420 protein-coding genes, 2 tRNA genes, 3 pseudogenes and 3 riboswitches (2 of these 428 only partly in view) are annotated in these 448,562 nt (G+C 69.9%); of the genes and pseudogenes, 208 read left to right on the top strand and 217 right to left on the bottom strand.

The features are described from left to right. The 6 genes from ACIBF7_RS04375 to ACIBF7_RS04350 all read left to right on the top strand — a co-directional run. Positions 1–72: the final stretch of a polysaccharide lyase 8 family protein gene (locus ACIBF7_RS04375; protein WP_397196409.1), read on the top strand. Its footprint begins 1,890 nt before the window's first position; 72 of the gene's 1,962 nt are visible here — the last part of the coding sequence; its start codon lies beyond the left edge, outside the window; its stop codon occupies positions 70–72. Between the two features lie 190 nt (positions 73–262). Next, a complete protein-coding gene (locus ACIBF7_RS04370) occupies positions 263–700 on the top strand; it encodes a CBS domain-containing protein (protein ID WP_397196408.1) in 438 nt (145 codons plus the stop codon). Continuing rightward, positions 697–1,983 carry an ArsB/NhaD family transporter gene (locus ACIBF7_RS04365; RefSeq protein ID WP_397196407.1) on the top strand — a complete coding sequence of 429 codons (1,287 nt, stop codon included), beginning with the start codon at positions 697–699 and terminating at the stop codon, positions 1,981–1,983. The genes ACIBF7_RS04370 and ACIBF7_RS04365 overlap by 4 nt, the downstream gene beginning before the upstream one ends. Before the next feature lie 212 nt (positions 1,984–2,195). Continuing rightward, positions 2,196–2,344, top strand: a riboswitch (cyclic di-AMP (ydaO/yuaA leader). Between the two features lie 13 nt (positions 2,345–2,357). Then, positions 2,358–3,032, top strand: a complete 675-nt coding sequence (locus ACIBF7_RS04360) for a CHAP domain-containing protein (RefSeq protein ID WP_397196406.1) — start codon at positions 2,358–2,360, stop codon at positions 3,030–3,032. A gap of 161 nt (positions 3,033–3,193) precedes the next feature. After that, positions 3,194–5,053 (top strand): APC family permease, encoded by a 1,860-nt coding sequence (locus ACIBF7_RS04355; RefSeq protein ID WP_397196405.1) that lies wholly within the window; start codon positions 3,194–3,196, stop codon positions 5,051–5,053. A gap of 37 nt (positions 5,054–5,090) precedes the next feature. Next, positions 5,091–5,564 (top strand): TspO/MBR family protein, encoded by a 474-nt coding sequence (locus ACIBF7_RS04350; protein ID WP_397196404.1) that lies wholly within the window; start codon positions 5,091–5,093, stop codon positions 5,562–5,564. Positions 5,565–5,581: 17 nt separating this feature from the next. Here ACIBF7_RS04350 and ACIBF7_RS04345 read toward each other — a convergent pair whose 3' ends face one another. Continuing rightward, positions 5,582–6,748 (bottom strand): acyl-CoA dehydrogenase family protein, encoded by a 1,167-nt coding sequence (locus ACIBF7_RS04345; RefSeq protein ID WP_397196403.1) that lies wholly within the window; start codon positions 6,746–6,748, stop codon positions 5,582–5,584. Continuing rightward, positions 6,745–6,975 carry a hypothetical protein gene (locus ACIBF7_RS04340; protein WP_148035818.1) on the bottom strand — a complete coding sequence of 77 codons (231 nt, stop codon included), beginning with the start codon at positions 6,973–6,975 and terminating at the stop codon, positions 6,745–6,747. Before ACIBF7_RS04340 ends, ACIBF7_RS04345 begins: the two co-directional genes overlap by 4 nt. Positions 6,976–7,103: 128 nt before the next feature. Here ACIBF7_RS04340 and ACIBF7_RS04335 point away from each other — a divergent pair, with 128 nt between their 5' ends. The 7 genes from ACIBF7_RS04335 to ACIBF7_RS04305 all read left to right on the top strand — a co-directional run bounded on the left by ACIBF7_RS04335 (position 7,104) and on the right by ACIBF7_RS04305 (position 13,760). Next, positions 7,104–7,916, top strand: coding sequence for an SAM-dependent methyltransferase (locus ACIBF7_RS04335; protein WP_148035817.1), 813 nt, complete (start codon positions 7,104–7,106; stop codon positions 7,914–7,916). 165 nt (positions 7,917–8,081) lie between these two features. Then, positions 8,082–8,480 carry a PadR family transcriptional regulator gene (locus tag ACIBF7_RS04330; RefSeq protein ID WP_271278882.1) on the top strand — a complete coding sequence of 133 codons (399 nt, stop codon included), beginning with the start codon at positions 8,082–8,084 and terminating at the stop codon, positions 8,478–8,480. Beyond that, positions 8,473–9,057, top strand: coding sequence for an SIS domain-containing protein (locus ACIBF7_RS04325; RefSeq protein ID WP_148035815.1), 585 nt, complete (start codon positions 8,473–8,475; stop codon positions 9,055–9,057). Before ACIBF7_RS04330 ends, ACIBF7_RS04325 begins: the two co-directional genes overlap by 8 nt. Next, entirely contained in the window at positions 9,054–9,287 is a 234-nt protein-coding gene (locus tag ACIBF7_RS04320) for a HypC/HybG/HupF family hydrogenase formation chaperone (RefSeq protein ID WP_271278883.1), read from the top strand. Before ACIBF7_RS04325 ends, ACIBF7_RS04320 begins: the two co-directional genes overlap by 4 nt. Then, positions 9,271–9,939 (top strand): SIS domain-containing protein, encoded by a 669-nt coding sequence (locus ACIBF7_RS04315; protein ID WP_219551577.1) that lies wholly within the window; start codon positions 9,271–9,273, stop codon positions 9,937–9,939. The genes ACIBF7_RS04320 and ACIBF7_RS04315 overlap by 17 nt, the downstream gene beginning before the upstream one ends. Next, positions 9,936–12,254, top strand: a complete 2,319-nt coding sequence (gene hypF / locus ACIBF7_RS04310; RefSeq protein ID WP_397196402.1) for a carbamoyltransferase HypF — start codon at positions 9,936–9,938, stop codon at positions 12,252–12,254. The genes ACIBF7_RS04315 and hypF overlap by 4 nt, the downstream gene beginning before the upstream one ends. A 225-nt stretch (positions 12,255–12,479) precedes the next feature. After that, the gene (locus ACIBF7_RS04305) at positions 12,480–13,760 is read left to right on the top strand and encodes a BtrH N-terminal domain-containing protein (protein ID WP_364237718.1); all 1,281 of its coding nucleotides are present in this window, start codon (positions 12,480–12,482) and stop codon (positions 13,758–13,760) included. Positions 13,761–13,825: 65 nt separating this feature from the next. On the opposite strand, the gene hypE is transcribed toward ACIBF7_RS04305, so the two are convergent. Genes hypE through ACIBF7_RS04245 form a run of 12 tightly spaced genes read right to left on the bottom strand, consistent with a single transcriptional unit; the run spans position 13,826 to position 23,032 of the window. Beyond that, positions 13,826–14,953: a hydrogenase expression/formation protein HypE gene (gene hypE, locus ACIBF7_RS04300; RefSeq protein WP_364237721.1), complete on the bottom strand. Its 1,128-nt coding sequence runs from the start codon at positions 14,951–14,953 to the stop codon at positions 13,826–13,828. A 4-nt stretch (positions 14,954–14,957) separates the two neighbouring features. Beyond that, positions 14,958–16,163 (bottom strand): hydrogenase formation protein HypD, encoded by a 1,206-nt coding sequence (gene hypD, locus ACIBF7_RS04295; RefSeq protein WP_271278887.1) that lies wholly within the window; start codon positions 16,161–16,163, stop codon positions 14,958–14,960. A gap of 11 nt (positions 16,164–16,174) precedes the next feature. Further along, positions 16,175–16,447, bottom strand: a complete 273-nt coding sequence (locus tag ACIBF7_RS04290; protein ID WP_148035810.1) for a HypC/HybG/HupF family hydrogenase formation chaperone — start codon at positions 16,445–16,447, stop codon at positions 16,175–16,177. Between the two features lie 22 nt (positions 16,448–16,469). Next, positions 16,470–16,580: a DUF6893 family small protein gene (locus ACIBF7_RS04285; RefSeq protein WP_378525391.1), complete on the bottom strand. Its 111-nt coding sequence runs from the start codon at positions 16,578–16,580 to the stop codon at positions 16,470–16,472. Positions 16,581–16,603: 23 nt separating this feature from the next. Beyond that, complete coding sequence (locus ACIBF7_RS04280) at positions 16,604–16,813, bottom strand: hypothetical protein (protein WP_364237726.1); 210 nt, start codon at positions 16,811–16,813, stop codon at positions 16,604–16,606. A gap of 10 nt (positions 16,814–16,823) precedes the next feature. After that, entirely contained in the window at positions 16,824–17,429 is a 606-nt protein-coding gene (locus tag ACIBF7_RS04275) for a DUF5947 family protein (RefSeq protein WP_261808976.1), read from the bottom strand. Then, on the bottom strand, positions 17,426–17,773 hold the full coding sequence (locus ACIBF7_RS04270) for a hypothetical protein (RefSeq protein ID WP_397196401.1): 348 nt from the start codon (positions 17,771–17,773) through the stop codon (positions 17,426–17,428). The genes ACIBF7_RS04275 and ACIBF7_RS04270 overlap by 4 nt, the downstream gene beginning before the upstream one ends. Further along, positions 17,766–19,559, bottom strand: coding sequence for a nickel-dependent hydrogenase large subunit (locus ACIBF7_RS04265; protein WP_397196400.1), 1,794 nt, complete (start codon positions 19,557–19,559; stop codon positions 17,766–17,768). The genes ACIBF7_RS04270 and ACIBF7_RS04265 overlap by 8 nt, the downstream gene beginning before the upstream one ends. 39 nt (positions 19,560–19,598) lie before the next feature. Beyond that, on the bottom strand, positions 19,599–20,657 hold the full coding sequence (locus ACIBF7_RS04260) for a hydrogenase expression protein HypE (protein WP_271278892.1): 1,059 nt from the start codon (positions 20,655–20,657) through the stop codon (positions 19,599–19,601). Continuing rightward, complete coding sequence (locus ACIBF7_RS04255; RefSeq protein WP_271278893.1) at positions 20,657–21,025, bottom strand: hydrogenase/urease maturation nickel metallochaperone HypA; 369 nt, start codon at positions 21,023–21,025, stop codon at positions 20,657–20,659. Before ACIBF7_RS04255 ends, ACIBF7_RS04260 begins: the two co-directional genes overlap by 1 nt. Then, the gene (locus ACIBF7_RS04250) at positions 21,018–21,530 is read right to left on the bottom strand and encodes a hydrogenase maturation protease (protein WP_148035805.1); all 513 of its coding nucleotides are present in this window, start codon (positions 21,528–21,530) and stop codon (positions 21,018–21,020) included. The genes ACIBF7_RS04255 and ACIBF7_RS04250 overlap by 8 nt, the downstream gene beginning before the upstream one ends. Further along, positions 21,527–23,032, bottom strand: coding sequence for a hypothetical protein (locus tag ACIBF7_RS04245; RefSeq protein ID WP_397196399.1), 1,506 nt, complete (start codon positions 23,030–23,032; stop codon positions 21,527–21,529). The genes ACIBF7_RS04250 and ACIBF7_RS04245 overlap by 4 nt, the downstream gene beginning before the upstream one ends. Before the next feature lie 286 nt (positions 23,033–23,318). Here ACIBF7_RS04245 and ACIBF7_RS04240 point away from each other — a divergent pair, with 286 nt between their 5' ends. Together ACIBF7_RS04240 and ACIBF7_RS04235 are read left to right on the top strand one after the other, a co-directional pair. Continuing rightward, entirely contained in the window at positions 23,319–26,243 is a 2,925-nt protein-coding gene (locus ACIBF7_RS04240; RefSeq protein ID WP_397196398.1) for a BTAD domain-containing putative transcriptional regulator, read from the top strand. Positions 26,244–26,533: 290 nt separating this feature from the next. Continuing rightward, positions 26,534–27,790, top strand: coding sequence for an MFS transporter (locus ACIBF7_RS04235; RefSeq protein WP_397196397.1), 1,257 nt, complete (start codon positions 26,534–26,536; stop codon positions 27,788–27,790). On the opposite strand, the gene ACIBF7_RS04230 is transcribed toward ACIBF7_RS04235, so the two are convergent. From ACIBF7_RS04230 to ACIBF7_RS04215, 4 genes are read right to left on the bottom strand one after another with little or no spacing between them, the layout of a single operon-like run. Continuing rightward, positions 27,778–28,947, bottom strand: coding sequence for an FAD-dependent oxidoreductase (locus ACIBF7_RS04230; protein ID WP_397196396.1), 1,170 nt, complete (start codon positions 28,945–28,947; stop codon positions 27,778–27,780). The two genes, ACIBF7_RS04235 and ACIBF7_RS04230, sit on opposite strands and share 13 nt — an antisense overlap. A gap of 16 nt (positions 28,948–28,963) precedes the next feature. Continuing rightward, the gene (locus tag ACIBF7_RS04225; protein WP_397196395.1) at positions 28,964–29,554 is read right to left on the bottom strand and encodes a maleylpyruvate isomerase family mycothiol-dependent enzyme; all 591 of its coding nucleotides are present in this window, start codon (positions 29,552–29,554) and stop codon (positions 28,964–28,966) included. Beyond that, complete coding sequence (locus ACIBF7_RS04220) at positions 29,551–30,381, bottom strand: fumarylacetoacetate hydrolase family protein (protein WP_148035801.1); 831 nt, start codon at positions 30,379–30,381, stop codon at positions 29,551–29,553. Before ACIBF7_RS04220 ends, ACIBF7_RS04225 begins: the two co-directional genes overlap by 4 nt. Then, positions 30,378–31,493: a cupin domain-containing protein gene (locus ACIBF7_RS04215; RefSeq protein ID WP_397196394.1), complete on the bottom strand. Its 1,116-nt coding sequence runs from the start codon at positions 31,491–31,493 to the stop codon at positions 30,378–30,380. The genes ACIBF7_RS04220 and ACIBF7_RS04215 overlap by 4 nt, the downstream gene beginning before the upstream one ends. Positions 31,494–31,580: 87 nt before the next feature. On the opposite strand from ACIBF7_RS04215, the gene ACIBF7_RS04210 reads away from it, so the two are divergent. Continuing rightward, positions 31,581–32,309, top strand: coding sequence for an IclR family transcriptional regulator (locus ACIBF7_RS04210; protein ID WP_148035799.1), 729 nt, complete (start codon positions 31,581–31,583; stop codon positions 32,307–32,309). Positions 32,310–32,313: 4 nt separating this feature from the next. Here the strand turns inward: ACIBF7_RS04210 and ACIBF7_RS04205 are convergent, their stop codons facing one another. Next, on the bottom strand, positions 32,314–32,874 hold the full coding sequence (locus ACIBF7_RS04205) for a dihydrofolate reductase family protein (protein WP_148035798.1): 561 nt from the start codon (positions 32,872–32,874) through the stop codon (positions 32,314–32,316). Between the two features lie 192 nt (positions 32,875–33,066). On the opposite strand from ACIBF7_RS04205, the gene ACIBF7_RS04200 reads away from it, so the two are divergent. Both ACIBF7_RS04200 and ACIBF7_RS04195 read left to right on the top strand, forming a co-directional pair. Then, positions 33,067–34,314, top strand: a complete 1,248-nt coding sequence (locus ACIBF7_RS04200) for a pectate lyase (RefSeq protein WP_315970660.1) — start codon at positions 33,067–33,069, stop codon at positions 34,312–34,314. 66 nt (positions 34,315–34,380) lie between these two features. Next, positions 34,381–35,619 carry a hypothetical protein gene (locus tag ACIBF7_RS04195; RefSeq protein ID WP_271279739.1) on the top strand — a complete coding sequence of 413 codons (1,239 nt, stop codon included), beginning with the start codon at positions 34,381–34,383 and terminating at the stop codon, positions 35,617–35,619. 10 nt (positions 35,620–35,629) lie between these two features. Here the strand turns inward: ACIBF7_RS04195 and ACIBF7_RS04190 are convergent, their stop codons facing one another. After that, positions 35,630–36,190, bottom strand: a complete 561-nt coding sequence (locus ACIBF7_RS04190) for a histidine phosphatase family protein (RefSeq protein WP_148035796.1) — start codon at positions 36,188–36,190, stop codon at positions 35,630–35,632. Positions 36,191–36,438: 248 nt separating this feature from the next. Between ACIBF7_RS04190 and ACIBF7_RS04185 the strand changes: the two genes are divergently transcribed. Then, on the top strand, positions 36,439–36,783 hold the full coding sequence (locus ACIBF7_RS04185) for a type II toxin-antitoxin system RelE/ParE family toxin (RefSeq protein ID WP_271279738.1): 345 nt from the start codon (positions 36,439–36,441) through the stop codon (positions 36,781–36,783). 5 nt (positions 36,784–36,788) lie between these two features. Continuing rightward, positions 36,789–37,088, top strand: a complete 300-nt coding sequence (locus ACIBF7_RS04180) for a helix-turn-helix domain-containing protein (RefSeq protein ID WP_148035795.1) — start codon at positions 36,789–36,791, stop codon at positions 37,086–37,088. A gap of 35 nt (positions 37,089–37,123) precedes the next feature. Here ACIBF7_RS04180 and ACIBF7_RS04175 read toward each other — a convergent pair whose 3' ends face one another. After that, positions 37,124–37,336 (bottom strand): DUF397 domain-containing protein, encoded by a 213-nt coding sequence (locus ACIBF7_RS04175; RefSeq protein WP_148035794.1) that lies wholly within the window; start codon positions 37,334–37,336, stop codon positions 37,124–37,126. After that, positions 37,327–38,148: a helix-turn-helix transcriptional regulator gene (locus ACIBF7_RS04170; RefSeq protein WP_271279737.1), complete on the bottom strand. Its 822-nt coding sequence runs from the start codon at positions 38,146–38,148 to the stop codon at positions 37,327–37,329. Before ACIBF7_RS04170 ends, ACIBF7_RS04175 begins: the two co-directional genes overlap by 10 nt. Positions 38,149–38,477: 329 nt before the next feature. Here ACIBF7_RS04170 and ACIBF7_RS04165 point away from each other — a divergent pair, with 329 nt between their 5' ends. Continuing rightward, positions 38,478–38,978, top strand: a complete 501-nt coding sequence (locus tag ACIBF7_RS04165; RefSeq protein WP_271279736.1) for an anti-sigma regulatory factor — start codon at positions 38,478–38,480, stop codon at positions 38,976–38,978. 313 nt (positions 38,979–39,291) lie between these two features. On the opposite strand, the gene ACIBF7_RS04160 is transcribed toward ACIBF7_RS04165, so the two are convergent. Then, a complete protein-coding gene (locus ACIBF7_RS04160; protein ID WP_271279735.1) occupies positions 39,292–40,824 on the bottom strand; it encodes an ATP-binding protein in 1,533 nt (510 codons plus the stop codon). A 158-nt stretch (positions 40,825–40,982) separates the two neighbouring features. Then, positions 40,983–42,413, bottom strand: a complete 1,431-nt coding sequence (locus tag ACIBF7_RS04155) for a tetratricopeptide repeat protein (protein ID WP_222709238.1) — start codon at positions 42,411–42,413, stop codon at positions 40,983–40,985. A 193-nt stretch (positions 42,414–42,606) separates the two neighbouring features. Between ACIBF7_RS04155 and ACIBF7_RS04150 the strand changes: the two genes are divergently transcribed. The 4 genes from ACIBF7_RS04150 (at position 42,607) to ACIBF7_RS04135 (ending at position 45,089) form a co-directional block, all read left to right on the top strand. Next, on the top strand, positions 42,607–43,071 hold the full coding sequence (locus ACIBF7_RS04150) for a hypothetical protein (RefSeq protein ID WP_271279734.1): 465 nt from the start codon (positions 42,607–42,609) through the stop codon (positions 43,069–43,071). 139 nt (positions 43,072–43,210) lie between these two features. Beyond that, positions 43,211–43,873, top strand: coding sequence for a trans-aconitate 2-methyltransferase (locus ACIBF7_RS04145; protein WP_271279733.1), 663 nt, complete (start codon positions 43,211–43,213; stop codon positions 43,871–43,873). Between the two features lie 174 nt (positions 43,874–44,047). Next, positions 44,048–44,383, top strand: a complete 336-nt coding sequence (locus ACIBF7_RS04140; RefSeq protein ID WP_397196393.1) for a hypothetical protein — start codon at positions 44,048–44,050, stop codon at positions 44,381–44,383. A gap of 28 nt (positions 44,384–44,411) precedes the next feature. Further along, positions 44,412–45,089, top strand: coding sequence for a class I SAM-dependent methyltransferase (locus ACIBF7_RS04135; protein ID WP_397196392.1), 678 nt, complete (start codon positions 44,412–44,414; stop codon positions 45,087–45,089). Here the strand turns inward: ACIBF7_RS04135 and ACIBF7_RS04130 are convergent. Next, positions 45,079–45,648, bottom strand: a complete 570-nt coding sequence (locus ACIBF7_RS04130) for a hypothetical protein (RefSeq protein WP_397196391.1) — start codon at positions 45,646–45,648, stop codon at positions 45,079–45,081. The two genes, ACIBF7_RS04135 and ACIBF7_RS04130, sit on opposite strands and share 11 nt — an antisense overlap. A gap of 176 nt (positions 45,649–45,824) precedes the next feature. Here ACIBF7_RS04130 and ACIBF7_RS04125 point away from each other — a divergent pair, with 176 nt between their 5' ends. Then, on the top strand, positions 45,825–46,496 hold the full coding sequence (locus tag ACIBF7_RS04125; protein ID WP_397196390.1) for a hypothetical protein: 672 nt from the start codon (positions 45,825–45,827) through the stop codon (positions 46,494–46,496). On the opposite strand, the gene ACIBF7_RS04120 is transcribed toward ACIBF7_RS04125, so the two are convergent. Next, positions 46,463–47,620: a sensor histidine kinase gene (locus ACIBF7_RS04120; protein ID WP_397196389.1), complete on the bottom strand. Its 1,158-nt coding sequence runs from the start codon at positions 47,618–47,620 to the stop codon at positions 46,463–46,465. The two genes, ACIBF7_RS04125 and ACIBF7_RS04120, sit on opposite strands and share 34 nt — an antisense overlap. Then, complete coding sequence (locus ACIBF7_RS04115; RefSeq protein ID WP_397196388.1) at positions 47,617–48,273, bottom strand: response regulator; 657 nt, start codon at positions 48,271–48,273, stop codon at positions 47,617–47,619. Before ACIBF7_RS04115 ends, ACIBF7_RS04120 begins: the two co-directional genes overlap by 4 nt. A 153-nt stretch (positions 48,274–48,426) precedes the next feature. Between ACIBF7_RS04115 and ACIBF7_RS04110 the strand changes: the two genes are divergently transcribed. Then, the gene (locus ACIBF7_RS04110) at positions 48,427–51,663 is read left to right on the top strand and encodes an AfsR/SARP family transcriptional regulator (RefSeq protein ID WP_397196387.1); all 3,237 of its coding nucleotides are present in this window, start codon (positions 48,427–48,429) and stop codon (positions 51,661–51,663) included. Here the strand turns inward: ACIBF7_RS04110 and ACIBF7_RS04105 are convergent. The 9 genes from ACIBF7_RS04105 to ACIBF7_RS04065 form a co-directional block, all read right to left on the bottom strand. Beyond that, positions 51,645–52,481, bottom strand: a complete 837-nt coding sequence (locus tag ACIBF7_RS04105) for an ABC transporter permease (RefSeq protein WP_148035780.1) — start codon at positions 52,479–52,481, stop codon at positions 51,645–51,647. The two genes, ACIBF7_RS04110 and ACIBF7_RS04105, sit on opposite strands and share 19 nt — an antisense overlap. After that, positions 52,478–53,473: an ATP-binding cassette domain-containing protein gene (locus ACIBF7_RS04100; RefSeq protein ID WP_271276195.1), complete on the bottom strand. Its 996-nt coding sequence runs from the start codon at positions 53,471–53,473 to the stop codon at positions 52,478–52,480. The genes ACIBF7_RS04105 and ACIBF7_RS04100 overlap by 4 nt, the downstream gene beginning before the upstream one ends. A gap of 61 nt (positions 53,474–53,534) precedes the next feature. Then, positions 53,535–54,287: an SDR family NAD(P)-dependent oxidoreductase gene (locus ACIBF7_RS04095; protein WP_148035778.1), complete on the bottom strand. Its 753-nt coding sequence runs from the start codon at positions 54,285–54,287 to the stop codon at positions 53,535–53,537. Further along, positions 54,284–55,078: an enoyl-CoA hydratase/isomerase family protein gene (locus ACIBF7_RS04090; RefSeq protein WP_397196386.1), complete on the bottom strand. Its 795-nt coding sequence runs from the start codon at positions 55,076–55,078 to the stop codon at positions 54,284–54,286. Before ACIBF7_RS04090 ends, ACIBF7_RS04095 begins: the two co-directional genes overlap by 4 nt. Continuing rightward, complete coding sequence (locus ACIBF7_RS04085; RefSeq protein ID WP_397196385.1) at positions 55,075–56,703, bottom strand: CocE/NonD family hydrolase; 1,629 nt, start codon at positions 56,701–56,703, stop codon at positions 55,075–55,077. Before ACIBF7_RS04085 ends, ACIBF7_RS04090 begins: the two co-directional genes overlap by 4 nt. Then, complete coding sequence (locus ACIBF7_RS04080; protein ID WP_397196384.1) at positions 56,703–57,485, bottom strand: SDR family NAD(P)-dependent oxidoreductase; 783 nt, start codon at positions 57,483–57,485, stop codon at positions 56,703–56,705. The genes ACIBF7_RS04085 and ACIBF7_RS04080 overlap by 1 nt, the downstream gene beginning before the upstream one ends. Positions 57,486–57,495: 10 nt before the next feature. After that, positions 57,496–58,299 (bottom strand): enoyl-CoA hydratase-related protein, encoded by an 804-nt coding sequence (locus tag ACIBF7_RS04075; RefSeq protein ID WP_397196383.1) that lies wholly within the window; start codon positions 58,297–58,299, stop codon positions 57,496–57,498. Then, entirely contained in the window at positions 58,296–59,024 is a 729-nt protein-coding gene (locus tag ACIBF7_RS04070) for an SDR family NAD(P)-dependent oxidoreductase (protein WP_378524996.1), read from the bottom strand. Before ACIBF7_RS04070 ends, ACIBF7_RS04075 begins: the two co-directional genes overlap by 4 nt. Beyond that, positions 59,021–59,974 carry an amidohydrolase family protein gene (locus ACIBF7_RS04065; RefSeq protein WP_397196382.1) on the bottom strand — a complete coding sequence of 318 codons (954 nt, stop codon included), beginning with the start codon at positions 59,972–59,974 and terminating at the stop codon, positions 59,021–59,023. The genes ACIBF7_RS04070 and ACIBF7_RS04065 overlap by 4 nt, the downstream gene beginning before the upstream one ends. Before the next feature lie 85 nt (positions 59,975–60,059). On the opposite strand from ACIBF7_RS04065, the gene ACIBF7_RS04060 reads away from it, so the two are divergent. Beyond that, positions 60,060–60,713 (top strand): TetR/AcrR family transcriptional regulator, encoded by a 654-nt coding sequence (locus tag ACIBF7_RS04060; protein ID WP_148035771.1) that lies wholly within the window; start codon positions 60,060–60,062, stop codon positions 60,711–60,713. 45 nt (positions 60,714–60,758) lie between these two features. Here the strand turns inward: ACIBF7_RS04060 and ACIBF7_RS04055 are convergent, their stop codons facing one another. The 6 genes from ACIBF7_RS04055 to ACIBF7_RS04030 all read right to left on the bottom strand — a co-directional run bounded on the left by ACIBF7_RS04055 (position 60,759) and on the right by ACIBF7_RS04030 (position 67,725). Next, positions 60,759–62,384, bottom strand: coding sequence for an AMP-binding protein (locus ACIBF7_RS04055; RefSeq protein WP_397196381.1), 1,626 nt, complete (start codon positions 62,382–62,384; stop codon positions 60,759–60,761). A 1-nt stretch (position 62,385) separates the two neighbouring features. Further along, entirely contained in the window at positions 62,386–63,138 is a 753-nt protein-coding gene (locus ACIBF7_RS04050; RefSeq protein ID WP_148035769.1) for an ABC transporter ATP-binding protein, read from the bottom strand. Further along, positions 63,135–64,937, bottom strand: a complete 1,803-nt coding sequence (locus ACIBF7_RS04045; RefSeq protein WP_397196380.1) for an ATP-binding cassette domain-containing protein — start codon at positions 64,935–64,937, stop codon at positions 63,135–63,137. The genes ACIBF7_RS04050 and ACIBF7_RS04045 overlap by 4 nt, the downstream gene beginning before the upstream one ends. Further along, on the bottom strand, positions 64,930–65,805 hold the full coding sequence (locus ACIBF7_RS04040) for a branched-chain amino acid ABC transporter permease (protein ID WP_148035767.1): 876 nt from the start codon (positions 65,803–65,805) through the stop codon (positions 64,930–64,932). Before ACIBF7_RS04040 ends, ACIBF7_RS04045 begins: the two co-directional genes overlap by 8 nt. A 7-nt stretch (positions 65,806–65,812) precedes the next feature. Beyond that, positions 65,813–67,051 (bottom strand): ABC transporter substrate-binding protein, encoded by a 1,239-nt coding sequence (locus ACIBF7_RS04035; protein WP_148035766.1) that lies wholly within the window; start codon positions 67,049–67,051, stop codon positions 65,813–65,815. A gap of 104 nt (positions 67,052–67,155) precedes the next feature. Then, positions 67,156–67,725 (bottom strand): TetR/AcrR family transcriptional regulator, encoded by a 570-nt coding sequence (locus ACIBF7_RS04030; RefSeq protein ID WP_397196379.1) that lies wholly within the window; start codon positions 67,723–67,725, stop codon positions 67,156–67,158. Positions 67,726–67,807: 82 nt separating this feature from the next. Here ACIBF7_RS04030 and ACIBF7_RS04025 point away from each other — a divergent pair, with 82 nt between their 5' ends. Next, a complete protein-coding gene (locus ACIBF7_RS04025; RefSeq protein WP_148035764.1) occupies positions 67,808–68,134 on the top strand; it encodes a rhodanese-like domain-containing protein in 327 nt (108 codons plus the stop codon). Between the two features lie 69 nt (positions 68,135–68,203). Here ACIBF7_RS04025 and ACIBF7_RS04020 read toward each other — a convergent pair whose 3' ends face one another. After that, positions 68,204–68,836 carry an FMN-dependent NADH-azoreductase gene (locus tag ACIBF7_RS04020; protein WP_148035763.1) on the bottom strand — a complete coding sequence of 211 codons (633 nt, stop codon included), beginning with the start codon at positions 68,834–68,836 and terminating at the stop codon, positions 68,204–68,206. Positions 68,837–68,979: 143 nt separating this feature from the next. Here ACIBF7_RS04020 and ACIBF7_RS04015 point away from each other — a divergent pair, with 143 nt between their 5' ends. Continuing rightward, positions 68,980–69,624 carry a TetR/AcrR family transcriptional regulator gene (locus ACIBF7_RS04015; RefSeq protein ID WP_397196378.1) on the top strand — a complete coding sequence of 215 codons (645 nt, stop codon included), beginning with the start codon at positions 68,980–68,982 and terminating at the stop codon, positions 69,622–69,624. A 27-nt stretch (positions 69,625–69,651) separates the two neighbouring features. Here ACIBF7_RS04015 and ACIBF7_RS04010 read toward each other — a convergent pair whose 3' ends face one another. Genes ACIBF7_RS04010 through ACIBF7_RS04000 form a run of 3 tightly spaced genes read right to left on the bottom strand, consistent with a single transcriptional unit; the run spans position 69,652 to position 71,572 of the window. Continuing rightward, positions 69,652–69,837 (bottom strand): hypothetical protein, encoded by a 186-nt coding sequence (locus tag ACIBF7_RS04010; RefSeq protein ID WP_148035761.1) that lies wholly within the window; start codon positions 69,835–69,837, stop codon positions 69,652–69,654. Positions 69,838–69,888: 51 nt separating this feature from the next. Beyond that, positions 69,889–70,467: a YdeI family protein gene (locus ACIBF7_RS04005; protein WP_148035760.1), complete on the bottom strand. Its 579-nt coding sequence runs from the start codon at positions 70,465–70,467 to the stop codon at positions 69,889–69,891. A 46-nt stretch (positions 70,468–70,513) separates the two neighbouring features. Then, entirely contained in the window at positions 70,514–71,572 is a 1,059-nt protein-coding gene (locus ACIBF7_RS04000; protein ID WP_271275544.1) for a LacI family DNA-binding transcriptional regulator, read from the bottom strand. 144 nt (positions 71,573–71,716) lie between these two features. Between ACIBF7_RS04000 and ACIBF7_RS03995 the strand changes: the two genes are divergently transcribed. The 5 genes from ACIBF7_RS03995 to ACIBF7_RS03975 are packed head-to-tail and all read left to right on the top strand — an operon-like array spanning position 71,717 to position 76,925. Next, positions 71,717–73,078: an ABC transporter substrate-binding protein gene (locus ACIBF7_RS03995; RefSeq protein ID WP_397196377.1), complete on the top strand. Its 1,362-nt coding sequence runs from the start codon at positions 71,717–71,719 to the stop codon at positions 73,076–73,078. A gap of 8 nt (positions 73,079–73,086) precedes the next feature. Beyond that, complete coding sequence (locus ACIBF7_RS03990) at positions 73,087–74,013, top strand: carbohydrate ABC transporter permease (protein ID WP_148035757.1); 927 nt, start codon at positions 73,087–73,089, stop codon at positions 74,011–74,013. Continuing rightward, the gene (locus ACIBF7_RS03985; protein ID WP_148035756.1) at positions 74,010–74,834 is read left to right on the top strand and encodes a carbohydrate ABC transporter permease; all 825 of its coding nucleotides are present in this window, start codon (positions 74,010–74,012) and stop codon (positions 74,832–74,834) included. The genes ACIBF7_RS03990 and ACIBF7_RS03985 overlap by 4 nt, the downstream gene beginning before the upstream one ends. A 5-nt stretch (positions 74,835–74,839) precedes the next feature. Beyond that, on the top strand, positions 74,840–75,733 hold the full coding sequence (locus tag ACIBF7_RS03980; RefSeq protein WP_397196376.1) for an ROK family protein: 894 nt from the start codon (positions 74,840–74,842) through the stop codon (positions 75,731–75,733). 40 nt (positions 75,734–75,773) lie between these two features. Further along, positions 75,774–76,925: a glycoside hydrolase family 68 protein gene (locus ACIBF7_RS03975; RefSeq protein ID WP_397196375.1), complete on the top strand. Its 1,152-nt coding sequence runs from the start codon at positions 75,774–75,776 to the stop codon at positions 76,923–76,925. A 60-nt stretch (positions 76,926–76,985) separates the two neighbouring features. Here ACIBF7_RS03975 and ACIBF7_RS03970 read toward each other — a convergent pair whose 3' ends face one another. The 9 genes from ACIBF7_RS03970 to ACIBF7_RS03930 all read right to left on the bottom strand — a co-directional run bounded on the left by ACIBF7_RS03970 (position 76,986) and on the right by ACIBF7_RS03930 (position 81,993). Continuing rightward, positions 76,986–77,570, bottom strand: coding sequence for a copper resistance protein CopC (locus ACIBF7_RS03970; protein WP_397196374.1), 585 nt, complete (start codon positions 77,568–77,570; stop codon positions 76,986–76,988). A gap of 110 nt (positions 77,571–77,680) precedes the next feature. Next, positions 77,681–78,226, bottom strand: coding sequence for an MFS transporter (locus ACIBF7_RS03965; RefSeq protein ID WP_397196373.1), 546 nt, complete (start codon positions 78,224–78,226; stop codon positions 77,681–77,683). Between the two features lie 35 nt (positions 78,227–78,261). Further along, a complete protein-coding gene (locus ACIBF7_RS03960; RefSeq protein ID WP_397196372.1) occupies positions 78,262–78,699 on the bottom strand; it encodes a hypothetical protein in 438 nt (145 codons plus the stop codon). A gap of 99 nt (positions 78,700–78,798) precedes the next feature. After that, positions 78,799–79,698 carry a cation diffusion facilitator family transporter gene (locus ACIBF7_RS03955; RefSeq protein WP_397196371.1) on the bottom strand — a complete coding sequence of 300 codons (900 nt, stop codon included), beginning with the start codon at positions 79,696–79,698 and terminating at the stop codon, positions 78,799–78,801. Next, complete coding sequence (locus tag ACIBF7_RS03950) at positions 79,698–80,087, bottom strand: helix-turn-helix transcriptional regulator (protein ID WP_271275534.1); 390 nt, start codon at positions 80,085–80,087, stop codon at positions 79,698–79,700. Before ACIBF7_RS03950 ends, ACIBF7_RS03955 begins: the two co-directional genes overlap by 1 nt. Positions 80,088–80,164: 77 nt before the next feature. Continuing rightward, positions 80,165–80,350 (bottom strand): hypothetical protein, encoded by a 186-nt coding sequence (locus ACIBF7_RS03945; protein ID WP_397196370.1) that lies wholly within the window; start codon positions 80,348–80,350, stop codon positions 80,165–80,167. Between the two features lie 92 nt (positions 80,351–80,442). Further along, a complete protein-coding gene (locus ACIBF7_RS03940) occupies positions 80,443–80,775 on the bottom strand; it encodes a DUF3140 domain-containing protein (protein WP_397196369.1) in 333 nt (110 codons plus the stop codon). Next, positions 80,775–81,005 (bottom strand): DUF2945 domain-containing protein, encoded by a 231-nt coding sequence (locus tag ACIBF7_RS03935; protein ID WP_397196368.1) that lies wholly within the window; start codon positions 81,003–81,005, stop codon positions 80,775–80,777. Before ACIBF7_RS03935 ends, ACIBF7_RS03940 begins: the two co-directional genes overlap by 1 nt. Positions 81,006–81,033: 28 nt before the next feature. Then, positions 81,034–81,993, bottom strand: a complete 960-nt coding sequence (locus tag ACIBF7_RS03930; RefSeq protein WP_148035745.1) for a DUF523 and DUF1722 domain-containing protein — start codon at positions 81,991–81,993, stop codon at positions 81,034–81,036. A 170-nt stretch (positions 81,994–82,163) separates the two neighbouring features. Between ACIBF7_RS03930 and ACIBF7_RS03925 the strand changes: the two genes are divergently transcribed. Genes ACIBF7_RS03925 through ACIBF7_RS03915 form a run of 3 tightly spaced genes read left to right on the top strand, consistent with a single transcriptional unit; the run spans position 82,164 to position 85,500 of the window. Then, a complete protein-coding gene (locus tag ACIBF7_RS03925) occupies positions 82,164–82,931 on the top strand; it encodes a carotenoid biosynthesis protein (RefSeq protein ID WP_261808971.1) in 768 nt (255 codons plus the stop codon). Continuing rightward, positions 82,919–84,388 carry an NAD(P)/FAD-dependent oxidoreductase gene (locus ACIBF7_RS03920; RefSeq protein WP_187281536.1) on the top strand — a complete coding sequence of 490 codons (1,470 nt, stop codon included), beginning with the start codon at positions 82,919–82,921 and terminating at the stop codon, positions 84,386–84,388. Before ACIBF7_RS03925 ends, ACIBF7_RS03920 begins: the two co-directional genes overlap by 13 nt. Then, positions 84,385–85,500: a glycosyltransferase gene (locus ACIBF7_RS03915; protein WP_397196367.1), complete on the top strand. Its 1,116-nt coding sequence runs from the start codon at positions 84,385–84,387 to the stop codon at positions 85,498–85,500. The genes ACIBF7_RS03920 and ACIBF7_RS03915 overlap by 4 nt, the downstream gene beginning before the upstream one ends. On the opposite strand, the gene ACIBF7_RS03910 is transcribed toward ACIBF7_RS03915, so the two are convergent. After that, complete coding sequence (locus tag ACIBF7_RS03910; RefSeq protein ID WP_364228907.1) at positions 85,451–86,047, bottom strand: glycerol-3-phosphate acyltransferase; 597 nt, start codon at positions 86,045–86,047, stop codon at positions 85,451–85,453. The genes ACIBF7_RS03915 and ACIBF7_RS03910 overlap by 50 nt on opposite strands. On the opposite strand from ACIBF7_RS03910, the gene ACIBF7_RS03905 reads away from it, so the two are divergent. Further along, on the top strand, positions 86,022–87,005 hold the full coding sequence (locus tag ACIBF7_RS03905) for a hypothetical protein (protein WP_364228909.1): 984 nt from the start codon (positions 86,022–86,024) through the stop codon (positions 87,003–87,005). The genes ACIBF7_RS03910 and ACIBF7_RS03905 overlap by 26 nt on opposite strands. A gap of 49 nt (positions 87,006–87,054) precedes the next feature. Here the strand turns inward: ACIBF7_RS03905 and ACIBF7_RS03900 are convergent, their stop codons facing one another. Genes ACIBF7_RS03900 through ACIBF7_RS03885 form a run of 4 tightly spaced genes read right to left on the bottom strand, consistent with a single transcriptional unit; the run spans position 87,055 to position 91,413 of the window. Further along, positions 87,055–88,023, bottom strand: a complete 969-nt coding sequence (locus tag ACIBF7_RS03900) for a phosphate acyltransferase (RefSeq protein ID WP_271275581.1) — start codon at positions 88,021–88,023, stop codon at positions 87,055–87,057. A gap of 14 nt (positions 88,024–88,037) precedes the next feature. Continuing rightward, positions 88,038–88,937: a phytoene/squalene synthase family protein gene (locus ACIBF7_RS03895; protein ID WP_148035741.1), complete on the bottom strand. Its 900-nt coding sequence runs from the start codon at positions 88,935–88,937 to the stop codon at positions 88,038–88,040. Then, positions 88,934–90,370, bottom strand: a complete 1,437-nt coding sequence (locus ACIBF7_RS03890) for a phytoene desaturase family protein (protein ID WP_397196366.1) — start codon at positions 90,368–90,370, stop codon at positions 88,934–88,936. Before ACIBF7_RS03890 ends, ACIBF7_RS03895 begins: the two co-directional genes overlap by 4 nt. After that, complete coding sequence (locus ACIBF7_RS03885; protein ID WP_271275526.1) at positions 90,370–91,413, bottom strand: polyprenyl synthetase family protein; 1,044 nt, start codon at positions 91,411–91,413, stop codon at positions 90,370–90,372. The genes ACIBF7_RS03890 and ACIBF7_RS03885 overlap by 1 nt, the downstream gene beginning before the upstream one ends. A gap of 194 nt (positions 91,414–91,607) precedes the next feature. Here ACIBF7_RS03885 and ACIBF7_RS03880 point away from each other — a divergent pair, with 194 nt between their 5' ends. Together ACIBF7_RS03880 and ACIBF7_RS03875 are read left to right on the top strand one after the other, a co-directional pair. After that, positions 91,608–92,591, top strand: a complete 984-nt coding sequence (locus ACIBF7_RS03880) for a MerR family transcriptional regulator (RefSeq protein ID WP_271275525.1) — start codon at positions 91,608–91,610, stop codon at positions 92,589–92,591. Positions 92,592–92,681: 90 nt separating this feature from the next. Beyond that, a complete protein-coding gene (locus tag ACIBF7_RS03875; RefSeq protein ID WP_271275524.1) occupies positions 92,682–93,173 on the top strand; it encodes an RNA polymerase sigma factor in 492 nt (163 codons plus the stop codon). Positions 93,174–93,223: 50 nt separating this feature from the next. On the opposite strand, the gene ACIBF7_RS03870 is transcribed toward ACIBF7_RS03875, so the two are convergent. The 3 genes from ACIBF7_RS03870 to ACIBF7_RS03860 form a co-directional block, all read right to left on the bottom strand. After that, complete coding sequence (locus tag ACIBF7_RS03870; RefSeq protein ID WP_271275523.1) at positions 93,224–93,439, bottom strand: hypothetical protein; 216 nt, start codon at positions 93,437–93,439, stop codon at positions 93,224–93,226. An 85-nt stretch (positions 93,440–93,524) separates the two neighbouring features. Continuing rightward, positions 93,525–93,812, bottom strand: a complete 288-nt coding sequence (locus ACIBF7_RS03865) for a DUF4287 domain-containing protein (protein ID WP_271275522.1) — start codon at positions 93,810–93,812, stop codon at positions 93,525–93,527. 28 nt (positions 93,813–93,840) lie between these two features. Continuing rightward, positions 93,841–94,470 carry a DUF998 domain-containing protein gene (locus ACIBF7_RS03860; RefSeq protein ID WP_271275521.1) on the bottom strand — a complete coding sequence of 210 codons (630 nt, stop codon included), beginning with the start codon at positions 94,468–94,470 and terminating at the stop codon, positions 93,841–93,843. A gap of 123 nt (positions 94,471–94,593) precedes the next feature. Between ACIBF7_RS03860 and ACIBF7_RS03855 the strand changes: the two genes are divergently transcribed. The 4 genes from ACIBF7_RS03855 (at position 94,594) to ACIBF7_RS03840 (ending at position 99,169) form a co-directional block, all read left to right on the top strand. Next, the gene (locus ACIBF7_RS03855) at positions 94,594–95,445 is read left to right on the top strand and encodes a helix-turn-helix domain-containing protein (protein WP_397196365.1); all 852 of its coding nucleotides are present in this window, start codon (positions 94,594–94,596) and stop codon (positions 95,443–95,445) included. A 48-nt stretch (positions 95,446–95,493) separates the two neighbouring features. Continuing rightward, on the top strand, positions 95,494–95,943 hold the full coding sequence (locus ACIBF7_RS03850; protein ID WP_271275519.1) for a DUF5990 family protein: 450 nt from the start codon (positions 95,494–95,496) through the stop codon (positions 95,941–95,943). An 80-nt stretch (positions 95,944–96,023) separates the two neighbouring features. Continuing rightward, complete coding sequence (locus tag ACIBF7_RS03845; RefSeq protein ID WP_271275518.1) at positions 96,024–96,797, top strand: beta-phosphoglucomutase family hydrolase; 774 nt, start codon at positions 96,024–96,026, stop codon at positions 96,795–96,797. Next, positions 96,794–99,169 carry a glycoside hydrolase family 65 protein gene (locus ACIBF7_RS03840; protein WP_271275517.1) on the top strand — a complete coding sequence of 792 codons (2,376 nt, stop codon included), beginning with the start codon at positions 96,794–96,796 and terminating at the stop codon, positions 99,167–99,169. The genes ACIBF7_RS03845 and ACIBF7_RS03840 overlap by 4 nt, the downstream gene beginning before the upstream one ends. 121 nt (positions 99,170–99,290) lie before the next feature. Here ACIBF7_RS03840 and ACIBF7_RS03835 read toward each other — a convergent pair whose 3' ends face one another. The 10 genes from ACIBF7_RS03835 to ACIBF7_RS03790 form a co-directional block, all read right to left on the bottom strand. After that, entirely contained in the window at positions 99,291–100,529 is a 1,239-nt protein-coding gene (locus ACIBF7_RS03835) for a glycosyltransferase family 4 protein (RefSeq protein WP_271275516.1), read from the bottom strand. Next, positions 100,526–101,887: a lipopolysaccharide biosynthesis protein gene (locus ACIBF7_RS03830; protein ID WP_397196364.1), complete on the bottom strand. Its 1,362-nt coding sequence runs from the start codon at positions 101,885–101,887 to the stop codon at positions 100,526–100,528. Before ACIBF7_RS03830 ends, ACIBF7_RS03835 begins: the two co-directional genes overlap by 4 nt. After that, positions 101,884–103,353, bottom strand: a complete 1,470-nt coding sequence (locus tag ACIBF7_RS03825; protein ID WP_397196363.1) for a glycosyltransferase family 4 protein — start codon at positions 103,351–103,353, stop codon at positions 101,884–101,886. Before ACIBF7_RS03825 ends, ACIBF7_RS03830 begins: the two co-directional genes overlap by 4 nt. Continuing rightward, entirely contained in the window at positions 103,341–104,093 is a 753-nt protein-coding gene (locus ACIBF7_RS03820) for an NTP transferase domain-containing protein (protein ID WP_397196362.1), read from the bottom strand. Before ACIBF7_RS03820 ends, ACIBF7_RS03825 begins: the two co-directional genes overlap by 13 nt. Further along, complete coding sequence (locus ACIBF7_RS03815; RefSeq protein ID WP_397196361.1) at positions 104,086–104,895, bottom strand: HAD family hydrolase; 810 nt, start codon at positions 104,893–104,895, stop codon at positions 104,086–104,088. The genes ACIBF7_RS03820 and ACIBF7_RS03815 overlap by 8 nt, the downstream gene beginning before the upstream one ends. Continuing rightward, positions 104,892–106,277 (bottom strand): 2-phospho-L-lactate transferase CofD family protein, encoded by a 1,386-nt coding sequence (locus ACIBF7_RS03810; RefSeq protein ID WP_397196360.1) that lies wholly within the window; start codon positions 106,275–106,277, stop codon positions 104,892–104,894. The genes ACIBF7_RS03815 and ACIBF7_RS03810 overlap by 4 nt, the downstream gene beginning before the upstream one ends. After that, a complete protein-coding gene (locus ACIBF7_RS03805; protein WP_397196359.1) occupies positions 106,274–107,029 on the bottom strand; it encodes a glycosyltransferase family 2 protein in 756 nt (251 codons plus the stop codon). The genes ACIBF7_RS03810 and ACIBF7_RS03805 overlap by 4 nt, the downstream gene beginning before the upstream one ends. Positions 107,030–107,078: 49 nt before the next feature. Then, a complete protein-coding gene (locus ACIBF7_RS03800) occupies positions 107,079–107,687 on the bottom strand; it encodes a hypothetical protein (protein WP_397196358.1) in 609 nt (202 codons plus the stop codon). Positions 107,688–107,981: 294 nt separating this feature from the next. Next, on the bottom strand, positions 107,982–109,190 hold the full coding sequence (locus tag ACIBF7_RS03795; protein ID WP_397196357.1) for a hypothetical protein: 1,209 nt from the start codon (positions 109,188–109,190) through the stop codon (positions 107,982–107,984). A gap of 139 nt (positions 109,191–109,329) precedes the next feature. After that, complete coding sequence (locus ACIBF7_RS03790) at positions 109,330–110,394, bottom strand: ThiF family adenylyltransferase (RefSeq protein WP_148035724.1); 1,065 nt, start codon at positions 110,392–110,394, stop codon at positions 109,330–109,332. 138 nt (positions 110,395–110,532) lie between these two features. Between ACIBF7_RS03790 and ACIBF7_RS03785 the strand changes: the two genes are divergently transcribed. Then, on the top strand, positions 110,533–113,706 hold the full coding sequence (locus tag ACIBF7_RS03785) for a BTAD domain-containing putative transcriptional regulator (protein ID WP_397196356.1): 3,174 nt from the start codon (positions 110,533–110,535) through the stop codon (positions 113,704–113,706). 9 nt (positions 113,707–113,715) lie between these two features. Here ACIBF7_RS03785 and ACIBF7_RS03780 read toward each other — a convergent pair whose 3' ends face one another. The 3 genes from ACIBF7_RS03780 to ACIBF7_RS03770 all read right to left on the bottom strand — a co-directional run bounded on the left by ACIBF7_RS03780 (position 113,716) and on the right by ACIBF7_RS03770 (position 117,100). Continuing rightward, entirely contained in the window at positions 113,716–115,251 is a 1,536-nt protein-coding gene (locus ACIBF7_RS03780) for a PQQ-dependent sugar dehydrogenase (protein WP_148035722.1), read from the bottom strand. Positions 115,252–115,463: 212 nt separating this feature from the next. Beyond that, positions 115,464–115,832 carry a nuclear transport factor 2 family protein gene (locus tag ACIBF7_RS03775; RefSeq protein ID WP_148035721.1) on the bottom strand — a complete coding sequence of 123 codons (369 nt, stop codon included), beginning with the start codon at positions 115,830–115,832 and terminating at the stop codon, positions 115,464–115,466. A gap of 68 nt (positions 115,833–115,900) precedes the next feature. Further along, positions 115,901–117,100, bottom strand: coding sequence for a DUF418 domain-containing protein (locus ACIBF7_RS03770; RefSeq protein WP_397196355.1), 1,200 nt, complete (start codon positions 117,098–117,100; stop codon positions 115,901–115,903). 108 nt (positions 117,101–117,208) lie between these two features. On the opposite strand from ACIBF7_RS03770, the gene ACIBF7_RS03765 reads away from it, so the two are divergent. Then, a complete protein-coding gene (locus ACIBF7_RS03765) occupies positions 117,209–117,964 on the top strand; it encodes a TetR/AcrR family transcriptional regulator (protein ID WP_148035719.1) in 756 nt (251 codons plus the stop codon). A 2-nt stretch (positions 117,965–117,966) separates the two neighbouring features. On the opposite strand, the gene ACIBF7_RS03760 is transcribed toward ACIBF7_RS03765, so the two are convergent. After that, positions 117,967–120,852, bottom strand: a complete 2,886-nt coding sequence (locus tag ACIBF7_RS03760) for a BTAD domain-containing putative transcriptional regulator (protein ID WP_397196354.1) — start codon at positions 120,850–120,852, stop codon at positions 117,967–117,969. A 226-nt stretch (positions 120,853–121,078) separates the two neighbouring features. On the opposite strand from ACIBF7_RS03760, the gene ACIBF7_RS03755 reads away from it, so the two are divergent. The 4 genes from ACIBF7_RS03755 (at position 121,079) to ACIBF7_RS03740 (ending at position 126,349) form a co-directional block, all read left to right on the top strand. Beyond that, complete coding sequence (locus ACIBF7_RS03755; RefSeq protein WP_397196353.1) at positions 121,079–124,873, top strand: hypothetical protein; 3,795 nt, start codon at positions 121,079–121,081, stop codon at positions 124,871–124,873. Between the two features lie 15 nt (positions 124,874–124,888). After that, the gene (locus ACIBF7_RS03750) at positions 124,889–125,344 is read left to right on the top strand and encodes a hypothetical protein (RefSeq protein WP_271275500.1); all 456 of its coding nucleotides are present in this window, start codon (positions 124,889–124,891) and stop codon (positions 125,342–125,344) included. Beyond that, positions 125,341–125,802, top strand: coding sequence for a DUF2690 domain-containing protein (locus tag ACIBF7_RS03745; RefSeq protein WP_148035715.1), 462 nt, complete (start codon positions 125,341–125,343; stop codon positions 125,800–125,802). The genes ACIBF7_RS03750 and ACIBF7_RS03745 overlap by 4 nt, the downstream gene beginning before the upstream one ends. Before the next feature lie 124 nt (positions 125,803–125,926). Further along, complete coding sequence (locus ACIBF7_RS03740) at positions 125,927–126,349, top strand: YkvA family protein (protein WP_219549627.1); 423 nt, start codon at positions 125,927–125,929, stop codon at positions 126,347–126,349. Between the two features lie 18 nt (positions 126,350–126,367). On the opposite strand, the gene ACIBF7_RS03735 is transcribed toward ACIBF7_RS03740, so the two are convergent. Then, positions 126,368–127,033, bottom strand: coding sequence for a TetR/AcrR family transcriptional regulator (locus tag ACIBF7_RS03735; protein WP_271279293.1), 666 nt, complete (start codon positions 127,031–127,033; stop codon positions 126,368–126,370). Between the two features lie 148 nt (positions 127,034–127,181). On the opposite strand from ACIBF7_RS03735, the gene ACIBF7_RS03730 reads away from it, so the two are divergent. The 7 genes from ACIBF7_RS03730 to ACIBF7_RS03700 are packed head-to-tail and all read left to right on the top strand — an operon-like array spanning position 127,182 to position 135,073. After that, on the top strand, positions 127,182–129,410 hold the full coding sequence (locus ACIBF7_RS03730) for an AMP-binding protein (protein ID WP_397196352.1): 2,229 nt from the start codon (positions 127,182–127,184) through the stop codon (positions 129,408–129,410). Between the two features lie 24 nt (positions 129,411–129,434). Continuing rightward, complete coding sequence (locus ACIBF7_RS03725; RefSeq protein WP_397196351.1) at positions 129,435–130,595, top strand: substrate-binding domain-containing protein; 1,161 nt, start codon at positions 129,435–129,437, stop codon at positions 130,593–130,595. 4 nt (positions 130,596–130,599) lie between these two features. Then, positions 130,600–131,403, top strand: a complete 804-nt coding sequence (locus ACIBF7_RS03720) for an ABC transporter ATP-binding protein (protein ID WP_397196350.1) — start codon at positions 130,600–130,602, stop codon at positions 131,401–131,403. Continuing rightward, a complete protein-coding gene (locus tag ACIBF7_RS03715) occupies positions 131,400–132,113 on the top strand; it encodes an ABC transporter ATP-binding protein (RefSeq protein ID WP_148035712.1) in 714 nt (237 codons plus the stop codon). The genes ACIBF7_RS03720 and ACIBF7_RS03715 overlap by 4 nt, the downstream gene beginning before the upstream one ends. Positions 132,114–132,150: 37 nt before the next feature. Further along, positions 132,151–133,017, top strand: a complete 867-nt coding sequence (locus ACIBF7_RS03710) for a branched-chain amino acid ABC transporter permease (protein ID WP_148035711.1) — start codon at positions 132,151–132,153, stop codon at positions 133,015–133,017. After that, positions 133,014–134,069, top strand: a complete 1,056-nt coding sequence (locus ACIBF7_RS03705; RefSeq protein ID WP_397196349.1) for a branched-chain amino acid ABC transporter permease — start codon at positions 133,014–133,016, stop codon at positions 134,067–134,069. Before ACIBF7_RS03710 ends, ACIBF7_RS03705 begins: the two co-directional genes overlap by 4 nt. Further along, positions 134,066–135,073, top strand: a complete 1,008-nt coding sequence (locus tag ACIBF7_RS03700) for a 3-oxoacyl-ACP synthase (protein WP_397196348.1) — start codon at positions 134,066–134,068, stop codon at positions 135,071–135,073. Before ACIBF7_RS03705 ends, ACIBF7_RS03700 begins: the two co-directional genes overlap by 4 nt. A gap of 21 nt (positions 135,074–135,094) precedes the next feature. Here ACIBF7_RS03700 and ACIBF7_RS03695 read toward each other — a convergent pair whose 3' ends face one another. Both ACIBF7_RS03695 and ACIBF7_RS03690 read right to left on the bottom strand, forming a co-directional pair. After that, on the bottom strand, positions 135,095–135,472 hold the full coding sequence (locus ACIBF7_RS03695; RefSeq protein WP_397196347.1) for a hypothetical protein: 378 nt from the start codon (positions 135,470–135,472) through the stop codon (positions 135,095–135,097). 42 nt (positions 135,473–135,514) lie between these two features. Further along, positions 135,515–136,339 carry an FHA domain-containing protein gene (locus ACIBF7_RS03690; protein ID WP_397196346.1) on the bottom strand — a complete coding sequence of 275 codons (825 nt, stop codon included), beginning with the start codon at positions 136,337–136,339 and terminating at the stop codon, positions 135,515–135,517. 107 nt (positions 136,340–136,446) lie between these two features. Here ACIBF7_RS03690 and ACIBF7_RS03685 point away from each other — a divergent pair, with 107 nt between their 5' ends. The 4 genes from ACIBF7_RS03685 (at position 136,447) to ACIBF7_RS03670 (ending at position 141,636) form a co-directional block, all read left to right on the top strand. Next, complete coding sequence (locus ACIBF7_RS03685) at positions 136,447–138,375, top strand: protein kinase (protein WP_397196345.1); 1,929 nt, start codon at positions 136,447–136,449, stop codon at positions 138,373–138,375. Between the two features lie 78 nt (positions 138,376–138,453). Next, on the top strand, positions 138,454–139,806 hold the full coding sequence (locus ACIBF7_RS03680; protein WP_397196344.1) for a hypothetical protein: 1,353 nt from the start codon (positions 138,454–138,456) through the stop codon (positions 139,804–139,806). 64 nt (positions 139,807–139,870) lie between these two features. Then, positions 139,871–140,422 (top strand): RNA polymerase sigma factor, encoded by a 552-nt coding sequence (locus ACIBF7_RS03675; RefSeq protein WP_397196343.1) that lies wholly within the window; start codon positions 139,871–139,873, stop codon positions 140,420–140,422. Positions 140,423–140,439: 17 nt separating this feature from the next. Continuing rightward, a complete protein-coding gene (locus ACIBF7_RS03670; RefSeq protein ID WP_397196342.1) occupies positions 140,440–141,636 on the top strand; it encodes a CU044_5270 family protein in 1,197 nt (398 codons plus the stop codon). Positions 141,637–141,734: 98 nt separating this feature from the next. Here the strand turns inward: ACIBF7_RS03670 and ACIBF7_RS03665 are convergent, their stop codons facing one another. From ACIBF7_RS03665 to ACIBF7_RS03625, 9 genes and pseudogenes are all read right to left on the bottom strand, one after another. After that, positions 141,735–142,937, bottom strand: a complete 1,203-nt coding sequence (locus tag ACIBF7_RS03665; protein ID WP_397196341.1) for a DUF4407 domain-containing protein — start codon at positions 142,935–142,937, stop codon at positions 141,735–141,737. 112 nt (positions 142,938–143,049) lie between these two features. Continuing rightward, positions 143,050–144,174, bottom strand: a complete 1,125-nt coding sequence (locus ACIBF7_RS03660; protein WP_397196340.1) for a hypothetical protein — start codon at positions 144,172–144,174, stop codon at positions 143,050–143,052. Next, the gene (locus ACIBF7_RS03655; RefSeq protein WP_397196339.1) at positions 144,171–146,201 is read right to left on the bottom strand and encodes a hypothetical protein; all 2,031 of its coding nucleotides are present in this window, start codon (positions 146,199–146,201) and stop codon (positions 144,171–144,173) included. Before ACIBF7_RS03655 ends, ACIBF7_RS03660 begins: the two co-directional genes overlap by 4 nt. Then, positions 146,185–147,111, bottom strand: a complete 927-nt coding sequence (locus tag ACIBF7_RS03650; protein WP_397196338.1) for a hypothetical protein — start codon at positions 147,109–147,111, stop codon at positions 146,185–146,187. Before ACIBF7_RS03650 ends, ACIBF7_RS03655 begins: the two co-directional genes overlap by 17 nt. 104 nt (positions 147,112–147,215) lie before the next feature. Further along, complete coding sequence (locus ACIBF7_RS03645) at positions 147,216–147,884, bottom strand: Crp/Fnr family transcriptional regulator (protein ID WP_397196337.1); 669 nt, start codon at positions 147,882–147,884, stop codon at positions 147,216–147,218. Positions 147,885–148,319: 435 nt separating this feature from the next. Then, positions 148,320–148,583, bottom strand: coding sequence for an acyl-CoA thioesterase (locus ACIBF7_RS03640; protein ID WP_397196336.1), 264 nt, complete (start codon positions 148,581–148,583; stop codon positions 148,320–148,322). A gap of 120 nt (positions 148,584–148,703) precedes the next feature. Next, a pseudogene (locus ACIBF7_RS03635) lies at positions 148,704–149,518 on the bottom strand (3-keto-5-aminohexanoate cleavage protein). Next, positions 149,515–149,832 carry a hypothetical protein gene (locus ACIBF7_RS03630; RefSeq protein WP_397196335.1) on the bottom strand — a complete coding sequence of 106 codons (318 nt, stop codon included), beginning with the start codon at positions 149,830–149,832 and terminating at the stop codon, positions 149,515–149,517. Before ACIBF7_RS03630 ends, ACIBF7_RS03635 begins: the two are co-directional and overlap by 4 nt. A gap of 170 nt (positions 149,833–150,002) precedes the next feature. Then, positions 150,003–150,221 (bottom strand): hypothetical protein, encoded by a 219-nt coding sequence (locus ACIBF7_RS03625; protein WP_397196334.1) that lies wholly within the window; start codon positions 150,219–150,221, stop codon positions 150,003–150,005. Between ACIBF7_RS03625 and ACIBF7_RS03620 the strand changes: the two genes are divergently transcribed. Next, a complete protein-coding gene (locus ACIBF7_RS03620; RefSeq protein WP_397196333.1) occupies positions 150,213–151,112 on the top strand; it encodes an FAD-dependent monooxygenase in 900 nt (299 codons plus the stop codon). The two genes, ACIBF7_RS03625 and ACIBF7_RS03620, sit on opposite strands and share 9 nt — an antisense overlap. A 95-nt stretch (positions 151,113–151,207) precedes the next feature. Continuing rightward, positions 151,208–151,672, top strand: coding sequence for a DUF3592 domain-containing protein (locus ACIBF7_RS03615; RefSeq protein WP_271279282.1), 465 nt, complete (start codon positions 151,208–151,210; stop codon positions 151,670–151,672). On the opposite strand, the gene ACIBF7_RS03610 is transcribed toward ACIBF7_RS03615, so the two are convergent. Together ACIBF7_RS03610 and ACIBF7_RS03605 are read right to left on the bottom strand one after the other, a co-directional pair. Then, positions 151,565–151,987: a sulfurtransferase TusA family protein gene (locus tag ACIBF7_RS03610; RefSeq protein ID WP_397196332.1), complete on the bottom strand. Its 423-nt coding sequence runs from the start codon at positions 151,985–151,987 to the stop codon at positions 151,565–151,567. The genes ACIBF7_RS03615 and ACIBF7_RS03610 overlap by 108 nt on opposite strands. Beyond that, positions 151,984–152,658, bottom strand: a complete 675-nt coding sequence (locus ACIBF7_RS03605; RefSeq protein WP_397196331.1) for an ArsR/SmtB family transcription factor — start codon at positions 152,656–152,658, stop codon at positions 151,984–151,986. Before ACIBF7_RS03605 ends, ACIBF7_RS03610 begins: the two co-directional genes overlap by 4 nt. A 96-nt stretch (positions 152,659–152,754) precedes the next feature. On the opposite strand from ACIBF7_RS03605, the gene ACIBF7_RS03600 reads away from it, so the two are divergent. Continuing rightward, positions 152,755–154,101 carry a rhodanese-like domain-containing protein gene (locus tag ACIBF7_RS03600; protein WP_397196330.1) on the top strand — a complete coding sequence of 449 codons (1,347 nt, stop codon included), beginning with the start codon at positions 152,755–152,757 and terminating at the stop codon, positions 154,099–154,101. A 20-nt stretch (positions 154,102–154,121) separates the two neighbouring features. Continuing rightward, positions 154,122–155,351: an MFS transporter gene (locus ACIBF7_RS03595; protein WP_397196329.1), complete on the top strand. Its 1,230-nt coding sequence runs from the start codon at positions 154,122–154,124 to the stop codon at positions 155,349–155,351. Between the two features lie 18 nt (positions 155,352–155,369). Here the strand turns inward: ACIBF7_RS03595 and ACIBF7_RS03590 are convergent, their stop codons facing one another. Both ACIBF7_RS03590 and ACIBF7_RS03585 read right to left on the bottom strand, forming a co-directional pair. Beyond that, a complete protein-coding gene (locus ACIBF7_RS03590) occupies positions 155,370–156,008 on the bottom strand; it encodes a class I SAM-dependent methyltransferase (RefSeq protein ID WP_397196328.1) in 639 nt (212 codons plus the stop codon). Positions 156,009–156,013: 5 nt separating this feature from the next. Next, positions 156,014–157,198 carry a cytochrome P450 gene (locus tag ACIBF7_RS03585; RefSeq protein WP_397196327.1) on the bottom strand — a complete coding sequence of 395 codons (1,185 nt, stop codon included), beginning with the start codon at positions 157,196–157,198 and terminating at the stop codon, positions 156,014–156,016. A gap of 87 nt (positions 157,199–157,285) precedes the next feature. Between ACIBF7_RS03585 and ACIBF7_RS03580 the strand changes: the two genes are divergently transcribed. Next, on the top strand, positions 157,286–157,876 hold the full coding sequence (locus ACIBF7_RS03580; protein ID WP_364228986.1) for a helix-turn-helix domain-containing protein: 591 nt from the start codon (positions 157,286–157,288) through the stop codon (positions 157,874–157,876). Here ACIBF7_RS03580 and ACIBF7_RS03575 read toward each other — a convergent pair. Continuing rightward, the gene (locus ACIBF7_RS03575; RefSeq protein WP_397196326.1) at positions 157,861–158,271 is read right to left on the bottom strand and encodes a hypothetical protein; all 411 of its coding nucleotides are present in this window, start codon (positions 158,269–158,271) and stop codon (positions 157,861–157,863) included. The genes ACIBF7_RS03580 and ACIBF7_RS03575 overlap by 16 nt on opposite strands. Between ACIBF7_RS03575 and ACIBF7_RS03570 the strand changes: the two genes are divergently transcribed. Next, positions 158,258–158,992 (top strand): TNT domain-containing protein, encoded by a 735-nt coding sequence (locus tag ACIBF7_RS03570; protein WP_271280138.1) that lies wholly within the window; start codon positions 158,258–158,260, stop codon positions 158,990–158,992. The two genes, ACIBF7_RS03575 and ACIBF7_RS03570, sit on opposite strands and share 14 nt — an antisense overlap. A gap of 37 nt (positions 158,993–159,029) precedes the next feature. Here ACIBF7_RS03570 and sigJ read toward each other — a convergent pair whose 3' ends face one another. After that, the gene (gene sigJ / locus ACIBF7_RS03565) at positions 159,030–159,950 is read right to left on the bottom strand and encodes an RNA polymerase sigma factor SigJ (RefSeq protein ID WP_345483129.1); all 921 of its coding nucleotides are present in this window, start codon (positions 159,948–159,950) and stop codon (positions 159,030–159,032) included. Between the two features lie 149 nt (positions 159,951–160,099). On the opposite strand from sigJ, the gene ACIBF7_RS03560 reads away from it, so the two are divergent. After that, positions 160,100–160,729 (top strand): LUD domain-containing protein, encoded by a 630-nt coding sequence (locus ACIBF7_RS03560; RefSeq protein ID WP_271280136.1) that lies wholly within the window; start codon positions 160,100–160,102, stop codon positions 160,727–160,729. Positions 160,730–160,904: 175 nt separating this feature from the next. On the opposite strand, the gene ACIBF7_RS03555 is transcribed toward ACIBF7_RS03560, so the two are convergent. Together ACIBF7_RS03555 and ACIBF7_RS03550 are read right to left on the bottom strand one after the other, a co-directional pair. Then, positions 160,905–161,345: a YybH family protein gene (locus tag ACIBF7_RS03555; RefSeq protein WP_397196325.1), complete on the bottom strand. Its 441-nt coding sequence runs from the start codon at positions 161,343–161,345 to the stop codon at positions 160,905–160,907. 187 nt (positions 161,346–161,532) lie between these two features. Next, positions 161,533–162,234 (bottom strand): hypothetical protein, encoded by a 702-nt coding sequence (locus ACIBF7_RS03550; protein ID WP_397196324.1) that lies wholly within the window; start codon positions 162,232–162,234, stop codon positions 161,533–161,535. Between the two features lie 135 nt (positions 162,235–162,369). Here ACIBF7_RS03550 and ACIBF7_RS03545 point away from each other — a divergent pair, with 135 nt between their 5' ends. Then, on the top strand, positions 162,370–162,999 hold the full coding sequence (locus ACIBF7_RS03545) for a DUF998 domain-containing protein (RefSeq protein WP_397196323.1): 630 nt from the start codon (positions 162,370–162,372) through the stop codon (positions 162,997–162,999). A gap of 161 nt (positions 163,000–163,160) precedes the next feature. On the opposite strand, the gene ACIBF7_RS03540 is transcribed toward ACIBF7_RS03545, so the two are convergent. Continuing rightward, positions 163,161–163,820, bottom strand: coding sequence for a response regulator transcription factor (locus tag ACIBF7_RS03540; protein WP_148035694.1), 660 nt, complete (start codon positions 163,818–163,820; stop codon positions 163,161–163,163). Further along, the gene (locus tag ACIBF7_RS03535; RefSeq protein ID WP_397196322.1) at positions 163,817–164,962 is read right to left on the bottom strand and encodes a sensor histidine kinase; all 1,146 of its coding nucleotides are present in this window, start codon (positions 164,960–164,962) and stop codon (positions 163,817–163,819) included. The genes ACIBF7_RS03540 and ACIBF7_RS03535 overlap by 4 nt, the downstream gene beginning before the upstream one ends. 110 nt (positions 164,963–165,072) lie before the next feature. Here ACIBF7_RS03535 and ACIBF7_RS03530 point away from each other — a divergent pair, with 110 nt between their 5' ends. The 12 genes from ACIBF7_RS03530 to ACIBF7_RS03475 all read left to right on the top strand — a co-directional run bounded on the left by ACIBF7_RS03530 (position 165,073) and on the right by ACIBF7_RS03475 (position 193,249). Beyond that, a complete protein-coding gene (locus tag ACIBF7_RS03530) occupies positions 165,073–165,729 on the top strand; it encodes a hypothetical protein (RefSeq protein ID WP_397196321.1) in 657 nt (218 codons plus the stop codon). 185 nt (positions 165,730–165,914) lie between these two features. Beyond that, positions 165,915–166,853 (top strand): hypothetical protein, encoded by a 939-nt coding sequence (locus ACIBF7_RS03525; RefSeq protein WP_397196320.1) that lies wholly within the window; start codon positions 165,915–165,917, stop codon positions 166,851–166,853. Positions 166,854–167,129: 276 nt separating this feature from the next. Further along, complete coding sequence (locus ACIBF7_RS03520) at positions 167,130–167,753, top strand: hypothetical protein (RefSeq protein WP_397196319.1); 624 nt, start codon at positions 167,130–167,132, stop codon at positions 167,751–167,753. 219 nt (positions 167,754–167,972) lie between these two features. Continuing rightward, the gene (locus tag ACIBF7_RS03515; protein WP_397196318.1) at positions 167,973–169,418 is read left to right on the top strand and encodes a DUF3375 domain-containing protein; all 1,446 of its coding nucleotides are present in this window, start codon (positions 167,973–167,975) and stop codon (positions 169,416–169,418) included. After that, complete coding sequence (locus tag ACIBF7_RS03510) at positions 169,415–169,996, top strand: DUF4194 domain-containing protein (protein WP_397196317.1); 582 nt, start codon at positions 169,415–169,417, stop codon at positions 169,994–169,996. The genes ACIBF7_RS03515 and ACIBF7_RS03510 overlap by 4 nt, the downstream gene beginning before the upstream one ends. After that, positions 169,993–173,370 (top strand): ATP-binding protein, encoded by a 3,378-nt coding sequence (locus ACIBF7_RS03505; protein ID WP_397196316.1) that lies wholly within the window; start codon positions 169,993–169,995, stop codon positions 173,368–173,370. Before ACIBF7_RS03510 ends, ACIBF7_RS03505 begins: the two co-directional genes overlap by 4 nt. Beyond that, positions 173,367–174,563: a Wadjet anti-phage system protein JetD domain-containing protein gene (locus ACIBF7_RS03500; RefSeq protein WP_397196315.1), complete on the top strand. Its 1,197-nt coding sequence runs from the start codon at positions 173,367–173,369 to the stop codon at positions 174,561–174,563. The genes ACIBF7_RS03505 and ACIBF7_RS03500 overlap by 4 nt, the downstream gene beginning before the upstream one ends. 5 nt (positions 174,564–174,568) lie before the next feature. Further along, the gene (locus ACIBF7_RS03495; RefSeq protein ID WP_397196314.1) at positions 174,569–175,681 is read left to right on the top strand and encodes a serine/threonine-protein kinase; all 1,113 of its coding nucleotides are present in this window, start codon (positions 174,569–174,571) and stop codon (positions 175,679–175,681) included. 45 nt (positions 175,682–175,726) lie between these two features. After that, positions 175,727–178,789 carry an SNF2-related protein gene (locus tag ACIBF7_RS03490; protein WP_397196313.1) on the top strand — a complete coding sequence of 1,021 codons (3,063 nt, stop codon included), beginning with the start codon at positions 175,727–175,729 and terminating at the stop codon, positions 178,787–178,789. Further along, positions 178,786–184,272: a class I SAM-dependent DNA methyltransferase gene (locus ACIBF7_RS03485; protein ID WP_397196312.1), complete on the top strand. Its 5,487-nt coding sequence runs from the start codon at positions 178,786–178,788 to the stop codon at positions 184,270–184,272. The genes ACIBF7_RS03490 and ACIBF7_RS03485 overlap by 4 nt, the downstream gene beginning before the upstream one ends. Further along, entirely contained in the window at positions 184,269–190,973 is a 6,705-nt protein-coding gene (locus ACIBF7_RS03480) for a DEAD/DEAH box helicase (protein ID WP_397196311.1), read from the top strand. The genes ACIBF7_RS03485 and ACIBF7_RS03480 overlap by 4 nt, the downstream gene beginning before the upstream one ends. Then, positions 190,970–193,249, top strand: a complete 2,280-nt coding sequence (locus ACIBF7_RS03475; protein WP_397196310.1) for a UvrD-helicase domain-containing protein — start codon at positions 190,970–190,972, stop codon at positions 193,247–193,249. The genes ACIBF7_RS03480 and ACIBF7_RS03475 overlap by 4 nt, the downstream gene beginning before the upstream one ends. 63 nt (positions 193,250–193,312) lie before the next feature. On the opposite strand, the gene ACIBF7_RS03470 is transcribed toward ACIBF7_RS03475, so the two are convergent. The 14 genes from ACIBF7_RS03470 to ACIBF7_RS03405 form a co-directional block, all read right to left on the bottom strand. Then, the gene (locus tag ACIBF7_RS03470) at positions 193,313–194,383 is read right to left on the bottom strand and encodes a hypothetical protein (protein WP_397196309.1); all 1,071 of its coding nucleotides are present in this window, start codon (positions 194,381–194,383) and stop codon (positions 193,313–193,315) included. A gap of 426 nt (positions 194,384–194,809) precedes the next feature. After that, positions 194,810–196,015: a hypothetical protein gene (locus ACIBF7_RS03465; protein ID WP_397196308.1), complete on the bottom strand. Its 1,206-nt coding sequence runs from the start codon at positions 196,013–196,015 to the stop codon at positions 194,810–194,812. Next, entirely contained in the window at positions 196,012–196,851 is an 840-nt protein-coding gene (locus ACIBF7_RS03460) for a thiopeptide-type bacteriocin biosynthesis protein (RefSeq protein WP_397196307.1), read from the bottom strand. The genes ACIBF7_RS03465 and ACIBF7_RS03460 overlap by 4 nt, the downstream gene beginning before the upstream one ends. A gap of 18 nt (positions 196,852–196,869) precedes the next feature. Next, positions 196,870–198,102, bottom strand: a complete 1,233-nt coding sequence (locus tag ACIBF7_RS03455; RefSeq protein ID WP_397196306.1) for a lanthionine synthetase C family protein — start codon at positions 198,100–198,102, stop codon at positions 196,870–196,872. Beyond that, positions 198,083–201,163, bottom strand: coding sequence for a lantibiotic dehydratase (locus ACIBF7_RS03450; protein ID WP_397196305.1), 3,081 nt, complete (start codon positions 201,161–201,163; stop codon positions 198,083–198,085). Before ACIBF7_RS03450 ends, ACIBF7_RS03455 begins: the two co-directional genes overlap by 20 nt. Positions 201,164–201,254: 91 nt before the next feature. Then, positions 201,255–201,440 (bottom strand): FxLD family lanthipeptide, encoded by a 186-nt coding sequence (locus ACIBF7_RS03445; RefSeq protein ID WP_397196304.1) that lies wholly within the window; start codon positions 201,438–201,440, stop codon positions 201,255–201,257. A 68-nt stretch (positions 201,441–201,508) separates the two neighbouring features. Continuing rightward, positions 201,509–202,723, bottom strand: coding sequence for a methyltransferase, FxLD system (gene fxlM, locus ACIBF7_RS03440; protein ID WP_397196303.1), 1,215 nt, complete (start codon positions 202,721–202,723; stop codon positions 201,509–201,511). Between the two features lie 100 nt (positions 202,724–202,823). After that, the gene (locus ACIBF7_RS03435) at positions 202,824–203,084 is read right to left on the bottom strand and encodes a hypothetical protein (protein WP_397196302.1); all 261 of its coding nucleotides are present in this window, start codon (positions 203,082–203,084) and stop codon (positions 202,824–202,826) included. A gap of 542 nt (positions 203,085–203,626) precedes the next feature. Next, complete coding sequence (gene tmk, locus ACIBF7_RS03430) at positions 203,627–204,295, bottom strand: dTMP kinase (protein ID WP_397196301.1); 669 nt, start codon at positions 204,293–204,295, stop codon at positions 203,627–203,629. Next, positions 204,270–204,896: an exonuclease domain-containing protein gene (locus ACIBF7_RS03425; protein ID WP_397196300.1), complete on the bottom strand. Its 627-nt coding sequence runs from the start codon at positions 204,894–204,896 to the stop codon at positions 204,270–204,272. Before ACIBF7_RS03425 ends, tmk (ACIBF7_RS03430) begins: the two co-directional genes overlap by 26 nt. After that, positions 204,889–206,055, bottom strand: coding sequence for a hypothetical protein (locus tag ACIBF7_RS03420; RefSeq protein ID WP_397196299.1), 1,167 nt, complete (start codon positions 206,053–206,055; stop codon positions 204,889–204,891). Before ACIBF7_RS03420 ends, ACIBF7_RS03425 begins: the two co-directional genes overlap by 8 nt. Before the next feature lie 128 nt (positions 206,056–206,183). Next, positions 206,184–207,056 (bottom strand): helix-turn-helix domain-containing protein, encoded by an 873-nt coding sequence (locus ACIBF7_RS03415; RefSeq protein WP_397196298.1) that lies wholly within the window; start codon positions 207,054–207,056, stop codon positions 206,184–206,186. Positions 207,057–207,082: 26 nt separating this feature from the next. Next, entirely contained in the window at positions 207,083–207,604 is a 522-nt protein-coding gene (locus ACIBF7_RS03410; protein WP_397196297.1) for a DUF6879 family protein, read from the bottom strand. Continuing rightward, positions 207,601–207,861, bottom strand: coding sequence for a hypothetical protein (locus ACIBF7_RS03405; RefSeq protein ID WP_397196296.1), 261 nt, complete (start codon positions 207,859–207,861; stop codon positions 207,601–207,603). Before ACIBF7_RS03405 ends, ACIBF7_RS03410 begins: the two co-directional genes overlap by 4 nt. Positions 207,862–207,995: 134 nt before the next feature. Here ACIBF7_RS03405 and cutA point away from each other — a divergent pair, with 134 nt between their 5' ends. Further along, entirely contained in the window at positions 207,996–208,331 is a 336-nt protein-coding gene (cutA, locus tag ACIBF7_RS03400) for a divalent-cation tolerance protein CutA (protein ID WP_397196295.1), read from the top strand. On the opposite strand, the gene ACIBF7_RS03395 is transcribed toward cutA, so the two are convergent. Beyond that, positions 208,294–209,622: an XRE family transcriptional regulator gene (locus ACIBF7_RS03395; protein ID WP_397196294.1), complete on the bottom strand. Its 1,329-nt coding sequence runs from the start codon at positions 209,620–209,622 to the stop codon at positions 208,294–208,296. The genes cutA and ACIBF7_RS03395 overlap by 38 nt on opposite strands. A gap of 261 nt (positions 209,623–209,883) precedes the next feature. On the opposite strand from ACIBF7_RS03395, the gene ACIBF7_RS03390 reads away from it, so the two are divergent. Both ACIBF7_RS03390 and ACIBF7_RS03385 read left to right on the top strand, forming a co-directional pair. Beyond that, positions 209,884–210,444 carry an ATP-binding protein gene (locus ACIBF7_RS03390; RefSeq protein WP_397196293.1) on the top strand — a complete coding sequence of 187 codons (561 nt, stop codon included), beginning with the start codon at positions 209,884–209,886 and terminating at the stop codon, positions 210,442–210,444. After that, a complete protein-coding gene (locus ACIBF7_RS03385; RefSeq protein ID WP_397196292.1) occupies positions 210,431–210,709 on the top strand; it encodes a hypothetical protein in 279 nt (92 codons plus the stop codon). Before ACIBF7_RS03390 ends, ACIBF7_RS03385 begins: the two co-directional genes overlap by 14 nt. Before the next feature lie 50 nt (positions 210,710–210,759). Here ACIBF7_RS03385 and ACIBF7_RS03380 read toward each other — a convergent pair whose 3' ends face one another. Next, complete coding sequence (locus ACIBF7_RS03380) at positions 210,760–212,592, bottom strand: S9 family peptidase (protein ID WP_397196291.1); 1,833 nt, start codon at positions 212,590–212,592, stop codon at positions 210,760–210,762. 19 nt (positions 212,593–212,611) lie between these two features. Then, entirely contained in the window at positions 212,612–213,613 is a 1,002-nt protein-coding gene (locus ACIBF7_RS03375; RefSeq protein WP_397196706.1) for a LuxR C-terminal-related transcriptional regulator, read from the bottom strand. A 509-nt stretch (positions 213,614–214,122) separates the two neighbouring features. Between ACIBF7_RS03375 and ACIBF7_RS03370 the strand changes: the two genes are divergently transcribed. The 3 genes from ACIBF7_RS03370 to ACIBF7_RS03360 all read left to right on the top strand — a co-directional run bounded on the left by ACIBF7_RS03370 (position 214,123) and on the right by ACIBF7_RS03360 (position 217,212). Next, positions 214,123–214,848 (top strand): BTAD domain-containing putative transcriptional regulator, encoded by a 726-nt coding sequence (locus tag ACIBF7_RS03370; RefSeq protein ID WP_397196290.1) that lies wholly within the window; start codon positions 214,123–214,125, stop codon positions 214,846–214,848. A 1,015-nt stretch (positions 214,849–215,863) separates the two neighbouring features. Beyond that, entirely contained in the window at positions 215,864–216,814 is a 951-nt protein-coding gene (locus tag ACIBF7_RS03365; protein WP_397196289.1) for a hypothetical protein, read from the top strand. Between the two features lie 59 nt (positions 216,815–216,873). After that, entirely contained in the window at positions 216,874–217,212 is a 339-nt protein-coding gene (locus ACIBF7_RS03360) for a hypothetical protein (protein ID WP_219544981.1), read from the top strand. Between the two features lie 71 nt (positions 217,213–217,283). On the opposite strand, the gene ACIBF7_RS03355 is transcribed toward ACIBF7_RS03360, so the two are convergent. From ACIBF7_RS03355 to ACIBF7_RS03300, 12 genes are all read right to left on the bottom strand, one after another. Next, a complete protein-coding gene (locus ACIBF7_RS03355) occupies positions 217,284–218,234 on the bottom strand; it encodes an NlpC/P60 family protein (protein ID WP_397196288.1) in 951 nt (316 codons plus the stop codon). After that, positions 218,231–219,136, bottom strand: coding sequence for a replication-relaxation family protein (locus ACIBF7_RS03350; protein WP_397196287.1), 906 nt, complete (start codon positions 219,134–219,136; stop codon positions 218,231–218,233). Before ACIBF7_RS03350 ends, ACIBF7_RS03355 begins: the two co-directional genes overlap by 4 nt. After that, a complete protein-coding gene (locus ACIBF7_RS03345; RefSeq protein WP_397196286.1) occupies positions 219,133–220,857 on the bottom strand; it encodes a type IV secretory system conjugative DNA transfer family protein in 1,725 nt (574 codons plus the stop codon). The genes ACIBF7_RS03350 and ACIBF7_RS03345 overlap by 4 nt, the downstream gene beginning before the upstream one ends. Before the next feature lie 626 nt (positions 220,858–221,483). Then, positions 221,484–223,205, bottom strand: coding sequence for a VirB4 family type IV secretion system protein (locus ACIBF7_RS03340; RefSeq protein ID WP_397196285.1), 1,722 nt, complete (start codon positions 223,203–223,205; stop codon positions 221,484–221,486). Next, complete coding sequence (locus tag ACIBF7_RS03335; protein WP_397196284.1) at positions 223,202–224,155, bottom strand: PrgI family mobile element protein; 954 nt, start codon at positions 224,153–224,155, stop codon at positions 223,202–223,204. Before ACIBF7_RS03335 ends, ACIBF7_RS03340 begins: the two co-directional genes overlap by 4 nt. Positions 224,156–224,162: 7 nt before the next feature. Then, positions 224,163–225,701: a hypothetical protein gene (locus ACIBF7_RS03330; protein ID WP_397196283.1), complete on the bottom strand. Its 1,539-nt coding sequence runs from the start codon at positions 225,699–225,701 to the stop codon at positions 224,163–224,165. 1 nt (position 225,702) lies between these two features. Continuing rightward, positions 225,703–226,011 (bottom strand): pilin, encoded by a 309-nt coding sequence (locus tag ACIBF7_RS03325; RefSeq protein WP_397196282.1) that lies wholly within the window; start codon positions 226,009–226,011, stop codon positions 225,703–225,705. A 265-nt stretch (positions 226,012–226,276) separates the two neighbouring features. After that, positions 226,277–227,056 carry a hypothetical protein gene (locus tag ACIBF7_RS03320; RefSeq protein ID WP_397196281.1) on the bottom strand — a complete coding sequence of 260 codons (780 nt, stop codon included), beginning with the start codon at positions 227,054–227,056 and terminating at the stop codon, positions 226,277–226,279. Between the two features lie 1,415 nt (positions 227,057–228,471). Continuing rightward, positions 228,472–229,443, bottom strand: a complete 972-nt coding sequence (locus ACIBF7_RS03315; RefSeq protein ID WP_219544989.1) for a LysR family transcriptional regulator — start codon at positions 229,441–229,443, stop codon at positions 228,472–228,474. A 297-nt stretch (positions 229,444–229,740) separates the two neighbouring features. Then, entirely contained in the window at positions 229,741–229,914 is a 174-nt protein-coding gene (locus ACIBF7_RS03310) for a CsbD family protein (RefSeq protein ID WP_219544990.1), read from the bottom strand. Between the two features lie 200 nt (positions 229,915–230,114). Then, positions 230,115–231,107: an acyl-CoA desaturase gene (locus ACIBF7_RS03305; RefSeq protein WP_397196280.1), complete on the bottom strand. Its 993-nt coding sequence runs from the start codon at positions 231,105–231,107 to the stop codon at positions 230,115–230,117. A gap of 18 nt (positions 231,108–231,125) precedes the next feature. After that, the gene (locus tag ACIBF7_RS03300) at positions 231,126–231,437 is read right to left on the bottom strand and encodes a UBP-type zinc finger domain-containing protein (protein WP_397196279.1); all 312 of its coding nucleotides are present in this window, start codon (positions 231,435–231,437) and stop codon (positions 231,126–231,128) included. Positions 231,438–231,752: 315 nt separating this feature from the next. Between ACIBF7_RS03300 and ACIBF7_RS03295 the strand changes: the two genes are divergently transcribed. Further along, complete coding sequence (locus ACIBF7_RS03295; protein ID WP_246639886.1) at positions 231,753–232,241, top strand: DUF5994 family protein; 489 nt, start codon at positions 231,753–231,755, stop codon at positions 232,239–232,241. Between the two features lie 74 nt (positions 232,242–232,315). Here ACIBF7_RS03295 and ACIBF7_RS03290 read toward each other — a convergent pair whose 3' ends face one another. The 4 genes from ACIBF7_RS03290 to ACIBF7_RS03275 form a co-directional block, all read right to left on the bottom strand. Then, complete coding sequence (locus ACIBF7_RS03290; protein WP_397196278.1) at positions 232,316–232,735, bottom strand: hypothetical protein; 420 nt, start codon at positions 232,733–232,735, stop codon at positions 232,316–232,318. 51 nt (positions 232,736–232,786) lie between these two features. Further along, entirely contained in the window at positions 232,787–233,296 is a 510-nt protein-coding gene (locus ACIBF7_RS03285) for a DUF5994 family protein (protein WP_219544995.1), read from the bottom strand. Further along, positions 233,293–234,252 carry an acyl-CoA desaturase gene (locus tag ACIBF7_RS03280; RefSeq protein ID WP_397196277.1) on the bottom strand — a complete coding sequence of 320 codons (960 nt, stop codon included), beginning with the start codon at positions 234,250–234,252 and terminating at the stop codon, positions 233,293–233,295. Before ACIBF7_RS03280 ends, ACIBF7_RS03285 begins: the two co-directional genes overlap by 4 nt. 176 nt (positions 234,253–234,428) lie before the next feature. Then, entirely contained in the window at positions 234,429–235,568 is a 1,140-nt protein-coding gene (locus ACIBF7_RS03275; RefSeq protein ID WP_397196276.1) for an AI-2E family transporter, read from the bottom strand. Between the two features lie 194 nt (positions 235,569–235,762). Between ACIBF7_RS03275 and ACIBF7_RS03270 the strand changes: the two genes are divergently transcribed. From ACIBF7_RS03270 to ACIBF7_RS03255, 4 genes are all read left to right on the top strand, one after another. Next, entirely contained in the window at positions 235,763–236,098 is a 336-nt protein-coding gene (locus ACIBF7_RS03270; protein ID WP_397196275.1) for a hypothetical protein, read from the top strand. Continuing rightward, entirely contained in the window at positions 236,083–236,709 is a 627-nt protein-coding gene (locus ACIBF7_RS03265; protein WP_397196274.1) for a YhjD/YihY/BrkB family envelope integrity protein, read from the top strand. Before ACIBF7_RS03270 ends, ACIBF7_RS03265 begins: the two co-directional genes overlap by 16 nt. Positions 236,710–236,819: 110 nt before the next feature. Next, a complete protein-coding gene (locus ACIBF7_RS03260; RefSeq protein ID WP_219544999.1) occupies positions 236,820–237,449 on the top strand; it encodes a hypothetical protein in 630 nt (209 codons plus the stop codon). A gap of 34 nt (positions 237,450–237,483) precedes the next feature. After that, positions 237,484–238,071, top strand: a complete 588-nt coding sequence (locus ACIBF7_RS03255) for a DUF6328 family protein (protein ID WP_219545000.1) — start codon at positions 237,484–237,486, stop codon at positions 238,069–238,071. Between the two features lie 66 nt (positions 238,072–238,137). Here the strand turns inward: ACIBF7_RS03255 and ACIBF7_RS03250 are convergent, their stop codons facing one another. From ACIBF7_RS03250 to ACIBF7_RS03235, 4 genes are all read right to left on the bottom strand, one after another. Further along, positions 238,138–239,238, bottom strand: coding sequence for a protein kinase (locus ACIBF7_RS03250; RefSeq protein ID WP_397196273.1), 1,101 nt, complete (start codon positions 239,236–239,238; stop codon positions 238,138–238,140). Positions 239,239–239,311: 73 nt separating this feature from the next. Continuing rightward, positions 239,312–239,695, bottom strand: a complete 384-nt coding sequence (locus ACIBF7_RS03245) for an STAS domain-containing protein (RefSeq protein WP_397196272.1) — start codon at positions 239,693–239,695, stop codon at positions 239,312–239,314. Between the two features lie 164 nt (positions 239,696–239,859). Then, complete coding sequence (locus ACIBF7_RS03240; RefSeq protein WP_397196271.1) at positions 239,860–240,288, bottom strand: STAS domain-containing protein; 429 nt, start codon at positions 240,286–240,288, stop codon at positions 239,860–239,862. Between the two features lie 711 nt (positions 240,289–240,999). Then, positions 241,000–241,842 carry an alpha/beta hydrolase gene (locus tag ACIBF7_RS03235; protein WP_219545003.1) on the bottom strand — a complete coding sequence of 281 codons (843 nt, stop codon included), beginning with the start codon at positions 241,840–241,842 and terminating at the stop codon, positions 241,000–241,002. A gap of 311 nt (positions 241,843–242,153) precedes the next feature. On the opposite strand from ACIBF7_RS03235, the gene ACIBF7_RS03230 reads away from it, so the two are divergent. Continuing rightward, positions 242,154–242,660: a hypothetical protein gene (locus ACIBF7_RS03230; RefSeq protein WP_219545004.1), complete on the top strand. Its 507-nt coding sequence runs from the start codon at positions 242,154–242,156 to the stop codon at positions 242,658–242,660. A gap of 278 nt (positions 242,661–242,938) precedes the next feature. Here ACIBF7_RS03230 and ACIBF7_RS03225 read toward each other — a convergent pair whose 3' ends face one another. Together ACIBF7_RS03225 and ACIBF7_RS03220 are read right to left on the bottom strand one after the other, a co-directional pair. Next, positions 242,939–243,481, bottom strand: a complete 543-nt coding sequence (locus ACIBF7_RS03225; RefSeq protein WP_219545005.1) for a DUF5994 family protein — start codon at positions 243,479–243,481, stop codon at positions 242,939–242,941. An 896-nt stretch (positions 243,482–244,377) separates the two neighbouring features. Then, positions 244,378–244,731, bottom strand: coding sequence for a hypothetical protein (locus tag ACIBF7_RS03220; RefSeq protein ID WP_397196270.1), 354 nt, complete (start codon positions 244,729–244,731; stop codon positions 244,378–244,380). Between the two features lie 235 nt (positions 244,732–244,966). Between ACIBF7_RS03220 and ACIBF7_RS03215 the strand changes: the two genes are divergently transcribed. From ACIBF7_RS03215 to ACIBF7_RS03170, 10 genes are all read left to right on the top strand, one after another. Next, positions 244,967–246,742 (top strand): SpoIIE family protein phosphatase, encoded by a 1,776-nt coding sequence (locus ACIBF7_RS03215; RefSeq protein WP_397196269.1) that lies wholly within the window; start codon positions 244,967–244,969, stop codon positions 246,740–246,742. 603 nt (positions 246,743–247,345) lie between these two features. Next, positions 247,346–247,609: a substrate-binding domain-containing protein gene (locus tag ACIBF7_RS03210; protein WP_308248931.1), complete on the top strand. Its 264-nt coding sequence runs from the start codon at positions 247,346–247,348 to the stop codon at positions 247,607–247,609. Positions 247,610–247,718: 109 nt separating this feature from the next. Continuing rightward, positions 247,719–248,591: a DNA methyltransferase gene (locus ACIBF7_RS03205; protein ID WP_397196268.1), complete on the top strand. Its 873-nt coding sequence runs from the start codon at positions 247,719–247,721 to the stop codon at positions 248,589–248,591. Then, positions 248,588–249,442 carry a TRM11 family SAM-dependent methyltransferase gene (locus ACIBF7_RS03200; protein WP_397196267.1) on the top strand — a complete coding sequence of 285 codons (855 nt, stop codon included), beginning with the start codon at positions 248,588–248,590 and terminating at the stop codon, positions 249,440–249,442. Before ACIBF7_RS03205 ends, ACIBF7_RS03200 begins: the two co-directional genes overlap by 4 nt. A 226-nt stretch (positions 249,443–249,668) precedes the next feature. Further along, complete coding sequence (locus ACIBF7_RS03195; RefSeq protein ID WP_219545012.1) at positions 249,669–249,818, top strand: hypothetical protein; 150 nt, start codon at positions 249,669–249,671, stop codon at positions 249,816–249,818. Then, on the top strand, positions 249,815–251,473 hold the full coding sequence (locus tag ACIBF7_RS03190) for a recombinase family protein (RefSeq protein WP_397196266.1): 1,659 nt from the start codon (positions 249,815–249,817) through the stop codon (positions 251,471–251,473). Before ACIBF7_RS03195 ends, ACIBF7_RS03190 begins: the two co-directional genes overlap by 4 nt. A 284-nt stretch (positions 251,474–251,757) precedes the next feature. Continuing rightward, positions 251,758–252,633 (top strand): DUF2637 domain-containing protein, encoded by an 876-nt coding sequence (locus tag ACIBF7_RS03185; RefSeq protein ID WP_397196265.1) that lies wholly within the window; start codon positions 251,758–251,760, stop codon positions 252,631–252,633. 394 nt (positions 252,634–253,027) lie between these two features. Further along, a complete protein-coding gene (locus ACIBF7_RS03180) occupies positions 253,028–254,935 on the top strand; it encodes an FtsK/SpoIIIE domain-containing protein (protein WP_397196264.1) in 1,908 nt (635 codons plus the stop codon). 687 nt (positions 254,936–255,622) lie between these two features. Next, positions 255,623–256,903 (top strand): hypothetical protein, encoded by a 1,281-nt coding sequence (locus ACIBF7_RS03175; RefSeq protein WP_397196263.1) that lies wholly within the window; start codon positions 255,623–255,625, stop codon positions 256,901–256,903. Between the two features lie 139 nt (positions 256,904–257,042). Next, positions 257,043–258,404 (top strand): helix-turn-helix domain-containing protein, encoded by a 1,362-nt coding sequence (locus ACIBF7_RS03170; protein WP_397196262.1) that lies wholly within the window; start codon positions 257,043–257,045, stop codon positions 258,402–258,404. A 51-nt stretch (positions 258,405–258,455) separates the two neighbouring features. Here ACIBF7_RS03170 and ACIBF7_RS03165 read toward each other — a convergent pair whose 3' ends face one another. The 3 genes from ACIBF7_RS03165 to ACIBF7_RS03155 all read right to left on the bottom strand — a co-directional run bounded on the left by ACIBF7_RS03165 (position 258,456) and on the right by ACIBF7_RS03155 (position 260,689). Continuing rightward, positions 258,456–258,623 carry a hypothetical protein gene (locus tag ACIBF7_RS03165; protein ID WP_397196261.1) on the bottom strand — a complete coding sequence of 56 codons (168 nt, stop codon included), beginning with the start codon at positions 258,621–258,623 and terminating at the stop codon, positions 258,456–258,458. Between the two features lie 74 nt (positions 258,624–258,697). Then, complete coding sequence (locus ACIBF7_RS03160; protein WP_397196260.1) at positions 258,698–259,819, bottom strand: three-Cys-motif partner protein TcmP; 1,122 nt, start codon at positions 259,817–259,819, stop codon at positions 258,698–258,700. Positions 259,820–259,876: 57 nt separating this feature from the next. Further along, a complete protein-coding gene (locus ACIBF7_RS03155; protein ID WP_397196259.1) occupies positions 259,877–260,689 on the bottom strand; it encodes a DUF5131 family protein in 813 nt (270 codons plus the stop codon). Positions 260,690–260,751: 62 nt separating this feature from the next. On the opposite strand from ACIBF7_RS03155, the gene ACIBF7_RS03150 reads away from it, so the two are divergent. Continuing rightward, positions 260,752–260,994 carry a helix-turn-helix domain-containing protein gene (locus ACIBF7_RS03150; protein WP_397196258.1) on the top strand — a complete coding sequence of 81 codons (243 nt, stop codon included), beginning with the start codon at positions 260,752–260,754 and terminating at the stop codon, positions 260,992–260,994. On the opposite strand, the gene ACIBF7_RS03145 is transcribed toward ACIBF7_RS03150, so the two are convergent. Beyond that, positions 260,914–261,165, bottom strand: a complete 252-nt coding sequence (locus ACIBF7_RS03145) for a hypothetical protein (RefSeq protein ID WP_397196713.1) — start codon at positions 261,163–261,165, stop codon at positions 260,914–260,916. The genes ACIBF7_RS03150 and ACIBF7_RS03145 overlap by 81 nt on opposite strands. A 309-nt stretch (positions 261,166–261,474) precedes the next feature. Here ACIBF7_RS03145 and dnaE point away from each other — a divergent pair, with 309 nt between their 5' ends. Beyond that, positions 261,475–265,029: a DNA polymerase III subunit alpha gene (gene dnaE / locus ACIBF7_RS03140; protein ID WP_397196257.1), complete on the top strand. Its 3,555-nt coding sequence runs from the start codon at positions 261,475–261,477 to the stop codon at positions 265,027–265,029. An 8-nt stretch (positions 265,030–265,037) separates the two neighbouring features. Beyond that, complete coding sequence (locus tag ACIBF7_RS03135) at positions 265,038–265,364, top strand: DUF6300 family protein (RefSeq protein ID WP_397196256.1); 327 nt, start codon at positions 265,038–265,040, stop codon at positions 265,362–265,364. An 80-nt stretch (positions 265,365–265,444) separates the two neighbouring features. Here the strand turns inward: ACIBF7_RS03135 and ACIBF7_RS03130 are convergent, their stop codons facing one another. From ACIBF7_RS03130 to ACIBF7_RS03065, 14 genes and pseudogenes are all read right to left on the bottom strand, one after another. Beyond that, positions 265,445–265,627, bottom strand: a complete 183-nt coding sequence (locus ACIBF7_RS03130; protein WP_397196255.1) for a hypothetical protein — start codon at positions 265,625–265,627, stop codon at positions 265,445–265,447. Positions 265,628–265,659: 32 nt separating this feature from the next. After that, on the bottom strand, positions 265,660–266,232 hold the full coding sequence (locus tag ACIBF7_RS03125) for a hypothetical protein (protein ID WP_397196254.1): 573 nt from the start codon (positions 266,230–266,232) through the stop codon (positions 265,660–265,662). Then, complete coding sequence (locus tag ACIBF7_RS03120) at positions 266,229–266,894, bottom strand: TIGR02466 family protein (RefSeq protein ID WP_397196253.1); 666 nt, start codon at positions 266,892–266,894, stop codon at positions 266,229–266,231. Before ACIBF7_RS03120 ends, ACIBF7_RS03125 begins: the two co-directional genes overlap by 4 nt. Next, positions 266,891–267,649, bottom strand: a complete 759-nt coding sequence (locus ACIBF7_RS03115) for an aKG-HExxH-type peptide beta-hydroxylase (protein WP_397196252.1) — start codon at positions 267,647–267,649, stop codon at positions 266,891–266,893. The genes ACIBF7_RS03120 and ACIBF7_RS03115 overlap by 4 nt, the downstream gene beginning before the upstream one ends. Continuing rightward, positions 267,646–268,113 carry a hypothetical protein gene (locus ACIBF7_RS03110; RefSeq protein WP_397196251.1) on the bottom strand — a complete coding sequence of 156 codons (468 nt, stop codon included), beginning with the start codon at positions 268,111–268,113 and terminating at the stop codon, positions 267,646–267,648. Before ACIBF7_RS03110 ends, ACIBF7_RS03115 begins: the two co-directional genes overlap by 4 nt. Positions 268,114–268,723: 610 nt before the next feature. Continuing rightward, a complete protein-coding gene (locus ACIBF7_RS03105) occupies positions 268,724–268,939 on the bottom strand; it encodes a DUF397 domain-containing protein (protein WP_397196250.1) in 216 nt (71 codons plus the stop codon). A 336-nt stretch (positions 268,940–269,275) separates the two neighbouring features. Next, positions 269,276–270,343 carry a methyltransferase gene (locus ACIBF7_RS03100; RefSeq protein ID WP_397196249.1) on the bottom strand — a complete coding sequence of 356 codons (1,068 nt, stop codon included), beginning with the start codon at positions 270,341–270,343 and terminating at the stop codon, positions 269,276–269,278. Beyond that, positions 270,340–271,335 (bottom strand): ABC transporter substrate-binding protein, encoded by a 996-nt coding sequence (locus ACIBF7_RS03095; protein ID WP_397196248.1) that lies wholly within the window; start codon positions 271,333–271,335, stop codon positions 270,340–270,342. The genes ACIBF7_RS03100 and ACIBF7_RS03095 overlap by 4 nt, the downstream gene beginning before the upstream one ends. Positions 271,336–271,971: 636 nt before the next feature. After that, on the bottom strand, positions 271,972–272,847 hold the full coding sequence (locus tag ACIBF7_RS03090; protein ID WP_397196247.1) for an SAM-dependent methyltransferase: 876 nt from the start codon (positions 272,845–272,847) through the stop codon (positions 271,972–271,974). A gap of 395 nt (positions 272,848–273,242) precedes the next feature. Further along, on the bottom strand, positions 273,243–274,046 hold the full coding sequence (locus ACIBF7_RS03085) for a transcriptional regulator (protein WP_397196712.1): 804 nt from the start codon (positions 274,044–274,046) through the stop codon (positions 273,243–273,245). A 177-nt stretch (positions 274,047–274,223) separates the two neighbouring features. After that, positions 274,224–274,412 (bottom strand): annotated as a pseudogene (locus ACIBF7_RS03080) (helix-turn-helix domain-containing protein); the annotation flags it as partial. Positions 274,413–274,478: 66 nt separating this feature from the next. Then, positions 274,479–275,114: an HAD family hydrolase gene (locus ACIBF7_RS03075; protein WP_397196246.1), complete on the bottom strand. Its 636-nt coding sequence runs from the start codon at positions 275,112–275,114 to the stop codon at positions 274,479–274,481. Positions 275,115–275,169: 55 nt separating this feature from the next. Further along, entirely contained in the window at positions 275,170–275,346 is a 177-nt protein-coding gene (locus tag ACIBF7_RS03070) for a PASTA domain-containing protein (protein WP_397196245.1), read from the bottom strand. A 35-nt stretch (positions 275,347–275,381) separates the two neighbouring features. Further along, positions 275,382–275,636, bottom strand: a complete 255-nt coding sequence (locus ACIBF7_RS03065) for a hypothetical protein (protein WP_397196244.1) — start codon at positions 275,634–275,636, stop codon at positions 275,382–275,384. Between the two features lie 740 nt (positions 275,637–276,376). Here ACIBF7_RS03065 and ACIBF7_RS03060 point away from each other — a divergent pair. The 4 genes from ACIBF7_RS03060 to ACIBF7_RS03045 all read left to right on the top strand — a co-directional run bounded on the left by ACIBF7_RS03060 (position 276,377) and on the right by ACIBF7_RS03045 (position 285,087). Beyond that, on the top strand, positions 276,377–283,513 hold the full coding sequence (locus tag ACIBF7_RS03060) for a LamG-like jellyroll fold domain-containing protein (RefSeq protein ID WP_397196243.1): 7,137 nt from the start codon (positions 276,377–276,379) through the stop codon (positions 283,511–283,513). A gap of 32 nt (positions 283,514–283,545) precedes the next feature. Next, positions 283,546–284,040, top strand: coding sequence for a hypothetical protein (locus tag ACIBF7_RS03055; RefSeq protein ID WP_397196242.1), 495 nt, complete (start codon positions 283,546–283,548; stop codon positions 284,038–284,040). Positions 284,041–284,504: 464 nt separating this feature from the next. Further along, positions 284,505–284,771 carry a hypothetical protein gene (locus ACIBF7_RS03050; protein ID WP_397196241.1) on the top strand — a complete coding sequence of 89 codons (267 nt, stop codon included), beginning with the start codon at positions 284,505–284,507 and terminating at the stop codon, positions 284,769–284,771. A 94-nt stretch (positions 284,772–284,865) separates the two neighbouring features. Next, positions 284,866–285,087, top strand: a complete 222-nt coding sequence (locus tag ACIBF7_RS03045; RefSeq protein ID WP_397196240.1) for a hypothetical protein — start codon at positions 284,866–284,868, stop codon at positions 285,085–285,087. Here the strand turns inward: ACIBF7_RS03045 and ACIBF7_RS03040 are convergent. The 4 genes from ACIBF7_RS03040 to ACIBF7_RS03025 form a co-directional block, all read right to left on the bottom strand. After that, the gene (locus tag ACIBF7_RS03040) at positions 285,084–285,548 is read right to left on the bottom strand and encodes a nuclease-related domain-containing protein (protein WP_397196239.1); all 465 of its coding nucleotides are present in this window, start codon (positions 285,546–285,548) and stop codon (positions 285,084–285,086) included. The two genes, ACIBF7_RS03045 and ACIBF7_RS03040, sit on opposite strands and share 4 nt — an antisense overlap. A gap of 296 nt (positions 285,549–285,844) precedes the next feature. Beyond that, a complete protein-coding gene (locus ACIBF7_RS03035) occupies positions 285,845–287,143 on the bottom strand; it encodes a helix-turn-helix domain-containing protein (protein ID WP_397196238.1) in 1,299 nt (432 codons plus the stop codon). Positions 287,144–287,464: 321 nt separating this feature from the next. After that, entirely contained in the window at positions 287,465–288,736 is a 1,272-nt protein-coding gene (locus ACIBF7_RS03030) for a helix-turn-helix domain-containing protein (protein ID WP_397196237.1), read from the bottom strand. 296 nt (positions 288,737–289,032) lie between these two features. Further along, on the bottom strand, positions 289,033–289,863 hold the full coding sequence (locus tag ACIBF7_RS03025; RefSeq protein ID WP_397196236.1) for a hypothetical protein: 831 nt from the start codon (positions 289,861–289,863) through the stop codon (positions 289,033–289,035). Between the two features lie 388 nt (positions 289,864–290,251). Here ACIBF7_RS03025 and mobF point away from each other — a divergent pair, with 388 nt between their 5' ends. Continuing rightward, positions 290,252–294,247, top strand: coding sequence for a MobF family relaxase (gene mobF / locus ACIBF7_RS03020; RefSeq protein WP_397196235.1), 3,996 nt, complete (start codon positions 290,252–290,254; stop codon positions 294,245–294,247). Positions 294,248–294,585: 338 nt separating this feature from the next. Here mobF and ACIBF7_RS03015 read toward each other — a convergent pair whose 3' ends face one another. Then, positions 294,586–294,933: a GntR family transcriptional regulator gene (locus ACIBF7_RS03015; RefSeq protein ID WP_397196234.1), complete on the bottom strand. Its 348-nt coding sequence runs from the start codon at positions 294,931–294,933 to the stop codon at positions 294,586–294,588. Between the two features lie 608 nt (positions 294,934–295,541). On the opposite strand from ACIBF7_RS03015, the gene ACIBF7_RS03010 reads away from it, so the two are divergent. The 3 genes and pseudogenes from ACIBF7_RS03010 to ACIBF7_RS03000 form a co-directional block, all read left to right on the top strand. Continuing rightward, positions 295,542–295,940: a hypothetical protein gene (locus ACIBF7_RS03010; RefSeq protein ID WP_397196233.1), complete on the top strand. Its 399-nt coding sequence runs from the start codon at positions 295,542–295,544 to the stop codon at positions 295,938–295,940. A gap of 18 nt (positions 295,941–295,958) precedes the next feature. Next, positions 295,959–296,810 carry a hypothetical protein gene (locus ACIBF7_RS03005; protein ID WP_397196232.1) on the top strand — a complete coding sequence of 284 codons (852 nt, stop codon included), beginning with the start codon at positions 295,959–295,961 and terminating at the stop codon, positions 296,808–296,810. Between the two features lie 472 nt (positions 296,811–297,282). Continuing rightward, positions 297,283–298,359: pseudogene (locus ACIBF7_RS03000) on the top strand (recombinase family protein); the annotation flags it as partial. A 583-nt stretch (positions 298,360–298,942) separates the two neighbouring features. Here the strand turns inward: ACIBF7_RS03000 and ACIBF7_RS02995 are convergent. After that, a tRNA-Leu gene (locus tag ACIBF7_RS02995) sits at positions 298,943–299,028 on the bottom strand. A 382-nt stretch (positions 299,029–299,410) separates the two neighbouring features. Between ACIBF7_RS02995 and ACIBF7_RS02990 the strand changes: the two genes are divergently transcribed. Beyond that, positions 299,411–299,884 carry a hypothetical protein gene (locus ACIBF7_RS02990; protein WP_271275245.1) on the top strand — a complete coding sequence of 158 codons (474 nt, stop codon included), beginning with the start codon at positions 299,411–299,413 and terminating at the stop codon, positions 299,882–299,884. A gap of 192 nt (positions 299,885–300,076) precedes the next feature. Continuing rightward, on the top strand, positions 300,077–302,008 hold the full coding sequence (locus ACIBF7_RS02985) for a chaplin (protein WP_271275246.1): 1,932 nt from the start codon (positions 300,077–300,079) through the stop codon (positions 302,006–302,008). A 151-nt stretch (positions 302,009–302,159) separates the two neighbouring features. On the opposite strand, the gene ACIBF7_RS02980 is transcribed toward ACIBF7_RS02985, so the two are convergent. Next, positions 302,160–302,339, bottom strand: coding sequence for a DUF5703 family protein (locus ACIBF7_RS02980; RefSeq protein WP_246639908.1), 180 nt, complete (start codon positions 302,337–302,339; stop codon positions 302,160–302,162). A 208-nt stretch (positions 302,340–302,547) separates the two neighbouring features. Here ACIBF7_RS02980 and topA point away from each other — a divergent pair, with 208 nt between their 5' ends. The 11 genes from topA (at position 302,548) to ACIBF7_RS02925 (ending at position 314,748) form a co-directional block, all read left to right on the top strand. Beyond that, positions 302,548–305,244 carry a type I DNA topoisomerase gene (topA, locus tag ACIBF7_RS02975; RefSeq protein ID WP_271275247.1) on the top strand — a complete coding sequence of 899 codons (2,697 nt, stop codon included), beginning with the start codon at positions 302,548–302,550 and terminating at the stop codon, positions 305,242–305,244. 55 nt (positions 305,245–305,299) lie between these two features. Next, a complete protein-coding gene (locus ACIBF7_RS02970) occupies positions 305,300–306,472 on the top strand; it encodes a metallophosphoesterase (RefSeq protein ID WP_397196231.1) in 1,173 nt (390 codons plus the stop codon). Positions 306,473–306,535: 63 nt separating this feature from the next. Then, positions 306,536–307,045, top strand: coding sequence for a helix-turn-helix domain-containing protein (locus ACIBF7_RS02965; RefSeq protein WP_148035683.1), 510 nt, complete (start codon positions 306,536–306,538; stop codon positions 307,043–307,045). 160 nt (positions 307,046–307,205) lie between these two features. Beyond that, entirely contained in the window at positions 307,206–309,248 is a 2,043-nt protein-coding gene (gene tmk / locus ACIBF7_RS02960) for a dTMP kinase (protein WP_148035682.1), read from the top strand. Between the two features lie 9 nt (positions 309,249–309,257). After that, the gene (locus ACIBF7_RS02955; protein WP_397196230.1) at positions 309,258–310,430 is read left to right on the top strand and encodes a DNA polymerase III subunit delta'; all 1,173 of its coding nucleotides are present in this window, start codon (positions 309,258–309,260) and stop codon (positions 310,428–310,430) included. Between the two features lie 63 nt (positions 310,431–310,493). After that, the gene (locus ACIBF7_RS02950) at positions 310,494–311,036 is read left to right on the top strand and encodes a dihydrofolate reductase family protein (RefSeq protein WP_148035680.1); all 543 of its coding nucleotides are present in this window, start codon (positions 310,494–310,496) and stop codon (positions 311,034–311,036) included. A 34-nt stretch (positions 311,037–311,070) separates the two neighbouring features. Further along, positions 311,071–311,598 (top strand): sigma-70 family RNA polymerase sigma factor, encoded by a 528-nt coding sequence (locus tag ACIBF7_RS02945; RefSeq protein ID WP_261808962.1) that lies wholly within the window; start codon positions 311,071–311,073, stop codon positions 311,596–311,598. Further along, positions 311,595–312,557: a permease-like cell division protein FtsX gene (locus ACIBF7_RS02940; RefSeq protein WP_364229006.1), complete on the top strand. Its 963-nt coding sequence runs from the start codon at positions 311,595–311,597 to the stop codon at positions 312,555–312,557. The genes ACIBF7_RS02945 and ACIBF7_RS02940 overlap by 4 nt, the downstream gene beginning before the upstream one ends. A gap of 107 nt (positions 312,558–312,664) precedes the next feature. Next, complete coding sequence (locus ACIBF7_RS02935; RefSeq protein ID WP_397196705.1) at positions 312,665–313,495, top strand: stage 0 sporulation family protein; 831 nt, start codon at positions 312,665–312,667, stop codon at positions 313,493–313,495. 79 nt (positions 313,496–313,574) lie between these two features. Continuing rightward, complete coding sequence (locus ACIBF7_RS02930; protein ID WP_271275252.1) at positions 313,575–314,606, top strand: DUF2776 family protein; 1,032 nt, start codon at positions 313,575–313,577, stop codon at positions 314,604–314,606. A gap of 65 nt (positions 314,607–314,671) precedes the next feature. Continuing rightward, positions 314,672–314,748: transfer RNA gene (locus ACIBF7_RS02925), tRNA-Thr, on the top strand. A gap of 344 nt (positions 314,749–315,092) precedes the next feature. On the opposite strand, the gene ACIBF7_RS02920 is transcribed toward ACIBF7_RS02925, so the two are convergent. Both ACIBF7_RS02920 and ACIBF7_RS02915 read right to left on the bottom strand, forming a co-directional pair. Then, a complete protein-coding gene (locus ACIBF7_RS02920; RefSeq protein ID WP_397196229.1) occupies positions 315,093–315,335 on the bottom strand; it encodes a hypothetical protein in 243 nt (80 codons plus the stop codon). A gap of 171 nt (positions 315,336–315,506) precedes the next feature. Beyond that, positions 315,507–316,244: a GntR family transcriptional regulator gene (locus ACIBF7_RS02915; protein ID WP_397196228.1), complete on the bottom strand. Its 738-nt coding sequence runs from the start codon at positions 316,242–316,244 to the stop codon at positions 315,507–315,509. Positions 316,245–316,353: 109 nt separating this feature from the next. Here ACIBF7_RS02915 and ACIBF7_RS02910 point away from each other — a divergent pair, with 109 nt between their 5' ends. Continuing rightward, positions 316,354–316,806, top strand: a complete 453-nt coding sequence (locus ACIBF7_RS02910; RefSeq protein ID WP_397196227.1) for an NUDIX domain-containing protein — start codon at positions 316,354–316,356, stop codon at positions 316,804–316,806. 26 nt (positions 316,807–316,832) lie between these two features. Here the strand turns inward: ACIBF7_RS02910 and ACIBF7_RS02905 are convergent, their stop codons facing one another. After that, entirely contained in the window at positions 316,833–317,444 is a 612-nt protein-coding gene (locus tag ACIBF7_RS02905; RefSeq protein WP_397196226.1) for a TetR/AcrR family transcriptional regulator, read from the bottom strand. Positions 317,445–317,605: 161 nt separating this feature from the next. On the opposite strand from ACIBF7_RS02905, the gene ACIBF7_RS02900 reads away from it, so the two are divergent. Both ACIBF7_RS02900 and ACIBF7_RS02895 read left to right on the top strand, forming a co-directional pair. Next, the gene (locus tag ACIBF7_RS02900) at positions 317,606–318,037 is read left to right on the top strand and encodes an ester cyclase (protein ID WP_271275272.1); all 432 of its coding nucleotides are present in this window, start codon (positions 317,606–317,608) and stop codon (positions 318,035–318,037) included. Positions 318,038–318,219: 182 nt separating this feature from the next. Next, the gene (locus ACIBF7_RS02895; RefSeq protein ID WP_219545028.1) at positions 318,220–318,570 is read left to right on the top strand and encodes a DUF1330 domain-containing protein; all 351 of its coding nucleotides are present in this window, start codon (positions 318,220–318,222) and stop codon (positions 318,568–318,570) included. Between the two features lie 29 nt (positions 318,571–318,599). On the opposite strand, the gene ACIBF7_RS02890 is transcribed toward ACIBF7_RS02895, so the two are convergent. The 4 genes from ACIBF7_RS02890 to ACIBF7_RS02875 all read right to left on the bottom strand — a co-directional run bounded on the left by ACIBF7_RS02890 (position 318,600) and on the right by ACIBF7_RS02875 (position 320,766). Further along, entirely contained in the window at positions 318,600–318,905 is a 306-nt protein-coding gene (locus ACIBF7_RS02890; RefSeq protein WP_271275273.1) for a hypothetical protein, read from the bottom strand. A 186-nt stretch (positions 318,906–319,091) separates the two neighbouring features. Next, complete coding sequence (locus ACIBF7_RS02885; protein ID WP_271275274.1) at positions 319,092–319,229, bottom strand: hypothetical protein; 138 nt, start codon at positions 319,227–319,229, stop codon at positions 319,092–319,094. A gap of 50 nt (positions 319,230–319,279) precedes the next feature. Further along, positions 319,280–319,861, bottom strand: a complete 582-nt coding sequence (locus ACIBF7_RS02880; RefSeq protein WP_397196225.1) for a dihydrofolate reductase family protein — start codon at positions 319,859–319,861, stop codon at positions 319,280–319,282. A gap of 65 nt (positions 319,862–319,926) precedes the next feature. Further along, the gene (locus ACIBF7_RS02875; RefSeq protein WP_271275276.1) at positions 319,927–320,766 is read right to left on the bottom strand and encodes a helix-turn-helix domain-containing protein; all 840 of its coding nucleotides are present in this window, start codon (positions 320,764–320,766) and stop codon (positions 319,927–319,929) included. Between the two features lie 184 nt (positions 320,767–320,950). Here ACIBF7_RS02875 and ACIBF7_RS02870 point away from each other — a divergent pair, with 184 nt between their 5' ends. From ACIBF7_RS02870 to ACIBF7_RS02860, 3 genes are all read left to right on the top strand, one after another. Then, the gene (locus ACIBF7_RS02870; protein ID WP_364229069.1) at positions 320,951–321,619 is read left to right on the top strand and encodes a class I SAM-dependent methyltransferase; all 669 of its coding nucleotides are present in this window, start codon (positions 320,951–320,953) and stop codon (positions 321,617–321,619) included. A 9-nt stretch (positions 321,620–321,628) separates the two neighbouring features. Next, a complete protein-coding gene (locus ACIBF7_RS02865; protein WP_397196224.1) occupies positions 321,629–321,889 on the top strand; it encodes a hypothetical protein in 261 nt (86 codons plus the stop codon). 79 nt (positions 321,890–321,968) lie between these two features. Beyond that, positions 321,969–322,688: a VOC family protein gene (locus tag ACIBF7_RS02860; protein ID WP_397196223.1), complete on the top strand. Its 720-nt coding sequence runs from the start codon at positions 321,969–321,971 to the stop codon at positions 322,686–322,688. A gap of 13 nt (positions 322,689–322,701) precedes the next feature. On the opposite strand, the gene ACIBF7_RS02855 is transcribed toward ACIBF7_RS02860, so the two are convergent. After that, entirely contained in the window at positions 322,702–325,143 is a 2,442-nt protein-coding gene (locus tag ACIBF7_RS02855) for a hypothetical protein (RefSeq protein ID WP_397196222.1), read from the bottom strand. An 87-nt stretch (positions 325,144–325,230) separates the two neighbouring features. Here ACIBF7_RS02855 and ACIBF7_RS02850 point away from each other — a divergent pair, with 87 nt between their 5' ends. Together ACIBF7_RS02850 and ACIBF7_RS02845 are read left to right on the top strand one after the other, a co-directional pair. Next, the gene (locus ACIBF7_RS02850; protein ID WP_397196221.1) at positions 325,231–325,980 is read left to right on the top strand and encodes a hypothetical protein; all 750 of its coding nucleotides are present in this window, start codon (positions 325,231–325,233) and stop codon (positions 325,978–325,980) included. A gap of 157 nt (positions 325,981–326,137) precedes the next feature. Then, a complete protein-coding gene (locus tag ACIBF7_RS02845; RefSeq protein WP_397196220.1) occupies positions 326,138–327,280 on the top strand; it encodes an epoxide hydrolase family protein in 1,143 nt (380 codons plus the stop codon). A gap of 57 nt (positions 327,281–327,337) precedes the next feature. Here the strand turns inward: ACIBF7_RS02845 and katG are convergent, their stop codons facing one another. From katG to ACIBF7_RS02830, 3 genes are all read right to left on the bottom strand, one after another. Beyond that, positions 327,338–329,566 (bottom strand): catalase/peroxidase HPI, encoded by a 2,229-nt coding sequence (katG, locus tag ACIBF7_RS02840; RefSeq protein WP_397196219.1) that lies wholly within the window; start codon positions 329,564–329,566, stop codon positions 327,338–327,340. Between the two features lie 14 nt (positions 329,567–329,580). Further along, positions 329,581–330,003 (bottom strand): Fur family transcriptional regulator, encoded by a 423-nt coding sequence (locus ACIBF7_RS02835; RefSeq protein WP_148035661.1) that lies wholly within the window; start codon positions 330,001–330,003, stop codon positions 329,581–329,583. 70 nt (positions 330,004–330,073) lie between these two features. Then, positions 330,074–331,438, bottom strand: a complete 1,365-nt coding sequence (locus ACIBF7_RS02830; RefSeq protein WP_397196218.1) for a hypothetical protein — start codon at positions 331,436–331,438, stop codon at positions 330,074–330,076. Between ACIBF7_RS02830 and ACIBF7_RS02825 the strand changes: the two genes are divergently transcribed. Beyond that, a complete protein-coding gene (locus ACIBF7_RS02825; protein ID WP_397196217.1) occupies positions 331,407–332,045 on the top strand; it encodes a hypothetical protein in 639 nt (212 codons plus the stop codon). The genes ACIBF7_RS02830 and ACIBF7_RS02825 overlap by 32 nt on opposite strands. Further along, a complete protein-coding gene (locus ACIBF7_RS02820) occupies positions 332,036–332,626 on the top strand; it encodes a hypothetical protein (protein ID WP_148035658.1) in 591 nt (196 codons plus the stop codon). Before ACIBF7_RS02825 ends, ACIBF7_RS02820 begins: the two co-directional genes overlap by 10 nt. A gap of 10 nt (positions 332,627–332,636) precedes the next feature. Here ACIBF7_RS02820 and ACIBF7_RS02815 read toward each other — a convergent pair whose 3' ends face one another. Both ACIBF7_RS02815 and ACIBF7_RS02810 read right to left on the bottom strand, forming a co-directional pair. Beyond that, entirely contained in the window at positions 332,637–334,448 is a 1,812-nt protein-coding gene (locus tag ACIBF7_RS02815) for an FAD-dependent oxidoreductase (protein ID WP_364229091.1), read from the bottom strand. Positions 334,449–334,532: 84 nt separating this feature from the next. After that, entirely contained in the window at positions 334,533–335,162 is a 630-nt protein-coding gene (locus ACIBF7_RS02810; RefSeq protein WP_271275290.1) for a TetR/AcrR family transcriptional regulator, read from the bottom strand. Positions 335,163–335,250: 88 nt separating this feature from the next. On the opposite strand from ACIBF7_RS02810, the gene ACIBF7_RS02805 reads away from it, so the two are divergent. Then, positions 335,251–336,579, top strand: coding sequence for an NAD(P)/FAD-dependent oxidoreductase (locus tag ACIBF7_RS02805; protein WP_397196216.1), 1,329 nt, complete (start codon positions 335,251–335,253; stop codon positions 336,577–336,579). Here ACIBF7_RS02805 and ACIBF7_RS02800 read toward each other — a convergent pair. From ACIBF7_RS02800 to ACIBF7_RS02790, 3 genes are read right to left on the bottom strand one after another with little or no spacing between them, the layout of a single operon-like run. After that, positions 336,574–337,332 (bottom strand): methyltransferase domain-containing protein, encoded by a 759-nt coding sequence (locus tag ACIBF7_RS02800; protein WP_397196215.1) that lies wholly within the window; start codon positions 337,330–337,332, stop codon positions 336,574–336,576. The two genes, ACIBF7_RS02805 and ACIBF7_RS02800, sit on opposite strands and share 6 nt — an antisense overlap. A 43-nt stretch (positions 337,333–337,375) precedes the next feature. Then, entirely contained in the window at positions 337,376–338,089 is a 714-nt protein-coding gene (locus tag ACIBF7_RS02795) for an SRPBCC domain-containing protein (protein ID WP_397196214.1), read from the bottom strand. After that, complete coding sequence (locus ACIBF7_RS02790; protein WP_271275293.1) at positions 338,086–338,694, bottom strand: helix-turn-helix domain-containing protein; 609 nt, start codon at positions 338,692–338,694, stop codon at positions 338,086–338,088. Before ACIBF7_RS02790 ends, ACIBF7_RS02795 begins: the two co-directional genes overlap by 4 nt. A 179-nt stretch (positions 338,695–338,873) precedes the next feature. On the opposite strand from ACIBF7_RS02790, the gene ACIBF7_RS02785 reads away from it, so the two are divergent. After that, positions 338,874–339,650 (top strand): hypothetical protein, encoded by a 777-nt coding sequence (locus ACIBF7_RS02785; protein ID WP_148035654.1) that lies wholly within the window; start codon positions 338,874–338,876, stop codon positions 339,648–339,650. Between the two features lie 75 nt (positions 339,651–339,725). Next, positions 339,726–340,967 (top strand): DUF1266 domain-containing protein, encoded by a 1,242-nt coding sequence (locus ACIBF7_RS02780; protein ID WP_148035653.1) that lies wholly within the window; start codon positions 339,726–339,728, stop codon positions 340,965–340,967. A 3-nt stretch (positions 340,968–340,970) separates the two neighbouring features. Here ACIBF7_RS02780 and ACIBF7_RS02775 read toward each other — a convergent pair whose 3' ends face one another. Further along, on the bottom strand, positions 340,971–341,462 hold the full coding sequence (locus ACIBF7_RS02775) for a hypothetical protein (RefSeq protein ID WP_397196213.1): 492 nt from the start codon (positions 341,460–341,462) through the stop codon (positions 340,971–340,973). A gap of 189 nt (positions 341,463–341,651) precedes the next feature. Here ACIBF7_RS02775 and ACIBF7_RS02770 point away from each other — a divergent pair, with 189 nt between their 5' ends. The 8 genes from ACIBF7_RS02770 (at position 341,652) to ACIBF7_RS02735 (ending at position 351,135) form a co-directional block, all read left to right on the top strand. Continuing rightward, complete coding sequence (locus tag ACIBF7_RS02770) at positions 341,652–342,524, top strand: hypothetical protein (RefSeq protein WP_397196212.1); 873 nt, start codon at positions 341,652–341,654, stop codon at positions 342,522–342,524. Positions 342,525–342,607: 83 nt separating this feature from the next. Then, the gene (locus ACIBF7_RS02765; protein ID WP_397196211.1) at positions 342,608–343,171 is read left to right on the top strand and encodes a DUF305 domain-containing protein; all 564 of its coding nucleotides are present in this window, start codon (positions 342,608–342,610) and stop codon (positions 343,169–343,171) included. 53 nt (positions 343,172–343,224) lie between these two features. Beyond that, positions 343,225–343,926, top strand: coding sequence for a FadR/GntR family transcriptional regulator (locus tag ACIBF7_RS02760; RefSeq protein ID WP_397196210.1), 702 nt, complete (start codon positions 343,225–343,227; stop codon positions 343,924–343,926). Between the two features lie 17 nt (positions 343,927–343,943). Next, the gene (locus tag ACIBF7_RS02755; protein WP_397196209.1) at positions 343,944–345,194 is read left to right on the top strand and encodes an ABC transporter substrate-binding protein; all 1,251 of its coding nucleotides are present in this window, start codon (positions 343,944–343,946) and stop codon (positions 345,192–345,194) included. Next, positions 345,194–346,021, top strand: coding sequence for a carbohydrate ABC transporter permease (locus tag ACIBF7_RS02750; RefSeq protein WP_148035647.1), 828 nt, complete (start codon positions 345,194–345,196; stop codon positions 346,019–346,021). Before ACIBF7_RS02755 ends, ACIBF7_RS02750 begins: the two co-directional genes overlap by 1 nt. Further along, positions 346,018–346,827, top strand: coding sequence for a carbohydrate ABC transporter permease (locus ACIBF7_RS02745; RefSeq protein WP_148035646.1), 810 nt, complete (start codon positions 346,018–346,020; stop codon positions 346,825–346,827). The genes ACIBF7_RS02750 and ACIBF7_RS02745 overlap by 4 nt, the downstream gene beginning before the upstream one ends. Further along, positions 346,827–349,922: a glycoside hydrolase family 38 C-terminal domain-containing protein gene (locus ACIBF7_RS02740; protein ID WP_397196208.1), complete on the top strand. Its 3,096-nt coding sequence runs from the start codon at positions 346,827–346,829 to the stop codon at positions 349,920–349,922. Before ACIBF7_RS02745 ends, ACIBF7_RS02740 begins: the two co-directional genes overlap by 1 nt. After that, positions 349,909–351,135 (top strand): enolase C-terminal domain-like protein, encoded by a 1,227-nt coding sequence (locus tag ACIBF7_RS02735; protein WP_397196207.1) that lies wholly within the window; start codon positions 349,909–349,911, stop codon positions 351,133–351,135. Before ACIBF7_RS02740 ends, ACIBF7_RS02735 begins: the two co-directional genes overlap by 14 nt. A gap of 150 nt (positions 351,136–351,285) precedes the next feature. On the opposite strand, the gene ACIBF7_RS02730 is transcribed toward ACIBF7_RS02735, so the two are convergent. Together ACIBF7_RS02730 and ACIBF7_RS02725 are read right to left on the bottom strand one after the other, a co-directional pair. After that, positions 351,286–352,530, bottom strand: a complete 1,245-nt coding sequence (locus ACIBF7_RS02730; RefSeq protein ID WP_397196206.1) for a hypothetical protein — start codon at positions 352,528–352,530, stop codon at positions 351,286–351,288. Then, positions 352,527–352,928 (bottom strand): peptidase inhibitor family I36 protein, encoded by a 402-nt coding sequence (locus ACIBF7_RS02725; protein ID WP_187281525.1) that lies wholly within the window; start codon positions 352,926–352,928, stop codon positions 352,527–352,529. The genes ACIBF7_RS02730 and ACIBF7_RS02725 overlap by 4 nt, the downstream gene beginning before the upstream one ends. A gap of 160 nt (positions 352,929–353,088) precedes the next feature. On the opposite strand from ACIBF7_RS02725, the gene ACIBF7_RS02720 reads away from it, so the two are divergent. After that, positions 353,089–354,051 carry a GlxA family transcriptional regulator gene (locus ACIBF7_RS02720; protein WP_397196205.1) on the top strand — a complete coding sequence of 321 codons (963 nt, stop codon included), beginning with the start codon at positions 353,089–353,091 and terminating at the stop codon, positions 354,049–354,051. After that, on the top strand, positions 354,051–354,674 hold the full coding sequence (locus ACIBF7_RS02715; protein WP_148035640.1) for a DJ-1/PfpI family protein: 624 nt from the start codon (positions 354,051–354,053) through the stop codon (positions 354,672–354,674). Before ACIBF7_RS02720 ends, ACIBF7_RS02715 begins: the two co-directional genes overlap by 1 nt. Here the strand turns inward: ACIBF7_RS02715 and ACIBF7_RS02710 are convergent. From ACIBF7_RS02710 to ACIBF7_RS02700, 3 genes are read right to left on the bottom strand one after another with little or no spacing between them, the layout of a single operon-like run. Continuing rightward, complete coding sequence (locus tag ACIBF7_RS02710) at positions 354,663–355,433, bottom strand: SDR family NAD(P)-dependent oxidoreductase (protein WP_148035639.1); 771 nt, start codon at positions 355,431–355,433, stop codon at positions 354,663–354,665. The genes ACIBF7_RS02715 and ACIBF7_RS02710 overlap by 12 nt on opposite strands. Further along, a complete protein-coding gene (locus ACIBF7_RS02705; RefSeq protein ID WP_397196204.1) occupies positions 355,430–356,446 on the bottom strand; it encodes a DUF4432 family protein in 1,017 nt (338 codons plus the stop codon). Before ACIBF7_RS02705 ends, ACIBF7_RS02710 begins: the two co-directional genes overlap by 4 nt. Continuing rightward, positions 356,443–357,558, bottom strand: a complete 1,116-nt coding sequence (locus tag ACIBF7_RS02700) for a DUF4185 domain-containing protein (protein WP_271275305.1) — start codon at positions 357,556–357,558, stop codon at positions 356,443–356,445. The genes ACIBF7_RS02705 and ACIBF7_RS02700 overlap by 4 nt, the downstream gene beginning before the upstream one ends. 152 nt (positions 357,559–357,710) lie before the next feature. On the opposite strand from ACIBF7_RS02700, the gene ACIBF7_RS02695 reads away from it, so the two are divergent. From ACIBF7_RS02695 to ACIBF7_RS02680, 4 genes are all read left to right on the top strand, one after another. Continuing rightward, entirely contained in the window at positions 357,711–359,321 is a 1,611-nt protein-coding gene (locus ACIBF7_RS02695; protein ID WP_397196203.1) for an ABC-F family ATP-binding cassette domain-containing protein, read from the top strand. A gap of 92 nt (positions 359,322–359,413) precedes the next feature. Then, positions 359,414–360,211: a hypothetical protein gene (locus ACIBF7_RS02690; protein ID WP_271275307.1), complete on the top strand. Its 798-nt coding sequence runs from the start codon at positions 359,414–359,416 to the stop codon at positions 360,209–360,211. Positions 360,212–360,329: 118 nt separating this feature from the next. Continuing rightward, entirely contained in the window at positions 360,330–361,802 is a 1,473-nt protein-coding gene (locus ACIBF7_RS02685; protein WP_397196202.1) for a hypothetical protein, read from the top strand. A 70-nt stretch (positions 361,803–361,872) separates the two neighbouring features. Beyond that, on the top strand, positions 361,873–362,979 hold the full coding sequence (locus tag ACIBF7_RS02680) for an NlpC/P60 family protein (protein ID WP_364229124.1): 1,107 nt from the start codon (positions 361,873–361,875) through the stop codon (positions 362,977–362,979). 1 nt (position 362,980) lies between these two features. Here the strand turns inward: ACIBF7_RS02680 and ACIBF7_RS02675 are convergent, their stop codons facing one another. Continuing rightward, a complete protein-coding gene (locus tag ACIBF7_RS02675; RefSeq protein WP_148035633.1) occupies positions 362,981–363,469 on the bottom strand; it encodes an inorganic diphosphatase in 489 nt (162 codons plus the stop codon). Between the two features lie 87 nt (positions 363,470–363,556). Here ACIBF7_RS02675 and dacB point away from each other — a divergent pair, with 87 nt between their 5' ends. From dacB to ACIBF7_RS02620, 11 genes are all read left to right on the top strand, one after another. Continuing rightward, positions 363,557–364,966 (top strand): D-alanyl-D-alanine carboxypeptidase/D-alanyl-D-alanine-endopeptidase, encoded by a 1,410-nt coding sequence (gene dacB, locus ACIBF7_RS02670; RefSeq protein ID WP_397196201.1) that lies wholly within the window; start codon positions 363,557–363,559, stop codon positions 364,964–364,966. A 576-nt stretch (positions 364,967–365,542) separates the two neighbouring features. Beyond that, the gene (locus ACIBF7_RS02665; protein WP_187281524.1) at positions 365,543–366,619 is read left to right on the top strand and encodes a zinc-dependent metalloprotease; all 1,077 of its coding nucleotides are present in this window, start codon (positions 365,543–365,545) and stop codon (positions 366,617–366,619) included. A gap of 152 nt (positions 366,620–366,771) precedes the next feature. Then, positions 366,772–367,764 carry a tRNA lysidine(34) synthetase TilS gene (gene tilS, locus ACIBF7_RS02660; RefSeq protein ID WP_397196200.1) on the top strand — a complete coding sequence of 331 codons (993 nt, stop codon included), beginning with the start codon at positions 366,772–366,774 and terminating at the stop codon, positions 367,762–367,764. 10 nt (positions 367,765–367,774) lie between these two features. Further along, positions 367,775–368,326, top strand: a complete 552-nt coding sequence (gene hpt / locus ACIBF7_RS02655) for a hypoxanthine phosphoribosyltransferase (RefSeq protein ID WP_271275951.1) — start codon at positions 367,775–367,777, stop codon at positions 368,324–368,326. A 251-nt stretch (positions 368,327–368,577) separates the two neighbouring features. Continuing rightward, positions 368,578–370,572: an ATP-dependent zinc metalloprotease FtsH gene (gene ftsH / locus ACIBF7_RS02650; protein ID WP_148035630.1), complete on the top strand. Its 1,995-nt coding sequence runs from the start codon at positions 368,578–368,580 to the stop codon at positions 370,570–370,572. Further along, the gene (gene folE, locus ACIBF7_RS02645) at positions 370,569–371,147 is read left to right on the top strand and encodes a GTP cyclohydrolase I FolE (RefSeq protein ID WP_148035629.1); all 579 of its coding nucleotides are present in this window, start codon (positions 370,569–370,571) and stop codon (positions 371,145–371,147) included. Before ftsH ends, folE begins: the two co-directional genes overlap by 4 nt. 158 nt (positions 371,148–371,305) lie before the next feature. Beyond that, a complete protein-coding gene (folP, locus tag ACIBF7_RS02640; RefSeq protein ID WP_397196704.1) occupies positions 371,306–372,112 on the top strand; it encodes a dihydropteroate synthase in 807 nt (268 codons plus the stop codon). Further along, the gene (locus ACIBF7_RS02635) at positions 372,109–372,558 is read left to right on the top strand and encodes a nuclear transport factor 2 family protein (RefSeq protein WP_148035627.1); all 450 of its coding nucleotides are present in this window, start codon (positions 372,109–372,111) and stop codon (positions 372,556–372,558) included. The genes folP and ACIBF7_RS02635 overlap by 4 nt, the downstream gene beginning before the upstream one ends. Then, positions 372,548–372,913 (top strand): dihydroneopterin aldolase, encoded by a 366-nt coding sequence (folB, locus tag ACIBF7_RS02630; RefSeq protein ID WP_364229131.1) that lies wholly within the window; start codon positions 372,548–372,550, stop codon positions 372,911–372,913. Before ACIBF7_RS02635 ends, folB begins: the two co-directional genes overlap by 11 nt. Beyond that, the gene (folK, locus tag ACIBF7_RS02625; protein ID WP_364229133.1) at positions 372,910–373,413 is read left to right on the top strand and encodes a 2-amino-4-hydroxy-6-hydroxymethyldihydropteridine diphosphokinase; all 504 of its coding nucleotides are present in this window, start codon (positions 372,910–372,912) and stop codon (positions 373,411–373,413) included. The genes folB and folK overlap by 4 nt, the downstream gene beginning before the upstream one ends. Then, a complete protein-coding gene (locus ACIBF7_RS02620; protein ID WP_219545070.1) occupies positions 373,410–373,865 on the top strand; it encodes a DUF3180 domain-containing protein in 456 nt (151 codons plus the stop codon). Before folK ends, ACIBF7_RS02620 begins: the two co-directional genes overlap by 4 nt. A 7-nt stretch (positions 373,866–373,872) precedes the next feature. Here ACIBF7_RS02620 and ACIBF7_RS02615 read toward each other — a convergent pair whose 3' ends face one another. Next, positions 373,873–375,018, bottom strand: a complete 1,146-nt coding sequence (locus ACIBF7_RS02615) for an NADH-quinone oxidoreductase subunit D (RefSeq protein WP_364229137.1) — start codon at positions 375,016–375,018, stop codon at positions 373,873–373,875. Between the two features lie 157 nt (positions 375,019–375,175). On the opposite strand from ACIBF7_RS02615, the gene ACIBF7_RS02610 reads away from it, so the two are divergent. Further along, complete coding sequence (locus tag ACIBF7_RS02610) at positions 375,176–375,772, top strand: DoxX family protein (RefSeq protein WP_397196199.1); 597 nt, start codon at positions 375,176–375,178, stop codon at positions 375,770–375,772. A 25-nt stretch (positions 375,773–375,797) separates the two neighbouring features. On the opposite strand, the gene ACIBF7_RS02605 is transcribed toward ACIBF7_RS02610, so the two are convergent. Beyond that, complete coding sequence (locus ACIBF7_RS02605) at positions 375,798–377,087, bottom strand: aminotransferase class V-fold PLP-dependent enzyme (protein ID WP_397196198.1); 1,290 nt, start codon at positions 377,085–377,087, stop codon at positions 375,798–375,800. Positions 377,088–377,131: 44 nt separating this feature from the next. Continuing rightward, positions 377,132–377,247, bottom strand: a riboswitch (SAM riboswitch). A 100-nt stretch (positions 377,248–377,347) separates the two neighbouring features. Between ACIBF7_RS02605 and ACIBF7_RS02600 the strand changes: the two genes are divergently transcribed. Both ACIBF7_RS02600 and ACIBF7_RS02595 read left to right on the top strand, forming a co-directional pair. Beyond that, positions 377,348–378,088 carry a TerC family protein gene (locus ACIBF7_RS02600; RefSeq protein ID WP_397196197.1) on the top strand — a complete coding sequence of 247 codons (741 nt, stop codon included), beginning with the start codon at positions 377,348–377,350 and terminating at the stop codon, positions 378,086–378,088. Then, the gene (locus tag ACIBF7_RS02595) at positions 378,088–379,278 is read left to right on the top strand and encodes a cytochrome P450 (RefSeq protein ID WP_271275954.1); all 1,191 of its coding nucleotides are present in this window, start codon (positions 378,088–378,090) and stop codon (positions 379,276–379,278) included. The genes ACIBF7_RS02600 and ACIBF7_RS02595 overlap by 1 nt, the downstream gene beginning before the upstream one ends. Positions 379,279–379,285: 7 nt before the next feature. Here ACIBF7_RS02595 and ACIBF7_RS02590 read toward each other — a convergent pair whose 3' ends face one another. Then, positions 379,286–380,248, bottom strand: coding sequence for an SAM-dependent methyltransferase (locus ACIBF7_RS02590; RefSeq protein WP_271275955.1), 963 nt, complete (start codon positions 380,246–380,248; stop codon positions 379,286–379,288). Positions 380,249–380,568: 320 nt separating this feature from the next. Between ACIBF7_RS02590 and ACIBF7_RS02585 the strand changes: the two genes are divergently transcribed. The 4 genes from ACIBF7_RS02585 to ACIBF7_RS02570 all read left to right on the top strand — a co-directional run bounded on the left by ACIBF7_RS02585 (position 380,569) and on the right by ACIBF7_RS02570 (position 385,724). Continuing rightward, entirely contained in the window at positions 380,569–381,459 is an 891-nt protein-coding gene (locus ACIBF7_RS02585) for a Rossmann-like and DUF2520 domain-containing protein (RefSeq protein WP_148035617.1), read from the top strand. A gap of 43 nt (positions 381,460–381,502) precedes the next feature. Then, positions 381,503–382,336 carry a pantoate--beta-alanine ligase gene (panC, locus tag ACIBF7_RS02580; RefSeq protein WP_271275956.1) on the top strand — a complete coding sequence of 278 codons (834 nt, stop codon included), beginning with the start codon at positions 381,503–381,505 and terminating at the stop codon, positions 382,334–382,336. Positions 382,337–382,412: 76 nt separating this feature from the next. After that, entirely contained in the window at positions 382,413–384,938 is a 2,526-nt protein-coding gene (locus ACIBF7_RS02575) for an L-aspartate oxidase (protein ID WP_397196196.1), read from the top strand. Between the two features lie 3 nt (positions 384,939–384,941). Next, a complete protein-coding gene (locus ACIBF7_RS02570; RefSeq protein ID WP_271275958.1) occupies positions 384,942–385,724 on the top strand; it encodes a type III pantothenate kinase in 783 nt (260 codons plus the stop codon). Positions 385,725–385,780: 56 nt separating this feature from the next. On the opposite strand, the gene ACIBF7_RS02565 is transcribed toward ACIBF7_RS02570, so the two are convergent. After that, positions 385,781–386,248: a hypothetical protein gene (locus ACIBF7_RS02565; RefSeq protein WP_271275959.1), complete on the bottom strand. Its 468-nt coding sequence runs from the start codon at positions 386,246–386,248 to the stop codon at positions 385,781–385,783. Positions 386,249–386,420: 172 nt separating this feature from the next. On the opposite strand from ACIBF7_RS02565, the gene lysX reads away from it, so the two are divergent. Further along, positions 386,421–387,878, top strand: coding sequence for a bifunctional lysylphosphatidylglycerol synthetase/lysine--tRNA ligase LysX (lysX, locus tag ACIBF7_RS02560; RefSeq protein WP_148037153.1), 1,458 nt, complete (start codon positions 386,421–386,423; stop codon positions 387,876–387,878). A gap of 24 nt (positions 387,879–387,902) precedes the next feature. Here the strand turns inward: lysX and ACIBF7_RS02555 are convergent, their stop codons facing one another. After that, positions 387,903–389,102 carry a cytochrome P450 gene (locus ACIBF7_RS02555; RefSeq protein WP_397196195.1) on the bottom strand — a complete coding sequence of 400 codons (1,200 nt, stop codon included), beginning with the start codon at positions 389,100–389,102 and terminating at the stop codon, positions 387,903–387,905. A 189-nt stretch (positions 389,103–389,291) separates the two neighbouring features. Between ACIBF7_RS02555 and ACIBF7_RS02550 the strand changes: the two genes are divergently transcribed. Further along, positions 389,292–389,504, top strand: a complete 213-nt coding sequence (locus ACIBF7_RS02550; protein WP_148035612.1) for a LuxR C-terminal-related transcriptional regulator — start codon at positions 389,292–389,294, stop codon at positions 389,502–389,504. Positions 389,505–389,507: 3 nt separating this feature from the next. Here the strand turns inward: ACIBF7_RS02550 and ACIBF7_RS02545 are convergent, their stop codons facing one another. Beyond that, complete coding sequence (locus ACIBF7_RS02545) at positions 389,508–390,551, bottom strand: NlpC/P60 family protein (RefSeq protein WP_397196194.1); 1,044 nt, start codon at positions 390,549–390,551, stop codon at positions 389,508–389,510. A 6-nt stretch (positions 390,552–390,557) separates the two neighbouring features. Further along, positions 390,558–390,712: riboswitch (cyclic di-AMP (ydaO/yuaA leader) on the bottom strand. 286 nt (positions 390,713–390,998) lie between these two features. Between ACIBF7_RS02545 and ACIBF7_RS02540 the strand changes: the two genes are divergently transcribed. The 6 genes from ACIBF7_RS02540 (at position 390,999) to ACIBF7_RS02515 (ending at position 398,990) form a co-directional block, all read left to right on the top strand. Then, positions 390,999–391,556: an amino-acid N-acetyltransferase gene (locus tag ACIBF7_RS02540; protein WP_148035610.1), complete on the top strand. Its 558-nt coding sequence runs from the start codon at positions 390,999–391,001 to the stop codon at positions 391,554–391,556. Between the two features lie 97 nt (positions 391,557–391,653). Beyond that, on the top strand, positions 391,654–392,991 hold the full coding sequence (locus ACIBF7_RS02535) for an RDD family protein (RefSeq protein WP_271275963.1): 1,338 nt from the start codon (positions 391,654–391,656) through the stop codon (positions 392,989–392,991). 111 nt (positions 392,992–393,102) lie between these two features. Next, positions 393,103–393,588 carry an RDD family protein gene (locus ACIBF7_RS02530; protein WP_148035609.1) on the top strand — a complete coding sequence of 162 codons (486 nt, stop codon included), beginning with the start codon at positions 393,103–393,105 and terminating at the stop codon, positions 393,586–393,588. Between the two features lie 513 nt (positions 393,589–394,101). Beyond that, positions 394,102–394,434 (top strand): Lsr2 family protein, encoded by a 333-nt coding sequence (locus tag ACIBF7_RS02525; RefSeq protein ID WP_148035608.1) that lies wholly within the window; start codon positions 394,102–394,104, stop codon positions 394,432–394,434. Positions 394,435–395,247: 813 nt separating this feature from the next. Next, positions 395,248–397,749, top strand: a complete 2,502-nt coding sequence (locus tag ACIBF7_RS02520; RefSeq protein WP_148035607.1) for an ATP-dependent Clp protease ATP-binding subunit — start codon at positions 395,248–395,250, stop codon at positions 397,747–397,749. 302 nt (positions 397,750–398,051) lie between these two features. Continuing rightward, a complete protein-coding gene (locus tag ACIBF7_RS02515) occupies positions 398,052–398,990 on the top strand; it encodes a TIM barrel protein (RefSeq protein ID WP_148035606.1) in 939 nt (312 codons plus the stop codon). A gap of 21 nt (positions 398,991–399,011) precedes the next feature. Here the strand turns inward: ACIBF7_RS02515 and ACIBF7_RS02510 are convergent, their stop codons facing one another. After that, positions 399,012–399,482 (bottom strand): MarR family winged helix-turn-helix transcriptional regulator, encoded by a 471-nt coding sequence (locus ACIBF7_RS02510; RefSeq protein WP_148035605.1) that lies wholly within the window; start codon positions 399,480–399,482, stop codon positions 399,012–399,014. A gap of 61 nt (positions 399,483–399,543) precedes the next feature. Here ACIBF7_RS02510 and ACIBF7_RS02505 point away from each other — a divergent pair, with 61 nt between their 5' ends. Further along, positions 399,544–399,960, top strand: a complete 417-nt coding sequence (locus tag ACIBF7_RS02505) for a cupin domain-containing protein (RefSeq protein ID WP_271275964.1) — start codon at positions 399,544–399,546, stop codon at positions 399,958–399,960. Positions 399,961–400,154: 194 nt separating this feature from the next. Here the strand turns inward: ACIBF7_RS02505 and ACIBF7_RS02500 are convergent, their stop codons facing one another. Further along, entirely contained in the window at positions 400,155–400,979 is an 825-nt protein-coding gene (locus ACIBF7_RS02500) for an NAD(P)H-binding protein (protein WP_397196193.1), read from the bottom strand. 128 nt (positions 400,980–401,107) lie between these two features. Next, the gene (locus ACIBF7_RS02495) at positions 401,108–401,974 is read right to left on the bottom strand and encodes an A/G-specific adenine glycosylase (protein WP_271275966.1); all 867 of its coding nucleotides are present in this window, start codon (positions 401,972–401,974) and stop codon (positions 401,108–401,110) included. Between the two features lie 79 nt (positions 401,975–402,053). Here ACIBF7_RS02495 and ACIBF7_RS02490 point away from each other — a divergent pair, with 79 nt between their 5' ends. Next, the gene (locus ACIBF7_RS02490) at positions 402,054–402,722 is read left to right on the top strand and encodes a hypothetical protein (RefSeq protein ID WP_187281520.1); all 669 of its coding nucleotides are present in this window, start codon (positions 402,054–402,056) and stop codon (positions 402,720–402,722) included. A gap of 49 nt (positions 402,723–402,771) precedes the next feature. Here ACIBF7_RS02490 and disA read toward each other — a convergent pair whose 3' ends face one another. Continuing rightward, a complete protein-coding gene (gene disA, locus ACIBF7_RS02485; protein WP_397196192.1) occupies positions 402,772–403,854 on the bottom strand; it encodes a DNA integrity scanning diadenylate cyclase DisA in 1,083 nt (360 codons plus the stop codon). A 107-nt stretch (positions 403,855–403,961) separates the two neighbouring features. Then, positions 403,962–404,354 (bottom strand): helix-turn-helix domain-containing protein, encoded by a 393-nt coding sequence (locus tag ACIBF7_RS02480; protein WP_271275967.1) that lies wholly within the window; start codon positions 404,352–404,354, stop codon positions 403,962–403,964. An 87-nt stretch (positions 404,355–404,441) separates the two neighbouring features. Between ACIBF7_RS02480 and ACIBF7_RS02475 the strand changes: the two genes are divergently transcribed. Further along, entirely contained in the window at positions 404,442–405,326 is an 885-nt protein-coding gene (locus ACIBF7_RS02475) for an NAD(P)H-binding protein (protein ID WP_271275968.1), read from the top strand. A 28-nt stretch (positions 405,327–405,354) separates the two neighbouring features. Here the strand turns inward: ACIBF7_RS02475 and radA are convergent, their stop codons facing one another. The 4 genes from radA to ACIBF7_RS02455 are packed head-to-tail and all read right to left on the bottom strand — an operon-like array spanning position 405,355 to position 408,216. Further along, positions 405,355–406,761 (bottom strand): DNA repair protein RadA, encoded by a 1,407-nt coding sequence (gene radA, locus ACIBF7_RS02470; RefSeq protein ID WP_148035599.1) that lies wholly within the window; start codon positions 406,759–406,761, stop codon positions 405,355–405,357. A 37-nt stretch (positions 406,762–406,798) separates the two neighbouring features. Continuing rightward, a complete protein-coding gene (gene trxA, locus ACIBF7_RS02465; RefSeq protein ID WP_148035598.1) occupies positions 406,799–407,104 on the bottom strand; it encodes a thioredoxin in 306 nt (101 codons plus the stop codon). Continuing rightward, positions 407,101–407,475: a MerR family transcriptional regulator gene (locus tag ACIBF7_RS02460; protein WP_148035597.1), complete on the bottom strand. Its 375-nt coding sequence runs from the start codon at positions 407,473–407,475 to the stop codon at positions 407,101–407,103. The genes trxA and ACIBF7_RS02460 overlap by 4 nt, the downstream gene beginning before the upstream one ends. 42 nt (positions 407,476–407,517) lie before the next feature. Continuing rightward, on the bottom strand, positions 407,518–408,216 hold the full coding sequence (locus tag ACIBF7_RS02455; protein ID WP_364229161.1) for a class I SAM-dependent methyltransferase: 699 nt from the start codon (positions 408,214–408,216) through the stop codon (positions 407,518–407,520). A 56-nt stretch (positions 408,217–408,272) separates the two neighbouring features. Between ACIBF7_RS02455 and ACIBF7_RS02450 the strand changes: the two genes are divergently transcribed. The 7 genes from ACIBF7_RS02450 to ACIBF7_RS02420 all read left to right on the top strand — a co-directional run bounded on the left by ACIBF7_RS02450 (position 408,273) and on the right by ACIBF7_RS02420 (position 414,996). Beyond that, entirely contained in the window at positions 408,273–409,082 is an 810-nt protein-coding gene (locus tag ACIBF7_RS02450; RefSeq protein ID WP_148035595.1) for a sugar phosphate isomerase/epimerase, read from the top strand. Further along, positions 409,079–409,855, top strand: coding sequence for a class I SAM-dependent methyltransferase (locus ACIBF7_RS02445; RefSeq protein WP_397196191.1), 777 nt, complete (start codon positions 409,079–409,081; stop codon positions 409,853–409,855). The genes ACIBF7_RS02450 and ACIBF7_RS02445 overlap by 4 nt, the downstream gene beginning before the upstream one ends. Continuing rightward, positions 409,852–410,436, top strand: coding sequence for a TetR family transcriptional regulator (locus ACIBF7_RS02440; RefSeq protein ID WP_148035593.1), 585 nt, complete (start codon positions 409,852–409,854; stop codon positions 410,434–410,436). The genes ACIBF7_RS02445 and ACIBF7_RS02440 overlap by 4 nt, the downstream gene beginning before the upstream one ends. Before the next feature lie 138 nt (positions 410,437–410,574). Next, a complete protein-coding gene (locus tag ACIBF7_RS02435) occupies positions 410,575–412,683 on the top strand; it encodes a (Fe-S)-binding protein (protein ID WP_397196190.1) in 2,109 nt (702 codons plus the stop codon). Between the two features lie 161 nt (positions 412,684–412,844). Beyond that, positions 412,845–413,627 carry a hypothetical protein gene (locus ACIBF7_RS02430; RefSeq protein ID WP_271275972.1) on the top strand — a complete coding sequence of 261 codons (783 nt, stop codon included), beginning with the start codon at positions 412,845–412,847 and terminating at the stop codon, positions 413,625–413,627. Beyond that, positions 413,624–414,685: a glycosyltransferase gene (locus tag ACIBF7_RS02425; RefSeq protein WP_397196189.1), complete on the top strand. Its 1,062-nt coding sequence runs from the start codon at positions 413,624–413,626 to the stop codon at positions 414,683–414,685. Before ACIBF7_RS02430 ends, ACIBF7_RS02425 begins: the two co-directional genes overlap by 4 nt. Before the next feature lie 29 nt (positions 414,686–414,714). Then, entirely contained in the window at positions 414,715–414,996 is a 282-nt protein-coding gene (locus ACIBF7_RS02420; protein ID WP_049560737.1) for a metal-sensitive transcriptional regulator, read from the top strand. Positions 414,997–415,470: 474 nt separating this feature from the next. On the opposite strand, the gene ACIBF7_RS02415 is transcribed toward ACIBF7_RS02420, so the two are convergent. Continuing rightward, entirely contained in the window at positions 415,471–417,018 is a 1,548-nt protein-coding gene (locus ACIBF7_RS02415) for a hypothetical protein (RefSeq protein WP_397196188.1), read from the bottom strand. 62 nt (positions 417,019–417,080) lie between these two features. Between ACIBF7_RS02415 and ACIBF7_RS02410 the strand changes: the two genes are divergently transcribed. Then, the gene (locus ACIBF7_RS02410; RefSeq protein ID WP_397196187.1) at positions 417,081–417,983 is read left to right on the top strand and encodes a hypothetical protein; all 903 of its coding nucleotides are present in this window, start codon (positions 417,081–417,083) and stop codon (positions 417,981–417,983) included. Here ACIBF7_RS02410 and ACIBF7_RS02405 read toward each other — a convergent pair. Further along, positions 417,955–418,476, bottom strand: a complete 522-nt coding sequence (locus tag ACIBF7_RS02405) for a gamma carbonic anhydrase family protein (RefSeq protein WP_397196186.1) — start codon at positions 418,474–418,476, stop codon at positions 417,955–417,957. The genes ACIBF7_RS02410 and ACIBF7_RS02405 overlap by 29 nt on opposite strands. A 153-nt stretch (positions 418,477–418,629) precedes the next feature. On the opposite strand from ACIBF7_RS02405, the gene ACIBF7_RS02400 reads away from it, so the two are divergent. After that, positions 418,630–419,628, top strand: a complete 999-nt coding sequence (locus ACIBF7_RS02400) for a hypothetical protein (RefSeq protein ID WP_219542762.1) — start codon at positions 418,630–418,632, stop codon at positions 419,626–419,628. A 137-nt stretch (positions 419,629–419,765) separates the two neighbouring features. Here ACIBF7_RS02400 and ACIBF7_RS02395 read toward each other — a convergent pair whose 3' ends face one another. From ACIBF7_RS02395 to ACIBF7_RS02385, 3 genes are all read right to left on the bottom strand, one after another. Beyond that, complete coding sequence (locus ACIBF7_RS02395; protein ID WP_148035585.1) at positions 419,766–420,005, bottom strand: hypothetical protein; 240 nt, start codon at positions 420,003–420,005, stop codon at positions 419,766–419,768. A 123-nt stretch (positions 420,006–420,128) separates the two neighbouring features. Then, positions 420,129–420,881: a GntR family transcriptional regulator gene (locus ACIBF7_RS02390; RefSeq protein ID WP_271275977.1), complete on the bottom strand. Its 753-nt coding sequence runs from the start codon at positions 420,879–420,881 to the stop codon at positions 420,129–420,131. A gap of 153 nt (positions 420,882–421,034) precedes the next feature. After that, entirely contained in the window at positions 421,035–421,499 is a 465-nt protein-coding gene (locus ACIBF7_RS02385) for a VanZ family protein (RefSeq protein WP_397196185.1), read from the bottom strand. Positions 421,500–421,723: 224 nt separating this feature from the next. On the opposite strand from ACIBF7_RS02385, the gene ACIBF7_RS02380 reads away from it, so the two are divergent. Genes ACIBF7_RS02380 through kynU form a run of 6 tightly spaced genes read left to right on the top strand, consistent with a single transcriptional unit; the run spans position 421,724 to position 426,762 of the window. After that, positions 421,724–422,521, top strand: coding sequence for a 2-keto-4-pentenoate hydratase (locus tag ACIBF7_RS02380; protein WP_397196184.1), 798 nt, complete (start codon positions 421,724–421,726; stop codon positions 422,519–422,521). Continuing rightward, positions 422,518–422,952 (top strand): RidA family protein, encoded by a 435-nt coding sequence (locus tag ACIBF7_RS02375; protein WP_397196183.1) that lies wholly within the window; start codon positions 422,518–422,520, stop codon positions 422,950–422,952. Before ACIBF7_RS02380 ends, ACIBF7_RS02375 begins: the two co-directional genes overlap by 4 nt. Then, positions 422,949–423,464 (top strand): 3-hydroxyanthranilate 3,4-dioxygenase, encoded by a 516-nt coding sequence (locus ACIBF7_RS02370; RefSeq protein WP_397196182.1) that lies wholly within the window; start codon positions 422,949–422,951, stop codon positions 423,462–423,464. The genes ACIBF7_RS02375 and ACIBF7_RS02370 overlap by 4 nt, the downstream gene beginning before the upstream one ends. Then, positions 423,465–424,436 (top strand): amidohydrolase family protein, encoded by a 972-nt coding sequence (locus ACIBF7_RS02365; RefSeq protein WP_397196181.1) that lies wholly within the window; start codon positions 423,465–423,467, stop codon positions 424,434–424,436. Positions 424,437–424,448: 12 nt separating this feature from the next. Next, a complete protein-coding gene (locus tag ACIBF7_RS02360) occupies positions 424,449–425,564 on the top strand; it encodes an ABC transporter substrate-binding protein (protein ID WP_397196180.1) in 1,116 nt (371 codons plus the stop codon). A gap of 4 nt (positions 425,565–425,568) precedes the next feature. Continuing rightward, a complete protein-coding gene (gene kynU / locus ACIBF7_RS02355) occupies positions 425,569–426,762 on the top strand; it encodes a kynureninase (protein ID WP_397196179.1) in 1,194 nt (397 codons plus the stop codon). Here kynU and ACIBF7_RS02350 read toward each other — a convergent pair. Continuing rightward, positions 426,755–427,132, bottom strand: coding sequence for an MmcQ/YjbR family DNA-binding protein (locus ACIBF7_RS02350; protein WP_271275982.1), 378 nt, complete (start codon positions 427,130–427,132; stop codon positions 426,755–426,757). The genes kynU and ACIBF7_RS02350 overlap by 8 nt on opposite strands. Next, positions 427,129–428,175: a DUF2293 domain-containing protein gene (locus tag ACIBF7_RS02345; protein ID WP_261808953.1), complete on the bottom strand. Its 1,047-nt coding sequence runs from the start codon at positions 428,173–428,175 to the stop codon at positions 427,129–427,131. The genes ACIBF7_RS02350 and ACIBF7_RS02345 overlap by 4 nt, the downstream gene beginning before the upstream one ends. A gap of 92 nt (positions 428,176–428,267) precedes the next feature. On the opposite strand from ACIBF7_RS02345, the gene ACIBF7_RS02340 reads away from it, so the two are divergent. Beyond that, the gene (locus ACIBF7_RS02340) at positions 428,268–429,074 is read left to right on the top strand and encodes an FKBP-type peptidyl-prolyl cis-trans isomerase (protein WP_271275983.1); all 807 of its coding nucleotides are present in this window, start codon (positions 428,268–428,270) and stop codon (positions 429,072–429,074) included. On the opposite strand, the gene ACIBF7_RS02335 is transcribed toward ACIBF7_RS02340, so the two are convergent. Together ACIBF7_RS02335 and ACIBF7_RS02330 are read right to left on the bottom strand one after the other, a co-directional pair. Beyond that, the gene (locus ACIBF7_RS02335) at positions 429,071–430,462 is read right to left on the bottom strand and encodes an N-acetylmuramoyl-L-alanine amidase (RefSeq protein WP_397196178.1); all 1,392 of its coding nucleotides are present in this window, start codon (positions 430,460–430,462) and stop codon (positions 429,071–429,073) included. The genes ACIBF7_RS02340 and ACIBF7_RS02335 overlap by 4 nt on opposite strands. Positions 430,463–430,534: 72 nt before the next feature. Beyond that, complete coding sequence (locus ACIBF7_RS02330) at positions 430,535–431,449, bottom strand: M23 family metallopeptidase (RefSeq protein ID WP_397196177.1); 915 nt, start codon at positions 431,447–431,449, stop codon at positions 430,535–430,537. Between the two features lie 114 nt (positions 431,450–431,563). Here ACIBF7_RS02330 and ACIBF7_RS02325 point away from each other — a divergent pair, with 114 nt between their 5' ends. Beyond that, entirely contained in the window at positions 431,564–434,251 is a 2,688-nt protein-coding gene (locus tag ACIBF7_RS02325) for a BTAD domain-containing putative transcriptional regulator (protein ID WP_397196176.1), read from the top strand. 15 nt (positions 434,252–434,266) lie between these two features. Here ACIBF7_RS02325 and ACIBF7_RS02320 read toward each other — a convergent pair whose 3' ends face one another. Next, positions 434,267–435,616 (bottom strand): NERD domain-containing protein kinase family protein, encoded by a 1,350-nt coding sequence (locus ACIBF7_RS02320; RefSeq protein WP_397196175.1) that lies wholly within the window; start codon positions 435,614–435,616, stop codon positions 434,267–434,269. Positions 435,617–435,675: 59 nt separating this feature from the next. On the opposite strand from ACIBF7_RS02320, the gene ACIBF7_RS02315 reads away from it, so the two are divergent. After that, complete coding sequence (locus ACIBF7_RS02315) at positions 435,676–436,302, top strand: type 1 glutamine amidotransferase family protein (protein WP_271275986.1); 627 nt, start codon at positions 435,676–435,678, stop codon at positions 436,300–436,302. After that, positions 436,299–436,757 (top strand): MarR family winged helix-turn-helix transcriptional regulator, encoded by a 459-nt coding sequence (locus ACIBF7_RS02310; RefSeq protein WP_397196174.1) that lies wholly within the window; start codon positions 436,299–436,301, stop codon positions 436,755–436,757. The genes ACIBF7_RS02315 and ACIBF7_RS02310 overlap by 4 nt, the downstream gene beginning before the upstream one ends. Before the next feature lie 3 nt (positions 436,758–436,760). Here ACIBF7_RS02310 and ACIBF7_RS02305 read toward each other — a convergent pair whose 3' ends face one another. Further along, a complete protein-coding gene (locus tag ACIBF7_RS02305) occupies positions 436,761–437,240 on the bottom strand; it encodes a C40 family peptidase (RefSeq protein ID WP_187281517.1) in 480 nt (159 codons plus the stop codon). Between the two features lie 506 nt (positions 437,241–437,746). Here ACIBF7_RS02305 and ACIBF7_RS02300 point away from each other — a divergent pair. Beyond that, the gene (locus ACIBF7_RS02300; RefSeq protein ID WP_271275988.1) at positions 437,747–438,085 is read left to right on the top strand and encodes an STAS domain-containing protein; all 339 of its coding nucleotides are present in this window, start codon (positions 437,747–437,749) and stop codon (positions 438,083–438,085) included. Here the strand turns inward: ACIBF7_RS02300 and ACIBF7_RS02295 are convergent. From ACIBF7_RS02295 to ACIBF7_RS02280, 4 genes are all read right to left on the bottom strand, one after another. Continuing rightward, complete coding sequence (locus tag ACIBF7_RS02295; RefSeq protein ID WP_271275989.1) at positions 438,082–440,196, bottom strand: terpene synthase family protein; 2,115 nt, start codon at positions 440,194–440,196, stop codon at positions 438,082–438,084. The two genes, ACIBF7_RS02300 and ACIBF7_RS02295, sit on opposite strands and share 4 nt — an antisense overlap. Beyond that, positions 440,193–441,137 carry a family 2B encapsulin nanocompartment shell protein gene (locus ACIBF7_RS02290; protein WP_148035566.1) on the bottom strand — a complete coding sequence of 315 codons (945 nt, stop codon included), beginning with the start codon at positions 441,135–441,137 and terminating at the stop codon, positions 440,193–440,195. The genes ACIBF7_RS02295 and ACIBF7_RS02290 overlap by 4 nt, the downstream gene beginning before the upstream one ends. Positions 441,138–441,146: 9 nt before the next feature. After that, positions 441,147–442,547 (bottom strand): family 2B encapsulin nanocompartment shell protein, encoded by a 1,401-nt coding sequence (locus ACIBF7_RS02285; RefSeq protein WP_148035565.1) that lies wholly within the window; start codon positions 442,545–442,547, stop codon positions 441,147–441,149. A gap of 108 nt (positions 442,548–442,655) precedes the next feature. Further along, positions 442,656–443,705 (bottom strand): polyprenyl synthetase family protein, encoded by a 1,050-nt coding sequence (locus ACIBF7_RS02280; RefSeq protein WP_219542783.1) that lies wholly within the window; start codon positions 443,703–443,705, stop codon positions 442,656–442,658. Between the two features lie 197 nt (positions 443,706–443,902). Here ACIBF7_RS02280 and ACIBF7_RS02275 point away from each other — a divergent pair, with 197 nt between their 5' ends. The 4 genes from ACIBF7_RS02275 (at position 443,903) to ACIBF7_RS02260 (ending at position 447,453) form a co-directional block, all read left to right on the top strand. Beyond that, the gene (locus ACIBF7_RS02275) at positions 443,903–445,084 is read left to right on the top strand and encodes a zinc-dependent alcohol dehydrogenase (RefSeq protein ID WP_148035563.1); all 1,182 of its coding nucleotides are present in this window, start codon (positions 443,903–443,905) and stop codon (positions 445,082–445,084) included. A gap of 43 nt (positions 445,085–445,127) precedes the next feature. Then, positions 445,128–446,186: an NAD-dependent epimerase/dehydratase family protein gene (locus tag ACIBF7_RS02270; RefSeq protein ID WP_271275990.1), complete on the top strand. Its 1,059-nt coding sequence runs from the start codon at positions 445,128–445,130 to the stop codon at positions 446,184–446,186. A 284-nt stretch (positions 446,187–446,470) separates the two neighbouring features. Next, a complete protein-coding gene (locus tag ACIBF7_RS02265; RefSeq protein ID WP_219542786.1) occupies positions 446,471–446,944 on the top strand; it encodes an ATP-binding protein in 474 nt (157 codons plus the stop codon). Between the two features lie 104 nt (positions 446,945–447,048). Further along, positions 447,049–447,453, top strand: a complete 405-nt coding sequence (locus ACIBF7_RS02260) for a DUF1992 domain-containing protein (protein WP_271275991.1) — start codon at positions 447,049–447,051, stop codon at positions 447,451–447,453. 79 nt (positions 447,454–447,532) lie between these two features. Here ACIBF7_RS02260 and ACIBF7_RS02255 read toward each other — a convergent pair whose 3' ends face one another. Continuing rightward, positions 447,533–448,562, bottom strand: partial view of a glycoside hydrolase family 6 protein gene (locus ACIBF7_RS02255; protein ID WP_271275992.1) — the 3' portion only. The gene runs 1,322 nt beyond the window's last position; the window shows 1,030 of its 2,352 coding nt (coding positions 1,323–2,352); its start codon lies off the right edge, out of view — the gene reads right to left on this strand; its stop codon occupies positions 447,533–447,535.

Raw genomic sequence — 448,562 nt, 5'->3', positions numbered from 1 at the left:
CGGCTCACGCTGACGTTCGGCCCGCTGCCGGACTCCGCGTCGGTCACCGTCCGGCCGGGCGGAGGCGGGTGAGATCTCGGGGTCTCTGACCGGCGGAAATTTCTCACACCCGGAGAGCCACGACGCGTGCGGCCCGAGTAGTTTTTCAGATCGGACCCCGGCCGTGATAGACGTCTCATGAGATGGTCTTGCAGGATTTGGCCAGCATGAGCTGGTAAGTCTGGTCGGCAGGTCCTAGATCCAACGAGTCAAGGATGTGCCCATGCGCGCCAGAGACCTGCTTGCCGACTATCCCGTCGTGACCCTTGAGACGCCTGTGCTCCAGGCAGCCCAGTTGCTCGCCGAGCAGGATCTGCCCGGTCTGATCGTCGAGAACGACGACCAGCTCACCATTTTGCCGGGCACGGAAGCACTGCGACTGGCCGTGCCGCGCTACATCATGGACGATCCGGCGCTGGCCCGGGTGGTCGACGAGGCGCACGCCGACGAGTTCCTGCGCGCGCTGGGCAGTCGTACGGTGCGCGAGGTGCTGCCCCGGGAGCGGCGGGAGCTGCCCGTCACGGATCCTGACGCGACCGTGCTGGAGCTGGCCGCGCTGATGGCGCGCACCCGCAGCCCGTTGGTGGCCATCGTGGACAAGGGCCGGTTGCTGGGTGCGGTCACGCTGCAGGCGCTGCTGGACAGGATGCTAGGCACATGAGCCCGCTCGCCTGGGCGAGCGTCGCAGTGTTCGTGTCCGCCTACGCGCTGATCGCCACCGAGAAGGTGAACCGGGTGGCGGCGGCGCTGGGCGGAGCGTGGGTCATGCTGTTGATCCACGCGACCAACGCCGGGTCGGCGTTCTTCTCCGAGCATGCCGGGATCGACTGGAACGTCATCTTCCTGCTGCTCGGCATGATGGTCATCGTCGGGGTGCTGAAAGAGACCGGCGTCTTCGAGTATCTGGCGATCTGGGCGGCCAAACGCGCCCAGGGGCGGCCCTTCCGGCTGATGGTCCTGCTGGTCCTGATCACGGCAGGCGCGTCGGCGCTGCTCGACAACGTGACCACGGTGCTGCTGATCGCGCCGGTGACGTTCCTGGTGTGCGAGCGGCTGGCCGTGTCGCCGGTCCCCTTCCTGATCGCCGAGGCGCTGGCCTCCAACATCGGCGGCGCGTCGACGCTGGTGGGCGACCCGCCGAACATCATCATCGCCAGCCGGGGCGGGCTGAGCTTCAACGACTTCCTCATCCACATGGCGCCCATGGTGATCGTGCTGGTCGCGGTGTTCGTGGGGCTCTGCTGGCTCATGTGGGGCCGGACGTTCCGGTACGACCCGGACCGGGCGCAGGAGGTCATGGCGCTGGACGAGAAGGAGGCGATCGCCGACCCGTGGCTGCTGTGGCAGTCGCTCGTCGTGCTGGTGCTGGTGCTGGCGGCGTTCGTGCTCCATCCGGTGCTGCACTACGAGCCGTCGGTGGTGGCGCTGCTGGGCGCCGGTGTGCTGGTGGCCTTCACCAAGGTGACCACGGAGAAGTCGCTGGCCGAGGTGGAGTGGCCGACGCTGGTGTTCTTCGCCGGGCTGTTCGTCATGGTCGGCGCGCTCGTCCACACCGGGGTCATCGACCAGGTCTCCAGGGCCGCCGTGGAGGCCACGGCGGGCCGGTTGGACGTGGCGACGATGGGGCTGCTGGGCGGTTCCGCCGTGGTGTCGGCGGTCGTGGACAACATCCCGTACGTGGCCACGATGAGCCCGATCGTGGAGGAACTCGTGGCGGCGCAGGGCGGCGAGTCGGCACAGGTGCTCTGGTGGGCGCTGGCGTTCGGGGCCGACCTGGGCGGCAACGCCACGGCGGTGGGCGCGGCGGCCAACGTGGTCGTGCTGGGCATCGCGGCCCGCAACGGCACGCCGATCAGCTTCTGGCACTTCACCAAGTACGGGTTGATCGTCACGGTCGTCACGGTGACCCTGGTGGCGCCGTATCTGTGGTTCCGATACCTGTAGAAACCCCCGCAAAGGTAAAATATTCGCCCCGAAAACCCCTATGCCGTAGGGGATTCCGTCGTCCGGGCCCGTTCCGCGCTTGCCCTTTCCCTTGCGCGACGATTACCTTCGAACCCATCGATGGCACGCGCTTGAGCAGCGCTTTTAGGTAAGCCCCCGCGCGTTGCCGATGAATTGCCGAGACCGCGCCCACCCGCGCACGAAGCGGGAACACGGCGCGGCCGCCGAATCCGCCCTCTGGCGGAACCGGGGACCCACCTTTCTCTGGGGTGAATCGGTCGCTCTTCACCAAGGGCGCACCGTAGGGCACTTCCACGCCCGAACCCGACAGCTAACCCGGTAGGCGGCATGGAAGCAAGGAGCAATCCCCGAGCATGGTCAAGCACATCTTCGATCGCATCCCGTCCACCTCCCGCCTGGCCCTGGGCGCCACCCTGGCACTCGGCGCCGCCTTCGCCGGCACCTCCGCCGCCGCCACGGCAGCCGCCGCCACCCCCTCCCAGCCCCACCCGGTCGCCCAGCAGCACAGCAGCGCCGGCCAGGCCACCGCCGTCAGCGCGAGCACCGTCCTTCAGGTCGCCGAGTCGCAGATCGGCGTCACCGAGGACGCCGCCGGCGGCGGCACCAAGTTCCACCAGTGGTACATGTCCTCCCCGCGCGCGGCCGAGACCCTGGCCCGCGACGGCGGCGGCACGCCCGCGCTGTACGCCAACGCCCCCTGGTGCGCGATGTTCGTGTCCTGGGTCGGCGAGCAGGCCGGCGCCCGCTCCACGATCGGCTGGGACGCCTACACCGTCACCCACGCCCAGTGGTTCAAGGACAACAACCGCTGGGGCAGCGAGGCCAAGCCCGGCAGCGTCGTCTTCTTCGACTGGGGCGGCAGCAAGAACATCAGCGCCGTCGACCACGTCGGCCTGGTGAAGAAGGACAACGGCGACGGCACGATCACCACGATCGAGGGCAACACCGGCAACGGCAAGGTCGAGGAGCGCATCCGGCCCGTGTCCCAGGTGACCGGCTACGGCTACCCCGAGTACAAGGCCGCCTGAGCACCTTCTCCGCACCCGTCATTCCTCCGGCGATCCGGTCAGGTCTTCCCTGACCGGATCGCCGTCGTCTGTGGCCCCTGGTCAGGACCGCGTTTTGACCGGCCGTTGGCCTGCCCGGCGACGACTCCGGGGGAGATCCAGGGGGTGGAAGCGCGTGCGACATGACGACGGTGCCCTACCAGCAGGACCCGGCCAAGACCAGGCGGTCGCCGCTCAGCGGGCGGCGGCTGCAACTCCGCCACGGTGAGGGCGACAAGCGGCACCTGACCAGCCTGCAAGGACTGTCGGCGCTGTCGCTGGACGCCCTCAGCTCGGTCGCCTACGGGCCGGAGGCCGCGGCGCTCGTCCTGGCCGGGGCCGGGGCCGCCGCCGTGGCGCTGACCCTGCCGATCACGATCGCCATCGCGGTCCTGCTGCTGATCCTCGTGTTCTCCTACAGGCAGGTCATCGCCGCCCACCCCGACGGCGGCGGGTCGTACGGGGTCGCGAAGGCGGAGCTGGGCCGCCGGGCGGGCCTGCTGGCCGCCGCGGCCCTGGTGGTGGACTACGTGCTGACCATCGCGGTCAGCCTCGCCGCCGCGGCCGCCAACCTGGCCTCGGCGTTCCCCGTCCTGCGACCGTACCTGGTGGAGACCTGCCTGGCCGGGGTGCTGCTGCTGACGGTCATCAACCTGTTCGGGGTGTCCGACAGCGCGCGGTTCCTCATGCTGCCCATGAGCCTGTTCGTGGTGTCCGTCCTCGGCGTCGTGGCGGTCGGCCTGGCGCGGTCCGGGCCCGCCGCCACCGTGGGGACGACGGAGCAGATCGTCGCCACCGAGGCGCTGACCGTGATGCTCATCCTGCGGGCCTTCTCCTCCGGATGCTCCTCGCTGACCGGGATCGAGGCCATCGCCAACGGCGTGCCCATGTTCCGCAAGCCCCGCGTCAAGCGCGCCCAGCACACCGAACTGATGCTCGGCGCGCTGCTCGCCACCATGCTCATCGGCCTGGCCGTGCTCATCCGCAGGGACCACGTGGTGCCCCGCGAGGGCGTGACCATCCTGGCCCAGCTCGTGGCCGGCTCGTACGGGACCGGCTGGGCGTTCTACGGCACCAACATCGTGGTCGCCCTCGGCCTGGGCCTGGCCGCCAACACCAGCTTCGGCGGCCTGCCGGTGCTGCTGAGTCTGCTGGCCAAGGACAGGCGGCTGCCCTCGCTGTTCGCGCTGCGCACCGAACGGCCCGTCTACCGGTACGGCGTCGCGGTGGCGGGCCTGCTGGCCGCCATCCTGCTGATCGCGGTGGACGGCGACCCCCAGCGGCTCATCCCCATGTTCGCCATCGGCGTCTTCATCGGTTTCACCATGAGCCAGGGCGGCATGGTCAAGCACTGGCACCGGCTGCGCCCGCCCCGCTGGCGCCGCGACATGCTGCTCAACGGGACCGGGGCTTTGCTCACCTGCGTGGCGGCCCTCGTGCTGCTGGTGTCGAAGTTCACCGAGGGCGCCTGGGCGGTCGCCATCGTCATCCCCCTGCTCATCCTCCTGTTCGCCCGGATCGAGCGCTACTACGGAGAGGTGGCGGCCGAGCTGGAGATCGGCGCCGTGCCGGCCAGGCCCGCGCGGCCGCCCGCCGCCGACCGTCCCGGCAAGAAGATCATCATCCCCGTCGGCGGGATCGACGCCGCGACCCAGCGGAGCGTGAGCGCCGCCATGGCCCTCGGCGGGGAGATCGTGCTCGTGTCGGTCTGCTTCACCGAGGAGTCGCGGCGCGCGCTGCACGAAGCCTGGGACCGGTGGGATCCCGGAGTCCCGCTGGAGGTCATCGTCAACCCCGCCCGCACGGTGATCCACCCCCTGCTGGACTACATCCGCCAGGTGGACGAGTCGGGGAGCTGGACCGTCGTCCTCATCCCCATCCTGGAACCCCGGCACTTCCGCTACCGGTTCCTGCACAACCAGCGTGGCCTCCTGCTGGCCGCCGCCCTGCGGGAGCGGTCGGACGTGGTCGTCTGCCTCCTCCCGTTCCACCTCCGCCCGTGAACGGGTTACCGGCCGGTTCACAGGGCACGGGAAGCGCATGGTCGTCACCACCGAATCCCGCCGCTGGGTCGCGCTGCCGGTCTTCCTGGTGGCCGTGGCCCTGGTCGCCGTCATCGGGTCGCTGGCCGCGTCCGGCGCCGGGGCCGAGTATCTGGCACTGGAGCGTCCCGCCTGGGCGCCGCCGCAGTGGCTGTTCGGGCCCGTCTGGACGGTGCTGTACATCATGATCGCCGTGGCGGGCTGGCTCACCTGGACGGCGCGCGGCTGGTCACGGGCGCTGACCGCGTACGCGGTGCAGCTCGTGCTCAACGCCGCGTGGACCCCGTTGTTCTTCGCCGCGGGCTGGTACGGCGTGGCCTTCGCCGAGCTGTGCCTGCTGTGGATCGCCATCGCGGCGACCATCGTGCTGATGTGGCCGGTCAAGCGGCCGGCGGCGCTGCTGATGGCGCCCTATCTGGTCTGGGTGACCTACGCCGGCGCGCTGAACCTGGCCATCTGGCAGCTCAACTGATCCCGGTCCTTGGGCCGTCAGACGAAGGCGCCATGGCCGGTGATCGCCCGGCCGACGATCAGGCTGTTGATCTCACGCGTCCCCTCGTACGAGTAGATGGCCTCGGAGTCGGCCACGAACCGGCCCATCCCGTAGTCGAGCACGATCCCGTTGCCCGCCATGATCTCCCGGCCCCAGCCGACCGCCTCCCGCATCCGGGCCGTGCAGTACGCCTTGGCCATGGCCGAGTGCTCGTCGCGGTAGACGCCCGCGTCCTGCAACTGCGCCAGCCGCACCACCATGCCGAGCGAGCTCGTGACGTTGCCCAGCATCCGCACCAGCAGGTCCTGGACGAGCTGGAACGCCGCGATCGGGCGGCCGAACTGCTCGCGCTCCCCGGCGTACTCCAGGGCCCGCTCGTAGGCGCCCATCATGCAGCCCACCGCCTGCCAGGCCACCCCGCCCCTGGTCTGCCGCAGGATCGTGGACGTGTCGCGGAAACCGCGGGCCCCGGCCAGCCGGTTGGCCTCGGGGACGCGGCAACCGGTCAGCGTGATGTCCGCGTTCTGGACCGTACGGAGGGCGATCTTGTTCTCGATCTTGGTGGCTTCGAAGCCGGGCGTGCCCTTCTCCACCACGAAGCCCTTCACCTGGCCGTCGGCCTCGTCCTTCGCCCAGACCACGGTCAGGTCGGCGAAGGTGGCGTTGCCGATCCAGCGCTTGGCGCCGTCGAGCACCCACGTGTCGCCCTCGCGCCTGGCCGTGGTGCGCAGCCCGGCGGCCACGTCGGAGCCGCCCTCCGGCTCGGTCAGCGCGAACGCGCCGATCTGCTCCATCGCGGCCATCCGCGGCAGCCACCGCTCGCGCTGCTCCTCCGAGCCGAGCCCGGCGATGCTGCCCATGGCCAGACCGCTGTGCACGCCGAAGAACGTCGCGATGGACGGATCCACCCGGTTCATCTCCAGCACGATGAAACCGGTCAGCAGGCTGCTCGCGCCCCGGTGCTGGAGCCCCGCCACGTCCAGCTTGGCCATCTCCGGCACCACGTGGTGCGGGAAGCTCGCCTTGGTCCAGGCCTCGTCCGCGATGGGCGCGATCTTCTCGGTCATGAAGTCGCGCACCCGCTGGACGATCTGCTTCTCCTCCTTGTTCAGCAGGTCGGCGTAGTCGTAGAAGTCGCCGTTCCGCACGCCGTCCCCTCTCACGCGCCCAGGTCCCTGGCCAGGGTGTCCAGACGGGCGGCGAGCGAGTCCAGGTCGTGGTCATCGGTCACGTGCCGCACCTCGCGGCGGCGGGCGAGCACCAGGCCGCCCTGCCGGTCGGCCTGCTCCTCCGGCATGACGACGCATTCTCCTCGTACGAGAACGAGAGCGGCGTCCTGGTCTTGCGTGTCGACGAGCTTGCGTACGGCGGCGCGGTCGATGAGTCGCATACGCCGCCGACTGCCCCGCCAGTCCCTTTCGAAACGGTCTCGGTAGATAGTCCAGCTCCATGAGGAAAGAGCGCTTGGTGCTGTACCGTCTGGAAGGTCCGGCATGATCCTTCCAACGGAAAGTCACGATGAGCGACAGCGATGCCGCCGAGTCGGCCTGGTCCAGGGTCGACACCACTGTCCCGCACTCCGCGCGGGTGTGGGACTTCCTGCTGGGCGGGAAGGACCACTTCCCCGTCGACCGCGAGGCCGGGGAGACCCTGCTGAGGCTGTTCCCCGACTTCGCCATGGTCGCCAGGCTGCAGCGGGAGTTCCTGGTCCGCGCGATCCGCTACTTGGCGGGCGAGGCCGGGATCCGGCAGTTCCTCGACATCGGCACCGGCCTGCCCACCGCCGGCAACACGCACGAGATCGCGCAGGGTATCGCCCGCGAGTCGCGGGTCGTGTACGTGGACAACGACCCGATCGTGCTGGCGCACGCCCGCGCGCTGCTCACCAGCGCGCCCGAGGGCGCCACCGACTATCTCGACGCGGACGTCCGCGACCCCGAGGCGATCCTGGCCGGGGCCGCCGCGACGCTCGACTTCAGCCGGCCCGTCGCGGTCATGATGCTGAGCATCGCCGGGCAGGTGACCGACGACGAAGACCCGCGCGGCATCGTCGACCGCCTGCTTGAGCCGCTCGCCCCCGGCAGCTACCTGGCGCTGAGCGACGGCACCAACACCAACCCCGCCCTCGTGGAAGCGGTCACCGGCTACAACAAGAACGCCCGCAACTCCTACCAGCTGCGCTCCCCCGACGAGATCGCGCGCTTCTTCACCGGCCTCGAACTGGTGGAGCCCGGCGTGGTGCCGACACCGGAATGGCGCCCCGCGCCGGACCGCTGGGACGAGCCGCCCACCGTGGTGAGCGCCGTCTGCGGAGTCGCCCGCAAGCCCTGACGTCACCGGACGACCCCGTCGAGCTGGAGATCGCCTTCACCATGGGGAAGGCGTAGGGCCAACTTCTGGCGATTACTTCCACAAGTGCGGGACGCGCCGCCGACGGTTCCGCTCTCCGGCTTCCTACTCTCCTGCTGACCGGTGAGTCGGGAGGCAGGAGACGCCATGTCGGGCAGCGACGTCCGCGGACTCCTGCAGCCCTTCCTGCTCCTGCTCATCTGCGAGCGGCCGGGTCACGGATATGACCTGATCGAGCGGCTGGCGCGCCTGGGGGCGGCCGACGCGGAGCCCGGCCAGGTCTACCGCGTGCTGCGCTCGCTCGAACGCGCGGGTCATCTGGCCTCCGCCTGGGTCGCCTCCGAGGCGGGGCCGGCGCGCAGGCGGTACGAGCTGACCACCGGCGGCATGGCCGAGCTGGAGGCGTGGATGGGCCGGTTGGCCGACGTCCGCCGGTTGCTGGAGACCTGCCTGAACAGGTGGACGCGGATCGCGCCGGAACCCGGCGGCTACGCGGTCCCGCGCGAGCAGGTGGCGGGACCGGAGAAGGAGGAGTGCCATGGGTGAGGACCCGGCGACGACCGCCGTGGCCGCCGCGTTCGAGCGGCGGACGGGACCGGCGGCCGCCATGGGGGAGGACGCGGACCGGATCGTCCGCGCCTGCCAGGAGATGGCGGAGCGCTTCCGGATGGGCGGCAAGCTGCTGGTCTTCGGCAACGGCGGTTCGGTGGCCGACGCCCAGCACGTCGCCGTCGAGTTCGCGCACCCGGTCATCGTGGGCAAGCCCGCGCTGCCGGCGATCTCGCTGACCACCGACATGGCCGTGGCCACGGGGATCGCGCTGACCGAGGGCCTGGACGGGATCTTCGCGGCGCAGCTCCGGCTGCTGGCGTCGCCATGCGACATCGCGCTCGGTCTCTCCACCGACGCGGGGTCCGCGAACGTGCGCGGCGGTCTCGCGGCGGCGCGCGAGCTGGGGCTGCTCACGGTGGCGCTCACCGGGGGCGAGGCGGGCGCCGAGGCGGACCACGTGCTGGCCGTCCGCTCCGCCGACCCGCTGATCGTCAAGGAGGTGCACGTGACGATGTACCACGTGCTCTGGGAGCTGGTGCACGTCTTCTACGAGCTGGAGGCGGCCCGATGACGGAGCCGTGCCGCGACGGGGTCTGCGTGACCTGCTCCGACGTCGCCGTGCCGGTGCGCGTCCTGCGGCTGCTGGAGGACGGGCTGGCCGTGGTGGAGACGGAGTCCGGGCCGGAGGAGGTCAGCGTGGCGCTGGTGGACGCGCGGCCCGGCGACATCGTGCTGGTGCACGCCAAGGAAGCCATCGCGGTCCGCCCGTACGGAGGAGAGACCCATGAGCACGGTCAGTGAGCCCGGCGGCATCGAGGCCCTCTACCCGTTCCTCGCCCCGGGACCGGTCGACCGGGAAGCGGTCCTCGCCGATCTGCGCGAGTCCACCCGGAGGAAGGCCGCGGAGATCGTCGAGCTGCGGCGGTCGCTGGTGGCCCTGCACGCGGAGCGTCTCGTGGCGTGCGCGCGGGAGATGGCGGCGGCGTTCGACGCGGGGGCGCGGCTGTTCGCCTTCGGCAACGGGGGCAGCAGCACGGACGCCCAGGCCGTCGTGCAGCTGTTCGCCCACCCTCCGAGCCCGGCGCGGGCGGTCGCGGCGGTGCCGCTCGCCCAGGACGTCGCGCTGCTCACGGCGCTGTCGAACGACGTCGGGTACGAGCTCGTGTTCGCCCGCCAGCTGGCCGCGCTCGGACGGCCCGGTGACGTGGCCATGGGGCTGTCGACCAGCGGCGGCTCGGCCAACGTGCTCAACGCCATGGGGGAGGCATCCCGGCGCGGCCTGCTGACCGTCGGGCTGGTCGGCTACGACGGCGGTCCGATGGCGCAGGACGGTCGCGTCGCGCACCTGTTCGTGGTCCCGTCGGTGTCGGTGCACCGCATCCAGGAGGCCCAGATCACGCTCTGCCACGTGCTGTGGGAGCTGGCCCAGCGGGCGCTGACCGGCGAGCTGTGACGTCCGTGCCGGGTACGGGGGCGCGCCGGATCCGGGTGCGGGTCGAGGGGCTGGTGCAGGGGGTGGGGTTCCGGCCGTTCGTGTGCGGGCTGGCCGGGGCGCACGGGTTGTCGGGGTTCGTGGGGAACGACCCCGGAGGGGTGTTCATCGAGGCCGAGGGCGAACCGCCGATGCTGGACGCCTTCACGGCCGGGCTGACCGGCCAGGCGCCGCCCCTCGCCCTGGTCGAACGCGTCTCCGTCGAACCCGCCGAGCCCCAGGGGGAGACCGGCTTCCACATCGTCCCCAGCCGCCGGGCCGGCGTGACGATCGGGCTTCGTGATCTGGCGGGTGGTGAGTTCGCGCTGGTCTCGGCGGATGTGGGGACGTGTGACGCCTGTCTGGGGGAGGTGCGCGATCCGGCCGACCGCCGTCATGGTTACGCGTTCGCGAACTGCACGGACTGCGGGCCTCGGTTCACCATCGTCAGCGGCGTGCCGTACGACCGGTGTGCCACGACGATGGCCGACTTCGCGATGTGCGCCGCGTGCGCACGGGAGTATCGGGATCCGCTCGACCGGCGCTTCCACGCGCAGCCGGTCTGCTGCCCGGCGTGCGGGCCGGCGCTGCGGGCGCTCGGCGCGGACGGGGGGCCGGTTCCCGGGGATCCGGTCGAGGTGGCGGCGCGGTGGCTGGAGGAGGGGCGGGTCGTGGCGGTCAAGGGGCTCGGCGGCTACCACCTCGCCGTCCTGGCCGCGCACGGGCCGGCCGTGGCCGTGCTCCGGGCCCGCAAGCGGCGTGAGAGCAGGCCGTTCGCCGTGATGGCGCGGGACGCGGCGGCGGCCGGGGAGCTGGTGCTTCTGGAGCCCGCGGCTGAGCGGCTGCTCACCGGCGTGCGCAGGCCGATCGTGCTGGCTCCGCGACGGCCCGGCGCGCCGGTGGCCGACGGCGTGGCGCCCGGTGGCCGCGACCTCGGGGTGATGCTGCCGTACACGCCGCTGCACCACCTGCTCGCCGACCGGCTGGCCGCGCCGTACGTGCTGACCAGCGGCAACCTGTCGGACGAGCCCATCGCGCACCGCGACGAGGACGCGCTGCGGCGGCTGCGCGGCGTGGCCGACGGGTTCCTCGTGCACGACCGGCGGATCCAGGTGCCCGCCGACGACTCGCTGGTACGGGTCTTCCGCGGGCGGGAGCTGGTCGTACGGCGATCCAGGGGGTACGCGCCGGCGCCCGTCGGCGTGCCCTGGCCCTTCCCCCGGCCGGTGCTGGCGTGCGGCGCCCAGCTGAAGAGCACCTTCTGCGTGGCCAGGGGCACCCGGGCCTTCCTGTCGCAGCACATCGGCGACCTGGAGAACTACGAGACCTTGCGCTCGTTCACCGAAGGCGTCGAGCATTTCTGCCGGCTCTTCGGGGTGCGCCCGGCGGTGGTGGCGCACGACCTGCACCCGGAGTACCTGTCGACGTCGTACGCGCTGGACCGGGAGGGCGTGGACCTGGTGGGCGTGCAGCACCATCACGCGCACATCGCCTCCTGCCTCGCCGAGCACGGCCACGCCGGTCCCGTCATCGGGGTGGCGTTCGACGGGCTCGGGCTGGGCGACGACGGCACGCTGTGGGGTGGTGAGCTGCTCGTCGCCGACCTCCTCTCCTACCGGCGGGCGGGGCACCTGGAGCCGGTGCCGATGCCGGGCGGCGCGGCGGCGGTCCGGCAGCCGTGGCGGATGGCGGCGGCCTGGCTCGACCGGGTCCACGGTGACGCGTCGCCCGTCCTGCCGGTGGTCGCCAGGCATCGCGAGCAGTGGCCGATGATCGTCGCGATGGCGCGGGCCGGGACGAACTCGCCGCCCACGTCCAGCGCGGGACGGCTCTTCGACGCGGTCGCGGCCCTCGCGGGCGTCCGCGACACGATCAGCTACGAGGGCCAGGCGGCGGCCGAACTGGAAGCCCGGGTGGACCCTGCCGAGCGAGGCGCGTACCCGGCGGGGCTGGTCGAGGGGGAGCGGGTGGTGATCGCTGGGGGCGACCTGGTCAGGGGGGTGGTCGAGGACGTCATGGGCGGGGTGGACGTGGGGCGGGTGGCGGCGCGGTTCCATCGAGGGCTGGCCGCGGTGGTCGTCCGGGCGGTGTGCGCGGTGGGTGAACGGGCCGGGCTGCGGACGGTGGCGCTGTCCGGCGGGGTCTTCCAGAACACCGTCCTGCTGGAGGCGGTGGTGTCCGGGCTGGAGCGAGAACGGTTCGAGGTGCTGGTGCACTCACGCGTGCCGCCGGGCGACGGCGGGATCGCGCTGGGCCAGGCGGTCGTCGCCGCCGCGCACGACCGCCTGAGCCGGTAGGGGGTCGTTGGAGTACTGGCCGATTCTGTCCTAATATCCGGAGGTACGGCGGTGCTCTCCCGCCGAACCTCCAGAGCGGGTCCCCACGCGGCCCGCCGATCGCGGGGGCAAAGGGGACGCCACGAGCCTCGGGAGCCGCGTTCCTGACGGTCGACGCTCCATCACGGCCGCCACGGGCCGCGGGCGTGGGCCGGGTCCTGGCGACGGCCGTGGGAAGAGCCGGACATGACCAGCAAGAAGCAGCTCAAGGCCCGCATCCGGGCCCGCATGGCCAAGACGGGGGAGAGCTACACCACCGCCCGCGCCCATGTCGCGGGCAGCGCCGAGACCGCCTCCGACGGCGGCTGGCGCTTCGCCGGCGGGCGGCACCCGTCCAGCGCGGCGATCACCTCCGTCCTGGTCAACCAGGGCGTGGCCGTCAGCGAGCCGCTCGTGTTCCTGGCGGGTGGCGGGATCGGCGCCGGCTACATCCTGTGGGAGTTCAAGCACGACCAGTCCCGTCACGTGGTCCTGGCCTTCCGCAACCAGTGGCAGTACCACGACCGCTGGATGGCCAAGACGCTCACCCGGCTGGGCGTCCCGTACGAGGAGCACCGCACGTCCGGCCTCCGCGCCGCGAGCGACCGGCTGACCGCCGAGCTGGACGCGGGGCGGCCGTGCGTGGTCCTGCCCGACCGCTGCCACACGGGCTACTGGCAGGTGCCCGCCTTCCTGGAGGGGCACGGCGGGCATCCGGTGGTCGCCTACCGGTACGACGCGGACGGGGTCTACCTGGACGATCGAGGGCAGGCGCCGATCTGTGTCCCGCGTGAGCGGTTCGACGCGGCACGGGCCCGGGTGGGGTCGTACAAGAACGTCATGCACGTGCTGGGCGAGGCGAAGCTGACCGAGGCGGCGCTGGCCGAGGCCGCCCAGGAAGGGCTGCGCGACTGTGTCACGCACCTGTCGGCCACCTCGGACTCCTTCTCGCTGCCCGCCTGGCGCAAATGGGCCAGGCTGCTGGTCGACACCCGCAACGCCAAGGCGTGGCCGAAGGTGTTCGCCGACCGGCGCGCCCTGGCCGACGCCCTGCTGTCGGTCTGGGAGGGGGCCGAGCCGGTGGGCATCGACGGCGGAAACCTCCGCGACCTGTTCGCCGACGCCCTCGACGAGGCCGCCGCCCTGCTCGACCGGCCGTCGCTGGCGGAGTCGGCCGGGCGGTTCAGGGAGATCCGGGCCCTGTGGCACGAGCTGGCGGAGGCGGCGCTGCCGGCGGAGGTGCCGGAGTTCGCCACGATCCGCGAGCTGACGGCGGCGATCAAGGAGAGCGTCATGGCGGACGGCACCGCGGGCGGTCCGCAGGCGGCCCAGGCGGCCGAGGAGCTGTGGGCGGCCCGCGCCGCGGCCAACGACTCCCTGTCCGCTCTGGCCGACACCGGCCCTCTGTTCGCCGGCCTCAGCTCCCGGCTGAGCACCATCTACGAGGCCGAGCGCACCGAGATCGCCCACCTCGCCCAGCGCCTCTGACGGCGCCGCGGTGAGCCGCCCGTACGTGACAGCTGTCACGTACGGGACGCGCGGCGTCGTGAAGGTCAGCAGATGCGCGGGAGCGGGTCGCCGACCAGCAGGTCCACGATCCTGGTGCCGCCGGAGGCGGTCTTGAGCAGCACCATCCCCGGCGGCCCCGCCTCGACCGTGCCCACCACGGCGGCGCCCTCGCTCACCGGATGCCGCCGCAGCGCCCGGACCGCGGCCGACGCGTGGTCCCCGTCGACCACGGCCACGAACCTGCCCTCGCAGGCCACGTACAGCGGGTCCAGGCCGAGCAGCTCGCAGGCCCCGCTCACGACCGGCCGCACCGGGATCGCCCGCTCGTCGGCCGTCACCGCCAGCCCCGCGCCGACGGCGATCTCGTTCAGGATCGTCGCGACCCCGCCCCTGGTGGCGTCGCGCATCATCCGCACCGGGACCGCGTCGAGGAGGGCGGCGACGGCCTCGTGCACGGGCGCGGTGTCGGAGGTCAGGTCCGCCTCGATGTCCAGCTCGCCACGGGCGATCATGACGGTGACGCCGTGCTCGCCGACCGGGCCGGACACGATCACCGCGTCCCCGGGCCGCACCTGGGACTCGCCCAGCGTGACCGGCCGTTCCAGCGCGCCGATCCCGGACGTGGTCACGTAGCAGCCGTCGGCCTTGCCGCGCTGGACCACCTTGGTGTCGCCGGTCACCACCCGCACGCCGGCCCGCTCGGCGGCGGCCGCCATCGAGGCGGTGATCCGGCGCAGGTCGGCGACGGGGAACCCCTCTTCCAGGACGAACCCCGCCGACAGGTACATCGGCCGCGCCCCGCAGACCGCCAGGTCGTTGACCGTCCCGTTCACGGCCAGGTCGCCGATGTCGCCGCCCGGGAAGAACAGCGGCGAGACCACGTACGCGTCGGTCGTGAAGACCAGCCGGCCGGTGCCCAGGTCGAGCGTGGCGCCGTCGTCGAGCCGCTGGAGCGCGGGGTTGGCGAAGGCGTCGACGAAGACGGCCTGGATCAGCGTGCGGGACGCCTTGCCGCCCGCGCCGTGCGCCATGGTCACCCTCTCCTCGGTGACCTTCGGCTTGCGGCGGCGGGCGCGTTCGATGCGTTCCAGCACCTGTTCCTCGCGGGACAGCGGCTCCTGCCCGACCGCGGCCTCCGCCAAGGCCCGTTCCGCCCATTCCGCAGTGTTCATGGCCTCACTTCGTGAGGCTGCTCGGTCGCTCAAACCCGTCGCCTTCCCTCGTCGCTCTGGTCGCTGCGCTCCCGCCGCTCCTCAGTCCAGGCGACGGCGCGACCTCGCGGCGCCGGGTGAAGCGGCCGAAGTTGTAGTAGGCCGCGCAGGCGCCCTCCGAGGAGACCATGCAGGTGCCGATGGGCGTCTCGGGCGTGCAGGCGGTGCCGAAGACCTTGCACTCCCACGGCTTCAGCACGCCTTTCAGCACCTCGCCGCACTGGCACGCCTTCGGGTCGGCCACCCGGACCCCCGGCACCGGGAAGCGCCGCTCGGCGTCGTAGGCCGCGTACGACTCGCGCATCCGCAGCGCCGAGTTGGCGATGAACCCCAGCCCGCGCCACTCGAAGTGCGGCCGCAGCTCCATCACCCGCGAGATCGCCGACAGCGCCCTGGGGTTGCCGTCCCACGGCACCACCCGGGTGTACTGGTTCTCCACCTCGGCCCGGCCCTCGGCGAGCTGCCGCAGCAGCATGTGGACCGACTGCAGGACGTCCAGCGGCTCGAACCCGGCGCACACCAGCGGCTTGCCGTAGTCGCCGGCGATGAAGGAGTAGGGCCGGCAGCCGATGACGGTGGAGACGTGACCCGGCCCGATGAAGCCGTCGAGCCGCATGTCGGGCGAGTCCAGGATCGCCTTGATCGCCGGGAGGATCGTCACGTGGTTGCAGAAGACCGCGAAGTTCCCGATGCCCTCGGCCTCGGCCCGCAGCACGGTCATCGCCGTCGACGGCGCGGTGGTCTCGAACCCGATGGCCATGAAGACGACCGTGCGGTCGGGGTTCTGCCGGGCGATCTTGAGCGCGTCCAGCGGCGAGTACACCATGCGGATGTCCGCCCCCGCGGCCTTGGCGTCGAGGAACGACCCGCGGCCCCCGGGCACCCGCATCATGTCGCCGAAGGACGTCATGATGACGCCCGGCTCGTGGGCGATGGCGATGGCGTCGTCGATGCGGCCCATCGGGATGACGCAGACCGGGCAGCCGGGGCCGTGCACCAGCGAGACCGTCTCCGGCAGGTGGTCCTCCAGCCCGTGCTTGTAGATCGTGTGCGTGTGGCCGCCGCACACCTCCATGAACGTGTAGTGCCGGCCGGGCTCGCACAGGTCCCGGATCCGCGCCGCGAGCTGCCGGGCCTGGCCCGCGTCGCGGTACTCATCGACGAACCGCAATGCCCTGCCTTTCAGGTGATGTCCGATTCGGCGAGCGCTTCGAGCTCGTCGGTGTACGCCTGTCCCAGACCGCGCAGGAGCGCGAGCGTGGCCGCCGCCTCCTGCTCGTCGATCTTGGACATGGCGAAGCCGACGTGCACCAGCACCCAGTCGCCTGGACGGATACCGTCCTGGCTGACCAGTCCGACGTTGATGGCCCGCCGGACGCCCGCGACCTCGACCTTGGCGAGTTCGGGCTGTCCGGGGATGAGTTCGACGATCTCGCCGGGGATGCCCAGGCACATCGGCCGCCCCGCTCCTTCCCGTTCACATTCGTGTCATCTTGATGTATCGCTTCACGGCGGGCAGTTCCCGCCAGAACATGGCGACGAGCGCGGCCCCGGTGAACAGGGCCAGCAGTTTGCCTGAAAGCCGCATGTCGGCTTGCACCTCCTCTCGATCTAGCTCGGCGACAGGTTCGGCATGATCGGCAGGATCGGGTTCTCCTTGCCGGGCCGCACGCCCGTGGAGCGGCGCGCGTCCGCCGTGTCGTCCTCGTTGTGACCCACCTGCCGGTGGTGCGCGTGTTTCTGGTTGCCCTGCCGTACGCCCTTGACGTGCGACGGCGTGTCGGGCGCCACGTCGGGCTTGCCCACGCGGATCTGTGACATGTCCTCCTCCTCATCTGCCGAGTTCGGCGAAGAAAGCTGCGATCCGATCCCAGAGCCGCTGCCCGCCGGACATGCCCGTCCATTCCTGGCGGACCAGGGCGACGAGCCGGTGACAGTCGTCGATGGGTACGAGCCAGCGCTCGTCCATGCCGCGCACGATCGCGACCAGGAAGGCCTCCACCGACGTCCGCATCGACTCCAGCTCCCCGTACCGGCCGACGAGCCGTTCCCACGCGGCGGTGTCCACCTCCCAGCGGGTGGCGCCCACCGGGCTCGGATAGTTGGCCAGGACCGTGCCGTCGGCCCGGCGTACGAAGAACGCCAGGCCCACCGGCACGCCCAGCTCGGACGGCGGCGGGCCGGTGAGGCGGATCCGCCGGTTCGGCACCAGCCGGAAGCGCCCGAGGCCGCCCTCGCCGCCCTCGCCCCGCTCGAACAGCAGCGCGCAGGCGCGGCAGGCGCACAGCACCTGCTCCTTCCGCTCCTCCAGCAGGTGGGCGTGCTCGCCCTGCAGCGGCTCGCCGCACAGCTCGCACGGCTCGGCGGCCCGCCGCCGCCGGGCGACCGGCCGGTTGACGACCCGGCCGAGCGCGCCGCCGGTCACGCTGTGCGTCACGGGGCCGCCCTCGACGTGGCGGGCCGCCGCGCCAGCGTGTCGAGCGGGATGAACGCCGTGCCGGGATCGCTCGCGGGCGGCTGGCCCGTGGGCACCCCGTGCAGCGCGAACAGGTGCGCCAGCAGGACGTCCCCGGCCGCCGCGGAGCCGAACCCGGGGTACGCGGCGGCGCGGTCCATGACGCGGGCCAGCGCCTCCCCGTACACCTCGGCGAGCGTGGCGACCGCGTCGAGCGCCAGCTCCGCCGTCGGCCCCGAGGTCGTCTCCAGCTCGTTCAGCATCTCTTCCAGCAGCTCCAGGCGCCCGGCGACGGCGCGCTCGTCCAGCCGCGGCCGGTCAGTCATGGCCGCCCCCGAACATGGGCGAGTGCACTTTTCGCAGCGTGCGGCCCTTGCCGAGATACATGTGCACGCCGCAGGGCAGGCACGGGTCGAAGCTGCGGACCGCGCGCATGATGTCGACGCCCTTGAAGTTCTCCGGCCCGTTCTCCTCGAAGATGGGCATGTCCTGCACGGCGTCCTCGTACGGTCCCGGCGTGCCGAAGCGGTCGCGCGGGCTGCCGTTCCACGGGGTGGGCGGGTACGGGTGATAGTTGGCGATCTTGCCCTTCTCGATGACGAGATGGTGCGACAGCACGCCGCGCACGGCCTCGTGGAAGCCGACGCCGATCGCCTGCTCCGGCACGTCGAAGTCCTGGAACACCTTGGTGTCGCCGCCGCGCACGCGCTCCAGCGCCCGCTCGATGAAGTACACCGCCATGGCGGCCGCGTAGGCCACGAAGTACACCCGGGCCCGGTTGCGCTCGATGGCGTTGGACCACTGCGGGATCCGCCACTCCAGCGTCGTCTCCGGCAGCGAGTCGCCCTTCGGCAGGTGGATCTGCACGCTGGAGCCGGTCGACTTCACGTACGGGGTGTCCACGAGGCCGGCCAGCGCGGTGGTGTAGAGGCGCGCGAACGGGCCGCCGCCGGTGTCCAGCGGCAGGTGGTCGCCGGTGCGCGGGTCCAGCCAGCGCGGGCTCATCACCCAGCTGTAGTTGCCCTCGAAGTCCCGCTTCTGCGGGGCGGGCAGCGTGGTCTGGTTCCACGGGTGGCGCATGTCCACCGGGTTGCCGAGCGGGTCGTGGGTGACGAACGGCTTCTCGTTCACCCAGTCGTCGTAGTAGGAGCTGCCGAGCAGGATGCGGATGCCGAGGTTGATGTCGACCAGGTTGGTGGTGATCAGCTCGCCGTCGACGACGATGCCGGGGGTGACGTACATCGCCTTGCCCCACTCGTTCATCGTCTCGTAGCGGTAGTCGACGACCTCGGGGTCCTGGAACGCGCCCCAGCAGCCCAGCAGCACCCGGCGGCGGCCGACCTCCTCGTAGCCGGGCAGCGCCTCGTAGAAGAAGTCGAAAACGTCGTCGTTGAGCGCGACGGCCTTCTTGACGAAGTCGATGACGCTCATCAGCCGCGACAGGTAGTCGGTGAAGACCGTCGGCGACGGCATCGTGCCAACGCCGCCCGGATACACCGTCGAGGGGTGCACGTGCCTGCCCTCCATCAGGCAGAACATCTCCCGGGTGACACGGCTGACGACCAGCGCCTCCTTGTAGATGTCGCCCTCGAACGGGTTGAACGCCCGCATGATGTCGGCGATCGTGCGCTTGCCGTGGATGGCGGCGTTCGGCGCGTCGGTGGTCTCGGCCCGGCTCAGCACGCTCGGGTTGGTGCCCTTGACCATCGCCTCGCAGAAGTCGACGAACACCAGGTTGTCCTGGAAGAGCGTGTGGTCGAACATGTACTCGGCGGCCTCGCCGAGATTCATGATCCACTCGGCGAGTTTCGGGGTCTTGATCCCGTACGCCATGTTCTGCGCGTAGACCGAGCACGTCGTGTGGTTGTCGCCGCAGATGCCGCAGATGCGGCTGGTGATGAAGCCGGCGTCGCGCGGATCCTTGCCCTTCATGAACACGGAGTAGCCGCGGAACAGCGAGGACGTGCTGTGGCACTCCACCACGCGCTGGTTCTCAAAGTCGATCTTGGTGTAGATGCCGAGGTTGCCGATGATGCGGGTGATCGGGTCCCACGACATCTCGACGAGCTGGCCCGGCTTGGGCGTGACTCTTTCCTGCTGTTCGATGGCCATCCGCCGTACTCCCTCTCTCTCTTCGCGTGTCGGCGGTCTCTACGGACGCCAGCGTGGGTCGTAGCCGCTGGTCAGCGCCTCGCGGTTGTGCCGCCACCGGGGTTCCCTGTTGGCGGTGTGGTTGGTGATGCCGCGCATCCGGCGGATGAACGCGCCGTACGGCTTGATCAGCGTCGAGGACAGGTTGCCGCCGGGCGGCATGTCCATGAAGGGCATGAACTTGTCCGGGAAGCCGGGCATGGTGCAGGCGATGCAGATGCCGCCCACGTTCGGGCAGCCGCCGATCCCGGCCATCCACCCGCGCTTGGGCACGTTGCAGTTCACGACCGGGCCCCAGCAGCCCACCTTCACCTGGCACTTCGGGGAGTTGTAGTCACCGGCGAAGTCGCCCTGCTCGTAGTACGCGCCCCGGTCGCAGCCCTCGTGGACCGTCTTGCCGAACAGCCACTGCGGGCGCAGCATCTCGTCCAGCGGAGGCGGCGGCGCGCTGCCGGCCGCGTGGTAGAGCACCCAGGTCAGGGTCTCCATGAAGTTGTCCGGCTGGACGGGGCAGCCCGGCACGTTGACGATCGGCAGCCCGCCGGTCGACCGGAAGTCCCAGCCGAGGTAGTCGGCCAGGCCCATGCAGCCGGTCGGGTTGCCGGCCATCGCGTGGATGCCGCCGTAGGTCGCGCAGGTGCCGATGGCGACGACCGCCCAGGCTCGGGGGGCGAGCCGGTCGATCCAGGTGTTCACGGTCATCGGGTCGCCGGTCGCCGGGTCGTTGCCCAGCGACGTCCAGTAGCCGTCGCCGTTGATGTTCTCGTTGGGGACCGAGCCCTCGATGACGAGCATGAACGGCTCCAGCTCGCCGCGGGCGGCGGCCCTGAACGGGGCCAGGTAGTCCTCGCCGCCGAGGCTGGGCGAGAGCACCTTGTTGTGCAGGTGGACCTTGGGCAGGCCGGGGATGACGCCGCCGACCACGTCCTCGATCGCGGGCTGGGTCGCGGCGGTGATCGAGACGGTGTCGCCGTCGCAGCTCATGCCCTCGGATATCCACAGGATGTGCATCTCGTCGTAGCCGGCGGCCTGGCCGCTCCGCTCGTGCGTCTGCGTCATCACGGCACCTCGCTGGTGAGCACGTCCGACTGGTAGGTGATCGACTCGACGACGACCCCGGTGTCGCCGGCGACCTCGACGTCGACGCCGCCGCAGCGCGGGCAGGCGACGAGCACGAGCGCGCTCGCCGCGGGCGTCCTGGCGCCGCAGTCGTGGCAGCTCATCGTCGGCGGCGCGGCGACCAGTTCGAGCTGCGCGTCCTCGGCGGCGGTCCCGGCAGCGGCCACCCGGAAGCCCTGGTCGACGACCGCCGGGTCCACCGCGTGCCCGGTGACGGCGGCACGGACGCGTACCGCCGCCACCCGCCGTCCCTCGGCGCGGAGCAGAACCGCCCGGACGATCTCGTCGCACATCCCTGTCTCATGCATCAGCGCGTTCCTTGTCTTGTCGGGTCGCCTCTTGTCGGGCGGCCTCGTCGCGGGCCAGCGCCGTCACCGCGGCGACCGCGCCGTCCACGGCTGCGGCGACGGGCTCGGACAGGCCCATCACCTCGTCGATCACCTGCGGCCGGCAGCCCACCAGGAGCACCCGGCCGACGCCGCCGCCCAGCTTGCGGAGCAGGTCGAGGACGGCCTGCGGATGCATGCCGTGCCCGTCCACGGGCGGCGGGGCGTCCGGGGCCGGCTCGTCGTCGATCTCCAGGACGGCCACGGTGCCCGGCGGGCCCTCGACCTCGACCGCGTCCACCATGATCAGCGTGTCGTACGTGCCGCCCAGCAGTTCGTAGGCCAGGTGGACGCCGCGGATGCCGTAGTCGGCCACCACCACGGAGCCGGGCAGGGCCGCCGGGTCCATCCGCCTGACCACCTCGACGCCGAAGCCGTCGTCGCCGAGGAACACGTTGCCGATCCCGGCCACCAGCACCCGCTTCATCCCGGCACCCCCTGGTCCAGCGGCTCGGTCTCGTCGGGGGCGAAGTAGCGGTACCGCCCGTACCACTGGTTCAGCTCGGCCGCCGGGTCGTCCTCCAGGGTCACGGCGAAGTGGCGGCTGCCGTCCACGTCGAGCAGCACCGCCTCCACCAGGGCCGTCCTGCCGTCGAGGAACATGTCCTGCGGGTCGGTGCCGCGCAACCGGGGTCGCAGCCGCACCCTGCTGCCCTTGCGCACCGGGACCCCGCCCACCTCGACGCAGTCCGTCTCCGGCCGCACCGAGGCATCCGCCTCCGGATCCCACCAGGGCACCTTCGACTCCACCTCAGCGTCCGTCCTGGGAGCGGCGGGCCGCGGGTCGCGGGTGGTGCCGTGCAGGCGGGCCAGGTCGTCCGGGGTCATCGACTCGACGCGGTCCAGGATGGCGGCGGCCCGCGGGTCGGTGGCGCGCGCCTCCTGCTTCTCGGCGTCGGTGAGCGTCAGCGTGCGCAGCGACAGGATCTCGTCGATCTCCGCCGCGTCGTGCAGGTCCCCGGGGCTCTCCGGCGCGACCCGTGGGTTGTCGTACAGCAGGATCGGGGACGACAGCATCACCTGGTCGCCGCTCAGCACGGGGTACGTGTGCGCGTTCGCGCAGTCGCGGGCCGCGGCCTCCGCCCACGCCGGGGGTTCCAGCAGCGAGACGAACCGGCCGCCGGGCACGGCGAGGAGCGTGTGGCAGGCGATCAGCGCGTGCCGGAGCGCCTCGTCCCTGGACGCCTCCGGCGACGGCTCCCGGCCGACGTTCTCAACCCGTACACACAACTTGAGCAGCGGCACGGGCTTCTGGCCGGTGTGCTCGTCGCGTACCCCCGGCTTGTTCTGCGGCACCCGCTCGTAACCGGCGTGCTCGTCGCGTACGGGCGTGCTGGTGGGGGGCGCGCAGGCGGTCAGGGACATGGTGGCGCGCGCGAGCAGGGGCCACTCGCGCCAGCGCGTCCGACCGGCCGAGCCGGGCAGCGGGGTGATCGTCTCGAAGCCGGGCACCCGCAGGTCGAGCCGCTTCGGCCCGGACAGCAGGTCCGCGACGGACGCCGTGAGGTCGAACTCGCGGGGCACGGCCTCGTCGAAGGTCAGCGCGTCCCCGACCTGGTCGGCGGCGCGGTGGCCGCCGTCCGGCAGCAGCTCTTCAGGGGTACGGCGGCGCAGGTGCAGGAAGCGGAGCCGGCAGTGCACCAGGGCGTCGGCGGGCCCGGTGAGCAGGCACTCGGTCCGCTGCCACCACGACTCGGCGGAGCCCGCCACCCCGCCCCCGTCCAGCCCGTGCGCCCTGGCCCACGGCTCCGGCAGCAGCACGCCGAACTGCCACCGGACCCGGTTCTTCGGAGAGGAACGGCGATAGGGGTACAGCAGGTAGCCCTCGTACAGGACGGAGTCCGCGACCGCCAGCGCCGCCCGGAAACCGGGCGCGGCGTCGATGCCGTTCGCGTCCACGGAGGGTGGCCCCTTCCTGTCCCTGGTCATACGTGACTCTTCTGGTATTGCCACGCCGTCTCAGGACAAGTAGGTGGATCGCTCCCCTAGGTGCCGTCCTCACCTAGCGGTTCTTGATGATTCATCCGAGGGGAAATCGGACTTTCTCCGACGTAAGCCCGCTTCGTCCCAACAGGATTTGCCCGCCGCTTTGCCGCACGGTCGCGCGCCCGGTCCAGCGGGCGGCAGGGACCCCCCAACCGACTAATTTGCTGCCAAAACGGCACTTATCGGTAAAGATCGTCAAATGACGCTTGAGGTGCCTCACGGGGGCGGCATGACGTTCAGCGTTCTCGGGCCCGTAAGGGTGCGCGGCGGCGGCGCGGTGAGCGCCCTCGGCCGGTCACAGCGCCGCGGCCTGCTCGGCTTCCTGCTGATCAACGCGAACAAGGTCGTCACCATGGAGACAGTGATCGACGCGCTGTGGGGCGGCGCGCCACCGCCTTCGGCCCGTGCCCAGATCTACTCGGGGATCCACGCCATCCGCCGCGAGTTACGCGCCCTCGGCCTCGACGAGGTGGCCTCCTCCCGGGGCGGCTACACGTTGCGGGCCGACGCCGCGACCCTGGATCTCGCCCTGTTCGAGGGGTACGTCCGGCAGGCCGGGGCGGGGCAGCCGCCCGAGCAGGTGGTCCGGTCGCTGCGCCGGGGACTGGCGCTCTGGAACGGCCCGGCGCTGAGCGACGCGTCCGGAGCCTATGTCGAGGCGGTCCGGGTCCATCTGGAGGAGACACGGCTCGGCTGTGTGGAGACGCTGATCGACGCCGAGCTCGCGCTCGGACGGCACGACCACGCGATCGGCGAGCTGCGGCGGCTGGTGGCGGAGCACCCGCTGCGGGAACGGCTGCACGCGCAGCTCATGCTCGCGCTCTACCGCGGTGGCCGCCGGATCGAGGCCCTCGACCTCTCCCGCGACCTGCGCCGCAGGCTGGTGGAGGAACACGGGCTCGACCCGGGCCAGGCGGTGACCGAGCTGGAGCTGGCCATCCTGCGCGCCGATCCCGGCCTCGCCCCGCCGCCGAACGGGTCCGTGACGGCCACGCCCGGCGGCGCGCCCGCGCAACTCCCTGCCGACACCACCGACTTCACCGGGCGGGATCGTGAGCTGGCCCAGGCGCTGTCCGCCCTGGCCGGCCCACGGGGGAGCGCGCCGCCGATCTGCGCGATCACCGGCCCGCCGGGGGTGGGCAAGACCGTCTTCGCCGTGCACGCGGCCCACCGGGTCCGCGAGAGCCACCCCGACGGCCAGCTCTTCGTGGACCTCCGGGGGGCTGACAGCAGGCCGGCCGAGCCGGACGAGGTGCTCGCCGGCTTCCTGCGCGCGCTGGGCGTCGACGGGAGGAGGATCCCGGAGGCCCGCGAGGAGCGGTCCGCGCTCTACCGGACCATGCTCGCCGGCCGGCGGGTGCTCGTGGTGCTCGACAACGTGACCGACGAGAGCCAGGTGAAGCCGCTCCTGCCCGGCGCGGGCACCTGCTCCGTACTCGTGACCAGCCGCAGGCGGCTGGCCGGACTCGGCGCGCCGACCACGGTGGAACTCCTCCCGTTCGACGGGGGGGAGTCGGTCGAGCTGCTGGGCCGGATCGCCGGGAGCGCACGGGTCGCGGCCGAGGACGCGGAGGCCCGCGAGGTGGCGCGGCTCTGCGGCGGGCTGCCGCTCGCGCTGCGCATCGCCGGGTCGCGGCTCGCCGCGCGGCCCCACCGCGGCATCGCGGAGCTGGCCAGGCGGCTCGCCGACGAGCAGCGCCGTCTGGACGAGCTGTCCTACTCGGGGCTCGGCGTACGGGCCGGTCTCGATCTGGCCTACCAGGCGCTCGGCGAGGCGGAGCGCCGCCTGCTGCGACGGCTGGCCTTCCTCGACGTCCCCGAGGCCGGGCCGTGGCTGGCCGTCGCGGTCGGCGGCGAGCGGCCGGCCGACACGGAGGAGACGCTGGAGCGCCTGACGGACATCCACCTGCTGCGGGTGGCCGGCGTCGACGGCACGGGGCAGATCAGATACGGGATGCACGACCTGGTCCGCACCTACTGCAGGGAACGGATGGCGGAGGAGGAGACCGCGGACATGGCGGTGTCCGTGGTCTCGTCGGCCGCCAGGCACCTGCTCCGGCTCGCCGCCGAGGCCCGGAGCGCCGACCGGGGCCACGACTACTACGCCCGGCTCGCCGGGGAACTGGTCGTCGCCGTGGACGGGAAGACCGTACGGCACGCGGCGGAGCATGCGGTGAACTGGCTGGAGGCCGAGGCCGCCACCGTCCACGGCGTCCTGCGGCAGACGGAGGCCCATGGGCTTTTCGACGAGGGCTGGCGGATCGCCCTGATGGGAGGCTGGCTGTACGACATCCGGTGCTGGGCGGGCGAGTACCGGAAGATCCTGTCGATCGCGTACCGGATGGCGGAGAAGTCCGGAGACCGCCGGGCCCAGGCCATCGTGCCGGCGCTCGCCGCGGAACTGGGGGTGCTCGCCGGCGCCCTGGACGAGGCCGCGCGGACGCTCGCGTCGTCCGAACGGATCTTCGCCGAGATCGGGGACGAGCACGGGCTGGCGGAGGTCTGGCGGATGCTCGTCACCCTGGAGCGCACGCGTGGCGAGCACACCGTCGCGCTGCGCCGCTGCGAGCGGATCCGCGAGACCTTCCGCGTCATGGAGGACCACTCGGGAGAGGCCCACACCCTGCGCTGCGTCGGGCAGATCCACCTCGTCGAAGGCCGCGTGCCCGAGGCGCTGCGGTATCTGGAGGAGGCCCTCCGCGTCGCGGGCAGGAGCCGCGGCGGCTGGAAGCGGCTCAACACCCTGTACTGGCTGGGCGAGGTCTACCTGAGGGTGGGACGCGCGGGGGAGGCCAGGGACGCGTTCCTCGCGGTCGCGGAGGCGGCCGACCGGGCGGGCGACTTCACGGGAGGCGCCTTCGCCCGGCTCGGCCTGGCCCACGTGGCCATCGAGGCGGGCGAGCGCCGGCAGGCCCGCACCCTGCTCGCGGCGGCGCTCGACCATGCCGAACGCTCCGAGCTGGCACTCGTGCTCTGCAAGATCGGCCTGGCGGTCGGCGAGGCCCTGGAGCGGCTGGGCGAGCTCGCGCGGGCGGGGGAGACGATCGAGCGCGTGCTGCCGCGGATCGACGGCCTGGCCTCCCCGCCGATGCGGGCCGAGGCCATGGCCCTGCTCGCACGGGTCCGCGAGGGCCGGCGTGTAGCTCGCGTATAGCTCCCGCATCAACCCGGCCTGGCAGAAAGGGAGACGAGGTCCGCCTCTCTGCCGGCGGGGGTCTACGAAGGGGAGGAGCGCCATGCGCGACATCATCTGGAACTGATCGGCCGGACGACCACGACTGGACATGGACAGGGGGTGTCTCCTATGCGCGATCTCATCTGGACCTGACCAGAACAGGCCGGCCCGGTGGGGCCGGACCGTGGTGACGACCTGATGGCGGCCGGCGGCGCTTTCCACGCGCCGCCGGCCGCCTCCGCGTGACGGGCGGCTGACAGGAGGCGGCGATGGAGAGCGGGGCCTTCCGCCACGCGTTCGCCGTCACGGAGTTCCGGGCGCTCTGGGGCGCCATGGCCGTCGTGCGCGCGGGGACGCAACTGGGCCGGGTGGCGCTGGCGGTGCTCGCCTACGAGCGCACCGGGTCCGCGGCGGTGACCGCGCTCGTGTACGCACTCACCCTGGTGCCGGCGCTGGTCGGCGGGCCGCTGCTGGGCGGGCTGGCGGACCGGTACCCCCGCCGGAGGCTGATCGCCGTCTGCGGCCTGGCGAGGGCCGGGCTGATCGCGCTGGTGGCCGTGCCGGGGATCCCGCTGCCGGTGCTGTGCGCCCTGGTCTTCGCCTCGCAACTGCTCGAATCGCCGGCCGTGGCCGCCCAGATGGCGCTCACGCCCGACATCCTGCCCGAGGACGTCTACCAGGCGGGCATCGCGATCCAGCACCTCACCTCCCAGATCGTCAGCCTGGCCGGTTTCGCGGCGGGGGGCGTGCTGGTGGCGGCGGTGGGCACGAGCGGGTCGCTGACGCTCAACGCGGCGGCCTTCGCGCTGGCCGCGCTGATCGTGCTGCGCGGTGTCCGGCCGCACCCCGCCGCGCGAACCGCGGGAGACGGCGAGGGGCGGCGCGGCGGCCCGCTGGAGGGACTGCGCCTGCTCGTCTCCGACCACCGGCTGCGCAGCCTGCTCGCGCTGGCCATGCTCGCCGGGTTCCAGGTGGTGCCGGAGGCGCTGGCCGCCCCCTACGCCGCCGGGACCGGCCAGGGCACCGCGATGGTGGGCCTGCTCATGGCCGCGATACCGGTGGGCAACGTGCTGGGCGTGTTCCTCTTCACCCGGTTCTGCTCCACGGAGGCGCGGCTGCGGCTGCTCGGACCGCTGGCGTGCGCCGCGAGCGCGCCGCTGGTGGCCTCGGCGCTGGTCCCGGGCCCGGTCGCGGCGCTGGTCCTGTGGGCGCTCGTGGGGATGCTGGGCGCCTACCAGGTGACGGCGAACGCGGAGTTCGTCCGGATCGTCCCCACCGAGCGGAGGGGGCAGGTGCTGGGGATCGCCTCCGCCGCCCTGGTCGCCGCCCAGGGGTTGGGCATGATCGTGGGCGGCCTGCTGGCCACGCACCTGGGGGTGACGGGGGCGCTGGGTGTCGCGGGGGCGGCCGGGCTGGCCGCCGGAGTGCCGGCCGCCCTCGCCTGGCGACGGGCCTGCGCCCGCGACGGGGAGGCCGTCCCCGGGACGGCCGGGCACCGAGCGGTGCCCCGCGATCAGACGCCGTAGAGCCAGTCGACGTGCTTGTGGTCGTCGGGCTCGCGGCTCAGGAAGAGCTCGTTGCGCAGCAGCCGCGCCACGCCGTCGACATGCCAGATGTCGCCCCAGACCCGCGCCGACGTCTGCACCCGGGCCGTCCGCTCGGTCCGTACGCGCTCGTACTCCTTGAGAGCGACCGGCCAGTCGCCGGAACTGGCGGCGGCCTGCGCCGCCAGGCAGTGCGCGTCCTCGATCGCCTGGCAGGCGCCCTGCGCGAGATACTGCAGCATCGGGTGGGCCGCGTCGCCGGTGAGCGCCATCCGGCCGTCGACCCAGTTCGGGACGGGCACGCGGTCGAACATCTTCCAGTGGCGGACCCGCCACAGCGACCTCAGCCCGTGCCGCACCTGCGGGCAGGCCCCGGCGAAGACCTCGTCGAGCTCCTCGGGGCCGCCGTACTCGGCCTCGCCCCGCAGGAATCCCGGCGACCGGAACACCGCGACCGTGTTGAACATCTCCCCGCCGCGCAGCGAGTACTGCACCAGGTGGCAGCCGGGGCCGATGTAGGCGACCACGTCGGTGAGCGCGTGCTCGTCGGGCTCGGTCTCCAGCTCCTCGACCGGGAACGCGCCGCGGTAGGCGACGTAGCCGGAGTTGACCGGCTCGTCGTCGCTCAACCGGGCGCGCAGCCGCGACCGCAACCCGTCGGCCCCGATCGCCACGTCCGCCCGCTGGACGCCCGCCGCGCTGCGCACGACCGCCGTGTCCTGCGCGGTCTCGACGTCCGTGACCTCGCAGTTCGGGACCAGGTCCACGCCCGCCCGATCGCACGCCCGCTGGAGCACGCCGAGCAGGTCGCTGCGGTGGATCACCACGTACGGCCCGCCGTACCTGGCGACGAACTCCTCGCCGAGCGGCAGGTGGGTGAGCTCGCGGCCGTCGACCGCGTCCCTGAACACCAGCCGTCGCGGCAGCACCCCGAGCCCGATCACCTCGTCCAGCACGCCCCACTCGCGCAGGATCCTGGTGGCGTTCGGGGCGATCTGCAGACCGGCGCCGACCTCGGCGAACTCCGGCGCGCGCTCCAGGACGCGCACCCGCCGCCCGGACCGGGCCAGCGCGAGGGCGCTCGACAGTCCGCCGATGCCCCCGCCCACGACGATGACGTCCACATCCCTCTCGGACACGGTCATTCCCTTCTCACTAGAGCCAGCGGCCGAGTACGGGCGCCTCACCGGCGCGGCCGGTCAGCCAGGCGGCGAGGGCGGCGCCCTCACCGCCGGCGGCCCGCTTGCGTACGACGTCGACGGCCAGCGCGGCGTTGAACCCGGGGGGCAGGTCGTCGAAGCCGAGACCGGTGCCGAGGTCGACGGCGTGCACGGCCACCTCGCGGGCGCGCATCCAGGGGATCTCGGTGGCGGGGACGGTCCGGCCCTGCGCCGTGACGACCTCGTTCGTCCACGCCCGCTCCGGCAGCGCGTCCAGGTCGGCGGCGAGGGCCGCCGCGGAGCCGCGCACCAGCGCGCGCAGCTCCCCGGCGGGCAGCGCCGAGCCTTCCTCGATCTCCGCGTTCCGCTGCTCGGGGCTCGCGTACATCGGCGTCCTCTCGCCGGTGCGCGCCCAGTGCAGCAGGCGGCGCAGCGCCTCGGCGTTGTGGTGGACGTGCGCGACGACGTGGCGCCGGGACCAGCCGGGCAGGCCGGTCGCCGCGCCGAGGTCGTCGTCGGCGAGCCCGTCGACGGCGTCGAGGAAGAGGCCGGTGCAGTGGTCCATCCACTCCCGGATCTCGGTCATGACCTGCGCGCCCTGTTCTCGAGCCGGCCGATGCCCTCGATCTCGGTGACGAGCGTGCCGCCGTCGGCGAGGTAACGCGGGGGCTTGCGGGCGTGGCCGACGCCGCCAGGGGTGCCGGTGGCGATCACGTCGCCGGGCCGCAACGTCATGATCGTGGAGACGTAGCGCACCAGCGCGACGGGGTCGAAGACCAGGTCGCCGGTGTTGGACTTCTGCACCTCCTCGCCGTCGACCGCGCCGCTGATCGCCAGCTCGGGGCGGACGCCGCCGGGCAGCTCGTCAGGGGTGACCAGCACCGGGCCGAGCGGGGTGGTGCCCTCGAACGTCTTGCCCTGGAGCCACTGGGCGGTGCGGTACTGCCAGTCGCGCATGGTGACGTCGTTCAGCACCGTGAAACCGGCGATCGCGGCGGCGGCCCGGCTCTCGTCGGCCCGCCGCACGGTCGCGCCGACGACCAGGGCCAGCTCGGCCTCCCAGTCGACGGCGTCGGACTCGGCGGGCAGCGCGATGTCGTCGTACGGGCCGATGAGCGCGTCGGCGTACTTGGCGAACAGCGTCGGGTGCTCGGGCAGCTCGCGGCCCATCTCCAGGATGTGGTTGCGGTAGTTCAGGCCGACGCAGACGATCTTCCCGGGGGCGGGCACCACCGGCGCGAGCCCGGCCGTGCCGGCGGCGTGCGCGGGCCCGTCGGCGGACTCGGCGAGCGAGCGCCAGTCGTCCCGCGCGAGCAGCTCGCCGACGTCGCCGAACCCGGTCTCTACGTACCGGTCGCCGTCGACGCGGACGGCGCGGGTGCCTTCGGCGGTGCGGATGGTGGCGAGTCTCATGCGTGCTTCCTCGGGTCGATCTGGACGCGGTGCTGGTGGAGCTTCTCGATGACGGGGGTGTCGCTGAACCGGAAGAGGTCGAGGCCGCGCTCGGTCTCGACGGTCAGCGGCTGCCAGGACGGGACGACGAAGAGGTCGCCGCGCTCGACGTCCCAGCTCGCCGAACCCACGGTGACCCGGCCGAGACCGCCGAACACCTGGAAGACCGACGAGCCGACCTCCCGGCGGGTGGCGGTCCCGGTGCCGGGGGCGAGGCGGTGGAACTCGGCGCGGATGGTCGGCATGACGTCGCCGCCGGTGGTCGGGTTGGTGTAGCGGACCGCCGCGTGTCCCGGCTCGGTGGTGGCGGTGTAGCCCTCGGCTTCAAGCCTGAGCTGCTCCGACAGCGCCCGGTCGGTGTGCTCCCAGCGGTAGGCGAGCAGCGGGGTCGCCGGGGACGGGTCGAGCTGGGTAAGCGGGCGCAGGCCGGGGTGCGCCCACAGCCGCTCCGAGCGCGACCGGTCGGGCGCCTCCCGGCTCTCCACCTCGTCCGGGCCGAACTCGAAGAACGTCGAGTCGGTGTAGTGCTGGAACGGGATGTCGAGGCCGTCGATCCAGGCCATCGGCTCGCTGCTGGTGTTGTGGTGGCCGTGCCAGTTCCAGCCCGCCTGCGGCAGGAAGTCGCCACGCCGCATCGCGACCGGGTCGCCGTTCACCACGGTCCACACGCCCTCGCCCTCGACGACGAAACGGAAGGCGTGCTGGGTGTGCCGGTGCACGGGGGCGTCCTCGCGCGGGTTCAGGTACTGGATCGCCGCCCACAGGGTCGGCGTCGCGAACGGACGACCGCCCAGCCCGGGGTTGGCCAGCGCGATGGCGCGGCGCTCGCCGCCCCGGCCGACCGGGACGAGCGCGCCCGCCTTCGTGGCCATCGGGAGCAGCCGGTTCCAGCGCCACAGGTGCGGCACGGCGGCGGACACCGGCGCGTGCGGCATCAGGTCGCCGATCTCGGTCCAGAGCGGGACCAGCAGCTCGGACTCGAACTCGCGGTAGAGCCCGTCGAGCTCGGGAGTGCGGTCGGGCTGGTCGGGCGCGTCGCTCGCGACGATGCTGACGGGACTGGTGACGGTCATCGGTGTACGGCTCCTTGACAGATGCGCTGCAGTGACCCGGGTACCATCCTGGTCTAGGTTCCTCCTGATGGAATAGGTTGTTCTGCTGTGAAGAATCGCCCGTCGTACGCGATCGAGTCGGTCGATCACGCGCTGCACCTGGCCACGCTGCTGCAGCAGGAGGGGCCGCTGCGGCTGAGCGACGTCGCCGAGCGGCTGGGCGTCTCGCGCTCCACCGCGCACCGCCTGCTGGCGATGCTCGTCTACCGCGACTTCGCCGAGCAGGACTCCGACCGGCGCTACCGGGCCGGGCCTGTCCTGCGGCCCGCGCCCGTCTCGGAAGCCCCGGTCACGCTGCTGCGCAGGGTGGCCCGCCCGCACCTGGAGCGGATGGTCGCGCACGTGCGCGAGTCGGCGAACCTGGTGGTGCGCGCGGGCGCGGAGGTCCGCTTCGTCGACACCGTCGAGTGCGACAACGTGCTGCGCGTCGGCGACCGTACCGGGCGCTCGTTGCCGGCCCACCTGACCTCGGGCGGCAAGGCGATCCTGGCCCTGCTCCCGCCCGCCGAGCTGGCGCGGCTCTACGCGGACGAGGCCGAGCTGGCCCGCGTCCGGCGCGACCTGGCGGCGGTGCGCCGGCGCGGCGTCGCCATCAACGACCAGCGGACGGAGACGGGCCTGACGGCGGTGGGGGTGGCGCTGCGCGACGGATCGGGCCGTCCGTACGCGGCGATCTCGATCGCGCTGCCCACCGCGCGTTTCACCAGGGAGCGGCTGCCGGGCTGGATCAGCGCGCTCACCCTGACCGCGGCCGCGATCGAGGCCGACGCGATCTGACCGCTCAGGCGCGCACCGGCTCGTAGTGGAGCGCGAGGATCCCGCAGTCGAACGTCCGCGTGCCGGCCACGCGGAAGCGGTGGTAGGCGTCCGCCGGGAACACCGGCATGCCGGCCCCGATCGAGGTCGGGTTGACGAACAGGTGGAGCTCGTCGACGAGCCCCGCGGCGATCAGGCTCGACACGAGCGTGCCGCCCCCGTACACGATCAGGTCGCCGCCCGGCTCGGCCTTGAGCCCTTCGATGATCTCGGTCAGGTCGCCGCCTGCCACGGTGGCGTTCTCCCACGGCGACTCGGTGAGGCTGTTGGAGATGACGGTCTTGGGCGTGTCGTTCATCCAGTCGATCGACTCCTCGTCCTCGCCCTCGGGCCTGGACGCCCAGGCCGGGATGAACCCTTCGGCGAGCTTGCGGCCCAGCACGATGCGGTCGACGGACTTGGTGAGCGCGTTGACGTGGTCGCTGAGGTCGTCGGTCCACGGGAACGTCAGCCAGTCCATCTCGCCCTGCGGGCCGGCCATGAAGCCGTCGACGGTCGTCTGGACCTGGAGCTTGAGCTTGCGCATGGATGAGTCCTTTCCGGTTCGCCGCTTCCGATGGTGGCGGAGCGTTCTTACGACCTTCTTACGCTCCTCTTCCTGGCTGAAAGTTTCAGGGGCCGTCGCAGGTCACCAGGGGGAGGGCGCCCGCCTGGTTGACGGCGGGCCGCGGGCGTGGGATCAATCGCCGGGAAAGCGCTTACCTGAAGGGAGATGGTCGTGTTACCTCAACCTCGAAGGGCGGGCGGCTGGCGGCGTCTGCTGCTGAGCCTGGTCGCCCTGGCGACCGCCATGGCCGGCGCGGTCGCCGTCCAGCTGCCCGCGCGGGCGGCCAGCGTCGACACGAACGCCTGGTACGTGCTGGTCAACCGGCACAGCGGCAAGGCGCTCGACGTGTACGAGTTCGCCACCCATGACGGCGCGCCGATGGTGCAGTGGGCCCGCAACGACGGCAACCAGCAGCAGTGGCAGTTCGTCAGCTCCGGCGACGGCTACTACCGGCTCAAGTCCCGCCACAGCGGCAAGGTCCTGGACGTCTACGAATGGAACGCCAATGGCGGCGCCCAGATCGTCCAGTGGGCCGACACCAACGGCTGGAACCAGCAGTTCCGGCTCGCCGACTCCGACGGCGGCCACGTCCGACTGATCAACCGCCACAGCGGCAAAGCCCTGGAGACCTGGGAGTGGTCGACTGCCGACGGCGCCCGTATCTCCCAGTGGGACGACCTGAACGGCGCCAACCAGCAGTGGCAGCTCGTCAAGATGGGCAGCGGCGGCGGTAATGGCGGCGGCGACGGCAGCGGCGCCTGGCCGTCCGACACCGGCAGCGTGCACCAGACCACGACCCGCAACGCCGGCACGTTCTTCGACGGCGGCATGAAGCGCTACTACGGCATCGGCGACGGCGGCCAGAGCGAGAGCCAGGACCCCATGTTCGTGGTGGCCAACGGCGGCACCATCCAGAACGTCATCATCGACGCGCCGGCCGGTGACGGCATCCACTGTGAAGGCTCCTGCACGATCAGGAACGTGTGGTGGAACGACGTCGGCGAGGACGCCGCCACCTTCCGCAGCTCCAGCAGCTCGGCTGCCTACCTGGTGGACGGCGGCGGCGCCAAGTCCGCCTCCGACAAGGTCTTCCAGCACAACGGCGCAGGCACCCTGACCATCCGCAACTTCCAGGTGCACAGCGCCGGCAAGCTCTACCGGGCCTGCGGCAACTGCTCCACCTCCTACCAGCGGCACGTGGTCATGGACGGCATCACCGCCCGTTCCACCAAGGTGCTGGCCGGGATCAACACCAACTGGGGTGACACGGCCAGGTTCAGCCGGATCACCGTGTACGGCAGCGCCACGATCTGCGAGAAGTACCGCGGCGTGCCCAAGGGCAGCGAGCCCACCAAGATCGGCGAAGGCGCCGACGGCGTCAACTGCCTGTACTCCTCGTCCGACATCACCTACCGGTAGCCCGCAAGTGCCGGGGAGGGGCAACCCTCCCCGGCACGTGATGTTAGCGATAACACAAGGAGACCCATGAGACTCCTCGCCATCATCCTCACGCTCTTACTTCTCCCCGCGCTCCCCGCCAAGGCCGCCCCCGTGAACCTGGCCACCGCGGCGACCCCCTCGGCCTCGTACACCTCGCCCTGGGAGAGCGTCACCGCGATCAACGACGGCGTCGACCCGCCGCGCTCCAACGATACCGCCAACGCCCGCTGGGGCACCTGGCCCCAGACCGGCACCCAGTGGGCCGAACTGACCTGGCCCACGGCCCAGACGATCACCTCCGCCGAGGTCTACTTCTTCGACGACAACGGCGGCGTACGAGTCCCCGCCTCGTGGAAGCTTCAGCGCTGGAGCGGCGGCTCGTACATCGACATCCCCGGCACCTACCCCACCGCCGTCAACGCCTACAACCGCGTGACCTTCTCCCAGATCAGCACCGTGCGGCTGCGCGTCGTCCTGCAGAGCGGCGCCGCGTCCGTCGGCCTCCTGGAGGTCAAGGCGATCGGCGACAACGGCAACCCCTCGACTCCCTGGAACCCGCCGGCCAACCTCGTCACCCCGCTCAACGAGGTCTGGCAGCACGTCGAGAGCACGTACCCGAACCTGTACGGATTCCGCAACTACGGCTGGGACCAGATCATGGCCAACGGCGGATCCATCAACTACTGCGTCCGCTGGGACTCCAGCGCCACGGTGACGGCCGCCCAGCGCGACCGCATCCACGCCACGCTGGCCCGCCAGTTCAAGAAGTGGATGGACGTGATGGCAGGCCAGGAGGGCTGGCCGTACACGAACGTCCCCGTGAAGGTCGTCGGCTGGGCCGTACGCGACCGCAACCAGCTCCAGTGGACGGACAACTCCGTCGACATCTACGTCGGCGACATCCGCGAGAACGCCCCCCAGTGCGTCGCCGCCTGCGGGCGCTTCTTCAACCAGAACGGCACCTACCCGAACTGCCCGGGCGGCGCGGCGCGCCACTACGACATGTCCCTGTGGCTCACCGCCGGCATGGGCGGCGGCGCGGGCGGCGACTGGGGCCAGCGGCTCGGCAGCGAGTACTACATGGCCAACCTGGACGCCGACAACATGCACATCCTGCTGCACGAGATCGGCCACTCGTTCGGGGTGGACGACTTCTACGACTGGACGCCGTCCGGGGTGTGCTGCTTCCTGATGAAGGCGGGCAGCGCGTCGTCGATCACGGACTTCGACGCGTGGATGTTCCGCGACTGGTGGCGCCACCTGAAGAGCCGCTACGGCCGCTGAATCCGCCGCCCTACGCGCCGGCGCTCGCCCATCCGCTGGGCAAATGGAAGGTCCAGCCGGGCCGCCACGCGAACGGCTGATCGACCAGATCGGCGAGCGGAACGCCGTGCAGAAGGTGCTGCAAGGCCCAGCGGTTGGCGGAGTGCGAGATCAGCAGCACCTTCTTGCCCGCCCACTCCACCGCCAGCTCGGCCAGGAAGTCGTTCATCTGCCCGACCACGGCCCGGTAGCTCTGGCCACCGGGCCACGGCTCGTCGATGTGCCGGGCACGCCGTGTCTCCAGCAGGCTCACCGGCATGCCGTCGAACTCGCCGTAGTGGCACTCGCGCAACCGCCGGTCCTGGAACAGAGGGATGCCCGAGCCCTCGAAGGCGACCCGCGCGGTCTGCACGGCCCGGCGCAGATCGGAGCTGAACACCGCGTCCAGCCCGTCGTCGCGGCGGCGCTCGCCCAGTTCGGCGGCCAGGGCCAGGCCCCGCTCGGACAGCTCACCGGGCAACCAGCCGCTGGCGATGCCGGCCTCGTTGTGGACGCTTATCGAGTGCGTCTCGTACACGATCTCAACCGTCATCGGCGTTCCCAGTACGTCAGATTCCGACCTGGCTTCCCAGGCTAGGGGTCGCTGCCGTACACCGCCGGGAAAAGGGCGCTTCGGAAGGCAAGCTGAGAGCGTACGGGCCGCCGGACCCCGCAAGCGTGACCTCGCGTTTTCTAACTGGAGGGCAGGACAGGCCGCCTACATCACGTCGTCTCGCATGAGACTCGTCCGATCTCCTGTTCAGAGGACACGGCTCTTGCCCTCTCTATAACATTCATGTTATGAATTGGGGAGATGTGGAGTTGGAGCCCGAGGTCGATGACTGGTTCGACTCGCTCGATCAGGACGACCAGGAGACAGCGGTCTTCTACGTTGACCTGCTGGCCGCGCGCGGTGTGCTGCTCGACGAGCCGTACACCAGGCAACTGTGCGGGAAGCTTCGGGAACTCCGATTTCACCTCTCCGGGGAGGCGGTACGTATCACGTACTGGATCGCTCCGGGCAGACGCATCATCCTGCTCACGGTCTTCCGTAAGCAGCGGATGCGGGAGACCGCCGAGATCGAACGAGCTGTGCGGGCGATGCGGCGATGTGTCGCCGAGGCACACACAGCGGACGAGGAGTGATCGACATGGGCGAGCGCAAGGCATGGTCAGACAAGCGCGCAGAGATCATGGGTCGCCCTGGTGCCGGAGCCGCTTATGAGGCGGCACGTCTGCGCTTCGAACTAGGTGCGGCCGTACGGAACCGCCGCGAAGAACTCGGTCTGACCCAGGCCGAACTGGCCGAGCGGGCCGGGCTCAAGCAGCCGGCTGTGGCGCGGTTCGAGGCCGGCGGCACGATGCCCACCATCCCCATGCTGGAACGTCTCGCCGAGGCCCTCGACCTGCGTCTCAGTGTTCGTCTTCAGCCGCTTCGGAAGGCGGGCTAGGGACGGCGCCCGTTGAGCCCGATCTTGGCAGCCGTTCAGAAGTCGAATTCGCCTCGCTTGGCCCCGTCCACGAAAGCGTCCCAAACGCTGGCGGTCACCACGAATGGCGCCTGCCCTGGGCTCTCGGTGTCACGGATGGCCACTCGTCCGCCGGACAAGGGGGCGACCTCGATGCAGTCTCCGCCATTCGATCCGCTCTTGGTGGCCTTCCGCCAGGCGGCGGCGCTCAGTTCGTCGTTCACGTCCATGTCTTGGCTGCCTCTCTGAGTAGCTCGATAGACACATGCTGGGGGTGTGCCTCAGCTCGGATGGCGTCGTACTTCATATGGATCGCAGCGACGTCCTCCGGTCGGTCAGTCATCTGCCCGTGCCCCGTGGACTCGTAGTACACGATATCTGGACTTCCGGCTAGTTGGGCGATCACAAAGCCCCCGAGGAGTCCTGTGGTCGCACAAAAAGCCATGGGGACCACTTGGATAGCGATGTGTGGCCGTTCTGCCATCTGGACCAGGTGTTCGAGCTGGCAGCGGATGGTCAACCGACCTCCAATGGGACGTTGGAGTACGCCTTCATCGAGCAGTACCCAGAACATTGGGGGGTTGAGGCGAGACCAAATGATCTGGCGCTCCAGGCGTGCTTGTACGGATTTCTCAACCTGCTCCTCCGTTACGCCGGGCTCGCCACGCAGCATGGCGCGAGCGTAGTCCTCCGTCTGCAGTAATCCCGGGATGAGGAGAGGCTGCCATGTTCGGAGGCTCTGAGCTTCCTGCTCAATGTCCAGCCACTCGCGAAACCATCGAGGGCTCGCCTCACGGCTTATGAGAGGCCAGAGGCGGAGCAACTCCCCCTTGGCTCCCACGGCTTCGTCGCAGCGTTGGACGAGATCCTTGCTCGGCGTCCGTTGAGCTCTCTCGATGAAGCCGACCAGGCTGGGGCTGAACCTGATTATTTCCGCCAATTGTTCCTGGGACAATCCGGCGTTTTTTCGAAATTTGCGTAGCTCGGCGCCGAAGAAAGCCAATGGGCTGGCCGTGGGGTCAAGCTCAAGGGGGGCGGGCATCCGTGACTCCTGTTCCGGTAAGTAGCACGAGAGTCCTACGCCAATCAGACGGCCGGTCCTACAGAACTGTCCGAACGGTGTGTCATCCATTCGATTCCGTAATGTAGCTCACCGCAGGCACTCTGTGTAGTGGGAAGCGCAAGTAATGACAGGTGAAGCGATGTGGGTCACACAAGCTCTGGCTGCTTCCAGTTTGATCGGGCGGGGCTGAAGATTCTGGACATGCAGTATTTGGGCCCCGCGAATAGGGCGGTTCATCCTTTACTGCATTTCGTACTGGCTGATGCCTGTGACACGGGAGCGAATACATGGATCCGGGAGGTGGCGTAATGGACAAGCTCTCGTTCGGCGAGATCGTGCCGGAAGTCCAGCACTCGGCGAAGGCCGCTGCGGTGGCGGAGCGTTCAAGCTCTGTCGGCCGGAGCATGGTCTGGCGGCTTCGGGATGACGCCCGTGCGGTCGGTGATGCCCGCGACCTCGTCCGGCGCGCGCTTCTGCTGGTCGGTCTGGGGCGGGATCTCGTTGACGACGCCGTGCTGATGGTCAGCGAGCTGGTCACGAACGCGGTTCTGTACGGTGACGCGCCGTACGAGCTGGTGGTACGGGTCGATCCGGTCGAAGTGGTGTGCCTGGTGGTCGACGCGGGAGCCGTTCATCCGGTGCGCCGCCCGGGTGTGGACGGTCAAGCCGAGCACGGGCGAGGGCTGCTGATCGTGGCGGAGTTGTCGGCCGGGTTGTACGGCTGCGTTCCGCAGGGGTTCACCACGTGCCCTGGGCTGCCGGGCAAGGCGACCTGGTTCGCGCTGCCTCGTACGGCAGGCCGGCGGTGAGGGTGGCGTCAGACCTGTTGGAGGATTATCACGGCCTTCACGTGGCTCCTGTCCAGGAGGGACATGAACGGATCGCCTGGGCGAGCCCCGCCGCTCGGTGCGTGCGGGTCCGGGTGCGCGAGCACACGTGCAGCCGGTGCGCGCCCTGCTACGAGTTCTGCGCCGCGGGCGGGCTCGCGTTCGTCCGGCGATCTGTCAAAGGCGTGATCCACGAGACGGCGTGGACCACGACAGCGAAGGCTGAGCAGGTCTGGGCGGCGATGCTCAGAGGCGAAGCCTGTTGAGGTGAACGCAGCCCTTCGGCGACTAAAACTCAAACGCGCAGGACGGTGACCTGGCGACCGGAGGGTGTGGTCGTCTGTTCGAAGCCGCCTCGTTCCTGCCAGGACGGAGCCTCGGGGCGGCGGTCGAAGATCACCAGTGCGCCGGTGGAGAGGGTGAGGCGGTCCAGGTAGCGGTCGAGCTGGGCGAGGCCGTCGGGTGCCGGGTCGTTCTCGCCTGCTCGCCACACCTTCAGCTCCATGGCCTCGCGCTGCATGAGCCGTTCGCCGTCGGGGCTCGTGTAGGGCCAGCGGACGAGCACGTCCAGACGTTTGGTGCCGGCCGCGTACTCCCGGTCGAGGTAGCCGCCGCCGTTGACCAGGCGGTGCAGGAAGGCCATGAGGATGATCTGGCAGGCGGCCTCATGGTAGCCCTCCTGGCGGACCAGCACCTCGCCGTGCTCGCGCCAGAAGACGACGAACTCCTCCAGCAGGCGCGGCAGGTCGAACCGGCCGTCCGGCAGCACGAAACTGCGCGGATCGGCCATCACGTACTGTTCCGACGGGTCTCCGAGCACTCGCAGAATGACCTCCCGGTAGATCGGGTTCGCCACTTCGAGCGGGGGTTTCTGCTTGATCAGGCCCAGGTCGCGTACGTAGGACAGGTCGTCGGAGAAGGCGGGGTCGATGTGGGGGAAGGTCCCGGCCACGACCGGCTCCATCACCCGCTTGACCCGCGGCTCGTGCAGCCGGGCCATCACAGAGTCCAGGTGCGTGGCGCGCGTCCGGATCAACCGCTCCTTGGCGTCCTCCACCTGCCCGTCGGTGACGGCGCCGGTCACGCCCAGTTTGAAGGTGATCTCGTGGGCGAGGGCGTTGACCAGCCACGGCTGACCCTGCGTCAGCTCGAACACCCGCTCCACCGCGTCCTTGGCGAACTCCTGGCCGGTCTGCTGAGTGTGCTGGTCGTAGAGGTCGGTGATGTCGTCGGCGGTGAAGTCGCCCAGGCGCAACGACTCGGCGACGATGTTGAACGGGCTGGCCGGGTTCGCCCTGCCGGGCTCGCCACCCGATGCGACCTTGTAGTCACGCAGGTCGCGCAGCCCGCACAGCACCACGGATGCGGGGAACGGTTGGCCCTCATGCCGGGCGTTGTGGCCGTGGCGGAGCTGGCTGAGGATGCTGACCATGCTGTTGCCCTGCAGGGCATCGATCTCGTCGAGGAGCAGCACCACGCGGCGCGGGCAGCGGCGGCACCACTCGCTCAGCGCCGAACCGAACCGGGCGCCGGGCGTGACCTGCGGCCAGGAATCCGGCGGGAGCAGTTTCTTCGGCCATCCCGACCGTGCGGCGGCCTCACGGAGGGAATCCAGCAGAAGCGACTCCGCGGCAGCGTAGTCGTCACCGGCCGACTTGGCGCGCTCGCAGGAGAACATCAGGGCGGCGATGTCGCCCTCGGCCGTCAGCTCGGACGCCAGGGTGCGCAGCATCGTCGTCTTGCCGGTCTGCCGGGGCGCGTGCAGGACGAAATAGCGGTCCATCTCGATGAGCTCGCGCGCCTGGGGGAGCCGTTGCGTGGGAGGCAAGATGTAGTGGTGCAGTGGGCTACACGGTCCCGTGGTGTTGAAGTATTTCGCTCGGGGTTGCCGCATGGTCACATTGTGTCATCATCTTGCCGCCGAATGTCTGGGACAAGGGATTCACGTGGCTCCTGTCCAGGAGGGACAACCACGGAGACAGACGCCTACTGCCCGTTCGGTTCATCGCTGAGATGGCCTACGGTGGTCAACGCGGGAAGGGCCGCGATGCGGTCGTGAAGATCACGGGTCTCAATCCCCGCATCGCCCACACTGAGCAACTTCTGGTCGAGGGCGCGCAGACGTACGCGTGTCGTATTCCGCAAGGATTGTGCAGGCACCGCGTCAAGGACCTGACCTGCCAGTGCGGTCGCGTAGGAGTATTGGCGGCGAGCGGCCTCCGCTCGCGCTTGGACGATCAGTGCAGCCGCCCAGCCAGCTCCTCCATGTCGGCTGTGCTGCTGTGATGCTTGTGCATGCGTGACGGCCTGGTCTTGCGCGCCGATCAGCAGGGCGCTCTCAGCCAGATGCAGCAGCAGTTCGGCGGCGTCGAACCCGAACCTGCCGGGCTGGTCTCCGTGCGGGTCGGCCGCCATCTCGTTCTGGGCTGCCGCCATCATCCTTTCCGCCTCCGAGCGGTGGGATGGACCGAGCGCAGCCGTCGCGCGCAGTAGCCCCCAGGCGATGATCTGCGCCCGCCGCAGCGGGGTGCGCGCGTACTCCAGAGCTTCGGCTGCCAACTCGACTGCCTGCTGCGGTTTGCCCTGACTGCAGGCGGTCATGGACTGAGCGCCGAGCGTCCAGCAGATCAGGTCGTGGTCGCCTACAGCCGTGCCCAGGCGTGCCGCCGTACCGAAATGAATGGATGCGGCCGCGTGGTCAGCGGTGTGGAAGGCGGTGTTGCCGACGAGAGCGGACAGCCATGCCGCCAGGCGACGCAGTTCGATGCGGTCGGCGTCGGCTTGAGGCCGGCGCAGCATCGGCCCCACGAGCGCGCGGGTTCGGTGTACTTCGGTGGCCAGGACAGCAGGCGGGAACGCCGAGTAACGCAGCGCGTAATACTCCACGGCCGCCTGCAGCGCCTGGCGGGCAGCAGGCCCGCCTGCAGGCCCGTCGACCTCAAGCGCGAGCTCGACCGATTCGCGCAGCGCTGACAGGGCGGCGTACTGGTCTTCGGTCATGGGGCGCCTCCAATGCGAGGCACGGTACCCCGCTCCGGGGCGACGCGGTGGGATGGCCGCGGAACTTCTCGGCAGACCCAGCGTCTCCGGGGTCACCCCGTACAGGCGGCAGAGCATCGGCCCGTACTCGGGGCCCGGCGGATGCACCCCGTGCTCCCAGCGGCACAGCATGCTGCTATTGACCGGCGGCGCGACCAGGTTTTCGTCCTCGAACAGGGCCTGAATACCGGCGATCGTTTGCGGTCGTGACCATCCGTAGGCCAGCCGCCATGCTTCCAAAGGAAGCAGCTGTGGCAACTCGTCGCAGATGGCACCGGCGATGCGCTCGACCACCCAGCCGGCCCGCTGCCCGCGTTGGCGGATGTCATTGGCTGTGCGAAGCAGTTCCGCTCGCAGGGCCCGTGTGATGACAGTCACGTCGGCGCCTCCCGTGCACTGCCATCGGAGCGTACCTCTGCCAAGGTGCCCCGGACATTGCCACGGCAGGCAATGTTGCAGACCTGGACCGGCATTGATGCGGACGCGGCCAAGGCCGGACCGTGAAGAGGAGCCCGCCGTCGCGATGACCAGGCTGCGGCGGCGGGGAGGCACCAGACCCCAGGAGGTCCTCGTGACACTTACCGCCGCATCCACGCGTCCCGCACCGCCGGTGGCGGGCCGGCGAGACCCGCGATCGTTCGTCAGGCCGGATGTGTGGGACCGCGAAATCGCGCTCCTCGTCCGCGACTACCCGTTCGACGAGGTCATGGCCAATCGGCTTTTCGGTCAGGCCGTCGCTTACCTCATCACCGCCATGGAGAAGTGGGGCGAGCATCTGGAGATCGGCTGCGGCCGACTGGTCGACATCGCGGTCCACGCCTTCATCCTCGACACCCGCAACTACCGGGAGTTCTGCGCTCAGCACTTCGACGGGCGCTTCCTCGAGCACGTTCCGGAGATCGAGTTCAAGTACGACGGGTCGGTCGAGCGGACCGCCCACATCCTCGCGGCCAATGGTTTCGAGGTGGACTGGCCGCTGTGGGAGCGCGACTTCTCCCAGTGCACGCCGTGTGCTCCTGGCACGGACTGTCACTGACCGAAACCAGCATTGAGGGCCGGGCCTCTACGGGGTCCGGCCCTCGGCTGTGCCCTGATGCAGCAGTTCGCCGGTGCGCAGACGGGTGCGACCTGTACGGTGACGCGGGTTCCGTCCGCTGCGTCACAGGGAACCGTCCATGCGCACCATCACCGACCGCGTCGACTACTGGAATCACTACGCTTCCGGCGTCTCGCAGGACAATCCGGAGGATGCGTTGAAGAGCGCCTTCGGGTGGACGCAGTACAGCGGGCACGGTCCGGGGGAGGAACTGTTGGGGGAGCCCGCCACAGCGCTGGAACTCGGGTCGTGCCGCGGGCACGCTGTGGCAGCGCTGGCGACCAAAGGCATCGTGGCGACTGGAGTCGATCTGTCTCCCGTCCAGGTCGAGCGCGCTTTGTCGGGCTGGGGCCATCTGCCCGACGCCCACTTCGTCCAGGCCGACGTCCTGGACTACCTGGCCGAGTCCCCAGGCACTCAGTGGGACGCGATCTACAGCATCTTCGGGGCGGTGTGGTTCACCGACCCGGAGCGGCTGCTGCCGCTGGTGTTCGAGCGGTTGGCGCCGGGCGGCAAACTGGTCTTCTCACAGGCGCCGGCGGTGCCGGGAAGCTACGGCGTGCAGGGCATGTACGGCAATGGCTTCACCGGCCGGGCGGTGTGGATCTATCGATGGGCGTACGAGCCGGAAACATGGCGCGAACTGCTGCTCGGCGTCGGGTTCCGTGACGCGCATGCCCGGATCCATCCGGCCCCGGCTCCGGATCACGTGGGGACGCTCATAGGGGAGGCATGGCGGTAGAGGCGGATCGGCTGGTGCCAGTCACCGTCCCAGAGCGGAGTCCACTGACGGGCTGGCCCAACTTGTTTAAGTCCTCCAGATGATCGACACGTCGAAGAGCCGCTTGACGACCTCGACCGCCCACGCGTCCTCCCCAGATTCTGCGATCCCGTCGAGCGAACCTCCCTGCGCCGGTTGGACGATTCGACGTACGAAGCCCGCATCCTCTGCACCTCCGACGGCGAGCCCTTCGAGGCGCTGATCGTGACAAGCTGGCGGGTCACCGCCGCCGCCCGCCGTACCAGCGTGCGCTTCGCCTCCGGCGCCGAGCTGCTTCTGGACCATCACGCCGTAGCCGGGTACCTGGTGCAGAACGGGCGGATCACCGAGAACTTCGGCACCGACGGGAGCGTCCCACGCCGGGAGAGCCACTACATCGGCCTTTATCACCGGCTCCTCGTCGATCGCCGCCCCCTCATGCCGAGAGAGCAGAGCAGCCTCCTGCACCACGAGCTTCTGCGGGGCGAGTAGCTCGGCCGATGGGCTACAGTCGTCCGCCGTGGCCGAATCCTCCCCCTATCTGACCGCGACCGCGGACGCCTACGACGCCCTCGCGGACGCCTACGACGCCCTCGCGGACGTCTACGCCGACTTCGTGCGGGACTCGCTCGACCGCCTGCCGCTGGATCGCTCGGTGGTCGCCGCGTTCGCCGAGCTCGTGCGGGCCGACGGGGCCCGGCCCGTCGTGGAGGCCGGCTGCGGTCCCGGGTACATGACGGCACACCTGCGTGACCTCGGGCTGGACGCCTTCGGTGTCGACCTGTCTCCCCGGCTGATCGACATCGCCCGCAGGGACTATCCCGACCTGCGGTTCGAGGTCGGTTCGATGGGCGCCCTCGACGTGGCCGACGGCGAGCTGGGCGGGCTGCTCTCCTGGTACTCGCTCATCCACACCCCACCATCCGAGCTGCCGCCTTACTTCGCCGAGTTCCGCCGGGTGCTGGCCCCGGGGGGTTACCTCCTGCTCGGTTTCTTCGAGTCCGAGGGCGGTCCGGTAAGCCGGTTCGACCACAAGGTCACGCCGGCTTACCGATGGCCGATCGACGAGCTGGCCGACCTGGCTCGCAAGGAGGAGTTCGTCGAGGTGGCGCGGATGCTGCGCGAGCCTCTGGAGGATGAACGATTCCGCCGTGGCCACCTGCTGATGCGCCGCGACCGTACCGCGGCTATGGGGTGAGTGCACTGCTTCGTGGATCGGTCCGGGCTCCCGCGTGGAACGCCAGGGCCAGCGTGAGCAGAAGCCCGGCGCCCGCGAGAGGCACCCACGACAGCGTGGTCGACGGGACGAAGTCCTGGGTGAGCCCCGCCCGATCGAGTACGGTCGCCGCGGCGACGATCGGCAGCAGGGAGCCGAGGCTCGTGACGATCGCCAGGGCGACGAGCCCGGCAGTATCACGCCGGGTGAAAGGCCGCCCTTTCATGGTGGAGCTCAGCAGCAGAGCGGCCAGGCCCGCGCACAGACCGCCCAGGAGGACGTCCGCGCGCGAGAGCACCTGCTCGGCGACGGTGGCTCCCCAGACGCCCAGCGGAAGCTCTCCCCGGAGCACGACCCCGTCGGGAAGTCTCACACCGCTCAGCGGCGAGGGCCCGGCGTCCGGAGCGGTTGCCACGCGTACGGTGACGTACCCGCCCGCCTGGGTAGCGCCGTTGATCACGTAGGCGATGCCCCAGATCGCCAGGGCGGCTCCCGCGAACCTGACCAGGTGAAGGATCGAGCTGACGAACGATCGATTCATGAGTGCCCCCACGACGCGCGTCGACTGCCGCCAGTATGCTGCGCGGCGGTCTCCCTAGATAGTGCGCCCAGGTCTCCCCAGCAAAATGGCGGAGTGGGTGTCGGCCGGGCGGTGGACGACGGGGAGGGCCGGGCGTTCCTAGCCTTCGTGGCATCACCGGCCACTTAGGGGACACCATGTCGTTGTCAGATCCGATCCGATTCCGGAGGCTCGCCGCCGGCGCGTGCCTCATCGCCGCGCCCGTCCTGTATGTCGCGGGGGTGGTCCTCGATCCCGCTCTGCGCCAGGGCGGCGGCGACACGGCCGGCGTCTACGGGCGTCAGCTGGAGGAGGTGTCGATCAGCGCGGCGGTCCTGCACTGGAGCTGGGTGCTGCTGATCCCGGGCATCATCGGCATGATCCACCTGGTACGCCACCGCGCGGTGCTCCTCGGTCACGTCACGGGCGGGATCGCCCTGCTCGGCGTGGTGAACTTCTCCGCGCTGATGCTGGGCGACTACTTCTACGCCCGCCTGGAACGCTCGCTGCCGCCCGCCGAAGGGGCCGCGCTCGCCGACCAGGCGTTCGCCGACCCGGGACTCGTGTTCGGGTTCCAGATCCCGGGGTTCGCCGGGATTCTCGGGCTGTTCGCGCTGGGGCTCGTCCTGGCGTACTGCCGGAAGGCGCCCTGGTGGGCGCCGTTCGCGATGGTGCTGGGCATCTTCGGGGCGCCGGTCTTCCCGGTCGGCACGGTCGTGGGCGGACTGCTGTACCTGGCCGGTGCCGGGGTCATCGGCCTGCGCATCGTACGGATGAGCGACGCGGAGTGGGCGGCTCAGCCCGCGGGGAACCTGGCGCGTACCCGGTAACCGCCATCCCGCACAGGGCCGGCGGACAGGTCGCCACCGTGCATGGCGACCCGTTCGCGCATCCCGATCAGGCCCTGCCCGCTCCCGCCTCCTTGCCCGTCGCCCGTGCCGTCGTCGGTGACCTCCACGGTCACGGCGTCGGCGGAGTAGGCGACGGTGACGACGATCCGGGTCGCCCGCGCGTGCTTCAACGCGTTGGTCAGCGCCTCCTGGATCACCCGGTACGCCGACAGCTCCAGCCCGGGGGGCACCGGCCTGGCCTCGCCCTCGACCCGCACCTCCACGGCCGGACCGGCCTCCTCGATCTGGGCGACGAGGGCGTCCAGCCGGTCCAGCCCGGGGGCGTGCGGTTCGGCGGCCGTGCCGCCGGGGCTGCGCAGCATGCCGAGCATCAGCCTGAGCTCCTCGATCGCCTCGCGGCCCGCCCGCTCGACGCCGGTCAGCAGTGTGCGTTCCCGCTCGCGGTCCGGGTCGTCGCGGAGCATCATCCGTACACCGCCCGTGTGCAGGGTCATCAGGCTGACGTTGTGGGAGACGATGTCGTGCAGCTCCCTGGCGATCCTCACCCGTTCACCCGCGACCGCCTGCCGGGCACGCTCCTCGCGCTCGACCTCCAACCGGGTGGTCTGCCTGGTGAGGCGTAACGTCTGATCGATCTGGCGGCGCAACAGGATGCCGCTGGCGTACGCGACGCCGACGAAAATGGCGCTGATCAGCACTTCGGCCACGTCGTTATGCTGAAATGTCTGTAAATAGCCGTACGCGAGCAGGACGCAGGCCAGCCCGGCCAGCCCTCGCCGGGTACGCAGCTCCGCCGCGCTGGCGACGGTGTGCACCAGGATGAGCGTGGAGTAGAAGTGCCACGCGGCGTAGTAGCCCGCCTCCGTGACCTCCCGCACCCCGATGCCGACCCCCACCAGCGCGAGCAGCATGCTCATCGGGAACCTCTGCCGGAACAGCAGCAGCGCCCCGGCGGCGGCCGCGCCGACCGCCAGCGGCACCGGACGGCTGATCTGACCCGGCTCGAACCCCTGCCGCCCGAACGACTCGACCTGCCCGGCGACCACCACGGCCAGCGCGAGCAGCGTGTCCATCCGGCTCGGCCGCCAGTTGCCGCGCATCATTCCTGACCAGGGCGGACGAAGCCGGACTCGTAGGCCAGCACCACCGCCTGGAGACGGTCCCGTACGTCCAGCTTGCGCAGGATCTGGGCGACATGGCTCCTGACCGTGGCCTCGCCGACTCCGGACTCCAGCGCGATCTCCCGGTTGGACAGACCCCGCGTCAGCAGCCGCAGCACGTCCACCTCGCGCGCGGTGAGCGCGGCCAGCTCAGGAGGAGGCGAGAGCGGGGGCTGCGCGGCGAAGGACGCGATGACCCGGAGGGTGACCGCGGGATCGATCAGTCCGTCGCCCGCCGCCACGACCCGGATCGCCTCCAGGAGATGCTCGGGAGGCGAGCTCTTCAGCAGGAAGCCGCTGACCCCGATGCGCAGCGCCGCGTGCAGGTTCTCGTCGCTGCCGAAGGTCGTCAGCATCAGGATCCTCGGCGGGGCGGGGTCCCCGAGCAGCGTCGTGGCGGCGGCCAGGCCGTCCATGCCCGGCATGGCGATGTCGAGCAGCAGCACGTCCGGCCGTCGCTCCCTCGTCACGGCGACGGCCTCCCCGCCGTCGGCCGCCTCCCCGACCACTTCCATCCCTGGGGCGTTCTCCGCCACGAGCCGCAGCCCTGCCCTGATCATGGCGTGGTCGTCCGCGACGACCAGTCTGATCGTCATTTCTCACCCGGCATGTCCAGATCGTATTGAGGCCGCGGCCTTCCGCACCATCTTCGATAGGCGGAGGGGGCGGCGTGCACCTCTGGTCGAGATCGCAAGCAGCGCTGAAGGCCGGAGGCGGCGGTCCGCTCGTAAGCTGGAAGGGTGCCTCCGGTGTTGACCTTGCTCGACGGCGTCCGCTGGCAGGGGACGCGGGTGGCCGGTGAGCGCGCCCAGACCCTGCTGGCGGTGCTCGCGCTGCACGGGCGGGCGGGGGCTGGGGACGAGCGGCTGGTCGAGGAGTTATGGCCGGACGGGCCGCCCGCGAACCCCACGAAGGCTCTGCAGGTGGTCGTGTCGAGGACGCGGGCCGCGACCTCGGCCGACGCGGTGGTGCGGACCGCGCGCGGCTACCGGCTCGGGGTGCCGGACGAGCAGGTGGACGCGTCGCTGCTCGGCGCGCTGGTGGAGCGGGCGCGGAAGGCGCTGGCCGAGGGGGACGTGGCCGAGGCTCGGCGCGGCGCCGAGGAGGCGATGAGCGTAGCGAGCGGGCTGACGGCGGCGGGCGGGCTGGCGACGGCGGGCGGGCTGGGGGCGGCGGGCGGGCTGACGGCGGCGAGCGGGCTGACGGCGACGGGCGGGCTGGGGACCGCGGCGGGACCGCTCGGTGAGGTGCGGGCGGTGGCGGCGGGGCGGCTGGCGGAGGCGCGTCGCGTGTCGGCCGTCGCGCGCTCCCGCGCCGGCGACCACGAGGGCGCGCTGCCCCTGCTGGAGGAGGCCGCGGCCGACCGGCCGCGCGATGAGGAACTGCTCGCTTGCCTGCTGCGCGGCGAGGCCGCGGTCAGGGGCACGGCGGCGGCGCTGGAGCGCTACGAACGCCACCGGGCCGACCTGGCCGAACGGCTCGGCGCGGATCCGGGGCCGGCCCTCGCGCGCGTGCACGCCGAACTGCTCGCCGCGGACCGGCCCGTACGGGAGGGTGTGCTGTTCGACGGGTCGTCGCTGCTCGGCCGCGACGGCGACATCAGCGCGGTGCACGCCCTGCTGCAGAGCCACCGGGTCGTCTCCGTCGTCGGGCCGGGCGGGTTGGGCAAGACGCGGCTGGCCCACGTCGTCGGCAGGAACGCCACCCAGCCCGTCGTCCACTTCGTCGGGCTCGTCGGCGTCTCGTCGCCCGAGGGAGTGGTGGGCGAGGTGGGTTCGGCGCTGGGGGTGCGCGACTCGGTGAGCGGGCGCGGGATGCCGGCGTTCGAGCGGCCGTCGGATGTACGGGCCCGCATCGCGCAGCATCTCGGCCGGGCGCCGGCGCTGCTGATCCTGGACAACTGCGAGCACGTGATCGACGCCGTGGCCGAGCTGACGGCCTTCCTGGCGGCGGCCACGCGGGATCTGCGGGTGCTCACCACGTCGAGGGCCCCGCTGTCGATCCCGGCGGAGCACGTCTACCCGCTCGGCGCGCTGGAGCCCGGCGACGCGGTGCAGCTCTTCCGCCAGCGGGCGACGGCGGCCCGGCCGGGCGTGCGGCTCGACGAGGGCCTGGTGCGCGAGGTCGTGACCCGGCTCGACGGGCTGCCGCTGGCGATCGAGCTGGCCGCCGCGAAGGTGCGCGTGATGGCGGTGGAGGAGATCGCGCGGCGCCTGGCGGACCGGTTCGCGCTGCTGCGCGGGGGCGATCGCAGCGCGCCGGGCCGGCACCAGACTCTGCTCGCGGTCATCGACTGGTCGTGGAATCTGCTGGACGAGCCCGAACGGCGGGCTCTGCGGCGGCTGTCCCTGTTCAGCGACGGGTTCACGGCGGCCGCGGCCGAGGCCATGGGCGCCTTGGACGCGGTGCAGGCGTTGGCCGAGCAGTCGCTGCTGAGCGTCGACGAGGCGGCCCACGGCGTCCGCTACCGGATGCTGGAGACCGTCAGGGAGTTCGGACAGGTGCGGCTGGAGGAAGCCGGTGAGGAGGTGTCCGCGCGAGCGGCGCTGCTGGCCTGGGCGACGGGCTATGCGCACGAGCACGCCGCCGTGCTGTTCGGCCCGGACCAGTTCGCGGCGGTTGACGCGCTGCGGGCCGAGGAGACCAACCTGGCCGATCTGCTCCGCCGGGCGCTCGCCGAGCCCGACCCGGCCACGGCGGTCCCGCTGCTGGCCGGGGTCGGCGCGCTGTGGTCGATCCGCGGTGACCACGCCAGGATCATCGCGCTCAGGACCGCGATCATCCAGGCCGTCACGGGCTGGTTCCCGCCGCCGGAGCTCGTCGAGCTGACCCGGGCCGCCCTGGTGGTCGCGATCGCCAACTCGATGATCCTCCTGGACGAACGGAGCGAGCCGCTGCACGATCTGCTCAGCAGGCTTCCCGTCGGCGACGCCACGGACCCGCGCCTCGCGGCGATGACGAAGGTGACGCTCATCGGCGCCCCCTCGAACAGCGCCGGCCTGCGCGATCGGCTGCGGGAGCTGTGCCGCAGCGCCGACCGTGACGAGGCGCTGGTGGCGACGCAGATGAGCGCCCACGTCCTGGAGAACGCAGGGGACATCGCGGGGGCGGTCACGGCGACCGAGCGGGGGCTGGCGCTGCTCCCGCACGACGAGGGGCCGTGGCTCCGGGCGATCCTGCACACCACGCTGGCTCACCTGACCTTGCGGTGCGGCGACCGGCGGCGCGCCGTGGGCCACGCGCGAGCGGCCCTGCCGGTGCTCAGCCGGATCGGTGCCACCGACGACGAGACGCAGCTGCGCTCGCTGCTGCTGATCATCGCGCTCGGCGAGGGCGATCACCGGACCGCGGAGGCCGAGCTCGCGCAGATCAACCGGCTCAACGACGGCGGGGCCGTACTCGGCGGGCTGGCAGTGGCCGCGCTGTGCGCCGCCGAGCTCGCCCTCGCCCGCGGCGAGACGGCCGCCGCCCTCTCGGACTACCGGCTGGCGGTCGAGCGGGCGCGCGATCTGCGGCTGCCCGGGATGCCGCGCTCGGGCTTCGAACCATGGGTGGTCACGGCGGAGGCGCTCGCCCTCGCGGCGCACGCCTACCACGGGGAGCCCGCGGATCTCCCGTACGGCGAGGAGCTGTTCCGCTTCTGCGTGGCTGGGCGCGCCCGCGACGTGCTGAGCGCCGACGGCCGGCTTCTCGACTACCCGGTCAGCGGCTCGCTGCTCTTCGCGCTCGGCGCCTGGGGGCTGCTGCGGGCGGCCCTGGCTCCCGGTGACGCGGTCGCCCTGCTGGTGCTGGCCGAGCGGTTCGCCTACAACGGCATGATGGCCGGCATGGCCTTCGACCGGATCGAGCCGTACGCGGAGCAGGTCGCGCCCGGCGCGCTCGCCCGCGTCCGCGCCGGTTACGGCGACCGGCGCGGCGCGGACCTGCTCGACGAGGCGCGGGCGCTCGTCGGACGGCTCGCCGCGGGTCAGATGTGCCGCTTGTAGCTCCGTACGGACAGCGGCGCGAAGACCGCGACCACGACCAGGCAGGCCAGCAGCGTCCACGCCACCGCCCCGCTCACCTGAGCGTGGTTGGCGAGGTCGCGAGCGGCCGTGACCAGGTGTGAGACCGGGTTGATCCGGACGAACGAGGCGAGCCAGCCGGGCAGGGTCTCGACGGGGACGAACGCGTTCGACAGGAACGTCAGCGGAAAGAGGATCATCATCGAGATGCCGTGCACGCCTCCGGCGCTGCGGGCGATCGTGCCGACCCACGTGAACACCCACGCCAGCGACCACCCCGTGAGGATCGCCAGCAGGATCGCGCCGAGCACCCCGGCCACGCCGCCGCCGGGGCGGTATCCCATCAGAAGGCCCATGGCGAAGGTCAGGGTCGCCGCGATCGCGTACCGGAGCAGATCGGCCACCATCGGGCCGGCGAGCGGCGCGATCCGGGCGATCGGCAGCGACTTGAACCGGTCGAAGACGCCCTTCTCCATGTCCTCGCGCAGTTGGACGCCGGTCACCATGCAGGTCGTCAGCACGGTCTGGGCGAGGATGCCGGGGATCATCAGCGGCAGGTAGCTCTGCACGTCCCCGGCGATCGCGCCGCCGAAGATGTACGCGAACATCGCGGTGAACAGGACCGGCTGCAAGGCCACGTCGAAGAACTGCTCGGGGTTGCGGCGCATCTTCTTGGCGGCCCGCCACGCCATCGCGAGGGTCTGGCCGAGCGTCTCGCCCACGGAGACGTGCCGCCGGGTGGCCGCCACCCGTTCGGCCGCTCGTACCGCCTGCCTGACGGGTGCGGTGGTCGTGCTCATCGGGTCTCCTCCGTCTCGGTCTCGTGACCGGTCAGCGCCAGGAACACCTCGTCCAGGCTGGGCTTGGCGACGCTCACCGAGGAGATCGAGATCCCTGCGGTACGGAGCGCGATCAGCACGTCGGCGGCCATGTCGGCCTGGTCGAGCGCGACGTTGAGCCGGCCCTTCTCGGGGCTGAGCACCGGTTCGGAGCCGAGGCCGCGCCGGACGGCCTCGACGGCGGCCGGCACCTCGCCGGGTTCGGCGAGCATCAGCTGGAGGGTGGAGGCGCCGACCATGGTCTTCAGCTCGTCGGGCGTGCCCTCGGCCACCTTGCGGCCGTGGTCGATGACGGCGATCCGGTCCGCCAGCTGGTCGGCCTCGTCCAGGTACTGCGTGGTCAGCAGCACCGTGCACCCGTCGGTGATCAGGCCGCGGATGGTGTCCCACATCTGGCCACGGGTGCGCGGGTCGAGGCCGGTGGTCGGCTCGTCCAGGAAGATCAGCGGTGGTCTCGTGATCAGGCTGGCGGCCAGGTCGAGGCGGCGCCGCATGCCGCCGGAGAAGTGCGCGATCGGCTTGTCCGCGGCCTCTTCCAGACCGAACCGGCCGAGCAGGTCGGCGGCGATCCGCCTGGCACTCGGCGCGGGGATCCGCTGCAGCCGGGCGAAGAGCCGGAGGTTCTCGCGGGCGGTCAGCTGCTCGTCGACCGACGCGTACTGCCCGGTCACGCCGATCAGCTGCCGGATCACGTGCGGCCGGCCGGCCACGTCCACGCCGAAGATCTCCGCCCGGCCGGCGTCGATCGCCAGCAGGGTGGCCAGCATCCTCAGCATGGTGGTCTTGCCGGCGCCGTTCGGCCCGAGGACGCCGAAGATCTCACCGGGCCGTATCTCCAGGTCGATCCCGTCGACGGCGCGGTGATCGCCGAACGCCTTGACCAGCCCTTCCGCGAGTACGGCCGGTTCTGTTCCGCTGGAGGGGGCGGTACGGCCGAGTTCTGTGATGCTCATGGCGCCACTCTCGGCGCCCCTGGTTTCACGGCCCCCTCACGCCGGTTTCACCTGCCGAAGGTCAGCGGAGGGAGTTTCCTCCGTCGGTGACGACGGAGCGTCCGGTGATCCAGCCCGCTCCCTCGCCGCACAGGAACGCGACGACCTCGGCCAGGTCTTCGGGGGTGCCGGCGCGACCCAGCGGCGTGGCGCGCGCGACGGTGGCCAGGAGTCGTTCCGGGTCGGGGCTGATGTCGCGGAGCGCGTCCGTCGCCACCACGCCGCCGCTCACCAGGTTGACCGTGATGCCGTCGCGGCCGAGTTCGACGGCCAGGTAGCGGACGACGCTCTCCGCCGCGGCCATGGCGGCGGCGATCGCCGCGTAGCCGGGGACGTGCCTGTCCGTCCCGGTGCTCACGGTCGTCACGACACGGCCGCCGCCGTCGAGGTGCGGGCGTGCCGCCGCCACCAGGGCAAGGAGGGAGCCGACCCGGGTCGCGAACTGCCGCTCATAGGTGTGCCAGGGTGTTTCGAGCGCCTTTCCCAGGGACGGCGAGCCGGAGCCGAAGCCTGTCGCGTTCGAGACGACCGCGCGGACGGGGCCGAGCTGTTCACCCGCCGCGCGGACGAACTCCGCACACTGGTCCCGGTCCGCGACATCCAGCGCGAAGGCGGCGGCCCGTCCGCCGTTGCGGCTGATCGTGTCGACGACTTCGGCGGCGGACTCGGCGTTCCGGTGGTAGCCGACCGCGACGGCGTAACCGTCTCGGGCGAGCGCGAACGCGGTGGCCCGGCCGATGCCCCGGCCGGCTCCGGTGATGACGGCGGTTCTCACGAGCGGCCCCCGAAGGTGATGGGGTCACCGTCCGCCGCATCGGCGTAGCGGCGCCGCGCCTCTTCCTGGAGCGTCACGGATTCCGGACTGGCCAGCCTCTCCGCGAAGAGCGCGGCCTCCAGCCGGAGACCTTCGGTGATCGGCAGCCTGGAGCCCTCGACCAGGGCGCGTTTCGCGGCGGCGAGCGCGGCGGCGGGCCGGGACGCCAGGTGACGGGCCAGTTCCAAGGTCTCCGCCTGGAAGTCAGGGGTGGGGAGCACGCGTTCGACGATTCCGTACGTCCTGGCCTGGTCGGCGGTGAGGACGTCGCCGGACAGGACGAGGTCGGCGGCCCGCCCGGGGCCGATCAGCCTGGCCAGGCGCTGGGTGCCGCCCGCCCCGGGGATGATGCCGAGCGCGATCTCCAGCAGGCTGAAGTGGGCGGAGGCCGAGGCCCAGCGCAGCGTGCACGCCAGGGACAGTTCGAGGCCGCCGCCCCAGGCCTGGCCGTCGATCGCGGCGATCACCGGCTGGGGCATCCGCTCGATGCGCCGCATCGCGGTGTACCAGATCTTGGCCCGCGGCACCGGCCCGCGGGACAGCCCGGCGAGTTCGTCCAGGTCGGCGTGCGCGACGAAGTATCCGGGGACGCCGCTGGTCAGCACGACGACGCCGATGCCGGGTGTGGTCTCCACCCGCGCGAGCTCCGCGTCCAGTTCTTCCAGCGCGGCGAAGGTGAGGAAGTTGCGCGGCGGGTTGCGGTAGGTGAGGACGGCGACGCCGTCACGGTCCTCACGGCTCCATGTCGTCATGACTCCCCCTCGTCACCCAGGATGAGGACCGAGGCGCCGTAGTGGACGCTCTGGGTGGACGGCGTCCCGTCGCCCTGGTTGCGGTCGTAGTGCGGAAAGTTGCTGCTGGACAGCATCAGGCCGATGCGGTGGCCCGCTCCGAACCGCTGGGCCGTGTGTCCGAGGTCGACGTCCACCTGGATCGGTTCTCCTCGCGGTACGGGCGTGCCCGGCCCGTCGCGGTGGCTGAGCCGGACCACTCCCTCGCAGACCGGCAGCAGACGGCCGTCCGGCAGGTGGTTCACCAGCCGGGCCATCACGTCGGCGTCCGCCGCGTCGGTCGCGAAGGTGAGCCGGAGCCGCACCTGGCCGACGACGTCGACGTCCTCGGCGAGCACGTCCCCGAGATAGAGGAGGACGTCGGATCTCGTGGCCGTCCGGCTGAGGTCCAGCGGCCCGGGGGTGAGGCGGCCCAGGTGCAGGACACGCCCGCCGCGGCTCGGCACCGGGTCGGCCGGGTCGTGCACGTAACCGTCGGGCGCGGCCGGGCTCGGCACGGAGGTCAGCCGGCCCGGCGTCTCGCCCGGGACGGCGGGGCCGGTCAGGTACAGGGTGTGCCCGGCGGCGTCCGCGGGCGGCCACTGCCCCGCGGTGCGCCACACGTCGGCGCCCATCAGGAAGTACAGGACGGGGTCGGACTCGCCGGGCCCGTCCACGCAGCGGCGGAAGAACTCCAGGTGCCGGGCGGGCAGCCGGGCGGCCGCCGCCGAGGCGGCGACGCCGAAGTTCACCTCGCCCTGCAGATGGGTCAGGGCGCCGGTGTGCGCCCAGGGGCCGACGATCAGCTCGTGCCGCAGATCCGGCCGCAGCCGGCGCATCTCCAGGTGGCCGCGAACGGTCGCGGCGGCGTAGACGTCGTACCAGCCCGTCACCGACAGGCTCGGCACCTCCACCGCCGCGAGGTCCCAGTCGGGCAGAGCCCGGATCCGCCCGTCCAGCAGGTCGCCGATGCTGATCGGGAATCCAGGCAGATCGATCATGTCCGCCAGTGGCAGCCGCCGCATCGCCTGTTCGGGATCGTGGATCAGCGACGCGACCTGCGCGGCCAGCGCGGGGTCCGCGTCCGCGCCCTGCCGGCCCAGCCAGTCGGCGGCCATGTAGGCGAGCCACCCGACGAGGTGGTCCAGCCGCAGCGCGCCGCCGGTGTCGCGGAGGTCGGCCGTCGCGCCGGTCGTCATGGCCGGGGCGATCCCCCGCAGGTGCGGCGGGCGCGAGGCCGCCCCGAGCCAGGCGACGATCCCGAGGTAGGACGTTCCCGCGAGGAACACCTCGCCGTTGCACCAGGGCTGCGCCGCCACCCACTCCACGGTGTCGTAGGTGTCCTCGGCCTCCTGCTCCCACATGACGGCCTGCCACTCGCCGTCGGATTCGAAGCGGCCCCTGGTGTCCTGCAGCAGTGCGGCGAACCCGCCGGCGAGGCAGTGCTGGGGCTGCAGCGTGTCGGAGCTGATCTGACGCCGTCCGTACGGCGTCCTGAACACCACCGCCGGAGCCGGGGACGCGGGCCGCCACAGGTCGCCGCGCAGCAGCACGCCGTCCCTCATGGGGGTCTCGACGCCGCCTTCGATACGTCCCAGTTCCGTCATCACACCGCCTTGAGGGTGAGCATCGTACGGGCCATCTCGTTCCATCCGGCGGTGGCCCCGCCGTCCACGGTCAGGGTGCAGCCGGTGAGGAAGGAGCTGCCGGGCAGCGCGGCGAACACCACGGCGCGGGCCTGTTCCTCGGGGCTGGCCAGCCGGCCGGCGGAGGTGGTGGCGGTCAGGGAGTCGCGGAGCGGGCCCGGCGGCCACAGCTCGTCCACCATCGCGGTGTGCGTCGGCCCGGTGACCAGGGCGACCGCGCGGATCCCCTGCGCGCCGTAGTCGACGGCGACCGACTGGGCGAGGCCTATGAGGGCGTGCTTGGCCATGTTGTAGACGGGGGAGCGGGGTGTCGCCGCCACCCCGCACATCGACGAGGTGAACACGAACACCCCGCCGTGCGCGCGCATGTGCCTGACCGCGGAGCGCACCAGGTAGAAGTTGGCGTCGCAGCAGACGCCCATCACCTTGCGGTAGTCGGCGTCGGTGATGCTGTGCGGGCGGCCGGGGACGTTGACGCCGGCGTTGCCGTGGACGACGTCGAGCCGGCCGTGCCGGGCGGCGACCTCGTCGACGACTTTGGCGACCTGTGCTGGATCGGAGACGTCCGCCTGGACGATCCCCTCTCCCGGAGTCAGGTCCACGCCGACGACCTCGGCGCCCACTGCCCGGAACAGCCTCATCGAGGCGGCGCCGATGCCGCTCGCCGCGCCTGTCACCAGGACGACCCGGCCGTCGAGGCGGCCGAAGATGTCACTGTCCGCCTTGTCGTCTGTCACGGTCATGCTTTCCTCCTCAACGGCCGGTGAACTCGGGGCTGCGCTTCTCCAGGAAGGCGCGCGCCCCTTCGACCGCGTCATAAACTTCCCTGTTGTTGCGGATGTGGAAGCCGTTCTGGATGCGCAGCGCCTGCTCCAGCGGCTGTCCGTACACCCGCTCGCGCAGTTGTTTGTAGAGCCCGATCGCCCGGGTCGGGCCGGCCGCGAGCCGACGCGCCTCGGCGAGGACCGCGTCCTGGAGCTCCCCGGACGGGACGACGCGGGTGTAGATGCCCAGGCGCTCGGCGTCGGCGGCGTCGAGCAGGCCGCCGGACAGGTAGATCTCGGTCGCCTTCGCGGTTCCGACGATGCGGGGCAGCATGACGGCGGTGCCGGTCTGCGCCACGTTCACCAGGCAGCTTCCGATCCGCGCCGTGTCCGAGGCGATCCGCAGGTCGGCCGCACAGGCCAGCTCGGTGCCCGCACCGGCCGCGGGGCCGTTGACCGCCGCGATGACCGGCTGCGGCGCCGTGACGATCGCCTCGACGATCCGCAGGTACACCGGATCGGCGGTGTCGCCGAGCACCGGAGAGTTCCTGCGGTCCCCGGCGAGGTGCTCGTCCACCGCGCCGAGGTCGTCCCCGCCGCAGAAGGCGCTGCCCGCCCCGGTCAGCACCACGACCCTGGCCTGCGGGTCGGTCTCGGCGCTTTCCAGCGCGCGCAGCAGCTCCTCGCCCAGTGTGCGATCGAGCGCGTTGCGCTGGGCCGGACGGTTCATGGTCAACCACAGCACCCCCTGCGCCGGCCGGGACACCAGCAAGGTCTCCGTATCGTGCGTCACGCTCTGACCATCCCTCCGTCGACGAACAATGCCTGGCCGGTGACGTAACCGGCCCCCGCTCCCAGCAGCCACGTGATCACGGCGGCGACCTCCTCCGGATGCCCGCACCGGCCGAGCGGCAGCTTCGCCGCGACCTTCTCCGCCAGCCCGCGGAGCCCGCTCACGTCGAGCATCGGCGTGTCGATGAAGCCGGGACACACGGCGTTCGCCCGGACGCCGAGCGGTCCCAGCTCGACGGCGAGCGAGCGGGTCAGGCTCAGCAGCCCGCCCTTGCTGGCGTCGTAGGCGGCCTGCCCGGCGAACCCGGTCACCGCGATCGAGCAGACGTTGACGACGGCGGCGCCCGGCCGTCCCGCGAGGACGGGTGCCGCCGCGCGGGCCAGCCGGAACGGCGCCGACAGGTTGATCTCCAGCACGCGCGTCCAGTCGGCGGTGCCGTGCTCGGCCAGTGCCGCGCGGTGCTCCACGCCCGCGTTGTTGACGAGCCCGTCAAGCCCTCCGAGCCGGTCGGTCGCCCGGTCGACGACGCGCTGGGGCGCGCCGCTCTCCGTCAGGTCGAGCGGCATGGTGTGCAGCCGGTCGCCGAACCGTCGCTCCAGGCGGCGGCATCCGGACTCGTCCACATCGGTCGCCAGCACCCGCGCGCCCTGGCCGAGCAGGTCGGCGACGAGTGACGTGCCGATGCCTCCGGCGGCCCCGGTGACCAGGATCCGGCGGCCGTTCACGACGCCGATCCCAGCAGTCGTCCGGCGTTGTCGTGCAGCCAGGCCCGGACGACGTCGTCAGGCAGTCCGAGCCGGGTGACCTCGTCGGCGAGTGCGGCGGGCGGGCGCGCCTGTGTCCAGCTGGTCGATCCGAACAGGACGCGGGTGCGGACGGAGGTGGTGCCCAGGGCGAGCAGCGCCTCCCACCCCGACCCGGGGACTCCCATCCTGGCCGGACGGTGCGAGGAGAACTCCAGGTAGACGTCGGCGTGTCGCTGTGCCACCGCCAGCATCTCCGTGACCCAGGGCCATCCCCCGTGACCGGCGACCAGGACGAGGCCGGGGTGCGCGCCGGCGATCCGGTCCAGCACACGCGGTCCGGAGACGTCGATCGGGACGTCCGAGCGGAAGTGCTGTCCGCAATGCAGCCACACCGGGACACCGCGGTCGGCGGCGAGGCGCCAGAACCCGGCGTGCTCGGGTCCGGACGGGTCGACGCCGTCGAGGAACGGGATGACCGACAGGCCGGTCGCGCCGAGGTCGTCGAGCGCACGACGGGCCTCGGTGATCGCGGCCCGCGGGTCGGCGAAGCTGACGCCGGCCCAGGCGCTGAGGAGGTCCGGGTGCCGAGCGGCGTAGGCGGCGACCCGGTCGTTGACGGTGCCGTCCCCGATGGGCCACGGCCCGCCGTGCAGGACCTGGTGGGCGACTCCGGTTTCGGCCAGCGTGGCGACGTGGTGGTCGATGTCGAACCCGCGTCCGAGTACGGCGGCCAGCTGGTCCGCCGTGCCGGTCGCGTCGCGGGCCGCCTCCGCCGCGACGGCGCCGGGGTCACGCCCGGTGAGGGTGGCGAGCCGACCGGCGAACAGGATGAGATAGCGGGGCGCGGCGGTGGCCAGCGCACGCAGATAGGCCGTCCAGCACTCGGTGTCGTAGACGACCTCACAGACGTCGATCACCGGTTCACGCATCAGACCTCCATTTTGTACAAACGTTTGTTTACCATATGCGGCGCTGACAGGTCAATGAACGTTTATGTGGTGGTAGCGTCGAAGCGTGGCTACGACACGCTCCCGGACGACCGCCGGCGCACCACAGACCACGGCCTCGATGAGCCGGCGGATCCTCGACGAGGCGGCGCGCCTGTTCTACGAGGACGGGTTCCCCGCTACCAGCGTCCGCAAGATCACCGCCGCGTGCGGTGTCACCGCGGGCTCGCTCTACAACCACTACGAGTCCAAGGAGGAAGTGCTCTACGCGATCCTCAAGCGGGCGTACGAGGACTCGGAGGGCATGCTGGAGGAAGGGCTGCTGCGCGGCGGCGACAGGGCCGACCGGCAGCTGGCCGAGCTGGTGCGTGAGCTCACGCTCTTCCACACCGAACGGCGCGTCGAGGGCCTGGTCGCCCGGACCGAATGGCGTCACCTCCCGGCGGAGCAGGCCAAGGAGATCCTCGACGCCCAGCGGCGCATCCGCCGGATCTTCGAACGCACCCTCGAACGAGGCTTGGCCGCCGGCCTGTTCCGCCTCAGCGACCCGCGAGCGTCGCGCCCTGCCCAGGTGGACGTGGTCGCCAAGGCCATCCTCGACATGTGCATCAACGCCGGGCAGTGGTTCCGCCCGGAGGGCGCGGTGTCGGCCCGTGACCTCGCCGACCAGTACTCCTTCCTGGCCCTGCAACTCGTCGGTGCCGGCCCTCCGGACGCCTGACGGCCCGCCTGCCCGCCGGCTTCGGGGCCGGCGGGCAGGCGGGGCTCAGCTCCCGCCGATGCGGTCCCGCCGGACGACCACGCCCAGCCGCTCGCGATCGGCCGTGTCCGCCGTGACACCCTCCGAGCGCAGCCGATGCTTCTCGACCTTGTTCGTCGGGGTGTGCGGGAGCGCGCCGACCACGCGGACGTAACGGGGCACCATGAAGTGCGCCATGCGCGGGATCAGGAAACGGAACAGCTCGGCCGGGTCGATCGTCGCGCCCTCCACGGGGGCGACCACGGCGAGCACGTCATCCTCGCCGTAGGGGCTCGGCACGGCGACCACCGCGGCCTCCCGGACCGACGGATGCGCCAGCAGCTCGATCTCCACCTCGGCCGAGGAGATGTTCTCGCCCCGGCGCCGGATCGTGTCGCCCATCCGGTCCACGAAGAAGAACTCGCCGTCCACCGTGCGGAAGGCGTCCCCGGTGTGGAACCAGCCGTTGCGCCAGGCCCGTGCCGTCGCCTCGGGCATCCCGAGGTAACCGGAGTTCATCGCCCACGGCTGGTCGGTGCGCAGCACCAGCTCCCCGACCTCGCCGTCGGGCACCACCCGGTCGTGCTCGTCCACGACCCGCGCCTCGACACCGGGCCGCAGCCGCCCCGACGTCCCCGGAACGCCCGGGTTGGGACCCGAGATGATCGGGATCGAGACCTCCGTCATGTTGAACATGGCCACCACGTCGACGCCGAAGCGTTCGGCGAACGCCGCGCTGTCCTCGATCAGCGGAATGATGAAGACGCGCCGCAGCGGGTGAGCACGGTCCTGGGGGGACGGCGGGCGCTTGGCCAGGAACGTCGCCATCACGCCGAGCAGCGTCACATGCGTGGTGCCCGTAGCGCGGACGGCCGGCCAGAACGCCTCGGTGTCGAACGCGCTGACCAGACTGATCCCGCCGCCGAGCAGCAGCGCGGCGTACGTGCCGATGGTGCCGCCCGCGTGGAACAGCGGAAGGTTGACCATGTAGCGGTCGGCCGCCCCGAAGCCGTCGAACGCGGCCCGTGCGCACGCCGCGAGCTGGACGTACGAGCACAGGACGCCTTTCGACGGCCCGGTCGTCCCCGACGTGAGGATCACCGCGTACGGGTCCCACGGCAAGGACGGCGAGTCCGGGCGGAATCCCGGGGCCGGCGTGGCCAGCGTCTCCGGCCCCAGCACTTCCGGCGCGGCGGCCCGGCGAGGTGACCGGGCGTCGTCCGCTTCGAGCACCACCACCCGTTCCAGCGCACCGGTGCCGATCTCGTCCAGCCGCCCGGCCAGCTCGGCGTGCACGATCGCCACCCGCGCTCCGGACAGCCGGATCGCGTGTTCGAGCAGCCCACCGCGATAGGCGGTGTTGAGCGGGACGAGGGTGCAGCCGAGCAGGTTCACACCGAACCAGACGCGCAGGGCGTCGGGTCCGTTGGGCAGCCAGGAGACCACCATGTCACCCGGCCGCACACCCAGTCGGTGCAGCCCGGCCGCGACCTGCTCGGCCTCGGCCAGGGTTTCGGCGTACGTCCATCGCGTCCCGTCCTCGAAGACCGCGTACACCCGGTCCGGATGCTCCGCGGCGCGGCGGACGAGCAGCTCCCCGACCACGCAGTCCTCGGCCGCGGGCACCGCCGGGCCCCACCATCCACCGCTCATGTCACTCCTTGCTCCGCTGGTCACCGGACACGGCCGCGCCCAGGTAGGCGACCCGCAGCGCGGGGTCCTCCGCCAGCTCGGCGGCGGACCCCGCCGCCTCCACCCGGCCGTGCCGCATCACCAATCCCCGGTCCGCCAGCGCCAGCGCCTGGCCGACGCGCTGCTCCACCAGGATCACCGTCATGTTCTGCGCCCGTAGCCGGTCCACCACCGCGAACACCCGCTGGATGATCACGGGAGCCAGGCCGATGGACGGCTCGTCCAGCAGCAGCACCCGGGGTTCGCGCATCAGCGCCTGGCCGATGGCGAGCATCTGCTGCTCCCCGCCGCTGAGCACCTCTGCGTAGGCGTCCATCCGTTCGCCCAGCACCGGGAACAGGTCGACGACCCGTTCCGTCCGCTCCCGCTCGACCCCGCGCCGGTTGGGGACGTTCCAGAGCCCGAGCCGCAGATGCTCGGCCACCGTGAGCCCGGTGAACAGGCGCCTGCCCTCGGGGATGTGGACCAGGCCGTGCGCCACGACGCGCTCAGGGCTCCACCCGGTGATGTCGGTCCCCGAGAGCCGCACCGACCCCGACGTGGGGCGCAGCAGCCCCGAGATGGTGCTGAGCAGAGTGGTCTTCCCGGCGCCGTTGCCGCCGACCACCGCGAAGATCTCGCCCGTACGCACCGTGAAGTCCACGGAGCGGACCACCGGCACCGCGCCGTAGCCCGAGCTCAGCCCGGACACGGTGATCAGTTCCTCTGCTGTCATGCGGGTGCTCCCAAGTACACCTCGACGACCCGTGCGTCGCCGAGTGCCTCCTGCGGCGGTCCCGACGTCACCAGCCGGCCCCGGTCCAGGACGGTCACCACGTCGGCGACGCTCGCGACGAGTTCGATGTGATGCTCCACCAGCACCACGGTGGTGCCGGTGTCACGGATCGCCCGGATGAGGCGGCCCAGCGACTCCAGCTCCCGCGGCGTGAGCCCGGCCGCCGGCTCGTCCATCAGCAGCAGGCGCGGACGCGCCATCAGTGCCCGAGCCACCTCCAGCAGCCGCTGCTCACCGTGCGGCAATGAGGCCGCCTCCTCGGACGCCCGTCCGGCCAGTCCATGACCGGCCAGGAGCCGGTCGGCCTCCGCCGCCAGTTCGGCCTGCTCGCGGCGGGCCCACGGCAGCCGCAGGACGATCGCCGGCCCGCCTGACCGCTCCCGCGTGTAGGCGCCGAGCAGGACGTTGTCCCGCAGGCTCGACGTGCCCAGCAGCCGAGGCGTCTGGAAGACGCGCGCCACGCCACGCCGGGCGAGCCGCTCGGCGTGGGCCCGGCTGACGTCCTCGGCGTCGAGGATGACCTGGCCCTCGTCTTGCCGCAGCAGGCGGCTGATCACGTTGAGCAGCGTCGTCTTGCCCGATCCGTTGGGCCCGACGATCGCGTGAACCGTGCCCGGTTCGATGGTCAGGTCGATCCCCCGCAGGGCGTGCACCCCGCCGAACGACTTGCGGACGCCGATCAGCTCGACGCCGAGCGGCTCACCCCGCGGCGGCCCCGCCTCGATCGGGATGCCCGTGTCGGCGGTGTCGGTGTGGGCGGTGTCGGCGGGCACGCCGGAGGACCGTCGGCGCGCCCGGAGCTTCTCCCACGCGCCGGCGACGCCCTGCGGCGCGTACACCATCAGCACGAGCAGCGCCGCGCCGTAGATGAGTCCGCGCCATTCCGCGAGGCCGGTCAGCAGCTCGGGGAGGGCGAAGAACAGCAGGGTGCCGATGACCGGGCCCGCCAGCCGCGCCGCGCCGCCGATGATGACCACCAGCAGGAAGAGGATGGAGAAGTCGAGGGTGAAGTCGTCCGGGGTCACCAGCCCGTGGTGGACGGCCAGCAGCGCTCCGCCCAGCCCGGCGGTGGCGCCGCCGCAGGCGAAGGCGAACAGCTTCATCCGCGCGGGCGCGACGCCGACGCTCTGCGCCATCTCGGGCGCGTCGCGTACGGCCATCATGCCGCGGCCCAGGCGGGAGCCGACGATGGTGCGGACCATGACGAAGAGCATGACGTTGACGGCCAGAACCAGCCAGAGGATGTCCCGTTCCCCGAGCTCCCACGGCCCGAGAGCCGGTCGCGGTATGCCCATCAGCCCCGACCAGCCGCCGGTCAGCCCTTCGAACTCGACCAGGAGACTGCGGGCCGCCATCGCCGCGCCGAGCGTGACCAGGGCGATGTACCAGGACGACAGCCGGAACGCGGGCAGGGCCATCAGCGTTCCCGCTCCCACGGCGACCGCCACCGCCACCGGGGCCGCCGCCCAGAACGTCCAGGCGTGGTCGGCCATGAGGATGCCCGTGGTGTAGGCGCCGACGGCGACCAGCGCGCCCTGCCCCAGCGAGACCTGGCCGGTGTAGCCGAACATGAGGTTCAGTCCCGTACCGACCAGCACGTAGATCCCGGCCGTGGTGGCCAGATAGGTGATCGTCGGGTCGCCGCTCACCAGCGGCAGCGCGGCCGCGGCCGCCACGAGGACGAGCCAGGGGGCCGCGCGCCGCACGGCGCGGGACCGTGCCCCGCGAACTTCAGACATGACGTTGCACCGCCAGACCACGCAGGCCGTTGGGCCGGATCAGCAGGATGAGCAGCATGGCCGCGAACAGGACGACGGACTGCGACCCGGGGGAGGCGAAGACGGCGCCGGTGGCCTCGATGACGCCGAGCATCCAGCCCGCGACCAGCACGCCGCGGTTGTCGCCGATCCCGCCGACCGCCAGGGCGGCGAAGCCTTTGATCAACAGGCCCAGCCCCATCGTCACCGAGGCCAGCAGCAGCGGCGCCGCGAGGACCCCGGTGAGCCCCGCGAGCGCGCCGCCGAGCAGGAAGGAACGGCGGGTGAGCGCCGTCGGGTCGATGCCGCGCAGCCGGGCGCCGTCACGGTCGGCGGCCACCGCCCGCAACGCGGTGCCGAGCCGGGACCGATCCAGGACGCCGAGCAGGGCCACCACGGCGACGGCGACGACCACCACCGCGACCTGGTAGCTGGAGAACCGGACGCCCAGCACCTCCTGGACCCGCATGGACAGTGGCCACGGTGGCGCGACGGCGCTCGGCTGGTCCGTCCACAACCGCCCGGCGGCCTCCGCGAGCAGCAGCGAGAACGCGAGCGTGGTGATCACCCAGCCGACCGCGTGGGATGACCTGCGCAGCACCGGAGTCACGGCGACCCGCTCCTCGGCCAGCGCGACGACCGCCACGATCACCATCACGCAGGCGGCGGCGACTCCCCAGGGGAGCCCGCCGATCGGCGTGGCCGCCATCAGCATCGCGCCGATCATGATGAGTTCGCCCTGGGCGAAGTTCACCACGTTCGTAGGCCGGTGCAGGACGTTGAAGCCCACCGCGACCAGTCCGTAGAGGCTGCCGAAGACCAGGCCGGCGACCAGGATGTCGGCGATCATCGGCCGGTCACATCCCGTCCGCGCGCCGCCGGAGGACCCCACCCAGGCTCTGCGGCTCCTTCGCCGACATGAGGGTGCCCACCGTGATGTCCTCGTCGGCGATGCCGGAGTGCCGTTTCGCGGTGAACGACACCTTCGCCCGAACGCCCTGGTAGCCGTCGACCTGGTCGAGCGCGGCCTTGAGCTTCGCCGGTTCGAGGCTCTTGGTCTCCTCGATCACCTTGGCCATCAGCATCATGTAGTCGTAGTACGGGCTGGTCACCGCCGAGTAGCCGAGACCCGCGGTGTCCGGATGCTTGTCGATCCGCTCGACCAGCGCGCGCACCTCGGCGGACGGCTCCTCCTCGCCGGTGTAGGTGAGCCCTCGGTACGTCGTGCCGAAGAACCCGTCGAGCAGCGCGCGGGGGAACTCCCCGAGAGCTTCGATGTAGTTGAGGTCGTGCGAGACGATCACCGGGTGGAAGTCGCTGGCCGCCATCGCCCGCAGGATCAGGATGGTCGCCTGCGGCTGGCCGGTGAACAGGCCGAGGCCGTCCACGCCGGCCCGTTCGAGGTTGCGGACGAACGGCGTCATGTCGGAGGCGTCCACCTCGAACACCTCGACCGCGACCGGCCTCGCGGAGTAGGAGTCGCGCAGGGTCGCGATGACGGCGTCCCGGATCGACGTGCCGAACTCGGAGTTCTCGACGATGATGCCGATCTTGCGGAGCCCGCGGACCTCGTGCAGGAAACGCGCCGCCACCCTGGCCTGCTGGGTGGTGTTGTAGACGAGCTGGTAGTGGTAGGGGAAGCGGTCGCCGTCCCCGAGCAGTTCCGCGCCGCCCCAGGCTGACTGGATCAGCTTCGCCCGGGCGAGGGCCGTCACCGACGCCAGGACCTGGGAGCTCCCGGTCGGCCCGACCACGAACGTCGGCTCCTCCCGGATGAGTCGTTGCGCCACGGCCGGCTGTGAGGCCGGGCTTCCCTTGTCGTCCTCCTCCATGACCTGAACGGCCTGCCCGAGCAGCCCGCCGTTCGCCTTGAGATCCTCCAGGGCCAGCCTCGCGCCGACGTAGATCGGCTTGTACGCGGCGGCGAGCCGGCCGGTCTTCGGCTCCACCCACCCGATGCGGGCAGTGGTCTTGCCGGCTCCCGCCGAGCTTCCGCACGCCGCCGTCCCCAGGCCCAGCATGCCGAGCGCGGTGATGGACGCGGTGCCCGCCAGAAATCCTCGCCGAGACATCCCGTCCGTCCGGTATGTGGTCACGGCCGCCTCCTCGTTCAGTGTATGAACGTTTGTATATTTGACCGGAGTGTGAGTCAAGGGTTCTGGGAGGTTCTAGCGGGGAATGGGTGGCCGGTCGCGCGGGCTCATCCCGCCGTACGAGCGAGGCGATGAAGGCCGGCGCGTATCCGCTTCTCGCCCAGCTCCGGCAGGAGAGCGGACACGTGCTCGGCCGACAAGGCGGCCAGCACCGCATGGGCGGTGTAGTCGGGGTCGGGCGTGCCGTCGAGCAGGATCGCCACATGGCGGTGCCAGAACCGGTAGGTCCCGATCCGGTAGCGGGCACCCGGCGCCGCGGTCTCCGACATGCGGATCAGGTCCAGGTGCTCCAGCAGGTAGTCGAAGTACGCGTCCACGAACGCGGCGAGTCGCTCGCCGGCTGCCGCGCCGGGGCCGAGCGGCGGCGGTCCATGCAGGATCGCCTCCTGCAGCACACGCTCGCGGGCGTCCAGCAGGGCCGCGGCCAGTCCGGACTTGTCACCGAACCGGCGGAACAAGGTGCCCTTGCCGACCCCCGCGGCCGCGGCCACCTGATCCATGGACACCGCCTCCACGCCGTGTTCGGCGAACAGCCGGGCCGCGGCCTCCAGCACGGCGGCCCGGTTGCGTGCCGCGTCCGCCCGTTCCTTCGGTGGTGGCTTGAGAAGCAGTTCCAACGGGATTGCGGAAACGGACTGCGGTCCGCTATTGTCACGAGACATAAGCGGACTATAGTCCTATTCTTCTGGAGGTGGCGGCATGACCGCACTCATCACCCGGGACGAGTTGAAGGCCGCGATCGACGCGGGCACCGTGACCGTCGTCGACGCGCTGGGCGGCGAGTACCACGCGAAGCGGCATCTGCCGGGCGCCATCGCCCTGGTCAGGGAAGACGTCGACAGGCTCGCACCCGCCCTGCTCCCCGACCTCGACGCCGCCATCGTCACCTACTGCTCCAACCCGGCGTGCCCCAACAGCGGCCAGGTCGCCGACCGGCTCACCGCCCTCGGCTACACCGACGTCCGCAAGTACCGGGAGGGCATCGAGGACTGGACCGACGCCGGCCTCCCCACCGAATCCGGATGATCCTCGTCGTGAAGAGGAGAGGCGACGGCGGGCCGCCAGGGACATGGGGCCCGCCGTCGCCGTCGGGGATCAGGCCTTGGCCAGTGACCGGCCCGCTTCGAGGGCGGCGGCCAGGGCGTCGGCGCGCTGCTGGGCGGAGAGGTCCCTCAGTGCCTCCATGCCCGGGGTGGTGGCGGCGAGGGTGAGCTCACACTTGATCAGAGTGAGGTCCGCCTGCCAGACGTCGGCGAGGACGCGCTTCAGGTAGGGGGTCGAGTGGTCCCACCCGTCGCGCGGGGTGCCGGGGCCGTAGCCGCCGCCGAGTGTGGTGATCAGTACGGCGGGCGTGCCCTTCAGCAGCGGGGTGCCCTTGGCCGCGCCCGCCATGGCCAGGTCGGACCAGGTCTTGAAGTGCTGGGAGACGCCGTAGTTGTAGATCGGCACGGCCATGATCACGGCGTCGGCGTTCTGGAGTTCCCCGGCCAGTCCGGCGGCCAGGGCCAGGGCGTCGCGCTGCGCCGGGGTGCGGTCGGCCTCGGGGGTGGAGCGGGCGGTGGCGGCCTGTGCCCAGGCGTCGGCGGCCAGCGGGTCGGTGCCCAGGTGGCGGCGGGTCACCGTGCCCCAGGGGTGGGCGGCGGTCCACTCGGCTTCGGCTCGGTCGGCGATCTCGGCGCTGACGGAGGCGGCCGGGAGGATGCTGGCGTCGAGTCGGAACAGGTGCATGGATCGATCACTTCTTCAGGGTGGATGCTTCCCGCGGAACGCGGGGGTGGTCGCACGCGACGGCCCGGAGAGCTCCAGGGCCCGCGTCTCTCGACAGAGAAACGGACTTTACCCCGGTTAACATTCCCGGTTAGATTGATCGGGTGAACTTCCCTGTCGTGCCGCTGGGAAAACCACGTGGTGAGCGCGCGGACGCGGCACGCAACCGCGAGCAGTTGCTGGCGGCGGCCCGCGCGATGATCGCTGAGCACGGGACGCGGAAGGTGACCATGGACGCTCTCGCCGAGCGCGCCGGTCTGGGCAAGGGCACCGTCTTCCGCCGCTTCCGCACCCGGGCCGGCATCTTCCGTGCCCTGCTCGACGAGGAGGAGCGCCGCTTCCAGGAGCGGGTGCTGTCGGGCCCACCCCCGCTGGGCCCGGGCGCCGACCCCGCGCAGCGCCTGATCGCCTACGGCCGCGCCCGCATCGCCTTCCTCCTGGAACACCACGCCATCGCCCGGGCCGCCCTGGACCGCGCCCAGCCGATCCCCGTGGGCGAGGTCGCCATGACCCGGCCCCACATCCGCATGCTCCTCGGTCTGTCAGGCTCGCGCCTGCCCCACCCGGACACCCTCGCCGTCCAGCTCACCGCCGCCCTGGAAGGCCCGCTGCTGCTCTATCTGTCCATGGACGAGGACGCCGCGCCACCGGCCATGGAAGCGGCCCACCCCCTGGCCGAAAGCTGGCAGACCCTCATCGAACGCGTCCTCCAGGCCGACCTTCCCCCGGAGGACGCCGTCGATGGTTGACCGGATCCCGCGCTGCGAAGAGTACGTCTAGCCGACGTCCTTGCAGTACATCCAGCCGTAGTCTTCGACCCAGCAGGGGTAGTAGTCGTCGTACCTGGGCTTCGCCTGTGCCGCGGTGCCGATGATGGCGAGGGACGCGGCGGCGACCACCACGGCTGCGGCGATTCGGCGGCTCGTGCGCGCGAAGGCGCCGGTTTTATTCTGGTTCGTCATGACGGATATCTGAGCTTGTCGACCTTGTGGATCACTTGCATCCAGCTGTCCTCAAGCGGAGCGGTCTCCACTACCCGTCCCCAGGGCCTCCAGCGCCTTGGCGAGCCTGGCCTGCCGGATCTCCGGGGTGGAAGCCTGGAGCAGCGGCAGGATCACGAGGTAGCGGCCCGTCTTGTCGAGCGCCTCGAACGCCTGCCGGGCAGCCGGGTCGGCGTCCAGCAGGGCGGCGAGGTCGGGCGGCACCGTCGCGTTCTTCTGCGACTCGTACGCGCGATCCCACCGCCCGTCCTCCTGGGCGCGACGCACCTCGGCCAGCCCCGGCTCGCGCATCCGCCCCGCGGCCGTCAGCTCGGCGACCTTGTCGACGTTGACCCGCGACCACAGGCTCCTGGGGCGGCGCGGGACGTACTTCTGCAGGTAGTGGAGGTCGTCCAGGCCGCGTCGCTGCCCCGAGATCCAGCCCCAGCAGAGCCCGACGTCGACCAGTTCGTCCTCGGTGACGGACGGGATGCCGGACTTCTTCTTGGCCACCTTGACCCAGACGCCTTCCGCCCGCGTGTGGTGCTCGGCCAGCCAGTTCTCGAAGGCCTCCGCGTCGGGGAAGGCAATGATCTCCACACCGTCGTCCATACGGATCAGGCTAACGCGGGACGATCCCGTACGACGTCGGCCGGCGCTACTCGGGCCGCGGCGTGACGGATTCGCGGCTGCGGACGTGCATCGGAACCCGGTGCACGTCGCCCACCCGGCCGGTGTCCGAGCGGTCGCGGTCGATCTCGGTGAACAGCACGTCGACGGCCTTACGGCCCAGTTCGTAGTGGGGCAGCGCCACGGTGGTCAGCTTGGGCCGCATCCACGAGGCGATGGGGTGGTCGTCGAAGGAGACGACGGAGACGTCCGCGGGCACCTTGAGCCCGAAGTCGTCGAGTGCCTGGTAGGCCCCCATGGCGATCCGGTCGTTGAAGCAGATCAGCGCACGCGGCCGTACGGTACCCAGAAGGTCGCGCGTGGCGGCGAGGCCGTATTCCGGCTGCCAGTCGGGGCACCTGCGAGCGCCCGCCACCTCGACTCCCGCCTCGCTGAGGGTCTCGCGGATGCCGATGAGCCGTTCCACCGCCGCGACGCTGTCCGAGGGTACGTCGCGCAGGCCCGGCCCGGCACCGATCAGGTGGATCCCGTCGCGGTGGCCGGCGTCGAGCAGGACGCGGGCGGCCAGGCGGCCGGCCTCGACCTCGTCGGGAAGGACGGCGGGCAAGGGCGTGGGCTCCTGGGGAAGCGCGTTGAGCAGCACGGCGGGTGAGGCCGTCATGCTCTTGGGGACCTTGATGGTCCTGGTGAACATCGAGGCCAGGATGAGCCCCTCGACCTGGCGGTCCTGCATGGTCTGCAGCAGGAGGCGTTCGAGTTCGGGGTCGCCTTCCGTCTCACCGATGAACAGCATGAAGCCCCGGTCCCGGGCGGCCTCCAGCGCTCCCTTGATCATGTCGCCGGCCAGGCGCGAGGTGGCGACGGTGTCGGAGATGAAGCCGATCGTCTGGGAGGTGCCCTTGCGCAGGCCCACGGAGACGATGTTGGGCCGATACTGCAACTCGTCGGCCGCTCTGAGCACTCGCTCCTCGACGTCCTGGGAGATGCGCAGTTCGCGGCCGCGGCCGGACAGCACCAGCGAAGCGGTCGGGCGGGAGACACCTGCGGCCTTGGCCACATCGGCCAGCGTGACCCGTCGTGGACTCACCCAGAACCTCCGGTCGTCAAGAGTGTGTTACAGGGGGTTGACATCCTGCGACGCGCAGGATGAGACTATCGGCGCTAACCCGATTTAGCAACGGAGGCGGACGCCGCCCGGCGCCGATCGTCCCAAGCAGCAGAGGAGACGCACATGGCTCGTCGAGGTCGCCGCGGCAGGTCCGGGGCCGCGCTGGTGATCGCCATGGGGACGCTGGCCGCCGCCTGCGCGGCGCCCGGCAGCGACAACCCGCAGCCTCAGGCCACCGCCTCGTCGCCGGTGTCCTCCGCACCCACGTGCGGGACGGAGCCGATCACCATGAGCGGCTACTTCGAGACCGGCTTCCCGCTGCCCAAGGCGCTGACCACCGAGTTCACCAAGCAGCACCCGAACGTCACGTGGAACCTCCGCGAGGACCAGTTCGCGGTGATCACCCAGAACGCGCCGCGCGTGCTGGCGGACAACCCGCCCGACCTGATGCGCCTGCCCCAGGTCTCCGAGCTGGTCAAGGACAACCTGCTGAAGAACCTGGACGGCTACGCGACGGCGTTCGGCTGGGACGAGTGGCCGGCCTCCCAACTTGAGCAGCTGCGCCTGGGCCAGGGCGGGCGGCCGCGCGGCGAGGGCTCGCTGTACGCCCTGGGGCTCAACTCCAGCATGACCGGCGTCTTCTACAACAAGGAGCTCGCCACCAAGATCGGGATGTCCGCCCCGCCCACCACGCTGGCGGAGTTCGACGAGGTGCTGGAGAAGGCCAAGAAGGCGGGTATCACGCCCATCGTCCAGTTCAACGGCGGCGCCACCGGCGGCCTGGCGTTCCCGCTGCAAAACCTCATGGCCTCCTACGGCCCGGCCGGGCCCATCAACGACTGGATCTTCCAGAAGCCCGGCGCCAGCATCGACACCCCGTCGAACCTGCAGGCCGTCCAGCACCTGGAGCGATGGATCAAGGCAGGATACTTCCAGAAGGACGTCAACGCGGTCGACTACGCGACCATGATGAGCCGCTTCATCGACGGTCAGGGCCTGTTCATGTTCAACGGCGACTGGGAGTCGGGCAACCTCGACAAGCAGATGCCGGGCAACGTCGGCTTCTCCCTGATGCCGCCGGCCCAGCAGGGCGGCAAACTGGCCGCGATGTCGGCCCCCCTCACCTTCGGCATCGCCGCGAACGCCAAGAACGCCGACTGCGCCGCCTTCTTCCTCGACTGGGTGGCCACCGACAAGCAGGCACGCACGATCGGCGTCGAGGTCGGCGGATCGCGTCCGATGGGACCGGCCGACGCTTACATGCCGGACGTCGCCTCGGACCAGGTCACCGCGAGCACTCTGGCGGCCGGGGCGGACATCGCCGAGGACAACGGCGCGATGGACTTCATCGCCAACGCCACAGGCGCCATCTACGCCAAGAGCTGGACGCCGCAACTGCAGAAGCTGGTGGGCGGAGAGCAGACGCCGCAGGAACTGCTGAAGACGGTCCAGGCGGACTACGCCGCCCAGGTCGAAGGGAACTGAGACCGGTGATGAGCAGCCGTGCCGGCGCCCGAGCCGCGCGCCGGCGGCCGGTCGTGACCATGCTGGGCGGCACGCGCGGCCTGGTCGGCTGGCTGTTCGTCGCCCCGGCGCTCGCCTTCTACGCGGTGTTCGTGCTGCGCCCGATCACCCTGACGTTCCAGTACTCGCTGTACGACTGGAACGGCATCGGCGCCTCCACCTGGGTGGGGCTGGCCAACTACGGCAAGGTCTTCACCGATCCCGACCTGTTCGACTCGCTCGTCAACGCCTTTCAGCTGATCGTGTTCTTCAGCGCGATCCCCGTCGTGCTGGGCCTGGCGATCGCCGCGACGATCAGGCGCATCGCCCAGAGCAGGCTTGCCGTCGTGGCCCGGACCGTGCTCTTCCTGCCGCAGGTCATCCCGCTGGTGGCCGCCGGCATCGCGTGGAGCTGGCTGCTGGCCTCCACCGGAGTGATCAACCAGTTGCTCTCGCTCATCGGCCTCGGCGGGGTGACGCGGGCCTGGCTGGGTGACTTCGCCACCGCCCTGCCCGCGGTCGGCATGATCGGCGCGTGGGTCCTGCTGGGCCTGTGCACGCTGCTGCTCCTGGCCGGCATGAGCAAGATCGATCCCGCGTTGTACGAGGCGGCCCGGCTCGACGGCGCCGGGCCGTGGCGGGAGTTCGTCTCCATCACGGTCCCGAGCCTGCGCCAGGAGATCGCGGTCTGCGTCACCGTGACCGTGATCGCGGCGCTGGCCAGCTTCGACATCATCTACATCTCCACCCAGGGCGGGCCCGGCAACACGACCATGGTGCCCGGCCTGCAGATCTTCTACCTCGCCTTCTCCGAACGCGAGGTTGGCATGGCCTCGGCCCTGGCCGTGGTGCTCATGGTCCTCGTGATCGCCTGCGCCCTTCCGATCCAGTGGTTCGCGAAGGACGGCGACCGATGAGCATCGCGTGGCGGGAGGCGTGGACCGGCAGGTTCCTGCTCATCCTCATGATGGCGGTCACGCTTCTGCCGTTCCTCAGCCTGTTCGTCACCGCCCTGCACCCCTCGCGCACCTACCCGGCCGGACTGGCCTGGCCGGACGACCCGCAGTGGGGCAACTTCGTGCGGGCCTTCGAGGCGGCCAACATGGGCGAACTGCTGAAGTCGAGCGGGCTCATCGTGCTGGGTGTGGTCCCGATCTCGATCCTGCTGGGCACGATGGCCGGCTTCGCCATCGGCCACCTGCGCGTGATCGGCGGACGAGTGATCTTCCTGCTGTTCGTGCTCGGTCTGACCCTCCCGTTCGAGGGCATCATCACGCCGTTGTACTACCAGATCCGCGACATGGGACTCCTCAACACGCGGTGGGCCATCATCCTGCCGCTCATCGGCCTGTTCATGCCGTTCAGCGTCTTCTGGATGCGCGCCCACTTCGTCAACATGCCCGGGGAGCTGTCCGAGAGCGCCCGGATGGACGGCGCCACTACCTGGCAGCTGTTCCGCCGCATTCACGTCCCCCTGGCCATGCCGGCGATCTCGTCCCTGGGCATCCTGCTGTTCCTGTGGACCTGGAACCAGTTCCTGCTGGCCATCGTCCTGGTCGACGACCCTGCCAAACGGACGATGTCCGGCGCGCTGGGCGCTTTCCAGGGCCAGTGGGGCACCGACATCCCGCTGCTCTGCGCCGGATCACTGCTGATCCTGACCCCCACGCTGGTGATCTTCCTCATCTTCCAGCGTCACTTCGTCAAGGCCCTGCTGCAGGGCTCACTGAAAGGATGACGGCGATGAGCGCGCCGCCGCTCTACGGCGGGATCGAGGCGGGCGGGACGAAGTGGGTGTGCGCGATCGCCGACGCCGACGGGAAGGTGCTCGCGACCCGCGTGATACCGACGACCACACCGGAGACGACCATCACCGCGGCCGTGCGGTTCTTCCGGGACCACCGGACGCTCGCCGCGGTCGGCGTGGGCAGCTTCGGCCCTGTCGATCTGCGGACGGGCTCACCGACGTACGGCCACATCACCGCCACGCCCAAGCCCGGGTGGTCCGGCACCGACGTCGTCTCCCCGCTGCGCGCCGCGCTGCGCGTTCCCGTCGGCCTCGACACCGACGTGAACGCCGCCGCGCTGGGCGAGTGGCGGCGCGGAGCGGGACGAGGGCTGGGCACGGTCGCCTACATGACCGTGGGCACCGGCATCGGCGTGGGAGCGGTGGTGAACGGCCGGCCGCTGCACGGTCTGCTGCATCCGGAGTTCGGCCACGTCCGCATCCCGCACGATCGGACCAGGGACCCGTTCGCGGGCAGTTGCCCCTTTCACGGGGACTGCCTGGAAGGCCTCGCCTCCGGCGAGGCGATGCGCCGGCGGTGGGGACAGCGCGCCGAGGACCTGGACGACCCGGCGGCGTGGGAGCTCGAGGCCGAATACGTGGCCCACGCCGTCATGAACCTGACCTACGCGCTGTCACCCGAGCGGATCATCGTCGGGGGTGGCGTCACCAGGCGCGCCGGGCTGATGGGACGAACGAGGGCACGCGCGTTCGACCTCGCCGCCGGCTACCCCGAGATCTCGGCGCTGACCGATCGGGCCGCCATGGACGAGTACGTGGTCAGCCCTTCGCTCGGCGACCACGCCGGCATCACGGGCGCCGTCGAACTCGCCATGCGCTGCTTCGCGTGACCGACAGAGCACATCCCACCAGTGAAAGAAGAGATCATCCATGCACTCCCGAGGACGGTCAGGCGCCCCATGGACCCGCCGGCACCTCGATCAGCTCACCGAGACCGGCACGGCCACGGCTCCCGTCATCGATCCCCCGGCCCTGCCGAGGATCCTGCCGGACCTCGATCTGTGGGACCTGTGGCCGATTCAGGAGGAGGACGGCTCACCGAGCGTGATCGGCGGCCGGGAACTGTGGATGGCCCTGTCGGCTCCCGCCCTCGGTCATCCCGAAGAGCGCCATGACCAGGCCCGGATCCGCCTGCTCGGCAAGAGCGGCGACGCGTGGGAGGACCTGGGGAACGCCTTCGCTGACGGCGCCTCGCCCGGCAGCCGTGAATGGTCGGGGTCAGCGGTCCGCCGGCCCGACGGCACCGTGTCCGTGTTCTACACGGCCGCCGGACGGCGGGGCGAAGCACGCCCGACCTACCGGCAGAGCGTCATCGAGACCCGCCCCGCCCTGGTCGCGGACCGCGGCGGGGTCCTGCTGGGACGAGACGCCGAGCACCGCGAGGTCCTGCGCTCCGACGGCCTGACGTATCTGCCGGCCGACGAGTCCGACGGGGCGCCGGGCCGCATCAGAGCCTTCCGCGATCCCGGCTGGTTCCGCGACCCGGCCGACGGGCGCGACTACCTGCTCGTCGCCGCGTCCACCGCCTGGGAGGACGGCTTCACCGGTGCGATCGCCCTGGCCGAGTCACGGGACGGCGCCTGGTCCCTGCTTCCGCCCCTGCTCGTCGCCGAAGGCGTCAACCACGAGCTGGAGCGACCGCACGTCATCGTGCACGACTCCTGGTACTACCTCTTCTTCTCCACCCACCGCCATTCGTTCCACCCGGCCGACCGTGCGCCCACGGGGCTGTACGGCTTCGCCGCGCCCAGCCTGACCGGCCCGTACGAACCGCTGAACAGCTCCGGACTCGTGATCCAGAACCCCTCCGTCGCACCCGACCAGGCCTACGCCTGGCTGGTGCTGCCGGATCTCCGCGTGGTCAGCTTCGCCAACTACCGCTCCCACCAGGGCATGGACCCCCGATCCGCGGGAGCGGCGCAGGCGCGGGCCGGTTTCGGCGGCACCGTCGCCCCCATGCTCAGGCTCGTACTCAACGGCATGACCACCTCTGTCAGCCCGGTCACATGGTCACCGTCCTGAAGGAGGTCGGTGTTCCGACGGACCGGCGCCGGGGCCGCAAGAACCCCGGCGTCCGCCCGTTCACTCCGGCCGCTTCGCCCTGGAACCCGCCAGCCAGAGGCCGACACCCACCAGCGCGAGCGCCGCGGCGGCCACCCAGATCCAGCCGGGGATCCCGTCGCCCGCCTCGGCCGCGGCGACGGCGGAACTCTCCGGCGCCGCGGGCGCGGTGGTCTCGGCGGGGACGCTCGGCGGCGTGCTCCGCTCGGCGGCCGGGGTCGGCGTGGACGGCTCCGGTGAGGGCTCGCCCTCGGCCGTGAAGGGGATCTCGCCCTCGATCGGGTGGCCGTCGGACGACACCACCCGCCAGGCGATGACGTACTTCCCGGCCGGCAGCGGCTCGGGCACCCCGGTCCGGACGAACTTCCCCTCGACCTGCGGCTCGCCGAGGTCCACCTGCCGGTCCCCGGCGTCGCGCAGGGCCACGAAGGGCATGCGGACGCGGGAGGTGAACTCCAGCTCGATCTCGTCGAGCGAGGTGACGGTGGCGTCCTTGGCCGGTGAGCTCGCCTTCAACGAGTCGTGAGCCAGTGCGGCGGGAGAACAGAACACCACAAGCAGGCCGCATATCAGCGCGGCCAGGATGGAACGCGGCGCGATCGCCATCGTGCAACTCCGTAGGTACAGGCCCGGCCCTCAGCCGGGTATGCCGAGCGGGCGCACGGCTGTGACGACGCGCGCACCTGATGACCACGGGGCGCCGGGGGACGCGTACGTCAGCCGGCGCGGGCGAGCGCGGGCGGGCCGCGCCGGTGCACCGCCGCCGTGAACTCCAGGGAGCGCCGGGGACCGCTCCGGTCGGCGGACCGAACCGGCCGCACGCACCGGGGAGCCCGTACGGGCGAGGCGAGCACCAGGAGCAGCAGCCGCAGCGGCGCGACCCCCCACAGCCGCAGCATCGTCCACACGACGCTCTCGCCCTGGTGCAGCCACCAGCCGCTGAGCAGCGCGAGGGTCAGGTGGACCAGCGCCATGCCGGCGTTCGTGTGGCCGTGGTCCGTGGAGGTGACGCCGCCGGGCGCGACCTGCGCGAACGTCTGGTGCAGGACGAGCTGGGCGAGCACGGTCGCGGTGAGCACGGCTTCCCGCGTACGCTCGCGCCTGTTGCAGGCGAGGGCGAGGGCGAAGGACGCGATCAGGCTGATCACCAGCGCGGACCCCGATATCGCGCCGCCGCCGGCGAACAGGTGGCCGCAAGCCGAGACCACGACGCAGACCGCCGCGAAGGCGGCCGCGCGGATCAGACGGAGGACCGGGGCCATGTGCCCATCCTCTCAGCCGGGTGCCGCGGTCCTGGTCAGTGGTGCTGCGTCGACTCGATGGCGCCGCCGAGCTTCGCGCGCAGGCCTTCCAGCACCGCCGGGTCGGAGACGACCACCCAGCGCTCGCCCACCAGGTAGGTGCCGCCGTACGGCTGGGCGGCGTCCAGCCAGTCGCGCTGGCCCTTGCCCGTGGTGAAGGTGACCAGGACGGAGTGGGCCGCGGACGTCCGGCAGACGGCCTGCCGTAGCTCGTCGGCGTCGATCTGCACGTCGGGGCTGGGGCAGCCGAGCGCGGCGCCGATCTGGTCGATGCTCGCCGCGGTCGCCGGCTTGGCGGCGGCGGCCGGTGGAGCCGCGTGGGCGTGATGCGCCGCCGCGGGTTCCCCCGCGGCCGGCGCCGAGCACGCGGTGAGGAGCGTGCCGAGAACCACGGCGCACGCGGCGCCGAGCGGCTTGCCGACGAAAGTCTTCATGGTGCGGTCCCCGGGGGTGTAGGCAGAGCTCTTCCATACCGAGATACGCACCCCGGGCGAAGAAGTTCGATCGGCGCCGCGTCCGCCCCCGGGCTCGGGTCACCAGCCGAGTTCGTCGCAGCCGCTGTGGTCGGCGGGCTCGACCTGCAAGGTGGCGTGCGCCACGCCGTGCCGCTGGAGCAGCAGGTCGCGCGCCTGGTCCAGCACCGCGTGGTTGTCGCTCTGGTCGGCGGTGACCAGGTGGGCGGTGGCGACGTTCATGCCGGACGTCAGCGTCCACAGGTGCAGGTCGTGCACGTCGCGGACGCCGTCGATGGCGGACAGGTCCTGGGCCACGGCGCCGGCGTCGATGCCTTCGGGGACGTGCTGGCCCAGCACGGCGAAGACCTGGCGGCCGAGCGAGATCGCCCGGGCGGCGACGAAGACGCCGATGGCCAGGGCGATGACGGTGTCCCAGATGGGCCGGCCGGTGGTCGCGACCAGCCAGCCGGCGACGATGACGCCGACGGAGCCGGCGGTGTCGGCCACGACCTCCAGGTAGGCGCCCTTGACGTTCAGGCTCTCGGCGGCGCCGGAACGCAGCAGCATCAGGGCGACCAGGTTGACCGCCAGGCCGAGCGCGCCGACGACCAGCATCGGGCCGGAGGAGACCTCCACGTGGTGGCCGATGCGGCCGATCGCCTCGGCCACCACGTAGACCGAGACGACGATCATCAGCACCACGGCCAGCAGCGAGGCGAACACCTCGGCGCGGTAGGAGCCGTAGCTGCGCCGGCCGGTGGTGTCGGGCCGGGTGGCGATCCGCGTGGCGACCAGCGCCGCGCCGAGGGTGACCACGTCGGCGGCCATGTGGCCGGCGTCCGACAGCAGCGCCAGCGAGCCGGAGAGGAGACCGTAGACGAGCTCCACCACGAAGAACGCGCCGATCAGGGCGAAGGAGACCGCCAGCCGCCAGCGGTGCCGGTCGGCCGCGTGGCCGTGCCCGTGCCCGGTGCCCATCAGTGGTCCCCGCCGCGCTCTGGGTGGATCGCCTCGGTGTGTCCGGTGTGCTCCAGCGCCAGGTCCAGCAGCATCCGCACGTGCGGGTCCTCAAGCCGGTAGTACGCCATCCGGCCGGACCGCCGGGCGGCCACGATGCGGTGCGCGCGCAGCAGCCGCAGGGCGTGGGAGACGGCCGACTCGCTCTGCCCGGTCACCGCCGCGAGGTCGCACACGCACAGCTCTCCGTCCAGCAACGCGACCAGCAGCCGCAGCCGGTTGGGGTCCGACAGCAGGCCGAAGACGTCGGCGGTGTCGACCACGTCCTCGGGGGCGGGCATCCGCTCGCGCACGGCGGCCACCCGGTCACCGTCGACCACCTTGACGCTGCACCCGTCGATGGTCAACACACTGTCACTTGAAGAGCTGTTCATATATGAGAGAGTAGCCGGTGCTCTGGATCAGCTGTCAAGCCGTCAGAGGAGGGCTACTCGGCGTCCGCGGTGTCCGCCTCGCGCGGCGCAAGCGCGTACGCGAGGGCGACCCCGAAGCAGAGGGACAGCGAGATCCCCAGAAGGAGGTCGTGCAGGGTGACGCCGAGGCCCATGCCGATGGCCAGCCCGCAGGCCATTCCGAGCGTCCAGTCGGGAGAGGTCTTCTTGTCGTTCGTCATGGTCAGATCTTCGCCGGACGGGGCGGTGCCGAGGTAGAGACCGCGGTCATCGAAGGGCCGTGACAGGTGTCATCCCGGACGCGGGACCGCGGTCACTTGAGGGGGTCGTGGCCCCAGTTCATCAGCGAGTAACGCCATCTGGTCTCCCGGACGTCGCCGGACGGCCGCTGCGCCAGGTGGCGGTGCACGTAGCCGATCACCTTGCGCATGTGCGCGTAGTCCTGCTCGGTGAGAGCCGGCTCCTTCTTGTGGAGCAGTTCGACGATCTTGCGGCCGGACTCGTGGCCGGTGGACTCGCCGCCGCCGTCCTTCTGCCCGACCGCCTTGGACTCGTCCGTGTCGAGCCAGCGCTTCAGCTCTCCGGCGGTCATGTTCACCGCCTTGCCGAACTCGGCCGCGATCGCCCGCTCCTCCTCCCCGGTCATCAGGAGCCCTTGTCCTTGCGCAGGGCCGACGGCTTGTGCACGGCCTTCTTGCCGCTCTTCTCGCTGCGCACCACGTACTGGGGCTCGTCGGGCGAGGCGGCCACGGTACGGCCGGCCTCCTTCTCCCGTTTGGTGATCTTCTTCTCGACCTTGCCGTGGGTGGTGGAACCGTGGCTGCGCCAGGTGACCTCGTCGCCCACCGACGGGTCCTTCTTCCGTTTATCGGCCATGACCTGCGCATACCCGGGCCCGCGCACGTCACACGACATGGTTGCGCAGGCCCAGCTCGTCCGGATACGGGAGGAAGTATGTCTGGTTCTGGACGTAGGTGGCGGCTTCGCCGCGGGCGTGGTGGCGCAGCAGGGCGAGCGGCACGCTGAGCGCCACCCGGCGCTCCTGGTAGGAGGCGATGACCTCGGCCAGGTCGGCCCGGCGGACCGGGTCGAGCTCGTCACCGAGCATGCCGAGGCAGTGCTGCAGGACGTTGACGTTGCGCCCGACCGACGCCTTGACCGCCATCGCGGTGCGGAACGCGGTGCCGTACGCGCCGGCGAGCTCCTCGCGCGGGCGCGTGCCCGCCTCCGCGACCAGGCGGCCGGTCTCGCGGTAGCCCTCGGTGGAGTGCGCGAGCAGCTGCATCTTGTGCCGGGACTGGAAGGCCACCAGGTCGCGCGGCCGCCAGTCGCTCCGCAGCAGCTCGCGCAGGCGCGCGTGGGCGAAGATCCGCTCGGTGAACGCCTCCCGCAGGACGGCGTCGCGGAGCCGGCCCTCGTCCTCCACGGGCAGCAGGGGATGGCTCTCGATCACCGCGTCGGCGAACAGGCCCCGGTTCTGCCGGGTCACCATCGTCTCCCCGTCGTAGAGCGGGATGCCGTGGATGCCGCAGCTCGGGCTCTTCGCCTTGAACACGTACCCGTCGACGTCCAGCCCGGCGGACCGCTCGGCGGCCAGCCCGGTCATGGCGGGCGTGAGGTCACAGCCGGTGTTCCTGGTCATGAGCCGGGGGCCGCTGGGGGAGCGTTCGAGCCGCAGCGACTCGCGGGGGGTGCCGAGGCCGATCTCCATCTCCGGGCAGATCGGCACCCAGTCCACGAACGGCGCCAGCTCGTCGGTGAGGTAGCGGGCACGGCTGTGGTTGCCGTTGTGCCGTACGCGCGCGCCGAGCAGGCAGCTCGACACCGCCACCCGCGGCCTGCCCAGGCACTGGTCCTCAACCATGCCCCACAGCTGCCCACAACGGGTCGCCGCACGCCACCCGCAGGCCGGCGTCGGACCTGGTCACAGCGGCGCGGGGAAATCTTGTCCCGATGCTCGGACCGCCATGGCGCTCGTTTGGGACGCCATCGGGCACGTGCATCCGTGATCGCGACGGCTTCGAAAGACAGTGTGTGGAACAGACGAGAAGCGAACAGGCGGGGCGCGTGGCCCTCGGGCCGGCCCGCGCCCTGGGAGTCCTGTCCCTGCTGGCCATGGTCGGCCTCCAGGTGGCGTCCGGGCTGGCCGCGCGGCCGGAACGGTTCACCGGGCTGATCGTGGCGCTGCTCGCCGCGTCCGCCGTCGCCTTCGCCGCCGGCGCGTGGGGGACGCGCCGGGCGCTGGCCGCGTTCGGGGCGGCCGTGCTGACCGGGTACGCGGCCGAGGTGGTCGGGGTGCTGACCGGGTTCCCGTTCGGCGAGTACGCCTACAGCGACGTGCTGTGGCCCCAGGTGGGCGGCGTGCCCGTCGTGGTGGCGGTGGCGTGGGGCGGCATGGGGCTCGCCGCGTACGCGGTCGCCGCCACCCTCTTCGGCGGCTGGGCGCGCGTCTGCGCGGGCGCGGCCGCGCTGACGGCGTGGGACCTGTTCCTCGACCCGCAGATGGTCCGACTCGGCCTGTGGACGTGGGCGGCGGACGACGGCTTCTACCGGGGCATCCCGTTGAGCAACTTCGCCGGCTGGCTGCTGGTGTCGGCCCTGGTCATGCTGGTCGTCGGGCGCGTCGCCGGCGACGCCGCGCCGGGGCGAGGGCTGCTCGCGGTCTACACGGTCATGGCGGTCATGGAGACGATCGCCTTCGCCGCGGTGTTCGACCCGACCGACCCGCTGGTGGCGGCGGCCGGCGGGATCACGATGGGCGCGTTCGCCGCGCCGGCCTGGAGGCGGTCATGGCAGAGGTGACGGTGGTCGGCGGCGGCGTGGGCGGCATGGCGTGCGCGCTGCTGCTGGCCCGGCGGGGGCACGAGGTCCGGCTGTACGAGCAGCTGCCCCGGCTGGGCGGCAAGCTGGCCGAGCATCGCCGTGACGGGTTCGCCTTCTCCCTGGGGCCGTCGCTGCTGACCATGCCCGGCCTCTTCCGCGAGCTGGGCCTGGACCGCGAGCTGATCGAACCTGACCCGCTGTGCCGGTACCGGTTCGCCGACGGCACGGTGCTGGACGCCCGGCGCGACCCCGAACGCATGGCCGCGGAGGTGGAGCGGCTGGCCCCCGGCGAAGGGCGGGCCTGGCGGGCCTTCCACGGCTGGGCCAGGGGCGCCCTGGAGGCGGCGGACCGGACCGTGTTCGCCGGGCCGCTGATCCGGCGCCCCGGTGAGGCCCGGCTGTCCGACCTGCTGGCCGTGGCGCCCGCGCGCACCCTCGACGGGCTGGCCCGCCGCTACTTCCGTGACGCCAGGCTGCGGCAGTACGTCGGCCGCTACGCCACCTACGCCGGGTCCAGCCCGTACCGCGCGCCCGCCGCGCTGGGGTGCGTCCCCGCGCTGGAGCACGGGCAGGGCGTCTGGTACGCGCCGGGCGGCCTGGCCCGGCTGGCCGACGACCTGGGTCTGCTGCTGAAGGCGGCGGGGGTGCAGGTGTTCCTGTCCGAGCCGGTCGCGGCGGTCGAGGCCGGTGGCTCCGCCGTCACGGGGGTCCGGCTGGCGAGCGGGGAGAGGGTCCGGTCGGACGTCGTGGTGGCCAACACCGACGCCGCCGCGCTGTACGGCCGCCTGCTGCCCGACCGTGGGCGGCTGCGCAGGATCGCCCGGCTGGGGCGCTCGTCGTCGGCGCTGCTGGTGCTGGCCGGCGTGGAGGGGCGCACGCCCGGCCTGCCGCACCATGCGGTGCTGTTCTCGGCCGACTACGAACGGGAGTTCGCCGACGTCTTCGACCGGGGGAGCCCGCCGCTCGACCCGACGATCTACGTCGGCTGCTCGGCCGTGGACGACCCCTCGCAGGCCCCGGCGGACGCGGAGAACTGGACGATGCTGGTCAACGTGCCCGCCCGCGATCCCGGCCGGTGGCCGATCAGCGTGGCGGCGTACCGGGATCTGGTGCTGGAGCGGCTGGCCGAGCGCGGCCACGACCTGGCGGGCCGGTTGCGCTTCGCCGACGTCTTCACCCCGGCGGACCTGCGCGACCGCTACGGGGCTTGGGGCGGCGCCATCTACGGAAGCGCCTACCGGGGCAGGCTGTCGGCCTTCCTGCGCCCCGGCAACCGCGGCCCCCGGCGCGGCCTGTACCTGGTCGGCGGCTCCGCGCACCCGGGCGGCGGGCTGCCCATGGTGACACTGGGCGCCCGCATCGTGGCCGACCTGGTGGCCCAGGACTTCCGCACCGGGCCGCCCACGGCGAGCGACGTGCGAGGTGGTTCCCGATGAGGTCGCTCACGGTCGTACAGGCGGTCGCCGCCGGGGTGGCGCTCGCCAGGCTCGCGCGGGGGCGGCGGCGGCTTCCGCCGCTCCGGCCGCGCCGGGACACGGGCGTGACGATCTCCGTGGTGATCCCGGCGCGCGACGAGGAAGCCAGGATCGGGCCGTGCCTGCGGGCCGTGCTCTCCGACCCCGCCGTCACCGAGGTGATCGTGGTCGACGACGGCTCCCGCGACGGTACGGCCGAGGTGGCGGCAGCGGCCGGGGCCAAGGTCGTCACCGGCGAGCCGCTGCCCGGCGGGTGGGTGGGCAAGCAGTGGGCGCTGCGCCAGGGGGTGGCGGCGGCCGGCGGCGAGGTCGTGGTCACCCTGGACGCCGACGCCCGGCCGGGGCCCGGCCTGTTCGGCGCGTTGGCGGCCACGCTGGAGCGGTACGACCTGGTGAGCGCCGGCCCCCGGTTCGTCTGCGACGGCGTGCTCGAACAGGCCCTGCACGCCTCCATGCTGGCGACGCTGGTCTACCGGTTCGGGCCCGTCGGCCCGGCGAGCCCGCCGCCGCCGCACCGCGCTGTCGCCAACGGCCAGTGCATGGCCTTCCGGCGCGCCCGGATGGCAGAAGCGGACGGGTTCGCGCTGGTACGCGACCGGATGACCGACGACGTGGCGCTGGCCAGGCGCCTGGCGGGGCAGGGCTGGACGGTCGGCTTCCTGGACGCGGGCGGCCTGCTGGAGGTCGACATGCACGACTCGGTGGGCGAGCTGTGGCGGGAGTGGGGCCGCTCGCTCCCGCTGCGCGACGTCACGGGCCCCGGCTGGCAGGCGGCCGATCTGGCCGTCATCTGGCTGACCGGGGCGCTGCCGGTGCTCCGACTGGCGGCCGGCCGCCCCACCCGCCTGGACACGGCGCTGCTGGCGGCGCGGCTGCTGCTCACAGGCGCGCTGCGCGGCAGCTACCGCGCCCCCGGCCTGGGCCTGCTGCTGTCGCCGCTGCTCGACCCCGCCGCCGCGTTCCGGCTCACCCAGGCGACGCTGCGTCCCGTACGGACCTGGCGCGGTCGTACGTACCCGGAGGTCAGCGGCGGCGCTCGGCGAGCGCGGCCTGGCCGAAGCGCAGCCCGATGAGGCACATCAGCCCCCCGGTGGCCGCCACCAGCTCCACGGGCGCGAACAGCAGTTGCAGCACCGGCACGCCGAACACCGCCAGGCGCGCCCCCACCGCGAACGAGCGCAGCGCCACGGCGGTGACCACCAGCGCCGTCACCGCCAGCACGAACGCCGGAGGACAGATGACCGCGACGCCCCCCGCGAAGGTCAGGATCGAACGGCCGCCGCGGAAGCCGGCGAAGATCGGCCAAGCGTGCCCCGCCATGGCCGCCGCCACCGCCAGGTACACCGGCAGCGCGCTCGCCCCGGTGACGACGCCGAGCGCGGTGGTGTGGACGCCGCTGACCAGGAGCGCCACGAGGGCGGCCAGCGCGCCCTTGAGCGTGTCACCGGCGAACACCGGCACGGCGGCCCGCAGGCCGAGCTGCTCCTTGACGTTCCAGTACCCGGGGTTGCGGTCGCCGACGTCGCGCGGGTCCACGCCGTGCGCCCGCGCCACCAGGACCGCCACCGGCACCGAGCCGAGCAGGTAGCCGGCCATGACCGACACCACCACCTCAACCATCGCGTCGTTCCACCTCATCCGGTACGACAGCGCCCGCGCGATGCGGCACATGGCCTTCGACCGGCCGTTGTTGCGGCGCACCGGCGGGCTGCTGTTCTGGCGGCTGCTCGGCACCGGCCGCGGCCGGGCCATGTCCCTCGGCGCCGACCTGCGCCGGTGGGCGCTGTTCGCGGTCTGGCGCGGCGAGGACGATCTGGACGAGTTCCTGCGCGCCTCGCCGATCGCGGCCCGCTGGCGGGCTGAGGCGTCCGAATACTGGCAGGCGCGGCTGTCCCCGATGGCCTCGCGCGGCGCCTGGTCGGGCCGCGACCCCTTCGCCCCGCCCCCGCCCCTCAAGCCCAGCGAAACCCCCAGGGGGCCGTCCAAGCCTACGGCGCACACCGGCGACACCCCCGGGGACTCCCACAGGGCCGAGCGGGTTCGGGGTATGGGCGGGTCTTACAGGTCCGGGGCTACTGGCGACATCCCGGGGGAGCCCCTCAGGTCCGAGCGGGTCCAGGGTGTGGGTGGATTCCTGGGGTCCGGTGTGCCTGGCGACGCCCCAAGGAAGCCCCTTAGGGGCGAGGCGACCGGGGTACTTTTCGAGGCTCCGGGGGCCTTCGGGGCGGGCGCGGCGCGCCGGGGTGGCGGGCCGGTGGCGGTGCTCACGAGGGCGTCGATCCGGCCTCGCCGCCTGGTCGCGTTCTACCGGTCGGTGCCGCCGGTCGACGAGTTGCTGCGGCGGCAGGACGGCTGCCTGGCCTCGATCGGCATCGGCGAGTGGCCGCTGGCCCGGCAGGCGACCTTCTCGCTCTGGCGCGACCGCGAGGCGGTGCGCGCCTTCGCCTACCGGGGCGAGGCGCACCGGCGGGTCATCGAGCGCGTGCGGGCCGACGACTGGTACGCGGAGGAGCTGTTCGCCCGCTTCACCCCGTACGCCAGCGAGGGCACCTGGGACGGAGCCGATCCGCTGCGCTGAGGACGTCATGACGATGTCTCCACCGTTACGGCTTGGACGCCGACGGCGGTCATGGCGCCGTCTCCACCGCCACGGCATCGATGCCGGCCGCCGGGTCCTGCGATGACAGCGCGTGCGCCACCACACAGGCGCGGGCGATCGTGGCCGCCGGAGAGGAGCCGTGGGCGACGACGACCGTGCCGCGCAGACCCAGGAGGGCGGCGCCGCCGTGGGTCTCCGGGTCGTAGCGGCGGGCTATCTCGGCGAGCCGTTCCGGGGAGGCGATGCCGGCCTGGGCGACCATGGCCAGCGCCGTGCGAACGCACCCCTCGACGTTCTTCAGCACGATGTTGCCGGTGAAGCCGTCGGTGACGATCACGTCGACGGTGCCCGCCAGCACGTCGTGGCCCTCCACGTTGCCGTGGAAACGCAGCGGCAGGGCGGCGAGCAGGTCCCCGGCCCGGCGCGTCAGCCGGTTGCCCTTGCCCGGCTCGGACCCGATCGACAGCAGCCCCACCACCGGGTCGGCACGGCCCAGCACGGCCCGCGCGTAGGCCGCCCCCAGCTGGGCGAACTGGGCGATCATGGCCGGGCTGGGGTCGGCGGTCGCACCCGCGTCCACCAGCACGCTGGCTCCACCCGTCAGCGAGGGCAGAGCCACGGCCAGGGCCGGCCGCAGCACCCCGCCGGCCCGGCCGATGCCGCGCACCGCGCACGAGACCACCGCGCCGGTCGACCCGGCGGACACGAACGCACCGCCCTCGCCCCGGCTGATCAGCTCGCAGCCCACGGCCAGGCTCGACGTCGTCAGCGTCGCCGCGGCGGCGCCGCGCTCGGCCATCGGCACGGTGTCCTCGGCGTGCACCACCGCGATCTCCCCGGCGGCGCCGTGCCCGCGCAGCTCACGCTCCACCCGGTCCCGCGCGCCGACCAGGACGACGGGCACCCCGTGCCGCCGCCACGCTGCCACGGCCCCGGCGACCGTCGCCACCGGCCCGTGGTCCCCACCCATCGCGTCCAGGACAACAGGCGGAGTCATGGAAAGGCCGGCGGTCATGGGAGTTCCACGCTGACGCGGCGCTCGGCCCTGCTCGCCTCGGCGGAGGCCAGCAGGTGGCGGGCGAACACGGCCGCCTTGCGCCGGCGCGGCACCCGTACCCGGCCCGCCAGGACCTCGAAGCCCCGGCGCTCGATCTCGTCGAGGATGCCGCCGTACAGGGCGTAGGCGGCGCGGACGCACGGCCGGGAGGAGGCGGCGAGCAGGCCGATCCCCCCGGCGGCGGCGCGGTAGTGGTCGCGGGCGCGCCCCGCCTCGAAGGCGAGCAGGTCCCGCAGGGCGGGCCCCGTACGGCGGGCGCCCAGCTCGTCCGGGTCCACCCCGAACTTGTCCAGATCCTCCATCGGCAGGTAGACGCGGCCCCTGGCGTAGTCCTCGCGCACGTCGCGCAGGAAGTTGGTGAGCTGGAACGCCAGGCCGAGCTGGCGGGCGGGCTCGCGGGCCGCCTCCTCGCGGCCGGGCGTCGCCTCCAGCACCGGCAGCATCATGGTGCCGATGGCGGCGGCCGATCCGGCCATGTAGCCGAGCAGGTCGTCGTAGGTCGCGTACCGGGTCACCGACAGGTCCGCGCGCATGGACGCGAGGAAGACCGCGATGTCGTCGTGGCCGATGCCGAAGGAGTGGACGGTGTGCAGGAACGCGGGCAGCACCGGATCGTCCTGCTTCGCCCCGGCGAGCCCGGCCTCGACCTTGACGGTCAGGGCGTCCAGCGCGCGGGCCCGGTCGGCGGTCATCGTGAACGAGTCGACGATCTCGTCGGCGTACCGGGCGAAGCCGTACAGCGCGTGCACGTGCCTCCGCTTCCATCGCGGCAGCAGCCGGGTGGCCAGGTAGTAGGAGCGGCCGTAGCGGGCGTGGAGCCGCCGGCAGCGTTCGTAGCTGGCGGTGAGCGTCAACGGGTCTCCTTGAGGATGCGTTCGGCGGCGAGCCGGCCGGAGATCAGCACGGGCGGCACCCCGACTCCGGGCGCGGTGTACATGCCGGCGAAGTGCAGCCCCGGCACCCGCCGGGCCACGGCGGAGGGGCGCAGCCACGCCGTCTGGGTGAAGCGGTGGTCCAGCGCGAACGGGGTGCCCGCGGTGTGGCCGCGCGCCGCCCAGGCGGGCGGGTCCAGCACCAGCCGGGGCGCGCCCGACAGGTCGCCGTAGCCGAGTCGCGCCATGCGGTCGAGCAGCCGGGACTCCAGCCGGGGGCGCAGCCGGTCCCAGTCGGTGTGCCGCAGGTTGGGCGCGGGTTCCAGGACGCTGAGGGTGGCGTGCCCGTCCGGCGCCGGGCAGGTGACCAGCAGGCTCGGGTCGGGCTGCGGCCGGCCCGCCTCCAGAGCGGTGAACGTCTCGTTCCAGTCCCGGCCGAAGTGCAGCGTGTGGTGCGCCTGGCCGGTCGGCGGGCGGTCCAGGCCGACGTGCATCACCAGGCACGACGGGGAGTGGCGCGGACGGCGCAGCCGCCAGTCGCCCGCGCGGGAAGGCAGCAGCCGCCGAGCCGCCAGCCGGTCGCAGGCGACGACCACGTGCCGGGCCGCCAGCCGCTCGCCGTCCCGCAGCAGCACGCCGGTGACACCGTCGCCGTCCGTCTCGACCCGGTCGGCGGGCGCGCCGTAGCGGAGGTCCGCGCCCAGCTTCTCCAGCAACGCCGCCATGGCCGCCGGGATGGCGTGCATGCCGCCGTGCCGAGGGAAGTACACGCCGCCGACCGTGTCCATGTGCGCGATGACGGCGTAGATGCCCAGCGCGCGCTGCGGCGACAGCCCCACGTACAGGGACTGGAACGTGTGCGCCTTGATCAGCCGAGGGTCCGTCAGGTGGCGGGCCGCCAGGCGGTCCAGCCGGCGGAACCCGCCCAGCCGGGCCAGCCGCAGCAGCGCGGCCGGCCGGGCCAGGGCGCGCAGCCGGGTCATGTCCGCGTCGATGAACGCGGGCCACTCGACGCGGAACAGTTCGTCGAGCAGGCTCCGGTAGCGCTCGTAGCGGGCCGCCTCCGCCGGCCCGCACACCGCGCGGACCTGCTCCGCCATCGCCTCCCGCTCCGCCTGCACGTCCAGCCGCGACCCGTCGTCGAAGACCATCCGGTACGAGGGATCCAGCCGGCGCAGCGGCAGCCAGTGCCGCAGCTCCTGCCCGGCCGCCCCGAAGACCTCCGCGAGCACGCCCGGCATGGTGAGCACGGACGGACCGGTGTCGAAGCGGTACGCCCCGAGGCGGGTCGTTCCGCAGCAGCCGCCGGGCTCGCCGAGGGCCTCGACCACGGTGACCTCGCGACCGGCCGCGGCCAGGTGGATGGCGGCCGACAGCCCGCCCAGGCCCGCGCCGACGACGACCACGGGGCTCATCAGAAGGTCCTTTCCGTGCACTGGGCGGCCAGGTCCACCAGCGCCGTCCTGGCTTCGTGCGGGATGCCGGGCGGCCGGTCCAGCGCTGTGACCGCCTCGTCGACCAGCGTGGCGATGCGCCGCTCCGCCGCGTCCAGCGCTCCGCACTCCACGATCAGCTCGCGCGCCGCCGCCACCCCCCGCTGGTCGGTGATGTCGTCCAGGAGCGCGCTGCCCGTCTCGCGCCGGGCGTAGGCGAGCAGGTAGGTCGCCTTGCCCTGGAGCAGGTCCGCTCCCGAGGGCTTGCCGGTGCGCGCCGGGTCGGCGAACACGCCGTTGACGTCGTCCCTGAGCTGGAACGCCTCGCCCAGGGGGATGGCGTACGCGCTCAGCGTGCGGCGCGTCTCGGGACAGCCGTCCGCGACGGCGTGACCGAGGTGCAGGGGCCGCTCGACGGTGTACTTGCCCGACTTGTAGAGCGAGATCACCCGCGACGGCTCGTCACCCGTCCGGGCCCCGGCCGTACAGGCCAGGTCGAGATACTGGCCGCCGATCGCCTCCACCCGCAGCCGGGTGAGGACGTCGAGCGAGGGCCCCAGGTGCGGCCCCGTATCCAGCAGCGCGGCGTCGGCCCAGCTCAGCGCGAGCAGCGCGAGCAGGGTCGCCGCCGACTCGCCGAACCGGTCGGCGTCGCCCCGCCAGCCGGACCGCCGGTGCAGCTCGGCCAGCGCGACGTGCGCCGCCGGCCGGCCACGCCGCGAGCCGGCCTCGTCCATCACGTCGTCCAGCAGCAGCGCCGCCGCGTGCACCAGCTCCACGGCGCAGGCCGCGGGCAGCACCGACTCCAGCCGCTCGCCGCCGGCCGCCCGGTAGCCCCAGTAGACGAACGCGGGCCGCAGCCTCTTCCCGCCGCCGAGGACGAACGCCGTCAGGTACTCGCGCACCAGACCGACCTCCGCCGGGGCGAGGAAGCCGAGCCGGCGGACCTGGTGGTCCAGCAGCCGCGCCAGCCGCCGGTCGACCTGCTCGCGCACGCGGGTGGTTCGCGCGATCACCGTGTCCATGTACGCAGCCCCTTCTGTCGCTATGGGAAGTCTTCGCAGGAGGGGCCCGACCCGGTTGCACGCGAGCTCGAATCGCACTATCACGGTAACCAGCGCGTACCGGGTTTCCGCGGGGGACACGCCTGGTCATGCGTCCGAGCGGCTCCGGAACCGCGAAAAGATGGTCGGACACGTCGAACGTCAGCGGGAAGACCATGGTCGAGGAGACACCGGACAACGTGGAGGACGCGGGCTACGGCATCGGAGCCGCCTCCCGGCGGCTGGGCGTGCCCGCCCCCACACTGCGCACCTGGAACCTCCGCTACGGCCTGGGGCCCAGCCGCCGCACCCCCGGCGGCCACCGCCGGTACGACGCCGCCGACCTGCGGCGGCTGACCGAGATGAAGCGTTTGATCGCCACCGGCCTGGCGCCGGCGGAGGCCGCGAGGCTCGCCCTGGCGCTGCCGCCCCCGCCTCCCGCCGCGACGCCGGAGCCCACGGAGGAGACCCCCGCCGACGCCCCGGAAACCGGCGCACCCCCGACCGGCACCCCCGCGACCGGCGCACCCCCGACCGGCGTTTCTGAGGCCGGTCTGCGGCGGCCGCCAACGGCCGCGCTGGCCCGGGCCGCGCTCGTGCTCGACAGCCACCAGGTCTCCGGCCTGGTCGAGGAGACGCTGGCCCGGCACGGCGTGGTGTGGACGTGGGAGCGGCTCCTGCTCCCCGTCTTCGACGCCATCTGCCGCCGCCAGGACGACACCGGCGCCGGCATCGACGTCGAGCACCTGCTGTCCGACCGGGTCCAGGCGGCGCTGCAGCGCCGTGCCCGCGACGTCCCGCCGCACGAGGGCCGTCCGGTGCTGCTGGCCTGCGCCGAGGACGAGCAGCACAGCCTGCCGGTGCACGCTCTGGCCGCCGCGCTCGGCGAGGTGGGCGTGCAGACCCGCGTCCTCGGCGCGCGCACCCCCTACGCGGCGCTGGCCCACGCGATGCGGAGGCTCGGCCCGGTGGTCGTGTTCGTCTGGTCGCAGCAGGCGATCACCGGTGACACCGCCCCGCTCGCGGCCCTGCCGAGGCTCCGTCCGGCGTGCCGGATCGTCATCGGCGGGCTCGGCTGGCAGGGCGAGCCGCCCCCGGGCGTCGTCCGGGTGTCGACGCTGCCCGAGGCCGTCGCGCGCATCACGGCCACGCTCGCCTGAGCAGCCCTTTCACCGGAGGACCTTGTGGCATCCCCCTATGCCCAGCTATGAATAAGTTTTGAATAGGTTTTTGGGGTGAGGGGCAGGGACATGCGGATCAGTGACGAGGAATCGCTCAGCGGGTGTTATCGCGCGCACGGCCCCGCCGTGCGCTCCTACCTGCGCCGGTACGTGCCCGCCCAGGACGTGGAGGACCTGGTGCAGGTCGTCTTCGCCGACGTCTGGCGCTCGCGCGAGAGGTACGACCCGTCCAGGAGCCTGGCGGCCTGGATCTTCGCCATCGCCCACCGCCGCGCCGTCGACCACCTGCGCGGACGCAGGCCCGTCACGGTGCCGCTGGAGGAGGTCGGCGACCCGCCAGGACGAGGACGCTCCGAGGTCGACGACCTCGCGGACCGCGACCGGCTCAGCAGGGCGCTGGCCGAGCTGTCGCACGCCCAGCGGCAGGCGATCGAGCTGGCCTACTTCGGCGACCTGAGCCAGCGCGAGATCGCCGAACGGCTGCGGGTGCCGCTCGGCACCGTGAAGGCCCGCACCTCCCGCGGCCTGCGCAGACTGTCGGCTCTGCTGGTCGCCCCGTGAACCCCGGGCCCCGGGTCAGACAGCCGGCACCGGAGCGAGCGTGGTGATGGTCAACCGGACGTGATGGTCCTCGTCGTCCGGCCGGCGGGGGTCGGTGTGGCCGGGCTCGCGGAAGAGCATCGGCCTGGACGGCCCTGGACGAGCAGATCGGTGCCGCCCGCCCAGATGCGTTCGGCGTCCGATCTGCGATCGCGGAGGTCGTCCACCACGGCCGTCAGCTCGTGGCCGCGCGGCGACCGCATCGCCCGGCCGCGGACCAGTGACATCAGCGCACCATTACGGTAACCACCGGTCACCGGTTTTCGAACGGGACACGCCTAGCGGCCACCGATGGGTGAGCCGCCGGCTGGATCAGGGCCGGTTGTCCTTTCCGTCCAGCCACAGGGTGTCGGACTCGTCCCGGTGAGTTCCGGTGCTGCCGACATGCTTGGCGTCGATCGCCGGGCCCTTCTTGATCACGTGTACCAGCGCCATCGCGTGCCCGCGGCCCAGCCCGTGGTCCTGCTTGAGCCACTCGACGATCGTGCCGGCCTTCACGGACGGGTCGTCGAACCCGCGTTCCTTCGCGAGCTCGACGAACTCGCGGGGCGTCAGCCCGGTCTTCGTCTCGATGTTGTCCAGATAAGCCTGGAACGACATATGACTCTCCCTCTCGTATGACGACTTGTCAGGCCCGTACGGCCTTCTCCAGTTTGGACATGGTCACCGCGATCCAGGCCCACGCGGCGACGACGCCGGCGAACATGGCGAGCGGCCCGCCCGGCGCGCCGCTCATCCCCCAGCACAGGCCGACCGCGAGCAGCACGCCGCCGGCGCGGCCCGCCACGGCCCAGGACGTGCCGCCGAACCGCCGGCTCAGCACGAAACAGCACGTGATCATCGCGATGAACGAGACGCAGGCCCCCGCCAGATGCACGGCTCCGACCGAGCTCATCGTCCCCGGCACGTCGGGCGTACCAGGAGGAAACGCGAAGCCCGGATCGGCAGGGAAGACGCCCGCCACGATCAAACCGAGCCCCTGGAGACCGAGCAGGCGAGGCCCCCACACGCCGCCCAAGCCGGCGCGGCGCATCCCCGCCGCACCGCACAGGGTCATCACACCGGTCACCAGGAAGCTGGAGACCTGGATCCAGCCGAGGTCGCCCAGCGAGAGCATGCTGATCGGGTGCCGGGTCAGGTCGAAGCCCGTTCGGCTGGCCGCCTGGGCCGCGGCGAGCAGGATCCAGATCGGCGCCGCGAGCATCCCGGCGGTGAGCAGCAGCGGGCGGCTCCGCGCTTTTGCCTCAATGATTGTCATGTCGACCATGGTGATCACGGGGTCGCCGAGGCACCAGGGCAAACTGAGTTCCCGGGACGCCGTTACCGGCGATACCGTTACCGGCAACGCCATTTCCTGCTTGACGCGGCAAGGGGGGAGCGCTTGCACGAGAGCCGCGAGCTCCTCGGCCAGTTCCTGCGCGAGCGCCGCGCCAGGATCACCCTGAGCCAGGTGGGCCTTCCCCCGCGACGTTCCCGCCGCCGTGACTCCCTCACCCAGGAGGACCTGGCCTACCTCACGGGATACTCCATCCGCACCATCAGCGCGCTGGAGCAGGGCGCCGAACACCGCCCCACCTCCGAGCTGCTCGAAGCCATCGCGTCGGCGCTCCAGCTCGGTCAGGACGAGCGCAGCATCCTGTGGTACCTCGCGAACGGCACCCCTCCTCCCGAGCCTGACGGCGCCGTCGAGCCCGACCCGGCCCTGCACCGCCTGGTGAGCGCTCTCGAACCGCACCCCGCGTACGTGACCGACGGGTTGTGGAACGTCCAGAGCCAGAACTCCGCGTTCGCCCGGTGGATCTGCGACTTCACCGCCATGCCCGAGGGCGAGCGGACGATCCTCCACTGGTTCTTCCTGCACGAGCACTCCAAGCACGTCATGGTCGAGTGGGAGCGCGAGGCGACGGCGCTGATGTCGCTGGTCCGCGGCCGGGCGATGCGGTCGCGGCGCGGCCACGAGCTGATGGCCGTGGTGGACGACCTGCGCGAGCGGAGCCCCGACGCCGAACGCCTCTGGGCCGGGGGCACCGAGCTGCTCGTGCAGGGCCCGTCCAGGCCGATGCTCTTCCGCGAGCCGGGTCACACGGGCGCCGACGACCGCCACGTCCAGCTGACCATCACCACACTCGCTCCGGTACGCGCCGGGGAAGGCCATCGCATCCTGGCCTTCCTCCTGCCCGAGGGTTACTCAGCGCCGCCCGCCAACGGAGGTTGCCCCGCGTGCCAGGGCTGACGTCGGCGCGGGGCCGGTTCTGTCGTAGGGCCGGGGCATGATGCCGGCATGCTGCTCCGTATCGAGGCGTCCGATCTGCCAGGGCTCGAATGCGGGCTTCCCGGGGTCCGCGACATCCACGTCGGCGTGCAACGGCGGGCGCGCCCCGGCGAGTTGACGGGCACGTTCCCCGCGGACGCCCCTTCAGCCGTCTGGGAGCTGGAAGTGGCCGCGACCCGCGGGGAGTCCGGCTGGGATCTCCGGGGCCCGTTCGTCCAGGGCGGGCCGGGCGGCCGGTTCGTCTACCTGTCCTGGATGTCGGCCGACGACGCCGGGAGGTTCTCGATGTTCCGGCGGGCGAAGCTGCTGTTCGACGGCGTCCCCCCTGACGTGCTGGACGCCGCGGTGGGCCACGGGCTGCTGGTGGCGCGGCTGGGGCTGACCGATGCCCGGGGTCACCCGTTGTGCGCCGCGGTCCGCCCGCCGCTGGTCGAGTGGTCCGCCCCGGCTCCCCGGTAACCGGTGCCGCCGTCCACGGCCTGACGTCTCCGGCCCGGGTGACAAGAGCGGGAGAGGGGGTAAGTCGCAGGTCGGGCCGCATGGCGCTGATCGGGGGGATCATGCTGGGGATGCCTGACGGGGTGCGCGGGTGCCTGTTCGACATGGACGGCGTGCTCACCCGCACCGCCACCGTGCACGCCGCCGCGTGGAAGTCGATGTTCGACGACTTCCTGCGCGACCGGGCAGACCGCACGGGCACCCCTTTCGTGCCGTTCGACGCGGTGGCCGACTATGACCGCTACGTCGACGGCAAGAAACGGCTCGACGGGACCCGGAGCTTCCTGGAGGCGCGCGGGATCAGCCTCCCGGAGGGCAAGCCGGACGACCCGCAGGACGCGCAGACCCTGTACGGATTGAGCAACCGGAAGAACGCCCTGGTGCAGGCCATACTCGACAGGGACGGCGTGCAGGTGTTCCCCGGCTCCGTCCGATACGTGCGGGCCGCCGAGGAGGCAGGGCTGCGCAGGGCGGTGGTGTCTTCGAGCGCCAACGCCGCCCACATCCTGGCCGCCGCCGGGATCGCCGGACGCTTCGAGGCGCGGATCGACGGGGTGGTCGCCCGCGAGCGGCACCTGGCGGGCAAGCCCGCCCCGGACATGTACGTGGCGGGCGCCGAGGCGCTGGGGCTGAAGCCCTCGCAGGCGGCGGTGTTCGAGGACGCGCTGGCCGGAGTCGCGGCCGGCCGGGCCGGAGGTTTCGGCTTCGTCGTCGGCGTCGACCGGAAGGGGCAGGCGGACGCGCTGCGCGAGCACGGCGCCGACGTCGTCGTCGGCGACCTGGCCGACCTGCTGAAGTCGGAGGGCCGGCGATGATCCGGCATCCCGCGTTCGCCATCGAGCCGTGGTCGGTGCGGGAGCGCCGGCTGGACCTGGACGTGCTGGCGCAGAGCGAGTCGGTGTTCGCGCTGTCGAACGGGCACATCGGCCTGCGCGGCAACCTGGACGAGGGCGAGCCGCACGGGGAGCCCGGCACCTACCTCAACGGGCTGTACGAGCTGAGGCCGCTGCCGTACGCGGAGGCGGGCTACGGCTACCCCGAGTCCGGGCAGACGGTGGTGAACGTGACCAACGGCAAGGTGATCCGGCTGCTGGTCAACGACGAGCCCTTCGACGTGCGCTACGGGACGGTGCACGAGCACGAACGGGTCCTCGACCTGCGCGCCGGCACCCTGACGCGCACCGTCCTGTGGAGCTCGCCGACCGGCACCCGGGTGCGGGTCACCTCCACCCGGCTGGTGTCCTTCACCCACCGCGCCGTCGCCGCGATCCGGTACGAGGTCGAGGCGGTCGACGAGCCGTTGCGCGTCGTCGTGCAGTCGGAGCTGGTGGCCAACGAGACCCAGGAGACCACGGACGACGACCCGCGGGCGGCCGCGCGGCTGCGGTCGCCACTGGTGCTGGAGGAGAACGTCCCGAACAAGAACGGCCCGGCGATCATGGTGCACCGCACCCGGGTCAGCGGGATACGGGTGGCCGCCGGCATGAGCCACGAGATCGACGGGCCGGACGGCACCCTGGTCGACGCCGACGGCAGCGGCGATGTCAGCCGGCTCACCGTCGCCACGAATCTCGCCCCCGGACGGCCGCTGAGACTGGTCAAGTACTTCTCCTACGGGTGGTCGGTGCGGCGTTCGCGGGCCGCCACGCACGATCAGGTCGTCGCGGCGCTCGCCGCCGCCCGGCTGGCCGGGTGGGACGGTCTGTGCGCCGACCAGCGGCGCTTCCTCGACGACTTCTGGAACGGCGCGGACGTCGAGGTGGAAGGCGACCCCGAGGTGCAGCAGGCCGTCCGTTTCGGGCTGTTCCACCTGCTGCAGTCGGCCGCGCGCCTGGAGGAGCGCCCCATACCCGCCAAGGGGCTGACCGGCTCGGGCTACGACGGGCACGCGTTCTGGGACACCGAGATCTTCGTCCTGCCGGTCCTCACCTACACCTATCCGCGAGCCGTCGCCGACGCGCTGTCGTGGCGCCGGTCCATCGTCCCGCTGGCGCGGGCCCGCGCCACCCAGCTGGGGCTGCACGGCACCGCCTTCCCGTGGCGGACCATCCACGGGGAGGAGTGTTCGGGCTACTGGCCGGCCGGCACCGCGGCGTTCCACGTCAACGCCGACATCGCGCACGCGGTCACCCAGTACGTCGACGCCACCGATGACACGTCGTTCGAGCGGGAGACCGGCCTGCCGCTGCTGGTCGGCACGGCCCGGCTGTGGTGCGCCCTCGGCCATCACGACCCGGCCGGACGGTATCGGATCGACGGGGTCACCGGCCCCGACGAATACAGCGCCGTCGTCGACAACAACGTCTACACCAACCTGATGGCCCAGCAGAACCTGCGCGTGGCGGCCGAGACCGCGGCCCGCCATCCCGACGAGGCCGAGCGGCTCGGCGTCACCGCCGAGGAGACCACCGCCTGGCGCGACGCCGCCGCCGCGATGTCCGTCCCCTACGACGAGGACCTGGGCGTGCATCCGCAGCACGAGGCGTTCACCCAGCACGCGCCGTGGGACTTCGCCGCCACCAAGCCCGACCAGTACCCGCTGCTCCTGCACTTCCCCTACTTCGACCTCTACCGCAAGCAGGTGGTCAAACAGGCCGACCTGGTCCTCGCCATGCACCTGCGCGGCGACGCCTTCACCGCCGAGCACAAGGCGCGGAACTTCGCCTACTACGAGCCCTTGACGGTCCGCGACTCGTCCCTGTCCGCCTGCACCCAGGCGGTGATCGCCGCCGAGGTGGGGCACCTCGACCTGGCCTACCGCTATCTGGGCGAGGCGGCCCTGATGGACCTGGAGGACCTGGAGAAGAACACCGTCGACGGTGTCCACATGGCCTCGCTGGCCGGGGCGTGGATCGTCCTCGTGACGGGGTTCGGCGGGATGCGCGCCGGCCAGGGGCGGCTGGGGTTCGCCCCGAAGCTGCCGCCGGAGATCACCCGGCTCGCCTTCCGCCTGCGCTACCGCGGCAGCCTCCTGAGCGTCACCGCCACGGAAGAGACGACCACCTACGAGCTCCTGGAGGGCCCGCCGATCACCCTGACCCACCACGGCGACCAGATCCGCCTCGACCGGGAATCGGTCGCCCGCCCCAACCCACCGCGCCCGCCGTCGAACGGACAGCCCCGCCAGCCCCCCGGCCGCGAGCCCGCCGCCCGACACACCAAATCCAAGGGGCACAAACGCCGGTAAGAGACGGTCCCTCGCCGGGCGACCACGACGCGACTTGCCGCGTACGGCTCACCGCCGGGCGTACAGGTGACTTCGCGTACGGCTCACCGCCGGATGTACACGGTGACTCGCCGCGTACGGCTCACTTACGGGCGAGTGCGGACCGGTAGACCGCGATCGTCTCCTTCGCGGCTCCGGCCCAGCTCAGCCGCTCCCTGACGAACCGTTCCCCGCTGTCCGCGAGAGCGCGGCGGGCCACCGGATCCGCCATGAGGTCGATCACGGCGTCGGCGATGGAGCCGGGGTCGGCGCTTCGCGCGTACCGCACGGCGGGGTCGGCGGGGTCGCCGAGGAAGATCCGGGAGAACCCGTCGCCGAGGATCGTCGGCCTGGCCAGAGCCATGGCCTCGGTCGCCACCAGGCCGAACGGCTCGAAGAGCGAGGGAAAGACGCAGAGGTCGGCCAGCTCGTAGTACTCCAGCAGCGCCGCGACGTCGACGAACCCGCCCGAGGTGAGGACGCGCCCCTCCAGCCCGGCGTCCGCGACGATCCGCGCGACCCCGGCCTCGTCCCCCTCCCCGACGATCACCAGCCGGAGCCGGGGGAGCGCGACGGCGATCTTCTCCATCGCCTCCAGCAGCTGGTAGATCCCCTTCTGCCGTTCGACGCGGCCGACGAAGAGCAGGACAGGGTCGCCGTCCGCGATGCCGAGACGGGCGCGCAGCGCGGCGGCGCCGGAGCGGAGCGCGGCCCTGTCGACACCGGCGAGCCGCCGTTCGAACGTGCCGCCCAGACAGACCACGTCGATCGTGTCCCGGTTCCACCCGGCGGCGGCGAGCTGCTCGCGCACCTCCGGGGTGGCGACCACGACCCGGCGGGCGATCCGTCCCAGCCACCGCTCCAGGGCGGCGAACACGCCGACCGGGTCGGTGATGCTGCGCTGCGGCGCGACGCCGTACTCGGTGGTGTGCACGTGGAAGACGACCGGCAGGCGCAGCACGTAGTGGCACAGCAGGGCGGCCAGGAAGTTCGTCGAGTCGTGCACGGCGACCAGGTCGGGCCGCTCACCAGGGGCCAGCCGGCGCAGCCGCAGGAAGTACCGCCAGTTGCTCACCACGACGTTCACCGCCAGCAGGACGAACTCGGCCCGGCGCGTCCGGTTGAGCCTGCGGCGGCGGCTGATCGCGCCGAGCAGGCGGCCGAGCGGCCGGTAGACGGTGACGCCGTCGCGCCGCTCGTGCACCGGCAGGCGCCCGTCGTTCAGCGTGAACACGGCCATCTCCAGGTCGCGCGCCAGGTGCGGCGTGATCTCCTCGACGTAGCGGCCGAGCCCTGCGGTGATGTTGGGCGGGAACTGGTTGATGACGTGGACGACCTTCATCGTTCGACCTCCGGAGGACGGGCCCGGTACACCCGGGCCGCGGCGACGGCCACGACGGCTACCAGGACGAGATTGGTCAGTGCGAACCCCATCAGGCCCCCGGTCAGGCCCTGCCAGGAGATGAACACGGCCTGGCAGGCGAGCGCGAGGGGCGACCCGACGGCGAGGCAGGCGATGAGCACCTTGGCGCCCCGCACCCCGTCCATCGACAGGGCGAAGAGGTAGAGGTTGAACACCGTGTGGACGCCGATCCCCACCGCGGACAACGCCATCAGTCCGGGCGAGTACGGATACTCCGCCCGCAGCACCAGGAAGAACAGCGCGCTCGCGGCGAAGGAGAAGACGGCGGTGGCCACCGCGATCGCCGGCGCGAGGCGGCCGATCCGCCGCAGCGCCGCGACCTTGTCGGCCGTCGCCAGCACCGGCAGCAGCACGAGCCCGATCCCCTCGGTGAACACCACGCCGAGCAGCCTCTTCGGGAAGCCGTTGTAGATCGAGTAGACGCCGACGTCGCTCCCGGAGGCCCAGTGGTTGAGGAAGATCACGTCCACCCCGAACAGCACGGCGGTGAAGGCGGCGATGACGCTCATGTAGGCGCCGTGCCGGAGCAGCGAGCGCGCCAGGGACGCGGACCAGGAGCGCGGGACGATATCGAAGCCGATCACGGCCACGAGGGCGAACACGACGTTCGTGACGATCAGCGCGACCAGGTAGACCTCGGCGTCCCTGATGCCCGCGACCAGCAGGCAGTAGGCGGCCGTGGCCAGGTAGACGGCGGCGACGGCGAGCTTGAGCCCCGCCACGAACGCGAACTTCTTCAGCCCGCGCAGGAAGCTCTCGGTCAGCTGGTTCACCGTCATCGACAGGGCCAGCGCCAGCGCGAAGCAGAGCGTACGGACGTCCACGCCGAGCAGGCGGGTCAGCGCCGGGGCGGCCAGCAGCCCGGCGGCGACCAGTCCGCCGCCCAGCGCCAGCGTGGTGAACAGCGCCGTCGTCACCAGGGCCGGCCGGTCCTGCGGCTCGGCCCTCGGCAGCTCCTGGAACATGACGTAGTTCAGGTTGAGCAGCATGCCGACGGTGACGATCAACGCGATCGTCAGCACCAGGGTGAACCGGCCGAACGCCGCCGCGCCGATCCCCCAGGCGATCACGAGCGTCGTCGCCGCCGCCGTCCCGCTGGCGGCGATCCCCACCAGCGTCGGCCACACGGCCCACCCCCGCCCCCCGACCAACCTGGCCACGTGCTCTCGGACGGCCCAGCCCCGTCCACCGGCGAGCCTGGTCGCGTGGTCGCGTCCGGCTCTGTTCCGGCCGCCGAGCAGGCGTGCCATCCGGTCGCGGACCGGGCCGGACGTCACGGGGTCACCTCCGCGTACGCCGCCAGCGTGGTTTCGGCGGTGCGCGTCCAGGAGTATCGCGCGCGGACGTGCTCGGCGCCGCGCCGGGCGAGCCCGGCAGCGTGCTCCGGGTCGTCCAGGCAGCGCGACAGGGCCGCGGCCAGCTCCTCCGGCTCTCCGGTACGGCAGCGGACCGCCCCGTCGCCGACCACCTCCGGCGAGTAGCCCGGCCCCACCACGACCGGCCGTCCCAGCGCCATCGCCTCCACGGCGACCAGCCCGAACGGCTCGTACGACGAGGGGAAGGCGCACACGTCGGCGGCCAGGAAGTGCGCGAACACCTCGGGCGGGTCCAGGAACCGGTAGCCGGCGACCACGTGCCCGCCGACGCCCTCCCGCTGGATCAGCCGGGCCACCTCCGCGTCGTCGCCGCTGCCGATGAGCACCACCCGCAGGTCGTCGCGGTCGCGGAGCAAGGGCACCGCTTCGATCAGCGTGCGCACGCCCTTGTGCGGCGAGAGGCGACCGGCGAAGACGACCAGCCTTCCGGCGCCGTCGGGCAGGTAGCGGGCCCTGACCTCCGCGCGGAGCCGGTCGCGCTCGGCGGGGGAGAGCCCGGCCAGCCGCACCAGCTCGGGATCCTCGAACCCGTGCGGCACGACCCGCAGCCGCCCCGGCGGCCAGCCGCGCGCCACCAGTTCGTCCCGCATGCCCGCGCTCGGCACCACGATCAGGTTCGCCAGCCGGGCCTGGGCGTTCTCCAGCGCGGTGATGCCCGCGGTCACGGCGGTGCGGCGCGCCCCCGGTGCGGTGTTGTGCTCACAGGTGTGCACGTGGAACACCACCGGCATCCGCCCGACCACCCGGCACAGGATCCCGGCGATGCACCCCATCCAGTCATGCACCGCCACCACCGCCCCGGACCGCCGCCCACCACCCCGCAGGATCCGCGCCGCGACCCGCACGTTGAAAACGACCAACCCGGCAACCCTGACCAGCGACCGGACACCCCCACGCGAACGGGCGTCCGCACGCGGCTCGGCGTCCTCGGACGAGCGGGCGTTCTTGCGCGGTTCGGCACCCCCACGCGGGCCGGCACCCCCACGGGGGCCAGCGTTCTCGCGCGCTTGGGCGTCCTCGGGCCGGCGGGCGTTCTCGCGCGCTTGGGCGTCCCCAGGCAGGCGGGCGTCCGCACGCGGCTTGGCGTCCCCCGACGGGCGGGCGTTCTCGTGCGGGTCGGTGGGCTTGGGTGGGTGGGGGTGGGTGGGTTGTCCGGCGGTGCGTAGGCGGTGCAGGGTGACGTCGCCGGTGTGTTCGGTCCGGGTCCGCAGGTGTCGGCCGACTGCGCCGTACACCTCGATGGGGACGCCGGCGGCGCGCAGGGCGGGGAGCATCCGCTCGGCGTACCGTCCCAGACCGCCGACGACGTTCGGCGGGACCTCGGTGCAGACGACGTGGCAGCGGCGCGGCCGGGTCAGTCCGGGCACCGCTGGAACGCCTGGCGGGCGAAGTCGAGGTCGTCCGGGGTGTTGACGCCGCGAGCCTCGGAGGGGTCGGTGACCGGCACCACCGTCACCGGCCTGCCGCGGACCTGCGACAGGTACGGCAGGAACGGCAGGAAGTTGACCTCACCGGTGGCCGCACCGGGGGCGGCGTCGAGCAGGTAACCCGCCCACGCCTCCGCCAGCCCTTCCGTGCCGAGACAGAAGACGCCGACGTCGCTGAGCCCGCCGGGCCGGCAGTCGTCCCCCTCGCGGGACATCCGCACCCTGACCAGGGCCGGCCCGTCCAGCTCGTACTCGACGTACGGCGCGGGCATCGGCACCAGCGGGAGGGTGAGGCCGTCATGGCAAGCCCGCACCACCTGCCGCACGGTCGCCGGGGACAGGTTCACCTGGTCACCCCAGACCACGAGGATCCGGTCGTACCCCTCCCAGTGCGCGACGGCCCCGAAGATCGCGTCACCCATGCCCGTCGGCCGCGCCTGGACGCTCACCGAGACGGCGCCGCGCTCGATCTCCTCAGCGGCCAGGCGGCGGAACGGGATCTCGCCGGCGGGGGAGACCACCACGTGGACGTGCTCCACCCAGGGGCTCAGTCGCCGGTGCAGCAGGTGCCACACGGTGACGCCGTCCGCGATCTCCAGCATGATCTTCGGGATGCCGAGGCCGAGCCTGGTCCCGCTCCCGGCCGCCGGGATCACCGCGCAGACGCGCTGGTCACTCACTGCCATTCACTCCCCTGCCGAGGAAGTCCACGATCTCGTCCAGATCCCGCACCTGGGTCGCTCCCGCTGCCGGTTCCACCGCGTTGACCTGCAACGTCACCAGTCCGGCGCCGACGGCGGAGGCGACGCCGTGCTCGGAGTCCTCCAGGGCCACGGCGTCGTCCGGGTCGACGGACCAGCGCTCGCAGGCGTGCCGGTAGAACGCCGGGTCCGGCTTGCCTGACGGGGCGTCGTCGCCGGTGAGCACGCCGCTGAAGTAGCCGCCCAGCGAGCAGGCCGCCAGGACCCCTTCGACCGAGCCCCTGCTGCCGCTGGTGACCAGGTAGGCGGTGCGGCCGCCGCTGGTCAGGCGGTCGAGCAGCCGCCCGGCGCCGGGGAACGACGCCACCCTGCCCGCCTCCACGTACTCCCGGTAGAGCCGCTGCTTGCGCCGGACCAGCCGTTCCGCCACGTCACCGCCGACGCCCAGCCCGGCCACCACCTCGCGCGTGGTCGCCCCCGCGTGCGCGTCGTACCGGAAGGAACCGAGCGCGGACGGCGCGAGCTCCCCGATCGCAGCGCGGAACGCCGCCGCGTGCACGGGCGCGGAGTCGACGAGCGTGCCATCCAGATCACACAGCCAGACCCGCCGCCCGGCGACCATCGCCGCCAGACCCTCGTGGCCCAGCCGGCCGTCCGCCGGACTCATCGGACCCTTGCGGCCCAGCCGACCACCCGCCGCCGGGCCCTCGCGGCGCAGCCGGCCGTCCGCCGTCGGGCTTATCGGGTCCTCGTACCCGCGCCGACCGTCCGCCGGGTTCATGGGGTCCTCGTCAGGGCGGCCTCGTCGGCGATCTCCATGAGGGCGCGTACGGTGCGGGGGCCGCAGTGGACGCCGGGGCGGTCGGCGTCGGCCAGGTCGGCGGTGACCCATCGGGCGCCCGCCCAGACGCCGTCGGCGACGACGTCGGACGGGACGCCCGGCGCGTCCGGGGCGCGGTGGCTGAGGACGTGCGTGACGGTGCCGCGCTCGTTGCCCGGGTCGCCGAGGTAGGACAGGGTACGGCCGACCAGCTCGGGTGCGCTCAGCCCCTGGACGTCGTGGTCGTCGCGGGTGTTGACGACGAACACCTTGGCCGCGGCCCGGCTCTCAGCGATCGCGTCCGCGACCCCCGGCGTCAGGTAGCTGGGCAGCAGGGACGAGTGCGGGGTGCCGGGTCCGTACAGGAGAAGGTCGGCGTTCCTGATCGCGTCCCCGGCCTCCGGGTTGAGCGAGACCGTGGCGCGCAGGTCCGCCAGGATCCGCCGCACCTCCTGGACGGGTCTGGCCGCCAGCTCGGCCCGGCGCTCGAAGGTCAGCGGCTCGCGGAGCAGGAACAGGTCGGTGATCGCGGCGGCGTCCTGCGGCGCGACGATGTCCGCCTCGTCGGCCAGGAGCCGGCCGTCCTGCTTGAGCGCGACCAGGAACGCGTTCTCGCCGCCGGTGACGTTCACCAGGCCGAGCGGTGACTCGAACGTCCGCGCGCACGCGCGTACCGCGGCGTTGAAGTCCTCGCCCAGCCGCAGGTACGCACCGGCGAACACCAGGTTGCCGAGCGCGCACTCGGTCAGATCGAGCCCGTCGGGGTGGCTGTCGACCCAGCGCAGAAACGCGGCCAGGTCCCGCCCGATCGCGGCACGCGCCTGCGGCGAGAGAGCCGCTGGGTCCAGCGCGCTCGCGGTACGCGCCGACGGCGGCAAGGCGGCTGGGTCCGGCGCGTTCGTGGTACGCGTCGAGGGCGAGGCCGGACCGCCTATCGCGTCGGCGAGCTCCTCCTTGCCGGCGGTGAGCCGGTGCTCCAGCACCGAGCGGAGGGCGACTGGGTCGGGCGCGTCCGCGGTGCGTGCAGGGGATGACGGGCTGCTTATCGCGTGGGCCAGGGCGGCGAGTTCCTCCGCGCCGACGGTGAGCCGGTGTTCCAGGACTGAGCGGAGGGCGGCCTGACGGGGGTCGCGGTCGTCGAGGTGGACCAGGAGGTTCTTGCGGAAGTCGGAGGGGCCGAGCATGCCGGGGAGGTAGCGCCGGAGGGCGCCGGTGGACCGCCCGTTGTCGTAGCCGTTGATCACGAGTGTGAGGTCGACCCCGGGCGTGCGTAAGAGGCCGCGCGCGATGCCGGCCCCGCCGCGCCCGCCGCTGAAGAGGGTGACGGCGGTGCGGCCGCTCATCGGGCCCGCTCCGTCATCCCGCGCGCCGGTTCCGACGCCTCCGGGAGGCGGAGCACGCCCCGGCGTAACAGCCACCGGCGATAGCCGAGATAGCCCACGAACAATGCACGGTCCCGCGCCCCGCGCCAGAACCGCCACCCCCGGGCGCCGCCGCCGCGCTCCCGGTGCTCGATCGGGATCTCCACCCAGGTGTGGCCGAGCTCCGCGACCCTGGCGGTGATCTCGGTCGAGCAGTTCATCCCGCTCGACTCCAGGTGCAGGGCGCGCAGCAGCGGGCCGCGTACCACCTTGAAGATCGAGTTGTAGTCGCGGTACCGGGTGCCGTGCGTGAGGTTGCTGACCGCGCCGCTGGCCGCCGAGCCCCACCGGTACGCGACGCCGTCGGCCTTCCTGATCCGGGCGCCGGAGAAGGCGTCCGCCTCGCCCGCCCGTACCGGGTCCAGGAAGGCGTCCAGGGCGGAGATCGGGAACTGCCCGTCGGAGTCGAGCAGCACGACCCAGTCCATCCGGGTGTGCGCGATGGCGGCGGCGATGGCCGCGCCGGCGCCCCGGTTCCGGGCGAAGGTGACGACGACCAGTTCGGGGCAGCGCTCCCGCAGGTCCGCGAGGATCTCACCGGTGGCGTCGGTGCTGCCGTCGTCGCAGACGACGATCTCCCAGGCGCCGATCGCCGGGTGCCCGGCCAGGTAGTCGCGCCATTCGGTCACCGCCGCCGCGATGTTCGCCGCCTCGTTGTAGGCGGGCGCCGCCACCGAGATGCCGACGGTCGGTGGTACGTCGTGGGTGTCCAGCTTCGCCTCCTCAGTGACGGCCTGGCGTGCTTCCCAGCAGGCGGGAGATCCAGCGGTCCAGCGGGAGCAGGTTGATCCCGACGACGATCGGCACGTGCGCCAGCGTGAACAGCACCGCCCCGGCGAAGGAGATCGGCCCGCCGGTGATCACGTTGATGTGCGGCGCGTCGATGACCTCGGGGATGTCGACCGGGTTCACGACCTGCCACATGACGTCGAGGAGCCCGGAGAACACGATGACGATGCCGCTGATCGCGATCTTCAGGCAGCGCCCGGGGCTGCCGCCGCCGATGCGGTAGGCGGCGGCGACGGTGAGCACGATCCCGGGATAGAGCAGCAGGTAAAGATGGGTGTAGAAGCTGTCGCCCTCGACGCGCCCGACGTCCCCGTAATAGAAGTAACTGACGCGCGGGATCACGTACGCGGTGAAGAACACGAACGGGACGCACAGCAGCCAGTGCAGGCGTTCCGACACCCACGGGAAGAACGCGATAGCGCAGCACAGAAAGGCGAAGGCGAGCAGTTTGACGCCGAGCTCCCAGGCGGCGCCGATCTCCCGGCCGTGCGGGGTGGCCAGCCAGGAGAACGCGAAGCCGAGCGTCCCCGCGAGGAGGGCCATCCACCACAGGTGCGGGGCCCATCGGGAGGGGGCGGGGTGCTCCGCGTCCGCGAGGGGTAACGGAGACTGCGGTGTGTCGCCACGGGCCGTCATGAAGCTCCGCATCTCCCATCCAACGTCGCCACGCGAAAAGCTGGTGACCTGGAGAAACGCGCCGGACCCTGATTTACGCCGAAATAACCGACGTTACGGCGTCCGTAATTCCACACATTCCCCCGTCGTCATCCCGAAAAGGGACCCTATACGTTCCTCTGCATAGATGGGGAGATTTTTCGTGGATCCGGCGCGATGGGCTCAGAGGAGCGCCCCCGCGCGCCGCAGCCGTCGTTCACGGAGCGCGAGCAGCGGGGGCAGACCGAGCCGCAGCCCCACGTACGCGGTCACGACGAGGGCCTCCCAGAAGCCGGCCGAGCCGACCTGTCCCTCGGCGAACTGAGCCACGCCCCACTGGGCCAGCGAGACCATCAGCGGCAGCATGACGGTGAGGAACACCCAGGCCATGACGGCGATGCCCGCGACGTAGAGGAGCGCGAACCAGCGGGCCATCGCGCGGTCCCGCGCGCCCGCCCCGGCCAGTTCGGCCGTCTCCGGCCCGGTGAGTCGGAAGATCCGGTTCTTCACCGTCAGCCAGGTGACCCGGTAGAGGTTGTGGCAGCGCAGGGCGTTGGCGAGCAGGGCGTACGAGTCGCTGCGCAGCGGCAGGGCGGCCCACTGCCACACGATGGCGACGATCCTGAACAGGACCACGGCGGCGAGCAGGTCGTCCAGGGCGCCGGGCGGGACGAGTATCCGCAGGCCCAGCGCGGCCGCCACGACCACGGTCTCGACGGCCATCCCGGCCAGGTACACCCCGTGACGCCGGTCGCGCGGCACCGCGACGATCTGGGTCAGGTCGGTCTCGTAGACGATGTACATGCCCCGGTAGCTCACCCGGAAGGTCGCGGGGACGCCGATCGCCCGTCCGGCGAGCCAGTGCCAGGCCTCGTGCAGCGCGCCGAACGCGATGCCCAGCACCAGCCATCCGAACACGGACAGCGCGGGACTGGGCAGGAACCACGCGTCCTGCCAGGAAGGGCGCAGATCGGGCCGCGTCACGAGGACGGCGAGCGCGAACAGGAGCGCCACTGTGTAGAACGACCAGCCGCTACGCCCGAACAGGCGGGCCGCCGCCCGGGGGCTGATCCCCTCGATCCACTTGACCCGCCGGCCGGCGGGCGCGACGGTGTCGTCCGGCGCCGCGGCCGGGTCGAGCAGGCCCGCGGCCGTGAGGCCGTCGATGAAGTCGCCTCCGTCGACCGGTTCGCCGGCCACCTCGCTCGCCCGGGCCGTCGCCTCGTCCGCCGAGCCCGTCTCCTGCAAGGTGGTGACGAAGACCGCGCCCGGCTCCGGCACCGCGACGAAGACGCCCAGGTCCGGCCGGCCCAGGACCCAGGCCGAGCCGTCGAAGGCGACCGTCAGCCGTGCGGCCCGTTCGCGCAGGTCAGCGTCCAAGGACGCGGTCATTCTTCTCCGCCTTCACATCTGAGGGGGGCCGCGCTCCCCGGAGTGGAGCGCGGCCCCGGATCATCAGGAGTCCGACCCCGGGTCCGCGTCCACGGTCAGGCGGGTGTTCTCGATCCGCACGATCTCGATCTTCATCAGGTCACCTCCCTCCGCACACGTCACAGTCGGGATTGCGGGGCCACTCGGTACGACTCGTGGCGCAACCGCCCGCGAAGTCGACGATGAGCGGCCGACCGGCGTACGCCGGTGGCTCGAATCCGGTCAGATAGCGCAGGACCTCGAACGCGCCGTACGCGCCCAGGAGGCCGGCGACCGGGCCGATGCCGCGGTTCGGCCGGGCCCCGTCGCGGTAGAGGCGGATCGCGGCCAGGTCCGGCGCGTCGGGATCGGCGGTCGGCGGCACGCAGGCGCGGCAGGCGCTGACCCCCGGCGCGACCGACCAGACCGTGCCCGAGGTGACCCACATGCCGCCCCTGACGAACGGCACCCCGTGCCGCACGCAGGCCGCGTTGACCCACAGGTCGATCTCGTTCGGCCGGTCGATGCCGGAGGCCACGACGTCGGGCCGGGTACGCCCGACGAGCTCGTCCAGCTGCTCCGGGCTCTCGACGCCCAGGTCGATCGCCTCGACCTCGATGGACGGGTCGAAGGCGCGGACCCAGTCCGCGGCGCGCGCCACCTTGCGGGAGCCGACGTCGTCCCAGCGGTAGAGGTACTGCCGCGCGAAGTTGCGCGGGTCCACGGTGTCCCGGTCGAGGAGCGTCATCCTGCCGACGCCCAGCCCGGCGAGGTGGGGGATGGTGTTGGAGTTCAGCCCGCCGGTGCCGAGCACCAGCACGTGCGACTCGCGGAGCCGCCGCAGCAGGTCCTCGCGGCTGCTGCCGAGGGTGCCGAACGACTCGAGGAAGGCCAGGTTGCTGAAGTGGCGTTCGGCGTCGCCCGGTCCGATCCGGCCCAGGCGGTCGCCGTCCTCCAGCAGCCGCTCGGCGTCCAGCGCGGCCACGGCGGCCGAGACGTCGGCGACCGGCAGCGACAGCTCGCCGGCGAGTTCCGCGACGGTCCGGCCGCCCTCCCGCAGCAGGTGGAGGAGCTTCTCCACCGTGCCGTCGGGGTCGGGGAGCACCAGCCGGTCGCGGGGGTCGTACACGAGCCGCAGCTCGTCTCCGGCCCGCTCCCACGCCAGGGTCTTCAGTCGCGGCCTCATCCGTTCGTCAGCGCCAATCTTCGCGGGGAACTCTGGACAGACGATGACACCCGCCCGCATGGCCGGCGCATGGATCCCGCACGGATCGGCCACAGGCGAGATTGCTCTCGCGTGGGCGCTGCACTAGCGTCTGCCGGTGTGCGTCGGAAGGGTGCCCGCGTCCTCCTCCTCGGTCCCCTGGAGGTCGTCGTGGACGGCCGGGCGGTGCGCCTGACCGGCAGACAGCGCGCGCTGCTGGCGGGCCTCCTGCTCGACGCCGGTCGCGTGGTGTCGGTGGAGCGGCTGGCCGGACGCCTCTGGGGCGAGGATCTGCCGCCGTCGGCGGCGGCCCGGGTACGCGCCCTGATCGCGGAGCTGCGCCGGGCGCTCGGGGCGGCCGAGGTCATCGTGACCAGGAGCCCCGGCTATCTGGTCCCCGCCGGGGCCGTCGACGTGGACGCCGACGAGTTCGCCGCCCTGGTCGCGACGGCGCGCCGGGAGGCGGGCGACGGCCTGCACGCCGAGGCGATCATCACGTACGACCGGGCCCTCGAACTGTGGCGCGGCGACCCGTACCCGGATCTGGGCGGACCCGTCGCCGAGGCGGAGCGGCACCGGCTCGACGAGCTCAGGACCGAGGCGATCGAGGGCCGGGCGGACGCCCAGCTGGCGGTGGGGCGGCATCAGGCGGTCATCGCCGGGCTGACGAGGGTCGTGGCCGAGCAGCCGCTGCGGGAGCGCCCGCACGGCCTGCTCATGCTGGCGCTGCACCGGGGCGGACGCCTTCCCGAGGCGCTGCGGGTCTACCGGGAGTTCCGGGACCGGCTCGTACGCGAACTCGGCGTCGAACCGGGCCGCGACCTGCAGTCGCTGCACCAGAGCATCCTCGAAGAGGACCCCGCCGCGCGGCCGGCGCCGGTTCCCCGGCAGCTGCCTCCCGACACCGGCCGTTTCGTCGGCCGCGAGGCGGAGCTGCCGCGGATGGACGCGGGCCGGGTGACGCTCCTGGTCGGCCCCGCCGGCGTCGGGAAGACCGCGCTGGCGCTCCACTGGGCGCACCGGCGGGCCGGGCTCTTCCCGGACGGGCAGCTCTTCCTCGACCTGCGGGGCTTCGACCGGCGCGCGCCGATGCCGCCGTCGGAGGCGCTGCCGCTGCTGCTGCAGGGACTCGGCCAGGCGGCGAAGGACATCCCGGTCGAGCTGGACGCGCAGATCGCGCTGTACCGTTCGCTGCTCGCGGGCCGGCGCGTGCTGCTGGTCCTGGACGACGTCGCCGAGCCGGACCAGATCCGCCCGCTGCTGCCGGGCGACCCCGGATGCCGGGTCGTCATCACCAGCCGCCACCGCCTGGGCGGCCTGGTGGCCCTGGACGGCGTCGAACGGCTCACGCTCGGCGTCCTGGAGCCCGGAGAGGCGCTGCGGCTGATCTCCGCGGGCGTCGGCGAGGAGCGGCTGCGCCGGGAGCCGGAGGCCGCGCGGGAGCTCGTGGCGCTCTGCGACCACTCCCCGCTGGCGCTCTCCATCGCCGTGTCCTGGATCGGCGACCACGAACACCGGAGGATCGCCGACTACGTGCGCGAGCTCGCGGAGCGCGGGCGGCTGGTGCGCCTGCGGGTGGACGGCGACGAGAGCGTGGCCGTGCGCGCCGCTCTAGACCTGTCGTACAGGGCGCTGCCCGCGCCGGCGCAGCGCGTGTTCCGCCTGCTCGGCCTGGCGCGCGGCGCCGGCATCTCGGCCGCGGCCGTCGCCGCCCTGGCGGGCACGGACCGCGAGCGGGCGGAGGTCCTGCTCGGCACGGCGGCGCGGATCCACCTGATCGAGGAGATCGGCCCGCGCCGCTTCGCCGCGCACGACCTGGTGGGGGAGTACGCGGCGCAGCGCGCTCTCGCGGAGGACTCCGAGGCCGAACGGGAGGCCGCCGTCCGGCGGCTGTTCGACCACTACCTGTCCACCACCGTCGACGCTCTGACGGTGGCCGGCTTCGAGGTCCCGGAGACGCCGGGCCAGGACGCGACGGCCTTCGCCACCGCCGCGGAGGCGCTCGGCTGGCTCGACACCGAGTGGGACAACCTCACCGGGGTGATCGCGTCCGGGGCGCGGCCGTACGCCTGGCTGCTGGCCGAGGCCATGACCGACGTCCTGCAGCACCGCCGGACCCGGGCGGAGTGGCTGCGCCTGGCGGAGACCGCGCTGGCCGCCGCTGAGCGCGACGGCGACCTCAGAGGGCAGGCCGCGATGTGCTACTCCATCGGCCGGGCCCGCCTGCTCACCGCCGACCTCAAGGGCGCGATGGGCTTCCTCGAACGGGCGCAGGAGCTGTGCCGGCTGGCCGGCTGGTCCCAGGGCGAGGCCTCGGTGCTGCAGAGCCGCGGCGTGGTGCTCAAACAGCTCGGGGAGCCGCGCCGGGCCATCCCTCTCTACCAGCGGGCCGTGGAGATCCATCGCGAGCTCGGGTCCGTCCGCGGCGAGGCGCGCGGGCTCAACAACCTGGCCTCGGCCAACCTCATGCTGGCCCGGCTGGACCGCGCCGAGGAGTGCCTGCTCGCCTGCCTCGCCCTGACCGAGCGGTCCGGCGACACGCACCTGCGGACGCTGACGCTGGTCAACCTCGCCCTGGTCCGCCAGAAGCAGGCCCGGCTCGCCGACGCGCTCGCGTACCTCGAAGAGGCGCTGGCCCTGGCCCAGGCCGCGGGCCTGCGGTACGCCGAGGCGGTGACGTACGAGACGTTCGGCTGGGTCCACCGCGACGCCGGCCGCCACGAGCGGGCGATCGACGCCTTCACCCGGGCGCTGGGCATCGCCGAGGAGGTCGAGAACAGGCGGTGCCAGATCGCCTCGCTCACCGGCACGGCCGCCGTGGAGACGGAGCTGGGCCGGACGGACGACGCGCTCGGGCACCTCGACGCCGCCGCGCGGCTCGCCGAGCGCACCGGCACCGACCTGGACGAGGTGCTGCTGGAGCGCGCCGGCGCCCACTTCCGTCAGGGCCGGTACGAGGACGCGCGGAAGGAGGCCGACCAGGCGCTCGAACGCGCGCTCACCGCCAACCCGCTCAACCTGCCCCGCGCGCACGTCCTGCTCGCCGCCGTCCACCTGGCGGCGGGCGACGGCGAGGAGTGCGTACGGGCGTGCGAGCGGGCCATCGACCTGGCCCGGCGCTCGGGGCAACGCCTGCAGTACGCCCGCGCCCTGACGATCCTCGGCCACGCCCGCAGCCGGGAAGGCGACGACGGGCAGGCCGGGCGTCTCTGGACGCGGGCGCACGCGCTGTTCACGGCCATCGGCGCGCCCGACCGGAGCGAGACGGCGGCCCTCCTGGGGTCGCGGGCGTAACCCTTCACGTCAGCGGCGGACGACGGCGCAGGCGTCCCTGTTGAGCGAGAACCGGGTCGGCAGGGACGCGTCGCCCGTGTGGCTCGCCAGGTAGCCCATGGTGACGCTCTGGCCGGGGGCGATGGAGCCGTTGTGCCCGGCGTTGACCGCGGTCACGAAGTCGCCGCCCTGTGTGAGGTCGGTGTTCCAGTCGGAGATGACGGACTGGCCCCGGGCCATGGAGAACCGCAGCGTCCAGCCGTTGATCGGGGTGCTGCCGGTGTTGGTGATCGTGAGGTCGACCGTCATGCCGCCGCCCCAGACCTGGGTCGTGTACCCGATCCGGCAGGTCGGCTCCGCGCGCTCGAAGGAGACGCGGTGCAGGCCGCCGGGCAGGTCGTTGACGACGTACAGCTCGCCCTCCGTGGTGGCCCCGAACGCCGTGACCTGCGTGGGCATCTGGCCGATCTCCGCCACGGAGTAGCCGCCCGCGCCGTCCTCGCGCACCGCCCACACGATGGAGGAGCAGTAGTCGGTGGCGATGTAGGTGCCGCCGACCAGATCGGCGAACTCCTCGCCGTGGTACACCTGCCCGCCGATGACCGCGCAACTGCCGGTGTACGGGGAGTAGGTGAAGACCGGCTTGGTGTAGGCGGCGCCGGAGCGGCACTGGTCCGCGTCGAACACCTCCAGTCCTTCGTAGCAGGACCAGCCGAGGTTCGCGCCGGCCTGCCGTCCGGGCTTGACGTGGTTGATCTCCTCCCACCTGCCCTGGCCGACGTCGGCGATCCACATCGAGCCGTCCGCGGGGTCGACGGAGAAGCGCCAGGGGTTGCGCCCGCCGTACATCCAGATCTCCTCGCGGGCGCCCGCCACGCCGACGAACGGGTTGTCCTCGGGGACGCAGTACGCCAGGTCGCCGCAGCTCCGGCTGACGTCGACGCGGAGGATCTTGCCCAGCAGGGTGTCGACGCGCTGCCCGGAGTCGAACGGGTCGCCGGAACCGCCGCCGTCGCCGATGCTCATGTACAGGTTGCCGTCGGTGCCGAAGGTGATCTGGCCGCCGTTGTGGTTGCTGTGCTCGGCGTGCTCCTGGGACAGCAGCGGTTCGAGTTCCGCCTCGTCCAGGTTGTATCGGCCCAGGGTCACGGCGCCGTCGGGCAGCGCGGTGTAGGCCAGGTAGAGGTCCTGGCTCTCGGCGAAGTCGGGCGGCAGGGCGATGCCGAGCAGCCCCCGCTCGTTGCCGGACTCGTCCACGGACGACGTGATGTCGATGATCGGGGTCTGCTCAAGACCGGTGTCCGGGTGGTAGACGCGTACGGTGCCGCGCTTCTCGGTGATGAGCAGCCGGTCCGTCCCGTCGTCGGGCGTGGCGATGGCGGTGGGGCGCCGCAGTCCGAAGGCGACCTGGGTCGTGGTCGTGTTGATCGATTCGAGCGGCACGCCGCCGTCCGTGACGGACGACGGCGTCGCGGCCGTGGCCGGTGGGGCGACCGCGGTGAGGGGGGCGAGGAGTAGCAGGGACAAGGCGAGCGACGCGGGGGCTGCCCGGCGCTTTGCTGGCATGTCGGCTCCAGTGACGGGGCTTCGTCGGAGCGCGTCCGGGCCCGCGACACCCGCGTCCCGCGGTGCCGTGCCTGGACGCGCCCGACCGGACGGTATCCGCCCGCCGCCGCCGCGGCCAGGTCTCTGCCTTCCCGCAGGCGTCGTCAGACTCTTACTCGCCGCTGATCAGGGGCGACGCGAGCGCACTCCGGTGAGGACCGGTGAAACGTACATCAGCGATAGTCGTTCTCCTTCAGTTCCACGACCCAGGCCCGACGCTCGGCGATCTTGCCGTCGCGCATGACGAACACCTCCGCCATGGACATGCGCAGCTCACCGCCCTCGGCCCGCTGGACCGTCCCCGTGAGCTCCGCCATCACGACGTCGCCCTGCTCGACCATGCGCACCACCTCCAGATGGGGAGGGTCGATGAGCCCGGGCGGGCCGTCGATGGCCTGGTCGTAGGCGTCCTTGCCGGTCAGGTGGAAGGCGCCGAAGACGGTCCACTCGATGTCGTCGGTCAGGCAGGACAGGATCTGTTCGTGATCGTTCTTACGGAAACCGTCCAGATAGGTGGTGACGGTCTCGATGTTCCGTGTCATGTCCGCTCCTTGGAACCATTGGTCTGTTCGCGGGTAGGTCGGAGCGGCCGGAGCGTCCTCGACATCGACTACGTCCGAGGGCCGTAGGTCAGGCGGCGCAGGACGAACTCGGCGGGGCCCGGCCGTCCGCGCTCGTCGAGAAGGCGGGCGAGCAGCACGGTCGCGAGCCAGACGGCCACCGCGATGATCAGGCCGGTCACCGTGGGACTGCCGAGACGGTCGCCGAGGTCGAGCGTGAAGGGCGCCAGGAGGACGAGCCAGGCCACCGACTGGAACAGGTATCCCGACAGGGAGCGCCGGCCCAGGGCCGAGAGGGCGCCGACGACGGGGCCTGGCCGGGTGACCCGCATGGCGATCAGGCCGAAGACCGCCACGTAACCGGGACCGGCGAACATGCCACTGGCGCCGTGGAGCGTCAGCGCCAGAGCGGCGGCCGGCTCGTCGACGTGCAGCCATCCGGCGCTCACCAGGGCGGCCGGGAGACCTCCGGCGACGGCGAGGCCGAGCCCGAGGACGGCGGTCCATGTGAGCAGGGTCCTGTGACGGGCCGGCTCTTCGAGGACGCGGCGGCGGGCGGCCCACATGCCCAGCCAGGCGATCAGGATGAAGGGCAGGACGGTCAGCGTGTGCGACGGCCATTCGCCGAGGCGAGCCGACATGGACTCCAGGTAGCCAGGAGCGGTGAGGGAGCCGATCGGGATCGCCGGCAGCGGGGCCGACCCACCGGAACCCCCGACGACGCCGCTCACCACGGTGGCGCCCATGACCAGGACCTGGACCGCCGCCACCGCCCAGATCACCAGCACGATCCGGTGGAACCCGTCGCCCCGGCGCAGCAGCACCAGGGTCATCACGATCCCGACGACCCCGTACGCGCCGAGGAAGTCGCCGTAGTAGAGCAGCGCGGCGTGCGCGAACCCGAAGACGACGAGCCAGAGGTTGCGGCGCACCAGCACGGATCGGACCCGCCGCGGGGTGGCGCCGGAGGCGTCCTGGCGGCGGGCGAGCTGGACGACTCCGTAGCCGAACATCACCGCGAAGACCGGATACCCGCGGGCGTGGACGAGCTCGAAGAGCAGGAAGGTGAGCCCGGCCTCGGCGCCTTCCGGGGCGAGGTCGAGGCCGGGCTGCCGGGCGAAGACGACTCCGGCGACGTTGGCCAGCGCGATGATCAGCAGCATCGCGCCCCTGGCCAGATCCGGTGCGAGGGCGCGTTCGGCGCGCCGGACCGGCCCTCTCGATGTCCGCGACGCGGCGTCGACGCTCATGTACGTTCCTCTCCCCGAGATTTAGTTTCACCGAGAAAGTATCACATATATACTAAAGAAGGTTCTGGCATGATGGGGCCTGACTCTCCGGGGGTGAACAAGGGAGCCATGACCAGCGAGGACTACATACCGGCGGCGCTGCGCAGGCTGTGGCGGATGCCGGAGTCCTCGCGTCTCGGGCGGCCCGCGGCCCTCGACGTCGACCTGATCGTCGCCGCGGCCGTGGAGATCGCCGACCGTGACGGGCTCGGCGGCGTGACGATTCCCAAGGTCGCCAAGAGCCTCGGCTTCACGGGGATGTCGCTCTACCGCCACGTCGGGTCAAAGGACGAGCTGCTCACGCTCATGGCCGACGCCGCCTCGGGCACGCCTCCGGACCTCGACACCGACGACTGGCGCGAAGGGCTGCGCGACTGGGCCTTCGCGCTGCGCGCGGTGTCCTGGCGGCGGCCGTGGCTGACGCGCGTGCCCGCCTCCGGGCCGCCCTCCGGCCCCAACCAGATCGCCTGGATGGAGGCCGGGCTCGCCATCCTGTCGCGCACCCGCCTCGACTGGGCGCACAAGGTCGGCATCCTGACGCTGATCAACGGCTACGTGGTCCAGTGGGTGCGGCAATACAGCGAGCTCGCCGAGGGCAGGGCCGCCGAGGGCCGGGGGCAGGCCGACGCCGAGCGCGACTACGGCCGCGCGCTGGTCCGGCTCGTCGACCCCGGACGCTTCCCCGAGACGGCCCGGCTGTTCGCCTCGGCGCTGTTCGAGACGCTGCCGTCCGACACCCCCGACGCGACCATCGCCGACGCGGACTTCTCGCTCGGGCTGGAGCTGATCCTCGACGGAGTCGCCGTCCGCGTCGAGCGCTCCTGACGTCAGCGCCGGTGCGTCGTGAGGGCGGCCATGGCCTTGGCGTGCCAGGCGGGGGCGTTGGCCGCGGCGAAGATCTCGGCCGCCGTCTTCAGATGCTCTATGTGCCGGCCGTCGACGATGTGGCCGAGGGCCAGGTGCACCCGCCCCTCGAAGTTTTTCCCGTTGAGCTGGCGGCCCTGCTCCAGAGCCAGGGTGAGGGTGGCCCTGCCCTGGGCGGGACGACCGGCCGCCACCTCGGTCTCGCCCAGGACGAGCAGCGCTTCGGCTTCCTGGAAGAGGTCGCGCCGCGCGCGGGCGCTCGCCAGGACGTCGGTCAGGATGTCATGGGCCTCCTCGACCCGGCCCCGGCGCAGGTAGGAATCACCGAGCGTGCGGCGCAGGTGGAGTTCGAGCTCGGGAATCCCCGGGGGCAACAGGGCGAGCCCGCGTTCGGCCGCGGCCTGCGCCTCGCCGAAATGATCGCGTCGTAGGTGCAGGGCCCCCAGATGGAACAGCACGTACGCGGCTGACGCCAGGTCGCCGAGGTCCTCGAAGATCTCGAAGGCCCGCTCGAACGCCGCCAGAGCCGGCTCCCAGTCGGCGAGCACGCGGTGGGCGACGCCGGAGTCGGCCAGGGCCAGCGCGTGCCCGCGCTTGTCGCCGAGGCGCTCGTACAGGTCGACGGCCTCGCTCGCGCACGCGGCCGCGAGCGACAGGTTGCCCATCTGGTGGTGGAGGCCGCCGTGGCTCAGGAGGAGGGCGGCCGTGCCGCGGAGATTCCCCTCCCGGCGGCACAGTTCCAGGGCCAGCTCGTAGTCGGCGAGCTGGTCGTCCTGGTAGCCGCGCCGTTGCCGCAGCATCGAGCCGGTGGCGGTCAGCTCCCAGCACGGCTCGGACCAGCCCGCGCGGGCGGCCTGCCGGACCATGGCGGACAGGTTGAGGCGTTCGGCGTCGAGCCAGAGCATCGGCTCGGGGACGAGCGACGCGTGGTCGCCGGGCAACCAGCGTGCGCAGGTGCCCTGGACCTCGTCGATGTCCTCGCCGCGGAAGGCTCTGTCGGCGTGGGCGGTGAGCGCCAGCATGGCTCCGAAGGCGCGGAGGGTGGCCGCGTGCCGCTCCTCTTCCGGCTCGTCCGCCTCGGCGCGCTCGGCGGCGTAGAGCCGTACGAGATCGTGGAAGCGGAAGCGCCGCTGCCCCACGCAGTCCACGCCCAGGGGCTGCAGCAGTTGCGCGTCGACCAGCTCGTCCAGCAGGGCGTCCGCTTCGGACAGGTCCGGCTGGTCCAGCAGCGCCGCGAGATGCCAGGCCGCCAGCCCGCCGGGTGCGTCGAGCAGGCTCAGCAGCCGGAAGGCCCGCGTCACCGGTGCGGGAAGGTCGCGGCAGGACAGCTCGAAGCCGCTGCGGACCTGCAGCTCCTCCCCGCTCAGGAGGTCGAGCCGGCGTTGCCGGTCAGCCAGCTGCGCGACCAGCTCCGCGAGCGTGCCGGTCCTGCTGCTGGTCAGCCGGGCGGCCGTCAGCCGCAGAGCCAGGGGAAGGCCGTCGCACAGCCGGGCGAGCCGCTCGGCGTCCTTACGTTCCCGTTCGACCCATGGGGCGCCGAGTACGCGGGCGAGCAGGTCCACGGCTTCGCGGTCGTCGAGGGGTGAGAGGGGGACGGCCGCCGCGCCGTACTCGATGAGGAGGTCTTCCAGCCGGGGCCTGGCCGTGACCACCACGCGGCAACCCCGCGCGCCCGGCAACAGCGGCCGGACCTGGGCTGCCGAAGCCGCGTTGTCCAGCAGGATCAGCACCCGCAGCGGGTGCAGGACGCTGCGGTAGAGCGCCGCGCGCTCGTCGGGGTCGGCGGGGATCTGCTCGCTGTTGACGCCCAGCGCGCGCAGGAACCGCCCCAGCAGGTCGTGCGGGGCGACCGGTCCGGCCAGGCGGTCGTAGCCGCGCAGGTCGGCGAAGAGCTGGCCGTCGGGGAAACGTGACACGTTCCGGTGGGCCCAGTCGAGGGCCAGCGCGGTCTTGCCGACTCCGGCGATGCCGCTGACGATCGCCACCGGCGCCGGGCTCCCGGGGGCGACCAGTCCGTCCAGTGCGCGGGCCGCTCGCGCGCGTCCGGTGAAGGCGGAGTTCGGCGGGGCCAGCTGCGCCGGTATCACGGCCGGGGCCGATCCGCGGGGCCGCGACGGGTACGTCTCCTGACGGAGGATCCGCTGCTGGAGGTCGCGGAGCTCCGGTCCTGGATCGAGGCCGAGTTCACGTGCCAGGAACTCGGCGGCGTCGCGGTAGGCGGCCAGCGCCTCGGCCTGCCGGCCGTCACCCCACAGGGCGGTCATCAGCTGGGCGCGCAGCTTCTCGCGCAACGGGTGGGCGAGCGCCACCGGCTTCAGCTCGGCGACGATCTCTCCGTGGCGGCCCAGGGTGAGTTCGGCGTCGAAGCGCTCCTCGGTCACGGTGAGCCGCAGCTCGTCCAGGCGGGTCGCCTCCTCCCGCACCACGGCCAGCGTCTGCAGCTCGGCGAAGGCCCGGCCACGCCACATCCGCAGGCCGCGGCCGAGCGTGGCCGCCCCGGTGGCCAGGTCGCCGCGGTCGATCAGCTCCCTGCCGTGCCGTACGGTCCGCTCGAACTCCAGGGAGTCCAGCTCGTCGTCGCCGACGGTGAGCAGGTAGCCGGAGGCCGCGGTGGTCACCCGTGAGGCGCCGAGCGCCTGGTTGAGCCGGTGGACGTAGATGCGCAGGCTCTCGCGGGCGGAGGCCGGCGGAGCCGACTCCCACACGGCCTCGATCAGGTCCGTCGCCCCGACCACGGTGTTCGGCCGCGACAGCACCGCGGCCATGAGACGCCGCACCTTCGGTGGCATCGGCACGACGTCCTCCCGGCATCGCGCCTCCACCGCGCCCAGCACTCTGAACCTCAGCACCGCCACCGCCTTCCCGGCCCGACTCACGGATCTCTCACGGCATCCTCACGACTACGCGGTCACGATGGGGCCGGTTCGCAGAGATCGGTTTCGAACCTCCACATCTCCGGACGGATCGAGCGTCGTCGCCCAGGCCAGGGCGCGCGCCGGCCGCCCTCACCTTCAGCGAACGGAGCCCGATGGACCCGACTCGTGTCCGCCTCCAGACGTACGCCCGGCGGTAGCGGTGCGTACTCCGCTCTTTCTCACCGCGCTCGCGGGCGCCGTGCTCGCATCGGTGCTGACCGTGCCGGCCGCACCCCTCACGGCGCCGGCCTCGGCCGCCGTCGGGAAGCCGGTCGGGTCCGTCCCCCCGGACCGGCGCGACGAGCTGCTCGGCTCGGGCTGGTCCGGCTCCGACGACCTGGCCTGGACCGCCACGGGCGACTCCACCGGCTTCCACATCCTGGTCGCCAGAGCCTCCGAGGGCTACCGGTGGCGGACCGCGGCGACGCTGTCCGAGGGCGGCTTCGACACGGACAGGTGGGTCGGCAACGTCTGCCTCACCGGCTCGGCCAAGCGGGCGGTGGTGGCCTACGCGCCACGTCAGTTCACCAACTCCGAGGCGCTCTTCCAGCGTGGCGCGTTCACCGCGCTGGTGGACCTGGAGTCCGGACGGATCACCAAACTGGGACTGCATGCGAGCCTCGCGTACCACAGCCCGGGATGCGGCGCCGGCGAGAGCGCCGTGTTCAGCCAGACGGGCGGGAAGGAGAGCACCGCCACCCGGCTGCACCTGGTGGACGCGGCGACCGGCAAGACCGCCGCCCCGGTCGAGGTGCCCGGCCAGGCCACCTCGGCGGTCCCGATGGGGGACTCGATCGTGGCGGTGGCTGGCGACGGCCTGGTCGAGGTCTCCGGTTCGGGGAAGGTACGCCCGTACGCCCGTCTGGAGGGCACGCCGAGCCACCTGCGTCCGCACCGAGACGGCAGCCTGACCTTCCTCGCCGCCCACGGCGACGACCTGGCGACCGTCGAGCACCTGCCCGCGGGCGGGGAGCGGCCGAAGCAACTGGCCAAGGGCCCGCTCACCCGGCTGGGCCTGGCAGCAGGGGCCGACGGCAGGGCCTACCTGACCGGCCGTCCCACCAAGGTCGGCGAGTTGCCCGGCCAGGTCGTGCAGGTCGCGGCGGGCGCGCACGACGAGGTCTCAACCGGCGGCGCGCTGTTCCTCTCCCAGACCGGCACCCGCCTGGGAACGCCGGGTTCCCCCTCACGGGTGACGCTCAAGGCGCGCGTGGCCCGGACCGGAGCCGGCCTCGACTTCGCGCTCGTCCCCGGAGGCCCGCGGACCGGGACCGGCGCGCGAGCGGCAGAGGGGCCCGCTCTCCAGACCGACGACCCCGTCGAGCCCTGTGCGATCCCGCGCAACGACGCCAGGCGGCAAGCGCTGCAACCGCACTGGAAACAGGTCGAATGGGCGGTGAACCTCGCCGTCCAGGGCGCGCTCACGACGCCACGGCCCTCCAACTGGAACCAGTCGGGGCTGCCGTCCTGGTCACCACAGGGCCTGCTCCCGCCCCTTCAGCTCAAGGGCGGCGGCCGGGTGCCCGCGCAGATCATGCTCGGCATCCTGGCCCAGGAGTCCAACCTGTGGCAGGCGTCCTGGCACGCCCTGGAAGGGGTCACCGGCAACCCGCTGATCGGCGACTACTACGGCAGGCGCGCCTCCGACGACGGCTGGAGCATCCGCTGGCGGGAGGCCGACTGCGGGTACGGCGTCGCGCAGGTCACCACCGGCATGCGCAAGGGCGACCAGGCCGAGACCACCCAGCGGGCCATCGCCCTCGACTACGCCACCAACATCGCCGCGGGGCTGCGCATCCTCCAGGACAAGTGGAACCAGGTCTACGACCACATCAAGATCAACAATGCTGACCCGGCGAAGCTGGAGAACTGGTTCGCCGCCGTGTGGGTCTACAACAGCGGGTTCCAGCCCGACGCGCGCTTCGGCAACGAGACCGGCTGCCGGCCCAGCCCGACCTGCACCGACCAGTACGGGAACTGGGGCCTCGGCTGGTCCAACAACCCGATGAACGCCGACTACCCGCCCAACCGCGAGCCGTTCCTGGAGAAGAGTCAGTCCGACGCCGCCAACCCGCAGCGATGGCCGTACCCGGAGAAGGTCATGGGCTGGGCCGCTCACCCCATCGTCAAGTACGACTTCCGCGATGACTCGACGCACTCGGGATACAACCAGGCGTGGTGGGTCACCCAGCCCGTGCGCGAGCGCGTGAAACCGCCCCGGACCCTGTTCTGCGACAGCAGCAACTCCTGCGCCCCCGCCGCCCAGCCCTGCCTGAGGACGGACTTCCGCTGCTGGTGGCACAAGCCGGCTACCTGGAAGGAGCACTGCGACGTCGAGTGCGGCAACGAGAACATGCGCTTCCCGACCGACTATCCCGAACCGGAGTTCGCCCTCCATCCAGGTGAGGTCGAGGAGAAGAAGATGCCGGTGGAGCACTTCCGGCCCAACTGCGACCCCTTCACCACCGGATTCAACGGGAGCAACGCCGTCCCGGCCAATTCGCTGATCATCGACGACGTGCCCGACACGGTCGCATCGGTGCGGCCCGGCTGCGGCCGTCGCTTCACCAACGCGGGCTCGTTCGCGCTGAACTTCGCCAAGGACGGCGAAGGGCAGGAGCGCTCGAAGATCGACTTCCATCAGGCCGGAGGCGGGCTCGGCGGCCACTTCTGGTTCGCCAACACCCGCCCGCCCTCCGAAGGCTCCTACCGCGTCACCGGCACCTGGACCCTCGGCCGCACACTCCGCCAGTGGGCGCGGGTGATGGTGCACATCCCCGACCACAACGCCGCCACCCAGCAGGCCGTCTACACGGTCGACACCGGGGACGGCCGGCGGGAACGCGCGGTCCTGCAACGCGTCCGGCAGCACCGCTGGGTCTCCCTCGGCGTCTTCGACTTCGGCGGCGTGCCCTCCGTCTCCCTGTCCAACCTCACCGATGACGGCGACGGCGAACAGCGGATCGCCTGGGACGCCATCGCCTTCCAGCCCCTGAGCTCCAAGCCCAGGCACCAGATCGTCTCGCTGGGCGACTCCTACGCCTCCGGCGAAGGAGCCTCGACGGCGGCGCAGCACGACTACTACACCGAGACCGACAGCGACGGCGGCGGCGTCGAGGGCGTCTACAAGGACCCCGACTACCACTGGAAGTACGGCAACGCCTGCCACCGCTCCACGTACGCCTGGTCCCGCGCGGGCACCCTCACCGACCGTCCGGCCGTGAGCATCGGCGAGCGGCACGACACCTGGGACCCGAGCCTGGAGCACCAGTTCCACGCCTGCTCGGGCGCGCTCACCGGCAACCTGACCGGCGAAGGGCAGTTCCGCGAACGAGGCCAGCTCGACAAGGGCTATCTGGACGAGAACACCACGCTCGTCACCCTGTCCGTCGGCGGCAACGACGCCCGCTTCAGCGCGATCCTCACCCACTGCATCTCCCGGCTCAGTCTGGATCCCTGTAAGGAGACCGCCCTGGAGGAGGACGGCGGCGTCCCGCTCGGCGAATCCGTTCCCCGGCAGATCAACGACGTCGTCGGCCCCGCCGTCCGCGACACCCTGCTGGCGATCCACCGTAAGGCCCCGAACGCGGCCATCGTCCTGATGGGCTACCCGCGGCTGTTCGACGGCGACTGCTTCCCCCGCATCGGCCTGCCCACCGCCCTCTGGCTCGGCGAGATGGCCGGCGTCCTGAACGACACCCTGCGCGGGGCCGCGGCCGCCGCCTCCGCCAGTACCGGCGCGGTCGTGTCCTTCGCCGACCCCCGTGAGGAGTTCGCGGGCCGCGGGGTGTGCGGGGAGCCGGAGGCCATCCACCGCGTGATCGCGGACCGTACGCAGGGCGAGAGCCCGGACGAGTCCGTGATCTCCCAGCAGTCCTTCCACCCCACGAAGGAAGGCAGTTCGGTCCTGTACCGCAACGTGTTCAACCAGGCCCTGCGCGACATCAACCGCTGACAATAAGGAGACACCATGCCCACCGGCACCACGATCGGACGCGCGCTCGCCGCGATGGCGTTGGCGTGCACGACCCTCGCCTTCACCGGCGGACCATCGGGCGCCACCACGGCGCTGTCCTGCAAGGGAGCCACCTGCGTCGGCAAGAACCCGGCCACCTACGGCTGCGACGACGACGCCGAGCGCATGGCCATCGCCTCGACCGGCGACTGGAGCAAGAGCGTCCGCCTGATGAGGTCCGCCAAGTGCTCCGCCTACTGGGCCGTCGGGGTCGACGAGAGCTCGTGCTGCGGCTCCTCGGTGGTGAAGGCCGTCCGGCAGATCAAGACCACGTACGGCTGGTACAACCAGCGGGTCCAGACCGTCAGCCACAGCAACGGCGCCGGCACGAAGTGGACCCCGATGAACCAGAACACCAGTGGCGACCGCCACCAGGCCTGCTACTACGTCTGCACCTCTTGGAAGTCATGATGAAGCTGCTCACACTCGGCCGCGCCGCACTCGCGACCGCCCTCGCCGTCACCGCGCTCGGCGGCGTCGCCGCCACCTCCGCCCAGGCCGCTGCGGGCTGTTCCGGGGCGTCCTGCGTGGGCAAGAACCCCTCCACGATGGGCTGCACCGCGGACCAGACGATCCTGGAGCGCGTACGGATCGACTCCTATCTCGAGTTCCAGCTCGTCCACTCCGCGGCGTGCGCGGCCCGATGGGGAGCCTTCAAGGTCAGCACCACCGGCTCCGCGGGCAAGGTGACGTTGACCGAGACGAGGCAGGTGAAGACGCCGTACGGCTGGTACAAGAACGGCGAGGAATGGGTCGTGGCGGACCTGTCCAAGAAGGGCACCACCCGCACCGAGATGAACCGCAACACCGGCGACGACCGGCACCGAGTCTGCGCGAGCGGGTTCGGCTGCACCAGCTGGAGATCGTGAGGCCGGCCACGAGTAACTGATCGGAAGCGGGCCGCCCCCTAGCCGGGGGCGGCCCGCCGCCGGTCCCGCGGCTAGGATCGGCCGAGGGTGTCGCCGAGCCGGATTCGGGGGAAGGCGAGCGGACATGACCGGATCATGGGGATGGGACCTGCTGATCGGGATCGTGGCCGCGCTCCTGGTCGCCTGGCTGGCGCTGATCGCCACACTGGCGATCGTCCGTCCCCGGGGCGGCCTGCTGCGCGAGGCGCTGCGGCTGCTGCCCGACGTGCTGCGCCTGGTGCGCCGCCTGGCCGCCGACCCCGGCCTGCCGCGCGGCGTGCGCGTACGGCTGGCGCTGCTGCTGGCCTACCTGGCCCTGCCCCTGGATCTGGTGCCCGACTTCATCCCCGTGCTGGGCTATGCCGACGACGTCATCGTCGTCACCATGGTGCTGCGCTCGGTGGTCCGCCGCGCCGGCCTGGAGGCGGTCCGCCGGCACTGGCCGGGCACCGACGACGGCCTCGCGACCCTGACCCGCTTGACCGGCCTGGACAAGCCACGCGCCTAGCGCGCCACGCGGGGTCGCTCATCCCGGGATCGGTTCGGAGGGGGTGCCGAGGCCGCGGGTGATGAAGGCGTACATCTCCGCGAAGACGTCCTCCGGGATTCGCTTCGGCTCAGGGCCGTCCCACAGGATCCAGCGCATGCCGATCAGCTCGCCCACGCCCATCAGCGCCCAGGCCAGGACCTCGGGATCGGCGCGGACGACCTCGCCGGTGTCCATCGCGTGACGGAGCCCCTCCATGTAGCCTTCGGCGATCTTCGCGTAGTGCTGGTGCATCGCGTCGGGGGAGACGAACTCGGCCTGCCGGATGATCCGGTAGAGGGCGGGGTGCTCGGCGGTGAACCGGAAGTATCCGCCGAAGCCCAGCCGCTCACGCTCGGCACGGCTGTGGCCCTGCGCGGCCGCTTCGGACATCGCGTGCCTGACCCGGCGGTTGAGATCGGCGACCAGCTCGTCGAAGATCTGCTGCTTGCCCTCGAAGTAGATGTAGAAGGTGCCCTGTGACACCCCGGCCGCCTCGGTGATCTTCACGATGGAGGCGTCGTAGTAGCCGAGCGCGGCGAAGACCTGCTCCGCCGCGTCGAGCAGCTTTCTGCGTGTGCGCTCCCCGCGCTTGGACAGTGGCGTGCCACGCGCGCTCGTGAGGATCTCGGGGGAAGCGGTCACGTCGGTCTCGGTGTCCGTCATGGTCTCAACATATTAGCTGAATCATCTCTCATGTAGCTATTGACCCGTACGAGGGACAACCCTAGCTTGTACGTGAATCACGTCTCATGTTGAGAGGGCCGGAGGTTCTCTCCGCGAGCTGAGCGATGCGATTCACGAGGGAGCGGATGTGAAAGTGCCCGATGTGCTCGGCGCCCGCGCCGAGCTGAGCCCCGGCGCGACCGCGCTGGTCGACACGCTCAGCGGGCGTGAGTTCGACTACGCCACGGCCTCTGACCGCGCCGGCCGGATGGCTCGGCACCTGCGTGACGGGCTCGGCGTGCGGCCCGGCGACCGGGTGGCCGTGCTGAGCGGCAACCGGGTCGAGGTGATCGAGCTGCTGATCGCCTGCGGGCGGATCGGCGCGCTGCTGGTCCCGCTGAACTGGCGGCTGTCGGTGCCCGAGCTGGCCGGCATCCTGGACGACTGCGGTGCCGCCGTGGTGCTCTGCGACGACGCCCGTGCGGAGGCGGCCGAGCGGCTCGACGCCAAGGCCGTACGGCTCGGCGCCTCGTACGAGCGGGCCCTCGCCGACGTGGAGCCGCTGTCCGGGCGGTCCTGGAACGACGAGCACGATCCGTGGTACCTGCTCTACACCTCCGGCACCACCGGCCGTCCCAAGGGCGTCATCCAGACCTTCGGCATGGCCGTGGCCAACCATCTCAACATCGGCACCGCCATCGGCCTGACCTCGGCCGACACCACGCTGAACGTGCTGCCGACCTTCCACACCGGCGGCATCAACCTCTACACGCTGCCCACGCTGCTGGCCGGCGGCGCCGCGATCGTGCAGCACGAGTTCGACCCGGCGCTCGCGCTGCGGCTGCTGGCCGAGCGCGGCACCGCCTTCTTCGGCGTGCCCACCATGTACCAGCTCCTGCGCGACCACCCGGACTTCGCCGCCGCCGACCTGTCCGGCGTGCGGTCCTGGGCCTGCGGGGGCGCGGCCCTGCCGGTGCCGCTGCTCCGCGAGCTCGCCGGCCTGGGCATCGTGGTACGGCAGGGCATGGGCATGACCGAGACCGGCCCCACCCTGTTCCTCATCGACGAGGCCCACGCCCTGTCCAAGGCGGGCTCGGTGGGCAAACCGCAGCTGTTCGCCGAGGTGAAGCTGATCGACCAGCACGGCCACGCCGCGGACGAGGGTGAGCTGCTGATCCGCGGCCCGGGCATCACCCCCGGCTACTGGAACCAGCCCGAGGTCACGGCCGCCGCCTTCACCGAGGACGGCTGGCTGCGCTCGGGCGATGTCGCCCGGCGCGACGCGGACGGCTATTACACGATCGTCGACCGGGTCAAGGACATGTACATCTCGGGCGGCGAGAACGTCTACCCGGCCGAGGTCGAGCGCGTGCTGTTCGACCATCCCGCGGTGGCGGAGGCCGCCGTGGTGGGCGTGCCGGACGCGCGCTGGGGCGAGACCGGCAAGGCCCACCTCGTCCTCAGGCAGGGAGCGGAGATCGAGCCCGAGGAGGTGCGCGCGTTCTGCCGCGAACGGCTGGCCGGCTACAAGGTGCCCGCGTACGTCGAGGTGGTCGAGGCCCTGCCGCGCAACGCCGCCGGGAAGATACTCAAGGACCGGCTGCGGGTCGTCACCTGGAGCGAGACGTTCACCGTCGGCCAGCGGGACTTCGACCGGTTCGCCGCGCTGACCGGGGACGACAATCCCCTCCACGTGGACCCCGGCTACGCCGCGACGACCCGGTTCGGCGGCACCGTCGCCCACGGAATGCTCCTGTTCGCCCTGATCCGCACCGCCGTGCGCCGCCACCACCCCCGGGCCGAACTGCTCACGCAGCGCCTGACGTTCCCCGCGCCGACGCGGGCCGGGGAACGGGTCACGGTCACCGCGCGCGCGTCGGCCGACGAGCTGGACCTCACCGTGACCCGGGCCGACGGCACGACCGTGTGCGAGGCCGTCTCGACCATCGGGAAGCGATCTTCCGCGCCGGAGGTCCCGCCCGCGCCGGCGGGAACGGTCCGGAACTCGGGCAGCTGGTGGGACCGGGCGGTCGGGCGCCGCGCCCACCTGGAGCGGACCTTCACCGAGGAGGACCTCGCCGGATACCGGAGCCTGAGCGAAGACACCGCCGACGACACTGTGCCCGAGCCGTTGGTCGCGGGGTTGTTCTCCGCGCTGCTCGGCACCGACCTGCCGGGCAACGGAACCATGTATCTCAAGCAGGAGCTGCGCTTCGACGGCCACGCCAGGCCGGGCGACTCCCTGCGAGCCGAAGTGACCATCAGCGCCGTCCGTCCGGAGAAGGCGCTGGTCGATCTGCGCACCGTCGCGACGATCGGAACGCGCGTGGTGTGCCAGGGCGAGGCGCTCGTCATGGCCCGCCAGTTCGCCCTCTAACCCCCCCTTGAAGAGGAGATCTCCATGAAGCGATCCGGCATCGCGGTAGCCGCGTTACTCGTCCTCGGCCTCACGGCCTGCGGAGGCGCCACCTCGGGCGCCGGCCCGGCGGAAGGGGCGGTGAAGGTCGGGCTCGTGACCTCCACCAGCGGGCTGGTCGCCGGCTACGGCCAGCAGTTCACCGAGGGATTCAAGGCCGGGTTGGACTATGCCACCAAGGGCACCGGCAAGGTCGGTGACACGACCGTCGAGGTGACCTACCACGACGACGCCAGCGATCCGGCCAAGGCCACCGCCGTCGCCACCGACCTGATCGGCAAGGGCTACAAGATCCTCGCGGGTACGGTCTCCTCCGGCGTGGCCATGCAGCTCGCCCCGCTGGCCGCGCAGAACAAGGTCCTCTACATCAGCGGCGCGGCCGCCGCCGACACCGTCACCGGCATCAACGCCTACACCTTCCGCTCCGGCCGCCAGACCTGGCAGGACGTGCGGGTGGCCGAGGCGGTGGTGGACGGCGTGCAGGGCAAGAAGGTCGTCGTCTTCGCCCAGGACTACGCCTTCGGCCAGGCCAACGTGGCCGCCGTGCAGGCCGTGCTCGGCGAGGCGGGCGGCGCGACCGTCACCCCGGTGCTGGTGCCGCTGAAGACCGCCGACTTCACCCCGTTCGCCCGGCAGATCGTGGACGCCGAGCCCGACCTGCTCTTCGTCGCCTGGGCCGGTGACACCGCGGCCAACATGTGGCAGACCCTCGCCCAGCAGGACGTCTTCCAGCACACCAAGGTGGTGACGGGCCTGGCGGACCGTGCCACGTTCAGCTCCTTCGGCCCCGCCGGAGACAAGATCAATTTCTTGGCCCACTACTTCGCCGAGGCCACCGACAACGAGCCCGCCAAGGCCATGGCGACCACGCTCGGCAAGAAGCCGGACATCTTCCACACCGACGGGTTCACCGCCGCCCAGATGCTGGTACGCGCCATCGAGCAGGGTGACGACGTCGACAAGATGATCAGCGGTCTCGAAGGCTGGACGTTCCTCGGGCCCAAGGGTGAGATGACCGTCCGCGCCGAGGACCACGCGCTGCTCCAGCCGATGTTCCAGGCCACCCTGTCCGGAGACGTGCCGCAGCTCACCGGAACGCTCCAGCCGGACCAGGCGGCCCCGCCCACCACCCCGATCAAGCGCTAGCCCGGTGAACACCGATAAGACGAGGGGAGCGCGGCCCGGGACCGCGCTCCCTGACGGGCAGCCCATTCTCGAGACCCGGGAGCTCGGCGTCGCGATCGGCGGGGTCCAGATCCTCAGCGACGTCTCCCTGTCGGTGCGGCGCGGCGAGATCATGGCCGTGCTGGGGCCGAACGGCGCCGGCAAGACGACCCTCTTCAACATGCTCACCGGCCTGCGCCGGCCGACCAGCGGGCGCATCCACCTGCAGGGCCGGGACATCACGGACGAACCGGTCTTCCGCCGGGCGCGGCTCGGCCTGGCCAGAAGCTTCCAGATCACCAGCCTGTTCCCGTCGCTGACCGTACTGGAGAACGTACGGCTGGCCGCGCAGGCACACCTCGGCGGGAGCCTCGCCCTGTGGCGGCGCGTCCGCCGTACCGACCCCGCCCTCGACCAGGCCCGCGCGGCTCTGCGGACAGTCGGCATCGCCGATCACGCCGACGACCCGGCCGCGGCCCTGTCCCACGGCGGCAAACGCAAGCTGGAGGTGGCCCTCGCCATCGTCGGCAATCCCGCCGTACTGATCCTCGACGAGCCGACGGCCGGCATGAGCGCCGAGGACGTGCCGGAACTGACCGAAGTGATCAGGCAGGTGCGCGACACCCACGGCACCACCATCGTGCTCGTCGAGCACCGGATGGACGTCGCGATCGCCCTGGCGGACCGGATGGCCGTGATGCACCACGGCACCCTGCTCGCCTGTGACACGCCCGACAACGTGATGGCCGACCAGGTCGTGCAGTCGGCCTATCTCGGGGAGGCGCTTTGAGCACGCCGGACACGATCCTCTCCGTCTCCGGCCTCGACGTCCATCTCGGCGAGTCGCACGTGCTCCAGGGCGTGTCGTTCGAGGTCCGCTCGGGTGGCGTCACGGCGTTGCTCGGCCGCAACGGCGTCGGCAAGACGACCACCCTGCGCGGTCTGCTCGGGCTGGTCCAGCGCCGGGGCGAGATCCTGCTGGAGGGCAGGGACATCTCCCGCCTGCACACCCACGAGGTGGTCCGGCTGGGAGTCGGCTACGTGCCGGAGAACCGGGACGTCTTCGCCGGCCTCACCGTGCAGGAGAACCTGCGCCTGGCCGAGCGTCCCGGCGGCCCGCACCACTACGACCTGGTCTACGAGCTCTTCCCGCGGCTCCGTGAACGGCTGCGCCAGCGGGCCGGGACGATGTCCGGCGGCGAGCAGCAGATGCTGGCCCTGGCCCGCGCCCTGCTCAACGACAACCGCCTCCTGCTGATCGACGAACCCAGCCAGGGCCTGGCCCCGCACCTGGTGACCCACCTGGCCGACGCCCTCACGCGCGTCGCCACCCTGGTCACCGTCGTGCTGGTCGAGCAGAACCTGAACCTGGTCCGCCGCCTGGCCAGGGACGCGGTGATCCTCGACCAGGGCCGCGTCGTCTGGACCGGCGACGTGGGCCGGCTGCTCAACGACGACGAACGAACACGCGACTACCTCGGAGTGGGGGTGGCACGATGACCGGCCGCCGGGCCGCCTGCCGTACCGGAGCGCGGGCATGAGCACCTTCATCCTCTTGACGATCACCGGGCTCGGCCTGGCGGCGCTCTACTTCCTCGTCGCGTCCGGGCTGTCGCTGATCTACGGGCTCATGGACGTGCTGAACTTCGCGCACGGCGCGTTCCTCACCATGGGCGGCTACGCCGCGTGGCTCGTCGTGGACGCCACCGGAAGCTTCACCCTCGGCGTGCTGGCCGCGATCGTGGTCTGCACCGCGCTGGCGGCGCTGATGGAGACGACGCTGCTGCGACGGCTGTACGGATCGCACGTGCCGCAGGTGCTGCTGACCGTCGGACTGCTGCTGGCGATCACCGCGCTGATCCGGTCGGTCTTCGGATCCGACGCCCACCCGATCGCGACGCCGGCCTGGATGAACGAGGTGACCGAGATCTTCGGCGCCCCGATCCCCAACAACCGGTTCCTGCTGATCCTCGTGGCCGTGGCCGTGTACCTGGCGATGTCGGCCTTCCTGGCCAGGACCCGGTACGGGCTGATCATCCGGGCCGGGGTGGAGAACCGGGCCATGGTGACCGCGCTCGGCATCGACGTACGCCGGGCGTTCACCCTGGTCTTCGCCATCGGCGGAGCGCTCGCCGCCCTCGCCGGCGCGCTCACCGGGGCCATCAACAACGCGGTCTCGCCGGAGCAGGGCATCAGCCTGCTGATCTACGCGTTCATCGTGGTGATCATCGGCGGTCTCGGCTCGTTCCGCGGCTCCGCCTTGGCCGCCGTCCTGGTCGGCCTGCTCCAGCAGTACGCCAACTTCTACGGCCTGGTCGGCGCCGGTGACCTGATCGTCGTCCTCATGCTCGCCGCCATCCTCCTCATCCGCCCCCAGGGCCTGCTCGGAAGGGTCGCCACATGACCGACCAGATGACCCGCCCCGGGGCGGTGGCCACGGCGCGCATCCTGGGTGGCCCGCGCCCGTGGGTCAGACCGGTCTCGCTGGCACTGCTCCTGCTGATGGCCGCGCTGCCCGCCCTCGACGTCCAGATCCCCCTGCTCTTCGACGGGACGCTCGCCAGCCCCGGCGTGCTGCACCTGCTGTCCCTGATGTGCGTGATGGCCGCCATCGCGATCACCTACGACCTGCTGTTCGGCTTCACCGGCCTGCTCTCCTTCGGCCACGGGCTGTACGTCGCGATCGGCATGTACACCACCGCGGTGGTGTTGACCAACACCGGCCTCGGCCTCGGCGGCGCCCTCGGCTACGTGGTGGTGCTCGGCGTGGCCGTGCCGCTGGTGCTCGGCGCCGTCGTCCTGAGGGTCGGCGGCACCGCCTTCACCATGGCGACCCTGGCCTTCGCCCAGGCCGGAGCGATCTTCGTGGTGCGGGACCCGTTCCGGGTGACGGGCGGCGAACTGGGCCTCGCGCTCCCGTACGAGCAACTGCCCGACGTGCTGGTCGGCGTGGTCAACGCCAAGTACCGCTACTGGCTGGCGCTGGCGCTGCTGGTGCTGACCGTCGTGGTGGTGCGCTGGGCGCTGGCCTCCCGACCGGGCCGGGTGTGGCGGGCGATCCGCGACAACGAGACCCGCGTCACCGTGCTGGGCCTGCGCTCCTACGCGTTCAAGCTGATGGCCTTCACCCTGTCGTCGTTCCTGGCGACCCTGGGCGGCATGGTCTACGCGCTGATCGTCGGCGGCGCCCACGCGGAGGTGACCGACTCCACCTTCACGCTCGGGCTGCTGGTCATGGTCGTGCTCGGCGGATCCGGCCGGTTGTCCGGCGCGCTCATCGGCGGCCTCGTCTACACCTACCTGAGCCACCGGCTGGGAGATCTGTCGACCACGGTCAGCGGGCCGCTCAGCGAGCCGATGTTCGTCCTCGGCGTGCTCTTCGTCGCTCTGATCATGTTCCTGCCCGGAGGCATCGTCTCCCTGGTCCGCCGTACCGAGTCCCGAGGAGAAGCGTGACCGTGCGCATCGCCGGAACCGCGAGTTACCTGCCACGCCACCGGATGACCGCGACCGAGATCTCGGCCCTGAGCGGGATACCGGAGGACGTGATCGTCGAGCGGTTCGGGCTGAGCGGCAAGCACATCGCGCCACCCGGCGAACACGTCACCGACATGGCGGCGAAGGCGGGCGCCCAGGTGCTGGCCGAGACCGGGACCGACCCCGCCGACGTGGACGCGGTCGTCTACTTCGGCTCGACCTGGAAGGACCACGCCGTATGGCAGGCCGCGCCGCGGATCGCCCACCTGCTCGGCACGCACCGCGCCTTCGCCCTTGAGCTCGACTACGTCTCCTGCGGCACCCCGGTGGCCTTCCGGGTCTGCCGGGACCTGATGGTCGCCGAGCCGCACCTCAGGCGGGTGCTCGCGGTCGCGGCCAGCCGGGAGTCGTACCTGCTCGACTACACCAACAACCGCTCCCGCTTCGCCTTCACCTTCGGGGACGGCGCCGCCGCGGCGCTGCTCACCCGTGACGGCGGCGTCGCCGAACTGCTCGAAAGCGAGATGATCACCGACGGTTCCTTCTCCCACCAGGTACGGGTCCCCGCCGGGGGCAGCGTCGAGCCCGCCAGCGAGCAGACGGTCAGGAACGGCCGGCACCTGATCGACGTGTCCGACCCGGCCTCGATGAAAGAGGGCCTGGACCGGGTCTCGCTGCCCAACTTCGTGCGGGTGGCCGAAGGGGCGCTCAAACGATCCGGGCTCGGCCTGCACGACGTCGCCCAGCTGTGCGTCCTGCACATGAAACGCTCGATGCACGACGGCCTGCTCGCCGCCCTGGGACTGCCCGCCGACCGCGCCCTCTACCTGGACGACACCGGACACATGAGCGGCGTGGACCCGCTCCTCGCCCTGGACCGCGCGGCGCGCACGGGCAGGCTCAACCCGGACGACATCGTGTTGCTGCTGGCCGCCGGCACCGGCTACACCTGGGCCGCCACCGCGCTGCGCTGGAACGCCTGACCGTCCGAGGGCCGGTCGCCGTCAACCGGTGAAGCGGATCGTCGCCCCTCGGTCGGTGACCGACAGCACGCGGAACGAAAGGCCGCCGACCGATCCCCGGCCGCCTTCCCCGAGGTTGACGCCGCCGCCGGTCATCAACACCCGGCCGTTGACCCGGCGTACGGAGGTCGTCTGAACGGCGACCGTTTCCGCGTCCACCTTGGAGACGCGGATCTTACGGGAGCCGTACTTGGCGGAGACCCGGAAGCTCACCGGCTTGGTGAAGGTGAATTTGCACTTCCCGTCGTAGCAGCTCCGCAGGTTCGGCTTGGCCGCGGCGTCGGCCGGCTGCGCGGCGAGGGCCGGCGCCACGGCGAGTGCGCACGCGAGGGCGATGGCGGTGATGGAGAACCGTTTCATGGTCTGTTCCTACAGGCCGCCGTCCGGGAGGGGTCCCGGGCTTCACGGGATGGGATCGACCGTGCCAGGAGGCGGGCCGGCCGGTTCGTCGAGGAGCCGGAGGTCGGAGGGGCCGATCGTGGCGGAGACCAGCAGCGCCATGATCAGGTTGTGGTTGAGCGTGTTGCCCAGCGGCGGCGGGATCTCCTCCTCCTCCAGCAGCCCGGGCACCTTGGCGCTGAGCCGCTTACGGGTCTGGGTGACGATGTGGGCGGCCCGCTTCGCGGTCCACTTGTCGGCGGGGCGGAGGCGGCCGAGCTCGTCGGCGACCTCGGCCCAGGTCAACGGCTGGGGCCAGGGCTCGGGCCGGAGATACCGCTGGCCCAGGCAGACCAGGACCAGGCGCTCGGCGGTGCTGAGTGGCCACCCGTTCGGGTCGCGGGTGTCGGCCTCCTGGGGGACCCGCGTCGCCGGGTGCGATGCCATGACGATCCGTGTTTCGAACAGGTGCTCCTGCCGGGGGGCGACGATGAACAGCGGTGTGTGGGCCACCGGCAGCGGTGCGCGGTGTCCGGTGAGCACCAGCCGCCCGCCCGGAAGGCGGATGGGCAGGTTGCCGAGGTTGCACAGGACCCATCGCGCGTTCTCGTAGGTGATGAATCCGTGCTGCCGGCTGACGTACGGGTCGTCCAGGCCGACACAGACGTGGACATCCGGCTCGCAGCGCCCGAACACCACGTCGAACCCGGCGTCCGGCGCGACGCGGATCCCGCCGTTGGTCCCCCGGACGTACAGGCTGCCCGGCACGTCCGCCGGAAGTCCGCCGGAGACGGACTCCTCCGGCAAGAGGTCCACCTTGCTGCGGGGGCCGTGTTTCGCCGATGCCATGCCGCTAACCTTTCACGAGCCCGGCAGACCTGACAGAGGGAAGTTCGGGTACATTCGCCGCTCGGTAAGGCTATGGTAGATCCACTCCGAAGGATCACAATTACCACATGGTTGATTACATGCCGCTGACTTCCGGCGACCCCGAGGAGTTAGGCGGTCTCAAACTCCTCGGCAGGCTGGGCCAAGGCGGACAGGGTGTCGTCTACCTCGCCATGACTCCGATGAACGCGCGCGTGGCCGTCAAATGGCTGCACCCGTCTGACGAGGAGAGCATGGCGCGCTTCATGCAGGAGGCGACGCTCTCCCGGCGGGTGGCGACGTTCTGCACCGCGGCTGTGCTCAGCACCGGTGTCGAGCAGGGCCGGCCGTACATCGTCAGCGAGTACGTCGAGGGCCGCTCGCTGGAGCGGATCGTCAGGGAGGACGGCCCGCTCTCCGGCGGTGACCTGGAGCGGCTGGCCATCGGCACCGCCACCGCGCTCGCCGCGATCCACGATGCCGGCGTGGTGCACCGGGATTTCAAACCCGGCAACGTCATCATGGGCGCCGACGGCCCCCGCGTGATCGACTTCGGCATCGCGCGCACGCTCGGCCCGGCCACCATGACGAGCAGCACGCAGATCGGGACCCCCGCGTACATGGCTCCCGAGCAGATCAGGGGGCTCGGAATCGGATCGGCGGCCGACCTGTTCTCCTGGGCCGGCACGATCGTCTTCGCGTCCTGCGGGCGAGCGCCGTTCGGCAACGACGGGACGCACGCCGTGATGAACCGCGTGCTCACGGGGGAGCCCGATCTGGGCGCGCTCGACGAACGGCTGGGCGAGCTGGTGCGGCAGTGCCTGGCCAAGGAGCCGGAGCGCCGGCCGACGGCCATGGACGTGATCACGCGCCTGCTGCGCAATCCGGAGCTCGGCGCCGACCCGCTCGTGGAGGGAACCAGGCAGGCCGCTCCGGACGGCGCTCCGCCCACTGACGGTGGCAGGACGTCGCGCAGGCCGTTCGTCGTCGCCGCCGCGGCTCTGGTCGCCGCGGCCGCCGTGGTGGCCGCGACAGTGCTGCTCGGCCCGCTGCGGACGGGCACGCCCACACCCCCACCGACCGCGGCGGAGTCCACGGCTGCGCCCTCGCCGACCACGCTGCCGGGCGGGCCGATCACGCTCAACGAGAGCCCGTCCGACCCGATCACGCTGACGTCGTACGAGGCCTACGACAAGAAACTCGACGACGACGTCAACTATGCCAGGCAGTCGCTGCGAGGGAAGTTCGACAAGTATCCGGGCAACCTGGAGTCGCGGGTGTCCCCCGACGGCCGCTATCTCGTGGGAAGGCCGGACGACTACACCTCGGACGGGTACGACTCGATCCTCATCACCGATCGGCAGGCGGGCTCCAGTTTCCGGGTCAAAACCGTACGGAAACCGTTGGACACCAGCATCCGCGCCTGGTCGAAGGACAGTTCGAAGGTCCTCCTGAACCTCAACAGGAAGCAGGGCAAGGACGTCTGGACCACCCTGGGCTTCGCCATCGTCGACGTGGCCGGGAACGACGTGGCCCAGAGCAAGGTCCGGGTGGTCGACGTGGCCGACGACTCGATCCGTGACAGCGACTTCGGCTGGGACGGCGCCGATCAGGGCGTCGTCATCGTCTACGGCGAGGACGAGGGGTTGCGCTTCTTCGACGCCGCCGGCAAACCTACGCGCGACCTGCCGGGCGTGGGGCCGCTGGCCTCCGGAACCGTCGACCTCTTCTCGCCCTCGGGCAGGGTGTTCGTGACCGACTGCCCGGGCGACGACGAAAGCGATCACTGCCTCTGGGACGCCGCCACCGGCAAGCAGGCGCACAGGTTCTCCTCTGACTGCGACAAGGTGCTCGGCTGGTACGACGAGTCGCATCTCTACTGCTGGGAGAACGACAACGGCGCCCATGACGAGGTGCGCGTGGTGGCTTTCGACGGCAAACTGCTGCGAAGGCTGCTGGAGTCCCCGGACGAGGCCGAGCTCGCCCCGTTCTTCACGATCAACCCCACCGGTTCGTGAAACACACGCCGGGACCCCTCCCGAAGGAGCCTGCATAGGCTCATCCTTCCGAGCGGAAGGGCGGACATGATGAGCGTGGTGCCACGGAGACGCCGGCGCACGGTGCTGGCGCTCGGGACAGGACTGATCGTCAGCGTGGGGTGCGGCGCCGGTGGTCCTCCAGCGGCGGCGCCCTCCTCTCCTCCGCCTTCGCCTCGTCCTTCGCCTGAGCCGGCCCGGGCGCTGGTCGGCTGGGCGGAGACGATGTGCCTCACCACCCAGCAGGTGGACGGCCCGTTACGGGAGGGACACGAGGAGGACATGGAGGTCTTCGAGGCCGATTGGTACCTCAGCAGCGTGAGCTCCACGGTCGGCGGCGCGATCCAGGCGGTCGAGTCCATGTCCCCGTCAGGCAACGGTGCGGCGGACGCGGAATCCGCGCGGCTGCTGAAAGTGCTCAAGGAGATACAGGGGCAACTGCCCGAGGACATCGACGCGATCACGAAGGCCGCGGACAAGAAGAAGCTGTCCACGGCCGAGCGGCTGGCCGCGGCGGTGGGCGCGATCCCCCCGCAAGCGACCATTCTCACTCAGGTGGTCAAGAGCGATCAGGCGTTGGCCGTCTCCCATGACCTCGCGCCAGGTTGCACACCGTTGACGCCGTCCACCCCGTCGAAGGCGAACGTCTCCGCGCCGACCCGGGCGCTGGTCGGCTGGGCCGCCAGAATGTGCCCCATCAGGGATTCCATGGCGTCCCTGCGGGCGGATCCGTTCGACGATCCGCTGACAGGGGATCCGCGATTCGCCCCGTTCCTCGGGTCACGATTGGCGGAGTACATCTCCTCCGCCGGGACGCGTCTGGACCGGACGCGGGACGCGCTCGCCGAAGTCCCCGCCACCGGCATCCCGGCCGTGGACGAGTACCGCGCGAGCCTGGCCTCCAGAGTCAAGAAAGCGCGCGCGAAACTACCCGAAGGTGACCGGTTCTTCCTGATGCAGCTCCCCGTCGGTCAGCTGAAGAAGCAGGTCAGGCAGGTGTCCAGGGCGACGGCCGGGCTGGAGTCCGCGGCGGACCTGCCCGATCTGGTCGCCGGTCATCCGGAACTCCTCGCCTCTTACGATCTGGCTCCTCAGTGCGAGCCGCTGACCTCGTCCGGTGAACCCGGCGCCACTCCTCTGCCGTCCGCCGAGGACGGCGGAGACCTCGCCGCCTGCCGGGACGGCAAGTGCCAGATCAAGGTGTCCAAGCCGGTCGTGGTCTCGGTCAACGGCGGAAGATACCTGCTCTCGGCCGCGGACAACGGACTGTCGATCGTCCGGGATACCGGCTACATGGTCATCGGCGCGGGAGGCACCGGGCGTTTCGGCGTGACCGGCGGGAAGACCACCGAGTTCCGCGTCAAGGCGCACACCCCGGACGGCGCCGTTCTCGACATCTCCACGAGCGAATGATCAGGCGGCTGGAACAAGTCCGGGCCCGGCGGTAATCGAGCGGCGGCCGGCGGGACTACTGGGTGTGGACGATCCCGAAGAACGATTCACCATGCTGTACGACCGGTACTACCGGAACGTGCTGGGCTATGTGCTGCTCCGCGTCGAACAGGGCGTGGCCGAGGACGTGTGCAGCGAGACGTTCCTCGTGGCCTGGCGGCGGCTCGACGAGTTGCCCGAGCAGGTGCTGCCGTGGCTGCTCGGCGTCGCCCGCAACAAACTCGCCAAGCAGCGTGACGTACGGTACCGGCGCGAGGACCTGGTCGAGCGGATCGCCAAGCTGACCAGTGAGCAGGAGCACGTCGCCTGGGACGTCGCCGAGCACGTGGTGGACCGGGAGCAGGCCATCTCCGCCTTGCGCGCCCTTCCCGAGAAGGACGTGGAGGCGATGATCCTGGCCACCTGGTACGGCCTGACGCCCGACCAGGCCGCGACGGTCATGGGCTGCTCGGCGCGAGCGTTCAACGTCCGGCTGCACCGGGCGCGCAAGCGGCTCGACAGCAGGCTGCGCCAGGAAATGGGAGCCGCGCGACGGCCGATGCGACAGACGCGCGGCCACTTCGCCGAGGAGAGCTGACACCCGTGGGGGAAGACATGACCGACCGTATGTTCGCCCGGCTCAGGCCCGACGAGCTGGACGAACTCGCCGAGGCGAGCTACCGGCGGCGCCGCCGCGAGGACCTCGCCCGAACGTTCAGCAGCACCCGGAACCCGGCACCCGCGCCGAGACGCCCTCTGTTCCTCCTGGCCACCGGCGCGGTCGCCGCGGTCGCCGCCGGAGCGGTCGTCGTCTCCACCGGCGTGCTGTCCGGCAACACCCCGCCGGTCGCGGTTTCGAGCCCCCCGGAGAGCACGACCGGCGGCACGGGGGCGTCGCCGGCCACCCGGATCGACGCCCGATCCTTCCTGCTCGCCGCCGCGGCCACCGCGCTGCGCGAGCCCGCCGCGTCCGGCGACTACTGGTACGTGCGACAGCGTACGACCCATCCCACCTCCCACCTGCCGGAGGAGTTCTGGACCGAGGCGCGGAAGCTCCAGCTCCAGGAACAGGCGGAGGTCGACAGGACCGGCGCCGAGGACGACGAGCTGGTGGCGATCAACGAGAAGTACAACAAGAAGCTGGAGAAACTGCGCAAGAGCATCCAGCCCGACGGGCCCTCGTACCGGGCGTACATCGTCGAGTCCGAGGAACGGTGGCGGCCGAAGCGGATCGGCGGCACCCACCGCGTGAAGAGCAGCGACCGCGAGGTCGTCTTCCCCTCACCGCAGGACGAGGCCAAGTGGAAGGAGGAGGGCTCGCCGAAACTGGCGGAGGACAAGCCCAAGAGCGTCGACGACAACCTTCCGCGGCCCCTGTCGATCCCCAACATGGACATCACCATGCAGAACGTCGGCGACCTGCCCACGTCGAAGAAGGCGCTGGCCGGCCGCCTGCGCGCCCAGTTCGCGAAACTGCCGGACCCCCACAAGGAGTTCGACCTCTACCTGTGGCAGACCACCGTCGACCTGATGACCGCCCCGACCACTCCCGGCACCCGGGCGGCCATCTTCCGTATCCTCGCCGACCAGCCCGGCATCACCTCCCATGGCGAGGTCGCGGACGCCACCGGGCGCGCGGGGGTCGGCCTGGCGGTCGAGAGTGACGACGGGTACGAGTTCCAGCTCGTCGTCGACGAGGACACGGCGGAGCTGCTGGAGTACTCGGTGGCCGAGAAGGACGAGGACACGGTCCGCGTGACCTTCGAGGAGTTCGGCTGGACCGACAAGCTGGGCCGGCGCCCGCAACGCTAGCCGGCCGTGGCGGGGGCCGGCCGTCGAAGCGACCTTCCAAGTGAAGCGGCGCATCAGGAGTATCGCCGTGGTGGCGATGTTGACGGACGACGGACTCGTCATCGCCGCTCGGGCATCGAGGTCATGAAGGTACGGGCGAGACGGTCGATCTCGTCGTCCCTGGACGCTTCGTCCACGCGCTGATTACGGTCGATCCGGCCGCGTTCGGCTTTCAGACGGCGATCCTCCTCGCGGAGCCTGATCTCGTAGTCCCCGGTCGTCTGCCGGGTGGTGAAGTTCAGTTCGGCCTCGTGACAGGCTGAGCCCGCGCGCAACTCCTGGGTGAGAAGGCGGTCGTACTCGGTCTTGCCGTTCAGCATCTTCGAGATGATCGGCATGCAGTCGAGCAGGACGAAGATGACGCGCAGCAACCAGTGGGCGAAGTTGACCATGCCGCTCTGGCCGGCGACCGTGCCGAGAGCCTCCCACCGGTCCAGCAGGCCGATGTCGGCGTAGGCCTGCTTCGTCGCCTCGACCTTCTCATCGATCTTCCTATCCAAGGTCGCCGTGCGTTCCGCCTGGACGCCTTTCAGATCTGCCGCTAGAGAGCCGACCTCCTTCTTCAGCGCCGCGACGTTCGCCCGCTGCTTGGGGATGTCATGGTTGGCGAGAAAGGTGTTGAGATCGTGCGTCCGGACCTTGCATTGGGGACCGTTGCCCGCCAGGCCCGTGGTTCGGTTCGCCACCTTGACGCCGCTGCACTCCCGCTCGCGAGATCCCTCCAGATCCTCGCGCCGTCGGATGTCCTCCGCCAGTTGATCTTCTGCGGTCTTCAGGTCGCTCTTCCTCTGCGCCAGGTTGCCTTCCACGGCGAATGTCGTGTCGCCGAGGCTGAGGTGATACTCGGTGCAATCGACGTTCGGAGGTGTCGGCCCTTCGGCGGGGTTGCACTGCATGTACCGGCTCTCCACCAGGCTGATCTCGTCGGCGCGCTGCTCCATGATCTGCCGGTCCAGCCGCTCCTGGAAGATCTTCAGAGTCAGCGGCTCGGCGATGAAGACACCGATGACGACGGCCAGGGCGAGCCGGATCAGTACGTTGCCCCAGCGGGACCAGCCGTCATTGTCGCCGTGCAGACTGGTGATCAGGAACCGGTCGACGTTGGCGATGATCAATCCCCACACCACTGCCATCGGCACCAGGTACAGCAGGGACACCTGCGAGATCAGCGTCAGCGCGCCCAGCATGGAGGTGCCCGCGATCAGCGCGGTGCTGACCACCACCCCGCCGAGACTGGTATAGCGGGAACGTTCCTGCGGCACACTCGCGAGGATCTTCTCGTCGACCCCGGTGAACCGGCGCAGGAACGCTCCGGGAGTGAGCCGTGCCCGGCGCCGGGGGCGCGGTTCGGCTGCCTTGGGTCTGTGGAGGATGTCAACCACGGACGTCCTCCTCCATGAAGAAGTCGTCGTCGGTCTCGCCCGCCGTCACCTCGGCACGGGCCTGGTAGGCGGGTTCTTCGAGGTCCTTCACCTCCGCTTCCGGCTCGACGTCGTCGAAGGTGGCGAGCAGCTCCCTGCCGGTCGTCTCGTTGAACAGGCCCTGGGCGATCGCCGCCCGGACGACCTCCGCCCGGGCGCGCGCCTGGACGACCTGCAACTCGTGCTCGCGCTGGGCCTCACGCTCGACGGCACTGTACGCCCGGTCGCCCAGGACGGCGTAACGGTCGGCGACCTGCTGGCCGCTGAGACCGGGAACGGTGACGTGCAGACCCTCGGCGGCATGGGGACCACTGTTCAGGAAGTCCCTGATCTTCGTGGCCTCCGCTATCTGCTGGTCGCGATCGAGGGTCGCCTGCTGGCGGGTGAAGTCGTTGGTGCTCTGGCTCTTGACGTGCAGGTAATCCTGCTCGTCGAGTTCGAAGTCCCGGTCGAGCTTGCGCTTGACGTCGCGGAGACCGTGGGCGCCCCGGATGTTGTGCAGGCTGGTCTCGTAGCGCCGCCGGCCCTGGGCGATCTCATCGGGGGCGTACACGTCGAGGCCTGCGAACTCGGCCGACATGCCGGTCAGCACGCACGGCACCACCGTCGCGTAGGCCTTCACCTGGGCGTGCACCACCGTCCACAACCTGTGGACATCGTGCGGCTCGAAGCTCCTGCCGAGCTCGAAGAGCTTGGGGTAGGCCCGGATGTAGGTGAGCAGGTGCTCGGTGACGTCGGTCAGGCCGGCGCGCACCACCTCGATGGGTTCGTCGACCGTGCAGCGGAACTGCACCGCTACCATGAAGTCGTGGGCGCCGGCGGAGTTGATCGGCACGCGGACCGTCACCGGGTGGTCCTTGGCCACGTCGACGACGCTGACGCTGGCGCCGTGCAGCACGTGCGGTTCGTCCCCGCGTAACCGCCGATCTCCCAGCACGAACGTGCCGTCGTACTCGAAGACGAGCCGCTGATGAGGGAGCTGGCGGGGCAGGCTGGAGATCGGCCGGCGAGGCTTGCTCAGGAACCGGAGCCTGGCGACAGGATCCAGGGAGACCTGCGTGATCACGGGATAGTTCATGGACGTTTTCCTACGGTGTCGAGAGACAGTACGGCCGGGCTCAGGAAGACCCTGAGCAGCGACAGGAGAATCTCCATCCGGTTCTCGTCGGTGTTGCGGGCGATGGCGTAACGCCGCAGGTCATGGGCGAGCAGCGGCCGTTCCTTGGCGGGGAGCGTCTCCACGAGCGCGGCGAACAGAGCATGGACGAGGTCGCGGTCGGCGTCGTCGTGCTTGTCGAAGGCGCAGACCGCGTCGTACAGAGCGGCCAGTGCATCCCTGCGGTGAGGGCGCTTGACCAGCACCGCGGACCAGAGTTTGGCGAGGGGAACAGCCGATTCAGGGCGGCTGCGCAGGTGAGCGGTTACGGTCGGGACCCCGGCGCCGTCCGCCCGAGCGGACAGGACGTTCAAGATCGCCCGAATCAGCGGGTCGACCGTACGGCCGATCCGTTTGTCGTTGCTGATCTGGCGCGCCAGCCAGTCGAGCATCGGGAGGGCGTTGCCGGTGGCCTCGGTCAGCGCCGCGAACAGGTGGGCGAGAGCGATCTCCGCATGCCGGACAGGCTTCTCGCTGTCTCGGATCTGCAGCCAGAGCATCCGTAGTGCCTCCAGCGGGTACCGGATGCCCAGCTCACCGGACCAGGCGAGGGTGGCGGTGAACTTGGGTCTGGCGGCGGACGCCCTCGTCCACGAGCTGACCGTACGCAGAACCTCCGGGCGGGTCGTCTCGTCCAGGCACAGCCAGGAGACGGCCATCGCGGCGGTGGCCTGGCTGCGCATGACACCGCGTCCACGGGCCCACGGGGTGAGAAAGGTGCTCTCGACGTACGAATAGTCCGAGACGGAGGCCAGAATCGCCACGCCTCTGGCGATCTCGGCCTGCGCGACCGGGTCGCGGAGAGCGGCGCACTCATGGAGCCACTCGGTGACCGGGTCCCACAACCGCATGCCGTGCTGCTGGTACAGCTCCCGCATCACATGGGTGCGGTGACCCTCGACCTTGAACTCCAGCCGGCGTTCCGGCGACAGACTGAAAAGCGAGCCCTCGGCTACCCGGAGCAGGCGGCGGCTCGGCATCGGATCGTCCGCCGAGACGGCATCGGCTTTCTCCGCGCCGATGCCGGCGATGGACTCTAGCCGGGCGAGCAGCGACTCGAAGACGGTCTCCGGGAGGCCGGCGGTGAAAGCCATGGCGGCCATCTCGAAGAGCTCGCCTCGAGTACGCGGGACGGCGAACCAGGCGACCACGTCGCGCCGCCCGGCGGACTCCAGTCTGCCGAGCGCGTCGTCCAACGGAACCCCCGAGGCCAGATCGCGTGCCAGCGTCACCACGTCGGTCATGGCATGGTCGGCGGTGATCCGGGCGGCCGCCTCGTCAGCGACCTCGGGCGCCACCTGGTGAGCCAGCAGGACGTCGCGGGCCGGCGGCGGCAGCCAGTGGATCCGGTCTCCTTCGGGCAGCGAGGTGGCCGTTCCCGTGATCACCAGGTAGGCCCCCGCATCGCGCACCCGGCGCCTGATCTCCCGTACGTGGAAGCCGGCGATGCTCCCGTCGACGTCGTCCTTCGGCCAGTCACACAGCAGGTAGCCGTGAGCCGTCCGGTACTCGCGGGTGGCCAGCTTCTCCAGCGTGTAAGCCGGGCTCAGCTCCACCACCTCGCGCCGCTGCCCGACGACGTCATGGAGCAGGTTGAGCGCCGCCGTGCGGCGGCCGGTGCCCGCATTGCCGATCAAGGCCACCAGGTTGCGGCTTCCCAGCTGCTCGGCGGCCTCCTCAAAGCAGGCGTGACGCACGTAGCGGGTGCGTGCCTCCGCCATCTCGTACGCGGGCACGGGTCCGGACGTGCGGCGGGACTTGGTGCGGGAACCCGAGATACCGAACGAGGCTCCCGCGATGTTGCCGTGGATGTGGTTGATGACGGTCTGCACCTGGGAGACCTGCGCGAAACTCTCGTTCGCCGCCTCGGCCTGATCAGCCAGTTCGACCGGCGTGGCTTCATCGCCGACCAGAACCCCCTCGCCCGGCGAGTCAGTTTCGGATGCCAAAGTTGATCTCCTCGCCGGAAACGGGAGCCGTGATCACGTTGACGGTCATCTGCTCGGCGGTGAACTGCTGCGCGAACTGCTTCGCCACGGCGTCGACGCGCACCAGCTTCTCCAGGGACTCCAGCAGGTCGTCGCGCGACTCCGGATCGGCTGGCCGGCCATGCTTGGACCGGAACTCCTTGATTCTCGCGAGCAGTCTCCGCGCGCCGCCGAGCCCGGTCTCGGTGCCGTAGGCGCCGAGCCGTTCGAGGGCTCCACCGGCGATCAGAGCCCACAGGGTGTCGGCGACCGCGGGAAGGTTGTCCATGTCGAGGCTTCCTTTCTGATCCAAATCTTCCGAGGGAATCCACATCCAGGCGATCTCGGTGCGTTCCTTGGTCGGCACTTCCAGCCGGGTGAAGGACTCCGGTCGATACGAGGTGTGCAGCTGTCGGACGACGTCCTCATAGAGCCGATCGGTGAGGATGAGTACCAGGTCGGCGCGAGGGTTCGCCTTCAGGGCGGCACGGGCGGCCCTGGCGTCGAGCAGGCGGCAGATGGTCACCACGACCTGGCCGACGAAGCCCATCGCGCCCCGCTTGACGACGCCGTGGCCGATGGAGACGCGTATCCGGAGGCGGGCGTCGTCTCGGCGGTCGCGGTTGTGGTCGCGGAGCGCCTTGCGAACGCGGCGGATCAGGTCATCGATGACCCGGAGTTCGGGCTCCCCTTCGGGAAGGATGATGACCTCGCCGTCACCGGCTTCCTGGCGGGCCCATGTCTCGCGGCGCAGTCCCGCCTCACGTGCGCCACGGTCCATGACCTGGGCCAGGCCCGACTGGATCGAGTCGTGCCGTAGGTCATCACCGCGGCCGTATCCCTCCGCATCGACCGCCACGACCAAGCGGCGGCTGAAATCAGAATCGAGCATCACGTCACCTTGTGGTTGCGAGAAAGATCGGCCGAAGTGGCCGGAAGATCGTTGGGGATAGATTCTTGCGAAGATCACATCGCCCGAAGACGTACCAGTACGTTTCACCGGAAATCGGCTAGCCCGATCGGGTCGATGACGATCTTCCGGCGATGGCCGGGATCGATCAGGCCAAGATCCTTGAAACGTCGGACGGCTTTGAAGACGGCGTCCTTTCTGGCCCCGACGAGATTGGCGATCTCCTCATGGGTGAGATCGACTCCTAGATCCCGCTTTCCGCCGGCCTGGTCGATTCCGTGCCGACCGGCGAGTTCCACGAGCACGTTCGCGACCCGTACCGGTACGCTGAACTGAGCGAAGTCGGTCCGTCTCCGGTTGGCCCAGTCGAGCCGGTCAGCGATCATTCTGGCCAGTGCGTTCCATGCCGCCGGCCGGCGATCGAGAAAGTCGGTGAACACCTGTGCGCGGATGACGTGCACCAGCACCGGGCTGCACGTGATCACCATGGCCGCCCTCGGCTGCCTGCGCAGAGTCGCCAGTTCGCCGACCACGTCGCCGCTGACGCGGATGCCGAGCATGGCCGCCCCGCCCGATTCCAGGTAGGCCGTCACCTTCACGCACGCCGTGGGCCGCTGACCTGGAACGGACCGCAGGAGATAGACCTCGGTTCTCTCCCGATCCCCTTGGTAGATGAGCGGCTCGCCGGGCCCTTTGGGGGATGAAGGCGCGAGAGCCAGAAGTTCCTTCTGGTCTTCTGGACTAAGTCTGTCCATAAGGGTGCCGATGGGCCACCTGGTCAGGAGGTGATCGTTTAACACTAGTTATGCGCCTTGGGATCATTGATGGAGAGCTTTATAAGCTACCCCTGAAATGCCCAGGTGTCAGCTTCGATTACGCCACCGAATATGTACTATGGGGCATTTGGTCCGCCTGGTCCCGAAAAGAGGTTTAAGTCATTGTTCTGGCAAATGGCCTGGTATTTCCCGACTGCCCGATGGTCGAGGGCTGCCGGGCAGGAGCGTCCCTCGACGTGGTGACGCCACCATCACCAGCGTGAGTTCAGCCTTCTCGTACGGATCCGGCCCGGCGACTGCTGGTAAGGATCGCCGGAACGGCGCTGAACCCGCTGGACGTCAAGATCAGCCGTGGCTACGTCGAGGACTACTTCCCGGTCCCCCGATCGTGGGCGCCGACCTACCTCGCCGGCATCAGGCCGTGTCGTTCACGAGGTCGTCCAGCACCGCGCGAAGCGCGTCGGGCAGCGGAGTGGGTTCTCCGGAGCCGTCGACGTGGATGACCGTGTGCGCTCCGTCCGAGTCGACGAGCTCCGCCTTGAGAACCCTCCACGCGTAGGTGATCGAGGTGTTCCCCAGCTTCTCGACCTCGAGTTCGACGATGTACTCGTCACCGTCCGCGAGCGGCCGTTCGAAGCTCGCGCTGACGGCCCGGCGCGGGAACCTGGTGACCGGCAAGCCGATCGATCTGTAGAGGGCGTGCTCCGTTCTCGGCCCACTTGAGGGCGTTCGCGTAGTGGTACAGCCCGGACGCGTCGGTCTCGTGGAAGGCCACCACACCACGTACCCGATGCACGCTCATGCCGCGCCCAGCTGCTTGAGGCCGAGCATCGCGCGCGCCTCCGTCGGTGTGGCGATCTCGAAGCCGAGCTCCTTGACGATGCGCACCGCCCGCTCCACGAGCTGGGTGTTCGTCGCCGGCACACCAGGCCAGTAGTAGAGGTTGTCCTCCAGGCCCACCCGCATGTGCCCGTCGAGAAGCTCGCGGGGAGCTGGGTCGGGCCGATCCCTGAGACACCCCAGATCGTGCCCTCTGGCAGGTGCTCGACGAGCAACTGGAGGATCTTCGGGGTGTAGGGCAGCGCGCCCTGGAATTCTCGATGGCCGCCCAGCACGATGTTGCAGTAGTACGGCTTCGTGTCGAGTCCTTCCGCGGTGAGCTCGGTGAAGTCGGAGAGGATGTGGCCGACGTCGAAGACCTCCCACTCGGGCTTGATCCCGCGCCGGTTCATCTCCTCCAGCAGCCGGCGCACGCGCTGGGGCGTCGTCGTCACCGGGTGCTCTCGACCCTGGAACGAGGCCGTGATGGTGTGAGAGTCCATCGTGGCCATCTCACAGTGCTCGCCCTCGATGCCCTTGATCCGCTCGTTCCCGTCGAGTTCCCACAGCTCGTCGTTGAGCCGGATCGGCAGATCGCCGTGGATGCCACCGCCGGTGGAGTTGTTGATGGCCGTCCTCGCGCCTGGCGTGCACGGCGACCACGCTGGCGCCCAGTTCCAGCATCGGGCGACGTCGTCCGCGATCTCCCGCGGGGTCACCGGCAGGTGCGGGCTCTGTTCCTTGGTCGCCATGCCACCCGTCAGGGCGACGGTTACGATGATCTTGCGGCTCATGGTTGCCTCCACGTCGGTTCGAGATCGATGTCGTGGAACGGCTCCTGGTCGCGCTGGTGCACGTCGATCGCGAGCAGTGCTCCGGTGACCGGATCCGCCAAGCCGGTCACGGTGAGGTCCGGGTGCAAAGTGGCGCCGGAGGTCGCCGGGAGGTCCGGCTGGAACCGGTGGGCGCCTTCACGCCAGCGGGTGGAGCCGACGGACAGGACGGCGCCGTCCAGCGTGCGCACGTGCCAGTGGCCCGACGTGTCGTCACGTACGGCGATGAGACGGTCGGAAAGGCGTACGGCGCCTTCGACGGCCTCGTCGCTCACGGCGATCGGCTCGGGCAGCGTGGCCGGGTCGGCACCGAGGCGCGCTGCCCGGATGCCCCTGCGGGCAAGCTAGGTCGCGTCCTCGTCGACGCGCTGGTCGTCCTCGGTGAGGACGACGCCGTACGTCTCGAGCGCCTCGAAGCCGGAGACCACCCCGTAACGCACGTCGTTCAGGACGTCCTGTGGGTCGCGGTCGAGCGGGTCGCCGAGGCCTCCGCCGCCCTGCCAGGTGACCTCGAAGAGGTCAGCAGGAGTGATCGGGAAAGAGCCGGGATCGGGCCCAGGTTCGTCTCCTTGCCGCTCTCGAGGGTGAAGCGCTGGGCGACGAGTCTGCCGGGCAGGCCACCGCCGATGCCGCTGGAGTTGGGCACCTCGGCACCGTGCGTCATGACCAGCGCTTCGGCCTTCGATACCGCGCCGAGGTAGAGCTCCCGAGCCTGCTTGAAGCCGGGCGCCCTGCCCAGGCGGGCATCGCCCGAAGCGATCTCACCCGCGTGCTACGGGAGTCAGCCGAGTCACAGGGCACGGTCCTCCGGACGGCCCTGACGGTTTCACAGACGGTGGAGAAGGGCACGTCCGTGTCCGCCGTCCTCAGTGACGGCACGACCCGCGACGTCGACCGGGTGGTCGTCGCTGACGGCGCCGGCTCGAAGACCCGCAAGCTCCTGGGGATCGAAGTGATGCCGACCTACACCGGGCAGATGGTGTGGCGAGCAGTCGTCCCCAGGCCGACCTGGGCCGACCGTCTCTTCACCTTCTTCGGCCCTGGCGACAACGCCGGACTGATCCCGATCTCTGCCGCGTACGCCTACTGCTTCCTCACAGAGAACATCGCCACCCCCGACGTTCTGCCCGACAGCGAACTCGCCGACAGGATGCGCGACCACCTCCGTCCGTTCGGCGGCCGTGTCGCCGAGGTACGTGAGTCGATCACGAAGCCGGAGGACGTCGTCAGGCGCGCCGTGAACACGGTCCTCGCCGAGCTTCCCTGGAACGTCGGCCGGGTGGTTCTGATCGGGGACGCTGCCCACACCCCGTCGCCGCAGCTCGTGAGCGGCGCGGCGCTAGCCGTCGAGGATGCTGTCGTGTTCGCCGAGGAACTCGCCCGGACTCCGGACATCCTGGAGGCACTGGAGTCCTTCGGGAAGCGAAGGTACGACCGCGCCAGGCTGGTCGTCGGAGCCTCCGGAGAAGTCGCTCGGCTTGAGCAGGCCGGAAAACAGACAGAAGTGCCCGGCGTCCTAGGGCGCACGCACGGCGCGCTCGCGGCGGCGATCTGACGACGCTCACCCGTGCCCGGCCGCCTCGTGTGGCGCTGCCCGACTGCGACAACAGGGGGCAGCGCGTCCGGCACCGGTATTGGCACACTCGTCCCATGCACAACGGACGGCTCTTCACTCTCGTCGGCGGAATCTTCGGCCTGATCGGTCTGGTCCTGCTCTGCGTCACCATCGCGCTGGCCGCCTCCACGGCCAGCTTCCTGGCCTCGGCCCAGCGAACAGACGGGACCGTGGTGGAGCTGACCGCACGGACCAGCACGACCCGGAATTCCGACGGCTACATCCGCCGCAGCACCACGTGGTTTCCGACCGTGGAGTTCACGGTCGACGGCAGGCAGTACTCGTTCCAGAGCTCCACGGGCAGCAACCCACCGGCCTACGCGGAGGGCGAGAGCGTGCCCGTCGCCTACGACCCGGCCGACCCGTCCGACGCGCGGATCTCCTCGTTCTGGTCAGCCTTCCTTGCCCCGCTGATCACCGGCGCGCTGGGCCTGGTGTTCACCCCGGTCGGCACGCTCTTGTTCCTCAAGGGCCGGCGTCTCACCCGGCGACGCTCCTGACCGTGGGGCTGTGGCCGACCGCCACGGGGCATGCGGCTCGGTACGGCGGGCGTCGGCGCGGACGCTGATGGCGTAGGCGGGACGACCGCGGCTGGTGAGAGCGCCGAGGTAGCGATGACCGGTCAAGTGGCACCAGGCAGGCAGATCGATCGGGGCGGCCGGGTCGGTGGCGATCAGGTGGACGACGCGGCCCGAGGGCAGGCCGGCCACCAGGCGGCTCAGCTCGATCAGCAGGTGGACGCAGCGGCGGTCACCGCCGTCCAGCACCACCGGGGCGGCGTTCGCGTGCTCGTGCGGTGCGGGCGCTTCGCTCATGTCAGCTCCCCGGCGTCGACGGGCATCTCGGCCAGCCGCCATTCGAGCATGCCGTCGGCCAGGCGGACCGCGTGCCGTCCGCGGTCGGTCAGCAGGCGGACCGCGTCGTAGGCGAACACGCAGTATTCGCCGCGGCAATAAACGACGATCTCGCAGCCCTCGGGCAGCTCGTTCATCCGGTCGGCCAGTTCGGCGACGGGGATGGAGACGGCCCCGGGGATGTGGCCGGCCAGGTATTCCTCCACCGGCCGGACATCGAGCACCACGACGCCTCCTGCCTGGAGGCGGGCGCGCAGTTCCTCGCGAGTGACCTCCGCCGCACCGTCCCGGCCGAGGTAGGCGTCCCGGGTCGGGGGGACGGCGGCCTGATGGTTCTCGGCGACCTTGCGCAGCAGCGCGAACAACCGGGCGACGTCGTCGCCGGCGAGCCGGTAGTGGATACGCACGCCGTCGCGACGGGTGGCGACGAATCCGGCCTGCTTGAGCGTCTGCAGGTGGGCCGAGGCGGTGGTCAGGTTCAGCCCGGCTGCCTTGGCCAGGGCGTCCACGGTGCGTTCTCCCTGGGCGAGCAGGTCGAGCAGTTCCAGCCGTTTTCCGCTGGCCAGCGCCTTGCCGCTGGCCGCGAACGCGTCATACAGCCGAGCCTTGGCCTGGGCCGGGGTTGCGTCCATCGTCCACTCCTCCATTAATCTATGGAATACGGTACAACAGGTCAATGGACCATGGAGGACATCGTGGGTCTCACCGAAGATCATTTGATATCACTGGTGGACCACGGGCTGGGCAACAGCGCCTACCTGGTCGACCTGGGCGACGGGCGCGCGCTGGCCGTGGACGCCTGTCGTGACCTGCGCGCGCTGAATGCCGCGGCCCGTCGGCGCGACCTGACGGTGGCCTTCGCGGCCGATACGCACCTGCATGCCGACTTCCTGTCCGGCGCCGTACAACTCGGCCATGATGCCGGTGCCATCGTGCTGGCCTCGGCCTCAGGGCAGCGTGCGTTCCCGCACCGTGGCCTGGCTGACGGTGACGAGGTCGATCTGGGCGGGTTGCGGTTGCGTGCCCTGGCCACGCCCGGCCACACCGACGAGCACCTGTCGTTCCTGCTCCTGGACGGCGGCAGGGAACTCGGCGTGTTCACCGGCGGGTCGCTGATCGTGAACTCCGCCGCCCGCACCGACCTGCTGGGCGCCGACCGCACCGAGGAACTGGCGCGCGCCCAGTACCACTCGATGCGGCGGCTGGCGGCTCTGCCGGAGACGACCGCGGTATGGCCCACCCACGGCGCGGGCTCGTTCTGCTCGGCCCCGCCCGGCACCGAGCGCACCACCACCATCGGCGCCCAGAAACGCACCAACCCGCTGCTGGCCGCGCCCGACGAGAACACCTTCGTCAAGCGACTGCTGGCGGGCCTCGGCTCCTACCCCGCCTACTTCGCGCACCTCACCGAGCGCAACCGCCGCGGCCCCGTCACCCTGACCGGCACGCCGCCACTGCCCGCGCTCGACGCCCGGCAGGTCGAGGTGCTGCTCGGCGATGGCGGCCAAGTGGTGGACGTGCGCCCCGCCGCCGAGTTCGCGGCAGGTCACATCCCCGGATCGCTGTCCATCCCCCTGCGCGAGCAGTTCGCCACCTGGCTGGGCTGGCTGCTGCCCGACACCGCGCCCCTGGCCTTCGTCATCGATGACGGACAGGACCCCGCCGAGGTCGTCTGGCAGGCATACAAGATCGGCTACGAGCGGCTGGCCGGACACCTCAGCGGCGGCCTGCCCGCCTGGCTGGAGGCAGGCGGGCAGGCCGCCGGCACCGCGTTCGTCACCGCCGACCAGGCGCCGGACGGCCCTTACCTCGATGTCCGGCAGGAGGCCGAGTACGCCGCCGGGCACGTGCCCGGTGCCCTGCACCTCGAACTCGGCGACCTGGCCGAGCACGCCGCAGACGCCCCGGCCGGCGCGGTGGTGGCCTGCGGGCACGGCGAGCGCGCCATGACGGCCGCGAGCCTGCTGGAACGAGCCGGCCACACCGGTGTGACCGTCCTGGACGGAGGCCCGGCCGAGTACGCCGCCGCCCACGGCCTGCGGCTCGACACCGTTGACGCCGGCGGTGCTCGGTGAGCACCGGCACCGTCCCCCCAGTGCGGCTCGGGCTGGCCGAGAACTGGTTGCAGTTCACCCTGCTCGTGATCGTCAACGTCTGCGTCGGCGGGCTGGTCGGGCTGGAGCGCACCACCGTGCCACTGATCGGCACCGAGGTTTTCGGCCTGACCAGTGACCTGGCCGTGTTCTCCTTCATCATCGCCTTCGGCCTGACCAAGGCGGCCACGAACCTGGCCGCCGGTGCGCTGACCGCACGCTTCTCCCGCAAACAACTCCTGGTCGCCGGATGGCTGATCGGCACGCCGGTGCCGTTCATGCTGGCGTGGGGGCCGTCGTGGTGGTGGATCGTGGCGGCGAACCTGCTGCTCGGTCTCAACCAGGGCTTGTCCTGGTCGATGACGGTCAACATGAAGATCGACCTGGTCGGCCCGGCTCGCCGCGGCCTGGCCACCGGGCTGAACGAGGCCGCCGGCTACACCGCGGTCGGCGTCACCGCGCTGCTGACCGGCTACCTGGCCACCGTCTACGGGCTGCGTCCGGCACCCGAGCTGATCGGCGTCGTCTTCGTCGTCGCCGGCCTGGCGTTGTCGTTGGTCGTCCGCGACACCGCCGCGCACGTCGCCCTGGAGCTCGCTCAGCACCCCAAGCCGCTGCCGGACGGAGAGCGCATCGGGCCGGTCGCCACGTTCGCCCGCACCTCCTGGCGCGAGCGCTCGCTGCGCGGCGCCAGCCAGGCCGGGCTGGTCAACAACCTCAACGACGGCCTGACCTGGGGTGTGTTCCCGCTGCTGTTCACCGAGCACGGTCTCGGCCTGGCCGCCGTCGGCCTGATCAAGGGCCTGTATCCGATCCTGTGGGGCCTCGGCCAGATACCCACCGGACATCTGGCCGACCGCATCGGCCGCAAACCCCTCATCGTGTACGGCATGCTCGTCCAGGCGGCTGGGTTCGTTCTCGCCCTGGTCCTGCTGGAACGTCCCTTGCTGGCCGGGATCCTGTCCGCTGTCGCTCTCGGGCTGGGGACCGCCATGGTCTACCCGGCGCTGATCGCCTCCGTCTCCGATCACGCCCATCCCGCCTGGCGCGCCAATGCCCTGGGCACCTACCGGTTCTGGCGCGACATCGGCTACGCCGTCGGCGCCCTGCTCGCCGGCGTCCTGGCCGACGCCTTCGGCCTGAACGCCACCGTCATCGCCGCCGCCATCCTCACCGCCGCCTCCGGCCTGCTCGCCGCCCGCTGGATCACTGAAGCTCGCCCGTACCGATGACGACCTTGCGCACACCGCTCACTCATCGCCCGCCCGCACGGCCGTACCGAGGAGGTGGAAGGAGAACGGAGTACGCGCCGGAGGGAACAGGAAACGATCCAGACGATCGACGCGGAACCCGGCCCGCCGGATCGCGGCCTCGGCGTCCCGGCCAAGATGGCAGCCGCCGACCATGAGCGGCCAGATGGTGGCATCCAGCACGTCCTGCACCCTGGCCAGGCCGGACGTGCCGGCGCGCTCGTGCTCCAGGAAACGCAACTGCCCGCCAGGCTTGAGCACCCGCCGCGCCTCGGTCAGCGCCGCACCGACGTCGGGCAGCGAGCACAGCACCATGCAGAATACCACGCCGTCCACACTCGCGTCGGCCACCGGCAGGTGCCCGGCGACGCCGGGCACCACGTCCACGGGGACGGCCGTCTCGGCAGCGGCGGCCCGCTCGCGCAGGCGCGGCTCCACCGCCACCACCCGCGTCACCTCGGCCGGGTAGTGCGTGAAGTTGACGCCGTGCCCGGCGCCGACCTCGACCACCTCGCCGCCGAGGCCGGCGAGCAGCTCGCGGCGGCGTTCGGTCATGCCGCGCTCGTCCATGGCGGCGGCCATCTTCGGATATATCCGGCCGAACAACGGCCGCCGCCTGCTCGCCTTCGCTGCGCTCATGCCGGTCACCAGGCCACCGGCAGAGCGGTCAGCCCGCCGGTCAGCGTGCGGGTGTCGAAGGTCAGCTCCTCCACCGGGCAGCCCAGCTCCAGGGTGGGGAAGCGGGCGGCGAGCTGGGAGAAGACCACCTGCAGCTCGATCCGTGCCAGCGGCGCGCCGACGCAGTAACGGGCGCCGTGGCCGAAGGTCAGGTGCGGTACCGCGGGCCGGTGGAGATCGAACCGGTCAGGGTCGGCGAAGACAGCAGGGTCGTGGTTGGCCGCGCCGGTGTCCAGCAGCACCAGGTCCCCGGCCCGGACATGGACGCCGGAGATGTCCAGGTCCTCCCGGGCGTAGCGGGGGATGCCGCCGCCGCCGAGGTTCGGGGCGCGCAGGATCTCCTCCACCGCGGCGTCGATCCGGGACGGGTCATCTACCAGGGCCCGCCACTGGCCGGGCGTGGACAGCATCCGCAGCACGCCCCGGCCAATCGCGGTGACCGTGGTCTCGTGCCCGGCGAACAGCAGGAACATGCCCATCGCGGCGGCCTCGTCGTCGCTCACCCCGTCGGTGGCGGCCAGCCGGGAGATCACGTCCGCGTCCGCATCACCGGTGGCGCGCTTGCGGGCCACCAACTGCCGCCCGTAGGTGAACAACGAGCCCAGCCCCTGAGCCGAGCGGGCCCGGTCGGTGATGTCAGCGGCTTCCTGCGTCCAGCCGCGAAACTGCTCGCGCTCTTCGTACGGGACGCCGAGCAGCTCACAGATGACCGTGATCGGCAGCGGCAGCGCCAGCGCGGCGTGCAGGTCGGCGGGCGGCCCGGCGGCGGCCAGCTCGTCGAGCAGCCGGGTGGTGAGCGTCTCGACTCGGCCGCGCAGTGCGCGCATCCGCCTGGGCGAGAAGTGCGGCTGCAGCAGCGAGCGCATCCTGCGGTGGTCGGGCTGCTCGGTGTCGAAGCCGCCGAGGGGGCCGCCGAACAGCTCTGATTCGCCGGTGCGGGAGGCGTGTTCGGGCTCGGGGTGGGCACGGCCCAGTCGGGGGTCGTCCAGCAGGGCGCGTACCTCCTCGTACCCGGTCACCTGCCAGCCGGGGTCGCCGACGGCGGTGCGGATGGCGTGGATGGGGCCCGAGGCCTGCAGCCGGCGCAGCAGCGGCGGCGGTCGTAGAGGGCCGGGCTGGTCGTAGGGGAGCTGAGCGGGGGCGGACGACATGACTCCTCCATGAGGTAAACGCAGCTTTGTATACTCCGGTATCTATTAAGCTAGATGTATACTCCGCCTTATACAAGTGGAGGTGGGATGAGCGACCATGACGCCGGGCCGGCTCGGCCGGTGCGCAGGTTGCGCCGCGCGGAGCGGCGTGAGCAGATCCTGGACGCGGCCACCCGCGCCTTCGCTCGCGCCGGATATGTCGCCACCGGCCTGGACGACATCGCCGCCGAGGCCGAGCTGACCCGGGCGATGCTGTATCGGCACTTCGACTCCAAGGCCGACCTCTATCGGGCCGTGCTGGACCGCGCGTGCGCGCGACTGGCCGAGGCCACCGGCGCCGACCACTTCGACGAAAGCTCCATCCCCGCCCTGCTGCGCGCCGCCGAGGCGGACCCCGACGGATTCCGGCTGCTGTTCCGCCACGCCGCCCGCGAGCCCGACTTCCGCGAGCTGATCGACACCATCCAGGCCGCCTCCCGCGAGATCGCCCACCGCAACCTCGCCCGAGCTATCCCCGCGGGGCCGTGGCTCGACTGGGCAGCGAACCTGATCCCTGCCTTCACCCTGGAAGCCGTCATCACCTGGCTCGACGCCGGCCGCCCGGACCCCGACCAGGCCGCCGCCCGCATCAGCCAGGCCGTGCACGGCATCATGGCCGCCGCTCAATCCGGCCGCTGAATTTCGGAGAATGCCGGCCGGATCCTTGAGTTCGCAGCCTGGCCGGTGCATATCCAGACATTGCAGACAAACCATCGCATGTCGAGAATTTCTTTATATGGCAGTCTTGTCGCTTTTATCGGATCATTCTTTGCCTTTCTCATGATGCTGCCCGAGATTCCGATTCCGACGATGGCGGGAATGTAGAAGCCGATCACTATATGCGGACAGCCGAAGACCGCCGTAGCAGTCAGCCAAACAGAAATGAGCTGTGCCGCGCCGCGATCCGGTGCGTCGTCGATTCGCTGGTGATCAGTTCTCATTCGTTCGCCATCCAGGATCGACGGGAAAGTCATGCGGTACAACCGACGGGGCGCCATGCTGGCCGCCGCGATATGCACGATGTTGGGCGCCATGGGCGGCATGGGCGGCGTGGCCGCGCACGCCGAGAGCGCCGTCCAGTCCGAGACCCGGCTGGTCCGCCCGTCGCCGCCCCCGGGCAAGGACGATTCCCGTCCCCCGGCCGGCCACCGGGTCTGCGGACCTCCTTACATCACCGGCGACCCCGACCTCGGGCCGACCGTCCTGCCGAGGACCGGTCATCTGGGCGCGATCCTGCGCGGCTACGTGCCGCTGGGCGAGCTTTCCCCGCAGCATTTCCTCTCGCGCTACTGGGACTACACCACGAACAACTACCGCTTCCCGCCCGACGCCGGCTTCGGCCGTTCCGGCGATTTCCCGAACGGCCGGCTGCTGCGTAAGACGACCTTCCTGCAGGCCGGCATGAAACTCGACCGGTTCGGCGGCTATTCGGGGTCGTTCCTGGCGCCGATGGGCGACCTGTACATCAGGCGAGGGCTGCCGCCGCGTAACCTGAACACCAACCCCGATGACCCCCAGCACCTGTGCAACTATCACGCGTTCCGAGTTCTCAAGTCGTTCCGCGTCGAGGTGGGCCCGGCCGCGCCCGCGTTCCAGATGCCGGGCGGCGGCACGCAATACCACGTGATCAGCAGATACTTCCCCGAACTCCCGCAGACGGACGACGAGGTCCCGGTGAGCTGGCTGCTGGCGAACAAATACCTGAAGGAGATCACACCGGTCACGTCCGCCCAGCTTTTGATCGACGGCAAGTGAACCGTCCAGGGCCCCGCCGCCCTGGCCGAGACGCGCCTCAGCTCGTCCAGTGACGGAGTTTCTGGGGGTTGCGTACGGCCCAGATCCGCTTGATCCGGTCGCCCGCGACCTCGAACGCGAACACCGTCACGGTGACGCCGTTTTGCTGAGCCACCAGACCGGGCTGACCGTTGACCGTACGCTCCAGGATCGTCACGTCGCCGGGCTTCTGATCGGCGATCTCGACCAAGGCGCGCGCGACCTGCCCGCCGCCTTCGATGGGATGCAGGAAGGTGGTGGCGAGGCCGCCGCCGTCGGCGATCGCCGTGGCGTCGGGGTCGAGCAGGCGGATCAGGGCGTCGATGTCCTTGGCCTCCCACGCCTGCTTGAAGTCCTTGACGATGCCGGCCTGCTGGGCTGTCGGACTCGCGGGGCTCCGCGATTCGCGAATGCGGCGGCGGGCGGAGGAGGCCAGCTGGCGGCATGCCGCCGGAGTCCGGCCGACGATCTCGGCCACTTCGGCGAAGGAGTGGCAGAAGACATCGTGCAGGATGAACGAGACGCGTTCGGCCGGGGTCATCGATTCGAGCACGACCATGAAGGCCATGTTGACCGACTCGTCCAGGGTGACCCGGTCGGCCGGGTCGACGGTCGCACCGCCCGGCCGCCCGCTGATCCACTCCGTACGCTCGGGCAGCGGCTCGGGGATCCACTCGCCCACATACCGCTCCCGCCTCGCGCGCGCCGAGCCGAGCACGTCCAGGCAGATGCGCCCGGCGACCCTCGTCAGCCAGGCGCCGGGGGACTCGATGGCGTCCTGCTGCTGCCGGGACATGGCGTACCAGCGGGCGTAGGTCTCCTGTACGACATCCTCCGCCTCGGCCAGGGAGCCCAGGAGCCGGTAGGCGAGGTTGATCAACTGACGCCGCTCGCTCATGAGCGCACTCAGGCCGTGTCCTGGCTCGGATCGGGTGGTCATGGTGTCGACGGCTCCCTCGGTCGCAGCTGCCCTCATTGTTCGACGAGACAGCGCGCCGAACTGTGAGGTCGGCACGTCACCTCACATTCGCGGGGACTGCGTCGTCGTACTGCCGAGACGAACACGTCATCCAGCGAACAGGAAGCTTCATGACCACCTCAACGCCGGCAGCACCGTTCACCCACCCGGCATCCGCGCAGCGCCTGGAGCGGGCGGCCGCCGCGCTGACGGACCACGGCTTCACCGTGGAAATCCTCGACGACGGCGCCGCCGCGCGTACCCGCGTCAAAGAGCTGATACCCGAGGGCGCCAGCGTGTTCACCGGGGCCAGCGAGACGCTCCGCCTGTCCGGCATCGAGGAGGACATCAACACCAGCGGGCGCTACGACGCCGTCAAGCCACGCGGCCTGGCCATGGACCGCGCCACCCAGATGCGCGAGATCTGGCGGCTCATGTCCACCCCCGACGTCATCGTGGGCAGTGTCGCCGCGGTCACCGAAACCGGCTCCCTCGTGGTCGCCTCGGCCACCGGAAGCCAGCTGCCCGGCTACGCCGGCGCCGCAGCCCACGCGATCTGGATCGTCGGGGCGCAGAAGGTGGTGTCCGACCTGCCCACCGCGCTGCGCCGCGTCGAAGACCACTGCCTCCCGCTGGAGAACGACCGCGCCATGAAGGCCTACGGCGCGCCCAGTGCCCCCAACCGCCTGCTCATCCTCAACGCGGAACCCCAGCCCGGACGCGGCACCGTCCTGCTGCTCCGCGAGACCATCGGATTCTGAGCCACAGAAGCCGTCACCGCAGGCGTGCGAGACGTCGCCGCCCCGGAGAGTGCCCGGCGCCACACCGGCGCCGGGCACTCTGGTCCCGCGGCCAGGTCTCATCGTGCCGCCACGAACCCTTCACCATCCGGCCGGGCGCGTCCGCCTGCACGGACAGGTGCGCTTCGGCGACTCGTCAGGGCTCAAGGTCGGCCGCGGCTCTGCCGCTGGCGACGTCGAACGGCACAGAGACCTGGTCGTGCGCGACGACCCAATGGTCGTCGGTCTTCCGGAAGCAGAACGTGGCCCGGACCCACATGCCCTTCGTCGCCGTCCCGTTCTCCAGCGTGCCGCTGAGCCGACCGAAAGCGTGGCCGAACGCCACGTCATCGCCAACGGTGAGCGTCAGGTCGCGAAGCTCGTAATCCACATCCCGGAAGAACGTGAACGCCTTCCTCCAGTTCGCCATCTTCGCCTCGATCCCGACGTGTTGCAGCGGCGGCTCGACGTCGAAGGAGACGACGTCCGTCGCGTAAAGCCGCCTCAGGGTCTCGAGATCCTTGGCCCGGATTCCTTCGACGATCGTCTCGACCAGCCGCTTGATCTCGGCTTCGTCTACCTCACGGTGCGCGGACATCGTCACTCATCACTTCCCATCGGTGGGATCTGGGCTTGTCACCAGTCCGACGACACAGCACCCCGGGATGTCAGGCCCGCCCCGGTCATCGACCGCGTTCGGCGGTCTGGTCCCGCAGAGTGAGGCGCGCCCGAGGAACACGACGGCGGCGATCCAGCCCCACGAGGTGCACCGCGTGAGTGAAGGCTCATGGTGCGGTCGCCGCTCCGTAGAGATCACGCAGCCAGACGGTCCACGCGTGGGACGAGTCTCGCTCGGAGCGGGTCTGGACGCCGTATTCGTACACGCCGACGGCCACCGGGGAGCCGAAGCGGTTGCGGCCGAAGGCGCGGTAGAGGGCGTCCTCGGTGCGCACGCCGATGAAGGCGTCGTCGTGGAAGTCGAGCACCCCGGCCTTGGCGGCGGCGCCGGGCACGGGCAGGGTGAGCTCGGAGCCGGTGGGCGTGTCCGCCGCGATACCCCAGGCGGAGCGGATCCTGTCGAGCGCGTCGGCGGTGATCGACGACTTCGGCGCGAGCGCCTCGAAACGTCGGAAGCTCCGGCCACGGAAGTACCTGAGGTACTGGCTGAGGGTGTGCATGTACAGCTCGGTGTGGCGGCGCGCCCCTTCGTACTCGTTCTCCCAGTCGTCGACGAAGATGCCGCTGTGCACGTACCGGAGGTACGAGCCGCCCGGGGACGGGGTGATGTCGAACGAGATCTGGTTGAACCAGTCGCCGATCTCCGTCCGCAGCACCCCCCGGCTGGGCGGTTCCCACACCACGACCGTGCTCCGGGACAGGTCCAACGGGATCGACCAGGCGGCGGAGTCGCGCGTCACCGCGTGCCAGACGTCCTCTGGCTCAGCGGGCAGTTCGCTCTCCCGCTCGATCCGAAAGTCCCTACTCATGGGCGAGCTCCGATCTCATGGCGGACAGTCTGCAGCGACATGAAGTTTTTGTCTAGACAACAATCATCTTATGGACAAAAATAAATGTCGGTGATCGCACAGGACCTTCACCATCCACCCCGAAGGGATCGACCCATGACCAGCGCCCGCTTCCCCCTCGCCCTCGGACCGTTCGCGGCCGCCCTGTTCATGGCCGTCGCGACAGTCGAAGCGATCTCCCGGCCGGCCTTCGATCTGACCAGACACGCGATCAGCATGCTCAGCCTCGGCGACCGCGGCTGGCTGATGGCGAGCACCTTCGTCATCAGCGGGATCGCGGTCATCGCGCTGGCGATCGGGCTGCGCGAGGCGCGGGCCGGTCGGCCGCGCACGGTCGCCGGTCCCGTCCTCACCGCGATCTTCGGCGCCGGCCTGATCTTGGCCGGGATCTTCCCCGCACCCGCGGGCCTCGGCTTCCCCGAGGGCACTACTCAGGATCTGCAGCCGGTGATGACCACCACCGCGATCATGCACTCCGTCGCCTTCAACCTCGCGTTCGGCTCGCTGATCGCCGCGACGTTCGTGTTCGGGCGGGCGTACGGCCGCGAGCGCGCCCGCCTCTGGCAGGTCGTCTCCATCGCGACCGGCGTGGCCCTGCCCGTGCTCATCGTCTCGGGCATGGCGGTGCTGATCCCGACGGGGGTCGCCTTCTACATGGCGGCGGTCCTCGCCTGGCTGTGGCTCGCGGCGATCGCCCTGGAGCACGCGAAGCGGGTCCGCGTGTAGATGGTTCTGCTGTGCTCGATGGCTCAGCGTGGCGGTGGGCCTTGGAGAATCGTCTTCTCGAAGGCTACGACGAAGACAGCCGAGCCCAGCTTCGCCGCCGACGTCAAGGCGTTGCTCGGGCCGGAGGCGATCGCGCTGGGAAACGAGCCCGATGTGACGGGCTATGCGTCCCAGCCTCGGTCGCCGGCTTGGACCAGGCCTGATTCGTACGCGAGGACTGCGAGTTGCACACGGTCGCGGAGGTTCAGCTTGGTCAGCAGACGGGAGACATAGGTCTTGACCGTGGCCTCGGTGAGGAACAGCGCGCCGGCGATCTCGGCGTTCGATCGACCTCGTGCGACCTGCCGCAGCACGGCCGCTTCTCGTTCGGTCACGTTGGGCAGCGGAGCTGGACTGGTGGAAGGCGCTGTGGCGAACCGGTCGAGTAGCCGGCGGGTGAGCTTGGGAGCGAGCATCGCCTCGCCCCGGGCCACGACGCGCACCGCGTGCACCAGGTCATCGGGAGGGACGTCCTTGAGGAGGAACCCGCTGGCGCCCGCCCGCAGGGCGCCGTACACATATTCATCGAGATCGAAGGTGGTCAGCGCCATCACGCGGACGCCGGGCTGCCGCGCAACGATCCGCCGGGTGGCTTCGATGCCGTCCAGCCGGGGCATCCGTACGTCCATGAGGACGACGTCGGGGCGGTGTTCGGCACAGGCGGTGACGGCTTCGACTCCGTCTCTGGCCTCGGCGACGACCTCCAGGCCGCCTCTTTCGAGGATGAGTCGGAAGCCTTCCCGTAGAAGCGCCTGGTCGTCGACGATCAACACGCGGGTCATGCCGGTTCCAGGGGAAGGACGGCGGCGACGGCGAACCCGCGGTCGGGCAGTGGGGCGGCTTGCAGCGTTCCACCGTACAGCGCCGCCCGTTCCCGCATTCCGATCAGGCCGTGTCCGGTTCCGGCGGTGCCCGGGCGTCCGCAGCCGTCGTCACGTACGTCGATGCGCAGCTCGTCGGCGCTGAATGTCACTCCCACGCTGACCTCGGTGGCGGCGTTGGCGTGGCGGCGCGCGTTGGTCAGCGCCTCCTGCACGATCCGGAATGCTGCGAGGTCGAGGCCGGCGGGCAGCGCCCGCGGCGCCCCGGCCACGGTGAACTCCACGGGAAGCCCGGATTTCCGAGCGTCGTCGACCAGTGTCTGCAGGCCCGACAGTCCGGGCTGGGGTGAGAGCAGGCCGACCTCGTCGGTGTCGCGAAGCATGGTGACTACCCGTCGCATTTCAGCGAGGGCGCCGTTGCCGGTGCGTCGGATAGTGGCGAGAGTACGGCGTACCCGGTCGGGGTCGTCGGCGACCATCTGTTCGGCCGCGCCCGCCTGTACCACCATCACGCTCATCGCGTGTGCGACGATGTCATGCAGTTCGCGGGCGATGCGGGTGCGTTCCTCGATGACGGCCTGTGCCGCCTGTTCGGCTGCGGCGACCTCGGCCGCCACCGCCCGCCGCTGAGAGGACCGGGCGTGACTGGCCATGATCGACTGCCAGCGGCCGAAGGCGAAGCAGACGCCCACAACACCCCAGTGGTACAGCATTTCGCCGAACCCGCCGAGCAGATCGATGAGCAGGTCGGCGTAGATGAGGGCCGCGCCGGCCATAGCCGCACCGATCCACGGCTCGCGTCCCTTGCCATGGCGCGCCACCGAGAACACGGCGATCAGGAACGGCACGAACTGCCCGAAGAACAGCAGGAACCCAAGCTGGGCCGAGGCGCACAGCCCGACAATCGTCACGGCGGTCGTCGGGATCGGGTGGGTGCGCCGCCACCACAGCGAAGCCGCGACGACCAGCACCTGCACGCTCGTCGCGAGCGGATCCCCGTCGCCCTGCCGCGATCCGAGCGGAAGCCATATCTCGGTGAGGCCCGTGACGAGTACGGCCAGACACAGGCCGACATCGGCGGTCCGGCGCCACCACACGTCCATGGGGGTCAACTGTAGGGGACGGGCAGGTCGAAGACATCAGCCCGAAGTTGACACCGCTGACCACTTTCGGCCGACTACAGCGACGAGCCGCTCAGACTTGACTGTCGCACGTGACACGACACCTTCGCATTCTCATAGCGGTCTGCCTCCTCGCGTTTGCCCTGCTCAGCGTCGGCTTCATGGCCCTACAGCCCGAGCTGCCCGATGACCGGGCGCAGTGGCTCGCCACGATCGCCGACGCGCGTGCGGGCGCGTCGGCCGCCGCCCAGATGTTCCTCTGGTCCCAACTGCCGTTCGCGGTCGCGGTCGTGGGGCTGGTCGCCTGGCTGCGGCCGAGGTTTCCGCGGCTCACGATCATCGGTGGCGTGTTCGGGGTGCTCGGCGCGTTCGGCCACACCGTAGCCGGCGGTTGGACGCTCACCCAGGTCGTGATGGCCGATGAGCCCGCCTACCGTGACGCCTACTCCCAGCTGATCGCCGCGCAGGAGCAGTCGGCCCTGATCGTCCCGTTCCTCCTGATCGGTGTGGTCGGCACCGTAGTGGGCATGCTGCTGCTGTCGATCGCCCACTTCCGTTCGCACGTGCATCCGCGATGGGTCGGCCCGGTGCTGTGGGTGTGGCTCGCGGTGGAGTTCGTCGGCAGCGGCATCAGCCCGTGGGCGATGTACCTGTCCGGGCTGTTGCTTCTTGCCGGTTGCAGTGGGCTCGCGGCCGGCCTGCTCGCCGCACGCCAGGACGAGTGCGGGTCTTTTGCCGTGACTGACTGAGCTGAGGGTTCCGCTCCTGAAAAACGGTGTGGCCTAGGGGAACCGAAGCGAAGGCGAAGACGGCAAATGATTCGAGTTCTTCAACTCCGCAGACTCGCTCACGCGAATGGTACGCTTTCGCGATCAGTGGCCGTTCTCTGGCCTGTAGCAGAAGGCATACGTCGATGCGCCGTTCACCAGTGCTCTTGTCCGCCGTACTCATCGGCCCCGCGGCGATGCTCGCAACGCCGGTTCCGGCCGAGGCCGCCATTCCTGATGTGGTGCGAGCCGTGCAGCAGAAGCTTGTCAAGGGCGCGAGTATGAAGTTCACCCAGTACGGCACCGTCACGTTCAACGGCAGAAACAGATCCGCCAACAACATGGCCCGCGTGTTCCGCTTCAACCCGATCCAGGACGGAAGGCTGCAACTGGGCAGGAACGGAGTCGCCGCGGTAGGGCTCACCCGCCGGGTGAACTTCGACAGGGAGAACCTCCCGCTCGCCAAGGAACACGCCGCCGAAGGCGATCTGGTCGCGAAAAGCCTGCTCACTCAGACTCGGCCGCACCGCTGGGTCAACACGAACGGCTGGTTCTACGACACGGGGCGGTTGTGGACCGCCGGCCTGCCTGAGGGAAAGACCTGGGCGCGGCGCGGAAAGGGCACCCCCGCGGCCACGGCTTTCCGTGACCAGGTCATCAACATCTTCGAGATCCGAACGCTCAAGACGCTGATTGCCGACGCCGACGAGCGGAAGTTCGGCCTGCCGAATCCGGCCGGCAAAACTCCGGCCATGAGGAAGACCGGATGGTATTCGGGCTCCATCACGTTCGGCGAGCTCTACAAATTGTCGCCCACATTTCGTGAGGTGGCCGGGAAGCGGCCTGACGCGAGTATCGCAAACAGGGCCGTCGGCTGGCGCCTCATTTTCGATGCGAATGGCCTGCCCTTCCAGTTCGGGTCGGGCTGGAGTGTCGAGGACAAGCGGAAAGGGGCCAACGGCGGCGCTGTGATCAAGGTTGTGTCCTGGGGTCCCGCCACGACCATCGCACGGCCGAAGCCGGCTCAGGTCGGCGTCGTCCGCGCTCCCGCTGGAGGCCTGCCGGCGTTCGACACCATGGTCGACATGAACGAAGCCGCCCTGTAGCGCGGAATCGGATGCGGACGGAAGGCGTGCCGCTGCGCTCACGTCTGAACGCAAGGGATCGCGCGTCGGCGCGGCAACTTGCCGGCGTTCACCGCTTGGACGTGGTGCGGCGTCTGTCGGTCGTGCTTCAGCGCGGTCTGTTCGAGCGGGACGATCCATGGATAGTGGAGCAGCTCCGGCAGCGTATGCGCCTGCTGTGTGGGATGCCCGGCGCGGGCCACCAGCAGGGTGGGCTCGTTGTAGAGGGGGATCTGGTGGAGGCCGGGGCAGTCCTCGATGGGGTTGAGCGATGTAGAGGCGGGTCGCGGTCTGTTCGTCGGAGGCGGCGCTGCGGATGACCTGCGGGAGTCGGAGATCTTGGATGAGGTCGATGGCCGGCTGGGGACCGAGTTCGGGCCGAAGTCGCTGGAACGCACGATCGCGGCCGCGGCCGAGCAGGTGATCGACCCCAACGAGGCGGCCCTGGTCGACTTGCGGAAACGCCTGTCGAAGTGTGATCGCAAGCTGGGTCAGTACCGCTCTGCCCTCGATGCCGGAGGGGACCCTATCGAGATTGCCGGATGGATCAACGAGACGAAGATTGAACGCGCCCGCCTGGTGGGTGAGCTCAAGGCCGCCCCGGCCGCGCAGCGCATCAGCGTCGCGGAGATCAGGTCGGTGATCGAGGAGGTCGGCGACCTGGTGCGGCTGGTCGGTGAAGCGGACCCGGACGACAAGGCCGCGCTCTACACCCAGCTCGGCCTGAAGCTCACGTTCTACCTGGAAAAGCAGTATGTGGAGGCCCGGATCGCTCCGGAGCCCCCACATGTGCGTTCGGTTTGTGTCCGAGGACTGAGCGCCACCGGACGCACATGGCCCACCGCCATCCCTGTTCCCATACACCACATCTACCTGGCCTGACAACGTTCGTGCCGGGCAGGCAGCTCCGCGTCATCTATTCAGGTTTGGACATGTCTGCGCTTGTCCTTTGAAACTGCCAGTCGAGAGCGCGCCGTTCGGGATGCCGTAGGAACGTACCGAGTACGCCGCACAGCAAGCATGATCCGGCGAGGGGCTTTGAAGGATCTGCCTGACTTTGTCGAGCTCTGTGCTTAACATGTGCGCGGGGATGGTGAGGGGATGGATTTCGAGGAGATCAGCGCGCTGCGACGGCAGAGTGCCGCGTGGCGGTTACTGCGTGCTGATCATGCGGCTCTGGTGTTGGGCTTCCTCGGACGGGTGTTCGTCGATGAGAACGCACGGTCGGTCTCGGCAGCGGACTTGGCGGGTCGGCTGGACGATGAGCTGTACGCGCTGAACGAGCGGCTGGGCGAGGGAACGTTCCCGAAGACGGCCAAGGCATACCTGGATGACTGGGCCGATCCCCGGGCAGGCTATCTGCGCAAGTACTACCCGGGAGGCTCGGACGAGCCCTACTACGACGCGACACCCGCAGTGGAGAAGGCGCTGGTATGGCTGCGGTCGCTGACGGAGCGGTCGTTCGTCGGCACCGAGTCGCGGTTGAACACGATCTTCGATCTGCTTCGGCAGATGGTGTTCGGGGCCGAGGCTGACCCGGAGACCCGCCTAGAGGAGCTGAGGCGGAGACGTCAGCAGATCGACGAGGAGATGGCGCGCGTGGCGGCCGGGGATTTCGAGCCGCTGGGCCCTACCGCACAGCGTGAGCGTTACCAGCAGTTCACGAGTACGGCGCGGGAGTTGCTGGCTGATTTTCGTGAGGTGGAGGCGAACTTCCGGGCGCTCGACAGGCGCCTGCGGGAGAAGATCTCCACCTGGGACGGGTCCAAGGGCGCGCTGCTGGACGACATTCTCGGAAACAGGGAGAGCATCGCCGACTCCGACCAGGGCAAGAGCTTCCAGGCGTTCTTTGACTTCCTGCTGTCGAGTGCTCGCCAGGAAGAACTGGCCGGGTTGCTGGAGCAGGTGCAGGCGCTGGAGGAGATCACCGAGCCGGATCCGCGGATGCGGTATGTGCACCATGACTGGCTGGATGCCGGTGAACGTACTCAGGCGACCGTGCGTCAACTGTCAGAGCAACTGCGGCGCTTCCTGGACGACCAAGTGTGGGCGGAGAACCGGCGTGTGGTGGAGATCGTTCGGAGCATCGAGAAGCATGCCCTGACCATGCGGGCGTACAGGGACCTGCCGGTGGCCACAGAGCTAGAGGGGACCGCTCCGGAGCTCGGGTTGCCGATGGAGCGGCCTCTGTATACGCCGCGGGTGCGGCGGCCGATCAACAGCGCGTCGATCGAGGCGGGCGGGCAGGAGTTCGAGGCCGACGCACTGTTCGAGCAGTTCTACGTCGACCGGGCGGAATTGGCGGCTGGGGTGCGGCGGGCACTGGCGGGCCGCGCACAGATAGCGCTGGCCGACCTGGTACGTGGGCGACCTTTGACGCATGGGCTGGCCGAACTGGTGAGTTATCTGGCGCTCACCGACGACTCGTTCTGTGTGGTGTTCGATGAGGCGCGCGTCGACGAGGTGGACTGGTTCGATGAGGAGGGAACCGAGCGGCGGGCGAGGCTGCCGCGGGTCACCTTCGCCCGAACGGAGGCGAGCCCTTGAGCGCGGAGTTGTCGCTGGCGGTGACCCAGGTGATGAAGGGTGTGGTGTACCGCGACACCCATGAGAAGGCGTGGCGGCATCTGCTCGATCTGCACGCGCAGGTCCGCGACCACGTGGCGGTTCTCGGGTTGTCGCTGGTGATCGACGAGGCCGAAGGATACGCATTCCTGCGCTCGCGGCCCGAGCAAGATGGAGAGGAAGGGCCGCCTCGGCTGATCCCACGCCGGTCGCTGTCGTTCCACGTCAGTCTTCTGCTGGCGCTGCTGCGCAAACGACTGGCCGAGTTCGACGCGCGTGGTGGCGATACCCGGCTGATGTTGACCAGGGATCAGATCGCGGAGATGTTGGCGATCTTCCTGCCGGAGGGAAGCAACGAGGCGAGGCTGGTCAATCAGGTCGACGCGCACATCAACAAGGTGGTCGAGCTGGGCTTTCTTCGGCGGGTCACCGGTCAGGACAACCTGTTCGAGGTACGGCGGATCCTCAAGGCGTTCGTGGATGGACAATGGCTGGCCGGGTTCGAGCAGGGCCTGGCCACGTACGCCGCTCAGCTGTCCGGGACGGAGGAGACGCTGTGACGGAGGCGTTGTTCAGCCCGGTGGAGCTTGTCGGCGACGAGGAGAAGAGCCTGGCGGGGTACCGGCTGAGCCGGCTGGAGCTCTACAACTGGGGCACCTTCCACGACAAGGTGTGGACCTTCCGGATCGACGGGCGCAATGGCCTGCTCACCGGCGACATCGGCTCGGGCAAGTCGACGATCGTGGATGCGGTGACCACGTTGCTGCTGCCTGCGCACCGCATCGCCTACAACAAGGCCGCCGGCGCGGAGACCAGGGAACGCAGCCTGCGTTCGTACGTCCTGGGATTTCACAAGTCGCAGCGCAACGAGGAGACCGGCACCTCCCAGCCGGTGGCACTGCGCGGCGCGGACTCCTTCTCGGTGCTCGTTGGTGTGTTCGCCAACGAGGGGTACGAGGCGATGGTGAGCCTGGCGCAGGTGTTCTGGATGAAGGACGCCAACCAGCCGGAGCGGTTCTATGCGATCGCCGATCGTGACCTTTCGGTGGCCGCCGACTTCGCGGACTTCGGCACCGACATCGCCGCGCTGAAGCGGAGGCTGCGCGGAGCCGGAGCCCGGACATATGACGCCTTTCCCGAGTACGGCCGGGACTTCCGGCGCCGGTTGGGGATCGAGTCGGAGCAGGCGATGGAGCTGTTCCACCAGACGGTGTCGATGAAGTCGGTCAGTGACCTGAACGAGTTCGTCCGCGACCACATGCTGGAGCCGTTCGACGCCGCCGCCTGGACGGCCAAGCTGATCGCGCACTTCGACGATCTGACGCGTGCGCATGATGCGGTGAAGCGGGCGGAGGAGCAGTTGGCGGCATTGACGCCGCTGCTGGCCGAATGTGAGCGCTACGAGGCGTTGCGGACGGAAATCGGTGGGCTGGAGGGGCAGCGGGAGGCACTGCGGTACTTCTTCGCCGACCGTAAGGCCCGGCTGCTACAGCAGCGGATCGACCAGCTTGGTGAAGAGCTGAGCGACCGGCAGCGAGAGAATCAGGAACTCGCTGGTCGAATCGGTGGCCTCAACCGGCGACTGGACAGCCTCGTAGCCGAACGGGACGGCAAGGGCGGAGCGCGGATCGGTGAGCTGGAGAAGCTGATCGCCGAGGCCGGGCGGAGCCGGGACGACCGGGCCGGCCGGGCCAGAGTGTTCGCCGACCGGCTGACCCGTGTCGGCCTGGCACCCGTGGACACCGCGCAGCAGTTCGCCGTACGGCTCCGGGAGATCACCGCCATGGCGGCGGCCACCGAGCAGAAGCGTGCGGAGCTCCAGACAAGCCTGGAAGAGTTGGGGCTGGAACGGCGGCGGCTCGCAGAGCGGGCGGAAGAGCTCAGCAAGGAGATCCTCAGCCTGCGCAGTCGTAAGAACAATCTGCCGAGGAAAAGTCTGGAGCTGCGGGCCTGGCTCTGCGGCGAGCTCGACGTACGGGAGAGTGACCTGCCGTTCGCCGGGGAGCTGATCCGGGTCCGGGCGGAAGAAGCCCGGTGGGAAGGCGCCGCCGAACGGCTGCTGCGCCCCTTCGCGCTATCGATGCTGGTCCCCGAAGACCTGTATACCGAGGTGTCGGACTGGATCAACGAGCACCATCTCGGGACCCGGATCGTCTATTACCGGGTCCCGGCCGTTCTCCCGGCCTGGAGCCGGGACATCCGGGAGAACGGTCCGGTGCTGGCGGCGAAACTCGAGATCAAGGACAGCGAGTTCTACCCGTGGCTGGAGCGGGAGCTGGTGGTGCGAGCCGGTCATCTGTGCGCCGAGACGATGACCGAATTCCGCCGCGCCGCGTATGCCATCACCACTGCCGGTCAGATCAAAGGCGGTCGTGGCCGGCACGAGAAGAACGACACCACACGCATCGACGACCGCAGCCAGTACGTGCTGGGCTGGACCAACGAACAGAAGATCGACGCTCTGCTCAGACAGGCGGCCACCGTCCAGGAACAGCAGAACACCCTCCACACCCGGCACGGCCTGCTGCAAGGTGAACACGGCACCTGCCTGGACCACATGAAGGTGCTGACCCAGCTCGCAGAGACGATTGACTTCACCGAGCTGGACTGGAATGGCCAGGTCAACCTGATCGAGGACCTGGCCGCGGAGCTGGCCAAGCTACGGCAGGCCTCCAGCGAACTCGAACGCCTCACTGACGAGATCGATGCCGTCGACATCGACCTGAAACGGGCCCAGCTCGATCAGGAAGCCTGTCTGAAGAGCATTGGCGGCCTGGAGAGTCGGCTGAAGACCGCCGACGAAGAGGTCGGCAGATCCGCGACGATCCTCGCTGAACCGGCCGCTGCCGGGGCCGTGACACACTACGGCGACTTGGAAAAGGCATTCCCCGGCACCGGTGACCCGGCGGACTGTGACCCGGCCCAGGCCGAGGCGGGTAAGAACCTGAGCGAGAAGATCGACCGGCGGCTCAAGTCGCAGAACAGCCTCGCTGGCAGAATCGCCACTCAGATGGCCTCCTTCCGCGGCAGATACCCGAACGAGACCACCGATTTCGATGACTCGGTCCACTCCGCGCCGGGCTACCGAGAACTGCACGATCGGCTTGTCGGCGACGATCTGCCCCGCTTCCGCGAACAGTTCAAGACCTACCTCAACATCAACACCATCAACGACATCGCCGGGTTCAGCTCAAAGCTCAGCCAGCAGGCCGACCTGATCCGCCAGCGGGTCGGTGTCATCAACGACTCCCTGCTCGCCGTCGAGTACAACCCTGGCCGCTACATCCGCCTGCAGGCCGAGCCGAGCCCCAACACCGACGTACGTGACTTCCAGGCTCAGTTGCGCGAATGCACCGCAGGGACGCTGTCGGGCAACGCCTCCAACCAGTACTCGGAAGAGAAGTTCCTCCAGGTCAGCCGGCTCATCGAACGGTTCCGTGGCCGCGACGGCCTGACCAGCGAGGACCGTGCCTGGACCAAACGCGTCACCGATGTCCGCAACTGGTTTGTGTTTTCGGCCTCCGAACGCAACCGCTTCGACGACTCGGAACATGAGACGTACTCCGACAGCAGTGGCAAGTCCGGCGGGCAGAAGGAGAAGCTCGCCTACACCATCCTGGCGGCCTCGCTGGCCTACCAGTTCAAACTCGAATGGGGTGTCACCCGGTCCAAGACTTTCCGGTTCGCGGTGATCGACGAGGCGTTCGGCCGCGGCTCGGACGAGTCGACCCGGTTCGCGCTCAAACTGTTTCGCAGCCTCGGACTACAGCTCATGATCGTCACACCGCTGCAAAAGATCCACATCATCGAGCCGTTCGTGTCGGCCGTCGGCTACGTCGACAACGTCAACGGCCAGTACTCCCGGCTGCAGACCCTCACCATCGAGGAGTACAAGGCCCGCCAGATCGCCCGCGCAGCCGGTCTGCGCCTATGACCTGGACGACGCCCGACGACGTCCGGGCCTTGCTCATGAAGCGGTGGTCGTCCGGCAAGTACCTGACCTCGCTCGCGACAGGAGAACCCTGGCAGCCGATCGACGTGCCGATCCGCGGACCCCGCCCGAGCGAGCTGGCGGCGCGGTTCGAGCAGGTCCGCACCTGGGTCGCCCAATGGGAGAAGCAGACCCGGCTGCGCGTGGAGTACAAACAGGTCGGCGGTCGGACCATCGGCGCGAACAGCATCCCCGCCCGCGCCTGGATCGACGATCAGGACACCCTCTGGGCCCTGCTCAAGACCAGCGGTGACGTCCGCGCCTTCCGTACTCTCCACGCCGATGCCGCTGGATCACCCCAGATCGCCGCCTGGATGGCCGCCAACCCCATGAAGGTGCTGGCTCTCGCCGACACCTGGCCATCGATCATGGCGACCGTCCACTGGATCGACCAGCATGCTCACCCGGGCGTATACCTGCGGCACATCGACGTGCCCGGCGTCGACACCAAGTTCATCGAACGCCACAAGGGGGCGTTGACCGCGCTCCTCGACGCTCGACTCGACCCGTCCCGCGTCCGCGACGACCTGCCACGTTCGGACTTCGAAGGACGGTACGGCTTCCGTAAGAAGCCCCAGCAGGTCCGCTTCCGCCTGCTGGACGGCGCGCATCTGGCCGGTTTCACCGACCTCACCGTACGCGCCGAGGAGTTCACCACCCGCCCAGCCTCGGTGACCACCGTGTACGTCGTCGAGAACGAAGCCAGCTATCTGGCCTTCCCCGCCGTGCCTGGTGGCATGGCCGTCTTCGGCAGTGGTTACTCCGTCGGCGTGCTGGAATCACTTCCGTGGCTGGCCGACACCGCCCTGATCTACTGGGGCGACATCGACACCCACGGCTTCGCCATCCTCGACAGGCTCCGCGGCCGGTATCCGCACGTCATCTCCATGTTGATGGACCGGGACACCCTCATGGACCACCAAGCACACTGGGCCAGGGAACCCAGCCAGGTTACCCAGCCCCTTGCCCATCTGACGGCGGCCGAGGCGAGCCTGTGGCATGAACTGCGCGCCCACAGCCACGGGCCCTCGATCCGCCTTGAACAGGAACGTATCCGTTTCTCCGCGATCAGCGAAAAGATCCAGGCGAGTGCGGGCTTCGCGGGTGCCGCACAGGGAGTGATGAACGGCGAATGACGAGCATGCCCGAGCGGATCGGCCGCTACACCGTGGTCAAGGAGTTGGGTTCCGGGGGCATGGGGGAGGTCTATCTCGCTTACACCCCAGGCGGCGATCCGGTGGCGGTGAAGCTGATCCGGAGCGACAAGCTCGATCCGCACACGCGGGCGCGCTTCGAGAAGGAAGCGCTGATCGCGCGCACGGTGATCGGCACGAACAGGGTGGCGCGTTTCCTGGATGCCGATTCGTTCGCGGACAGGCCTTGGCTTGCCATGGAGTACGTGGCGGGACGCACGCTCCTGGCGAGTGTGGACCAGGACGGCGTCCTCCCCTTGCCGCTGGTCGCCAGTCTAGGCATGCTCCTCGCCGAGGGCTTGAGCGCCGTACACGCCGCCAAACTGCTTCACCGGGATCTCAAGCCACAGAACGTCATCATGGGCAGAGAAGGCCCCATGATCATCGACTTCGGGCTCGGGGCCTTCATGGACACCTCGATGGAGTCCCTGTCGCACAGTGGCATGATCATCGGGACGGTACGGTGCATGCCTCCGGAACAGGCGAGCGGGAATCCGAGGGTGACGTCGGCGGCTGATGTGTATGCGCTGGGAACGGTGCTGTTGTACGCGGCCACCCGCCACTATCCGTACGACGGTGCGGGGTGGGAGGCCGTGGCCATGCAGGTGACGAACCCTGACCTCGGCCCGAACTTGAACGGCGTGCCGGCTGGGCTCAAGCCGTTGATCTCCTCGATGCTCGCCCATGATCCGGAGGCACGGCCGACTCTTGATGCCACGGCCGACGCATGCCGGGAACTGCTGAAGTCCGCCGGATTGACGCCGGCCGACGCGCGACTCGCGTTGATCGCGCGCACCACCACCGGAAACCTGCCGGACCCGGCGAAGGAGTTGCTGACGCCATCGGTCGAGAAGCTCCTCGAAAATCAGGGCGAGATCGCCGACGCTGGGGAGTCGCCTCTTGATGGTGGTCAGGCTGACACTCCGACGGCGGGAGGTGAGCAGGAGCCCGAGCGATCTGAGGCGACGCCGAGCAACGGGCCCGGAAGCGGGCGCCCACCAGTGTCCAAGCGGGTCGCTGATGAATTGAGGGCGGAGTACGCGGTGGATGCCGAACTGTGACGGCGCGCGCCCGGTGTCTGATGGGACGCTTGGCGGAAGAACGCCGTGGGCGAAGAATCGGAGCGGGCGGTGGGCGTCGAGGTGGGGACTATGACCGGGCGAAATGATGCCGTGCAGGATGCTGGAGCGCTTGGCGAGGCACCGCCTGTAGTGGAACTGTCCCCCACCGGCGGATATGCGCCGGGAACCCAGGTTCAGATCCGTGACGAGTTGTGGTTGGTGCGCAAGTGCACACCGACTGCTCGTGATGGGTGGATGGTCGATGTAACCGGTATCTCCTCTTTTGTTCGTGGGATGGATGCCACCTTCTACAACCGGCTTGACGCCGTTCAGGAGTTGGATCCGCGTAAGACCAAGCTGGTGCCCGACGATTCGCCGAATCACCGCCGTTCCCGGCTTTTCCTTGAAGCGGTCATCCGGAAGACGTTCCTGCCGCAGACCGAGCATGGACTTGCGCTGGCGAACAATTTCCTCATGGATCAGCAGGTTCACCAGTTGCGGCCGGCCGAGCTGGCGCTTTCGATGAAGAACCCGCAGCCGCGGATCCTGATCGCCGACGTGGTCGGCCTCGGCAAGACCCTGGAGATCGGGGTGCTCCTGGCCGAGCTCATCCGGCGCGGGCGTGGCGAGCGGATTCTGGTGGTGACGCCGCAGCATGTGTTGGAGCAGTTCCAGCGTGAGCTGTGGACCAGGTTCGGGATTCCGCTCGTACGCCTGGACTCGACCGGAATCCAGCGGGTGCAGCAGGACATCCCCGCGGGGCGGAATCCGTTCGCCTACTTCAAGCGTGTGATCATCTCCATGGACACGCTGAAGGGCGATGTGTACGCCCATCACCTGGAGCACACCGAGTGGGATTCGGTGGTCATCGACGAGTCTCACAACCTCGTCAACCGGGGTACGAAGAACAACGCGTTGGCCCGTCTGCTGGCCCGCAAGACGGACGCGCTCGTGCTGGCATCGGCGACCCCGCACAACGGCGACGTCGCCTCCTTCGCCGAACTGGTCAGGCTGCTGGACGAGGCGGCGATCGCCGACCCAGCCCAGTACGAGGTGGACAACCTTAGCCATCTCTACATCCGGCGCACGAAGAACTCGCCGGAGGTACGTGAGTCACTCAAGGGCGCCTGGGCGGATCGCGGCCCGTCGAAGCCTCTCCCCGTAGCTGCCACAGACAAGGAGTTGGCGGTCTTCCGGGAACTGGCCACACGCTGGATTCCCGCTGATCCGTCGGCGCCATCGGTGAGCGGAAATCAACTCGTTCCCTATCGGTTGCTGAAGTCCTTCCTGTCTTCGCACAAGGCGTTGCTGGAAACGATCAAGGCCCGGATCGGAACTCTCGACGACCCGGTGGCCGGCAAATCCCGAAAGCGGCCAGTACGGGGCGAGGAGGCCGAGGCGGCTCGGAAAGTGGAGCGCGCCGCGCTGGTCGACCTGCGACGCCTCGCCGAGCAGATCGAGGACCAGGACTCGGCGAAGCTGGCCGCGCTGGTCGACGAGCTCCGATGCATGGGCGTCGGGCCCGGATCAGATACCCGGGTGGTGGTGTTCTCGGAGAGCATCCCCACGTCGAAGTGGCTGGCTGAGAAGGTCCCCGCTGCCCTGGGCTTCGAGCATGTCGCCGGCGCCGACGAGAAGAAGCCCTGGCTGGGATTCGGTGGAGCCGTGCTGGTCATGCACGGTGAGGCCACCACGGATCAGGAGCAACAGGCCATCGTCGAGAAGTTCGGCCTGCGCGACGACCCCGTACGCATCCTGTTCACCGGAGACGTCGCCTCCGAAGGCGTCAATCTGCACCAGCAGTGCAACCTGTTGATCCATTACGACCTGCCCTGGTCCTTGATCCGTATCGAGCAGCGCAACGGCCGTATCGACCGCTACGGACAAGAGAAGGCCCCTGAGTTTCGCGCGCTGATCCTCACCAGCGACCTTCCGTGGCGCACGGATGAGGCGACCGGACAGCCGCGCACACTGGATGACCGGCTGGTCGGGGAGAAGCTCCTCAAACGCGAGGAGGAGGCCCACAAAATTGAGGGTTCCGCCGAGGCCGTCACCGGTCTCTATCGCGCCAAGGAAGAGGAGAACCGCCTGACCCAGGATCTGATCGCGGGCCGTACGGTTGAGGAGTCCATCAAACATTCCCGGCAGGGCGGGACGGCCTTCCTCGCCGGGCTCCTGGGCCAGGTGGGCGCAGTCCACGAACACCCTGAAGTGCCCGATGCCGTCGTGCCCAGTCTCTTCCGATCCACCGCCGAGTACTTCGAGGTGGCGCTGCGGCAGGTCTGCCGCCCGAATCCCGAGGACATGCTGTCGCTGCGCCGCGACGACGACGGCACCATCGCCTTCGAACCCCCGCGAGATCTGCTGCATCGGCTCAAGGCGCTCCCCAAGTCCTACCTGGACGAGCAGCAGATCCTGCCGCGCAAATCGGAGCCGGGACGGATGCGCGTCACGTTCGTCAAGGAACTCGCCGCCGCACGTCTGAAGGCCGCACGAGAGACCACCGCCTCCCAATGGCCGAACGTCTCGTACGTCACCGACGTCCACCCCGTCCTGGACTGGCTCACGGACAAGGTCCTGATTGAGATTGGCCGGCACCAGGCTCCCGTGCTCGCCGCCGTCGTGGACTCCCCTACGTACCTTGTGCAGGGCATCTACTCCAACGCGCTGGGCAAGCCCACCATCGTCGAATGGATGGCCGTCTCCCATCTCCCCGGTGACCCCGTCGTCGTACCGCTGACTGCTGCGGTCCTGGAACGCTACGGCGTCGGCCCCAACATGCCCGGCCGCGCCATTCCCCGGGACCTGCCCGGTCTCAGTGCGCTCGTGCCGGACGCGATCGACGCCGCCCGGAGGCACGTCGTCGCCCTCGAAACGGAGTATCGCCGGCTGATCGAGGACACCCTCGCGCCGTACCGCCGCCGTGTCGCCGAGTGGCGGCAGGAAGCGCTCTTCGCCAGAGCCCGTCCGAAAGAAGCGGAGCTGAACCGGACGGCCGAACGACGGCTAAAGCTGGTCAAGTCTCTGGAGACGGCTGGAGAGCCGATGCTGCGCCTGCTTGCCGTCCTTGAGCCGCACGCCGCCGCTGGAGGAGGCACCCCGCGATGAGCACCGACTTCGACACCTTCACCAACCGTGGTGAGTACCTGTCCGCGCACTACTTCGCCGAACAGCTCGGCACTGATTTGAAGAAGGGCCTGTTCGCCGTCTGGGCGTCGAAGGAAGGCGACGAGAACGACCCGCGCAGAACTCCACGCGAACTTCTGCGCACACTCCGCGGCGCGTATCTCGCAGAGGACATGCGCGGCTACTTCGCCGAGACCACCCAGGCCGATGCCGACGACGAAGCCCGGCTCGCCACGTACGGCGACCCGGAGTGGGGCAAGCGGCTGGCGGAATGGCACCAGACGGTGCTGCGGGCGCTCGGCTACGAGCCGACATCGGCTGAACTCACTGTGCACCGCGCTGGCCGTGCTCACTCCGTGACCGTCGCCTATCACGGCCACGGCATCATCGCTCTCGACTGCGGCTGGTCCGCCGTCAACGACGCCGCCCTCAATGCCGACGGCGCGGGACGACTGCTGGCGCCCCTGCGCGTGAGCGCGAGCGAAACGTACGACGAGGGCCCGGCCCTGGCCTCCTGGCTCTTCCAGAGTGAGATCGGCGAAGCGGGCGGCCCGCACCCCCGCTTCATCCTGCTGCTGTGCGGCGGTGTGATCGTGCTCGCCGACCGTCAGGCATGGAGCGAGGGACGCTATCTGGCGGTCAATCTGGACGCAGCGCTGGAACGCAACGACCGGAGCCAGCAGGGCGAACTCGCCACCATCGCCGCCCTGTTCAGCCTCGACATGCTGCGCCCCGGCGAGAATGACCGGAGCCGGGCGATCGATGCCCTGCTCAAGCGCTCCGCAGACAACGCGGTCGGCGTCTCCAGCGAGCTGCGCCATGGCCTGCAGCGCTCGGTGGAGATCATCGCCAACGAGGTCCTGCGCCGGATGGCCGAGCCGGCGAACAACGTCGTCCCCGCCGATATCGAAAGCCTCAAGATTCCCTTCGCCAGGGAACTCACCCGCGAAGCGCTGCGGTATCTCTACCGCATCCTGTTCCTGCTGTATGCGGAAGCCCGTCCCGAGCTCGGCATCCTGCCCGCCGACGACGGATCGTACGAGGCCGGCTACTCGATGGCACGGCTGCGGGAGCTCGTCGAGCGTGACGAGGAGCTCGTTGAGGAGGAGGCTAAGAACGGTTTTCACCTTTTCGCCTCCCTTGATGTCCTGTTCAACAAGGTCAACTTCGGTCATCGTGCGTACGGCACGGAACCGGACGACGATCAGCCCGGTGACGACGAGCAGACCCGCCAGGCCAAGGCCGCCCGCCGCAGCGAGGACCGTGGCCTGCGCTTCGAGGCGCTCCGCAGCGAACTCTTCGAGCCGACCGCCATCCGGCTCATCGGCACTGGTGTCCTGGACCCTCGCTGCGACGAGGACGATGAGCCGCGCTGGCTTGATCTGCGCCTGCGCAACGAAGCCCTGCACGAGGTGCTGCGGCTGCTCACCATGAAGAGGGGCAAACGAGGCGAACGTGGCGGCTTCATCTCTTATCGAAACCTTGGCATCAACCAGCTCGGCGCCGTCTACGAGGGGCTGATGTCCTACACGGGCATCATCGCCGAGGAAGAGTTGTGCGAGGTGGCCAGGGGCGGCGACCCGGACCAGGGGTCGTGGCTCATCCCGTCCTGGAAGCAGGACCAGTACCCTGACCAGACCCTCGTCCACTATGGCGAGGACGACGCCCGCAAGGGCTTGCGCGGACCCAAGAAGTACGACAAAGGCTCCTTCGTCTACCGGCTCGCCGGCCGCGACCGGGAAACGTCCGCCTCTTACTACACCCCTGAATCACTGACCAAGGTCACCGTCGAGCTCACCCTCAAGAACCGTCTCGACCAGGAGCGAGACGAGAACGGGAAGGTGATCGAGACGCGAGCATCAGAGTTGCTGAGGTACAAGATCTGCGAGCCGGCGCTCGGCTCGGGCGCGTTCCTCAACGAGGCCATCAACCAGGTCGCCGACGAGTATCTGCGTCGCCGCCAGAAAGAGCTCGGCATCAGCATTCCGGCGTCCGACGCGGTCACCGAGAAGCAGCGGGCCAAGGCGTACATTGCCCTGCACAATGCCTACGGGGTCGACCTCAACGCCACCGGCGTCGAACTGGCCGAGGTGTCGCTGTGGCTCAACACCATGCACCCTGGTATGCGCGCGCCATGGTTCGGTCTGCACCTGCGCCGTGGCAACTCGCTCATCGGCGCGCGCCGCGCGGTTCATGCGGGTGACCACGTCTCGGGCAAGGACAAGCTCTGGCTGAAGGCGAAGAGCGCGCCGACGCCACTCGCCTTCCCCACCGACAGCGAGCCGCAGCCGCTTCCCGATGACGCGGTGCACCAATTCCTGCTTCCGAACGTCGGCTGGGCCGCGGTGACGGGCTGGGCGGAGGCCAAGGACCTCGCCAAGGAAGGCGTGGAGCAACTCGCCGCCTGGAAGAAGGGGATCCTCCAGCGTCCCCAGCGCAGCACGGCGCACCTCAACAAGGACGGCACCCCCAAGCTCGACCCCAAGACCAAGCGGCCGAAGCGGGAGACACCCTCGCAGTTCACCCGGCTGCGGGACGCCGCCCGGCGGGTCGAGTTCCTCTGGGCGGCCGTCGTCAAGCGCATGGAGCTCTCCGAGAAGGAGATCGCGCGCCGGATCGATGTCTGGAAAGCCGATCCGAAGGATCCCGAGTACGCCTTCCTGCAGTACCCCGACCGGCCGGTGCCCAAGGAAAAGGTGCTGGAGGACCTTTTCAAAGCCGTCGACACCCCCTATTGGCGGCTGAAGACGGTCATGGACGCCTGGTGCGCCCTGTGGTTCTGGCCGGTCGACAAGGCCGGGCTGCTGGACGGGACCGACGGCGAGTACACGGCCCGAACCGCGGTCAGCGACGCGGACGGTCTTCGCGAAGTTCTCGGTGACGTGCCTCTGACTGGGGAGAAGCCCGAGGCGCGGGACTCTCCGCAGCCGCCGGTCGTCCCGGCGCCAACGGCTGGACCGCGTTACGTGGAAGCGGTGGCCCTGTTCTCCGTAGGGCCGGAACAGACCACCATCTGGGGGCCCGACTCGTCCGCCGATGATGACGTGGTCGTGGAACTGCAGAAGGTTGGGCCGGTAGGGACGAAGAAGGCCGCGAAGCCGAAACCGGAGAAGCGACGGCTTGTTCCCCTCAAGGACCTGGACGACTGGCTGGAGTTCCTGGAAGCCATGCTGGGCCGGGCCGAAGAGTGGACCGGTACCCTCCTCGACGCCTCCAAGAGCCTCGACGAACTGAAGAAGTTCGAAGACACGATCCCCGCCTTCATGGGGATGGACCCCGGCAACCCGGAGGACCGCTTCCCGTGGCTACGGACGGTCCGCGACATCGCGGAGGAGCAGGGCTTCCTGCACTGGGAGCTGGAGTTCGCCCTCGTCTTCGCCCGCGGCGGCGGCTTCGATCTTCAGGTGGGTAACCCGCCATGGGTACGGCCCCGCTGGAACGAGTCGGCCGTCCTCGCGGAGCACGAGCCGTGGTTCGAACTGGAGGCCAAGGCGTCCAATGCTGAGAAGGAACGCCGGCGCGCGGAGGTCCTCAAGTCACCAGCGGCTCAGCGGTATGTCCTCGGTGAGCTGACGAACACAAGTGCGCAGGTCGCGGTGTTCGGATCAGCGCAGATGTACCCGCTGCTGACGGGCACTCAGCCTGACCTGTATCGGGCGTTCATGTCGCAGGTCTGGGCGCACACTTCGGGCGACGGAACTGCCGGGATGGTGCATCCGGATACGCACTTCACGGGTGACAAGGAGGGAAGCCTGCGGGAGGCGGCGTATCGGCGCCTTCGCATTCACGGGGACTTTGTGAATGCCGGACAGCGATTTTTCCCTGAACCAGTTGGTCATACAGCTCACTTTGGCGTGCACATCTACGGGCCGCCCGGAAAGATCGGCTTCGACCACCTCTCGTGGCTGGTCTCCGCGGACGCTCTGCGCCACTCCGCCAAGCACGATGGCTCCGGAGACGTACCAGGCGTCCGGTACCGGAATGGCGAGTTCGATGAACGTCCCCACCGGGCCCGTGTAATCCGTGTGGACATGCACCAGCTCTCCATCTGGCAGCGCCTGTTGGACGAGGTTGGCCAACCTGTCGAGCAGGCTCGTCTGCTTTTCCCCGTCACCACGGAGGAAGCTTCGGCAATCGAGGCCCTGGCGAACTATCCGCTACGGCTTGGGTCCTTGTCCCCGCAGATTTCGTCCGGATACCACGAGAGCGGCGCGAAGAAGGCCAACCTGATCGACTACAACCGCCCCAACCCGATTACCGGCCAGGAGTATCAGCCGGACAGTTGGCGTCGGGTAGTCCTCAAGGGCACTCAGCTGAGTGTCGCCACGCCGGTGTTCAAGCGTCACGACGCCAACAGCAACGATCCATACGGTGCCGACCTCGTCGCTCTTCCGCCGGACTTCGTTCCTGACACCGCATACGTACGAGCACCTGGCAGAAGCCGCGAATATCTGGCCGCGCAGGACCGATGGATTGATCATCGTGCGCTCGCGCAGTTGCGGGCCAGCGAGAAGGCGATAGTCCGTGCACGGCGACAGATCGCATTTGAAGAGCGCATTCCTGAGGAGAATGTGACGGCGGCGAAGATCGATGGCTTGCTGGTGCAGCGAGCCAGGCGGCGCTACGTCGCGTTTCATCGGCTTGCCTGGCGCCGTCAAGTCGCCCCCAACACTGAACGGGCTCTCTACGCTGCGCTCGTTCCACCTGGTCCGGCGCATGTCGATGCCATGCACAGCCTCGCGATGCCTGATGCCCGTCTCACTGCACTGGTCGCTGGGTTTTGGGCGGCTCTTCCACTGGACTACTTTCTTCGGGCAACCGGTCGGGGAGACCTTCGCGTCGCCGGTGCTAAAGCCACCCCCGCTCCCACGCCCGACCACCCACTTGCTGCCGCTCTCCTTCTCCGTACGTTGCGCCTCAACTGCTTGACCCATGCCTACGCCGATCTGTGGGCCGGACTGTACGACCCCGCCTGGCCTGATCAGGAGTGCTGGGCACGCAAGTGGCTAGGACTTCCCCGCCTCGACGACGTGACCCCGGACTGGCAGCCCGAGACGCCGCTCCGTACCGAGCGAGCCCGCCGGTCTGCCCTCGTAGAGATCGACGCTCTGGTCGCGGTCTGGCTGGGTATGGACGCCAGTTCCCTGATCGCTGCCTACAAGGGCCGATTCCCTGTGCTCCAGAAGTACGAGGCCGTGACCTGGTTCGACGCCCACGGCTGGAAGTTCGCCGGAAACGCACGCACCATCGGGCAGCGGCAGACCAAGGAGACCTGGCAGCAGTTCCTGGCCTATGACGCTGACCCGAAGAAGGCCCCCGTGCCTGACGGCTACACGCTGCCTTTCTACAAGGCAGACCGAGAGACGGAGATGCGCGAGGCGCACGCCGTCTTCAAGAAGCGGCTCGACGACGCGATCGCCCGTGGTGAATGGGACCCGATCAAGCAGGAGGTGCCGAAGCCGTGAGGCCGACGCTTCAGGCACGGGCGCTCAAGGAGAGCCTGCTGCAGTACCTGTCGACGACGTACGCCCTCAGCGACGAAGGCGCACGCGAGGCCCTGCACCGCTTCCTCGGCGACGAGACGTCTGGGATGTTCAGAGGACCGTACTTGCGGATCCATACTCCCTTTACGACCGCCGGCGAGGAGTGGCGCGAACATCTGGAGTGGCAGCGAGAGGGGTTCACGCCTCACGCGCACCAGGCGGCGGCGTTCGCGCGGCTGACGTCTGTGAACGGACGCACACCGCAGCCGACCCTCATCACCACGGGCACTGGCTCGGGCAAGACGGAATCGTTTCTCTATCCGGTGCTTGATCACTGCCGCCGGGAGCGGGAAGCGGGCAAGGTCGGCGTCAAGGCGGTGTTCCTGTATCCGATGAACGCGCTCGCGACGGACCAGGCGGAGCGCATCAACGACCTGCTCACGCAGAACAGCGAGCTCGGCAAGCTGTGGGCCGGGCTGTACATCGGGGACAGGGCGGCAACGCGGTACGAGAAGGTGCGTACCCGGCGTTCGGACATGCAGATGTCGCCACCCGACATCCTGCTCACCAACTACAAGATGCTGGACCTGCTGCTGCAACGCGAGGACGACGCTCCTCTGTGGCGAGAGTCGGACATCCGATATGTCGTGGTGGACGAGTTCCACACCTACGACGGAGCCCAGGGCACCGATGTGGCGATGCTGCTGCGGCGGCTCGCGTCCTCGGTCGGGGTGTCCGAAAAGGGACGCCCGCTGGGGAGCATCTGCCCGGTGGCGACATCGGCGACACTCGCGTCGGGTACGGACGACGACGGGGTGAGGCGCCTGCTGGAGGTGGCGACCGACGTTTTCGGTACAGAGTTCACCGAGGATTCGATCGTCGGCGAGAACCGGTTGCCGGTTGAGGAGTTCATCCCGCTCACCGCCGTGACGATGCAGCCGCTTCCGACACCGTACGAACTGCTCGCACTGCCTGACCCCGCTACCAGCGAAGAAGGGTTGCTCGACCTCATCGAGGCGGTGACCGGAGTCAGAGACGCCGATCCCGTACGACTGGGCGAGAATCTGAAGCGGCACCTGTTCACCCGGGCGGTGATGCAGGCGCTGGGTGGTGAGTTGAAGACCAGCGCCGAGGTGCTGGACGTCATGTGGCGAGCGGGTGCGGCGGGCTGGGCGGAGGCCGTGGCCCGGCAACCGGAGAAGGCCGCCGAGGCGCTGGCCCGGTTCGTGGCGCTACTGTCGTACGCTCGCGCCCCCGGTTCCCCGCCAGGGGAGTCGCGCCCGCTCGTCCACATTGAGGCGCACCAGTGGGCCCGGTCGGTGTCCCGCCTGCTGCGAGGGGTGCTTCCCTGGCCGAAGGCGGAGTTCCGCTGGGACGCGGCGGGCCTGGCGGATGCGAGTGCAACCGGCAGTGAGCGCATGGCACCGGTGACAACGGCGACGTCGGCGCAGAACGCGAACCTCTTCCTGCCGGCCGTGTACTGCCGTGACTGTGGGCGGTCGGGCTGGGCGGTGTTCTCACCGGAGAGTGACGACCACGATGTCCAGTTCGACACGTACAAGATCAGGCGTGCCTCGCTCGGCCAGGACAAGGTACGGGTACGGAACCTGATCGCGGCCACTGAGCGGGAGGCGCGGGAAGGCTCCAGTGTGGGGCCGGTTTCGCCCGACCGGCGATCTCACGGCACCGGAGCGGTGCAGGGCGCCGGCGGCGTGCTACTTGTGCTGGACGGCGCGCGAAAGCGGCTGCGGCTGCCCGATCCGAGCAATGACTACGACAAGGACACTAAAGAGCCGCGATTGACAGCCCGTGACTCGGCGTTCGTGCTGGTCCATTTCGGTGGCACAGTGGCGAACACCGCAGCCAGGGAGGACTGGTGCCCGGCCTGCGGCGAGCGCAACGCGATTCGTTATCTGGGCACTGGGAGCGCCGCCATAGCCGCGGCGTCGATCACACAGCTGTTCACCGGCGGAGAACTCGACAAGAGCCGGCACGAGGACAAGACGTTGATGTTCAACGACTCGGTGCAGGACGCCGCGCACCGGGCCGGGTTCGTCGCCAATCGCTCTTACACGTTCTCGCTGCGCGCTCTCCTGGCCGAGCACCTGCGCGACGACGAACCGACGGCGCTCAACGATCTCATCTCGGACGTGGTCGGGGCCACTACGGACAAGGAGACTCTCGCCGCGGTGGTGCCGCCGGACCTGCACGTCTACAAGGGAGTCGAACGGCTGCTGTCCGGTCGAGGGCGTGGCGGCAGCCTCGCCACGTGGCGGCTGATCGGCCAGCGGCTGGCCTTCGAGGCCCTGATGGAGTTCGGATTCCGCTCTCGCAACGGCCGCACCTTGGAGCTGACCAGGACCGCTGCCGCACAGGTGCGCATCGACGACCCGGCGGCCGTGGTGACGCTGGTCAGGCGGATCCACGAGGAGTCCGTGCAAGACAGAGTGCCGCTGCTCGCTCAGGACGATGCCCGGTATCTGGCGTTCGTTCGGGTTTTCCTGGAGCGGCTTAGAACCCGCGGCGCGGTCGCACACAGATGGCTGAGCAGATACGTGGACGACGCAGGAACGAGCCGCTACTACATCTGGGGCAAACGCGAGCCCGGTATGCGAGCCTTCCCCAAGCGCGTCGCGGCCCCGGTGTTTCTGTTGAACCAGCCCAAGAACGACAGCGACTTCGACTCCGCCACCGGGCGACTGTCCTGGTACGAGCGGTGGGCGGGACGCTGTCTCGGGCTGCCACGGGAGGTGTCGCCCGAGTTCTGGTCCCGGTTGCTGCCCGAACTGGCCGCCCGTGGGCTGCTGTCGGTGCGCACTCCTCGTGACACCTCGCTGCGGGTCTACGGCCTCAAACCGGGGAACATCGAGGCCCAATTGCTGGACGATGAGCAGGTACGACACGCGTACGTGCGCTGTCCGGTGTGCTTCTGGGAACAGACAGTCCACCCTTCGGTCCTGGACCAGTGGCATGATCAACCCTGCCAGTCCTACCGCTGCCGAACCGGCCGGTTGGTCGCCGGCGACCGGCCTGAAGGGCTGGGCGTGCATCATCGCGACCGCGACTACACCCGCGACTACTACCGGCGCCTGTACAAAAGGGCGGGTACCTACCAGGTGGTCACCGCCGAGCACACCGGCATGCTGACCCGCCCGCAACGCGAGCAGGTGGAGAGGGCCTTCAAGGAAGGCGAAGGCTTCAAAGATCCCAACGTGCTCTCCTGCACCCCGACGCTGGAGATGGGCATCGACATCGGCCGGCTGTCGGCCGTGGTCCTGGCCGCCCTGCCACGCCGCCCCGCCTCGTACGTTCAGCAGGTCGGGCGTGCGGGTCGCAGCTCGGGAAACGCGTTCTTGCTGACAATCCCGGACCGCAGGCGCCGTGATCTGTACTTCCTGGAGCGCCCAAAGGAACTGATCGCCGGCACCATCGTGCCTCCGGGCTGCTATCTGTCGGCCATCGAGATCCTGCGCCGTCAATATCTGGCCCATCTGCTGGACCTGGCCGCGGCCGGGCGGTTGGTCCGCGCCGAGGGCATCGCGCTCCGTGCGCTACCGCACAAGGCGCCCCGCCTGTTCGGCCCGTCAGGCTACCTGGCCGACCTGAGAGACGTGGCGCTCGCCCAAGGCGAAGAACTCGTGGCCGGTTTTCTGGAACTGTTCCCCTCCGGGGTCAACGAGCAGGCCATGGCCGATCTGCGCGAGTACGCCACGCACGGCCTGCGATCCGCGCTGGAGGAGGCGGAGCGGGAGTGGTTCCGAGGCGAGCGAGCGCTACGAGACCGGCTGCGCGAGATCGACGAGGCCCACGGTGAGCTCCACGACTCAGATCAGGACGAGGCACGGCAGAAGGCCGAACTGGACGCCGAACGACGAGGTGTCGGGCGGCACCTGATGAACCGAGGGGAGACCACGGCACAGACCGCGCTTTGTGACCTGGGGCTGCTGCCGAACTACGCGCTGCTCGACTCCACGACCGTCCTGTCGGCGACCATATACGGGGAGGACGGAGCGGACCCCGCGACGGGCAGGACGATCTACACCTCCGAAACCTACGCCTACGAGCGGCCTCGGCGTATCGCGCTGGAAGAGCTGGCACCCGGTAACACCTTCTACGTCAACGGTTACAAGCACCAGATCAGCGGCCTGGAGATCGCCACCGGCGGTCGGCAGGAGTGGCTCACCTGGCGTGTGTGCCCCAGTTGCGGATATGTGCGTACCAAGAACGCCCAAGAGGACCGCTCAGAGTGTCCGCGCTGTGCGACCGCTCATATCGCGGATGACGGATCGTGCCTGTTCCAGGTCGTCGAACCAGCCACCGTGACCTCGCGCGACAAGCGAGAAGACGCGCGGATTCGCGACGACAAGGACAACAGGGACCGCCGCTTCTACACCGTTGTGGACGCCGTGGACATCCCGACGGAGGACATCGAGCCTGGCTCGTGGCGGCACGCTCATCAGACATTCGGCGTCGACTACTGCCGCCGTGCCATGATCCGGCGGATCAATGTCGGGCCGGTCCGCTATGACGTCCCGGCTCGCGACAGCTTCGCGGGACACCAGGTGCGCCTCAACCCGTTCCACGTTTGCACGGTGTGCGGGGCGGCGAGTGCGGACGGCCAGCCGGTTTTCGATCACCATACCGACGAACTGGATTCTCTGACCGCCCGCAGCGGGCGGCTCAAGCACCACCGCCCATGGTGCCCCCTGCGCCGGGGCAAAGCGGGCGGAGCGAAGGAGGAGCGGGTACTTCTCGCGCACCAACTGCGAACCGAGGCCCTGCGCGTGCTGCTCCCGGCCGCCACCGCGAACGTCGACGCCAAGGTGCACTCCTTCAGGGCCGCGCTGCGCCTCGGCGTGGACCTCCACTTCGGTGGCGACCCACAGCACCTGGCCACCACGGTGGCGTCCATGCCGGACCAGACCGGAGAGCGCCGGTGGTTCCTGGTGCTCTTCGACTCCCTGCCCGGCGGAACGGGCTATCTCGATCGGCTCACCGACCCGGCCGCGTTCCGCGACACCCTGATGGCAGCGTACGACAGGCTGCTGAACTGTCCTTGCGCCGAGGAGCAGCGCCGCGCCTGCCATCGCTGCCTGCACCGCTACACCCCGGAACCCTTCCAGGATGTTGTCTCACGTCAGTCGGCGCTGACGATGTTGGAATCCCTGTTGCTCTCCAAGGACGGCGAGGACGGCTGGGAGACTAAGAAGATCGAGCACACCGGGTTGGTCGGACTGGATGCCCAGGTGGAATCCGACCTCGAAGCCCGTTTCCTGGCGGCTCTGCGCGACTGGGTGAAGGTCACCGACGACGCCTCCCTGGACGAGGACGGTCACGCGAGCGGGCATCTGCGGTTCACCGGCGGCCCCAGCATGACTCACTGGCGGCTGACCACACAGCAGCAGCTCCAGGGCACGATCAGCGACTTCACCTTCACCCGGGTCGACGGCCCGGCCCAAAGCGTCAAGGTCTATCTTGAAGGCTTTCGATTCCACGCCGGTCGCGAGCACAACCACATCGCCACCGACGCGGCGAAGCGCACCCTCCTGCGTGCCGAAGGGGCCACCGTCTTCCAGATCACCTGGGCCGACATCGACCTGTTCGAGAAGCAGCCCACCCGTAGCAAGCCGGTGTGGCCGCCCTACCACGGGGGCGCACAGGAGCAGGCCAAGACGGCGTACGAACAGTACGGTGGGCAGCGCGCCCACTTCGCCACCGCCGTCTTCGCCAACCCGATCGACACCTTGATCGCCTATCTGCGCGATCCGGACCCGGACCGCTGGGCCCGCAGCGCGCGTGCGCTGGTGACCGGGCTTACCGCTCAGCTGGGCACCGCACAGATCGCGGCGACGGGACGCCGTAGCGAACTCATCACGGCTCTGCGCCACCAACTGGCCGGCTTCTCCGGTGCCGAACGCCAATACAAGCCGGTCGCGCCGGACGCCGCCGCCATCGGCCCGGTCCACGTCTTCCGCACGCAGGACGACACTGGACTGCCCATCGTGTTCGCCCTGGACGCCGCGGATCCCGGAGCGCTGAAGTGGACCGCCCTCACCGTCCTTGACGACAGCGACGCAGTGCTGGATACGGACGAGCACAAGGAGCGCTGGCGGTCCTGGCTGTACTGGACCAACCTCACTCAATTCCTGTCTCTCGCCGGTGCCGACGGCGTCCAACTCGCCGCCAGCCGAGCCGCCGATTTCGAGGTCGAGGTACTCGCGGTGTGCGGTGGCCTCGGCGAACTCGACTCGCTCGCCGGGGTGCCCGCTGGTGTGGTCGCACCTGTTGTTTCCGCGTCCTCGGCAGCCGAAGCCGCCGCGGCGAAGGCGTTCCGGGACGGCATCTGGGACGAGGACATCCTTGAGATCCTGCGTGAAGAGCCCAACGAGGCGCCAGACCTGCTCCGTCTCGCCGAAGCTCTGGCAGATCACGGTAAGCGAGCCCCCGTCTTCGGCTTCGAACTGGGCACCGGCCGTTGGCAGGCCGACCTCGCCTGGGACCTCCACGGCGTCAAGATCGCCGTCGTCTCCGACCACCATGACGCAGCCGACGACGAGGCGCGGCGGCGCGATGCCGCGTACCTTGAGGACGGCTGGACGATCCGCACTGCCACCGAATGGCTCGCCCACCTCGACGAACTCCTCGAAAAGCTGCCCAACGCGGAGAAAGGCGCCACTCGATGACCGCCCGGCTCAGCCTCTATCGCAAAGCCGAGCTGGAGCTGTACAAGCTCGACGGCTCGATCAAGGGCCAGTTCTACAATTTCTGCCACAATTTCCGCGAGGACCCCGAGCGGAACGGACTCAGGAAGAAGAAGCTAAAAGGCGACTCCCGCATCTGGTCCGCTCGCATCAACCACGACTACCGAGCCCTGCTCACTCCCACCGGCGTCGATGCGGACGGCACGGAGAGCTGGCTGGTCATCGCCGTCCGACACCGCAAGGACGTCTACGAAGAGCTTCAGATCGCGGTCAACCGCATCACCGGTGAGATCGAGTTCGTCGACCTCGCCGTCGTCGGCGACAGCGCCCTGCGCAGGGCCGGCATCACCTTGACTCCCGCAGAGCCGGAGAAGCCCGCTCCCCCGCCCACCCCCGAGCCGGAACCCGAGCCTGCGGCCCCGGCCCTCCTGGCAATGTACGACGCCGGACAACTGCGCGAGCTCGGCGTCGCCGAGCAACTGATCGAGTTGGCGCTCACCGTGACCACCAGCGGCGAGCTCGACCAACTTCTTGAGGGTGCGCCCCTGCTCTCGAAGGACGTCCTCTACGGCCTCGCCGCCGGGATGGATCTCGACGAAGTGCGTAAGGAGATCACAGCGCCGGTCGAACTCGACGAGCGCCCCGACCTCGACGACTTCGCCACAGCGCTCACACGTACCAAGGTGACCACGGTTGACGACGATCTACGTCAGATCATTGAGGAAGGCGACTTCCGCGCGTGGAAGGTCTTCCTGCACCCCACGCAGGAACGCATCGTCCGTCGCCACTACAACGGCCCCGCCCGAGCCTCCGGCGGTCCTGGCACCGGCAAGACCATCGTCGCCTTGCATCGCGTCAAGCACCTCGCCGAGCAGTTGCCCCCCGGTCAGGACAAACCGATCCTGCTGACCACATTTACCAAGAACCTCACCACCGACCTGCGCCTGAGGCTCGCCTCGCTCATCGAACCCCATCTGCTTGCCCGCGTCGACGTCGTCCACATCGACCAGCTCGCCGCTCGGGTCCTGGGCGAGAACACCGCTCCCGGGCATGCCAAGCAGCGCGTCTACGACCACCTGGCCCTGAACGAGATGCGTCAGTTGCTGGCAGAACTCGACGACCGGCGCTGGGAACCTGAGTTCCTCCTCGAAGAGTGGGAACAAGTGATCCTCGGTCAGTCGATCACCACCCGCTCCGAATATTTCAAGGCCCGCCGCGCCGGCCGCGGCCGAGCACTGACCCGTCCCGAGCGCAGCCGCGTGTGGAAGATCGTGGAACAGTTGACCGCCCGACTCGACCAGCTCGGAGTCGAAACCTGGGGCCAGGCCGCCGAGCGCGCCGCTCGCTTCGAGATCGAACGTGCGGCGAAGATCCGGGATCGTCGGAATCTCGTCGATCGGGACGATAGCTCGGGCATGCGTCACCTCGGCCATCGCTATCGGCACATCGTGGTCGACGAGGCTCAGGACCTGCGCCCCGCGCACTGGATGATGTTGCGCGCCATGGTCGACGCCGATCAACCCAACGACATGTTCATCCTCGGCGACGCCCATCAGCGCATCTACGACCACCAGGTCGCGCTCAGCGTTCTCGGCATCAACATCAGAGGCCGTTCCTCCCGTCTGACCCTCAGCTACCGCACGACCAGGGAGATCCTCGCTGAGGCCCTCCGCGTCGTGGACCCCAAGGGCAAGAACGTAAAGGTGTCTTACGACGACCTCGATGAGGGCGTCGATACCCTCGCTGGATACCGCTCGGTCCTTCATGGCCCCAAACCCGATTTCGTCCAGTACGACACCTGGGACGATGAACTGTCCGGGCTTGGCGCCACCTTGAAGACCTGGCGCCAAGAGCTGTCCACCGACGACAACGGTGCTCCCCTCGACCCAAGTGGCCGCATCGCCGTGTGTGTCGCCGACCGTGACATGGTCAGCCAGACGATGTACTACCTGGCTGGCAAGGTCGGCATCACCTGCGCCGAGCTGACCAAAGACGGGCCGAAGGGCGAAGGTGACGTTCACGTCGGGACCATGCATCGCTTCAAAGGGCTTGAGTATCAGCGGCTCGTCATCGTCGGAGCCAGCGACGGCATCATCCCGCGCACCAGCGTCGTCGAGCGATTCCGCACTGAAGATCCATCTCGCTATGAACGCGAGCAGCGCAAGGCTCGTTCCCTGCTGTTCGTCGCCGCCACCCGCGCCCGTGATGCTCTGACCATCAGTTGGCATGGCAAACCCAGCCCTTACCTCCCAGCGTGAGCCCGCAGGGCGCTCGGACGCTCGTATGTCCTGGCCTCTTCGGTGGCGCAGGAGTCGGCAAGCCTACGACTCGTTTCCAGAACGGGACAGAGAGCTCGGCTCGTAGCGCAACTGATAGGTCCGTACACCCGTCCGGTCCACGCGGTAGAGCGTGATCGTGGAGAGGAAATTCTCCTTGACCTGCGTGACGCGTCGGCGCTCGCTGCCCGCGATGGCGCTGATCCACTCCTCGATATGCTCGGGGAGCTTGAAAGTCAATTCATAGGCGCCGAGATCGCTCGCAGGCGACACCGTCCACTCCGCCGCAGAGCCGATGCCACGTCGCTTGATCCGCACAGTGTGGTCCGGCCTGGTCTCCGCGTACTCCAGGAATCGTCTCTGATCGTCCGCGGCGAGAGGCAGGATGAATGGTGCGGAGGGAAAACCGAGCAATAGCCCGGCGCTGCTGCGCTGCCGTAACACATCCGCGAACTCGGCCACCGCCGCGTTCGCCGCCTGCTTGAACCTTCCGTCATCTATGGAAACGGGTGCCAAGAGGTCGACGGGGGATATCTCCAGCGCCCGTCGGAGCTCCGTACGCATCCAGGTCACCGGAAAGCGAGCTGACTTTGGCAAGTGTTTCTGTGCTTTTTCCAGGGTCGACGCCGTGGCTCCGATGTGACCGAGCAGCCAGGCGAAGGATGCGCCGGACAGGTCCACAAGGGAGATCTGGTGAGCGAGCGCGTATCTCTGGGCGTCCGACGTGAAGCCGCTTGCGGAGAACAACGCGTATGAGTACTTGTACCGCTGGCGAGGCTCCTTACCCTGATCCGTTATAAAGTTCTCGTTAACGTCATGTACGACACCGTGGGCGTTCCGTACGATTTCCAGCCCGCAGTGGTGCAAGTAGTACTTGGCCTCCAGGAAAAGCCGGACCGGCATGGAGAACGCCGGTGTGAACGCGAACTCTCCGAGCACATCGACTTGATGGAGTGCGCCCCTTCCGCGCACCCGGAGCGTGTCACCCTGGGTGACCAACTCAACGGGATCCTGATCCTCGTGGACGAGCAGCCGGTATCCGCTGAAGCGCAGCAGCCAAGCCAGCGACTCTTCCAGCAAGTAGCCCCTCAGCGCGGAGTCCTTGACCACTGCCACAGCCCTCCCGGAAAGCCGGTTTCACCATGATGCTCGATCATCGCATTCAAGCTCTGCCTCTGGTGACGATCGCATCATCTATCCGGATAGGCGCGTCTGTCCGCTGTGTCGACACGCGGAACCTGGATCTGGCCCACATCTCGTGATGAGGCTCCCCCCTTCTCTGTCAAGGGATCGTCGCGGCGCTCGCCGACGGGTCTGATTACTTCGGCGGCCTCGGGGGCGTGGGTCGACTTCCGATTCTGGGGGAGCTACCGAGGTATACGAACAGCTTCGTGATCCGCTGCCAGCGCAGTGAGCCCTTGGCGGGCGGAACCCAGCCGTAGAATCCGCCGTCAGGGGGTGTGGGGAGGGCGTCCACAGTGGGTCGATCGTTTCCGGATGTCCCAAAGAAGGGGAACGGGGTGAAACTGCGGGACGGGCGCTTCAATTGTGCCGCGCCGAGCTGTGCCGCCTATGCCCGGCGGCTGCCATGAGTGCTGTGCGGATGTTGGCAATCAGGGCCGCAGCGCGCTCACATCTCGGCGTACCCAGGCTGGCTTCTATCACTGCCTCGCTCGCCCGGACGGCTGAGGAGAGATCGGACATCAGCGCGGCAGGAATGGCGCCGAGTCCGAGACCGGAGTCTCGCATGGCTGAGGTGAGCTTGTGCTGTTCGATAAGGCTGAGCAGCGAGCCGACCCGGTTGTGAGTCAGGACTTCCCGCGCGACGTACCCGTCCGACGCGGCGAGGATCTCACTGATCAGGTAAGTGAACATGTAATCAGCAAGCGATCGGTCACTGTCGGCGATCAGGTCAAGGATAGTTAGACCGAGGCGCGTTCGGAATACCAGGAGGCCTGGTGTCCGGTCGAGCTGCAGAAACTGGCGTTGGGCCTCGATGCCCGTACCGTCAACGGAGTGCTCGGCCGCACGGCTGCAGAGCACATCTAGGCAGGCGGCTACCGCGTGTTCCCACGGCTGGTCGGGTGTGCTGTCGGCGACGAGCTTTAGGGCGGTGTTAGTGTGCCCGGCGAGGCAGCTCGCGACGATAAGGGCCTGCCGGCCGTCCAGGAGTCGTTGGCCGACGCCACGGTACTGCTGTGCGTGGGCAACCGCGTGCTCCCACTGGCCCGCGCTGATCAACGCTCGGATGCCTTCAGCCAGGAAGACGCCCCACAGCCACTTGCGGACGGTGTGGAGATCGTCGTAGGTGCGGGTCAAGCCGTCGAACGGGATCTCGTGGCCGTCGATGTCGGCTGTGCTCGCGGTGCTGACGGAGTGGAAGAGGTCCTTCAAGAGGCGGTAGCCGCGGGTTCCGTCGCCTTCGCGGATGGCCAGCCGGGCGAGGTTGACGAGCGGTTCCAGCGCCGAGCGGGCCCGGGGCGCGTCCAGCGGCCAGGCGGGCAGATAGGCGGTGAAGTGTCTCCAGCATAGGGAGCGGGCCAGGGCGGCGTCGCCGCAGTCGCTCGCGATTAGGGCTGCCTTGTTCAACACCTCGGAGGCGAGCGTAAGGCGCCGGGAGTCTGTGCCCTGGGCGGCCGTGTCGATGAGGGCGCGCAGTTCGGTGACCCGGGCCTTGAGCGGCAGGCACGCCGGTCGAGGGCGCGCGATCAGGGGAAAGCGCTGCGCCGCCTGCTGTAGAACGTTCATCGTGCTTCGCTCCTCGCTTCCTCGATCTCGGGGGTGTATGCGGGGTCGTGTCCGAACACGACCTGTCTAGCGGTGTGGGCGAGGATGGCTTGGGTGACGTAGGGCATGCCGAGCCGGTTCCACGCGAAGATGATGTGGTGGGCGAGGACGGCGCGCAGGCCGCGGTGCAGGAGCCCGTCGGCTGCCAGGCTGGCTAGTTGCTGGCCGGTGGCGGCGAACGCTCCTGACCACTCGGCGGCGAAGTCCAAGGGTGAGCCATCACGTAGGAGGGGGCCAGCGTCCACGCTCATCAGCCGCCGCAGGCCGGCCTTCAGTGCGTGTTGTTGATCAGGCTGGATTAGTTCGGGGAGGTCGCGGTGGTCGGCTACTCGGGCCCACACGTCGCCCTGCTCGTACCAGTCCAGTCCGGCCGAGCGCAGCAGGGCCGTACAGAGCAGGACCGACAGCTCGCGGCGGTGCTCGGCGTCCGGCGATCGGGCGAGGTAGGCGAGCAGGTGTCGGCTGTCGAGGTGGAAGAGGTCGTGGGCGCTTGTCATGGCCTCGGTGCCGCCGAAGGCGTGCGGCTCGGGCTCGTAAATGACCTCGGTAGCGGCGGCGATGCGGCGTTGCCGGACGAGGCCGTCCAGGTGACCGCGTACATCAGCCTGCGCTCGTTCGCCGCTGGGGATGTAGCGGACACGCCAGCACGGAATCTTGCGTACGAAGAACCAGGTGGTGATGAGCCGTTCGTCTTCGGCCTTGACCAGCAGCGGAGCGAGGTGGGCAACAGCGGTGCGCTCGGCCTTCGCCCAGTCCGTGAAGGTGACGTTGACTTGCCGCCACGGGCGGGAATCCATGAGGGTTACCTCCGGTGATCAGGCCAAGAGCAGGACGGTGTCCCAGCCCGACGCCGTGGTGCCGGTGCTGTAGGCGTGCAGGGCGAGCGCGGCCCCGGCAGCGCCGTCGAGAAGCCCAGGCTCCGGCTCGGAGCGGGAGATCTGCGCGACGAGCCGGGCCGCCAGCGCGGGGAGCTCGTCGCGGATTTGTACGGTTCGCGCGTCGGCGGCCATCCGCCAGGCGGAGTGGAGTAGTCCGGCCGTGCCGTGACACAGTCCGCTCTCCAGGAGTCGATCGAGCTGCGCCGGATTTCGCAGGATGGCCAGCATCGCCTCTTCGGCGGCTCGCTGCCGAGTCTCGTCGGCGAGCGCCAGGCCGGCCAGCTGCTGGGCGCGGGCCGTACCGCTGACCCCGTAGCACCACGACGGCCGGGGGCGCTGGGACGGGCCGACGCGCTGCTCGCGCGCCTGCTGGATGGTGACCAGACCCGGCCACCACACATCCGCGGCGTCCTGCTGGCGCCAGGTGTCGGTCCAGGCGCAGATTCGTTCGACCGCCTCTTTCGCGCCGGGCACGCCTTCGTTGCGCAGTACGGCCAGGGACAGCAGGGCCAGGGCTGAGCTGATGCCGTGGGACATGCCTAGGTTTCCGTGCCCCTGCGGGTAGTCCGAGCCGGGTTCGCCGTTGGGTGCCACGGTCGTCCACCACGGCGGGAGCTCGCTGCCTGTGAGTAGCGGTTCGGTGAGCCGCACCAGGTAGGACAGCACGTCGCGGGTGATCTGGTGGTCTGGGTGGCGGTTGAGGTGGTAGGTGCCCAGGCCGGTCAGCCCTCGGATCAGGTCGAACTCCTTCATCTCGGGCTGCTCGCCGCGGTCGATGCGCGCGTGAGCGTTGGCCAGGCGGGTGCGGGTGATCGCCGTGACCGTGTCGTCCAGGCGCTCCAGAGCACGCCGGTAGCGACCTGACGTGCCAGCGGCCGTGTGCGTGACGAAGGCCAGCGCGGGGGCGCCGAAGAACAGGCTCGCGTTCGGTGCCGCCGTCAACGCGCCGGAGGCGGCTACTTCGAGCCAGGCGTGTGCGATGCGGGGGTCACCGTGTCCGGAGCGGGCGCGCTCGACGTGCAACAGCGCGATACCTGCCGCTCCGGCCCACAGCGATTGGGGCCAGGCCAGGCCGCTGCCCGGCGGCTCGGCCGCCCAAGGCTGCGGGTCGGCCAGCGCCGTGGCGATGGTGCTGGCGGCGGCGAGCGCCTCAGCGGTGGGCTGGCTCATGGTTCCTCCTGGTGCGTGCGGTCCAGCTCAAGGCGGCGGCCCGGGCCAGGTGCAGGCAGGCCCGCTCGCCATCCAGCGAGGTCCCGGCCATACGGACGTGGTGCAGATGCAGCAGATCAGGCAGCACGGTCACCGGAGGCAACGTGCCCGCTTCCTCCAGCGCGTGGCGGTAGGCGGCGAGGGCCTGGCGCCGCTGCTCCCAGCGGGAGATGATCTGCTCGCCCCCCAGGTACGCGGACACGGCTCTGTGATCGTCCGGGTGGGCCAGGCGGACGGCCTGGTCATAGGTGGACCGGTCAGGCGGGGAAGCGTCGGCTCGGGTCTGGTCGATCAGCCAGTGCATCGCCGTGGCGGTGTCCCCGAGGAAGGCGGCGGCGGTGTCGAGCATGCTGGCGGCAGTCATGGCGTGCAGGTTGGGCCCTCCCGGGGAGGCGATCGCAGCCAACTGGGCGAGGGCGACGGCCGAGTCGGCGGCGAAGTACCTTTCGGCAGCGCCCAGGGCGGTGTCTCCGCCGAAGCGGGCGGTCTCCGGAAAGTAGGTGTCCCACTGCACACGTCCGGTGAGCCCGGTCCGGCGCACCTCCTCGCACCAGGTGGTGACGTTGGCGGCGAACGCTCCGGCGGGCGCGGTGATGCGGATGCGGAGATGGTGGTCGGGGTCGTGGTAGCGCAGGAACCACCACTGGGCGTCGTTGCCGAGCGCGTCTACCAGGCGTGGCAGGTGGCGGGTAAGGATGGCGTCGTGCCGGTCGGGGTGGCTGTACAGCTTGAGCGACAGCGGTCCATGCTGGCCCGGAAAGCGACCGTGGTCTCGGGAGGTCACCTCGCGCGGGAGCCGGGGCGGCTCGGCAGGTTGGCCGGTCGCGGCGAGCGGGATCACGATCTCGTGGGCCTGGCCGCCGATCCACCCGGCCGCGTCCGCGTCGGGAGCGATGCGTAGTACGGCGGTGCCGGCACGGTCCACCTGGGCGCGCAGGAGTGCGCGGTGCGAGGGCTGGGCGAGGTTCAGCGGGATGCGCTGGTCGCCGCCACCGAAGAGAACCGTCTCCGGCAGTGCGACCTGCTCCCGCCACATGCTTAGGGAGCCGTCCCATTCCTGCCAGTCTGCCGACTGCTCGGGCAGGTCGGCCGCGGAGAGTCTCCAGCGGGCGGGCGAGATGATCGTGCGCCGATAGCGCAGCGCCGGAACGAAAGGCAGCGCGGTCGCCGGGCCCCAGTCGAACCCGGCGCACGGAGCCCGTAGCGCGTGCTGCGCTTCTAGGAGGAACCGTGCCAGCGGGTGCGTGTGCTGGACGAGGTTGACCGCGTTGAGGATCATCGGCTCGATAGTGCGGCGGCGCGACAGCGACACCAGGTAGATGCCTCGCACGTCGGCGGTAACGGCAAGGTCATCAAGGTCGAGAAGCTGCGTGCGACCGCCGGAGTGTTCGCCGACCGGTAGCAGGTGTGGCAGCGCCTGCGCGGCGCGGGCGACGTTCTCGGTGCTGGCGTACGGCGCCGGGGCCGAGAGCTGAACCATGAGTGCGTCTCGGACTCCCGGGGACAAGTTCCTGAACAGGGCGCTCATCTTCTGGCGGTGCTCGTCGTGGAACAGGTCCAGGAACCGGCCGGCGATGGTGCCTGCGGCACGCGACGCCCCGGTGAGGACGAGCGTGAAGTCGCCATTGGCCAGCGCTTGGACACTGGGGGAGCCGATCCGTACAGTCAGCTCGGTGGTGGGTTGAACCGGAGCATCTGGTGAGACTCCGCCGAGGTCGGCGATCACCGCATCGTTGAGCAGGATCTCGCGCTGGCGGCGCAGGGCGGCGTTGTGCGCCAGAACCAGCAGCTTGCGGTCGCGGTCGGTCAGCGCCTCACCCCCATCCGTTGGAGGTTCGCCGTTGTACCCAGCCGGATAGCCGAGCCCGGTGTCGGCATCGACGACGTCCCGGAGCGGCACCAGGGCACGCGGGCCGTAGCGCTCCAGGAACCGTCCATGCCAGGCCAGCCAGCCCGTGTTGAGCACCGAACGACGAGCCAGACGGACTAGCGCTGCCGCTGCGGTGGCTGCCTCTGCCGCCACTGCAGCAGGGATGGTCACCTCCCCGTCCAGACGCAGGTCGACGGCGAGCGGTGGGCGTGTAGTGCGGTGAAGGGTCGCCATCACGGCGGATGCGCGTACCCGGTGATCGGCTGACACGGCGGCAGGAGCCCGGTCGTGCTGGGCGAGCTCGTCGGCGATGATGCGCACGCCTTTGACGATGCCGGCCACCTCGCCGATGTCCTCCGCGCTCACCGCGTCCAGCTCCTCCAGTAGATACCGGAGCGGGTCGCAGGCCGTCATGGGCGGGCGCAGGCAGGTGAGCAGAAAGCGCTGGGCCACCAGCTCGGCGATAAGCGCGTCGATGGTGCTCTCGGCAGTTCGCGGGGAGGCTGCTGACAACCGGTCCATGAGATCGGTGACGGGAAGTGGGCCCCGAGCCAGCCGAAGGGTCGTCCGTACCGGGCCGGTGGCGCGCACGCTCACCTCGCCTGGTGCCCCGCCCGCCACGATGTTGGCGCGGTGTTCGAGCACCAGGCGACCGTCCCGCTCGAACGCGAGGTTGTTGGCCGTCACCGTCAAGCGCCGCCGCAGTGCCGTCTCACCTTCCAGCCGATCAACAACGGCCGAGAGCCATTCCGCCGTGACACGGGCTGTCGGCTGGTGCGCGTCCCCGAGGCGCACCACGGGCACTTCGCTTCCATAGCTGAGACGGGCCGGAGCCACCCCGGCGAACAGCCCGAACGGTGTCGCGCGGCCGGAAGCCCGCAGCAGGTAGCGCATCGTGGAGAGCGCCGCCCGGCGCACTGCCGGAGCGGAGATCTGCCGCCCGGCGCAGATCTCACGCACCCGCCGCGCCAGATCTGGGCTGGCCTGTTCGACGGCCGCCGCGAAGCCCGGCGTCTGCCATGTACGAGCCAGCCAGGCCCGCCACGAGACGTGGCTTGCCTCCGGTCCAGTGAGGTCCGGCCACGAATCCGGCTGCTGATCTGGACGCCATGCAGGGGCGCGCAGCATCGCGGCGTCGAGATGTCGGTACATCAGCCTCTCCCGTAACTGGGGGGACCCGGTCGGCGGGTGGGGCCTCGCCGACCGGGCCTTCAGGGTCAGGCGTCGGATTTCGGTAGGACGTCTACGTGCCGCAACTGACGCACGCGGTCCCGCACGTCGAGTTACAGCCGTCGTCGGTCATGCGGATGAGCTGCTCGGCGGCCACGCCGGACTCGACGATGGACACGTCCAACTCGGCGAGCCAGTCGGCGTCCCAGCCTTCGGCGGCGGGGGGTGTGAACGTAGCCGTGCCTGCGCTAGCTGTCATGAAGGTCCTCCTTCGTTGGGGTGGGTGGGATCCCCCGGTGCTCCCAGATCTCCTCGGAGCCCGGTGGTCTATGGCCAGGTGACGACGACGGTCCCGTGCCGCTTGACGATGATTCCGCTGGAGGGGGCCGGCGGGTCGGCGGCTTTGGGGAGGTACTGGATGGACGCGGCGCCTCGGCGGTGGTAACGATCCGCCCACCTGCGCAACAGGTCCGCGTATCGGGCGGCGAGGTCCTCGGCCGAGGGGCCGTGGGCGTAGACGCCGCTCTCGTATCCGCTACTCATGTCGTCGTTCGGCCGTGCGGCCCGGTAGGCGAAGCTGTCGCCGTCGATCAGGACGGGCACGCCCTTGAGTGCCGGGCGCGCGATCAGGTCGCGGTCGACGGCTTCCTGGTTGGCATGGAGTAGCGCCATGCCCGCGGAGTTGGTCAGCAGGAACAGTGCCTGTTCGTCGGGCATGTCGAACACGGCTCCGGACCAGCGTTCGATCCTCGGCAGGTGCAACGCCCGGCGTAGCGCGTCGATGTCGACCTTGAGGTTCTCGTCGTCAAGGCGCAGCACCACCCCGTCCTCGATCGTGACGGTCCGCTCGGTGTGTGACCCGGCCCCCTGGAACGGCACGAAGACGCACAACCCGTAGCCACGGCTGATCAAGCCCGAGCCGTCGCGGTCGAACGCGATCCACCGCGTCGTCCCCTTCAACCGGAGCGGGACGACGATCCGGCCGTCGTCGGCGAGCTGGTCGATCCAGGCGGGCGGGATATCCCAGCTTCCAGCCGTGACGATGATCCGATCGAACGGAGCAGCGTCGAGGACTCCCTCTTCCGCGTCGGTCAGCATCACGTCGACGCGGTTGTAGCCCGCCTCGTTGAGGAAGGTTCGGGCGCGCTCGACGATCTCGGGGTCGATGTCCACCGTGGTGACGTGTCCCCCGTCGCCAACGAGTTCAGCCAGCAAAGCCGCGTTGTAGCCGCCGCTGCCTACCTCGCACACGCGCATGCCAGGCTTGATGTCAGCCGCTTCCAGCATGGTGGCCTGGAGATGCGGCGCGGACACGGAGCTGAGGGTCAGCCCGTTGCCGTCGCGCTTGACGATCGGCGCGTTGTCCACGGCGTAGGCAACCGCGAGCGGCTCGCCCGGCGTGAACAGGTGTCGCGGCACGGAGGCGAAGGCCGCCGCCACGCGCTCGGACTGGCACGCCCCCTGGTCACGAAGCTCACGCACCATGGCGGCACGTAGCGTGGCGGCGTCCTCGACGCCGTCGTCGGTGGTCACGTCGGTCACGGGTAGGCCCCTCTTCTGCTTGGTCGTGATGAGCAACTGGACGATGGTGGCGGTCGGCCGACTGCTGCGGCGGCTTGCCACGCCGTTGGACGAGGCCGGGCTAGCGGATGCCTGCCACGCAGGTTGGGGGGCCCCATTCGCCAGCCTGCAGCTCTTCGTCTCTCTCCTTCAGCCACGCCTCGGCCGTCTGTCCGGCGGGTAGCGGTGGCACGATGCGGTTGAGGAGGATGTCATGGCGCCCGCCGCCTCGGGTGTGCTCCTCGTGGAGGAGCATGCCGGTGGGCCCAGGGGCCACCAGGATGACGAACCGCTCGGACACACCGCCCACCTGGCGGCCGTACACGTAGGAAGTCGTGCTCATGACGGCTTCCGCTCATCACTTGAGCTCCGGCCGTCGACGGCCGGGGACACGCCCACGGTGAGGTTCGCTGAGGGCTGGGCCCGCCACAGGGCCAGGGCTTCTTCGGCCATGCGGCGTAGCAGGGCATCGGGGTGCCGGGCCTTCACCATGATCCCTGGAGCAGGGCAGGGCCCACGGTAGAAGGCCATGAGGCCACGTTCGACGCGGGAGTACATGAGTAGCCAGTCGGGGAAACGCGCTTGGTGCTCCTTGACGTACTTCGTCCCGGCGGCATCAGCTGCGGCGTCGCTAGCAAAGGTCACAGGCTCCTCCAATCCGGTTGGGGGGATCTGGCGTCGGTGCGGCCGGACCTGCTGCAGGTGAGCGGGTCCGGCCAGCACCGGAGTGCTGGGCGGCGGGGAAGACGACACCGGGCCGCCCGCACGGAGGCATGGCAGGCGGCGCTCGGGGGCGGGCGCCGCTCAGTGACTGGTCACTGCCATGCCTTGCTCATTGGTCACGAGGCCGCTCGGCAATGCGGCTGGTGTCGAAGTGGGGCGGGGTCACCAGGCGACTGCCTTTGGTGGTCGATCGTCGGATACGGCGAAGAACTCCCGGAGCCGGTTTCTAACCGTGACCGCGACCTGGTGGGCGTTGTTCGTGCTGATGTCGATGCGTAGAACGTCGTATCCGGCTTGGATGAGCCGGTCACATGCCTGTCGGTAGAAGTGGGCTTCGGCGTGGCTGGACCTGGGGGTGAGCTGAAATCGGTTGTGTGCTCCTCGCTCCGCCAGCCGCGCCGCGACTAGCTCGGGCGCGCCTTCGAGGACCACTGCCAGGTCCGGCCGGTCGGCGAGGGAGTTCAACCCCCACAGGAACACCGGGTCCACTCCGTCGAAACGCTGCATGACCAGGGCGGACGGCACGTATCTGTCGCAGAGGACGACTTCCCCGGCGTCAAGGTGAGGCTGGATCTCGGTCTCAAGATGGTGGTAGCGGTCGGCGGCGTAGAGGCAGGCCAACGCGGGGCCGGTGATGGTCTCGGTCATCTCGCGGGCGATCTTTCCGAGTAGTCCGTTGGAGGGCTCGGCGGTGGTGTGAACGTGCTCGCCATCGGCCACCAGAAGCTGAGCGAGGTGGGCGACGATGGTCGACTTCCCGGCACCGGAGGGGCCATCGATGCTGACGAAGAGACCACGTCGATGGTCAGAAAAGGGTCTGAGCTGTGTCATCGGTCGTTCCTTCGCAAGAGGTCGACTTCGCGTCGGGCAGGAGAATGGCGAGCGGCGGGGGCTGAGAACCGGGCGTCGCAGCGAGATGCGCCAGGAGGCGGGCGCAGACGAGAGCGTCGTACGCCGTCCGATGAGGTCTCAGGCCGGCGGGCATGTCAGCGGCCAGCCTGAACTCCTCCGCGAGCGCACCCAGCTTGTACGAGGGGCGACCGGGCAGAAGCCGCCGGGCCAGCGTCAAGGTGTCGATGACGCGGACGGGCCGGAACCCCGGCAGCTCTCGGCCCAGCACGTTGAGGTCCACGTGAGCGTTGTGCGCCACGAAGACGGTGTCGTCGAAGACCGTCCTGATCTCCCCGGCCTGATCGGCGGCCGTAGGAGCGGACGCCACCTGTTCGTTGGAGATGCCGTGGATACGCCGGGCCAGCGAAGTGATCGGCCTCGCTGGCTTCACCAGCCACGTCAGCGGATCCTTGATGACACCGTCGTCGATCAGGACGATAGCCAGTTCGACCAAGTCGGGAGGGCGCTGGCCGTTGCCTTCGACGTCCGCGACCGCGTAGCGAAACTGCGTCCACGGGGTCTGGAGATCCAGGTCAGTCATTCGGGTTCTCCCATCCGATCTCGGCCCGTCCATGCCGTCGCCGACGATGAGGATGCGCAGCGTCGTGGATCTGGAAGGCGAGCCGGTGCTGGAGGTAGTAACGCGGCTGCTCGGACGGCAACCCCTCAACCTGTGCCGCTCTTGCCGTGATCTCGGTAACGCGCATGTCGGCCGCTTCGGGTATGGCGGCGGCGGCCTCTTGGAGCTGGAGAGCAGACGGGACGCGGTGTGCTCCGGCGCACCTGTCGAGCTGGGCGCCGGGGCAGATGTCGCAGAGTTCGTTGATGCCGTAGTGGCCGTTGTAGTCGGCGACGCCGTGGACGTACGAGACAGCGCACGAGGTCTTCCGAAACAGCGGCGGCGCGTCGGACGGTCGGCGCGCGAACCGCGCGAGGATGCGCCCTTCCAGCGTCTCAGGAACGATCTTGCGGCGAGCCGTCTCCGCATAGGGCTCCGGCAGGCCGTTGGTGCGGTAGTAGTCCGCGATCTCGTTCCGGTAGAACAGGCCGGTGAACACTGTGGCGTCGGCCCATCTCGACAGCACCGCGGCCCGTGCCAGGTGGGCGGTGGTGTCGTTCAGTCCGGGCACCAGGGGCCGCCAGTAGAAGATCGTCCGATAGCGGCGCGAGGCGTGAGCCGTGGCGAGCCGCATGGACCGCACGGCGGTATGCGACGGGTGGGGTTCGATCCGTCTGTCGTCGATCCCCGAGTACGTGAAGAGCAGCGTCACCTTCAGGTGCCGCAGGGCGTTCAGCCGCTCGCAATCGCCGGCGTCCACTTGGGCACGGGTGATCACGAGGACGTGATTGGTGAGTTCGCGCCCGTCGAGATCGTTCAACACCGCGAACAGGTGCTCGCGGACGCCCGGCAGGAACGGGTCGGTGGCCCGGTTGAAGATCTGCAGCGGAGTGTCGTGGGGCTGGAAGTACCGGTGACCGACGAGCTGCTCGACGGCGTCGGCATCGGGCATCAAGGCGCGTGGCCGACGTGCGTCCCAGAGCCCGTAGGTGTGCCGGATGCAGTAGGCGCAGCCGAGAGGGCAGCCCTGCACGTGGTTGAGCGACAGCCCCGACTTGCGGTACTCGACGACGTCACGGGCGCGCTCTGGCAATGCCGCCACGGCCTCGGCCGAAAGCAGAGTAACGTAGCGTGCGCTCACGAGCTGCCTCCCACGGATCCGGCCTTGAGGTGTCGCCGTGAGCGTGGCATGGGCCAGCGGGAGGGCCAAGCAAGTTTCTCAGGGTTTCAGCAACTCGCTTCGAATCAATGAGCCGCAGAAACTTCTGGCTACTCCTCCGCGCTGGTTTCGCCGACGGGCAACGACCGGGACAGGTCTTCCATCACTTTCATGAGCAGGGCTCGTGCAGCTTGTCCGTAGGACGCAATCCCGGCCAGCGAACGGAACACCTGCGCGTACCGTTCGATCTCCGGCGGCTGAGCGAGATGGAGTTCGGCCGTGAACGTCTCGACCATGACCAGGTTGTTGTCGAAGATCCAGAACCCATGCTTGGGGGCGGTGACCAAGGTGGTCTCGAACCCGATGACGCCAAGCCGGACATTGGGCAACGTCGAAGCGGCGACCAGCCGGTCAAGCTGCGGAACCATCACTTCTGGAGGGCACAGGCGGTACCTCAGCGCTGCTTCAGTAATCACGAACTGGAAGCGTTTGCCCGGATCGTACAGAACCTGCTGACGCGCCATGCGTGCCTGGACGGCTTCCCCGATGTCGTTCGGGAGGTTGTGCATGGCGATCCCTTCCGCCATGCGGCCACGCGCGTACTCCGCGGTCTGCAGGAGTCCCGGGATATACACCGGCTCGAACACCCGGAGCAGGCCAGCGCGACGTTCGGCATCGCCCCACTCGCTTTGATGGTGGCTCATGCCACCCCGAAGGACGCGCTCCCACTCGGCGTGACGCGATTCGAGAGTATGCAGCGAAGCGAGCAGAGCAAGCCGCTTTTCGGCGCTGGCCCCTGTCGCCTCCGTCCACGAGGTGATGTCGGCGTCGCTGGGCGTCTGCTTGCCGGTCTCGAGTTTGGACACCTTCGAGTGCGGCCATGCCAGTAGCTCCGCGAGCTGACGGCCGGTTAAGTCGGCCGCTCGTCGCAACTCGCGGAGTCTGGCCCCGAGTGCTTGCCGGGCCTGGTGGACGCTTGTCACGCCCCGATTTCTACCTGAAGGTGTGGTCATGCCGGCAGTCGCGCCAAGAACTCTTCTCGTGAGAGGGAACGGTGCACCGCGTCGTCCAGCGCGGCGGCGCACTCCACGACCACGGCCGGATCTGTGATGATCTCCGCGCCGAGGAGTCGATCGTCGTCTGTGAAGTGCAGCAGCGCGACCCGCGACGAGTCGAACACCCAGAAGTCCCGCTCGGGGAGACCGGCGGCTTGGCGACGGTCGAGGTATCGGATGTCCTCACCGGCCTCGACGAGGTGGCGAGACAGATCCAGTCCGAACCTGCTGTAGTCGCTGAGCGGGACCGAGACCACCCTGACCCGCTGGAAGATCTTGCCTTCCCCGGTTGCCTTGCGGATGATGCCCAGCCAGTTCTGGTACCAGGCGAGGTCTTCCGGCTCGCCCTCCACGAAGCGACGGAACGGCTCGTGTTCGCTGGGTGAGTCGTACCGCTCACGGGTCTCCAGCCTTCGGGCGGTATGGGCGAACGTGCGAAAGAGGTCCACGAACGCTGGCCCGCTGATCAGGGTCAAAGCGCCTCCTGGCCTTCCGTGGACGTAGCGCGCTGACGGTTGTTGCGAGGGTCGGTCGTCAACGGCTCGTCCGCGTACCGGAGGATGTCGCGCGTGATCTCGACCACCGTCTCGCCATCGGGGATCTCGCCGATGTCAGAGAGCGCCTGGGCGTCGGTGACGACGTACCCCTGGACGAGGATGGTGCCGCGATCGGTGGCGAAGAGCGTCGGAGAGCCACCCTCCCCGGACCCTGAACCCAGATACTTGACCCTCATCGTGCCACTCCTTCGAGAAGCTTCCGGAAAGTTTCTTCATGAGAAGACACTGATTCGCTGCGCGGGTCAACCCTCCACACCAGTTCGATCTAGCTGGCGATTCTCCGGGACGCAGGGGACGTACGCTCGGCATCATGGCCCGCCATGTCGAGGTCCACGTGACCGCCGGAACCCGCGAAGAGGCCGAGCGCATCGTCAACGCGGCCGTCGCAAGCCGGACAGCGGCCGGCGCTCAAATCAGCGGCCCGATCGCGTCCACGTACTGGTGGAAGGGCGAGATCCAGCGGAGTGAGGAGTTCTTGGTCCTCATGAAAACCGCTGGGGATCGGCTTGACGACCTGATCATGGTCGTCAGGGAAGCCCATTCCTATGAGACGCCGGAGATCGTGGCTGTCCCCATCGAGGGCGGTCTCGCCGACTACCTGAACTGGATCACAGAGGAGACGGCTGTTTCCGCGAAGGACGAGTAGCGACGTACTCGCTGTGGAACTCCCTGGCGGCTTGGGTTCGTGATGGCTTGAGTTCCGCGGCGACGTTGTCCAGACGCTCCCAGCCGAGGGGGAAGTTCATCGCGGTTGTGGCGTCGAGTGCGGATCGGGCGGAATCGACGGCCTCGGTCACGTCTCCGAGCCGGTATTGCGCGAGCGCCATCTCGGCTGCGACGACGCACAGCTTCTTGACTTCGGTCGTCGGCCCGAGGTGCAGAGCGATTTCACCCATGGCGGTGGCGGAATCGTCGTGGCGCCGGAGTCGCGAATAGACGGTCAAGCTCATGGACGCGAAGCGCCCCGGGTCGAGGAAACACGTCCATGGACGGGCGTTGATGTCCGCGCCCGCATAGACGTCTGCCGCTTGGCGAATCGAGTTCAACGCGCCGCGGTGGTCGCCGAGGAGCGCCGTCTCCTCGGCGTGGCGGGCCAGCAACCAGGCCCGCGTCGCGGGATCACCCTCGCCGATCCTGCCGAGCCCGCGCTGAATGAACTGGGTGCGCTGAATGCTGTTCTCGCCGGCCATGTACGAGCGGTATCCGGCCATGCAGGCGGCGATGGAGTCGTCGTTCGCATGCTTGGCGGCAGCGTCTGCCAAGCGGATGTGGGAAGCGGTCATGTGCTCGTCCCCCTGTTCCCAGGCGAACCATGCGGCCAGGATGGCGCTCTCTCCGGCCACCACCGCCAGCCGACGCCGATGGAGGTCGGGAAGGCCGCTCTCCAGCAGGGCGCTCACCTCGTTCAGGTGGCGGATCAGCGCCGGGTACAGGTCCTTGGCAGGGATGTGTTCTTCAAGGCGGTGAAAGCCCCGGGTCCGATCTTCGAGGTGGGCGATCGTGGTGGCGTCGGGCCGGTGATCTCCAGCCAGGGCGCGCAGCAGGCGTTGAGCAGGGTCAAGTGCCGCGCTCGCCACGGCGGTCGCGGCCAGTTGGAGGACGGTTCGGCGGTCCACGCGCAGGTTGAGCCTTCCTATGGTCCAGGCCAAGGCGATGTGGTCTGTGGGCAGCTCGGTGGGTGATCCTTCTGCCGGTTCCGGATTCCGGGCCCATACGCGTCGATAGAGCTCCGAGTACACCGGGCCTGGCTGGTGGGTGCCGGCCTCGTGGAAGCGGATTTCCCGGATGATCGAGCTTCGGCTCGGCAAGCTCGCCCGTGTTCGGGGGTCGGCGGCGAGTTCGAGTTGTCGTGCCAGTTCGTTCTGGGTCCAGCACCGGTGGATTCGCTTCGCGCGGATGCCTTCCGCCGAGTCTGGCCTGACGCCATGTTCGCTCATTTCGGATCACCTGTGTCGCCGATAGCCAGGGGTCCTCCTGCAACCTCCTCCAGTCTCTTCCTGACGGCGCCCATTTCGCAGGTGTTCGCTTTCAGTAACCCAGACAGCACGCAGAGAAGGCGACCTGTTTCGAAGGGCAGGTCCCGCAGGTCCTGGACGCCTTGACCCTTGACGCGAAGTCGATCCCTCATAGGGGTCCGTCGCGTCCGCCCGGGTGCGACGCCGACAACCACAGGAGGAACACCGCGAATGATCGCAGCGATGAAACCGCAGGACCGACAGGAACGGACGCGCGTACCCGAGCGGATGATGTGGCGGTGCGTCTTCCCTGGAGAAACCGGCCAGGTCAGGCAGGCCCGGCGGATGGTAGAGGCGCTGTTCGCCGGAACGGGGCGCGAGAACGACGCCGGGCTCATCGTGTCCGAGCTGGCGACCAACACCTTGCTACACACCCGCTCAGGTCACGCCGGAGGCTGGTTCGGAGTCGAGATCCGCCTACTGGACGACGGCCCCGCCTACCTCGGGGTCTATGACCTCGGCGGGGCCGGGATCCCCCAGTTCAGGCGTCACCCGGCCGGGCCAGAGCAGAGGGTGGGCGGACTCGGCCTCGGGATCGTCCGCGAGCTCGCCATGCAGCTCTCGCTGATCGGTAGCCCCCAGACCGGGCACACGGTGTGGGTCTATCTCGAACCCAAGATCAGCCCCTCCAACGTACGGGCGCCGCAGCGAGATGAAGAGGGTCGGCCTGCTGCTATCAGGCCGACCCTCGGCGTACGGCCAAGGATGTCTCCCGAGGAGGAAGCCGGATATGAGCGCGGTTAACTTCGAGGCCGTCCTCGATGAGCTGTATCCGGGGCGCGGCAATGACGTGCGGGCGAAGCTGTTCGCCCTGATGTGCGACGTCACCTTCGTCTACGTCAGCAGTGACGAGGTCGGCAACTTCAACGTCAGCCTCGACTGCACCCTCGACGCTGTCGAGGAAAACGTCCGAGAGATGTGGAACCGCCGCCACAACCTGCTTTCCCTCCTGTCCGCCGTCGGTGACGGGGCGCGGAGCGACGGTCACGAGGCGGGCGCTTACATCTGACGCGACGGTGCCCACCCCCGCCACGGGTGGGCACCGTTGTGTCTGGGCCGTCAGCCCACCTGGAGCGCTGCGGCACGGTCGGCAGTGACGGCGACCAAGTGGGTGTAGAGGAAGGAGCTGATGGCCTCGTACGCGGTCAGCTCGTTGGCGCGGTTGGTGAAGCCGTGTCCCTCGTCGGGGTAGATGTCGTAGCGGACCTCGACGCCACGTTCGCGCAGGCGAGCGACGATCTGATCGGATTCGGCCTGAGGAACACGCGGATCATGAGCTCCCTGGAGGACGAACAGGGGAGCGTTGATGCCATCGGCATGGGTGACGGGGCTGCGCGCCAGGAGTTGCTCGGCGCGAGTGTCCGGGTCGCCGAGGACGGTGGCGACGAAGGTCTTCCACGTGGGGGGTGACGCCTTCGCCAAGGTGAGCAGGTTGCTCGGACCGCACATGGAGACACCCGCGGCCCATGGATAGGGAAGGCGGGCCAGGCAGGACAGGGCGGCGAAGCCGCCGTAGGAGGCGCCCATGACGGCGAGGCGGTTCGGGTCGGTCCAGTCGAGGGTGTGGAGGTACTGGACGCCGTGGTCCAGGTCGTCGAGGTCGATGCCGCCCCAGTCGCAGTAGATGAGCTTCTGGTGCGCGGTGCCGTAGCCGGTGGACCCGGCGAAGTTGGGGGCCAGGATGGCTATCCCCTGGTGGAGCAGGTGCTGGTAGAGGCCGGAGCGAGCGTAGATAGGGCGTTCCTGGGACTCCGGGCCGCCGTGGATGGATAGCAGGACCGGGTGGGGGCCGGGGCCGTCCGGGCGGTAGAGCAGGGCGTGGACGTCGCGTCCGTCACGAGCCGGATAGGTGATCAGCTCAGGGGCGATGGGGTCGATGACGTGCAGGGCCGGAGGGCGGGTGTCCGTGAGGTAGCGGAACTCGTGGCGGGCCAAGTCCAGGACCGCCAGTTCTGCCGGCCTCGCCGCGGAGTTGATTAGGACTACCGCGAAGGAGGCGTCAGGCGCCAGGGAGAGGGCGGAGATGACGCCGGGCGGGATGTCGGGTAGCGCGATGGGGGAGTCGTCGCGGTCGGCGTGCAGGCGGGAGCTTCCGCCTTCGTTGACTGACCAGATGCGGACTCCTGCCGCCGCGTTGAGGACCTCGACGTCCCAATTCGGCCGCGCGATCGGGCGCATGGTTTCGGTGGCGAGGTCGTAGAAGGCGGCGGCGGTGAACTCGCTCCAATGGTCGGTGAGCAGGTGGAAGCCGCTGGAATCTGCCGCCCATACTCCGGGATCGAAGACGCCTTCGCCGATGGCGGAGGTCACACAGACTGGCTCGGCGTCCGGGTCGCTCAGGTCGGTGAGGTAGACGGCCAGGTCGGTGTTGGAACGGAAGCCGGTCGACAGCAGCCAGCGGCCGTCGGGGGAGAGGCCGACCGCCTCGAACACGACTCCCTCGGGGGGTGTGAAACGGCGGAGGTCGCCGGTCTCCAGATCGTGGACGATGAGGTCCTGGGCGCCGGGGTCGCGGTCGTTGGCGGTGTAGGCCAGGAACCGGCCGGTCGGGTCGAACGGCGACCCGGCCAGGAACCGCTGGCAGTCCGGCCCGGAGCTGATCTCGCTCAGGTCGCTGCCGTCCTGAGCGACGAGGTAGAGGCGGAACTGCTCGTCCCCGTTCTCGTCGGCGGTGAAGACCAGCTGATCGCCTGAAGGCGTCCAGGCGATCTGGCGGACTGTCCGGTCGTCGAAGCCCGCCACGCGGCGCGGCTCGCCACCGGCCACGGGAACGACCCACAGGTCGTAGTGTCCGGAGACGTGGCTGGAGTAGGCGACCAGCCTGCCGTCCGGAGACAAGGCGAGGGTGGGCTGGAAACGCTGCTCGGGGACGAAGTCCAGGAAACCGGGCATGTGACAGGGCCTCTCGGGTTCAGTTGATCCAGCCGCGGCGCGCTGCTGCGGCTCCGGCGGCGAAGCGGGTCTCCACGTCCAGCGCATCGCGAATGGCAGTCCAGTGCCTGCGCATCGTGTTGACGCTGATGTCCATCCGCCGGGCGATCGCCTCGTCGGACAGGCCTTGAGTAAGCAGTTGCAGCACCTGCGACTGCGCGGGGGTGAGCGGGCCGACGGCTTCCGTGCTCCCGAACGGGATCGCCTTCTCCCAAAGCAGCTCGAAGTATTCTCGGAGCGCGCCGACGACGACCGGCGAGCGGACAAGCAGCGCCCCGCCCATCCCGGTGGGCGTCAGTGGGAGGAGCGCGACCGCCTCATCCGCGAGCTTCATCTTCATCCCGATACGAGGGAGCAGACGCGCCTGCTCTCCGGCGGCCACTGCAGCCTCGATCGTTTTCGCGCCGATCGGATGCTCCGCGCAACGGGTCTCGTAGATCGCGCGGCATTGGACCTGGCCCTCGAACACCGGTAGCGGCGCGTACCCGGTGGAGTCCTCGACGGGCGCCTCCAGGACGTAGTTGTCCAGCGTGAGCCAGTCGTGTCGTGCGGCGTTGATGAGCGCGTAGGACAGGGAACTGATCTCGTCCCGGTCAGTGACGATCTGCACCAGCCGGTCCATGGCGGAGTTCGAGGAGGCGGCGGCCGGTGTCTGGTGGAACTCGCTCAGCCGCTTGTGTCCGGACAGCAGCCGCTCCTGGTCGCTGACGAGTCGGCGCGAGAGGTCCGTCAGGACACCCTGCAGCGCGAGCTCCGGGGGAGCGGGCACGAGACGCGGTGGCATCAGCGGACCGTCCGGCCGGAGGTGCGCCATCCCGCGGGCGGTCAGTTCCGTTACTTGCTCGCATCCTCCGAGCAGGGACGCGGCGCCGTCCTCGGAGCAGCCGTCCTCCGCGAGCAACTTGGAGTACGACGCGAAGATCTCGTCCGGGACGACGCCCTGCAGCAGGCGCTGCGCGTTGATCTGACTCTGGCCGTCCATCACCACCCCCAGTCAGAGAGTAGTGGTGCGACTGCAGAAGGTGATGCTCATCTTTCGGTCGTGTCGGCGGTGAGTGGTTCCGCGCGATGGTGAGTTTTCACCATCCGGCACCGTGGCGCAGAGTCTCGGCGCTGTAGGCGTTCTCGCGGTCCTGGATGTCGCGCCCTCGGTAAGTAGCCGCCGTGAAGGGTTTCACGTGTCTTAGTAGGACGCCGCGCACGGTCTGATCAGGGTGAACGCTCAGGAGAGGCAAGGGAGGCAGCATGCGGCGCCATCTAGTCGGAAGGGCAATGAGGAAGCTGACCGGACCGTCGTTGGTGGCACCTGGTCTGATCGGGCTCGCGGTGACGTTCGGCTTGCTGAATTGGCGCAGTCGTTCGCTCGTCCCACTCGCAGAATCCCACCAGCCGAGGGCCCTGGCGGCAGACGCTGGGCGGGATGCGGCGGTCCCCGTGGCGCCCGCCGTGCCCACAGCCGTTCTCGACGTCGCGTCAGCTACTCGCCCCGGCATGATCCGCCTGATCGGCCAGCGCGCCATCGAGGGCCCCAACCGCACGACAGGTGGGTGGGGAACCGATACATGGGCGCTCCTCGGCCTGCTCGCCGAGCACCGCTCTTCTCTGCTGACCAAGACAATCGCGTGCGACAAACTGTGGCCCGAAGCCGAAGCTCAGCACGATCGGTTCGCTGGCCTCCTCAAGGCGACCCGCGCCAAGATGTGCGATGCCCTGGGGATGCCCGGCACCTACGGACGGGTCGTCATCCAGTTCAAGGGCGGCACCGGATACCGGATCAATCCCGATCTATACGTCTGCGACGTCTGGCAGCTTCGCGACCTCCTCGCCGCGGCGGCTGTTGCCACAGGCCCGGAGAAGATCGCCGCGCTGACCGCTGCCGTCGACCTCTATACCGGCTTGTACCTGCCCGATGTTCCGCATGCCTGGGCGCGGCAGACGGCTGATGCCCTGAATCGCGGCATCGTCCAAGCCCTCGCCGAGCTCGCTCGTCTGGAGGAGCAGCCCGAACGTGAGGTCGGCTACCTCGAACGCGCCACAGAGCTCGATGGCGCTGCCGAGCACCTTTATCAGCGACGGATGGAGGTCTACGCCCGTCTCGGCAGACCCCAAGCTGTCCATTATTGCTACGACGAACTACGTGAACACCTGCGCGCCCGAGGCAGAAAACCCTCCTCCAAAACTGAGCAGCTTTACCGCGGAATCGTCGACTCCGCATGAGGGAGCGAATCGTCTGAATTTCCGCCCCTTGCGACTTGACCCGAGACGATGAGGTGATCCTCTATATGCCGCGTGCGCGCGAGCGCACGATGGAATCCCGCATAATGTGAAGGAGGGTGCATGGCCGCTAGACACTTATTAAGAAATGCGGCTCCATGATGCGATGGGACGTCTCGCCGCACAATCGGCGAAGATCGTTCCACCATCGAGCCGACGAGAGCGTTGAGGCGCGCAACCTCGTCGGTTTCGGTGTCTCGCACGGCGAGGATGTGTAGCCGAAGCCACGGAGGCGTCGCGCCCACGGGGGGCCGCGGCTGTGGGTGCCGCCTTCAGGTCGGCTATGTCGTCCGTGCCAAGCCCCGCCTGCTCCGAGCCGCGTAGGCGCAGAAAGGGGTGGGACCAGCCGGCTGCTATCCGGTTGGTCCCACCCACAGGGTAGGGCGAGGTTCGGTGCGAGATGGCGCCCTTCCCCGGCCGCGAGTCCTTCGTTGCGGGAACTTTGCGCGCCTACGATCGTCCCGCCGGTCGATGCGCCGATCGCCCTACCGTTCGGCCTGCCGTCTTGACCTGCACCCCCGTGCCGGGGAGCCCCCGCAGGCGTAGGAGGGCAGTTGGCCTACCGATGGCCCGCCCGACTCGCCTTGACAGACGAGAACCTGGCAAGAAGCGACACCGTCGCAGAGTCAGACTTCATGCTCTACTGCTTGTCCCCTCCAGCCATTCTTTCACTCTGCTCGAATTTGTTTATGACGTGATGCGAGTGCCGACTGGTTGTTAAGAGCCGAGCCGCGTATTGGAGAAACGGTAGGGCGGCTCCGGCAGGGTGTTCGCGCGGGTTGGGCCCGTAGAAATCGTCAAGTAATCGTTACCCGGCTTGGCGATCAGAGATCCATCGGTTATAGCCCGCTTCACCGAACCGGCTTGCTTTGCATGCGGAATCGAGAAATGGTCGTCGTGTACGAAGGAATTGGCCCAATGAAAATGCGGGCCGCGACCAAAATGAAGGAGAACGAAAATGGCGACGAACACGATTACCGAAAGCGCCACCACTCCGGCCGAGTTCCGCCCGGAAGGCGCGGCAGGCAAGGTGTGGGAGGCGCTGACCGCGAACCCGGCCACGTCCCTCACGACGATCGCCGAGGCGGCGGGCGTCTCCCGCCCGACCGCCACCAAGGCCCTCACCGGGTTCGCCGAGTCAGGCCACGCCATCCGTACCCCTGGGGGCCGCACGGACAAGGGCCGCCCCCTCCCTGACACCTGGTCCCCGGCCACCCAGACCGACGCCCTCGTGTCATCTGACACCGAGGTTTCCATCGAGCCCGAGGTCCCGGCGACCCCGGAGGCCACTGAAACACCCGACCAGGACGCCTCAGCCCTTCTGGACGACGGACTCACCGCGACGCCCACCATGTCCGTTCAGGACGCGATGCGCATCCTGGAGCAAGAGGCCGACCGCCGGGCGGTCGCCGAGGCCGAGCTGGCCCGTGCCCAGGCCGAGGAGGAGGCCCGCCGTCAGCAGGCGGCACAGGCCCTGGCGAAGGCTCGCATGATCGAGGACAGCCGCCGCGCCCTGACGGACCTCCTCCAGGCTGTCACCACCACGTACGCGGCCCTGTTGGCTGACGACGAAACGGCATTCGCCACCGGCCTGGAGACCATCTACACGGGCACCGCAGACGTCCGGAAGGCCGCCCGCGTCACACAGCCCAAGGCCACCGGCACCACCACTGCCTGGGGCTCCTCGCGGGGCGACCGCAACGCCCCTCGTCCCCTGCGCCCGGACGTCCTGACGCACCTGATCAAGCACCCCGACCTCGCCTTCACCGCCAACGAGATCGCCAAGGTCCTCGGCCGTTCCTCCGGCGCGGTCGCCAACGCCCTGGACACCCTCGTGAACAACGGCGAGGCCGAACTCGTCAGCGAGCGTCCCAACCGCTTCCGCATGGCGCAGCCCCAGGACGCCTGACCGCACTACCCGACGGGCCCGGTCACCTGGCCGGGCCCCCGTCATGCAGAGGAGCTGCAATGCCCGATGAGATGTTCACCCTGCTGGGGTGGGCATGGGATGTAGATCTAGCCACCCGCCTGGCCCGACGCCACCCAGTACGCCCGGCTGCTATCCGGACGTTGACCGGCGTCATGGACCTGATCCGCATCGACCCCGACCACGCCGCAACCGTTGACCTGACCAAACCCCTCCTGGTCGTGCCCCTCCCGTGCGCACCGCCTCCCGGCAACCGCCTCGTGATCGACGGGTGGCACCGGATACACCGCGCGCTGGATCTCGGCATGGAGGAACTGCCCACGGTCCTCCTTGATCCGGCCGACGAGCGAACATGCCGCCTACGCGGCGGCGACATCTGACACAGGGAACACGAAGCGGTGGTGGCCATGGCCACCACCGCCTCACCGGTCTACAGGGCTGTACGGGTGATCTAGCGGCGTGGACGGCCGTAGCCCACGATGTCCCCACGCTCGGTGTACCGGCTCACCCGGACACGCAGCCCGGTGCGGGGGGCCTCGATCATGCGCTCGGCGTCGAGGACCAGACCGACGTGACCGGGGTGGTTGGGCCCGCCGCCGGACCCCTGGAAGAACACGAGGTCTCCCGGGGCCCGTTGACCGGGCGGAACGCGGGCGAGGGCGTGCCACTGTTCGGCAGCGGTACGCGGAAGGGTGACTCCGGCCTGATGCCAGGCGTAACGGGTGAGGCCCGAGCAGTCGAAGCCGATCGTGTTCGTGCCTTGGCCGATTCCTCGGGTGGGACCGTCGAAGTTACCTCCTCCGTAGGAGTAGGGGGTGTTGAGCCAGCGGGATGCCGCTGCTATCGCGACCGAGCCGTGTCCTGTCCCCCTGATCGTCAGCGGTTCGCAGGTGGCGGTGTAGGACTCCGCGAGGCGAAGAACCTTGGTGACGTAGGAAGGATCACCGTTGTAGTGGAGGAGGGCCTGGTTGAGGCGGTCCGGGGCTCCGCTGTGACGGAGGTAGTTGGCGGCGGCGGGTATGGCGTCGGCCGGGTCGTAGACGTTCCTGGTGCCGTCGCCGTTTCCGTCTACGCCGAAGGCACGCCAGGTGTCTGGCATGAACTGCATGGGTCCCGCCGCTCTGGCGTGGTTGCTGCCCGTGGTGATGCCGGTCCTGGTACCTCGACCGTGGTCGGATTCGGTCTTGCCGACCGCCGCCAGCACGGCCCAGGGGATGCCGTACCGGGCGGCGGCGTGGCGATAGAGATCGAGGTATCGGGACGGGATGTCAGCGGGCGCGTTGCCGCAGGTCATGCCTGGGGCAGGGCCGCCGTGGCCGGGTAGCACGGTCGCGGTGACGCCGATGATGACGGCGACCAGGACGAGCGCCCCGATCGCCGTCGCGGCGACGACAGGCATCATGCGGGGCCAGCGGACATGATCGGGCCCCCTGCGTCCCGTAGGGCGCTCAGACGGCGGCGGGGGCCCGTTGATCCGGCCGGTAGCCACACCGGCCCGGCGGGGCCGTCAGCGGCCGTTGCGGGGGTGTGAACGGCGGTGGCGACAGGGACGTCAGGGGCGGTCAGGAGCTTGCGGAGGTTGGCTTCGCGGGTCGAGTTCGGGAGCCAGAAGAGAACTGGCGTCGTGATGCCCGTGGCTTCAGCGAGCGCGGCGTAGCCGTCCAGCTTGGCCAGGACACGGGATAGAGGTTCGGTCCCGGTGTCGTGCTCCAGGAAGAAGTCGATCGTGTCCGCGTGGCCGTTCGAGGAGGGCTCGGTCCAGCGGCCGAAAGCGTCGGGCCGCGCGAGGTCACCCCAGAGAGCGGCGCAGCGACGTTCGGGCCACCACTCGGCGACTGCCGAGCCGTCATCACGGCTACGGGCCGTGGCGTGGAGCTGGGCGAAGAACTCGTTGACGCCGATCTGATGAGTCAGCCGGGACGAGAAGGCGATCGCGCCGGCGGAATCGGGGCGGTAACGGAGCTCGGCCGGGGCGATACCCCGCTGGGCCGCGAGGTGATGGGCCCCGGTGGTGCCGAGGATCCAGTGCCAAGGGCGGCTTCCGGTGGGCGCCCAGGGCCGGAACCGGTCAAGGGCGCGCAGCTCGTGGAGGGCAAGGAGTCGATGGCGGGCGCGGTGGATGCTGGGGAAGAAGATCGCGGCGAGTTGGTCGGTGGTGAGGACGCGGTGTTCCCACACGGCGTCGAGGATTTCGGCATCTCGTGGCGTCAGGCGTTCGGCGAGGTCGGCGACGAGCGTCTGCGAGACGCGCGGGCGCTGGTGCCGGGAAGGAAGCAGACGGCGAGGCGCGTTCGGTCGGGTCATCGTGTGCTCTCCCTGTGGGCTCGGCGAGGATCGGACGGGATGCGGACCTTGGACTTGCTCACGGCGGGGGTCTTGGGACGCGCGTAGGCAGCGCGCGAAGCCGCTCGGACGGCCTCTTGACGGCCGGGAACGGGATCAGGAAGAGGGCGGGTGCGGAAGGTGAACGCCTGTGACGGGCCGCCCTTGCCGGTGATGACCCTTCCGGCGGCTTGGTAGGCGCCCAGGTGGGAGAGGTCATGTGCGGTGAGCACGGGGCCGACATGGCGGGCGAGGTCGTGAGCGTCCTCGGGGGAGGCGGTGAAGTAGACCTTGTTGCGGGCGTCGGCGGAGACGGCCTCACGGAGATCTTTGGGGAGCTGTGACAGGTGCTGGTGAGCGAGGGTCAGTGAGAAGCGGTACGCGCGAGCCTCAGCCAGAAGGTCACTGACTGAGATGGGCATGTTGAGAAAGTTCTGCGCCTCGTCGATGTAGGCGGCGGCGTCTCGCCGTTCGCTCTCCGGCAGGCGAACCCGCGGGGTGATGGCCTGCCAGGTGTGGGCGAGAAGGAGCGAGCCGAACAGGCGGGCGGCGTCCTCGCCGAGCACACCCTTGGGAAGGCGGGCGAGGACCAGGCCTCCGGTGTCCAAGGTCCGGGCCAGGTCGAAGGTGGAGGTTCCGCCGGATAGAGCGTCGCGGACGAACGGGCGCAGGAGAACGGCGCGGAGCTTGTTCATGACCGGACTGATCACAGAGGCACGGGCGGCGGGAGACAGCTCGTCGTACGCCGACCAGAAGCCGCGCAGCAACTCGTCGTTGAGCTGGCCGACGATCCGGGCGCGGAAAGGCGTGTCCGTGAGGAGCTTCGGGACGTCGGCAAGGGTCGCGCGATGGCGCTGGGTGTGAACGAGGGTGAGACAGGCCGAACGCATGAGGTCGTCGAGGCGAGGCCCCCAGGACGAGGCGAAACAGCGGTGGAAGATCGTGACGATCGAGTCGACGGCGAACGCCGGGTCTGGTCCGGCGAGGACGTTGAAGCAGGGCGGATTACCAGGCTCGGCCGGGTCGAACAGGACCGTGCGCTTGATGGCGCGTTCCGGGAGGCGGTCGAGGACATCGTCGATGAGGTCGCCCTTGGGGTCGATGACGAGAGCGCCCCGGCCGGCATAGGCGTCGGAGAGGATGAGGTTGGCCAGGAAGGTGGACTTGCCGACACCCGTCTGGCCAAGGATGTGCAGGTGCTGGCGCGCGGCGGCCACGGTGACGCCCACGGGCCGGGGATGGCCGGTCTCGGCGTCACCCAGAATCCTGACGCCCTGCCCAGACGCCGGAACGTCGGGAGAGGGCGGAACGGGCCGGGCACCGGCGCGGGCGATGCCGGGGGCCGCTTGGTCGTAGGGCAGGTGGGCGATCGCGGCGAGCTCGTTCACGGCCAGGAGGTAGCCGGTGTTCATGCGACGGTTGGACATGCGGCTGGGAAGGTCGAGGCCACGCAGCCGACGTAGGTACTGGTGGCCGGAGGCGTAGAGGGCGAACGTGGCGGCGATCTCGTGAGCGCGTCCGCGCAGGCGGCCTCGCGCGTCGGCGCGGTCGCTGGTGATGCGGTAGGAGATTTGGACGGCGAAGCGCGACTGGCCCGCCTTCGCGAGGATGGCGCGGATCTCCTCGGCACGTTCAGGAAACATCCGGGCCAGCTCGCCCGGCCGGGTGCGGCCCAGAGCGCCGGGCGTGATCAGGTCGAACACGACGGATCGGAGGCTGCCGGACGTGCCGTTCCGCAACGCGGAGGCGGCGCGGTGAGCAGCTGACAGGCGGCGCCCGGTCACCGGGCGGGCCAAGATCTGAACGGCGGCGTGCTCGCCTTGGCGCAGTCCCGAGAGCGCACCGAGGAGCGCTCGCAAGGGGTCGTTGCCATGCGTCGTCGTAAGCGGATAGTGGTCCGGCCGAGCCAACACCAGCCGACCTCGGGATGTCGTGACCCCACGCGGTGTGGGAGGTTCGGCCGGGCGGGTGCTCACAGCCGCTCCGGGCCAGGCCGACCGGATCGCCTTCTCGACCAGCCCAGGTGGGACGACGCCCGGAACCCAGAGCTGGACCCGCACGCTGGAAGCGTCGGCCACGTACTCCCACGACAGATGAGGCTGACCGAACAAGACCCGCTTCCAATACGGCGCAGTCAGCCCCATGACCTGGGACCACCAGGCCGTCGCACTGTCGGACTCCACCTGCGGCGGCACGGCGATCTCGATCAGCCGGGCGTTGCGCGCGAAGCGGGCGTTGCGCCACCGCCACAGGACAGCTCGGGCCGTGACGAGGGCGATGGCACAACCACCGATGAGGGCCGGATCAGAAAGTTCCAGGATCACGGCTGCTACTGGGCCGGATTCGTGGTCGCGAGCAAGTGCTCGGACGCGTGGGCGACGGCAGCGAAGGCGGCACGATTCTCGATCCCGGCGCAGACCAACCCTTGGCCTTGGCCGGCCGAGAGCAGGAAGAGCCGCTCACCTTCGGTGAGGTCGAAGGCCGCCGCGATCTCGTCGATCGCCTGCGGGGCCTGCCGGAGCAGGATCTGCGTACTGGCGTTGGCGACGACGGCCTTGCCAAGCTCGGACCCGAGGAGGTCGGCGGCGTCCTGCGTGACGACGGCCAGGCCTGCCCAGTGTTTACGGGCGGATTTGGCGAGCCGATAGAGGAATCTCGCGCCCTCGTTCTCGCGCATGAGCGTCCACGCCTCGTCGACCACGACAAGGCGGCGGCGCCGTTCGGCAGGGTTGGACACGCGACGCCAGATCGCGTCGAGCGCCAGGAGCATGCCGACCGGGCGGGTCTCCTCAGCCAGGTCTCGCAGGGAGAACACGATCAGATGGCCGTCAGGGCGGGCCGTGGTCGGACCGGAGAACAGGCCACGATAGGAGCCGGACACGTACGGGGCGAGCCGCGCGGCCAACTGCGCCGCCTCCGGCGCGTCGCTGACCTCCAGCATCGTCGCCAGGTCCGCGAGCAGCGGTGCGGGCCGCTTCCAGGTACGGCGGTCCGAGGTGATGCCGTGAGCCGCGTAGGTGGCGATCACCGCCTTGTCCAGTACGGCCTTCGTCGCGGCCGTGAGCGGCTCCCCAAGCATCGTCGCGACGAGGGTCTGGAGGAACATCGCGCGCCGGTCGAGCGCGTCGTCCTCGGCTGTTTCGGGCAGGTCGAAGGGGTTGAAGCACACACCTGGCGTGCCGAGGCCGAGAAGGGTTCCTCCGACGGCGTCCGACAGGCGGCGGTACTCGTCTTCGGGGTCGACGACGCACACCTCGACCTGGTGGAACAACAGCCTCAGCACTTCCAGCTTGGTGAAGTACGACTTGCCGGCCCCCGATCGGGCGATGGTCACGGAGTTGTAGTTGTCGTGAGCGAACCGGTCCCACAGGACGATGCCGGAGGAGTAGGCGTTCAGCCCGTACAACACCGGCGTCTCCTCGATGCGGGGCCGCAGATCGGGTGACGCGAAGGGGAAGGCTGCCGCGAGCGCCGAAGTGTCGAACGTCCGGCGCGTCTTCAACGCGTCGGTACCCAGCGGGAGGGTCGCTGTCCACCCCTGCATCGCGCGGAACGTCGTCGGGTGCGCGTCAAGGAGAAGTGAGGCCACCAGTGCCTTGACGTGCTGAATCTCCGCTTCCAGCTCTTCGGAGTCCGCGGCGTGGACGGTGAGGTAGAGGCCGACGCGGAAGAGGCGGCCGTGGCCTCTGGCGAGGGAGGCGGCCAGCTCAGCGGCGTCGTCGGCCGCCGCCTCGGCCGCGAAGTCCGGCGCTCGGCTGCTCGCGGCGGCCGATTCGAGGCGGGCAAGTTGGCGGCGCAGACGTTGTGCGGCGATCAACGGGGGGATGGGCTCGATGTGCAGAGACACGTCGAGGTGGCCGGGGTAGCCGATCAGCGGTTCGAGCCAGCCCGCGCCGACCTCACGGGGATATCCGGCGATCACGAAGGACGCGCACACCCCGCCGGGGAACTCGACCGAGCGGGCATTGATCTTCAAGGATGACGGGCCGGGCAAGGCGGCGGCGGTCTCGGCCAGCTCCGCGTCGTCGCTGGCGAGTCGAGTGAACTTCATCGGGCGTCCTCTCCAAGGGTGATCGGCTCATCGGGACGAGCGATCCCGACTGGTTCCGCGCGGCGCGGAGACAGAGAACGCACCAGCAGGTCGCGTACGTCGTCCGCACCCAGGACCGAGGCGTGAACGCCGAGGGTGAGCAGCGAGCGGACAGTCTCCTCCGCGCGGCGGGACACGATCACCGCGGAACTGTCCCGGCGAGCTGTACGGCGAGGCCCGCGCTTCCACGAGGACGCCTGCTCGGAGCCATCGTGACGGACGACGATGAGGACATCGCGGGTCAGAAGGTCCCGGGTGTCGCCGAGCTCGGTCAGGAACTGGGCGTGCTGGCGGGCCGCTTGCTCAAGCGCCGGATCGGCAAGGCGTCCGGCGGTGCCTGCGATCAAGTCGGCGAGGCTGGACAGATCGACCGGGCGGGCTTGCATGAGGATCTGCACCGGTGTGTCCAGCGAGTTCAGCCAACCGGCGAACACTCCCACGAGCGCTGCCTGCTCATCGTGCGTTCGCAGCCCGAACGCCACCGTCCCGGCCTGGACGACTGCCGCAGTTCCGCCTTCGGCCAGCTCAAGGACTCCGTCCTCGCGGATCGCCCTCACCGGGAGCCGCAACGCCCCAGGCAGACGGCCACGTACTCGACACCAGGCGGGCGGCTCGGGTACTCCTTCCTCAGCCGTGACCAGCTTGCGATTGCGCCGAAGGTAAGAGAAAGCGTGGACGGCGACCCGGTCGAGACCGAGCCCATCTCGCTTCCCGAGCGCCAGCGCGCACCCGCAAGCGATTACCGGCAGGACGATCGCGGCAAGCACCGGGATGGGCAGCCGGCCATCGGTCACGAGGTACACCCAGGCCGCAAGCACCCCGGTCACGGCCAGGATCGCTACTTGCCGGGCGTTCAGGTTCGCGAAGATCTTGTCCGGCATCTCCACATCGGCCGGGATCCTCGCGACCAAGCGTTCTCTACTTTCGTGGCGCACGACGTGTTGCCTTTCTCTGCGGGCGAGGCGCTTCGAGCCGCACCATGACTTGCGACGAGCCGTGTTGCGGGCGCCGTGGTGTTGGCGACTCAGGCGGAGGGGACACACGCGGTCGACGGTCACGACGGACGGGGTGCGGGCGTGGGTACGTGACCGGCACCGGATGGTCCCTGACGGCCCGATCCGGCCCGTCAGGACGCGCTGGGCGGTCAACAGGGGAGGACCGGTGATTACGCCCTACACGCGCGTTTCCGTTGCCCGTGCCGTCCGTGCTGGCCGCCCCGGGTGGTCGGGGTCGGCAGGGTGTTCCCGGACGTGGCCCGCCCGCGTTCGGGCCCCGCCTACCGGGACCACCAGGGCCACCGCCGGGACCTCCACCAGGAGGACCACCGGGCCCGACACCTCCGCCGCCGTTCGGCGGGGTAGGTGGTTTGGGACGGCGTACCGCGTGGGCAGCACGGGTGCCCTTGCCGAGCAGCAGCCCCAGCCCGCGGTAGATGATCAGGGACTTCACCAGCCGCGAGAGCATCTGGGGCTTGTTGGCCTGCCAGATCGTCCGGGCGACCCATCCAGGGATCTTGAGCAGCACGAACAGCAGGCAAATGGCCATGAGCTGGTCGGTCATGTCCGCCGTACTCGGCACCCAGAACGAGTCGTCGTCGGCCGGGTTGGCGGAGAACAGCAACTGCAACGCGGTGACGAGTACGAGGGACTGGCACATCTGGATCGCCAGCAGCCCGGCCAACGACCGCCACCACAACCGGGCCAGCCCTTCGGTCACGGGCAGCGCATGCAAGATCAACGCCAGCGGAGCCGCTGCGATCACGACCATGATGAGCGCGAGCCGGACGACGTAGGTGAAGATCACCCCGACAGCCAGGACGACGACCACGAGCGCCACGATCGCGAAGAAGACCCCCTTGAGAGCGATCCCCGCCACGACCGATTTCTTGATGGCGTCGAACACCATCTCCGGGTCGATCCGACTGGCGCCTTCGGCAAGAAGCGCCTGGCTCAGTCCGTTCGCCAAGGTGATCGCGTACCCGATCGCAACCAAGCTCAGGTTCGCGGCCAGGAACGCCCACACCAGCCTCGGGAGCAACTGCCGGGGCGAGATTCCCCAGGGCAGCGCCTGCCCGATCATGAGCATCACGCCCGCGGCCGTCACCAGCAGCACGAAGCAGGTGTTCGCGATCGTCCTCGACAGCTCCCACACCTGCTTGGCTCGCGCCATTTCCGGATGGTCCAGCTCAGGTGTCGCGAGCACGGTCGACCCGAGCATGTAGAACACCGGCTTGGAGGCCGACTCCACGAGGTGGACGAACCATTCGTCGACCGCTTGCCGGGCCTCGCACGCCACGTCGATGAACCCGCAGTCCGCCTCCGGCGCCGCAGTAGTCGGCGACGGCGCCGGTGTCGGAGCAGCGGCGAGCACGGGTCCGCTGATCAACGCCAAGACGAGCGCGGCACCGAACGCGAGGAGGACGAACAGCCCGAGCGCCCTTCGGCAAGCAGTGGGCACGTCAGGCTCCTACGATGCGCTTGAGGATGTTCACGAGGACCGGCGCGAGCACCGCCACGCCGTACCCGATGGCCCCGTAACGCAGCGTTTTCTTGGCGGCCTCGACCTCACCTGGGTCTCCGCCGGCCAGGATGTAGCGGACCCCGCCTATGGTGAAGAACAGCGTGGCCAGCCCGACGAGCAGCCCGATCACCACGTTCCGCAGGTTGGTGATGACCTGGTCGAGCGAGGCGGAAGCCAGGTTGGTCATCGCCTCGGCGACTCCCGGGACGGTCAGCGCGGTCACCGCGCAGCCGCCCGTCCAGACCAACGAGGCGAGACCACGCCGGACCCAGCTCGTACCTGCTGGAACCCGGATGACGGACAACGGACAAGGCCGAGACGGCTTCATGACATGGCTCCCCGCGACGAGAGTTTCTGACTTGGCCGCCAGCCGTGATCACGAGCCCGGAGCAGTCCGGGATGGGTGTCCTCCTTCAAAGGACGAGGAAGGATGGGCTCGATGGGAACGGGCAACCGCCCCCCAGAACTCCGCCCCGAGCCGTGATCACGGCTGACATAGATGAACCACCGGCTCAGGCCCCGACATTGGAGCCCGGCCCGTCACCGCTGACCGAGACTTGACCCGCCTCGATCGCCCGCGCCAACCGCGCCTCCGCCACCCGCCGGCGCTTGTAGAGCCGATCGGCGGGAACCCCCGAGCGGCTCGCGTACGCCCGCAACGTCTGGCCCTCCAGGCGCGTCGCGTTGATCAGCTTCGCCTCGTCCGGGGTGATGACATGGCACCGGACAGCCTCAGCCAGCACCCGGAACGGCTCCGCAGTGACGGCCACCTGGTCCGGCACCTCCGCGCAGATCTCGATGGAGGCGAGCTCACGCGCCCGCGCCTGAAGCGCGCCCTTCCGCGCCCACATCAGCAACCGAGGCAGGATGTTCGGCCGGTCGAGATCGATCCGGCGGAGCTGCGCGACGAAGGCCGTCACCATCTCCGAGACGATGTCGTCGACCACATGCCTGGGACAGCCGTGCGTGGTCCGCGATGCCAGGTTCTTCAGCCCCGGCATCGCCACTCCAACACAGCCGATCACCCACGCCGGACCGTCGCAGCGTGAACGCTGCACGAGGTGCGCCCACACGGCGTCCTTCAACTCGTCGCCGGCCTGCGGCCCGAGCAGCAGCGCCTTGAGTTCGCCGAGATCGATGGGACGTTGGGGCACTCCATGTCCGATGGAGTGGCCCTCCACCGAGAGCGGGCTCGGGCGGGTGATCAGGAGCTTGAACGCTCTGTCCGCCGCGCTCAGCGCGTTATCGCTGAAGCTCGTCGTGGTCGTGCTGTCCTGTAGATCGATGGCCATGGTGTCTCCCCGTGGGGCCGCGCCGGATTGGTCGATCCAGGTCTCAACCACCGGATGGGAAGACCCCGGGGCACCAAGGGCAAGGGCGTAGACATCTCCGATCGCCGCAGTTGCTTCTACCAGCTCGCTGAACAGGGGAAACGGGCAGGATCCGAGCTCGTGCGCAAGGACCCCGCCAAGCTGCCCAAGCCGCGTCTGACCTGCGCAAAAGAGCTTCATCGAGAGACTCAGCAAAGCTCATGTCAAGTCGATGGCGGGAGGGATGCGACTCCTCGTGGCGAGAAACTCGTGTGAGCCCCAAGCGCGATGTGTACGACTTTAGCCGATCTCTGGTCGCAAGCCGTTCGCTTTTCTGATGAACGCAACAGTATTGGAAATGTGTTGTTCTAGTTTTTTGCTTGTATGCTCTGGCTGCCAGCGGCTACGTATGCTCGGGCAATGCGAACCTTGTCCGGTGACCCCTTAAGTGAGGGAGTGAAATCTCCCAGAGGGTTGGCCCATTTGTCATCGGTCCAACTAATCGTACATCCATGGATTTCTTGCGTGGCTTGAGCAGGTATTTTGGTAGGGATGTAGTTCTCGATGGTGTATCCTTCTGTGATCCAGGCAAAGCATGGATGTGAGGCATCTTTGAACTCGTCGCGAATTCTTTTCTTGGTGGCGTAGATCGGCTTTCGGGTAGAGGGTCTTGTCGCTGTCGATCAGTATGGCTGCGATAATTCTATTCATGCGTCGAAGAGAAATGAAGTCCTCAACCTCTGGATATTTCGGTGTTTGGATCGAACGGGTCGCCGCCTTTATGTGCACCATGACCGGTATGTCATCACCATCCGCATCCCCGGAGGGCGACCTGACCCGAACCGGATGCGAACGCCCCCCGCCAAGCATCTGCCAGCGCACCGAACCAGGAGGCTCCCCTGACGACCGAGGCTCCACCCGAGAGGTACGAGGGGGACCGGAGGGGGACCGGCAGGAATGGACGGTCCCGATTCCGAGCGGAGTTCACGACACGGTATGCCCTGATCGCAATTCACCTACCTGTATAAACGCGGAGAGTGACATCACCCGGTATCGTCCGGCATGGAGCGCTGCGGACTTTTAATCCGTAGGTTCCGGGTTCGAGCCCCGGGCGCCTTACCACCTCCACGTGTGGCACCTTCCCTTATGGGAAGGTTTCTTGCTGATGGTGAGGCATGTACGGTCACCCCTGGGTCACGTGGTCAGGCCGCCGCCTCGCGAAGGGCGCGGGCGGTCCAGCGCGCCTTGCCCAGGGCCGGTCGCGCGATCGCCGGCATCGCGGTCGCCGTCGGCGGCGGCCTGGTTGATCCAGTTTTGCGGGCACGGCCGGCTCGAGACAGGCGATGTGGAAGGGATCCATCGCCAGAAGCGCTCACCAGCCGTTCGGTTCCCGCGTATCAGGCAGACCCATCACTGGGACCGACGGCACTCGGCGCACCATCGCCGGGCGTCGGCTCGGTGGCCGGGGCCGCGGGTTCCAGCCAATCGAGCCGCTCGGCCAGGTGCCGGGCGCTGTCGATGACAGTGGCGATGTGGGCAGAGGGGTTGTCCTGATGCCACAGCAGTGACCACGGATAGTGCGTGGCGGGGTCGGTCAGGGGCCGCCAGGTGGTGCCCGGCCGGTTGGAGGAGCGGAAGGAGGAGGGGACACAGTACACGCAGCGCTGCTGGAGGACGAGGTCGGCGGCGGCCCGGGAGCTCTCGACGGTGCCCTCGTAAAGGGCGGGCGTGAACCCGGCCGAACGGCACAGCGTGAGCACGAGCTGATTGAGCTCCGGCGTCTGCGACTCCTCACCGAGCAGCAACAACTCGTCGGCGAGGGCGGCGACGGGCACGCCGTCGAGCTCGGCGAAGCGGTGGTCGTCGGGCACCAGCACACCGAGCGGATCGAGCCGGATGAGCTTGGCGGTCACCTCGGCCGGGGTCTGGGAGGCGTGTCCGATGGCGATGTCCAGACGGCCGTCAGCCAGTTGCCGATACTGCTCGGGAGTGCCCGCCTCGACCTGGTGGATCGTGATGCCGCGATGGCTGTCCTGGAGTTCGCGCAGGATCTGCGGCATGGTGTCGTAACCGGCGTCGATGATGCCGACGCGCAGCGTGGGCGTCGAGGCGGCGGCGTTACGTGCGGCTTGCCCTGCCCTGCTGACGTGGTCGAGGATCTGACGCGCTTCGACCAGGAACGCGCCGCCCGCCGAGGTCAGAGCGACGTGGTGGGTGCTGCGGTCCAGCAGCCGCACGCCCAGCTCACGTTCCAGCCGCTGGATCTGCTGGCTCAGCGCGGACTGCACGATGTGCTCACGTGCGGCCGCCCGGCCGAAGTGCAACTCTTCGGCCAGCGTCACGAAATAGCGCAGCTGCCGTAACTCCATGCCCGCCCCTTCCCGCCCGGGCAGCACCGATGCGGGCCGTCGTCTTCCACTCTAGGTCCCTCATGAGCGGGTGAACCCCCGAGGCAACCCTGGCAATACCTGCCGGGCTGAGGTTCTGGCGACGGCGTCGGCCATCATCTACAGGATCGGCACACCTGAGGGGATGCGCATCGGCTCTGCCTTCATCATCGCCTGGGCGCAGGGTGGCGAAGCCGAGGGGCATCGTGGGAGTCCGCCGGAGTCCGGGCGGACTCCAGCTGGGACGTGAACCCGCCGGGCGGTTCGTCGAAGCGGGGATCAGCGTTTGAAGGCGTCCCTGGCCTTCCCGTCGGCCTGCTTCAGACTGGCTGCGACCCGATCGCTCTTGCCCGCGATCCGCTGGCGCCGGTTGCCGCTGACACGGCCGAAGCGCCGCCTGGCCCAGCCCTTGAGGATCCGGACCTTGTTGCTGATCTCCCAACGCAGGCTCATCGCGATCTCCCATCACTGCTCCGCCACCGTCAGGCGGCTTGAACTCCCAGTGTCCGTCGCGGCTTGACGAGGGGAAACAGGCAATGACGACGCCGGTTATCACTGGAACTGATGAGCACGGGTTGTATCCCGGGGGCGCGACCGGCGTCCGCTCCGGCGACCATCACCAGACCGGCAGCGGGAACCGGCAGGCTCTTCGGTCACTCTCCGGCCGGCGCGTGGGTCTGCCGGAGCGGGCCGGCGCGACGGCGGTGGATGCGCTCCTGGTCGGGCCAGTGCACGTTGCCCGCCCAGCCGAGCCGTTCGAACAGGCCGATCACGGCGGCGGACGGGTCGAGCTGGTAGCGGTCGAGGCCGTGGCGGGCGCAGCTGGGCTCGCTGTGGTGGCCGTTGTGCCAGCTTTCGCCGAAGGACAGCAGGGCCAGCGGCCACAGGTTCGTCGAGCGGTCGTGGCGTCGGGTCTTGAAGGGCCTGGCGCCGATGACGTGGCACACGGAGTTGACGCTCCAGGTGACGTGCTGGAGCAGCGCGATGCGGATCAGTCCCGCCCAGAGGAAGGCGGTCAGCCCGCCGAGCAGGGTGCCGGTGATCGCCCATCCGGCCAGGAACGGCAGCGCCAGCGACAGCGTGCACAGCGCGGGGAAGGCGCGTGCGACGCGGGACATGGCGCGGTCGGCCAGCAGATCGGGGGCGTAGAGTTCGGCCGGGGTCGGATCGTCGGCGAACAGCCAGCCCAGGTGGGCATGGGCCAGCCCCCGGAGCTGCCCGCGCAGCCCGGTGCCGTACCGGTAGGGCGAGTGGGGATCGCCTGGGCGGTCGGTGAAGGCGTGATGGCGGCGATGCACCGCCACCCAGTCGATCACGTTCCCCTGGAAGCCCATCGAACCGGTGACCGCCAGCACCGCGCGCAGCCAGGGCCGCGCCGTGAACGAGGAGTGGGTGAGCAGCCGGTGGAAGCCGACCGTCACCCCCAGACCGGTCACCACGTACAGGATCGCGGCCAGCAGCAGATCGGTGAACGTGACTCCCCACCAGAAGACCGCGGCGCCGAGCGCGATGAACGGCAGCACCACGATCGCCCCCGTCAGTGCCACCTGGAGCCGCCCGGCCGGAGCGTGCTCCGCCGCCTCCGGGAAGGGCGAGGTGCCGTCGTAGTCCTGACGGCGTTCCACTACCCGCTCGGAAATGGTCATAGGTCTCTTTCCTCTCGTCTACACGGTGCGGCAGTGCACGTAGCACCAACGCCAGGTCGACCTCGGCTCCAAGGTGGCGGCCACGGGGTGGTCGGTCTCCTGGTAGTGGGCCTTGGCGTGGCCGCCCTGCGAATCGTCGGAACAGGCCACCCAGCCGCAGATCAGGCACACCAGCAGGCGCGTCCAGGGCCGGCCGAGGGTCAGGCATTCCTTGCATTCGGGCGGTCCGTACTGCACTTGGGGGAGCTGGTCGATGTGATCGCAGCGCGGGGCCTGGCCATTCAGCCCGGCACGGTCGATCGCATCCGTTCCTTGTGCGTCCAGGGTCATCGCGACCCCCTCACGGTGACAGCGACGCAAGGTGCGCCGACTGGTCACTCACCAGTCAAGGCGCTCGGCAGGCCCGGCGGAAACACGCAATCCCAGCTAGCCTCATCAGCTGCGGCGATAGCGAGCCTGCGGGTACGTTGCCGACGTGTCATGGCCGGCGCGGAAATGAACGCAGTGCCACTTCCGGAATCACATCATTCCGGAAGTTGTGAGGTAGAATGAGGGTACCGAGGATTTTTCGAGCGTTGGCATTCAGGTCTGCGTCACCCGCGGCGAACCATCACCAGCCCCTGAGGCCCGGACAGGTCAGACGACATGACGCCGACACTATTTTCTCAGTCCGCACCGCTCAGCGCCTCCTCGGCGATCCCCCGGGCCGATTCCGCGCTACGGCTCATCCTCCACCCGGTGCCGAATCGGCGAGCCGTGGTGGACGGGGCCTGGTGGCCCTACTCCCGCAACGCGGCCGCCGAGCTGCCCGGCCTGGTCGCCGCCGCTGACCGGCTGCTTGATCGAGTCACGCTCCGCGTCGGCGTCCATGGCGATACGTGGCAGAGCCTTACGCGCCGCATCCCCGCCCGCGGTCGGCAGATCCGCGTCAGCTGGTCCCGCCACACCGACCCGCGCTTGATCATTCTCAGCTTCGCCACCGGCGACCCGGTCGTCTTGCTGATCATCCCGCCCGGCACCGCCGTCGGCACCGCAGAGGCCACACTCAGACTCGCCGCCCAGGACACCGCCGGCCTGACGCCTGACGACATCCTCACCCTGGCGGATCTGCCATCCGGCCCCCGGCGCGCCTGACCCTCCGTGCGGCGAACGCCGGCAGCTCAGCCTACTAGGAGGCCGGGTCGATCACCGGTCGGCCTCTGACCGTTCTACGGGCGCCGCCTGTCGCCCGTGGCCGCTGCGGGACTGTCGCCCGTTCGACTGAGCGTCGTCTCGCCGGCAGGGTTCATGAACTGGAAGCTCAAGGGGCGCGGGGTGGCGTTGACGCGGCGCGCGTACCAGCGTCGCACGGCGTGGTGTGCGAGGTCGAGGTCGAGGGTCCGCTGAGGGAGCAGGAGGCGGTGGTTGTCCGGGGTGGTGTGGACGCTGCCCTGCTGCCAGAGGCGATGGGCTTGCCCGCGTTCGCGCTCAGGTACCTGGGGGCCGCAGGACAGATCCAGCCGCCATTCGCGTAAGACCTCGCCGTCACTGTCGATCTCGCACAGCGCTCCGGCGACGAAGCAGGTGCCCGTTGCCGTGATGGGCACCGCCCGGTAGAGGGGCCTGTCGATGTCGCGCAGCCAGTGCACGGTGTGATCCTTTCTGCCGAGCGGTAGGGCACCCCTCCGCTGGAAGGCTGGTCAGGGCGCGGAGCTGCGGCGGGCGGGCTGTCGGGGCTGTCCGCCTTCGTTGTCCCAACGGGCCAGGCCGAGCGCGTTCGCGGCAGTGTCGGGGGTGTCCGGGTCTGAGGCGGTGAGGATGTCGCCGGGGCGGGTACGGCCGAGACATCGGGTGGCCAGGTTGAGCGCCTTGGCAGCGGCGGCCGGTGGGGTATCGGGTGGGATGACTAACAGGTTGAGATGCTCGACGCCCGGGATGATCAGGTTGACCATGTGGGGGTCGATGGTGCGGAACCAGCCCACTCTGACCTGGCGGCCCGGGGCGGCGATGCGGCGCGGGATGTTGTGCCAGGTGTCGATGTTCAGGCCCACGCGCAGGACGCGCCGCTGCAGGTGCTGGTCGATGGCGGCGATCAGGGCGGGCAGTTCCGCGGCGGCGTCGTAGCCGGCGGGCCACCATGCCCCGTCCACAGCGCCCCGTCGCGCGAGGTCGGGATCCAAGCTGAGCCGCGCCTTTTCAGCGCCGGTCATGAGGGCGGCTCGCGGCGTCGCGCGGCCAGGCGCGCCGGGGTCGGCCAGCGTACGTCACCGGCCCAGCCGAGCCTCTCCAGCCACCTGATCAGCCGGGCGGAGATGTCGATCTGTCCTGGCAGCACGCCGTGGCGGGCGCAGGTGGGGTCGGCGTGGTGGCCGTTGTGCCAGCTCTCGCCGAACGACAGGATCGCCAGCGGCCAGAAGTTCGCGGCCCGGTCTCCGGCCCGGGTCCTCAGCGGCCGCTCGCCGAAGACGTGGCAGACGGAGTTGATCGACCAGGTGACGTGGTGCAGCAGCGCGAGCCGTACCAGCGAGCCCCAGAAGAACGCGGTCACCGCCCCCCGCCAGGTGCCGGTGGCCAGCAGGCCGACGGCGGACGGCAGCAGCAGCGAGACCGCCACCAGCGGCCCGAACAACCGATCCACCCGTACCATGTCGCCGTCGGCGAGCAGGTCCTTGGCGAAACGCTTCCGGTTGGTGACATCACGCCCGAACATCCAGCCGACATGCGCGAACACCAGCCCTTTGGCCAGGCCGCGTACGCTGCGGCCGTAGCGCCAGGGCGAGTGCGGATCGCCGTCACGGTCGGCGAAGGCGTGATGGCGCCGGTGATCGGCCACCCACTGGATGACCGAGCCCTGCACCGCCAGAGACCCGGCCACCGCCAGGCCGATCCGCAGCCATCGCCGGGCTTTGAACGCGCCGTGGGTGAGATAGCGGTGGAAGCCCACCGTCACGCCGAGCCCGGTCAGTACGTAGGCGATGACGGCGATCGCCACGTCGGTCCAGCTGAGTCCCCACCCCCATGCCACCGGTATCGCGGCAGCCAGTGCCGCGAACGGCACCAGTACGAACACCCACAACGCGACCACCGCCGCGACCGGTTTGCGCCCATCGACGATCGGCGCCACGCCGGACCGCTCCCGATCGACGCCCGTATCTGTCAAGGCCATGCCTGCTTTCCTCCCCCTCGCACGGCAGCGTCCTTATTCGGCCTGTGGGATCAGGCAATCCACCTGCCCACGCACACGGAGGCCACACCCTTGGTCCCATGACCACGCTTCGGACAGGCGAGGGACAGAGCCACAGATCGATGTCGCGCCGTGAAACCCACCCGTCTCCGAGCCTGTCAATCCTTCTGCTCGGGTTCCTTCTCCGGAGGTACGGCCTGCGACGGTGGGCCTGGAGGCGGTCCCGCCGGAAGGGGGATCGGATCGTCCTTGAAGAGTTCGGGCACGGCCCGGTAGAGAATGGCGGTGATCGGCACGGCCACGACCGCGCCCGCGATCCCTGCCAGGATGCCGCCGACGGCCAGCACGATGATGATCGCCAGCGGGTGGAAGTGCAGCACCCGGCCGACGATCAGCGGCTGGAGCACATGGTTCTCCAGTTGCTGCTCGACGATCAGGATGCCGACGAAGATCAGCGCGTAGATCGGGCCCTTCGCGCCGAGCGTGACCAGCGTCGCGACCGCACCGGCGAAGAGGATGCCGACGATCGGGATGAAGCTGGCCAGGAAGATCAGCACGGCGAGTGCCGCCCAGAGCGGGACGCCCATGATGGCCAGCACCAGACCCATGAGCACGCCGTGCACCGCGGCCACGGCCACCGTGCCCTGCACGTAGTGCGACAGCGTGGTCCAGGCGGTCCGTCCGGCGCGGTCCACCCGCGGCGCCATCCTGCCGAACCCCTTGAGGAACCAGGACCAGATCCGGTCACCATCCTTGAGCAGGAAGAACGTCACGAACAGCAGGAGCACGATCGAGGCCAGTACCTCGACCACCACCACGGTGCCCGCGAGAACCGTCGAGGTGATCTGCTGCTGCCGCTCGGCGATCAGCTTGGCGATGTCGTCCACCCAGCCGCTGAGCTGGATGGGCTGGATGTTCAGGGGGCCGGTGTAGAGCCAGTCCTCCACCGTCTGGGCCGTCTGCCTGACCTGTGTGACCAGGCTGGGGAACTCCGCGTTGGCCCGGACGCCGATGATCCAGCCCGTCCCGCTCAGCACGGCGAGGCCGACGAGCATGGTGAGCCAGGTGGCGTAGATCGCCGGCAGGCCCGACGCGCGCAGCCGTCGGGTGAGCGGGAACAGCAGCGCGGTCAGCAGCAGGGCGATCGCCACGGGCAGGGCGATGAGGCGCATCGTGGCCACGAAGCCGAACACATAGTTGGCCACGATGCCGATGACGATCAGACAGGCGCACCACGCGGCAATCCTGGCCAAGGTCGCGGGGACTAACCGCAACAGGCGCTCCTGGGGTGAATCCATGCACGAGAGCTTCCCCACCGTCCGGAAATAGGCGCGCTTTCCGGTTTGGAGTAAGGGAATCAAAGAATAAAATTCGCATCACGGGTAGGTCATCTGCCCCATCGGCTTCTCACGACGGCACGGTGAGCCATTTTCTGTGAAACGACCGCGGCACGTGCTCATGGCCGCATTCCGCCGATGTACCGGCCAGGGCCATGAGCGGCGCACGGCGCTGGGCCGGCTGGCTGGCGGAAGGCTGGAAGAACGCGAGGAGCCGGCACGGCTGGTTGGATCACACAGCGCGCGCCCTGGTCCGCTACGACAAGGCCCACGCAGGCCGGCTGTCGGCCGCCCTCACCTACTACGCCTTCTTCGCCACCTTCGCCCTGGTCCTGCTGGGGTTCGCCATCCTCAGCCGCGTCCTGAACTCTCCAGCGGCACTGGGCCAGGTGCAGCTCTACCTGAGCGGCACCTTCCCGCGCCTGGACGTCCAGGCTCTGCGCAATGCGGGGGAACGGCCGGGCTCGTGGCCTGCGTGGCGCTGCCATTGACGGGCCTGTTCTGGATGGACACCCTGCGCTCGGCGACCAGGGCGATCTGGCGGCTCGATCAGTACCCGGGCAACTTCTTCCTGCGCCAGATCATCGACCTGGGCATCGTGGCGGGGCTCGGGACACTGCTCTCGCTGTCGCTTGCCGTCGCCTTCGCCGCGGAGTGGGTGCTGGCCTGGCTTGTGGTGAGCACCGTGGGCGTGGACGCCGCCCCCGCGCAGTGGATGCTGCCGGTGGCGGCGTTCGTGCTGGGAATCGGGGTCAACACCTTGCTGGCCATCGCGCTGCTGACTGCGCCACCACGGTTGCACCTGCCGCTGCGGCGGGTGATCGGGCCGGCGTTGGTCATCACGATCGGCCTGGAGATCCTCAAGACTCTCGGCCAGGTCGTGCTCAACCTCACCGCCGCGAACCCCGCGTACCAGGTGGTCACCGGAGCGGTGGCGATGCTGCTCTTCCTCAAGGTGCTCAACCAGCTCATCCTGTTCGCCACCGCGCTGGCGGCCACCGCGCTGGCGGCCACCGCGCTGGCGGCCACCAGCACCACCGGAGACGTCACCGACCTGGCCACTCGGCCGGGTCCGCCGAGCTGCGATCAGCTCCGGCGATGAGCTTTGCTCAGAACGCCCATATCCGTCTCCGGGCAGGTGGGGTTGACTGACAGTGCCCGGTTACCTGGCTTCGGGCAGGATGCGCCGGCGACATTGGAGCGGAGGCGGTCATGGCCACCGAGACCATGATGTGGGTGGCGGTCGTCGTCGGGGTGATGACGGTGATGCCGGCCGTCGGCTTCTTCTTGTTGCACCGGCGTCGAGATCGCCTGCGCGAGCGCTTCGGCCCCGAGTACGGACGCACTGTCGCCGCGGCGGGTGACCGCCGGGCGGCCGAGCGTGAGCTGCGGGCCCGCCGAGCACGAACAGGGCCACTCGACGTACAGCCGCTCGACTCCGACGCACACCGCGGCTACGCCGACCGGTGGGCCGCGGTTCAGCACCGTTTCGTGAACGAGCCGAGCCCCGCGGTCAGCGAGGCCGATCTGCTGGTACGGGCCGTCATGGCCAAGCGCGGATATGCCACTGAGGACTTCGCGCAGCAGGCCTCCGAGTTGTCGCTGCGACACAGTCGCGCCCTGGAGCGCTATCGCCAAGCCCATGAGATCAGCGGGCGCGCCACGAGCGGCTGGGTGTCCATCCAGGAACTGCGGCAGGCCATGGCGCACTATCACGCCTTGTTCGACGCGCTCCTCGGCGGCGACCAGCAGCCTCTCCGCGCTCGGGCTGCCGCGCGATCGCTGCGGGGCGCTCAGGAGGCCGAGAGCCGAGCACCCGCGACGGCTGAACCCAGCCCGTGAGCCTGCCGCGGAAACTCACGGAGGTGTCAGGCCTATGGCGTTGCCTCGGCAAGAGAGCCAAGGCCGTCTTCTCACCGATGGCGAACCGGCCGCCGGGGCGGCCGAGGTGAGCAGCGCCGACGAAAGCCACAAGGAACGCATCGACCGTGAACTGTCCGAGCTCCTGCAGGGCCTGCGGGTCATGGTGACCGGGGTGCAGGTGCTGTTCGCATTTTTGCTGGCTATGCCGTTTCAGAGCGGCTTCGCCAAGGTGGACACCTCGGGCCTCTGGCTGTTCTTCATCGCGTTTACGGGGTCGGCGACCGCCTCGGTCTGTTTCATCACGCCCGCTGTTCAGCACCGGCTGCTGTTTCGTACCGGGCTGAAAGAGAAGATCGTGCATCGCGCCAACGACCTGGGGCTGGCCGGTGCCGTATCGTTGGCGGTCGCGGTCACCGCCGCGATGGCTCTGGTGGCCGAGGTCGTGCTCGGCAACTGGCTCGCCATCGTGTTCGGAGCCGCGGTGGCAGTGGCCACCTGCTGGTTGTGGCTCCTGCAGCCGATCATCGACCTGCGCCGGCAGGCACGGGCCACCCCACTGCAGACAACACACCATGAGGACCAGTCGGGGGACGGTGAGTAGGCCCCGAGGCGGGAGGCGAGATACGCGGTCCAAACCCTTCCCGGGGAGAGTCCATGGACATCGATGTCAGCCCATGGCCGTGCGCGCCCAGCGGAGCGCGGCGGTGGGATCCATCCCGGGTGGGACGCGGTCGGCGGGGCTGCGGCTGAGCCACTGGTCGATGAGCCGGCCCAGTTGTTCGGGCACGTCCGGGGTGAGATGGTCGGCGCGTTCGGGACGCGTGCCGGATTGCATCAGGTGGCGCACCTGCAGCAGGTCAGCATCCGCGCCGACAGCGGATTCGATCTCACGTCGCAGCGGCGCCAAGCCGGTCAGCAGCCAGTAGGCCAGGGCGCCGACGCCGTACAAGTCGGACAGAGTGCTGGGGGCGGCGTCGGCGGCGCCAAGTTGCTCGGGGCTGGCGAACCACTTGGTGCCGCCGGGAACCACGGTGGAGACGCTCTCGCCCGCCTGGTGTAGCTGGGACATTCCCCAATCGATGATCCTGATGTTGGTGAGGCCGTCCAGCACGACATTCTGCGGCTTGATGTCCAGGTGGATGATGTTGCTCGCGGCGGCGGCCTGCAGCCCGGCCAGCACCTGATCCAGGACCCACAGGCCCCACTTCAGCGAGACGCCGACGCCTGGCCGCTGTTGGAGGTGGAGGTTGAGGCTGCCCGGTTGGTACAGCGGCGAGATGAGGTAGGCCGCCTGCGACCTGCGGTCCTGACCGGAGTAGAGGATCTGCCCGATGTGCGGGTCGTGCAGGCGCATGCCGCGGACTTCCTTCAGGAAGGTACGGAACCGCTGGGGATAGTCGTTGGCCTGGTGGAACACCTTGGCCACGACGATAGTGGCGGGGTCGGCGAGTTCGTAGGCCTTGTACAGCGTGGCCATGGCGCTGGCGTCGGCGTTCAACGGTGCGTAGACGCGCCAGCGGTCGTCGAGCACCATGATCGGCGCGGGACCGTCGCCGTCGGTTGGGGCGGGCGCCGGGTGCGTGCTCTGGCCTGCCCGGTCCGCCATGGCGTGCAGCCGCGGCAGATACCGGCTCTGCGCATGCTGCAGTGTGGCCGAGGCGATGATCTGCTCGGCATCGGTGCGGGCCTGGGCGATGATCGCGGCGGCCTCGATCCGGGCTTCTTGGAGCATCTGATGGCGCAGCCGGTCCCGCCCGGTTGCTGCCACGGCGGGTGGTTGGGGTGAGGCCGAGCGGTCCTTCCGCTGCCGGCTGGGAGAACAGACATGGGCGCACGAGGTCTCAGCACGCTGCCGCAGGGCCGGACCCGACCCCGCCCGTACCTCTGCCCGGGATGGTGCCGTACATGGGGAAGTTACGGTCAAGGTCGGTGAGACGCAGCACCTTGGCCACATGTGGGCGGGGGGCGGCCAGGCCGATGACGATGTTCAGGGTTCTGGCCCGGTGCTGGACGCCGACCACGACGCCCAGGCCGGCGGCGTCGCAGAACGACACCCCGGACAGGTCGAGGATGAGCAGGCCGGTGCTGCGTTGCAAGGCACGCTGCAGGCGTTCGCGTACCGTCTCGCGGGTGCCGAGATCGAGCTCGCCGCGCAGGCGCACGACGGTGGCGGCGGCGGGGACGAGCCACAGGCCTGCCCCGGGGTGGATGCGGAGAGTGATCATAAGGTGCTCCGATCGTGGGACAGCGCCTTGATCCGGGCATAGCGGCGATAGAGGCTCCGCGATGAAGGCGGGTGATGGTGCTGCGCAGGTGGGCGGCGGTGCCCCGCCGAGGGCGCCCAGCCGCGGAGCCGGTGGACTGATGAGTGAGCTGGGCCAGGTGTGGGTCAGCCGGGTCGCGCCGGGGCCTGCAGGTGGAGACCGGGCGTCTGGTGCCAGCCGGTGAGCTCGAGCAGGCGTCGCATCTGTGGAGGCACCGAGCACAACGTCAGGGTATGGTCGGCGCTGCCGTCGTGGATCGCGGCGGCGGTGCCGACGAGGGCGCGCAGGCAGCCGACGTCGATGAACTCCAGGCCGCTCAGATCTACGCAGAAGTCGCCGCCTCCGCTCGACAGTGGGGCCAGCGCGCGCCTCAGCGCGGGCAGGGTGGAGCGGTCGAGCTCGCCCTCGATTCGCAGGCCCGCGTACTCGGCGAGCGGAGTGATGCGCAGGAGGCGGTCGGTGGCGGCCGTGAACGGAGGGAACGTGATCACGAGCCGTTCGATCAGGGCGGCGATCACGAGTGCGGCGGCGCTCGCGGCGTGCGTGGTGTTCATGCCGGGCTCCTGGGGGAGTGCGGGAGACAAGAGGGCGGCCGGTTCGAGGCGGCGGCGTGAACACGTTGCGAGGGTGCCAGCGTGAGCGGTGTCGTGGGTGCAGTGCTCTGATCATCCAGCAGGCCGGCCGGAGCGGAAATCACCAATCTGAGCAAGGATTATCACCACCGGCGATCAGCGGCCGGTGGTCTCCGCCCACATCGACATCCCGCCGTTCCCCCGCCTCCCGGCAGACCCACGCCTGGCAATGGGCCGCACTCCAGAAGCGGTTCGTGGGACGCTCCGGGGCCCGCCGTCACCGAGGTCGGCGAACTTGTCACGCCCGCCATGGCGGGCGCGGACATCCCACTGAGGAATTCCGGCAGCCGCTCGCGAACCTGGCGGTAGTGGTGCACGGCCATACCCCGCACCACTACCGCCAAGCCCACGAGATCAGCAGATGCGCCACCTCCGGCTCAAACGGCTGATGTACGGCCGCGCCGGGTTCGTCCTCCTTCGCCACCGCATCCTGCTCGGCCGGCCGCGTTCCGTCACACCGGAAGCGGGCCAGAGAGCCCGATGAGCGGTGGAAGCCCATTCGGTGGGCGTCGCCTCGATGAAGGGACACGTCACCGGGTGCCGATCGACGGCGAGGGCGGGGCTTGACCTCGCTCATCAAACCTGCCTCCAGGCGACCCGGCACGAGCCTGATCGACCAGCGTGGCGGCGCGCCTACCGCTTGTCGCCGCGGTTGCTTCTGGGATGTCTCGCGAGATATTGCACGGCCCAGTGGAGGACATGGTCGGCGACACGTTCCCATTGGGGGGCGCCGAGGGCGAAGTGCGGCATCCGGGCGAACTCGTGGTAGTTGGTGTGCGCGCGGGACTTGTGATAGCGCTGGTAGGTCTGCCGTACCAGGGTGGCGGGGACGGTGTGATCGGCGCCGCCGGCGATCAGGAGGAGCGGGGCGCGCGTGTCGTTGCGCACGTCGACTCTGGTGGCCGGATGCCGTCGCAGGTTGGCGGTGGCGACCTGGAACAGCGGCCGGCCAGGGGCGGGTACGTGGTAGCGCTGGTAGATCGCCTCTGACTCCTGCGCGGTCAGGGTGTTGGTGAACGCGTAGTGGAACTGTCCGGCGCTCAGCGCCACGGTGCGGGAGCGGTTGCCGGGATTGGACAGGACCGGGAAGGCCGAGCGCAAGCTGCTGAGCGGCTGTTTCAGCACGCCCTTGATCGGGGTGGGGTGGATCGCGACGCCCGCGGCGCCGAGGCCGCGGTCCAGCAGGATCTGGGTGATGAGGCCGCCCAAGGAGTGGCCGACGATGATGGGGGGCCGGGTCTGCTCCCTGACGATCTTCTCGTAGAAGTCGGCTACTTCGGTGACGCCCAGGCCGTTCATGACTTCCGGGTTCTTGCGCAGCGCTTCGACCTCGATCTCCATGCCGGGCCAGGCCGGGGCGGACACCTGGTGGCCGCGCCCGGCGTAGCGCTCGATCCAGTGCTCCCAGGCGCGCGGGGTCAGCCACAGCCCATGAATGAGGACGATGGGGGGCTTGGTCTCGGTGTTCTCGGTCAAGGGTCTCTCCTGTCAGGTCATCGATCAGGCGGCCGGCAGCCAGGAGGTTGAGATCCGGGCTGTCCCCTTCAGCGGACAGGGGTCCACGGCTGAAGGAAACGGGCAATTCATGCGCAGCTCATCTCCAGAGCTGATAACCGGCGCCTTGTGCAGAGATCGGCCCTCGCCCCGGCGGGTGGAGGCCGGACAGCACGGCGGCCGCGGCGAGGAGCAGGCGTGCACCGCCGTGCCTGGCTGACGGGCGGCGTAGTGTGGGTGTTGTGACGCATCGAGACGTGCCGATAGGCTCACCGCATGACGCGGTGGCTCCGGTGACCGCGCTCGTGGACGCCTGCCGGCACTTCGCCACCCACGTAGGACTGCTGGCTGACCAGCTCGGTGCGGCGGAGCTGAGCGACGACGACGTCGATCGGGTGCACAGCGCCGTCCATCAGGTTTTCACCGCGGCGGGGCTGGCGGGCGCACTCGCCACCGGACTGCGACGGCACACCGGTGAGCAGGACTGCCCTCACTACAACGTGCTCACCGACGCGGAATGGGCTCCGCTAGCCGAGGAAGGCCGACACGGACGCAAGGCCGTCTACGGATGTGAGCTGCAGCCCGGCCACGCGGGCGCCCACGCGGCGCACGTCCAGTTGCTGCCCGGACCGGACCGGTTCATCTGGATCCGCTGGGACATTCGCGCCCGCGAACTGGTCACGCTGCCGCCGTGCCCGGCCGAACGCGCCGACTCCGACCCCGACCCGCGCTCACCCTACGGAGACGAGCCGGCGCCATGCCTGCTGTTCGAGGGGCACGTCGGGCCACACCGTTACTAGTCCAGATCCAGATCGCACTCAGCGGATCACTGGACAGGATGCGCCCCAGGGCTTGATCTGCGACCGTGGCAGATCCGCTCCATGGCCTGCCTCGTTGACGTAGGCACCGCGTAGGCGCGTGCAAGCGGGCTACGCAGCAATCTGCTGTGTTGCCCTAAGGGATCAGCCGTTGTCGAGGCCAGGGCGTGCGGAGGCTCTGCTGGATCCACGCCGAGATCTCGGGGCCATGCACGTCTTCATCGGAAGGCGTCGCCGCCGGGATCGGCGGCTTGCATGGGCTAGGTGGTGGCGGGCCGTTCGGGCACGGGATCGGTGACGCGGCCGCCCTCGTTCTCCCAGGAGGCCGGGTCGTCCCGGCCGGGTGAGCTCTCGTCGGGGGCGGTGGGATGGAGGATGTCGGCGGGATGGACGCCGACCGTGTCCGCGGCGGCGAGCGCGAGCGCGGCCATGGCGGAGCCGACCGCGGTGCGGGGCGGGATGATCAGCAGGGTGACGGGCAGGGTTCCCGCGATGCTCAGGGTGATCAGGTGCGGGTCTGCGCTGCGGAACCAGCCCACTTTGACCTGGCGTCCCCGGGCCGTGGTGCGGCGCGGGATGTGATCCCAGGCGTCCAGATGCAGGCCCACACGGAGGACGTCCCTGTCGAGCCGCTGGTCGACGGCGGAGATGAGGGCGGGCAGTTCGGCGGCGGCATCGCGGGTGCGAGGCCACCACGCCCCGTCGACCGTGCCTCGCCGGTCGAGGACGGCGTTCAGGCTGAGCCTGGGCGCGGATTGGGTTACGAGAACAGGACAGGGCGGGGAGAGGAGTGTGGTCATCATGGTCTGCCTGGCCCTTCAGACCCCTCATCACGGGGCCGGAAGTGGTCTATCGCCGCGGGCGACGCCGACCCGAATGCCAACGCTCGAAATGTCCTCGGTATTTTCCATTCTACCTCATTTCGTGTGACGAGAGACACCGAGCCGTCATCCAGGAAAACAGCAGGGGAATCGGCGCTGTTATCGATTGCGGTGATCACCGGGTCGGTGATTGCCTGTTCCCTGTTCTCGCCAGGAAGACCAGCCTGGGGCCAGGTCGCGTTGCGGCCGAGAGCACTCGAAGGGAAGCGCCATGAGCCTGGTAAGTAAGACCAAGTCCAGGACGCGGGGCGTTCAGGGGTGGATCATGCTCCACTTCGGCCGCGCCACCGGAAACCAGCATCTGGAGTCGAAAGGCATGGCCATCCGGCTTGGAAATAGGCCGGGACGGCGCAGCGAGAAAACTGGGAGAATGTTCAAGCGCTGACCCCGGCGACTGGCACGACATCGGGAATATGCCGGTCCAGCCCGACATATTCCCGCTTGGGGTGACCAGTGAATTGCGGACACAAATCTGGAGCACCACGAATCATCTCATTGTCCTGGGCGCAGACGGTTCGGATGCCGCGACCGCGGCTGGCGAGTGGGCGGCCGACGACGCCGCTCGCGCCGGAGGCGCCTGGATCCGCTGGGACATTTGCGCCCGCCGACTGGTCGCGCTGCCGCTGTGCCCGGCCGAACGCGCCGGCCCCGGCTCCCGCTATGGCGACGAGTCGGCGCCGTGCCCGGTGCGGAGGAGGACATCGAACCTCACCGCTATGGAGCCGCCGCAAGCCGACGCGCGCGGCGGCCAGAGCCCGCGTTTCCCAGTCTCGTCCGGGAGCAACTTACCGCCAGGAAATCGCTGCCCTTGTCCTCGGTCACCCCGTGTCGTCCTCGGGATGCTCATCGCCCACACCGGCGTCGAGGAGGTGGGCCCCGGCGTCGTGCAGGGTGATGCCGTGGCCCAGCGCGTGATCAGCAGGCGCTCTTTCCTGTGTCGCGCTGATCGCTCTGAAGTGGGTGTCGCGGGTCGGTCCGTCACCGACGAGGTGGCCGAGCAGATGGCTGGCGCGGTCGTACACGGCCCACCGACCGTCGCCCACTTGGGGCATGGCGTCCGGATTGTCCTTGAGCCACTGCGCGTTGGCCGCGTGATCGGGCCGCCCGCCAGCCTCTTTCGGCTGGGAGGGGGCCACTGCGGCAAGACCTTCGGTTTTGCGAGCACTGCTCATGTCGCGTCTCGCTCCCTGACGATGGCTATCGGCTCCGAGAAATCGAAGGAGCATTCTCAGCCTTTGCAACACAGGGTATGGCACAGATCGCACTCCGCGCGTGATCATAGGCGATATCGAGCCAGCGCGTCGCGGGGCACAACCGCTCCTCATCGGGGATCATCCCTGATAGCCGACCCGAGGCCCGCGGGCTGTCCCCAGCTGGGAGCGGTACGTCGAGCGTGGGAGGAAACGCGTGGCCCAGAGCACATCCGATGGTCAAAGTCGGTGGGGGGCGACGCAGCCAGAGTTCTGGCACGAGGTCTTCGACCATCTGGGTGCCGGCGTGGCCGTGCTTGACTCCGCTGACCGGATCATCGCGGTCAACCCGGCTGCCGAAGAGTTGCTGGGCCGTACCGCGTCGGTGATGAGCGGACAGAACTTTCACGGTCTGCTGCACCGCCACGCCGACGATGCGACCATGCCGGACGAGCCGTGCCAACTGCTCACGGCCCTCACCCGTCACATCCGCGCCCACGGGGTAGACAGCTTCCTGTGCGGGGACGGACATCTCATCCCGGTCACCTGGTTCAGCGATCCCGTGACCAGAAACGGCGAGGTTCTCGGCATGACCGTGCTGTTCACCGGCGACGCAACCGACGGGGAAGCAGCGGTTGGCCTCGCAGCGCATGTGACCGCCCTGGAAGATCTCACCGGCCGACTGGCCTTGGCCACGGAGATCGCCACAGCGCTGGCGCAGACCCTGGACACCGACGAGGCCCTCGCCCGGCTCGGCCGTTTGCTGGTGCCCCGCCTGGCCGACTGGATCGCCGTCGACCTGCGAACGGACGAGGGCGTCCAAAGGGTGGCGGTGATCGGACCCGAAAGCCACGACGCCGGACAGGAAGCGTGGCAAGGTCCACTCCCCACGCTGGACGAACGCTCACGTTCCTCTCTGGTACAGGTGTTGCGCGGTGGCGAACCCATCCTGATGGGGCCAGCGGACATCGCTGAACCGCCCGATTCGCCCCTGGCCGCCGTCCAGACAGGATTCCTCAAAGCACACGGCGCAACCTCCGCGGTCATCGTCCCTCTGGGCACTACCCGGCGGGTCACAGGCGCCCTCACCCTGGCCCGTACCGACGCCGGTCGGCCCTTCGACGCCGCCGAGGTGTCCCTGATCGGCGACATCGGGCGCCGCGTCGGCCTGGCCATCGACAACACCCTGCGGTTCGGCCGTCAACGCCAGATCGCCGAGGCCATGCAGCGCAACCTGCTCACCTCCCTGCCTCAACCCGGCCGGCTGCGCCTGGCGGCCCGCTACCAGCCAGCCCCCGTCGGCTCCCAGGTGGGCGGTGACTGGTACGACGCGTTCCTCCTGCGTGACGGTGCGACCGCGCTGGTCATCGGCGACGTCGTCGGCCACGACCTGGCCGCCGCCGCGGGCATGGCCCAACTGCACGGCATGCTGCGCGCCCTGGCCTGGGATCAGACGGAACCTCCCAGCGCCATCATCGACCGCCTTGACCAGGCCGTCCCCGCCATCACGAAGGTCCCTCTGGCCACAGTCATCCTGGCTCGCCTTGAGGGTCCGGATGAGGGTCCCTGGCAACTGCGATGGACCAACGCCGGCCATCCACCGCCACTGCTGGTCACATCCGACGGATGCGCCGAATTCCTCGAACAGGGGCAAGGCCTGCTGCTGGGAACTGGCCTGAACGACGCCGGCCGGCCGAACGCCACGGTCCCCCTGCCTCCTCACTCCACCCTTCTGTTCTACACCGACGGCCTGATCGAGGTCCCCGGCACCGATCTGGACACCGGTCTGGGACGTCTCCGCCGTCACGCGGCCGCCCTGGCCGGCCATTCCCTGGACGACTTCTGCGACCACGTCCTCGCCCGAATGCCTCCTGGCACCGCCGACGACATCGCCCTCTTGGCCGTGCGCATCCCGGCCGCCTCCGACGACCACGGGACTTCGCGTCACGGTGTCAAGGAGCCCGTCACGTGCCGGAACAGCCGTTCCGGGTGATCAATGGCCTGGATCGCGCAGAGGGAGAACGGGCTTTTCGACTCCCCTGTCGTTGTGACGTTGCCCGTAGGGGGCTCATTGCCGGTGCGCAATTGGACGGCTCCGCCGTGGATGAACACGATGAGCGGTCGCTTGCGTCCGTCCGGCCGGGGCGGCCGCACGTTCAGGGGCAGGCAATCCACGTCGACATGCATCGTGCTCTTGTCGGGGTATTTCCTCGCTCATGCTGTCGCGGAACTGCGGGCACTGTGACTGCCGACAATGCCGTCCGCGCAGGTTATCCGACTTGTGTGACTTACCGGCGGCGCGTGGCCGATCTGCCGGCAAGCGCCGTGACGTGGTCGCCAGACTGTGCGCGGCTGTCCCAACCCGGATTCGCTCGTTTCTGAGGGATCACCACAGGTTCGTTTGGCCGCGTCAAACCCTCCGGACCGCAAGCCATCCAGGCCCGTCCGCTCGCCAATCGGATGTAGATTCGGAACGGTCAAGTCATGCTATCCGCCCATGGATGCTCGTCGGCACCTGATACGGCATAACACTGCGCGGTATTCTTGAACATTTCGAGTGCTGGCCATGCATGGCATCGCGACACAATAAGGCACGATTCAATGGCGGGACCTCGGCATCGCCATCCCCGATCAGCTGTCAGTGGTCGGCATCCACGACGTCGACCTGATGCAATACCTGCGCCCGGCCGTCACCGCAGTCCGGATGCCCATGTACCAACTCGGCCGGGCCGGTGTCGAGGCGCTGTACGACCTGATCGCGGGGCAGCCAAGCGAAGGCGGTGTCATCACCGACCCCGAACCCGAACCCGAACTCGTGATCCGTGACTCGGCGACTGCTCTGACCCGGATCCCCGATTAGCTAGAGAGGGCTGGAGAGGGAGCCTGAAGAAGCGCCTCCAGTTCCAATCGGCGCCGGCCGACGGGTGTTTCAGTGCATGGGAACGGGTGGCCGTCATGGGTCACCGTAGATGAGCAAGAACGACGGACCGCGGTCGAAGAGGTCGCGGACAGCCGAGAGGCGGTTGGTGCCGCTCTCGGTGTGGCTGTGTTCCGACAACGCGCCCGGAGAGCCCCAGATCAAGGGGCGTCCGCGGGTCGCCGAGTCGGTATGCGAGCGGCATCGCCAGGCCGTCGGGCGGGAGTTGGCGCGGCATCTGATCGGCGCCTGTACCCGTCCAGGTGGGGTCGTCGCGGACGTCTTCACGACGAGCGAGACGGTTCTCGTCGCGGCGGCGGAGATGGAGCGACTGGGCATCGCGTGTGTTCCGCGTCTGCCGGTCGCGCAGCATCTCGCTGGTCGGCTGCGGCAGGATCTCGCGGCGGGTCAGCGGGCTGCGGTGCGGTTGCGTCCGCACGGGCCGGATGAGCTTCGGGAAGCGCTGCTCGGCTTCGAAGGTCGGGTTGAGCTGCTGATCGCGGCTCTGCCCCCGTACCCGGAGTTCGGCTGGCCGACCGGTGCTACGACGGGACGCTCCTGTCCCGCGTGCCGGGCGGAGCAGCCGACGCTCGGCGTGCTGCAACTGGGCCGGTTCCTGGAGGATGCGCGGCATGTCCTCGCGCCGGATGGCCACCTGGCAGTGATCACAACGGCTCGGTATGAGCAGGGCAGGCTGGTGGATCAGGCACCGGGGATCATCCAGCGCGCGGCCCAGGCCGGGCTCACCTACCTTCAGCACGTCATCGCGTTGCGAGTCCCGGTCGAAGGCGATGCGCTCGTCGTGCAGCCAGGGCCGGCGGAGCTGGCGCAGCTTCGCCGTGCTCAGTCCGCAGAGCTGCCGCCCGTGGTGTCGGTGCACGCGGACGTGTGCCTGTTCACCCGCGCCGCCGGAGGTGCTCGGTGAACGAGAACGCTCTGTCGTCGGTGCTGACCACGGGCCAGCTGCAGTCGCGGGTTCAGCGGCGCGGCCGGTATGTGGCGGAGTCGATGAGGCATCCGGGCAAGATGCTCCCGTCGATCGCGGCCCAGGTGATCTACGCGTTCACCGAGCAGGGTGAGCTGGTGGTCGATCCGATGTGCGGGATCGGGACCACCCTGGTGGAGGCCGTGCATCTGGGGCGGGATGCCGTCGGAATGGAGTACGAAGCGGACTTCGCCGGTCTCACCGCGGCGAACGTCCAGCACGCCCGCTCTCAGGGAGCGTCGGGGAGTGCCCGGGTGACCTGTGGAGACGCGAGGAACATCGCGACCGTCTTCACCAGCCTGCGGGGCGAGGCTGCGCTGGTGCTGACCTCTCCGCCGTACGGGGCGCATACGCATGGGCATGTCCGCTCTGGCAGCCGGGACGGTGGTGGGCCGGTCGAGAAGTGGAACCACCGCTACTCCACCGACAAGGGCAACCTCGCTCACCGGCGATTGCCCGAGCTGATGGAGGGCTTCGGACAGATCCTCGAAGGATGCGGCGAACTGCTGCGGCCAGGTGGTGTGGTCGCGATCACCGTTCGGCCGATCCGCGTCGATGGGCAACTCGTCGACCTCCCCGGCCAGGTCATGGCGACGGCTGAGGAGGCCGGGCTGGTGCTCACCCACCGTCTGGTGGCGTTGCTGTGCGGGCTACGCGATGGCGGGCTGGTGAACCGGGCGTCGTTCTTCCAGATGTTGGAAGCCTGGCGGAGCCAAGAGAAAGGGCTGGCGGTGTGCGCCGCGGCCCACGAGGACCTGCTCATTCTGCGCAAACGAGGCGGTGAGGCTTGATGGCCACATCCTCTCCCTGTACGACGCGAGGGCTGGGCTGCTCCTCGTTTTCCACAGGCTGTGCACGACCGTGTGCGGCCCGACAGGCAGGAGACCGTGTCCAGACCATGATTGACATCGGTCATCGAGGCGAGCGCTCATGGAGGACCGCCGGGGGCGGGCGGGCCCGTTGGGTCCGGACCGGGCGGCGGTGGGCGCGGGGACCCGTTCCAAGCGGGAGCGAGTCGTGAGCGGCGCAGAAACCAAGCTGCGGCTGGTCGCGCCGGGCAAGGAGGTGAGGCTCACTCCCGGCGCGGCCGGTGTGCTGCTGCGGATCCTGCTCAAAGCCGTCGCCCGCGCCAAGCAGCCACAGACCGCGAAGGAGCGACAGAGATGACGATCAGGTTCGGCTTCTACGGCCGGGTGTCGACCGAGGACAACCAGGACCCGGAGGCCTCACGGGCCTGGCAGTTGCACCGCGCGCGGGCGCTGATCGAGTCGCGGGGCGGGGAGGTCGTCGCGGAGTTCTTCGACGTCGACAAATCCCGCTCGATCCCCTGGCAGCTCCGGCCGCACGCGGCGGCGCTGATCGAGGAGCTGAAGGACCCGCGGCGGGACTTCGACGCGGTGGTGATCGGGGAGCCGCAACGGGCCTTCTACGGCAACCAGTACAGCCTGACGTTCCCGTTGTTCGAGCACTTCGGCGTGCCGTTGTGGGTGCCCGAGGTCGGCGGGCCGATCGATCCGGCCAACGAGGCCCACGACATGATCATGGGCGTGTTCGGCGGGCTGTCGAAAGGCGAGCGGAACCGCATCAAGATCCGGGTACGTGCTGCCATGGCGGCGATCACCGCGACCGAGGGAAGGTTTCTCGGCGGGCGTCCCCCGTACGGCTACAGCCTTCAAGACGCCGGTCCGCACCCGAACCCCGGTAAGGCGGCTGATGGGCGGAGGCTGCGGCGGCTGGTGGCCGACCCGGTCACCTCACGGGTGGTGCGGTGGATCTACAGCGAGTTCCTCAAGGGGCGGGGCTACCTGGACATCGCCGAGGACCTGACGCTGCAGGGCATTCTGTCGCCGTCGGCCAGTGACCCTGAGCGGAACAAGCACCGCGATCAGCGGGCGTGGTCGAAGTACGCCGTCCGGGTCATCCTCACCAACCCGCGCTACACCGGCCACCAGGTGTGGAACAAGCAGCGCAAGGACGAGATCCTCCTGGACGTGGAGAACGTCGCGCTGGGCACGACGACCAAGCAGCGATGGAACACCAAGGACCAGTGGATCTGGTCGGAACATCCCGTTCACGACGCGATCGTGAGCGTCGACGAGTATCAGCGGGTCCAGGAGATCCTCTCGAAGCGCGCGCACGGCCAGTTCAGCCAGCGTCCGCACCCCACCCGGCGTCCGTACGCCTTCCGGGGGGTGCTGTTCTGCGGGTACTGCGAGCGCCGGATGCAGGGCAACTGGAACAACCATCAGGCGTATTACCGGTGCCGCTTCCCTGCTCAGTACGCCATCGTCAACGAGCTCGACCATCCCAAGGTCGTCTATCTGCGGGAGTCGGAGATCCTTGATGAGGTCGATGGCTGGCTGGGAACCGAGTTCGGACCGGACAGACTGGAGCACACGATCGCGGCCATGGCCGAGCAGGTGATCGACCCGAACGAAGCGGCCCTGATGGACTTGCGGAAACGGCTGTCGAAGTGTGACCGCAAGCTCATCCAGTACCGCTCCGCCCTCGACGCCGGAGGCGACCCCATCGAGATCTCTTCGTGGATCAACGAGACGAAGAGCGAACGCGCCCACCTGGAGGGGGAGCTGAAAGCCGTTCCGGCCGCGCAGCGCATCAGCGTCGCCGAGATCAGGTCGATGATCAAGGAGGTCGGGGACGTGGTACGGCTGGTCGGTGAGGCGGACCCGGACGACAAGGCCGACCTCTACACCCAGCTCGGGCTGAAGCTCACGTACTACCCAGAAAAGCAATATGTGGAGGCCCGGATCAATCCGGAACCCCCACATGTGCGAGCGGTGTGTGTCCGAGGCCGGACTTGAACCGATCGCCTATCTCCTGAGTAACTTCGACGCTCCGTGGCTGGACGTCTCGTGCCCGGAATAGGCGTGCAGAAGGCCGCTCCCCGACCCATCCCAACGAGATCGGGTTCTACTGCGCGGCGCACGCCTAGACACAGGGAAGTCCAGCACCTGCCCATTCGGGATCTTCAGCAGCTGATCGCGCTGCGCCCGGGACAGCGGCAGGACGGCGGCCGGGGCTCGGTGACTACAACACCGAACCCCGGCCTGTGACCCAGCACCCTGACCAAACCAGGAGCCAGGCCATGCGCCACCCTTCCACACAACCAATTGACGGCGGAACGATGTCCGCAGAAGCGGCCCCGCCCGGCCGCACCCGGGGCTTCTTCAGCAAGCTGTTCCAAGCCGATCGCGAAAAGACCGCACCGATCAGCACACCCCCTTGCGACCCCGGCACAGGTCGGCTCGGAGATCGAGTGATTCTTGCCTTCGCGGTGGCCGTCTTGCTGGCGGTCGCTGGCGCGGCTGCCTACGTGTCGTACCACCACTTCTACGCCCTGGCCATCGCTCTGGGGGAGCGGCATGACATGGCCATCCTCTATCCCGCGATGTCCGACGGCGTGATCGTCATGGCCTCCCTGGTGATGGTCTACTGCTCCCGCCGCCGGCTCCGTGTGCCAGTCCTGGCATGGGTCGCGCTCGCGCTGGGAGGGGCGGTGACCCTGGCGGCGAACGTGGCGCACGGCTGGTCCGGCGGACTCGGATCGCGCCTGATCAGCGCCTTGGCGCCCGTGGCGTTCGCGGGAGCGTACGAGCTGCTCATGTGGATCGTCCGCAACACCCGGCGTCCGTCGGACGAGCCACCGACCAATGAGCACGTGTGCCAGCCCGCCGGACCCGTCGTCGAGGTGGAACGCGCGGTGCCGGTCCTGCCCACCGACCGGTACGAGGCGGCCCGGCTCGCCTACATCGACAGCCTCAGCGAAGGCAAGCAGCGCCTTGGCCGACGCCCGCTCATGAACCGGTGGGGGCTGGAGCAGCGCGAAGCCGAAGAGATCATTGCCGAGGTGGAGCAGGAGCGGACTCAGGTAACGGAGACGAAAGGGGCCAAGACGTCAGAGGCAGAGGCCGCCGTACCACCGGCGGACGGTGTGCCCTCGGGCGAGGCCGCCGCGGCGTGAAGAACATCATCGACGTCATTCACGTGTGCCTGGTCCTTCTCCGCGGTATGCGCGAGGCCACGCCGCATGTCCGGTGCACCGACCCGCAATGGGCGGGCAACTGCGGATCGCGGGCCACTCGGACGGAGGCGGAGGCGTGACGGTTACCCATGAGACCCGCGACATTGTCTTCCCGGAGGAGGTCGCGCCGGTCGACCGTGCGAACACCTCCGGGCCAGCCTGGAACGAGCCGGCGCGGGAGGTTGAGAACCAGAACGATCTCCTTGAGGGCCGGGTGATCCCGGTAGATCAGCCACATGAGTCCGGCCCGGTGGATGTGCTCGCAGAGCTGGCTGCACGCCGTCAGGAGCGCTCGCCGCTGGTCCCGGTATGGCTGAGGTCGCGGACGGATGCGTTGCAGGTACTCGCGTGGCAGGCCGAACACACCGGCTACGTGCTGGCTTACCACACGCTCCGCCTCCCGAAGTACGCGGCCAAGCTCCTGGCCCGAACCCCGGCCGGCACCTGGCGGGTGCTCGTGGAACTGATCTCCTGGCTGTTCGACCTGGAAGGCCGCCCGGTCCGCCGAGCGGCCGTGTCGAAGGAGGAGTCCGCGGAGTACCTGGCGCTGTCCCGGCAGCGCGACAATCGGGTCAGAGCCCGGCTGTGGACCCTCCTCATCGGCGCCGTCACTCTGACCCTGGCGAGCATCTTCGTGGCGGTGGCCGCGCCGACCTGGGCCCAGTGGGCGATTGTCGGCATGCTCGTCGCCGCGGCGGGCCTGATCGGGACGCCCGCTGACCAGCCGCTGCTGGACCGGGCGGTCGTTCCGAGCCGGGTGCGGAAGCTCACCAGTGACCAGGTGCTGGACGCGCTCGGCTCACTCGGCATCTCCGCCATCAACCAGGCGCTCGGCAAGAAGGGACGCGGCATCACCTTCCCCGCTCCGATCATGCGGGACGGGCCCGGCTGGCGGGCCGAGGTGGACCTCCCGCTCGGTGTGACCGTGGCGGAGGTGCTGGACAAGCGCGACAAACTCGCCTCCGGCCTGCGGCGTGCCCTGGGCTGCGTGTGGCCCGAACCGGTGTCGGAGGAGCACCCCGGCCGCCTGGTGCTGTGGGTCGGCGATCAGGAGATGCGTAAGGCCAGGCAGCCGGCCTGGCCGTTGCTGAAGTCGGGGCAGGTCAGCCTGTTCGACCCGATCTCGTACGGCAACGATCAGCGCGGCCGGCCGGTGTCGATCCTGCTGATGTTCGCCAACGTGCTCATCGGTTCGATGCCGCGCTACGGCAAGACGTTCGCGCTGCGGGTACTGCTGCTGGCCTGCGCGCTGGACCCGCTGGCTGAGCTGCGGTTGTTCGAGCTGAAGGGCACCGGTGACCTGTCGGCGCTGGAGAAGGTGGCTCACCACTATGCCAAGGGCGCCACCGACTCGGCGAAGGCGGCGTGCGTCGCTTCGCTGGCCGAGATGTACGCCGAGCTGGACCGGCGCGCGGAGGTCATCGACGGCCTCCCGCGCTATCAGGCGCCGGAGTTCAAGGTCACGCCCGAGCTCGCGGCTCACAAGGACCTGGGGCTGCACCCGATGGTGGTCGCGATCGACGAATGCCAGGAGTTGTTCGCCGACGACGAGTACGGCGAGGAGGCAGCCAAATACGCCACCGCGATTATCAAGCGCGGCCCCGCCCTGGGGATCATTCTCATTCTGGCCACCCAGCGGCCGGACAAGGACAGCCTGCCCAAGGCCATCTCCGCGAACGCGGGCATCCGGATCTGCCTGCGGGTGATGGGCTGGCAGGAGAACGACATGATCCTGGGCACCGGCATGCACCAGGCCGGCGTCAAGGCCACCATGTTCACCCTCAACGACAAGGGCATCTCCTGGGCGGTCGGCATCGCCGAGGACCCGATCATCGTCCGCTCTGCCTACCTCGACGGCCCTACCTCGGAGCTGATCGCCGCACGCGCCCACCAACTCCGCCAGGCAGCCGGAACGCTCTCCGGACAGGCCATCGGTCAAGAACCGGCCAGGCGGGCCTCCTACGACCTGCTGGCCGACATCCTGACCGTGACCACGGCCAAGGAAGAGAAAGTCTGGAACAGCACGGTCGTGGACCGACTGACCGGCTATCGGCCGGACGCCTACGGCCAGTGGGCGGATCTGGAGGACGACGCCAAGACCGCAACGCTGACCGCGCGCTTGAAGGAGTACGGCGTCAGAACGGACGATACGTGGAGCCGCGACAGCTCAGGTAAGGGCCGCAACCGCAAGGGCTTCCACCGCGCCGACGTGGCCGAGGCGCTGCGCAAGCGGAAGATCTAGCGTTCGCCGCTCACGCTCTTCGGTGAACGCCTCTGGGCTCATCCAGGGGCGTCGCATAGGTGCCGCGAGAACGCTAAACACCAGGCGAGAATTACGCGGAACACCGGGCCAAGTCAAGGTCACAGTGCAGCCGAAGGTGATGCCGGATGCCGGATGCCGAGGAGTTCAAGCGTGGGCTCCAGCTCCCGCAACTGGACAATCCAGACATCACCGTCGAGATCACGCTCTCCGTCGAATCGGTCGCTGTTCGGCCGTAGTGAGGGCCATCGAGACCCCGGCGCGCACACGGCCCGAACTCAAGCTGATCCTTCACTCCGCTACCTGGCGGTTGGGACATGTTCAGGAGCGGAGGGCCCTCTACCGCGACCCCATCGGATGTTCGGTAGCCCACGACCGAAGATCAAGCGCGGGTGACGTGCCGCGCTCTGCTCGGGGCTTGGTGAGGATTCGGCCAGAATTATTGCGGTGGCGTAGGACCCGCTGGGCATTAACCTGACCAGAATGAGTCTCTTAGCGCCCGGCCTGGTGCCGGTCCACGTGGGTCAACCGGAGCCCGGTTCCGAGCAAGAGCAGAGCCTGCTAGAGGAGCAGGAGCGCCTGCGCGCTAGGTATGGTCGGCAGCGGCCGCCGCGTGTGCCGGGCGGGCTGGATTGGCAGAAGCACGGTCTGCAACCGCGGTGGCTGGGGATGGAGACCAGCGACTGCGTCGTGGCCTTGGAGCCGGGATTTTTCCACAACCGCGGCGCTGACGAACGGGACCGCTTCCTTGCTGGCGCTCGACGGCGCAACGAACTTGCCCTGGTGGTCGCCGTGATCGGCGACGTCGATGACGACAGCACTCGCAGCGTCCTGTCGCACTTCGACTCGTCCGTCTACCTCAGCAGCACGCTCACCAGCATCAACGGTCGGCGCCTCCCCGTCGGGACTCGGCCCGAGATCGCGCCAGATCTAATCTCTGCTGACCGCGACCTGGCGATCCGGCTGCTGACTCGCCCACCGGACGCTCCGTGGTGGAGCTTGCACCTTGGTGGTGTGCAAATGGAACGCGGCGACGGCTCCGGCCTCGTGAACCATGAGGAAGAGGGGGAATTGCACCCTGTTCTCATTGACCCACTGGGAGACCCGGTGGTCGCGGCTTGGACCGCACCTTCAGGCGATCAGCGCTGGTACATCATCCCGGACGCCACCGATTGGGACAACGTTCTGGGATGGCTGGTACATCGGGCCCTGCCCGAGTATGCGCCCGACGCCTTACGCCGGGCGCGCTCCCCCCACTTCATCGAGCCTGACCTGCAGACCACCACCGAGTTGGCAACCAGGCAGGCCCTAGACGAGCTGGAGGCGCGCTACGTCGTGGAGAAGCTGCGCCTTGAACAGGACTTGCGGGAAGCCGAAGCGCGCGCCGAGCCGGTACGGTACGGGCTGCTCTATGGCACCGGCGCCGAACTGGTCCGCGCCGTTGCGGCTGTGCTGACCGAAGCGGGCCTGGACACCGTCGATCTGGACGACGAGCTCGGCGCCACCAAGTCGGCCGACCTGCTCGTGAGCCTCGGCTCCCTGCCCGGACGCCTCGTCGAGGTCAAGGCCGCTAGCGGCGCGGCCCAGGAACACCTGGTCGGCCACCTGCAACGGCACCTCGAGACCTGGCCCCAGCTACGCCCCGACGAGCCAGTCAGCGCTGGCGTCCTGGTCGTCAATCACCAGCACAAGCTGCACCCATCTAAGAGGGCGGCACACGTCTACTCCCGCCCCGAGTTCGTCGCCGCGCTGCCCGTGCCGGTCGTGAGCACTGTGCAGCTGTTTCACTGGTGGCGCTCGGAGGACTGGGCCGCAATCCGTACCGCAGTACTCGGCGCTGACCTTCGCACCCCCGCTTCGAGCGCGGTCACGGAGAAGGCCACAGAGCGTCCAGAAACGCCGCCAGCCAGCCGGTGGCTGCGGTGGCGCTCTCGCGGGCGTAGCCAGTAGCCGCGGGGCACACTAGGCGAGCGCCATGGTGGAACCGCGCTGGCGGCAGGTCAGACGCCAGAACGGGTGCCTATGCGACGATGCTTCACCCGGATAGAAATGACCATGCGCTTGCCCTTTCTCCTCTACTGTGCACGAAATGAGCGTGCTTCGTTCCCTTCGCCTGGAAGCCCTTCTCGACGGCGCCATTCCGACCTCTGGAGCCCTTGAGTACCGCCACCTCCAGCTTCTCGTGGCTGGGCAGGTCGGCGAGGCCGAAGATCTCGACTACAAGCGTGCGCTGTACGGCAACAGTGACAAGGACCGCCGCTCTCTTTGCACGGATGTGGCCGCCCTTGCCTCCACCCGGGGCGGGCTGCTCATTCTCGGCATCGACGAAGACGCGCAGGGTCGCGCCATCGTCATGACCGATGTGACGTTGTCCGACGCCGAGGCAACCCGCATGCACCAAGTCATCGCCTCCGGCGTACATCCCCTACCCACGTTTGAAATCATCCCCGTAGAGAACCCTGCCAGGACCGGTACCGGCTGCTACGCCATCGCTGTCGCGGCCGGCCCGCGCCGCCCGTACGCCGTCGCAGTGAACGACGGCTACCGCTACCCGCACCGGATCGGGACGACCATCGGCTACCTCACCGAGCCGGAGATCGAAACCGCCTACCGGCGCCGCGATGCTGTCCGACGCGATCAAAGCGCCCGCGCTCAGGAGATCGAGGAAGCCACAACCCGCCGCATCCCGGCAGGCTCCCCCTGGGTGATGGTCTCCCTCGTTCCAGAACAACCCGGTCAGGTGCGCGTCGATGCCGCATCGTTTGCGCAGGTCCGTCAGTCCTACGAGGGCACCAGCCCGATGATTGTAGATCGTCCGACGGGCGGATCCGCCCTCGACTATCCCTGGAGACGCGTCACGCTGGGCCAGCGCCGGTTCATCGTGGATGACCAGCCAGGACGCATTGCTGATCCCCTCTCCATGGCGGCTGAGCTATACGACGACGGCAGCGGCACCTTCGCTCACCGTCCGATGCACAGCGTCGAAGACGAGATCACGGCATGGCCGTTCATCGACGAGCTGGTCATCGTCGTCATCATCTCGGGTCTGCGCTTCTTAACCGATCACGCCCTCAACCGTGCACAAGCCGCCGGCGCCGCAACGGTGTGCGTCACCATGACGCCGAGCATCGAGCCCCTGGACTGGCAGCTGATCCATTTCGGCGGCTACGGTCAGATCGATCTTGGCAGCCCTGCCCGCTACGAGTCCTTCCGCCCAGCAGAAGCCGCCAGCCCACTTGACGTCCTCGCCACAGGACCAGGGTCGGTTAGCACCGCCGCGCTCTTGGCCAACGAGATATTCCAAGGCTTTGGGCAGCCCGAGAATCTTCAGATTTCTCAGCAGGGTGAAATTCGGCCAAGAAGGTGGAGTAAGGATTGGCGCATGCTCATCACGGACTGGGCAGACGACCACGACGTCGGTCTCCAGCGGGATGCTGTCGCCACACACTGATCGGCATGCACAGCCGTCGAGGGCGGGGTGGGGTTGCCGGGGCACTCTGAATCAGGCGTCGCAGGCAGCGAGTAGTTGGGCGCGTGTATAGGTGCCGCCTTCGGCCTGGGGCGTGTTCTTGATGAGCTCCAGCAGCCCGTCGGGCAGCGGGGTGCCGTTGGTAGGGCCGCGGTACGGCGCGACTGCGGTGATGTCGTCATGCGACAGCCGAGCATCCACGCTGACCGCAGCGAGGAAATCGACCCCCAGCCGAACCTCTCAGCCGACCAACTCAAGATTGAGAAAGGTCGAGGCTAGAACAGCTTATCAATTGCCGGCTCGCTCGGCTTGGCGAGCCTGATAATCTTATCGCCACTTAGCTGTCCCCCTTTCGGGTGGCGTTCCACAATTCCGTCAGATAGCAGCTTTCGAACGATCGGCGTCACATGAGGCGGGCGATAAACGGTCTCCAAGAGTGCCAGCTCTTTCAACTGTTCAAGGGTTCGTTCCCCTTGGCCCAGTTCGGCCAGGATAGCTTGCCGCAATGGCCGTGTGTCGGCAGTGGGAGTGAAGTCGAGAGTTGTCTGGTTCGGATCGCGAGGATCCCGATACCTCACACCCTTCACGGGATCGACCTTCCATACAGCTTCCTTCATCTTCTCCAAGCCTTTGTGGCTGGTGGTGCCGTAAACGAGGTGGAGGTCGCGCCCGCCCTCGTCGAGCATCTCAAAGGAGAGGACGAAGGGGAATCCAGCAGCTTTTAGGGAGTCTCGATAAGTGCTCACGAGGAACGCCTTCTTCTGATGCGAAGGCAGCTCCATAACCTTGCGCCAGGCGGTTCCGCCGAAAGCCTTATCGCCTGCAGCCTGATGATCTTCCGCTTTTCCGAACCGCAGAAGAAAGCGAGTGCCGAACGTTACAAGGACCTCACTTGAGGGAGCAGCGGCGATAGCGCGCGCGATGTCGAGTGGAATATCTGGACCACCCCAGCTGTCAAGAAAGGCGAGAATTGGAGTGGTCATCGGCCCAGCTTTAGCGAGAGCGGGAAGAAACGTGGTGGCGCACTTCCCCTCATGGAAATCGATCGCCATGGTCTGCGGTTGCCCGCCGTACCTGGCCGTGATGGCATCGACTTCTTGCTTAAGCCTTTCCAGGCGGGCAGCGTCGCCCTCAACGAGGGTGACGTTCACCTTCTTTCCGGAGTCGAGGAACCGGCGCTGGCGTAGAAACGCCTCCAACGCCAAGACGGGCGAGCCTGGCTCGCCCGTCTTGTAGATCCCAGGGCCGGCGAACCCCTCCGCGTACGTAACGCGATCCCATGAGCGCGAACTCTGCATCATGATCGGAAACCATGCGTCCAGGTAGCGGCGGAGGAGTTCGTGCTTGGCGCGAGTGTGGGGGTCGCAGGGCCAAAGAAGGTCTTTGGGGGTTGCCATGCATAACTCCTACCCGTTGTCGCTACGCACCCCCATGTCTAGCTTGTCCAGTTGTGGTCAGGCTGTAGCGGCCCCAGGTCCCGACTGAGGGGGGTGAATCGGCATTGGGGTTTCATCCCATATACGGTCGTCGAGGAGGCGGCCGCCCGCCTTCGGCGTACGGCCCCCCCACTGCTTGAAGAAGAATGGTACTTGACTCGCGATGCAGATATCACGGATATCGCGGACCCATTCCGGTTTGATGGCGCGATGGGAAGGCCCGCTCTCGCCGCCGGCGATTACCCAGTCCAAGCCTGTCAGGTCGAGTCCCGGCAGGGGCCCGACCAAGGGTTCGCAGGACAGGAACTTCACTGCCGCGGGAATGGAGCGGAGGTCATCGGTTCGGTAGAGGGCGGCCTCGTTCTCAATGGATACGCCCATCCATAGGTTGCTTGGCCACGCAAGCCTGTCGGCGATCTTGCGGAGGCGCGTTGAACGCTTGGTGAGGATTTGGTACGTATGTTGCGGTGTGTCGGCGATGACCTTGAAGACGTCATGGACGAAGCTCATGGGGACCCGAGCGTGAAAGAGATCGCTCATTGAGTTGACGAACACGACCTGGGGGGTGCGCCAGGAGTAGGGCTGGCGCAGCGCCGAGGGGTGCAAGGTCAAGCCGAACCCGGGGCCCGAGGTACGGGGGTCCCCATCTACCTGGTACTTTTCGGCGCCCATCGCTTTGAGGCGCTTCGCCAACGTGAGTGCGTAGCAGTTATCGCAGCCAGTGGAAACCTGGTCGCAACCCGTTGTGGGATTCCAGGTCACCTCTGTCCATTCGATGGCTGTTCGCCTAGCCACGGTATTACCTCCCGTCGCTCTGGCGTGCCAGAGCATCGGCGTCGCGTCGAAGGGTGATAAAGTTTTAGCGCTATTAATTTATCACTACTAGCGTTGGAATGGTGGCGTTGGGGCGAAAGAAACGCTGTGAGAGTAGGTATTTTTTGCAGGCGGTTCGCTTGGGGTCGAGACTGCGGGAGCTCCGTGTCGATAGGGGTTACACCCAGCAGCAACTGGCTGATCGGGCAGAGGTCGCGCTCTCAACGTTGAGGAAGATTGAGTCAGCGGCGGTGATCGAGCCTGGCTATTTCACGATCTTCAGCCTTCTTCAGGCGCTCGAAGCAAGTTGGGACGAGCTGTGATTCGGCGTCCTGATGCCTGTGCTCGCCGACACGGCGCGTGGCTTGATTGATCACCTGCGTGAGCATCGCGATGTTGGAAGGACAGTTGTTGGAGGCAACGCTCTCTCCATCGGCGTTTCGCGCAGCGGAGATCTGTCCCCTACGGGTCGGAGGCATCATGCGCGCGTCCATCGAAGTTGACGTTCGGCACTGGCGTGTCGGGGCGACGGTGGTAGTGCCGCTGGCCACGCTGGCTCGACTGGGGTGGGACGACGATGGGTCGGGCTAGTTGGTGGGATGGAGCGCCGAGGGGGAGTCGACGCAGTAGGCCCCTCGAAGGCTCTTTCCGCAGGTCAATGGGCGGTTGCTGATCGTGTGCGGAGCGTGGCCAACAGGGTGGCAACAAGATGCTGACCGGATGCTTGCGATACCCCAACAGCCCTCTGAGACGGAATAGGCTCGTGCGATGAGTCTGGCCGGGGCGACGGTGGAGGGGAACAGGTGAGCAAGTCCTTCGTGCATCTGCACGTACACACCGAGTACAGCATGTTGGACGGGGCGGCCAAGATGAAGCCGCTGTTCAAGGAGGCAGAGCGGCTCGGCATGCCGGCGATCGCGATGTCGGATCACGGCAACATGTTCGGGGCGTACGAGTTCCAGAAGGTGGCGAAGGGCTCCCCGGTCAAGCCCATCATCGGGATTGAAGCGTACGTTGCGCCGCACAACCGGTTTGTGAAGAAGCAGGTCTTCTGGGGGCAGCGCGCGGAGACCGGTGTGGCGGACGGCGAGGGCGGTAAGGACGTCTCCGGCGGTGGCCGGTTCACTCACATGACCATGTGGGCCAAAGACGCGGACGGGCTGCGGAACCTGTTCCGGCTGTCGTCGCTGGCCTCGATCGAGGGCTATTACAGCAAGCCCCGCATGGACCAGGACCTGATCTCGCAGCACGCGTCCGGGATCATTGCCACCACTGGCTGCCCGTCCGGCGCGGTGCAGACGCGGTTGCGGCTGGGGCAGTACGACGAGGCGGTCAAGGTCGCCGGCGAGTACCAGGAGATTTTCGGCAGGGAGAACTATTTCCTGGAGTTGATGGACCACGGCATCGACATCGAGCGGGAGGTGCGGGCGGATCTGCTGCGGCTGGCCAAGCAGCTCGACATCCCGCTCCTGGTCACCAACGACAGCCACTACGTGACAGAGGACCAGGCGGACGCGCACGACAGCCTGCTGTGCGTTGGCGTCGGCAAGAACAAGGACGACCCGAACCGGTTCCGGTTCAACGGCTCCGGCTACTACCTCAAGTCAGCCGACGAGATGTACGCGCTGTTCCCCGAACTCCCTGAGGCGTGCGACAACACGCTGCTCGTCGCTGAGATGATCGGCGACTACAGCGACGTGTTCAAGCAGGTCAACCGGATGCCGGACTACCCCGACGTGCCCGACGGTGAGACGCAGGAGTCGTGGCTGCGTAAAGAGGTGGAGCGCGGCCTGGAGATGCGCTACGGCTCGCCGATCCCCGCTGAGGTGCTGGAGCGGTACGAGACCGAGATGAAGGTCATCGGCCCGATGGGGTTCTCCTCCTACTTCCTCGTCGTGGCCGACATCTGCCGGTACGCGCGCGACAACGACATCCCGGTCGGGCCCGGCCGAGGAAGCGCCACCGGGTCGATCGTCGCCTACGCGACCCGCATCACCGAGCTCGACCCTCTGGAGCACGGGCTGCTGTTCGAGCGGTTCCTGAACCCGGAGCGGATCAACCCGCCGGACGTCGACCTGGACTTCGACGACCGCCACCGTGACCGGATGGTCAACTACGTCACTGAGAAGTACGGCAGCGCGATGACCGCGCAGGTCAACACGTTCGGCACGATCAAGGCCAAGGCCGCCGTCAAGGACGCCTCCCGCATCCTCGGGTACCCGTTCGCGGTCGGCGACAAGATCACCAAGGCGATGCCGCCGGACGTCATGGGAAAGGGCGTCCCTCTGGCGGACCTGTTCAACGAGGACCATCCGCGCTACAACGAGGGCGGCGAGATCCGTGCCCTGTACGAGAGCGACCCGGACGTCAAGAAGGTGATCGACACCGGCCGCGGCATTGAGGGGCTGATCCGTGGCACCGGTGTGCACGCGGCCGCGGTCATCTTGTCGTCGGCGCCGCTACTGGACCTGATCCCCTTGCACATGCGGGACAAGGACAAGGTGATCATCACCGGGTTCGACTACCCGTCCTGTGAGGACATGGGCCTGGTCAAGATGGACTTCCTGGGGCTGCGGAACCTGGGCATCATCGACCATGCCATCAAGATCATCGAACAGAATCGGGGGATCAAGCTCGACACCCTGACGATGCCGCTCGATGACGAGAAGACCTACCAGCTCATGGCCCGCGGCGACACGCTCGGGGTGTTCCAGCTCGACGGCGGGCCCATGCGTCAGCTTCTGAGGCTGATGGAGCCGACCCGGTTCGAAGACATCGCCGCGGTGCTCGCCCTGTATCGGCCGGGCCCGATGGCGGCCAACGCGCACACCAACTACGCGCACCGCAAGAACGGCCGCCAGGACATCGAGCCCATCCACCCGGAGCTGAAGGAAGCGCTCGACCCCATCCTCGGCCCCACGTTCCACCTGCTCGTCTACCAGGAGCAGATCATGGCCGTCGCCCGTGAGCTGGCCGGCTACACCCTCGGCGGCGCCGACCTGCTGCGCCGTGCCATGGGCAAGAAGAAGAAGGAGATCCTGGACGCGGAGTTCGCCAACTTCCAGAAGGGCATGCGCGGCAACGGCTACAGTGACGAGGCCATCCAGGCGCTGTGGGATGTCATGCTCCCGTTCTCGGGGTACGCGTTCAACAAGTCCCACACCGCCGGATACGGCCTGGTCGCCTACTGGACCGCCTACCTGAAGGCCAACTACCCCGCCGAGTACATGGCCGCCCTGCTCACCTCCGTCGGCGACGACAAGGACAAGGCGGCCGTCTACCTCGCCGAGTGCCGCAAGATGGGCATCCAGGTCCTGCCGCCCGACGTCAACGACAGCCAGCTCGACTTCGTCGCGGTCGGCGACACCCAGGTGCGGTTCGGCATGGGCGCGGTCCGCAACGTGGGGGAGAACGTCGTCGAAGCGATCGTGAAGGCCCGCCAGAGCAAGGGCCAGTTCAGCGACTTCAACGACTTCCTCGCCAAGATCCCGCTGGCCGCCTGCAACAAGCGAGTCGTCGAATCGCTGATCAAGTCGGGTGCGTTCGACTCGCTCACGCATCCACGTAAGGGCCTGCACCTGGTGCACGAGCAGGCCATCGAGCAGGTCACCAGCATCAAGAAGCAGGAGGCGCACGGCCAGGATTCACTGTTCGGCGGGCTGGCCGACGACGGCGCCGACGAGGTGTTCACCGTCACCGTCCCCGACACGGAGTGGGACCGCAAGACGAAGCTCGACTTCGAGCGGGAGATGCTCGGCCTGTACGTGTCGGACCACCCGCTGGCCGGCGCGGAACGTCTGCTCGCCAAGGGGCGGGACACCACGATCGCCGACCTGCTCGAATCCGGCCGGGACGACCGCGGCGACGTCACCGTATCCGGGCTGATCACCAAGGTGGACAAGAGGGTCAACAAGGCGGGCAACCTGTGGGCGATCGCCACGGTCGAGGACATGGACGCCGCCGTCGAATGCCTGTTCTTCCCCAAGAGCTACGTGCTGTACGCCGAGGCGCTGCGCGAGGACATCGTGGTGTCGGTGCGGGGGCAGATCAACAACCGTGACGGCGCGATCAGCATCTTCGCCACCGACCTCACCCTGATAGATGTGTCCGGCGTCAACAGTGATACCGGCGCCCCCATCACCCTGGTCCTGCGAGAAGAACGCGTCACTCCGCAACTGCTGGAGGATCTGCGGCACGTGCTGAAGCTGCACGAGGGCAAGGTGCCGCTGAACATCAACCTGAAGCGGCCGGTCGGCAAGACGATGGTGTTGTCGGTGCCGGACTTCCCGGTCAACGCCGACACCAGCTTCGCCGCTGACGTCAAGGCGTTGCTCGGGCCGGAGGCGATCGCGCTGTGAAACGGCGCGTGGATGTGATCACCACGGCCAAGCCGCCTTTGTGCCCCCGCTGTGAGGGCGAGGGCCTGCTGTGCGCGCGGGTGCCGCATGGGTGGACGAACGCCAGCGGCGCCGCCGTGGAAGGCCGCACCGAGGTCGTGTTGTGCGCGGCGTGTGACGCTGAAGTGCCGGGTGCGGCCGCGCTGATCACGTGGTTTCACGTGCACGGTCAGGTGGAGGACAGCGAGGAGTTCGTCCGGCTCTTGGTGGCGTGGGCAGAGCAGGTGTCGGTGCCGCCGCTGGACGAGCAACGACTAGAGGCCGAGATCGAACTGTGGCGCAACGGCGAGTTGTAGCAGCCGCACCAGACAGAGGGCTGGCCCTCGACCGCGCTGAGCGGCCGGGGGCCAGCCTTTCCTGGTACTAACCCGATGAGCTACAGACGAGCCGTCGTCTCCGCGGTCAGCGCGAAGTTGTTTTGCACCGCGCCGCAGTTGTTGGAGTCGGACACGATCATGCCCTCGCGGGCGAGGGCGAGGTACTGCTGCGTCTGGTCGGGGTCAATCGAGACACCGAGGCCCGGGGCGTTCAGGCCGAGACCGACGTTGTTCGCTTCCATTCCTTTTTCTCCCTTGGAGAGCGGTTTTGGATCTACGAGATCGACGTGGCAACCACGACGACGATGGCCTCTCCTTTCTCGACGGGGACGATGGAACAGGTCAGCCACCCGGGCACAACAGCTAGTGAACCGGCGGCCGGAGTGACGGTGAGCTGACGGCCCCAGGGCAGGCCGGGCATGGCGGTCATGGCGCTTCCCGCGCGCGGGTCGAACACCGCGACCGTTCCGGCGTCCGCTTCCTGCGGGGGGACGACCTCGATGAAGCACCAGCCGATGTAGTCGTTCGGCACGGCGAACATGGGCCGCTCGTAGCCGCCGCGCCAGATCTGCGCCTCCATGTCCACATCGGTGACGTGCCGGCCGCGGGTGCCGCCCTGCGCAGCCCGGGCGCTGAGGGCGTTCATGTCGGCGACGAACGCCTGGCGCAATGCCTCGATGTCGGCGACGACGTCGGCCAGGGGGACGGTCGCGAACGGGCCGGGTGTGTCGTGACGTCCCAGAATGTTGTCGCGGGCTATGCCGGCCAGGTCGATCTGCCGGATGGTGGAGGCGGTTCCCCAGTGGCGGGTCACCGCGCCTGCAGGCCGCTCATTCGTGACGGTCACCGGATTCCTCCCGTCTCGTACGAGGCGTTGAACGCGATGCAGATCCGCAGCCCACTGCTGGTGTGCTGAGTGGCCTGCACGGAGTGCGGCAGCCAGGAGGGGAAGGCCACCAGAAGACCGGGGCGCGGCTGGATCGCCAGCACCCCCGGGGTGACGGCGCGGGCGATAGCGGCCGGACGGGGGTCGAACAGGTGCAGGTTCCCCGAGGTTTCGCTGACCCCTCCGCACTCGATGTAGATCGTTCCGGAGTAGATCGAGTCGTGGTGCGTGTGCAGTCGGTGGGAACCTCCCGACCGGTAGACCACGGCCCAGGCCTCTGCGATCACCGCGTAGGCGGCTTCGACCTCTGGCGCGCGTTCGGCCAGTACGTCGCGGGTCATCGCTGACACGGCGTCGCGGATCTGGGCGCGCAGCCACGCCACCGCCGGATGATCCCACTTCAGGATGTCCATGCTGGACTTCTGGGCGCCGATGACCCCGAACGTGTGCGCGTCGGCGTCGCGGCCTTCGGCCTCCAGGATGAGGTCACGCAGCTTGCCGATCATCTCCCGGGCATGTGACCCCCCGTCGGGGGTGTCCCGATCAGCCAGTCCCGCCTGGTAGATGGGCGTCTCCCAGGTGGTCAGAACGACGGTCGGTGGGCATGTCACCGTCTGTGTCATAGAGCCTCCTTGAGCCGTTGGGTGAGCGCTCGCCCGGCTTCGGTCAGGTCGTCGCCGAGGCCGTCGAGCAGGGATATGCATCCGCGGCCGTAGTCGATCAGGTAGCGGATGTGGTCGGCGCTGGCCTGCAGGCCGGCGCCGGCAGGGTCGACCCGGTGCAGGCGGACCAGAACCGCCGCGACGTGGGCAGCTCCCAGGACCTCGCTGGGAGTGCGATCTGCAGTTCCCGAGGGCAGGATGAGTTGCTCGGCGCCCGCGTCGGCCAGCCGCCACACCTCCTGGATCATGTAGAGCCACTGGTGGCACAGCTCGTGCGTCACCTGCTCGCGCAACTCCCTGTGGTTGGCGAAAGCCACGTCGGCGAGCAGGACATGCTGGGGCCAGTCCCGGCACGAGGCCGAGATCGCCCCGTCGCCGGTGTCCATCAGCAGGAAGCGCACCGGGAGCCGCACGAGCGGACGCCACGCCGGCACGGTGTCGGCCAAGGTGTCGAGGACGCTGTCGATGGCCTCTTGCCTGCCTCGCTTGAACGCCTCACCGGGGACGTGGACTTGGTCCTGCTCCAGGAGCAGCGCGCGGCCCGGGTCGAGCCATGCACCTGCCTGAGCCTCGCTCACGCGGGGCAAACTCAGGGACTCCGCCCTCACGTGGCGGACCGCCGCGACCGCGGCCAGCAACTGCCCGTAGTCGAAGGAGTCGTCGAGGAACGGCATTCCGGCAAGAGTGCTGACGGGGTCCTTCAAGGTCACGTTCATGGGTTGGTCACCCTCCCGGCTGTGAGGTGGCGGGTGAGCAGTTGTGGGTGGCCGGCCAGCGGGCCGGGGTCCATGTCGATCGCGATGATGCCTACGCCGGAGCGCCGTCCGGTCTGCAAGCACGGGAGCGGCCAGGAGGCATGCGGGTCTGGGGTGCTGTAGGTGTCGGGCGGGGCAGACATGCGCGCGAGCACCTGCGGGCCGCACGCGATCCCGTTGTAGGTGTCGAAGCTGAACCGCTCGTGGCCCACGTCGAAGTCGTGGATCAGGACCACGCCGCGGACGATGGCGGCCAGTTCGCGCTCCAGTGGCCAGTTGTCCGCCCCGTGCGCGTCCAGGAAGTACAGCGGCCGCCGGTAGGTGCGGCCGGTCTCCTCGATCAGAAGTTGCGAGTCGACGCGCCTCACGTCCGCGTTGGGCAGATCGGCCAGGCGTTGCCGGGTGAACTCGGCGTGCGCGTGCACGATGTCGCAGGAGCGTACGGGCAGGTTCGGGTATCGGCGTGCCAGGTATGCGGTGGTGTCGCCGAGGCAGCAGCCCGTCTCGATGATGGCGTCGCATTTCGTAGGACGACAGCAGATCGTTGACCAGCAGCGCGATGGTGATGTCGAACCCGAACGGGCCGCCGCCGTCAGACAGATGCACCTGGCCAGCCCGGATGGTGGTGTAGAAGACCCGAAGGGTCTTCTCTATCCCGGCTTGCCGCCAGCCAGAGACTTTGTGTTGAGCTGAGGACGGCATTTTCGGACCTTCCGACGGTCGGGAATCGTCGCGATCTACAGTCGGCGGGTTTTCATCGGAGCAGGCGTGGCGTGGTGTCGATGACGAGGCCTTCACGGATGTCTCCTCACGATGAGAGGAAGAGGGAGCCCGGCACCAACGAAAGACGGAGGGACGGACACATGCCAGTCGCTGATCCGTGACGCTGCTGATGCCGTCTGCGAGTCGCCCGAGCCAACGTGCCGGAACCATGAGCCTGGCGGATACCTGGGGAAGCGATCGGCTCCACCGCCGGTCTGAGCTGCCAGCCGGCGGTGGTGACCAAGTCGGGTTGGGCGACCGTGTCGTTTTGACTCAGATCTGCAGGCGGGCGGCGGCCAGCGCGGCGCGGGTGAACCTCAGCGGCTCACGTTCAGGGTGCTTGCCGTCGCGCACCGCGAACAGGTCCGGCACGCCGGGCACCTCCGCGACCTCAACGCAGGACTCCGTCTCACCCTCGTCCTGGTTGCCGTCGCGCAGCGGCCGGAACTGTGCTCCGGCCAGGCTGTGGCTGTAGATGTCGTTGGCCATCGATCATCTTCCTTCTTCGGGGTGGAAGCTCGGACCGGGAGATCCGAGCGTGAGTCCGACGCGCCAAGATGGAGGTCGGCGGCCGGTGTCTGGGGCACCCGCTGTCGGCGCGCTCGTAGGCGCGACGGCACGGCCGGGCGCCCACCCAGCTGGGCGGATGGGTGGGCAGGATCCACGCCGGCAGGAGAATAAGGCCGCTGCCCAGGAGGGGATGGCGCATCCGGCGGACGGACGTCTCGCATATCTCCTGGAAGGTCTGCTGTTGACGCGGTCGGCGTCGGCGCCGAGGCTCGCCGGGTGTGTGCCTGCGACGTGAGGTGTGCAGCATCGGCATGGTCAGCCCTCCCGCTCGGGTGCCGGGCTGGCCACCAGCAGCGTCTGGCCGCAGGGCAGGTGCGCGCACCGGTCGATGCACAGCCCGGCCTGGTTCGCCAGCTCGCGCAGCTGGGAGACGCGGCGCACCCGGCCACCCTGGAACAGGGACATCATCCGGATGTCGGTGCTGTACCAAGGGCACGCCGTGCCCGGCCGCCGAGGCAGCGTCCCCTCGACGATCCAGACTTCTCCGCCGCCGTTGTCCTGCAGGGCCTGGCGCACGCCCGTCAGCAGGGTGACGCAAGCCTCGGGACTGTAGTTATGCAGAATCGACGACAGCAGGTACCGGTCTGCGTCCCGGGGCACGTAGTCGAAGATGTCGGCCGCGATGATCTCGATCCGGCTGAGCAGGCCCTGCCCGGAGACGTAGGAGTGGGCGCGCCCGGTGACGGTGGAGCGCTCGGCCAGGATGCCGCGCAGGTGTGGGTGGGCGTGGACGAGGGCGGCCAGGACGCCGCCCAGGCCGCCGCCGAGGTCGGCCACGAGCCGGACGTCGGCCCAGCCGTCGATGGCGGCCAGGTCCCGGCCGACGGGGGTGCTGCGGGCGGTCATGAACCGGTCGAACGTCTCGGCGAGCCCGTTGGTGAAGATCAGGTATTCGTACAGCGGATGGCCCTCTGGAGGTGTGGAGTAGCCGCAGCGGACGGTGTCGGGCAGGTGGCCGAGCGCCTCCCGCCAGTACGTTGAGCCGGTGACCAGGACGGCGTGGCGCTGGGACGGGTTGGCATCAGCGGTGAGGACGTGGCCGTCCTGGGTGAGCCGGTATCCGGTGGGGTTGCCGGCGACGAAGCTGTGAGCCTGTAGCCAGCCCAGCAACCGGCCCATCATGGCCGGGTCGGCGCCGCAGGCTTCGGCCAGCTCGTCGCTGGTCATCGTCGTCTCGGCCGCGAGGGCTTCGAAGACGTCCAGCTCGACGGCGGTGTACAGGGCAGCCGCGTCCGGCAGGGCGTCGAGCATCTTCTGGACGCGCTGGTAGCTGTCGATCGCGGGCACGGCGGGCGGGGTGTCGGGATGCTGGTGGAGGGTCACGGCGCGGGCACCTTCGTCGGAGAGGGGGTGGCGGTCGACGGGGTGGCCGGCGGGGAGGGCGGCGCCGGGGAGTGGACGTCGTCCGGGAGCGGCATGAGGAACCGGCTGACGTCGAGTTCGGCCTTGATGTATTGGTAATCCAGCATCATGTCCGCCACCCGCTGGATGCGGTCCGGGTGGAGGTCCATGGGGAAGGTGCCCAGGGTGATGGTCGCGGCCGTCCCGGGGCTGATCTTGGTGTAGGTGGGCAGCGTGTCGGTGATCACCTGCCGGTCCTGGGCGTCGGCCTGGGCCTTGAGGATGGCGCGCTGGAACGAGGTGACCTCGTGGCCGTGCTCCCGGGCGTACTCGGCGGTGGTGGCCCACCCGGCGATCGGCCAGTTCTCCGTCTGGCCCTGCATGACGTCGTAGAGCGTCGTGCCGCCGAGCTGCTGCCAGGCGGTGATGAACGGCTCGGTCATCCAGGCGGCGTCGATGGTGCCGGCCTGCAGGGCAGGGATCATGCTCGGGAGCGGCATCTCGGAGATCCGCACGTCGTCGGCGGTCAGTCCGGCGATCTTCAGCGCGGCACCGGTCGTGAGTGTGCCGACCGATCGCAAGGTCACGACCGCGATGTGCTTGTCCCTCAGGTCGCCCAGGCTCTTGATGGGCGAGTTCTTGCCGACCATGAGCTTGAAGGTGTTGGGCGCCGACTGGTAGGCGTCCGCGACGATGCGCAGGGTGCCGGGCTGGTTGGCCTCGGAGAGCACTGCGGCGGTGTAGTTCATGATCGCGAAATCCAACTGCCCGGACTTCAGCTTGGGCAGTGCGACGCCGCCGCCCTGCACGGTCGAGATCTCCACCTGGAGACCTTCGTCCTTGAAGTAGCCCTTCATCTTCGCGATGAGGACGGTGACGCAGTCCGGGATGGGCATGATCCCGACCTTGATGGTGCGCAGCGGGCCGCTGGTCGGGGCGGCGAGCGGCGAGGAGCCGCACCCACCCACCAGCATCACCAAAAGCGATAAAGATACGACTCTGCGTAGCCGATTCATGGGTGTGAACATCCAACAGGACAGGGGGAGAGCAGGACACCGCCTGCCGCCTCCCCAGGTGGGGGGATACAAAGGGAAACAGGACCAGAAGGCTCAGGACGCGAGGGCCTGAACCCGGCCGCTCAGCTTCACGGGGGGCTGCTGAGCGGCCGGGCAGCTAACGGCCCCCGTCACCTTCAGGCGGATCAGGAGCCTGCGGCTTGTCGCCGACGCCCTCATCCTGGGACGTCTGCGCGGCGGGCTTACCCCGCGTGCGAACGCCGCCCATGGTCAGCCAAGCCAGCGCGATGCCAGCGTCCATGAGTTCCCTCTCCTTCGAAGATGGAGGACGGGGCCGGCACGGTGGAGTGCTGCCCCGTCCTCCTTTCTGCGCGCCCGCCGCGTCCGACAGCGGGACACCGGCTGAGTGGGCAGCGCAGGGCTCTGGACGGCTGCTGGTGGCCGCCCGGAGAGAACCTCCTCTGCGCCGGGCCACGAGCGCCTGGAGACGGCGGAGCCCGCCAGGATGAGGGTTCCCCGGGCGATCACCACGGGCGTGAGGAGCGCACCCGGGGAGAGACCGGCTCCGCCGCCAGTCTGGGTAGCCGCCGCCGGTCACTGTTCCGCCTCCTGGGCGGTGCCCGGCAGGTAGTACTGCTGGGCGCGCACCTCGGCGGCAACGGCCGTGAAGTACGGGGCGGGCGGGATCATCGCGGACTCGTACTCGTAGTCGGGGTGCCAGGCCGCGGTGGTGACCAGGCCGGGCCGCAGCGGGACGCAACCCGGTAGCACCAGATCGGCGATCTCCTGCACGCTTCGCAGGTAAAGCTGGGCCCCGGTCTGCTTCTCATAGAAGTCGCGGGCGGCCTGGACCTGTTCGGGCCGGTAGTGGGGCTGGTCGCTCGTCGCGTGCGTGACCAGGACGAGGCTGCCGGGCGCGAGGAAGTCGTGCAGCTCCTCCATCACCTGCTTCACTTCGTCGTCGGTGAAGAAGTGGAGAATGGCGCCGAGCACCACGCAGACCGGGCGGCCGGTCTCGATCACTGACAGCAGCTCATAGGTGCGATACAGCGCGCAGATATCGCGTGCGTCGGCCTCGATCATGGTGACGCCGCTGCCTTGCAGCAGGGCCCGGCCGTGCGTGCACACCATCGGATCGTTGTCGACGTAGATGAACCGGGCGTCCTTCACGGTGCGCTGGGCTACCTCGTGCAGGTTCGGCGGCTGGTCCGGAAGTCCGGACCCCAGGTCGATGTACTGGCGGATGCCGAGGTCCGCCGCGGTCGCGACCATCCGCCGCAGGCAGGCGCGGTTGTCCGCCACGATGAGCCGCATTCCGGGCAGGATCTCATCCAGCGCGGCAGCGTTGGTTTGGTCGACCTTGAAGTGGTCTTTGCCGTCACCCAGCGCCCCGTAGAGGCGGGCCGGCGTGGACGCTTCCGCGCTCAGCGGGGAAGCACCGGTGATCTTCTCCTGGGGTTCATTGGTCATCGGGGCCTCGAAGAGTTTGTTTCGAGTGGAAGTGGGCGAAGCGGTATCGCGTGGGCATCTGTTCGTTGGTCAGGTTCAGCTGCCGGACCCGCGTCGCTGCTGGCAGCCGGTCGAAGAGTCGCCCGACACGTCCCGCGCGCTCTCTGGATTCATCTGTGAGAGCTGACACGTGCTGGCGTGGCGAGTTTCGGCAAGTCGCTCATCAGCATCGGCTGCGCGTCGTCGCAGTCGATGCGTGCCTGGCCGTGCAGCCCTGCGATGCGGACGTTCCCGCGCGGCGATCAGCTTGGCGCGGAGTACTGCCTCTGACATGGCGCGGTCCCATCTGGTCGCTGTGACACTCAGATGGTTCTCCGGAGGCCGGAGCGGAAGTGACCCAGTTAGGGTCACCGGGATCAGGTGGCGTGACACCACTCGGCGAAGCTGGTCAGTTCTTCGGCGCTGGCGCGCTTGAGCCTGCGCAGAGTCGCGGCGTCCTCCCGCACCCACCGGTGGTCGCGCGCGTGCTGAGGGGCGGTGCGCCGGGCTGCCTTCAGCGACTCGAACGCGTCATTCGGAAAGCCGGACCACAGCTGGGCACGGGCCAGCTCGATGTAGAACCCGCTGCGCCGCTCCGCGGGCAGCTCAGGCGGCGGGGCCCACTCCCGGGCGACGTCCAGAGCGCGGTGGACGTGCGCGCTGCCGAGGCTGACCGCGACGGACACCTCGTGAATGCGCACCGACGACGGCCCGAAGGCCGTGCCGGAGTAGATGGCCTCGGGCACCTGGTCGCCCAGTCGGCGGGCCTCGGAAAGATGGGTGTCGGCGGCGTCGGCGTCTCCGGCACGGCCGGCGATGACCGCAGCCCGCATGTGTAGTGCGCCGCGTGCGGCGATAGCCGGCGGGGTGTCTGGAGGGCCCGCGGCGTCGAGGGCGAGCTCCAGCGCGCGCAGTCCCTTGGCGTGTGCGTCGGAGGCGAAGAACGTCTCGGTGCGGACGTAGGCGACGCTGGCGGTCAGGATGGGGTCGTCGGCCTGGGCAGCGGCCCAGCGCATCAGCTCAACGTATCTGGCGGATAGGTCGTAGGCGCCGAACTTGAAGGCGACGGCGTCGGCCGCCCTGCAGGCGGATACGAGAAGTGCGGCCACCTCGGGATCGCGCTCGGGCGTGGCGCGGAACAGCTCCTCGAGCAGGTCGGGCAGTCGGCGGGTGATGCGCACGTACTGGGAGGCCAGCCGCCACGTGACCGCCTCGGAGACTGCAGCGCGGAGTTCCGGAAGCGGACGTATGGGTCCGTCGTCGGGCAGATCATAGGCAGCGATGGCTGCCGACAAGGCGGGGATCGCCGCCGCGATTCGCGAGCTGGCCTGTGCCCGATCAGCTACCAGTAGCGACGGGTCGATGCCGAGCGCCGCGGCGAGCGATTCCACAATGTTGTCACTGGCCCCCCGAGCTCCGCGCTCTATTTTGCGAAGCGTGCCCACATGGATGCTGGCGGCGTCGGCCAGCTGTTGCTGGGTGAGACGAGCGACGCTCCGGTGATAGGCGACACGCCTGCCTATCCCGCAGTGAGGGATTGTGGGCATGGGGGCTCCCGGTGTGCTCTTCTCGGACTGTAGCGAGCCGGTGACGGATCTGCCCAGTGGTCCGCGTCACCCGGTGATGTCGATGAGTTCCGCCAGGCTGGTGATCCGCCAGTCGGCTGAGGCCGCGGCGGGATCGTCGGCCCACAGGTACCCCCACGGTCCCCGCCGTACGTGCGCGGCGCGGAGGCCGGCGGCCTTGGCCGGGATGACGTCGTTGGCGGGGTGGTCGCCTACGTACACGATCCGCTCTGGGGCAGCGCCGGCGAACTCCACCAGGCGGGCGAAGAATGCCGAGTCCGGCTTGGCGACGCCCCACTCACCCGAGGTGGCGATCCCGTCGGCCGGAAGGGCGAGAGCACGCAGCAGTTCGGCGACGCGTCGCGTCTGGTTTCCGGCGATGAGCACGCGATGGCCGGCCGCCCGCAGTGCGGCCAGCGCCGGACGTACGTCGGGGTAGAGGTCGGACTCCTCAATGTGCTCGCCACGGCCCGCTGCTTCGCGGGCGGCATACTCGGCCCCGACGTCGATGCCAGGTCGTACGAGCCGAAGGGCGTCGGCGTTGTCGCGGCCTTGCGCGACGACGGCGCCGACGAGCGCCGACAAGGTGTGTGTTGGTACGTCGAGCCAGGCGGCCCAAGATGCCCAGTAACGGTCGTCGCAGACGATGGTCTCGCCGACGTCGAAGACGAAGGTCCTGCTCACCGCCCGAGCCTAGTGGCTCGGCTCGGACGCGAGAAGATGCCAGTGCTGGAACTGCTCACACCCTGGATACCGTATTCCCTGGCCCCAGGAAGATCCATCCTGGGCAATTGGGTACGTCGCCCTCGCCATAGTCCGTCGAGGATGGGTAATCGCCCACGGTGTAGCCGGTCACTAGGGTTATCTGCTGGCCTACCCGTAACCGCTTGCCCGCTTTCGGGGACTGCTTGATCACTCGCCGTTTATCGATCGGGACCTTCGAGCTCTCCCTCAGGTCCGTCTCGAAGACCTCCCCGATCGGCCGAAGAAGCGGTCCACCTTCTCCTCCGACCAGCCGACCACCTTCGGCATCTTCTTGTGGCGGTCGTAGAACTTCCGCTCCTCGGCAGTCAGGAACGTGACTGCCACCTCTTCACCGGCCCGGGCTGCGGCGCTCGCTTTCGGCGTCATGCGGTAGACCTCGCACACCGTGCGCGCGTCACCGATGCCAAGCGCGGCCAGCTCGCCGGTATGGAGTGGCGGCACTAGCGGCTGGGCCGGGCGCGTCTGTCTTGCTCGTCGTTCTGCCGGGTGCGTGCCTCAACCTGCGCTTCCGCGGCTGGCTCTGACGTGAGTGACCGTCCAGCATCATGGCGTGCAGGGTTACCTCTTCCTCGACCCCGCCGCCGGATGAATCCACCACGTGTCCCGTCGAGAGGCATACGTGACGGTCTGGCCATGTCAAGGATGGTTACATAGGGTCACGTACTCGATAGGGCTAGTTTCCGATTTGTGATGGTCGCGGATCTTGTCGGAATGATCCGATTTTCTTACGTTGCCTTTAGATCAACGATCAGCTTCGAGCCGCACCAAGCACCAGTGACGCGCGTGGCGAGCGGCGGTCGAGGTCCTAACGTCCGTTGTGGTTCGGAGTGTGGTGGCGCATGCGCCGGGTTTTGTCATGGCGTCGTTCGGTAGGCACTGTTGTCGCGCTGGCCGGTATGACGCCGGGCTTACTCCTCTTGCCTGCCTACCCAGCCGCGGCGGGCTCAGCGACGGCACTGGTTAACGATGCCAGGGCTTCGCCGGTGGTCCCGCAGCAGATGCGCGGATCGGCGCAGAGTCTGCCCTCGTTTCTCCCTGCGACGCAGTTGGAACAGGTGCCGGAACCCCGGGGCGGGTGGAAGGCGCAGGTGCAGCCACCGGAGGGGGCGGTGCCCGCCGAGGACCGTACACAGGACTCGGCAGGGTCTGACGGGGCGTCGGGTGAGGATCTCCCGGCGGGGGTGCGTAGGGCTGAGCAGGCCGAGCGGTCGGTGCTGGCGGTGCCGAGCGTGGTGGACTTCTATCCGAAGCAGGGGTATCTGGTCGATTCCTTGAGGCCGACGTTGCGGGCGTGGGGGCGCAGCAACAACGGCGGCGGTTCGGCGTTGTCGTACTCGTTCAAGATCTGCGATGTGGAGTCGATGTCCGGCTCCGGATGCGCCGACTCCGGGTGGGTGTCCGGCAACCGCAACACCTGGCAGGTGTCGGCCGACAAGCTGGTGTGGGGCAAACAGTACTGGTGGCGGGTCACCATCCGCGACTCCTACGACTTCTCCACGACCAACTCGCCGTTGCTGACCTTGACCACCGGGGTGCGCCAGCCGGTGGTGTCGTCGCTGCTGGCCACGCCGGGCGCCGGGGGGCAGGAGTTCAACCAGCAGACCGGTAACTACACCGCCACCTTCACCGACCTGACCGTGGCCACGGCGGGGCCGCCGTTGTCGGTGGTGCGTACCTACAACAGCCTGGATCCGCGCACCGATGGAATGTTCGGGGCGGGCTGGTCGACCCGCTGGGACATGAAGGTCGCCAAGGAAGTGCGCGGGGCGTCGACGTCGGCGCTGGTGACCTACCCGGACGGGCGTCAGGTGCGGTTCGTGTCCAACGGGGACGGAACGTTCCAGCCGCCGCCCGGCATGTACGCCACGCTGGCCGAGGAGAGCGGCGGCGAGTGGCGGTTGATGGACAAGAGCGCCACCACCTACCGGTTCGACTCCTCCGGCAAGCTGACCGAGATCAAGGATCGGCGCGAGCGTACCCAGACGCTCACCTACGATACGGGCGGCAAGCTCACCACGGTGAGCGGGGTGGGCGGCCGGTCAATCACGTTCACCTGGCAGGGCGACCGGGTGGCTTCGGTGTCCAGTGATCCGGTCGGCGGGCAGCCGCTGACCTGGACCTACACCTACGACGCGGGCCGACTCGTGCAGGTGTGCGCGCCGGTGGCGGCGCCGAACTGCACCACCTACGCCTACGCCGGCGGGTCGCTGTACCGCAGCCGGGTGCTGGACTCTGACCCGTTCGGCTACTGGCGGCTGGGCGAGGCGTCCGGCACCACCGGCACCGATCTGGGCTCCGGCGCCGGCAATCTGACCTATCAGGGGGTGACGCTGGGCCAGCCGGGCGCGCTGGCGGGCACCACCGACACGGCCGCCACCTTCCAGGCCGGTTCGATCGTGAAGCTGCCGTCGAACACGATCCCGCATCTGGGCGATCAGTTGTCGGTGGAGGCGTGGTTCAAGACCAGCCAGTCCGGTGTGCTGGTCGCGGCGGGCACCCAGGAGAGCGGCAACCTCGCCCGCGGGGCGATGTTGTATGTCGGCACCGACGGCAAGTTGCGCGGCGCGCTGGACGCGGTGATGACCCCGATCACCTCCACCGGCACGGTGAACGACGGCCAGTGGCATCACGCGGTGCTGACCGTGGCCGGCCAGGATCAGACGCTGTATCTGGACGGGCAGCAGGTGGGCACCACCACCGGCACCGTCACGGCGTGGCGGACCTACGCCACGATCGGCAACGGCGTGACCGATGCGGCCAAGTCGCCGGCGGTGCCGTCCGGGGTGCAGGCGTTCCCGTTGCAGGGCCAGCTGGACGAGGTCGCCCTGTACGGCAAGCCGCTGACCGCGGCTGAGGTGCAAGCCCATTACGCGGCCCGCGCAGGTGCGACGCATCAGCTGTCGACGATCACGCTGCCGTCCGGGCGGGTGTGGGCGTCCAACACCTACGACGGCAAGACCGACCGGATCGCCACCCACGTCGACAACCACGGCGGCACCTGGCAGATCGGCGACCTCGGCATCAACCAGCAGTACGGCGAAGCCCAGGTGACCGTCACCGACCCGGATAACGAGACGCTGAAGTATCTGTATGACGCCTGGCGCGGCTACCGCATCCGCGGCGAAACCGACCAACTCGGTCACACCACCTGGCACGAATACGACCAGGCAGGCTTCCTGAAGAAGATCATCGACCGCAACAACATCGCCAACGAGATCTACCAGGACAAACGCGGCAACACGCTCGGCCGGCAGTACTGCCGGGCGCAGACGCAGTGCGCGATCGAGCGCTGGACCTACTACCTGAACGAGAACAACCCGTTCGACCCACGCAACGACCAGGTCATCGCCTACCGGGACGGCCGCTCGAACTCCGACACCGACAACACCTACGCCGCCACCACCCTCTACAACAGCCACGGCGAGGTGATCGAGCAGACCAGCCCGAAGACGGCGGACTTCCCGTCCGGCCGCACCGTCGCCACCTCCTACACCGACGGCAGTGAGCCTGCGGTCGGCGGCGGCACCACCCCGGCCGGGTTGGCCGAAACGCGTACTGACGCGCGCGGGAACGTGTGGAGTTACCGCTACACCGCCGCCGGTGATCTGGCCGAGCAGACCGACCCGGAAGGCCTGGTCACCGAGCTGGAGTATGACGTGCTGGGCCGTCTGACCTCCAGCACCCGCATCTCTGATGCCGTCCCGGCGGGCGCGGAGACCACCTTCGCCTACGACGGGCGCGGCCGGCTGACGACCAGCACCGCTCCCGGGGTGGAGAACGAGATCACCGACGTCACGCACACCGCCCAGACCCGTAACGTCTACGATGCCGACGGCAACGTGACCTCGCAGACCGTAGCCGATCTGACCGGTGGTGAGCCGGACCGGGTCACCGCCTACACCTACGACAGCCATGGCCGTCAGGAGACGATCACTGGCCCGGAGGGCGGCGTGGTCCAGCAGGTGTTCAACACACGCGGCTGGCTGACCAGCGTCACCGACCCACGGGGCACGGTCATCGAATCGGGCTACAGCAAGCGCGGCGAACTCATCTCGCGCACGTTGAAGGGCTGGACCGGCAGCCCGGTCAACCCCCAGACGCCGCAGGACGAGGTGCTGGAGTCACGCGCCTACGACGCGGCCGGACGCCTGGTCGCCACCGTGGACGCCATGGGTCGCAAGACCACCAACGTGTACTGGCGGGACAACCGGCTCAAGGAGCAGATCGCGGAGGCTGCCAAGCTCAACGGCTCGGCCACGCCGCGCAATGTGGTGGTGCGTGCCGATGAGTACGACGCGGCGGGCAACCTCATGGAGCAGATGACCGGCCACGGCACCACCATCACCATCTTCGAGCACGACGCGGCCAGCCGGCTGGCGTCGCGGACGCTGGACCCGGGCAGGCTGGCCCGCAGGACCGCCTTCACCTACGACGCCAACGACAACGTCACCAAGACGACCATGACCGCGGGTGCAGGCCGGACCGAGTCCACCAGCTACGCCTACAACAAGCTGAACCAGGTCACCCGCGAAACTATCGAGAACGGCGCCCAGGACACCGTCTCGACCCTCGGCTACGACGAGCGTGGCCTGGTCACCTCCATCACCGACCCGCGCGGCAACGCCGACGGCGCGGCCGCCGCCGACTTCACCACTACCCTGCGCTACGACACGCTGGAGCGGCTGGTGGAGACCACCGCTCCCGAGGTGCAGGTGGACAAGAACGGCACCACCAGCCAGACCCGCCCGTCGGCGCTGATCGGCTACGACACCGTCGGTAACAAGACCCACCAGACCGACGCCGAGGGCCGCACCCACGTCTCCGCCTACGACAAGGCGGGACGACTGATCAGCACCAGCGCACCCGCCTACACCCCGCCGGGCGGCAGCCCGCACACGCCGGTCATCCAGCACGCCTACGACGCGGCCGGGCTGCGCATCAGCACCACCGATCCGCGCGGTAACGTGACGGGCTACACCTACGACCAGCTCGGCCGCCAGGTGCGCGTCACCGATCCGGCTCCGGCCGGGCAGACGGCTGGAGCCTGGATCACCGAGTACGACCTGGCGGGAGAGGCCACCGCTAGGGTCGACCCGACCGGTGCCCGGACCGAGGCCACCTACGACGACCTTGGCCGGCAGATCACCAGCACCCAGATCGAGCGCAAGCCCTCCACCGCCGCCTACATCACCCGGATGGAGTACGACGACGGCGGCCGGCTGGTCAAGCAGATCGCCCCGGGCCCGAGCAACCCGACCACCACCTACACGGTGAACGCGGCCGGTGAGGTCACCGCGGTCAAGGACCCGGCCAACCAGACCACCACGATGGCCCACGACCTGGCCGGACGCCCGACCAAAATCACCGATCCGTTGGGCAACGCCACCATCGCCGAATACGACCTGGCCGGACGGCAGACCGCCGCCAAGGACCTCAACTCCAGCGGCACCGTTCAGCGCACATATACCTACGGCTACGACGCGGCCGGCAACCCAACCAGCACCACAACCCCCGAAGGCCACACCACCCAGCGGACCTTCGACGCCCTGGGCCGCCTCACCTCGCTGATCGAACCGGTCTCCGCCAGCGAGTCGATCACCACCAGCTTCGGCTACGATGCCACCGGCGCCCGCACCCGGCTCACCGACGGCCGCGGCCACGCCACCTGGACCAGCTATAACAGCCTCGGCCTGCCCGAAACCGTCACCGAACCGGCCACCACCGCCCAGCCCAATGTGGCCGATCGCACGTGGACACACCTCTACGACGCCGCCGGCAACCAGGTCACCACCATCCAGCCGGGCGGCGTGCAAACTGACCGCACCTTTGACCACCTCGACCGCCTCACCGACGAGCAAGGCAGCGGCGGGGGCGCTGCTACCGCCGAGCGCGCTTTCGGCTATGACCTGGCCGGCCGCGCCACCACGATCGGCGATCTAACCGTGGACTACAACGACCGTAGCCTCCCGCTGACCGTGTCGAAGGGCGGCAGCCAGCAGACCGCCTACAGCTACGACGCGCTCGGCAACCCCACCCAGCGCATCGACGCCGCCGGCACCGCCGCCTTCACTTGGGACAACAACAGCCGGCTGAAGACCGCCACCGACCCCGTCACCGGGCGCACCCTCACCTACGGCTACGACGAGGCCAGCCGCCTGAAGACCATCACCGCCACCAGCGGCCAGGCCAGCACCCAAAGCTTCGACTATGACTTGATGGACCGGCTGACCGGCCACACGCTCCGGAACGGTTCCGGCACCCAGCTCGCCAAGGTCACTTACGGGTGGGACTACGACGACAACCTCACCACCAAAACCACCACCGGCACCGCAGGCGCGGGCACCAACACCTACGGCTACGACCACGCAGGCCGCCTGACCTCCTGGACCGCCCCCGGCGGCGCCTCCACCGCTTATGAGTGGGACGCCTCAGGCAACCGCACCAAAGCCGGCAGCAAGACCTTCACCTACGACGAACGCAACCGCCTCACCTCCGGCGACGGCAGCGATTACACCTACACCCCGCGTGGCACTCTGGCCAGCCAGACCAAGAACGGCGCCACCACCTCCTACACCTTCGACGCCTTCGACCGGATGATCGCCGACGGCGACAGCCTCTACACCTACGACGCCCTCGACCGAGTTACCAGCCGCATTCATGGCACCACCAATCAGACGTTTACCTACTCCGGCCTCGGCAACGACCTGGCCACCATCAGCGCCGCCGGCACAGTACAGGCCAGGTACAGCCGGGACGTCTTCGGCGCCCTGCTCGGCCTGCAGGAAGGTGGCGGTGCTGCGGTGGCCGCCCTGTCGGACCTGCACGGCGACCTGGTCGCCACGTTCAACACCTCCTTGGCCACCAGCACCAGCTACGACCCGTTCGGCACCGTCACCGCCCAAACCGGCACCGCGACCAGCCTGGGCTACCAGGGTGAGTACACCGACCCGGACACCGGCAAGGTCAACATGCACGCTCGCTGGTACCAGCCCGGCACCGGCACCTTCGCCAGCCGCGACACCGCCACCCTCACCCCGAACCCATCCGTGCAGGCCAACCGCTACACCTATGCCAACGCCTCACCCATGACGGGCATCGATCCGAGCGGCCACTTCACCCTCTCCGCCGGCGTGGGCTCCAGCGGTGGCTCAGGCTTTACAGGATCCTGGTGCAGCAGTGGCTACCTGTGCTTGGGAGCGGGAGGCGGCGGCACCCTCCCCGCTGGCCCTAGGGCTCCTGGCACAGGCTGGGGCGATGTCATGGAGTACATCGGCGGGGGTATTCGGTCCGGAGGCTGTGTCCAAATCGGCAACATCTGCTCCGAGACCTATATAAGCTCACTGTGGTGGACCGACTATGTCAACTCTCCTGGCTATGACTACTACTCCAACCCTCAGATGTCCGACGAAGAGGCAAAACGCATCGGCGTCATGAACAACGGTCGGCCTGTGGATCAGCCGAACTTCTGGTTCGCCTCGGAAAAGGTGCGGCAAGCGTATATGCAAGGCTGGTTCCCTGAATTGGGTCTCGATGATTCGGGAGCCCTTTGGATATCAATAGGAGGGCTGGACAGTTGGGGCGAGATGGAAAAGGCTGCAAAGAAAAACCCCAACGATTCAAGACTCCTTCATCATCTGATGCCCAGGAAACCGCTAGCTGCAGGGAGCGCGGGTGCGTCCGGAGCTCACCCCCCTTATCCCCTCTACCATAGATATGCAACGCTAGTAAAGCACGCAAAGATCATAGAAGCAGCCGCTAAAGAACATGGTGTGAATAAGAACGCATTCATGGCCATGCTTATCTATGAGAACTCTCACTTGGAGCCCAATGGAGGGTGGGAGGGAAATCTGGTCGGCGCCCGAGAGGGCTGGAAGAGCACTACTTCTCTCGGAATCGGCCAAATGCAGATCGGGACGGCGAGAGCAATGTTGAAAAAGTATTATTCTGCTCAATATGCCAAGATGGGTGGAGATAAAGCCACCAACGAGAGCATCGGTCGCATGTTGAACAACGATACCGAAATGGCGGTGCGGCTTTCGGCGGCGTATATGAGAACTTTGAAGGAGACCGTAAAGGTGACCTACTATGCAGGTGGGGGTGAATATAGGACTCGTCCTATAACTGATTGGGAGGCTGCTGTTGCTTATGCAGTGAGTCCTGCTGATTTCTCAGCATGGAGAAGTGGTGGGAAGGCTCCATCTGCGGAAGCGCAGAAGCGCTGGGGTCTGATTATGAACGGCACCACGGGGAAGGCGGCGAAAGAGTATTGGAGGTGTATAGAAGCAGGGAGGGCTCGTCGCCCTAACACTCCGTGCTAGCTCCTGAGGGCTCTGGGAGGCGAGGATTCAGAATGAACAAAAAAAGCAAAGTCATAGTTTGGATCTCTATTTTCTTCGGAGGGCTTGTATCTGTTGCTCTAATTATTCACTTCACCCTTCAGAGTTGGGCGGGTTCACCACTGGAAGTCGATCCGGCAGCCGCCCAGGAAGTAAAAAATATTGGTAAAGTTAAAGGGGAGGTGGTAACGCAATTTCAGGAGTCGGATGTGATTGTAGTGACTAGAAACATAATTCTAGATGGGAGTGATCTAGGTGCCGTAACTGCGCTACATGGAGCTTCGAAATTGCTCCAGTCAAAAAATTGGAATGTGGTTGCTCGACTCCATTCCGGCGGACTGCAATTCGAGTCAGATCGCTGGGAGAATACCTTGTTGACTATTGAACAAGTCGGCAGTGATTACCACTTCTATGATCAATCTGTGGAAGATGCTGCAAAAGAAGCGAGAGCGAGTATGGAGCATCCAGATGCGCTCTTGCTTGTGAGACTGCGGCGAACTGATGTTTGACCTTGATGTGCGTATCGCAAGTTACGGATCAGAATTGGGTTCGTTCCGGGGAGCGGTAATGGACCGACAGCCCGACCGCTTCCGCTGCTAGAAGGATTCGAGCTTGCCGGGTGTCGAAATCATCCGTCCAGGTCAAGGCGCATGCTGCAGGACTGAAGGAGTTCTCGAAGGTTGAGATGGTGAGTGGTCGGCTCGTCCCAGCTTGATTGGGTGCGGCGTGGAGGGAGCCTGACACGCAACAAGGCCCCGTAGAACGGTGGTTCTCACGCCAACCCGATCTACCGGCGCCTCGTTGTCCGAGCAGACTGTCATGCCGCCGTCCTGTCCGCAATCACCGCCCTCATCAATGACGTCGACCAGCACGAATCGCCGGCCATGGGGCAAGAGACGGTGGGCGAACTTCGCCAGGTGTGGGCGCAGATCCCCGACCCCGCGATCGGCGTGGCCGACGACATCCGCTGGCCGTGATCCTGGGCCTGGTCCAGGCCGCGATCGTGTCCGGCGCGGTCTCCTGCGCGGCGATCAGGCACTGGATCGCCCGCGCGCCGCAGGAGGTGCTAGAGCAGCTCGGCGCCCAGCGAGATCGGCGGACCGGAGCTTTCGTAGCTCCGCACCCCGACACGGTGTGCCGCACGATCGCGCAGGTCAAGCCACCAGCGTGGACACCGCCTACGCCGCGCACCGGGCCGGCCAGCTGCGCGAGTTGTATGACGACCCCGACGAACCGGTAGCGGAGATTGTCGACGGCAAGAGCCAGCGCGGCACCGCCACCGGCGACCAGCCCGCCCAGCATCGGCTCGGCGCGTACTGTCCGGCGATGCCCTCATGGTGGCCACCCTCGACGTCGGCGCCAGGAGCAACGAGATCACCGCCTTCGCCCCGCTGCTGGACCATGTCGGCTGCCTCAAGAACGTCGTGATTAGCCCGGCCATGCTCCACACCCAGCGCGAGCACGCCCGCTACCCGCACCGCCGTCAGGCCTTCTACGTCTTCTCCGTGAGCGGAAACCAGAAAGGGCTCTTCGACCAGCTCGATGCCCTGCCCTAGAAGGACGTCCCGGTCGAGTGGATCACCCACGACCGCGGCCACGGCCGCACCGAGACCGCACCATCCAGGTCCTGCCCGCCCCGCCCAGGTGACGCGGAAGCGGGGCAGGCGGGGGCGATGTACCGAGATGGCGTCACCTCGACGCGTCGCCCCGCAGCCTGGCTGAGGACCTCGCCGGCCCGGCGGGCCTCGAAGAGGACCGGCCGTACGACCTTGTCACTCGGTGCGCACAGCGTGCCGGAGGCGGCTCGGATGGTGGTGCGGCGATGCCCTTTCTTGGAGTCGATGACGAATACGCCGGTCGGGCCGATGACCAGGTGGTCGATGTTGGTGTTGCTGCGCGGAATCGCCAGGTCGTGCAGCACGGTGTAGCCAGCCAGTTCCAGGGTGCGCAGGCGGCGAGCGGTGGCGGGTTGTCCGGCCGCGCCGTTGCGCCATGATGCCCATCGGCGTGTGCGCAAGTCTCCGCCGAATCATGATGATCAGGCAGGACGGAACGGGGGCGATCAGTCTCCACCAGACGGTGCTTAGCCACGCCAGAGCCCGTCCGCGTCGATCGCGACCGCCAAGAGGGGCCGTCAGCCGATGGGCGCGGCCGGCGTTCTGGAGGGTGCGGTAGCGGGCGCGGGCCGAAAGATCTGTGGCGGAGCGTGGCTGGACAGGCAGCGCTCAGTTCGGTGACGTCGGCGCCTGCGGTGGATCGGGCTCCGGCGCGCTCGCCATGACGGACAAATTCAGAGACGCACGCTCTCGAGAACTACCTGCGAATCATGAAGCGGGGCGGAGATGAGTCGTGGAGGAGGGGCTCGTAGCGCTTCTCGACGGCGAATGCCCGTAGCAGGCGTCCGACGAGTCGTTGTGTGATGGCGCCCGGGGTGGTGGTCAGTTCTGCCCAGGTCGCCTCGGTGGTCTCTGCGTAGTGGTCTTCGTCGTAGCGGGTCGACTCGGCATAGCCGAAGCTCTGCATTCCGGAGTAGGTGCGCAAGCCGGACAGGCCGGTGGCGCCGAAGGCGAGTGCCCAGTTGCCGAAGTAGGCGCCATATTCGGCTGCGGCCAGGACGAGGGAAAGGAACCGGCGTGTGTAGGCGGCGGCCGCGACGTCGAGCAGGACTCGTCGCCCGTCTGGCGCCAGGTGGTCTCCGTTAAGAATGTCGGAGAACCGGCTGAAGAACACGCGCAAGCCGCCGTCTTCATGGACGCTCAGCTCGACGACCTTGTCCGCCACGGTGCTGGTCGTAGGCGTATAGGTGCGCCCTTCGCCCAGGTTGTAGGTGGTCAGAGCCGCTCCGCGAGCGCGCCGGTGGGCGCGATCAGCTTGGCGCAGAGACGGCTCGACCGAGTAGGGCCGTAGGAGCGCTTCGAGGTCGGGGGTTTGCGCCTGCCGGCTGAAGGTGCCGAGGCGCTGGTCCCACCCTTCTCCACTCACAAGATCAAGAAGCATGTCGCGGCGGCCGGCCAGCGGCTGGGCGACGAGGAACAGGTGGGCGCTGCGCTGCGGGTCGGCAGGGATCGGATCGCGGTCGATCTCGTGCTGAAGCAGGGATAGGGCGTCTTGGCCGCCAACGCGGCGGCGTTCGTGGAGGCGGCTGACTTCGGCGTCCGACAGGACGTACTTGGTTTTGTCGCCGCGGCCGTAGTACTTGCCGTCGACCATGTGCGGGGCGGCGGGGCTGGCCGGGATGTGGACGACGAGGTAACCCCTAGTGGGATCGGCGTCGCTAGGGATCTCCTCGGTGAGGATGGTCAGGGGCGGCTCGGGGACGTTGCGGGCGATCTCCTCGACCTGCTCGGCGAGGCCGTTAAGGGGCTGGGGCGCAAGTGTGAACGTGCGGTTCTGCTTGTCCTCCGCAACCCCCATGATCAATGTCCCGGAGTCGATGGCGAAGGAGACCATGTCCTTGGCCGACTCCCGGTTGTCCCCTTTGGTGGCGGGGACCTTCTTGAGGTCAAGGTGATGCGACTCTTTGATCAGCCCGCCGTCGATGGCCCGCCGGAGGTCGGTTTCAGTCTTCGGGGTCCAGCGCGGGTTGTCGGCGGACAGGTAGATCGGCGTCACGGAAGCCTCGCAATAGGACGGTGAGTTCGGCATCTTCATACAGGGCGGATGAAGATGCCGGTAAGTCCTCATCGATCGGGAAGTTAAGCGCATCTCGAATGGTCATGAAGGGTTTCGTGTTCCTGGCCGGTTCGCCAGGGGGCGTGCCGTCCCGTCCAGCTCTTCGTGGGGTCGGCAGGCCGAGGGTCGCGGTGGCGGCCCGACGGGCGTGCTTGTCGAAGTGAGCAGGGGTCGCGGATTTGTTCCAGCCGCTGCCGCTGGGTGGAGGTTGACGTGCAAGACGGGCAGCTGACGCAGCTCTCCCTGCGCACTAAGAGTTGATCATGTGACTGGCGGCGCCGGGTCGTTCAGGCTGGCGGCGTACTCTTTTTCCACCTCGAAGGATCGCAGCAAGGGTCCGACCAGCCGACGGGTGACAGCACCGGGCTCCTTGTTCAGTTCTGCCCAGCTCACGCTGGTCGTTTCGGCGTAGGTGTCTTCGTTGTACTGTGCCCTGCCGAGAACTTGCCTGCTGGTAAAGGCGCGCAGACCACGCAGCCCAGTGGCGCCGAAGGCCAGAGCCCAGTTGCCGAAGTAGCCCGCTTCCTCGGCAGCGGCCACCACCAAGGCCAGGAAGCGGCGCGTGTAGTTGACCGCAGCCAGGTCATAGATCACACGACTGTCCGGTCGTCCGAAGTCACCAGGCAGCACATCTGACAGGCGGCTGAAAAACAGCCGCAGACCGCCGTCTTCGTGAACCTGCAACTCGATGACCTCTTCGGGCGCGTCCGCAGAGGCGGGTCGGTAGACACGCCCGTCGCCCAGGTTGGAGGTGGCTCGTGCGACGGCGCGGGCGCGCCGATAGCCGTTGCCGGCCGCGGTGAGAGCCGGATCGATGTCCGGGCTGAGAATCTTGTTCAGTCCGGGGGTGTAGGCGCGGTCGATGAGGCTCGTGAGCTTGTGGTTCCACTCGGAGCCACTGGTGAGGTCCAGCAGCATGTCGCGGCGCCCGGCCAAGGGCTGAGCGACGAGGAACAGGTGGGCGTGGTGCCGCTGGTCGGCAGGGATCGGATCCTCGTCGATCTCGTGCTGGAGAAGTGCCAGAGCGTCGCGATCGGCGGAGCGGCGGCGCTCGTGGAGCCGGACCACGTCGGCGTCGGACATGACGATCTTGGTTTTGTCGCCACGGCCGCGATACTTCCCGTCGACCATGTGCGGTGCTGCCGGACTGGCTGGGATGTGAATGACCAAGTAGCCCAGGGTGGGGTCCGCGTCGCTGGGGATTTCCTCGGTGAGGATGGTCAGGGGAGGGTCGCAGACGGAGTGGGCGATTTGCTCCATTTTCTCGGCCAGCCCTTTCAAGGGCTGGGGTGCTCGGGTGAAGGTTCCGCTGGTGGTGTCCTCGGCGATCCCGATGATCACGGTTCCGGAGTCGATGGCGAACGAGGCCATGTCCCGGGCGGCTTCCCGGTTGTCGGCCTTGGCGGCAACTGCTTCCTTGAGATCGAGATGATGCGATTCCTCCAGCAGGCCGCCGTCGATGGCTTCCTGGAGGTCGGTTTCGGTCGTGGGGGTCCAGCGGGGGTGCTGGGCGGACAGGTAGATCGGCGTCATTGGCGATCCCTTATGTGAACATTGGGGGTGTGTCGCCCGTCCTGAGGCAGGACCGGCATCGGCAAGTATGGCCGGACTTAGGCGCTCAACAGGGTTGGTGCTGCGGCGTGTCGCCGAGAGTTACTCCAGGTCCGGGCGTAGGAGATCCACACAAGTCGCGGTCCCGGTTCCGGCGCACCGGATACCGGATACTGGGGTCTGCCCACGCCATAGCTCGGAGGCTATTTGAGGGCTACGACAAGAACCTGACCGCGCCTGAGCATCTCCCATTTCTGCTTCGCGTTCTCTGCTGGCCCTCACAAGGGGAACTCCACGACGGAAGGCGTACCCATGGGGAGGGGGATCTCGTCAAGCTGCACCACGACTGGGGCGCCGTCCTGGCCTGGCAGTAGGAAGCGCCGGTCCTCGGTGGGAGTGCGGTGCTCAGGGAGTCCGTGTACGGCTTCGATCAGTGCGGCGGCTCGCCGGTGCGGGATCAGGGAGATGCTCGCCTGAGGTAGGGAGTCGGCCAGGATGACTACGGCCGCTGTGGCGACGTTGACGCCCCGGCGGCGGTAACCGGCCATCGAGGCCCGGGGCACGGGGTAATCCAGCAGGGCGACAGCGGTGTCCAACGGCGCCAGCGTGTAGGTCATCCGCAGGTTCTTCCGCTTGACCTGGAGGCGTTCCAGCGGATCGTCTATGGCCTGCTTGCCGGGGCGGCTGGCGATGACCGGTCCTTCGCCGATGGCGGCGATCTCGGGGAATTGTTCGACGGTGACATCAACCAGGTGGTCCAAGGTCGGCAGCCAGACGACGGTGTGCCCGTGGATCGCGTCGCCTTCCCAGTGTGGAGTCAGGCTGCCGCGGCTGATGGTGGTCTTGGTGGAGGTGTTGGTGATGCTCACTTCCGCTGCGCGGATTTGGGCAGGGATGCCCAGTTGGGCGTAGGCGTGGACCAGCGTCATGCAATCGTCTAAGCAGCGCTCGGCGGGCAGCAGGTACTCGGTGGCGACGACGTCGATGAACAGCGGGAGTATGGAGGGAATCTGCATCGGGTCGGACGGGGAGCGGTAGGCGATCGTGCCGGCAACGCGGGCGGCGGCGCGGTGGACCGGGTCGGTCTCTTTGGCGATGCGCTCGGCCATGGCGCGGCGTCGAGGGTCGCCAGAGCGGCTGACCGCATGGGTGGTGGGCCGGGATCTGCGGCCCCGGGGCTTGGCCACATTAGGACCTTAGCTCGTGGCCTCGGCCACCGCTGTCGGACGCCCAGACGGGCGTGATTCGTAGCGGTGGCCGAGACGTAGACGAGGTCGCCATCCCAGCCAAGAACCTGTCGTGATCCACTTCGCATCGTTCACTTCACGATCACCCGTATATGCACCAGAACGCTCTAGTGCATATCGACAAAGTATGTCAAACTACCTGACAAGATCGTTTTACAGAATGGACGAGGTATCTGCGATACGTCTTGAGACTGCCGACCATCAGCGGTCCCGCGCCTTCGCTGCTGCCATCGTCTGAACGGGGGGTGGCATGGCCTGGGTGAACGCGCTCGGCCCTTGCATCGAGCAGGTGGACTACCGATTACAAGAGGGCGCCGGCTGCGGCGTGCCGCACGCCGACGAGCACAGCCACGAATCCGCCGAGGAGCCGGACAGGCAGCTGAGCTACCGGCTGGGCGGCGGGCGCGCCCTGGTATGGATCGGCGAGGGACTGCACGAGTTCGGCATCACCCCCGGCACCCCACTGACAGCCGACCAGCATGACAAAGCGCGGGCCCTGATGAACGGCGCGGACCCGAACACCGGCGAACTGCTGATGAAGGCCAAACACGCCGTCGACCCACGCGGCAAGCTGCCCGCGGCCCCGCTGCACGAGGCGCTGGAGACAGCCGCGGCCGAACGTGGCACCACCGTTGCGAGCCTGCTGGCCGGCCGCCCGGCGATGATCAAGCGGGCGGCTCAGATGGCGCGCGGTGTCGCCCGGCAGGGTGAGGCGCACCTGGTGCGCATCGGCGATCTGGAACAACTGGCCCGCGCCGCCAGCGTCGACCTGGCCGAGGTGTACGAGCCGGAGGCGTTGGCGTACGCGCGTCAGTGGCGCGATGCCCGGGTCAGGATCGGCAACCGGGGCTATGACCTGACGCTGGACGTGACCAAGAGCATGTCGCTGCTGGCCGGCATAGCCCAGCCGGACCTCGCAGCCCGTCTGGAGGACATCGTCGTCGACGCGGCGTTCGAGACGGTCGCGGCGGTCGAGCAGTGGGTGGGCTATGGGCAGCGAGGCCACCAGGGCGACGGCAGGGTGGCCGGGCAGATGGCCGCGACGGGCCTGCTGGGCTGGATGATGATGCACCGCACCGCGCGGCCGGTCGGCGCGGCGGCGCCGGATCCCCACCTGCACGCGCACATCGTCATCGCCAACGCGGTACGTGGCCTGGACGGGAAATGGTCGGCGGTCGCCTCCGGCGGGCGGGACCTGTACCGGCACGCGCACGCCGCCGACGCCTTCTTCAAAGCGCGGGTACGCCGCGAGACGATCGACCGCGAGGCCATCGCCTGGATGCGGGATCCGGACAACGGCGCGTGGGAGATCCCGGCCATCCCCGCCCCCGTACGGGCGTTGTTCTCCAAACGCGACGGCCAGGTCAAGCAGATCCTGGCCCGCCTCGGCTTCACCGCAGGGGAGGCCTCCCGCCGGGCCAAGATGGTGGCCTCGGCCGAAAGCCGCCAGCACAGGATCGACCCCGGGCAGGCCGAACTGCGCGCCGACTGGCACCGCCAGCTCGCCGCGGCCGGCGTGGACGCCGCCGCGCTGGTCGAGGCCTGCCGCAGCGGCGCAGGGCTGCCCGCCCGGCCTTCTCCGGCGCAGATCGCGGCATGGATCTGGCGGCCCGAGTGCGGGCTGACCTCGCATCGCAAGGAAGTCTCCCGGGCCGATGTGCTGGCCGCGGTCCTGGACGCCCTGCCCGACGGCATCGCCGGCCTGGCCGAGGCCGAGGCGCTCACCGACGAGGTACTGACGCTGGCTCCGGCGGTCCGCCTGCCTGATGCCGGGGCCCGGCACATGACCAACTCCGCCCGCTACACCAGCACCGACATCCTGCACGCCGAACGGATGCTCCTGGCCAGCGTGCGACGCCGCTACCACGGCGGCGTGGCCGTGCTCGACGCCGACGCCGTCCGCCTGGCCCTGGACACCTTCCAAGTCGGCCACCACCTCACCTTCACCGCCGAACAACGCGCCGTGCTGGAACGCATCCTGCAAGCCGGGCATGGCGTGGAGGCGATCATCGGGGTCCCCGGCGCGGGCAAGACCACGTTGATGGCCGCCGCCCGCACCGCGTACGAGAGCCGCGGCCAGGTGGTGCGGGGCGCGGCCACCGCGGCGGTGGCCGCCGCCACGCTGCGCGCCGAATCCGGCATCGGCACCGACACCATCGCCACCTGGCTGCTGCGCATCCAGAGCGGTCCGGGTCTGGCCGGAGTGGACGTGCTGGTGGTCGACGAAGCCGCCATGGCCGACGACCGGCAACTGGCCACGCTGCTGGCCGACGCCGAACGGCACGGCACCAAGGTGGTACTCCTCGGCGACCCCCAGCAACTGCGCGCGATCGGGGTCGGTGGCGGGTTCGCCGCCATCCACCGCCAGGTCGACGGGCTGGTGCTGCGGCACAACCGCCGCCAGCGCGATCCCCTCGAACGCCGCGCGCTGGAGTTGTTCCGCGCCGGTCAACGCCGCCAGGCCCTGCACACCTGGGCGGGGGGCGGCCGCGTGTACGCGGAGGCCGGCGCCGACGACACGATGGCCCGTCTGATCGCCGACTGGGCGACCGCCCGGCAACCGTACCGGACAGCTGAAGGACCGTCCGCGCATGACGAGCTGGCCGACCTGCTGGTGCTGGCGGGAACCAACGAGGCCACCCACCGGCTCAACCTGGCCGCCCGCGCGATCCGCCGCGAGCTGGGCGAGCTGTCCGGCCCCGACCGCGTCTACCACCTGGCCGGCGGCGCCACCATCGCCCTGGCCGTCGGGGACCACGTACGGGTACGCAAGAACGACTACCGGGCCCGCCGCGGCGAAGGCCCGGTGGACGTGCTCAACGGCTACCGCGGCCACATCACCGCCCTCGACCCCCGGCGCGGCGTTCAGGTCGCATGGCGTCGGACCGGGCCGGACGGACACGCCCTGGCACGCGAATGGTTCAGCCCCGCCTACGTCGCCGCCGGCGGCCTGTCGTACGGCACTGCGATGACCGTGGCCTCCGCCCAGGGCATGACCAGCCAGTACAGCCTCATCTACGGCCTGGGCCTGGACCCGCACACGCTGTACACGGCCATGAGCCGCGACCGGCACAGCGCCCGCCTGTACCTGCCCCGCGAGCTCCTGGAGAGCGACGCCGACCGGCTCCGGCACGGTCCCGTCCACGGCCCGGCCGACGAACTACAGCGTGCTCTGGCCGCCTACGCCGCGACCCTGCACGGCGACCGCGCCGACCAGCTCCTGACCCCCGAACCCGCACCCATCGCCCAGCAATTGAAACCCGCCCCGCGAGTCGGCGAGACTCCTGAAGGCGAGCTTGAGCGGGCACGGGCCGAGGTGCAGGCCGCCGAAGGCGAAGCTCATCATGCGGTGCAACGCCTGCGCCCCCTGCGGTCCCTCACCCACACTCCGTACGGCGTCGGACTGATCAGCGACGCCGAACTGCACCAGCGCATGGCCCAGCTCGCCAACCGGCTCACCGCGGCGTCAGCCCACATCCAGGCCGCCGACCAGAGCATGCAACGCCTCACCGTCGAGGGCGGCGGCCGCCACGAACGCCGCCTGCTGACCGAGCGCGCCGACCTTGAGGAACAGAACCTCCGGATCGAGACGGCCGAGACCGCCGCCCACCGGCTCCGGCAGGCTCGCCAGACCGCCGCCGGGGGACGCCAGCGCCTGGCCCGGCTGCGGGGGCGAGAACGCGCCATCGAGCGTGAGCTGGCCGATCTGCGCCCCTGGCACCGTGCCCGCCGCCGCACCCTGACAACCGCCCTGACCGATCTCCACGAGCAGCAGGACCGCCTCACCCAGCAACTGGGGCCGATCCTCGCGCAGGCTGCGGAGCTGGAGGAGCACGCCCGCCAGGCCGCCGCGCAGGCTCCGCCCCGAGGGGCCTGGCCCCAGGTACGGAGCCGCCACTCCGAACTGACGCGCACCTTCGACACCGCCCTGCGCACGGCACGAGAACGCGATGTCGGAGTTGTGCGGATGCTCGCAGCTGAGCACCGCCGCAAGCTTGCCGCCGCCCAGCGCGAACTCACTGCCTGCCAAGGCGAGGCCGTGCTCCGCATGGACCTGACCCCGGACCAGCGCAACCTCGAACAACTTTTCCGAGCCGGATACGCCGCACGGCGCGCGGACGCGCGGCAGAAGACAGGTCAGCGCATGCACGGGGGCGTCGAGCAGCATGGCCCGTCGCAGGGGTACCAGCCACCCGGCCATCGCTCCGGCAGCGAACCTCGGCATGGGCAAGGGCTCCGCCGATAGGCGGGCAGCTCACGCTGGCAAAGGCGTCGGTCCCGTTGCTGAATCAGGAGCCGGATCGAGGCCGGCTTCGCACGTCATACTCCTGAGCAGGCGGGATACGGGAATAGGTTCGAGACCCTCCGGCCTTCCTCGCATGCCCGGATTATGGCCGTCGCTCGCCACGCCTCCAGGTAGTCGGCCCTCGCTGCGCTCGGCCCGCTCCACCTGGACCCGCGTCTTCTCGACGGCGGATCGGCCACTGGCGAGGAAGGACCACAGGAAAGAACGCCTGTGCCTGGACCTGTGCGACACCGATTGCGGCTTCATAAGCCCATGCGGCGTCGGGAACGTGAAGGTGCTCAACGGTCTTCGAGTTCCTTCACGCGGACTTCCAAGCTCACAAGACGCTCGGTCAGCCGCCGTACCTCACCCATAACCTGTCGCAGCTCGGCAGGCGGCTCAAGTTGATCAGGAGTCTTGACAACGTACGTGCCACGCGTCGACTGCGTACTGATCAAGCCGTCACGCGCGAGTTCGTCCAAGGCACGACGGATGGTCTCGACAGCCACGCTGTAGCGCTGGGCCAACTGCCGTCGAGCCGGCAGTCGCTCACCCACCTTGAGCTGCCCTTCCGTGACCTCGCGACGCAGATCGTCGGCGATCTGAAGGTACGCAGGCCGGGGATCGCTGAAGTCAGGTACTGACACGACACCAAGACTAGGCCCTCTAACTGGACCAGGAAAGCAGGATTGAGCTAGCCTGATCTTGTACTAGTACAATATGCTTCAACCAGCCTGGACGGCTCGCTGGATGAGGGAGGGTGTGGACGCTGTTCGCTTGGGGCGAGGCTGGCCGGCGCGGTCGATGCGTCCAGTCCGGTCGTCATGGCCACGGTTCAAGCAAGAATTTCTGACATCTCAATCAACTCCAAGTAATGGACTCTGTGTAATCATGGGATTCATCCGCATTCGACCCTAAACGTGAGGGGGTGAGACATCAGGGAAACCGCGGCTGGCTGTGACACGGAGAGGCGGCAGCGCCACCGATGAACAGCCTTTGGCCAACCCCAGTAAGGGGATCCTCTGCAACCTCAATGCCAGGGAGGACCCGGCGCCGCTTTGCTTGGCGGCACGGGCGCCGGGCCTCCTCGACGGACCCACTCGAAAGGAGTCGGTCATGGTCCTCAGCATGCCATCCCGCGCGAGCGCGGACACCGCCAGGGTGCCTCGGCTCGCGTATCGGCCGCTGACTTCCGTCACCACTCTGACGGCACATGTACATCTTGACAAGGCTCCTGTGGACGGAGTCAGGGGCGATGGCTGAAACTATCTGGCTGTCCTCCGACCGCCCCCACGATGATGACTACGCGATCGAGACTGCCCGCGCGTTGTCAGAGGCTGTTCGTCTCCTCAACCACGCCTCGCTCTCCCACGCGGGCATCACCTATCCGTCCACCGTTCACCAGGTGCTCGGCCACATCGGTGATACCGCAGCTCGGCTTGACCAGTTGCTGACGCAGCTCGGCGACGCTCTGGGGCGCATGCAAGCATCCAGGCAGCTAGTGGATGACCACGGCGACCCCTCCGAACGTCTTGACAAGGCCTTGTCAGAACTGGCTTCGGCGAGGAAGGCGGCCAGCGACCTCGCATATCGAACCCACCGTGCCTTCAACACCAGCGCCAGCCTGCACCTGAAGGCTGGAGGCGAGCACTAGATGTCACGGCCAGGAAAAGTGCGCTTCGACGACCAATTCCCGATTCAGAGGCCGGTGTCAGCCCTGTCGGACGCTGCATTCCGTATGCATGTCACAGCGATCTTCTGGTCCGCCCGCATCGGAACCAACGGTGCGATCCTCCAGGAAGACCTCGTCGACATGTGTCCGCGAGTGCGAAAGCCGCAGCGCTTCGTCACCGAACTCGCTTCTCGGGGCATCTGGCATGAAGCTGGACAGGACTGCCCCTCCGCTCGCTGCCCAGCTCCTGTAGAGGACGGCTGGGCGATCCACGACTTCTTCAGCATGGTGTCCTCCGAAGAGCAGGCGGCGGCGGAACGGAAGGGCAATGCTGAGCGGCAGAGGAAGTATCGAGCAAGGCAACGCAATCGAACTGTCCCACCTCCAGTGGATGGTGGTAGCAGCGCCGAACGTAACGCGTTACTAACGTCACCCGGCATCGCTCATTCCCGGAAGAGGACTAGAACTGATCAGAACAGTCAGTCATCTTCTCGCCTTAGCGCATCATCATGGGCTGAAGACGATGAATCCATCGATCGCGGCATCGTCCAACTCCTGTCGGAGCTGACCGGCCACGAGATCACCCTCGCAGACGCGGCCGGGGTCCGTCATGCGATCCTCGATGGCCGGTCAGTCAAGCACCGCAGCCGTTATGTGGCCACCGCAATCGAAGACAACCCCAGCAAGTTCGTACCCGTGCTCGACGGCGGTGTGGTCACCACGTTGGAGAAGGCTGCCCCAGATTGGTGCGGTTACTGCGACGAGCGCACTCGCCTGCTGGATTTGCCCGATGACACAGTGGCACGCTGCCCAGCGTGCCACCCTCTCGCGGCCAGAAGACCAGCACCATGACCACCCTGAAGAACCGCCGACCGACCGTCGAGTCGCCGTCATGGCTTAGCTCGGCAACGTCAAAGGTAGGAGCCTCGTCTGAAGATCCGCCTCCGAGCCCTGTCTGAGGAAGCACCTTCGACAGTTCGCCGCTGCTCTCGGCCGCTGGCGCGGTGAGGGGCCAAACCCGCTGAGCCGCCAAGAAGCTGACCGCAGCGGGCGGATCTATTCCGAAGCACAACTTCAAAGCGGCCCCGGCGTCCATACCGCCAAGCACGTCGCCGGGGCCGCACCCCTACCGCCCAGCAACGAACGCATAGGAGCGCCCCCATCATGACCGCATCCAGCCCCCGTAACCAATCGACTCCGCGCGTTGTCGTTCCCAATAGACCGCCGCGCCTGACGCCCGGCGCAGCCGCCGAACTGCTCGCTCTCCTGTTAGAGGCCCACCGAGACAAGCCGGCCCGCCGTCCGAACGCCGCGTAAGGAAACCATGGACGACATCCCCTTCGCCTTCTACGGCCGGGTCTCCACCGAGGACAACCAAGACCCCCAGTCCTCGCGGGCCTGGCAGATCACTCGCTCCCGCGCGCTCATCGAGGCGCGCGGGGGCGTGATCGTCGCCGAGTTCTTCGACATCGACAAGTCCCGTTCGATCCCCTGGCAGCGCCGCCCGCACGCGGCGGCGCTGCTCACCGCACTGCGCAACCCTGATCGCGGCTTCGACGCGGTGGTGATCGGTGAACCGCACCGGGCCTTCTATGGCAACCAGTACGGCCTGACCTTCCCCGTCTTCGAGCACTTCGGGGTCCCGCTCTGGGTGCCCGAGGTGGGCGGCCCGATCGATCCGACCAACGAGGCTCATGACCTGGTCATGAGCGTGTTCGGCGGAATGAGCAAAGGCGAGCGCAACCGCATCAAGGTCCGTGTGCGCAGCGCCATGTCCGCCCAGGCCCAGATGGAAGGCCGCTTCCTGGGAGGTCGGCCACCTTACGGCTACCGGCTGGCCGACGCGGGTCCACACCCCAACCCGGCCAAGGCCGCCGACGGCAAGCGTGCGCACCGGCTGGAACTCGATCCCGCCGCCGCGCCCGTGGTGGAAGAGATCTTCGCGGCCTTCCTCGACGGCTACGGCCTGTTCGCCATTGCCGAAAGATTGACCCACAACGGGATTCCATGCCCGTCAGCTCACGACCCCGGCCGGAACCGCCACCGCTCCGGCATCGCCTGGTCCAAGAGCGCGATACGGGCCATCTTGACCAACCCCCGCTACACCGGCCATCAAGTGTGGAACCGCCAGCGCAAGGACGAGGTCCTCATCGACGTCGACGACGTCGGCCTCGGCCACACCACGAAACTCCGGTGGAACTCCAAGCAGGAGTGGGTGTGGTCGGAGACAGTCGTCCACCCGCCGATCGTGTCCAAGGACGACTTCGACGCCGTGCAGGCGACGCTGACAGGGCGCGGCGACCGGCACACCGACAAGACCCGCAAACGCACCCCGAAGCCGTACCAGCTCCGGGGGCTGTTGTACTGCGGGGTCTGCGACCGCAGGATGCAAGGCCAGTGGGTCAACGACGCGCCCTACTACCGCTGCCGCTTCCCCGAGGAGTACGCGCTGGCCAATCGCGTCATGCATCCCCGCAACGTCTATCTGCGAGAGGACCGGGTCGTCCCGCGGCTGGACCGCTGGCTCGGCCGGCTGTTCGCGCCACACAATCTCGACCGGACCCTCGACGCTCTGACGGCCGCGCAGGATCTGTTCCCGCCGGAGGCTCATGCATTCGCCGGGGCACGTCGGCAGATCGCCGAATGCGACCGGAAGCTCGCCCAGCATCGGGCCGCCCTGGAGGCGGGCGCCGATCCGGCGCTCGTCGCCGGATGGATCCAGGAAGAACTCGATCGCAAGGCAGCGGCTGAGCAACGTCTCCAGCGCGCGCACGTCCCGCCGCAGCAGAAGCGGCTGGGCCGCGACGAGCTCGCGGAGATCACGCATAGGCTTGGAGACATGGTGCGAGTCCTGTCGAACGCCGACCCGCTCCGGAAAGCCAAGATCTACGCGGACATCGGGATGCGGCTGACCTACCATCCCGTGAAACAGAAAGTCCTGGTCACGAGTGCTCATGACCAGGACCCCATAGGCGACCGGTTTGTGTCCGAGGGGGGACTTGAACCCCCATGCCCCGCAAAGGGCACTAGCACCTCAAGCTAGCGCGTCTGCCTATTCCGCCACCCGGACGTGGTGCCTGCACGCGAGACCGTCATCCCGCGTCGGCTCCGTAAGGTTAGCAAACCTTTCGGGGTGCGTCATACCAGCTATGGGGAGAGACGCCATGCGTGACGCACAGGTCGCCGGGAGCAGGCCGTGTCATGGGGGGCGAGGGTGGTTCGAGGGGGTTTGGGCGGGCGGGCTTGACCAGTTGCTGGATCTCCGGTGAAAAGCGCTTGCGACAACCTTGAGTACTGCTACGGTTACGGACCGTTGAGGGGTTGTCATGCGACCGGCCCTTGCGCCGGTCGTCCTTTCGGGAGGTCACGTGGCACGCATGACCGCACAGCGGCAGAGGGAGCGGTCCCTCGCTGTGCGGAGCGTGCCCACCGGCGCCCGCCGGGTTGACCGGATGGCGCGGTTCGCGGCCGTCGCTCGTCGGGTCCTGGTGCGTGCGGTTGCAGTCGGCGGTCTTGTGGCCGCCGGCTGGCTGCTCGCCGTGATCTTCCAGATGCTCACCGCCGCTCCCGCGGCCGCGGATTCCATCGCGGCGACAGGGACGGCGATAGGAGCGGCGTCAGGAAACGGCTCATCCCTCGCGGTCGTGGCGTCCGACGACGCCGAGGCCATGGCGGGGCTGACGGTCGACGGGCTCACCAGCCAGTCGGACCACGGTCTGCCGTCGCCCGGCCCCACCGGCCAGATTCTCGACACCGACGGTCTGGTGCCCACCGGCGGTGGCAACGGCCCGTTCGGGCCGAGCATGGGGGATGTCACACGGTACGGGTTCGACCCGCGGCTCGATGTGAGGCGCGTCGTTCCCGCTTACGTGCGACCCCCTGTCGTCCGCGCAGCGGCGGACGACCCTTCTTTCTCACCTGACTAATCCCCGCCACAAGGTTCCGGCCCTTTTCCGGCCGGCGGCGGAGCGTGGGCGAGTTCCCCTCCGTCAGCGGGTGACATGTCGATCACTTCAGCAGGTTCGCGCTCCCCGGGGTTTCCGCTGTGCTCTCGCATGGCTCCGGGCCGGCCGCGGGCTGTCAGGTAATTCCCCCCAAACATCAGTAGGAGCATTCTCATGCGTACATGGGCGAAGGCTTCCACCCCCGCGGCTCTGCTCGCCGTGGCGGTCCTGTCGTTCGGCGGCGGCACGGCTTCGGCCGACACCGACGGCGACCACTCCATCGGCGGCGGCAACCAGGTCAACCTGCCGGTCTCGCTGCCGATCGACATCAGCGGCAACGCCGTCGGCGTGGCCGGCGACTCCACCGCCACCTCGGCGGGCGGCGCGTCCGTCGTCGACCAGGGCAGGGGCGGCATCTCCGACCGGACCTCCGGCGAGTCGAGCGTGCTCGGCGGCAACCAGATCAACGCGCCGATCAGCGCGCCGGTCAACGCCTGCGGCAACGCGGTCTCGCTGTTCGGCAACTCCGACGCCGGGTGCAAGGGCGGCGCGACCGTGCGCAAGTCCGGCAAGGGCGGCGCGGGCGGCAACCGCACCTCCGGTGACCGCAGCATCATCGGCGGCAACCAGATCAACGCGCCGATCTCGGCCCCGATCAACGCCTGCGGCAACGCCGTGGCGATCTTCGGGGACGCGGCCGCGGGCTGCCAGGGCGGGGCCTCGGTGCGCAACACCGGTACGGGAGCGGGCGGCAACACCACGTCGGGCCGCGGCTCGGTGCTCGGCGGCAACCAGGTGATCGCGCCGATCAGCGCGCCGGTCAACATCTGCGGCAACTCGGTGGCCGCGTTCGGCGACGCGTTCGCCGGGTGCCGGGGCGGCGCGTCCGTCACCAACGACGGCGGTCGCCGCCACCAGAGCCACGGCTATCAGCGCGGCTCCACCGGCAACGACACCGACGGCCGGTTCGGCGCGGGCAGCGGCAACCAGGTCGTGGCCCCGATCAACCTGCCGATCACCGCCTGCGGCACCTCGGTCGGCAACGCGACCTCCGGGTGCAAGGGCGGGGCGAGCGTGCACAACAAGGGAGGCAGCTCCGGCGCCGGCGGCAACAGGACGTCCGGCCGGTCGGGCGTGCTCTCCGGCAACCAGATCGTGGCCCCGATCACCGCCCCGGTCAACGTGTGCGGCAACGCGGTCGCCGTGGCGGGTGACGCGTTCGCCGGGTGCGTCGGCGGCGTCTCGGTGAAGAACGGCGGCAAGGGCGCGGGCGGCAACAGGACGTCCGGCCGGTCGGGCGTGCTCTCCGGCAACCAGATCGTCGCCCCGATCACCGCCCCCATCAACGCCTGCGGCAACGCCGTGGCGGCGCTCGGCAAGTCCGAGGCTCACTGCAAGGGCGGGGCGAGCGTGCACAAGAGCGGCGGCTCCGGCGCGGGCGGCAACAGGACGTCCGGCCGCTCGGGCGTGCTCGCCGGCAACCAGCTGGTCGCGCCGATCACCGCTCCGGTCAACGTCTGCGGCAACGCCGTGGCCGTCCTGGGCGACGCCGCCGCCGGGTGCCTCGGCGGCGCCCACGTGGGCCGCCCCGGCCCCGGCAAGGGCTACCGCCACAACACCCCGCTGGCCGGCAAGGCGCGCCAGAGCGGCGGCGGCATGGTTCCCGCCCTGCCCGTGCTGCCCGCGCTGAGCGGCGCGCAGGGTCTCGGCAACGCCTCCCAGCAGATGAGCGGCGGCGGCCTGCCGGTCGTCGGCGACGTCGTCGGCCAGCTCGGCCTGCCGCAGGTGCCCGGCATGCCCGGCCTGCCGTCGACCCCGGCCACGCCCGCCAAGTCGGCCAAGCCTGCCAAGCCGTCCAAGAAGCACACCGCGGGCTCCGCGAACCCGGCCACCGAGCTGGTCGCCGCCACCCCGGTCGGCGGCACGGTCAAGTCGCTCACCCGCGGCCTGCCCGCCGGCGACCTGGGGCTGATGAGCGCCGCCCAGCCCGCGGGCGTCACCGGGATGTCCGCCGCCTCGCTGCTGGCCCTGGCGCTGGGCGGGCTGTTCGCGGTGACGGCGACCCTGTTCGCGGCCACCCGCCGGTTCCGTCCCACCAGCAAGTGACACCCGCTGAGCGACCCGCGCCTCGGATAGCTCATAGGTAGGTGTCCGCATACGGCCGCTGCCCCTGGAAGCCTTCCAGGGGCAGCGCGCGCTGAACGCTTTGCCCGTTCCGGGGGCGCGGCCCGGGACGGGCAAAGCCATGCCCGGGTGTTCAGCCTGGGCGTGCGAGGGTGCTGCGCACCCGTACGATCTTGCGTCGGAGGCGTACGTGCCTGCTGCCGTCCGCGTGCTTGCGCACTCGGGCGAGTTCCCACTTGCCGTACTCTGCGTGCTCGGTCAGCAGCTGACGTGCGGCTTCTCGGGAGAGGTCGCGCGGGATGAAGAGATCCATGTAGGAGTAGTCGAGCACAACGATTAGTCTCCAGGGTGAGTCAGGGCGCCATGCCGCTCGATGGGCCCTATTCTGCGTGCTCGTGGATGGACCCGGAAGCCAGTGGGTAGCCCGGGGGAAGGAAATTTCCGAGCGAGGGGTTACCTTTCAGATCTATGCCGGACGTCCGGCAGGGGGACTGCAAGCGAACAGCGAGGTAGGAAGCAGCGTGCCAGCCAACAACGGCAGTGCCGGCGGAAGACGTCTGGTGATCGTCGAGTCGCCCGCCAAGGCGAAGACCATCGGCGATTACCTCGGCGCCGGCTACATCGTCGAGTCGAGCATCGGCCACATCCGCGATCTGCCGGAGAAGGCCGACGACATCCCCGAGAAGTTCAAAGGGGAGTCGTGGGCACGCCTCGGCGTGAACGTCGAGCACGACTTCGAGCCGTTGTACGTGGTCAACCCTGACAAGAAGTCTCAGGTCAGCAAGCTGAAGCAGCTGCTGAAGGACGCCGACGAACTCTACCTGGCGACTGACGAGGACCGCGAGGGCGAGGCGATCGCCTGGCACCTGCGCGAGGTGCTCAAGCCGAAGGTGCCGGTGCACCGGATGGTGTTCCACGAGATCACCCCGCAGGCCATCCGCGACGCCGTCGCCAACCCCCGTTCGCTCAACCTGCGCCTGGTCGACGCCCAGGAGACCCGCCGCATCCTCGACCGCCTCTACGGCTACGAGGTCAGCCCGGTCCTGTGGAAGAAGGTCAAGCCGAGGCTGTCCGCCGGCCGCGTCCAGTCGGTGGCGACCAGGCTGGTGGTGGAGCGCGAGCGCGACCGCCTGGCGTTCACCGCCGCCCACTACTGGGACCTGCAGGCGCTGTTCGACAGCGGCAAGCCGGAGGAGCGGCCGCGCGACTTCAGCGCGACGCTGACCGGCGTCGACGGCAAGCGGGTGGCCCAGGGACGCGACTTCGCCAGCACCGGGCAGCTGAAGAACGCCGACGTGCTCCACCTGTCGGAGCAGGCCGCCGGAGAGCTGGCCGCCAGGCTCGGCGACTCGTCGTTCGCCGTCAAGTCCGTCGAGCGCAAGCCGTACACCCGCAAGCCGTACGCGCCGTTCCGGACGACCACGCTGCAGCAGGAGGCCAGCCGCAAGCTGGGCTTCTCCGCCAAGTACACGATGCAGGTGGCGCAGCGCCTCTACGAAGAGGGCTACATCACCTATATGCGGACCGACAGCATCACGCTGTCGGAGACCGCCGTGCAGGCCGCGCGCTCGCAGGCGATCAAGCTGTACGGCGCCGCGTACGTCCCCGACAAGCCGCGCCTCTACAGCAGCAAGGTCAAGAGCGCGCAGGAGGCGCACGAGGCGATCAGGCCGTCCGGCGAGGAGTTCCGCACGCCGGGCGAGACCGGGCTGAGCGGCGACAGGTTCCGGCTCTACGAGCTGATCTGGCAGCGGACCGTGTCGTCCCAGATGAAGGACGCGGTCGGCGAGTCGATCCAGGTCAAGGTGGGCGGCCGGTCGTCGGCGGGCGAGGACGTCGAGTTCGCCGCCTCCGGCCGGACGATCACGTTCTACGGGTTCCTCAAGGCTTACGTTGAGGGTCACGACGACCCGGCGACCGACCGCGACGACTCGGAGAAGCGGCTGCCCAACCTGGCGGAGGGCGACGCGCTCACCGTCTCGCGGCTGGACGTCGCCGCCCACTCGACCAAGCCGCCGGCCCGCTACACCGAGGCGTCGCTGGTCAAGGAGCTGGAGGATCGGGAGATCGGCCGTCCGTCGACGTACGCGTCGATCATCGGCACGATCCTCGACCGGGGCTACGTGTTCAAGAAGGGCACGGCGCTGGTGCCGTCGTTCCTCGCCTTCGCCGTGGTCAACCTGCTGGAGCAGCATTTCGGCAACCTGGTCGACTACGACTTCACGGCCGACATGGAGAAGGTGCTCGACGACATCGCCAACGACCGGGCGGAGCGGGTGCCGGAGCTGCAGCGCTTCTACTACGGCGGCGACGGCGACGAGGGCCTCAAGGAGATGGTCACCGACCTGGGCGACATCGACGCCAAGGAGATCAGCTCCTTCCCGATCAGGGGCACCGACATCGTCATCCGGGTTGGCCGTTACGGCCCGTACCTCGACCGTGAGGGCACCCGTGTCAACGTCCCGGAGGACATGACCCCCGACGAGCTGACCGCGGAGAAGGCCGAGGAGCTGATCTCGCGCCCGACCGGCGACCGTGAGCTCGGGCCCGATCCGGTGACCGGTCACATGATCGTGGCCAAGGACGGGCGGTTCGGGCCGTACGTGACCGAGGTGCTGCCGGAGGAGGCGCCGCCCGCCGAGGGCGAGAAGAAGCGGCGGACGAAGAAGGCCGACGCGCCCAAGCCGCGCACGAGCTCGCTGTTCAAGACGATGTCGCTCGACACGATCACGCTGGAGGACGCGCTCAGGCTGCTGTCGATCCCGCGCGTGGTGGGCGAGCTCGACGGCGAGCAGGTGGTGGCCCACAACGGCAAGTTCGGGCCCTACCTGAAGAAGGGCTCCGACTCGCGGTCGCTCGGGTCCGAGGAGGACCTGCTCACGGTCACGATCGACCAGGCCAAGGAGCTGTTCGCGCAGCCGAAGCAGCGGGGCAGGGGGCGGGCCGCGGCCGCGCCGCCGCTGCGCGAGCTGGGCGATGACCCCCACTCCAAGAAGCCGGTGGTGGTCAAGGAGGGCCGGTTCGGTCCGTACGTCACCGACGGCGAGACCAACGCCTCGCTCCGCAAGGGCGACACGGTGGAGGAGATCACCATCGAGCGGGCGGCGGAGCTGCTGGCCGAGCGGCGCGACCGCGCGCCCGCCCCGAAGAAGACGTCCACCAGGAAGGCTCCGGCGAAGAAGCCGGCCGCGAAGAAGAAGCCCGCCACCAAGTCCTGAGAGGGCTCTCAGGGGGCGGACCGCGCCGGTTCGGGGCCGCTCATAGCATGACGGCGTGGCGTTCCTGTTCGTGGTCCTGGGCGTGTTAGCCGGGGTCCACTTCTACCTGTGGCATCGGCTGGTCCGGGCGACGACGCGGCCGGGGGCGGCGCGCGGGCGGCTGACCTTCGCGGTGGCCGGGCTGTTCGTGCTCGTGGTGGTCACGTTCGTGGCGCAGCGGGTGCCGTGGCTGTCGTGGCTGGCCTGGCCGGGCTTCATGTGGGTCGCGGTCATGTTCTACCTGTTCTGGATCCTGCTGGCGCTGGAGGTGCCGCGGGCGGTGCTAGCGGCGGTGCTGCGCGAGAGGGAGCCCGTGCCCGCGGGCGGAGCCGTCCTGGTCGCCGACGCGCCCCCCGACCCGGGCAGGCGGCTGTTCATCGGGCGGGCGACCGCGCTGGCCGCCGGGGTGGGCGCGCTGGGCACGGTCGGGTACGGGGTGACGCGGGCGCTCGGCGACCCGGTGATCGAACGCGCCTCGGTCACTCTGCCGGGGCTCGACTCCCGGCTGAGCGGCCTGCGGTTCGCCGTGGTGAGCGACATCCACCTGGGCCCGCTCACGGGAAAGGCGCACACCGAACGCATCGTCCGCATGATCAACGGGCTCGAGGCCGACGTGGTGGCGATCGTCGGCGACATGGTCGACGGCACGGTCGAGGCACTCGGGCCGCTGGCCAGGCCGCTGCGCGACCTGGAGTCCCGGTACGGGTCCTACTTCGTGACGGGCAACCACGAGTACTACACGGCCAACGGGCCGGGCGAGTGGGTCGAGGAGCTGAGCGACCTGGGGGTGCGCTCGCTGCGCAACGAGCGGGTGGAGATCCGCCACCAGGGCGCCGTGCTGGACCTGGCCGGGGTGAACGACGTCACCGGCACGGCCGGGGGCGACGGCCCCGACTACGCGGCGGCCTTGGGCGGCCGTGACGAGAGCCGCCCGGTCGTGCTGCTCGCGCACCAGCCCGTGCAGGTGGCCGAGGCCGCGCGTCACGGCGTCGACCTGCAACTGTCCGGTCACACGCACGGCGGGCAGATGGTGCCGTTCAACCTGATCGTGCCGCTGCAGCAGCCGGTGGTGTCAGGGCTCGCGGCGGTGGACGGGGTCCAGGTGTACGTGACGCGCGGCGCCGGGTTCTGGGGCCCGCCGGTGCGGGTGGGGGCGCCGCCCGAGATCACACTGCTGGAGATTCGCTAACCGACTGCGTTCGGTCGGCTACATGCTGTAGTATCCCGGCGGATACTTCGGAGGTGGTCACTCATGTCTTCCCCCGGTGGAGGGCTGCCCGACGTCACTTTCTGGGCCGCTCGCGGCGCCCTGCTGCTGAAGCAGGCGCGCCACGAGGCCAGCATGCGCCAGCAGCAGCTGGCGGGGGTGTGCGGCACGTCACGCACCACGCTGTCGGCCTACGAGCACGCCCGCAAGTCGCCCACGCTGGAGACCGCGGGCCGCATCCTCGACGCGGCGGGGTTCCGGCTGGCGCTGGAGCCGAAGGTGGAGTTCACCGGCGGCGTCCCCAACAGGCTGCCGCGGCTGCCGGTCGGCCAGGCGCTCGGCCGGGTGCGGGTGCGCGAGCGGGCCTACGACCTGTCCGTGCGCGAGCAGCGCCGCCAGGCATACTCGGCGCTGCTGCGCGACGGCGACTCCGAGCAGCTGCTCACGTACGTCGACGAGCTGCTGCTGGTCGACCTGTGGGACGAGCTCGACCTGCCGGCGGGCGTGCGGTCGCGCTGGGCGCCGGTCATCGAGCGGGCCAGGGCGCGGATGTGAAACGACGGCGTGCCCCCGGCGATGTTGTTGGTGGGGCCCATTCGCCCGGTGTGCCATGCGCACCAGGCCATGGACGTACTACCCTCAGCGACGACCAGTCCGTTATTTCCGGACTCGTCGCTGTCATCCCACTCCCAGAACACCTGGATACGCTGACATCATGACCGCCATCGGCCGAAGCCGTCAGGCTCACGTGCTGGCCAACGCCCCCTTCCGCAGGTTGTGGGCGGCCATGTCGGTGTGCAGCCTGGGCGACTGGCTCAACCTCCTCGCGCTCACCGCGCTGGCGGGAAACCTCACCCAGGGCGACTTCCGCACGCAATCGCTCGCCATCGGCGGCGTGTTCGTCGCCAAGATGCTGCCCGCCGTGCTGCTCGGGCCGCTGGCGGGGGCCTTCGCCGACCGGTTCGACCGGCGGCTGACCATGGTGTTCTCCGACGTGGCCCGGTTCGCCGTGGTGCTGTCGATCCCGGTGGTCAACAGCTACCAGTGGGTGATCATCGCCACCGTCCTGGTGGAGTGCGTCAACCTCTTCTGGGTGCCGGCCAAGGACGCCACCGTTCCCAACCTGGTGCCCAAGCAGCAGCTCGAGTCGGCCAACCAGCTCAACCTGCTGGTCACGTACGGGAGCGCGCCGGTCGCGGCGGCCGTGTTCGCGATGCTGTCGGTGGTGGCCGACGTCGGCCGCAGCGTGGTGCCGCTCCTGGCCGGGCTCGACCCCACCGCCCTGCCGCTGATCGTGAACGCGGGCGCCTACCTCGTGTCGGCCGCCCTGATCTTCACGCTGCGCGACATCCCCAAGCGCGACGGGGCGATCTCCACGCCGTCGGTGCTCAGGCAGATCGTCGACGGGTGGCGGTTCGTCGGCGGCAACCGCCTGGTCCGCGGGCTGATCATCGGCATGCTCGGCGCGTTCGCGGCGGGCGGCGCGGTCATCGGCGTCGCCAAGCTCTACGTCGAGGACCTCGGCGGCGGCGACGCGGCCTACGGCGTGGTGTTCGGCGCGGTCTTCGTCGGCATGGCGCTGGGCATGTTCTTCGGGCTGCGGCTGCTCAGCGGCCTGTCACGGCGGCGGCTGTTCGGGCTGTCGCTGGTCGTGGCCGGGTTCGTGCTGGCCGCCATCGCGCTGGTCCACAACCTGGTGATCGTGGTCATCCTGACCGTGATGCTCGGGGCGTGCGCCGGCATCGCCTGGATCATCGGCTACACGCTCATCGGCCTGGAGGTCGAAGACGGCCTGCGCGGGCGCACGTTCTCGTTCCTGCAGTCCACGGCACGGGTGACGCTGCTGCTGGTGGTCTCCGTGGCCGGTCCGCTCGCGGCGCTGTTCGGCCGGCGCGGCGTGGACGTGGGCGCGCTGAGCTACGAGTTCAACGGCACCAACCTGGTGCTCCTGCTCGGCGGCGTGCTGGCGGTGGTCGTCGGCGTGCTCAGCCTGCGCCACATGGACGACAGGAAGGGCGTGCCGATCCTGACCGATCTGATCACGGCCGTGCGGGGGAAGAGCTTCCGCGGCGAGCCGGCCGAGCGGATGCCGGGGCTGTTCGTGGCCTTCGAGGGCGGCGAGGGGTCGGGCAAGACCACCCAGGCCAGGATGATCGCCATCTGGCTGCGCGACCAGGGCTACGACGTGGTGCAGACCCGCGAGCCCGGCGCCACCAAGGTCGGCATGCGGCTGCGCGCCATCCTGCTCGACGCCGCCGAGCGCGGCCTGTCGGGGCGGGCCGAGGCGCTGCTCTACGCGGCCGACCGGGCCGAGCACGTCGAGAAGGTCATCCGGCCGGCGCTCTACCGGGGCGCGATCGTGGTGTGCGACCGCTACGTCGACTCCTCGCTCGCCTACCAGGGCGCGGGCCGCTCCCTCGACCCCGACGACGTCTCCAAGGTCAACGCCTGGGCGACCGGCGGGCTCGTCCCGCACCTGACCGTGCTCATCGACACCCCGCCCCAGGTCGGCCTGACCAGGCTCGGCGGGGCGGCCGACCGGATCGAGTCGGAGCCGCTGGAGTTCCACGAGCGGGTGCGCAAGGAGTTCCGCGCGCTGGCCGCCGCCGCCCCCGACCGTTACCTGGTCGTCGACGGCACGCTGCCGCCGGAGCAGATCACCGCGGTCGTCCAGGACCGGGTACGCGAGATCCTGCCCGATCCGGTGCCGCGCGAGGCCGAAGACGTCACGGGCACGATGCCCGCCATCCGCGACTAGCCTTGTCGCGTGGGCGTCTTCGATGACCTGGTGGGGCAGGACCGGTCCGTCTCCGTGCTGTCGCGTGCCGCCGCGGCGGCGGCCGAGGTCGTGGCGGGCGGGCGCGGCGCGGGCATGACCCACGCCTGGCTGTTCACCGGCCCGCCGGGCTCGGGCCGCGAGGACGCGGCGCGGGCGTTCGCGGCGGCGCTGCTCTGCCCCGACGGCGGCTGCGGCCACTGCGACCAGTGCCACCAGGTGCTGATCGGCTCCCATCCCGACCTGGAGCAGGTCCGTCCCGCCGGGCTCTCCTACGGCGTCAAGCAGACCCGCGAGCTGATCCTGCGGGCGGCGGGCGCGCCGACGCAGGGCCGCTGGCGGGTGATCCTGTTCGAGGGCGCCGACCGGGCCACGGAGTCGGCGGCCAACGCCCTGCTCAAGGCCATCGAGGAGCCACCGCCGCGCACGGTGTGGCTGCTCTGCTCCCCGGCCCCCGACGACCTGATGATCACCATCCGGTCCCGCTGCCGGCTCGTCACCCTGACCACGCCGACCACCGAGGCGGTGGCGCACGTCCTGGCCACCCGCGACTCCGTGCCCCCCGACATCGCCCGCTTCGCCGCCCGCGCCGCCCAGGGGCACCTCCCGCGCGCCCGCGCGCTGGCGCTGGACGAGGGAGCCAGGGCCAGGCGCGAGGCCGTCCTGGCCATCCCGCGGTCGCTGACCGGCGTCGGCGAGTGCGTGACGGCCGCCGAACGCCTGGTCAAGACCGCCGAGGAGGAGGCCGCCGCGGCCACCGCCACGCTCAACGAGTCCGAGACGAGCGAGCTGCGCAAGGTCTACGGCGAGGGCTCCACGGGCAAGGGCCTCAACCGCGGCCTCGTACGCGGGGGAGCGGGCGCCCTGAAGGAGCTGGAGGACCGGCAGAAGTCCCGCGCCACCCGCATCAAGCGCGACTCGCTCGACGCGGCGCTGCTGGAGCTGGTGTGGTTCTACCGCGACGTGCTGGCCATGCAGCTCGGCGCCACGGTCGAGCTGGCCAACGACGACCTCCGCTTCGACCTCGACCAGCTCGCCCGTACGACCACGCCGGAGGAGACGCTGCGCCGCGTCGACGCGGTCATGCGCTGCCGCGAGCGCCTCGACCTCAACGTCAGCCCGCAGATCGCCGTCGAGTCGATGATGCTGGCACTTCGCGTGTGAAGGCGTGTCGATTCCCCGTTCTCTCGTTCGACGCGTCGGTGAGTCGAATGAGAGGACGAGATCATGCGAAAGATCATCGAGCAGGGTGTCGTGACGCTGGACGGGGTCATCAGCACCCCGCAGGAGTGGGTCGTGCCCAACTGGTCCGGCGAATACGAGGCCATCTCACGGGACCTGCTGTTCTCCGTGGACGCCCTGCTGTACGGGCGCGTCTCGTACGAGGCGCACGCGCAGGTGTGGCCGGGCATGGAGGAGGGGTACGGCGAGTACGCCGTCAGGATGAACAGCCTGCCCAAGCACGTCGCCTCACGGACGCTCCGCGAGACCGCCTGGAACGCCACGCTGATCGACGGTGACGTGGCCGAGGGGGTCGCCAAGCTCAAGGAGCAGCCCGGCGGGACCATCCTGAAGGTCGGCACGGGCGGCGAGCTGAGCCGCACCCTGCTGGAGCACCGGCTGGTCGACGAGTACCTGTTCTGGCTGTTCCCGACGATCGCCGGCGGCGGCGAGCGGCTCTACGACGGCATCCCCGCGACCCACTTGAAGCTGGTGGACGTCAAGCGGATCGACTCCGGCATCCTGGGGCTCACGTACGTCCCCAAGTGAGGCAGCAGATGCGGGGGTGAAGCGTCTCTGTGATGTGGAAGTCGAACTCGTCACCCAAGGAGAGGCGCTGACGCGCGAGCGGGTCGATGTGGCGGCGATCTTCGCCGAGCACCAGGTCGGCCTCGTCCGCCTCGCGTTGATCATGGTGGGGGATCAGGCGACGGCGGAGGACGTCGTCCAGGATGCCTTCGCCCGCACCCACGCCGGCCGCGCCCGGTTGCGCGATCCCGGCAGGGCGCTGGGCTACGTGCGCTCGGCCGTGCTCAACGGCTGCCGGTCGGTGCTGCGCCGCCGGGCGACCGTGTTCAGGCGGGCGGTCCCGTACGAACCGCCCGTCTGGTCGGCGGAGAGCGCTGTCATGCTCTCGGAAGATCGGCGTGCGGTGCTGGCGGCCCTGCAGGGGCTGCCGCGAAGGCAGCGGGAGGCGCTCACCCTGCGCTACTACCTGGATCTCACCGACCAGGAGATCGCCGAATCCATGCGGATCGGCGCGAGCACCGCCAGGTCGACGATCGCGCGAGGGCTGGCCGCCCTCGGCCGGGCTCTTGGGGAGGACTCATGAACAGCTCTGTGGAAGACCGTCTGCGCGGCGCGCTCGCGGAGGCCGGGGAGACGGTCCAGGTCGAGACGATCGCGCCGTTGCGCGGCGGCCGCCGGAGCCAGGTGCGCCCGCGCTGGATCGCCACGGGGATCGCGGTGGCGGTCGGGGTGATGCTCGCCGTGATCATGGCCCCGCTTCTGCCAGACGGCGACGGGCCCTCGGTGGCGGTGGCACCGCCCCGGGACCAGGCCGACCTGGCCGTCTACCTGTGCAGGATCGCGGCGGACCCTCAGTGTGATGCCGACGAACGGGTTGTCGAGAACGCGCTGCGCGGCATCCCGGGAGTGGACGAGGTCCACTTCGAGGACCGGCGCAGCGCCTACGAGGCTATGCGCGCCTTCTACTCGGACGACCCTTCCCTGGTCGAGGGCATCACCCCGGACGACCTTCCCCAGGCGTTCCGGCTGGTGACGCGGCCCGGAGCCGACATCGAGAGCATCTCCCGCCAGGTTGGGCAGGTGCCGGGTGTCGCCGAGGTGGTGGCCCTGGGCGAGCTCAAGGCGGCTCTGTCCGATGCCGACATGGAGCTGTCGGTCTTCCTGTGCACGTCCGAGAGGGAGCGTTGCGGCGGGAAGACCGCGAGCGGCGCGCAGAAGGCCGCGGTGTCGCGGGCGCTCGCGGCCCTGCCGGAAGTCCAGTCGGTCACCTTCGAGGACCAGGAGGCCGCGTTCGAGAACTTCCGTGAGTCGTTCGCGCACAACGAAGCGCTGGTTTCGGCGACTCGGATGAGCGACATGCCTGAGAGCTACCGGGCCGTCCTCCGGCCCGGCACGGAGTTCCGTACCAGGAGGAAACTCGCCGCCGAGCTTGGGCGCATGCCGGGTGTCTCGCAGGTCATCGACCAGAAGTGTCTCCTCGCCGAGCATGCCCTGCACGCCCGCTTCGGCATCCGCGCCGACGCGATCGAAGCCTGCGAATAGCGCCCTGCGCCCCTCACGCTCACGCGATCGCACACGTAATGTGTCAACGAAGGCCGTAAGAACCCCCGAGGCCGTCAGGAGGCGAGCACGAGCCCATGGGAATGATCATGGCCGTGAGCTTCACCCGCTACGGACGGCTCTACTACCTGGATCCCGGCGGGCACAGCCCGAAAGTGGGCGACAAGGTCCTGGTCCCGACCGACGCCGGGCCCGAGGTGGCGGAGTGCGTGTGGGCGCCGCAGTACACGAGCGAGGAGATCACCGGGCTGCCGGTGTGTGAGGGCATAGCGGGCGAGGAACACCTGACCCGCGACGAGACGAACAAGCGCCGCCGGGCCGAGGCCCGCAGCGTCTCCAAACGACTGATCAAACGCCACAGCCTGCCGATGAAGGTGGTGGGCGTCGACTTCCTGGACAAGGAGAACGTCTACACGGTCTATTTCTCCGCCCCGCACCGGGTCGACTTCCGCGCTCTCGTACGGGATCTGGCCCGCAACCTGCGGGCCAGGGTGGAGCTCCGCCAGATCGGCCCCCGCGACGAGGCCCGGCTCCAGGGCGGGATCGGGCCGTGCGGGCGGGACCTGTGCTGTGCGACCTTCTTGAAGGACTTCGAGCCGGTGTCGGTTCGCATGGCCAAGGACCAGGATCTTCCGGTCAATCCGCTGCGGATCGCCGGGGCCTGCGGGCGGCTGATGTGCTGCCTGAAGTACGAGCATCCGCTGTACGTCGAGACCCGGTACAGGATGCCTCGCTCCGGCAGCCGCGTGACCACGCCGCAGGGCGACGGAACCGTGATCGGGCACAACGTTCCGGCCGACACGGTCACGGTCCGTCTGGACGACGGGGGGCGGCGCTGCGCGTGCCCGTCGGCGTCCGTCTGCTCGCCGCGGCAGCAGCACGACAAGATGTACGGCGCAGGGGAGGATCTTACGGAGTGAGAGCGGCGTCACCGTTCGATTACTGATTGTCACCCTCGGGTAGGCATGGCCTGTCGGGGGGTGAACGGTGAATTTCACGATGAGCGTGATCTTCCGCGCCATACCACTGGTCATGGGCGTCATCTGCGCCGCGTACGGCCTGTACATCTACGCGGGAGGCCCGGACTCCAACCATTTCGTGGCCGGTCACGTGGTCGTGGCCCTGGCCGCCATCTGCTACGCGCTCTTCACCACCGCGGCCACGATCATCCGCCAGCTGATCGACCGCTACAACAAGATCTGGCGCGTCGTCCTGCCCGTCAGCGGCTACGCGGTCGCCCTCTTCACGATCATCTACGGGATCGTCCTCATCACCCGAGGCGGGGAACCCCAGAACCTGGTGGCCGGCCACGTGGTCGCCGGCGTCGGCCTGATCAGCGTCTGCGTCAGCACCGTGGCCACCGCCTCGACCAGCTTCTCCCTCATCTCGGTCAACGACGCCCGGAAGCGGGAGGACGAGGCGCCCATGGAAGCCTATTCGGCGACCACGGGGAAGATCCTCATCGCGTTCCCTCTCGTCTGCGCCCTCATCGGGTTCATCTGGGCCTTCATCCTCATGGCCCAGCCCGACGCCGCCCACTACACGGCAGGCCACGTCGTCTTCGGCCTCGCCGCCATCTGCGCCAGCCTGATCGCCCTGGTCGCCAGCATCGTCCGCCAGGTGCGCAACGCCTTCGACGAGCCCGAACGCTTCCGCTGGAGCTGGCTGGTCATCGCCATGGGCACCATCAACATCCTCTTCGGCATCTACGTCCTCGCCGCCTCCGACGAGCCCTACCGCATCGCGCCCGGCTGCGTCCTCATCGGGCTGGGCCTGATCTGCTACAGCATCCTGTCCAAGGCCCTGCTCCTGGCCCTGGTCTGGCGCCGGTCCTTCCCGCTCGCCAACCGCATCCCCATGATCCCGGTGGCCACGGCACTGGCCTGCCTGTTCTTCGCGGCCTTCCTCTTCGAGGCGGAGGTCTCCGACGCTTCCTTCTTCGTGCCGGCCCGGGTGCTGGTGGGGCTGGGGGCCGTGTGCTTCACGCTCTTCTCCATCGTCTCGATCCTGGAGGCTGGTACGTCGGGGTAGGGGTGGATTGTCGGGAGCGAAGTACCCCGTGGCTCCTGTAGACTCTTGGCAGCCGTTCGCGGCATGCCGCCTTAGCTCAGTCGGCCAGAGCACTTCACTCGTAATGAAGGGGTCTCGGGTTCGAATCCCGAAGGCGGCTCCAGGCAAAGGCCCTCCCGGATGATCTGGGGAGGGCCTTTTGCGTGGGCGTACAGCAGCGCCTTACCGGCGTTCGATCATCGGGCCTGACCGGTCAGGATCTGTGTCCACAGGTCTTGGGCGGCGCGGGCTGACAGCCAGGGACTTTCGACGGCCGGATGTGCCGTGGTGAAACGCCTGACGACCCAGAGCCCGCCTGCCGTGCACAGCTCGAAGTGCGGTGACACGCATGAGCAGGTGTGCGCCCGGACTCGTACCCGGTTCACGCGGGAACGGTTCGGCGCCCACTCGATCGGCCTCGCCCAGGGCAGCGGCGTGGCCGCATGCTGGTTGCCGCACGGCTCTGGATCAGACGTTGGCGCGGCCACAGTTCCACCCCCTGAGTTGCTGCTCGTGCAGGAGCGCCCCGAAGGTCTCGGCGTCGTCGGCGCTCACGGTCTGCTGAAGGCCCGCGTCGAGCTCGGAGTCGTTGAGTTGGACGCCGCGTCGCGTCGCGTAGAAGGCGCCGGCATCGCTCCTGAAGAAGGACCAGCCGGGGAACGAAGCGCGGAGGGCGCTGAGGTCGTAGTCCAGCGTTTGTTTCGGATTCACTGGCTAGGGCGGCTTCCTCGTTCTACCTAGGGGCACGTCTGGGTGCCCCTCAGGACCAGATGGGACTGCGGGACGGTTTGTGGCATAGCGGATGAGGTGGTTCCTAGTCGTCTACTCGACTAGAGGAGTTGTCGTCTCTTGTTTCCCAAACTCATCTAGAGGAGTCAAGGGCTAGTGCGCTGGAAGTTGGTAAGAAAGCACGTAGGCGTCGCTCGACATCACCGTGTCGCAGACCTCCACGGCCCTGCCGTCCTCGGCGTACGCGGTGCGAACGAGGTGGAGGACGGGCGTGCCGGGTGCCAGCCTGAGTGCCTTGACCTCTGCGCGCATGGGCATTCGGGATCTGACCTCCTCGTCGAAGTGGTCGAGCCGGTGTCCCATCTCCTCCAGCCGCGCATAGATGCCGCCGGGTCCCGTGTTCGGGTCGGCGATCCGTGTCCCGCGGGCGATCGAGGCGGGAAGGTAGGAGACTGCGGTCTCCACTGGGTGGCCGTTGATCAGGTAACGACGTGAGCGGACGAGCACCTTGTCTCGCTTGCCAAGACCCAGTCGCTCAGCCACATGGGCCGGCGGTTCCGCCTCGCTGATCTGGAGGGAATCGACTGACGGCTCGCCTCCGAGACCCTCTGTCTCCGCGATGAACGCGGCCTTGCCCTCCTCGCGGTGTCGCCGAGCGAACCGGTCGGCCGCGAGGCGACGCACCGGGGGTCGCGAACGGACGAACACGCCGCGCCCGTGCTCCGCTACGGTCAGCCCTTCCGCTTGGAGGACTTGGAGCGCGTTTCTGATTGTCATGCGTGCAACGCCGTAGTGCGCCATCAGCTTGGCCTCGGAGGGCACCTTCGCTCCGGGTTCCAGCGTGCCGCGTTCGATGGCATCGCGGAGGTGGTCGGCGATCTGCTTGAACACGGGGCGGTCCGTGACGGGGTCCAGGCCAGGCAAGGCCAGGGTCATGGCGGCGCCAACTCCTCCACTCGTACATACATGTACTAGCTTGGGAGTCTAGCCACCTTCAGGCATGAGGATTTCGATGGATCACGACTCGCGCCACTCGGTCAGCGTCGCAGGCGTCATTGTGGACGACCAGCGGCGGGCGCTGCTCGTCCAGCGGCGGGACAACGGTCGTTGGGAAGCACCTGGCGGCGTCCTTGAGCTGGAGGAGGACGTGGTCAGCGGGCTCAAGCGGGAGCTCCGGGAGGAGACGGGCCTCGAAGTCGAGCCGGAGTTGCTGACTGGCGTCTACAAGAACATGACACTCGGGATCGTCGCACTCGTGTTCCGGTGTCGTCCGGCGGGCGGAACTCTCACGGAAACTGACGAGACACGAGCTTTTCGGTGGGTTACGGCACAGGAGGTCCAGGGTCTCTCCGCCGAAGCCTTTGCTGTCCGAGTCCTGGATGCGATGCAGAGCGACGGAAGAGCGGCCGTCCGGCAGCATGACGGCGTACGAGTCATCGGGTCCGCCCTGTAGGTCTCCCTGCTGTCCCTGCAAGACCGTCAGGGTTGGGATGGGAGGAGGGCTCGCAGGGCGACGGTGACGGAGGCCTGGAGGTCTTCACGGCTGGTGCCGGACGCGGCGTGGACGGCGAATCCCTCGCTGAGCGCCATCACGAATCGTGCCAGTGCCCGGTGGTCCACGCCGGGCGGGAGGTCTCCTTCTGCTGCCGCGCGAGACAGCCGTTCTGCGACGGCGGCTTCGTTGGCGGCGCGGCCGGCGGCCAGGACTTCGGAGATGCGGGCGTTCTCGGGCGAGCAGGCCAGACCTCCCTGGATGGAGAGGCAGCCCAGGGGGTGGTCGTCGGCGGTGAGGCCGTCGGCGCTGGAGCGCAGGAACGCCTCGATGGCGGCGTAGGCGGTGGGTTGGTCGAGTGCGGCGCGGACCTGGGCCAGCTGGGTCTCGCGGTAGCGCGCGAAGGCGCGCTCGAACAGTTGCTCCTTGCTGCCGAACGTGGCGTACAGGCTCGGTCGGTTGATGCCCATCGCGCTGGTGAGGGTGGTCATGGACGCACCCTCGTAGCCGTGTCGCCAGAAGACCTCGGCGGCCCGGTCGAGGACCGCCTCCTCGTCGAACGCCCGCGGTCGTCCAATGGTCGGCGTCTCGGTGCTCATGAGCCCATCGTACCGATCGGTAGAGATGACGACCCGGCCGCGAACCGATCGGTACAAAACGTGCTAGGGTTGCTGCTTAACCGAGCGGTACAAAACATCCGCTCCGGCCGAACAGCCGATCCCGGGTCAGCCGGCCGGCACTTACAGAATGGGAAAAGATCATGAGCTCCGATGCGACGCGTTCGGGTATGTCGACCGAGGAACTGCGGGACTTCTACCTGCGGTACGTCGATCTGGCGAACAAGCGCGAGTTCCACCGCATGGCCGATTTCGCTCATGACGAGGTGATCATGGGCGGCACCCCGGTCAAGAGGGACGACATGGTGGCCGAGTTCTACAAGCACGTTGAAGCGGTGCCGGACTTCCATTGGGAGATCCAGGAGCTCGTCGTCGACGGTGACCGGGTGGCCGCCCGCCTGGTCGACACGGGAACGCCGGTCAAGGAGTGGAACGGTCTGGCCCCCACCGGGGCGTCGGTGTCGTTCGCCGAGACCGCCTTCTACCGGGTCGAGGACGGCCGGTTCAAGTCCATGTGGTACCTGATGGACGCCGACACGGTGCGGCGGCAGCTCGCCGGCGGACCGGCCGACTGAGCAGTGCATCGCGATGACCGCCGCTGACCTTTCCTCATCGAGGTCGGCAGCGGTTCCGCAGTCCGTGGAACGCGGGACGCGGCCTGCGATGCCAGTTCACCTACCTGGCAGGTAATCGCGCCGCTTACGAGGAGCTGTCAGGATCGGCAGCGCACCGAACACGACTTCATCGGGAGGACACCGTGCCGGCTTACGTCATCGCCCACCTGCAGGAGGCGGCTCCGCACCCGGAGATCGCCGAGTACATCGAGCGGCTCCCCGGGACCTTCGAGCCGTACGGCGGTCGCTACCTCGTCCACGTCACCCAGCACGAGGTGAAGGAAGGCAGCTGGCCCGGACATGTCGTGATGATCGGGTTCCCGGGGATCGCCGAGGCGCGGGCGTGGTGGGATTCGCCCGCGTACCGGGAGATCGCGCCGCTGCGCTCGCGGCACATCGAGGGCGACATCATCATGGTCGACGGCGTGCCCGAGAACTACAACCCGACGGCGGCCGTCACCGCCATCCGGGAGGCGGCGGGTCTGCCCGCGTAGGTCAGCGCCTGGGACAACGACGCCGTGTCTCAGTCCTCGTCGCGATCGACGTGGTAGGCGCGCAGCTTACGGCGCGCCTGGTGGCGGCTGCGGCGGCGCTCCTCGCGACGGAAGTGGTGCCACTCCCGGTGCCCACCTCTGGTTTCGTGAACGAGCACGTGGAAGCCGGGGGCGCCCCAGTAACAGCCGCCTCGGCGCCAGTTCGCGCTGTCGGCGGTGATCTCGTCCGGCAGCGTGCACGGGCCGAAACGGTGGTCATGCACGGGCACACAGGTGGTCAGCGGCGCGTCGGCCATCCGCACCCACCAGGGCCGGGTCTTGTCGGTCCTGCTCATACGGTCACCTTTCGGCTCCGTGACGCCCCTGACTGGGGCCGTCGCTAGACCGGGTGCACCGTGATCACCTCCGACTTCGCACACGACACAAGAGACCGAAAACCTGATCTCCACACTACTGCGGACCGCGGCCGGGGGCGCTGTCTCTTGTTGTCCGCTCATTCATCGTTCATCGTCGATTGACGATTAATGAGCGTACGGGCCGCGTCTGATGGACACGGACGACGTCATCGCGAAGTGCGGCGAGCCGGCCAAGGCGGCCAGGGCCGGGGAGCAGGTGATCGACTGCGGGTCGGCGGAGTTCGCGGCGGGATGCTTCGGCACGGGCCACCAAAGCGGAGTGACGGATCGCCTGGGACGCCTTCGGCGCTCGGTCATCGGCGTACCCGATACCGCAGGTGGAGCACCCGGTTGCCCTGGATCACCACGTCCGGGTCCTCCAGCAGGTGCTGTGCGTCGACCGACCCGAAGTAGCGCTTGCCGGACCCGAACACGACGGGTACGACGTCCATGCGCACCTCGTCGATCAGGCCCGCGGCGAGCATCTGGCCACCGACATCGCCGGCGGCGACCTCGACCACGCGGTCACCCGCGAGCTCCCGCGCCTTGGCCACGGCTGCCTCCACGCCGTCGACGAAGTGGAACGGCGCCTCGGGGTCCCAGCCCTCGGGCTCCGGCCGGTGCGTCACGACGACCACGTGGTCGACCCCGCTCGGAGGCTTCCCGTCCCAGCCGTCCGTCAGGTCGAAGACGTGGCGGCCGGCGATCGTGACTCCGATCTGGTCCCAGTACGGCCGGGTGTAGTCGTAGGACGTCCGCGACACCTTCAGCTCGCCGCTCTCGTCCAGCGGGACGTCACCGCTGGTCAGCCATTCGAACAGCGGTCCGGGCTGGTCATTCTCGTCCGCGACGAAACCGTCCACCGACACCGAGCCGTACATGACCACCTTGCCCACGGGGCTCTCCTCTGCTTCGGGGTGCCCCAAATTAGCGTGTCGTGAGCTGCCGCTCTTGTAAGAAATCAATCGGCCGGCAGCGGCCAGCCGTCAAGCGCGTGGCCGGGATGTTCGCGCAGGAACCGCCGCCGGACCTCGACGTACCGGGTCGGCGTGAGCCCGGTGAACGCCCGGAACTCGTGGCCGAAGTGGGCCTGGTCGAAGTAGCCCGCGCCACCGGCGAGGTCGCCCCAGTCGATCGGTCCGGCGGGGTTGATCGCGAACACGGTGGCGGTGAAGCGGTAGGCGCGGGCCAGCCGCTTCGGCGTGACGCCGATGAGCTCCTTGAACCGCTGTGCCAGATGAGTGCTGCTGACACCGGCCGCCACGCTCAGGCCGCCGATCGCCACCGCCCCGCTGGCCGCCGCGATGACGCTGCTTGTATGGCGGACCAGCCCCAGGCCGGTGGTCTCGCACAGCCGTCGCATCAGCTCCTCCTCGAGCAGCGTCAGCATCTCGTGCGGTCCGTCCGCCGTGGCCAGCCGGTCTCGCAGCTCAGCGACGGCGGGCTGGCCCCACACCTGCTCCACCGTCACCGGCCGATCACACAACTCGGCCGCGGGCATCGGCAGGAACGGCGCCAGCCCCCACGGCTTGACGTGCACGCCGACGGACCGGGTCCGGAGTGGGTAGCCGAACTCCCACGCGCGGGTGGGCATGGTGACCACGCAGCCGTCGGCGTACTCGGCCGTCTCGGTGCCGGTGCCGGCGCGGATGCGGAACGGCGCCCCGAGGTTGACGATGAGCAACGCCGACGGCGCCGGCGGCAGCGTCAGCCGGGGGTACGGCGGCTCGCCCTCCAGGTAGTAGAGGTCGTCGATCAGCCCGTCCAGCGGCGGTCGCGGGACTCTGGACACGTACTCCACGCGTCACAGCATCGCCGATGCGCGGGCGGGCCACCAGATCGGCTCACTGGCGCCGGCCTACTCCGATCGGGCCGTACGCGCAGATCGGATCGTTGTGATCGTCTGCTCGAAGGGGACCTCTTTCAACGCCGGGTCGCGGTGGCATGCCTGTTGTCGGAGCTCTCCCGTACGGCATCATGACGCGATGAGCGTGCGCTACGACGAGGTGATCGGTCTCCTCCGGGAGGCGTACGACGGCGGTGCCGAGCGGCGGGATGCCGCCACGAAGTCCGCGTGGAAGCTCGCGGAGCGTGAGGCGTTCCTGGGCCGGCTGAAGGGGCACGGTTGCCGGCGACTGCTGGAGGTCGGTGCTGGGACGGGTCAGGACAGCGCGTACTTCCAGGAGAACGGGCTGGACGTCGTGGCCGTCGATCTGTCGCCTGCCATGGTGGCCCTCTGCCGGGAGAAGGGCGTCGAAGCCCATGCCATGGACTTTCTCAGTCTCGACTTCGAGCCCGGTTCGTTCGACGCGGTGTACGCGCTGAACTGCCTCCTGCATGTGCCCGACGGTGATCTGCCGGCGGTGCTGGGCGCGATCCACACGGTGATGCGGCCCGGTGGGCTGTTCTTTCTCGGTGTGTACGGTGGGGGCGGGCTGACGGGGGAGAGCACTTTCGAGCAGGATGATCATTATCCTCCTCGGTTCTTCTCCTTCCGGGATGACGAGCGGCTTCAGGAGTACGCGCGCGAGTGCTTCGAGATCGTCGACTTCCACGTCGTGGGGACTCATGGATGGCGATTCCAGTCGCTGACACTCCGCCGTCCGGCGTCAAGCCCTGACCTGGATCAGCGCGCCGGGGGCGGGGGCCCGTAGGATCCGGCCATGAGGATCATCGGCGTCCCCGTACAGGTGTGGGGCGCGATCGCGTTAATCCTGGCCGTGGTGTGGGTGTTCGTGTGGCCGCAGCGCGAGGTCGACGGGGTGGCCTATCTGATCCTGCGGTGGGGTCATGCGCTGGTGTGGCTGCTGCTGGGGATCGCGGCGTTCCTGGCGCCTGTGGCGTCGACGGCCGCGAAGGGGACGGGCATGGCTGCCGGGCTGGTCTACCTGGCGTTCCTGGTCACCGTCAGCATCAACGGCTGAAATCGGCATGGTCGGATCCGGCGGCCGGGGTAGGCTCTGAGCAGCTAGGCAAATTTGGTTAGCTGGAGATGGAGAGACCATGGCCAACGAGATCACCGTGCCGCTGCTGCCCTGCCCGTCCATCGACGAGATCGCCGACTTCTACACCATGCTGGGCTTCACCCGGACCTACTACCAGGTGCGGCCGAACCCGTTCGTGGCACTCCAGCGCGAAGACCTGCGGCTGGGCTTCTTCGGCATCCCGGGCTTCAACCCGGAGGACTCCTACGGAAGCTGCTCCGTCATCGTGTCCGACACCGGGAAGCTCTTCGAGGCGTTCGCCGCGGGCATGCGCCGGACTCACGGCAAGCTCCTGGTCTCCGGGATCCCTCGGATGACCCGTCCACGCAAGCGCAAGAACGACGGGAACCACTCCGGATTCGCGGTCATCGACCCCGGCGGGAACTGGATCAGGTTCTCGGCCGCCCAGCCGGAGCCTGAGGAGGAGGCCGGCGGAAAGCTCACCGCGACGCTGCACAAGGCCGTGGTGATGGGCGACTCGCACGGCAAGCACGTACGGGCGGCGCAGATCCTGGACGCGGCCCTGGAGCGGGACAAGGACACCGCTACGGCGGCCGAGCTGCTCGAAGCGCTGGCCTATCGCGCCGAGCTCGCGCTCCGCGCCGAGGATCCCGCGGCTGCCGGCGACGCCCTCGGGCGGGCCCGTGCGCTGGCCCTTTCCGAAGCCGATCGCGACAGGCTCGCCGGGACCCTGGAAGCCCTCGCGGACGTGGAGGCCGTTCTCCGGCCCGGAACATAGGACGTGCGTGTGGTCAGGAGGGGCTCGTTCTTCCGGTCGGGGGTCCGGGGACGGTCATGGCGCGGGATATCTCGGCCAGTGCCCACTCTCTCGGTTGGGGGGTGGGCAAGGTGTGGGCCAGGTCGGTCGCGCGGGTGAACTCGCCGGTCCGGGCCATGGTGATGATGACGGTGGCTGCGGTCTGCGGGTCGGTGGTGAGGGCGAGGGCGCGGTCGTACTGGCCGAGTGTGGACAGGGCTTGGGCCAGGTCAGCCGTCGCTTGTGGGGGAAGGGCAGCGCTTTCGGTGAGCAGTTCGTCGATCGTGCGTTCGGCCCGGTGGGTGTCGCCGGTCGCGGCCCAGGCCCGCGCCAGGCGAGCCCGGAGCCGGACGCGGAGGGCTGGATCGGTGGCCTGGGCGGCTGTCGCGTCGGCGTGGAGGAGTACCTGCGAGACGCGGCCTGGCGGGGCGCCTGTGGCTGCCAGCGCTTCTGCCACCGAGGACAGCGCGCCGCACTGTTCCAGCGTGTCTCTGACGTCCAACGCCGTCCGGAAGGCGCGGTCGAGCTGCCCGGACGCGATCAGGACGGCGGCCAGTGCCGCGGGAGTGTGCGCGGCGGCTTCGGCCTGGGCGAGTAACTCGGCCGCCTGGTCGAGCCGGCCGGTCGCGAGCAGGGCGTCGACCAGTTCGCGGAGCAGGCGGTCGTGATCGCGGGAGGAGGTCACGGATCGGGCTGCGGTCTCGGCGTCCCGCAGTAGTGCGACGGCGTGGTTGAGCTGGCCTGACCGCGTTCGGGCCTTGGCCACCGACAGGAGCGCCTCCGCCCGGGGCGCTGCCTCCTCTATGGCCAGCGCGATGGATTCGGCCTGGTCGAGCCGTCCGGCCTGCGCGTGCCCGGCGGCCACGCGTTGTAGTGCCCAGGACCGTTGGCCCGGGTCGGGGATCGACGGGGTTCTCTCGTACGCGTCGTCGTATGCGCCGATGTCGCACAGTGCCCGTACGAGGTCGGGCCACGGCGACGGCCATCGGGCGGCGGCGATCACGTCGGCGCGGTCGAGCAGGCCCGCCCTTCCCAGGGTGGCCGCCAGCAGCCGCCAGGCCTCGAACCGCTCCTGCTCCTCGTAGAGGGTGTGGACCAGGAGCTCGGCGCGGCGCAGCAGCTCGCCCGCCTGTTCCCGGCGGCCCGCGTGGGCCAGGGCGTCGGCCAGCTCCGCCAGACCGCGGATGTGACGGATGTCGTCGGCGCCGTCTACGGCCAGGGCAGCGGCGGCGGCCTCGTCCAGGATCTCGCCGGCGCGTTCGGGCCGGCCGGCCTCGATCGCCGAGCGGGCTATCCGCGCGAGGGCCTGCTCACGCCGGAAGCGGTCGGCGATCGCGCGGGCGAGCGCCACGCCGCGGTCGATCCGACCGGCCTGCGCCATCGTGACCGCGACGTCGACCTGCAGGCCGCCATCCAGGGCACGGACGTCCCCGAGCATCGCCGCGACGTCAGCGTCCGGGGTTTGGGCGGCGTGGAGCGTCCCCGCGTTGTCGGCGTGCATGTCGTTGTCCGGGGTTTGGGCGTTGTGGAGCGTCGTCGCGTCGTCGGCGTCCCGGGGTTGGGCGTGGTCGAGTAGTGCGGTTGCCTGGGCTTTTCTTCCTGACTTGAGGAGTTGGCGGGCCAGGGTGATGCGGCCGGCCCAGTCGGGGGTGGTGAGGGCGCGGGTGAGGTCTCCGCGTTCGGCGCAGGCGAGGGCGAGGGCGCGCAGCTCGGTCTGACGGGTGCCGGGGTTGGGGATGGCTCTGGCCGCCGTCTCGGCTCGGCGCAGCAGCTCCGCCGTACGGTCTGGATCGTCGATCGCCAGGGCGGCGGCGCGCAGTGCCTGGGTGCGGCACGATGGGTCGGCGATGTGCTCGGCGACCTCTACGGCCTGGTCGCCGCGCCGGGATGCGGCGAGTGCCTCGGCGACCACCAGCAGTGCGATATCGCGTCGCGGCCGGTCGGTGACGAGGAAGAGTGCGGTGGCGTAGGCCTGATCGAGCCGGTCGGCCCGGACGAGGGCCCGTGCGAAGGCGTCCCACCCCCAACTGGGGTCGGGATCCCGCCCGGCCACCGTTACCGCGCGGTCGACGTCGCCGGTCATGACCAACGCCTCGGCCACGGCTCTCAGGCCCGTGGGGGAGAGCTCGTTTTCGGTGATGGGGGCGAGCGCCTCGGTGGTCCGGCCGGCCCGGGACAGGGCGGCGGCCACCGATCCGAGCGCGCCGATGCGGTCTTCCACCCGCTTGATGGCGTTCGCCGCGCGCAGTGCCTGTTGGAGCGGGCAGACCGTGGCCATGCCCGCGGCTACCGCGATCAGGATCCGCTCCTGCGGGCCGGTCGCGTCCTGGGCGATCCGCAGGGCGCGGTCCATCGCGTCGGCGGCTCCGTCGAGGTCGCCCTTCAGGGCCATCACCTCGGCGGAGGCTCCCAGCGTGCGGATCGATGTCTCCAGCACAGGGTCCAGCCTAATGAGGAAAGCGGTGGCTTCCCCGGGATCGCGGGGTGCGGGACGATGGGAGTTCCAGCCTTAACATGGCGGTGGATGGCGATGACTGCGTCCGAGATGGTGCTCGCCGGGTTGTCGGCGGTGGTCGTGGTGGCGGTCGTGGGGTGGCGCGGGCTGGTGAGGGCCCGGCTGCGGGCCGAGGTACGCAGTCGTCGAGCGGCGCTCCGGTCGCGGTCCGGGACGGCGCGTTACTTCTTCGACCGTGAGCGCGGGCGCTGGAGGCCGGAGCTCGACGCGGCGATGGCGGGCAAGCTGGAGGAGCTCGACCGGCGTGAGGCGGAGGTCGGCGCGCTTGCGGCCGGTGATCCAGGGCTGGGCGACGTCGCGAGCCGGCTGGGCGGTGACTACGAGAGCTTCGGCAACCTGGTCAGGGCGCTGTCTGAGTGCGAGGCCGCCGCGTCGGGGCCGCATCCGGATATCGACGAGCTGCTGCCGGAACGCGCTTCTTCGGAGGCGGTCGCCGCCCTCCGCAGCCGATGGGACGGGCTGGAGGAGCGCCGCGTCCGGCTCGTCCACCGGATACGGGACTCGTCTCCGGACGCCTGGGCGAAACTGGCGAGCAGCGCCACCTCGCTGGGTGCCGACTGCATGCGGCTGACCGCTGACGTCACCCGGGCCTGGGAGCGGATGTTCCCGGACCGCGCCGCCGCCAGGGCCGCCGAGGAGCAGGCGGTGTTCGAGCACATCCTGGACGACATCGCCCGCCGGGGCCGGGCCACTACCCGACGGCCGGATCGCTCCCGCGGCCATGTCTCTGACGCCGGCCCGTACGACGATCAGGGGTGACCCGGACCGCTCTCGCGGCCGTCGCTCCAACTCCGGCCCGTACGGCGATCAAACCCCGGATCGCTCCCGCGCCCATGTCTCCGACCCTCGCCAGTACGGCGATCAGGCGTGATATTGCGGAACCGGATGTTCCGCGATGGTCTCTAGCTTGGTCCGCATGACACATGACGTTCGCCCGTTCCGTATAGAGATCCCCCAGGCTGACCTGGACGACCTGCGCGACCGCCTGGCCCGTACCCGCTGGCCCAGCCGGCTGCCGGGAGCCGAGTGGAGCCGGGGGGTTCCCGTCTCGTACCTCAAGGAGCTGGTGGAGTACTGGGCGGGTGCGTACGACTGGCGGGCGCAGGAAGCGAAGCTGAACCGGTTCCCGCAGTTCACGACCGAGATCGACGGGCAGACCGTGCATTTCTTCCACGTACGGTGCGCCGACCCCGGCGCGCTCCCGCTGGTCATCACGCACAGCTGGCCGAACTCGATCGTGGAGTTCACGGAGCTTCTCGGCCCGCTGTCGGAGACCTTCCACGTGATCGCGCCCTCGCTGCCGGGGTTCGGGTTCTCCCCGTTCCCCGAGCCCGCCGACGAGCGGCCGTGGAGCGTCGAGCGGGTGGCCCGGACGTGGGCGGAGCTGATGGGCGGGCTGGGTTACGAGCGTTACGGGGTGCACGGCAACGACGCGGGAGCGCTGGTCTCGCCGCGGCTCGCCGCGCTGGCCCCGGAGCGGGTGGTCGGGGTGCACATCACCGGCGGCGTCGGCATGCCGACCGGGGATCCGGCCGAGCTGGAGGGGCTGTCGCAGGAGGATCGGGCGATGGTCGAGCACGTGGCCGGGATGCTGAGCGGTGAGGGCGGCAGCGGGTACGCGCCGTACCTGGCCGCGCGGCCGCAGACGCTCAGCTACGGGTGGGCGGATTCGCCGGTGGCCCAGCTGGCCTACCTCGTGGAGCGGTTCAAGGAGTTCGACGGCTGGCCCGACGGGGAGGCGCCGCGGGAGCCGATCGACCGCGACCTGGTTCTCGGCAACGCGAGCCTCTACTGGCTGACGGGCACCAGCGGGTCGTCGTCGTGGACCTACTACGAGGGGGCGGCCGGCATGCCGATCGACCAGAAGGCGGTGCCGACGGGCGTTTCGCACGGCGGCCCCGACGCCTTCCGCCGGCTCGCCGAGCGCGGGAACAGCATCGTGCACTGGGAGAATCACGAGCACCCCAGCCACATGCTCGCGATGGCGGCGCCCGGCCCGCTGGCGGCCGACATCCGCACGTTCTTCGCGGACATAGCAGGGGAGAAGCAACCTCGCTAGGACGGGTGCTTCTCCCCTGTGTGGAACGAATGTCCAGGCCAGGCCTGGACGGTCGGATCAGGACAGGTCGAACCGGTCGAGGTTCATGACCTTGTCCCACGCCGCGACGAAGTCGTTCACGAACTTCTCCTTCGCGTCGTCGCACGCGTACACCTCGGCGAGCGCGCGCAGCTCGGAGTTCGAGCCGAAGACCAGGTCGGCGCGGCTACCGGTCCACTTGACCTCGCCCGTCGCGGAGTCGCTGCCCTCGAACGCGTTGGCGTCGCCGGCGACCGGCTTCCACGTCGTGCCCAGGTCGAGCAGGTTGACGAAGAAGTCGTTGGTCAGCCGGCCCGGGGTGTCGGTGAGGACGCCGAGCTGCGACTGCCCCTGGTTGGCGCCCAGGACGCGCAGGCCGCCGACGAGGACCGTCATCTCGGGGGCGCTCAGGGTGAGCAGGTTGGCCCGGTCGAGCAGGAGGTACTCGGCCGGCAGGCGGTTGCCCTTGCCCAGGTAGTTGCGGAAACCGTCGGCGGACGGCTCCAGCACGGCGAACGACTCGACGTCGGTCTGCTCCTGCGACGCGTCGGTGCGGCCCGGCGTGAAGGGCACCTGGACGTCGTAGCCGGCGTCCTTGGCGGCCTTCTCGACGGCGGCGGCTCCGGCGAGCACGATCAGGTCGGCGAGCGAGATCTGCTTACCGCTGGTCTGGGAGCCGTTGAACTCCTTCTGGATCCCCTCCAGGGTGCCCAGCACGTTCGCGAGCCGGTCGGGGTCGTTGACCTCCCACCCGATCTGCGGCTGCAGGCGGATGCGCGCGCCGTTGGCGCCGCCGCGCTTGTCGCTGCCGCGGAAGGTCGAGGCCGACGCCCACGCGGTGGACACCAGCTCGGAGACCGACAGGCCCGAGGCGAGGACCTTCGCCTTGAGCGCGGCGACGTCCTCGTCACCGACCAGCTCGTGCGTCACCGCCGGCACCGGGTCCTGCCACAGCAGCGTCTCGGCCGGGACCTCCGGGCCGAGGTAGCGGGAGGCGGGGCCCATGTCGCGGTGGGTCAGCTTGAACCAGGCGCGGGCGAAGGCGTCGGCGAACTCCTCGGGGTTCTCGTAGAAGCGCCGCGAGATCGGGCCGTAGATCGGGTCCTCGCGGAGCGCGATGTCGGTGGTCAGCATTGACGGCGCGTGGCGCTTCGACGGGTCGTGGGCGTCGGGGATCGAGTCCTTGCCGGCGCCGTGCTTCGGCCGCCACTGGTGGGCGCCGGCCGGGCTCTTGGTCAGCTCCCACTCGTAGCCGAACAGGTTCCAGAAGAAGTTGGTCGACCACCGCGTGGGCGTCGAGGTCCAGGTGACCTCCAGGCCGCTGGTGATCGTGTCGCCGCCCTTGCCGGTGCCGTAGGTGCTCTTCCAGCCCAGGCCCATCTGCTCGATGGGGGCGGCCTCGGGGTCGGGACCGACGTGGTCGGCGGGGCCGGCGCCGTGGGTCTTGCCGAAGGTGTGACCGCCCGCGATCAGGGCGACCGTCTCCTCGTCGTTCATCGCCATCCGGCGGAACGTCTCCCGGATGTCGCGGGCCGCGGCCAGCGGGTCGGGGTTGCCGTTCGGGCCCTCGGGGTTGACGTAGATGAGGCCCATCTGGACGGCGCCGAGTGGGTTCTCCAGCTCGCGGTCGCCGGTGTAGCGCTCGTCGCCCAGCCAGGTGGACTCGGGGCCCCAGTAGACGTCGTCCTCGGGCTCCCAGACGTCCGCACGGCCGCCGGCGTAGCCGAACGTCTTGAAGCCCATCGACTCCAGGGCGACGTTGCCGGCCAGGACCAGGAGGTCGGCCCACGAGAGGTTCTTGCCGTACTTCTTCTTGACCGGCCACAGCAGGCGGCGGGCCTTGTCGAGGTTGGCGTTGTCGGGCCAGCTGTTGAGCGGCGCGAAGCGCTGCTGGCCGGCTCCGGCGCCGCCGCGGCCGTCACTGATGCGGTAGGTGCCGGCGGCGTGCCAGGCCATCCGGACCATGAACGGGCCGTAGTGGCCGAAGTCGGCGGGCCACCAGTCCTGCGAGGTCGTCAGCAGCTCGGCGATGTCGCGCTTGACGGCCGGGAGGTCGAGGCTCTTGAACGCCTCGGCATAGTCGAAGTCCTCGCCGAGGGGGTTGGCCACGGCGGGGTTCTTGGCAAGGATCTTCAGGTTGAGGCGGTCCGGCCACCACTGGTGGTTTCCGCCACCCTGCGTCGGGTGCGGCGCGCGGTGTGCGACCGGGCAGGCGCCTTCGCCCTCCGTCTTGGGGTCGGTGACGATCGCATCATGGTTCTCGGTCATGGGAGTCCTTCGGATCAGGCGGTGGAACAGTCGGGGCACCGGCCCCAGAAGATGACCTCGGCTTCGTCGATCGAGAAGCCGTGGTCGTCGGACGCGCTCAGGCATGGCGCGTGGCCGACCGTGCAGTCGACGTCGGCGACGGCGCCGCACGAACGGCACACGATGTGGTGGTGGTTGTCCCCCACGCGCCCCTCGAACCGGGCCGCACTGCCGGCCGGTTCGATGCGCCGTACGAGCCCGGCGGCGGTGAGTGCGTGGAGGGCCTCGTAGACAGCCTGGAGAGAGATGTGGCCTACACGATCGCGCACCCCCGAGGCGATGGTCTCGACATCGAGATGGTCACCGTCCCGGACGGTCTCGAGCAGTGCGACCCGGGCGGCCGTGACCCTCAGGCCGGCCCCGCGCAGCTCCTCGGCGGTGGTCTTGGGTGCGGTCATGGTGGTCAACCTACTGACTAAACCTGAACGATACAAGTTAATGAAGGACCCAAGTTTGGTGAACTTCCGGTCATGAGCGCTTCCGGAGGCGTCCGGTCGTCAGGTCCAGGGCGTGGACGCGATCACTGGTGTCGCGGACGAGGAATCGCCCCTTCTCGGTCCAGCCGAGACCGGCGGCGAGGTACTCGTCGCCGAATTCCGGCTCGACGCTGGACACCCGCGTGCCGGTGCTCGCGTCGTAGGTCTCGACGCGTATCAGGCCGCGGACGATCACGAGGCGGCGGCCGTCCGGAGAGAGGTGGTACGTGTCCCCGACGATGTTCTTGCCGACCTTCCGGGCAGGGAGGCGCATCCGCGTCCTGCCCCGGTGGTCGAGGACGAGCACTCCGGCCGGTGTCGTGGCGACGATGCCGGCCATGCTGAGGTCGTGCACCCGCCGAACTCCGGGGATCGACACCGTGGTCCAGGTCTGGGTGTCGATGATGCGTGCGCCTTCCTTGACCAGGGCGACATATCTGTTCTGGCGGGCGAATGTGGCCGTGGGCACCGCGGCGTCGGCGAGAGGGCCGGTGAGAGGGCGGATGTTCCCGGCGTCCTGGTAGACCATGCGGCGATCGCGCCTGCCCAGGTAGACGACGGCCTTTCTGTTCTGGCTGCGGGCGAAAGGCGGCTTCGTGGGCGCCTTGCCTTTCCTGCTGATGTACGGGGCGGCCTGGGGAAATGGCTCACCGTTGACTTGCCATGACTGGCAGGGGTCGTCCAGCAGGTCGTTCAGCGCGCAGGTGGGAGCGGTCAATTTCCGTGCTGTCGTGAATGCGGCCGTCCCGTCGGGAACCGATTTCGGCAATGTGTATTCGGGCAGAATCCGTTCCGGTGCCTGGCCGGGGGTGAGCAGCGCGCCCGACAGGACGATCGCGGTTCCCGCGAGGTAAAGAGAGCGGGTCGACCAGTGGCCGATGGCCAGTTCGGCGGGGGACGCCCCGGCCGGAGGGCGAGGGGCGGGTTCACGGGTGAGGTGCCGCACGGCCAGCGCGACGGCGAGGACGGCGGTCGTGCGGGCCAGGACTTCCGCCGTGAACTCCCGGTCCACCACGAAATAGGCGCATACCGCGAGGGAGCCCGCCAGGCTGAGCTGCCAGGTCGTCCGATAGATCTCCGTCTGGAGCGCGGGTTGTCGCGCGTGGCACAGAACGCTGACCGCACACCAGCCCAGCACCAGATAGAACGGGTCATCGGTGAGGAGGACCAGTGGGACGGCGGGAACGAGAGTGATCAGCCGCCACCGCCGCCGCTCGGCGAAATGGTCGATGATCCGGCGGGCGTCGGCTGATGTGACGGTCAGGCCGGTCAGTTCGGCGAACCTGCTGAGCCGCTCCCGGGTGACCGGCGCGAGCGCCACCAGGATGGCGATCGTCGTGACTATCCAGGTGATCATCGGCGGTGTCGTCACGACTTGCCACCATATAAGGTTCTTTCTCGTGGGTTCGGATGAAATATGGGAGCGATTCGGTATCGCCTCGTGGCGTGCCCATCTGGCGCGATTACGACTCGTGGTCGCCGCAGGACTTTCGCTCACCGTTTTCGCCGCGGCCTTCTGGTGGTCGGGAGCGATGACGCCGCGCATCACCTGGGAACCTGAGCCGTTTTTCGCCAGGGCTCACGTGGATGAGAGCGGCATCCTGAGCGTCAGGCTCGAAATCGCAATGGAAAACGAGGGAATGACCCCCTTCGTCCTCACAGGTTTGTCGATGAACATTCCCGGCCTGCGCCTTCTTCCCGCGGAAGAGACGGAAGAGATCGAAGTGGACGCCGGAGGCCGGGAGTGGCTGACCAGGCAGATCGCCATCACCGACTGCGCCGCGGTGCCGCACGAGCCTCGGCCGGTCAGCTTCACCTATAGCACCTGGATGGGCTCTGGTTCGGCGGAGGCGATGTGGGGCCCCTGGTGGATGTCGAACACCGCCGGAGGAGTGCCTGTCGCCTGGCAGCGAGCACTCGCTGTAGACGCCTGCAGCAAGGCAGTGAGCGGCGAATGGTTCTGACGCTCCCGTACGAGGAAGGTCCCGCGGGTCTCCGCCCGCTCAAGCGGATCGTCGCCGGTCTCGTCATCGTGTACTGCGCCCTTCGCGTCAACGACTTCGACCTGCTGCTGAACCCTCTCGGCTGGGCGATGTGCGCGACCCCGCTGCTCCTGCTGCGGCGATCGGCCGGGGACCCCTTCGACCTGGCCAGGACCTCGGTCCTGGCCATGGTCTGCCTGTCGGCGGTCGCCGTGTTCGCCGGCTGGGTGGGGCCGAGCCTCGGGTCCACGCCCTCTCCCGTCGTCGAACTGATCGGCGTCGCCGAGGGAGTGGGCGGGCTGGTCGCCGTCTGGCTGATCACCGACGCCGTCATCAGGAGGATCCGGTCGTACGGGATCGCCTCCGGGGTGGCGGTCCTCGACGTGCTGCGCTGGGTCGTGGTCGGGCTGGGCGCGCTCGGCACGCCGGCCGGTCTCGGTTACACCGCGCTGGGGCCCGTCGTGGCGGTCGGCTGGTTCGCGTGTCTCGCCGCGCTGCTCGTGATGCTCTACCGGTCGGCCAAGCTTCCGTACGCGGCATCCGTACGGAAGCTCGGGGCATGATCCGAAGGTCTCACGGCCAGTACGGGGCGAGGATGTCGAACTTGTTCGGCAGCCCCAGCTGGTAGCGGATGTCGTCCAGGTCGTAGAGGGACTTGAACTCCTTCGGCAGGTAGAGGTCGTACAGCCTGGCCTTGGTCGCCGAGGAGCCTGCGGCGTCGAGGATGGCGTTGGCGGTCTTGCGGCCGGCCTCGTTGCCGCCCTCCATGGTCGCCAGGTTGATGTTGTTGCGGACGTAGTCGGCGGCCAGGTAGAAGTTCGGGATCCGGGTGGTGGCCTCGGGACGGTTCGCCCAGGAGCTCGGGGAGTTGATGAGCAGCGGCTCGTCGTTGGCCACCGCGGGGGTGCCCTCGCCGCTGATCGCGGGGTCGACGAACCAGCTGTGTACGAGCGAGTCCGGCAGCAACTGGTTGCCGTTGGGGGTGACGGCGCGGATCTGGGCCAGCACCTCCTGGACGATCTCCGGGCGGGTGCACTGCTTGGCGGTCTTCCCGAACAGGATGCCCGGACTGTTCCAGTCGGACAGGTCGATCGACAGGCAGTCCTTGGCCACGCCGTCTCCGTAGGCGGCGGGGAAGTCGGTCGTCCAGAACTGCGCCTGGCTGATCGAGGTGAGCGCCCACGGGGTGCCGGCGTAGACCAGGTGGCCCTCGACGATCGGCGTGGGCTGCTTGAGGTAGATCATGACGCCGTTCATCCAGTCCGTCTCCAGGTGGCTCAGGCGGGCCAGCTGGGGGTCGGCGGACTTCATGGAGGACGACAGGAGCGGCATGACCCGCTCGATCGGCATCGCGGCCACGTAGTGGTCGGCGGTGACGGTGCCGGCGGCGCCGGTGGGGTCGGTCACCCGCGCGCCGGTGATCCGCCCGCCGGAGTGGTCGAAGCCGGTGGCGGACCAGCCGACCTTGAACTGGACGCCGAGCCCGGTCAGGTAGTCGATCCAGGGGTTGATCCACACGTCGTTGGACGGGCCGTTGAGCACCTGGTCGGGCGGGCCGTACGGGCCGAGCCCGAGGCCGCTGTAGAGGAGCGCCTCGAACATCATCGCGATCGTGCGGGTGTTGGCCCTGTCGGGCTGGGCGGCCACCAGGGAGGCGGTGAACATCCTGGTCAGCAGCTCGCGGTACTCGACCGACATGATGTCGGACTTGGTGAAGTCGGAGAAGCTCATGTTCTCCCACTGGCCGAGCTTCCGGCGGGGGCCGCTGGTGATGAACGTGATCATCTTCGACAGGAAGAAGTTGATCTGCGTGAGCGGGATGGTGGTGCCCGCGATGATCGCGCTCCGTAAGAAGTCCTGGATGACCTCCGGGGTGAGCCCGTTGCTCAGTTCGCTGGGGATGGGGACGCGCAGGAACTTCTTCCGGTAGGCGATGGCCGTGAGGCTGGCGGCCACCAGGTTGTCGCGCACGGTGCCCGAGCCGAACGGGATGCGGCTCATCGTGTCCGGCAGGTTCTGGTAGAAGCCGGGGAAGAAGCGGAAGCCGTGCTCGCCGGGCAGGTCCTTGCGCCCGCCGGTGGCGGTGCCCGGCACCGGGATGCTCCTGGACTTGCCGCCGAGGACCTTGCGTTCGTACACCGTGACCTGGAAGCCGCGCTCTGCCAGCTCGTGGGCGGTGCTCAGGCCGCCCATGCCGGCGCCGAAGATCGCCACGTTGCGGCCGGTGACACTGCTCTTGAGCAGGGCGGGGGCGGCCGCTCTGGCGCCTTCGGCGCCCCATAACGGCCCGGCCGCCGCTCCTGCTGTCGCGGCCAGCGCGCCGGTGACGAACCTCCGCCGGTTGATCCCGCCCTGACCGTTGTCCCGGGTCTCCTGCTCTGCCATGGTGCGGCCTCCGCTCACCGTTTAGCTAACCGACACAGCTGTTGGTTCAGCTAGGCGAGACGATGAACGCGTGGATCACTCTTGTCAAGACGCGGATGTGCGCCCGGGTGTGTGGGAGAGACCGTTCCACAGCACGAGCATGGCGGCGTCGACGAGTTGCTCGCGCGGCATCTGCGGGTTTCTTGCCCACCACTGGGCGAGGCCGTCGGTGCCGGAGATGAGCAGCTCGACCACGGCGTGGGCCGCGTCGGTGTTGGGGTCGAGGCCGAGGTTGCGCAGGTCGCGGCCGAGCATGACGGCGACCGAGCGGGTGCGGGCCTCGCGGATGCCCCAGCGCACGGCCTTGATCTCCGGGTCGTCCTCGTCGGTGTGGTCGAACAGCAGGCGGCGCGCAGCCGGCCAGTCCTCGGAGAAGCTGAAGTAGGCGTCGAGCGTGGCGCGCAGCCGGCGGCCGGGAGAGCCGGTACCGGTGATGCGGGCGCCGATGTGTTCGACCAGGCGCGCGTTCTGTTCCTGCAGGACCGTGATGAGCAGCACCCGCTTGGACGGGAAGTGGTCGTAGAGGACCGAGCGGGTCACCCCGGCCGCGGCCGCGATCTCTTCCATGGCGGTGGCGTGGTAGCCGCGGGCGGCGAAGACCTCCAGAGCCGCCTCGGTGATGCGGGCCCGACGGGCCGAGCCCCGCATGCGTTTCTTCGGCTCCTGGATCGCCATGCCCGGCAGCCTACCCCCGACCCGTTGACGCCGCGCCGCTGCGGGCATAAAACCGACACTAGAGTCGGTTAGCGCGCCAGGAGGCCCGATGCCAGAGCATGCGGACGTCGTCATCGCCGGAGCACGCTGCGCGGGTTCTTCCACCGCGGCAGCCCTGGCGCGGCGCGGATGCAAGGTGATCGTCGTGGACCCGGCGCGGTTCCCCTCCACCACGGTCTCCACCCATCTGCTCTTCGCGTCGGGGGTCGCCGAGTTATCCAGGGTCGGCGCCCTGGAACGGGTGGAGAAGATCGGCGCGCCCAAGCTCTCCCGTGCCTTCGTCGGCGGCCCCGGCCACGCCGCCTCCGGCCGCTACACCCCGATCGACGGCATCGACTACGGGCTGTGCGTGCGGCGGACCGCGCTGGACGCGGCCCTGGTCGAGACGGCCCGCGAGGCCGGCGCCGAGGTCAGGGAAGGTCACCGCGTCGTCGACCTCCTGTGGGAGGGAGGCCGGGCCGTGGGCGTCAAGGTCAGCGAGCGCGGCGGCCGGGAGTACGAGGTGCGCGCCAACCTGGTCGTCGGCGCCGACGGGCGCCGCTCCACCGTCGCCCGGCTGGCGGGCGCCGAGCGGCCGCGCGCGTTCCACGCCAACGGCCGGGCCTGCTACTACGCGTACTACGAGGACCCGCGGGAGGAGTGGCGCACGACCGCGGCGATGTGGCTGACCGGGCGGGAGCTGGGCAACGCCTTCCCGTGCGACGGCGGGCTGACGATGGTGTTGCTGATGCCGCCGGCCGAGCGGGCCGCCGACTTCAGGGGCGACCTGGAGGCGGAGTTCGCCCGTACCGTCGGCTTGGTGCCGGGGCTGGCCAAGCGCCTTGAGGGGTGTGCGAAGGCGACCAAGATCGTCAGCTCGGCGGCGCATCCGTCGTACTTCCGGACCTCGGCGGGGCCCGGCTGGGCGCTGGTCGGCGACGCCGGGCACTTCAAGGACCCGGTGACGGCGCAGGGCATCCGCGACGCCCTCAGGTTCGGGAGGCTGCTGGGCGAGCGGGTCGCGGGCGTGGTGGACGACGCGGCGGCCGTCGACGAGGCGACCCGGGCCTGGGAACGGTCGCGTGACGCGCAGTGCCTGATCATGTATCACTGGACGAACCTGCTCGGGCGCGGCGACGGGCTCGCGTACGTGCAGATAGAGCTGCTGCGAGGGCTGACCGAGGGGCCCGGCGGGGTCCGGCGGATCCTGGAGGTCTACTCCAGGATCCGCGACCCGCGCGAGACGCTGGCCATGGGCGGCATGATCAAGGCGGTCGCCCGCGCCCTGCGCGACAACCCGCGCTCCCGCCTGGCCGTGCTGAAGGCGACGGCCGAGACGCTGCGGGAGATCGCCGGGCATCACGACGAGGCCAGGCGGCTGCTCCGCCCCGCCTCATGACCGCCCAGCGGGGTCCGACGCGCTGACGGGTCGTCCGGTGGTGGTGGGTGCCGTCCCGCCTTGTGAGGGGTGCCCGGTGGTTGGCTCCGCCCCGCTCTGTGAGGGGTGGGCGATCAGCACGTAGCGTTCGTCGCTGATCGGGCGGCCCCACAGGGCCGGGTCGGTGAGCTGTTCGTGGTGGACCACCCGGGCGATCGGGGCGAGCGCCTGGGCGAGCCGCTCGGCGGGGACGCCGCCGAGCCAGGGCAGCGGGGGCGACGGCGACGCGTACGGGGTCTGCCCGGGGGTGTCCCAGCGGCCTTCGACCAGCACCAGCCGGCCGCCCGGCCGGAGCAGCCCCAGCCAGCGGCGCAGCGCGTCCTCGGGGGCGGGCAGGGTCCACATCAGATGGCGTACGAGGATCGCGTCGTAACGCGCGCCGGCCTCCACGGGCGGGTCGGCGGCATCGCCGACGTGCAGGGGCACGCCGAAACCCGCCTGCTCCAGCTTCAGGCGGGCCTGGTCGATCATGCGCGGGGAGAGGTCGACGCCCGTGGGGCGGTGGCCCTGCCGGGCCAGGAGGAGGGTCAGCGAGCCCGTGCCGCAGCCCAGGTCGAGGATGTCGGAGGCCGCGCTGGGCAGCCACTGGGTGAGCCTCAGCCACCAGGCCGCGCGGACGTGCGGGCTGCGGAGACCGTGGTCGGGCTCCTGGTCGAAGGCGTCGGCTGATGAGTCCCAGTAAGTCGAGATGGGAGCGAGATCGGGTGTCGGCACCCGCGCAGTCTCGCAGCGGGCGCCGACAGTTTCCGCGCGGCGTTCAGGCGGCCGGGATGGACCGGCTCCACCAGGCGTTCCAGCGCGCCTCCAGGTCCGCGAACTCCTCGTCGGTCCGCCCGTACGTGGTCAGGATCATCATGGCGACGCCCTCGGGGTGGACCGGGACCGGCGGGGTGTGGGCGACCACGAGGAGACCGTCGCCCCAGCCGTCCACGGTGAGGCCGAGCTGGTGGTCGGAGCGGAACCAGACCGTGCCCGCGAGCGGCTCGCCGGTGGGGGCGGCGTGCTCGTACGGGGTGCCGGGGGCGAGGCCCGCGAGCGCGTCGAGGCCGGCGGCGGCCAGCGGTGGGGTGGTGCCGTGGCCCGAGAGGAAGACGGTGCGCCGGTCGGCGCCGGGGTGGCGCTCCAGGGCGAACCTGAGCTGGTGGATGAAGGTGACCCAGCCCTCGTTGACGTCGTCGTAGTAGGCGTCCCACTCGGTGTCGCCACTGAGCGGGGCGCGGGTCATGCGCAGGTGGGTGCGGCCCTCGCCGGCGTCGGTCAGCTCGAACCTGTCGCCGCCCTGGACCTCCATCCAGTGCTCCTGCGGCGACTCGGTGACGTGTTCGGCGTAGATGAAGTCGATCTCCTTGTCGAGGCCGTCGAAGTGCCAGCCGTGCCAGCGCCGGATCTGCTCCGGGTCGCGCAACGCCCGCCACACCTCCCCGACCGGCGCGGAGATGGTGACCTCGACGGTGAACCGCTCTTCCGTCATCTGCCTGGCTCCTTGTGTGGGGTGGGATGGCCGCCGGCGGTGAGGCGGTAGGGCCTGCCGCCGGCGGTGTCGTAGCGGGCCGCGACGCGGGAGACGGCCTCCGCCAGCTCGTCGGTGAAGCGGTGCACGTCGCCGGGCTCGGCGAAGCGCACCTCGGCCTCCAGCGTGAAGGTCAGCAGGCGGACGCCCTGCCGGTCGGCCTCCGCGGCCATCCGGGTGACGTCGCGTACGGTGCCCGCGGCGACCTCGACCAGGTGCTCGGCGGCGTGCCGGTCGGCGATGCGGGCGAAGCCGGCGTCGACCTCGGACGGCTCGGCGGGGGAGCCGAGCACGCCGGGGTCGACGAGGAAGGCCTTGGCCGTGGCGCGCATGACGCGCTCGACGCAGCCGCGGCGGCGGCGCTCCTCGACGAGCTCGACCAGCTCCTCCTGCTCCAACACCTTCAGGTGGTAGCCGACCCGCTGGCGCGGCATGTCGAGCTCGGCCGCGAGCTGCACCGCCGACGCGGGCTCGCGCAGGCGGGCGAGGAGCTGCCTGCGGATGGGCGTCAGGGCGACGCGCAGGCGCTCGGGCTCGTCCATGAGCGACATCTCGGTGGCTGCCATACGGCGATGAAACCATTGGACAGTTTTTCCTGTCAATTGGACGAGTGTGCATTTTTCGCGATTACGCCTGATACGTGGAGTTATGCACGGTAATGAGCAGGCCGCTGCCGCACCGTAGGGGACGAACGTGAGCGGCGCTCGACCGAGCGCCGCCGGAGATCTCATACGGGGTGAAATCCATGAACAGCATCAAGCGTGGCGTGACTCGCGTGGCCCTGCTCGGCGGCCTGGCGGCCGGCGTGCTGGCCGCGATGCCCGCCGCGGGCAACGCCGTGGCCGGTGAGCCGACAGTCACCAGGAGCGGCGTCACCGTGACCATCACGGCGCCGAACATCGCCAGGGCCGACAACGTGACCGTCCAGGAGGTGAGCGGCCGGCTGCACGTGTTCGGCGCGGTCGTCGCCGGGACGGGCTGCACCACGGTCTCCGCCAACGAGGTGAACTGCGGCTCCGGAGTCACCACGGTCAACGCCGCCCTGGGCGCGGGCAACGACCGCTTCTCGTCGCTGGTCGGCGTGCGGGGGACCGTGGACGGCGGCACGGGCGGCGACGTCTTCCTCGCCGGGCGCGGCTTCCGCGGCACCGGTCTGACCTACGTGGGCGGCGGCGGCGCCGACACCGTCGACTACGGCTCCAGCGGCACCCCCGTGAAGGTGAGCAAGAACGGCGCCGCGGACGACGGCCGGCCCGGCGTCGACCTCGACAACGTCGCCTCCGACGTGGAGACCGTCCGCGGCACCGTCGGCGCCGACACGCTGATCGGGCACTCGGGCGCCGACACGCTGATCGGCGACCAGGGCGCGGACACCCTCGACGGCAAGGGCGGCGACGACGTGATCGACGCCCGCGACGTCCAGGGCACCAAGGACACCCTGGTCGACTGCGGCACCGGCACCGACCAGGCGTTCGCCGACCAGGCGGACGCCCCGGTGTCCTGCGAGACCGTCTCCAAGTAGAGAACCCGGAGCCCGGCACGAGAACTCCCGTGCCGGGCTTCGTCACATGATCCATTAAGTCGCTATATTTCGCCCATGCCTCCCCAGGACGAGACGCACGACGAGGTGCTCCCGAGCATGGACGACCCACCGGCAGGGGAACGGTGGCTCGCGCCCGCGCTCAGGGAGCAGCGGCTGTACGAGCTGTGCCGCGAGGGCGGCGACGAGGCGCACCTGGCCTACCTGAGGATCGTCGCGGCGGAGGGGCTCTACCGGCCGGTGGCTCTCGGGCAGGCCGTGGGCAGCGACGGCGCCGCGCCGCTGCACGTGACCACGCTGCCGGACGGACGCCGGCTCGTGCAGGTATACACGGTGGGCGTGCTGCCCCGGCCGCATCCCGACGTGGTGTACGAGTTCATCACGCTGCGGGGCCTGATCTCGCTCTGGCCGCGGGACGTACGCGTCCTCCTGGTCAACGGGGCGACGCCGTGCGCGCGGGCGTTCCTGGCCGGGGAGGACGAGCGGGAGACCTGGCTCGGGCTGCACGACGAGCTGTTCGAGCCCGACGGCACCTGCGACCGCATCGAGACCCGCCGCACCGGCATGCCGCACGACGAGGGCCTGCTGCGCGGCCTCGCCTGCGGGGCCCACCTGTGCTACGGCAACGGCGACGCCTGGAACACGCTGGACTGGCACGGCGCCGGCTACAGCAGCGAGGTCGAGCGGCTGGCCGGAAGCTGGGGGATCGACGGTCACGACAGCTGGCTGGACACCACGGAGCTGCTGCTCGCCGCCGAGCTCAGCCCCTGGGTGTGGGACTACGTGCTCGGCGCCCGCCTCTGGCTGGCCCAGGAGACGGGCGAGCGGCGCGTCGACCCGGTGGTGTGGCGCGACTGCGTCGAGCAGAGCATCCGCTCGCAGCTCCAGGACGAGGTCTCCGGCGAGGAGCTGGACGACCTGGCGGCGAGCCTGCGCGGGCTCGCGGGCAAGATCATGCGGTACGAGTCGCGCTTCCGGGCCGACGGCCTCCTCCCGCCCGACGGGTACGTGCGCACCGTCGCCGCCTGGGACCTGGGCCGCGCCACGATGGTGGCCCGGTGGGGCCGCGGCGCTCGGTACGCCGGCGAGCAGGAGCTGCACGCCGCGGTCGAGCGGGCGGGCAAGGCGGTGCAGGCCGCGTACGGTTCCTGGCCGGAGTTCTCGGCCGGCTACATCCTCGGCCGCTGCCTGCACTTCGACGAGGAGACGTTCGGCGACTGGTACACCACGGTCCTGGACGCCCACCGCGCCCTCCTGGCCGCCCCCGACAGCCCGTGGAACACGGTCCCCCTGCACTGACGGCTAGCCGCGGTCCGCGCCCCCGGCGCCGCTCGCGCACACGGTGGACCGGGTGTGGAAGAGGCCGTAGTGCTTGCCCCAGTAGATGCGGCCCGTCGCCATGACGCAGCCGCGCGAGACGTTGAGCCGGGCGGTGTCGGTGCGGCCGGTGTACCAGCCGCGCCTGGCCGTCGACTGCAGCTGGCCGTCACACCGGCCGAAAGCGCTGCTGGGGCGGGCGCAGTGCTTCAGCATGATCGTCATGTGCTTCCTGGTGCCCCAGGTGGCGTTCGTGGAGTTGAGGTACGCGCAGGCGGTAGAGGTGCGGGAGTCGTAGAACACGTGGATGTACGCCGCCTTCAGCATCTCCCGCGTGTGGACCGCCTCGCGCATCACCCGCTTCCCGGAGCAGGTCGGCAACTGAGTGGACGACTGGGCGGACGACTGGGCGGACGCGGCGGCGGGCAGACCGGTCAGCGCGGCGGCGGCGACGAGCCCGACGATCAGGGATCGCATGATGTCTCCTCAAGGCTTCGGCTCGCACTGCTGTGCGAGCATGAGTGGTTCGCAAGACGCAGGTTGACCCCGGGCCGCTGGCGGGGCCAGAGGGTGCATGGCGTGCAATCGTGCGCGGCCTTGCACCCCTGGCTTCACCTGCGGTTCCACGGTCCGGCGAACAATTGCGGGAAGGGGGTGCGCGCCGAGATGGGGACGTTCGAGGAGCTCGTGGACCGGCTCGCCGCGGCGCTGGACGAGGCGGCGGAGGGCATCAGGGAGGCGCTGCGCTCGCAGGGACGCCCGCAGAAGTACCTGGCGAACCGGGTCGCCGACGCCAGCCCTTCGCTCATCTCCCGCTGGCTGTCGGGAGCCCGCCAGCTAGCCGACCGCAACCGCCTGCCCGGCGAGGAGGCGATGCGGCAGATCGCCACCGCGCTGGAGCTGCCCCCGGAGCGGGCCCGGACGCTGATCGCGCTCGGCCGCGGCATCGACGAGCTGCGCAAGCGGCTGGAGGGCGAGGAACGCGGCTGGCGGGCCAGGGCCGCCGAGCACCGCGGCCGCGAGGCCGCTCTCCAGCCCGCCCCGTCCCCCCGCCGGTCGGTGCCGCTCCTCACCGCCGCCGTCGCCACCGCGACGGTGGCGGTGATCTCCTTCCTGGGCGGGGTGCTCGCGGGCCGGAGCTGGGGCACCGAGCCGCCGCCGTCCGTCGCCGCCACCGTGACGGCCGGGCAGAGCGGGGACCGCTGCAGCACGTGGGCCGACGCGGGCGACGGCGTCCAACTGGAGGCGTGCGTACGGATCCGCGAGGGCCGCATGCTGATCAGGAGCCGGCTGCGCGGCCCGGTCGGCACCCGCGCGGACATGGTGGTGCAGGCGTACGACACGTTCCTGGAGAAGCCGGTCACCAAGGAGCTGAAGTGTCACCGGATGCACCTCACGTCGGAGGGCCAGATCCAGACGTGCGGCTGGCACGAGATCAGGCCGCCGTACGGGCCGGAGTACGCGGCGCGGGCCGGGTGGCGTGAGGCCGGTGACGGCCCGTTCGGCGGGCACGTGCTGAGCTCGGGCCTGCGCTGGTGAGGGCGGCGGGGCGCGTCCCTTGACGCACCGGGTTGGTATGCCCAAACCTGGGGAGGTTTCTTCTCCTAGCCAGGGGAGCGCCGGTGGGCGAGAGCACGATCCGGGACCGCGGGGTGGCGCGCTGGCTCGCCGCCCTGGCGCTCCTGCTGGTGGCCGCCTGCGGGTCCGGCGACGCCGGTGAGCCGCCGGTGAACGCCGACGACGTGATGTTCGTACAGATGATGGTGCAACACCACCGGCAGGGGATCGAGATGGCCGGGGTGGGCGCCGAGCGGGCGACCACGGAGGAGCTGAAGACGCTGGCGGCGGCCATCGTGAGCACGCAGCAGAGCGAGGTCGAGATGATGCTGCGCTGGCTGCACGCGTGGGGGCAGCCGATCACGCCGCCCGACGGGGCGCACGACCACCACGGCGGGCTGCCCGAGACCGACCGGAAGAAGATCGCCGCGCTCAGGTCGGCGAAGCCGTTCGAGCCGGAGCTGCTGAGGCTGCTCCTGGCCCATCAGGACGGGGCGGTCCAGATGGCCGCGCAGGAGATCCGCGACGGGGTGAACCACGAGGCGACCCGCTGGGCGGCTCAGGTGCAGGAGTCGCGCAAGGCGCAGATCGAGCAGATGCGGCGGCTGCTCACCAAGGTCGCCGGCTGAGAAACAGCTTCCGCCATGGACACGTATGCGGATAAGTGATTAGATCACTTGATATGTCAGAGGTAGCACGGCCCACCCTCTCCGACGCGCTCACCGAGCGCATGCTGGAGCTCATCCGCGAGGGCGGGCACCGGCCCGGTGACCGGCTGCCTTCCACCCGAGAGCTGTCCCAGCGGTTCGCCGTCACCACGCCGACGCTGCGCGAAGCGCTGCGCAGGCTGGAGGCGACGGGCGCGATCGAGCTGCGGCACGGGTCCGGCATCTACGTCGGCGCCGCCATCGAGCGGCTCGTGCTGCCCAACCCCAACATGCGCGCGATGCACGCGCCCAAGCTGCTCGACCTGCTGGGCGCACGCATCGTCATCGAGCCGCCGCTGGCCGCGATGGCCGCCGGGCACGGCACCGAGGCGGAGCTCACGGCGCTCAAGCGGGTCCTCGTGGACGCGGAGGCCCACCTGCGCGGCCAGGACGCCGAGTTGCACGACGCCAACATGACCTTCCACCGGGCCACCGCCCGGATGGCGGGCAACACCGTCCTGCACGAGGTCGTCGACTCGCTGCTCACCGTCCACGCGGCCGAGCAGCAGGCGATCCTGCAGATCTTCGACGACCGCCGGCGCGACTACGAGGAGCACCTGGCGATCCTCCAGGCGATCGAGGCGCGCGACGCCGCGGCGGCCGAGGAGCGCATGCGGGCCCACCTGGTGGACGTGAAGACGGTCATCGAGCAGAGGTTGCACCACCCCCCCGAATGATCAAGGAGGCCGGGAACATGGTCCGGTCACGAGTGGCCACGATCGGCGTGGCAGCCGTCCTTCTCGCCGCCTGCGGCGGGAACGGCGCCGAGGCGCCGAAGCAGAAGACCGAGCTGACCCTCTACAACGACAAGGGCGCCTGGAGCGAGTACTTCGAGCAGATGGGGGCCCTGTCCAAGCAGTCCGTCGGCCTGAGCATGAAACCGACGGGCTACACCGACTCCGCGCAGTATCAGGCGTTCATCAAGGCCTCCTTCCGCACCAACGTCAAGCCCGACCTCTTCACCTGGCAGACCGGGGGGATGCTGGCGGAGATCGTCAAGCAGAAGCAGGTCGCCGACACCACCGCGATCTGGCAGGAGGCCGTCGCGAACGGCGACCTGCCGCAGGACCTGGCTCCCTACTTCACCGTCGACGGCAAGCAGTACTGCGTGCCGCTGAACGTCGCGTACTGGGGCATGTTCTACAACAAGAAGATCTTCGACGAGCACGGGCTGCGGCCGCCGGAGACCTGGGACGACCTGGTCAAGATCGCCGACACCCTGAAGCAGAAGGACGTCAAGGCCTTCTACCACACCAGCGTGCTGTTCTCGTTCGTCTGGTTCGAGCAGCTCATGGCCGGCATGGACCCCGACCTGTACGACCGGCTGTCCACCGGCCAGGCCAAGTACACCGACCCGGGTGTGGTCGCCGTGATGCAGAAGTGGAAGGAGCTCATCGACGCCGGCTACTTCATCAACCCGGGCGACAAGACCGACCCCGGTGACGTGCTGAAGAACGGCAAGGCGGCGATGGTGTCGTTCGGCACCTGGTTCAACACGAGCATGACCCAGCGCGAGATGAAGGCGGGCGAGGACTACGGCTTCTTCGTCATCCCCAACGTCGACGCCTCGCTCCCCAAGACCTCGATGATCTTCGAGAGCGGCCCGCTCTGCTCCCTCGCCGAGGCGCCCGACCCGGCGGCCAGCGCCAAGTACCTCAAGTGGTGGACCACCGCCGAGGCGCAGGAGAAGTGGGCCACCGCCCGCGGCGACGTGAGCGCCAACCCCAAGGTGGAGATCGCCGACGAGGCGCTCGGCCAGGTCACCAAGGACGCGGGCAGCGGCGAGTACCGCCTGGTCAACCGCTACTTCGAGGCCACCCCGCCGCCCATCCTGACCGCTGCCCTGGACGGTTTCTCCAAGTTCGTCACCGACACGAGCACGCTCCAGGAAGTGCTGGAAACCATCCAGAAGGAGGCCGACGAGTACTGGAGCACGCACCAGTGATGCTCGGGCGGTTCAGGTACGGGTACGTCGCGCCGGCCGCGTTGCTCGTCGCCGGGTTACTCTATGCGCCGTTCGTGTGGACGGCGTACCTGAGCCTGACCCGGTACGACGGGCTCGCGCCGGCCGAGTGGGTCGGCCCGGCCAACTTCGTCAAGCTGCTCGACGACCCCGTCCTGCTCACCTCGGTGCGCAACACGCTGATCTGGGTGATCGGCACGATGGTGCTGCCGGTCGGGCTGGGCCTGCTCGTCGCCGTGCTCTCGTACGACATCAAGGGCGGCGGGTGGTACCGGCTGCCGTTCATGCTGCCGTACGCGCTCAGCGGCGCCGGGCTGGCCCTGGTGTGGAGCCCGATCCTGTCGCACGACGGGGTGGCGAACAACCTGCTCGGCGTCGACACCGCCTTCTTACAGGAGGCGCCGCACAACACGATCGCGATGCTGCTGGTGTGGACGTGGCAGCAGCTCGGCGTGAACACGCTGCTGTTCGTCGTCGGGCTGCAGTCGATCCCGAAGGAGCCGATCGAGGCGGCCAGGCTGGACGGGGCGTCCGGGTGGCAGCTGTTCCGGCACATCATCTGGCCGCTGATGCGCCCGCTGACGGCGGTCGTGGTCGGGCTGGCGCTGGTGGCGAGCCTTAAGACGTTCGACATCGTCTGGGTGCTGACGCAGGGCGGGCCGGGCCGCAACTCCGAGACGCTCGCGGTGACCATGTACAAGGAGACGTTCGTGGCCAGCGACTACGGCTACGGCTCGGCGGTGGCGGTCGTGCTCACCGTGGTGACCGGGCTGGCGTCCTACCTCTACCTCAGGAGGCAGGTGCGATGATCCGGCGTGCCGTGCTGATCGTGCTCGGGCTGATCTGGCTCGGGCCGACCTACCTGCTGCTGGTGAACGCCTCCCGGCCGGCGGACTCCTACGACCCGTCGCGGGCGTGGGCGCCGCCGGAGGACTTCTCGCTGGTGACCAACTTCCTGCGCGCGCTGGACAGCGCCGATCTGGGCGCCAGCCTGGGCAGCACCGCGCTCTACAGCGTCGTCTCGCCCGCGCTGGGCGTGCTCGTCGGCGCGCTGGCCGGCTACACGATCGTGGTGCTGCGGCTGCGGCACGGGTTCTGGTGGTTCCTGCTGATCTTCGGCGGCACCGTCTTCCCCGCGCAGATGCTGCTCGTGCCGCTCTTCGTCGGCTACAGCGACGCCGGACTGTACGACAGCCGCCTCGGGATGATCCTGATCTACACGGCGATCAACGTGCCGCTGGCCGCGTTCGTGCTGCGCAACTTCTACACCGGGGTGGCGTTCTCGATCTTCGAGGCGGCCCGCATGGACGGCGCGTCCACGTTCCGCATCTTCTGGCGGATCTACCTGCCGCTGTCGACCAGCGCGCTGGCGGCCGTGTTCATCCTGGAGTTCACCTTCATCTGGAACGACCTGATCTTCGGCCTGACGCTCACCCAGACGGCCGAGGTGCGACCGGTCATGACCGCCCTGGCCGGGCTGATGACCGACGTGTACGCCGGGACGCCGGTCCCGGTCGGCCTGGCGGCGGGCCTGGTGGTCTCGCTGCCCACGGTCGTGCTGTTCCTCGCCACCCAGCGGCTGTTCGCCCGTGGCCTTTCTCTAGGGAGTGTGTGATGACGAGCCGGTTGCTGCAGCGGAGCCTCGGTTCCCCGGACTACGACGGGATCCGGCAGGCGCTGCGCACCGACACCTCGACGCCGGTGATCAGCCTGCGCGGGCTGGAGGTGCGGGTGGCGGTGCTGCCGCTGTTCACCCACGACGGCCGCCAGGCGGTCCGGGTGTCCAGCACGGTGCCGCTGACGCACGTGCTGGTCGGCGTCGACAGCGCCTCAGGCACGGACGTGACGCTGCTGGTGCCGGAGGTGGACGGGCCGCGCACGCTGACGCTGGAGTGCCGCGACGACGCCGGGGTGGTCGGCACCGCCCAGGTGACGGTCACGCCGCAGCGCAAGTGGACCGTGTTCGTGGTGCACCACTCGCACCTCGACATCGGCTACACCGACCCGCAGGGCACCGTGCTCCGCCACCATCTCGACTACCTGGACGCGGCCGTGCGGCTGGCCGACGAGACCGCCTCCTGGCCGGACGACGCGAAGTTCCGGTGGACGGTCGAGTCGTCGATGCCCGCGCTGAAGTGGCTGGACGCGCGCCCGCCCGAGCAGGTCGACCGGTTCGCCGAGCTGGCCCGCGAGGGCGTCATCGAGGTCACCGCGCTGCCGTTCCAACTGCACACCGAGGCGTGCTCCACCGAGGAGCTGTACCGCCAGCTCCGCTTCACCACCAGGCTGGAGCGCGCGTACGGGTTCGCCACCCGGTCGGCCATGCACACCGACGTGCCGGGCGCGGTCGTCGGCCTGATCGACGCGCTGTCGTCGGCCGGGGTGCGCTACCTGGCCGCGGCGCACAACTGGGCCGGCCGGTCCGTGCCGTACCTGCACGGCGGGGAGAAGCTGACCCGGCCGTTCCGCTGGCGGGCGCCGAGCGGCAACGAACTGCTCGTGTGGTTCACCGACACCCCGCACGGCATGGCGTACATGGAGGGGAACACGGTCGGGCTGACCGACTCCTACGAACTGGCCGACGACCTGCTGCCGCGCTACCTGGCCGCGCTGGCCTCGCGCGGCTACCCGTACGGGCCCGGCACGTTCGGGTGGCAGGGGCCGGACGCGCCGCGCGAACCGTACGAGCTGGACGTGCTGCACCTGCGGGTGCAGGGCGCGCACGCCGACAACGCCGGGCCGTCGATCGTGCCGGCGTCGATCGCCCGCCGGTGGCGCGAGCAGTGGGCGTGGCCGCGGCTGCGGTCGGCGGTCAACAGCGACTTCTTCGACCACGTGGCCGAGCACCACCACGACCGGCTGGCGGTGCACGAGGGCGACTGGACCGACTGGTGGGCCGACGGGCTCGGGTCGGGGGCGCGTCCGCTCGGGTATGTGCGGCGGGCCCAGGCCGCGCTGCGCACCGCCGAGACGCTGCACACGCTGGCCGGGGCGGACGCCACCGAGCAGGTGGACGCGGCCTACGACAAGGTGGCGCTGTTCAACGAGCACACCTGGGGTGCGGCCAACCCGTGGGAGGACGCCGAGGAGGCGGGCGACTCGGGCGGGCTGCAGTGGACGCGCAAGTCGTCCGGCGCCTACGACGCCCAGGACGACGCGGCGGACCTGCTCCAGGCCGCCACCCGCCACTTCGCCGCCGCGCTGACCGGCGCGGAAGAGCCGGCCGCCGTGCTGGACGGCGGCACCGGAGGGCCGGCCCTCGCCGGGATCGGCGTCGCGTCAGGGGACGGCGCCGCTTCCGGAGAGGGCGCGCTCGCGGCCTTCGCGGTGTTCAACCCGGGCACCGCGCGGCGGACCGACGTGGTGCGGACGTTCCTGCCCAGGGACGTGGTGGCGGTGGACGTGCCGATCGCGCTGGTGGACGCGCGCACCGGGGAGCGGTTGTCGCACCACGAGGAGTACGTGGACCCCGACGACTGGCCGACCCGGCCGATCGGGCGGCACATCCACGCCGTGGTGCCCGACCTGCCCGGGTACGGGTACGTACGGCTGGATGTCGTCAGAGGCGAGACCCAGGCCCCGGAGCCGGTCGAACCGGACCTCGGCGGAGTGGTCGAGAACGAGTTCTACCGGGTGACCTACGACGTCCGCGAGGGCTACATCGCCTCGGTCTTCGACAAGAAGGCCGGCCGGGAGCTGGTCAACCAGGACGCCGCCGCCGGTTTCGGCCAGTACGTCTACGACCGCTACGCCACCGCGCCGCACTTCAACCACCTGTCCGGGCACGTCGGCGCGCACGACCGCACCCTCCTCGGCGACCGCGCCATCGCCGGCAACGCCACGATCGTCAGGGCCCAGCGGACCGCCGTCGGCGAGAAGCTGGTCGTCGAGCTGCGGGGCAAGGGCGTCGACTGGCTGCGCACCACGGTCGAGCTGCACCACGGCGTGCCCCGGCTGGACCTCACCTACCAGCTGGCCAAACAGGGCACCCCGGCCAAGGAGGCGGTCTTCCTGGCCTTCCCGTTCGCCACCGGTGAGGCCACCGCGTGGGAGCTCACGGGCGGCGTGGGCGGCCCCGACGTGCCGAGCGTGCCGGGCTCGGCCGCGTACATGCTGCCCATGCGGCACTGGATCGCGTTCGACGACCCCGAGCTGACCGTCGCCTGGGCGACGCTGGAAGCGCCGCTGGTGCAGCTCGGCACCATCCACATGCCGTACGCGCCGTTCCCGCCGACGCTGGACGAGGAGCCGGGCACGGTCTACTCGTGGGCGCTCAACAACATCTGGGACACCAACTTCCCCGCGCAGCAGCAGGGCGAGACCACCTTCCGGTACGCGGTCCGTTCGGCGGCGGGCGTGCCGGGCAGGCGGCTGGGGGCGCTGACCGCGGCGGGGCTGACCGAGCCGTTCACCGGCGCGCTGCTGCCCTCTCCGTCGGCCGAGCCGGCGCGCGTGTACGTGTCGGTGGACCATCCGGACGTGCTGGTCACCTCGCTCGGTCAGGCGGGCGGCGAGCGGGTCGTGCGGCTGCGGTCGCTGGCCGCCGAGCCGGTCGAGGTGACCGTCGAACTGCCCGGACTGCGTGCCGCCCGGGTGAGCGCGGGACTGGACCGCGCGGCGGAGCCGCTCCAGGTGACGGGCGAATCGGTCAAGGTGCGGATCCCCGCCTGCGGGGTCGCCGCGGTTTGGGGGACTTGTGAAGATCGTTGACATCCGGGCCACCACGGTCGCCGTGCCGCTGGAGGCCCCGCTGCGGCACAGCAACGGGGCACACTGGGGCCGCTTCGTGCGCACGATCGTCGAGGTCGAGGCCGACAACGGGCTGGTCGGGCTGGGCGAGATGGGCGGCGGCGGTGAGAGCGCGGAAGCGGCGTTCCGCGGCCTGCTGCCGTACCTGCGCGACCACGACCCGTTCCAGCTGGAGACGCTCCGCTTCAAGATCGCCAATCCGACGGCGTCGCTCTACAACAACCGGACCCAGCTGCTGGCCGCCATCGAGTTCGCCTGCCTCGACCTCATCGGGCAGCAGCTCGGGGTCGCGGTCTGCGACCTGCTGGGCGGGCGGATCCGCGACGAGGTGCCGTTCGCCTCGTACCTGTTCTTCCGCTACGCCGCCGACGGCTTCGCCGAGGTGCGCACGCCCGAGCAGCTCGTCGAGCACACGCGGGCGCTGAAGGCGGCGCACGGGTTCACCGTCCACAAGCTGAAGGGCGGCGTGTTCCCGCCGGATTACGAGCTGGAGTGCTACCGCGCGCTGGCCGCCGCCTTCCCCGGCGACAGGCTCCGGTACGACCCGAACGCGGTGCTGTCGATGGCCGAGGCCCTGCGGTTCGGGCAGGCCATCGAGTCCCTGGACAACGACTACCTGGAGGACCCGGTCCTCGGACTGGAGGGGCTCCGGCTGGTGCGGGAGCGGGTCCGGGTGCCGATCGCGACCAACACCGTGGTGGTCAACTTCGAGCAGCTCGCCGCGAACGTGCTGCGCCGCGGGGCGGACGTGGTGCTGCTCGACACCACGTTCTGGGGCGGCGTCCGGGCGTGCGTGAAGGCGGCCGGGGTGTGCGAGACGTTCCAGGTGGACGTGGCCGTGCATTCGTCCGGCGAGCTGGGCATCCAGCTCGCGACCATGCTGCACCTCGGCGCGGTGCTGCCGAACCTCACGTACGCCGCCGACGCCCACTACCACCAGCTCCGCGACGACGTGATCGAGGGCGGCAAGCTGGCCTACTCCGGAGGCGCCATCCCGGTGCCGTCGGGGCCGGGGCTCGGCGTGCGGCTCGACCGCGACCGGGTGGCCCGCTACGCCGAGCTCTACAAGCGCGAGGGCGGCTACCCCTACGACCGTGACCCGGGGCGGCCCGGCTGGTTCGCTCGGGTGCCGAACCAGCACTTCGCCGACCCGACCGTCCCGGCGGAACTCTGAGCTTCGCCGTCCCGGCGGAGCCGGACCCCTCATACGTCGGCCCTGCCGTACGTCGGCCCTGCCGTACGTCGGCCCTGCCGTACGTCGGCCCTGCCGTACGTCGGCCCTGCCATACACCGGTCCGGCCGCTCCGCCGGTGTTTCCCGGCGTCTACCTCGTTCTGGCCGAGTTGGGGCGGTGACGTTTGGGCTTCGCCGTCTTTGCGGAGCCGTGGCGCCTTACCGGTTTGGCCGTGTGACGTTGCAGGAGGGTGGTGGCTCGCTGGACGCGCTCGTTCAGGTCGGCGCGCAGGAGGGCGAAGCGGCCCGCGTGCTTGTGGACGAGCGCCCGCTGGAGCGCGGCGTCGGCCGCGAACCAGCGGGCCACCAGCCCCGACGACCACTTGCACACGACGTCGGCCACGGCCGTGCGCTTCTCGTCGGCGCTGATCGCGCGCTTGTCGAGGTCCCACCGGGGATCGCCGATCGCCGCCTCCGGTGACGGGTACGGGTGGCCCGCGTCCCGCATGCAGGCCACCCATCCCGTGATCGCCTCACGGACCTCGGGCCGCGTCGAGGAGCGTTCGAGGGTACGCGTGTCCCGCTGGGCCAGCCAGTCCCACGGAGCCCGGTCCGAAGGCGCGAGCCGCTCCGCCGCCCGCCCCTCGCACCACGGCAGCACGTACAGATGGCGGCGAGCCTTCTCGCCCCGCCGAGCCTCCCCCGAACGGCCGTCCCTCCGCGCCGCACCCGAGCGCCCGGTCGTCTCGGCCTGGCGGGCGGCACCCGAGCGGCCGGTCGTCTCGGCCTGGCGGGCCGCACCCGAGCGGCCGGTCGTCTCGGCCTGGCGGGCGGCACCGGAGCGGCCGGTCGCCTCGCTCCGACGGGCCGCACCCGAGCGGCCGGTCACCTCGCTCCGGCGGATCTTCCCCGAGCGGCCGGTCGTTTCGGCCGTGCGTGTCTTTCCCGAGCCGACCTGGCGGACCGTACCTGAGCGGTCGGTGGTTTCGGTGGTACGGGTCTTCCTGGAGCTGCTGGTCGTTTCGGAACGGTCGGTCCGGCGGGTTTTCCCCGCGCCGTCGGTCTTCCCAGGCTCGGCCGGTTCGTCGGTGGTGGGGAGGTGGTAGCCGAAGCGGTGGGCCTGGTCGTGGTCCACGACGCCGTAGCGGCGGGAGTTGCGCGGGTCGGGCGGGGCCGGCAGGAGCCGGCGGGAGATGCCGCGGCGCTTGAGGCAGCGGGAGACCAGCGAACGGTGGGCGGTGTCGAGCAGCGCCCGCTGGCCCGGCGTGGGCTTGTAGGCGTCGAACGGCAGCAACAGGTCCTCGGCCGAGGCGACGGCGGGCTCCTCAGGAAGCGGCGCGTGCGTACACCCGGCCGCCAGCGACAGCGCCAGACCCAGGGCGAGGAGCCGGTTCACCGGCACCAGATGTCGAGCGAGCTGACGCGGTTGTTGCCGATGGCGTTGTTGGCCAGGAAACCGTCGCCCGTGGCGTGGTCCAGCGTGCTGTGGGCGCCGGTGAAGTGGGGGTTCTGCCAGAGCGTCACCGGGCAGCCGAGCCGGTTTCTCGCCGAGCTGGTCGCGTTGTCCATGGTGTGCCAGGAGTCGGTGTAGTCCCATTTCAACCACGTGTCGTCGGCCAAGTTGGTGTCGTCGTGCACGAAGTCGCGCCAGAGGTCGACCTGGCTGCGGTTGAACGCGAAGCCCGCGTACAGGCAGACCCGGCCCTGGAAGCAGGCCCCGCCCGGGCTCGCCTCCGCCACGCCGGGGACGATCAGGGCGAGCAGGACGGCGGCCACGACGGTGGACAGCCTCAAGAGGACCTCCTTGGTCAGTGCGTTCCCGGGGATGTCGCTAACCTAGCGTGTGCGTACGCATACTCCAGGTCATGGCGCGTGTCGTCCGGTAAAGCCGGTGGCGTAATCCGCAATGGTCGTGTCATTGACGCCCCGAAGGCCCGGCCCAAGCATGGAAGCCATGAAGAGGCGGATCGTCCTGGTGGTCTACGAGGGCTTCCAGCTGCTCGACCTGGCGGGCCCCGCCGACGTGTTCGCGGCGGCGGACCTGGTGACGAGGGGCGGCTACCAGGTCGAGGTGACGGCGCCGATGGCCGGTCCGGTGGCCGCGCAGCACGGCGTCGAGGTCGCCGTGCGGACGCCCCTGCGCGAGGTCGGCGGGCCGATCGACACGCTCGTCGTCGCCGGGGGCATGACCACGATGACGCACGCCCGCGACCCGGAGACGCTGGAGGAGATCGTCAGGCTGTCACGGGCGGCCCGTCGCACCGCGTCCGTGTGCAGCGGCGCGTTCCTGCTGGCCGCGGCGGGGCTGCTCGACGGCCGGCGGGCCACCACCCACTGGCTGGTCGCCGACAAGCTCGGCGCGTGGTACCCCGGGGTCACGGTCGAGCCGGACGCGATCTACGTCCGCGACGGCCACCTCTGGACCTCGGCCGGGGTCAGCGCCGGCGTGGACCTGGCGCTCGCGCTGGTGGCCGACGACCACGGTCACGAACTGGCCCGGCGGGTGGCCTGCGGGCTGGTCGTCTACCTGCACAGGCCCGGCGGGCAGAGCCAGTTCAGCATGCCGATGAGCATCCCCGCCCCGCGCGACGAGTCGCTGCGCGAACTGCAGGCGTTCATCGACGCGAACCCGGCCGCCGACCTGAGCGTGCCCGCGCTGGCCAGGCGCGCCGGCATGAGCGAGCGCCACTTCTCCCGCGTCTTCACCGAGCAGACCGGGACGTCTCCGGGCAGGTACGTCGAGCGCAGCCGCGCCGACACCGCCCGGCGGCTGCTGGAGATCACCGACCATCCGCTGGACCGGGTAGCCCGGGAGTCGGGGCTGGGCCGGCCCGAGACGCTCTACCGCGTCTTCCGCCGCCACCTGCGCGTCTCGCCCGGCGACTACCGCCGCCGGTTCCACACCAAGGAGAGTTGATGCACGTCGCCATCCCCCTCTACGACCGGTTCACCGCGCTGGACGCCGTCGGACCGTACACCGTGCTGGCGTTCGCGCCCGGCTGGACCGTCACCTTCGTCGCGGCCGAGCCGGGACCGGTGACCGACGACCGGGGTCAGCTGAGCATCGCCGCCACCGCCGGCTACGAGGAGGTGCCGAGGCCGGACGTGATCGTGGTGCCGGGCGGCATCGGCACCTTCGAAGCCCTCGCCGACGAGGCCCTGGTCGGCTGGATCCGCGAGGCCGACGCGCACACCCGCTGGACCACCTCGGTGTGCAGCGGCTCGCTCCTGCTGGGCGCGGCGGGGCTGCTGCGCGGGCGCCGGGCGACCAGCCACTGGGCGGTCACCGGCTTCCTGGCCGACACGGGCGCGCGGGCGGTCACCGAGCGGGTGGTGGTCGACGGCAAGATCGTCACCGCCGCCGGGGTGTCGGCCGGGATCGACATGGCGCTCACCCTGCTCGGCCAGGCCGCCGACACCGAGACCGCCGAGGCGGTGCAGCTCGTCATCGAGTACGACCCGGACCCGCCGTTCGACGCCGGGGCGATCGGGAAGGCCTCCGACGCGCTGCGCGAGCGCGCGGCGGCCCTACTCCGGTAGCGCCGCCGGGTTCCTGGCCAGCAGGCCGCCGTCCACGCGGTGCTCCGCCCCGGTGATGAACGACGAGCGCGGGCCCGCCAGGAACGCGACCAGCTCCGCCACCTCCTCCGGCCGGGCCACCCGGCCGAGCGGGTGCGCGGCGCCCCACCGCGCCACCTGCTCGTCCTGCGACAGCTCGCCGCGCCACAGGTCGGCCGCCCAGCGCAGCATCGGGGTGTCGACCGAGCCGGGGCAGACCGCGTTCACCCGGACGCCCTGACCGGCGTGGTCCAGCGCCATCGCCCTGACCAGCCCGTTCAGCGCCGACTTGCTGGCCGTGTAGGCGGCCACCTGGGTCTGGGAGGCGAACGCCTGCACCGACGAGACCACCACGATCGAGCCGCCGCCGCGCTCGGCGAGCCGGGGCACGGCCGCCTTGCAGGTCAGGTAGACGCCCTTGAGGTTGACGTCCAGGACCTCGTCCCAGACCTCCTCGGGGGTGTCGACCACGGTGCCGTAGCGCTGCACGCCCGCGCAGGTCACCACCACGTCCAGGCCGCCGTGGCGGCTCACGGCCAGCTCCACCAGGTCGCGCATGCCGGCGGCGCTGCGCACGTCGGCGACCACGCCGGTGACCCGCTCGCCCTCGACCGCCGCCCCCTCGTCGGCGCCGCAGAACACCACCGACGCGCCGCCCGCGGCCAGCCGGTCCACGACCGCCCGGCCGATGCCCATGGACCCGCCGGTGACCAGCGCCACCTTGCCGTCGAACTCACTCACGCCAGCACCTCCGCACGCATCGACAGGGCCCTGGTCCCGCCCGGCCCCAGGGCGAGGGCGGTCCCGTTGGCGACCGCCGCCGCCAGCCCGTCGGTCGGCATGCTGGAGAACGGCTCCAGCCCGACCGTGTACGCCCGGCCCCACCAGGGATATCCGGTGGTGGCGCCGAGCTCCTGCCACAGCCACAGATAGGGCAGCACCTCGGCGTCCCACTCCACCCGCAGCCCGATGTCCGCCATGATCTCGTACCAGCCGGTCTCGAAGCCGGTCAGGTAGACGATGTCGCTCGGCGCGCCCCGTTCGGGGATCACGCTCAGGTCGACCTCGCCGCCGCCGTCGGCGGGCACGACCGGCCAGTCCCACGGCCCGCCCGCCTTCACCCTGCGCCCCTCCGGGTTGATGGCGCTCTCGTGCGGAATCACCCGCACGCCGTCGGGCAGCCGGATCCTGGCTCCCGGCCGCAGGAACGGCATCCCGTACACCAGGTGCTGCCCCCACATGGCGTGCAGGGTGAGGCCGGACTCGTTGGCGGCCCGTCCGCCGATCTCCAGCGCGGCGGTGCCCGACCGCAGGCGGAGCGTCCGTTCCAGCCGGTACGGCAGCCGCCTGGTCCGTACCGAGAGCCGGATCGCGACCTCGCGCTCGGAGTCGGCCACGACCTCGTACTCCCACGGCAGCCCGGACACCTCGCCGTGCTGCGCCAGCCGGGCGCCCCGGTACTCGCTGGGCGCGCCGCCGTTGGGGAAGACCTCCTGCCAGCCGCCCTCGTAGTGGTCGACGAACTGGGCCACGTCGTCGGCCGCGCCGCGCAGGTGCTCGCGCGGGTCGCGCAGGCCATGCGGGGAGAGCCAGACGAAGTCGGTGTCGGTGGGCTTGTGCAGGAACTCGACCACGTCGCCGCCCTTGCCGGGCAGCACGGTCACGCGGAGCAGCTCGTTCTCCAGCGTGACCGCGCGGAGCCCGCCCACGCTGCCGTGGCGCAGGCGGGCTCCCCAGTTGCGGTTGATCGTCATCCGAATCTCACGTCGATGAACCTGGGCCGGTAGATCGACACGTCCCGGTAGTGGTCGGTGTTGACGAAGCTGTTGACGTTGTACGAGACGACCAGCCCGTCGCCGTCGACGGCGGGGTGGGCGTGGGCGTTGTAGGTGAAGATGTTCCCGCCCGTCTCGGGGGTGGTGTAGAGGAGCTGCTTGCCGGTGAACGGGCCGGTGGGGGAGCACGACGAGTACGCCACGATCCGCGCGCTGAGCACCTCGGTGGTGTCGTGCGTGATGAGCACGTAGCCGTCGCCGATCTTGGTCACGCTGTACTCGTTGGCCACGCCGTCCATGACGCGGGCCGAGTCCGCCTCGTCGGCCGACCACGTGCCGTCGGCGGTCAGGAACTCCCAGGCGCCGAGCAGGCTGTCGCCCTTGACCCTGGCGACGTGCATGTACTTGGGCGAGCCGTGGTCCTCCACCCCGTAGACGTACGTGTGAGGGCCGTCCTTGAGTATGCCGGAGGCCCAGGCGACGCCGTTGCCCGACGGCAGGTCGTGCACGCTGAGCGGCCGGTCGAGCCTGCCCTGGGGGAACCTGGCCACCACGTTGCGGTGCCAGCGCCAGTCCCACGCGCCGGGGCCGAAGCGCTCGTACTCCTGGTAGGTCACCTCGACGATGCCGCCGGCCAGCGTCACGTCGCCGGCCCAGTACCAGTGGTTCTGGTCGCGGGGCGGCATCACGGCCTTCGGGGCCTGGCTCGTGCCGCCGGTGATGGTGCGCAGCCGGCCGTCGCGCTCGACGGCGAAGGAGTTGTTCAGGAAGACGGTCGTGCCGCCCTCCTCGACCACCGGGGGCCGGGAGCCGTCGGGGTTGACCTGGCCCAGGAAGGTGTCGGAGAACACCCACAGCTCGCGCCCGTTGGGCAGGCGGACCGAGTAGGTGCCGTCGGCGCCGGTCCAGTCGTCGAGCCGGCTGTTGTCGTCGCCGTAGGTGGTGAAGAGCGTGGTCAGCCGCTGGTTGACCGAGGAGCTCTGGAAAGCGGGGGCGCAGTCGGATGCGGCCGCGGCGACGGGCTGGGGGAGGGCGGTGAGGGTGGACAGGGCGAGTACCAAGGAAAGGAGTGCTGCTCTGAGTCGCGCCATGACACGTCCTAGGGGTGGGGGCTCCCTACAGTTCTAGTCATCAGATCACTTACTGTCTAGACCTCACGCCGCCAGGTGGACCCGGTGAAAACGGGGTGCTGGGCCGTCATACCGGCAGGTACCCTCCACAAGGACCTAGGAGGGGAATTGTCGTGGGACACGTCGAGGTCGCTCACCTGACGTACGTGCTGCCCGACGGGCGGCCGTTGCTCGACGACGTGTCGTTCCGGATCGGCGAGGGCGTCAAGGCCGCGCTGGTGGGGCCCAACGGGGCCGGGAAGACCACGCTCATGCGGTTGATCGCGGGCGATCTGCGGCCGGTCGAGGGAGGCGTGGTGTCCTCCGGCGGGCTGGGCGTGATGCGGCAGTTCATCGGGAGCGTGCGCGACGGCAGCAACGTGCACGACCTGCTGCTGAGCGTGGCGCCGCCCGCCGTGCGGCAGGCCGCCGAGCGGCTCGAACAGGCCGAGCTCGTCATGATGGAGCGCGACGACGAGAAGACGCAGCTCCGCTACGCCCAGGCCATCAGCGACTACACCGACGCGGGCGGGTACGAGATCGAGGTCCTGTGGGACACGTGCACGGTCGCCGCACTGGGCGTTCCGTACGATCGCGTGAAATATCGGGATGTGGCCACGTTGTCCGGCGGCGAGCAGAAACGGCTGGTGCTGGAGGCGCTGCTGCGCGGCCCCGACCAGACCCTGCTGCTCGACGAGCCCGACAACTACCTCGACGTGCCCGGCAAGGAGTGGCTGGAGCAGCAGCTCCGCGAGACGTCCAAGACCGTGCTGCTGGTCAGCCACGACCGGCAGCTCCTGGCCAACGCCGCCGACCGGATCGTCACCGTCGAGTCGGGCAACATCTGGATCCACGGCGGCGGCTTCGGCACGTACGCGGAGGCGCGCAGGGCCAGGAACGCCCGCCTCGACGAGTTGCGGCGGCGCTGGGACGAGGAGCACGCCAAGCTCAAGGCCCTGGTCAACATGCTGAAGAACAAGGCCCGCTACAACGACGGCATGGCCGCCGCCTACCACGCGGCGCAGACGCGGCTGCGCAAGTTCGAGGAGGCGGGGCCGCCCGAGACGCCGCCGGCCGACCAGAACATCAGCATGCGCCTGCGCGGCGGCCGCACCGGCAAGCGCGCGGTCATCTGCGAGGGGCTGGAGCTGACCGGCCTGATGAAGCCGTTCGACCTGGAGGTCTGGTACGGCGAGCGGGTGGCGGTGCTCGGCTCCAACGGCTCGGGCAAGTCCCACTTCCTGCGGCTGCTGGCCGGTGAGCAGGTCCGCCACAGCGGCGCGGCCCGGCTCGGCGCCCGCGTGGTGCCCGGTCACTTCGCCCAGACGCACGCCCGGCCCGACCTGATGGGCCGCACCCCGGTCGAGATCGTGATGTCCGAGCACGCCCGGCTCAAGAACGAGGCGATGAAGGCGCTGGCCCGCTACGAGCTGGCCGGTCTGATCGCCGACCAGCGGTTCGACACGCTGTCGGGCGGCCAGCAGGCCAGGCTGCAGATCCTGCTGCTGGAGCTGTCCGGGTCCACGCTGCTGCTGCTCGACGAGCCGACCGACAACCTCGACCTGGCCAGCGCCGAGGCGTTGCAGGAAGGGCTGGACGCGTTCGACGGCACGGTGGTCGCGGTCACCCATGACCGGTGGTTCGCGGCGGATTTCGATCGCTATTTGGTATTCGGCGCGGATGGCGCGGTTTATGAGGCGCCGGAGCCGGTCTGGGATGAAAAGCGGGTCGTTCGCGCCCGATAGGAAAACAAAGAGCGCGATAGGAAGTCAAAGAGTTGGTACGCCCGGCGCGTGTCAGAGGCCGGACGTGCCCATGAGCGGGTTATCACGGCAAAGTGATCCAGCGTAGCCGAACCGTCAGCCTCCTCGCACTCGGGGCGATCTGCCTCGCCGGATGCTCGTCCGAGGAGCCGACACAGCAGCAGCTCAAACCGCTCACCCTCATGGAACAGGCGTCGAACGTCGTCAAGTCGGGCGACGGATACGCCGTGACCTGGGCCGCAGTCCTGGCCAACGGCAACCCGTGGCACTTCGGCGAGCACGTCGTGGCCAGTGTCGTCGGCAAGGACGCCGGAGGCCGCGAGGTCTTCAGGATGGACCAGCCGCTGGACGCCGTGCCGCCGGGCGGCTCCCTGACCTTCACCGGCCAGGGCACCGCCACCGCGAAGCCGGCCAAGGTCAGCGTCGACTACCGGCCCGCCCAGTGGCGGCAGGCGGCCCGGGTGCCCTCGGCCTTCCGGCCGTTCCCGGCGTCGCGGGTGCAGACGATGCGCCAGAAGGACGGCTCGTACCTCATCACGGGCTACGTCGCGAACCCGTACCAGTTGCCCGCCAGCAGCCTGGTGGTGAGCGCGCTGCTGCGCGACGGCGCCGGCAAGCTGCTCGGCGGCGGCAGCACGTTCGTGGACGACGTGCAGGCGGGCCGGCCGCCGCGGTTCATCCTGACCGTGGCCGGGCTGCCGCCGGGGACGAAGGTGGGCAGGACCGAGGTGGTCGCCCGTACCTGGGGGTCGACCGCGCGCCCGTACGAGGAACTGGCGATGGGCGGCGTGATGCCGCTGCACACCGTCAAGCCCAGGACCGCGCCGTTCCAGACGGACCGCGGGAGCGAGGTGACGTCGGGCTCGGAGTAAGCAAAAGGGGTTATTCCCGGCGAATCTCGTTACATTTTTCTGGCTTGCCCATGACAAGAGATGTGTATCGCGCGGAATCGGTAGAACTACAAGTTACGACTCCATTACATTCGGTGATATGAATGACCGCGTCCTGGTCGAAGCCCTGCGCGCCGGCGACCCCAGCGCACTCGCCGCGCTCTACGACGCGCATGCCGAGAGCGTCTACCGCTACTGCCGATGCCTTCTCCGCGACGCCGACAGCGCCCAGGTCGCCCTGCGCGACGCGCTGATCGCGGCGGAGGCGCACGCCGGCTTGCTGGCCGACCCCGGCATGCTCCGTCCCTGGCTGTACGCGCTGGCCAGGAGCGAGTGCCGGCGCCGCCGGATCGCCGGGCCGCAGGCCGCCGGCGAAGCGCTCGCCGGCGCGCCGGAGCCGGCCGATCCGGCCGACGCCGACCTGCGGATCATGGCCTGGAACGCGGTCCAGAGCCTGCCCGCCGCCGACCGCGAGGTGCTGGAGCTGGACACCCGCCACGGGCTGTCCGCCGCCGGGCTCGCCGCCGTGCTGTGCATCCCCGCGCGCCGGCTCGACGCCGTCCGCGAGCAGGCCCGCGACCGGCTGCGCGACGCGGTCACCGCCGAGATCCTCGCCATGAAGGGCCCGTACGACTGCCCGCGCCGGGCCCGCATCCTCACCGGGTTCGCCGGTGAGCTGACACCCGACATGCGCGAGCACCTGGTGCGCCACCTCGCCCGGTGCGAGACCTGCGCGCCGCACCGCAGCCGGCAGGTGTCGGCGGCGAAGGTGTTCGAGCTGCTGCCGCAGGTCACGCTCCCGGAGTCGCTCAGGGTGCGGGTGCTGAGCTGCTTCGTCGACCCGGAGCTGTTCCTCTACCGCCGCTACGTCGCCAGGCGCTCGCAGGCGCTGGACGGCGCCGGGTTTCCCCTGCCCGGCGACCGGAAGCCGCGCGTATGGCCTCGGGCGGTGGCGTGCACGGTGGCGGCGGTCACGACCCTGGTGGCGATAGCGGGCATCTTCGAGTACTTCGGGAAGGAGGTCGGCGGCCTGCCCGGCGTCGCCACCGCGGCGTTCCCGCCGGAAGGCAAGCCGCCCGTCCTCCCGTGGCGGCGGGCCGAGGCGGACGCCACCGCCGGACCGGAGCTCGGCCGCACCGCCGGCCTGCCGCTGGACGTCGCCCGTGTCACCCCGCGGGCCCGGCTGATCTCGCCGGCCACGGAGACCACCCGCTGGCTCCCCACCATCGGCGGCCTGCCGACCACGTGGCCCGACGTCGAGCCCACGTGGAGCACCCACGACCCCGTGCCGTCGCCGCCGCCGGGCGAACCCACTCAGGGGCCCGGCGACCCCGGCTCCCACCCGCCCACGCCCGGCCCGACGGCGCAGCCGACCCAGCCCACGGTGCGGCCGACGGTGCGGCCCACTGTCCGGCCGACCGTGCGCCCCACCGTGCGGCCGACCAGGCCGACCGTGCACCCCACCCGGCACACGCCGGCTCCCTCACCCACCGAGGACCCGGTGCCCACGCCGGTGCCGCAGCCGACCCCGACCGTGTCCCCCGCCCCGCCGCCCACCACCCCGGCGTCCTGACCCTGAGCAAGGGGTGTACGTAGGTCAACGGTAGGGAAGTGTGTGCATAGAGTGACAGCGGGGGGATTCTATGCACGTCCGAGCCGGGATCCTGCTCGCCTGTCTGGCCGTCACCCTCAGCCCGCCGGCACGCGCCGAGCCGGCTCCCCCGTCCCGTGACATCGCCAGGGCGCGGCAGGACGTACGGGCACGAACGCAGGAGCTGGCCAGAGCCGGCGTCGCACTGGCCGAGGCGCAGGCGCGCCTGGAGGAGCTGGCCGCCGAGGCCGGACGCCGGGTGGAGGCCTACAACGGTGAGCTGGTCCGGCTGCGGCGGGCCCAGGAGGCGCACGACCAGGCGCTGGCCAGGCTCGCGTCGGCGGACGCCGAGGTGGAGCGCGCCCGGCAGCCCGTGGCGGCGCTGGCCGCGCAGGCGTACGGCGGGATGTGGCGGTCCCACGCGTTCCCCGTCATGGACGGCGGAGACCACGACGGCTACCTGCACCGCGTCGGCACGCTGCGGCAGCTCGGCGGCGAGCGGGCCGCGGTGCTCTCCCGGATGCGCGACGCCCAGACGGTGGCCGCGATCCTGCGCACCCAGGCGGCCCGCGCGCACGCCGCCCGGCAGGCCGCGGCCGACGCCGCCGCGCAAACCAAGGCCGATGCCCAGAAGGCCGTGGCCAGGCAGAGACGCGAGACCAGGACGCTGACGGCCGAGCGCGACACGCTGCAGCGGCGGGTGGACGCCGCCCGCGACCGGGCCGACCTGCTGGCCAGGAAGCGGGCCGGCCGGTTCCGGATCCCGCTGAGCCGCGGGTCCGGGCTCGGCGACCGGGCGGCCAACTGGGCGCTCACCCAGCTCGGCAAGCCCTACCTGTGGGCCGCCGCCGGCCCGGGGAGCTACGACTGCTCAGGTCTGACCATGCGGGCGTGGGAACGGGCCGGCGTGCGGCTCGACCACTGGACCGGAACCCAGTGGACGTCGGGCCCGCACGTGCCGCTGCACCTCCTGCGCCGCGGCGACCTGCTGTTCTTCGGCCACGACAGGAACGACCCGCGCACCATCCACCACGTGGGCATGTACGTCGGGCGCGGGCTGATGGTGCACGCGCCGCAGACCGGCGACGTCGTACGCGTCGCCCCGATCTGGAGGCGGGACCTGGTGGGCGCCACCAGACCCCTCCAGAGAGTGGGATGAATCAGTGGCCGCCGTCCTTGGCGCGCTGGAAGGAGCGCTCGATCTCGGCCTCGGCCTCCATGCGGCCCACCCAGTTGGCGCCCTCGACCGACTTGCCGGGCTCCAGGTCCTTGTAGACCTCGAAGAAGTGCTGGATCTCCAGCCGGTCGAACTCCGCCACGTGGTGGATGTCCTGGATGTGCGCCATGCGCGGGTCGGTCGACGGGACGCAGAGGACCTTGTCGTCGCCGCCCTTCTCGTCGGTCATGCGGAACATGCCCACCGCCCGGCAGGTGATGTAGCAGCCAGGGAACGTCGGCTCCTGCAGCAGCACCAGCGCGTCGAGGGGGTCGCCGTCCTCACCGAGGGTGTTCTCGATGAAGCCGTAGTCGGCGGGGTACTGCGTGGAGGTGAACAACAGCCGGTCAAGCCTGATCTTGCCGGTTTCGTGGTCCACTTCATACTTGTTCCGTTGCCCCTTGGGAATCTCAACGACAACGTCGAACTCCACCGCGGTTCCTCCGCTCGCGCCCCCCGGGATCCCCGGCTGGGCGTTAATGTCTCGTAGGCGAACACCAGGATGAGAGGTCAGGGCGACGTGGCACGGCACGAGCGGTGGGTGATGCTGACCACACTCGTCCTGCTGCAGGTCGTGACCATCGTCACCGGCGTCTACGCGGTTGACAACGACCTCACCCTGAGCGCGCTGACGAGGCAGCCGCCACCGGCAGAGCCGACCGCGCCTCCCGAAGTCCCCGTGGTCACCGCGGGGCCGGTGCTGGCCGGCCTGGCGGCGAGGCCAGGAGACGGACCTCTCCCGACCAAGGGTACTTTGACCCGCAGGCTCACGGATGCGCTGGGTGACCGAGCGCTGGGTGACCGGGTCGGCGCGGTCGTCGTCGACGCCTCCACGGGCGAGCGCGTCTTCGCCGCCAACCCCGACGCCGGCATCGTCCCCGCCTCCACCACCAAGGTCGTCACCAGCGTCGCGGCGCTCGCCTCGCTCGGCCCCGACACCCGCCTGGCCACCCGCGTCGTGCAGGGCGGCGCCCCCGGCGCGATCGTCCTGGTCGGCGGCGGCGACCCGCTGCTCGCCGGTCCCCGGGCCAAGCCGGGCAGCTTCACCGACCAGGCGTCGATGACCACGCTCGCCGCCCGTACCGCCGCCGCGCTCAAGCAGCGGGGAGTCGCCAAGGTCACGCTCTCGTACGACGCCTCGCTCTTCACCGGCCCGGACGTCGGGCCGGGCTGGAAGCCCGGCTACATCCCCGACGGGCACGTCGCGCGGGTGCACGCGCTGGCGATCGACGAAGGGCGGCAGAACCCCGGCCAGAACAGCCCGCGCGTCGCCGACCCCTCCCGCCACGCCGCCGACGCCTTCGCGGGCCTGCTGAAGAAGAAGGGGATCACCGTCGCCAAGACGGTCGAACCCGCCCGTGCCCCGGTTGGCGCCGCCGAGCTGGCCAAGGTCGAGTCGGCCCCGGTCTACGCCCTCGTCGAGCACGCGCTCACCTACAGTGACAACGACCTGTCGGAGGCGCTGGCGCGGCACGTGGCGATCAAGGAGGGCCAGCCGGGGTCGTTCGCGGGCGTCGCCAAGGCCGTCCCCCAGGTGCTCCAGCGGGTCGGCGCCGGTGGCGGCATCCAGGTGTACGACGGGAGCGGCCTGTCGACCCGCAACCGCATCAGCGCCGGCGCCATGGCCGGCCTCATCGCCCTCGCCGTCTCGCCCGACCGGCCCGGCCTGCACGCGGTCGCCTCCGGCATGCCCATCGCCGGGTTCACCGGCACGCTCGGCAACGGCCGCCGCTTCACCGGGGCCGACAGCAAGGGGCAGGTCGGGCTGGTGCGCGCCAAGACGGGCACCCTCAACAACGTCAGCACGCTGGCGGGGCTCACCACCAGCAAGGACGGCCGGGTCCTCGCCTTCGCCTTCATGGCCGACAAGGTCCCGGTCTACGCCGAACCGGTCCTCGACCGGCTGGCGGCGATAGTGGCGCGCGCCTGACCGCGATCCGCCAGGATCGCGGTTGTGTTTATTCGCGATCCGGCAGGATCGCGGCGCTGTGTTTATTTGCGATCCTGACGGATCGCGGCTCGTCGCTCAGACCCGGCGTCTTCCCTCGTCGCTCGGTCGCTTCGCTCCCTCCCTCCTCAGTCCAGACACCGGCGCTCCTCGCAAACCTTGGATGCTCTTCCTGCGGATACCGGGACCGCTCCGATGTCGGGACCGCTGCGATGTCGGGACAGCTCCGATGCCGGGACAGCTCCTTGGTCGGGATACCCGGAGGGTTCAGGGCTTTTCGTGGGCTCCCTGCTTCTTCAGTCCAGGCAACTGGGGCTTCTTCGTGGGGTCTCTTCCTCCACAGTCCAGGCACGGGGACTTTTCGCGGGCTCCCTTCCTCCACAGTCCAGGCAACCGGGGCTTCTTCGTGGGTTCTCTCCCCCCTTTGTGCAGGTACCGGAGGGTCCTCGTGGGTTCCCTGCCTCCTCAGGGCAGGCACCTGGGGTTCTTTCCTTGGTTGGGGGAGCTGGGTTCGGGGCTTCTTCGCGGGGTTGGGCGGAAGCACGTACGGTGGTGGGTATGCAGGTGATCGACTGGGATCTGGCCGTCTCGACCGGCACGCGTCTGGTGCGCCCCGGTCCTCAAGTAACCCGCGAGGAGGCCAGGCAGGCCGTCGCCGAGCTCCGTACGCTGTCGCGCGAGGCCGAAGGGCACGTGCGCGAGTTCACCAAGATCGATGCTGAGACCGCGCCGCAGGCGGCGACCGTCGTCGACCGGCCCGGTTGGATCAGGGCCAACGTCGAGGGCTTCCGCGTGGTGCTGGAGCCGCTCACCCAGCGGATGACCAGCGGCGCCAACCGGCCGCCCGCGATCGTCAGCGCCGTGGGCTCCCGGATCACCGGCGTCGAGGTCGGCGCCGTGCTCGCCTTCCTGGCGACGCGGGTGCTCGGCCAGTACGAGCTGTTCCTCCCGCCCGACCCGACCGGCCGCGAGGCCACCGGCCGGCTCACGCTCGTCGCGCCCAACATCGTGCACGCCGAGCGCGAGATGAACGTCAACCCGCACGACTTCAGGCTCTGGGTGTGCCTGCACGAGGAGACCCACCGGGTGCAGTTCACCGGGGTGTCCTGGCTGCGCGAGTACGTGCGCTCGCAGATGACCGAGTTCCTGCTGGCCTCCGACCTCGACCTGCCGACGCTCGTCGAGCGCCTGCGCAACGCGGCCGACACCATCCAGGACGTGGTCAGGGGCGGCGAGGGCAACCTCATCGACGTCATCCAGTCGCCGCAGCAGAAGGAGATCCTCGACCGGCTCACCGCCGTCATGACCCTCGTGGAGGGCCACGGCGACTACGTGATGGACGCGGTGGGGCCCTCGGTGGTGCCGTCGGTGGCCGACATCCGGGCCAAGTTCGCCCAGCGCCGCGAGGGCGGCTCCAAGCTCGACAAGACGATCCGCCGCCTGCTGGGCATCGACCTGAAGATGAAGCAGTACGCCGAGGGTTCCGCCTTCGTCCGCCGGGTGGTGGAGAAGGCCGGCATGGACGGCTTCAACCGCGTCTGGACCTCGCCCAACACGCTGCCGACCCCGGCGGAGATCTCCGACCCGGACGCCTGGGTGCGCCGCGTGATCGGCACCCCGGCCCTCCCCGGCTGACCCCCGTCCAACGCTCGCCCCGGCCGTCCGGGGCGAGCACCACTGAACCCGGCCATTGTCCACGGACGCTCGCCCACGTGGCTGGACGCCGTACACCCCTCACCTCTGTGGACGCCGGACGGGGCTCGTCGCCGTGGCTGGACAATGGTGGTGTGGGACCGCACCCTGCTGTAGCCGATGTCCGCCGGGCTGTTCGTGAGGCGCTGGCCGGGCTGGACGGCGGGATGACGGTGCTGGCCGCGTGCAGCGGGGGCGCCGACTCGCTCGCGCTGGCCGCCGCGCTCGGGTTCGTCGCGCCGCGCGCCGGGCTGCGCGCGGGCCTGGTCACGGTGGACCACCAGTTGCAGGAAGGCTCGGACGTACGGGCGAGGCGGGTCGCGGAGCTGGCCGGAGAGCTGGGGCTGGAGTCCGGTGAGGTGCTGACCGTCACGGTGGGCACGACCGGAGGGCCGGAGGCCGCCGCGCGGGAGGCCAGATACCGGGCGCTCGGCGAGGCCGCGGAGCGGGCCGGCGCCGCCGCCGTGCTGCTCGGCCACACCCGCGACGACCAGGCCGAGACCGTGCTGCTCGGGCTGGCCAGGGGGAGCGGCCCACGGTCGCTGGCCGGGATGGCGCCGCGGAGCGGGCTCTACCGCCGTCCCCTGCTCGACCTCCCGCGCCGCGTCACCGTCGCCGCCTGCGCGGCGCTCGGCCTGAGCCCGTGGGACGACCCGCACAACGACGACCCCCGCTACACCCGGGTCCGCGTGCGCTCGCGGGTCCTTCCCGTACTGGAGAAGGAGCTCGGGCCCGGGGTGGCCGAGGCGCTCGCGCGGACGGCCGGGCTCGCCATGGACGACGCCGACGCGCTCGACGAGTGGGCTGACACGGTGTATCACGATTGCGCTCTAAGCGATATTTCGGGAAGGCTCACGCTCTCCGTCGAGGCGCTGGAGCGGGTTCCCGCGGCCGTGCGGCGGCGGGTGCTGCGTCGCGCCGCCATCGCCGCCGGGGCGCCGTCCGGGGCGCTCTCGGCGACCCACGTGCACGCCGTGGAACGCCTCGTCACCTCCTGGCGGGGGCAGAAGGCCGTGGACCTACCCGGGCGAGTGTCGGCCGTCCGGCGGTGTGGCACCCTGATACTCGCCATCAGCCCCATCCCGTAAGGAACCACAGGTGGACGCAGCCGACATGGGCGAGGACCTCGAGAAGGTCCTCATCGCCGAGGACGAGCTCCAGGGCAAGATCAGGGAGCTGGCCGGTCGGATCGACGAAGACTATGCGGGCAAGGAGCTGCTCCTCGTGGGCGTGCTCAAGGGCGCCGTCATGGTGATGGCCGACCTGGCCAGGGCCCTGCACGTGCCGGTGCAGATGGACTGGATGGCGGTGTCGTCCTACGGCGCCGGCACTAGGTCGTCCGGTGTCGTGCGGGTGCTCAAGGACCTCGACACCGACATCATGAACCGCCACGTGCTCATCGTGGAGGACATCATCGACTCCGGCCTGACCCTCCACTGGCTGCTGGAGAACCTCAAGTCGCGCAACCCGGCCTCGCTGGAGATCTGCGCCGCCCTGCGCAAGCCCGACGCCGTCAAGGTGCCCATCGACGTCAAGTACGTCGGCTTCGACATCCCCAACGAGTTCGTCATCGGCTACGGGCTCGACTACGCCGAGCGTTACCGCAACCTCCCCTTCATCGGCACCCTCGCCCCGCACGTCTACACCTAGAGATCGCTTGGATGGCCGTGAACCGCCGGGAACACAGCGGGCCGTGACGTACGTTGGTAGGGCAAGGCCGGTTGTAGCGGGCGGTCCCTCCGCGCGCTTGTCCGGTGTACCTTCTGACGACGGGAGGGTGACCGAGCGTCCCCTCCGGGTAGTCAGAAGTCGCGGCGTCGGGATGCCGCGGCCCCGGGTCCTGCCCGGGGTTCCAGGCCATGGTCAGGGAAGGGACGGGCCCGCCAGGGGTTCCGCATCGGATGGATCTCAAGCGATTTACACGTGGGCCACTGCTGTGGATCCTGGGCATCGTCGTGCTGCTCCTGCTCGTCACCCAATTGTGGAGCGGCGGGGGCAACTTCAAGCAGGCCGACACGTCCACGGTCCTCGAGCAGATTCGCACCGGCAACGTCAGCAACGCGAAGATCATTGACAAGGACCAGCGGATCGAGCTGACGCTCAAGAACGGCATCACGGTCAGGCCCGGCGACCAGCCCACCAAGATGATCCAGTCCGACTGGGTCACCGGCTACGGCGCCAAGCTGACCGACGACCTGCAGGCGCAGGTGCAGGCCGGCAAGACCGACAGCTTCACCACCGAGGTGCCGCAGGAGAACATCCTGCTCAGCATCCTGGTGAGCTTCCTGCCGATCGTCATCATCGTGCTGCTCTTCCTGTTCATCATGAACCAGATGCAGGGCGGCGGCAGCCGGGTGATGAACTTCGGCAAGTCCAAGGCCAAGCTGATCACCAAAGACACTCCCAAGACCACCTTCGCCGACGTCGCGGGCGCCGACGAGGCCATCGAGGAACTCCACGAGATCAAGGACTTCCTCCAGGCCCCGGCCAAGTTCCAGGCGATCGGCGCGAAGATCCCCAAGGGCGTCCTGCTCTACGGCCCGCCCGGCACCGGCAAGACCCTGCTCGCCCGCGCGGTCGCGGGTGAGGCGGGCGTGCCGTTCTACTCGATCTCCGGTTCCGACTTCGTCGAGATGTTCGTCGGTGTCGGCGCCTCCCGGGTGCGCGACCTGTTCGAGCAGGCCAAGGCCAACGCCCCGGCGATCATCTTCATCGACGAGATCGACGCCGTCGGCCGCCACCGCGGCGCCGGCCTGGGCGGCGGTCACGACGAGCGCGAGCAGACGCTCAACCAGCTGCTCGTCGAGATGGACGGCTTCGACGTCAAGGGCGGCGTGATCCTCATCGCCGCGACCAACCGGCCCGACATCCTCGACCCGGCCCTGCTGCGTCCCGGCCGCTTCGACCGTCAGGTCACCGTCGACCGTCCCGACCTGGAGGGCCGCAAGGGCATCCTCAAGGTCCACGGCCGCGGCAAGCCGTTCGCGCCCGACGTCGACCTCGACGTCATCGCGCGCCGGACCCCCGGGTTCACCGGCGCCGACCTGGCCAACGTGATCAACGAGGCGGCGCTGCTCACCGCGCGCGCCGACGAGAAGCTGATCACGATGGACATGCTGGAGGAGTCGATCGACCGGGTCATGGCCGGGCCCGAGCGCAAGACCCGCGTCATGTCCGACAAGGAAAAGAAGATGATCGCCTACCACGAGGGCGGTCACGCGCTGGTGGCGCACGCGCTGCCGAACTCCGACCCGGTCCACAAGATCACGATCTTGTCCCGGGGCCGGGCGCTCGGCTACACGATGACGCTGCCGATGGAAGACAAGTTCCTGGCCACCCGGTCGGAGATGATGGACCAGCTCGCGATGCTGCTGGGCGGCCGCGCGGCGGAGGAGCTCGTCTTCCACGAGCCCACCACCGGCGCCTCCAACGACATCGAGAAGGCCACCGCCGTCGCCCGCCGCATGGTGACCGAGTACGGCATGAGCGAGGCCCTGGGCGCCCGCAAGTTCGGCAGCGGCCAGGCCGAGGTGTTCCTCGGCCGTGAGATGGGCCACGAGCGCGACTACTCCGAGAAGATCGCCTCCACGATCGACGAAGAGGTCCGCCGGATGATCGAGACGGCTCACGACCAGGCGTGGGACATCCTGGTCGAGTACCGCGACGTGCTCGACAACCTGGTGCTCGAACTCATGGAGAAGGAGACCCTCTCCCGCGACATGGTGCTGGAGATCTTCTCTCCGGTGGTCGTCAAAGAGCACCGTCCGTCCTACGCGGGCTACGGCAAGCGGCTCCCGTCCGACCGGCCGCCCATCCTGACCCCCAAGGAGCAGTACGGCAACGGCTCGCTCGGACAGGGCCACCAGGGCGCACTGCCTTCCGGAGACACTGCGTGAAAGCGCACGAAGTAGATTTCGGACGGATCGAGAAGGCCGTCCGCGAGATCCTCTACGCCATCGGCGAGGATCCCGACCGCGACGGCCTTCTCGAGACGCCCGCCCGGGTGGCCCGCGCCTACGCGGAGCAGTTCTCGGGCCTCGGGCTGACCCCCGAGGACGTGCTCAACAAGGTCTTCGACGTCGACCACGACGAGATGATCCTGGTCAAGGACATCGAGGTCTACTCGACCTGCGAGCACCACCTCGTCCCGTTCTACGGCCTGGCGCACGTCGGCTACATCCCCAACGAGCACGGCCAGGTCACCGGCCTGTCCAAACTGGCCAGGCTGGTCGACGTCTACGCGCGCCGGCCGCAGGTGCAGGAGCGGATGACCTCGCAGATCGCCGACGGCATCATGCGGGTGCTGGAGCCGCGCGGCGTGATCGTGGTGGTCGAGGCCGAACACCTCTGCATGACGATGCGTGGTGTACGCAAGCCCGGCGCGAAGACGGTCACCTCGGCCGTCCGCGGCGATTTCCGTACCAGTGACAAGACGCGCGCCGAGGCGATGGCGCTGATCCTGGGGCGCTGACGGCTGGCGGCGCCGCGTGAGATCCGCGCGCGTTCCAAGCGCGAAGGGATCGTTATCCACAACGGGGCACCCGCGATATCGCCGGGTATGAGCGAGCGCCTAGGCTTGGGCACATGACGAGAGTGCCGGGGCTTGACGACGCCGACCGGTGCCTGGTCATGGGCGTGGTCAATGTGACCCCTGACTCGTTCTCCGACGGCGGCCTGTGGTTCGACGAGGCGGCGGCCATCCGCCACGGGTTCGAGCTGGTCGCCCAGGGCGCCGACATCGTCGACGTGGGTGGCGAGTCCACCCGGCCGGGCGCCTCCAGGGTGTCGCTCGACGAGGAGCTCGCCCGCGTGGTGCCCGTGATCGGCGCGCTGGCCGCGGAGGGCGTCCAGGTCAGCGTCGACACGATGCGGGCCGAGGTGGCCAAGGCCGCGGTCGAGGCCGGGGCCGTCCTGGTCAACGACGTGAGCGGCGGCCTGGCCGACCCGCAGATGCCGCGCGTGGTGGCCGCCGCAGGTGTGCCCTACGTGGTGATGCACTGGCGCGGCCACAGCGAAGACATGCAGAGCCGCGCGGTCTACGAGGACGTCGTGACCGAGGTCTGCGAGGAGCTGGCCAAACGGGTGGAGCTGGTGCTCGCCGAGGGGGTCTCCCGCGAGCAGATCGTGCTCGACCCCGGGCTCGGCTTCGCCAAGAACGCCACCCACAACTGGGCGCTGCTGGCGGCGATCCCGCGCCTGACCGAGCTGGGCTACCCGCTGCTGATCGGGGCGTCCCGCAAGAGGTTCCTGGGGCGGTTGCTCGCCGACGCCGACGGCACGCCGCGCCCGTTCGACCGCAACGACGACGCCACGCTGGCGGTGACGGCGCTGGCCGCCCGTGACGGCGCCTGGTGCGTCCGGGTGCACACCGTAGGTCCGAATGCCGATGCCGTGCGCGTGGCAGCAGCATGGAAGAGAGCCGGAGCTGACACATGAGCGTCGACACCGCCGCGATCGAGACCATCAACCAGGAGTTCTATACCGCGATAGAAGACGCCGACCTCGATCGGATGACCGAGATCTGGGCCGAGGACGGCGTCGACGGCAAGGTCAGCTGCGTCCACCCGGGCTGGACCCTCCTGGCGGGCCGGTCGGAGGTGCTGCGGTCGTGGGCGTTGATCATGGCCAACACGACCTACATCCAGTTCGTGCTCACCGACGTCAACACCACCGTGCTCCGCGACGACGTGGCGGTGCTGACCTGCGTGGAGAACATCCTCACGGCGGGTGAGGAGGGCGAGTCCAGCTTCGCGGCCGGCAAGGTGGTGGCCAGCAACGTCTACATCCGCACCCCTCAGGGCTGGCGGCTGTGGATGCACCACGGGTCGCCGGTGCTGCAGAGCGACGACGACGAGGAGGAGGAAGGCGAGCTTGAGCACTGACCGGATCGCGCTGAAGGGCCTGCGGGCCCGCGGGAGACACGGCGTGCTGGCGGCCGAGCGGGAGCTCGGCCAGGAGTTCGTCGTGGACGTCACCCTCTTCCTCGACACCGCGCCCGCGGCCGCGGGCGACGACCTGACCCTGACCGTCGACTACGGCGAGCTGGCGCAGGCGCTGGTGAAGGTGGTCGAGGGCGAGCCGGTCGCGCTGATCGAGACGCTCGCCCAGCGGCTGGCGGAGGTCTGCCTGGATAGGGAGCTCGTCGAGTCCGTGGAGGTGAGCGTGCACAAACCCGCCGCGCCGATCCCCCTGCCGTTCGGCGACGTGGTGGTGACGATCCAACGGAGGCGCCGATGAAGACCGTGCTAGCGCTCGGGAGCAACCTGGGCAGACGTTTCCAGACGCTGCAGGGCGCCGTGGACGCGCTGTTCGACGCGCCGGGTCTGGAGTTCGTGGCGGCCTCGCCGGTCTACGAGACCGACCCGGTGGGCGGCCCCGGGGGCCAGCGGCCCTACCTGAACGCGGTGGTGGTGGCGGAGACGACTCTCGAACCGCACACCCTGCTGGAGCGGGCGCAGAGCACCGAAGACGCCTTCGGCCGCGTCCGCCAGGAGCGGTGGGGGCCGCGGACGCTCGACATCGACCTGATCATGGTGGGCGACATCGTCAGCGACGACCCGGAGCTGACGCTGCCGCACCCCATGGCGCACGAGCGGGCGTTCGTGCTGCTGCCGTGGGCGCAGGCCGACCCCGACGCGGAGCTGCCGGGCAAGGGCCGGGTCGCCGACCTGCTGGCGGGCCTCGACCAGCGGGGCGCGCGACTCCGTGAGGACCTGAAACTGCAGAGGCCCGATTGAGACCGACCCGTCCCGGCCTGCTGGCCGTCGTCTTCGTCGTCGTCGCGCTGCTGACATGGCTGACCGTCCAGCAGTTCTACTCCCAAATGCCGCTGGTGCCGTGGACCGCGATCCCGACGGTGCTGCTGCTGGCCATCGGCGAGGCCTACGCCGGGTGGATGACCCGGGCCAGGATCGCCCGCCGGCCCGGCACCAAACCGGTGGAGCCGCTCGCGGTGGCCCGGCTGGTCGCGCTGGCCAAGGCGTCCGCATACGGCGGGGCGGGGTTCGCGGGCCTGTTCGGCGGCTTCGTCCTGCACACGGCGACGGAGCTGGAGAAGGTGACGCCGCGGAGCGAGTTCTTCGTGTCCGGCGGCTCGCTGCTGGCCTGCGTGGTCCTCGTCTGCGCCGCCCTCTTCCTCGAACACGCCTGCCGCATCCCCGACGACCACGAGGGTGACCGGCCCGAGTAGGAGCCGGTCACTTGTCGATGTCGCCCACCACGAAGAACATCGAGCCGAGGATGGCCACCATGTCCGAGACCAGGTGGCCGGGCAGCATCTCGCGCAGCACCTGGATGTTGCCGTAAGAGGCGGAGCGGAGCTTGAGCCGCCACGGGGTCTTGTCGCCCTTGGAGACCAGGTAGTAGCCGTTGATGCCGAGAGGGTTCTCCGTCCAGGCGTAGGTGTGGCCCTCCGGCACCTTGAGGACCTTGGGCAGGCGCTGGTTGATCGGCCCCCGCGGCAGTGAGCGGAGCCGGTCGACGCACGCGTCGGCCAGGTCGAGCGAGACCTTGACCTGCTCCAGCAGCACCTCGAAGCGTGCGTGGCAGTCGCCGGCGGTGCGGGTGACGACCCTGACGGGCAGCTCGGGGTAGGCGAGGTAGGGCTGGTCGCGGCGCAGGTCGACGTCGACGCCGGAGGCCCTGGCGATGGGGCCGCTGACCCCGTACTGCATGATCTGCTCGCGGGTGAGCACGCCGACGCCTCTGGTGCGGGCGAGGAAGATCTCGTTGTTGAGTATGAGGTTCTCGATGTCGGGGATCTTCGCGCGGACCTCGGCGACGGTCTGTGAGACCCGGTCGAGCCACCCGTACGGGAGATCCTCCTTCAGGCCGCCGACGCGGTTGAACATGTAGTGCATCCGCCCGCCGGAGATCTCCTCCATGACGGCCTGGATGCGCTCGCGCTCGTCGAAGGCGTAGAAGATGGGCGTCATGGCGCCCATCTCCAGGGGGTAGGAGCCGAGGAACATCAGGTGGTTGAGCACCCTGTTGAGCTCGGCCAGCAGCGTGCGGGCCCACACGGCGCGGACGGGCGGCTCCATGCCGAGCATGCGTTCGGCGGCGAGCACCACGCCGAGCTCGTTGGCGAACGCCGACAGCCAGTCGTGGCGGTTGGCCAGCATGATGATCTGCCGGTAGTCGCGCACCTCGAACAGCTTCTCCGCGCCCCGGTGCATGTAGCCGACGATCGGCTCGGCGGTGGCGATGCGCTCGCCGTCGAGCGTCAGGCGGAGGCGGAGCACACCGTGCGTCGAGGGGTGCTGGGGGCCGATGTTGAGGATCATGTCCTCGGTGGCCAGTTCCTTCGCCCCTGCGCCGATGCCCACCACGCGTTCCGTCATACGGCCCATGCTCTCACCGGATACCAGGTCAAGGAACGGGTGTGCCGGGGTCCGTCGTCCGAGGTCAAGGTACGGCAAGCACGCGCATCACCAGGCCATGGCGGGGGAGGATTGTCTGGAACGGGGGAACAAGACGATGAAGAGGGTCATCTTTGATGTGGCTGCCCTGATCGCCAGGGTGGTGATCGGCGTCATCTTCGTGGCGCACGGGCTGCAGAAATGGACAGCGGGTCTGGGGGCCATCAGCGCCGGGTTCACCGAGATGGGCGTGCCGCTGCCTCAGGCGTCGGCCGCGTTCGCGACGATCGTCGAGGTGGTCTGCGGGGTGCTGCTGATCGTGGGGCTGGCGGTCCGGATCTCGGCGGCGCTGTTGCTGGTCGACATGATCGGGGCGCTGCTCTTCGTGCACGCGGCCGGCGGGGTGTTCGTCACGGAGGGCGGCTGGGAGCTGGTGGCGGCCCTGGGCGCGGCCTGCCTGCTGCTGATCGCGCTGGGCGGCGGGCGCATCGGCCTCGACGGGATCATCCACGCGGTGCACAGGCGTCGCTCCAGGCGGGCCGCCGCGACCGAGCCCGCCTACGAGCCGGTGCCGGGCGGGCTCGACAACGCGCCCACCCGGCCCACGGTGATGGAGGAACCGCAGCGCGACGTGCCCCCGCAGGGGAGCGCGAGCGGCTTGGACGACCGCGACATGCGTGACGTTGACCGCCTGCTCGGCGACGAGCCGACCCGGCCCCACCCACGCAAGCCGTAGGAGTTACGGTCGCTGAGCGGGCCGCTCAGCGACCGGCCAGGTCGCGCAGCGCGGCGAGAAGACGGTCGACATGCTCTTCGGTCGTGCCGATGCCGATCGAGGCGCGCACGGCCGAGGCGGTGCCGTCCGCGCAGCCGCCGTCCTGCGTGCCGAGCAGGTGCCGGACGAACGGGTGCGCGCAGAACTTGCCGTCCCGCACCCCGATCCCGTGCTCGGCCGACAGCGTCTCGGCGACCTCGCGCGCCGGGTGGCCATCGACGGTGAAGGACACGATGCCCACGCGCGGGTGGCCGGGCCCCCACAGCGAGAGTTCCCGTACCCCGTCGATGGCGGCGAGGCCGGCACGCAGCCGGGCGAGCAGCCGCTCCTCCTCGCGGACGAGCGGGGTCCAGCCGGTGGCGGTGAGCGCGTCGCAGGCGGCGGCCAGCGCGATGGCGCCCAGCACGTTCGGGGTGCCCGCCTCGTGCCGCGGCTCGGGGTCGTCGTGCCAGTCGGCCCCGTCCTCGCCGACGGCGCGCACCGCGCCGCCGCCCTTCAGGTACGGGTCGCCGGCGGCCAGCCAGTCACCGCGGCCGACCAGCGCCCCCGCCCCGAACGGCGCGTACAGCTTGTGCCCGGAGAAGACCACGTAGTCCAGGTCGAGCGCGGTCAGGTTGAGCGGCCGATGGGGGACGAGCTGGGCGGCGTCCACCAGGATGCGCGCGCCGTGCCGGTGCGCGATGTGGGCCAGCGCGGCGACGGGCCAGAGTTCGCCGGTGACGTTCGAGGCGGCGGTCACGACCAGGAGCTTGGGGCCGTCGATCCCGGCCAGGGTGTCGTCGGCGGCGCGCACGGCCTCGCCGGGGAAGGCGGGCGGCGCCAGCCGGACCACCCGCTGCCACGGCAGCAGCGAGGCGTGGTGCTCGGTGTCGAAGACGACCACGGTGGTGCCTTCGGGCAGGCAGCGGGCGAGCAGGTTGGTGGCGTCGGTGGTGTTGCGGGTGAACACCACCGCGTCGTCCGTGCGGGCGCCGACGAAGGCCCGTACGGTGTGGCGGGCCTGCTCGTAGCGGGCGGTGGTGAGCTGGGAGGCGTACCCGGCGCCGCGGTGCACGCTGGAGTAGGCCGGGAGCGCGGCGGCGACGGCGGTGCTGACCTGCTCCAGACAGGGGGCGCTGGCGGCGTAGTCGAGGTTGGCGTACCCGGTGAGCCTGCCGCCCTTGACCGGGACCCGCAGGTCGGCGCCGAGCACGACGGGGATCGCGCGCGCCGGACAGGGCTCCAGGTGCTTCTCGGGAGCGGTGCGGGCGGCGTCGAAGATCGTCAAAGTGGACACGGCATGCCTCCTCGGGCGTCATCGGACCCCAGGAGCAGCCACGGAGCCCGCGCTTGCCCGCCACCCTTCGTGGCGGACCAGGTCTTCACCCGGGGCACCCCGCCGCGGACGCGAGGGTTGCCGGCCAGCGAGCCGGGGCTTGGCGCTGGCACTCATGACCTACGTGCCGGACTATAACCGATGATTCATCCGGATCGCGAACTTCTCCGGACTTCTGCTCGTTGGGCGGTGGTACGTTCCCCCACCGAAAGTAGGCGGCGATGCTTGACTGGGTGTCCAACCCGGAGATCTGGATAGGGTTCCTCACCCTGGTGACCCTGGAGATCGTCCTGGGCATCGACAACATCATCTTCATCTCCATCCTGGCAGGGAAGCTGCCTCCCGAGCAGCGCGACCGGGCGCGGGTGGTGGGCCTGGCCGCGGCGCTGGTGATGCGGCTGCTCCTGCTGCTGGCGCTGTCGTGGGTGGTCCGGCTCACTGCGCCGCTGTTCGAGGTGTTCGGTCATGAGATATCGGGACGAGATCTCATCCTGCTGCTGGGTGGGCTGTTCCTGCTGGCCAAGAGCGTCACCGAGATCAGCCACACGATGGACGGGCCCAGCAAGGACGGCAAGTCGGCGGCCGTCGTCTCGTTCACGTCGGTCATCGTGCAGATCATGCTGCTCGACATCGTGTTCTCGCTCGACTCGGTGATCACCGCCGTGGGCATGGTCAATGAGCTCGGCGTGATGATCGCGGCCGTGGTCGTGGCGGTGGCGGTGATGCTGTTCGCCTCCGGGCCGATCAGCCGGTTCGTCGACGCGCATCCGAGCATCAAGATGCTGGCGCTGGCGTTCCTGGTGCTGATCGGGGTGATGCTCGTGGCCGAGGGTCTCGACCAGCACATCCCGAAGGGCTACATCTACTTCGCGATGGCGTTCTCGGTCGTCGTCGAGCTGCTCAACATCCGGGTGCGGAGCAGGAAGAACAAGCAGGTGGAGGAAGCTCCTACTATGCAATAGTGCGCTTTGATCCCTGGAATCCGGATTTCGTGGCCCATCCCTACGACGTCTACGCCGAGCTGAGGCGGGAGGCCCCCGTCAGCTACTTCGAACCCGCCGACCAGTGGCTGATCGCCCGCCACGCGGATGTGGACGAGCTGCTGCGTGACCGCAGGCTCGGCCGTTCCTATCTGCACGTGGCCACGGACGAGGAGTTCGGCAGGCCACCGGAGCCGGAGTTCCAGGAGCCGTTCTGGCGGGTGGTCCGCGCCGGCATGCTCGACGTCGAGCCGCCGGTGCACACCCGGCTGCGCCGCCTGGTGTCCAAGGCGTTCACCCCGCGCATGGTCGAGTCGCTGCGGCCGCGCGTGCGGGCCATCGCTGAAGGGCTCGTGGACGCGTACGTGGAGAAGGGCGGCGGAGATCTGATCGCGGAGGTCGCCGAGCCGCTGCCGGTGACGGTCATCGCGGAGATGCTGGGCATCCCCGAGCGGGACCGTCACCTGCTGCGGCCCTGGTCCTCGGACATCTGCCTGATGTACGAGCTCAATCCGAGCGAGGAGATGCAGCACACCGCGGTCAGGGCGGCGGACGAGTTCGCCGAGTACTTGAGAGGGCTGGCCCGCGAGCGGGCGGGGAAGCCGGGCGACGACCTGATCAGCGCGCTGGCGGGGATCCCCGAGCTGACCGAGGACGAGCTGATCGGCACCTGCGTGCTGCTGCTCAACGCCGGTCACGAGGCCACCGTGAACGCCACCGGCAACGGCTGGTGGGCGCTGTTCAGGAACCCGGACGAGCTGGCCCGGCTCCGCGCGGACCGCTCGCTGCTGCCCACGGCGATCGAGGAGGTGCTGCGCTGGGACACCCCGGCGCAGATGTTCGAGCGCTGGGTCCTGGAGGACATCGAGGTCGGCGGCGTGCGGATCCCGCGCGGGGCCGAGGTGGCGCTGCTGTTCGGCTCGGCCAACCGCGACCCCGAGGTGTTCGACGACCCCGACCGGTTCGACGCGGGCCGCAAGGACAACCCGCACATCTCGTTCGGCCTGGGCATCCACTACTGCCTGGGCGCGCCGCTGGCCAGGATCGAGATGGTCGAGTCGTTCGGCGCGCTGCTCGACCGGACGCCGGCGCTGGAGCTTGTCAGGGAGCCGGAGTGGAAGCCGGGCTACATCATCCGAGGGCTGCAGGGCCTGGAGCTGAGCACGCGCTGACGCCGGGTCACCGGCGCTGGCAGAGCCAGCCGAACCCGCCCAGCCCCGCCGGATCGATCAGCTCGGCCTCCTCGGAGGCCCGGGCGAGCGCCCGGAGATAGCCCGGAGGATCGGTGCGGGCCAGGTCGAGGGAGGGGCGGGCGCCGGTGACGCCCAGCTCGCGCAGCGCGGCACGCTGTGTGGACAAGGCTGTGGATATCGCGCCCGCCCGCCGCCCGGCCTCGGCGCACGCGTCGAGCGCGACGTGCGCGGTGATGTCGCAGGTCCCGTCGGGGATCGGGGATACGACCGCGCCGTCGCGATATCCGGTGAGCGTGCCGCAGCGCGGCCGGTTATCCACAGGGTGTGCATAATCGACGGCGACGGCCCGCCCCTGGTCGAGCCGCGCCAGGACCGCCGCCCAGGCCGCGTCGCGGGTGCGGCCGATCTCGGCTCTCGTGCCGACGCACGACAGCGGCCACCACCGTTTCAGCCACTCCAGATCGGCCGCCGGCGGCTCGCCGCCCAGCCGCTCCTCGCCGGTCTCGGTGTCGACCAGGACCAGCCGCGGCCCGTCTGCGGTCTGCTCGGCGACGTCCAGCGGGACGTTGTCGAGCCACTCGTTCGCGATCACCAGGCCGCGCACCCCGGAGGGGATCCGGGCGGACCACCCGATCTCCTCGGGAAGATCGTCCGGCCGGGGGGACAGGTCGACGGCCGTGACCCGCAGCCTGGCCCGCAGCCCGCGGCCGGCCATGGCGAGCACGTGGCGGACCAGCACGCCTTCGCCCGCGCCGACGTCGACGAGGTCGATCCCGGCGGGGGCGCCGAGTTCGGCGTCGACCTCGCGCAGCAGGGCCAGCACCGCCTCGGCGAACGCCGGTGACGCGACGACCGAGGTGCGGAAGTGGCCGGACGGGCGTTCGCGAAGGTAGAAGCCGCCCTCGCCGTACAGCGCGCGCTGAGTGGCTTCGCGCCAGGTGAGCCACATGTCTGGACTATCTCACGATGGACACGGGGCCCGGACCGGATCCGGGCCCCGCCATGGCCGCCAGTCGGCGGTGGCGGCCATGCGCACCGCCCAAGAGGCCCCTGACACAGTGCGGGCGTCGGGTCGTGATAGGACTCGGCGCCCGCTCCCAGCGGTGAACCCCTCTCCTCATCTCATCCGACAGGGGGTGCACCGGTTCACCTGCCCTTGTCCCTTTTGTCGGTAACGCAACATGCAGCAAAACCCCGGTCATCTCTTCTTGCCGGTGCGCCGGTTACCCTGGTCGGCAGTGCCATCAGGTCGACGGGGGGTGTGACGTCATGGAGGCAGCCGATCGCCCGGCCCGCCTGGCCGTCGGCGTGCTGGGAGCGGGCAAGGTCGGCTCCGCGCTCGGCTCCGCGCTGGCGCAGGCCGGCCATCGCGTCGTCGCCGCGAGCGGCGTCTCCGACGCCTCCCAGCGTTGGGCCGCGGCCAGGCTCGGGGTCGAGCCGGTGCGGCCCGACCAGGTGGTGGCGGCGGCCCAGCTCATCCTGCTCACCGTGCCCGACGACGCGCTGCCCGACCTCGTGGGCGGCCTGGCCGCCACCGGCGCCGACCTGCACGGCAAGATCCTCGTCCACTGCAGCGGCGCGTACGGGCTGTCCGTGCTCGACCCGGCCGCCCGCAAGGGCGCGCTGCCGCTGGCGCTGCACCCGGTGATGACCTTCACCGGCCGCGACGACGACCTCAACCGCATCACCGGCTGCTCCTTCGGCGTCACCGCCCCCGAGCCGCTGCGGCCGATCGCCGAGGCCCTGGTCATCGAGATGGGCGGGGAGCCGGTGTGGATCGCCGACGCCGACCGCCCGCTCTACCACGCGGCCCTGGCCAACGCCTCCAACCACATGGTGACGCTCATCGCCGAGTCGGAGGAGCTGCTCGGCCGCATCGGCGTCGACCACCCGGGCCGGATGCTCGGGCCGCTGCTCGGCGCCGCGCTCGACAACGTGCTCAGGCTCGGCCTGTCGGCCCTGACCGGGCCGGTCGTGCGCGGCGACGCCGGCACCGTGCGCAAGCACGTCGACGCGCTGATCCTGGCCGCCCCCGAGGCGGCCGACGCCTACGTGGCGCTGGCCAGGCTCACGGCCGACCGGGCGCTGGCGGCCGGGCTGCTGAAACCGGAGGAGGCGGAGCGGCTCCTCGACGCGCTGGGTGGCAACATATGGACCTGACCGTGACCCGCGACGGGCATGGATCCGTTCTCGGAGGCAGCGCATGGACCTCATCCTCGCCAGGAACCGCACCGATCTGATCAAGGCCCGCGGTGGCGGCACCCTCGCCCTCGTCCCCACCATGGGAGCCCTGCACGAAGGGCACCGCTCGCTCATCAGGCTGGCCCGCGACCGCGCCGACCAGGTCGTCGTCAGCGTCTTCGTCAACCCGCTGCAGTTCGGGCCCGGGGAGGACTACTCCCGCTACCCGCGGACCTTCGACGCCGACCTGGCGGCGTGCCGCGAGGAGGGCGTGGACGTGGTGTTCGCCCCGGCGGCGGGCGACATGTACCTCCCCGACCGTCAGGTGAGCGTGTGCGCGGGCGAGATGGGGCGGATCGTCGAGGGCGCCTCCAGGCCGGGCCACTTCGACGGCATGCTGACCGTGGTGCTCAAGCTGTTCAACCTGGTGCGGCCGGACGTCGCGGTGTTCGGGCAGAAGGACGCCCAGCAGCTGTCCATGATCCGCCGCATGGTCGCCGATCTGGACGTGCCCGTGGAGGTCGTCGGCGCGCCGACCGTCAGGGAGCCCGACGGCCTGGCCCTGTCGAGCCGCAACCGCTACCTGTCGGCCGGCGAGCGCCGGGTGGCGCTGGCGCTGTCGCGCGCCCTGCGCGCCGGAGCGGGGGAGCCGACCCCGGCCCGGGTCCGCGCCGCGGCCTCGAAGGTGCTCGCCGAGGCCCCGCCGGAGCTGGAGCTCGACTACCTGGTGCTGGTGGATCCGGCCACGTTCACGGAGGTCTCCGACCCGTACGAGGGAGAAGCGGTTCTCGCGGTGGCCGCGAAGGTCGGCGCGACCAGGCTGATCGACAACATGGTGGTGCGGCTGGGCCGGTAGCGGCCCCCGGGGCGCGCGCATACTCGGTCAGGCGTTATCGTCATATTGACGAAATAGCCCCGATTGAGGAGGGCCCATGAGTGCACCGGCGATCCCCCTGCGGCTGGCGGCGCCCGATCCGGGCTGGACCGCCGAGGCCGACCTGGTCGTCGTCGGATCCGGGATCGCCGGGCTCACCGTGGCGCTGCGCCACGCCGAGCTGGCCCCGGCCGAGCGGGTCCTGGTCGTCACCAAGGACGTGCTCTCCTCCGGCTCCACCCGATGGGCGCAGGGCGGCATAGCCGCCGTCCTCGACCCCGGCGACAGCCCGGACGAGCACCTCAACGACACGCTGCTGGCCGGCGTCGGACTGTGCGACACGCGGGCCGTGCGCACGCTGGTCACCGAGGGGCCGGGGGCGCTGCGGCGGCTGATGGACCGCGGCGCCCGCTTCGACCGCACCCCCGACGGCCGGCTCCAGCTCACCCGCGAGGGCGGTCACCGGCGCGACCGCATCGTGCACGCGGGCGGCGACGCCACCGGCGCCGAGGTGCAGCGGGCGTTGGTCGAGGCGGTACGCGCGAGCGGCATCGAGGTGATCGAGCACGCGCTCGTCCTCGATCTGCTGAAGGACGCCGCGGGCCGGGCCACCGGCGTCACCCTGCACGTCATGGGCGAGGGCGCGCGCGACGGCGTGGGCGCGGTGCGGGCCCGCGCGGTCGTGCTCGCCACCGGCGGCATGGGCCAGGTCTACGCGGCCACCACCAACCCGGTCGTGTCCACGGGCGACGGGGTGGCGCTGGCGCTGCGGGCCGGCGCGGTGGTGCGCGACCTGGAGTTCGTCCAGTTCCACCCGACCGTGCTGTGGCTGGGCGAGGACTCGACCGGGCAGCAGCCGCTGATCTCCGAGGCGGTCAGGGGAGAGGGCGCGTTCCTGGTCGACCACGAGGGCGACAGGTTCATGACCGGCGTCCACGAGCTGGCCGACCTGGCGCCGCGTGACGTGGTGGCCAAGGCGATCATGCGGGTGATGCGGGAGACCGGGCGCGACCACGTCTTCCTCGACGGCCGCCACTTCGGGCCGGACAAGTGGCGGACCAGGTTCCCCACCATCGAGGCCGTCTGCCGCGCCCACGGCATCGACCCGGTCACCCAGCTCATCCCGGTCTCCCCGGCCGCCCACTACGCCAGCGGCGGCGTCCGTACGGACCTGTACGGCCGCACGTCCATCGAGGGCCTGTACGCGTGCGGCGAGGTCGCCTGCACCGGCGTGCACGGCGCCAACCGGCTGGCCTCCAACTCGCTGCTCGAAGGGCTGGTGTTCGCCGAGCGGATCGCCGAGGACGTGCACCGCGCCAGGCCCCGGCCGGGCGGGCCGGAGCAGTCCGCCGTCCCGGCCGGGCTGATCGACTCGCGGGCGCGCGGCCGGATCCAGCACCACATGAGCGCCGGCGCCGGGGTGCTGCGTAACCGCGGCTCCCTGACGGCCACGGCCAGGGCGCTGCGCGACGCCCGCTGGACGCCCGTCGAGGTGCCGCCGTGCACCGAGTCGTGGGAGACCACCAACCTGCTCACCGTCGCCACCGTGCTCGCGGGCACGGCCGCGGCGCGGCTGGAGACGCGCGGCTCCCACTGGCGGGAGGACCGCCCCGAGCGCGACGACCACGAGTGGCTCGGCCACCTGGACGTGACCCTGACCGAGGAGGGCCTGCAGATGACCTACACCCCGCACGGCGACGCCATGCCGCCGAGGCTGGCCCGGGAGCTGGCCGACGCCGGGCTCGACCCCGCCGACGCCGACGCCGTGATCGACCGGGCGCTGGCCGAGGACCTGTCGGCGGCCGGCGACGTCACCAGCATCGCCACGATCCCGGCCGGTCAGCTCTCGTCCGGCGACATGGTGGCCCGCGCCGACGGCGTCGTGGCCGGCCTCGCCCTCGCCGAGGCGGTCTTCCTGCGGCTGGGCGCGACCCGTACCGAGAGGAAGACCGAGGACGGCGAGCGCGTCCGCCGCGGCGAGGTGCTGATGACGGTGGAGGGCCCGACCAGGGCCCTGCTGACGGCCGAGCGCACGGCGCTGAACCTGGTCACGCACCTGTCCGGCATCGCCACGCTCACCGGCCGGTGGGCCGAGGCGATCGGCGGCACCCGGGCGCGGGTGCGCGACAGCCGCAAGACGCTGCCGGGGCTGCGGGCGCTGGAGAAGTACGCGGTGCGCTGCGGCGGCGGCGTCAACCACCGGATGTCGCTGTCCGACGCGGCCCTGATCAAGGACAACCACGTGGTGGCCGCAGGAGGGGTGGCGCCGGCGTTCCGCGCGGTGCGCGAACGGTACCCGGACCTGCCGATCGAGGTCGAGGTCGACAGCCTCGCGGAGCTGGAGGAGGCGCTGGCCGAGGGGGCGGACCTGATCTTGCTGGACAACTTCACGGTGGAACAAACCACCCAGGCCGTCCAAATTGTGAAAAATCGCGCCAACAAGGCGGTTGCGCTCGAAGCCAGCGGGGGATTGACCTTGGAATCGGCCCGTGACGTGGCGGAGACTGGCGTGGACTACCTTGCGGTAGGCGCCCTTACCCACTCGGCGCCGGCCCTGGACGTCGCACTGGATCTACGGGGGTAACACATGCTGCTCACGATCGACGTCGGCAACACGCACACGGTGCTCGGGCTCTTCGAGGGCGAGGACGTCATCGAGCACTGGCGGCTGGCCACCGACGCCCGCCGCACCGCCGACGAGATCGCGGTCGTCCTGCAGGGACTGCTCGGTCAGTCACCCCTGCTGAAGGGCGCCGACATCGGCGGCATCGCGATCTGCTCGACCGTGCCCAGCGTGCTCAACGAGATGCGCGAGATGTGCCGCCGCTACTACGGCGACGTCACCGCCGTCGTGGTCGAGCCCGGCGTCCGCACCGGCGTGCCCGTACGGATGGACAACCCCAAGGAGGTCGGCAGCGATCGCATCGTCAACGCGCTGGCCGCCATCGACCAGTACGGCGGCCCGTGCGTCATCGTCGACTTCGGCACCGCCACCTCGTTCGACGCGGTGTCGGCCAAGGGCGAGTACATCGGCGCCGTCACCGCTCCCGGCATCGAGATCTCCGTCGACGCCCTGGCCGCCGCCGGCGCCCAGCTCCACAAGGTGGAGCTGATCAGGCCCCGCTCCGTCATCGCCAAGAACACCGTCGAAGCGCTTCAGGCGGGCATCATCTACGGCTTCGCCGGCCAGGTCGACGGCATCGTCGAACGGATGGCCGCCGAGCTGGCCGACGACCCCGACGACGTGACCGTGGTCGCCACCGGCAGCCACGCCGGCCTGGTCGTCGGCGAGTCGCGCTCCATCGACGTGCACGAGCCGTGGCTCACGCTGATCGGCCTGCGGCTCATCTACCACCGCAACACCGGCTGACACATGAGCAAGCGGCCCCCCGCTCGGGTAGGGGGCCGCTTGCGGCTGGAGGAAACTCACTCGGACTCGGCGGCGTACAGGTACTCCCACTGGCCGCACTTGCTCACCCACTGCTGGTGCGGGTGGATCTGGCAGACCTTCACCCGCACCGCCGCGACGTCGTCCACGTCGAACCGGAGCTTCTTGGAGCCCGGGTAGCCGCAGAACTTCCTGGCGTGGACCGCGTCCCACTCGTGGTCGAAGCCGGCCGCCTGGAACCTCACGTAGGCGCACTTGCCGCCCTGCCCGTAGGTGCGCTGGTCGAGGTCGTGGAGCCGGCCGCGGAGGTGGACCGTGTTGGACGTCTGGTGCTCGTCCCACTCCACGCCGATCCAGCCCTGGGCCTTGGCGAGGTGGTGCTTGGCGTAGACCGGGCCCCAGGAGTGCCCGTCGGCGGTGGTGGCGCTCGCGGCGGCGGGCATCGACAGGGCGACGGCCCCGGTGGCGGCGACGGCGAGCAGGCCGGTGGCGATCTTCCTGAACATGGTCTCTCCCCGAGCCCTCCCCTGGACCGGCCCGCTGCCGGATCCCCCTTCGAGCCCGTGACACATGGGTAACCGAGCGTGCTTGCAGGCCCCCTGCAGGGGACCGACGAGACCTTGCACGTGGCCGTATCCCCTACCCTTTGGTGATGTGAGCGACGAACTTCCCGAGCAGATGCGCATCCGGAGGGAGAAGCTCGACCGCCTTCGCGCCGAAGGCGTCGACCCTTACCCGGTGAGTTTCCCCCGCACGACCACCAACGCGGAGGTCAGGGCGAAATACCAGGGCCTGGAGCCCGACACCGCCACCGGCGACCGGGTCGGCGTGGCCGGGCGCGTCATGCTCAACCGCGTCGGCGGCAAGCTCTGCTTCGCCACCCTGCGCGACGGCAGCGGCGACCTCCAGGTCATGATCTCGCTCGACAAGGTGGGGGAGGAGTCGCTCGCGTCCTGGAAGCACGACGTCGACCTGGGCGACCACGTCGGCGTCGAGGGCGAGGTGATCACCTCGCGGCGCGGCGAGCTGTCCATCCTCGCCGACCGCTGGCAGATCACGTCCAAGTGCCTGCGCCCGCTGCCCGAGAAGCACCTCGGCCTGACCGACCCCGAGGCCAGGGTCCGCCAGCGTTACGTCGACCTCATCGTCAACGACGAGGCGCGCAAGATGGCCCGCGTCCGCAGCGCCACCGTGCGCGCGGTGCGCGACTTCTGGCACGAGGAGGGCTACCTCGAGGTCGAGACGCCGATGCTGCAGCCGATCCACGGCGGCGCGGCGGCCCGGCCCTTCGCGACCCACATCAACGCCTACGACATGGAGCTCTACCTCCGCATCGCGATCGAGCTCTACCTCAAGCGGCTCGTGGTGGGCGGCGTCGAGAAGGTCTTCGAGGTCAACCGCAACTTCCGCAACGAAGGCGCCGACTCCACCCACAACCCCGAGTTCACCATGGTCGAGGCCTACGGCACCTACCTCGACTACCACGACATGGCCGACCTCACCCAGCGCATGTACCAGAAGGCCGTGGTCGCCGCGCTCGACACCACCGTGGTCGTCCACGACGGCGTCGAGGTCGACCTCGGGCTGCCCGAGTGGCCGCGGGCCAAGCTCTACGACCTGGTGTCCGCCGCGGTGGGCGAGGAGGTCACCACCGAGACCCCGCTGGAGCGCGTCCGCGGCCTGGCCGACAAGCACGACGTGCACTGGGACCCGAAGTGGGGCCAGGGCAAGCTGGTCCAGGAGCTGTTCGAGGAGCTGGTCGAACACACCCTCGTCCAGCCCACGTTCGTCATGGACTATCCGCTGGAGACGTCCCCGCTGGCCCGCGTCCACCGCGACAACCCGCTGCTGACCGAGAAGTGGGACCTCATCGGGTTCGGCACCGAGCTCGGCACCGCCTACTCCGAGCTCATCGACCCGATCGACCAGCGCCGCCGCCTGGAGGAGCAGTCCCTGCTCGCCGCCGGCGGCGACCTGGAGGCCATGCAGCTCGACGAGGACTTCCTGCAGGCCCTGGAGTACGGCATGCCCCCGACGGGCGGCATGGGCGCCGGCATCGACCGGATGATCATGGCCTTCACGGGCCGCAACATCCGCGAGACCATCCTCTTCCCCCTGGTCAAGCCCACCCGCTGACCGCGCCGAGCCAGCCCGCCCGCGCTACAAGCGCGGGCGGTTGAGCCTGACGGGCAGCCGGGCCAGGCCGCGCAGCACCAGGTTCTCCTTGTACGGCGGATCCGCGTCGGCCAGCTCCAGCCCCGGCGCGGCCCCGGCCAGCGCGGCCAGCGCCACCTCCCCTTCCAGCCGGGCCAGCGGCGCACCCAGGCAGAAGTGCACCCCCAGACCGAACGCCAGATGCCTGCCGGGCGCCCGCCCCACGTCGAACCGGTCCGGGTCGGGGAAGGCCGCGGGGTCGCGGTTGGCCGCGCCGACCAGCGCCAGCGTCGACGTGCCCGCCGGCACCCGGACGCCGCCCAGCTCGGCGTCCTCCAGCGCGACGCGGGCCGTGAGCTGGACCGGCGGGTCATACCTGAGCACCTCCTCCACGACCTCCCTGGGCCGCTCGGCCGCCCGCCCCAGCACGCCGTGCCTGACCAGGTTGAGCACGCCGTTGGCGATGAGGTTGACGGTCGTCTCGTGACCGGCCACCAGCAGCAGCACGCACGTGGCCAGCAGCTCGCGCTCGGTCAGCTCCTCGACCTGGACGAGCGCGCTGAGCAGGTCGTCGGCCGGCCGCTCCCGCCGCAGCGCGATGAGACCCTGGAAGTAGTCGTGGAACTCGCGCCGGTGGCGTTGTGAGCGCTCGGTCAGCTCGTCGGTGACGATCGGGTCGAGGCTGCGCGCCAGGGTCTCGCTCCAGCCGCGGAAGCGCTCGTGGTCCTCCGCCGGCACGCCCAGCATCTCGCTGATCACCATGACGGGCAGCGGGTAGGCGAAGTCGCGGACCAGGTCGGCCTCGTCGGGCAGCGCGGCGATCAGGTCCGCGGTGATCGTCTCGATGCGCGGACGCAGCCGCCGCACCATGCCGGGCGTGAAGGCCTTGCTGACGAGTCCGCGCATCCGGGTGTGGTCCGGCGGGTCCATCATGAGGAACGAACGGACCGGTTCGTCCGGCCCGGCGGGCGCGGGGGCGGGGCCGTGACCGAAACGAGGGTCGCGCAACAGGGCCGAGCAGAGCTCGTGGGAGGTGGCGACGAGCAGCCCGCCGCGCGTCCGGAAGAGCGGCCCGCTCTCGCGCAGCTTCCGGTATCGGGAATACGGCTCGCGCAGGAACGCATAATCGTACGGATCGAAACCCAGCATGTCGCTGGGGCTCAGCGTGGACGGCGGCGCGCTGTCAGAGTCCTTGTGATCGATCATTGCGCTTGGAAATGTGCCGACATACGCCGAGTACTTCACGTAGGACGGATCATGTCAATGGCTATGGTCAAGTAGGGCAGATCTTACGCTTGACGGCCTTTGCCGGATGCGTTTACGTAGTCGGGGCGAGCAGCCTTTCGCTCGTGCCAGGACGTCACCGAGTAGTGCTGTTGGGGGGGAGGGCTCCCGATGGATGTGCTCAGTGAAAATGTTGAACTGAGCCATGCAGATCTGGCGTTGCTGGCGGAGCTGGCCAAGGGCGTCACAGTAGACCGAGTGGGGAGGCGCCTTGATTGCAGCGGCCGCACGGTGCGCCGAAGACTGAGGGGCATCTGCGACCGGATCGGGGTGGCCACGGCCATCGAAGCCGTGGCCTGGGCCGCGCGCCGCCAGCTGATCTAGCCGTCAGTCGGCGATGCGCACCGCTCCGGCGTAGGGGCGCCGGTCGAGTGAGGCGATGCGCACGACGTCGCCCGTGCGCGGCGCGTGCACCATCATGCCGCCGCCGAGGTAGATGCCCACGTGGTGCAGGTCGCTGTAGAAGAAGACCAGGTCGCCGGGGCGCAGCTCCTCGCGCGCGATGTGCCTGCCCGCGGTCCACTGGTCGCCGGTGTAGTGCGGCAGCGAGATGCCGACGCGCTGGTAGGCGGCCATGACCAGCCCCGAGCAGTCGTAGCCGTTGGGGCCTTCCGCGCCCCAGACGTACGGCTTGAGCTGCTGGGTGAGGGCCCAGCGGGCGGCCTGGGCCGCCTTGCCGTCGCCGGGGATGGGCAGGGTCACCTTGACGGCCCTGGTGCCGGGGCGGCCGGCCTCGCCGAGCGCGCGCTGGAACAGCCGGCTCTCGACCTTGGTGACGAGCGTGGAGATCCGGTCGCGCTTGGCGCCGAGGTCCTTGACGATCTTGTTGACCTCGTCGATGCGGGTCTGGGCGCCGGTCCTGGCCCGCTCGGCCGCGTCCATCGCCTTGGTCAGCTTGAGGACCTCCTCGCTCTGCTGCTGTCGCAGGGCGTAGGTGGTGGCCGCGCGGTCGAGGTAGCTCTCGGGGTCGCCGCCGGTGGTGAAGGCGAGCACCCGGCTGAGGCCGCCCGACATGTATTCGGCCTCGACCAGCTGCGACGCCCTGGTCTTCTTCGTGGCCAGGTCGGCCTCGCTGGCGGCGAGCCTCTTCTTGGCGTTCTCCACGGCCTTCTTGGCCGTCTTGAGCTTCTCGCGCTGCCCGTTGTACTGCTCGGTGAGGGTCTCGATCTCCAGGTGCATCTCCTCGACCTGCTCGGAGAGCTCCTTGAGCGAGGGCTTGGGGTCGGCGGCGACGGTGCCCGCGGGAGCGGCGACGAGCAGCGCGGCGAGGGTGGCGCCCACGATGCCCAGCCTGCGGCCGTAGCCGGCCCGTTCCGGAGGGCGGGCGCGCTCGCCCGCGGAACTCCCCCTGCGGTCGCGCGTGCGCTTCACCAATCGAGCTCCTTCCGTAGCGCGCCGACCGGGTTAGCTGACGGGTTCGGGCTCGGACCGGCCCTACCGAGCGAGGTGCTCGGACTCACCCCTGGCGGCGCCGCTCGAACGCCGCCGGCGGGTCCCCGGCTCCCCTTGCGGGGATTGGGCGCGTCTCCGCGCCACATGCACGGGGACATCGACGCTGGACACTAATGCACCGAGGGTTCCTGCTCAACCGGAACTACAGACTCTGTAGAGATTTCACAACCGGGGGGTCACAAGGTGGTCTCGTAAAGCACGGTACGGCAAAGACTTCATGTCCTCTTTGTGCCTGCTTGGACCAGGCATGGAACGGTAGGAAACCTCCAACGCCACAGGTGCTCGTACAGCCACGAGACGTTACAAGATGGGCGCAAGTCCGGGGTTAGGGGTGAGCCGTAATCACAAACTGTAGGCTGGAGGGTCATGGAGCAGGTCGCCGAACGTCCCCTTCCCGACACGCAGGTCCTGGTCCGGCGTGCCCGGACGCCGGACGTCAAGGCCATCAAATTCCTGGTCGACACCTATGGAGGCCCCGGCCCCCGGCTGCTGGAGAAGGCCACGGTCACCCTGTACGAGGACGTGCAGGAGTTCTGGGTCGCCGAGCGCGACGGCAAGGTCGTCGGCTGCGGGGCGCTGCACGTCCTCTGGGAGGACCTGGCGGAGATCCGCACCGTGGCGGTCCACCCGGAGGCGCGCGGGCTGGCCATCGGCCACCGCATCGTCACGGCCCTCATCGACACGGCCAAAGAACTCGGCCTGCAGCGTGTTTTCTGCCTCACATTCGAGGTCGACTTCTTCGCGAGACACGGATTCCGGGTGATCAAAGGCACCCCGGTCTCGCCCGAGGTCTACGCCGAACTCCTGGCCTCGTACGACGAGGGCGTGGCCGAGTTCCTGGACCTGGAACACGTCAAGCCCAACACCCTGGGGAACACACGGATGTTGCTCCACCTGACCTCGGGTGATGCGGATCTTGACTGACAGAAAAGGTGATTGTTGATACCCATGTCGATACGTTGTCCAGGACAGGCATGTGCCCTGACACGTGCCACATGCGCACGCGAAGCGAGGTGACACGGTGAGCACCGGACAGCCGCCGTATCCGCAGGATGAATCCAGCGAGAATCATCCGGGATACGGGCACAACCCGGGACACCCCCATGGGGAGGATCCCGACGCGACGGTCGTGGGCTACAGGGCCGACGACCCCTACGGCCAGGGCCAGTACGGCCAGCAGCCCCCGTACGGGCAGCAGCAGCAGTACGGTCAGCCGGGTCAGCAGGGCTACGGCCAGCAGGGCGCGTCCCAGCCGGGCTACGGCCAGCCCCAGTACGGCCAGCAGCCCGACTACGGCCAGCAGGGTTACGGTCAGCAGCCTCAGTACGGTCAGCAGGCTCCCTCGCAACCCGACTACGGCCAGCCCCAGTACGGCCAGCAGGCCCCTTCCCAGCCTGACTACGGCCAGCAGCCCCAGTACGGCCAGCAGGCTCCCTCGCAACCCGACTACGGTCAGCAGCCCCAGTACGGTCAGCAGCAGTACGGCCAGCCCGGCTACGGCCAGCAGCCCTCCTCGGGTCAGCAGGGCTACGGCCAGCAGCCCTCCTCGGGTCAGCAGGCTTACGGTCAGCAGGGCTACGGTCAGCAGGCCCCCTCCCAGCCCGGTTACGGCCAGCAGCCCGATTCCCAGTCCGGCTACGGTCAGCAGGCCTACGGCCAGCAGGGTTACGGTCAGCAGCCGCAGTCAGGGCAGCAGTACGGCCAGCCCGGCTACGGTCAGCAGGCGCAGTATGGCCAGCAGCAGTACGGCCAGCCCGGCTACGGTCAGCAGCCCCAGTACGGCCAGCAGTACGGTCAGCCCGCCTACGGGCAGCCGGGCTACGGCCAGCCGGTCGGCGTGCAGCCTCCGGGTGCCCCCGCGCCGCTGGCGGAGTGGTGGCAGCGGCTGGTGGCCCGTCTCATCGACGGCTGCATCTTCGGCGTCGTCTATTTCCTCATCTCCCTGGTGCTGGGCATCTTCTTCGTGGCCAGCTACAACTCGGTGACGGGTGTCACGACGGGCTTCTTCAGCTCGTTCCTGATCGGTCTCATCCAGTGGATCCTGCTGGTCGGCCTCTACGTCGCCTACGACTACTTCATGACCAAGATGAACGGTCAGACGGTCGGCAAGATGGTGATGGGGATCAAGGTCGTCCCCGTGGGCGGCGCCATGCCGCCCGGCGGCCTGCCGGGCAACATGGCCCTGAAGCGGGCCGGCGGCACGTGGGGCGGCTATGCGCTCGGGATCCTCCCGCTCGTCGGTGCCTTCCTCGGCGCGATCGCGGTCATGCTCAACGCCGCCTCGCAGCTGTGGGACAAGCCTCTGCAGCAGACGTTCGCCGACAAGTTCGCCGGCACCGTCGTGGTGAAGATCAAGTAGCCTGTACGGCTCGGAAAACAGGGATCGGTGATCCACCGGTCCCTGTTTTCGCGTGTGTGCTCCGTACCAGAATGGGAACGGTCGGGACACCGATGGGGCGAGGTGAGGGTTATGGCCACGACGCCGCGGGCCGATCCGGTGCCCGCGGAATGGTGGGAACGGCTGGCCGCCCGGCTCATTGAAGCGCTCGTCTTCGGGGTGTTCTATTACATTCTGTTCATCGCGCTGTGGGGCATCTTCCGGACTGTCGGGGTGCTGGAGCTCTTCGGGGGCCGTTTGCCGGGCGTGTTCGCATGGGTGTTGGCCGGGCTGGGTTATACGGTCTACGACTGGGTCACGCTTTCACGAGGCGGGCGCACGTTCGGCAAGGCGATCATGCGCATTCGGGTGGAACCGGCCCGGCTGGGGGCGCGTGACCGGTTGAAACGGGTCCTCGGCTATCCGGCCCCGGCCATCGTGATGGGCATTCCGGTGCTCAATCTGCTGGCCGGAATGTACGTGTTCGCGGTGGGCCTGCTCATCCTGATCGACAAGCCGCTGCAGCGTGGGCCCCATGACAAGCTGGCCGGAACCCTCGTCGTTAAAGATCATTCCTGAGCTGGGAAGCCTGGGCGCCGCTTTTCAGGAAACTTGGGGTAGATCCGGTAAGGCACCTGGAGAGACTGGCATTAGGCTATGAGGCGTCCGGGTTGCCGGATGTTGATGCCCCTGCCAGGCTATGGGCATCTGTGTGCCGCTATGGTCTGCGGTGCGAAGGTCGTCGACAGGGCGACACCCGGGGCGGTCAAGCCCGCGCCCGCCGCACCGCCCGTGCATAAAAGGCCAGGAAACCCCCCGTCCGCTGTGGAGGCGAGGACGAATGGAAGTTGTGACAGAGGTTTTGTCGGCGCTCATCCCGCCGCTCGTCGTGGGGGGCGCCTTCATCTTTGGGGTGGTGAAGTTGGTGCGCGCCGAGGGCCCTGGGAGGCGGCCAAACCGGCAGGATCAGGCCGAGAAGAGCAACTGATCAGCGACTCAGCGGAATCGTCGCTGAGCTGAATTGTCTTAACGTCTTTCCGGGTATATGTTTGGTCGAGCGAATGAAACAATGCTCCGGAAAGGATTGCGTAGATGGCCAAGCAGATCCAGGAGATTCTCATCGATGACCTCGATGGGGGCGAGGCCAATGAGACGGTCAGCTTCGCTATTGACGGCGCTTCCTATGAGATTGACCTCAGCGACGTTAACGCCAAGAAGCTGAGGGACGCTCTCACGCCTTTCGTGCAGCACGCTCGCAGGGCAGGGGCGGTCACCACGCGCCGTCGAGGCCGCGGCGGTCAGCGGGCGATGAGCCGCGAGAAGAGCGCCGAGATCAGGCAGTGGGCCAAGGCCCACGGTCTGCCCGTCAGTGAGCGAGGCCGGATCGCCTCCACCGTCGTCGAGAAGTACGAGGCGGCCCACTAAGGGAGCCGTCGGCTGACCATGCGCTTATGCCGCTCGCCTAAGGACCCCGGCGGTCGCCATAAGCGCATGATCGTTCAGGGCGAATCTCAGATCGTGGACACTTTCCGTTCTGTCGATCTTCGATTCGCCCGAAACATGGGCATTTGGGTCTTCGCATCGAACCGCCGGGCGCGTGTTTTGGCGGTTTTGTCGGGGATGACGGGGCTCCAGCGCTTTCGGGCGATCTGGGGCCCCATCTCTGTTGTACGGCTTCTCTGAAGGGGCCGCTGCCGCGCATTGCGCGCACTTCCCGCGTCGGGTAGGCCACCTACCGTTCCGTCCCTCCGGGCCTTGGCGATCACGCCGGACTGGTAACGTCGCTGACCAGACTGATCAGGCGGCGGATTTCGCTCTGGGTGATGCGATGCACATCCGCTTGGCCCGCGTTTGCATCGCCACATACGATGGCAGGGTGTAAGAGATACGGACCCGGCGTCTCAGGATGCATGGGCATGATGACGGGCGACGACCCGACCCAAGGGCCGGCCCGTCAGGCGTCCCCATCGCCGATCCGTGTGATCTGCCACCGCCGCCGGCGGCGAATAAGAGCCGCAGTACCCATGCGTCCCAAACATCGTTCGCTTGCGGCGTATCGGGAACACGTCACCCCCGAACCATAGTTGGATGGAGGGTGAACGCCCTGCTCTCGGGGAACGCTCTCTGCTATAGAGCGCGTCAGCGGCAGAGGGCACGGTTCGCCGAGCCAGGGCTAGCATGCGGGATGACGGGACCGGATTTACCGGCCTGACTGACCGCTCTGTGAGGAGCGACGAGATGTTCGAGAGGTTCACCGACCGAGCAAGGCGTGTTGTCGTCCTGGCCCAAGAAGAGGCCAGGATGCTCAACCACAACTACATCGGCACTGAGCACATTCTTCTTGGTTTGATCCACGAAGGTGAGGGCGTGGCCGCCAAGGCTCTGGAGAGCCTCGGCATCAGCCTTGAGGGCGTGCGTCAGCAGGTCGAGGAGATCATCGGCCAGGGCCAGTCGGCTCCGTCGGGGCACATTCCCTTCACCCCGCGGGCCAAGAAGGTCCTCGAGCTGTCGCTCCGTGAGGCTTTGCAGCTGGGTCACAACTACATCGGCACCGAGCACATCCTGCTCGGTCTCATCCGCGAGGGTGAGGGTGTGGCCGCCCAGGTGCTGGTCAAGCTTGGAGCTGATCTCAACCGGGTGCGGCAGCAGGTAATCCAGCTGCTCCACGGTTACCAGGGCAAGGAGCCGGCCGCCGCCGGCGGCCCCCAGGAGTCGGCCCCGTCGACGTCCCTGGTGCTCGACCAGTTCGGCCGCAACCTGACCCAGGCCGCCCGCGAGGGCAAGCTGGATCCGGTCATCGGCCGTGAGAAGGAGATCGAGCGGGTCATGCAGGTCCTCTCCCGGAGGACCAAGAACAACCCCGTTCTCATCGGCGAGCCCGGCGTCGGCAAGACCGCCGTCGTCGAGGGCCTGTCGCAGAAGATCGTCAGGGGCGAGGTGCCCGAGACGCTGAAGGACAAGCAGCTCTACACGCTTGACCTCGGCGCCCTGGTCGCCGGCTCCCGCTACCGCGGCGACTTCGAAGAGCGCCTGAAGAAGGTGCTCAAGGAGATCCGCACGCGCGGCGACATCATCCTGTTCATCGACGAGCTCCACACGCTCGTGGGTGCGGGCGCCGCCGAGGGCGCGATCGACGCCGCCAGCATCCTCAAGCCGATGCTGGCCCGCGGCGAGCTGCAGACCATCGGTGCCACGACTCTCGACGAGTACCGCAAGTACCTCGAGAAGGACGCCGCGCTGGAGCGCCGGTTCCAGCCGATCCAGGTGGCCGAGCCCTCGCTCAGCCACACGATCGAGATCCTCAAGGGTCTGCGCGACCGCTACGAGGCCCACCACCGCGTGTCGATCACCGACGGCGCGCTGGTGGCCGCCGCGCAGCTGGCCGACCGCTACATCAGCGACCGCTACCTTCCCGACAAGGCGATCGACCTCATCGACGAGGCCGGCTCGCGCATGCGCATCCGCCGCATGACCGCGCCGCCGGACCTGCGCGAGTACGACGAGAAGATCGCCAACGTCCGCCGCGACAAGGAGTCCGCGATCGACGCGCAGGACTTCGAGAAGGCGGCTGCCCTCCGCGACCAGGAGAAGCAGCTCCAGCTCAAGCGCGAGCGGCGCGAGAAGGAGTGGAAGGCCGGCGACATGGACGTCGTGGCCGAGGTCACCGAGGAGCTCATCGCCGAGGTCCTGGCCACCGCCACCGGCATCCCGGTCTTCAAGCTGACCGAGGAGGAGTCGCAGCGCCTGCTCCGCATGGAGGACGAGCTCCACAAGCGGATCATCGGGCAGGACGACGCCATCAAGGGCCTGTCGCGGTCCATCCGGCGCACCCGCGCCGGTCTGAAGGACCCGCGGCGTCCCGGCGGCTCGTTCATCTTCGCGGGTCCGTCCGGTGTCGGTAAGACCGAGCTGTCCAAGGCTCTGGCGGAGTTCCTCTTCGGCGACGAGGACGCGCTGATCAGCCTGGACATGTCGGAGTTCATGGAGAAGCACACCGTCTCGCGGCTGTTCGGCTCGCCTCCCGGCTACGTCGGCTACGAGGAGGGCGGCCAGCTCACCGAGAAGGTGCGGCGCAAGCCGTTCTCCGTGGTCCTGTTCGACGAGATCGAGAAGGCCCACCCCGACATCTTCAACTCGCTGCTGCAGATCCTGGAAGACGGTCGCCTGACCGACGCCCAGGGCCGGGTGGTCGACTTCAAGAACACGGTCATCATCATGACCACCAACCTCGGCACCCGCGACATCTCCAAGGGCATCGGGGTCGGGTTCGCGAAGTCCAACGACGCCGACTCCAACTACGACCGGATGAAGGCCAAGGTCCAGGAAGAGCTCAAGCAGCACTTCCGGCCCGAGTTCCTCAACCGTGTCGACGACATCGTGGTCTTCCACCAGCTCACGCCCAACGAGATCATCAAGATCGTCGATCTGATGCTCGCGCAGGTGGCCGAGCGGCTGAAGGACCGCGACATGGGGCTCGACGTCTCGCCCGAGGCCAGGCAGCTGCTGGCCGACCGCGGCTACGACCCGGTCATGGGCGCCCGGCCGCTGCGCCGTACGATCCAGCGCGAGCTGGAAGACTCGCTGTCGGAGAAGATCCTCTACGGCGAGCTCCGTCCGGGGCAGGTCGTGAAGGTGACCATCGAGGGTGAGGGCGACGACGCCAGGTTCCTGTTCGCGGGAGAGGACGCCACTCAGGTGCCCGACTCCGCGGCGGCGATCGCCGGTTCCATCCAGAGCTGACCCAGTTCACGAAAACCCCCGTGCGCTCCGGCGCACGGGGGTTTTCGCATGTGGTGACGGGAAACGTTGCCGAATCGTTGAAGGGCGAGTGGCCCCGCCACGACAAGTAGTACTACTCTGTGTAGAGCTTCGCCAAGTCCTGTCCAAGTGATCCGCAAGAGCGTGTCTCTACGGTCGGGACTGCTCCCCTGGGAGTAGCAAGAGATCAACCCAGGGCTGACGCGCACGCCGCCACGGGCCGACATGCTCGGAGTGGCACCAGCGGGCGAGGGGGAAACCAGTGAGAGTCGTGGAGGAAACCGATGCGCCTGCGTCACGATGACGGAACGCTCGTTCACCTCGCCTACAACGCAGGCGTGCACCCCGCGGAGGATCTGGAGAACCTGATCGCCCATCTCACCCGCTACGCCGTGCCGGTGCGCAAGCGGCTCGGCGTGGAGCGGATGGGGGTCGGCCTGTGGCTCTCGCCCGCCGTCGCCGACCATCTGACCGCCGACCGCATAGAACTCGTCCGCCTGCGCCGCTCCCTCGAAGAGCGCGGCCTGGAGGTCGTCAGCCTCAACGGCACCGGCGGTCGCAACCAGGAGGCGCCCGGCCCCGACTGGGCCAAGCCCGAGCGCTACCGCTACACGATGGCGCTGGCCAAGATCCTCGCGTTCCTGCTGCCGGACGACATCCAGTCGGGCAGCATCTCCACCATCCCGATCGGCTGGCGCCGCGACTGGCCGGCCGACCTGCAGGCGATCGCCACCCGGCGGCTGGAGCGGCTCGCCCGCGAGCTGCGCGGCCTCCACAGCATCACCGGCAAGACGGTCAGGGTCGGTTTCGAGCCGTGGCCCGGCTGCGTGCTGGAGACCACGGAGCAGGCGCTGGAGCGGGTGCGCGGCATCGACTCCGACCACCTGGGCGTCTGCCTCGACGCGTGCCACCTGGCCCGCGGCGCCGAGGAGACCGGTGAGGCGCTGCGCGGCCTGGCCAAGACCGGCGCCCCCGTGGTCAAGCTCGGCCACGTGCACCACCACACCGGCGGGTCGCCCAACACCGGCGGCGTCCTGCACGACACCCTGACGGCGATGCTCTCCGGCGCGGTGAGCGGCAGCGCCCACATCGAGGTCGAGACCCACAACCTGGCGGTCCCGGGCCGCGCCAAGGGCCCCGGCGCCCTGGTCTCGCTCCTGGCCCAGGAGCTCGACTGGGCGCGCACCAGCCTCACCAGCCTGGGTCTCCAGCTCGCCGCCTGACCCGGGGACTGGTCCGGCGCCTCACGGGGCGCCGAACCAGCCCGGGATGTCGAGGCGCCACAGGTTGGCGGGGGTCATTGTGCGGAGGTCGGCCTCCAGCGCCCGCAGCCGGTCCTCGCCCAGCTCGGCGGCCCAGCGGGCGCGCAGGTCGTCGAAGATCGCGGCCGAGCGGGCGAGGGCGTCCATGCCGTACGGGGTCAGACGGACGATCTTGCGCCGGGTGTCGGCGGGGTCGCGGGTGCGTTCGACGTAGCCGATGCGTTCGAGTGCCTCGACGGTCTTGCCCGCGGCCTGCTTGGTGACGCCGAGCGTGCGGCCCAGGTCGACCGCGGTCGTGCCGTCGGGCCCGATGGCCTGCATGACGAAGCCGTGCATGGGCCGGATGTCCGGATGTCCCTGACGGCCCAGCTCGGCGTGGAGCTCGTCGATGAGCACCCGGAAGGCCAGGAAGAGGCGGAGCGGGAGTTCGAACCCCGGGGGTGTGCTTGACACGATAGACAACCTGGTTCACTATCTAGACAATGACGTTGTCTATCTTAGAGGAGCACCTGCCATGACCGTCATCCGCGACGCGCGGGCACGCAGGATCGAGACGCCCAACGGGACCATGACCACGCTCGCCTCGCCCACCCAGGGCGAGTCCCGCCAGGCCGTGTGGCGCGTGGACGCCAAGCCCGGCACGGCGGGCCCGCTGCACGCCTTCGACACCGAGTCGGTGTGGACCTGGCTGGCGGGCCGCTGCACCGTCCAGCTCGGCGGCGAACGGGTCGAGGTCGAGGCGGGCGACACCATGGTGCTGCCCGCCGGCGCGCTGCGCCGGTTGTTCGCCGACGAGCGGCACGGCTTCGCGGCGATCGTGGCCGCCCCCGCGGGCGTCCAGGTCTACAACCCGGACGGGCTCGACACCCCGGACGCCTGCGACCTCGTACCGGAAGGCACCCGCAGCATGCCCCTGCCCTGGGCCCGGTGACCACCCTCAGTACGGGTGCGTGTGGGCGTCGGCCCAGGAGGGTGCCCTGGGCCCGGTGGCCGGCTACACGGCAGGTGCGTGTGGGCGTCGGCCCAGGAGGGGGCCCTGGGGCCGGTGGCCCGCCTCACGGCAGGTGCGTGTGGGCCTCGGCCTAGGAGTGGAAGGTGTGGGTGCCCTGGGCCCGGTGGCCAGCCTCAGGGCGTGGGTCGGAACAGGTGGGTGTGGGCCTCGGCCCAGGAGCGGAAGGTGCGGGCCGGAGTGCCGGTGACCTTTTCGACCGTGGTGGTGACCGGCGCAGGGCCGGCGGTCATCGCGGCCTGGGCGCGCAGGACGTCGTCGGCCACGTGGGGCGGCCAGCCGCGGGCGAGCATCCGCTGCCGGGCCTCCTCGGGCGGCGCCTCCTCCCACCGTACGGGCCGGCCGACCGCCTCGCCTATGGCGCGCACCTGATCGGCCTGGGTCAGCGACTCCGGCCCGGTCAGCTCGTGGACGGCGCCCTCATGCCCCTCCTGGAGCAGCGCCGCGACCGCGACCGCGGCGATGTCCTGTTCGTGGACGAGCGACATGGCGGCCCGGCCGTATGGCTCGCGCACCATGTCCCCGGCGCGGATCTGCCCGGCCCAGCGCGACGCGTTCGCCGCGAAGGCATGCGGGCGCAGGACCGTCCACTCCAGACCGGACCGTTCGATCAGGCCCTCGGCCCGCCGCTCGTGCTCGCGCACCGTGGCGGAAGACAGGTAGACCAGCTTGCGGGCGTGCCCCGCCATCAGCGCCAGCACCGCCTCCAGCCCGTCCACCGAGGCGAACGGCCAGATCAGGAACACGGCGTCGACGCCGTCGACCGCCGGGGCCAGCGAACCGGGCGCCGACAGGTCGCCGCGCAGGGGCTGGACGCCGGGCGGGAAGCCCGCCGGGGTCCGGGACAGTGCCCGCACCTCGGCCCCGTCCTCCGCCAGCCGCGCCGTCACGTGGCGCCCGACCGTGCCGGTCGCCGCCGTCACCAGAATCCGTTGTGACACTTCTTTCCCTCCCCGAAGGACTCACTGATCGTCAACCGTAGGAGGAAGGCGCGCGACGGCCCATGCTCAGCTGTCGCGGATTCATACGCGATCGTCGTTCCCGCCCAGAGGCAGATCGTCGTTCCTGGCTAGAGGCAGTACGTGCCGTCCTCCAGGACCTGGGCCAGGCCGTCCGCGACGAGGCCGTCGAGCGCCCGCTCGCGCTGCACGGCGTCCTCCCAGACCGCGTCCAGCGCCGCCTTCGGCACCGGCCCGTGGGCGGCGCGCAGGACCGCGAGCAGGCGCCCGCGGCACTGGCGGTCGGTGCCCGCGTACGTCTGACCCTTGCGGGCGGGACCCGCGTGCGGCGGCTTGCCGGCCAGCCGCCACGCGCACACCCCCGCGATCGGGCAGCCCTCGCACCGGGGGGCGCGGGCGGTGCAGACGAGCGCCCCCAGCTCCATCACCGCCACTCCCCAGCGGGGCGCGCCCAGCTCGGGCAGGAGTGCCTCCGCGAGGCGGCGTTCGGCGGCGGAGGTGGCCGTCGGGGGATACTCCTCGGCCCGTACCGCCCGCGCGAACACCCGTCGCACGTTGGTGTCCAGGATCGCGTGCCGGCCGCCGAACGCGAAGCCGGCGACCGCGGCGGCGGTGTACTCGCCGATCCCCGGCAGGGCGAGCAGCGTCGCGTGGTCGGAAGGGACCTCGCCGCCGTGCCGCTCGGTGATGGCCGTGGCGCACGCGTGCAGGCGCAGCGCCCGGCGCGGGTAGCCGAGCCGCCCCCAGGCGCGCACGGCCTCGCCGGAGGGCTCCGCGGCCAGCGCCTTCGGAGTGGGCCAGCGGGCCATCCACTCGTGCCAGACGGGCAGCACCCGGGCCACCGGCGTCTGCTGCAGCATGATCTCGCTGACGAGCACTCCCCACGGGGTCCGGTCAGGGGTGCGCCAGGGGAGGTCCCGGGCGTTGTTTTCGTACCACTCCAGAATGGGAAGGTGTAGGAGTTTCGGCTCGATCACGCAGCCCAGCGTATGACGAGATGGCAAGGTCCGGCGTGTCGTCACGACGCGTCACCGGATGGTTACCCATCCTGGCGGCATGGATCCGGAAACCATGCGCGGAGACTCGGGAATCGGGGGCGACGTCTACTGGCGGCGGCGCATGAGCCTGCTCATCGGAGTGCTCGTGGTCGTTGCCGTGGTGGCGTGGGCCTGCTCCAGTTCGGGCGGCCCGGAGAAGCGGTCCGACGCCCAGGTCTCCCCCAGCCCCGCCCCGGTCACGGACCCGCTGCTGGCGGGGCTGCGCACGCTGGCCATGGGCACCGCCAGCCCGTCACCGACGCCCAGCCCGAGCAAGACCCCGCGCGCCAGGCGCGCGGGCGAGCCCTGCGACGACAAGGACCTCGTGCTCCACCTCCAGGGCAAGCAGGAGATCTACGCGAGCGGCGCGCGCCCGCACTTCATCGTCACCGTGGTCAACACCGGGCCGGTGATGTGCAAGGCCGACGTCGGCCCGCGGGCGCTGGAGATCCGCATCACCTCGGGCGAGGACCGCATCTGGTCCACGGCCGACTGCGTCAGCGGCCCGGGGACGGAGACGCGCGAGCTGCAGCGAGGCGTGCCCTACGTCCGCACCCTCGACTGGAACCGCCGCCGCTCCAGCGGGAGCTGCCGCGCCGACCCGCCCGCCGCCCTTCCTGGCACGTACGTGGTGGTGGCGCGCCTGGGCGAGCACAAGAGCCCGAAGGGCGTCTTCCATCTCCGCTGAGCCCGTCGCCGCTCACAGGACGTCTCAGAGGCGTACGGGGGGCGTCTGGTCAGACGTAGCGCTCCAGGATCGAGGACTCCGCGAGGCGGGAGAGCCCCTCGCGGACACTGCGGGCCCTGGACTCGCCGACGCCGCCCACGGCCTGGAGGTCGTCGATGCTGGCCGCCAGGAGCTTCTGCAGACTGCCGAAGTGGTTGACCAGGCGGTCGACCACGGTGGCGGGCAGCCGGGGCACCTTGGCCAGCAGGCGGAACCCGCGCGGGCTGACCGGGCTGTCGAGCTTGTCGCCGCCGTTGTGGCCCAGCAGGCCGGCGACCACCGTCAGGTCGAGCAGCTCGTTGCCGGACAGCGCGTCGAGATCGTGCAGGGCGTCGGACAGGCGGCGCTGGCGGCGGCTCGACGGGGCCGGCAGATAGTCGCGCACCACCAGCTCCCGCTCGGAGTCGACGCCGGAGACCAGCTCGTCGAGCTGCAGGGACAGCAGCCTGCCGTCGGTGCCGAGCTCGACCACGTAGCCCTTGATCTCGTCGGAGATGCGCCGGACCATCTCCAGCCGCTGCGCCACGGCCGCCACGTCGCGCACGGTGACCAGATCCTCGATCTCCAGGGCGGAGAGCGTGCCGGAGACCTCGTCGAGGCGGTGCTTGTAGCGCTCCAGGGTGGCCAGGGCCTGGTTGGCCTTGGACATGATCGCGGCCGACTCTTCGAGCACGTAGCGGATGCCGTCGAGGTAGAGGGCGATGATCCGCATGGACTTGCTGATAGCGATGATCGGCAGGCCCGTCTCCTTGGCCACGCGCTGGGCGGTGCGGTGGCGGGTGCCGGACTCGTCGGTGGGGATGGTGGGGTCGGGAACCAGGTGGACGGCGGCGCGCACGATCTTGTGGTCGTCGCTGATGACGATCGCCCCGTCCATCTTGGCCAGCTCGCGCAGCCTGGTGGCGGAGAAGTCGACGTCGAGATGGAAGCCGCCGCTGCAGAGGCGCTCGACCATCTTGTTGTAGCCGAGAACGAGCAGGCCGCCTGTCTGCCCGCGCAGGATCCGCTCCAGACCGTCGCGCAGTGGTGTGCCCGGGGCCACCGCGGCCAGGGCTTCGCGACGGCGGTCGTCAAGACTCCTGTCGTTTGGCACCTGACCCCCGTGTCGAAATAGTCAAGCCCAGCTTAGCCGCGCCGTCTCACTCTCTCCTCCGCCTTTGGGCGGGTCATACCACGGTAGCGAGTCACCCGGGTCCGGGTTCAACGGCCGGCGGCATCCCACCGCTCCCGGGCCGCCGCCATGGTGTCCCTGTGCTCCCTCGACCAGTCGGCCAGCCGCTCGACCGTCTCGGCGAGGCTCCGGCCGACCGGCGTCAGCCGGTACTCGACCTGCGGCGGGATCGTGGGGTACGCCGTCCGCTCGACGAGCCCGTCCCGGCACAGCCGCCGTGTCGTCAACGTCAGCATCCGCTGCGAGATGCCGGGGATCGCCCGTTGCAGCTCCCTGAACCGCCGCACGCCTTTGGCCAGCTCCACTATCACCAGCACCGTCCATTTGTCGCCGAGACGGTCGAGCACATCGCGGATGCCGCAGTCGTCATCCCCGCACGGCCCGGGGGCCTGGGGGGTTACCTCCGTGTTCGCGACTGACATGAAAGTGCCTCCTTAAAGTCGGCGCCCGGACGCCCCATGCTGGGCGTCATTCACCTTTTCGCGCACCTCAACAACAGGAGTGGTCTCATGATTCTCGTCACCGGCGTGTCGGGGAAACTCGGCAGTGCGATCCTCGCCGGGCTGCGGGCCGTGGACGGGCTGGTGACGGTCGGGGCCAGCAGTTCCGGCGACGGCGCGGTGGTGCGGCTCGCCGACTTCGACCGGCCGGAAACGCTGGAGCCGGCCTTCGCGGGCGTGGACGTGCTGGTGTTCGTCTCGGCGGGGTACGCCGAGGACGACGTCGTGCTGGCCCGCCACGGCGCCGTGGTGCGGGCGGCCACCGCCGCCGGAGTCCGGCACGTGATCTACACCAGCCTGGCCGGCTCGGGGGAGCGGCTCACGATCGCGCTCGCGCACCGCTGGACCGAGGCGCGGCTGGCCGAGGCGCCCTTCGACGTCACCGTCCTGCGCAACGGCCTGTACGCCGAGATCCCGGCCGGGCTGGCCGTGGCCGGGGCCGCCGCGGCGGCGGCGAGCGGGGTGTTCGCCGCGCCGCTCGGCGACGGGCGGCTGTCGGCCGTCGCACGCGACGACCTGGCCGCCGTGGCCGTGCGGGTGGCGGCCGAGGCGCAGGAGGACCTGACGTCGGGGGCGTCGGGGGCGCAGCGGCGGCACGCGGGCCGCACGTACGAGCTGGAGGGCGTGGAGGCGGTCGGCGGGCGGGAGCTCGCCGAGGCGCTGGCCGAGACCCTCGGCCGGCCCGTCGAGTACCGGCCGGCGCCGCTGGGCGAGACGCGGGCGTCGCTGGCCGGGCTGGAGCCCTACCAGGTGGGGCACACGATGTCGACGTTCTCCAACATCGGCGCGGGGCTGCTGGAGAGCCGCGGCGGTGACCTGACGGCGTTCCTGGACGCGCCGCGGCCGGTGCGCGACCTGGTCACGGCGGCGGTCAAGTCGGCCCTGGGAGGCTAGCGCCCCCTCAGGTCCTCAGAGGTACGGGTCAGGTCACGTGGGTGAGGGCGTCCCAGACGTTCTCCGCCTCGACGACCTCGAAGCCGGGGGCGAAGGCGACCGGGCCGACCGGGACGAGGGAACGCTGGCCGTTGGGCTTGCGGGTGCCCTCGTCGAGGGAGCCGACCGGGACCAGGCCGCGCTTGAAGCCGAGGCGGGCGGCTTCGGTGAGGCGGCGGCGGACGTCCTTGACGGGGCGGAGCTCGCCCGCGAGGCCGACCTCGCCGAGCGCGACCAGGCCCGCCGGGAGGGGCTTGTCGCCCGCGGCGCTGGCGACGGCGAGCATGACCGACAGGTCGACGGCCGGGTCGCTGAGCTTGATGCCGCCCACGGTGGCGGTGAAGACGTCGCAGCCGCCCAGCCGGGCGTTGAGCCGGCGCTCCAGCACGGCGAGGACCATCTGGACGCGGTAGGTGTCGAGGCCGGAGGAGGTGCGCCGCGGCTGCTGGGCCTCGGTGCGCGCCACCAGGGCCTGGACCTCGGCGGGCAGGGGGCGGGTGCCCTCGACCGTGACGGTCACGCAGGTGCCGGGGACGGGGTCGGAGCGGCGGGAGACGAACAGGCCGCTGGGGTCGGTGATGCCCTCGATGCCGCGCTCGTGCAGGTCGAAGCAGCCGACCTCGTCGGTGGGGCCGAACCTGTTCTTGATCGCGCGTACCATGCGGAGCCGGGAGTGGCGGTCGCCCTCGAAGTTGAGCACCACGTCGACGAGGTGCTCCAGGGTGCGCGGGCCGGCGATGGAGCCTTCCTTGGTGACGTGGCCGACCAGGACGGTCGACATGTCGCGCTCCTTGGCCAGCCGCACGAGGTTGGCCGCGACCTCGCGGACCTGGGTGACGCCGCCGGGGACGCCGGTGGCCTGGGCGGAGCCGACGGTCTGCACCGAGTCGACCACGAGCATGCGGGGTTGGATCTTCTCCACGTGGGCGATCAGCGCCGACAGCTCGGTCTCGGCCGCCAGGTAGAGGCGGTCGCGGATGGCGCCGATGCGGTCGGCGCGGAGCCGGACCTGGGCGGCCGACTCCTCGCCGGTGACGTAGAGGACGGTCTCGCGCTCGGCGATGCGGGCGGCGGCCTCCAGCAGCAGTGTCGACTTGCCGATGCCGGGCTCACCGGCCAGCAGCACGACCGCGCCGGGCACCAGGCCGCCGCCGAGCACCCGGTCGAGCTCGCCGACGCCGGTGGTGCGGGCCGCGGCGATCTCGGCCTTGACCTGGCCGATCGGCATCGCCGGGGCGGTGGTGGCGCCGGCCTGGACGACGTGCGCGCCGGCGCGGCCGCCCTCCTCGTCGACGGTGCCCCACGCCTGGCACTCGCCGCACCGGCCGACCCACTTGGGGGTGCGCCAGCCGCACTCGGCGCAGCGGTATCCGGGCTTCTGCGCAGTCTTGGCCATGGCGAGCAGGCTAGCGGGCCGGACCGACAAGCCGCCGCTACGCCAGGCCCAGCTCCTTGACGAGCATGCGCTTGGGCCGGGCGCCGACGATCTGCCTGACCGGCCGGCCGTCCTCGAACAGCAGCAGCGTGGGCAGGCTCATGACGCCGTAGCGGGCCTGGATCTCGGGGTGGTGGTCGGTGTCGAGCTTGCCGATGGTCAGCCCGTGCTCGGCCTCGATCTCCTCCAGCACGGGGGCGATCATCTTGCAGGGCGGGCACCATTCGGCCCAGAAGTCGACGAGCACCGGCTTGCCCGCGCCGAGCACCTGCTCGTCGAAGTTGTCCGTGGTGAGCGTGATCATGTGTCTCCTCTGAAGAAGCAGCCTTCGCACGATCCGGCGAGTTGCGCGGCGACCTCCGCGCGGCGGGTCAGCAGCAGCCGGATCTCGTCGTCGATCTCGGCGAGCTTGCGCTGGTAGACGGCCATCGACTCGGGGCAGGACCCGCCGCTGTCGTGGCCCGAGCGCAGGCAGTCGACGAACGGGCGGGTGTCCTCCAGCGTGAACCCGACCGACAGCAGGGCGCGGATCTCCGACACGAGCCGGACGTCCGCCTCCGCGTAGTGGCGGTAGCCGTTGGCGCTCCTGTGGGCGCGCAACAGCCCGTGCTGCTCGTAGTAGCGGAGCGAGCGGGTGCTCACCCCGGTCCGCCGGGCCAGCTCTCCGATGCGCATGCGCTCAAGGTAAACGTTGACACCGGCGTCAAGGTCAAGCGCTCAGAAGTAGCGCCAGCGGAGCACGTTGGGATAGGCCAGCTCCAGGCCCGGCGTCTCGGCGATGGCCTGCTCGGCCACCTCGGGGGCGAACTCGATGCGCAGCACCGCCTCCAGATCGGCCCGCCGCTCGAAGACCATGCGCAGGTCGAGCCGCCGCCGCTGCCAGCCCTGGCGGTCCCAGAACGCCTCCACCTTCGGCGCGGAGTAGGCGGGGACCGTGCGCTGGAACCACCGGCCGAACGCGCCCCCGGTGGCGTCGAGGTCGAGGACGAAGGCCGCGCCGCCGCGCCGTACGACCCGCGACAGCTCGCGCAGGCCCGGCTCGCAGCCGGGCCCGAAGAAGTACGCCCAGCGCGCGATCGCGACGTCGACCGAGGCGTCCGGCAGCGGCAGGTCCTGGGCGGCGGCTTCGCGCACCTCGACGGACGGGAGCGCGGCGCACCGGCGGCGGGCCGCGGCGGCCAGGTCGCGGTGCGGCTCGACGCCGATCACCCGGGCCGCCTCGGCGGCGTAGCCCGGCAGGTGGTAGCCGGTGCCGCAGCCGATGTCGAGCACGGTCGCGCCCTGCCACGGCCGGAGTTTCCGCATCGCCGCGCCGGCGATGTCGTCGGGGTCGACCGCGCGGTTCTCCAGCTCGTACACCTGCGGTGTGTTCCAGATGTTGGGGCTCGGGATCGCGCCTCGGACCGTCCTGGGCATGCGACAACCGTACGGGGTGGCGCGCCGGCACGGGACATCCGGCTTAGGCTGGCAACGTGGCTGATGTCATCCGCGTGCCCAATGCGAAGATCGCATTGTCCACCGCTTCGGTATATCCGGAACGCACGCCTGATGCGTTCGAGCTGGCTGCCCGGCTGGGCTACGACGGTGTCGAGATCATGGTCGGCGCCGACCCGGTGAGCCAGGACATCGACGTGATCGAGCGGCTCTCCGACCATTACGAGGTGCCCGTCCTCGCCATCCACGCGCCCTGCCTGCTCGTCACCCAGCGGGTGTGGGGGCGCGACCCGTGGGCCAAGCTGGTCCGCGCGCAGAAGGCGGCCGAGCGGCTCGGCGCCTCGGCCGTCGTCGTGCACCCTCCGTTCCGCTGGCAGCGCGACTACGCCCGGGAGTTCGAGGTCGGGCTGGCCCGCATGCGCGACGAGACCGACGTGATCTTCGCGGTCGAGAACATGTTCCCCCTCAGGGCCCGCGGCAACGACGTGGTGCCCTACTCGCCCGACTGGAACCCGACCGACTACGACTTCCCGCACGTCACGCTCGACCTGTCGCACACCGCCGTGTCCGGCTCCGACGCCATGGACATGGCGACCAAGCTCGGCGACCGGCTGGCGCACCTGCACCTGGCCGACGGCATGGGGGTCACCAACAAGGACGAGCACCTGGTGCCCGGCAGGGGCAACCAGCCGTGCGCGCCCATGCTGGAGCGCCTGGCCCGCAACGGCTACGACGGCCTGGTCGTCCTGGAGATCAACACCCGCAAGGCGGCCAGCCGCTCCGAGCGCATCGACGACCTGGCCGAGGCGCTCGCCTTCGCCCGGCTCTACCTGGCGGCCTCGACATGACCCATGAGCGCCTGCGCACGGGGCCGAGCCGCGAACTCGGCCTGGCGTTCGAGCGGGTGGCCGACGCGTACGACGCCGGCCGGCCCGGCTATCCCGACGAGCTCTACCACGCGCTGGTGGAGGTGTCCGGCGTGCCGCTCGGCGGCGCCACGGTGGTCGACGTGGGGGCCGGCACCGGGAAGCTCACGCACGCCCTGCGCGCCCGCGGCGCCCGGGTCGTCGCGGTCGATCCGGGCGCGGAGATGCTCGCCAGGCTGCGGGCCAAGGGCACGGCGGGGGTGGCCGCGGTGCGGGCCGACGGCAACGCGCTGCCGCTGGCGGGCCGGTCCGCCGACCTGGTGACGTACGGCCAGTCCTGGCACTGGCTCGACCCGGTGGCCTCGATCGAGGAGGCCAGGCGGGTGCTGCGGCCGGGCGGGGCTGTCGCCGCCTGCTGGAACTTCGCGCACGCGGCCCAGGCCGAGTGGCTGGCCGCCCACGAGGAGCGGTTGGCCGGGGCGTGCCCCACCTACTGGGGGCCGGCCACGGAGGAGTGGTCGGTGCCGCCGATCGCGGCCGCGTTCGAGGTGGTGGAGGAGCGCTGGATCCCGTGGACCCGCCTGGTCGGGATCGAGGACTTCCTGCTCGACCTGCGTTCTCACTCGTACATGGCGGCGATGCCGGAAGCCGAGGCCGACGCGCTGGTGGAGCTGCAGCGGGCGGAGCTGCGCCGTGAGTTCCCGGACGACGTGGTGTCGGTGCCGATGCGGGTCTACCTGGCGGTAGGCCGGTGAGCACCATCAAGAGGCGTCCGGGGCGGCGTCCCGGCTCGGCCGACACGCGCGGGGAGATCCTCGCGGCGGCCCGGAAGGTCTTCGCCGAGAAGGGCTTCGACAAGGCCACGGTGCGCGGCATCGCCAGGGAGGCGAAGGTCGACCCGGCGCTGGTCCACCACTACTTCGACACCAAGGAGGGCATGTTCGCGGCGGCGATGCGGCTGCCGATCACGCCTGACCTGGTCGTCTCGGTGCTGCTCGACGGCCCCCGTGAAGAGCTCGGGAGGCGGCTGGTTACCATGATGCTCACGGTGACCGGTGATCCCGAGACCCGTGAGCCGATGATCGCGCTGGTCCGCTCAGCCATGACCCACGAGCAGTCGCGCGTGCTGTTCCGCGAGTTCATCACCAACGCCCTGCTCTACAGGGTGGCCGACCACCTCGGGATCCCCCATCTCCGGATCGAGGCCGCCTTCTCGCAGATGTTCGGGGTGATCGTGGCCCGTCACGTGCTGCGGCTGGAGCCCATGGCGAGCGCCGAGCCCGAGGAACTGGTGGAGCTGCTGGCGCCGACGATTCAGCGCTATCTCACACTGTAGAGCATTGTTCTGGAGCTGATCCTCACCATAAGGTGAAACTCGGTTACCTCCAGGAAGTTACTCGCGGGTAGGATCCCGGCGGGGCCAGGTCAGCGGGGTGACCGTACGCTGACAAACAACGTCGTTGTGGGAGGACCCGTGCTCTGGGTAGCCATCATCGGGCTCGTGATGACCGTCGTGGCGGTGGCCGTCGCGGGCCGCAGGGCTCTGTTCCTGTTCAAGCTCGCCACGGTGGGCCCGCCGGCCCCCGAGCGCGTGCAGTACGCCAAGGACAACGCCGGCGCCGAGATCAAGACGCAGCTGGTGGAGGTGCTCGGCCAGAAGAAGCTGCTCAAGTGGACGCCGTCCGGGGTGGCGCACTTCTTCGTCATGTGGGCGTTCTTCATTCTGCTGACCGTCTACATCGAGGCGTACGGCGCGATCATCCAGGGTGCGATCACCGGCCGGCCGAACTTCCACATCCCGTTGATCGGGCAGTGGCCGGTACTCGGGTTCCTGCAGGACTTCATCGCGGTGGCGTGTCTGCTGGGCCTGGTCGCCTTCGCGATCATCCGGTTGCGTGAGTCGCCGGCCAAGCTGGGCCGCGGGTCGCGGTTCTCCGGCTCGCACCTGGGCGGCGCGTGGCTCGTGCTGTTCATGATCTTCAACATCATCTGGACGCTGTTCCTGGCGCGCGGCGCGGCGGCGGCCAACGGCAACCTGCCGTACTCCTCCGGCGCGTTCGTGTCGATCCCGCTGGGCCAGGTGCTGCCGGCCAGCGGGCTGCTGGAGGAGATCGCGCTGCTCCTGCACATCGGCTTCATGCTGGTGTTCCTGATCATCGTGGTGAACTCCAAGCACCTGCACATCTTCACCGCGCCGCTGAACGTGCTGTTCTCGCGCCGCCCGGACGGCATGGGCGCGGTGCCGGAGATGCGCGTCGACGGCAAGCCGGTCGACTTCGAGGACGAGGACCTGGATCCGGAGCGGCTGGGCCGGGGCAAGATCGGTGACACCACGTGGAAGGGGTTCCTGGACTTCTACTCCTGCACCGAGTGCGGGCGTTGCCAGTCGCAGTGCCCGGCGTGGAACACCGACAAGCCGCTGTCGCCGAAGATGCTCATCCTGGACCAGCGTGACCACGCCTTCGCGGTGGCGCCGTACCTGATGGCCGCCGCCAACGGGGGCAACGGGCACGAGGACACCGACGTGCTGGCGCTGCTGAACAAGCCGCTGGTGGGCGAGGAGGGTGTGATCCACCCGGACGTGCTGTGGTCGTGCACGAACTGCGGCGCGTGTGTGGAGCAGTGCCCGGTGGACATCGAGCACATCGATCACATCATCGACATGCGTCGTTACCAGGTGATGGTGGAGTCGTCGTTCCCGTCGGAGGCGGGGGTGATGGTGAAGAACCTGGAGAACAAGGGCAACCCGTGGGGCATGTCGGAGATGAAGCGGGCCGACTGGATCGCCGAGCTCGATTTCGAGGTCGAGCTGGTCGAGGAGAAGATGCCTGAGGACGCCGAGTACCTGTTCTGGGTGGGCTGCGCCGGCGCGCTGGAGGACCGGGCGAAGAAGACCACCAAGGCGGTGGCGGAGCTGCTGCACATCGCCGGGGTGAAGTTCGCGGTGCTCGGCCCGATGGAGGCGTGCACCGGTGACCCGGCCCGTCGGCTGGGCATGGAGTACCTGTTCAACATGCTGGCCCAGCAGAACATCGAGACGCTGAACGAGGCCGGGGTCAAGAAGATCGTCGCCACCTGCCCGCACTGTTTCAACACGCTGGCCAACGAGTATCCGCAGCTGGGCGGCATGTTCGAGGTCGTGCACCACACCCAGCTGCTGGCCAAGCTGGTGGACGAGGGCAAGCTGACCCCGATCACGCCGATCGAGGAGAAGATCACCTACCACGACCCGTGTTTCCTGGGCCGGCACAACAAGGTCTACTCCCAGCCCCGCGACATCATGTCCAAGGTGCCCGGCGTGCAGACGCAGGAGATGCACCGGCACAAGGACCGCGGTTTCTGCTGCGGCGCGGGCGGGGCGCGGATGTGGATGGAGGAGCGGATCGGCAAGCGCATCAACACCGAGCGGGTGGACGAGGCGCTGACCACGGATCCGGACACGGTTTCCACCGCGTGCCCGTTCTGCATGGTGATGCTGGGGGACGCGATCAATGAGAAGAAGAACAGCGGCGAGGCCAAGGAGTCGCTGGAGGTCGTCGACGTCGCGCAGCTCCTGATCAAATCGGTGAAGACCCCCGTCTGACCCGGAAAGTGAAACTCCTCCACAGGTGTCTGTGGAGGAGTTTCGCCGGTCAAAGGGGGTGATCGCCGGAAATCCGGCATCCACATAACGGGTAAATCACGGTAACCTCAACGTCGCATGGCTCTATTCGACGGGGAGGGGGGCTCGTGATGAGCGTTGTCGTGACAGACTCCGAAGTCACCCTTGCCGACGTCCTCTCCCTCCGGCTCGCCATGGAGGAGCCGCTGAAGAGCGGCACCGAGCTGGTGCTGCGCCACCGCACCAGCGGCGTGGAGCGAGAGGTGACGCTCGGCACGCCGGGCGCCGTCGCGCGCGAGGCCACCGTCGCCGTGTCGCTGGCCCCGCTGCTGCTCACCGCCGGGCGCTGGGACGCCTACCTGCGCCACCAGGGCAAACGCAACAGGCTGCGCAGCATCGACCCCGGCTTCTCGCTCGACCATCTCGACGCGTACGCGCTGTGCAAGCGCACGCTCGCCTACCGCTCCTACCGCACCCGCAACGGCTATCTGGCGCTGAAGATCGACGACGCCGCGCCCGTGGCGGAGGTGCGCGCGGTCTGGTTCAGGGAGGGCCGCTTCGAGGTGACCGGCCTGCTCGCCTACACCGGCCTGGAGGACGACGACTCCCGCCACGAGGCCATGCTGGCGCTGCAGCGCAGGCAGACGGGCGCGCGCGTGTCGGCCAACGCCACCGTCCAGGGTGTGCGCTTCCACGCCGCGGTCTCGCTGGTCGACGTGCTCGCCGCCGACCCCGAGGCCTCGGGTACGTGGGAGCCGTCGCTGGAGGTGGACGGGGTCGGCGAGCCGTTGCGGCTGGGCGGCTGGCTCGACGACGTCGACGGCAAGCGGCGCCGCCTGCACTACCCGTCGGCCCGCATCGACGGCGTGCCCATCAAGCCCTCCTACACCGCCGACGACGAGCTGCGCATCGAGGTGGGCGGGTGAAGGTCACCTTCCTGCTCTCCTCCGCGTACGCGATGCGGGGAGACGTGCGCTCGGCGCTCAACCTCGCGGGCGCGCTGGCCCAGCGGCACGAGGTCGAGGTGATCAGCCTCAGGAGGCAGAAGGAGAAGCCGTTCTTCCCGGTCGCCGCGGGCGTGACCATGCGCTCGGTGATCGACGTGAGGCCAGGCGTCCGGCGTCTGTTCCCACAGGGGCAGGTGCGCACGGAGGTGGCGCTGTGGCGGATGCTGCGCTCACTCAGAAGTGACGTTCTCGTCACCGCCAGGCCGGGGCTCAGCGTCCAGGCCGCGCGGCACGCCCCGCGCGAGATCCTGCGCATCGCCCGCGAGTGGGGCAGGCCGGCGGTGCCCGGCCCGGTCAAGAAGCTCTACCCGCGCCTGGACGCCGTCGTCGCGGCCACCGAGCCGGCCCGCGAGGAGTGGGCCAGGCTGCTCGACTCCGGGCCGCACGTGCACGCCATCCCCGACGCGCTGCCCGGCTCGCCGTGGCCGCGCTCGCGGATGGACAACCGCATCGTGGCGGCGGGCGGCCGCTGGGTGGCCGCCAAGTCGTACGACAGGCTGATCCGCGCCTTCGCCGTCGTCTCCGCCGAGCGCCCCGACTGGCGGCTCAGGCTGTACGGGAGCGGCCCCGAGGAGCGGCGGCTGCGCGCGCTGGTCGACGAGCTGGGCCTGCACAACCACGTCTACTTCATGGGCACCACCCCCGATCTGACCGGGGAGTTCGCCAAGGCGTCGATCGTGGCCAACACCTCCCACACCGCCGACCTCGGCATGACCGTGCTGGAGGCGATGGGGTGCGGGGTGCCCGTGGTGGCGTTCGAGGGCACCCACGGGCCCGCCGAGTTCGTGGCCACCGGCTACAACGGCGTGCTGGTGCCCGAGGCCGACGAGCGGGCGTTCGCCGGGGCGATACTGGCGCTCATCGGCGACGAGCGCAGGCGGCGCTCGCTGGCCGCCGGGGCGCTCGACACGGCCATCCGCCACGCCGCCGACGAGGTGGGCGAGCAGTGGGAGAAGCTGTTCGCGGGGCTCCGCTGAGTGATACCCGGAGCGGGTACCTTAGATGTATGCATGGGTACAGCGGAGACAAGCAGGCCTATCTGACGCGGCTCAGGCGCATCGAAGGGCAGATCAGGGGTTTGCAGCGCATGGTCGACGACGACGCCTACTGCATCGACGTCCTCACCCAGGTCTCCGCCGCGACGCGGGCGTTGCAGGCGGTGGCGCTGGGGCTGCTGGAGGAGCACATCTCCCACTGCGTCGCCGACGCCATCGCCACCGGTGGCCCGGAGGCCGACGCGAAGGTCAAGGAGGCCTCGGCCGCGATCGCGCGACTCGTCCGTTCGTAGGAGGGCCGCCCCCGGGAGGACTAGTCATCGTGAGCCACCCCGTACATGACATGTCCCGGACCCCTGGGGGAGTCCGGGACCAAGTCATGTGATCGTCTTCAGCGACTCGCCGAAGTCCGCAATCCGAGCGCGTCGTCGAGCTCGTCCAAGGTCAGCCGCCGCTCGCTGACAGCGACGGCGGTGAGCACCTCGGCGTAGAGCGCAATCTCGTCCAACGCGACACGGTCATGGACCCGAGTGTCCAAGTTTTCGTGCCCCACCGCGTCGTCCTTCCTTCCGCAGCCCACACCCTCTCCGAGGTTACGGCGCGGGCCCTTCCGGCGACATGGCCCATCGGAGTCATTCCTTTCGTCGCCGATGAGGCCCCAAGGGGATCATTTCCCCGGGTAGAGATCACAATTCAGCTAATAACGCGTGATCTTAAGTGTTAGAACGATATAGGCGGAGTTAGGGTGAAATAGCGGCATTAGTGGTTTACGTGTGACTCATGGGGTCGTCGCGCTCCAGGACCAGGCGGCGCACCAGCGCGGCCGACCCCGCGAACCCCCGCTCCGGCACCCGCGCCCCGGACACCCGATGCCAGGCCAGCCCCACCGCGTACGCGGCTCCCAGCACCGCGGCCGTACTGGCACGGTCGGGTGGCATCATGCCGGTGCCGGCCTCGTCGCGCACGTGCGTGAACCCGCCCCGCAGGTCGGGCGGACCGGCCCCCGGCAGCCGGAGCCGCCGCGTGCCGGTGTCGTCCGGAGTCGTTTCCGAAATGTGACCTGTACTCAACTTATTGGGCCCCGGAATGCCCCCCGTTCCCGTAACGGGGCCGCCCGGGACGGGGAGCGGGCCGGAGCCGGTGAGCGGGCCGGTAAACGACTCGTTATCGGGGTTCCGGTATTGACCGGAAAAGCCTCCGGAGGGCCGCACGGGAAAACCCTCCGGCTCGGTCCGCTCGCCCGCCGACGTGCTCGTCAGGCCCGCCCGCAGCAGCTCCTCGTACGCGTGACGGAGCCGGTGGTCGAGCCGGGGCGGCAGCAGCCCCTTGGAGTCGGACAGGTCCGCCAGATAGGCGGCGGCGGCCCGCGGCGGGTCGGTCGTGAAGGCCAGCGCCTCGACGAGGTCGTAGACCGTGTGGGACAGGTGGGCCTCCGGGTCGGTCTCCGCCATCACCGCCCGGGCCAGCCGCGGCGGGCAGCGGCGCAGCCAGGCCCGGCGCAGCTCCTGGTCCCCGCGCGCGGCCGCGTGGTCGTCCAGCCCCGGCTTCCGCAGCTCGGGCTCCACCATCGTGAGCAGCGCCAGCGCGCGCGGCCTGAACCGGGTGTCGGACAGCAGGATGTGAGCCGTGTCGGCGATCAGCGCGGCCAGGCGCAGCGCGGTGCGCGGGTGGCCGGCCCGCAGCCGCTCGCCAACCAGCGCGACCAGGCCCGCCAGCGGCGGCGCCGGCAGCCAGCGCACCCACTCGTCGCCCGGCAGCGACCGGCGCAGGAACTGGCCGAACATGGTGATCAGCCGCTCGTTGCCGTCGAAGGCCGGCGCGTACGCGCACCACATGATCGTGCCCCAGATGGCCGCCACCGTGCTGGGCACGTCGGAGGCGAAGACGTCGTCGAAGGCGGCGAGAGGATAGTCGAGCTCGCTCCTGCGGCAGTTGGCCCGCAGCAGGTCGTTGACGCGCTCGCACAGCTTCGGCGGCACGTCCGGGCCGACGAAGGCCTGCGTGGAGCCCGGCTCTGCGGCGAAGTCGGGGCCGCCGGGGATGATCTTCGGGGGCAGCGCGGCCGGGGAGTGGCCCACCTGCCGGGCGCGGATGCGCCGGGGCGGCGGCGCGGGGTGCCAGCGGCCGTCGGCCGGGTCGTGCAGGTGCCAGCGCGCGTGCGCGCCGAACAGCCACCGGTCGCCGTCGCGGGTCACCAGCGTCCTGGCGGCGATCGCGTGCGCGCGGGTGTCGCCGGGCAGCCCCTGCCAGCGCGGGTCGTCGACCATCGCGCGGATCTCCGCCTCCGCGGCGGTGAACGCATTCCAGGGGCGCACGGCGGCCATCGTAGTAGTCCGTCCGTAACCGAAGGTTGGCAGTACACGGCAGAATGTCCGCTATGAGGGCGAGACTGGCGGGCATGATGGCGGTCGTGGGTGTGGTGAGCGGGTGCGGGACGATCACGGCGGCCCAGCCGCCGCTGGAGGGGCCCGGTGTGCTCACGCTGGAGAAGGCCCAGCCCCCCACGCCGGGCGGCGAGGTTGGCGGCGCCTCCACCGAGTTCGCGTCCGCCAAGGACCTGTCGATGTGGCTCAAGCTCAGCGAGAAGGAGAAGGACGTCGACCGGCTCGCCAAGATGGACGTCGGCAAGACGGCCAAGGGCGCCATGTACCTGGAGCCCAAGACCTCCGCCTGGTTCGACGGCTTCCGCGGCCCGTTCGTCTACCAGGACCTGGCCGGCGACATCGTCATGCACGCCAGGGTGAAGGTCGAGGGCAGGAGCGGCGGCAAGCCCAGGCGCAAGTTCTCGCTCGGCGGCCTGATGGCCCGGGTGCCGGACTCGTACGACAACGCCAACTGGGTGTCGATCACCACAGGCACGACCGACAGGACCGGCCGGCTGGAGTCGAAGTACACCAGGGACGGCAGCTCCAAGCCCAAGGAGACAGCCGTCAAGAGCGGCTGGACGGAGTTAGTGCTGGCCCGGGTGGGCAGGGTGTGCGCCGCGCTCTACAAGGAGGAGGGCGGCGAGTGGAAGGTGGCCGACCGCTGGCCGACCGAGTTCCCCGAGGTGCTGCAGTGGGGCATGGTCGCGTACACCGACTGGGACAGCTACTACGCGCTCAAGAAGGACCACGTCAAGGGCAACGCCAAGCAGGTGAAGGGGCAGCCCGACCTGAAGATGACCGTCGACTACGTGCGGTTCCTCCGGCCGGAGCTGCCCGATTACGCCGACCCGCTGAACACCGCGTCGGTCTCGGACGAGGTGCTGATCAAAGTGGTGACGCCCGCCGATGCCTGAGCGCCGCCGCCATGTAGGTGTCGGGCGTGCGGGCGAAGGACGCCCGGTCGTCGTCGGTCAGCTCGCGTACGATCTTCCCCGGCACCCCCGCCACCAGCACGCCGGCCGGGATCTTCTTGCCGGGCCCGATCAGCGCGCCCGCCGCGACGAGCGTGCCGGCTCCCACGTGGGCCCCTCCCAGCACGATCGCGCCGATGCCGATCAGCGCGCCGGACTCGACGTGGGCGCCGTGGATCATGGCCTTGTGCCCCAGGCTCACCCGGGGCTCCAGGATGGCTGGCTCGCCGGGGTCGGCGTGCAGGCAGCACAGGTCCTGGACGTTGCACTCCTCACCGATCTCGATGCGCTCACTGTCCGCCCTGAGAACGGAGCCGTACCAGATGCTCGACGCCCGGCCGATCGAGACCCTGCCGACCACGACGGCGCCAGGGGCGACGTACGCGTCCGGGTGGATCTCCGGGGCCGCCCCGTCGTCCAATGCAGCGATGTACATCTGACCCATCGTAATTCCCGCCGTTTCCTGCCCGGCTCTGGCATTCCGGTTGCGGGTGTGGGCAGTTGGCAGGAAAGTCGATTACTGACGTCTCGTCGTCACACCCTCACAATCCGCAGTTATCCCCCGCCTCACGCGAATTAGGTAATCCCCATGACACAACGGCACGACAGCATCCCCGACCTCATGCAGGACGACACCTTCGAAGTGGCCATGCGCGGCTACAACCGCCGCCAGGTGCACGACTACATGGCCAGGACCGGCAATCAGATCAGGGACCTGGAGGAGCGGCTGGCGCGGGCGATCGACCAGGCCGAGCAGAGCCGGGTCGAGCTCGCGGAGGCCAGGCGGCAGATCGCCGAGGTGCCCCAGAACTTCAACCCGAGCACCCGGCTGGAGCAGATTCTCAAGCTCGGCCACGAAGAGGCCACCGCCATGCGGGAGGAGGCCGAGGCCGAGAGCAGCGCCCTGCGCGAGTCCGCGAAGACCGAGTCCGACCGGCTGCTGACCTCGGCCCGCGAGACCGCCGACAAGATGCTCACCTCCGCGCAGGCGGAGGCGGAGCGGCGGGTCGCCGAGGCCACCGAGGCGGCCGAGCGCATGCTGGCGCAGGCCGGGGCCGACGCCGAGGAGGCCCGCTCGTCGGCGCGCGCCGAGGCGGAGACCCGGGTGCGTGAGGCGCAGGCCGAGGCCGAGCGCACGGTCACCGCGGCCCGGGAGGAGTCCGAGCGGATGGTCGCCTCCGCGACGGCCGAGGCGGAGCAGACCATGGCAGGGGCGCGGGCCGAGGCGGAGCGGACGGTGGAGGCCGCCCGCGCGGAGGCCGAGGCGTCACTGGCGGCGGCGCAGCAGCGGGTGGCCTCGCTCGACGAGCACGCCGGCCGCCGCGTGGAGTACCTGAGCAACACCCACAACGAGGTGGTCCGCAGGCTGAACGAGGTCAACTCGGTGCTCAGCGACCTGATGCGCAAGGAGGCGGGGGCGGGCCCGCTGGTGCCGGAGGCGATCGCGCCGCCGGCCGCGCAGCAGGAGCTCCCGAGCGGGCAGGAGCAGGACGACGTGCGGGTCATCGTCGAGGACGAGGAGCCGCGAGAAGAGCGGTCGGTGGACGACACGGACGTCAACCTGGGACGTCTGGAGCTGCGCAAGTAGCGGGTGGAAGCCTCCGCCCCCGATCGGGTCGGAGGCTTCCACGCGTGCCCCCTCTTGGTGGCCCGGTGCCGGGGCCGCCGAGACGCAGGACCCGGCACCGGGCGGATCGTGGTGGCGGCGGGTGAGGCGCCCGCCGCTCACGGAGGTGCCGGGCCGGCGCGCCGCTCGGGCTCGCCGGCTCGTCTCTCCTGGTCCCGGAGCTGCTCGCGCAGGTCTTCCGGGTCGTCCGCGTCGATGGTCATCGCACAGCCGGCGTCGCGCTGCTCGGCGCTGATCGGGTGGTGGCGCGTGGCCCACCAGCGGCCGGCATCGCTTCGCCAGATGGTCCACTGCGGGTACTCCCGGGCGATTTCGGCGAGATGCCGATCAAAGGTCATCCACACCGCCCTTCCAAGAGCCCCTGGCCGAGGTTCCATCCGCTTCGAGCGTGCGCCACTTCTCTAGAGAACGCAATGATCGTGGGGGACAGGTCAACCTATCGCTTGACATCCGCCCTTGATTCAGGCGTCGAAGTCGTACTGGAGTACGTATGCCGCGGCGTCCAGGACCATTTCGTTGACCTCCACGGGCATTCCGGCGGTGGCGTAGGCGGTGCGGTCGACGACGATGACGGGGGTGCCGGCCGGCAGGCCGAGCAGGGCGCTCTCGCGAGGGCTGGGCATGCGGGCGCGGACCTCCTCGGTGAAGTGGGCCGGGGGGAGTTCGAGGTCGCGCAGCCTGGCGTAGACGCCTCCTGGCCCGGTGTCGGCCTCGGTGATCGGGCTGCCCTCCACGAGCCGCGCGGGGAAGTAGGAGGTGGCCAGCTGCACGGGCCTGGCGTCGACCAGGTAGCGGCGCCTGCGGACCCAGACGTCGGGGCCGCCGAGCACGTTCGCCACCTCGTCGGGGGCCTGTTCGCGGGCCACCTCGACCTGGTCGACGGTGAAGGGGCGGCCGCGGGTGTCGGCGTCCCAGATCGATCGTCCCTGCCCCCATTGTTCGCGTGCCAGGCGGCGGGAGCCGTGCCTGCGTATGGGTTTGAACAGTCGCACGTAGACCCCCGAGCCTCGCTTCGGCACCGCCAGACCTTCGTTGATCAGAACCGCGAGCGCCTGCCTGGCCGTGGCCCGGGCGATCGCGTACTCGGTCATGAGCGTGTTCTCGCCTGGTAGCCGGTCCCCGTCGCGCAGGTCGCCGGAGTGGATCCGGTCGCGGAGTGCGTCGGCGATCTGGCGGTAGATAGGAGGTTCTTGGGGTACCGGGGATTCAGACACAGTTAGATCACCCTCTGTCACCAACCGGGTTTGGCGTCTCCAGAGAACTTGCCCCGTCTTGTCCACGATCGCACAGATACGGAGGTTGGTCGCGAGTCTCTTTTTGCGCGGTGTGTGCCTGTGTGGTGACATCGGCCGGTTTTTGTGCAGCCGTTATCCCCGAACTGGTTCGCCCGTTACGGCTTTCGCCCACCAGCGGCGAGTAATCAGCGCCGCCGCCACCGCACCGGCCGTGTTGATCAGCACGTCGTCCACGGACGAGAACCGGCCGAGCCGCAGGACGTACTGCAGGGTCTCCACGAGCAGCGAGGCGGCCCCCGCGACGGCCGCCACGCGGGCCGGCGAGGCCATCCTGGCGGTGCGCACCGGGAGCAGCGCGCCGAGCGCGGCGAACACCAGCAGGTTGCCTCCGACCTGCACGAACGCCGTCTCCCACGGCGATCGGACCACCGCGGCGAGGTCGGCGAACGGGATCAGGTTGACGCCCTCCTGGCCGGTTCCCGGGGTGAGGATCATCCAGATCCAGGGCGCGGTGCCGGCCGCGATCCCGACGTCGGCCAGGGCGGTGCGCAGGGGCGCGGCGTGCCCGCGGCGGGCCCGGCGGCGCGACAGCAGCACGACGGCCAGAGCAGCGAGGGGAAGGGCAAAAGTACCAGCAATAATGACGTTTCCCCATAATTCCCACGTGCGCGCCACCGGACCATGATGTCCGCAGGCGACGGCTACGGGAAGATGACCCTCAGGACAGGTCCCGGCCGGGGAAGCGTGAGCGGCATGGCGCGCGTCGGCGCGGCGAGAGACGATGCTAAGAGACACGATCACGATCAAGCGGGAGTGACCCGATGCACGATGAATGGTCGCAGGCGGTCGACGGGCGAAGCCACGCGGCCGACCGGTTGGCGGAGGCCGCGCGGTCGGGTAAATCGTGCGAGCCGGTGCGCGACCTGGTCGGCACCGCGCAGGAGGCGTACGCCGTCCAGGAGATCAACACCCGGCGGGCCCTGGACGAGGGGCGACGGCTGGTCGGCCGCAAGATCGGCATGACGAACGTGCCGTTGCGGGAGAAGCTCGGCATCGACCAGCCGGACTACGGCATGCTTTTTGCGGATATGTCGTATTCCGATGGGCTTCCTATCCCCATCACGCGCTTCCTGCAGCCCAAGGTCGAGGCGGAGATCGCCTTCGTGATGGGCGCCGACCTGGTGGGCGGGCCGTTCACGGTGGCCGAGGTGATCAGGGCGGTCGACTTCGTGCTGCCGGCCATCGAGATCGCCGACTCCCGCATCGCCGACTGGGACATCACGCTCCCTGACACCATCGCCGACAACGCCTCCGCCGGCGCCTTCGTGCTCGGCAACACGCCCACCTCGCTGATGGGCTCCGACCTGCGGTCGGCCGGGATGCGGATGACCCGCGCGGACGCGGAGGTCTCCACCGGCTCGGGCGAGGCCTGCATGGGCCACCCGCTCAACGCCGCCGTGTGGCTCGCCGGCGCGCTGGGCCGCACCGCCTTCCCGCTCCGCGCCGGTGACGTGGTGCTGACCGGGGCGCTCGGGCCGGTGGTCCCGGCCGAGCCGGGCGACGCGTTCGAGGCCCACGTCGACGGGCTGGGCTCCGTCCGGGCGGTGTTCTCCCCGTGACACGCGATCGCGGCCGGGCGCTGCGGGTCGAGGGCAAGGCGACGCCGCGCGGCCGGTTCCCGCACGTGCGCCGGGCCGGCGACTTCCTGTACGTCTCGGGCACCAGCTCCAGAAGGCCGGACAACACCTTCGTCGGCGCCGAGGCCGACGAGCTGGGCGTCACCGACCTCGACATCCGCGCCCAGACCAGAGCCGTCATCGAGAACGTCGGCGACATACTCAAAGCCGCGGGCGGCTCGCTGGCCGACCTCGTCCAGATCACCGCCTACCTGGTGAACATGAACGACTACAAGGGCTACAACGAGGTCTACGCCGAGTTCTTCGACGAGGAGGGGCCCACCCGCACCACCGTGGCCGTCCACCAGCTCCCGCACCCGCACCTGCTGATCGAGGTGCAGGCCGTCGCCTATCACCCCCTGGAGAGATCATGATCCCTCCGATCGACTTCACGAAGTGGATCGACGAGCACGCCCACCTGCTCAAGCCCCCGGTCGGCAACAAGGTGGTCTTCGAGGGCGCCGAGGACTTCATCGTCATGGTGGTCGGCGGGCCCAACGCCCGCACCGACTACCACGTCGACCCGTACGAGGAGCTCTTCTACCAGGTCCGCGGCAACATGCACGTCAACGTGATCACCGGCAGGGGGCCGGAGACCGTGCACATCAGGGAGGGGCAGATGTGGCTGCTGCCCCCGTCCATGCCGCACTCCCCGCAGCGGCCCGAGGAGGGGTCGGTCGGGCTGGTGGTGGAGAGGATCCGGCCGGAGGGCACGCTGGAGAGGTTCCAGTGGTACTGCGAGCAGTGCGGCTCGCTGGTCCACGAGGTCGAGCTGCAGGTACGCGACATCGTCGCCGACCTGCCGCCGGTGTTCAACGCGTTCTACGCCGACGAGAAGGCGCGCACCTGCGCGGGCTGCGGCGCGCTCCATCCGGGCAAGGGCTGAATGATCACTGACGTCCACACCCACTACGTGCCCAGGGGCTGGCCCGACCTGGGCTGGCCGGGGGCGCCCAGCCTGCGGGTGGAGTCCGAGCGCGAGGCGGTCATCCTCGTCGGCGGCGCGGAGTTCCGCCGGATCCGCCACGAGTGCTGGGACCCCCGGGTGCGCCTGGAGTCGATGGACGCCGACGGGGTGGACCGGCAGGTGGTCTCGCCGACGCCGGTGTTCTTCGGTTACGACCGGCCGCCCGCCGAGGGCGTGCGGATCGCCAGGGTCTTCAACGACCTGGCGCTGGAGATCTGCGACGGCGACCGGCTGATCCCGTTCTGCCAGGTGCCGTTGCAGGATCCCGACCTGGCCTGCGAGGAGCTGGACCGGTGTCTCGCCAACGGGCACCGGGGGGTCGAGATCGGCAACCACGCCGGCGACCGCGACCTGGACGACGACGGGATCGTACGGTTCCTGGCCCACTGCGCCGACCGGGGCGTCCCGGTGTTCGTGCACCCGTGGGACATGCCGTCGGGGCCCCGGCTCGACCGGTGGATGGCGCGGTGGCTGGTGGGCATGCCTGCCGAGACCCACCTGTCGATCCTGGCGATGATCCTCGGCGGCGTGTTCGACCGCGTCCCCGACACCCTGCGCATCTGCTTCGCCCACGGCGGCGGGTCGTTCGCCTTCTGGCTCGGCCGGTTGGAGAACGCCTGGCACCGCAGGAAGGACGTGGTCGGCGTCTCGGAAAGGCCGCCGTCCGCCTATCTCGGCCGGTTCGGCGTCGATTCGGTCGTCTTCGACGAGCGGGCGCTGCGCCTGCTGGTCGACACCTTCGGCGAGGACCACGTCATGCTCGGCTCCGACTACCCGTACCCGCTGGGCGAGTCGCCCGCGGGCGAGCTGGTCAGGACCGCCGGGTTCCTCACCGACGGGGCGCGGGCCAAGCTGATGCGCCGCAACGCCGAGGTGTTCCTGGGCTGCTGAGGGGAGCTCACCATGCGGTTACCGCCCGTCGTCGGGCTGGTGGTGCTGATGGCGGCAGGCTGCGGCGGCGGCGCCGCGCCGCAGCCGCCTCGGCACGAGGACGGCGAGGTCCGGGTGGGGGCGATCATCTCCCAGACCGGCGTCTACGCCCCGCTCGGGGACGAGATGGAACGCGCCATGCGCCTGTACCTGGAGGAGCACGGCGGCGAGCTGGGCGGCAGGCCCGCCAGGCTGGTGGTCGCCGACGACGGCGGCACCGCCGAGCAGGGCAGGCGGGCCGCCAGGGAGCTCATCGAGCGCGACCGGGTGGACGTGATTACCGGCCTGCTGGCCTCGCCGGTGGCCGAGGCCGTGGTGGCCGAGGCCGGGCGGACTCCCGTCGTGGTGGCCAACGCGGGGGCCGACGACCTGGGCGGGCCCGGCGTGTTCCGGGTGTCGTTCACCAACCACGCCCACGGGCACGCCGCGGGCCGCTACGCCGCCCTGGCCCACGGCCGCCGCCCCGCCGTGCTGATGGCCTCCGACTACTCGGCCGGCGTCGAGACCCTGGACGGCTTCGAGGAGGGGTACGGAGCCGGCAAGCTGGAACGCGTTCTCACCCCTTACGGCAGGACGCCGGACCTGGCGCCCTACCTGGCGCGGATCCCGGCGGAGGCGGAGCTGCTGTACGCGTTCTACGCGGGGGGCGAGGCGGTCGCCTTCGCCAAGGCGTTCAGGCAGCTCGGCTACGACACCAGGATCGACCTGCTGACCTGCCAGAACCTCACGGACGAGGACGTGCTGGCGGCCGTCGGGGCGGACGCGGAGGGCATCGTCAGCGTCGGGCTGTACGCGCCGGGGCTGGAGAACCCGGAGAACACCGCGTTCGTGGCGAAGTGGCAGACGCGGACCGGCCGGAACCCCTCGGTGGTGGCGGTGCAGAGCTGGGACGCCATGTCGCTCGTCGACCGGGCCGCGGCCCGGGGCGGTGACCTGACGGCCGAGCTGGAGGGAGTCGGCGAGTTACCCAGCCCGCGCGGGCCGCTGCGGCTGGACCCGGCAACACACGACCCGGTGCAGAACTGGTACGCCCGGCAGTACCAAAATGGTACAAATCGGGTTATCGCTACCGTTCCCCCGAAGGAGTGACCAGTTGCTGGATCGCGACCGCTGCCTCGCCCTGGACGCCGAGGACCCGCTGCGGGAGTTCAGGGAAGAGTTCGTGCTCCCCGAAGGCGTCATCTACCTCGTGGGCAACTCGCTCGGCGCGCTGCCGCGCCACGCCCCCGAACGGCTCCGCGCGGCGGTGGAGGACGAGTGGGGCGGTCAGCTCGTCGGCGGCTGGAACAGCGCGGGCTGGTACGACCAGCCGCTGACCCTGGGCGACCGGATCGCGCCCCTCATCGGGGCCGGGCCCGGCCAGGTCGTGGTGGGCAACACCACCTCGATCGCGATCCACCAGGCGGTCTCGGCGGCGGCGCGGCTGCGCCCCGGCAGGAAGGTCATCGTCTCCGACGCGCGCAACTTCCCGACCGACCACTACATGGTCCAAGGGTTGGCGGAGTCGCTCGGGTACGAGGTGCGCGACGTGTCCGAGGGCCGGTTCGACGACGTGGCGGCGGTGCTGCTGTCGGAGGTCGACTACCGCACCGGCGAGCGCCAGGACGTGCCCGAGGTGACCGCCCGCGTACAGGCCGCGGGGGCGCTGATGATCTGGGACGTCTGCCACAGCGTCGGCGCCATGCCCGTGGACGTGTCGGCCGCCGACTTCGCGGTCGGGTGCACGTACAAGTACCTCAACGGCGGGCCGGGGTCGCCGGCGTTCCTGTACGTGAACCCGCGCCACCAGGCCGATGCCGTGAACGTGCTGTCGGGCTGGTACGGCCACGCCGACCCGTTCGCGTTCGAGGCCGGCTACCGGCCGGCGCAGGGGATCAGGCGGTTCGCGGTGAGCACCCCGCACGTGCTGTCGTTCGCCGCCCTGGACGCCGCGCTGGACGTGTGGGAGCGGGTGCCGCTGCACCTGCTGCGCGCCAAGAGCGTGGCGCTCGGCGAGCTCTTCGCCGGGCTGGTCGGCGACGCGCTGGAACCGGCCTCGCCCGCCGACCCCGAGCGGCGCGGCAGCCACGTCGCCTTCCGTCACCCCGACGGCTATCCGGTGATGCGGGCGCTGATCGACCGGGGCGTGCACGGCGACTTCCGGGCGCCCGACATCCTGCGGTTCGGGCTGGCGCCGCTCTACCTCCGCTACGTGGACGTGTACGACGCGGCGCGGACCCTGCTGGAGGTGCTGGACAAGGAGCTGTGGCGGGACGAGAAGTACGCCAGGCGGCTCGCCGTCACGTGACCCGGCCGTCGAGCTCCTTGACCGCCCGCTTGGTCGCGACGGCCCGGTAGCTCTCCTCGACCCAGTCGAGCAGCACCTCCGACGGCGGCAGCGGCGACTCCAGCGGCACCGTCACCCATCCGGCCTTGCCGAGCCCGTAGCCGCTGGGCGCCGCCCCCTCGACGGTGAGCGCGTGGCCGTGGGCCTCCGAGCTCAGCTTCACGCCGAACGTGGGGCGCCACTTGTCGGTGGGCTCCTCGACGCCGAGGAACAGGAAGATCTTCTTCCCGACCTTGACGACGGTGTCGCCCCACGGGTGGTCCTCCCACGCCTCGGGCAGGCCGAGCGCGAACGCGCGCAGCTCCTCCCGCACGTCGTGCCAGTCGCTCATCGCGGCCCCGCCCTGAACTCGGTCAGCTTGCGCTCGATGTCGTCCCTGATGCGCTCGCGGGCCTCCATCCGCGGCACGCCCGCCATCAGCATTCCGTCATACCCCGTGTCATGGTGACGGATGGACGCGACCACCGCCAGCGTGATCGCGTTCTCGTCCAGCGCCCTGGCCGCCGCCGTGCGGCCGACCCGGCCGCTGCCGCGCAGACCGGCGTGCTCGGCGATGGCGCGGGCCCGCTCCGGCGGGCAGCCGGGGAACAACCTGGCGATCTCGCCCGCCATCCGCCCCTGGAACACGACGTCCTGCTCGGCCCTGCGCTCCCGGTCGCGCTCGCGCCGCCGCGAACGCGCCTCCTCGTCGGCGAGGCACCGCTCCTCGGCTCTGGCCAGCGCCTCCTCCTCGACCAGCAGGCCCCTGCGCTGGTAGACCTTGCGCCGCCGGTCGAAGCGCACGACCACCGCCGCCAGCCCGCTCTCCTGCTTGGCCCGGCGGCTCAGCGCCGCGTTCCCCGACGGCAGGAACACCAGATGGTCCAGGTCGGCGCAGGTCAGGCAGTGTGGCCGGTCATCCTCCATGATCAGGTAGGGGCCGGTGTCGGCGCAGCCGGCGCACGTCCACGCCTCCAGCGGCTCGACCGCGACCAGGTCGGGCGGCTTGGCCTGGCGCTCGGCGAGCCGCCGCACCCGCGACTCGCTCAGGTCGGGAGACAGCCAGTGGACGGTGAACGGCTCCTGCTCGGGATGCCCGGTGAAGCGCAGCGGGCGGCGGTCGCGGCTGCCCGACACGTACGGCGCCGGCATCGGGCGCAACCCTTTGGCCCGTGCCCAGTCGCGCAGCAGGGCGGCCGTGGTGAGCAGGCGCTCGCCGTCGACCGCGGCCAGCTCGGCGAGCGTGGCCGCGCGGCCCTGCCGCCAGACGTCGACGTGTCGCGTGTGGAGCCAGCGCAGCCCCGTCACCACGTCGATGAACGTCACGTACTGGTGGTCGGCCAGCGCGATCTCGGCGGCCTGGGCGACCCTGCGGGCCAGGTTCGGCTTGCTCACGCCCCTTAGTGTGCCGCGCCTTTGTCGGCCGGTGGGCATCCCTTGTGCCGATCGCGGCGAGTATCCGGGCAAGCCCATCCCGCGGAGGAACCTTGCGCCTGCTCTGGCCCGCCCTGCTCGTGCTCGCCACGTCCTGCGGCACCGCCCCGGCCGCTCCGCCGCTGCCCGAGGTGAAGGGCGCGTTCGGCGCCAGGCCGCAGGTGATCATCCCGGCCGGCAAGCCCGGCCGCACGACGCGGGTGGCGGAGCTGGAGCCGGGCGGGGGGCGGGAGACGGCCCCCGGCGACGTGGTGCTGGCCGACGTCGAGCTCCGCCTCTGGCGGGGCAACCAGACCCGGGCGAGCACGTACGGCACCCACCGGCCGATCGCGGTCGTCCTCGACGGGCGGCCGATCCCGCGCGTCTGGCGGGAGGCCGTCGTGGGCCGGCCGGCGGGCAGCCGGCTGCTGCTGGTCGGGCCCGCCGCGCAGGTGCTCGGCCCCGACCTGGACCTGGACGCTGGCGACCTGCCGCCGGGCGAGCCGCTGGTCGCGGTGGTCGACATCCTCGGCGGCTACCCGCCGGACGCCCGGCTGGTCGGCCGGCCGCTGCCCTCGCCGCCCGCCGGCCTCACGCCGGACGACCCGGCCCGCACGCTCATAGGGGGTTCGGGAGAGGCCGTGCGGGCCGGGTCGAAGGTGGTGGTGCAGTACGTGGCCGTCGACTGGCCGTCGAGGACCCTGGCGGACTCCTCGTACCGCACCGGCGGCCCCGCGGCCTTCACCCTGACCGGGGACGGCGCGCCGGCCGGCTGGGTGGAGGGGCTGCGCGGGCAGCGGGTGGGCGGCAGGGTCGCGTTCGGCTCGCCACCCGAGGGGTTGCTCTACGTCGTCGACGTGGTGGACTGCGTCGACTGCTAGCCGCAGTGCTCGAACGGGCTGTCGTAGGTGGACGAGCCCGCCTTGCCGCCCCACTTGACGCACTTGCCGGCCGCCTGGGCGGTGACCGGGCCCGCGTAGTAGGAGAAGTTGCCCGAGTCGGTCTTCCTGGCGCTGCCCTGGACCTCCAGGTAGGCGCTGGTGGCGGTGGCCGTGCCGAGCGAGGTCCGCTTGATCGTGGTCACGCAGTTGTTGCCCGTGGTCGTGTTGTAGAGCAGGTAGACGGTGCCCGCCGTGCCCAGCGCGGCCGAGTCGATGACCTTGAACCCGCTGCCGCACACCTTCTCCGGCGTGTGCGGGTTGACGCTGCCGCCGGTCACGTAGCTCATGTACTTGGCCCAGTCCCAGTGCGGGCCGGGGTCGGTGTGGTCGTTGCCGGGCACCTCGACGTGGCCGACGATGTGCGTGCGGTCCTTCGGGATGCCGTACCTGTCGGCGATGTTGCGGGTCAGCGCGGCCGACGCCCGGTACATCTGGTCGGTGAACCACGAGGCGTTGTCGACGAACCCCTCGTGCTCGATGCCGACGGAGCGCCGGTTCCAGTCCTTCGCGTGGAAGGCGCGGTCCTTCTCCCGCACCATCTGGGTGATCTGCCCGTCGGACGAGCGCACCAGGTAGTGCGAGGACGACTTGGCCGCCGGGTTCTGGAACCACGAGATCGAGCCCGCGTAGGTGCCCTGCATGACATGGACCACGATCCGGTCGATGCGGTCGCTCGACGGGCGGCTGGAGACCGCGTAGTTGGCGCTGTTCGCGGCCACCCAGAGCGCGCCGGGGTAGTCCACGGCCGCGGCGAGGGCGCGCGGCTGCTCGGCGTACTCGCCCTGGTCGGGCTGGACGGCCCGGGGCTTCACCTGCACGCCCCGGGCGTCCACCCCGGCGGCGAGCGTCTCGTACACCGCGTCGGCGTAGATCCTGGCCGTGGCGTCGTTCGCGGCGTGGGCGTACGCGGCCACGGCCGGATACCAGCGGCCGAGGTCGTCCCGCTGGGCGGCGCCCAGCCCGAGCGCGTCGGCCTCGGCCCGGAGCACGGCCGCGCCGCCGAGCACGTTGGCCGCGTCGTCCGACTTGAGCGCGGCGACCGGCTTGGAGGTCAGCTTCGCGGCCTGCTCCAGGGTCTTGGCGGTGGGGTTGCTGACCAGGTGCATGATGCCGTAGCCGCCGCTGGCGCTGGGCTCGCCCCGGTGACCGTCCAGCCGGGACTCCGCGTACGCGAGCGCCACGAGCAGGTCGCGCGGCACGTCGTAGGCGGCCGCCGCGCGGTCGAACGCCTGCGCCAGGGGGTTCTGGGCGGTCTCGGTGGAGGCGTGCGCGGCCGTCGTGCCGGACAGCGCCAGCAGCCCGGCCACGATGAGGATCTTGGACTTCACGTCACTTCCGCTTCGGAGAAGGGATGGGGAAGGGAACCGCCCCGCCGCGGGTGCGCGGCGGGGCGGAGAGGCTCAGCTGCCGCAGTGCTGGAACGGGCTGTCGTGGGTGGACGAGCCCGCCTTGCCGCCCCACTTGACGCACTTGCCGGCCGCCTGGGCGGTGACCGGGCCCGCGTAGTAGGAGAAGTTGCCCGAGTCGGTCTTCCTGGCGCTGCCCTGGACCTCCAGGTAGGCGCTGGTGGCCGTGGCCGTGCCGATCGACGAGTGCTTGATCGTGGTGACGCAGTTGTTGCCGTTGGAGGCGTTGTAGAGCAGGTAGACGGTGCCCGCCGTGCCCAGCGCGGCCGAGTTGATCACGCTGTAGCCGGCGCCGCAGACCGAGGTCGGGGTGTGCGGGTTGGTGCTGCCGCCGCCGCAGTTGCGCGAGGTCAGCGTCTGGTTCGGGTAGCCGAAGGTGACCCCGTTGAAGACGGCCTTGCGGACGTTCGACGGGTAGCTGGTGCCCTGGCGGACCTCGTAGTGCAGGTGGGCGCTGATGTTGTTGCCCGGCTTGCTGGTCTTGCCCACGGTGCCGATCTTCTGGCCCTGCGCCACCGACTGGCCCACGCTGACCGAGCGGGCGTTCAGGTGGGCGTAGTAGGTGGACCAGCCGCCGCCGTGGTCGATCTTGACCAGGTTGCCGAAGCCGTTCGTCGAGCCCTGGTGCGAGGAGATCACCACGGTGCCCGACGCGGCCGCCACCACGGTGTCGCCGAGGTCGGCGTCGGCGCTGCCGCCCCGGTTGAAGTCGATCTCGTACGACTGGTGGGCGCTGCTCGCGTTCGAGTTGCCCGTCCACGCCTGGCCGCAGGGGAACGGCAGCTGGAAGTCGGTGGCGAGCGCCTGCGCCTGCTGCGTCTCCGCCTGCCTGTCGGCGGCGGCCGCGGATGCCGTGCCGAGGCTCATCAAGAGAGCGGCTCCGGCCACGATTGCTCCGCTGATCTTCATCAGGTGATCCTTTCGGGGGCGATCTCTCTCACCCAGGGTCGGGATAACCCGTACAGAAAGCGTCCAGAACCGGTACAACAAGCTGTCAGGCCTCATAGAGGAGCTGATGCGGTCATGACGGTCACCTTTCATGTGCTCGGACCGCTGGAGGTACGGTCGGCGGGTCAGCCGGTCCGGATCTCCGGCAGAAAGCCACGCCTGCTGCTCGCCACTCTGCTGCTGCACGCCAACCACGTGGTCGGCGCCGACGACCTGGTCGAGGTGCTCTGGCCGGAGCGCGCGCCCCGCTCGGCCCTGGCCAACCTGCGCACCTACGCCAGCTCGCTCCGGTCCGACCTGGCCGGGACCGGCGAGGAAGCCGGCAGCCGGCTGCGCGGCGAAGGCTCCGGCTACGCGATCGACGTGCCCGGCGGCGCGCTCGACCTGCTCGCCTTCGAGGAGCTGGCCGGCCAGGCGCGCTACGCCGACGCGCTCGCGCTCTGGCGCGGCGCGCCGCTCGCCGACCTGCCGGGCAGCCCGCTGTGGGACCGCCGGCTCGAACCCCTGCACGGCTTACGCTTACGCGCCGCGGAGGAGCTGATCGGCCAGCGGCTCGGATCGGGCGACCACGCCGGGGCGGTGAGCGAACTGCGCGGACTGCTGGGCGAGCACCCCTACCGGGAGGACCTGTGGTCCAGGCTGCTGCTGGCCCTGCACGGCGGCGGCAGGAGGGCCGAGGCGCTGCGCACCTACGCCTCGGTGCGGGCCAGGCTGGTGGACGAGCTGGGCGTGGAGCCCGGCACCGAGCTGCGCCGCGCGTACGAGACGATCCTCGCCGACGAGCCGGCGCCCGCCGCGCCGCACCAGCTCCCGCCCGACGTGCCCGACTTCATCGGGCGCGAGGCCGAGCTGGCGGCGCTGGCCGGGCCGTTCCCGCTTGCGACGATCTCCGGGCCGCCCGGCGTGGGCAAGTCCGCGCTGGCGGTACGGGCCGCGCTGGCCCTGCGCACCCGCTTCCCGGCGGGCCAGCTCTACCTCGACCTCGACGGCAGGGAGCCGGGCGACCTGCTCGCCGAGGCGCTGCGGGCGCTCGGCGTGGAGTCGCCGCCGCCGACCGTGCGGGAGCGATCGGCCCTGCTGCGCTCGCTGCTCGCCGGGCGGCCCATGCTGCTGCTGCTCGACGACGCGCTCGACGCCGCCCAGGTACGCCCGCTGCTGCCGGGCAACGACAGCTCGGTGATCGTGACCAGCAGGCGCCGCATCACCGAGCTGCCCGGCGCGCTCCACGTCGACCTGGCCGAGCTGCCCCAGGAGGAGGCCCTGCTGCTGCTCGGCCGGATCGCGGGCGCCGACCGGGTGGCGCGCGAGCGCGCCGACGCGCTGGCCATCGTCGACGCCTGCGCACGGCTGCCGCTGGCGCTGCGCAGCGCCGGGTCCCGGCTCGCCGGGCGGCCCGGCTGGTCCCTGGCGGTGCTCAGGCAACGCCTCCAGGACGACAGGCTCGGCGAGCTGAAGGAGGTCCGCGCCTGCCTGGAGCGCAGCTACCGCCACCTGCCGGCCGAGGCCGCCCGCACGCTGGGCACCCTCGGCCTGCTCGGCGCGCCCGCCCAGCCCGGCTGGGTGGTCGGCGCCGCGCTGGACCGGCCCCGCGCCGACGACGTGACGGACCTGCTCGTCGACGTGAACCTGCTGGAGGTGGCCGGCACCGACCTCGTCGGCCAGCCCCGCTACCGGTTACCCGACCTGATCCGCCGGCACGCGCTCGAACGTGGTCCCGACCCGCAGGGCGTGGCCAGGGTGCTGGCCGCGTGGACGGCGACCACCGAGCACGCTATGGCCAGGCTGCCCACCACCGTCTTCAGCCTCACCGCCGCCGGGGCGCCGCGCTGGCGGCTGCCCGAGCAGACCCTGGACCGGCTCACCGCCGACCCGCTCACCTGGTTCGAGACCGAGCACGAGGCGCTGGCCGGCGCGGTGTCCGTGGCCGCCGAGGCCGGTCTCGCGGCCTCCGCCTGGGGCCTTGCCGCCGCCATGGTGCCGTACCTCGACCTGCACTGCCACCTGGACACCTGGCAGCGCACCCACGACGTCGCGCTGGCCGCCGCCCGCGCCGCCGGCGACACGTACGGGGAGGCCGCGATGCTGCGCGGCCTCGCCCAGGTCGCGCTCTACCGGGACCGGTACGAGGAGGCGGCCGAGGGCTTCACCCGCGCCCGCGGGCTCTTCCGCGAGCTGGGGGACCTGCGGGCGGAGGCCACCTCGGTCTGCGGGCTGGGCGCGGTCAGCCAGTTCAGCGGCCGGCACGCCCGCTCGCTCGACCAGTTCAAGCAGGCGCTGGCCATGTTCCTCGCGGCGGGCGACCAGCACGGCGAGGCGTTCACCCGGCAGGCCATCGGGCGGGCCTGCATCAAGGCCGGCGACCTGGCGCAGGCGTCGGAGTCGCTCGGCCAGGCGATGCGGCTGGCCCAGGACCTCGGCGACGCGCACCGTGAAGGCTGCGTCTGCCTGCAGATGGGCACGCTGCACCGGGCCATGTCGTTCCACCGGCACGCCCTGGAGATCTTCGAGTCGCTCGGCGACCGCCACTGCGGGGCGTACGCGCTGCAGAGCCTGGCCGGGCTGCAGGTGGACCGCGGCGAGCTGGCCCCCGCCTCGGCCGGGCTGGAGCGGTCGCTGCTGGTCTTCCGCGAGCTGGGCGACCGCAGCGGCGAGGCCTCCGCCACCCAGCTGCTCGGCGAGCTGCACCGCTCCGCCGGCCGGACCGGCCTCGCCCTCGGCTACCTCGAACACGCCAGCCTGCTGCGCCGCGAACTCCCCGCCTGAACCGATCGCTCCGCGTCAGCCGTTCGTCAGGCGGCGGAAGAGCCACTTGAAGCGGGAGCCGCCGCCGCGAGCCGAGCCCTCCAGGGCGGCCAGCGACTCCTCCGCGGTGGGGCGCTTGGCCGGGACGAGGTCGATCATCCGCCGCACCACCTCCGGCACGTCCGCCCGCCCATAGGCGTCGGCGCTGGTCGGCAGCGCGCCGGTCAGGAGCTGGTAGGCGATCACGCCCGCCGCGTACACGTCGGCGGCGGCGGTCATCCGGTCAGGACGCTCCTGGCACTCGGGCGCGACGTAGTGGGCGTCGAGCACGTTGTGGAGCTCGTGCACCACCGTGTAGTCGCGCGGCCCCGGCTTGGCGTAGTCGAACCCGGTCAGCACCGCGTGGCCGTCGTCGGTCACCAGCACGCTGGCCGGGGTGAGCGCACGGTGGATCACCCCGTGGGCGTGCGCGTGGGCCAGGCCGCGCAGCATGTCCTGGATCACGCCCAGCCGCTCGCCGCTGCCCAGCCGCAGATGGAGCGCCTGGCCGTGGACGTCGTCGAGCACCAGCACGAACCGGCTCTCGTCGTCGATGGCGAAGAAGTCGCGCGAGCGCACCACGCACGGGTGGGGAGGGATGCGGGCCAGGGTCTGGTAGGCGTTGGCGATGCGCTGCCGCTCGGCCGCCCTGGACGCCTGGTCGGCGAGCGGGTCGGCCTGGTAGACCCGGAGCAGCACGGTCTCGCTGCCCGGCAGCGTGGCGTTGAACGCGCGGTATTCGGTGACCCGCGCGTCGCCGCCGAGCTGCTCCTCGACCTCCCAGTTGCCGAAGCGAGGAGGCGCGGTGCTGCGGCGTACGGTCTGGTTGAGCGCGTCGAGCACGGCGGACAGGTAGGGGCGCACGTCGGGGCTGCAGCCGCGCCTGACCCGGGAGACGTCGCCCAGCGTCGCGATCAGGCCGGACAGGTCGGTGACGTTGACCGCGTCGCGCCCGGCCGGGTCGACCAGCCGCGCGTCGGGGGAGGTGAGCACCACCAGGCTGTCGACGTAGACCCGCTCCAGCTGGGTGGCCCGGGAGACGAGCAGGCCCTTGAGCGCCTTGGCGGTGCCGCGCAGCTTGGTGACCGGTGAGCCGAACGCCTCCCTGCGCGGCGGGAACCAGCGCGAGCCGGACACCTCGATGCGGCCCCTGGTGCCCTTGACGTCGACGACCACCAGCGCGTGGCGGGTCAGCACGATCAGGTCGACCTCGTAGACGTCGTCGCCGCGCGGCACCTCCACGTTGTGCAGCAGGAGCCAGTCGGCGGGCGCGTTGTCTCTCAGAAAGGCGATCACGCGCCGTTCGGCGTCGTTGACCGGCCTCCCGCCCCCGACGATCTCTGCCATGGCCCTATCCTCGCACGAAATGGATTGACAACATGCTGTCGAAATGACAGTATGTTGTCATGAGTGAAGCGAAGAGAACGATCCATGTGGCGGCTTACGACACCATGGCCGACTGGGAGGTCGGGCACGCGACGGCTCATCTGCGCACCGGCCGCTTCCACCGCGACCGGAGCGGCTTCGAGATCGTCATGGTCGGTCTCACCCGCGACCCCGTCACCACCATGGGCGGCCTGCGGGTCACGCCCGACCTGGCGCTCGACGAGCTCTCGCCCTCGGGGAGCGCGCTGCTCATCCTGCCCGGCGCCGCCACGTGGGACGAGGGGGACGACCTCACGCCGTTCGCCCGCACCGCCCGCGCGTTCCTCTCCGAGGGGGTCCCGGTCGCCGCGATCTGCGGCGCCACGGCCGGTCTCGCACGGGAGGGCCTGCTCGACGGGCGCGCCCACACCAGCGGCGCGGTGCAGTACCTGGAGGCCCAGGAGGGCTACTCCGGCGCCGCCCGCTACGTCGAGACGGACGCGGTCACCGACGGCGACCTCATCACGGCGGGCCCCACCGAGCCGGTGGCCTTCGCCCGCGAGATCTTCCTCCGGCTCGACGTCAACCGGCCCGAGATCGTCGACGCGTGGTACCGGCTGTTCTCCCGCAGCGACGCCTCGGCGTACGAGGTGCTGATGTCGGCGTGAGCGGCGCCTCGCCCGAGACGGTGGAGCTGCTGTCGGACGCCGCTCTCACGGTCTTCCGGCTCAACGGGCAGTTCCTGGAGGTGGCCGAGTCGCTGGCCCGTCCGGCCGGGCTGACGGCCGCCTGGTGGCAGGTGCTCGGGGCGGTGCTGCGTGAGCCGTTGCCGGTGGCCGGCATCGCCAGGGTGATGGGCATGACCCGCCAGGGCGTGCAGCGGGTCGCCGATCTGCTGGTGGAGAAGGGCCTGGCCGAATACCTGCCGAACCCGGCGCACAAGCGCGCCAAGCTCCTCACCCCGACCGATGAGGGCAGGGCGGCCGTCGCCAGGATCGTCCCCGGCCACCGGGAGCTGGCCGCCACCTTGGCCGCCGAGCTGGGCGCGGACGGCTTCCACGCCTGCGTGGAGTCACTGCGGCGGCTCAGCGCCGCCATGGACCGCATCCAGCGGACCCCCTGAGCCTCACCAGTCCGGCTCCACGCCTGGGCGGACCGCGCCGATGTAGGTGGGCCTGTCCACCGGTTCCACCCGTACGGTGGCGCCGGTGAACGGGGCGTTGACCATCCGCTTGCGGTTGATCGCGATGCCGACGTGCTCCGGCCCGCGGCGGCGCGGGTTGCTGTCGTAGAAGACCAGGTCACCGGCGCGCACCTCGTCCCTGGGGATCCGGATCCCGTCCTCCCACTGCCTCTGCGAGGTGCGGCTGATGGTCACGCCCACCCTGGCCCATGCGTACTGGGCCAGGCCCGAGCAGTCGAAGCCCCAGGTCTTGGCGCCGCGCCCGATCCCGTAGCCGGGCCCGCTCGTGCCGCCTCCGCCCCACGAGTACGGCAGCCCGATCGCTTCCAGGGCGGCGTCGGCCACCACCCGGCCGGGCCGCGGATACCACGGCCTGTCGTCGTAACATTCGACCGCGTACGGGTCGAAACAGTCGTGTGCCATTGCCGTGGCGGAATTCAGGGTTCCGGGAAAAGCGCACGCCATGGCCGTGGCGATAAGTATGCGTACTGCCCGCATCTGGATATTCACCGCTTCTGCCTTGTCGGTCACGCCGATCCTCGCCGCCGGCGCGGCACCGCTCGTCCCCTGATGAATGCTCCCGGCCTATAGGCATAAAACGCCCTTTAGCCAGGCCGGATGCACGTATGGCGACAAGCTGAAAATGCGTCCACAATGGCCCACGACAAAAGCGGATCAGCTCGGACATATCACCAATAAGAAGCGGCAGGAGATATTCGCTATCCCGAAAAGGGCTTGGTTTTTCCGTGAGCGCCTCCGCTCGCCCGCCGGTCGAGGCGCGGCCCCGCCCGTTCACGAGATGGTGTGAATACGGTCATTTCATGGCGAAGATTACATAAGTCGGCATATTGCGTGTATTGTGGGCAGCGGCCGGTGTTTCGGCCGCAGGGCTCGCCGGCAACCCCCTGAGACCGAGTGGGGGTGTGCGCATGATGAGCGATGACATGGGGCGGCTGCTCTACCAGGACGCCCAACTGCGGATCATCGCGCGGAGCGGTTCGACGGCCGTCCTGGTGGGCGAGGTCGACGTCACCAACAGCCCGGCGCTCGAACGTACCCTGCGATCCGCGTGGCACGGCGGCGAGCCGCTGACCGTCGACACCGGCGCGCTGACCTTCGTCGACCTGTCCGGCCTGCGGGTGCTGGTCATGCCCGCGGTGCCGCCCGGCCGGCGGTGGATCCGGCTGGTCAACGTGACACCGTTCCAGAGACGGCTGATGGGCCTCATGGGCTGGCACCATGAGGCCCGCGCGCAGCCGCTGGTCTAGATGACCGACAGGGCCGCCGTGCCCAGCCCCGTCGGCCCGGACGGCAGGCCGCGGAAGGGCCGGTTGTGCCGCCGCAGGGACTCCTCGTCGTAACGGCGGCAGTCGCGGTGCCAGACGAGGATCCCGGACATCCAGTTCTCCAGGTCCCGCACGTAGCCGTCGAGCGCCTGCCCGGCCCGCTCGTCCAGCCCGAGGTCGGCGCGGAGCACCGGCAGCTCGTGCGCGGCCACGTGCTGGAACTGCCGCATCCGCGACTCCATCAGGTCGACCACGATCCGCAGGCCCTCCGGATAGCCACAGCCGAAGAAGCTCTGCACCACCAGCACCCCGTTGTGGATCTCACCCTCGAACTCGATCTCCTTCTGGTACGAGAACACGTCGTTGAGCAGGCAGGCGTAATCCTGCGCGGCGTTCTCCAGCGACTTGAGCGGCCCGCTCGCGCACACCTCGGGAGGGATCTCGTCGGCGCGGGCCAGCCGGCACAGGCTCATCGTCAGGTCGGAGCCGAACGTCAGCCGCCGCATCTCGACGTAGTCGACCGGTTCGGGGATGCGGTGCGCCGCCTGGTTGGCCAGCTCCCACACCCAGCTCTCGGTCATGTCCTCGACGGACCGGCGGAACGCGCGCCGCGCCGCCTCGCTCATCGGCCCGGCCGAGCGCCGCCACAGGTCGGCCAGCGAGCGCTCCAGCGCGCTGGCCGGTGTCGCGAAGGTGACGCCGTCGAGCGGCATGAACCCCGGCAGCCGGGCCACCGCGGCCCGCGCGGCGACCAGGTTGCGCCCGAACACCTTCGGGAAGTAGTCGTCGCCGTACGTCCCCCAGGCCAGCCAGGCCGACGACAGGTCCAGCTCCTCAGGCGTGGCGTCCGGGTGGATGCCGGCCGCGCACAGCGGCAGGTCGTAGTCGGCGAGCTTCTCCTCGTCCCACACGGCCACGTCGAGTATGCCCATCCGGCGAGCCCACGCGTCCAGGTTGCGCCGGGCCCCCTCCAGGTGCGGGGAGAGCCGCGCGGTGAACGGCATGAAGAGGTCGGGCACCCGGGCCGGCCCCACCCGCTGGTACGGGACGTGCTGATGGGAGCGGAACCGGTGGAGCCCCAGCGACGCCATGCCGAGCCCCGGCCCCGGTGCGGCCTTGGTGTAGCGGCTGGACCGGGCGTGCCACTCGTGCCCGCCCGACTGCCAGTCCTGCAGCCCCTTCACGTACGCCAGCACGCCGCCGCAGCTGACCGGGTCGATCCGGTGCTCGGCCAGCAGCGGCCCCAGCTCGGTGGCGAAGGTGTGCTCGAACTGCTGCAACCGCGCCGTGAGCAGGTCGTTGACCGCGTCCGCCGCCTGCTGCGTGGTGCACTCCAGGAACGTCTCCAGGACCAGCACCCCGTTGCTCAGCTCGCCCTCCTCACCGGTCTCCCGCTGGTAGGAGAACAGGTCGTTGCGCAGGTGGACCCCGTCGGCGAAGGTGTCGCGCAGCACCCGCATCGGCCGCGACCCGGCGATCACGTCCGGCACCTCGGCTCCCACGGCGTGCTCGACCAGCCCGGCCGACCAGGGCGCCCCGCCGACCTTGCGGCGCATCTCGATGTACTCGACCGGGTTCGGCACCCGGCCCGCGTTGATGTTGGACAGCTCCCACAACGACTCGTCCAGGAGCGCCTTCGTGCTCTCGGCGAACCGCGCACGCCACCCGGGCGACGTCCCCGGCACCGTGCGCGCCCACAGGTCGGCGAGCCCCGCCTCGACCGGGTTGGCCGGCTCGGGCACGGCGGCCCCCGGCTCCAGCGGCATGAACGCGGGCATCCGGTCCAGGTAGGCCTTGCCGCCCTCCCGGTCGCCCGGCCGCTTGAACACCTCCAGGAAGTGGTCGTCGAAGAAGAACACCCACACGTACCAGTCGGTCACCAGGCACAGCTCGGCGGCGTCGCAGTCGGGATGGGTGTACGCGCACAGCAGCGCGTAGTCGTGGGCGTCGAGGTCGTCGGTGGTCCAGACGCCCGAGCCCTCCAGCATCCCCATGCCCCGCGCCCACAGCCTGGCGTGGGTCCTGGCCTCCTCCAGATGCGGGTTGAGCCGCGCCGGATGCGGCAGGTAGAAGTCCGGCATGTCGAAGCTCACCCGTACACCTCCACGCCGTCGAGCACGCCGAGCGCATCGGGGACGAGCACGGCGACCGAGTAGTAGGCGCTGACGAGGTAGGTGGTGATGCCCCGCTCGTCGATGCCCATGGCCCGGACGCTGAGCCCCGGCAGGTGCTCGTCGGGGATGCCGGTCTGGTGCAGCCCCACCACGCCCTGGTCCTCCTCGCCGGTGCGGAAGGCCAGGATCGAGCTGGTGCCCGACCGGCTGATCGGGATCTTGTCGCAGGGCAGGATGGGCACGCCGCGCCAGGCGGTCATCCGGCTGCCGTCGACCTCGACGCTGTCGGGGTAGACGCCCGTGGCGCTGCACTCGCGGCCGAACGCCGCGATGGCGAGCGGGTGCGCCAGCATGTAGCGGGTCTTGCGCCGGCGGGTCAGCAGCGCGTCCAGGTCGGACGGGCCGGGCCGCCCCGAGCGGGGGGTCAGCCGCTGCTTCGGGTCGGCGCTGTGCAGCAGCCCGAACCGGGGGTTGCCGACCAGCTCGCGCTCCTGCGCCTCGCGCACCGCCTCGACGGTGAGCCTGAGCTGCTCCTTGGTCTGGTCCATCGGGTCACTGAACAGGTCGGCGACCCTGGTGTGGACCCGCAGCACGGCCTGGGAGACGCTCAGTTCGTACTCGCGCGGGCTGGGATCGTAGTCGGGGAACGTGCCGGGCAGCCGCGGCTCCCCCCGGTGGCCGGACGCCAGGTCGATCGCGACCTCCCCGCGCCTGTTCAGCGGGCGCGGGTCGGGCCGCTCGGGTGAGGGGGTGAGCCGGCGGTTCACCCGGTAGCTCCCCGCGGAGAGCTCCACCCACGGCAGCGCGCGCAGCAGCCACCGGGGGGAGCTCTCCTGCGTATGGGGAGCCGTCTTGGTCGTCGTGGCCAGCGTGCGAGCCCCGGGCGTGCCGAGGCTCAGCGGCCGTTCCAGCTCGGTCAACCGGGGCACCTAGTCCTCGCGGCCGATCTCTACGTCCTCAAGCACGGCCAGCGCGTCGGGAACCAGGACCGCGGCCGAGTAGTAGGCGCTGACCAGGTAGGAGATGACGGCCTTCTCGTTGATGTTCATGAACCGGACCGACAGGCTCGGTTGGTACTCGTCGGGGATGCCGGTCTGGTGCAGCCCGATCACGCCCTGGTTCTCCTGCCCGGTGCGCATGAGCATGACCGAGCTGGTCCGCTGCGCGCTGATCGGGATCTTGTTGCACGGGAAGATCGGGACGCCCCGCCAGGCGGGCACCCGGTGGCCGCTCACCTCGGCGGCCTGCGGGTAGAGGCCGCGCTTGCTGCACTCCCTGCCGAAGGCGGCGATGGCCTGCGGGTGGGCCAGGAAGAACGCCGGCTCCTTCCACACCTTGGCCAGCAGGTCGTCCAGGTCGTCGGGGGTGGGCGGGCCGGTGCGGGTGCGGATGCGCTGGGCGAAGTCGGCGTTGTGCAGCAGCCCGAAGTCGCGGTTGTTGATCAGGTCGTGTTCCTGCCGCTCACGCAGCGCCTCGATGGTCAGCCTGAGCTGCTGCTCCAGCTGGTTCATCGGCTGGTTGTAGAGGTCGGAGACCCGGCTGTGGACGCGCAGGACGGTCTGCGCCACGCTCAGTTCGTACTCACGCGGGCTCAGCTCGTAGTCGACGAACGTGCCGGGCAGCGTCGCCTCGCCGCTGTGGCCGGAGGACATCTCGATCGCGGCCTCGCCGTGGTCGTTGCGCGCCCGGTCACCGCCCGCCTGCCACGCCTCCAGGTGGTCGCGCAGCCCCGGCGAGCGGTCCAGCAGCGCCTGGAAGTCCTCGCGGGAGAGCGTCAGCAAGGTGGTGGCGGTCCTGGCGCGGGCCGAGAACTCCCAGGTGCCGCCGGAGGTGAGCATCGAGTCGCCCAGATGGTCGCCGTCGGCCAGCACGCCGAGGTTCTGCTCGTCGCCGTAGGCGCCCTGGGCGACCCTGCCGACGCGGCCGTGGGCGATCAGCACGAGCTGGTCGACGGGCTCGCCCTCGCGGACGATCTCGTCGCCCGGCTCGACCTCGCGCTGGGCGAACCGGTACGCGAGCGCCTCCAGGACCTCGATGTCGTCGAAACCGCGCAGCATCGGCAGCTCGCACAGCTCGGCGGGGACCACCCGCACCTCGGCGCCGCTCGTGCTGAACGTGATCCGGCCGTCTCCGAGCGTGTACGTGAGCCGCCGGTTGACGCGGAAGACGCCGCCGGAGGTCTGCGTCCAGGGCAGGAGCTTGAGCAGCCACCGTGAGGTGATCTCCTGCATCTGCGGCGGGGTCTTCGTGGTCGTCGAGAGATTGCGCGCGGCCTCGGTGCTGAGGCTCAGCTGCTGGCCTGCCGCGGCGGAGTCGGTCGTCTCGGTCATTCGGGCACCACCCATCATGAGAAATTTACGGAGAGTGACGAAAAAGTACGTTGGGTAATCGTTCGTGGGCAGGGGTCAGCCCCGGCCGTGCTCTCGACATGGCCGGGGTCAGCTGTCGCGGTGGGCGAGCCGGGCCGCGAACAGGGTCAGCGCCGCCCGCGCGTCGGGCGCGACAGGGGCGGTGTCGAGCGCCTCCACGGCCTGCCGGACCCGTGCGTCGATCATCGACTCGACCTCGGCGAGCGCGCCCGTCTCCAGCAGGATGAGGCGCAGCTCCGCCGCCTGCTCCTCGCCCAGCGCGGGGTTGCCGTGCCAGGCGGCGAGGTAGGCGAGCTGCTGGGGCGTGGCCCGTGCCAGCGCGTGCGCGACCAGCACGGTGTGCTTGCCGTCGCGCAGGTCGTCGAGCGCCGACTTGCCGGTCTCGCCCGACGAGCCGAACGTGCCGAGCACGTCGTCGCGGAGCTGGAACGCCTCCCCGAGCGGCACCCCGAACCGGGTGTAGGCGCGCAGCAGGTCCGGCTCGGCCCCGGCCAGCGCGCCGCCGATCTGCAGCGGCCGCTCGACGGTGTATTTAGCCGTCTTGAACCTGATCGTGGTCAGCGCCTGCTCCACGCTCGCCCCGGCGCGCAGCTGGGCCAGCATGTCCAGATACTGGCCGCTGATCACCTCGGTGCGCATGGCGTCGAAGACGCGGTGCGCGGCCCGCAGCCGGACCGGGTCCACGTCGCACGACGACAACAGGGCATCCGACCAGGACAGGCTGAGCGTGCCCAGGAGGATCCCGCCCGCCTGCCCGAAGGCCTCCGCGCCAGGTCCTTCGTGCAGGCGGGCGAGGCTTTTGTGGATCGTCGCCTGCCCGCGGCGCAACTCGCTGCCGTCCATGATGTCGTCATGGATCAGCAGCCCCGCGTGGCAGAGCTCCAGCGCCGCGGCGGCGCTGATGATCTCGTCGCAGTCTTCGCCGCCGGCGCCCCGCCAGCCCCAGTAGCACAGCTGCGGCCTGATGCGCTTGCCCCCGCCCAGGATGAAGCCGACCAGCAACTCGTAGGCCGCCGCCACGTCGGGGTCGGCGACCGGGGGCCGCCAGCCCTCGAGGAACCCGGCCAGCCGGTCGTCGATGCGGGGCGCCAGCAAGTCGGGGGTGATGCTCACGGTCATCGGCCAGACTCCTTCAGGGCTGCTCTGTGCTACGAGTAGTTACTCACCGAATACGGAGTGTGTAAAGCGGGTTGAGGGACCCGAGTTTTCCAGGGATATCCAAGCCCTCCTCATGAACGTCCCTTGACCTGCGGTCCAGAGGGTCTAGGGGCGCGTATCCCGGGTATGCGGGCCTGGTCGATCGAGGGAGGCAGACCATGAGAGCCGTCACCTGGCACGGCAAGCGGGACGTACGCGTCGAAGAGGTGTCCGATCCGGAGATCAAGGAACCGACCGACGCCGTCATCAGGGTCACCAGCAGCGGCATCTGCGGCTCCGATCTCCACCTGTACGAGGTGCTCGGGCCGTTCCTGCAGGAGGGCGACATCCTCGGTCACGAGCCGATGGGCGTCGTGGAGGAGGTCGGCGCCCAGGTGACCGGGCTCAAGAAGGGCGACCGGGTGGTTATCCCGTTCAACATCGCCTGCGGCCACTGCCACATGTGCGGGCTGGAGCTCTACGCCCAGTGCGAGACCACCCAGGTCCGCGAGCACGGCATGGGCGCCGCGCTGTTCGGCTACACCAAGCTCTACGGCCAGGTGCCCGGCGGCCAGGCGGAGTACCTGCGGGTGCCGCAGGCGCAGTTCGGCCCGATCAGGGTGCCCGAAGGTCCGCCGGACGAGCGGTTCGTCTACCTGTCGGACGTGCTGCCCACCTCGTGGCAGGCCGTCGACTGGGCGGACATCCCCGACGGCGGCACCGTGGCCGTCTTCGGCCTGGGCCCCATCGGCCAGATGTGCGCCCGCATCGCCCGCCACCTGGGCCACCGGGTGATCGGCGTCGACGGGGTGCCCGAGCGCCTGGAGATGGCCCGCCGCCACGGCATCGAGACCGTCGACGCGAGCGACGTCACCGACGTGCCCGCCGCCATCCGCGACCTGACGTCCGGACGCGGCACCGACTCCGTGATCGACGCGGTCGGCATGGAGGCGCACGGCTCGCCCGCCGGCAAGCTCGCCCAGACGCTCACCGGCTTCCTGCCGGACAGGATGGCCGCGCCGCTCATGACCCACGCGGGCGTGGACCGGCTGGCCGCGCTCAACCAGTCCATCGAGAGCGTCCGGCGCGGCGGCACCATCTCGGTCATCGGCGTCTACGGCGGCATGGCCGATCCGATGCCGATGCTGCGCATGTTCGACAAGGGCATCACGCTGCGCATGGGCCAGGCGCACGTCAAGCGCTGGATCGGCGCGCTGATGCCGCTGCTCACCGACGACGGCGATCCGCTCGGCGTCATGGATCTCACCACGCACACCATGCCGCTCGACCAGGCGCCCGAAGCGTACGAGATGTTCCAGAAAAAGCGGGACGGTGCGATAAAGATCCTGCTCAAGCCGTGACTCCAGCGGTTTCGCCGCGCGAGAGGTGGGCAGCCACAGGCCCATGAGAGTCGTGGTGGTGGGGGCGACGGGGAATGTCGGGACCAGTGTGGTGCGAGCGCTGGAGGCGGACGAGAACGTGACGTCCGTCGTCGGCGTGGCCAGACGGCCTCCCGGCTCGCGCGGCGGCCCGACCGAGTGGCACAAGGCGGACGTGGTCCGCTCCGACCTGTCGCCCATCTTCGAGGGCGCCGACGTGGTCGTCCACCTGGCCTGGCTGTTCCAGCCGACCAGGGACGCCGTCGTCACCTGGAGGGCCAACGTGCTCGGCAGCACGCGGGTCTTCAGGGCGGCCGCGGAGGCGGGGGTCTCCGCTCTGGTGTACGCGTCCTCGGTGGGCGCGTACTCGCCCCGGCCGAAGGACGTGCCGGTGGACGAGAGCTGGCCCACCCACGGCTTCCCCGGCGCCGCGTACGGAAGGGAGAAGGCCTACGTCGAGCGGGTGCTCGACGTGTTCGAGAACGACAACCCGGGCATCCGGGTGGTGCGCATGCGGCCCGGGTTCATCTTCAAGCGCGAGGCGGCCTCCGAGCAGCGCAGGCTGTTCGCCGGGCCGTTCCTGCCGCGGCGGATGGTCAAGACGGGGCGCATCCCGTTCGTGCCCGACATCCCCGGGCTCAAGCTGCAGGTGCTGCACGCCGAGGACGCGGCCGAGGCCTACCGGCTGGCCGTCACCAAGCCGGTCAGCGGGGCCTTCAACATCGCCGCCGAGCCGGTGCTCGACCCGCGCACGCTGGCCGAGCTGCTCGGCGCCCGCGTCGTGCCGGTCTCCGGGCCGCTGGCCAGGGCCGCCGTGTCGGCCGGCTGGCACCTGCGGCTGGTGCCCGCCGCGCCGGGCCTGATGGAGCTGGCGCTCGCGATCCCGCTGATGAACGTCGACAGGGCCCGCGAGGTGCTCGGCTGGACGCCCCGGCACACCTCGGAGGACGCGATCCGTACCGCGCTGGAGGGCGTCCACGACGGCGCCGGCGGGGACACCGCCCCGCTCGCGCCCGACAGCATGCGCGGCCGCCTGCGTGAACTCGCCACGGGGGTCGGCGCCCGCGCCACCCCTGAAAGGTGAGAAACGCCACCGTCTCCGGCAAGGCAGTGTAAATCCCTGATGTCAGGGAAATGGGTGAACTACGCGAGGTCCGGAAGCGCGGCCTGGGTGTCATCGCGACACGGAGGAACCGCATGGATCTCGAACCCTCGATCGTGCCGGCCGGTCGGCAGCTCGGCGGCTCCCGCGCGCCCGCCCCGGGCTCACCATCGCCACCCGATCGAACGCGTACGAGCACCGCACGTATGACGCCTGCCTTCGAGTCCCGCGCGTCGGCGACACCAGGCAATCGCGAGGAGCCTGCCATGCGCACTCTTCTGGCCCAGCCCTTCACCGTCGAGGAGGTGGCCGAGCTGCGCCATGCCGTCGCGCGGCACGCGACGGGCTGCGGGCTGGTGAGCCCGCGCCTCGACGACTTCGTCCTGGCCGTGCACGAGAGCGTCATCAACGCCGTGGCGCACGCGGGCGGGAGCGGCCACGTCACGCTGTGGACGGTGGACGGGCTCCTGCGGGCGGAGACGGTCGACAGGGGATCGGGGATCCCCCGCGGCCGCCTGAACGGTCACAGCCTGCCGGGCGACTCGGCCTTCGACGGCCGGGGGCTCTACCTGATCCGCCGGTTGAGCGACGGCGTCATGTTCAGCACCGGTCCCCAGGGGACCCGGGTGGAGATCACCATGCGCCTGCCGGAGAACCGCGGGAGGCGGCTGTCACCCATGAGACGCGTCCGGGTGGCGGTCACCGGGCTGGGCCGCCATCCAGGCACCTTCGTCGCCTGAGTCCCCCGGACCGAGGCCCCGCCTGCCGTGACACAGCCCGCGCCTTCGGCGGGCGGGGTCCTCGCATAGGCTCGCAGGAGAGCCTGAGATCTGGGGAGCAGCGCGTGAGCGAGCGCAAACCGCCGGGGGTGCCCTTCGAGAACTGGGTCGACCGGCAGATCCGTGAGGCCATGGAGCGCGGGGAGTTCGACGATTTGCCGGGCGCCGGCAAGCCCATCCCCGGCCTCGACCGGCCGTACGACGAGATGTGGTGGATCAAGCAGAAGGTGCGCGCCGAGGGCCTGTCCATGCCGCTGCCGCCGACGCTCCAGCTGCGCAAGGACGCCGAGGAGGCGCTGCGCCTGGCCGAGGGGGCGCGCACCGAGGCCGAGCTGCGGCGGATCGTCGGGGAGATCAACGCCAGGATCCGCGAGGCGATCAGGACCGGCCTGTCGGGGCCTCCGCTCAACCTCGTGCCGTACGACGTCGAACGCCTCGTCGCGCGGTGGCGCGAGAGGCGTTCGAAGTGATCATGTGCTTTTGATATGTGGCTTTTGATACAGGGCCCAGGCCGGGGCTGCTCCGGCGGCCTGGGCCCTGTGCCGTGTGTCAGGACAGCGGCGGGTACGCGTTCCTGACGAGCTCTCTGAACTGGGCGGAGAACCACTGGCCGGAGATCGGCGCGTCAGCCAGGGCGCCGGTCAGGTTGTTGCCGTTGAGCTCGTTGCCCGTGTAGGTGGGGTCGCACATCCGGTCGAAGCGCTTGCCCTCGTCGTTCTGGATCTCCCTGCTCGCGCCGTCCGACTCGCCCGGAGGCTTGATCCAGACGTAGGCGTCGAAGCCCGCCGCCGGGGCGGCCTGCGGCCGCTCGCCGAGACCCGCGCCGCTCTGGTTGCACCAGTTGCCGGCGTGGATGCGGCGGTCGATCCTGGACTCGTTCACGAACGTGTTCACGTTGGTCGAGGTGCTCGCCGCGCCCGGGCGGGCGGTGCCGCCCCAGCCGTTGCGCGAGGTGTCGACCAGCATGCCCAGCCCCTGACGGAAGCCCTTGGCGATCAGGGCGTTGCGCAGGGCGGTGGCGAAGCTCGCCTCGTCGATGTACCAGTTCCAGTCCACCCAGGTGGACTGGCGGACCGAGGTGCCGTTGACCGTGGTGTTGATCGTGTAGTGCGGCTCCCTCAGGCCGGAGTAGTTGGCGGTGTTGACGATGAAGCCGTCCACGCTGTCCACGCCCGCGGCGGTGCCGGCCACGGTCTGGTAGAAGAGGTCGACCGCGGGCTGGAAGTTCGAGTCCCAGCCGAGCCAGGCGTGGTGGGCGGCGTCGACGTAGGTGTAGACGTTGGTGATCGCGTGCAGCTTGTCGAGCGCGTAGCGGACGCCGTCACGGTAGCCGCCGGGGCCGTCCGCCTCGCGGCAGTCGGCGAACTGGTCGGTGTTGGTGATCAGGTTCGGCAGCGAGTCGGGCTCGATGATCGTGACGATGCGCAGGTTGGCGTACTGCGAGTCGTCCAGGATGTCGGCGATCGGGTCGATGTACTCGGTCTTGTAGCGGTTGAAGCCGTTCTCGGAGATGCGCAGCTCGCCGTTGGAGGCCAGCGCCGAGCAGTCGCGGTTCGGCAGGTTGTAGATGACGACCTGG

The organism is Nonomuraea sp. NPDC050478, from assembly GCF_044458265.1.
Taxonomy (GTDB): domain Bacteria; phylum Actinomycetota; class Actinomycetes; order Streptosporangiales; family Streptosporangiaceae; genus Nonomuraea; species Nonomuraea ferruginea.
Note: the sequence above shows the minus strand (reverse complement) of the source record. Positions and strands in the feature narration are given on the sequence as shown.

What these genes read in the sequence shown, in the direction of transcription:
- ACIBF7_RS04370 (WP_397196408.1), top strand. Translation starts at nt 263, where the DNA reads ATGCGCGCCAGAGACCTGCTTGCCGACTATCCCGTCGTGACCCTTGAG.
- ACIBF7_RS04365 (WP_397196407.1), top strand. Translation starts at nt 697, where the DNA reads ATGAGCCCGCTCGCCTGGGCGAGCGTCGCAGTGTTCGTGTCCGCCTAC.
- ACIBF7_RS04360 (WP_397196406.1), top strand. Translation starts at nt 2,358, where the DNA reads ATGGTCAAGCACATCTTCGATCGCATCCCGTCCACCTCCCGCCTGGCC.
- ACIBF7_RS04355 (WP_397196405.1), top strand. Translation starts at nt 3,194, where the DNA reads ATGACGACGGTGCCCTACCAGCAGGACCCGGCCAAGACCAGGCGGTCG.
- ACIBF7_RS04350 (WP_397196404.1), top strand. Translation starts at nt 5,091, where the DNA reads ATGGTCGTCACCACCGAATCCCGCCGCTGGGTCGCGCTGCCGGTCTTC.
- ACIBF7_RS04340 (WP_148035818.1), bottom strand. Translation starts at nt 6,975, where the DNA reads ATGCGACTCATCGACCGCGCCGCCGTACGCAAGCTCGTCGACACGCAA.
- ACIBF7_RS04335 (WP_148035817.1), top strand. Translation starts at nt 7,104, where the DNA reads ATGAGCGACAGCGATGCCGCCGAGTCGGCCTGGTCCAGGGTCGACACC.
- ACIBF7_RS04330 (WP_271278882.1), top strand. Translation starts at nt 8,082, where the DNA reads ATGTCGGGCAGCGACGTCCGCGGACTCCTGCAGCCCTTCCTGCTCCTG.
- ACIBF7_RS04325 (WP_148035815.1), top strand. Translation starts at nt 8,473, where the DNA reads ATGGGTGAGGACCCGGCGACGACCGCCGTGGCCGCCGCGTTCGAGCGG.
- ACIBF7_RS04320 (WP_271278883.1), top strand. Translation starts at nt 9,054, where the DNA reads ATGACGGAGCCGTGCCGCGACGGGGTCTGCGTGACCTGCTCCGACGTC.
- ACIBF7_RS04315 (WP_219551577.1), top strand. Translation starts at nt 9,271, where the DNA reads ATGAGCACGGTCAGTGAGCCCGGCGGCATCGAGGCCCTCTACCCGTTC.
- ACIBF7_RS04305 (WP_364237718.1), top strand. Translation starts at nt 12,480, where the DNA reads ATGACCAGCAAGAAGCAGCTCAAGGCCCGCATCCGGGCCCGCATGGCC.
- hypE (WP_364237721.1), bottom strand. Translation starts at nt 14,953, where the DNA reads ATGAACACTGCGGAATGGGCGGAACGGGCCTTGGCGGAGGCCGCGGTC.
- ACIBF7_RS04290 (WP_148035810.1), bottom strand. Translation starts at nt 16,447, where the DNA reads ATGTGCCTGGGCATCCCCGGCGAGATCGTCGAACTCATCCCCGGACAG.
- ACIBF7_RS04285 (WP_378525391.1), bottom strand. Translation starts at nt 16,580, where the DNA reads ATGCGGCTTTCAGGCAAACTGCTGGCCCTGTTCACCGGGGCCGCGCTC.
- ACIBF7_RS04280 (WP_364237726.1), bottom strand. Translation starts at nt 16,813, where the DNA reads ATGTCACAGATCCGCGTGGGCAAGCCCGACGTGGCGCCCGACACGCCG.
- ACIBF7_RS04270 (WP_397196401.1), bottom strand. Translation starts at nt 17,773, where the DNA reads ATGACTGACCGGCCGCGGCTGGACGAGCGCGCCGTCGCCGGGCGCCTG.
- ACIBF7_RS04265 (WP_397196400.1), bottom strand. Translation starts at nt 19,559, where the DNA reads ATGGCCATCGAACAGCAGGAAAGAGTCACGCCCAAGCCGGGCCAGCTC.
- ACIBF7_RS04260 (WP_271278892.1), bottom strand. Translation starts at nt 20,657, where the DNA reads ATGACGCAGACGCACGAGCGGAGCGGCCAGGCCGCCGGCTACGACGAG.
- ACIBF7_RS04255 (WP_271278893.1), bottom strand. Translation starts at nt 21,025, where the DNA reads ATGCATGAGACAGGGATGTGCGACGAGATCGTCCGGGCGGTTCTGCTC.
- ACIBF7_RS04250 (WP_148035805.1), bottom strand. Translation starts at nt 21,530, where the DNA reads ATGAAGCGGGTGCTGGTGGCCGGGATCGGCAACGTGTTCCTCGGCGAC.
- ACIBF7_RS04245 (WP_397196399.1), bottom strand. Translation starts at nt 23,032, where the DNA reads ATGACCAGGGACAGGAAGGGGCCACCCTCCGTGGACGCGAACGGCATC.
- ACIBF7_RS04240 (WP_397196398.1), top strand. Translation starts at nt 23,319, where the DNA reads ATGACGTTCAGCGTTCTCGGGCCCGTAAGGGTGCGCGGCGGCGGCGCG.
- ACIBF7_RS04235 (WP_397196397.1), top strand. Translation starts at nt 26,534, where the DNA reads ATGGAGAGCGGGGCCTTCCGCCACGCGTTCGCCGTCACGGAGTTCCGG.
- ACIBF7_RS04225 (WP_397196395.1), bottom strand. Translation starts at nt 29,554, where the DNA reads ATGACCGAGATCCGGGAGTGGATGGACCACTGCACCGGCCTCTTCCTC.
- ACIBF7_RS04220 (WP_148035801.1), bottom strand. Translation starts at nt 30,381, where the DNA reads ATGAGACTCGCCACCATCCGCACCGCCGAAGGCACCCGCGCCGTCCGC.
- ACIBF7_RS04215 (WP_397196394.1), bottom strand. Translation starts at nt 31,493, where the DNA reads ATGACCGTCACCAGTCCCGTCAGCATCGTCGCGAGCGACGCGCCCGAC.
- ACIBF7_RS04205 (WP_148035798.1), bottom strand. Translation starts at nt 32,874, where the DNA reads ATGCGCAAGCTCAAGCTCCAGGTCCAGACGACCGTCGACGGCTTCATG.
- ACIBF7_RS04195 (WP_271279739.1), top strand. Translation starts at nt 34,381, where the DNA reads ATGAGACTCCTCGCCATCATCCTCACGCTCTTACTTCTCCCCGCGCTC.
- ACIBF7_RS04190 (WP_148035796.1), bottom strand. Translation starts at nt 36,190, where the DNA reads ATGACGGTTGAGATCGTGTACGAGACGCACTCGATAAGCGTCCACAAC.
- ACIBF7_RS04185 (WP_271279738.1), top strand. Translation starts at nt 36,439, where the DNA reads ATGAATTGGGGAGATGTGGAGTTGGAGCCCGAGGTCGATGACTGGTTC.
- ACIBF7_RS04180 (WP_148035795.1), top strand. Translation starts at nt 36,789, where the DNA reads ATGGGCGAGCGCAAGGCATGGTCAGACAAGCGCGCAGAGATCATGGGT.
- ACIBF7_RS04175 (WP_148035794.1), bottom strand. Translation starts at nt 37,336, where the DNA reads ATGGACGTGAACGACGAACTGAGCGCCGCCGCCTGGCGGAAGGCCACC.
- ACIBF7_RS04170 (WP_271279737.1), bottom strand. Translation starts at nt 38,148, where the DNA reads ATGCCCGCCCCCCTTGAGCTTGACCCCACGGCCAGCCCATTGGCTTTC.
- ACIBF7_RS04165 (WP_271279736.1), top strand. Translation starts at nt 38,478, where the DNA reads ATGGACAAGCTCTCGTTCGGCGAGATCGTGCCGGAAGTCCAGCACTCG.
- ACIBF7_RS04145 (WP_271279733.1), top strand. Translation starts at nt 43,211, where the DNA reads ATGCGCACCATCACCGACCGCGTCGACTACTGGAATCACTACGCTTCC.
- ACIBF7_RS04130 (WP_397196391.1), bottom strand. Translation starts at nt 45,648, where the DNA reads ATGAATCGATCGTTCGTCAGCTCGATCCTTCACCTGGTCAGGTTCGCG.
- ACIBF7_RS04125 (WP_397196390.1), top strand. Translation starts at nt 45,825, where the DNA reads ATGTCGTTGTCAGATCCGATCCGATTCCGGAGGCTCGCCGCCGGCGCG.
- ACIBF7_RS04120 (WP_397196389.1), bottom strand. Translation starts at nt 47,620, where the DNA reads ATGATGCGCGGCAACTGGCGGCCGAGCCGGATGGACACGCTGCTCGCG.
- ACIBF7_RS04115 (WP_397196388.1), bottom strand. Translation starts at nt 48,273, where the DNA reads ATGACGATCAGACTGGTCGTCGCGGACGACCACGCCATGATCAGGGCA.
- ACIBF7_RS04105 (WP_148035780.1), bottom strand. Translation starts at nt 52,481, where the DNA reads ATGAGCACGACCACCGCACCCGTCAGGCAGGCGGTACGAGCGGCCGAA.
- ACIBF7_RS04100 (WP_271276195.1), bottom strand. Translation starts at nt 53,473, where the DNA reads ATGAGCATCACAGAACTCGGCCGTACCGCCCCCTCCAGCGGAACAGAA.
- ACIBF7_RS04090 (WP_397196386.1), bottom strand. Translation starts at nt 55,078, where the DNA reads ATGACGACATGGAGCCGTGAGGACCGTGACGGCGTCGCCGTCCTCACC.
- ACIBF7_RS04085 (WP_397196385.1), bottom strand. Translation starts at nt 56,703, where the DNA reads ATGACGGAACTGGGACGTATCGAAGGCGGCGTCGAGACCCCCATGAGG.
- ACIBF7_RS04080 (WP_397196384.1), bottom strand. Translation starts at nt 57,485, where the DNA reads ATGACCGTGACAGACGACAAGGCGGACAGTGACATCTTCGGCCGCCTC.
- ACIBF7_RS04065 (WP_397196382.1), bottom strand. Translation starts at nt 59,974, where the DNA reads ATGCGTGAACCGGTGATCGACGTCTGTGAGGTCGTCTACGACACCGAG.
- ACIBF7_RS04055 (WP_397196381.1), bottom strand. Translation starts at nt 62,384, where the DNA reads ATGAGCGGTGGATGGTGGGGCCCGGCGGTGCCCGCGGCCGAGGACTGC.
- ACIBF7_RS04050 (WP_148035769.1), bottom strand. Translation starts at nt 63,138, where the DNA reads ATGACAGCAGAGGAACTGATCACCGTGTCCGGGCTGAGCTCGGGCTAC.
- ACIBF7_RS04045 (WP_397196380.1), bottom strand. Translation starts at nt 64,937, where the DNA reads ATGTCTGAAGTTCGCGGGGCACGGTCCCGCGCCGTGCGGCGCGCGGCC.
- ACIBF7_RS04040 (WP_148035767.1), bottom strand. Translation starts at nt 65,805, where the DNA reads ATGATCGCCGACATCCTGGTCGCCGGCCTGGTCTTCGGCAGCCTCTAC.
- ACIBF7_RS04025 (WP_148035764.1), top strand. Translation starts at nt 67,808, where the DNA reads ATGACCGCACTCATCACCCGGGACGAGTTGAAGGCCGCGATCGACGCG.
- ACIBF7_RS04020 (WP_148035763.1), bottom strand. Translation starts at nt 68,836, where the DNA reads ATGCACCTGTTCCGACTCGACGCCAGCATCCTCCCGGCCGCCTCCGTC.
- ACIBF7_RS04010 (WP_148035761.1), bottom strand. Translation starts at nt 69,837, where the DNA reads ATGACGAACCAGAATAAAACCGGCGCCTTCGCGCGCACGAGCCGCCGA.
- ACIBF7_RS04005 (WP_148035760.1), bottom strand. Translation starts at nt 70,467, where the DNA reads ATGGACGACGGTGTGGAGATCATTGCCTTCCCCGACGCGGAGGCCTTC.
- ACIBF7_RS03995 (WP_397196377.1), top strand. Translation starts at nt 71,717, where the DNA reads ATGGCTCGTCGAGGTCGCCGCGGCAGGTCCGGGGCCGCGCTGGTGATC.
- ACIBF7_RS03990 (WP_148035757.1), top strand. Translation starts at nt 73,087, where the DNA reads ATGAGCAGCCGTGCCGGCGCCCGAGCCGCGCGCCGGCGGCCGGTCGTG.
- ACIBF7_RS03985 (WP_148035756.1), top strand. Translation starts at nt 74,010, where the DNA reads ATGAGCATCGCGTGGCGGGAGGCGTGGACCGGCAGGTTCCTGCTCATC.
- ACIBF7_RS03980 (WP_397196376.1), top strand. Translation starts at nt 74,840, where the DNA reads ATGAGCGCGCCGCCGCTCTACGGCGGGATCGAGGCGGGCGGGACGAAG.
- ACIBF7_RS03975 (WP_397196375.1), top strand. Translation starts at nt 75,774, where the DNA reads ATGCACTCCCGAGGACGGTCAGGCGCCCCATGGACCCGCCGGCACCTC.
- ACIBF7_RS03970 (WP_397196374.1), bottom strand. Translation starts at nt 77,570, where the DNA reads ATGGCGATCGCGCCGCGTTCCATCCTGGCCGCGCTGATATGCGGCCTG.
- ACIBF7_RS03965 (WP_397196373.1), bottom strand. Translation starts at nt 78,226, where the DNA reads ATGGCCCCGGTCCTCCGTCTGATCCGCGCGGCCGCCTTCGCGGCGGTC.
- ACIBF7_RS03960 (WP_397196372.1), bottom strand. Translation starts at nt 78,699, where the DNA reads ATGAAGACTTTCGTCGGCAAGCCGCTCGGCGCCGCGTGCGCCGTGGTT.
- ACIBF7_RS03955 (WP_397196371.1), bottom strand. Translation starts at nt 79,698, where the DNA reads ATGGGCACCGGGCACGGGCACGGCCACGCGGCCGACCGGCACCGCTGG.
- ACIBF7_RS03945 (WP_397196370.1), bottom strand. Translation starts at nt 80,350, where the DNA reads ATGACGAACGACAAGAAGACCTCTCCCGACTGGACGCTCGGAATGGCC.
- ACIBF7_RS03940 (WP_397196369.1), bottom strand. Translation starts at nt 80,775, where the DNA reads ATGACCGGGGAGGAGGAGCGGGCGATCGCGGCCGAGTTCGGCAAGGCG.
- ACIBF7_RS03935 (WP_397196368.1), bottom strand. Translation starts at nt 81,005, where the DNA reads ATGGCCGATAAACGGAAGAAGGACCCGTCGGTGGGCGACGAGGTCACC.
- ACIBF7_RS03930 (WP_148035745.1), bottom strand. Translation starts at nt 81,993, where the DNA reads ATGGTTGAGGACCAGTGCCTGGGCAGGCCGCGGGTGGCGGTGTCGAGC.
- ACIBF7_RS03920 (WP_187281536.1), top strand. Translation starts at nt 82,919, where the DNA reads ATGGCAGAGGTGACGGTGGTCGGCGGCGGCGTGGGCGGCATGGCGTGC.
- ACIBF7_RS03915 (WP_397196367.1), top strand. Translation starts at nt 84,385, where the DNA reads ATGAGGTCGCTCACGGTCGTACAGGCGGTCGCCGCCGGGGTGGCGCTC.
- ACIBF7_RS03905 (WP_364228909.1), top strand. Translation starts at nt 86,022, where the DNA reads ATGACCGACACCACCACCTCAACCATCGCGTCGTTCCACCTCATCCGG.
- ACIBF7_RS03910 (WP_364228907.1), bottom strand. Translation starts at nt 86,047, where the DNA reads ATGGTTGAGGTGGTGGTGTCGGTCATGGCCGGCTACCTGCTCGGCTCG.
- ACIBF7_RS03900 (WP_271275581.1), bottom strand. Translation starts at nt 88,023, where the DNA reads ATGACTCCGCCTGTTGTCCTGGACGCGATGGGTGGGGACCACGGGCCG.
- ACIBF7_RS03890 (WP_397196366.1), bottom strand. Translation starts at nt 90,370, where the DNA reads ATGAGCCCCGTGGTCGTCGTCGGCGCGGGCCTGGGCGGGCTGTCGGCC.
- ACIBF7_RS03885 (WP_271275526.1), bottom strand. Translation starts at nt 91,413, where the DNA reads ATGGACACGGTGATCGCGCGAACCACCCGCGTGCGCGAGCAGGTCGAC.
- ACIBF7_RS03880 (WP_271275525.1), top strand. Translation starts at nt 91,608, where the DNA reads ATGGTCGAGGAGACACCGGACAACGTGGAGGACGCGGGCTACGGCATC.
- ACIBF7_RS03875 (WP_271275524.1), top strand. Translation starts at nt 92,682, where the DNA reads ATGCGGATCAGTGACGAGGAATCGCTCAGCGGGTGTTATCGCGCGCAC.
- ACIBF7_RS03870 (WP_271275523.1), bottom strand. Translation starts at nt 93,439, where the DNA reads ATGTCACTGGTCCGCGGCCGGGCGATGCGGTCGCCGCGCGGCCACGAG.
- ACIBF7_RS03865 (WP_271275522.1), bottom strand. Translation starts at nt 93,812, where the DNA reads ATGTCGTTCCAGGCTTATCTGGACAACATCGAGACGAAGACCGGGCTG.
- ACIBF7_RS03860 (WP_271275521.1), bottom strand. Translation starts at nt 94,470, where the DNA reads ATGACAATCATTGAGGCAAAAGCGCGGAGCCGCCCGCTGCTGCTCACC.
- ACIBF7_RS03850 (WP_271275519.1), top strand. Translation starts at nt 95,494, where the DNA reads ATGCTGCTCCGTATCGAGGCGTCCGATCTGCCAGGGCTCGAATGCGGG.
- ACIBF7_RS03845 (WP_271275518.1), top strand. Translation starts at nt 96,024, where the DNA reads ATGGCGCTGATCGGGGGGATCATGCTGGGGATGCCTGACGGGGTGCGC.
- ACIBF7_RS03840 (WP_271275517.1), top strand. Translation starts at nt 96,794, where the DNA reads ATGATCCGGCATCCCGCGTTCGCCATCGAGCCGTGGTCGGTGCGGGAG.
- ACIBF7_RS03835 (WP_271275516.1), bottom strand. Translation starts at nt 100,529, where the DNA reads ATGAAGGTCGTCCACGTCATCAACCAGTTCCCGCCCAACATCACCGCA.
- ACIBF7_RS03815 (WP_397196361.1), bottom strand. Translation starts at nt 104,895, where the DNA reads ATGAACCCGGCGGACGGTCGGCGCGGGTACGAGGACCCGATAAGCCCG.
- ACIBF7_RS03810 (WP_397196360.1), bottom strand. Translation starts at nt 106,277, where the DNA reads ATGAGCGGCCGCACCGCCGTCACCCTCTTCAGCGGCGGGCGCGGCGGG.
- ACIBF7_RS03800 (WP_397196358.1), bottom strand. Translation starts at nt 107,687, where the DNA reads ATGGCCCTCCTCGCGGGGACGCTCGGCTTCGCGTTCTCCTGGCTGGCC.
- ACIBF7_RS03795 (WP_397196357.1), bottom strand. Translation starts at nt 109,190, where the DNA reads ATGACCGCGTCCTTGGACGCTGACCTGCGCGAACGGGCCGCACGGCTG.
- ACIBF7_RS03790 (WP_148035724.1), bottom strand. Translation starts at nt 110,394, where the DNA reads ATGAGGCCGCGACTGAAGACCCTGGCGTGGGAGCGGGCCGGAGACGAG.
- ACIBF7_RS03780 (WP_148035722.1), bottom strand. Translation starts at nt 115,251, where the DNA reads ATGCCAGCAAAGCGCCGGGCAGCCCCCGCGTCGCTCGCCTTGTCCCTG.
- ACIBF7_RS03775 (WP_148035721.1), bottom strand. Translation starts at nt 115,832, where the DNA reads ATGACACGGAACATCGAGACCGTCACCACCTATCTGGACGGTTTCCGT.
- ACIBF7_RS03770 (WP_397196355.1), bottom strand. Translation starts at nt 117,100, where the DNA reads ATGAGCGTCGACGCCGCGTCGCGGACATCGAGAGGGCCGGTCCGGCGC.
- ACIBF7_RS03765 (WP_148035719.1), top strand. Translation starts at nt 117,209, where the DNA reads ATGACCAGCGAGGACTACATACCGGCGGCGCTGCGCAGGCTGTGGCGG.
- ACIBF7_RS03750 (WP_271275500.1), top strand. Translation starts at nt 124,889, where the DNA reads ATGCCCACCGGCACCACGATCGGACGCGCGCTCGCCGCGATGGCGTTG.
- ACIBF7_RS03745 (WP_148035715.1), top strand. Translation starts at nt 125,341, where the DNA reads ATGATGAAGCTGCTCACACTCGGCCGCGCCGCACTCGCGACCGCCCTC.
- ACIBF7_RS03740 (WP_219549627.1), top strand. Translation starts at nt 125,927, where the DNA reads ATGACCGGATCATGGGGATGGGACCTGCTGATCGGGATCGTGGCCGCG.
- ACIBF7_RS03735 (WP_271279293.1), bottom strand. Translation starts at nt 127,033, where the DNA reads ATGACGGACACCGAGACCGACGTGACCGCTTCCCCCGAGATCCTCACG.
- ACIBF7_RS03725 (WP_397196351.1), top strand. Translation starts at nt 129,435, where the DNA reads ATGAAGCGATCCGGCATCGCGGTAGCCGCGTTACTCGTCCTCGGCCTC.
- ACIBF7_RS03710 (WP_148035711.1), top strand. Translation starts at nt 132,151, where the DNA reads ATGAGCACCTTCATCCTCTTGACGATCACCGGGCTCGGCCTGGCGGCG.
- ACIBF7_RS03705 (WP_397196349.1), top strand. Translation starts at nt 133,014, where the DNA reads ATGACCGACCAGATGACCCGCCCCGGGGCGGTGGCCACGGCGCGCATC.
- ACIBF7_RS03695 (WP_397196347.1), bottom strand. Translation starts at nt 135,472, where the DNA reads ATGAAACGGTTCTCCATCACCGCCATCGCCCTCGCGTGCGCACTCGCC.
- ACIBF7_RS03690 (WP_397196346.1), bottom strand. Translation starts at nt 136,339, where the DNA reads ATGGCATCGGCGAAACACGGCCCCCGCAGCAAGGTGGACCTCTTGCCG.
- ACIBF7_RS03685 (WP_397196345.1), top strand. Translation starts at nt 136,447, where the DNA reads ATGGTTGATTACATGCCGCTGACTTCCGGCGACCCCGAGGAGTTAGGC.
- ACIBF7_RS03670 (WP_397196342.1), top strand. Translation starts at nt 140,440, where the DNA reads ATGACCGACCGTATGTTCGCCCGGCTCAGGCCCGACGAGCTGGACGAA.
- ACIBF7_RS03660 (WP_397196340.1), bottom strand. Translation starts at nt 144,174, where the DNA reads ATGAACTATCCCGTGATCACGCAGGTCTCCCTGGATCCTGTCGCCAGG.
- ACIBF7_RS03650 (WP_397196338.1), bottom strand. Translation starts at nt 147,111, where the DNA reads ATGCTCGATTCTGATTTCAGCCGCCGCTTGGTCGTGGCGGTCGATGCG.
- ACIBF7_RS03645 (WP_397196337.1), bottom strand. Translation starts at nt 147,884, where the DNA reads ATGGACAGACTTAGTCCAGAAGACCAGAAGGAACTTCTGGCTCTCGCG.
- ACIBF7_RS03625 (WP_397196334.1), bottom strand. Translation starts at nt 150,221, where the DNA reads ATGACGCACGGTGCCGAGGTGCCCAACTCCAGCGGCATCGGCGGTGGC.
- ACIBF7_RS03615 (WP_271279282.1), top strand. Translation starts at nt 151,208, where the DNA reads ATGCACAACGGACGGCTCTTCACTCTCGTCGGCGGAATCTTCGGCCTG.
- ACIBF7_RS03610 (WP_397196332.1), bottom strand. Translation starts at nt 151,987, where the DNA reads ATGAGCGAAGCGCCCGCACCGCACGAGCACGCGAACGCCGCCCCGGTG.
- ACIBF7_RS03605 (WP_397196331.1), bottom strand. Translation starts at nt 152,658, where the DNA reads ATGGACGCAACCCCGGCCCAGGCCAAGGCTCGGCTGTATGACGCGTTC.
- ACIBF7_RS03590 (WP_397196328.1), bottom strand. Translation starts at nt 156,008, where the DNA reads ATGAGCGCAGCGAAGGCGAGCAGGCGGCGGCCGTTGTTCGGCCGGATA.
- ACIBF7_RS03585 (WP_397196327.1), bottom strand. Translation starts at nt 157,198, where the DNA reads ATGTCGTCCGCCCCCGCTCAGCTCCCCTACGACCAGCCCGGCCCTCTA.
- ACIBF7_RS03580 (WP_364228986.1), top strand. Translation starts at nt 157,286, where the DNA reads ATGAGCGACCATGACGCCGGGCCGGCTCGGCCGGTGCGCAGGTTGCGC.
- ACIBF7_RS03570 (WP_271280138.1), top strand. Translation starts at nt 158,258, where the DNA reads ATGTTGGGCGCCATGGGCGGCATGGGCGGCGTGGCCGCGCACGCCGAG.
- ACIBF7_RS03575 (WP_397196326.1), bottom strand. Translation starts at nt 158,271, where the DNA reads ATGGCGCCCAACATCGTGCATATCGCGGCGGCCAGCATGGCGCCCCGT.
- sigJ (WP_345483129.1), bottom strand. Translation starts at nt 159,950, where the DNA reads ATGACCACCCGATCCGAGCCAGGACACGGCCTGAGTGCGCTCATGAGC.
- ACIBF7_RS03560 (WP_271280136.1), top strand. Translation starts at nt 160,100, where the DNA reads ATGACCACCTCAACGCCGGCAGCACCGTTCACCCACCCGGCATCCGCG.
- ACIBF7_RS03555 (WP_397196325.1), bottom strand. Translation starts at nt 161,345, where the DNA reads ATGTCCGCGCACCGTGAGGTAGACGAAGCCGAGATCAAGCGGCTGGTC.
- ACIBF7_RS03550 (WP_397196324.1), bottom strand. Translation starts at nt 162,234, where the DNA reads ATGAGTAGGGACTTTCGGATCGAGCGGGAGAGCGAACTGCCCGCTGAG.
- ACIBF7_RS03545 (WP_397196323.1), top strand. Translation starts at nt 162,370, where the DNA reads ATGACCAGCGCCCGCTTCCCCCTCGCCCTCGGACCGTTCGCGGCCGCC.
- ACIBF7_RS03540 (WP_148035694.1), bottom strand. Translation starts at nt 163,820, where the DNA reads ATGACCCGCGTGTTGATCGTCGACGACCAGGCGCTTCTACGGGAAGGC.
- ACIBF7_RS03535 (WP_397196322.1), bottom strand. Translation starts at nt 164,962, where the DNA reads ATGGACGTGTGGTGGCGCCGGACCGCCGATGTCGGCCTGTGTCTGGCC.
- ACIBF7_RS03520 (WP_397196319.1), top strand. Translation starts at nt 167,130, where the DNA reads ATGGGGTTGAGCGATGTAGAGGCGGGTCGCGGTCTGTTCGTCGGAGGC.
- ACIBF7_RS03515 (WP_397196318.1), top strand. Translation starts at nt 167,973, where the DNA reads ATGGATTTCGAGGAGATCAGCGCGCTGCGACGGCAGAGTGCCGCGTGG.
- ACIBF7_RS03500 (WP_397196315.1), top strand. Translation starts at nt 173,367, where the DNA reads ATGACCTGGACGACGCCCGACGACGTCCGGGCCTTGCTCATGAAGCGG.
- ACIBF7_RS03495 (WP_397196314.1), top strand. Translation starts at nt 174,569, where the DNA reads ATGCCCGAGCGGATCGGCCGCTACACCGTGGTCAAGGAGTTGGGTTCC.
- ACIBF7_RS03485 (WP_397196312.1), top strand. Translation starts at nt 178,786, where the DNA reads ATGAGCACCGACTTCGACACCTTCACCAACCGTGGTGAGTACCTGTCC.
- ACIBF7_RS03475 (WP_397196310.1), top strand. Translation starts at nt 190,970, where the DNA reads ATGACCGCCCGGCTCAGCCTCTATCGCAAAGCCGAGCTGGAGCTGTAC.
- ACIBF7_RS03465 (WP_397196308.1), bottom strand. Translation starts at nt 196,015, where the DNA reads ATGAACGTTCTACAGCAGGCGGCGCAGCGCTTTCCCCTGATCGCGCGC.
- ACIBF7_RS03460 (WP_397196307.1), bottom strand. Translation starts at nt 196,851, where the DNA reads ATGGATTCCCGCCCGTGGCGGCAAGTCAACGTCACCTTCACGGACTGG.
- ACIBF7_RS03455 (WP_397196306.1), bottom strand. Translation starts at nt 198,102, where the DNA reads ATGAGCCAGCCCACCGCTGAGGCGCTCGCCGCCGCCAGCACCATCGCC.
- ACIBF7_RS03450 (WP_397196305.1), bottom strand. Translation starts at nt 201,163, where the DNA reads ATGTACCGACATCTCGACGCCGCGATGCTGCGCGCCCCTGCATGGCGT.
- ACIBF7_RS03445 (WP_397196304.1), bottom strand. Translation starts at nt 201,440, where the DNA reads ATGACAGCTAGCGCAGGCACGGCTACGTTCACACCCCCCGCCGCCGAA.
- ACIBF7_RS03435 (WP_397196302.1), bottom strand. Translation starts at nt 203,084, where the DNA reads ATGAGCACGACTTCCTACGTGTACGGCCGCCAGGTGGGCGGTGTGTCC.
- tmk (WP_397196301.1), bottom strand. Translation starts at nt 204,295, where the DNA reads ATGACACAGCTCAGACCCTTTTCTGACCATCGACGTGGTCTCTTCGTC.
- ACIBF7_RS03425 (WP_397196300.1), bottom strand. Translation starts at nt 204,896, where the DNA reads ATGACTGACCTGGATCTCCAGACCCCGTGGACGCAGTTTCGCTACGCG.
- ACIBF7_RS03405 (WP_397196296.1), bottom strand. Translation starts at nt 207,861, where the DNA reads ATGAGGGTCAAGTATCTGGGTTCAGGGTCCGGGGAGGGTGGCTCTCCG.
- cutA (WP_397196295.1), top strand. Translation starts at nt 207,996, where the DNA reads ATGGCCCGCCATGTCGAGGTCCACGTGACCGCCGGAACCCGCGAAGAG.
- ACIBF7_RS03395 (WP_397196294.1), bottom strand. Translation starts at nt 209,622, where the DNA reads ATGAGCGAACATGGCGTCAGGCCAGACTCGGCGGAAGGCATCCGCGCG.
- ACIBF7_RS03390 (WP_397196293.1), top strand. Translation starts at nt 209,884, where the DNA reads ATGAAACCGCAGGACCGACAGGAACGGACGCGCGTACCCGAGCGGATG.
- ACIBF7_RS03385 (WP_397196292.1), top strand. Translation starts at nt 210,431, where the DNA reads ATGAGCGCGGTTAACTTCGAGGCCGTCCTCGATGAGCTGTATCCGGGG.
- ACIBF7_RS03380 (WP_397196291.1), bottom strand. Translation starts at nt 212,592, where the DNA reads ATGCCCGGTTTCCTGGACTTCGTCCCCGAGCAGCGTTTCCAGCCCACC.
- ACIBF7_RS03375 (WP_397196706.1), bottom strand. Translation starts at nt 213,613, where the DNA reads ATGGACGGCCAGAGTCAGATCAACGCGCAGCGCCTGCTGCAGGGCGTC.
- ACIBF7_RS03370 (WP_397196290.1), top strand. Translation starts at nt 214,123, where the DNA reads ATGATCCGCCTGATCGGCCAGCGCGCCATCGAGGGCCCCAACCGCACG.
- ACIBF7_RS03365 (WP_397196289.1), top strand. Translation starts at nt 215,864, where the DNA reads ATGGCGACGAACACGATTACCGAAAGCGCCACCACTCCGGCCGAGTTC.
- ACIBF7_RS03360 (WP_219544981.1), top strand. Translation starts at nt 216,874, where the DNA reads ATGCCCGATGAGATGTTCACCCTGCTGGGGTGGGCATGGGATGTAGAT.
- ACIBF7_RS03355 (WP_397196288.1), bottom strand. Translation starts at nt 218,234, where the DNA reads ATGATGCCTGTCGTCGCCGCGACGGCGATCGGGGCGCTCGTCCTGGTC.
- ACIBF7_RS03350 (WP_397196287.1), bottom strand. Translation starts at nt 219,136, where the DNA reads ATGACCCGACCGAACGCGCCTCGCCGTCTGCTTCCTTCCCGGCACCAG.
- ACIBF7_RS03340 (WP_397196285.1), bottom strand. Translation starts at nt 223,205, where the DNA reads ATGAAGTTCACTCGACTCGCCAGCGACGACGCGGAGCTGGCCGAGACC.
- ACIBF7_RS03320 (WP_397196281.1), bottom strand. Translation starts at nt 227,056, where the DNA reads ATGGCCATCGATCTACAGGACAGCACGACCACGACGAGCTTCAGCGAT.
- ACIBF7_RS03315 (WP_219544989.1), bottom strand. Translation starts at nt 229,443, where the DNA reads ATGGAGTTACGGCAGCTGCGCTATTTCGTGACGCTGGCCGAAGAGTTG.
- ACIBF7_RS03310 (WP_219544990.1), bottom strand. Translation starts at nt 229,914, where the DNA reads ATGAGCCTGCGTTGGGAGATCAGCAACAAGGTCCGGATCCTCAAGGGC.
- ACIBF7_RS03305 (WP_397196280.1), bottom strand. Translation starts at nt 231,107, where the DNA reads ATGACCATTTCCGAGCGGGTAGTGGAACGCCGTCAGGACTACGACGGC.
- ACIBF7_RS03300 (WP_397196279.1), bottom strand. Translation starts at nt 231,437, where the DNA reads ATGACCCTGGACGCACAAGGAACGGATGCGATCGACCGTGCCGGGCTG.
- ACIBF7_RS03295 (WP_246639886.1), top strand. Translation starts at nt 231,753, where the DNA reads ATGACGCCGACACTATTTTCTCAGTCCGCACCGCTCAGCGCCTCCTCG.
- ACIBF7_RS03285 (WP_219544995.1), bottom strand. Translation starts at nt 233,296, where the DNA reads ATGACCGGCGCTGAAAAGGCGCGGCTCAGCTTGGATCCCGACCTCGCG.
- ACIBF7_RS03280 (WP_397196277.1), bottom strand. Translation starts at nt 234,252, where the DNA reads ATGGCCTTGACAGATACGGGCGTCGATCGGGAGCGGTCCGGCGTGGCG.
- ACIBF7_RS03275 (WP_397196276.1), bottom strand. Translation starts at nt 235,568, where the DNA reads ATGGATTCACCCCAGGAGCGCCTGTTGCGGTTAGTCCCCGCGACCTTG.
- ACIBF7_RS03270 (WP_397196275.1), top strand. Translation starts at nt 235,763, where the DNA reads ATGAGCGGCGCACGGCGCTGGGCCGGCTGGCTGGCGGAAGGCTGGAAG.
- ACIBF7_RS03260 (WP_219544999.1), top strand. Translation starts at nt 236,820, where the DNA reads ATGGCCACCGAGACCATGATGTGGGTGGCGGTCGTCGTCGGGGTGATG.
- ACIBF7_RS03255 (WP_219545000.1), top strand. Translation starts at nt 237,484, where the DNA reads ATGGCGTTGCCTCGGCAAGAGAGCCAAGGCCGTCTTCTCACCGATGGC.
- ACIBF7_RS03245 (WP_397196272.1), bottom strand. Translation starts at nt 239,695, where the DNA reads ATGATCACTCTCCGCATCCACCCCGGGGCAGGCCTGTGGCTCGTCCCC.
- ACIBF7_RS03240 (WP_397196271.1), bottom strand. Translation starts at nt 240,288, where the DNA reads ATGAACACCACGCACGCCGCGAGCGCCGCCGCACTCGTGATCGCCGCC.
- ACIBF7_RS03225 (WP_219545005.1), bottom strand. Translation starts at nt 243,481, where the DNA reads ATGATGACCACACTCCTCTCCCCGCCCTGTCCTGTTCTCGTAACCCAA.
- ACIBF7_RS03220 (WP_397196270.1), bottom strand. Translation starts at nt 244,731, where the DNA reads ATGAGCAGTGCTCGCAAAACCGAAGGTCTTGCCGCAGTGGCCCCCTCC.
- ACIBF7_RS03205 (WP_397196268.1), top strand. Translation starts at nt 247,719, where the DNA reads ATGAGCAAGAACGACGGACCGCGGTCGAAGAGGTCGCGGACAGCCGAG.
- ACIBF7_RS03190 (WP_397196266.1), top strand. Translation starts at nt 249,815, where the DNA reads ATGACGATCAGGTTCGGCTTCTACGGCCGGGTGTCGACCGAGGACAAC.
- ACIBF7_RS03185 (WP_397196265.1), top strand. Translation starts at nt 251,758, where the DNA reads ATGCGCCACCCTTCCACACAACCAATTGACGGCGGAACGATGTCCGCA.
- ACIBF7_RS03175 (WP_397196263.1), top strand. Translation starts at nt 255,623, where the DNA reads ATGGAGACCAGCGACTGCGTCGTGGCCTTGGAGCCGGGATTTTTCCAC.
- ACIBF7_RS03170 (WP_397196262.1), top strand. Translation starts at nt 257,043, where the DNA reads ATGAGCGTGCTTCGTTCCCTTCGCCTGGAAGCCCTTCTCGACGGCGCC.
- ACIBF7_RS03160 (WP_397196260.1), bottom strand. Translation starts at nt 259,819, where the DNA reads ATGGCAACCCCCAAAGACCTTCTTTGGCCCTGCGACCCCCACACTCGC.
- ACIBF7_RS03155 (WP_397196259.1), bottom strand. Translation starts at nt 260,689, where the DNA reads ATGCTCTGGCACGCCAGAGCGACGGGAGGTAATACCGTGGCTAGGCGA.
- ACIBF7_RS03150 (WP_397196258.1), top strand. Translation starts at nt 260,752, where the DNA reads ATGGTGGCGTTGGGGCGAAAGAAACGCTGTGAGAGTAGGTATTTTTTG.
- ACIBF7_RS03145 (WP_397196713.1), bottom strand. Translation starts at nt 261,165, where the DNA reads ATGGACGCGCGCATGATGCCTCCGACCCGTAGGGGACAGATCTCCGCT.
- ACIBF7_RS03130 (WP_397196255.1), bottom strand. Translation starts at nt 265,627, where the DNA reads ATGGAAGCGAACAACGTCGGTCTCGGCCTGAACGCCCCGGGCCTCGGT.
- ACIBF7_RS03120 (WP_397196253.1), bottom strand. Translation starts at nt 266,894, where the DNA reads ATGACACAGACGGTGACATGCCCACCGACCGTCGTTCTGACCACCTGG.
- ACIBF7_RS03115 (WP_397196252.1), bottom strand. Translation starts at nt 267,649, where the DNA reads ATGAACGTGACCTTGAAGGACCCCGTCAGCACTCTTGCCGGAATGCCG.
- ACIBF7_RS03105 (WP_397196250.1), bottom strand. Translation starts at nt 268,939, where the DNA reads ATGGCCAACGACATCTACAGCCACAGCCTGGCCGGAGCACAGTTCCGG.
- ACIBF7_RS03095 (WP_397196248.1), bottom strand. Translation starts at nt 271,335, where the DNA reads ATGCTGGTGGGTGGGTGCGGCTCCTCGCCGCTCGCCGCCCCGACCAGC.
- ACIBF7_RS03090 (WP_397196247.1), bottom strand. Translation starts at nt 272,847, where the DNA reads ATGACCAATGAACCCCAGGAGAAGATCACCGGTGCTTCCCCGCTGAGC.
- ACIBF7_RS03055 (WP_397196242.1), top strand. Translation starts at nt 283,546, where the DNA reads ATGAACAAAAAAAGCAAAGTCATAGTTTGGATCTCTATTTTCTTCGGA.
- ACIBF7_RS03045 (WP_397196240.1), top strand. Translation starts at nt 284,866, where the DNA reads ATGGTGGCCACCCTCGACGTCGGCGCCAGGAGCAACGAGATCACCGCC.
- ACIBF7_RS03030 (WP_397196237.1), bottom strand. Translation starts at nt 288,736, where the DNA reads ATGACGCCGATCTACCTGTCCGCCCAGCACCCCCGCTGGACCCCCACG.
- ACIBF7_RS03025 (WP_397196236.1), bottom strand. Translation starts at nt 289,863, where the DNA reads ATGGCCGAGCGCATCGCCAAAGAGACCGACCCGGTCCACCGCGCCGCC.
- mobF (WP_397196235.1), top strand. Translation starts at nt 290,252, where the DNA reads ATGGCCTGGGTGAACGCGCTCGGCCCTTGCATCGAGCAGGTGGACTAC.
- ACIBF7_RS03010 (WP_397196233.1), top strand. Translation starts at nt 295,542, where the DNA reads ATGGCTGAAACTATCTGGCTGTCCTCCGACCGCCCCCACGATGATGAC.
- ACIBF7_RS02990 (WP_271275245.1), top strand. Translation starts at nt 299,411, where the DNA reads ATGGCGCGGTTCGCGGCCGTCGCTCGTCGGGTCCTGGTGCGTGCGGTT.
- ACIBF7_RS02985 (WP_271275246.1), top strand. Translation starts at nt 300,077, where the DNA reads ATGCGTACATGGGCGAAGGCTTCCACCCCCGCGGCTCTGCTCGCCGTG.
- ACIBF7_RS02980 (WP_246639908.1), bottom strand. Translation starts at nt 302,339, where the DNA reads ATGGATCTCTTCATCCCGCGCGACCTCTCCCGAGAAGCCGCACGTCAG.
- ACIBF7_RS02965 (WP_148035683.1), top strand. Translation starts at nt 306,536, where the DNA reads ATGTCTTCCCCCGGTGGAGGGCTGCCCGACGTCACTTTCTGGGCCGCT.
- tmk (WP_148035682.1), top strand. Translation starts at nt 307,206, where the DNA reads ATGACCGCCATCGGCCGAAGCCGTCAGGCTCACGTGCTGGCCAACGCC.
- ACIBF7_RS02950 (WP_148035680.1), top strand. Translation starts at nt 310,494, where the DNA reads ATGCGAAAGATCATCGAGCAGGGTGTCGTGACGCTGGACGGGGTCATC.
- ACIBF7_RS02940 (WP_364229006.1), top strand. Translation starts at nt 311,595, where the DNA reads ATGAACAGCTCTGTGGAAGACCGTCTGCGCGGCGCGCTCGCGGAGGCC.
- ACIBF7_RS02935 (WP_397196705.1), top strand. Translation starts at nt 312,665, where the DNA reads ATGGCCGTGAGCTTCACCCGCTACGGACGGCTCTACTACCTGGATCCC.
- ACIBF7_RS02930 (WP_271275252.1), top strand. Translation starts at nt 313,575, where the DNA reads ATGAGCGTGATCTTCCGCGCCATACCACTGGTCATGGGCGTCATCTGC.
- ACIBF7_RS02910 (WP_397196227.1), top strand. Translation starts at nt 316,354, where the DNA reads ATGAGGATTTCGATGGATCACGACTCGCGCCACTCGGTCAGCGTCGCA.
- ACIBF7_RS02905 (WP_397196226.1), bottom strand. Translation starts at nt 317,444, where the DNA reads ATGAGCACCGAGACGCCGACCATTGGACGACCGCGGGCGTTCGACGAG.
- ACIBF7_RS02900 (WP_271275272.1), top strand. Translation starts at nt 317,606, where the DNA reads ATGAGCTCCGATGCGACGCGTTCGGGTATGTCGACCGAGGAACTGCGG.
- ACIBF7_RS02890 (WP_271275273.1), bottom strand. Translation starts at nt 318,905, where the DNA reads ATGAGCAGGACCGACAAGACCCGGCCCTGGTGGGTGCGGATGGCCGAC.
- ACIBF7_RS02870 (WP_364229069.1), top strand. Translation starts at nt 320,951, where the DNA reads ATGAGCGTGCGCTACGACGAGGTGATCGGTCTCCTCCGGGAGGCGTAC.
- ACIBF7_RS02865 (WP_397196224.1), top strand. Translation starts at nt 321,629, where the DNA reads ATGAGGATCATCGGCGTCCCCGTACAGGTGTGGGGCGCGATCGCGTTA.
- ACIBF7_RS02860 (WP_397196223.1), top strand. Translation starts at nt 321,969, where the DNA reads ATGGCCAACGAGATCACCGTGCCGCTGCTGCCCTGCCCGTCCATCGAC.
- ACIBF7_RS02850 (WP_397196221.1), top strand. Translation starts at nt 325,231, where the DNA reads ATGGCGATGACTGCGTCCGAGATGGTGCTCGCCGGGTTGTCGGCGGTG.
- ACIBF7_RS02845 (WP_397196220.1), top strand. Translation starts at nt 326,138, where the DNA reads ATGACACATGACGTTCGCCCGTTCCGTATAGAGATCCCCCAGGCTGAC.
- katG (WP_397196219.1), bottom strand. Translation starts at nt 329,566, where the DNA reads ATGACCGAGAACCATGATGCGATCGTCACCGACCCCAAGACGGAGGGC.
- ACIBF7_RS02835 (WP_148035661.1), bottom strand. Translation starts at nt 330,003, where the DNA reads ATGACCGCACCCAAGACCACCGCCGAGGAGCTGCGCGGGGCCGGCCTG.
- ACIBF7_RS02825 (WP_397196217.1), top strand. Translation starts at nt 331,407, where the DNA reads ATGGCGATCGTCGTGACTATCCAGGTGATCATCGGCGGTGTCGTCACG.
- ACIBF7_RS02830 (WP_397196218.1), bottom strand. Translation starts at nt 331,438, where the DNA reads ATGATCACCTGGATAGTCACGACGATCGCCATCCTGGTGGCGCTCGCG.
- ACIBF7_RS02820 (WP_148035658.1), top strand. Translation starts at nt 332,036, where the DNA reads ATGGTTCTGACGCTCCCGTACGAGGAAGGTCCCGCGGGTCTCCGCCCG.
- ACIBF7_RS02815 (WP_364229091.1), bottom strand. Translation starts at nt 334,448, where the DNA reads ATGGCAGAGCAGGAGACCCGGGACAACGGTCAGGGCGGGATCAACCGG.
- ACIBF7_RS02810 (WP_271275290.1), bottom strand. Translation starts at nt 335,162, where the DNA reads ATGGCGATCCAGGAGCCGAAGAAACGCATGCGGGGCTCGGCCCGTCGG.
- ACIBF7_RS02805 (WP_397196216.1), top strand. Translation starts at nt 335,251, where the DNA reads ATGCCAGAGCATGCGGACGTCGTCATCGCCGGAGCACGCTGCGCGGGT.
- ACIBF7_RS02795 (WP_397196214.1), bottom strand. Translation starts at nt 338,089, where the DNA reads ATGACGGAAGAGCGGTTCACCGTCGAGGTCACCATCTCCGCGCCGGTC.
- ACIBF7_RS02790 (WP_271275293.1), bottom strand. Translation starts at nt 338,694, where the DNA reads ATGGCAGCCACCGAGATGTCGCTCATGGACGAGCCCGAGCGCCTGCGC.
- ACIBF7_RS02785 (WP_148035654.1), top strand. Translation starts at nt 338,874, where the DNA reads ATGAACAGCATCAAGCGTGGCGTGACTCGCGTGGCCCTGCTCGGCGGC.
- ACIBF7_RS02780 (WP_148035653.1), top strand. Translation starts at nt 339,726, where the DNA reads ATGCCTCCCCAGGACGAGACGCACGACGAGGTGCTCCCGAGCATGGAC.
- ACIBF7_RS02775 (WP_397196213.1), bottom strand. Translation starts at nt 341,462, where the DNA reads ATGCGATCCCTGATCGTCGGGCTCGTCGCCGCCGCCGCGCTGACCGGT.
- ACIBF7_RS02770 (WP_397196212.1), top strand. Translation starts at nt 341,652, where the DNA reads ATGGGGACGTTCGAGGAGCTCGTGGACCGGCTCGCCGCGGCGCTGGAC.
- ACIBF7_RS02760 (WP_397196210.1), top strand. Translation starts at nt 343,225, where the DNA reads ATGTCAGAGGTAGCACGGCCCACCCTCTCCGACGCGCTCACCGAGCGC.
- ACIBF7_RS02755 (WP_397196209.1), top strand. Translation starts at nt 343,944, where the DNA reads ATGGTCCGGTCACGAGTGGCCACGATCGGCGTGGCAGCCGTCCTTCTC.
- ACIBF7_RS02750 (WP_148035647.1), top strand. Translation starts at nt 345,194, where the DNA reads ATGCTCGGGCGGTTCAGGTACGGGTACGTCGCGCCGGCCGCGTTGCTC.
- ACIBF7_RS02745 (WP_148035646.1), top strand. Translation starts at nt 346,018, where the DNA reads ATGATCCGGCGTGCCGTGCTGATCGTGCTCGGGCTGATCTGGCTCGGG.
- ACIBF7_RS02740 (WP_397196208.1), top strand. Translation starts at nt 346,827, where the DNA reads ATGACGAGCCGGTTGCTGCAGCGGAGCCTCGGTTCCCCGGACTACGAC.
- ACIBF7_RS02720 (WP_397196205.1), top strand. Translation starts at nt 353,089, where the DNA reads ATGAAGAGGCGGATCGTCCTGGTGGTCTACGAGGGCTTCCAGCTGCTC.
- ACIBF7_RS02715 (WP_148035640.1), top strand. Translation starts at nt 354,051, where the DNA reads ATGCACGTCGCCATCCCCCTCTACGACCGGTTCACCGCGCTGGACGCC.
- ACIBF7_RS02705 (WP_397196204.1), bottom strand. Translation starts at nt 356,446, where the DNA reads ATGACGATCAACCGCAACTGGGGAGCCCGCCTGCGCCACGGCAGCGTG.
- ACIBF7_RS02700 (WP_271275305.1), bottom strand. Translation starts at nt 357,558, where the DNA reads ATGGCGCGACTCAGAGCAGCACTCCTTTCCTTGGTACTCGCCCTGTCC.
- ACIBF7_RS02685 (WP_397196202.1), top strand. Translation starts at nt 360,330, where the DNA reads ATGAATGACCGCGTCCTGGTCGAAGCCCTGCGCGCCGGCGACCCCAGC.
- ACIBF7_RS02680 (WP_364229124.1), top strand. Translation starts at nt 361,873, where the DNA reads ATGCACGTCCGAGCCGGGATCCTGCTCGCCTGTCTGGCCGTCACCCTC.
- ACIBF7_RS02665 (WP_187281524.1), top strand. Translation starts at nt 365,543, where the DNA reads ATGCAGGTGATCGACTGGGATCTGGCCGTCTCGACCGGCACGCGTCTG.
- ftsH (WP_148035630.1), top strand. Translation starts at nt 368,578, where the DNA reads ATGGATCTCAAGCGATTTACACGTGGGCCACTGCTGTGGATCCTGGGC.
- folP (WP_397196704.1), top strand. Translation starts at nt 371,306, where the DNA reads ATGGGCGTGGTCAATGTGACCCCTGACTCGTTCTCCGACGGCGGCCTG.
- ACIBF7_RS02635 (WP_148035627.1), top strand. Translation starts at nt 372,109, where the DNA reads ATGAGCGTCGACACCGCCGCGATCGAGACCATCAACCAGGAGTTCTAT.
- folK (WP_364229133.1), top strand. Translation starts at nt 372,910, where the DNA reads ATGAAGACCGTGCTAGCGCTCGGGAGCAACCTGGGCAGACGTTTCCAG.
- ACIBF7_RS02615 (WP_364229137.1), bottom strand. Translation starts at nt 375,018, where the DNA reads ATGACGGAACGCGTGGTGGGCATCGGCGCAGGGGCGAAGGAACTGGCC.
- ACIBF7_RS02600 (WP_397196197.1), top strand. Translation starts at nt 377,348, where the DNA reads ATGCTTGACTGGGTGTCCAACCCGGAGATCTGGATAGGGTTCCTCACC.
- ACIBF7_RS02590 (WP_271275955.1), bottom strand. Translation starts at nt 380,248, where the DNA reads ATGTGGCTCACCTGGCGCGAAGCCACTCAGCGCGCGCTGTACGGCGAG.
- ACIBF7_RS02585 (WP_148035617.1), top strand. Translation starts at nt 380,569, where the DNA reads ATGGAGGCAGCCGATCGCCCGGCCCGCCTGGCCGTCGGCGTGCTGGGA.
- panC (WP_271275956.1), top strand. Translation starts at nt 381,503, where the DNA reads ATGGACCTCATCCTCGCCAGGAACCGCACCGATCTGATCAAGGCCCGC.
- ACIBF7_RS02575 (WP_397196196.1), top strand. Translation starts at nt 382,413, where the DNA reads ATGAGTGCACCGGCGATCCCCCTGCGGCTGGCGGCGCCCGATCCGGGC.
- ACIBF7_RS02570 (WP_271275958.1), top strand. Translation starts at nt 384,942, where the DNA reads ATGCTGCTCACGATCGACGTCGGCAACACGCACACGGTGCTCGGGCTC.
- ACIBF7_RS02565 (WP_271275959.1), bottom strand. Translation starts at nt 386,248, where the DNA reads ATGTTCAGGAAGATCGCCACCGGCCTGCTCGCCGTCGCCGCCACCGGG.
- lysX (WP_148037153.1), top strand. Translation starts at nt 386,421, where the DNA reads ATGCGCATCCGGAGGGAGAAGCTCGACCGCCTTCGCGCCGAAGGCGTC.
- ACIBF7_RS02555 (WP_397196195.1), bottom strand. Translation starts at nt 389,102, where the DNA reads ATGATCGATCACAAGGACTCTGACAGCGCGCCGCCGTCCACGCTGAGC.
- ACIBF7_RS02550 (WP_148035612.1), top strand. Translation starts at nt 389,292, where the DNA reads ATGGATGTGCTCAGTGAAAATGTTGAACTGAGCCATGCAGATCTGGCG.
- ACIBF7_RS02540 (WP_148035610.1), top strand. Translation starts at nt 390,999, where the DNA reads ATGGAGCAGGTCGCCGAACGTCCCCTTCCCGACACGCAGGTCCTGGTC.
- ACIBF7_RS02530 (WP_148035609.1), top strand. Translation starts at nt 393,103, where the DNA reads ATGGCCACGACGCCGCGGGCCGATCCGGTGCCCGCGGAATGGTGGGAA.
- ACIBF7_RS02525 (WP_148035608.1), top strand. Translation starts at nt 394,102, where the DNA reads ATGGCCAAGCAGATCCAGGAGATTCTCATCGATGACCTCGATGGGGGC.
- ACIBF7_RS02520 (WP_148035607.1), top strand. Translation starts at nt 395,248, where the DNA reads ATGTTCGAGAGGTTCACCGACCGAGCAAGGCGTGTTGTCGTCCTGGCC.
- ACIBF7_RS02515 (WP_148035606.1), top strand. Translation starts at nt 398,052, where the DNA reads ATGCGCCTGCGTCACGATGACGGAACGCTCGTTCACCTCGCCTACAAC.
- ACIBF7_RS02505 (WP_271275964.1), top strand. Translation starts at nt 399,544, where the DNA reads ATGACCGTCATCCGCGACGCGCGGGCACGCAGGATCGAGACGCCCAAC.
- ACIBF7_RS02490 (WP_187281520.1), top strand. Translation starts at nt 402,054, where the DNA reads ATGGATCCGGAAACCATGCGCGGAGACTCGGGAATCGGGGGCGACGTC.
- ACIBF7_RS02480 (WP_271275967.1), bottom strand. Translation starts at nt 404,354, where the DNA reads ATGTCAGTCGCGAACACGGAGGTAACCCCCCAGGCCCCCGGGCCGTGC.
- ACIBF7_RS02475 (WP_271275968.1), top strand. Translation starts at nt 404,442, where the DNA reads ATGATTCTCGTCACCGGCGTGTCGGGGAAACTCGGCAGTGCGATCCTC.
- radA (WP_148035599.1), bottom strand. Translation starts at nt 406,761, where the DNA reads ATGGCCAAGACTGCGCAGAAGCCCGGATACCGCTGCGCCGAGTGCGGC.
- trxA (WP_148035598.1), bottom strand. Translation starts at nt 407,104, where the DNA reads ATGATCACGCTCACCACGGACAACTTCGACGAGCAGGTGCTCGGCGCG.
- ACIBF7_RS02460 (WP_148035597.1), bottom strand. Translation starts at nt 407,475, where the DNA reads ATGCGCATCGGAGAGCTGGCCCGGCGGACCGGGGTGAGCACCCGCTCG.
- ACIBF7_RS02455 (WP_364229161.1), bottom strand. Translation starts at nt 408,216, where the DNA reads ATGCCCAGGACGGTCCGAGGCGCGATCCCGAGCCCCAACATCTGGAAC.
- ACIBF7_RS02445 (WP_397196191.1), top strand. Translation starts at nt 409,079, where the DNA reads ATGACCCATGAGCGCCTGCGCACGGGGCCGAGCCGCGAACTCGGCCTG.
- ACIBF7_RS02420 (WP_049560737.1), top strand. Translation starts at nt 414,715, where the DNA reads ATGCATGGGTACAGCGGAGACAAGCAGGCCTATCTGACGCGGCTCAGG.
- ACIBF7_RS02410 (WP_397196187.1), top strand. Translation starts at nt 417,081, where the DNA reads ATGAGGGCGAGACTGGCGGGCATGATGGCGGTCGTGGGTGTGGTGAGC.
- ACIBF7_RS02405 (WP_397196186.1), bottom strand. Translation starts at nt 418,476, where the DNA reads ATGTACATCGCTGCATTGGACGACGGGGCGGCCCCGGAGATCCACCCG.
- ACIBF7_RS02400 (WP_219542762.1), top strand. Translation starts at nt 418,630, where the DNA reads ATGACACAACGGCACGACAGCATCCCCGACCTCATGCAGGACGACACC.
- ACIBF7_RS02395 (WP_148035585.1), bottom strand. Translation starts at nt 420,005, where the DNA reads ATGACCTTTGATCGGCATCTCGCCGAAATCGCCCGGGAGTACCCGCAG.
- ACIBF7_RS02380 (WP_397196184.1), top strand. Translation starts at nt 421,724, where the DNA reads ATGCACGATGAATGGTCGCAGGCGGTCGACGGGCGAAGCCACGCGGCC.
- ACIBF7_RS02370 (WP_397196182.1), top strand. Translation starts at nt 422,949, where the DNA reads ATGATCCCTCCGATCGACTTCACGAAGTGGATCGACGAGCACGCCCAC.
- ACIBF7_RS02365 (WP_397196181.1), top strand. Translation starts at nt 423,465, where the DNA reads ATGATCACTGACGTCCACACCCACTACGTGCCCAGGGGCTGGCCCGAC.
- ACIBF7_RS02360 (WP_397196180.1), top strand. Translation starts at nt 424,449, where the DNA reads ATGCGGTTACCGCCCGTCGTCGGGCTGGTGGTGCTGATGGCGGCAGGC.
- ACIBF7_RS02350 (WP_271275982.1), bottom strand. Translation starts at nt 427,132, where the DNA reads ATGAGCGACTGGCACGACGTGCGGGAGGAGCTGCGCGCGTTCGCGCTC.
- ACIBF7_RS02330 (WP_397196177.1), bottom strand. Translation starts at nt 431,449, where the DNA reads ATGAAGATCAGCGGAGCAATCGTGGCCGGAGCCGCTCTCTTGATGAGC.
- ACIBF7_RS02325 (WP_397196176.1), top strand. Translation starts at nt 431,564, where the DNA reads ATGACGGTCACCTTTCATGTGCTCGGACCGCTGGAGGTACGGTCGGCG.
- ACIBF7_RS02320 (WP_397196175.1), bottom strand. Translation starts at nt 435,616, where the DNA reads ATGGCAGAGATCGTCGGGGGCGGGAGGCCGGTCAACGACGCCGAACGG.
- ACIBF7_RS02315 (WP_271275986.1), top strand. Translation starts at nt 435,676, where the DNA reads ATGAGTGAAGCGAAGAGAACGATCCATGTGGCGGCTTACGACACCATG.
- ACIBF7_RS02305 (WP_187281517.1), bottom strand. Translation starts at nt 437,240, where the DNA reads ATGGCACACGACTGTTTCGACCCGTACGCGGTCGAATGTTACGACGAC.
- ACIBF7_RS02300 (WP_271275988.1), top strand. Translation starts at nt 437,747, where the DNA reads ATGATGAGCGATGACATGGGGCGGCTGCTCTACCAGGACGCCCAACTG.
- ACIBF7_RS02285 (WP_148035565.1), bottom strand. Translation starts at nt 442,547, where the DNA reads ATGACCGAGACGACCGACTCCGCCGCGGCAGGCCAGCAGCTGAGCCTC.
- ACIBF7_RS02280 (WP_219542783.1), bottom strand. Translation starts at nt 443,705, where the DNA reads ATGACCGTGAGCATCACCCCCGACTTGCTGGCGCCCCGCATCGACGAC.
- ACIBF7_RS02275 (WP_148035563.1), top strand. Translation starts at nt 443,903, where the DNA reads ATGAGAGCCGTCACCTGGCACGGCAAGCGGGACGTACGCGTCGAAGAG.
- ACIBF7_RS02270 (WP_271275990.1), top strand. Translation starts at nt 445,128, where the DNA reads ATGAGAGTCGTGGTGGTGGGGGCGACGGGGAATGTCGGGACCAGTGTG.
- ACIBF7_RS02265 (WP_219542786.1), top strand. Translation starts at nt 446,471, where the DNA reads ATGCGCACTCTTCTGGCCCAGCCCTTCACCGTCGAGGAGGTGGCCGAG.